The following is a 452070-nucleotide window of genomic DNA, read 5'->3' on the forward strand; positions in this document are numbered from 1 at the left end:
TGTAAGTGCAGCGATGCATTGAGCTAACCAGTACTAATGATCCGTGAGGCTTAACCTTACAACACCGAAGGTGTTTTTAGAGAGATTTTCAGCGAAGTTCCGAGATTGGTTCTGATGGCGGCACGAGAGTGAAGCGGTTGGAATAAAACGAATTTGCCTGGCGGCAATAGCGCGGTGGTCCCACCTGACCCCATGCCGAACTCAGAAGTGAAACGCCGTAGCGCCGATGGTAGTGTGGGGTCTCCCCATGCGAGAGTAGGACACTGCCAGGCATCAAATAAAGCCGAAAGCCCTGAACTGACGTTCAGGGCTTTTTGCTATGGGAAAAATGGAAAATCCCCGTTGTAATCCGCTTCAGCTTTCATCGTACTGTTTAATATTCATCACAAAACCAACGCATTGTTTCTCTGAATGTCAGATATTCTTCGTCCGCTATTAAGTTTGGCTGTTAACTTATAAATAACAATAAAGTAACAACCAGGGCGGCAGGAAGCCGAATTTCATCATTGCTATGGCTCGGAGAAAATATCATGACAGAAACAACCTCGGCTCTTGGGGATGAGCACGGCGTCGAACAGGGGGCGCTGGATAACAAGAAACGCATTTTCGCTATCGTCGGAGCTTCATCAGGCAATCTGGTGGAGTGGTTTGATTTTTACGTTTATTCCTTCTGTTCCATTTACTTTGCCGCCTCGTTCTTTCCGGCGGGCAACAGCACCACGCAGCTGTTGCAAACCGCCGGGGTATTCGCCGCCGGCTTCTTTATGCGGCCGATCGGCGGCTGGCTGTTCGGCTATATTGCCGACAAGCATGGCAGAAAAAACTCCATGCTGCTTTCAGTCTGCATGATGTGCGCCGGATCGCTGGTGATCGCCTGCCTGCCGACGTATGAATCGATCGGCAGCTGGGCGCCAGCGTTGCTGCTGATCGCCCGCCTGTTCCAGGGGTTGTCGGTGGGCGGCGAGTATGGCACCAGCGCCACCTACATGAGCGAGGTGGCGATCAAGGGGCGGCGTGGCTTCTACGCCTCGTTTCAGTATGTCACGCTGATCGGCGGGCAACTGTTGGCGTTGCTGGTCCTGGTGATCCTGCAGCAGATATTGCCCGCTGAAGAGCTGAAAGCCTGGGGATGGCGCATTCCGTTTGCCCTGGGGGCCGTGTTGGCGATAGTCGCGCTGTACCTGCGCCGTTCGCTGAATGAAACCTCCGATGCGAAGACGCGTAACCACGAGGATGCCGGTTCGCTGACGGGGCTGTGGAAAAATCGCAAGGCGTTCCTGATGGTGCTGGGCTTTACCGCCGCCGGTTCACTGACCTTTTACACCTTCACCACCTACATGCAGAAATACCTGGTGAACACCGCCGGTATGGACGCCAAGCTGGCCAGCGCCATCATGACCGTCGCGCTGTTCGTCTTTATGCTGCTGCAGCCAGCGGTAGGCGCGTTTTCGGACAAAATCGGCCGTCGCAGCTCGATGCTGATCTTCTCAGCCTTCGCCACGGTGTTGACGGTGCCGATCCTGTTCGCTCTGAAAGAGGTGACCAACCCCTTTATGGCGTTTGGCCTGATCGTGCTGGCGCTGTTCATCATCAGTTTTTACACCGCGATCAGCGGGCTGCTTAAAGCCGAAATGTTCCCGCCGGAGGTGCGCGCGTTAGGGGTGGGCTTGTCTTATGCGGTGGCGAACGCCATGTTCGGCGGCTCGGCGGAATATGTCGCGCTGTCGCTTAAATCGTTTGGCGTGGAGAACGCTTTCTTCTGGTATGTCTCCGGCATGTGCCTGCTGGCGTTGCTGGTTTCACTCCGACTGCATCGCAAAGGCAAGGAGATACAGCTGTAATAAAAACCCCGGCCTTGGCCGGGGTCAGCATACCGCTTACAGGATACGGCTAATCAGCCGATCGATGCGGATGCGGCGCAGACGGCGAATCAGCTTGCGCACCTTGATCGGGTACTGCTGAATGCTTTGCAGCTCCTGATAGTGGCCGACCACGGTGGTGTGGGTGCGGATGCATTCCAGCTCTTTCTGCCGTTGCTCGCGCAGCTCTTGCTTGGGATCGTGGATCAGAATGGCGTTTTCCAGATCCAGCCGCCAGGCGCGCGGGTTGAGGTTATTGCCGGTAATCAGCTGCCACTCTTCGTCTACCCACATGCCTTTCAGGTGATAGCTGTTATCGCCATCCTTCCACAGCCGCACGATCAGTTGGCCGGTGTCGATGTAACGCTGCAAGCGGCTCAGGAAGCGGCGCAGGTTGATCTCATACAGGTAGGGTAGCGCGCCGATGATTTTGAACGGCTGGTCTTCAGGAATATAGAAGTCGTTGGCGGTTTTATCGCCGACGATGATTTCCACCTGCTTACCCTGTCGCAGCAGATAAATGATGTTGCGCACCAGCAGCGCCGGCAGGTTGAAGTAGGGGGTACAGAGCGTCAGTTTCTGGTCGGCGCACGACATCAAGTGATGAATGGTTTTATTCAGCACGCTTTGTTTGCCTAGCCCAACCATCGGCGTCACCGCCAGCTCATCGTTGCCGGCTTTGCCGCGGAAGTGATAACCGGCGCGGCGCAGGGCGAAACGGAACAGACGGGTCTCGTTTTTGATCTCCGGGCTTTTCGGCCGATCGCTGCGATCCAGGCGTTGTACGGCGCCGGCAGTGAGCAGATGCTGCTTGATGTAATCGATCAGGGTATCGGCCAGCACGCCGTTGGTGATCAGCTGGTAGCGATCGTAACGGTATTTCTCATGCTGATGCAGATAAACGTCGTTAATGCTGGCGCCGCTGTAGATCACGGTATCGTCGACCACAAAGCCCTTCAGATGCAATACGCCCAGCGCTTCGCGGGTATTGACCGGCACGCCGTAGATCGGTACCGACTGTTCCGGATGTTGGCTGGCCATGGCGCAGTACCAGTCGGCGTTGGTATTGGCGGCGGCGGCGCCGATGCGCCCACGCTGTGCGCGGTGCCAGTCGACCAGTACGCAGATTTCCAGCTCGGGCCGCCGCTGTTTGGCTTGATACAACGCATTGAGGATCTCGCGCCCGGCGTCGTCATGCTCCAGATACAGGGCCACCAGATAGATGCGTTGGGTGGCGTTGGCGATGGCGTCCAGCAGCGTGGTGCGAAAATCGGACGGCGCGTACAACGTACGAACATCAGCAACCGTCTGGGGGAGTTTGGGCAGTTGTGCAAGGTGTTGTTGATGTTTGCTACGTTTAAATTTTGACAACATCACAGTGCGTTTCTTCTCTCATGATTGATGGCCAGAACGCCACAGGCATAAAAACAATAAACCGAATAATCGGGCGATAATACCATTAGTTGCCCCGATTGTGCGTATGTTTTGGCGTTAAGTGGTGGATTCGTAGCGCATTGCGACGCAGGTCACTGCGCGTCGTCAGCCTGCAGCGGCAGCGTCAGATTGACGATGCCGTCCTCAAGCTGCACCTCAATGCCAAAGCCCAGCCGCTGAGCCAGTGCGATCATGCCGCGGTTATTCGGCATGGTGATGCCGCTCAGACGGGTCAGGCCATGAGCGCGCGCATAGGCGATCATTTTCTCCAGCAATTGACGCCCCAGGCCCAGGCCTTTCAGGTCGGAACGCACCAGCACGGCGAATTCGGCGTCGGTGTTGTCCGGATCGGACAGCGCGCGGGTCACGCCGATGATCTCTTCTGCGCGCACCGCCACAAAGGCCATTTCTCGATCGTAGTCGATCTGCGTCATGTTGGCCAAATCGTCATGGGTAAACTCATTGATCTCGCTGAAGTAGCGATAATAGAGATCTTCCTTGGTCACCCGGTCGATGAAATGCTTCAGCGCCGGTTCGTCTTCCGGCAGGATCGGGCGGAACAGGCACTGGCTGCCGTCTTTCAACGCGATGGTCTCTTCCAGCTCATGCGGATAAGGGCGGATCGCCAGCCGCGCCTGCGGATCGCCGCTGAACGGCGCGAGCTGCATCGAAACGTCCAGCAGGGTGAATTCGCTGCCGGAAGCCAGCACCGGGTGAATATCCAGCCGGGCGATCTCAGGGCAGTCAAGGATCAGGTTGGAAACCTGCACCAGCAAGCGGCTTAGCCCGGGGATATCTAAAGGCCGCAGTGCGCTGCGCCCGCGGATCTTGCCGCCTTTCACCGCCTGCAGCACCAGATAACGCGCCAGCGCCATATTCAACGGCGGCAGCGCGACCGCCACCTGATTTTCCTGGCGCCACTCTACGCCGCCTTCGCCCAGCATGATCAGCGGGCCGAAAATGGCATCCTGCTCCACGGCGATGCGCAGCTCCTGGGCGCCGGCGCGGTTGGCCATGCTCTGCACCAACAGGCCGTGGATACGCGCCTGAGGATAGGTACGCTTCACGCGGTCGAGGATCGCCTCCGCCGCGCGTTGCACTTCGGTCGCGGTGCGCAGGTAAAGCATCACGCCCTGAACTTCCGACTTGTGCGGGATATCCGGCGAGCGCAGCTTCAGCGCCACCGGGTAGCCGATCTGCTCGGCAATGTGCACCGCTTCGGCGCTGTCTTCGGCGATCCAGGTCGGCAGGGTGCTCAGGTCATAAGCCTGCAGAATGGATTGCACCTCGTGGGTATCCAGCTGGGTGGCGCCTTCGGCCAGCGCCTGATGGATCAGGCGGTGGGCGTCGGCGGTATTGGCGGTCAGGCCGACCGGCAGCGCCGGCGTCTCTTTCAGCTGCTTTTGGTTGCGGCGGTATTCCACCATATGCATAAAAGCGGTCACAGCGCCTTCCGGCGTGCGGTAGGTGGGAATGGCGGCCTCGGTAAACAGCCGGCGCGCCTCTTGAGAAGAGTATTCGCCGCACCAGTTGGTCAGCAAGGTGATGCGTTTGCCGCGCGCATGGCGGTGCAGCGCGTCGATCAGCCGCTGCGCCGTGGCGGTGCCCGGCGCCGCCGCGCTCGGCGCATGGATCAGCAGCAGCGCGTCATAGTCGTGGCTGTCGAGCAGCGCTTCAATAGCCGCCAGGTAGCGCTGCGGCGTGGCGTCGTCGCGCAGATCGAGCGGGTTGCCGGCGCGAATGAAATCCGGCAGCGCATCGCTCAGCTTCGCCAGGCTCTCCTCGCTCAGCGTCGCCAGCTTGCCGTTGCGCCCGAGCAGCTCGTCCAGCGCCATCGCCGCCGGCGCCGCCCCGTTGCTGACGATCATCAGCCGTTCGCCGCGCAGCGGATGCATATGGCTGAGGGTTTCCACCGCTGAGAACAGCTCATGGGTATCCTGCACGCGCAGCAGGCCGGCGCGCTGGATGGCGGCGTCATAGGCGGCGTCCAGCCCTTGCTGGCTGTTGAGCAGTAATTGCGCCTGTTGGCTGCGGCCGCTTTTGATCACCAGAATGGGCTTATTGCGTGAGGCGCTGCGCGAGGCAGAGAGAAAGCGCCGTGCGTCGCTGATGTTTTCCAGATACAGCAGGATGGCGCTGGTCTTGCCGTCGCGCGCCAAAAAGTCGAGTAGATCGTCGACGTCGATATCCAGGCTGTCGCCCAGCGCAATGAAATAGGAGAAGCCGACTTCGCGCTGCTGCGCCCAGTCGAGAATGGTGTTGGCGACGGCGGCGGACTGCGAGATAAACGCCAGCTTGCCTTTTTGGATCGGCACCGGCGAGAAGCTGGCGTTAATGCCCTGCCACGGCGCCAGCAGTCCCAGACTGTTGGGGCCCAGCAGCCGCATGGCGTAGCGCTGCGCGCAGGCTTTCAGCTCGGCGAACTGTTCTGGCGGTGAAGAGAGCACGATGGCGGTTTTACAGCCGCGCTGCCCCAGCGCGTCGAGCAGCGCCAGATTACGCTTGGCGTGGGTGCAGATGATCGCCAGATCCGGCGTCAGCGGCAGGCTGGCGACGTCGGGATAGGCCATGACGCCGCATACCGCCTTGTAGCGCGGCGTCACCGGCAGGATGGGGCCGCCGAAACCGCCGGCCAGCAGGTTGCTCATCATCAGGTTGCCGGCGCGGCCCGGCTGCTGCGAAGCGCCCAGCACGGCGATCGATTTGGGACGTAGTAGCGCTTCTAACCCTCGCTGGCTCATGCACGGCTCCTTTTGGCAACGTTACGCCTGATTTTAGGCGCTTTATGGCTGCATTGCTGTGACCGGTGCCTCCGGCCGGGTCGGTTTTCCCGCCAGATACTGTTGACGGAAATAGCGAAAATGCTGATTCAACCCTTCGGCGGCCGGCAGATCGCCCGCCTGTTGCAGCAGGGCGGCGGCCACTTCCGCCGTGCAGTGTTGCTCGGCGCGGCTGGCTTCGCGCAGCTGGTAGTCCGATGCGGCGTCGACGTTGAGGGAAAACACCGGGAATTGATTGAGATACGGGCTTTTACGGAACATTTTGCGCGCCTCCGCCCAGGTACCGTCCAGCATGATGAACAGCGGCGGTTTGCCGCCGACGGGCAGCGCGCTGAACACCGGCCGTTCGGCGTCGGCGTAGGACGCGGGGAACACCACATAAGGCTGCCGTGTCGGATCGTTGATGGCCGCCAGCAGGGCGGGATCGACCTCGGTGCGCGACCAGAGGAACGCCTGGGTGTCCGGCAGGATATCGGCGATCAGGCGGCCGGTGTTGCTGGGCTTGAGCGGCTCGGCGCCGAACATGATCAGGCAGAAACGGCTGCCGGCCTGCTGTGGGCGAATGGTGTCGCACAGGCAGTTTTTATGCGGCAGCAGGCAACCCTGACAACGCGCCACCCGGCAACCGCGCGCCAAAAAAGGGCGGGTGGCGCGGTCTAAACGGAATTGGCGCAGGCGAAGTACGGCGTTGTCGGTCATAACGATCCTGGGGAAAAACCGCTATTGTAACGCAGAAAAAAGCCCGCCGGGAGGGGCGGGCTCGATCGGGGGCGTTCGCGCGCAATGGCGGGATACGGCCTATACTTGCCGAATCACACTAACTCGTTGAGCCAGTTGTCAAACGGCGCTTTCGGCATCGCGCCGTTGAGCATGTCGACCATCTTGCCCTGACGGAACACCATGATGGTCGGGATGCTGCGGATGCGGAAACGGGCGCTCAGCTCCGGCTCGGCTTCGGTGTTCACTTTCACGAAGCGCACTTTGCCGGCGCGCTCTTCGGCCACGTCTTCAAAGATCGGCGCAAAGCTGCGGCACGGGCCGCACCACGGCGCCCAGAAATCGACCACGACCGGCAGATCGTCCTGCAGCAACTGGTCCAGCGTGGCGGCGGTGGCGTTGATCACTTCACCGTCGAAGAGCTCATGGCCGCAGCGGCCGCATTTCGCATTGTCCGCCAGACGTTCTTCCGGCACGCGGTTGGTGGCATTGCAAGCTGCACAAACTGTATTCATGTTGACCTCGGGTACAGAGAAAGCATGGTCCCCGCAACGCGGTTGCGGAGATGTTTCTTTAATGCTGACAATTATCGGCAAAACCCGGCGCGTGAACAATGAGGTTTGTTCAATGGATGTGATAGTTGGGAGCTTTTAGCGCAAGTTGGTGGCTTCGTGCACCAACATCAGGTAATCTTCGCGCCCTGCGCGTTGGTGGAGAAGACAATGAACGATTCATTTAGTGGCAAGAACGGTAAAGTCAAAGTGATGTACGTCCGCAGTGACGACGACAACGGCGACGACCGTAACAAGAATAAACGTCCGGCCGGCAAAGGCCGCCCGGCTGACGGTGCGCGATCGGGCCGCACCGGTCAAGACAAGGCGCGCGGCGGCAACGATCGCCGCGGCGCCGACTCCCGCCGCAGTGAAAGCGATCGTCCTCGCCGTCCGGCGCGCTCTGAAGATCGCGGTGGCAATGAGTCGCCGTGGAGAACCGTCTCGCGCGCGCCGAATGAAGAGCCGGCGTTCGATCATGGCGGCATCAGCGGCAAAAGCTTTATCGATCCTGAGCAGCTGCGCCGCCAGCGCGCGGAAGAAACCCGCGTTTACGGTGAAAACGCCTGTCAGGCGCTGTTCGCCAGCCGTCCGGAAGCGATCGTGCGCGCCTGGTTCGTGCAGTCGGTCACCCCGCGCTTCCGCGAAGCGCTGCGCTGGATGGCGGCTAACCGCAAAGCTTACCACGTGGTGGATGAAGAAGAACTGGCCAAGGCTTCCGGCACCGAGCACCACGGCGGCGTCTGCTTCCTGATCAAAAAGCGTCAGGGCCTGGATGCGCAGACCTACCTGAAAAGCGCGCCGGCGACCGACTGCGTATTGGCGCTGGAAGAAGTGGGCAACCCGCATAACCTGGGCGCCATCGTTCGTTCTTGCGCCCACTTCGGCGTCAACGGCGTGCTGCTGCAGGATCCGGCGCTGCTGGAATCCGGCGCGGCGGTGCGCACCGCAGAAGGCGGCGCGGAGCACATCAAGGCGATCAACGCCGATGATTTCCTGTCGGTGCTGGATACCTTCCGCAAGGCGGGTTACACCATCGTCACCACCTCCAGCCACAAAGGCACCGCGCTGGCGCAGGCCAAGCTGCCGGCCAAGATGGTGCTGGTGCTGGGCCAGGAACGCGACGGTCTGAGCGACAGCGCCTGGCAGCAGGGCGATATGAACGTGTCCATCGGCGGCACCGGCAAGGTGGAAAGCCTGAACGTTTCCGTGGCGACCGGCATTCTGCTGGCGGACTGGTGGCGTCAGAATCAGGCGTAATTTTCTACGTCGGATAAAAAAACGGGCGCCCCAGGGCGCCCGTTTCGTTTATTGAAGCTTAGTGAGCGCCGCCGCCCCCGCCGCCGCCGGAGCTGAATGGCGGTTTCGCCACCCACACCAGCACCAGCAACACCAGGAACACCCCGGCCGACAGCCAGAATATCTCGTTGGCGGAGATGATCAGGCCCTGCGCGGTGATCTCGTTGGCGATATACGCCGACGCCTGCTGCTTGCTCATGCCGAGCTGCTCCAGTTGCCGGTACATCTCCTGCGACTGCGGGTTGTACGGGTTGACGAACTCCGTCAGTTGCGAATGGTGCTGCGATTCGCGCTGCGTCCACAGGGTGGTGGTGATCGAGGTACCGATCGAGCCCGCCAGCGTTCGCGTGAAGTTCGACAGGCTCGATGCCGCCGCCATGCGTTCCGGCGGTAGGCCGGACAGCGTGATGGTGGTCAACGGCATGAAGAAGCAGGCGATGGCGAAGCCCTGAACGAACTGTGGCCAGGCGGATGCGCCGAAGTCCATGCCCGGTTCAAACGTATAGGCGCGCCAGTAGAAGCACACGGCATACATGATGAAGCTGAAGGTCACCAGCCGGCGCATGTCGAGCCGGTTGCCGAACTTGCCGATGATCGGCGACAGCAACACTGGGATCAGCCCGACCGGCGCCGACGCCAGCCCCGCCCAGGTGGCGGTATAGCCGTACACCTCTTGCAACAGCTGCGGCAGCAGCACGATGGCGCCGAAGTACAGCATGTACGCCAGACTGATGCACAGGCAGCCGATGGTGAAGTTGCGCGACTTGAACAGCGACAGATCCACCACCGGATGGTCGTCCGTCAGCTCCCACACCACCAGGAACAGCAGCGCCACCACCGCCACGACGGTGAGCGTGATGATCTCGGTCGAGTTGAACCAGTCCAGCTCCTTGCCCTGATCGAGCATGATCTGCAGAGAACCGATGCCGACGATCAGCAATACCAGGCCGACGGTGTCGATCGGTTTGATCTCGGTTTTGGTTTCCCGCCCCTTCAACGTCGCCATCGCCGCCACGATCACGAAGACGCCGATCGGGATGTTGATGAAGAAGATCCAGCCCCAATGGTAGTTGTCGCTGATGTAGCCGCCGAGGATCGGCCCGAAGATTGGCGCGACGATAACGGTCATCGACCACAGCGCCAGGGCCATCGCTCGCTTGGCGGGCGGGTAGTTGTTCAACAACAAACTCTGCGACAGCGGGATCAGCGGCCCGGCCACCACGCCCTGGATCACGCGGAAGAAGATCAGCATGCCAAGGCTGTTGGAGATGCCGCACAGCCAGGAGGCGATGGCGAACAGCGCGGTGGACCAAAGGAACAGCCGCACTTCGCCGAAACGCTTCGCCAGCCAGCCGGTGATCGGAATCGAGATGGCGTTCGCCACGCCGAACGAGGTGATCACCCAGGTGCCCTGCGAGTTGGAAGACCCGAGGTTACCGGAAATGGTGGGGATCGCCACGTTGGCGATGGTGGAGTCCAGCACCTGCATGAAGGTCGCCATGGCGAGCGCGACCGTCATCCAGGCAAGCTGGGCACCTTCAAGCGGTTTCTGTGGCAAGATGGCCTCCCGCGCGCTTAGCCGGCGTTCGCATGGATCACGTCGGCGATCAGCTGGTTAACCGGCGCCAGATTCAACGCCAGCGCGTCGCTCTGATACAGCGGTTTGTCGCGCACCACGTCGGCCAGCACGCGGCCGTCCAAATTGGCGGTGTCGACGGTCACCAGCGTCGAAAGACCGATGCGCAGCGGATGATCGGCCACCTGCTTGGCGTCGAGCTCAATACGCACCGGCAGGCGTTGCACCACCTTGATCCAGTTGCCGGTGGCGTTTTGCGCCGGCAGCAGCGAGAAGGCGCTGCCGGTGCCCATGTCGATACCGGCCACTTTGCCCTGATACACCACGTCGTCGCCGTAGACGTCGCTGACCACCGTCGCCGGCTGGCCGATGCGCATATTGGCGATCTGCGTTTCCTTGAAGTTGGCGTCAACCCAGATGTGATCGGCCGGCACTACCGCCATCAGCGGCGAACCGGCGGCGATCTGCGCGCCGACCTGCACGCTGCGGCGCGAGACATAGCCGGTAATCGGGCTGATCACTTTGGTACGCTGCAGCGCCAGCCAGGCGTCGCGCATCTGCGCGGCGGCCTGTTGGATCGCCGGCTGCTGTTCCAGCGGGGTGTTCAGCACCATCGCCTGGTTGGCGTTGTATTGCTGTACCGCCACTTCCAGCGCGGCTTTGGCGCTGTCGACCGCATCGCGAGCGTGTTGCAGCTCTTCGCGGCCGATGGCGTCAACGCTGCCCAGCACCACGCGGCGTTTCAGATCGTTCTCGGCCTTGCTCAGATCGGTCTTGCGCAGGGCGATGTTGGCCTGATACTGCTTGCTGTTGATGATCAGCTGGTGGGTCTGACGCACGCTGTTGGCCAGGCCGGTCTTGGCGCGTTCAAACGCCTGCTCGGCATCGGTCGGATCGAGCGTCAGCAGCACGTCGCCCTGCTTGACGTAGTCGGTGTTGTCGAAGTTGACGCTGTTCACGCTGCCGGACACCTGGGCCATGATCTGCACCTGGTTGCCGGAGACGTAGGCGTCGTCGGTTTCCTGGTGATGACGCAGCACCAGGAACCAATACACTAAATAAGCCACCCCTATAACAATGAAAATAACCGTCAGCAACAGCAGCCAAAATTTGCGCTGCTTCTTTTTGCCGCTCGGCTGCTGCGGGTTTTGGGTTTCCGCGCTTGCGCTCATGGTGTTCTCCAAGCCTTATATTATTATGCTTTCGAATCCGCTGCGGCCGGGGCCTGATAGCCACCGCCCAACGCGCGGATCAGTCCTATCTTCGCCTGCAGTAAATTGCTGCTGGCATTCAACTCCGCCTGTTGCTGCTGCAATAGCTGCGTCTGGCTGGTCAACAGATCGTCGCGCCCGATAATCCCTGCCTGGTAACGGGCGTTGGCGACCTGATACACCTGTTGCATCGACTGGGCCGCGGACGCCGCCTGCAGTTGCTGCTGCGCAGAACTCTGCTGGATGGTGATGGCGTCGGCGGTTTCCTGTACCGCATTCAGGATGGTTTGGTTGTAGGATTCCACCGCTTCGTCATACAGCGCGGATTCCTCGCCCAGCTTGCTGCGCAGGGCCCCGGCGTGGAAGATCGGCAGCGAGATCGCCGGCATCACGTTCCAGGCCTGGCTGGCCGCTTCAAACAGATTCGGGCTGGTGCCACTGGTATTGGTGGTCATCAGGCCGGCGAAGGCTGAAATGGTCAGGCTGGGGTAAAACTCTTTACGCGCGGCGCTGACGCGCTGGCTGTAAGACTCCACCAGCTGGCGTTGCGCGGCGATGTCCGGGCGTTTGCCCAGCAGATCCGCCGTCAGCTCGCCCTGCGGCGCCATCAGGTTGTCTGCGGGCAAAGGCACCTGACGCAGGTGCTGCATGGCGTTCGGCCCCTGGCCCGCCAGCGCGGCGAGCTGGTGTCTGAGCTGTTCGATTTGCGACTGCAGCTGCAGAATTTGCTGTTTGGCGACGTCGGACTGCGCCTGGGTTTGTTGCGGCACGTCGACGCCGGTCAGGCCGGCCTGATAGCGCTGTTGGCGCAGCGCGGTCAGGCGCTCGTTGTTGTTCACTTCCTGCTGCAGCAGCTTCTCGAGCGCCAGATTGCTCTGCAGCTGGTAGTAGGCGGACGCCACCGAGCTGGTCAGCGTCAACGCCGCCTGTTCCTGCTCGGCGCGCGCTGCGTTCACTTGCGCCTTGGCGGCGTTCACCTGGTTGCGGTATTTGCCCCACCAGTCGAACTCGTACGCCAGGTTCAACCCCAGCGAGTTGGAGCTTGAATAGATCGGCTTATGCGGATACCCCAGCCCCATATTGACGTTCTGCGGCACGCGCTGGCGCTGGGTGCTGGCGTTCAGATCCAGGTTCGGCCCGTTGGCGGCGCTGGCTTCGCCTACCACGCTCTGCGCTTCGCGCACGCGGGCGGCGGCCTGACGCAGGGTCGGCGAACTTTGCAGCGTCTGCGTCATCAAGGCGTCCAGCTGCGGATCCTTGAGGGCGCGCCACCACTGCGGGCTGACGGCCAGCGAACTGACTTTCGGCTGAGCCAACTGCAGGCTCTGCGGATCCATCAGCGTGGATTGCGGGGCAATATTATCGGTCGAAGCACACCCGGCCAGCAGCAACACGGCGAACAGCGGGGTGAATCTCCAGTGAAATGGGGATCGCATAAGTAGGTACCTGAACAGAAATTGTGAATTAGGGTAACTGTTCTGTGATTTCCATTTGATCCAGACGTGCCAGCAATTTGCGCGTCAGCTGTTCCAGCTGTTTTTGCTCATCGTCGGTCAGCGTGGACCACAGGAAATGCAGACATTGGTGCTGCGGCGGCAGCAGTTGACTGAGAAATTCTTCCCCCTGCGGCGTCAGATGCAGATGCAGGCAGCGGCGATCGTTGTCGCTTTCCCGGCGTTCGATCCAGCCGCGCTTCTCCAGCTCGTCGGCGATGCGGGTTGCATTGGTGCGCGAGGAGCCCAGGGCAGAGCTTAGCTCAGAAGGTTGGATGCTGTGGCTTTCCTGCGCATCCAGGGTAATCAGCGCCATAAACAGTGTTTCGTTAATCCCCTGCGCTTTCAGCATCTTATTGCGGTTTTCCAGCAGCTTGCCTTGCATGTGCATGCACAGGCGGGTCAGCAGGATTTCCTGATAAGGGAAATCTTTCTGCCGCGTGGCGCGGAAATTCAGCATTTGTTCTATGGGGGCAAACGAGCTTTCCATAATTTAGGGCCTCATTAATTTCGTTCGAGATAGTAACGACGGTGACAAATAATGTAAATGTTCAGCCGTGCGGATAATTTAGCAATTCGTGTCATTTGTCAGTGTTTGTAAAGATGTGGCGCCTGAAAACGCCAGTGTGAAGCCAAACGATCGGGAGCGGCGTCAGCCTGCACCGAAAAGCATTAACAGTTTTAATGTGACGCCAAAGGCCGTTGCGCCGAGCAGCGTCGACAGAATGATGCTTTTGCTGCGGTAGAAGCACAGTGCCAGCGCGGCGAACCCCACCAACGTCGGCAGCAGCTTGTCCGGTTCGCGCATCACCACCGGCGTGCTGGAGACCACCAACAGGGCGCAGATCGAGGCGATGCCGATGCTGTCGAGCAACAGGGCGGCTTTACCGCGTTTGAGGCCGGGCTGGGCGCGCGCCGGCGCCAGCCGCAGCGGCAGATAACGGAACAGGTAATTGGCGCAGCCCACCACCAGGCCGATCACCAGCACATCAGTGTTCATGGCTGGCCTCCGCCGGAGCTGGCTGGAACAGGGCGGCAATGCAGCCGGCGCCGATGCCGGCCAAAATGGCGACCGGAATGGAGAACAGCACCACGCCGAGCAGCGCGCCGGCCAGCGCGGCGGCGATAGTCAGGCTCTGCGGGCGGCGGAAGGCGGCCAGCAGGAAACTGAGAAACAGCGCCGGCAGCATGAAGGCCAGTGAGGCCTCGATCACCGGGAACTGCTCCAGCGGGCCGTTGCCGAACAGCGCGCCGAGCGCGGTGCCGGCCACCCAGGAGAGCCAGGAACAGAGCGCGATGCCCAGCATCCAGTTTTCGCTCCAGCTGCGGTTATTGCGCATCAGCCTGGCGGTGGCGGCGGCGAAGACCTCATCGGTCAGGCCAAAGGCCCATATCGCCGTTTTGCCGGGCGACATGCGCGAGACGATGCGGTGACGCAGCGCCGGGCCGTACAGCAGGTGGCGCACGTCCATCGCCATCACCGTCAATGCGGAGACCCACAGCGACATCCCGGCGCTCAGCAGGGCGGTGATCACGAACTGGCTGGCGCCGGCGTAGATGATGCAGGAGAAGAAAATGCTTTCCAGCGGGGAAAAACCCAGTTTGACGGCGCTGAGGCCGAAGGCGAACGCCACCGGGACATACCCGATGACGATCGGCAAACTGTCGACGACGCCGTTGGCGAAGGTGGCGCTGACGGCGGGCGGATTGAGGCTGTCTGCAGCTTGGCTTTGCATGGTTGTGGATCGCAGGGTAGATAGGACTTCAATAGTTTATGCCCAGAACATTACCAGAGAGTAAGTAATGTTTATACCCTGCACCGCTAATAAATTTCTTTAGTGACTATTTGCACGATAATCAGATTACTGCCGGCCCCTGCGGATCGTGGTGCTTGCCGAGCCACCAGGTCAGCAGGTTGAGCAGGCATAACACCCCGCCGGCGGCGGCCACGCCGTACCAACCGGCATGTTGATAGGCCGAGGCGGAGAGCAGCGAACCGAGCGCGCCGCCGATAAAGTAGCTGGTCATGTAGCCGGCGGTCAGGCGGTTGCGCGCGTCCGGCATGATGCGGTACATCACGCTCTGGTTGGTGACGTGTACCGCCTGCACCGCCAGATCGAGGATCAGGATGCCGGCGATCAGCGCCCACAGCGATTGTTTGGCGAACGCGATAGGGATCCAGGACAGCAGCAGCAACGCCAGGCCGACGGTGGTGGTCAGCCCGGCCTTGCCTTTGTCCGCCAGATGCCCGGCGCGCGAAGCCGCCAGCGCGCCGGCGGCGCCCACCAGGCCGAACAGCCCAATCACCCCCTCGGAATAGTTGAACGGCGGCGCGGCGAGCAAAAAGGCCATTGAGGTCCAGAGCACGCTGAAGTTGGCGAACGACAGGGCGCCGAGGATGGCGCGGGTGCGCAGCAGCGGCGTGCGGCAGAACAGGCTGAAGATCGAGGCCAGCAGCTGCGGGTAGTTCAGCCCGGAGTGTTGCTTATAGCGCGGCAGCGCGCGCCACAGGATCAGCGCCATCAGGATCATCAGCACGCTGGCGGCCCAGTAGATGGTGCGCCAGCCGCCGAACGACGCCAGTGCGCCCGCGACGGTGCGCGCCAGCAGGATGCCGAGCAGCAGGCCGCTCATGATGATGCCGACGGTCTTGCCGCGCTTTTCCGGGTGGGCCAGCGTGGCGGCCAGCGGCACCAGGATCTGCGCCACTACCGAGAACAGCCCGGTGAGCGCGGTGCCGAGGATCATCATCGGCAGCGTGGCGGAGGTGGCGGTGATCAGCATGCCCCCGGCGGCCAGCAGCGTCATGAAAACGATCAGCCCGCGGCGCTCGAACATGTCGCCGAGCGGCACCAGCAGCAGCAGGCCGGTGGCGTAACCGAGCTGCGCGGCGGTGACGATAAAGCCGGCCTGGTTGACCGACAGGTTGAAACTGGTGGCGATGGTTTCCAGCAGCGGTTGCGCGTAATAGTTGCTGGCGACCGCCAGGCCGGTGGCGATGGCGATCAGCACGGTCAGCGCCGGGCTGAGGCCCGGATGGGCGTTTTTTGGGGTCATGATTTTTTCATCACGGGAAGAAGATAGCGCGCAGTATCCGGCAACGCGTCTGCGGAAACCAATGTATAATTTTCATTTGATTTATCTCATTTCAAGATAGATGCCATGAACCTGAAACAGATCCGCTATGCGCTGGCGGTGGCGGAAGAACAGAGTTTCACCCGGGCGGCGCAGCGCTGCCATACGGTGCAGTCGGCGCTCAGCCACCAGATCGCCAAACTGGAAGAAGAGCTGGGCTGTACGCTGTTTGAACGCACCTCGCGCCGGGTGCGGTTGACCCCGGCCGGCCAGGCTTTCATTCCGTCGGCGCAGCGGCTGTTGGCGGCGCAGCAGGCGCTGGTGGAAGAGGTGACCGCCGCCGGCGATGCGGTGTCCGGCACCCTGACCATCGGCACGATTTCAACCATAAACGCGATTGATCTGACCGAAAAGCTCGACAAGTTTCATCGCCACTATCCGGCGGTGAACATCCGCCTTTACGTTGGCATGAGCGAAGCCCTGTTGGAGGACGTGCGTCAGCAGAAGTGTGATATGGCGTTCGTCGGCATCTGGCCCGGCGATGTCGATTTACTGCCGATGTCGCACCGGCAGTTGACCGATGAGCCGCTGGTGGCGCTGGTGGCGCCGCAGCACCCGCTGGCCAACCGTGAGCGGGTCAACCTGCAAGCGCTGGCGGAAGTGCCGCTGGTGGATTTCTACAGCGGCACCGGCGCGCGGCGCCAAACCGATCGCGCCTTCCTGGCGGCGGGCATCCGCCGGCACGTCAGTTTTGAGATCGATCATATCGAATGGCTGGAGAATCTGGTGCGGCGCGGGTTGGCGGCGGGTATCGTACCTGTCTCGACCGCGCAACGCTTAAGCGCGTTGGTGTCGATTCCGATTGAAGACGGGCCGCGGCGCCAGGTGTATTGCATTTGGCCGCAGCCCTTGTCGAACGCCGCCGCACGTTTTTTACAGTTCAGCGGCATCGATATGGCGGGGTAGGGGCGCGGCAAAGGCGGCGCCCCTGAACGGTTACGGCTTCGCCGCTGCGGCGGCGGTTTTCACCCAGCCGTCGAAGGTGGCCTGATGCGCCTTGATCCAGCCGTTAACGTGGTTCTGGATATCGGCTTCCGAAGCCTGGCCTTCATGCATGCGCAGGTTTTGCGCGTTGATGTCGGCGATCGGCAGCTTCATGATGGCGAACAGCTTGGCGGCCGCCGGATTGGCTGCGGCCCACTGCTTGTTGGCGGCGATGCGCATGGTGTTGACCGGGAAGCCGTAGTTGGCGCCGTTAGGCAGTTTGGTGTCAACGTTTTTCTGCTCGCCCGGCAGGGAGGAAAACGGCACCTGCAGCCAGACCACGTCGCGGCCCGGCACCATCACATCGCTGACCCAGTACGGCGTCCAGGTGTAATACAGCACCGGTTTACCCTCTTTGTAGCGGGTAATGGTGTCGGCGATCATCGCCGCGTAGTTGCCCTGATTGTGCTCGACGGTGTTGCTCAGGCCATAGGCCTTGATGTGGTGGTTGATCACCGCTTCGCAGCCCCAGCCCGGGGTGCAGCCGGTCAGATCGGCCTTGCCGTCGCCGTTGGTGTCGAACAGCTTGGCGATCTTGGGATCCTTGAGCTGCTCGACGTTGGTGATGTGGTATTGCTCGGCGGTTTTCTTGTCGATCAGGTAGCCCTGCGCGGCGCCGTTGACGTAGACGCCTTCGCGGTAGAACTTGGCGTCGCCGCCGGCGGCCTTGTACTGATCGGCGTGCAGCGGATCCCAGTTGACCGCGATAAAGGTCGCGTCACCGGAGGCGATCGAAGTGTAGGCGACGTTGTAATCCACTTCACGCGGTTCTTTCACGTCGTAACCCAATTTTTCCAGCGCCTTGCTGACCAGCAGCGTCTGGAAAGTCTCTTCGGAAATGGTGCTTTGCACCGGCTGTACCGCGATCCCCTTGCCGGGTAAATCTGCCGCGCTCACGCTCTGTGAGCCAATCAGCGTCGTCAGGGCGAGAGCCCAGATGCCCGTGGTGCGCATAGTGTTTCCCCTCTTTCGATGTGGTGGTGTCATAGCCCGCCGGGGCCGCAGCCGCCGGCGGGAAAAGCGTCAGGCTTGCTTGATGAACGGGCGAGTCAGTAACCCGATGGGGCCGCGGCGATACCAGCGGCCGATGCCTTTACTGCGGCGATCGCGCCCCAGCGATTGGGTGAGGCGATCGAGAATGATCGCCAGGATCACGATGCCGACCCCGCCGACGGCGGCCAAGCCCATGTCCAGCCGACCGATGCCGCGCAGCACCATCTGTCCCAGGCCGCCGACGGCGATCATCGAGGCGATGACCACCATCGACAGCGCCAACATCAGCGTCTGGTTAACGCCGGCCATGATGGTCGGCATCGCCAGCGGCAGCTGCACTTTGAACAGCAGCTGGCGCGGGCTGGCGCCAAAGGATTCGGCGGCCTCGATCAGATCCTCCGGCACCTGCTTGATGCCGAGAATGGTCAGACGCACGATCGGCGGCAGCGCGAAGATGATGGTTACCACCACGCCCGGCACGTTGCCGATGCCGAACAGCATGACGATCGGCACCAGATAGACGAAGGCCGGAGTGGTTTGCATGGCGTCGAGCAGCGGCCTAATCACCTTGGCGGCATGCTTGCTGCGCGCCAGCCAGATGCCGAGCGGCAGGCCGATAAGGATGCAGAAGAACAGCGCGGTCAGCACCAGCGCCAGCGTGACCATCGCCTGCGACCAGGCGCCGATGGCACCGATGGCGATCAGGGAGAGCAGCGTCGCGGCGCCCATGCCGAGGCCCGAGACCTGCCAGGCGAGCAGCGAGAACACCAGAATGGCGATCGGCGCCGGCATGCCCAGCAGCAGTTGTTGGAAGCCGCTCAGGATCATGTCCACCGGCACGCGGATGCCCTGGAACAGCGGGCGGAAGTGCAGCACCAGCCAGTCGATGCCTTGCGTGACCCAGGTGTCGAACGGCACCCAGGCTTTGTGGAACGGATCGAGCAGGCTGAAGTGCTCCGGCTGCGCCGGGGCGCCGCTGAGCCAATCGGCGCTTTGCCCGGCGGCGTCATGTGCGGCCGGCGGCGGCGCGCTGGACCAGGCGTCACCGGCGTTGGCGGCGGCATCGCTGGCAGGTGCGGCGCCGGTATCGGCCGGTGCGGTAGCCCAGGGATCTTGGGTTTGCGTGGTATCACTCATTGGTTGAGCCCTCCTTGTCCAACGCCTGCAGCAGCATGGCCTTGGAGATGATGCCGAGATAGTTATGTTCTTCGCCCACCACCGGCACCGCGCACGGCGCCTGGGCGACCAGGGAAATCAGATCGCTGAGCGGCGTGTCGGCCGGCACGGCGGCGGGGGCCTCGAGCAGGGCATCGTCCAGCGTTTGATTGGCGGACAGCGCCTTTTTCAACGACTCTATCGACACCACGCCGATAAATTTCTTCCCGCGTTCAACAACATAACCATAATCACGGTCCTCATCGCGCAGCAGCTGCAGCGCCGAGCGGGGGCCAAAACCGGGGGTTTTGCGGATCAGCGTCACCGGGCGCCGTTGGGCGATATCCTTGGCGCTGAATACATGACTGATGTCCACGCCGCGGAAGAAGGTGCGCACATAGTCGTTGGCCGGGTTGTTCAGGATCTCGTCCGGCGTGCCGACCTGGATCACCTCACCGCCCTGCATGATGGCGATGCGATCGCCAATGCGCATCGCTTCGTCCAGATCGTGGGAAATAAACACGATGGTGCGCTGATGCTGAGCCTGTAATTTCACCAGCTCATCCTGCATTTCGGTACGAATTAACGGATCGAGCGCCGAGAAGGCTTCGTCCATCAATAATATATCCGGGTTATTGGCCAGGGCGCGGGCTAATCCCACGCGCTGGCGCATACCGCCGGATAATTCATCCGGATAAGACAGCGCATAATTCTCCAGCCCGACCTGACGCAGGGCATCCAGCGCTTTTTCCTGGCGCTCCTGCAGCGGTATGCCGGCTAACTCCATACCGAAAGCGGTGTTATTCAGCACATTCATGTGCGGCATTAGCGCGAATGACTGGAATACCATGCTGATCTTATTTCGCCGCACGGTGCGCAGTGCGGTGTCAGATATTTTGGCGATGTCCTCACCGTCGATCAGCACCTGACCGCGGGTGGGTTCTATCAGACGATTGAGAAGGCGTACCAGGGTGGACTTGCCGGAACCGGAGAGCCCCATGATGACAAATATCTCGCCTTCTTCAATGGCCAGAGTGGCGTCTTTTACGCCGAGCGATAAGCCGGTTTTTTCAAACAGCCGATCTTTTGTCAGACCTTTATCCAGCAGTTTGAATGCGCGTTCCGGGTGTTCGCCAAATATCTTATACAGGTTTTTTACTTCGAGTTTAATTGCCATGCAATTTGCTGTTTCCTCTGGTTTAATTAACGCGTTATGGGCTGTCCTTAGCAAAATAAAAGAGCTTTTTACCCTAACACAGTGAATATCTGAGACAACCCTCAATGTCATTTAAATGGGATATTAGTGGTTTACATCAAGGTTTTAATTAGTTATGGTAATTTGGCCCGTGACTCAAAATTGACGGTCATTATTCGGCATAATGGTTTGGTTTTTGGGAAAATAATACGGTGTGGTGCAGAGAGATATTTTGGCGCCGCGCCTGCCGTTCGGATAATAAAAAACCCGACCAGAGGCCGGGCAAAAGTCATCAGTATTTCATCAGTTTTAACGACAGGTGCCGATATCGAGGGGGATATCGTCGAGCGTCATGTTATCGCCTGAGTATGACAGCCAGATGGCAGCCTCAGGCCTTGCGATACAGCCGCCGCGGATGGCCGATATTGCCGTACAGCATCTCCACCCGCACGAACTGGGTGGCGACGCAATATTCCAGATACCGGCGAGCGGTGGTCTTGCTGATGCCGACTTGCTCAACCACGTCTTCCACCGCATGCGCCACCGCCGGCTGGGCGATAAACAGCGCCTGCACCAGCTCCAGCGTGTTGGTTTCGATGCCTTTGGCGCTCGGCTCGCTGGAGAACTGTTTCGACTGCAGGTTATACAGCGCATCGACGTTGTCCTGATCGATGATCTTGAAGGTGCGCTGGGTCTGCACGAACTGCATGAAGCGTTCGAGCGAATTGCGCAGCCGCTTGTAGGACACCGGTTTGATGATGTAATCGAAGGCGCCGTTGCGGATCGCCTGGCTGCAGGTATGCATGTCGCTGGCGGCGGTGATGAAGATCACCGAACAGGCGGGATTCTTCACCGCCGGTTCTTCCATCAGCTCGATGCCCTGGCCGTCCGGCAGGAAGTTATCCAGCAGGATTAGCCGAGGCTGATGCTCGTTGGCTTTGGCCCGCGCTTCGGCCAGCGTGGCGGCGTAAGCCACCACCCGCAGGTTGAAATTTTTCTCGATGAACTCCGCGTGCAGCGTCGCCAGTTGCGGCTCGTCTTCCACGATCAGAACGTCCAGTGCTAGGTGTGACATAATCGGGTGCTCAAAAAATCGGGTTATGGGTTTTATTTAGGGATAAATATAGAGAATATCGCGCCGTGCGGCTCGTTGTCCGACACTTCTATGCTGCCGTGCGCCTGCGCCACATGGCTGGCGACCAGATGCAGGCCAATGCCGTGGTCGCTTTTATCCGCTTTGGTGGTGACGCCCTGTTCAAACAGCGTATCACGAATCTCCTCGGCGATGCCGGTGCCGCGATCCGCCACCTCGATCACCAGCTCGTCGCTGCCATCGCTGATATAGAGTTCGATCGCGTCGTGCGGAGCCGGGCAGTGCAGCGTCGCTTCCACCGCATTATCCAGCAGGTTGCCGACGATCGACATCAGTTCGGTCTCATTCAGCGCCGCCGGGATCTGCCGCAGTTGGCAGGCCGGATCGAAGCGCAGCTCGATGCCTTTTTCTCTGGCGCTGGAATATTTGCCCAGCAGCAGGCCGCACAGCGCCGCCGAACTGAAGCGCTGCGAGATGAAATCGAGGATCTCCTGCGCACCCTCCGACTGGGCTTCCACATAGCGAATGGCCTCGTCGTAGCGCTGCATATGCAACAGCCCGGCCAACGTGGCGGTCCAGTTCAGCTGCTCGTGGCGCATGATGCGCAGGTTGTCGGCATAGCGTTTCACCTGGCTGAGCTGGCTGCTCAGGGTATTGATGTCGTTTTTGTCGCGGAAGCTGATCACCCAGCCTTGCAGCTCCTGCTCCTGCATGATGCGCACCCGGCTGGCGATCACCCGCACGTGGTTGAAGCGGCACACCTCGTCGTGCGTATCCTGGCCCAGTTGCGCGGCGGCGAAGAAGTCAGGCTGCGCCTGGATCACGTCGCCGATCGGCCGGCCCAGTAAACTGGCGGCCGGCTGGTGCAGATCCAATAGCTCGCGCGCCGCATGGTTGATGGTGATGATCCGCTGCTGTGGATCGATGGCGATCACGCCCTCATAAATGGCTTCCAGCAGCGCTTTTTGCTGACGCACCAGCAGCGCGATCTCTTTCGGTTCCAGCCAGAACATCTGGCGCTTGAGGTTTTTCGACAGCAGCCAGGAAAAGACGAACAGGGCGATCAGCAGCAGGACGATGGAGCCGATAATTTGCGTCAACGTCCTGGCATTTAAATTATCTATGTGCGATTTCAAATAGCCGACGGAAACGATGCCGATCACGTGATTATTTTCATCCAGGATCGGCGCCTTGCTGCGCAATGAAACGCCAATGCCGCCCTTGCGAATGGAAATAATGCTTTTCCCTTCCAGCACCTCTTTATTATCGCCGCCGATCATCGGCGTACCCAGGCGGCCTTCGTATTCGGAATGATAAAGGTGGCGGGCATGACTATCGCCGATGACGATATAACTGGCGTCGCTGCTGGCGCGGATTTTTTTCATCAGCGCGGCAATTCTGGCGGCGTCGTGTTTTTCCACTGCGTCCACCAGCGAAGGAATGAGGGCGATTTCCCGCGCCTGCACCTGGGCGCGGGCGCCGAGATCGCGGTGCAGCTGCGCATCCAACTGGTAATAGGTGTAGGCGCCGATGCAAGTCAGCAGCAGGCAGGAGAAGGCCACCAGGCACAGAAACAGCTTGATTTGAAATGAGAGTTTGAGGCGCATGGCGGAGCTTCACCGTAAAGAGATCCTGAAGCCTTACCCTATCACGAGAAGCGGGGTCTGTAATATTGCGCCCGATCAACTTGTGATCCTTCACACGGGATTAGAGTGAACCGGACGAGAATTGTTCGCCTGCGATAAAATTGATAAGCTTTAAAATAAAAACGGTATTAACACCATTAAAACCACGCCGGTTTTTACATAATCTTAATTAACCCCATAGAAACCATAACCACCATTAAAAACCCTTTTTAACTTTGAACATAATCACAGCAGATAATCCGTGCGCTTCTCTATGATGGCTGAACAAACTAATAAGAGGCCAGATTATGAGCACAACAGATGATTCTTACCTCGTAGCCAAAGACAAGACCGCCGATATTCCTCTGCGTGAGAAATGGTGGCGGATACTGGACAATTATAAAGTAGGGATTATTCCGTTACCGTTCTTTATTCTGGCCGGCGTATTGATTCTGCTCGACTGCCTGGAAGGCAAATTGCCGAGCGATATCGTGGTGATGGTGGCCACCCTGGCGTTCTTCGGTTTCGCCTGTGGCGAATTCGGCAAACGCCTGCCGTTGATCGGCAAAATGGGCGCGGCGGCGATCTGCGCCACCTTTATTCCTTCCGCGCTGGTGCACTATGGCCTGCTGCCGGACGTGGTGGTGGAATCGACCACCAAGTTCTACAAATCGACCAACATTCTTTATCTCTACATCTGCTGCATCATCGTCGGCAGCATCATGAGCATGAACCGCCAGGTGTTGATCCAGGGTTTCCTGCGCATCTTCATTCCGATGCTGTGCGGCGAGATCGTCGGCATGCTGGTGGGGATGGGCGTCGGCATGGCGCTGGGCCTGGAGCCGTTCCAGATCTTCTTCTTCCTGATCCTGCCGATCATGGCTGGCGGCGTGGGTGAAGGGGCGATCCCGCTATCGATGGGCTACGCGGCGATCCTGCACATGGAGCAGGGCGTGGCGCTGGGGCGCATTCTGCCGATCGTGATGCTCGGCAGCCTGACCGCCATCGTCATCGCCGGTCTGCTCAACCAACTGGGCAAGCGTTATCCGCACCTGACCGGCGAAGGCAGCCTGATGCCGAGTAAGCAGGGCGACAGCAACATGAACGCGGTGGAAAAAATCAGTGGCAAGGTGGACGTCAGCACCATCGCCTGCGGCGCGCTGCTGGCCATTCTGCTGTATATGGTGGGCATGCTGCTGCACCGTCTGATCGGCCTGCCGGCGCCGGTGGGCATGCTGTTCGCCGCCGTGGCGGTGAAACTGGCGCACGGGGTGTCGCCGCGCATTCAGGAAGGCTCGCAGGTGGTGTACAAATTCTTCCGCACCGCCGTGACTTATCCGATCCTGTTCGCGGTCGGGGTAGCCATCACGCCGTGGCAGGAGCTGGTGGACGCGTTTACCGTACAGAACCTGATCGTGATCGTCACGACCGTCAGCGCGCTGGTGGCGACCGGTTTCTTCGTCGGCAAGAAAATCGGCATGCACCCTATCGACGTGGCGATCGTCTCCTGCTGCCAGAGTGGGCAGGGCGGCACCGGCGACGTCGCGATCCTCACCGCCGGCAACCGCATGTCGCTGATGCCGTTCGCCCAGATCGCAACCCGTATCGGCGGCGCTATCAACGTCTCGCTGTCGCTGCTGGTGTTGGCCAAGTTCTTCGTATAACTCCTATAAATCCTTAGCGTTACTTTGCCTTTCCCCGCCCCCGCGGGGATTTTTTTTGCCCGCGCGCCGGCCTGACGCGCAGGCGGGAAAACACCGGTTACGCCGCCTGTTTCATGGCGGCGTCATACCAGGCGAAGTAGCGCTCTACGCCGCGACGGCCGGATTCGATCAGCGCGCGTTTCTTCTCCTCGCTGATGCCGAACTCCAGCGTGCCGACGTCGAGCGTGTCGACATACACGGTGCGTTTCCAGTCATCGCTGTCCAGATGCACCTTGGTTTGGATGTCCAGCATCACGTTGGCCACCGCCAGGGTGAAATCAAACAGGTTGTTGACCGGCGTGCGCGGGCCGGCCTGGCCGGCGGCCTGGGCGATTTCGCTGGCGGAATCCAGGCGAATGCCCAGCGTGCGGGTGTTGATGCGCTGGCTGGCGCTGTCGATGTAAGGCGGCGTGGCGGAGAAGTCATAATCGAATAGCCGCACCGGATAGTTGTCGATCATGCCACCGTCGATGCACAGGTCGCCCAGGGTATTGTTCTTCGCTACGAAGGCGAACGGGAACGACATCGAAATGCGCAGGCCGTCCGCCACTTTCATGCGCGGCGTGGTGCGGTGAGAATAGACCTCGCGTTGGCCGCTGTTGAGGTTGGCGCCGATAAAGTAAATCGACTTGAACCCTTTCGCCGTTTTCATCGCTTCGAACTGCTCGAAGGTAATATCCGGGTTGCCGGTATATTGTTTGATAATATCGCGCGACCATTGATAGAAATAATCGCCGGGCGCGATGCCGTATTGATTGAACAGGCGATAGGCGTCCTGGATCGTGCCGAAAAAGCCGCCGTTATAATCGAGGAATTTTTTAAAATCCATCGCCGACAGAATTTTGGTTACGTCTGCCGAGCTGCAGCCCAGGCCGACCAGCAGTGCGGCGATGGCGCCCGCCGAGGCACCGGAGGTTTGCTTGATCTGCGGCATGATGCCTTTGGCCTCCAGCAATTCCAGCGCGCCGCCATAGGCGATGCCTTTTACGCCGCCGCCTTCAAAGACCAGGTTTTCGAATTGATAGTTCATGATATTTCCTCACTCTTGGTTTAGGGAGTAAGGAAAATAACCAAGTGGCGAACGAGAAAATATGGATTGGGGTTGTGTGGGGCGGCAAACAAAATTATTAATAATAAATATATTGTTTATATATTTATCAAAGGCATTTATTAAACAGGCGCATCGGGCTTTTTGCGTCAATACTTAGCGCTGTTCAATTCTCGCAAGGAGTCATCATGTTCTGGAAACGTTGTCTGTTGGGCGCGGCGCTGGCCGTTATGTCGTTACAGGCCGGCGCCGCCGCGCCGCAGGCCAAAACCCCGACGCCGGGATTTTACCGCATCATGCTGGGCAGCTTTGAAGTGACCGCGTTGTCCGACGGCATTATTCGCCTGCCGGCGGACAAGCTGTTGCTGAACAGTACGCCGCAGCAGATCGCCGCCGGGTTGGCCGAGCGGCATCAAAGCCTGCCGGTGGTCACCTCGGTCAATGCTTATCTGATCAATACCGGCGACAAGCTGGTGATGATCGACAGCGGCGCTGGCCAGCTGCTGGGCGACGGCCTGGGCAAGCTGGTGGATAACCTGCGTGCGGCGGGCTACCAGCCGGAGCAGGTGGATGAGATCTACCTGACCCACATGCACCCGGACCACCTCGGCGGCCTGACGCACGACGGCAAGGCGGTATTCCCCAATGCGGTGGTGCGCGCCGCCAGCCAGGACGCGGACTTCTGGCTAAGCGCGGACAAACTGAAACAGGCTAGCGCGGGCAATAAGAGCAACTTCGAAAGGGCTCAGGCAGTGATCAAGCCGTATCAGGCGGCCGGCCACTTTAAGCCGTTCAGCGGCGACGGTGAGCTTTCCCCGGGCATTGCCGCCTTTGCCGCCCACGGCCATACGCCGGGGCATAGCGTGTATCAGGTGACCAGCCAGGGCCAGAAGCTGTTGCTGCTGGGGGATCTGATCCACGTGGCGGCGGTGCAGATGCCGCATCCGAAGGTGGCTATCAGCTTTGATAACGATGCCAAGGCGGCGGTCGCTCAGCGGCTGCGGATATTTGGCGATAGCGCGCGGCAGAGCGAGCTGGTGGGGGGCGCACACCTGTCGTTCCCGGGGTTGGGGTATTTGAACCGCCAGGGCGACGGTTACACCTGGGTGCCGCTGAATTACGGCGCGCTGTAACGGAGATGGCCGCCCGTTGGGCGGCCATCGAACAGAGCCCAGCGGCATTGTTCGATAATTTGGGATTATGATGCCAGAGAATCGGGGCTGATTCGCCGTGATAAACCGTGCATGATTAACGTCATGCCTGTCGTTTTCTTTAAGGAGCTCCCGATGAACCAGAAAACTCACTCCGTCGCCATCGTCACCGGCGCATCCCGCGGCATCGGCGCGGCCATCGCCGAGCGTCTGGCCGCCGATGGCTTTACCGTCATCATCAACTATTCAGGCAATCCGGCACCGGCCGATGAGCTGGTGCGCAAGATAGAACAGCGCGGCGGCCGCGCCTTGAGCGTCAAGGCCGACGTCAGCGATGCGGCTGCGGTCACCCGGCTGTTCGACAGCGCCGAACAGGCGTTTGGCGGTGTCGACGTGCTGGTCAATAACGCCGGGGTGATCGCGCTGGCGCCGATAGCGGACATGAGGGATGAAGACGCGGATCGCCTGCTCGACATCAACCTGAAAGGCAGCTTCAATGCGATGCGCGAGGCGGCGAAGCGCCTGCGCGACAATGGCCGCATCATCAACTTCTCCTCCAGCGTGGTGGGGTTGCTGCAGCCGGGTTACGGCATGTATGCCGCCAGTAAGGCGGCGATCGAAGCGCTGACCAGCGTGCTGGCGAAAGAGCTGCGCGGCCGCAATATCACGGTGAACGCCGTCGCGCCGGGGCCGACTGCCACCGGCTTGTTCCTCGACGGCAAAACCCCGGAGCTTATCGAGCGGCTGGCGAAGATGGCGCCGTTGGAACGCCTGGGTACGCCGGACGATATCGCCGCGGCGGTGGCTTTTCTCGCCGGGGCCGACGGCGGCTGGATCAATGGCCAAACCCTGCGCGCCAACGGCGGCATCATCTGATTGGCGACGCGCCGCCGCCGGATCGGGTATCCTGTGGCGGAACATATCACATCAAGGGCAACGTATGGCGGGCCACACTCAGCAATCCCATCCTGGCGTCAGATCGCCCTGTGTCAGCCTGTGCCGGATCGACGACGAAACCCAGCAGTGCCGCGGATGCCGGCGCACGCGGGCGGAGATCGCCGCCTGGCCGACCGCCAGCGACGCGGAGAAACGCGCCATCTGGCGGCGGCTTGAGCTGCGTGCGGAATTCAAGCAAAACACATAGTCGCGAGAGCACGACACGCCGCACTCCCGTGAAGGTTTATTCCTGATACGGCTAGCCAGCCTCAGAAATCCCAGTCCTCATCCTCGGTGTTGACCGCCTTGCCGATGACGTAGGACGACCCTGAGCCGGAGAAGAAGTCGTGGTTTTCGTCGGCGTTCGGCGACAGCGCCGACAGGATCGCCGGGTTGACCTCCGCCATCGCCGGTGGGAACAGCGCTTCATACCCGAGGTTCATCAGCGCCTTGTTGGCGTTGTAGTGCAGGAAGGTCTTCACGTCTTCCGTCCAGCCGACGCCGTCGTACAGCTCCTCGGTGTAACGCACCTCGTTGTCGTACAGATCCTGCAGCAGATCGAAGGCGAAGTTTTTCACCTGCTGGCGCCGCGCGGCGTCCACCTTCTCCAGCCCTTTCTGGAACTTATAGCCGATATAGTAGCCGTGCACCGCTTCGTCGCGAATGATCAGGCGGATCAGATCGGCGGTGTTGGTCAGCTTGGCGCGGCTGGACCAGTACATCGGCAGGTAAAAGCCCGAATAGAACAGGAACGACTCGAGGAAGACGCTGGCGACTTTTTTCAGCAGCGGATCGTCGCTGCGGTAGTGAGCCAGAATGATGCCGGCTTTCTTCTGCAGCGCGCGGTTTTCCTCGCTCCAGCGATAGGCGTCATCCACGTCCGGCGTTTGGCACAGGGTGGAGAAGATTGAGCTGTAAGAGCGGGCGTGCACCGCCTCCATAAAACTGATGTTGGAGTACACCGCCTCTTCGTGCGGCGTCAGCGCATCGGCGATCAGGGCCGGCGCGCCGACGGTGTTCTGGATGGTGTCCAGCAGCGTCAGCCCGGTGAACACCCGAATGGTCAGCTGCTGCTCCTTCGGCGTCAGCGTGGCCCAGGAGGGGATATCGTTGGACAGCGGCACCTTCTCCGGCAGCCAGAAGTTGGAGGTCAGGCGGTTCCACACCTCCAGATCCTTGTCGTCTTCGATGATGTTCCAGTTGATGGCGCGCACCAGCGGCGCCGATGTTACGGTCGTCATAAGTTGCCTCACAGCGAGCAGGACACGCAGCCCTGCACCTCGGTGCCTTCCAGCGCCATCTGGCGCAGGCGGATGTAGTAAATGGTCTTGATGCCTTTGCGCCAGGCGTAGATCTGCGCGCGGTTGATGTCGCGGGTGGTGGCGGTATCGCGGAAGAACAACGTCAGCGACAGCCCCTGATCGACGTGTTGCGTGGCGGCGGCATAGGTATCGATGATTTTCTCCGGGCCAATCTCGTAGGCATCCTGGTAATACGCCAGGTTGTCGTTGGTCATGTAAGGCGCCGGGTAGTAAACGCGGCCGATCTTGCCTTCCTTGCGGATCTCGATGCGCGAAACGATCGGATGAATGCTGGAGGTGGCGTTGTTGATGTACGAGATGGAGCCGGTCGGCGGCACCGCCTGCAGGTTCTGGTTGTACAGCCCGTGCATCATCACCGACTGGCGCAGCGCGCGCCACTCGTCGCGCCCCGGAATGGCGATGCCGGCGGCGGCGAACAGCTCGCGCACCCGCTCGGTCTGCGGCAGCCAGTCGCGTTCGGTGTATTTGTCGAAGTACTCGCCGCTGGCATAGCGCGAGTGCTCAAAGCCGTCAAAGGCGCCGCCGCGCTCGATCGCCAGCCGGTTAGAGGCGCGGATGGCGTGATAGGCCACGGTATAGAAATAGAGATTGGTGAAGTCGATGCCTTCTTCCGAGCCGTAGAAGATACGCTCGCGCGCCAGGTAACCGTGCAGGTTCATCTGACCGAGACCGATGGCGCGGGCGCTGCGGTTGCCTTCGGCGATCGACGGCACCGAGCGGATGTCGCTCATGTCGGCCACCGCGGTCAGCGCACGGATCGCGGTCTCGATCGCTTTGCCGAAGTCCGGTGCGTCCATGGTTTTGGCGATGTTCAGCGAGCCGAGGTTGCAGGAGATGTCCTTGCCGATGCGATCGTAGCTCAGATCTTCATGATACGTACTGGCGCGGTTGACCTGCAGGATCTCCGAACACAGGTTGCTCATGTTGATGCGACCGGCGATCGGGTTCTCCCGGTTGACCGTGTCCTCGAACATGACATACGGGTAGCCGGATTCGAACTGGATCTCCGCCAGCACCTGGAAGAATTCGCGCGCATTGATGCGCGACTTGCGGATGCGCTTGTCGTCCACCATCTCGCGGTACTTCTCGCTGACGGCAATCTCCGAAAACGGCACGCCATACACCCGCTCGACGTCGTAGGGCGAGAACAGGTACATCTCCTCGTTGTTCTTCGCCAGCTCAAAGGTGATATCCGGGATCACCACCCCCAGCGACAGCGTTTTGATGCGGATCTTCTCGTCGGCGTTTTCCCGCTTGGTGTCGAGAAAACGCAGAATGTCCGGGTGGTGGGCGTTGAGATATACCGCGCCGGCTCCCTGGCGTGCGCCGAGCTGGTTGGCGTAGGAGAAGGCATCTTCGAGCATTTTCATGATCGGAATGACGCCGGAAGACTGGTTCTCGATGCGCTTGATCGGCGCGCCCACTTCGCGAATATTGCTCAGCAGGAAGGCCACGCCGCCGCCGCGTTTCGACAGCTGCAGCGCGGAGTTCACCGCCCGGCCGATCGATTCCATATTGTCTTCGATGCGTAGCAGGAAGCAGGAGACCAGTTCGCCGCGCTGGCGTTTGCCGCAGTTGAGGAAGGTCGGCGTGGCCGGCTGGAAGCGGCCCGAAATCATCTCCTCCACCAGATCCTGCGCCAGGGCGGTATCGCCCGCCGCCAGCGTCATCGCCACCATGCACACCCGATCTTCGTAGCGTTCCAGATAGCGCTTGCCGTCGAAGGTTTTGAGCGTATAGCTGGTGTAGTACTTGAAGGCGCCGAGGAAGGTCTCGAAGCGGAATTTTTTGGCGTAGGCCTGCTGGAACAGCTGCTTGATAAACGGGAACTCGTACTGCGCCAGCACCTGCGGCTCGTAGTAGCCTTCTTCCACCAGATAGCGCAGCTTTTCCTCCAGGTTATGGAAGAACACGGTGTTTTGGTTGACGTGCTGCAGGAAGTAGTGCCGCGCCGCCAGCCGATCCTTGTCGAACTGGATCCGGCCTTCCGCATCGTAAAGATTGAGCATCGCGTTGAGCGAATGGTAATCCAGCGCGCCCGTCTCGGGCCTGGTCAGTTCTGTCGTTGCCAAAATGCGGTTACTCCCTGTCGAACGTTTTCAACGTCTTGCGCGGTGCCGAGCAGCTCGAAGCGGTACAAAAAAGGCACCTGGCATTTTTTGGCGATGATGTCGCCGGCGATGCCGTACGCTGCGCCGAAGTTGGTGTTCCCGGCGGCGATGACGCCGCGCAGGTATGAACGGTTTTGCGGAACGTTGAGAAAGCGGATCACCTGGATCGGCACCGCGCCGACGGCGCTGCCGCCGCCATAGCTGGGCACGATCAAGATATAGGGTTGTTCCATCAGCAATTTGCTGCGGGCGCCGGCGATCGGAATGCGGATCGCCGGCAGGCCCAGTTTCTCAACGAATCGGTGGGTGTTCTCCGAACTGCTGGAGAAATAGACCAGCGGATTCATCGTCGAGCCTCAGCAGGTGAGCGCCAGCGCGCCGATTTTGTCCGGCCGGAAACCGGACCAGTGATCGTCACCGGCGATAATCACCGGAACCTGATGATAACCCAATGATTTAACGTGGTTCAGCGCCTGCTGATCCTGGGTGAGATCGATCACCTGATAATCAATCCCCTGCTTATCAAATGCGCGATAGGTGGCGTTGCACTGGACACAGTCCGGCTTACTGTAAATAATAATGCTCATGATTCGCATTTACCTTTAGACTGAAGGAAAGGCGGACAAGTCAGATAACGGAGCATCGTTCCTGGCGTTTCTGACGGCGTTATCAACCGAACGACATTCCCTGCGGCTGACCTATAAAATACTATATGTTGATATTTGTTTTATCAACCACGCTATATATGGTGTTTTGTGGGGTTAAGTGCGCAGACCGCGTCGGAGCTGGGAAGGCGAGGGGAAAATTTTTTTTCGGGTGGGAAATTCCCCCCTCTCAGAGAAGAGGGGGAGGCGAACGCATTATTGGCGCATGCTGACGGCCAGCCGGTTGAAGGCGTTCATGATGCTGATGGCGAAGGTCAGATCGGCGATCTCGGTATCGCTGAAGTGCGCTTTCAGCGCCTCAAAAGCGCTGTCCGGCGCGCCGGTGGCGGCGATCAGCGTCACCGACTCGGCCCATTCCAGCGCGGCGCGTTCGCGCTCGCTGAACTCATGGCTGACGCGCCAGCCCGCCAGCGTATCGAGTTTGGCGTGGCTGAAGCCGCTTTCGCGCAGCGCTTTACCGTGCATGTCCAGGCAGTAGGCGCAGCCGTTGATCTGCGAAACGCGCATAAACATCAACTCGATGGTCGCTTTGTCCAGAGCGCCTTTCTCCAGCGCCATCAGCGCGCTCACCATATTTTTGTACGGGGCGGGCGCCAGCTCGGCGTAATTCAAACGTTGCTTAATCATGGTCAACCTCAATCGATAGTAACGAAATCATGGCGCTACTTTAGCGGCCTTATGGTCTATGCTATAGGGCCATAAAATGATTATTTAACCGGGCCATGATGCCAACTTTCCTGACCTCGCTGCGTTTGGACAGCCGTCTCGCCGAACCGCTGTACCGGCAGATTTATCTGCGAATCAAAGACGCCATCGCCCAGGGCAACCTGGCGGCGGGCAGCCGGCTGCCTTCGGTACGCGGGTTGGCGAGCGATCTTGGCGTGGCGCGCGCCACGGTGGAAAGCGCCTATGCTCAACTGATCGCCGAAGGTTTTTTGCAGAGCCGGGGGCAGGCAGGCACCTATGTCTCGCCGCAGTTGCCGCCCATGCAGGGGGCGGCGTCCGCTGCACCGCCGTTGCCGGCGGTGGCGCCCGATCCGCTGCAGCCGCAGGGCATGCTGCAGCCTTTCCAACTGGGCGTGCCGGCGCTGGATGCGTTTCCACGTGCGCTGTGGCAGCGCATTGTCGCCCGCCAGCTGCGCGGTTCTACGGTGGCTTCCCTGGCGCTGCCGCCGGCCGGCGGCCTGCCTGAACTGCGTGAGGCGATCGCCCATTATCTGCATTTGTCGCGCGGCATCAGCTGCCAGCCGGAGCAGATTTTCCTCTGCGCCGGCTACCCGGCGCTGTTGGACTGGGTGGTGGAGACGCTGTTGCACGCCGGTGACGCGGTATGGATCGAAGATCCCGGTTATCCGGTTACGCGCCCGCTGCTGCGGGCCGCCGGCGTGAGGCCGGTCGCCGTGCCGGTGGATGAACAGGGAATGGACGTGGCCGCCGGTATCCTGACGGAGCCCGAGGCGCGGCTGGCGGTGGTCACGCCGACTCATCAGAGCCCGCTCGGCGTCTCGCTCAGCCTGGCGCGGCGGATGGCGCTGCTCGACTGGGCGCAGCAGCGCGGGGCCTGGATCCTCGAGGATGACTACGACAGCGAGTTTCGCTATCACGGGCGACCATTGCCGCCGCTGAAAAGCCTCGATGTTCAGGGGCGGGTGCTGTACGCCGGCACTTTCAGCAAAACGCTGTTCCCGGCGCTGCGCATGGCTTATCTGGTGGTGCCCGCCGGTCTGACGGCGGCATTCGCGCGCAGCAGCCGGCTGCGCGGCTGCGGCTGCCCGCCGCTGCTGCAGGCAAGCGTGGCGGATTTCATCCGCCAAGGGCATTTCTACCGCCACCTGAAACGCATGCGGCCGCTGTACCGCCAGCGTCGCGAGTGGTTGACGCAGGCGCTGGAACGGCAGCTGGGGGCCTGGCTGACGGTGGTGCCGCAGCAGGGCGGCATTCAGCTGTTGGCTCGGCTGCATCACGGGCTGGCGGATGCGCCGTTGGCGGCGAAAGCGTGGCGGCAGGGGCTGGCGGCGCAGGCGTTGTCGGATTGGCAAATCGATCGTCCGGCGGGGCAGGGGTTACTGTTGGGGTTCGCCAATTTCAGCCGGCGAGAGGAGGCGGAGCGGGCGGTGCAGGGGCTAGCGCAGCTGTTTAAACACGCAAATTAAACGGCCCGCGATTTCCGCGGGCCAGACGCACATCTGTTTTATCTTTATGACTGCAGGGGTGTTAACGCCGGGCCAGCAGCACGCCGAGCACGATGCCGACGGCGGCACCGATCCCTACGCCCTGCCAAGGTTTGTCACGCACATAGCTGTCGGCTTGATCGACCGCGTCGCGCGCATGCTGTGTCAGACTGGTGGAGCCATTGAACCGCGCCCGGGCGTCGCGCAACACGCCTTTCGCCTTGCTGTGCAGCTCTTTCAGTTCCTCTTTGGTCTTGTCACCGGACTCGCGCAACACTTCATCCAGCGTATCGGCCAACAGAGTGACGTCCTGATCGATGTCGCGTTCTGTTCTTTCCGCTTTCTTAAACATTCAGCTCTCCATTTCGACACATGTCTTTTAAGTGTAGACCATGTCGAGATTTGCGTGGCCGATCACGGAAAAAAACCGCCGTCACGCAGGTGTTTGCCGGCACCTGGGCTTTGTACATTTGGTTACTCGGCGAAACCAATCACTCACGGAAGCGGCGGTTTGATTCCACTAGTATCTGTTTCAACGGCTCCACCGGAGCTTACCGAAACAACACTCTGAGGATTTAAAGATGAAAAAAGTATTAGCGCTGATCGTTGCTGCCACTATGGGTCTGTCTTCTGTTGCTTTCGCTGCTGATACTGCAGCTACTGCTCCGGCTACCACCACCGCGCCAGCTGCGACCACCACTACCGCTGCGCCAGCGGCGGCTGCTGAAAAAGCGCCAGCTAAAGCGACGCACCACAAGAAAGCCAAGCACCACAAAAAAGCGCCAGCCCAGAAAGCTCAGGCCGCTAAAAAGCACCACAAAAAAGCGCCGGCTCAGAAAGCCCAGGCAGCTAAAAAGCACCACAAAAAAGCGCCAGTGCAGAAAGCTCAGGCCGCTAAAAAACACCACAAAAAAGCCGGTAAAAAAGCGTAATTAAGTGATGTTTGCGGAACCGAAAGGTTCCGCACGCTCCAGTCCGTACTCCAGACACCCGGTTCTTCCGGGTGTCTTCTTTTGAGGCGACGCACGATGATCAATCGCTATCTGTTTGAAGTCATTTTCAGCGCGGTAACCCTGTGCGGGGTGATCGTCGGCTGGGAACTGTTTTTGGCCGGCAGCTTTTTGTGATCATTGCGCCGCGGCGGTTTCATGCAAATGCCGCCAGCCGAGCGCGTTGCGCTGGCGTTCAAACACCACCGTGGAGTAGCGCAGCGTGGCGCTTTGTCCCGGCAGACTCTGTTTTTCCCGGTAGCTGACTACCGCACCCGTCGGCCATTCGGCCACCAGCTTCATCTCTTCTATCTCGATTTCCAGACCCGGTTTGGCGGCGCGATGCGCGCGGAAAAAAGCGCACAGCGCGGTGAAATCCAGCGTGGCGCCGTTCAGCGCGATCATGCTGAAATCCGGCGTAAAGCGCGCCAGCAGCGCCTGCTCCTCTCCGGCGCCTTTGCCCAGCCAGCGTTCAATGGCGATGTGGGCGTCGATCACTTCGGTAAAATACGGGTTCATAAAGCATCCTGTTGAGCGTTGAGTTGGCGCACGATGGCGCGGTTGGCGAGGCGCAGACACAGCAACAGCGGGATAAGTGTGCTGGCGCCCGCCAGAATGAAGCAGGTTCGGTAAGCCGCCGCGGGCGGCAACACGGCCAGCAGCAGATTCAGCAGCAGACTGAGCAGCGCCACGCCGAGGCAAAAACTGAGCTGGCGGTTGATATTCCACAGTGCGCTGGCGTCCGCCAATTGGCCGTCGGGGATCTGCAGAAACGCGCTGCTCTGCGCGGTGCTGCTGCACAGGCTGCCGCCGAACCCCATCAGGGCGAAGGCGGCGATCTGCCACGCGTGCTGCCCGGCCTGATCGATCTGCGCCAGCGTCAGCATGCCGGCACCTTGCAACAGACAGCCGGCGATCAGCAGCGGCCGCGGGCCGAGGCGATTAAAGCTTTTGCCGGTCAGCGTGATGGCCAGGAACGACGCCAGCGCCCAGGGCAGCATCAGGCCGCCGACCTGCGCGGCGGGCATCCCCAGCTGGTTTTGCAAATACAGCATCGCCACCAGGCTGACGCCGATGAACAGGCCGGGAATGCACAAATAAACCGCCATGGCGTTGCGCAGCAGCGGATCGCCGACCAGCCGCAGGTTCAGCAGCGGCTGCGGGGTGCGCAGGCTATGGCGCAGATAATAGGCCAGCACCAGCAGGCCGGCGGCCAGCAGCGCCGCGCCGGAAACCTGATGACCGGCTTCGCTCAGCCGGGTCAGGCCGAGCAGCAGCAGCGTCAGCGCCGCGCAGGCGCTCAGTAATCCAGTCGCGTCGAGCGGTTTGCGCGCCGCCGTCGGCGTTTCCGCACGTAGCCACAACGCCGCCAGTGCCAGGGCCAGGGCCGCCAGCGGCAGGTTGGCGAAAAACACCCAGCGCCAGTCCAACCGATCGACGAGCCAGCCGCCCAGCGCCGGTGACAGCGCCGGCGCCAGCAGCCCGACCAACATGATGGCGGCCGACAGCCCGGCGCGTTCATGGCTGCGGTACAGCTGATAGGTCAGCGTCTGGCCGATGGGGATCAGCAAGCCGCCGCCCATGCCCTGCAGGGTGCGCCAGCCGATCAGCGCGCCGATGCTGTCGGCGTTGCCCGCGCCGAGGGTGGCCAGCATGAACAGCGCCAGGGAGAGCAGAAACACCCGCCGCCCGCCGATGCGCTGCGCCAGCCAGGCGCTGAGCGGGATCACCAGCGTCAGGCCGAGAATATAGCCGTTGCTGACCCACGCCAGCTGGCTGACCGATGCTCGCATCGCCTGGCCGATGGCGGGGTAGGCGACGTTGGCGATAAACATATTGATCAAATCGACGAAAAAGCCGAGCAGATAGACGATTGCCACTTTGCTGCGATAAGACATGGTGCCTCCGGTTGAAGGCGGGCAGTGTAGCGGGGGGAAAAGTGCGGATAAATCGGCGGCGGGCGATTACACTGTCAAAATCATTTTGACAATAAGGGCGGCGAAATGCTGAATTTGCAGCGCCTGGCGATCTTCGCGGCGGTGGTGGAGGCGGGCAGCTTTACCGCAGCAGCGGTGGCGCTGGGGCAAACCAAGGCGGTGGTGAGCTTTAACGTCAAGCAGCTGGAGAATGAGCTGGGGGTGTCACTGCTGGTGCGCAGCACCCGCCGATTATCGCTGACCGATGCCGGCGAACGCTTCTACCAGCGCAGCCTGCAGTTGTTGCAGGAGGCGGAGAACGTGCTCGACGACGTGCGCCGCGATCATCACGGGCTGAGCGGCGTGCTGCGCATCACCAGCACGCCGGAGTACGGCGCGCAGGTGGTGGCGCCGGCGCTGGCGGCGTTTTCGCGCCAGCATCCGCGCCTGCGCATCCAGCATGTGTCTTCTTCTTATCATGCCGATCTGATCTCGGAGCGCTTCGACGTGGCGATCCGTCTGGGCCAGCTGGCGGATTCCAGCCACCGCGCGGCCTTGATCGACAGCTTCGCCATTTTTCCGGTGGCGGCGCCGGATTATCTGGCCGACCGGCCGATGCATTCGCTGACGGATCTGGCGCAGGCGCAGTGGATCGCCCACAGCCGGCTCAGTTCGCCCCTCAGCTGGCAGGTGGTCACGCCGCAGCGCGAAGCGGTGCTGTTCAAGGTGGCGGACGCCGCCACGCTTACCGGCGACAGCGCCGCGGCATTGCTGGCGTTCGCCCTGCATGGCGCCGGGGTGGCGTTGCTGCCGGCGTGGCTGGCGCAGCCCGAGATCGACGCCGGCAGGCTGCAGCGGTTGCTGCCGGATCACCGTTTCCCCGAGCAGAGCATCTATGCGCTCTACCCGAATACCCGCCATGTGCCGGAGAAGGTGCGGGCGTTTATCGATTTTCTGCGCGCGCGGGTGGCGGCAAAATCGTTAGCGAAATAATAATTCGTTATCACTCTCTCATTTATCATCAAATCTCATCGGGGTATGCTGGAGGGCTTCGTCTACCCCGTCCGATGCGAGCCACCTTCGATGACCGCAGAAAATAACTTCCAGCTGAACCGACGCATTCTGTCCGTGGTGATGTTCACCTTCGTCTGCTACCTGACCATCGGCCTGCCGCTGGCGGTGCTGCCGGGATTTGTGCATGACCACCTGGGCTACAACTCGGTGTTGGCGGGCCTTATCATCAGTGCGCAATACTTCGCCACGCTGTTCAGCCGTCCGCATGCCGGGCGCTACGCCGATCAGCTGGGGCCGAAGAAGGTGGTGCTGTTCGGCCTGACGTGCTGCGGCGCCAGCGGGCTGTTTTACGCGCTGGCGTTTGGCGTTGACGGTTATCCGTGGCTCAGCCTGCTGCTGCTGTGCGTGGGGCGGGTGTTTCTCGGCGTCGGCGAAAGCTTCGCCAGCACCGGTTCCACGCTGTGGGGCATCGGCCGGGTCGGGGCGATGCACACCGCACGGGTGATTTCCTGGAACGGCGTCGCCACCTACGGGGCGATGGCGGCTGGCGCGCCGCTCGGCGTGTACCTGAATCAGCAGTGGGGCTTGGCCGGGGTGGCGGCGCTGATCGTGCTGGCGGTCGCGGTGGCGCTGCTGTTGGCGAGCGGCAAGCCGGACGTCTCGATCGCCGCCGGGCAGCGCATCGCCTTCAGCGCGGTGTTCGGCCGCATCTGGGCCTATGGTCTCGGGCTGGCGATGGGCACCGTCGGCTTCGGCGTCATCGCCACGTTCATCACCCTTTACTACGCCGACAAGGGCTGGAGCGGCGCGGCGTTTTCGCTGACGCTGTTCAGCTGCGCCTTCGTCGGCATCCGCCTGATCTTCAGCAACGTCATCAACCGCCACGGCGGGTTGAAGGTGACGCTGGCGTCGTTTCTGGTCGAGATCGTCGGGCTGCTGTTGATCTGGCAGGCCGGCGAACCCTGGATAGTGCAAACAGGCGCGTTGCTGGCCGGCGCCGGTTTTTCGCTGGTGTTCCCGGCGCTGGGCGTTGAGGCGGTGAAACAGGTGCCGCCGCAGAACCAGGGCACGGCGCTCGGCACTTATTCGGCGTTCCTCGACCTGGCGTTGGGCATCACCGGCCCGCTGGCCGGGCTGCTGATTGGGCAAGCGGGCGTGCCGTCGATCTATCTGGCGGCGGCGCTGCTGGTGGCGATCGGGGTGCTGCTCACCCTGCGCCTGCTGCAGCGCAGCCGGCGCTGATTCAGGAATAGTCCGAAACCCGGATTCCTCCCCAGAAAATCGTTGTTTCGGTGAATGATTACGGTAAGGTCGCTCAGCGGTCCAGAATGAGAGGAGGAATCGATGTATTTACGGCCGGATGAAGTGGCTAAAGTGTTGGAGAATACCGGCTTTGAGCGTGATTATGTCACCGATCAGGCCTATGGCTACCGCAAGGGTACGCATTATGTGTATGTGAATCGCGAAGCGCGGATGGGCAGAACCGCATTGGTGATCCACCCGGCGTTGAAAGAGAGAAGCGTGCATTTCGCCACGCCGACCTCGCCGGTGCGCACCAGCGAGCAGTATCTGGAGTTTCCCCTGGATTTAAGCAGCGACGCCCCGAACCTGCGTTACGGCATCGCACACGGCTTCAGCTCGCGCGAAGCGCTGTCGCGCTACCTCTACAGCATGTTCCTGTAATCGGTCCCCCGCCCGGGGGACGCGATCAGCCGTGGGCCAACGCTTCGCGGTTGAAACGCTCATTGTAGGCGCGGCGGAACTGCGCCAGTTCAAATGCATCGATATCCAGCTCGGCGAAGTAAAACAGCGCCGCTTCGGTGTGCTCGGCGTGCAGCTCCGGCGACAGCCCGGCGCGCAGCAGCACGTCGCGCCACAGGGCAATCTGTTCGTCGTCCGCCTGTTTGATGAACGTCAGATAGATGAACAGCAGGTAAGCGGCCTGGTGCATCTCTTCGGTGTAGCCGTTGTTCAGCATGCGGATAAAGGTCTGGCTTTGGCGGCCGCCCATTTCCTGGATCATCGATTCGATCAGCATCGGTTTGACCCTCAGCAGATGGGCCAGCGAATCGATGGCTTTGCGGGTGTCGGACGTCAGAATGCGGTAACCGATAATAAATACGACGATCAGGACGGCGAGGATGATCCAGGTCATTTAGGCTTTATTACACTCTCAATACGCCAGAAGAGGGAGAGGCGCTGTGCGACAGCGCCCGCTATCAATGCTGTTCGCCGCTGAAATTACCGACCGCGCTCTGCTGGCGCAGATGGTGGTTAAAGGTGGCCGCGTCTTTGGCCAACGCGTCGAGATGGGCGCCAAGCATTTTGATCTGCTTGACCAGCGCATGTTGTTCCGGCACCGAACTGGCGGTGCTCAGTTTGCGCGCCAGTTGTTCATTCTGCGCCCGCAGCGCGGCTTCGCGCTGTTTGGCTTCTTCCAGCAGTTGCTGCAGCGCCTGGTAGCTCTGCTGCCATTCGCGGTGTTGCCGTTCGAAGCTGCTCTGCAACTCATTCATCGCATTTTGAAACTGGATTTCCAGCTCGCGCATTGTCATGGGCTCGATCCTTTGCGGCACTCAATGATGGCTTAGCAGTATAGCGAAAACTGCTCGCAAGCTCACCCGTTGACGACAAATGAGACACATGCCGCTGACAATTCCCGGCTTGCAACCGTGGCAAGGCGTCTTACAATCGACCCCATTCCCGGCCGTAAAGGCTGCCGTTCAAGAGAGGTGGAACATGAGCGAGCAGGAAAAAGACTTTTTTGAACAGGCGATGGCGGACGTGGTGCCGCTGGCGAACGGGCGGCAGACGTTGCACCTCCGGCCGCAGGAGACGGTGGACAAAAGCGCGCGGCGCGAAGCACAGCGGCTGCGGCAGGAAAACTTCCTCAGCACCGATTTTCTCGAGGTGATCCCCTGCGAACAGCCGCTGGAGTTCAAAGGGGAAGGCATTCAGCAGGGCGTGCTGGACAAGCTGCGCAACGGGCGTTACCCGCCGCAGGCGTCGCTGAACCTGCTGCGTCAGCCGGTTGAAGCCAGCCGGCAGGCGCTGTTTCGCTTCATCGTGCAGGCGGAGGCGCAAAACCTGCGTTCGCTGCTGATCGTGCATGGCCGCGGGCGGCAGAACGACAGCCATCCGAATATCGTGCGCAGTTACGTCGCCAAATGGCTGGCGCAGTTTGAACAGGTGCAGGCGTTTTGCCGCGCCTTACCGCGCGACGGCGGCGAGGGCGCCTGCTACGTCACGCTGCGTAAATCGGCGCAGGCCAGGGCGGAAAACTTTGAGCGCCACGCCAAGCGCAGCCGTTGAAAGGATTGCCGAAATAAAATGGCCGGCGAATATCGCCGGCCATCGATGAATTATTTATTAAATATTTTATAGTCCAGCGAATAACGGCCGGCGCCGGTCACCGCCAGCAACAGCAAACCACCAATGATGCTGATGTTTTTAAAGAAGTTGATTTCGTTGCCCATCATTTCCATACCGGTCATTTTCCAGAATGGATGGCCGATAAACGCGGTGCCCAAAACATAGAGGGCGAAAATGACCGCGATAGGGCGAGTAAACAGGCCGAGAATAAGCGCGATGCCGAAAATAAACTCCACCACCACGGCAACGATCGCCGCCAAATAAGGCATCGGCGTGCCGTAACCTTCCATCGCCGTGACGGTCGCACCGAAGTTGACCAGTTTCATCCAACCGAAAATGATAAACAGAATCATCAGCAATATGCGGGACAGCAGAATTACGCCGTCTTTTGAGCTATCACCCATTTCGAACTCCTTAGCCACTGTCGGAATTATGTTGTCTTACTGTATAAAGATTAGAACAATTTACGTTTTTTTCTAGCGGCGACGGGCGGTTGCGCCACTTTTTTCGATGGGCGAGACGCGTGGTGAAGCCGGCGGTATTGCCTATACTTGACTCTGGAGCAAAAACAATAAAACAGGCAATGTGAGGCCATGATGGATGAGGAATTGACCGCCGCCGGTTACCGCCGTTATTCCGGTGATAAGATTGACGTTTATTTTAACAGTGCAGTTTGCCGCCATTCCGCCAACTGCGTGCATGGCAACGCGGCTATTTTTACCCTGAATCGCCGCCCGTGGATTATGCCGGACAATGCCGAGCCGGCCGAGGTGAAACGCGTTATCGACAGCTGCCCCAGCGGCGCACTTAAATATAGGGAGAAATCATATGGATCATAAAATCTTGGCAGACGACAAGCGTTTTTATATCAATGATGAGCAAGGCAAGCTGATCGCCGAGATCTCTTTCGTGCCGAGCGGCGACAAGCTGACCATTATCGATCACACCTGGGTGGATGAGTCATTGAAGGGGCAGGGCGTCGGCAAAAAGCTGGTGGCGCTGGTGGTGGAGAAAATGCGCGCTGAGCAGCGTAAAATCATTCCGCTGTGCCCGTTCGCCAAGCATGAGTTTGATACCACGCCAGCCTATCAGGACATTCGCGCCTGAGGCGATAACGGGGCGCGGCGCGCGCCCCGAGCGTTCAGCAGACGCCGAAATCGCCGTCTTCATGGTACAGCGCCACCTCGCTGGCCTGCACCTCCGTGCGCTGCTCTTTACCCAGTTCATTCCAGCTGCAAACCAGGGTTTCGCCGTCGATCGCCACCACGGTCATCTTTGGGCCGCCGGTGGTGCGTTGTACAAAATCACCGATATTGAATGCCATGCGTTCCTCCACAACAGATTAAACCTCACCTATTGATAACACAGAATGGCGCTACCGTTGGCAGATGTTTCGTTATGCATTAAATTATACAGCGATTATCACCAGGGAGAGCAGACTAACATGCCGGGATTATTGATGTTTTATGTGGGGGGTACGGCACCGGGCGCCAATATTGAGTTGCACGACGTGCAGTTCGCGGCGGCGGATCGGCCGGATGAGGCGTATCCGCTGCTGCGCGAAAAGTGGTTCGGCGATAAGCGCAAGGTGCATGTCGACGGTTATGCGCGCATCGACTGGGCGGACGGTTACGACGTGAGCCTGGAGCCTGCGCCGTTCGCCGGTGAAGAGAAGCTGTTTTTCGTTAACGTGGGCGGTTACCGCAGCGATGAGCTGGCGGAACTGCACCAGTTCGGCCTGTTTGTGGCGCGCTCTGCCGGCGAGGCGAAAGACAAAGCCAAACGAGTGCTGCTGACCGATAGCGCGCAGCAGCACAAGGATGACCTGGCCGAGGTGGACGACTGCCTGCTGCTGCAGGCGCTGCAGGGTTATCACGTTCATCTGCGGGCCAACCCGCACGGCAAACCGGCCCGGCCGCTGTGGCAGGGGTATCTGCCGATCGGCGAACCCGCGTTATAACGCCGCCAGCGCCTGCAGCTGTTGCCGCAACCAGCGGCAGGCCTCCGGCCGGCCGTTCTTGCGGTGCAGGTAGATTTTAATCTGATACGGCGGCACCGGAAACGGCAGGGGGTGGATATCCAGCGCCGCCGCCTGCCGCAATTTTTGCGCGGCGTAGCGCGGCATGCTCATCACCAGTTCGCTGTCGGCGACGATGAACGGCGCTCCCAGCAGCGAAGGCGTGCGGATGGCGATATCGCGCTGCAGCCCCAGCTTATCGAGCTGGTAGTCAATGACGCCGCGCTGTTCGTTCCACGGCGTCACCACCAGATGGCGCGTCCGCAGATAGTTTTCCAGCGTCAGTTCGCCGTATTTTACGCTGAAGGCGGGTGAACAAATCGCCACATACTCATCCTCCAGCCAGCTCACCTCGTCGATCTCCGGGTAGCTTTCGCCGTCGGTTTCGGTAAAGCCCAGCGCGAAGTCGATGCGCCCCGCCAACAGATCGTTCAATGCCACCTTGCGCTCGGAATAGCGCAGCTGGAACGACAGCCCCGGCGCCAGGCGCTGCATCTGCGCCATCAGCGCGGGAAACACCGCGAAGGCGGTGTAATCGGTAATGGCGAAGGTGAAGCTCTCCCGGCTTTCGGCGGGAACGAAGCGCGGGCGCGGATGCAGCCCTTTGGCCAGCAGCGCCAGACTTTCGCTGACGGTCGGGGCCAGGCTGTCGGCATACACCGTCGGGTGCATGTCGTTGCCGACCCGGTAGAACAGCTCGTCCGCCAGCGCCTTACGCAGCCGGATCAGCGCGTGGCTCAGCGCCGACGCGCTGAGGGCCAGCTCCGCCGCGGCGCGCGTCACCGATCGCAGGCGATAGATCGCTTCGAACACCAGCAGCAGGTTGAGATCGAGGCGCTTCAAATCCAGATGCATGATATTCATTACCTGTTGATGAAAATGCAGTTCATACAGTATTTGAGGCGCGATATGCTGGCAAGCACAGTCATCAACACACTCAGGATTTGCCATGACCATCGAGATTTACCCGGCGCAAAAAAGCGACGCCAAACTGATTCTGGATATGATTATCGAGCTGGCGGTGTACGAAAAGGCGCGCGAGCAGGTGCTGGCCAGCGTGGAAGATATCGAACGCAGCCTGTTTGGGTCTGGCGCCTGTTCCGAAGCGCTGATTTGTACGGTGAACGGCGAGCCGGCGGGTTATGCGGTGTTCTTTATGAGTTACTCAACCTGGCTGGGTAAAAACGGCATCTATCTGGAAGACCTGTACGTGGCGCCGAAGCATCGCGGCGCGGGCGCCGGTAAAAAGTTGCTGCGGCACATCGCTCAGTTGGCGTGCGAGCGGCAGTGCGGCCGCCTGGAGTGGAGCGTGCTGGACTGGAACCAGCCGGCCATCGATTTTTACCTCAGCATCGGCGCGCAGCCGCAGGGCGAGTGGGTGCGCTATCGCATGGAGGGCGAGGCGCTGACGCACTTCGCGGCGCACGGGGAGGCGCTGCCGGCGCAATAGCCGTTGGGGGGAGGCGGCCTCCCCAACTGTGGTGATGTGAACGGTTTACTGCGGATCAATCAGGCGGGTTTGCGGGCGGCGAGAATGAAGATCATCGGGCGCTCCTGCTCTTCGTCCAGCGCCGGATTAGCGGCGATTTGCTGCGCGCTGGGGCCCCATTCGTTCAAATGCTGGATGATAAAGCCTTGCTGCGCCAGCGGGTTGATATAGCCGCCGAGCGTGCGGTGCTGCTTGATGACACCTTCCGCCAGCCAGTTGGAAACGCGCTGGCCTTCTCGCTGGTAGCCGTTGACCGGCCAGGATTTCTGCCCGTTGCCGTCGGTCAGCCAGCCCTGCTGCGCAGGGGCGGTGTAGATCGGGTGCTCGGCGGTGAAGATGAACTGCCCGCCGGGTTTCAGCGCGGCATACACCGTGGCGAACAGCGCGGCCAGATCCTCGAGGTAGTGCAGCGTCAGCGAGCTGTAGACCAGATCGTAACTTTCCGGCGGCAGCTGCAGCTGCGCCAAATCTTGCCGGCGGTACTCGATGCCCGCGTCGGCGGTCATCTCCCGCGCCTTGGCCAGCATCTTTTCCGAGACGTCCAGCCCCAGCACGCTGGCTGCGCCCTGTTCGCGCGCGCTGCGGCAAAACCAGCCGTAGCCGCAGCCGAGATCGACCACGCTTTTGCCCTGCAAATCCGGCAGGATGCGGCGGATGGCGGCCCATTCCGGCGCGCCGTCCAGGCCGTGCTGCGAGCGGCTGAGCTGCGCATAGCCGTCGAAGAAAGCCTGATTGTCATAGATGTTTTGCGTCATGATGACTCCTTAGTGAATGACGGCGGCGGAATGCCGCTGCCATACCCTGCATATTGCTGCATAATTCTACGCTGACAACATGGATAACGGGAATGACCATGGACATGATTTCGGTGCGGCAAGCGCCCGAGCTGGCGCCGCGCGCCATTGCGTATTTTCAGCGGCACTGGGCCACGGCAGAGACGCTGATGATGTATGAAGACGCCATCAACCGCAGCCTCGGCGCCGCCAACCCGCTGCCGCAGTGGTACCTGCTGATGGAAAATGACCAGATCCTCGGCTGTGCGGGGCTCATCACCAACGACTTTATCAGCCGTGGCGAGCTGTATCCCTGGCTGTGTGCGCTCTACGTAGAGGAAACGCAGCGCGGCCGGGGCTACGGCGCCAAACTGATTGAGCATGTGGCGGCGGAAACCCGCCGGTTGGGCTTCCCGCAGCTGCACCTGTGCACCGATCTGGAGGGCTACTACGAGCGCAACGGCTTCGTTTATAACGGGCTCGGGTATCACCCCTGGGGCGAAGCCTCGCGGGTCTATTCGCGGGTGCTGTGATCGCCGCCGTCGGGGGCGCGTAAGACAAACCTGACTTTTCTTTCACCTCATCGCGCATCGCGGGTTACACTGACCGCTTGTTCGCCACCGACCGGGTTAATTCGCCGCCGCGATGAGAGTGCCACGTCAGCTACAGCAACGCTTTACCGCCTGCATCGCCATTATGGCGGTGCTGTTGCTGTTTGTGGCGCCGGTGGTGTCGAAATCGCTGATGCACCACCCGATGATGGGCGGCATGGCGCAGACGGACGCTACCATGCCGCATGACATGCACGCGATGGCGATGCCCGCCGCCGAGCATGCCGGCCACCACGGCATGGACCCGGCGGAGATGATTTTCTGCGGCTATTGCGAGCTGCTGATCCACGTGCCGCTGCTGCTGTGGGCATTCGTCCCGTTGCTGTGGCTGATGGCGCGTATTGCGCGCCTGCCTTGCGCGCCGCGCATCGTCCCCCCGCCCATTCTGCGCCTTGCTCTGCGGCCAAGCCCGCGCGGGCCGCCCGGCCAGCCGTTTTTCCTTATTGCTTGATCATGGGTAACGCCGTCCGTATCGCTGCGGACGGTTTGCCTGCGTGCACAGTTTGAAAAACGAGAAAGGCCATGTCTTCAATAACCAAAACTCCACCTGCCGCATCGCCGCGAGGCGCGATGCTGAACCTGATCAGACGGCTGCATTTTTATATCGGCCTGCTGGTTGCCCCTTTTATTCTGGTCGCCGCACTGACCGGCACGCTGTATGTGCTAACCCCGCAGCTTGAAGAGGCGCTGTATCGCGATGCGCTTTTCGCCGAACCGCACGGACAGGCGAGATCGCTGGCCGACCAAATCGCCGCCGCCCGCCGTGTGGCGGGTGCCGAGACGCGCATTTACGCCGTGCGCCCGGCGCCCGGCGCGACGGATACCACGCGCGTACAGTTCGTGGGAGCCGATCTGGGCGCTTCCGAGTCGCGCGCGCTGTTTGTCGATCCTTACACGCTGGCGATCAAGGGCGACATGACGGTGTACGGCACCTCCGGCGTACTGCCGCTGCGCACCTGGCTGGATAAGCTGCACAGCAGCCTGCTGCTCGGCGATATGGGCCGCAATTACAGTGAGCTGGCGGCATCCTGGCTGTGGGTGGCCGCGCTGGGCGGCGTGGCGCTGTGGCTGGCGACGCGGCCGAAGCGCAAGCTGAAAAGGGTGAAAGGGGGCTTCGCCGCTAACCGCCATTGGCATATCACGCTGGGCGTAGCGCTGCTGGCCGGGCTGCTGTTCTTCTCGGCTACCGGGTTGACCTGGTCGCAGTGGGCCGGCGGCAACATCGACGCGCTGCGGGCCAACCTGGGCTGGCTGACGCCGCAGGTCAACGCCAGCCTGCAGGCCGATGCGCCGCAGACGCCGGCCGATCCGCACGCCGAGCACCGCGGGATGATGCCGGGCATGAAGATGAACCCTGCCGCACAGGCCAATGCGCTGAACGGCGATTGGGATCGGGCGCTGCATGCCGCGCGCGCCGCCGGGATCGATGCCGCCAAGATAGAGCTGCGCCAGCCGAAAGGCGAGGGCAAAGCCTGGACGGTGACCGAAGTGGATCGCAGTTGGCCAACGCAGGTGGACGCGGTCGCCATCGCGCCGCAGAGCTTCGCCGTCGTCGACCAGGTGCGGTTCGACACCTTCCCGCTCATCGCCAAGCTGACCCGTTGGGGCATCGACGCCCACATGGGCATTCTGTTCGGCTTGCCGAATCAGCTGCTGCTGGCGGCGTTCGGCCTCGGGCTGTGCCTGATGATTGCGCTGGGTTACCGCATGTGGTGGATCCGCCGCCCGGCGGCGGGGGCGCAGCATCCGGTGCATACGCTGATTGCCGCCTGGCTGGCGCTTTCCCTGCCGGCGCGCGCCGTTACGCTGCTGGTGGCAGCGGCGCTGGGTTATTGTCTGCCGGTGATGGGCGTGAGCCTCGCGGCGTTGTTGCTGGTGGACGTATGGCGCTGGCGCGGCCAGCGGCAAGGCTTGCGGGATGAAACGCCAGAAGCGGCCGCCCGCCGCGCCGAGGTGCGCAAGTTCCGCGCGGCGGTGGCGACGGTCGCGGTGGTGGTTGGTTGCGTGATGGGCCGGGCGATCCTCGGCGGCACCGTCGAGCAGTTTCAGCTGCCGATCGGCGCCTGGAGCGCCCAGATGGTGATCATGCAGAGCCTGATGGTGCTGCTGTATACGCTGGTGTTCACCCTGCTGCTTTCCATTCCGCTGTGGTATTTCTTCCTGGGGGAAAAAGAGGGGCGGTGAGGTATTTTGCGCTGATGTGATGCGTTAAACCCCGCTGTGGCGGGGTTTTTTTTTGGCTATATCAGCCGGTGTGCGTGCAGTTTGACGCTTTCCATGATGCTGTCCATCGTCACCTGCACGCGGTGCGGCAACACGCCGCGCCGGCGGTAGATCAGGTAGGCCTGCATATCGATGCCGCGCTCGCGCGCCAGGCAGGGCAGAAGAGTGCCGGCATCGAGCTCGGCGGCGACGGAATAATATGGGGCGTAGACGATGCCCAGGCCCTGTTTGGCCAGCTCGATCGCCGGCAGAATGTTATCACAGACGCTGGCGCCGTTGATCTCGACCTGCACCAACTCCCCCTGCGCACTGTAGCCGCTCCAGGTATTGCGAATGCCGCCCAGCATGCGCAAGGTAATGCAGCGATGCTGCGACAGTTCATCCAGCTCATTCAGCGGCGAGCGGGCGATGTAATCCGGCGCGGCGAACAGCCCGACGCGAAAACGGGTAAAGGGCCTGGCGATCAGGCTTTCGTTTTGCGGCTGGAAGAAGCTGATCAGCAAATCGCAGTCGCTGTCGAACACCGCACCATACTTTTTTTCGCGTTCATCGGGATTGCGGGTCACCAGATCGACCGTCAGTTCCGGTGCGGCATGCAGCACCGGCGGCAGCAAATAGCTGGCCAGGAACGCGTGGATACCGATCGGCGCGCCGAGCGTGACCATGCCGCTCAGGCTGCGCTTATAGGTGCCGGACATATCGAGCAGATCGCTATGCTCGTCCAGCAGCAGTGCGGCGCGGCGCAAGAATTGTTCGCCGAACTCGGTCAGCGCCAGCGCACGCGGGCTGCGCAGGAACAGTTCCAGCCCGAGCCGTCGCTCCAGCGCGGTGAGGGCGCGCGACACGTTAGACTGCGGCATATCCAACAGCTGTGCCGCTTTGCTGACGCTCGCCGTTTCGGCAATGACGCGGACAATCCTGAGTTCTTCAATGCGGAAGTCTTTCTCTTTCACTGGCCGGCTCGTATGAGTTTGTATATCAAAAATGATATACACCTTTGGCGGCATTGTCATATGACTTATCACGGGTGGGTGGGTATCATTCGATTTGATTATTTGCTATCCACAAAAATAAAGAGAAATCCGTCAATGAAAGTAACAAGAACGGTGATTTTACCTGCGCTGTTATTACTGGCCGCGTGCTCGTCCGCCGTGACCGAAAAAGAAAAATACTCGACCTTTCTGACCAATTATGACGATATCAATAAAGGTCAATCCGCGTCCGGCAAAGACGTTTTATATTGGAAAGATCAGAGCGTCGATTTTTCCCGTTATCAATATTTGGTTTATCAACCGATGATCTATTTCCCGCGGCCGAAACCGAGCGAAATGGTGAGCCAACGCGCGCTCGACAATATCCTGAATTACACCAACCAGCAGTTTAAGCAGGCGATGGGCACCCACTTTACGCTGGTGGACATGCCGCGCGAGCATACCCTGATTTTCCGCGGCGCCATCACGGCGATCGACACGCAGAAGAAAGGGCTGCAGGTCTATGAAGTCTTGCCAATCACGCTGCTGATCGCCGCGACGCAAAGCGTAACCGGGCACCGTACTATGGAGAGCGCGGTCTATATGGAAGGCGAGTTTATCGATGCCGCGACCAATCAGCCGGTGATTAAAGTGGTACGTAAGGCTTCGGGAGAAAATCTTAATAATGAGAAAGCACAGCTGAAAGTCACCGACGTGAAGAACGCCATCGATACCATCGCCAACGACATCAGACAATATAACACGCTATAGAGATTATTTATTTCCATTATTCTCAACCAGGACTTTACATGTTTCTTAACTATTTTGCTTTAGGCGTACTGATCGCGGTATTCCTGATATTATTCTACGGCGTCATTATTATTCATGACATTCCTTATTTACTGGCGAAAAAACGCCGCCATCCGCATCAGGATGCGATTCACGTTGCCGGTTGGGTCAGCCTGTTTACGCTGCACGCCATTTGGCCGCTGCTGTGGATCTGGGCGACGCTCTATCGGCCGGAACGCGGCTGGGGCATGAGTGAAAGGCCGGAACCCTCAACGGATCTGCAGGTGCGCATCGCACTGCTCGAAGCGGAATTACAACGCCTGCAGGAAAAGCCGACGGCGGTTCCCGGCCCCACGGTAAGTTGAGCGTAGCCTATGGATTTGCTCATTATTCTCAGCTACGTGGCGCTGAGCTACGGCGTATTTAAACTGTTCCGCATTCCGGTCAACAAATGGACCGTGCCGACCGCCGTACTCGGCGGGATCGTTATCGTCGGCGCGTTGATTCTGACGATGAACTACAATCATCCGTACAGCGATCGGGCGCAGAAAATTGCCGTGTCGGTGCCGATGGTGCCGCAGGTCTCGGGCATGATCGTTGAGGTGACGGAGAAAACCAACGTGCTGCTGCGCAAAGGCGAGGTGCTGTTCCGGCTCGACGACAGCCGCTACCGCGCGCGGCTCACCAGGCTGGAGGCGGATCTGGCCGGGGCGGAGGCGGAGATCAGAACGCGCCGGGCGGCGCTCAGCGAGTCCGCTGCCAACGTGCAGCGGGCGAACGCGGAATACGAGCGTGCCCGTAAGGATTACCAGCGCTACGCGAAAGGGGCGGCCATGCCGGTCAATCCGTTTTCGGAGCAGGACGTCAGCCATGCGCAGCAACAGTACCAGGCGCAATCCGCCGCGCTGCAGGCGGCGAAAGCCCAGTTCCAACAGGAACAGGCTCGGTTGTCCGGGCGCTATGACGGCGAAGACGCCACGATAGCCAGCCTGAAATCGCAAATAGCCGAAGCGCGTTACAACCTGGAACAAACGGTGGTGCGTGCGCCGAGCGATGGCTATGTCACGCAGGTGCTGGCGCGGCCGGGCACGGCTGCGGTTCGCTTGCCGTTCAAACCGGTGATGATCTTTATCCCGCAGCAAAAGCGCCAGGTGGTGGCGGTATTCCGCCAGAACGCCATCCTGCGCTTGGCGCAGGGGGATCAGGCTGAAGTGGTGTTTAACGGTTTGCCGGGACAGGTTTATGGCGGCACCGTGAGCCGGGTGTTGCCGGCGATACCGGACGGCAGCTACCAGGCCAGCGGCGCACTGCAGGGCCTGAGCGCCACGCCGGGCCGGGAAGGGGTGTACGTAATGATCGATCTGGCAGCCAACCCGGATCTGGATCATCTGCCCGACGGCGTGAGCGCCCAGGCGGCGGTTTACACCGGCCACTTCGAGCACGTCTCCGTGATGCGCAAAGTGCTGCTGCGCATGACCAGTTGGCTGCATTACCTCTATCTGGATCACTAGCCTGCATCGGCCCGGGGGAAGCCGGGCCAAGGGGCTTCCCCCCTGAATGTGACAAAAACAAAAAAGCCCGCAACCGAAGTTGTGGGCTTTTTCGCTATTATCGCCGGGTCTATCTGGTTCACTGGCGACGTATTTGGTGGAGCTGGCGGGAGTTGAACCCGCGTCCGAAATTACTACACCGTCGGCACTACATGCTTAGTCCAATCTTTACATTCGCCGGCCAGCTGCGGATGGACACGCTACTGACAGACTAGCCTGATTGAGTTTAACGCTTCGGCCCCAGGCAGGACGTCCACGCGATCTCTTTTGGGTTTGACCTCTCTTGATCCCCGTCCTAAGAGCGGAGGCTAGGGAGAGAGGGCTCTAAGCAGGGTATTAAGCTGCTAAAGCGTAGTTTTCGTCGTTTGCGACTATTTTTTTGCGGCTTTTTACGAGGCCAACCGCCCCTCGGCATGCTCCTAGGGCTTCGCAAATCCCGTCGAATCCAGAATCAGCCCCAAGTAACTTTGTGCAGTATACCAGAAGTTTACCTCGATAAGCCAGCGGCTTAACGATTGGCGTGCTTCATGATACGGGCTTTCGCCGTCTGCCATTCGCGATCTTTGATGTCATCGCGTTTGTCGTGCTCTTTCTTGCCTTTGGCTACGCCGATCTTGATCTTGCTCCAGGCATTTTTCCAATACAGGGACAAGGCCACCACGGTGTAACCCTCGCGGTTGACGCGGCCGAGCAGGGTGTCCAGCTCGCGTCGGTTCAGCAGCAGTTTACGGGTACGCGTCGGATCGCACACCACATGCGACGAAGCCACGTTGAGCGGGGTGATGGTGGCGCCAAACAGGTAGGCTTCACCGTCACGGAACGTCACGTAGCTGTCGCTGAGGTTGGCTTTGCCTGCACGCAGTGATTTAACTTCCCACCCTTGCAGCGACAGGCCCGCCTCGAACTCTTCTTCAATGAAGTATTCGAAACGTGCGCGCTTGTTTTGGGCAATGGTGGCGGAACCGGGTTTGTGTGCTTTTTTCTTTGTCATAGTGCGTTCATTATACTGGATGCTTCAGCGAAAGAAATCCTTTCCCGTTCAGCACCTGCGCAATTTTTCGCATTTTTGGTTCCCTCATCTCTTAGCAGATTTTTTGTTTGCCGCCAGATAAATGGTATTATCTGTACGTTTTATGTCTTACAGGAAATGATATGCCCCAGATCAGTCGGTCTGCATTAGTGCCGTTCAGCGCCGAGCAGATGTATCAGTTGGTTAACGATGTTCATTCTTATCCCGATTTTCTGCCAGGCTGCACCGGCAGCCGGGTGCTTAACGCTACCTCCAACGAGATGACCGCCGCGGTGGACGTCGCCAAGGCCGGTATCAGCAAGACCTTCACCACGCGCAATACGCTGCTGGATAACCAGAGCATCAATATGCAGCTGGTTGATGGCCCGTTCCGCAAGCTGATGGGCGGCTGGCAGTTCACGCCGCTGAGCGAAGAGGCCTGCAAGGTGGAGCTGCACCTGGACTTCGAGTTCACCAACAAACTGATTGAGCTGGCGTTCGGCAAGGTGTTCAAAGAGCTGGCGGGCAGCATGGTGCAGGCATTCACCCAGCGGGCGAAAGAGGTCTACAGTGTCTGACATCCAGGTCGAGGTGGTGTACGCCTTGCCGGAGCGGCAGTACCTGCGCAAGGTAAAGCTGGCCGAGGGCAGCAGCGTCGAGCAGGCGATCCAGGCTTCGGGCCTGCTGGAGCTGCGCCAGGATATCGATCTCAAGAGCAACAAAATCGGCATCTACAGCCGCCCGGCCAAGCTGGGCGATACGCTGAACGACGGCGACCGGGTGGAGATCTACCGGCCCTTGATAGCCGATCCGAAAGAGCTGCGCCGGCAACGGGCAGAAAAGGCAAAAAAATAAGGCGCTTATAGCGCCTTATTTTTTTATCTGAAGCTGACTTTTTCTTCCGCGTTGCAGCCTGCGACTGTCATGAGGAACATCATGCCCCCTCATGGGCCGGAAGAGCGGGCGGCACCAATTACTTGGTCAGCGCCGGTTTGTTCTGGATATCGGTCAACACGCCTGCGCTGTCGAAGGTCAGCGTCAGCGTCTGCTGGGTGATGTCTTCATGGCCAGGCTGCTGGCGGAACACATAGAACCACGTTTGCGTTCCGAACGGGTCTTGCAGCATTGGGGTACCCAATGTGTAAGCGACCTGTTGTTGGGTCATCCCTTTCTGGATTTTCGCCACGTCGGTCGACGTCAGGTAGTTCCCCTGGTTGATGTCAGGACGATAAACCACCTTTTCAAAAGTAGAACAGCCTGCAGTCAGCATCACAAGAACTACAGCGGCGGCAGTCAGCGTTTTACAGCGCATAGTAATCACATTCCTTTAGGGCATAGGATGCCGATGATAATAGACCTTGCGGCAGTTGGAAACCTTTATACCCTTCATCTTTCACGTTGCGACGCATTGGCTTTCCTTTAGCACCTCAAGCGCTTGGCCTTTTTCAGGCCGTTGAGATGGCTTTGGATCACCGCCGCGCCGCACTTTAGATATTTCTCGGGCCAACAGCGTCACTGTCAGACCGCAGGAAAGTGAAAAAGTTGAGCTTTTTTATGCGGCCAGCAGTTCTTTGGCGTTGGCCAGCGTATTGCGGGTGACTTCGCTGCCGCCGAGCAGGCGCGCCAGCTCCTGCAGCCGGGCGCGTTTATCCAGCGGCGCCATCTGGGTTTCGGTAACCGTGCCGTCGGTCTGCTTGCTGACGAACAGGTGCTGATGCCCGCATCCGGCCACCTGCGGCAGGTGGGTGACGCACATCACCTGGGTGGATTCGCCGAGCTGGCGCAGCAGGCGGCCGACGATGGCGGCGGTCGGGCCGCTGATGCCCACGTCCACCTCATCGAAGATCAGCGCCGGGGTTTCCATCTTGCGGGCGGTGATCACCTGAATGGCCAGCGCGATGCGCGACAGCTCGCCGCCGGAGGCGACCTTCGCCAGCGGTTGCAGCGGTTGCCCCGGGTTGGTGGAGACGCAGAACTCGGTACGGCTGGCCCCTTCGGCGCTCAGATGCTGCGGTTCGAAGCGCACGTCGATGTTGAATTTGCCGTGCGGCATGGAGAGCGCCTGCATGCTGTCGGTAATGAGCGTGGTCAGCTCGGCGGCGTAGTGCAGGCGTTTCTGGTGCAGCTCTTCCGCCAGCGCCAGCGCCTGCTGGTGATGCAGGGTGACCGCCTCGTTCAGGTGTTCATGGTCGCTTTCCTGCTGAGACAGCAGCTGCTGTTCATCCAGCAACTGCTGATGCAGCTGCGGCAGCTCCTCCGGCGCGACCTGATGTTTGCGCGCCAGGCTGATTTGGCGCGACAGGCGTTGTTCCAGCTCGTGCAGGCGGTTGGGATCGAGATCCATGCGATCGGCGTAATGGCGCAGCTCGTCGCTGGCTTCGCTGATCTGGATAGAGGCCTCTTCCAGCATGTCCAGCAGGCCGCTGAGCTTATCGTCCAACCCGGCCAGCTCAAGCAGCAGGTGTTTGGCGCTGTAAAGCTGGCTGAGCATGTTGTTCTCGTCGCTGTCGGCCAGCAGCTGCAGCGTCTGCTGGCTGAGGGTCAGCAGCTGGCCGCTGTTGGCCAGGCGCTTGTACTCGGCGTCGGTCTGCTCGAACTCGCCGGCCTGCGGCGCGAATTCGTTCAGCTCTTTCAATTGGTATTGCAGCAGCTGCTTGCGCGCTTCGCGCTCGATGGACTGCTGCTGATGGTGCGCCAGCTCGCGGCAGCTCTGGTGCCAGCGTTGGTAGGCCTGGCTCATCGCCGCCAGCAGGGCGGGTTCGTCGGCGTAGGCGTCGAGCAGCGCTTTTTGGTGCTCCGGCTTGAGCAGCAACTGATGGGCGTGTTGACCGTGGATTTGAATCAGGCGTTGCCCCAGCTCGCGCAGCTGCGACAGCGGCACGGCGGTGCCGTTGATAAAGCCGCGCGAACGGCCGTCGGCGTTGATCACCCGCCGCAGCAGGCACTCGTTGCTGTCGTCCAGCTGGTTCTGCTCCAGCCATTCGCGCGCGGACGGGGTATCCGCCAGCGAGAAGCGGGCGCAGATGTCGGCGCGGGCCGCTCCCAGGCGCACCACGTTGCCGTCGGCGCGGTTGCCGAGGCACAGCCCCAGCGCATCGATAGCGATGGATTTGCCGGCGCCGGTTTCACCGGTGATCGCCGTCATGCCCGGTTGAAAATCGATTTCCAACTCACGAACGATAGCAAAGTTGCTGATGGTTAATTGCGCCAGCATGGGAACCTTCCTGTGTATAAACACATAACTGTAGTTTCATACAGTATAAACTGGTTTTATATACAGTAAAGTGGCCGGCGCAGATTTTAGAACAATTTTTTCGACCAGCCCAACTTGGTGCTTAACGTGTTGAAATAGCTGTAGTCCTTCGGATGGATCAGATTCAGGTGGAAATCGCTGCGGCGGATCAGCACTTCTTCGCCTTCCTGGATCGGCAGCGCGATCTGGCTGTCGCAGCTGATCTCCAGATCGCTGCCGATCTGCGAGAATTTCAGGCGGATGGTGCTGTCGCCGTTGATCACCAGCGGCCGGGCGGAAAGGGTGTGCGGGAACATCGGCACCAGCGCGATCGCCTCCAGCGACGGGGTGAGGATCGGCCCGCCGGCGGAGAGCGAGTAGGCGGTGGAGCCGGTCGGGGTGGCGATGATCAGGCCGTCGGAGCGCTGCGAGAAGGCGAAGCGATCGTCGATGTACACCTCGAATTCGATCATGTGCGCCACTTTGCCGGGGTGCAGCACCACTTCGTTGATGGCGGTGCTGATGCGGCACTGCTGGTGCTCTTTATGCACGATGGTTTCCAACAGGAAACGCTGTTCGTCAATGTACTCGCCTTCCAGCACGTCCGCCAGCTGCTGCAGGGCGTTGTCGGGATCGAGATCGGTGAGGAAGCCGAGGTTGCCGCGGTTGACTCCGATCACCTTGATGTCGTAGCGCGCCAGCACGCGCGCGGCGCCGAGCATGTTACCGTCGCCGCCGACCACCACCGCCAGGTCGGCCCGCTGGCCGATATCCGCCAGGCTGCCGGTCACGGCGTCTTTCAGCCCCAAATCATGGGCGATTTGGCGTTCGACCATCACCGAATAGCCGCGGGCGACCAGCCAGTGGAACAGCATCTCGTGGGTTGCCAGCGCTGAAGGGTGACGCGGGTGGCCAACAATGCCAATACAGGTGAATTTTTTATTCATTTGCTGTGATTTTCCTCACCGGGATCCGTTTATGCCCCACATTGTGACCGGTTGACTTGAAACCCCGGTTTTGATCCCCATAATAAGCCAAGTTGCGAGATTAATGCTAAAACGCGGAGATATTCATGAGTAGTAAAGAACAGAAGACGCCAAACGAGCAAGTCTCGGAAGAAATGGAACAACACGCTCATCACGAGGATACGCTGCCGGAAGCGGCGGAAGGCGTCGATCTGCGCGATGCGCGTATCGCCGAACTGGAAGCCCAACTGGCGGAAGCTCAGCAGCACGAGCGCGACAGCCTGCTGCGCGCCAAAGCTGAAGCGGAGAACATCCGTCGCCGCGCCGAACTGGACGTCGAGAAAGCGCACAAGTTCGCCTTGGAGAAATTCTCCGGCGATCTGCTGCCGGTGATCGACAACCTGGAGCGCGCGCTGGATCTGGCGGATAAAAACAATCCGGAACTGGCCGCGATGATCGAAGGCATCGAGCTGACGCTGAAATCGCTGCTGGACGTGGTGCGCAAGTACGGCATCGAAATCGTCGGCGACGTCAACGTGCCGTTCAACCCGGAAGTGCATCAGGCGATGAGCATGATGGAATCTACCGATCACCAGCCGAACCACGTGATGATGGTGATGCAGAAAGGCTATACGCTGAACGGCCGCCTGCTGCGTCCGGCGATGGTCGCGGTCTCCAAAGCCAAGGCGTAATCGCCCCGGCAACGGCATAAAGAAAGGCACCCGAGGGTGCCTTTTTTGTCTCTGGGCTACGCCTGCGGCAGACGCGGCATCCAGTCGATCGGCGTGAGCCCTTGCTGCTCCAGCAGCTGATTGGCCTGCGAGAAGTGGCGGCAGCCGAGGAAACCGCGGTGGGCGGAAAGCGGCGATGGGTGTGGCGCTTTCAGCACATGGTGGCGGTTGCGGTCGATAAAGTTGCCTTTCTTCTGCGCGTGCGAGCCCCACAGCAGGAACACCACGCCTTCGCGGTTCTCGTTCAGGGCGGCGATCACTTTATCGGTAAAGGTTTCCCAGCCCAAATTGGCGTGCGAGTGCGCGCGGCCGCCTTCCACCGTCAGCACGGTGTTGAGCAGCAGTACCCCCTGTTCGGCCCAGCTTTGCAGGTAGCCGTGATCCGGGCGTTCGAAACCGGGAATGTCGGTTGCCAGCTCTTTATACATATTCACCAGCGACGGCGGCGCCGGCACGCCGGGGCGCACCGAGAAAGAGAGACCGTGCGCCTGATTGGGGCCGTGGTAGGGATCCTGGCCGAGGATGACGACTTTGACGTCCGCCAGCTCGGTAAAGCGGAACGCGTTAAACACGTCTTTCTGCGGTGGATAAATGGTCTTACCGGCCTGGCGCTCAGCGGCAACAAAGGCGAGCGTTTCAACAAAATAGGGCTGCTCTTTCTCTTTGCCGATCACGTCATGCCAGGTGAGGGAGGTGGCCATAAACGCTCTCCTTTGTTTTCTTTAGCAATTCATGGTCTATAGCTTACCGTGTCGGCCCGCGCAGCGAAACCCGCTTTTCATTTCTCGCCGCCGTTTGCAATGCAATTATTTTTGAAAATTTACAAAAATAATTGTTTTTTGGCGCGACGGGAAAATTGATATAAAACATAAATTTGCCCCTTCACGCCCTGTGCCTACCCGGTAAAAATTGACTTTAATCAAAGAACTGGCCCGGTCAGGCTGGTATACAGAACAACAAGACAACAATGGTTTTACCAAATGGCCGAAACCAGAATTGGGTTTTCTCACGACGTGAATTTTTACGCCCTTGTACGGAGGCAACATAATGATTACCGGTATTCAAATTACCAAAGCGAACGACCAGGCGCTGGTGAATTCTTTCTGGCTGCTGGACGATGAAAAAGCGGAAGCTCGCTGCGTGTGCGCCAAGGCCAACTACGCGGAAGATCAGGTTGTCGCGGTCAGCGACCTGGGCCAGATCGAATACCGTGAAGTGCCGCTGGAAATGCAGCCGACCGTGCGCGTAGAAGGTGGCCAGCACCTGAACGTCAACGTGCTGCGCCGTGAAACGCTGGAAGACGCGGTCAAGCATCCGGAAAAATACCCGCAGCTGACCATCCGCGTGTCCGGCTATGCGGTGCGTTTCAATTCCCTGACGCCGGAACAGCAGCGCGACGTTATCGCCCGCACCTTTACCGAAAGCCTGTAATCGGCGGCGCAGTCAATCAGGGAGCTTCGGCTCCCTTTTTGCGTTTGGCGGCCGAAAACCAAACGTGGATCACAATTTGCACAAAGTTAAGCATTCCTAATACAGAACTCATCCGACCCGCCGATAGCTAAGTCAGTACCTATTCAGGTGCTCAATAAAAAGTCTATCGACAAGGAGTCGGCATGAGTATGCCTTTAAGTTTTACCTCTGCAGTATCCTCGGTGGCCGCGATCCTTACACCTCGCGCCGCTGCCGAGACGGCACCGGCGGCGCAGCCCGCAGCCGCGCCGGCAAGTCCCGCGCCGGTGGCCACCCCCTCTCAGAACACGCTCAATGCGCAGAATCTGTTGAATACGTTGGTCGGCGATCTCTCCGCAGCGGCGCCGACGGCGGCGGCAGTGCCGGGCGTGACCCGGGGGCAGCAATCGCAAGAGGGCGATTATGCGTTGGCGCTGTTGGCCAAGGACGTTTACTCGCTGAACGGCCAGGGCGCCGCCGGGTTCAACCGTCTGAGCGACAGCGCGCTGCTCGGTTTCGGCATCGATCCCGCCAGCCTGCACGACGCGGGCAGCGGTTTCCAGGCCGGGGTTTACAGCAACGACAAGCAGTATGTGTTGGCGTTCGCCGGCACCAACGACTGGCGCGACTGGCTGAGCAACGTGCGGCAGGCGACGGGTTATGATGATGTGCAGTACAATCAGGCGGTTGCCGCCGCCAAAAGCGCCAAGGCGGCCTTCGGCGATGCACTGGTGATCGCCGGCCATTCGCTCGGCGGCGGTCTGGCGGCCACGGCGGCGCTGGCGACCGGCACCGTCGCGGTCACCTTCAATGCGGCCGGGGTGTCGGATTACACCCTGAATCGCCTGGGTATCGATCCGACGGCGGCGAAGAAAGATGCCGAAGCCGGCGGCATCCGTCGTTACAGCGAGCAATATGACATGCTGACCAGCACCCAGGAGTCGACTTCGCTGATCCCGGACGCCATTGGCCACAACATCACCTTGGCCAACAGCGATACCCTGACCGGTATCGATGACTGGCGGCCGAGCAAACATCTCGATCGCAGCCTGACGGCGCACGGCATCGACAAGGTGATAAGCTCGATGGCGGAACAAAAGCCGTGGGAGGCGAAGGCCAATGCCTGAAGGGCGTCGCTTGCGGCGGGCGCTGGCGATAGCCTTACTGGCGCTGGTCGCGGTGACCGGTTTACTGATGATGGCTAAGGAGCAACAGATGGGGCAGGAGATTTCACCGTTTGATGGCCGCAGCAATCTGGCGCTGGCTCTGGCGGTGGCGCGCGGCGATACGCAGGGTATCCATGCGCAGGCTACGCAGGATCGTTTGCGCGAACGGGGCGATCGGCAGGTCACGCTGTTGCAGTGGGCGGTGCTTTCTCAGCAGCCGGCCAGCGTGCAGGCGTTGCTGGATCTCGGCGCCGATACGGCGGCGGCGGGGCTGGACGGCAACAGTGCGCTGCACACCGCAGCGATATTGCACGATGCGCAGTACCTGCGGTTGCTGCTGGCCAAGGTTAAGCAGGTGAACGTGCGCAATGCCGTTACCGGCGCCACACCGCTCGCGGCGGCGGTGCTGGCCGGGCGTGAGGAACAGCTGCGGCTGCTGCTGGCGGCCGGGGCGGACACCACGTTGAGCGATCGGCTGGGGGATACCCCGCTGCATCTGGCGGCGAAGATCAACGCGCCGCATCTGGCGCTGTTGCTGTTGCAGGCCGGGGCCGATGCCCGGGCGCGCAATCAGCAGGGTTTTGCGTTCCAGTTTTATTTCTCGCAAACGCCGGCGCATTTGCAGAATGACGAGCTGAAGGCGCAGTTCCGCGAGCTGGATAAATGGCTGCAGGGGCACCGCCTGGCCACGCATTACGCGCAGCAGTAAACGCCCATAAAAAAACCGCCTGCACAGGCGGTTTTTTCTTGAACAGTGGCGGTTATTGCGCGTCGCCGGCCGGTTTGGCCTTCGCCTGACGGCGTTTGCCGACGTTTTTGGCGTCGCGATGGCGCACTTTCACCTTGTTGGCTTTTTCTTTGCTTTTCGCTTTTTCTTCCGCGCGTTTGGCCAGCACTTTCTTCGACGGTTTACCGTTGCTCTTCTCGTTTGGCACCTTGGTTTTCGGCCGTAGTTCGTCGATCACGCGCGCTTTCAGCGGCTCGTTCAGGTAACGGCCCACTTTGCCCAGCAGCAAATGGTCGTGCGCTTCCACCAGTGAAATGGCGGTGCCTTTGCGCCCGGCGCGGCCGGTACGGCCGATGCGGTGCAGGTAGGTATCCGCCGTGCGCGGCATGTCGAAGTTGAATACGTGGGTGATATCGAGGATATCCAGGCCGCGCGCGGCAACGTCGGTGGCCACCAGCACGTTAACCCGGCCATCCATCATGCGTTTGACCGCTTCGTTGCGTTTGGCCTGCACCATTTCGCCTTCGAGATAGCAGGTATTGATGCCCGCTTCGCGCAGCCAGGTGGCCAGCTCGTGCACGCGCTCGCGCTTGCGCACGAAGATCACCGATTTTTGCACGTCCGGCTGTTTCAGCAGGTGGATCAGCAGCGCGGTTTTGTGCTGCACGTCATCGGCGCGGTAGTACCACTGCAGGATTTTTTTGCGTTCGCGGCGCGACGGGTCGGCTTCCACTTCCACCGGCTCTTTCAGGATGCGCTCGGCGAATTCGCGGATCGCTTCGCCTTCCAGCGTGGCGGAGAACAGCAGCGTCTGGTTGCGCCAGCGGGTTTCGGCGGAGATGGTTTCGATGTCCTGCGCGAAGCCCATGTCGAGCATGCGGTCGGCTTCGTCGAGGATCAGGGTTTCCACCGCGCGGCAGTCGAAGTTCTCTTCTTTAATGTATTGCAGCAAGCGGCCGGTGGTGGCGACCACCACGTCCTGGTTTTCGCTGAACACTTCCGCGTGGTTCATGTAAGCGACGCCGCCGGTGATGGTGGCGATATCCAGCGAGGTATGAGCAGCCAATTCACGCGCCTGGTCGGCGACCTGCATCGCCAGTTCACGCGTTGGCGTCAGGATCAGCACGCGCGGCGGGCCGGATTTCTTGCGTGGAAAGTCCAGCAGGTGCTGCAACACGGGCAGCAGGAAGGCGGCGGTTTTGCCGGTGCCGGTCGGAGCCGAACCTAAGACGTCGCGCCCGTCCATCGCCGGCGGGATCGCAGCGGCCTGAATGGCAGTGGGGCGATCGTAGCCTTTGTCGCGCAGCGCGTCGATCAGGCGATCATCGAGTTCGAGTTCGGAAAAAGTGGTTGCTGTCATGGTCTACCTCTACTTGGGGCGCCGATTATAGACGGGTTGGCCGCGATCTTCATCTATTTAAGCGGAAAGCCGCTCTTTTCCCGCCGATCAGATTGCCTTATGCTACGCCAGTTTTATAGCCAGGTGGTGAGTGTGAGCAAGCGATCGAAAGCCGATTTTACCCCGCGCCGCGGGGGGTTTACCTTTAAACAATTCTTTGTCGCCCACGATCGTTGCGCCATGAAAGTGGGCACCGACGGGGTGTTGCTCGGCGCTTGGGCGCCGCTGGGGCAGGCGCGCCGGGTGCTGGACATCGGCAGCGGCAGCGGGCTGATCGCGCTGATGCTGGCGCAGCGCAGCGGCGACGAGGTGACCGTCGACGCGGTGGAACTGGACGAAGCCGCCGCCGGCCAGGCGCGCGAAAACGCGGCGGAATCGCCGTGGCCGCAGCGCATCCGCGTGCATGCGCAGGATATTCATCATTATGCGCAGCAGCATGCCGCTGAGTATGATCTGATCGTCAGCAATCCGCCTTATTTTGAGCCGGCGGTGGCCTGCCGCGATCGGGCGCGCCACAACGCGCGCTACACCGAAACCCTGACGCACGAGGCGCTGTTAGCCTGTGCAGTACAGCTGCTGGCGGAACAGGGTACGTTCTGCGTGGTGCTGCCGCACGACATCGGCACCGAATTCGAACGCCTGGCGCAGCAAAGCGGTTGGCACACGGCGGCGAAAGTGAACGTCAGCGATCGGGCCGATACGCCGCGGCACCGGGTGTTGCTGGCGCTGACGCGTAAGGAAACGCCGCTGCGGGAGCAGGAGCTGGCGATCAAACAGGCCGACGGCAGCTATACCGACGATTTCCGCCGGTTGATCACCGACTTCTACCTGTTCTACTAAAAAGAAAAGGGCGCCGATAAGGCGCCCTGTCGCAGAGTTTAAGGCTGCAAAATGGTCGGCAGCGCTTCCGGCAGCAAATCCGGGTAGTCCAGCGTGTAGTGCAGGCCGCGGCTCTCTTTGCGCGCCATGGCGCTGCGCACGATAAGCTCGGCCACCTGCACCAGATTGCGCAGCTCCAGCAGGTTGTTGGAGATGCGGAAGTGAGCGTAGTACTCGTCGATTTCCGCCTGCAGCGTATTGATGCGGCGCAGGGCGCGCTCAAGGCGCTTGGTGGTGCGCACGATGCCGACGTAATCCCACATGAACAGCCGTAGCTCGTGCCAGTTGTGCTGGATCACCACCCGTTCGTCCGCATCGTCCACCCGGCTTTCATCCCAGTGCGGCACCTGTTTGGCCTGCCGGATGAAGGGCAGGCGCTGCAGAATGTCTTCCGCCGCCGACCAACCGTAAACCAGGCACTCCAGCAGCGAATTCGACGCCATGCGATTGGCGCCGTGCAGGCCGGTGTAGCTGACCTCGCCGATGGCGTACAGCCCGTCGAGATCGGTGCGGCCGTGCTGATCGACCATCACGCCGCCGCAGGTGTAGTGCGCCGCCGGGACGATAGGGATCGGTTGCCGGGTCAGATCGAAGCCCAGCGTCAGCAGCTTTTCGTGGATCATCGGGAAGTGCTGGGTGATGAACGCCGCCGGCTTGTGGCTGATGTCCAGGTACATGCAGTCGGCGCCCAGGCGCTTCATTTCATGGTCGATGGCGCGGGCGACGATGTCGCGCGGGGCCAGTTCGCCGCGCGGGTCGAAATCCGGCATAAAGCGGCTGCCGTCCGGGCGTTTCAGGTAGGCGCCTTCGCCGCGCAGCGCTTCGGTCAGCAGGAAGTTGCGCGCCTGCGGGTGAAACAGGCAGGTCGGGTGGAACTGGTTGAACTCCAGGTTGGCGACCCGGCAGCCGGCGCGCCAGGCCATGGCGATGCCGTCGCCGGAGGAGATGTCCGGGTTGGTGGTGTATTGGTATACCTTGGCCGCGCCGCCGGTGGCCAGCACCACCGTTTTGGCGCGGAAGGTTTCCACCCGCTCCAGCTCGCGGTTCCAGACGTAAGCGCCCACCACTCGGCGGGTGCCCGGCAGGCCGATTTTGTTCGAGGTAATAAGGTCAACCGCGTTGCGGCGTTCCATCACGCAAATATTGGGGTGAGCGCTTGCTTTCCCTACCAGCGTGGTCTCTACTTCCTTACCGGTAGCGTCTGCGGCGTGCAGGATGCGGCGATGGCTGTGGCCGCCTTCGCGCGTGAGGTGATAATGCTCCTCGCCCTGCGCGTTGACCTCGGTGTCGAACAGCACGCCCTGATCGATCAGCCATTGCACGCAGTGGCGCGCGTTGCCGGCGATGAATTCGACGGCCTCTTTGTCGCACAGGCCGGCGCCGGCAATCAAAGTGTCATCAACGTGTGAGGCAATGCTGTCCGTCTCATCGAACACCGCGGCGATCCCGCCCTGGGCGTAAAAGGTGGCTCCCTCGCTGAGCGGCCCCTTGCTGAGAACGGTAACCTTGCAATGCTGCGCCAGGCGCAGCGCCAGTGACAGGCCCGCAGCGCCGCTGCCGACGATCAGTACATCGCTAACATGTTCAGATGATGGTTGCATAACGTATGATGTGTGCAGAAGAAGAGTGAATTTCATGTTAGCCTAACTGTCCGGGCAAAAGCCACGGATAGGGTGACATCAACAGAAAAAACAATGGCGATATGGAACTTCGTGTTCTATATGAACTCCAAGCGAGTGCTTGCTCAGGAAAATAATGTATGGCTGGCAGTACAATTTTACGCGTGGAGACGGATTTGGGGAGAGTTTACCTCGGATGAGCGAGCAGTTAACGGATCAAGTTCTGGTCGAGCGGGTCCAAAAGGGCGACCAGAAGTCGTTTAACCTACTGGTAGTGCGCTATCAGCATAAGGTGGCGAGTCTCGTTTCCCGCTATGTGCCGCAGGGCGATGTGCCCGATGTGGTGCAGGAGTCGTTTATCAAGGCCTATCGCGCACTGGAATCGTTCCGTGGCGACAGCGCTTTTTATACTTGGTTGTATCGAATCGCCGTGAACACGGCAAAGAATTATCTGGTTGCTCAGGGGCGCCGTCCGCCATCCAGTGATGTGGACGCCAACGATGCGGAAAATTACGAAAGTGCGGGCGCACTGAAAGAAATTTCGAACCCTGAGAACTTAATGTTGTCAGAAGAGCTGAGACAGATAGTTTTCCGTACCATTGAGTCTCTCCCTGAGGATCTTCGCATGGCGATTACCCTGCGGGAGTTGGATGGTCTAAGCTACGAAGAAATAGCCGCCATCATGGATTGCCCGGTCGGAACCGTACGTTCGCGTATTTTCCGCGCCCGGGAAGCTATCGATAATAAAGTTCAACCGCTGATCCAGCGTTAGCAATGGCGGGCACAGGAAGGGTACTTAGGCATGCAGAAAGAAAAGCTTTCCGCTCTGATGGATGGTGAATCGTTCGACAGCGAGCTGTTGAGTTCTCTGTCGCAAGATCGAACGCTTCAACAAAGCTGGCAGAGCTATCACCTGATACGTGACACACTGCGAGGTGATGTCGGACAAGTGATGCATCTCGACATCGCCGATCGCGTCGCCGCTGCACTTGAGAAAGAACCCGCCCGGCTGGTGCCTTCCGCCGTTCAGGAATCTCAGCCGCAGCCTCACACCTGGCAGAAAATGCCGTTCTGGGACAAAGTGCGTCCTTGGGCGAGCCAGATTACGCAAATCGGCATGGCGGCCTGCGTGTCGCTGGCGGTGATCGTCGGCGTGCAGCACTACAACCAGCCTTCTGCGACATCGAACGCGTCCGAATCGCCGGCCTTCACCACGCTGCCGATCATGGGGCAGGCCTCGCCGGTCAGCCTGGGCGTTCCTGCCGACAGTTTCTCCACCGGCAGCGGCCAACAGCAGCAGGTGCAGGAACAGCGCAAGCGTATCAACGCCATGCTGCAGGACTATGAACTGCAACGTCGCCTGCATTCGGATCAGCTGCAGCTTGAGCAAGGCAACCCGCAACAGGCTGCCATTCAGGTTCCCGGAACTCAGTCTTTAGGAATGCAACAGCAGTAATGAAGCAAATCTGGTTCTCCGTTTGTTTATTGACGGGCAGCCTGCTCTATTCCAGCATCGCCCCGGCGCAGCCAACTGCGTCCGGGGCGTTATTGCAACAGATGAGCAGCGCCAGCCGTTCTCTCAATTACGAGCTCGCCTACATCAGCGTCAGCAAGCAGGGAATCGAGTCGTTGCGCTATCGCCATGCGGTGATCGGCAACGTGCCGCTCGGCCAGCTGCTGCATATGGATGGCCCGCGCCGCGAAGTGTTGCAGCGCGGCGGCGGGATCAGCTACTTCGAACCCGGTCTGGAGCCGTTCACGCTCACTGGCGATCACATCGTCGACGCGCTGCCGGCGATCGTTTATGCCGATTTCACCCGTCTGGCGAAGTATTACGACTTCATCTCCGTGGGCAGCACCCGCATCGCCGATCGGCCGTGTGAAGTGCTGCGCGTGGTGGCGCGCGACGGTTCCCGCTACAGCTACATCGTCTGGATGGACGAAGACACCAAGCTGCCGCTGCGGGTGGATTTGCTCGATCGCGACGGCGAAACGCTGGAGCAATATCGGGTGATCTCCTTCGCGGTCGGCGCCGAGGTGCAGGGCGCGATGCAAGGACTGCTCAAGGCCAACCTGCCGCCGCTGCTGTCGCTGCCGGCGGTGGAAAATGTCCAGCTCAGCTGGAGCACCGGCTGGCTGCCGGCCGGCGTGGACGAGGTGGCGCGCAATCGCCGCAAATTGCCGAACGTCGCCGTGCCGGTGGAATCCCGGCTCTACAGCGACGGCCTGTTCAGCTTCTCGGTCAACGTCAGCCCGGCGGGCAGCGGAGCCGGGCAGCAGTACTACCGTCAGGGGCGCCGCACCATTCAGACCGAAGTGCGCGCGGGCAACGAAATCACGATTGTGGGCGAATTGCCGCCGGCGACGGCCAAGCGCATCGCCGACAGCATTTCTTTCAAGGTATCGCCGTAATGATGAAAGAGTGGGCCACGGTGGTTTCGTGGCAACAGGGCGTAGCGCTGCTGCGTTGTGAACCCAAGGCCGGCTGCGGCAGTTGCACCGCGCGCTCCGGCTGTGGCGCGCGTGCGCTGAACGAGCTGGTGCCGGAAACCGAGCATCAGCTGCAGGTACATATCGATCAGCCGCTCGAACCTGGGCAGCGCGTCGAGGTCGGCATCGCGGAAGGCAGCCTGCTGCGCTCCGCCATGCTGGTTTACCTGACGCCGCTGCTGGGTATGATGCTGGGCGGCACGCTGCTGCAATATTGTTTCGGCAGCGACGCCTCGGCGGCAGTCGGCGCCGTGTTGGGCGGCGGTGCGGCCTTTATGCTGGCTCGCCGCTTGGCCCGACGTCTGGGCGAACAGGCCGATTACCAGCCGGTGGTGCTGCAAATTGGGTTGCCGCCTACCGCGATGCGCATGCAGGCGGAAAACTCCCCGCTGATTTAAACCGATGGCCGCGTCATCGCCGGGTTGTGATAGGCGGGGATGCGGTTGTGGATCATATGCTCCAACAGCGCGATGAATAGATCGGCGCTGAGCAGCGAATCGTAGTTAATCGCGAACAGCACATTTCCCTGGCCGTCGAATAAGCGGATGCCGCGCTGCGGATGATTTTCCAACGCGCGGATCTGTTCGATAGGCACGTTTCCCCGTTCCGTCGTCAGCAGGGTGGCGCTCAGCCGCAGCGTTTCGGTCGGCGTGCCTTGCTGCTTGCCGAGCAGCAACTGCCACAGCCAGCGCGCGTCGCCCTCTATGGTGTGAAACGACACCGTTCCCCCCTGATAGAGCGCATTCAGCGCCAGCGGCCCGCGCTGCTGCAGCTGTTGGTCGACGATCACGTCCGCCAATCGCCACGAGTGGGCGACGTTGCTGAAAACCGTGCACCAGGGCTGATCTGCACCGGCGCGGAACGCCGTAACGTCAAACAGCCCGCCAAAAGCCTGGCCGCCGCGAAAGCGATAGATGTCGCCGATCTTCTCAAACGGGATGAAACGCTCTTTGTGATGGTGGCTGTCAAAGACCCGCACGCCGTGCTCGTACAGACGATAGGTCAGCGTCGGACGCAGATAATGCCGCAGCGCCAGCAGCGTACAGCCGAGTAAAATCGTGCCCGCGCCGGCTTGCAACAGTGTGATGACCTGGCTCTCGTCAATGCTGCTCAGCAGCGGCAGCACCAACAGCGCTGCCCCCACGCTAAACAGCAGTGCCGCCGCCGCCAGTATGCCCCAGTTGACCTTTGAAAAATCGTGCCGGCTCAGCATTTGCCCTTTATCGATCATAATGCACCTTCCAATCAACGTACGCAGATATGCTGGTGAACCCCGGTGGGCTGCCGATGTAGTGCCCTGAATAATGTTTTGTCGCGGAGCTCATGCCCTTTCTATCCGAGGGACGGTGGTGGCGTATATGGGGTTTTTCCTAAAGGAAGTGAGGCAAAATGGAATTCTAAGAGGTTGATCCAAATATTCTTTTTTTATAATTTCGGAGAGGGTTTATTGCGCTGTAGCCGGTTATGTATTAGCACCGAAGTTTGACGGCCACGAAGCACCGGCAAGCCTTGGGTTCAGGCCGCATCGTCCGCGTTAACATCTGTTTTCACCCGCCGGGGCGCCCTGTAACATTTAGCGGCGCATAATAGAATGCCTTCACTGCACCGATCGCTAGGTTTTCAGTGGTGTGGCATGTAGAATGCAGCGATTCAGGTGCAAGACGGCCTCACCCATTCACTGTCGCTTTAGGTCCATGCGGGTTTCTATAGGCGAGTAATTCAGAAATACCAAGGCAGAAAAACTTTTATAATGAAGCATATACGAAATTTCTCCATTATTGCCCATATTGACCACGGTAAGTCGACGCTGTCTGACCGCATTATCCAAATCTGCGGTGGCTTGACCGACCGTGAAATGGCTGCGCAGGTGCTCGATTCCATGGATCTGGAGCGCGAGCGCGGCATCACCATCAAGGCGCAGAGCGTGACGCTGGATTATAAAGCGCAGGATGGGCAGACCTATCAGCTTAACTTTATCGACACTCCCGGCCACGTCGACTTCTCCTATGAAGTTTCCCGCTCGCTGGCGGCCTGCGAAGGCGCGCTGCTGGTGGTGGACGCCGGCCAGGGCGTAGAAGCCCAGACGCTGGCCAACTGCTACACCGCGATCGAAATGGATCTGGAAGTGGTGCCGGTGTTGAACAAAATCGACCTGCCGGCCGCAGATCCGGATCGCGCCGCGCAGGAAATCGAAGACATCGTCGGCATCGACGCCACCGATGCGGTGCGCTGCTCGGCCAAAACTGGCGTCGGCGTGCCCGACGTGCTGGAGCGCCTGGTGCGCGACATTCCGCCGCCGCAGGGCGATCCGGATGCGCCGCTGCAGGCGCTGATCATCGACTCCTGGTTCGATAACTACCTGGGCGTCGTGTCGCTGGTGCGCGTCAAGAACGGCACGCTGCGCAAGGGCGACAAGATCAAGGTCATGAGCACCGGCCAGGTGTATAACGCCGATCGTTTGGGCATCTTCACGCCGAAGCAGGTCGATCGCGACGTGCTGAACTGCGGCGAAGTGGGCTGGCTGGTCTGTGCGATCAAAGACATCCTCGGCGCGCCGGTGGGCGATACCCTGACGCAGGCGCGTCAGCCGGCGGATAAAGCGTTGCCGGGCTTCAAGAAAGTGAAGCCGCAGGTGTACGCCGGTCTGTTCCCGATCAGCTCCGACGACTATGAATCTTTCCGTGATGCGCTGGGCAAGCTGAGCCTTAACGACGCCTCCCTGTTCTACGAACCGGAAAGCTCCACCGCGTTGGGCTTCGGCTTCCGCTGCGGCTTCCTCGGTCTGCTGCACATGGAGATCATTCAGGAGCGTCTGGAGCGTGAATACGATCTGGATCTGATCACCACCGCGCCGACGGTAGTCTATGAAGTGGAAACCACCGGCAAGGAAGTGATCTACGTCGACAGCCCATCCAAGCTGCCGCCGTTGAACAACATCCAGGAACTGCGCGAGCCGATCGCCGAATGTCACATGCTGATGCCGCAGGAATACCTGGGCAACGTCATCACCCTGTGCGTTGAGAAGCGCGGCGTGCAGACCAACATGGTCTACCACGGCAACCAGGTGGCGCTGACCTATGAAATCCCGATGGCGGAAGTGGTGCTCGACTTCTTCGACCGCCTGAAGTCCACGTCGCGCGGTTATGCGTCGCTGGATTACAACTTCAAGCGCTTCCAGGCCTCCGACATGGTGCGCGTGGACGTGCTGATCAACAACGAGCGCGTGGATGCGCTGGCGCTGATCACTCACCGCGACAACTCGCAGTACCGCGGCCGTGAATTGGTGGAGAAGATGAAAGATCTGATCCCGCGTCAGCAGTTCGACATCGCGATTCAGGCGGCGATCGGCACGCACATCATCGCGCGCTCCACCGTGAAGCAGCTGCGTAAAAACGTGCTGGCGAAATGCTACGGCGGTGACGTCAGCCGTAAGAAAAAGCTGCTGCAGAAGCAGAAAGACGGTAAGAAGCGCATGAAGCAGGTCGGCAACGTCGAGCTGCCGCAGGAAGCGTTCCTGGCCATTCTGCACGTCGGTAAAGACGGCAAGTAACCGCGACGAGTTCGCGAAACGAGGGAGTTTGCATGGCGAATATGTTTGCCCTGATCCTGGCGTTGGCCACCCTGGTCACCGGGATCATCTGGTGCTTCGAGCGCTTTAAATGGGCGCCGGCCCGCCGCGCGAAGATTGCGGCGGTCAACGCACAGACCGCGGGCGCCGTAGACGATAAAACGCTGGCGAAAGTGGCGAAGCAGCCAGGCTGGGTGGAGACCGGCGCATCGGTCTTCCCGGTGTTGCTGCTGGTGTTTGTGGTGCGTTCGTTTATTTACGAACCGTTCCAGATCCCGTCCGGCTCAATGATGCCGACGCTGTTGATTGGCGATTTCATTCTGGTGGAGAAATATGCCTACGGCATTAAAGATCCGATTACCCAGACGACGCTCATTGAAACCGGCCATCCGAAGCGTGGTGATATTGCGGTATTTAAATATCCGCTGGATCCGAAACTGGATTATATCAAGCGCGTGATTGGCCTGCCGGGCGACCGTATTACTTACGATCCGGTGAATAAGCGCGTCACGGTGCAGCCGTCCTGCAACAGCGGGCAGTCCTGTGATACCGCGCTGGCCGTGACCTACGCCGATGCGCAGCCGAGCGACTTCGTGCAGCTGTTCAGCCGCAGCGGCATGGGCGAGTCCAGCAACGGCTTCTACCAGATCCCGCTGAACGATAACGTGCCGTCGGGCGGCATTCGCATGCGTGAGCGCCAGGAAAGCCTCGGCAACGTCACGCACCGCATCCTGACCGTGCCGGACGCGCAGGATCGGGTGGGCGCTTACTACCAACAGCCGGGCAAACCGTTGGCGGAGTGGGTGGTGCCGGCCGGGCATTACTTCATGATGGGCGACAACCGTGACAACAGCGCGGACAGCCGTTACTGGGGCTTTGTGCCGGAGAAGAATCTGGTGGGCAAAGCCACGGCCATCTGGATGAGCTTTGAAAAACAGGAAGGCGAGTGGCCTACCGGCGTGCGTTTCAGCCGGATCGGCGGCATTCATTAATCGCTGATTTATTCCCTGTCAATTTCACGCCGCAGCCTACTGCGGCGTGAAAGATTAAGAGGATATAAACACAGCATTATGTTTCCACTCGTTGTAGAATACCTTCTCGAGCGATAAAAGTTGGCTCCTGCTGGGAGCCACTGCAAACGAAACAGCTTTGGATCGGCTTTCGGCGAAGCAGGCCTGTTCCGTGTGCTGCAAGTTTTTGACGCATTCTTGATCTATTGGTAACTCATGAACCCCATCGTAATAAACAGGCTGCAGCGGAAGCTGGGCTACACTTTTCAACAGCAGGAGCTTTTACTGCAGGCTTTGACTCACCGCAGCGCCAGCAGTAAACACAATGAACGTCTTGAGTTTCTGGGTGACTCGATTCTGAGCTTTGTCATCGCCAATGCGCTCTATCACCGTTTTCCTCGCGTAGACGAGGGCGACATGAGCCGCATGCGCGCCACGCTGGTGCGCGGCAACACGCTGGCGGAGATGGCGCGCGAGTTTGACCTGGGCGAATGTCTGCGGCTTGGGCCGGGCGAATTGAAAAGTGGTGGGTTCCGCCGCGAGTCAATCCTGGCGGATACGGTGGAGGCATTGATCGGCGGCGTGTTCCTGGACAGCGACATCCAGACCGTCGAGCGTCTGATTTTGGACTGGTATCGCAGCCGGTTGGACGAAATCAGCCCCGGTGATAAGCAGAAAGACCCGAAAACCCGCTTGCAGGAATTTTTGCAGGGGCGTCATCTGCCGTTGCCTTCTTATTTGGTGGTGCAGGTTCGCGGTGAAGCGCACGACCAGGAGTTTACCATCCACTGCCAGGTGAGTGGTTTGAGCGAGCCCGTGGTGGGCACCGGCTCGAGCCGCCGTAAAGCCGAGCAGGCGGCAGCGGAACAAGCGCTGAAAAAGCTGGAGCTTGAATGAGCGAAGTAAAACAACACTGCGGGTTTATCGCCATCGTCGGCCGCCCGAACGTGGGCAAATCGACGTTGCTGAACCAACTGCTGGGGCAGAAGGTTTCCATTACGTCGCGTAAGCCGCAGACGACCCGTCACCGCATCATGGGCATCGACACCGATGGCGCCTATCAGGCGATCTACGTCGATACCCCAGGGCTGCACATCGAAGAAAAACGCGCCATCAACCGTTTGATGAACCGCGCGGCCAGCAGCTCGATCGGCGACGTTGAGCTGGTGATCTTCGTGGTCGAAGGCACCAACTGGACCGCCGACGACGAAATGGTGGTCAACAAGCTGCGCAGCCTGCGCTGCCCGGTATTGCTGGCGATCAACAAGGTCGATAACGTTACCGACAAATCCAAGCTGTTGCCGCACATCGCGTTCCTCAGCCAGCAGATGAACTTCCTCGACGTGGTGCCTATCTCCGCCGAGAAAGGGATGAACGTCGACACCATCGCCGGCATCGTGCGCAAGCTGCTGCCGGAAGCGGAACACCACTTCCCGGAAGATTACATCACCGATCGCTCCCAGCGCTTTATGGCATCCGAGATCATCCGCGAGAAGCTGATGCGTTTCCTGGGCGAAGAGCTGCCGTACTCAGTGACGGTGGAAATCGAACAGTTCGTGGCTAACGATCGCGGCGGCTACGATGTGCACGGCCTGATCCTGGTCGAGCGCGAAGGCCAGAAGAAAATGGTCATCGGCAACAAGGGCGCCAAGATCAAAACCATCGGCATCGAAGCGCGTCAGGACATGGAACAGATGTTCGACGCCAAAGTGCATCTCGAGCTGTGGGTGAAAGTGAAATCCGGTTGGGCGGACGACGAACGTGCGCTGCGCAGCCTGGGCTATGTTGACGATCTGAAGTAACGATCCGTGGACGGCTGGGAGCGCGCTTTCGTCCTGCATGGGCGGCCGTACAGTGAAACCAGTCTGATGCTGGATCTGTTTACCGAAGGTCATGGGCGGGTGCGCTTGCTGGCGAAAGGCGCGCGCAGCCGCCGCTCCAATCTGAAGGGTTGCCTGCAGCCCTTTACCCCCCTGTTAGTGCGCTGGGGCGGCCGCGGCGAAGTGAAAACGCTGCGCAACGCCGAAGCGGTCTCTCTCGGTTTACCCCTCAGCGGCATGATGCTTTACAGCGGCCTGTACGTGAACGAACTGCTGGCGCGCGTGCTGGAGCAGGAAACCAACTACTCGGTGCTGTTCTTCGACTACCTGCAATGCCTGCAGGCGCTGGCGGCGGAAGACAGCTCGCCGGAACAGGCGCTGCGTCAGTTCGAGCTGGCCTTGTTGCAGCACCTGGGTTACGGCCTCGATTTCCTGCACTGCGCCGGCAGCGGCCTGCCGGTGGATGACGCCATGACCTACCGTTACCGCGAAGAGAAAGGCTTTATCGCCAGCCTGGTGGTGGATCACTACAGCTTCACCGGGCGTGAACTGCGCGCGCTGGCGGAGCGGCAGTTTCCCGATGCCGAGACGCTGCGCGCCGCCAAGCGTTTCACCCGCATGGCGCTGAAACCCTACCTCGGCGGCAAACCGTTGAAGAGCCGCGAACTGTTCCGCCAGTTCGTGCGCAAACAGCCGAATACGCCGGTTGACGACGCCTGACCTTTTCCCCTTTTGCCGCCCTGCGCCCGCGTGTAAACTGCTGGCACTGAAAATCGTATTTAGAGGTTGTCATGGCTGATTTGCTGCTGGGCGTCAATATCGATCACATCGCCACGTTACGTAACGCGCGCGGAACCCAATACCCGGATCCGGTTCAGGCGGCATTCATTGCCGAACAGGCGGGGGCCGACGGCATTACCGTGCATCTGCGCGAAGATCGCCGCCACATCACCGACCGCGACGTGCGCTTGCTGCGCCAGACCATCCAGACGCGCATGAACCTGGAGATGGCGGTGACCGACGAGATGCTGGACATCGCCATTGAGCTGCAGCCGCATTTCTGCTGCCTGGTGCCGGAAAAACGCGAGGAAGTGACCACCGAAGGCGGCCTGGACGTCGCCGGCCAGCTGGACAAAATGAGCGTGGCGGTCGAGCGCCTGGCGCAGGCGGGTATTTTGGTCTCGCTGTTCATCGATCCCGATCATCGCCAGATCGACGCGGCGGTGGCGGTGGGCGCCCCTTATATCGAAATCCACACCGGCGCCTACGCGGAAGCGCAGGGCGAGCTGGCGGTACAGGCCGAGCTGCACCGCATCGCGGTCGCCGCCGCCTACGCGGCCGAGAAGGGGCTGAAGGTCAACGCCGGCCACGGCCTGACCTACCATAACGTGCAGCCGATCGCCGCGCTGCCGGAAATGCACGAGCTGAACATCGGCCATGCGATTATCGGCCAGGCGGTGATGAGCGGGCTGCCGGCCGCGGTTGCCGACATGAAAGTGCTGATGCGGGAAGCGCGCCGGTAATGGCGGTGCTCGGGCTGGGTACCGACATCGTCGAGATGGCGCGTATCGAAGCGGTGGTGGAGCGCAGCGGCGATCGTCTGGCGCGCCGCGTGCTGAGCGACGCCGAATGGGCGCTGTACCAGCAGCACCAGCAGCCGATTCGCTTTCTGGCCAAGCGTTTCGCGGTGAAAGAGGCCGCCGCCAAGGCGTTCGGCACCGGCATTCGCAACGGCCTGGCGTTCAACCAGTTTGAGGTGTTCAACGATGCGTTGGGCAAACCGAATATTCGTTTGCACGGCCGCGCCGCCGAGCTGGCGGGGGAGATGGGGGTCACCGCGATCCACGTTTCGCTGGCCGATGAAAGGCGCTATGCCTGTGCGACGGTGATCGTCGAAAGCTGAAAATAGAAAGGGCGCCCTGCGGCGCCCTTGTCAGTCCTGCGGCGGGTTAAATGCGATCGGCGTGGTGCAACACCACGAACTTGTCCCACAGCTGTTCGTTGGTCTCACGATGCTGCGGATCGGTGATAATGGTGTTGTCGATGGGGCAGACCTGCTGACAGGTTGGCGTATCGTAATGGCCAACGCACTCGGTGCAGCGATCGGTATCGATCTGGTAGATCTCATCGCCCATCGAAATTGCCTGGTTCGGGCATTCCGGCTCGCACATGTCGCAGTTGATGCATTTGCGTGTGATTAGCAGGGCCATGGCGTATCTCTCATTATTAACAGGGGTATTTTCGCAGCGGCAATTATACCGGTCAAACCAACTTTTTCATTAACTGTTCGCTGTGTTTGATGCGATCGCGGGCATGATCGAGATCGTGCTGGATCAGCGCCATAAACAGCAGGTCGGTGAGGGCGAACTGAGCCGTGCTGGAGGAGATGGCCGCGCTGCGGGTGTGGGGTTCTTCGGCGATGGTATAGAGGCAGTGGTCCGCGCGTTGCTGCAGGCCGTTGGGCGAGAAGCTGGTCAGCGCCAGCACCCTGGCGCCGGCCTGGCGCGCTTCTTCCGCCGCCAGATTGATTTCACGCCGCTCGCCGCTGAAGGAGATAGCCAGCAGCAGATCGCGTTTGTCCAGCGCCTGCACCGCCGCCAGCTGGACGTGCATATCCGCTTCGGCCACCGCCATCACGCCAATTTTCAGCAGCTTGAAGGAAAAATCCTTGGCCACCAGCCCGGAGGCGCCGATGCCGATCAGCATCACCCGGCGCGCCTGGCGCAGCATGTCCAGCGCCTGGTGCAGCCGCTCTTCGCTGTTGATGTCGAGCGTCGCGCGCAGCGCCGCCTGCTTTTCCGCCAGCAGCTTTTCACCGACGATTTTCAGCGTATCGCTGCTGAGGATGTGGTTGTGAACGGTCACCACTGGCTCGGCCTGCGGTTGGGCCAGCGTTTCGCTCAGCGCCAGCTTCAGCGCTGGAAAGCCTTTATAGCCCAGCTTTTGGGCGAACTTCACCACGCTCGACTGGCTGATGCCGGCCAACTGAGCCAGTTTTTGCGAGCTGAGATGGCGCGCCTGCTCGGCGTTATTCAGCAGAAAGTCCGCCAGCTTACGGTCGTTTTGCGCCAGTGTCGGATACATCTGGCGAATGCGCAGAAGGGTACTCATTGTTCTTTCCCTGGAAACCAGCGGCCATTTTGCCATGCAGAGGGCGAAAACGCGCGGTGAAAATTTTTGTGAGCTCACCGTTAAAATAGCAAATAGCGCTCGCTTTGTTGAATAAAATATTCAAATATTGATTTAATTTTGTGAATTAAAAATTCAAAGGTGAACAGATGAACTTAGGCGCACTGGTATCGGAAACCCGCAACCCGGCCACCATGGGGCTGGATGAAATGTCGACGCTGGACATGGTTCGTTGCTTTAACCAGGAAGATCGCAAGGTGCCGGAGGCTATCGAAAAGGTGTTGCCGGCGATCGCGCAGGCGGTCGATTTAGCCGCGGCGGCGTTGAAGGCCGGCGGCCGGTTGATTTATTTGGGCGCCGGCACCAGTGGTCGCCTGGGCGTATTGGACGCCTCCGAGTGTCCGCCGACCTTCGGCGTGCCGCACGGCGTGGTGGTGGGGCTAATCGCCGGCGGGCCGGGCGCGCTGCTCAAAGCGGTGGAGGGGGCGGAAGATGACGAGGCCCTGGGCGAGGCCGACCTCAGAGCGCTGAACCTCACCGCCGTCGATATGGTGGTGGGGCTGGCGGCCTCGGGGCGCACGCCCTACGTGATCGGCGCACTGCGCTATGCGCGCGGGCTGGGCTGCCCGACGGCGGCCATCTCCTGCAACCCGGATTCGCCGATTGCGCACGAAGCACAGGTGGCGATTTCGCCGGTGGTGGGGCCGGAGGCGCTGACCGGCTCAACGCGCCTGAAATCCGGCACCGCGCAGAAACTGGTACTCAACATGCTGTCGACCGGTGCGATGGTCAAACTGGGCAAGGTCTACCAGAACCTGATGGTGGACGTGAAGGCCACCAACGTCAAACTGGTGGATCGCGCCTGCCGCATCGTGATGGAGGCCACCGGCGCCGAACGCGCTCAGGCGGAGGCGGCGTTGGCGCAGACCGGCTTTGAGGTCAAACCGGCGATCCTGATGATTTTAGCCGGCGTCAGCGCCGAAGAGGCGCAGCAGCGGCTGCAGCGGCACGATGGCTACCTGCGCGCGGCGCTGGCGCGTTAATTTACGGTGGGGGCGGCGATGGACAAGACAACGGCATTGGCGACACAGATCCTGGCGGGCGTGGGGGGCGAGGGCAATATCCTCAAACTGGAAAACTGCATGACGCGGGTGCGCGTCGAGGTCAGCGATGAGCAGCGCCTGGATCTGGCCGCCCTCAAGCAGCTGCCGGGGGTGAAGGGCTATATCAAGCAGGGTGAACAGCATCAGTTTATCGTCGGCCCGGGCGCCGCCGCCAAGGTGGTGGACGCCATGCGCGGGCTGTTGAGCGGTGATGCGCAGCCCGTTGCCGCCGTCGGTGACGCCGCCCGCACCAAGGCGCAGGCCAAGCAAAAATACGCTGCGCCGATGAGCGGCGCGCTGAAAAAGCTGGCCGACGTTTTTATTCCGCTGATCCCGGCGTTTATCGCCTCGGGGCTGATCACCGGCATCATCAACCTGCTGAAGCGGCCCGACATCGCCGGACAGTTGGCGTTGGACTACCCGAACGCGCTGGGGCTGCTGGCGATCTTCGGCAGCGCGGTATTCGCCATTATGAACATTCTGGTCGGGGTGAACGCCGCGCGGGTGTTTGGCGGTTCGCAAGCGATGGGCGGCGTGATGGCCGGCATTCTCTCCAGTCCGGCGCTGGCGCAGATCACCCTGTTCGGGGAGGCGCTGCAGCCGGGGCGCGGCGGGGTGATCGCCGTATTGTTGGTGGTGGCGTTGATGTGCTGGGTGGAGAAACGCCTGCGCACGCTGCTGCCGGAGTCGGTCGAACTGATCCTCAATCCGCTGCTGACCACGCTGGTCACCGCCTCGTTGGCGATCCTGATCCTGCAGCCGATCGGTGGCGCCATTTCCGATGCCATCGCCCACGGCGCCAATCTGGCGATCGACAAGGGCGGGCTGCTGGTGGGGGCGTTGCTCTCGGGGCTGTTCCTGCCGCTGGTGCTCTCCGGCTTGCACCAGGGGCTGGTGCCGATCCACGTCGAGCTGGTGCAGGCGCACGGTTCCAACCCGCTGCTGCCGATCCTGGCGATGGCCGGCGTCGGTCAGGTGGGGGCGGCGCTGGCGGTGCTGCTAAAAACCCGCAACGCGCGGCTGAAGAAGGTGATCAAAGGGGCGTTGCCGGTCGGCATTCTCGGCATCGGCGAGCCGCTGATCTTCGGGGTGGCGCTGCCGCTGGGCCGGCCGTTTATCGGCGCCTGCCTCGGCGGCGCGGTAGGCGGCGCGCTGATCAGCTACTGGAAGGTGGCGACGGTCATCACCTTCGGCATTTCGGGGCTGCCTTTGGCGTTGACCATCGTCTCAGGTAAGGTGATGTTGTATCTGGCGGGGATGCTGATTACGATTATCGCCGGTTTTCTCTTCACCTGGATGATGGGGTTCGACGATCCCGAGGAGTAGCGTTTGAACGACAAGCAGCAACCGTCGGCCGCAGCAGGGCGCCGCGTGGTCTTTTTCGATCTGGACGGCACTCTGCATCAGGAGGATATGTTCGGCAGTTTCTTGCGCTTTCTGCTGCGCCGCCTACCGCTGAACCTGCTGCTGGTAATACCGCTGCTGCCGCCGATCGGGTTGGCGCTGCTGCTGCTGGGGCGCGCCGCGCGCTGGCCGATGAGCCAGCTGCTGTGGGCGATTACTTTCGGGCGTTCTGAAGCGACGCTGAAGGCGCTGGAGCGGCAGTTTATCGAGGCTTTCCGCCAGAAGGTGACCGCGTTTCCGGTGGTGCAAATGCGGCTGCGGCAGTATCTGGAGGAGCACGATGCCGAAGTGTGGCTGATTACCGGCTCGCCGGAGCAACTGGTGGAGCAGGTGTATCGGGATTCGGCGTTTCTGCCGCGGGTGCGGTTGATCGGCAGCCGCATCACGCGCCGCTGCGGCGGTTGGGTCTTGACCCTGCGCTGCCTGGGGGCGCAGAAAGTGGTGCAGCTGGAACAGCGGCTCGGCGCGCCGCTGAAGCTGTACAGCGGTTACAGCGACAGCAAGCAGGATAATCCACTGCTGTTCTTTTGCGAGCACCGCTGGCGGGTGAGCAAGCAGGGCGAGCTGCAGCAGCTGGAATAAACAAAGGGCGGAGAATTCCGCCCTTTGCTGTTATCGCTGCCGCGATCAGTCGTCGGTTACGTCGTGTGGTTTGCGCCCGAGCTGCCAAATCTTTTCCGCATAATGCCCCAACGCCCACAGGCTCAGGCCGAGCAGCGCGAAGAAAATCGTTTTCGGCATGCTGTCCCAGAAAAACTCGAACAGGCGGGTATAGAGGTTGATGCCGAGGAAGGTCAGCCCGAAACCGCGCAGCATGGCGTCGTCATGCTTCAACCCCAGCCAGATGGCGACGAGGGCGGCCAGCCCGAACAGCAGGCTCCAGTGGAACAGCTCAATCTGGCGCGCGCGGTACCAGCTGTCGAGATCGCCGTAGTTGCCGAAGATGGACAGCAGCCACAGCGCGATGAACAGGTACAGCAGGCCCATCGCCAGCGACACCCGCTGCAGGCCGCGCTGCGCCAAGAGCGGCCGCAGCAGCAATGCGGCGGCGATCAGCACCCCGCCGAAGGCGATAAAGCGAATCGGGTAGCTCATGCCGAGCCAGTAGGCGCCCCAGCCGGACAGGTAGCCGGTCTCGGCGCCGAAGGCATTGCCGAGCGACAGCAGGGCGAACCACCATACCAGCCCGGAGCGGCTGAACCAGCCGATCGCGCCGTACAGCAGCGCGGCGACCAGCAGCAGCACGGAAACCCGCCCGCTGCCGTTGTCCAGCCAGACGCCCAGTTGCCATAAGGCGCAGGCGGTGAGCAACACGGCGACAAACAGCGCCGCCTCATTGCCGTAGCGTTTTTCCGGATGGCGTTGACGACGACGCAGCGCCCAAACGTAGGCCAGCGCCGCCAGTACGCCGGCGATCGCCATGCGCACCGGCGCGTCGAAGCGGAACAGTTCGCTCAGCCATGCAAGCAGTTCGCTGTCGGCGAACAGGCTGGTGACGGCGATCAGCAGCGAGGCCAGCGCGGCGAGAAACGCATAGCGCGCCAGTCGCCGCCAGTCGAAAGGTTGCACGTCCACATGCTGCAGCAGTTGCTGCCGTTGTTCGGGCGTCATGGCGCCTTCCCCAACCCAACCGTCCAGCGCCTTGCGCACCACGACGGCGTTCTTTTTACTGAGTTTCATGCTTCTTGTCCCTGAATCATCGGCCGATTCGGCCAGTATAGCCATTGGCGGGCGGCTACGACAAAGGGAGGCTAGTGTGTATAATGCCCGCCGCAAAAGCGCACGAGGAATTATGCGATGACTGAATATAACGATGAGTACTGGATGCGTCAGGCATTGCAGCTGGCCCTGCGCGCGCAGGAAGAGGGCGAGGTGCCGGTGGGTGCGCTGCTGGTGCTGGACAATCAGGTCATCGGCGAGGGCTGGAACCGGCCGATCGGCCGCCACGATCCTACCGCACACGCCGAGATCATGGCGCTGCGCCAGGGCGGCGCGGTGCTGCAAAACTATCGCCTGCTGAACGCCACGCTGTACGTCACGCTGGAGCCCTGCGTGATGTGCGCCGGCGCGATGGTGCACAGCCGCATCCGCCGGTTGGTGTACGGCGCCGCCGACGAGAAAACCGGCGCGGCCGGCTCGCTGGTGGACATTTTGCGCCATCCGGGCATGAACCATCAGGTGGAGATCGTCTCGGGCGTGCTGGCGGACGAATGCGCCGCCACCCTGAGCAATTTCTTCCGCCTGCGCCGCGAACAGAAAAAAGCGCTCAGGCTGGCGCAGCGGGCGGCGGATAAGCCGGAATAATCAGTAGTTGAGCGCCAGTTCCGGCATCACCGTCGGGTAGCCTTTCCCCAACGCTTCCTGCTCGGCGGCCGCTTGCGCCGCCTTTCTCTCTTTTTCCTGCAGATAGCCCACCAGGCTGACCTGATAGCGGCGGATGTTTTCTACATAGTTGTAGGCTTCACGCCCGCGCGCATAGCCGTAGGTCAGCTGCGGGTAGTAGCGCTTTTGGCTGAGCATCGGCAGGCGCTGTTTGACGTCGACCCAGCTGTCCGGGTTGCCTTTTTGCGTCTTGGTCAGCTTGCGCGCGTCCAGCATATGGCCCCACCCCATGTTGTAGGCCGCCAGCGAGAACCAGATGCGCTCGTCTTCCGGCACGCTGTCCGGCACCTTGGCCATCAGCCGCTGCAGGTACAGGGCGCCGCCCTGAATGCTCTCTTCCGGATCGAGGCGATCGTTGACCCCCAGGCCGTCGGCGGTGGCGCGGGTCAGCATCATCAGGCCGCGCACGCCGGTGGGGGAAGTGGCCTGCGGATTCCAGTGCGATTCCTGATAGGCGATGGCCGCCAGCAGCTTCCAGTCGATCTCGTTGGCGTGCTTCTCGAACAACGGGCGGAAGTTGGGCAGCACCGAATCGATGGCCGACAGGAAGGTTTTGGTGTCCACATAGTCGAAGCTGCCGACGTGGCCGAGGTATTTCTCTTCCAGCCGCGCCAGGGTGCCGTCGTCCACCATCTGACTGTAGAAATCCAGCATCGCCGCGTACAGGCTGTCGTCGCCGTCGCGTTTGAGGTACCAGGTGACCGGCTCTTCGTCGGTGACGTCGAACGCCACCGCCAGCTGCGGATGGATGCGCTGCAGCAGCGCGATGGTCACCGAATCGCCGAGGGTATAGTCCAGCTTGCCGTCGGCCACCCGCTCCAGCAGTTCTTTGGAGGTGAGATCGCTGGAGGACTCCCAGGCGAGATCCGGGTATTTATCCTGTTTGAGCTGCTTTAGCGTGCTGACGTGCGCGGAACCGGAGGCGACCGCCAGCTTGCCTTTGATGTCGGCGAAGCTTTTCGGCCGCGGGGTGCCCAGCCGGTACACCAGCTGTTGGGAAACGGAGTAGTAGGCCGGGCCGGTGCGCGCGCGGCTGAGGCGCTCCTGGTTGTAGATCAGGCCCGCCGCCAGCAGGTCGGCGTCGTCGTCGTCCAGATCGTCGAACAGGTCATTGATGTTCTGATGGGGGATCACCACCAGTTTTACCCCGAGGTAGTTGGCGAAGCGCTTGGCCAGTTCGTAGTCGAGCCCACCCGGCCCTTGCTTGGTGTTGAAATAGGTCAGCGGTGAATTCAGCGTGCTGATACGCAACTCGCCGCGGGAAATGATCTCCTGGAGTTGCCCGCCCTGGCCGCTGCGCCAGGTGATGTTGGGCCACAGCGCGAGAGCCAGAAGCAGAGTGACAACGCCGATGAGGATGTAGTTTATTTTAAGACGTTTCAAATAGTTATCCAGTGGTGGCACAGGTACGCCGGCGACGACAACCGCGACTTTTCTCATGGTTAAATCACCAGTGCGGGGGGCATTTTGCGCAACAAAACGCCAGTGTGCAACTTTATTGACACGTTATGACAATTCGACGGTGCGGCACGCTTTTATCAATAATCCCTACGCAAACGGTTTCGTCGGCGCCGAGGATTCTCTATAATGACGCGCGTTTTCCCCTGTTGCGCCCAATGAAGCGTCTTATCCTTCGCTTCGAAGACGAGAGAACTTTGATTATGGAAATTCTGCGTGGTTCGCCCGCTTTATCGGCTTTTCGCATTACCAAACTGCTGTCCCGCTGCCAGGACGCTCACCTGCCCGTCAGTGATATCTACGCCGAGTACGTCCACTTTGCCGATGTCAGCGCACCGCTAAGTGCCGAAGAACACGCCAAGCTTCAGCGTCTGCTCAAGTACGGTCCTTCTCTCGCCGAACACGCCCCTGAAGGCCGGCTGCTGCTGGTTACGCCGCGTCCGGGCACCATTTCTCCCTGGTCTTCCAAAGCCACCGACATCGCCCACAACTGCGGTCTGCAACAGGTGCTGCGGCTGGAGCGCGGTCTGGCGTTCTACGTCAAGGCGCCTGAACTGACGGAAGCCCAGTGGCGGCAGCTCGCTGCGCTGCTGCACGACCGCATGATGGAAACCGTCTTCAGCGAGCTGCAACAGGCCGAACAGCTGTTCGCGCACCATCAGCCGGCGCCGTATCAGTCGGTCGACGTGCTGGGCGCAGGGCGCGCCGCGCTGGAGCAGGCCAACGTTCGGCTCGGCCTGGCGCTGGCGCAGGATGAGATCGACTACCTGCTGAATGCCTTTACCGGTTTGGGGCGCAACCCGACGGATATCGAACTTTATATGTTCGCGCAGGCTAACTCCGAGCACTGCCGCCACAAGATTTTCAACGCCGACTGGATCATCGACGGCGAGCAGCAGCCCAAGTCGCTGTTCAAAATGATCAAGAATACCTACGAGCAGACGCCGGACTACGTGCTGTCGGCGTATAAAGACAACGCCGCCGTGATGGAAGGTTCGCAGGTCGGCCGCTTCTTCGCCGCGCCGGAGAACGGCACGTACGATTACCATCAGGAAGACGCGCACATCCTGATGAAGGTGGAAACTCACAACCACCCGACGGCGATTTCGCCGTGGCCGGGCGCCGCGACCGGCTCCGGCGGCGAGATCCGCGACGAGGGCGCCACCGGCCGCGGCGCCAAGCCGAAGGCCGGCCTGGTGGGCTTCTCGGTGTCCAACCTGCGCATTCCCGGCTTTGAACAGCCGTGGGAGCAGGACTTCGGCAAGCCGGAACGCATCGTCACCGCACTGGACATCATGACCGAAGGCCCGCTGGGCGGCGCGGCGTTCAACAACGAATTCGGTCGCCCGGCGCTGCTGGGCTACTTCCGCACCTATGAAGAGCGCGTCAACAGCCATAACGGCGTCGAGCTGCGCGGCTACCACAAACCGATCATGCTGGCGGGCGGCATCGGCAACATCCGCGCCGATCACGTGCAGAAAGGGGAAATCACCGTCGGCGCCAAGCTGGTGGTGCTGGGCGGCCCGGCGATGAATATCGGCCTGGGCGGCGGCGCGGCGTCCTCGATGGCGTCCGGCCAGTCCGATGCCGATCTGGACTTCGCTTCGGTGCAGCGCGACAACCCGGAAATGGAACGCCGCTGTCAGGAAGTGATCGACCGCTGCTGGCAGCTGGGCGACCAGAACCCGATCCTGTTTATCCATGACGTCGGCGCCGGCGGCCTGTCCAACGCCATGCCGGAGCTGGTGAGCGACGGCGGCCGCGGTGGGCGCTTCGAGCTGCGCGATATCCTCAACGACGAGCCGGGCATGAGCCCGCTGGAAGTGTGGTGCAACGAATCGCAGGAACGTTACGTGATGGCGATCGCCCCGGCGCAGATGGCGCAGTTCGACGAGATCTGCCGCCGCGAGCGCGCGCCTTATGCGGTGATCGGTGAAGCGACCGAAGAACAGCACCTGACGCTGAACGACCGCCACTTCGACAACCAACCGATCGACATGCCGCTGGACGTGCTGCTCGGCAAAACGCCGAAGATGACCCGCGATGTCACCCGTCTGCAGGCGCAGGGCCAGGCGGTGCAGCGTGGGGACATCACGCTGGCCGACGCGGTGAAGCGCGTGCTGCATCTGCCGGCCGTCGCGGAGAAAACCTTCCTGATCACCATCGGCGACCGCACCGTCACCGGCATGGTGGCGCGTGACCAAATGGTCGGCCCGTGGCAGATCCCGGTGGCCGACTGCGCGGTCACCACCGCCAGCCTGGACAGCTATTACGGCGAGGCGATGTCGATCGGCGAACGCGCGCCGGTGGCGCTGCTGGACTTCGCCGCTTCCGGCCGCCTGGCGGTCGGGGAAGCGCTGACCAACCTGGCCGCCACGGAAATCGGCAGCCTGAAGCGCGTGAAGCTGTCCGCCAACTGGATGGCCGCCGCCGGCCACCCGGGTGAAGACGCCGGCCTGTACGAAGCGGTGAAAGCGGTGGGCGAAGAGCTGTGCCCGGCGCTGGGCATCACCATTCCGGTGGGCAAAGACTCCATGTCGATGAAAACCCGCTGGCAGGAAGGCGACGAACAGCGCGAAATGACCTCGCCGCTGTCGCTGGTCATCACCGCCTTTGCCCGCGTGGAAGACGTGCGCCACACCGTGACGCCGCAATTGCGCACCGATAAGGGCGACAGCGCACTGCTGTTGATCGATCTGGGCAACGGCCATAACGCGCTGGGCGCTACCGCGCTGGCGCAGGTTTATCGCCAACTGGGCGACAAACCGGCCGATGTGCGCGATGTCGCGCAGCTGGCGGGCTTCTTCAACGCCATGCAGCAGCTGGTGGCCGATCGCGCGCTGCTGGCTTATCACGACCGCGCCGACGGCGGCCTGCTGGTGACGCTGGCGGAGATGGCCTTTGCCGGTCACTGCGGCGTAGAGGTTAACCTCGATGGCCTCGGCGACGATGCGCTGGCGGTGCTGTTCAACGAAGAGCTGGGCGCGGTGATCCAGGTGAGCGCCGAACGTCTCGACGAGGTGAAGCAGGCGTTCGCTCAGCATGGGCTGACCGACAACGTGCATCAGATCGGCAGCGCGCAGGCCGGCGATCGTTTCGTCATCAACCAACATGGCAAGGCGTTGTACAGCGAAAGCCGCAATACGCTGCGCACCTGGTGGGCGGAAACCACCTGGCAGATGCAGCGCCTGCGCGACAACCCGGCGTGCGCCGATCAGGAACATCAGGCCAAGCAGGATGAACAAGATCCCGGCCTGAACGTGAAGCTGACCTTCGCACCTGAGGAAGACATCGCTGCGCCGTACATCGCCAAGGGCGCTCGCCCGAAAGTGGCGGTGCTGCGCGAGCAGGGGGTGAACTCCCACGTTGAAATGGCGGCGGCGTTCCACCGCGCCGGCTTTGACGCCGTGGACGTGCACATGAGCGATCTGCTGGCCGGGCGCCGCGATCTGCAGGACTTCCACACGCTGGTGGCCTGCGGCGGCTTCTCTTACGGCGACGTCCTGGGCGCCGGCGAAGGCTGGGCGAAGTCTATCCTGTTCAACGAGCGGGTGCGCGACGAGTTTGAAGCGTTCTTCCACCGTCCGCAGACGCTGGCGCTGGGCGTGTGCAACGGCTGCCAGATGATGTCCAACCTGCGTGAGCTGATCCCGGGCGCCGAACACTGGCCGCGCTTCGTGCGCAACCTGTCGGATCGCTTCGAGGCGCGCTTCAGCCTGGTGGAAGTGGCGGCCAGCCCGTCGCTGTTCATGCAGGGCATGACCGGCTCGCGCATGCCGATCGCCGTTTCCCACGGTGAAGGGCACGTCGAAGTGCGCGATGCGGCGCATCTGGCGGCGTTGGAAAGCCACGGCCTGGTGGCGCTGCGTTTCGTCAACAACGCCGGTCAGGTGACGGAAGCTTACCCGGCTAATCCGAACGGTTCGCCGAACGGCATCACCGCCGTGACCAGCGCCAACGGGCGCGCCACGGTGATGATGCCGCACCCGGAGCGCGTGTTCCGCACTGTCAGTAACTCTTGGCACCCGGAAGAGTGGGGCGAGGACAGCCCGTGGATGCGTATGTTCCGCAACGCCCGTAAGCAGCTGGGCTAAAAACGGTCACCACCGTACAGAGGGCGCAAGCAATTGCGCCCTTTTTTATGGCCGGCGTTCGCCGTCTGGCGGCAGTGTCTGCATTTTGCGACAAGCGCTATTTCCCCTGTCGCCAAATGGAGACGTTTAACTAATTGATTTTATTGTAGGTAAGCAGGTTTGACTTTAGTTGTCTGCATTTGGCGACAGCACGGCGTTTTTTTCATCGCTCATCAGTGCGTAATGGGTGGGGGAATTTGCTGATGTAATTTTATTTTTAAATAAAATCATTGTGTTATTATTTTTATTGCAAAGTTGGCACGCTACGTGCATTATTCTTGGCGGCTGCTCATTCACCTTTTTATGACGGCGCCGTAATTAGACGGCAAATCGCCTCATAAGCCTCCGAATGATGCCAAAGAAATGGTGCCTATCGTCCAACCAAACCGATAACAGACCGCGCAAGCGGCTTTATCAAGCATCGGGCGACACGTGGAGTGAGGCACCGCCTGTATCCAACTGTGATGAAGGGTTCATCAATCCTGGATACTTACGGATGCTATTCGTCCTGTTCGATGCCAGCCGCTGCGCTACATCACCCTGGGGACGAGGTTTAAGGGCATCCACACTTTCCTTGCGTTGGGGCAAGTTTCTTGCCCCGATGTCAATTCTCAACGCTGCGCTATGCCCGTTTCGTTGCCTATGCCCTCGAACGCAGACGCTATCCCCACACTCTCGTTTTCGCGCCGGTTGATGTTACCGGGGCCGCATGCCGTCGGCAGGCCAGGCCCATGGGCGCGCTTCGCCGATCCCGCGGCTTTTTCCTTGCGCGTTCAGGATTCTCCCCTGCCGGGCTTTTCTCTTTCCGGCGAGTCAGTTAGCATCGTGACAGAGCTGAGAGAATGAGATGATTTCGTTGAAAAAATGGCGTTTATTCCCCCGTTCGCTGCGGCAATTGGTGCTGCTGGCCTTCCTGTTGGTGCTGCTGCCGCTGTTGGTGCTGGCCTATCAAGCCTACCAGAGCCTGGATCACCTCAGCGCGCAGGCGGCGGACATCAACCGCACCACGCTGGTGGACGCGCGGCGCAGCGAGGCGATGACCAGCGTGGCGCTGGAGATGGAGCGCAGCTATCGTCAGTACTGCGTGCTGGTCGATCCTACGCTGCAGAAGCTGTACCAGAACCAGCGCAAACAGTATTCGCAGATGCTGGACGCCCACGCGCCGATCCTGCCGGACGAGCGCTACTACCAAACGCTGCGTCAGTTGCTGACCCAGCTGGCGGCGATCAAATGCCATAACAGCGGGCCGGACCAAGAGGCTTCGGCCCTGCTCGAATCGTTCTCCCGTTCCAACGCCGAAATGGTGCAGGCCACGCGCGCGGTGGTGTTCTCGCGCGGCCAGCAGCTGCAGCAAGCCATCGCCGAGCGCGGCCAGTTCTTCGGCTGGCAGGCGCTGCTGTTGTTCCTGGTCAGCGTGCTGCTGGTGGTGCTGTTCACCCGCATGATCATCGGGCCGGTCAAGGCCGTGGAACGGATGATCAATCGCCTGGGGGAAGGGCGCGCGCTGGGCAGCACCGCGTCGTTCAAAGGGCCGCGCGAGCTGCGTTCGCTGGCGCAGCGCATCATCTGGCTGAGCGAGCGGCTGGCGTGGCTGGAATCGCAGCGCCACGAGTTCTTGCGCCATATCTCGCACGAGTTGAAAACGCCGCTGGCCAGCATGCGTGAAGGCACCGAACTGCTGGCCGACGAAGTGGCGGGGCCGCTGACCTCCGATCAAAAAGAGGTGGTGGCGATCCTCGACAACAGCAGTCGCCACCTGCAGCAGCTGATTGAACAACTGCTGGATTACAACCGCAAACTGGCCGACGGCCCGGCGGAACACGAGAACGTCGAGCTGCGCGAGATGGTCGATTTGGTGGTCGCCGCGCACAGTTTGCCGGCGCGGGCGAAGATGATTTCCACCGAAATCGCGCTGGAGGCGGAAATCTGCTGGGCAGAGCCTACGCTATTAATGCGCGTGCTGGATAATCTCTACTCCAATGCGGTGCACTACGGCAAGGAATCCGGTAACATTTGGATCCGCAGCCGTCAGGTTGGACAACGGGTGCAAATCGACGTCGCCAATACCGGCATGCCGATCCCCGAGGCTGAAAGAGCCATGATTTTCGAGCCTTTTTTCCAGGGTAGTCACCAGCGAAAAGGGGCGGTAAAAGGAAGCGGACTGGGGTTGAGCATCGCTCAGGACTGTATCCGTCGCATGCGCGGTGAGCTGCAACTGGCGACGGTCGCCGGTGCAGACGTCTGCTTCCGCATTGAACTGCCGTTAACCGCCGAGAATGAATAAATAATGTACACATGGTCTAAACGCCTTCGTCTTTCGCAGACCGAACGTTCACCGCGTGCCACGCACAGAGCGCCGCTCGGCAAACGCCCGATCAGCTGGTTGGGCGCCGTTTTCTTTATGCCGCTGTTGCTGGCGGGCTGCGTCGATCGCGCGGTCAGCGGCGGCCTGAGCGCTCAGCAGCAAGAAGCGATCCCGGATACCAAGGTGATCGATTACCGCACCGCGGCCTGCGATACCCTGTGGCAGTTGGACGACAAGGACGCGCTGGATAACGCGCTCTACTGGCTGCGTGCGATGGACTGCGCCGATCGCATCGGCTCAACCCAGGCGCGCGCGCTGGCGAAAACGGTGCCTGGCGACAGCTGGTCCGGCGTTTTCAAACAGAGCATCCTGCTGGGGAGCGCACAGCCGACCTCCGGCGAACGCCGCCAGATGATCGACAGGATCAACAGCTACCGGATGGAGTTTCCCGGTTCGCTGCGTCCACTGACGCAGCTGTGGCGCCAGCAGCAGATGCTGCAGATCACGCTGTTCGATGAGAAAGCGCGTTATCAGCATCTGCAGGAAAGCAGCGACAGCCAGATCGATTCGCTGCGCCAGAGCCAGGCGCGCTTGCAATCGCAGCTGCAGGACACCTCGCGCAAGCTGGAAAACCTGACCGACATCGAGCGCCAGCTCTCATCGCGCAAGCAGCTGCAAGGGGAAATACCGGACAACGGCACAGGCTCGCAAAAGGGCGAAGCCGCCGGTAAAAACGGCGCGGCCGCGAAAGGGGCTGAGCCGCAGGACGAGCCGGAAAAGGGCACTGCGCTGCCGGTTGAACCGGAAGACACCTATACGCCGCACCCTGCCAATAAGGAGTCCCACGCGCAATGACCGCACGCAAACCGGCCAACCTGTTATTGGTTGACGACGATCCCAGCCTGCTGAAGCTGCTGGGCATGCGCCTGACCAGCGAAGGTTTTCACGTCACCACCGCCGAAAGCGGCCAGGAAGCGCTGCGCCTGCTGGCGCGCGAACAGATCGATCTGGTGATCAGCGATCTGCGCATGGATGAGATGGACGGCATGGCGCTGTTCGCCGAGATCCAAAAACATCAGCCGGGCATGCCGGTGATCATTCTCACCGCGCACGGTTCGATTCCCGATGCGGTGGCCGCTACCCAGCAGGGGGTGTTCAGCTTTCTCACCAAGCCGGTGGATCGCGATGCGCTGTACAAGGCCATCGACGAGGCGCTCGCGCTGTCGGCCAGCCCGGCCGGCGACGATGCCTGGCGGGAAGACATCGTCACCCGCAGCCCGTTGATGCTGCGCCTGCTGGAGCAGGTGAAAATGGTGGCGCAGTCCGACGTCAGCGTATTGATCAACGGCCAGAGCGGCACCGGTAAAGAGGTGGTGGCGCAGGCGATCCACGCGGCCAGCCCGCGCGCCAGCAAGGCGTTCATCGCCATCAACTGCGGCGCGCTGCCGGAGCAGCTGCTGGAGTCCGAACTGTTCGGCCACGCCAAGGGCGCCTTTACCGGCGCGGTCAGCAGCCGCGAAGGGCTGTTCCAGGCGGCGGCGGGCGGCACGCTGTTCCTCGACGAGATCGGCGATATGCCGCTGTCGCTGCAGGTGAAGCTGCTGCGCGTGCTGCAGGAACGCAAGGTGCGGCCGCTCGGCAGCAATCGCGATCTGGACATTGACGTACGCATCATCTCCGCCACCCACCGCGATCTGCAAAAGGCGATGGCGAAGAACGAGTTCCGCGAGGATCTCTACTACCGCCTCAACGTGGTGAACCTCAAGATCCCGGCGCTCAACGAGCGCGCCGAAGATATCCCGCTGCTGGCCAATCACCTGTTGCGCGAAGCGGCTCAGCGGCACAAGCCGTTCGTGCGCAGCTTCTCGACCGACGCCATGAAGCGGCTGATGACCGCCAGCTGGCCGGGCAACGTGCGTCAGTTGGTCAACGTCATCGAGCAGTGCGTGGCGCTGACCTCTGCGCCGGTGATCAGCGAAGCGTTGGTGGAGCAGGCGCTGGAAGGGGAAAATACCGCGCTGCCGACCTTTGCCGAAGCGCGCAACCAGTTCGAGTTGCATTACCTGCGCAAGCTGCTGCAGATCACCAAGGGCAACGTGACCCAGGCCGCGCGCATGGCGGGCCGCAACCGCACCGAGTTTTACAAATTGCTGTCGCGCCACGAGCTGGACGCCAACGATTTTAAAGAATGACAGTTTCCCGCCGGCGCCTGCCACGCAGGTTCTCAACAAATCCGGCGGAATGATTTACACTCCGTTCTCTTTGCCGCGGCGCGCCCCGGCGTAGAGCACCATGGAACGTATTAAGCGGGATCGTACACAAATGAGCAGATCACTTTCCATCGCCCTGGCCCAGCTGAACCTGCTGGTCGGCGACATTGAAGGCAACACCGAACGCATGTTGCAAATCGTGCAGGAGCAGCAGAAGGCGGGAGCCGATCTGGTCATGTTCAGCGAACTGGCGCTGTCCGGCTACCCGCCGGAAGACCTGCTGTACCGCAATGATTTCTATCAGCGCTGCGATACGCAGCTGCTGCGCCTGCAGCAGGCCTCCGCCGAGACGGCGATCCTGGTCGGCCACCCGTGGTGCGAAGGCGACAAGCTGTACAACGCGCTGTCGCTGTTCGCCGAAGGCCGCCTGCTGACCCGCTACTTCAAGCAGCAGCTGCCGAACTACGGCGTGTTCGATGAGAAGCGCTATTTCCACGCCGGCAACGACACCTGCGTGGTGCAATTGAAAGGCTACCGTCTGGGGCTGCTGATCTGCGAAGATCTGTGGTTCCCTGAGCCGATCGACGCCGCCAAGGCGGCCGGCGCGGAGATTATCCTGTCGATCAACGCCTCGCCGTATAATCGCGAAAAACCGTATATCCGCAAAACGCTGATGGCCGGCCACTGCCAGCGCACCCAGCTGCCGCTGGTGTACCTCAACCAGGTCGGCGGCCAGGATGAGCTGATCTTCGACGGCTGCTCCAAGGTCTTCGACGCCGCCGGCACCATGACTCACCGTCTGGCGGCCTTCGACGAGCAAGTGACCCGCCTGGAATTCAACGAGCTGGATGTGGTGCCGATGGCCGATCCGGCCGCTGAGCTGCCGCAGCTGGCGCAGGTGTACCAGGCGCTGGTGCTGGCGGTGCGCGACTACGTGACCAAAAATGGCTTTAAAGGCGCGGTGCTGGGGCTGTCCGGCGGCATCGACTCGGCGCTGACGCTGGCGATCGCCGTGGATGCGTTGGGCAAAGACAAGGTGCAGGCGCTGATGATGCCATTCCGCTACACCGCGGATATCAGCATCGCCGACGCCAAGGAAGAGGCGGAAATCCTCGGCGTGGAGTTCGATATCGTCTCCATCGAACCGATGTTCGACGCCTTTATGGGCCAGCTGTCGCCGATGTTCGCCGGCACCGAGCGCGACACCACCGAAGAGAACCTGCAGGCGCGTTGCCGCGGGGTGGTGCTGATGGCGCTGTCCAACAAGCGCCGCAGCATCGTGCTGACCACCGGCAACAAGAGCGAAATGGCGGTCGGTTACGCCACGCTGTACGGCGATATGGCCGGCGGTTTCGACGTGCTGAAGGACGTGCCGAAAACGCTGGTGTTCAAGCTGTCTGAATACCGTAACACCGTCTCCTACGTGATCCCGCAGCGGGTGATCGATCGCCCGCCGTCCGCCGAGCTGGCGCCGGATCAGGTCGATCAGGACAGCCTGCCGCCGTACGATATCCTGGATGCGATCCTGGAAGGCTACGTCGAGCGCGACAAGTCGGTCGCCGATCTGGTGGCCGAAGGGTTCGACGAAGCGATCGTGCGCAAGGTGATCCGCCTGGTGGACATCAACGAATACAAGCGGCGTCAGGCCGCCGTCGGGCCGCGCATCACCGCCCGTAACTTCGGCAAAGACCGCCGCTATCCCATCACATCCGGTTTTGGCCGCAAAAATTGGTAAAAGGAAAGAAGATGAAAAAGATCGACGCGATTATCAAGCCGTTCAAACTGGATGACGTCCGCGAAGCGCTGGCCGAAGTGGGCATCACCGGCATGACGGTCACCGAAGTCAAAGGCTTCGGCCGCCAGAAGGGCCACACCGAGCTGTACCGCGGCGCCGAATACATGGTCGATTTTCTGCCTAAGGTGAAGATCGAGATCGTGGTTGCCGACGACATCGTCGACACCTGCGTGGAAACCATTATGCAAACCGCGCAGACCGGCAAGATCGGCGACGGCAAAATCTTCGTCTTCGACGTGGCGCGCGTGGTGCGTATCCGTACCGGCGAGCAGGACGAAGAAGCGATCTGATCCTCCGCAGGATCATCGGCCATCAGGGCGCAGCATGCTGCGCCCTTGTCATTTCTGCTCCCCGTACATCACACCTCTTCGCCTCGCCGTTTCCCCCATTTTTGCCTGCGGGCATTCTAAAAAAGCGAACGCTATCGCGTTTTTGACACTTTTCCCGATCGCTTCACGGCCGGCGTCTACACTCAATGCAATGTTTTTGCTTGAGGAATCACCCCCATGATGACGTTACGCCAAATCCGCCACTTCATCGCCGTGGCGGAAACCGGGTCGATCTCCGCCGGCGCCCAGGCGGTGTTTGTCTCCCAGTCTTCGCTGACGCTGGCGATCCAGCAGCTGGAAACCGAGATCGGCGTGCGGCTGTTCGATCGCCACGCCAAGGGCATGACGCTGACCCATCAGGGGCACCAATTCTTGCGCCAGTCGTATCTGATCCTGGCGACGGTGGACAACGCCAAGCGCAGCCTGCAGATCGGCACCGAAAGCCTGACCGGCAAGCTGACCATCGGCGTCACCAGCCTGGTGGCCGGCTACTTCCTGGTGGAACTGCTCACGCGCTTTAAATCGGCTTATCCCAATGTCACCGTGCAGGTGGTTGAAGACGAACGCCCGTACATCGAGCATCTGCTGGTCAGCGGCGAGATCGACATCGGCGTGCTGATCTTGTCGAACATCGAGGACCGCGACGCGCTGCAGACCGAGGTGCTGATGCACTCGCCGTATCGCCTGTGGCTGCCGCCGCTGCACCCGCTGCTGGAGCACGAGAGCATCAGCCTGGCGGACGTGGCCAAACAGCCGCTGATCCAGCTCAACGCCGATGAAATGGACGTGCACGCGCGGCGCATCTGGGCGCGCGCCGGGCTGAAGCCGGAGATCGCCATGAAGACCGCCTCGACCGAGGCGGTGCGCAGCCTGGTGGCGGCGGGGATGGGAGTCTCCATCCAACCGGACATGGCGTACCGCGCCTGGTCGCTGGAGGGCAACATGATCGAGGCGCGCAAGCTGGACGATCTGCTGGAGCCGCTGGATATCGGGTTGGCATGGCGGCGCGGCAGCGCGCGGCCGGAGCTGGTGACGCCGTTCCTCACCATCGCGCGCGAGAACGGTAGCAAACACGCCGCCGGGCTTAAGCATTCGATTTAATCGAACGCGGCGTTCAGTATTTAGAATTTGTTGCCCGCCAGAGGCTCGCTTAGGCTGATTAAAACTAACTTATTCACATTTGGTTAACGTTTTTGTCACTTAGGGGCGTCAGGCGATGGCGGATGTGCAGGTTCTCTCAGGTTTGTCCTGTCAGCAGTTCATTAACGGTCAGCTTATCGACGGCGAAGGCCAGCAGGAGTGCATCGTCAATCCGGCCAACGGCGAGACGCTGATCGCCCTTACCGAAGCCTCTGCGGCGCAGGTCGGCAGCGCGGTGAAAGCCGCGCAGCAGGCGTTTGGCCACTGGTCGCGTACCACGCCAGGCCAGCGCGCCGCCTTATTGCTGCGTATCGCCGACGCCATTGAGCGGCAGGCGCCGCAGCTGGCGCAGCTGGAGGCCCTCAACTGCGGCAAACCGCTGCATCAGGCGCTCAATGACGATCTGCCGGCGGCGGTCGACGTGTTCCGCTTCTTTGCCGGCGCGGTGCGCACGCAGCAAGGGCAACTGGCCGGTGAGTATGTGCCGGGCCACACCTCGATGATCCGCCGCGATCCCATTGGCGTGGTGGCCTCGATCGCCCCCTGGAACTATCCGCTGATGATGGCGGCGTGGAAGATCGCGCCGGCGTTGGCGGCGGGCAATACCGTGGTGTTTAAACCCTCCGAACATACGCCGCTGACCATTCTGGCGTTGGTGCCGGCGCTGCAGGAGATCCTGCCGCCGGGCGTGCTGAACATCGTCTACGGCGGCGGTGAAGGGGTCGGCAGCCAGCTGGTGGGGCACCCGCAGGTGCGGCTGGTGTCGGTCACCGGCGATATCGTCACCGGGCAAAAAATCCTCCAGGCGGCGGCCAAAAGCGTCAAGCGCACCCATCTGGAGCTGGGGGGCAAGGCGCCGGTGATCGTTTGCGACGACGCCGATCTCGACGAGGTGGTCAACGGCATTCGCACCTACGGCTATTACAACGCCGGCCAGGACTGCACCGCCGCCTGCCGCATCTACGCGCAGGCCGGCATCTATCCCAAACTGGTGGACGCGCTGGGCGAAGCGGTCGCCAGCCTGCGCTTCGCCCGCAAGCGCGATCAGGACAACGAGATCGGCCCGTTGATAAGTGCCCGCCAGCGCGATCGCGTCGCCAGCTTTGTCGAGCGGGCGCTCAGCCAACCGCATATCGAATTGATCACCGGTGCCGCGGCGCACTCCGGGCCGGGGTTCTACTACCAGCCGACCTTGCTGGCGGGTTGCCTGCAAAGCGACGAGATCGTGCAGCGCGAGGTGTTTGGCCCGGTGGTCAGCGTCACGCGCTTCGAGCACCTGGAGCAGGCTGTCGCGTGGGCCAACGACTCGGAATACGGGCTGGCCTCGTCGGTGTGGACGCAAAATATCGATCGGGCGCTGCACATTGCCGCCCATCTGCAGTACGGCAGCACCTGGATCAACACTCATTTCACCTTGGCGAGCGAAATGCCGCACGGCGGCCTGAAACGCTCCGGCTACGGCAAGGATCTGTCCAGCGATTCGCTGCAGGATTACAGCGTTGTCAGGCACGTAATGGCGAAGTTCAAAGCCGGCTTCTAACGGTTATATCAAGAAAAATCAGGCGGCAGCCGTTCCCTGCCGCATACCGATAAGCAACACAGGGGTAATTACGATGGGAAAAACTACCGCAGTCACCACCACCGTCTCCGCGCTCTGTCTCACCGTGCTGTGCGGCCTGGCCCAGGCGGCCGATCTGCCGCAGGCGCTGGGCAAAGGCGAAGGCCGACTGGACATCATCGCCTGGCCCGGCTACATCGAACGCGGCCAGTCCGACAAAAACTACGACTGGGTCACCCAGTTTGAAAAGCAAACCGGCTGTGCGGTGAACGTGAAGACCGCCGCCACCTCCGATGAAATGGTCAGCCTGATGGCCAAAGGCGGCTACGATCTGGTGACCGCCTCCGGCGACGCCTCGCTGCGCCTGATCTTCGGCAAGCGGGTGCAGCCGATCAACACCGCGCTGATCCCGAACTGGAAGAACATCGATTCGCGCCTGCTGAACGGCGCCTGGTACACCGTGGACGGCAAAACCTACGGCACGCCGTACCAGTGGGGGCCGAACCTGCTGATGTACAACACCAAAACCTTCCCGACGCCGCCGGACAGCTGGGCGGTGATCTTCCAGCAGCAGAACCTGCCGGACGGTAAGAGCAACCAGGGGCGGGTGCAGGCTTACGACGGCCCGATCTACATCGCCGACGCGGCGCTGTTCCTGAAGGCCACCCAGCCGCAGCTCGGCATCAGCGATCCTTACCAGCTCAACGAAGAGCAGTATCAGGCGGCGCTGAAGCTGCTGCGCAGCCAGCACGCGCTGATCCACCGCTACTGGCACGATACCTCGGTGCAGATGAGCGACTTTAAAAACGAAGGCGTGGTGGCCTCCAGCGCCTGGCCGTATCAGGCCAACGCCCTGAAGGGCGAAGGGCAGCCGATCGCCACCGTGTTCCCGAAAGAGGGCGTGACCGGCTGGGCGGACACCACCATGCTGCATGCCGACGCCAAACACCCGAGCTGCGCCTACCAGTGGATGAACTGGTCGCTGGAGCCGAAGGTGCAGGGCGATGTGGCGGCCTGGTTCGGGTCGGTGCCGGCTTCACCGGCGGGCTGCAAGGCCAGCGCGCTGCTGGGTGAGAAGGGTTGCGAAACCAACGGTTTCAACCAGTTCGACAAAATCGCCTTCTGGAAAACGCCGCAGGCGCAGGGCGGCAAGTTCGTGCCGTACAGCCGCTGGACCCAGGATTACATCGCCATCATGGGCGGCCGCTAAGCCGCGGGGCGCAGCCCGCTGCGCCCGAATCACATCAGAATGGAGCACAGAAAATGACCATTGCCGTGCAATTCATCGATGTTTCGCGGACTTTCGGCGATGTTCGCGCCGTGGATCGGGTATCCATCGACATTCAGGACGGGGAATTCTTCTCCATGCTCGGGCCGTCCGGCTCGGGCAAAACCACCTGCCTGCGCCTGATCGCCGGCTTTGAACAGCTCACTTCCGGCTCGATTCGCATTCACGGCCAGGAAGCCGCCAACCTGCCGCCGTATCAGCGCGACGTGAATACCGTGTTTCAGGATTACGCGCTGTTTCCGCACATGTCGGTGCTGGAAAACGTCGCCTACGGCCTGATGGTGAAGGGCGTCGCCAAACGCGAGCGGCTGGCGCGGGCGCAAGAGGCGCTGGAGAGCGTGGCGCTCGGTTTCGTCGCCGAACGCAAGCCGGCGCACCTGTCGGGCGGCCAGCGGCAGCGCGTGGCGCTGGCGCGCGCGCTGGTCAACCGGCCACGGGTGCTGCTGCTGGACGAACCGCTCGGCGCGCTGGATCTCAAGCTGCGCGAGCAGATGCAGGGCGAACTGAAGAAGCTGCAGCGCCAGCTGGGCATCACCTTTATCTTCGTCACCCACGATCAAAGCGAAGCGCTGTCGATGTCCGATCGGGTGGCAGTATTCAATAACGGCCGCATCGAGCAGGTGGATACGCCGCGCGAGCTTTACATGCGGCCGAAGACGCCGTTCGTCGCCGAGTTCGTCGGCACCTCCAACGTGGTGCGCAGCGAGCTGGCGCAGCGCCTGCTCGGCGAAAGCCGAACCTTCTCGATCCGGCCGGAGCATATTCGCCTGCTGGAGCAAGGCGGCGCGGCGCAGGACGAAATCCAGGTGCAGGGCACGCTGCAGGAAATCCACTACCAGGGCGCGGCCACGCGCTATGAGATCGCGCTGAACGGCGGCGAAAAGCTGCTGGTCAGCCAGGCCAATCCACAGTGGATCGCCGCAGGGCAACAGCGGCAGATCGGCCAGCCGATCGTCGCCTGCTGGCCGCGCGCGGCGATGGTGCCGCTGCTGGAGGAGAGGTGAGATGGACATGAGCATCGATTCCCCCCCGGCGCGCGGCGGTAGCGTGCGCGCGCTGTCGACCTGGCTCTATCGCCGGCCGACGCTGTATCTGCTGTTACTGCTGGTGCCGCCGCTGCTGTGGTTCGGCGCGGTGTACCTCGGCTCGCTGCTGACGCTGCTGTGGCAGGGGTTCTACACCTTCGACGATTTCACCATGGCGGTGACGCCGGATCTGACCTTCGCCAACCTGGCGGCGCTGTTCAACCCGGCCAACTACGACATCATCCTGCGCACGCTGACCATGGCGGTGCTGGTGTCGCTGGCCAGCGCGGTACTGGCGTTCCCGATCGCCTATTACATGGCGCGTTATACCAGCGGCCGCGTCAAGGCGTTCTTTTACATCGCGGTGATGATGCCGATGTGGGCCAGCTATATCGTCAAAGCCTATGCCTGGACCCTGCTGCTGGCGAAAGACGGCGTGGCGCAGTGGTTTCTGCAGCACCTGGGGCTGGAGCCGCTGTTGGCTTCGCTGCTGACGGTGCCCGGCATCGGCGGCAACACGCTGTCGACCTCGGGGCTGGGGCGTTTTCTGGTGTTCGTTTATATCTGGCTGCCGTTCATGATCCTGCCGATCCAGGCGGCGCTGGAGCGCCTGCCGCCCTCGCTGCTGCACGCTTCGGCGGATCTGGGCGCCCGGCCGGCGCAGACCTTCCGCCACGTCATTTTGCCGCTGGCGGTGCCGGGCATCGCCGCCGGATCGATCTTCACCTTTTCGCTGACGCTGGGCGACTTTATCGTGCCGCAGCTGGTGGGGCCGCCGGGCTATTTCATCGGCAGCATGGTCTACGCCCAGCAGGGCGCGATCGGCAATATGCCGATGGCCGCGGCCTTTACGCTGGTGCCGATCGTCCTGATCGCCATCTACCTTTCCATCGTCAAACGTCTGGGGGCTTTCGATGCACTCTGAACGCGCGCCCTTAGGGCTGAAGCTGGCCGCCTGGGGCGGACTTGTCTTCCTGCATTTCCCGTTGGCGATCATCGCCATCTATGCCTTCAACACCGAGGACGCGGCCTTCAGCTTCCCGCCGAAGGGCTTTACGCTGCACTGGTTCAACGTTGCCGCCGGGCGGCAGGACATCCTCGATGCGGTGCTGCTGTCGGCGCAGATCGCCTGCCTGGCGACCGCCATCGCGCTGGTGCTCGGCACCCTGGCGGCGGCGGCGCTGTATCGGCGCGATTTCTTCGGCAAAGACAGCATTTCGCTGTTGCTGCTGCTGCCGATCGCGCTGCCGGGGATCGTCACCGGCCTGGCGCTGCTGGCGGCGTTCAAGGCGCTGAACATCGAGCCGGGCATCCTGACCATCGTCGTCGGCCATGCGACGTTCTGCGTGGTGATCGTGTTCAACAACGTCATCGCCCGATTCCGCCGCACCTCGTACAGCCTGATCGAGGCTTCGATGGATCTCGGCGCCGACGGCTGGCAAACCTTCCGTTACGTGATCTTGCCGAACCTCGGCTCGGCGCTGCTGGCCGGCGGCATGCTGGCGTTCGCACTGTCGTTCGATGAAATCATCGTGACCACCTTTACCGCCGGCCACGAGCGCACGCTGCCGCTGTGGCTGCTGAACCAGCTCGGTCGCCCGCGCGACGTGCCGATCACCAACGTGGTGGCGCTGTCGGTGATGCTGTTGACCATGCTGCCGATCCTCGGCGCTTACTACCTGACCAAAGGTGGGGAAAGCGTCGCCGGCAGCGGCAAATAATTTCCTTACCCGACCTCTGACAAAAGGATAACCCTATGCAAAGCCAACTGTTGATTGACGGCCAACTGGTGAATGGCCAGGGCGCGACCCAGCCGGTGTATAACCCGGCGACCGGCGAAGTGATCGCGCAGGTGGCGGAGGCCAGCCCGGAGCAGGTCGATCGTGCGGTGCTGGCGGCGGACGCCGCGTTCGCCGCCTGGGGGCAAACCACGCCGAAGGAGCGCGCCGAGCATCTGCTCAAGCTGGCGGATCTGATCGACGAGCATGCCGAGACCTTCGCCAGGCTGGAGTCGCTCAACTGCGGCAAGCCTTATCACTGCGTGCTGAACGACGAGCTGCCGGCGGTGGCCGACGTGTTTCGCTTCTTCGCCGGCGCCAGCCGCTGCCTGACCGGCATGGCGGCCGGTGAGTATCTGGCCGGGCACACCTCGATGATCCGCCGCGATCCGCTCGGCGTGGTGGCCTCGATCGCGCCGTGGAACTACCCGCTGATGATGGCGGCCTGGAAACTGGCGCCGGCCTTGGCGGCGGGCAACTGCGTGGTGATCAAGCCTTCGGAGCAGACGCCGCTGACCACCTTCAAATTGGCCGAACTGGCCGCCGGGCTGTTCCCGCCGGGCGTGCTCAACGTGCTGTTCGGGCGCGGCGCCAGCGTCGGCGATCGGCTGACCGGGCATGACAAGGTGCGCATGGTGTCGCTGACCGGGTCGATCGCCACCGGCGAGCACATCATCGCCCACACCGCCACCGGCATTAAGCGCACCCATATGGAGCTGGGCGGTAAGGCGCCGGTGCTGGTGTTCGACGACGCCGATCTGCAGCAGGTGGTGGACGGCATTCGCGGCTTCGGGTTCTACAACGCCGGCCAGGATTGCACCGCCGCCTGCCGCATCTACGCGCAGAAAAGCATTTATCCCGAGCTGGTGAAGCGGCTGGGCGAGGCGGTGGCCAGCCTGAAGATCGGCGTGCCGGACGACGAGAGCACTGAGCTGGGGCCCTTGATTACCGCCCAGCATCTGGAGCGGGTGGCCGGTTTCGTCGAGCGAGCCAAAGCGTTGCCGCATGTGCAGGTGGTCACCGGCGGCGAGAAGGTGAAGGGGCCGGGATACTATTTCCAGCCGACGCTGCTGGCCGGCGCACGCCAGGACGATGAGATCGTGCAGCGCGAAGTGTTCGGCCCGGTGGTGACGGTGACGCCGTTTGACGACGAAGAGCAGGTACTGGCCTGGGCGAACGAATCCAACTACGGATTGGCCTCGTCCGTGTGGACCCGCGACGTGGGCCGCGCGCATCGCTTAAGCGCCCGCCTGCAATACGGCTGCACCTGGGTGAACACCCACTTCATGCTGGTAAGCGAGATGCCGCACGGCGGCCAGAAACTGTCCGGCTACGGCAAGGATATGTCGATGTACGGGCTGGAGGATTACACGGCCATTCGTCATGTGATGTTCAAACATTGATTTTACAATAATTATCCGCACAATAGCGCGGCCTTTGGGCCGGCCCCGGCCGGCCGATGATAATAAAAATTGAAAGGAAGCCTATATGGGTATCACCAGACGCGATTTTCTAAACGGGGTGGCGATCACCATCGCCGCCGGGTTGACGCCGCTGCAAATCCTGCGCGCGTCACCGCAAACCGCCAATCAAACCCTGTACTACCCGCCGGCGCTGACCGGGCTGCGGGGTAACCATCCGGGCTCGTTCGAGCATGCGCACCAGCTGGGGCGCGACGGCAAAACCTTTGATTTCGGCAGCGTGCCCGCCGTTGAAGAGTTCGATCTGGTGGTGGTGGGCGCCGGCATCAGCGGGCTGGCGGCCGCCTGTTTCTGGCAGCAGCTGAAGGGCGAGCAGCAGCGCATTCTTTTGATCGACAACCACGACGACTTCGGCGGCCACGCCAAGCGCAACGAGTTCAACAGCGACGACGGCATGCTGCTCGGCTACGGCGGCAGCGAATCGCTGCAGTCGCCGCGCTCCAACTTCAGCCCGGTGGCGATGGGGCTGCTGCGCAAGCTCGGCGTCGATATCGACCAACTGGAACAGGCTTTCGACACCACCTTCTACCCGGATTTGAATTTGAGCCGCGGCGTTTACTTCGATCGCAAGAACTTCGGCGTAGACAAGGTGGTGAGCGGCGATCCGGGCCGCACGGTGGCGGACGACATCCCGCGCGATCGCCTCAACGGCCGCTCTTATGAAGCGTTCATCGGCGATTTCCCGCTGCCGGAAAGCGATCGCCAGGCGCTGATCGCGCTGCACACGGTGGAGAAGGATTATCTGCCGGAGATGACGCTGGAGCAGAAGGTCGAATGGCTCGACACCCACAGCTACACCCAGTTCCTGCGCGAGAAGGTTGGGCTGAGCGAGCTGGCGATCCGTTATTTCCAGCAGACCACCAACGATTTCCAGGCGGTGGGCATCGATGGCACCTCGTGCAGCGATGCGCGCATTTGCGATCTGCCGGGCCTGAACGGCATGAATCTGCCGCCGTTGGACGAAGAGTCGCAGGCGGATCTCGACGATCCTTACGTGTTCCACTTCCCGGACGGCAACGCCACGCTGGCGCGCCTGATGGTGCGCCAGCTGATCCCGGCGGTGGCGCCGGCCGGCAAGGACATGAACGACGTGGTGCTGGCTAAATTCGACTACAGCCAGCTCGATCGGCCGGAGTCGCCGGTGAAGCTGCGCTTGAATAGCACCGGGCTGCACGCGGCCAACGTCGGCGACAAGGTGGAAGTCACCTACATGACCGGCGAGAAGATGACCAAAGTGCGCGCCGGGCAGGTGGTGATGGCCGGCTACAACATGATGATCCCGTATCTGGTGCCGGAGATGGCGCACCAGCAGCAGGAGGCGCTGAAGCAGAACGTCAAGGCGCCGCTGGTGTACAGCAAGGTGGTGATCCGCAACTGGCAGCCGTTCATCAAGCTGGGCGTGCACGAGGTTTATTCGCCGGCCGCGCCGTACAGCCGCGTGAAGCTGGACTATCCGGTGAGCATGGGCGGCTATCAGCACCCGCGCGATCCGGATCGGCCGATCGGCCTGCATATGGTGTATGTGCCGACGCTGCCGGGCAGCGGCCTCAGCACGCGCGAACAGTCGCGTAAAGGGCGCGCGCTGCTGCTGGGCACGCCGTTCGAAGTGCACGAACAGATGATCCGCGAACAGCTGCAGGGCATGCTGGGCGAGGCCGGTTTCGATCATCAGCGCGACATTCAGGCGATCACCGTCAACCGCTGGTCGCACGGTTACTCCTACTTCCTCAACGGGCTGTTTGACGACGAAGACGAAGCCAAGAAAATCATCGAAACGGCGCGGCAGCCGATCGGCAAGATCGCTATCGCCAACTCCGATGCCGACTGGAGCCCGTACGCCAACTCGGCGATCGATCAGGCGTGGCGCGCGGTTAACGAACTGGCCTACGGCAAGGTTGCCGCCAAGGAGGGAGCATGAGTCTGCGTTCACTGTACCTGTTGAGCCTGTTGGCCGCCGGCGGCTCGGCCCAGGCGATGTCGGCCGGGGAATACGTCGCCAAAGCCGGTGACTGCACCGCCTGCCATACCGCGCCGGGCGGCGCCGAATTGGCGGGCGGCATGAAGTTCCCGACGCCGCTCGGGGCTATCTACGCCACCAACATCACGCCGGACAAGCTGCACGGCATCGGCGCTTACTCATTCGAAGAGTTCGATCGCGCCATGCGTCAGGGGATCGCCAAAGACGGTCACCGGCTTTATCCGGCGATGCCGTACACCTCGTACGCCAAAATGAGCACGGAAGACATGCGTGCGCTGTATGACTATCTGATGAACGAGGTGCCGGCGCAGAACGTCGCCAACCGCGACAGCGATATCACTTGGCCGCTGTCGATGCGCTGGCCGCTGGCGGTGTGGAATCAGCTGTTCCACGACGACCAGCCGTATCAGGCGGATCCGCAGCAAAGCGCCGAGTGGAACCGCGGCGCCTATCTGGTGCAAGGCGCAGGCCACTGCGGCAGCTGCCACACGCCGCGCGGCTGGGCGATGCAGGAGAAGGGCCTGGACGGTAAGGAGTCGGTGTTCCTGAGCGGCGCCGAGCTGGACGGCTGGTACGCCTCCAATCTGCGCGGCCTGCCGCCGGAGGAGGTGACGGCGCTGCTGAAAACCGGCCGCAGCCGCCATGCGGCGGTCGCCGGGCCAATGAGCGAGGTGGTGACCCACAGCACGCAGTACCTCAGCGACGGCGATCTGAACGCCATCGCGGTGTACCTGCGCAGCCTGGCGCCGGACACCGCCGCCAAACCTGCCTCATCTGCTGCGCAGGCGGATAATTCGGGCGGCAAGGCGACCTATGCGATGTACTGCTCGACCTGTCACGGCAATCAAGGTGAAGGCACCGACTTCGCCATTCCGGCGCTGGCGGGCAATGCCACGGTAACGGCGGATAATCCGCTGACCGCGCTGCGGGTGGTGCTGGAAGGGGCGCATACGCCGATCACGCAGCAGGCGATGGCGTTCGACATGCCGGCTTATGGCTGGGCGTTGAACGATCGTCAAGCGGCCGATCTGATGAGCTATCTGCGGGGAAGCTGGGGCAACCAGGCGGCGCCGGTGACGGTGCAGCAGGTGCAGGACGCGCGCCAACTGCAGGGGAAATGAAGGGGGAGCGCGGTCTGACGGCCGCGCTCCGCACGCATTACAGCACCTTATGCGGGCCGAAGCATTCGTAGTGGATGCGTTCGGCCTCTACGCCCATCTCCAACAGCTGTTTGCCCACGAACTGCATGAAGGCCACCGGGCCGCAGAAGTAATAGTGCATTTGCGGATCGGCCAGGCTGCCTTGCAGCGCGCTCAAATCCATCAATCCGCGGCTGTGGTAGTCGCGGCCTTCCACGTCATCGGCGCCCGGCTCGCGGTACCACACATGGCGGCTCAGATTCGGCATGCGCCCGGCAATATCCGCCACTTCCTCGGCAAAGGCGTGCACGCTGCCGTTTTCCGCCGCGTGCAGCCAGTGGACCTGCGCCTGATGTTGGCTGTCGTGCAGGCTGTTGAGCATGCCGAGCATTGGGGTTTGGCCGACGCCGGCGGAGATCAGCGCCACCGGCGTGGTCGGCGTCACGTCGAGGAAGAAGTCGCCGTGCGGCGGGGCGATGTCGATCACGTCGCCTTCCTGCGCCTGCTGGTGCAGGTAGTTGGACACTTTACCCTGATCTTCACGCTTCACCGCGATGCGGTAGAACTCGCCGTTCGGCGAGGTGGTCAGCGAGTACTGGCGAATTTCCTGATGTTCCAGGCTGTCGTGCTTGATGTAGACCGCCAGGTATTGCCCCGGTTTGAAGTCCGCCACCCGGCCGCCGTCCACCGGCGCCAGCACGAAGCTGCAGATCACGTCGCTCTGCGGCTGCTTCTTCAGAATGCGGAATGCGCGCAGATCGCGCCAGCCGCCGTTGTCGGTTTCGCTCTGCTGATAAATCTGCTCTTCACGCTGAATAAACACGTTGGCCAGCACGCCGTAGGCTTTGCCCCAGGCGTCCAACACTTCCTGACCCGGGCTGAACATTTCGTCCAGCGTCGCCAGCAGGTGCCCGCCGACGATTTGGTACTGCTCCGGCTGAATATTGAAGCTGGTGTGCTTCTGCGCGATGCGTTCCACCGCCGGCAGCAGCGCCGCCAGGTTCTCGATGTTGGCGGCATAGGCGCAGATGGCGTCGAACAGCGCCTGACGCTGATCGCCGTTGCGCTGATTGCTCATATTGAAAATGTCTTTCAATTCCGGGTTGTGGGCGAACATGCGATCGTAAAAGTGGGCGGTCAGCTTCGGCCCGGTTGCTGCCAGCAGGGGGATGGTGGATTTCACGGTGGCGATGGTTTGGCTATCCAGCATGGGAGCGCTCCTTGGGTTGGGATCTTGACGAGAATTTTAATGATGCATTTTAAATGCATCTTATTGGGTTCCGCGCCGCTTGTAAATACCCTTGTTTTCGTTGCGGTGTTCTTCGGGCGTCGATCGCGCTCACAGAACATGAAAAAAGCGCATTGTTCGCATGAGGAAATGTCCGTTGATAAACGGCAGCGTTTCGCGGATCAAAGCCTTGCGCCGCCTTATGCCAATCGTTTGCGTAAAAACCTCTGTCAAGACCTATCTTCGGTAGGGCGAAACGGTTTACACTGTGGCCCAGACCCCAAACGGGTAGTTATTTGGTGATTTTTTAGTTAGCTGATTTAAGTCAGGAGATGCCGGATGTTAAAGCGTGAAATGAACATTGCCGATTACGATGCGGAACTGTGGCGTGCCATGGAGCAGGAAGTGGTGCGTCAGGAAGAGCACATCGAGCTGATCGCGTCTGAGAACTACACCAGCCCGCGCGTAATGCAGGCTCAGGGTTCCCAGCTGACCAACAAATACGCTGAAGGCTATCCGGGCAAGCGTTACTACGGCGGCTGCGAATACGTGGATATCGTTGAGCAGCTGGCTATCGACCGCGCCAAAGAATTGTTCGGCGCTGATTACGCCAACGTGCAGCCGCACTCCGGCTCCCAGGCTAACTTCGCCGTGTACACCGCGCTGCTGCAGCCGGGCGACACCATTCTGGGCATGAACCTGGCGCACGGCGGCCACCTGACCCACGGTTCCCCGGTTAACCTGTCCGGCAAACTGTATAACGTGGTGCCTTACGGCATCGACGACAAAGGTCAAATCGACTATGACGATCTGGCCAAACAGGCGCAAACCCACAAGCCGAAAATGATCATCGGCGGCTTCTCCGCTTACTCCGGCGTGGTTGACTGGGCCAAAATGCGCGAAATCGCCGACAGCATCGGCGCTTACCTGTTCGTCGACATGGCGCACGTGGCCGGTCTGATCGCCGCCGGCGTGTACCCGAACCCGGTACCGCACGCGCACATCGTCACCACCACCACCCACAAAACCCTGGCGGGCCCGCGCGGCGGCCTGATCCTGGCGAAGGGCGGCGACGAAGAGCTGTACAAGAAGCTGAACTCCGCCGTGTTCCCTGGCGGCCAGGGCGGCCCGCTGATGCACGTGATCGCCGGCAAGGCGGTGGCGCTGAAAGAAGCGATGGAGCCTGAGTTCAAGGTTTACCAGCAGCAAGTGGCGGTCAACGCCAAGGCGATGGTGGAAGTGTTCCTGCAGCGCGGCTACAAAGTGGTCTCCGGCGGCACCCATAACCACCTGTTCCTGCTGGATCTGGTCGACAAAAACCTGACAGGTAAAGAAGCGGACGCCGCCCTGGGCCGCGCCAACATCACCGTCAACAAAAACAGCGTGCCGAACGATCCGAAGAGCCCGTTCGTCACCTCCGGCGTGCGTATCGGCACCCCGGCCGTGACCCGTCGCGGCTTCAAAGAGGCCGACGTGCGCGAACTGGCCGGTTGGATCTGTGATGTGCTGGACAACATCAACGATGAAGCCACCATCGAACGCACCAAGAAGAAAGTGCTGGATATCTGCGCCCGCCTGCCGGTTTACGCCTAATCCCGCTTTCGCCTGACAAAACCCGCTGCGGCGGGTTTTTTTATGGCCGCTTGCGGCAAACTGTGAGCTGTCTGGCACTCTAACGCATTGAAGTGGAATGAAGATTGCGGGCCGGTGTGAGCTCTGTCAAAGTATTGCCCTCACACCGGAGGGATCATGGTTCTGCAATCCACGCGTTGGCTCGCGCTCAGTTATTTCACCTACTTCTTTTCCTACGGCATCTTCTTACCGTTCTGGGGCGTGTGGCTGAAAGGCGAGGGCATCGCGCCCGAAACCATCGGCATGTTGCTCGGCGCCGGTTTGGTGGCCCGCTTCCTCGGCAGTTTACTGATTGCTCCGCGCGTTAAAGATCCCTCTCATCTGGTCGCCGCCCTGCGCCTGCTGGCGCTGCTGACCCTGGCTTTCGCGGTTGGCTTCTGTTTCGGCAACGGCTGGGGCTGGCTGATGCTGGTGATAGCGGGCTTCAACCTGTTCTTCTCGCCGCTGGTGCCATTGACCGACGCGCTGGCCGCCACCTGGCAAAAGCAAATCCGCATGGACTACGGCCGGGTGCGGCTGTGGGGCTCGCTGGCGTTCGTCATCGGCTCGGCGCTGACCGGGCAGCTGGTGGCGGTGTGGGGCCATAACGCCATTCTCTACAGCCTGATCTTCAGCGTGCTGGCGATGCTGCTGGGCATGTTGCTGAAGCCGAGCGTGATGCCGCAGGGCGAAGCGCGCACGCACGGCGGAGCCGAGCGTTCGCTGTGGGCGCTGTTGAAAGAGGGGCCGGTGTGGCGCTTCCTGCTGTGCGTCACGCTGCTGCAGGGGGCGCACGCCGGTTACTACAGCTTCGGCTCCATTTACTGGCAGGAGGCGGGCTATTCGGCCTCGACCATCGGTTATCTGTGGTCGCTGGGCGTGGTGGCGGAGGTGATTATTTTCGCCAGCAGCAACGTGCTGTTCCGCCGCTGGAATGCGCGCAACCTGCTGCTGCTCTCCGCCTGCTGCGGCGTGTTGCGCTGGAGCCTGATGGCCTACAGCACCGAGCTGGGTTGGCTGCTGCTGATCCAGATCCTGCACTGCGGCACCTTCACCGTCTGCCATCTGGCGGCGATGCGCTTTATCGCCGCGCGTCAGGGGCAAGAGGTGATCCGGCTGCAGGCGGTGTATTCGGCGTTGGCGATGGGCGGCGGTATCGCCGTCATGACGGTGATTGCCGGGTTCCTGTTCGAACATTGGCAGGGCGGGGTGTTCTGGGTGATGGCGGCGGTCGCGGTGCCGGCCTTGTTCATCCGGCCGCCGGCGGTCAGCGTCAGCCGTTGATTAAGGCGCTTCCAGCAGCGCGCGGATGGCCTGGCGCTGCCGGGTTTCCAGCGGCAGCTCGGTGTAGATCAGCGGCGGGTGCGGATCGTTGTGCACCGCCGCATAAGGGGTGATCACCAGCGTGACGCCCTGCGGCGCGCCGCCGCGCAGATAGTCGCTCAGCGGCAGATACTTGATGTTCAGCGGCAGCAGCGTGAGCTCGCGGATCTGATATTCCACTTCCTCTTCCAGCTGCGGATTGTCCAGCGTCAGCAGCAGCACCTGTTTTTCCTGCAGCGCGTTGTCCTGCATCAGCCAGGCGCCGAAGCTGATGGCCACCAGGCCCGCCTCCTCGTTGGAAAAATGCACGCCGTACTCCTGCTCCAGCGGTTTCAGCGCTTCCTGCGTGGTGCGCATCAGCCGCGGGTATTTGCGCACCACGTCTTCCAGCAGCATATTGTCGATGCCGATGGCGAAACGGCAGCGCTCCAGCGCCGGCGCCAGGTGAGCGAACAGCTGGCTGACCAGCTCGGCCTTGCTGCTGAAGGCCATACCGGAAAGTTGCTGGAAACGCTCGACCATGCTGCCGATCGCCGCCATCAACCGCTGCTCTTGCGCCGAGTCATTGCTGTGGTAGCTGTGATTTTTCAACAGGGTGAAGGTCAGCGCCAAAAAATCGCGCTCGTCCGCCTGCGGCGGCTGGTTAAACAGCCGGTTGCAGGCCTGATGCAGCCAGGCGGCGGCTTGCTGTTCCGGCTTTTGCCGCAGCCAGTCGCGCTGAACGGCGTCGAAACGCGGATGGCGCTGCAGGCGATTTTGCCAGGCGCAGTAGAGCAGATAATGCTGCAGGAATTGGCGGTCGCGCGCGTCGAAGTGGCGGTTGAGCAGCGGCTCGCAGGCATCTATCACTTGAGCCAGCTGCGACGCCGACCCGGCATCGGCCGCCAGCGCCAGCCGCAGGCGCGGGGCGAAGTCGCTTTCGACGAACTGCGGGCTGCAGCGCAGGGCCCGCCGCAGCCAATGGATCAGGCACAGGCGTTGGTCGAGCGCGCTGCCCCGCAGTTGGTAGCCATGGTCGGGATCGACGGCGATCTCCAGATGGTGGAAACGCTGGATTTCACTGGCCACCTCGGCTATATCTTGCCGGGTTATCGGGGGGGCGACGCCATTGATTCGGCTTAAGGTCTCCAGCTGTAACTCGGGCTCCGGCGTGTACAGCATCAGCAGCAGATGACAGCGCCGTTGTTGTCCGGAGAGCTCGGGCACGGGAGAGGTGTCCAGGCTCATTATCACCTTCCGGCATTAAAGGTTGCGATTATGCCTAAGCATAGCAAAAGGCTTTGTAACGTCAGGATGACAGCGCGGCTTTTACTTCGGCTTACAACTTTCGTCACAAATATCGCCGGGAGCGGCGGGCCGTTCGGCAGTTATTTGTGTTACGTTATAACAAATGCAGGTAAGACAGGATAATGATGAAGTTACGTCGTCTTTTGGCTGCCCTCGGCGCCGTGTTCAGCGCTGGAGCGGCCGCTCATCCGCACAGCTTTATCGACATGAACACCACCTTCGTCGCCAAGGACCAGCGGCTGGTCGGCCTGAAAATGGTGTGGGTGATGGATGAAATCACCTCGGCGGATCTGCTCTACGATGCGAAAAACGCCAAGAGCGATTCGGAAGTGTGGAAAAAGCTGGCGGCGGAAGTGATGGCCAACGTGCTGGGGCAGCACTATTTCACCGATCTTTACCGCGACGGCAAGCCGGTGAAATACCTGAACTTGCCCAGCGAATATCACCTGTCGCGCCAGGGCAACCAGGCGGTGCTGGAGTTCGTGCTGCCGTTGGCCGAGCCGCAGCCGCTGGCGGGCAAGCCGTTCGAGCTTTCTACTTACGATCCGACTTATTTCGTGGATATGACCTATAAAGACCAAAATGCGCTGCATTTGCCGCCGGAGATGGCGCAGCAGTGCAGCTACAAGCTGATCACGCCGAAGCCGAATGCGTCGCTGCAGGCCTATGCGCTGTCGCTCGACAAGAACGACTCGCCCGGCGAAGACCTGGCGCTGGGGCAACAGTTTGCCCAGCGGGTGACGCTGCAATGTCGCTAAATTTCTCGCCGCCGACGATAAGCCGACGCCATTGGGCCTTTGGCCTGTGGCCGCTGCTGCCGTTCACGCTGGCGCTGATGGCCGCCGCGTTGCTGGCGTGGCACTACTGGCCGCAGCTGCTGATGCAGAGCGTGGTATGGCAAAAAGCGCTGCATCAACAGATGGCGGGGCTGTTGCAGCAGGTGAAGGCCGCGCCGCAGCAGGCCGGGCTGGCGCTGATGCTGTTCAGCCTCGGTTATGGCGTTTTGCATGCGCTTGGGCCCGGCCACGGTAAAGTGGTGATCGCCACCTATCTGGCCACCCACCCGGCGCGGCTGAAAAGCAGCCTGAAGCTGACCTTCGCCGCTTCGCTGGTGCAGGGGCTGGTGGCGATCGCGCTGGTGACGTTGATGCTGGTGGTGTTGCAGCTCTCTTCGCGCCAGCTGCACCAAAGCAGCTTTTGGCTGGAGAAGGGCAGTTTTATTCTGGTGATGCTGCTTGGCGTGCTGCTGAGCTGGCGCGCGCTGAAACGTCTGTTTGCGGCGATCAAAGCGATGCGCCCGGCGCCGGCGCTGCGCATCAACAGCCTGACGCCGCTGGCGGCTGATCATGTGCACAGCGCCGACTGCGGCTGCGGCCACCGGCATCTGCCGAGCGACAGCGAGCTGCAGGCGGGGAGCGACTGGCGCACCCGAACCGCCATCGTGCTGGCGATGGGCATGCGCCCCTGCTCGGGGGCGATTTTGGTGCTGCTGTTCTCCAAGGTGATCGGCGTGTTCGGCTGGGGCGTGCTTTCCGCGCTGGCGATGGCGTTCGGCACCTCGTTGACCATCTCCATGCTGGCGTTGCTGGTGCATTACAGCCGCCGGCTGGCGGTGCGCCTCAGCCGTTCGCGCGCGCCCGCCGCCTGGAGCGCGGTAGCCTGGGGGGCGTTGGCGCTGGCCGGGGGGCTGATCCTGTTGGCCGCCGGGCTGTTGCTGTACGTCAGCGCGCAGCCGGAATTCGGCGGCGGTATCCGCCCCTTCTCCCGCTAACGGGCATAAAAAAAGCGCTGCATCGGCAGCGCTTTTTTTCGATTCGCTTCTGGCGATTAACGCTTCAGCGCTTCGCTCAGTTCTTCACGCATGGTGGCCAGCATGGCTTTCACCACGCGCGGGTTGCCTGCGACCACGTTGCCGGAGCTGAAGTGGTTGTGGCCGCCGACGAAGTCGGTGACCAGGCCGCCGGCTTCACGTACCAGCAGTTCGCCTGCGGCGAAGTCCCACGGCTTCAGGCCGATTTCGAAGAAACCGTCCACGCGGCCGGCGGCGACATAGGCCAGATCCAGCGCAGCGGAACCGGTGCGGCGGAAGTCCGCGCACTGGGTGAACAGTTTGCCGACGATGTTGATGTAAGGCGTGGCGTGCTGTTTGACTTTGAACGGGAAGCCGGTCGCCAGGATGGTGCCATCCAGATCTTTGGCGTTGGTGCCGCGCAGACGGTAACCGTTGAGCTGTGCGCCCTGGCCGCGCGTGGCGGTGAACAGTTCGTTGCGCATTGGATCGTAAACCACGGCCACTTCAGTACGGCCTTTGATGCGTACGGCGATGGAAACGGAGAAATGAGGGAAGCGTTTGATGAAGTTTGCAGTGCCATCCAGTGGATCGATCACCCATTGCACATCGCGATCTTCGCCGATCAGCTCACCGCGTTCTTCGCTCACGATACTGTGTTGCGGATAAGACTTGCGGATGACGTCGATGATCAGATGCTCTGCATCGCGATCGACGTTGGTGACGAAGTCATTGGTCCCTTTCTGGCTCGCTTCTACAGCGTCCGGGGTTTCGTAGTTTTTGGCAATCAGGTTACCGGCCTTGCGCGCAGCGCGCACGGCGATAGTCAGCATCGGATGCATGGGTATCTTCCAACTAGGATGTTAAAGAACAGGAAACGGCGCGAAGTATAGCAGCTGTTCGGCAAATTGCCTACGGCTGTGTTAAGATGCTGCGATTTTCCGCCACGCTCAGAGTTTGTATGCTGCACAATATCCGCATTGTTCTGGTAGAGACTTCACATACCGGCAACATGGGCTCGACCGCCAGAGCCATGAAAACCATGGGTTTAACCAACCTTTATCTGGTTAATCCGCTGATCAAACCCGATTCTCAGGCCATCGCCCTGGCCGCCGGCGCCAGCGACGTGATCGGCAACGCCACTATCGTCGATACCCTCGATGACGCCATCGCCGGCTGCAGCCTGGTGGTGGGTACCAGCGCACGTTCTCGCACCTTGCCGTGGCCGATGCTGGAGCCGCGCGAATGCGGCGTGCGCGCGGTGCACGAAGGCGAGCACGCGCCGGTGGCGCTGGTGTTCGGCCGCGAACGCGTCGGGCTGACCAACGATGAATTGCAAAAGTGCCACTACCACGTTGCCATTCCGGCCAACCCGGACTACAGCTCGCTGAACCTGGCGATGGCGGTGCAGATCCTGGCGTACGAAGTGCGCGTGGCTTACCTCGATCGCCAACAGGCGGGCGCGCCGCAGTTGGAAGAGACACCGTATCCGCTGGTGGACGACCTCGAGCGTTTCTATCAGCATCTGGAGCAGACGCTGCAGCGCACCGGTTTCATTCGCCCGTCGCATCCGGGCCAGGTGATGAACCGTCTGCGTCGGCTGTTCACCCGCGCGCGCCCGGAAGGGCAGGAGCTGAATATCCTGCGCGGCATGCTGACGTCGATCGAGAAACAGGATAAACATCAAGGTAATTAATTGATGTGGCATCACGGTGGGCGACAATAGTATTAGTTATCCAAAGGTTATAACATGTATTTTATATACCTTTGTTCTTGCTAAGTTCAAAACGTGCTAATACTTGAGTTAATTACTGGGTTAAATAGTTGACTGTTTTACTCGGGAATGTCAGACTTTCGGCCATATTTGACCAACAGGTAACCATTGAGCTATGAGACTGACATCCAAAGGCCGTTATGCCGTAACCGCTATGCTCGACGTAGCGCTGCATTCTCAGGAAGGGCCGGTGCCACTGGCGGACATTTCCGAACGCCAGGGTATTTCGCTCTCTTATCTGGAACAATTATTCTCCCGTCTGCGCAAGAATGGCCTGGTGGCCAGCGTGCGCGGTCCGGGCGGTGGTTATCTGCTGGGTAAAGACGCGGGTGAGATCGCCGTTGGCGCTGTCATTACTGCTGTCGATGAATCGGTAGATGCAACCCGTTGCCAGGGCAAAGAAGGCTGTCAGGGCGGCGATCGCTGCTTGACCCACGCCCTGTGGCGCGATCTGAGCGAGCGCATCAGCGGGTTCCTGAACAATATTACGCTGGCAGAACTGGTCAACAACCAGGAAGTGCTGGTGGTGGCGGATCGTCAAAACAACGATACGCGCCGCACGGCCAACGGCCGTCCGCAAGAAACTATCAACGTTAATCTGCGCGCATAAGCAGCTGGCGAAATTATTTTAGTTTTTGGAAGTGATGTACGGAGCACAAGAGCAATGAAATTACCGATTTATCTGGATTACTCAGCAACGACGCCGGTTGACCCGCGCGTTGCTGAGAAGATGATGCAGTTTTTGACCCTGGACGGCACTTTCGGCAACCCGGCTTCCCGTTCCCACCGTTTTGGTTGGCAGGCGGAAGAGGCGGTAGACATCGCCCGTAACCAAATCGCCGAACTGGTGGGCGCTGACCCGCGCGAAATCGTCTTCACCTCCGGGGCGACCGAATCCGACAACCTGGCGATCAAAGGCGCTGCCAATTTCTACCAGAAAAAAGGCAAGCACATCATCACCAGCAAAACCGAACACAAAGCCGTGCTCGACACCTGCCGTCAGCTGGAGCGCGAAGGGTTTGAAGTGACCTACCTGGCGCCGCAGAGCAACGGCATCATCAGCCTGCAGGATCTCGAAGCCGCGATGCGCGATGACACCATTCTGGTCTCCATCATGCACGTCAACAACGAAATCGGCGTGGTGCAGGACATCGAAGCGATCGGCGAAATGTGCCGCGCGCGCGGTATCATCTACCACGTTGACGCCACCCAGAGCGTGGGCAAACTGCCTATCGATCTGAGCAAGCTGAAAGTCGACCTGATGTCGTTCTCCGGCCACAAAATCTATGGCCCGAAAGGCATCGGCGCGCTGTACGTGCGCCGCAAGCCGCGCATCCGCATCGAAGCGCAGGTACACGGCGGCGGTCACGAGCGCGGCATGCGTTCCGGCACCCTGCCTGTCCACCAGATCGTCGGCATGGGCGAAGCTTATCGCATCGCCAAAGAAGAGATGACCGAAGAGATGGCGCGTCTGCGCACCCTGCGTGACCGTCTGTGGAACGGCGTGAAAGATATGGAAGAAGTGTATCTGAACGGCGATCTGGAGCACGGCGCACCGAACATCCTGAACGTCAGCTTCAACTACGTTGAAGGCGAGTCGCTGATCATGGCGCTGAAAGACCTGGCCGTTTCTTCCGGTTCAGCCTGTACCTCCGCCAGCCTCGAGCCGTCCTACGTGTTGCGCGCGCTGGGCATGAGCGATGAATTGGCGCACAGCTCGATCCGTTTCTCCCTGGGGCGTTTCACCACGGAAGAAGAGATCGACTACACCATTCAACTGGTGCGTAAATCCATCGGCCGTCTGCGCGATCTGTCCCCGCTGTGGGAGATGTTCAAGCAGGGCGTGGACATCAACAGCATCGAATGGGCGCATCATTAATTCTCAGGTTTCAGGAGCAAGGTCATGGCTTACAGCGAAAAAGTAATCGATCATTATGAAAACCCGCGCAACGTGGGTTCTTTCGACAACGAAGATCCTACCGTCGGCAGTGGCATGGTAGGGGCGCCGGCTTGCGGCGACGTGATGAAGCTGCAAATCAAGGTTAACGATGAAGGCATCATCGAAGACGCGCGCTTTAAAACTTACGGCTGCGGTTCCGCCATCGCCTCCAGCTCGCTGGTGACCGAATGGATGAAAGGCAAGTCGCTGGATCAGGCTGAAGCGATCAAAAACACCCAGATCGCCGAAGAGCTGGAATTGCCGCCGGTCAAAATTCACTGCTCGATCCTGGCTGAAGACGCCATCAAAGCAGCGATTGCCGACTATAAGAGCAAGCATAGCGCCAAGTAATTTGTCTGAGTCGGCCCGGCCGCGCCGGGCTTTGATGTGAAGTGTGAGGTTGTGATGTCTATTACCATGAGCGACAGCGCTGCGCAGCGTGTTCAGGCGTTTTTGACGAACCGCGGCAAAGGTCTCGGCCTGCGTCTGGGAGTGCGAACTTCCGGCTGCTCCGGGATGGCGTACGTGCTGGAATTTGTTGACGAAGCCAACGATGACGACATCGTGTTTGAAGACAAAGGCATCAAGGTGATCATCGACGGCAAGAGCCTGGTCTACCTTGACGGCACCGAGCTTGATTTCGTTAAGGAAGGCCTGAACGAAGGCTTCAAGTTCAACAACCCGAACGTCTCAAGCGAGTGCGGCTGCGGCGAGAGTTTCAACGTCTGACAGTCCATCGTGCTCCCCCGTTTCGGCGGGGGAACTTCATCCGCTAACGCCCAGAGCACGCTATGGATTACTTTACTTTATTCGGGCTGCCAGTTCGCTACACCGTGGACGGCAGCCTGCTTGCGTCCCGCTTCCAGGATCTGCAGCGCCAATTCCACCCCGATCGTTTCGCCAACCAGCCGGAGCGCGAACGCCTGATGGCGTTGCAGCAGGCGGCGACCATCAACGAAGCCTACCAGGCGCTGAAGCACCCGTTAAAACGCGCGGAGTATATGCTATCTTTGCACGGCTTCGATCTGGGCAACGAACAGCATACGATGCGCGACACCGCGTTCCTGATGGAACAGCTGGAACTGCGCGAAGAGCTCGACGCCATTGAGCGCAAGCCGGAGGCGGAAAGCCTGCTGGCCGATTTCGGCGCGCGGCTGGCCGTCTCCATCAAACAGCGCAGCGCGCTGATGCTGCAGCAGTTGGACAGTGAGCAGTGGGCGGACGCCGCCGACACCGTGCGCAAGCTGCGCTTTTTGGACAAACTCCAGCAACAGGTTGAACAACTCGAAGAAAAACTGCTGGGTTTTGAGTAACACCTTCTGATTCTGATTGTGGAAGCTTCAACATGGCCTTATTACAAATTAGTGAGCCTGGCCTCAGCGCCGCGCCGCACCAGCGACGCTTGGCCGCCGGCATCGACTTAGGCACCACCAACTCGTTGGTCGCCACGGTGCGCAGCGGGCAGGCGGAAACGCTGGCCGACGAACAGGGGCGCCATTTGCTGCCTTCGGTGGTGCATTATCAGGCGGACGCGCAGCGCGTCGGCTGGGAGGCGCGCCAACAGGCGGCGCAGGATCCGGCCAATACCGTCAGCTCCATCAAACGCATGATGGGCCGCTCGTTGGCGGATGTGCAGCAACGTTACCCGAACCTGCCGTATCAATTTCAGGCCAGCGACAACGGCCTGCCGCTGATCGTCACCGCCGCCGGCCCGGTTAACCCGGTCGGTGTCTCCGCTGATATCCTGCGGGCCCTGTCCGCGCGCGCGCAAGCGGCGCTGGAAGGCGAGCTGGATGGCGTGGTGATCACCGTTCCCGCCTACTTCGACGACGCGCAGCGCCAGGGCACCAAAGACGCAGCGCGTCTGGCCGGCTTGCACGTTCTGCGCCTGTTGAACGAACCGACCGCGGCGGCGATCGCCTACGGGCTGGATTCCGGCCAGGAAGGGGTGATCGCGGTTTACGATCTGGGCGGCGGCACCTTTGATATCTCCATTCTGCGCCTCAGCCGCGGCGTGTTCGAAGTGCTGGCCACCGGCGGCGATTCCGCGCTGGGCGGCGACGACTTCGATCATCTGTTGGCCGACTGGCTGCGCGAGCAGGCCGGCGTGGCCGATCGCAGCGACCACGGCGTGCAGCGTCAACTGCTGGATGCCGCCATCGCCGCCAAAATCGCGTTGAGCGATGCCGACAGCGTGCGCGTCGAGGTGGCCGGCTGGCAGGGCGAGGTGACCCGCGCCCAGTTTGAAGCGCTGATCGCTCCGTTGGTGAAACGCACGCTGATGGCTTGCCGCCGGGCGCTGAAAGACGCCGGCGTCGCCGCCGACGAGGTGCTGGAAGTGGTGATGGTCGGCGGTTCCACCCGCGTGCCGTTGGTGCGTGAGCAAGTGGGCGCCTTCTTCGGCCGCACGCCGCTGACGTCGATCGATCCGGATAAAGTGGTCGCCATCGGCGCCGCGATCCAGGCCGACATCCTGGTGGGCAACAAGCCGGACAGCGATATGCTGCTGCTGGACGTGATCCCGCTGTCGCTGGGCCTCGAAACCATGGGCGGCCTGGTGGAGAAAGTGATCCCGCGCAACACCACTATCCCAGTGGCGCGCGCGCAGGAGTTCACCACCTTTAAAGACGGCCAGAGCGCGATGATGATCCACGTGCTGCAGGGCGAGCGCGAGCTGGTGCAGGATTGCCGTTCGCTGGCGCGCTTTACGCTGCGCGGCCTGCCGCCGCTGCCTGCCGGGGGCGCGCACATTCGCGTCACCTTCCAGGTGGATGCCGACGGCCTGCTGAGCGTCACCGCGATGGAGAAATCCACCGGCGTTGAAGCCTCGATCCAGGTCAAGCCGTCGTATGGCCTGTCGGACAGTGAAATCGCCGGCATGATCAAGGATTCGATGGCCAATGCGCAAAGCGACGTGGGCGCGCGCAAGCTGGCGGAGCAACGCGTGGAAGCTGCGCGGGTGCTGGAAAGCCTGCAGGGCGCGCTGGCCACCGACGCCGCGCTGCTGAGCGAGGCGGAAAGCCAGGCGATCGCCGCCGCGACCCAGGCGTTGCAGCAGGCGGCGCAGGGTGAAGATCCCGCCGCTATCGAAGACGCCATCAAAACATTAGATGCACAAACGCAAGATTTTGCCGCGCGCCGCATGGACGCTTCCATTCGCCGCGCGCTGGCTGGCCATTCTGTGGATGAGGTTTAACCATGCCTAAAATTGTTTTCCTGCCCCATCAAGATCTTTGCCCGGAAGGGGCGGTTCTGGAAGCCGAAAAAGGGGAGTCGATCCTCAACGTTGCGCTGCGCAACGGCATTGAAATCGAGCACGCCTGCGAGAAATCCTGCGCCTGCACCACCTGCCACTGCATCGTGCGTGAAGGCTTCGATTCGCTGGAAGAGAGCAGCGAGCTGGAAGACGACATGCTGGACAAAGCGTGGGGGCTGGAGCCGGAAAGCCGTCTGAGCTGCCAGGCGCTGGTCGCCGACGAAGATCTGGTGGTCGAAATGCCGCGCTACACCGTCAATCACGCGCGTGAGCATTAATTGTTAGCCGCAGCGTCAACCCGGAGATCATAATGGGACTGAAGTGGACCGACAGCCGTGAAATCGGCGAAGCCCTGTACGACCAATACCCGGATACCGATCCGAAAACCGTGCGTTTTACCGACATGCATCAGTGGATCTGCGATCTGGAAGAGTTCGATGACGATCCGCAGGCTTCCAACGAAAAAATACTGGAAGCGATCCTGCTGGTCTGGTTAGATGAAGCGGAGTAAATAGCGTAACGGGCTGCCATGGGCGGCCCGTTTATTTTGTATCCGACAAGATTAATAAAAGAATAATCCGGAGTAAGAAGGCTATGACAACAGAATTCATGCAGGTCACGCTGTCGCAACAACCTGCCGACGCCCGCTGGGGCGAAAAAGCGCTGCTGAGCACCAACGGCGAAGGAATGACCATCCACCTGACCGGCGCCGACAAGCTGGGCGCGATCCAGCGCGCGGGCCGCAAAATTGACGGTCAGGGCATCAAAAACGTCAAGCTGGCCGGCGACGGTTGGGATTTGGAAAACAGCTGGGCGTTCTGGCAAGGCTATCGCGGGCCGAAAGGGCAGCGCAACGTCGAATGGGCCGAGCTGCCGGAAGCCGCGCGTCAGGAACTGGATAAGCGCCTGAAGATCGTCGACTGGGTGCGCGACACCATCAACATGCCGGCGGAAGAGCTGGGGCCGGAGCAATTGGCGACCCGCGCCGTCGATCTGATGTGCGACGTCGGCTGCGATGCCGTCAGCTACCGCATCACCAAGGGCGAAGATCTGCGCGAGCAGAACTATGCCGGCATCCACACCGTCGGCCGCGGCTCCGAGCGCCCGCCGGTGCTGCTGGCATTGGACTTCAACCCGACCGGCAACCCGGATGCGCCGGTGTTCGCATGCCTGGTCGGCAAGGGCATCACCTTCGACAGCGGCGGCTACAGCCTGAAGCAAAGCGCCTTTATGGATTCGATGAAATCCGACATGGGCGGCGCGGCCACCATCACCGGCGCCCTGGCGCTGGCGGCGGCGCGCGGCCTGAAGCAGCGCGTGAAGCTGTACCTGTGCTGCGCCGACAACATGGTCAGCGGCAACGCCTTCAAACTGGGCGACATCATTCGCTACCGCAACGGCAAAACCGTTGAGGTGATGAACACCGATGCGGAAGGGCGCCTGGTGCTGGCCGACGGCCTGATCGACGCTTCTGAGCAGAACCCGCAGCTGATTATCGACTGCGCCACCCTGACCGGCGCGGCGAAAACGGCGGTAGGCAACGACTATCACGCGCTGTTCAGCTTTGACGACGCGCTGGCGCAGGAGCTGCTGAGCAGCGCCGCCGCCGAGCACGAGCCGTTCTGGCGTCTGCCGCTGGCCGAGTTCCACCGCAGCCAGCTGCCGTCCAACTTCGCCGAGCTGAACAACGTGGCCGGCCCGGCCTATACCGCCGGTGCCAGCACCGCGGCGGCCTTCCTGTCGCATTTCGTTAAGAACTACCAGCAAGGCTGGTTGCACATCGACTGTTCCGCCACCTACCGCAAAGGCGCGGTGGATCAGTGGTCGGCCGGCGCGACCGGTTTGGGCGTGCGCACCCTGGCCAATCTGTTGCTGAGCAAAGCCAAATAATTGAACGCCCGCCGCGTCGGGCGCTAGAATGCGCATTATCTTCGGGGCCCAGCATGCTGGGCCTCGCTATTTGATCCCTGGAGTTTGCCATGAGTGCCCATCATCACGATGCCGCCCCGAGCGAGAACGAACTTGAACGCCTGCTGAAGCTGGCGGTGACGGAGCCGGCCCACCGCCCGGCGTTCTTCCGTGAACTGCTCGAGGCCACGGTGCTGATCCTCGGCGACAGCGAGCAGGTGCAGCAGGACGGCGACATTACGCTGAACGCGGATACGCCGGTCAATATCCAGCATTGGGAAAAACAGGACGGCGGCAGCATTATTCCGTTCTTCACCTCGCTGGAAGCGCTGCAGAAGGCCGTTGAGGATGAACAGCCGTTCATCGCCATGCCGGCGCGGGTGCTGTTTGAAATCACCCAGGGCGCGGATCTGTTCCTCAACCCGAAGGCGGAATACGGCAAAGAGTTCTACCCGGAAGAGGTGGCGATGCTGCTGGCGACCGGCGGCGTCGTCAAACCGGTGGAGCACTACGTCGACAAAGAGACCCAAATCCTGCTGGGGCAGCCCGAAGAGTATCCGTCGGCGATGGTGGATGCGCTGACCACGCTGTTCAGCCAGCGCAAGCCGGTGCGCCGCGCGTTTCTGGCGCTGATGCACGACCAGGCGGCGGACGAGAAGCCGAATCTGCTGATCGGGCTGGAAGTGGATGCCGAGCCGGCGGAGATCGAGGCGTTGATCAACGAGGCCGGCAGCGTCGCCAGCGAAACGGCGCCGAATGACGAACCGGTGGATTTCTGCCTGGTATCGGAGAAAGAGCGGGGCATCAGCCACTACCTGATCGCCCATACGCAGCCGTTTTATCAGCGCCGCTGGGGCAGTTGGCTGCGCAATGTGATCCCGTCTACCGACAAGACCCAATAACGTCGGTGCGCCGCTGAAAGTGGCGAATGAAGATCATATTTTTTTAATGAAATGTTGATTTTCCCGTAGGCAAGCGTTAACGGCGCACATATAATCTGCGCCACTTGAGAAGGCCGGCAACATTGCAGACCGGCCTGTTTTGGAAGTCATACAGAGGCCATCATGACCGTAGAACGTACCTTTTCCATCGTTAAACCAAACGCTGTAGCCAACAACGACATCGGCGCTATCTACGCGCGTTTCGAGCGCGCCGGTTTCAAAATCATCGCCGCTAAAATGCTGCGTCTGACTCGCGAGCAAGCTGAAGGCTTCTACGCTGAGCACAAAGGCCGCCCATTCTTCGACGGTCTGGTAGAGTTCATGACCTCCGGCCCAATCATGGTGCAGGTTCTGGAATCTGAAAACGCCGTGCAGCGCAACCGCGACATCATGGGCGCAACCAACCCGGACAACGCACTGGCCGGCACCCTGCGCGCCGACTACGCGGACAGCTTCACCGCTAACGCCGTTCACGGTTCCGACTCCGTTGAATCCGCACAGCGTGAAATCGCTTACTTCTTCAACGAAAGCGAAATCTGCGCACGTTAATCGTGCCGTTGCTGATAACCAGGCATTCACCGGCTGAAACAATAAAAATGCCCTGAATGCCTTTCAGCCATAGAAACCCGCTACTAAAATTTGTACAATGCCGCGCCCCTGATAAGACGACTTGTCAGGGGCGTGTTTTTAGTGCCGCCACCCGAATCTCGCGGGCTGAAATGCACAACTTACTTTCCATTCTTTAGCGCCATAACGTGTAATAACGAGGCCAGAGATCATTATGTTAGAACCCATCACGTCCGAGCACACCGTGTCTGAAAATAATTCGCTGACTACCCCCTCCGTTAACGTGGAGCAACCGGCTGCGGCCAAAATCAACCTGCTGGATCTGAACCGCCAGCAAATGCGCGAGTTCTTCGCCGAAATGGGCGAAAAACCGTTCCGCGCCGATCAAGTGATGAAGTGGATTTACCACTACTGCTGCGACGATTTCGAGCAGATGACCGACATCAACAAAGTCCTGCGCGGCAAGCTGCAGCGCGTAGCGGAAATCCGCGCGCCGGAAGTGGCGGAAGAACAGCGTTCGGCCGACGGCACCATCAAGTGGGCGATCAAGGTGGGCGATCAGCAGGTCGAAACCGTGTATATCCCGGAAGCCGACCGCGCGACGCTGTGCGTCTCCTCGCAGGTAGGCTGCGCGCTGGAGTGCAAATTCTGTTCGACGGCGCAGCAGGGCTTCAACCGCAACCTGCGCGTGTCGGAAATCATCGGCCAGGTGTGGCGCGCGGCGAAGATCATCGGCGCGCTGAAGGTGACCGGCCAACGCCCGATCACCAACGTGGTGATGATGGGCATGGGCGAGCCGCTGCTCAACCTGAACAACGTGGTGCCGGCGATGGAAATCATGCTGGACGATTTCGGCTTTGGCCTGTCCAAACGCCGCGTGACCCTGTCTACCTCCGGCGTGGTGCCGGCGCTGGACAAGCTGGGCGACATGATCGACGTGGCGCTGGCCATTTCGCTGCACGCACCGAACGACACCATCCGCGATGAGATCGTGCCGATCAACCGCAAGTACAACATCGAGACCTTCCTGTCCGCGGTGCGTCGCTACCTGGAGAAATCCAACGCCAACCAGGGCCGCGTTACCGTCGAGTACGTGATGCTGGATCATATCAACGACAGCACCGACGACGCGCATCAGCTGGCGGAAGTGCTGAAAGACACGCCGTGCAAGATCAACCTGATCCCATGGAACCCGTTCCCGGGCGCTCCGTACGGCCGCAGCTCCAACAGCCGGGTGGATCGTTTCTCCAAGGTGTTGATGGAATACGGCTTTACGACTATTGTTCGTAAAACCCGTGGTGACGATATCGACGCCGCCTGCGGGCAACTGGCGGGTGAAGTGATCGACCGTACCAAGCGTACCCTGAAGAAGAAAATGGCCGGGGAACCTATCAACGTACGGGCGGTCTGAATCCTATAGCACCATTTTTTGTTATCTAACAGCCTGTTATGCGCAAGCGTGTCGCTGGTGGGCGTTAGCTGACGGCCGATAAGGAAATGAATGCGGGCATGAAGCTGAAACTGTGGGGTATGTGGCTGGCGGCCGGGTTGTTGGCCGGGTGTTCCGGTTCAGCGCCGGAAAAGGAAGCACAGGTCTCTGAGGCGGGTCAGACGCGCCTGCAGTTGGGGCTGGAGTACCTGCAGCAAGGCGACATGGACGCGGCGCGCCAGAACCTGGAGAAGGCGCTGGACGCGGCCCCGCAGGATTACCGCACGCAGTTGGGCATGGCGCTCTACGCGCAGCGCAGCGGTGAAAACGCTGAGGCCGAACAGCGTTATCGGCAAGCGCTCAAACTTGCGCCGGGCAATGGCACCGTACTGAATAATTACGGTGCGTTTCTTTGCGGTTTAGGGCAGTATGTACCGGCGCAACAGCAGTTTAGCGCTGCGGCGCTGGCGCCCGATTATGGCCAGGTCGCCGACAGCCTGGAAAACGCAGGTTACTGTTTTCTCAAGGCCGGACAAAACGACGAAGCGCGCACGCTGTTGAGCCGCGCGCTAAAAGTCGATCCGGACAAAGGCGCTCCGCTGCTGGTGGAGGCCGAAAAGCAATTTGGAGAAGGGAAGCGCGCCCAGTCGCAACTTTTATTGGATGTTTATCAGCATGTTCTGCCGGCCAGCGCCAGCAGCTTATGGTTACAGATTCGTTTCGCCGCGTTAGCCGGCCGCCAGGATAGCGTTCAACGCTATGGCAAGCAGCTAGCGCGAAGTTTTCCACAATCCAAACAGTACCAGCAGTTCTTAGCTAATGAATACTGAAGCCTCCCAAGATAAAACCGTATCCATGACGACGGGCCAGCGCCTGCGTCAGGCCCGTGAGCAACTCGGGCTGAGCCAACAGACCGTTGCAGAACGCCTGTGTCTCAAAATGTCCACCGTGCGCGATATCGAGGAAGACAGCGTGTCCGCTGACCTCGCGTCCACCTTCGTGCGCGGCTACATCCGTTCCTACGCCAAGCTGGTGCATCTGCCGGAAGACGAACTGCTGCCGATGTTGGCCAAGCAGGCGCCGTTGAAGATGGCGAAAGTGGCGCCGATGCAAAGTTTCTCGCTGGGCAAGCGCCGCAAGAAACGCGACGGCTGGCTGATGAGCTTCACCTGGCTTATCGTGTTCGTGGTGATCGGCCTGACCGGCGCCTGGTGGTGGCAAAACCACAAGGCGCAGCAGGAAGAGATCGCCACCATGGCCGATCAATCCTCGGCGCAGCTTTCACAGAATAACGAAGGGCAGTCCGTGCCGCTGACCGACGGCAATGCCGACGCCGGCACCAACGTGCCGTTGACCGACAACAGCGCCGCGCCGGCCGATACCGGCGCAGCGGCTCAGGCGCCGGCGGCGACCGCCCAGGCGCCGAGCGCGGCTCAGCAGCAGCCTGCCGTGGTGTCGCCAAGCCAGACCACCCTGCCGGAAACCGCGCCGGCGGCGCAAGCGCCGTTGCCGACCGCCGATGCGGGCGTGGCTGCGCCGGCGGCCGATCCGAACGCGCTGGTGATGGATTTCTCCGCCGACTGCTGGCTGCAGGTGACCGACGCGAGCGGTAAAACGCTGTTCAGCGGCACCCAGAAGCAAGGCGGCAAGCTGAACCTGACCGGCACTGCGCCGTATAAACTGACCATCGGTGCGCCGGCGGCAGTTCAGATCCAGTATCAGGGTAAACCGGTTGATTTAAGCCGGTTCGTTAAGTCAAACCGTGTTGCTCGCCTGACCGTCGCCGCGCAGTAATCGCGCGGCACCGGTCGTGATGTCAGAGCAGCAATGGAGAGTAAGTAATGCATAACCAAGCGCCCATCAACCGTCGAAAATCTACACGCATTTACGTCGGCAAGGTGCCTATTGGTGATGGCGCGCCGATTGCCGTGCAGTCGATGACCAACACCCGTACCACCGATGTTGAAGCAACGGTTAATCAGATCAAAGCGCTGGAGCGCGTGGGCGTCGACATCGTCCGCGTTTCGGTTCCAACCATGGACGCCGCCGAGGCGTTCAAACTGATCAAGCAGCAGGTCAACGTGCCGCTGGTCGCCGATATCCACTTCGATTATCGCATCGCACTGCAGGTGGCCGAATATGGCGTAGACTGCCTGCGCATCAACCCGGGCAACATCGGCAACGAATCGCGCATTCGCTCGGTGGTGGACTGCGCCCGTGACAAGAACATCCCGATTCGCATCGGCGTCAACGGCGGCTCGCTGGAAAAAGACCTGCAGGAAAAGTACGGCGAACCTACGCCGGAAGCGCTGCTGGAATCCGCCATGCGCCACGTCGACATCCTCGATCGCCTCAACTTCGACCAGTTTAAGGTCAGCGTCAAGGCGTCGGACGTGTTCCTGGCGGTGCAATCCTACCGCTTGCTGGCGTCGCGCATCGATCAGCCGCTGCATCTGGGCATCACCGAAGCCGGCGGCGCGCGCAGCGGGTCGGTCAAATCGGCCATCGGCCTGGGCATGCTGCTGTCTGAAGGCATCGGCGATACCCTGCGCATCTCGCTGGCGGCGGATCCGGTCGAAGAGGTGAAGGTCGGTTTCGACATCCTGAAGTCGCTGCGCATCCGCGCGCGCGGCATCAACTTCATCGCCTGCCCAACCTGCTCGCGTCAGGAGTTCGACGTGATCGGCACGGTGAACGCGCTGGAGCAGCGCCTGGAAGACATCATCACGCCGATGGACGTTTCGATCATCGGCTGCGTGGTGAACGGCCCGGGCGAAGCGCTGGTGTCCACCATGGGCGTAACCGGCGGCCACAAGAAGAGCGGCTTCTATGAAGACGGCGTGCGCCAGAAAGAGCGTTTCGACAACGAACAGATGATCGACCAGCTGGAAGCGAAAATTCGCGCCAAGGCCGCGATGATGGACGAAAGCAAACGCATCACGGTCAACCTGCTGGAAAAATAAGCGTTATCGCTACACGGCGGGCCTGTTGGCCCGCTTGTTTATGAACCTGAAGGGCAGAAAACCGCATCCGCGTTGAATACCGGGCGGCAAAGTCCCTATAATCGGGTTCATTTTTACAGACAACGGACAGAGAACTCACGTGGCAAAGAACATTCAAGCCATTCGCGGCATGAACGACTACCTGCCGGAAGAAACGGCATTATGGCAGCGTATTGAAGGCACCCTCAAGCAGGTGCTGGGCGGCTACGGTTACAGCGAAATCCGGTTGCCGATTGTAGAGCAGACCCCGTTATTCAAACGCGCGATCGGCGAAGTGACCGACGTCGTGGAAAAAGAGATGTATACCTTCGAAGACCGCAACGGCGAAAGCCTGACGCTGCGTCCGGAAGGGACGGCTGGCTGCGTGCGCGCCGGCATCGAACATGGTCTGCTGTACAATCAGGAACAGCGTCTGTGGTACATCGGCCCGATGTTCCGCTACGAGCGCCCGCAGAAGGGGCGTTACCGTCAGTTCCATCAGCTGGGCGCGGAAGTGTTCGGCCTGCAAGGCCCGGATATCGACGCCGAGCTGATCCTGCTGACCGCCCGCTGGTGGAAAGCGCTGGGCATCGCCGAGCACGTCACGCTGGAGCTGAACTCCATCGGTTCGCTGGAGGCGCGCGCCAACTACCGCGACGCGCTGGTGGCGTTCCTGGAGCAGCACGTCGAGGTGCTGGACGAAGACTGCAAACGCCGCATGTACAGCAACCCGCTGCGCGTGCTGGACTCCAAAAATCCTGAGGTGCAGGCGCTGCTGAACGACGCGCCGCGCCTGTCTGAGTATCTGGATGAAGAATCCCGTGCTCACTTCGCCGGTCTGTGTGAACTTTTGGCGCAGGCAGGTATCCCATATACCGTTAACGAGCGCCTGGTGCGCGGTCTGGATTACTACAACCGCACCGTGTTTGAGTGGGTGACCACCAGCCTGGGCGCGCAGGGCACCGTCTGCGCGGGCGGCCGTTACGACGGCCTGGTCGAGCAACTGGGCGGCCGCGCCACCCCGGCGGTCGGTTTCGCCATGGGCCTGGAGCGTCTGGTGCTGCTGGTGCAGGCGGTCAACCCGGAATTCAAGGCGCCGTCGGCTATCGACGTGTACGTCATTTCTTCCGGCACGGGCACCCAGAGTGCGGCAATGCGGCTGGCTGAACAGGTGCGCGACGCGGCGCCGCAGCTGAAGCTGATGACCAATTACGGCGGCGGCAACTTCAAGAAGCAGATCACCCGTGCGGACAAATGGGGCGCGCGCATCGCGCTGATCCTGGGTGAGAGCGAAGTGGCGGCGCAGCAGGTGGTGGTGAAAGACCTGCGCAGTGGTGAACAAGAAACGCTGGCGCAAAGCGAAGTCGCTGCGCGTCTGGCTTTGATGTTAGGTTAAGGAGAAGGACACCGTGGAAGTCTATACCACTGAAAACGAACAAGTCGACGCACTGCGTCGGTTCTTTGCCGAGAACGGCAAAGCGCTGGCGGTGGGCGTGGTGCTCGGAATTGGTGCCCTGGTTGGCTGGCGTTATTGGCAGAGCCATGAAAACTCCAACATGATGGCGGCATCGCAATCCTATCAGGAAGCCAGCGATCGTCTGGCGGCCGGCAAGCCGGATGACGTGGCTGCCGCAGAGAAATTTGTCCAGGCCAACGGCAACAGCTACGGTGTACTGGCCGCGCTGCAGTTGGCCAAGCACTTTGTCGAACAGAATGATTTCGCCAAGGCGGAACAACAATTGGTGCTGGCGCAGGGCCAGACCAAAGACGACAACCTGTTGGCGATGATCGACCTGCGTCTGGCGCGCGTCCAGCTGCAGGAGAAAAAGCTGGATGAAGCGCTGAAAACGCTGGATGGCGTGAAAGGCGAAGGCTGGGTGGCGATGATGCAGGATGTGCGCGGCGATGTATTGCTGGCCAAGGGCGACGCCAAGGGCGCGCGCGAAGCTTACAGCAAAGGCATTGAGTCCAATGCTTCTCAGGCGCTGCAGGTTCTGCTGCGCATGAAATTGAATAACTTGTCCAGCTAAGGGGAATTCCCATGCAATTGCGTAAAACACTCTTGGTCGGACTGGTTTCCGCTGCCTTGCTGAGTGGTTGCTCGCTGTTTAACAGCGAAGAAGACGTGGTTACCATGTCGCCGTTGCCGAAAGTTGAAAATCAGTTTACGCCGAGCAAGGCGTGGAGCACCTCGGTGGGCGACGGTATCGGTGAGTATTACTCCCACCTGCGCCCGGCCTATCAGGACAGCACCATTTACGCCGCCGATCGCTTTGGCATCGTGAAAGCGATGGACGCCGACAGCGGCAACGAGAAGTGGAAGGTCAATCTCTCCGAGAAGACCGGCTTCTTCTCCAGCAACCTGTCTGCGCTGCTGTCGGGCGGCCTGACGGTTGCGGGCGACAAGGTTTACGTCGGCAGCGAAAAAGCGGTGGTTTACGCATTGAACACCGCCGACGGCGCCATCGCCTGGCAGACCAAAGTGGCCGGCGAAGCGATCTCCCGTCCGGTTGTCAGCGACGGCATGGTGTTGGTGCACACCTCCAACGGCATGCTGCAGGCGCTGAACGAAGCCGACGGTGCGGTGAAGTGGACGGTTAACCTGGACATGCCTTCGCTGTCGCTGCGCGGTGAATCCGCGCCGGCCGTCGCTTTTGGCGCCGCCATCGTCGGCGGTGACAACGGCCGCGTCAGTGCGGTGCTGATGCAGCAGGGCCAGATTATCTGGCAACAGCGTATTTCTCAGCCGAGCGGCGCGACTGAAATCGATCGTCTGAACGACGTGGACACCACGCCGGTGATCGTTGACGGCGTGGTCTACGCGCTGGGTTACAACGGCAACCTGACGGCGCTGGATCTGCGTTCCGGCCAGATTATCTGGAAACGCGAGCTGGGTTCGGTGAATGATTTCATCGTCGACGCGGGCCGCATCTACCTGATCGACCAGAACGATCGCGTAGTGGCACTCAGCACCGAAGGCGGCGTGACCGTGTGGACGCAGAGCGATCTGCTGCACCGTAACCTGACGCCGCCGGTGATGTATAATGGTTATCTGGTGACCGGTGACGCCGAAGGTTATCTGCACTGGATCAACACCACCGATGGCCGTTTTGTCGCCCAGCAGGAAGTGGACAGCTCCGGCTTCCTGTCTGCGCCGATGGTGGCCAGCGACAAGCTGATCATCCAGGCTCGCGGCGGGAAAGTTTACGCTTTCACCCGCTAACGCCGCTCGTCGTGACCCTTCTTGCACCCGAAAGCTTTCGGGTTGCAGCCAGGCGGCAAGCGCATGAGTCCTCGGGAGCTCAGTGAACTGAGTGACCGGGGCGAGGGTGCGCAGACAACGCCGCTGTGGCGCGAAAGATGAAGGGGAAAACGGCTCCTGAGTGTTCAGGGGCCGTTTCGTATTTTATAAGCTGCACCGCTGGTGTCTATCCACAGTGCAGTAACGCATTGATTATTAAGTAATGAGGCTTCAACAATGATACCTGTCGTCGCGCTGGTCGGGCGCCCGAATGTGGGTAAATCCACCTTGTTCAACCGTTTAACCCATACGCGTGATGCGCTGGTGGCGGATTTCCCGGGGCTGACGCGTGACCGCAAGTATGGTCGTGCTGAAATCGAAGGCAATGAATTTATCATCGTCGATACCGGCGGCATCGACGGCACCGAAGACGGCGTCGAAACGCGCATGGCCGGTCAGTCGCTGCTGGCGATCGAAGAAGCGGACATCGTGCTGTTCATGGTCGACGCCCGCGCCGGCCTGATGCCGGCGGATCAGGGCATCGCCCAGCACCTGCGCAGCCGCCAGAAGGCGACCTTCCTGGTGGCCAACAAGACCGACGGTCTGGATCCGGACACCGCCACCGCCGATTTCTACTCGCTCGGCCTGGGTGAAGTGTTCGCTATCGCCGCTTCTCACGGCCGCGGCGTGACCCAGCTGATTGAACACGTGCTGGTGCCGTTCGTGCCGGAAAAACCGGAAGACGTCGAGCTGACCGAGGAAGAGGCCAACGCCGCTTACTGGGCCGAGCAAAACGGCGAAACGCTGGAAGGCGAAGAAGACGAAGAGCCGGAAGAAGCGTTCAATCCGCAGGATCTGCCGATCAAGCTGGCGATCGTCGGCCGCCCGAACGTCGGTAAGTCTACGCTCACTAACCGCATCCTCGGCGAGGAGCGCGTGGTGGTGTATGACATGCCGGGCACCACCCGCGACAGCATCTACATTCCGATGGTGCGCGACGAACGCGAATACGTGCTGATCGACACCGCCGGGGTGCGCAAACGCGGCAAGGTGACCGAAACCGTCGAGAAATTCTCGGTGATCAAGACCCTGCAGGCGATTGAAGACGCCAACGTGGTGCTGCTGGTGATCGACGCGCGTGAAGGCATTTCCGATCAGGATCTCTCTCTGCTCGGCTTTATCCTCAATAGTGGGCGCTCACTGGTGATTGCGGTCAACAAGTGGGACGGCATGAGCGAAGAAGATCGCGAGCACGTGAAAGAGATGCTCGATCTGCGTCTGGGCTTCGTCGACTTCGCGCGCGTGCACTTCATTTCCGCCCTGCACGGCAGCGGCGTCGGCAACCTGTTCGAATCGGTACAGGAAGCCTACGAGTGCGCAACCCGCCGCGTAAACACCTCGATGCTGACCAAAATCATGCAGATGGCGGTTGACGATCACCAGCCGCCGTTGGTGCGCGGCCGCCGCGTGAAGCTGAAATATGCCCATGCCGGCGGTTACAACCCGCCGATCGTGGTGATCCACGGCAACCAGGTCAGCGATCTGGCCGATTCGTACAAACGCTATCTGATGAACTACTTCCGCCGCTCGCTGAATGTGATGGGGACGCCGATCCGCATCCAGTTCAAAGAGGGTGACAACCCGTTCGCCGGCAAACGCAATCTGCTGACGCCAACCCAGATGCGTAAGCGCAAGCGCCTGATGAGCCACCTGAAAAAGAGCAAGTAATCGCTTATGAGGGGCGCGGCAGTGATGCCGCGCCCTTTTTTATTGGCCCGAAATCGTTTTATTATCTGAAGATTACCTCGCCTGCCTGAAGGAACACCATGTCCTGGGAAACCTGGAGTTTTGCGTTTAACGTCACCGTGCCGAATCTGCTGATGATGCTGCTGGGGATCCTGCTGCGCCATTGGCGCCTGATGGATGACCGCTTCGTCGACGGTGCGACCCGCCTGGTGTTCAATCTGGCGCTGCCGTGCCTGCTGTTTTTCAGCATTGCCACCAACCATCCGCAGCTGCTCGGCAACCTGCCGCTGGTGCTGTTCGGCGCGGTCGGCACGCTGGCGACCTTCCTGCTTTTGGAGCTGGCGGCCAGGTGGTTGGTGAAAGAACCGCGTGAGCGCGGGGTATTCGTGCAGGGCGGCTTCCGCGCCAATACCGCCATCGTCGGCCTGGCCTACGCCATGACCGCCTACGGCAGCGAAGGCATTGCGCTCGCCTCGCTGTACCTGACGGTGACGGTGATCCTGTTCAATATACTGTCGGTCATCACCCTCACGCGCAGTCTGCAGGGCGGGCAGGGCAAGAAAATCAGCCACCTGTCGCTGCTGCGCAGCATCGTCACCAACCCGCTGATCATCGGTCTGGTGTGCGGGCTGGCGTATGCGCAAACCGGGCTGGGGATCCCGGCCGTGATCCGCCAAACCGGCAGCTATATCTCCGCGCTGTCGCTGCCGCTGGCGCTGCTTTGCACCGGAGCCAGCCTGGATTTTCGCGCCATGTTCCGTTCGTCCAACGTGGCGGCGCTGTCGTCGGCGGCCAAGCTGTTTCTGGTGCCGTGCCTGATGACACTGGCCGGCTGGCTGTGCGGGTTCCAGGGCGCGGCGCTGGGCATTATCTTCCTGTTTTCCGCCACGCCGACCGCTTCGGGCAGCTATGTGATGACGCGCGCCATGGGCGGCAACGCCACGCTGGCGGCCAATATTATCGCCATCACCACCGTCGGTTCGTTCTTCACCACCGCGTTGGGGATCTATTTTTTGCGCTCATGGGGCGCGATTTAACCTGGGAGTCGTTATGGACGCGCACTGTCCGCACTGTCGTCAGACCATGAATTGGGTAGCGGGTCACTACCATTGTGCCGCCTGTCAGCGCGATTATCGGCAGCTGGCGAGCTGCCCGGAGTGCGGGCAGCCGCTGCAAGAATTGAAAGCCTGCGGGGCGGTGGATTACCTGTGCCAGAACGGGCACGGGCTGATCTCCAAAAAGCGGGTGAATTTCAGCTATCAGCCGCTGTAAGCCCTCACTCATCCACCTGGCCGGTTTTCCACAGATCCACCAGCGCCTGCGGCGCGCTGCTTTCCGGGATTAACAGCACGATCTCGGTGCTCAGGGTGGGGCTGGTGTAGTTGATCTGTATGCGGTAGTAGCGTTGGTCGCCGCAGCCGGGGGAGTTGGGCTGGCCTTCTTCCTGCGCATAAGGCAGCGTCTGGTTCAGCAGCTGATTCAGGCGCTGCCGCTGCTCCGGCGTGATATCGGCCAGCGCGATGCGGCGCTGGCCCGCCAGTTTGGGAATGTAGGCGAAGCCTCCCTCGCGCGCCAGCTCAATGACCGTATCCTGATTGAGCGTCGGCAGCGGTTTCATTATTCCACCCCCACCTGATGCCAGGCCTGCTGCACCTTGTCCGCCACGCTCTGGTCGAAACGCGCTTGCGCATGTTTCACCGTGGCGCGGGCGAAGGTGGCGAAATCGGCATTTTGCGGCAGCGCTTTGTCGCATACCGTGTCATACCAGACGTAGCCGGCTTTCTCCCAGGCGAAGCCGCCCAGCGCCGTCGCCGCCAGGTAGAAGGCGCGGTTGGGGATGCCGGAGTTGAGGTGCACGCCGCCGTTGTCTTCCTTGGTCTGGATATAATCCTTCATGCTGGCGGGCTGCGGGTCTTTGCCCAGCAGCGGGTCATCGTAGGCGGTGCCGGGCGCCGACATCGAGCGCAGCCCTTTGCCTTTGATGCCCTTGGCGAGCAGCCCGGCGCCGATCAGCCAGTCGGCTTTATCGGCGGTTTGCTGCAGGTGGAACTGCTTGACCAGCGAACCGAACACGTCGGACAGCGATTCGTTGAGCGCCCCTGACTGCTGGTAGTAGATCAGCCCGGCTTCGCTCTCGGTCACGCCGTGCGCCAGCTCGTGGCCGACCACGTCGATGGCGATGGTGAAACGGTTGAAAATCTCGCCGTCGCCGTCGCCGAACACCATCTGCTGGCCGTTCCAGAAAGCGTTCTGGTACTCCTTGCCGTAGTGCACGCTGCCGACCAGCGGCAGCCCCTGGTTATCCAGTGAGTTGCGGCGGTAGGCCTGCCAGAAGAAATCGTAGGTGACGCCGAGGTAGTCGTAGGCTTCGTCCACCGCCACGTCGTGGTTGCTGGGCTGGCCCTCTTTACGCACCTGTTTGCCGGGCAGTTGGGTGCCGTTCTGGGCGTCGTAGATATCGCGGAGCGCTTCGCCGGCTCGGGCGTTTTTCTCGGTCGGTGAACGTAGCGGCTTGTTGCCGAGCAGGCTTTGCACGTGGTTCAGGGTGTGCAGCGCGCAGTCGCGCTGCGGGGCGTTGCCGTGTTCAATGATGCGGCGCAGCATGTAGGGAGGAATGACGGAACGCATGCGCTGGGCTGGCATAGTGGCTCTCCTTAGGCAAAAATTTTACCTCATCGAATGAATGCACTGTGCCTAAGTGTAGCCTACTCGTCATAAAGCCTGTGGTCATGCGTGCTCACCGCCGGCGCAGTCTTGTGCGGGCTGATGCGCCGCACCGAGGCGCGTACCGCCAGCCGGCCGTGCAGCAGCAGATTGCACGGCGGCGCGTCGGCGCGCAGCATGCGCCGCTGCAGCAGTTGGATCGCCTCGTAACCCAGTTCGTCGCGCGGCACCTGCACCGAGGTCAGCGGCACGTCATGGATTTCCGCCAGGTTGAAGCCGTCGGTGCTCATCACCGACACGTCGCCCGGCACGTTCAGCCCTCGCTTGTTGAGCGCCTTGACCGCCCCGACCGCCATGTAATCGCCGCCGGCCAGGATCGCCGTCGGCAGCGGGGCGTGGCCGTGGATGCCATCGAGATAGGTGGTCAGCGCCTGCTCGGCCTCTTCGCTGCCGAAGCCGGAGGTGGTGACCAGATGTCGGCTGTCGTCGAACGGCAGATGATGCCGGGCGTAGGCTTGCCGGATGCCCGCCAGCCGCAGCTCCATGGTGTGGCGGCGCAGACACTGCAGGTTGAGAATATGGCTGTGCCCCTGCTGGAACAGGTAGCTGGCGGAGTAATCACCGATCAACTGATGATCCGGCGAGACGCTGTCCAGCCGCATCTGCCGATCGCTGCAGTTGATCAGCACGCAAGGTTTGTGCAGATCGGCCGCCAGGGTGTGGATATGCTCGTCGTCGATGCCGATGATCAGCGCCGCTTCGGTGTGCGGATCGCTCATCTTTTCCAGAAACAGCGCGCCGTCGCTGCGCTGCTCTTCCAGCCCGCAGTAGCGGATGCGCACCTCGTGCTCCATCAGCGCGGCGGCAATGCCCTGAATGACCTTGTAGTAGAAGATATCGGTGCGCACGTCGAACGCGCGCTGCGGCGCGAACACCATCACGTTGTTCAGCATCAGCCGGCCGCTGGAAATGCCCTGCAGAATGCCGTTTTGCTGCGCACAGTCCAGCACCTTGCGGCGCGCCTCGGCGCTGGTGTTGGCCTTGCCGGCCAGCACGCGGGAAACGGTGCTGATCGACAGCCCGGTTTGGCGGGCGATCTCCTGGATTTTCAGCTTTCCGTTCATTTTGTGATCTCCTTCAAATTCGTCCATGAGAATATTTTCACTGCGGATTTTCAGCGTCTTGACCGGATTTATCGGCCATTATGACTATTTTTTCACCCGCTTGTGAAAATCTTTGCAAAAAACCCCGTTTCGCTGTGCGCTATCGCTGAGTAGTCTGCATTGGTACACCAATTTTGGGACATGTCAGTCCAATTTTAACGGTGTGCGAAAAAGAAAACAAAAAATAAATCATGGGGTTGTGATGGACTGCCGGTCTGTTATGCGAGCGTTGGCCTGTGTTCACCGTCCCCTTTTGATAGCGCAACGTACCTTACCAATGCGCGCGTCGCTGTCACAGGCGGCCGCGGGGAGAGAACTGATGAGTGTGGAGATCAATCAGGCGGTCGCGCAGAGCGGCCGACGCAAGTTCAAATCGCTGCGCTGGTGGATGCTGGCGCTGTTCTTGCTGGGCGTCACGGTCAACTACATTACCCGCAACTCGCTGGGCATTCTGGCGCCGGAGCTGAAAACCAGCCTGAACATGAGCACTGAGCAATATGCCTGGGTGGTGGCGTCGTTCCAGCTGGCCTACACGGTGTTCCAGCCGATCTGCGGCTGGCTGATCGACGTCATCGGCCTGAAGATGGGCTTTCTGATCTGCGCCGGCATTTGGGCGGTGGTATGCATGCTGCACGCCGGCGCCGGCAGCTGGCTGCAACTGGCCATTCTGCGCTTCTTCATGGGGGGCGCGGAGGCGGCGGCCACCCCGGCCAACGCCAAGGCGATCTCCGACTGGTTCCCGAAAAAGGAGCGGCCGATCGCCGCCGGCTGGGCGGGCGTCGGTTTCTCCATCGGCGCCATGTTGGCGCCGCCGATCATCGTTATCGCTCACGTCTCCTTCGGCTGGCAGGGGGCGTTCCTGTTCTCCGGCGGGCTGGCGCTGATCTGGGTCGTGCTGTGGTGGCTGTTCTACCACTCCCCGCAGCAGCACCCGAACCTCAGCCAGCAAGAGCTGGATCTGATCCGCGAAGACAACGAGCCGGTGTTGCCGAAGCTGCCGTTTTTCACTTCGCTGGCCAGCCTGTGCAAGAACAAGAAGTTTTACGGCATCGCCATCCCGGCCTTTCTCGCCGAGCCGGCCTGGGCGGTCTTCAGTTTCTGGGTGCCGCTGTACCTGGCCACCGAACGCGGCATGGATCTGAAGCAGATCGCGATGTTCGCCTGGCTGCCGTTCCTGGCGGCGGATATCGGCAGCGTCGCCAGCGGCTATCTCACCACCCTGTACCGCAAATGGTTCGGCTGCAGCCGCGTCAACTCGGTGGTCGCCAGCTCGGTGACCGGCGCTTTCCTGATGGTGTCGCTGGCGTTCGTGGCGATCACCCAAGATCCCTATGTGGCGATCGCGCTGATCTCGATCGGCGGTTTCGGCCATCAGGTGATCTCCTGCATGCTCAGCGCGCTGGTGGTGGAGTCGTTCGATAAAAACCAGATGGCGACGGTCAACGGCATGCGCGGCTCCAGCGCCTGGATCGCCAGCTTCCTGTTCACGCTGCTGATCGGCGCGGTATCCGACACCATCGGCTTCAACCCGCTGTTTATTGCCATGGGCTTCTTCGATCTGATCGGCGCTGTGTTCCTGATTGCCCTGATCGCCGAGCGCGGCGGTAAGAAAACCCCTTCACACAGCTAAGTGGAATATGTATGAAAACCTTGAAAAATTGGACGCTGGCGGCGCAGCATGCCGATCATGTCGAGCTGCTGGTCGATGAACGCCACCGTTTCTGCCTGTACGTGCTGGAAGACGGCCTGTTCCGCGTGTTGATTAAACGTGAGGGCGAGCTGGCGCTGGATCGCACCTGGAGCATCGCGCCGCAGAACGATGTGCCCTGGGAGGGGCGCGATCGGCTCAGCGTCGCCGGTTTCAGCCTGCCGGGCTATCAGCTGCGCCAAGAGAGCGATCGGCTGGTGGTCAGCACGCCGCTGCTGCGCGTGACGGTGCATCAGCCGCTGTGGTTGGAATGGGAGCATTGCAATGCCGCCGGCGAGTGGCGGCCGCTGGCGGCGGATCGGCCGACCAGCGCCTACCTGCTCAATGCGCACGGCGACGGCGTGGCGCACTACCAGCGGCGTTTTGCCGATGAGCGCTATTACGGCCTGGGGGAGAAAGCCGGCGATCTGGAACGCACCGGCCGCCGCTTCGAGATGCGCAATCTGGACGCCATGGGCTACAACGCCGCCAGCACCGATCCGCTGTACAAGCACATTCCGTTCACCATCACCCGTGGGCCGGAGGCGAGCTTCGGCCTGTTCTACGACAACCTGAGCAGCTGCTGGCTGGATCTGGGCAACGAGATCGACAATTACCACGCGGCCTATCGCCGCTATCAGGCCGAAGCGGGCGATCTGGATTACTACCTGTTCCTCGGGCCGAAGGTTTTGGACGTCACCAAGGCCTTCGTGCGCCTGACCGGCCGCACCCACTTCGGGCCGAAGTGGAGCCTGGGCTACAGCGGCTCGACCATGCACTACACCGACGCGCCGGACGCCCAGCAGCAGCTGCAGCAGTTCATTGCGCTGTGCCGCCAGCACGCCATTCCCTGCGACTCCTTCCAGCTGTCGTCGGGCTACACCTCGATCAACCACAAACGCTACGTGTTCAACTGGAACTACGACAAGGTGCCGCAGCCCAAGCTGCTCAGCCAGGCGTTTCACGACGCCGGCCTCAGGCTGGCGGCCAACATCAAGCCGTGCCTGCTGCAGGATCATCCGCAGTATCAAGAGGTGGCGGCGCAGGGGCTGTTTATCCGCGATTCGCAAAGCGACGCGCCGGAACGCTCCAGCTTCTGGGACGATGAAGGATCGCACCTCGACTTCACCAACCCGGCGACGGTACGCTGGTGGCAGCAGGGCGTCACGCAACAGCTGCTGGAGATGGGCATCGATTCCACCTGGAACGACAACAACGAGTACGAAGTGTGGGATGGCGAAGCGCGCTGTCACGGCTTCGGGCGGCCGATCGCCATCAAGCACATCCGCCCGGTGATGCCGCTGCTGATGATGCGCGCCTCGATGGAGGCCCAGCAGCGCTTCGCGCCGCAGAAACGCCCGTACCTGATCTCGCGCTCCGGCTGCGCCGGCATGCAGCGCTATGTGCAGACCTGGAGCGGCGACAACCGCACCAGTTGGCAGACGCTGCGCTACAACATCCGCATGGGGCTGGGCATGAGCCTGTCCGGCTTGTATAACCTCGGCCACGACGTCGGCGGCTTCTCCGGCGACAAACCGGACGCGGAGCTGCTGGTGCGCTGGGTACAAAACGGCGTGATGCACCCGCGTTTCACCATCCACTCCTGGAACGACGACGCCACGGTCAATGAGCCCTGGATGTACCCGGCCGCTACCCCGGCGGTACGTGAGGCGATCAACCTGCGTTACCGGCTGCTGCCGTATTTCTACACCCTGTTGTGGCAGGCCTGCGCCGACGACGAGCCAATGCTGCGCCCGACTTTTCTCGATCACGAACAGGATGCGCGCACCTTTGGCGAGAACGACGATTTTCTGATCGGCCGCGATCTGCTGGTGGCCAGCGTGGTGGAGCCGGGGCAGCGCTGGCGTTCGGTATATCTACCGGACAACGGCGAAGGCTGGTACTGCTTCTACAGCGGCCAGTGGTTCGGCGGTGGCCAGACGGTGACGCTGGCGGCGCCGCTGGAGCGTTTGCCGCTGCTGGTGCGCGCCGGGGCGGCGCTGCCGTTGTCGCAGCGGCTGGCGCATGTGGACGTGGCTGCCGACGATCGGCGCGAGCTGCGGCTGTTTCCGCTCAAGGGCTGCGGCGTGAGCAGCGGGCTGTTGTTTGAGGACGACGGCGAAAGCGAAGGTTGGCGGCAGGGCGATGCGCTGTGGCTGCGCTGGGAAATGCGCTGCGACCATCAGCGCATCATGCTGGACATCGCGACGGAAGGGCGTTTTCGTCCGGCCTGGCGCACGCTGACGCTCAGCCTGCCGGAAGGCGAAACGCGCGCGCTGTGGGTGAACGGCGAACCGGGCGAGCGTTTTACGCTGGAGTAGGGCTTACTCGGCCGCGCGCTTCTTGCGCGGCTTTTTAGCGACGGTGATGGTTTTCACCTCGCTTTCCACCCAACCATCCTGCAGGCGGGTTTTCAGCAGTTCGCCGACCTGCGCCTGCTTGGTGGTTTTCAGCAGCTCGCCGCGCGGAGTTTGCGTCACGCTGTAGCCGCGTGCCAGCGTCGCCAGCGGGCTGACGGTCTCCAGCTGGCTGCAGGCCACGCCGAAGCGCTGGCGGTAGGCGTTGAGCTGCCGCTCCATCGCCTGCTGCAGACGGTATTCCTGCTGCTGCACGCGCTGTTGGTAGCGGTGAATGCGGCCCTGCGGCTGCACCTGCGCCAGCCGCTGCTGGGCGCGCTCGCTGCGGCGGGCGGCCAGGCGCAGCTGTTGCTGCATGCCGTCTTCCATCCGGCGCTGCAGCTTGAACAGCAGCGTCTGCTGGCGCGCCAGGCGCAGATGCGGATGCTGCTGCTGTAAACGGTGATGAATGCGGGTGAACTGCTGCTGACGCTGCGCCAGGTAGTAATCCATCGCCATCTCCAGCCGCTGCTGCTGCGACTGCAGCTGGCGCAACAGCTCAAGCTGATTGCGGCTCACCAGTTCGGCGGCGGCGGATGGGGTCGGCGCGCGCAGGTCGGCAACGAAGTCGGCGATGGTGACGTCGGTTTCATGGCCGACGGCGCTGACGATCGGAATGCGGCTGGCGAAGATCGCTCGCGCCACGCGTTCGTCGTTGAAGCTCCACAGATCTTCCAGCGAACCGCCGCCGCGGCCGACGATCAGCACGTCGCATTCATCGCGGCGGTTGGCGGCCTCGATGGCGCGCACGATCTGCATCGGCGCTTCCGCACCCTGCACCGAGGTGGGGTAGATGACGATCGGCAACGACGGATCGCGCCGCTGCAACACCTGCAGGATATCGTGCAGCGCCGCGCCGCTGGCGGAGGTGATCACCCCGACGCATTTGGCCGGGGCGGGCAGCGGCTGCTTGAACTGCTGATCGAACAGCCCTTCGGCGCTCAGGCGCTGTTTCAACTGCTCGAACTGTTGCTGCAGCAGGCCGTCGCCGGCGGGCTGCATGCTCTCGGCGATCAGCTGATAGTCGCCGCGCGGTTCATACAGCGTGATACTGGCGCGCACCAGGACCTGCTGGCCGTTTTGCGGCCGGAAGGTGACGCGTCGGTTGCTGTTGCGGAACATCGCGCAGCGCACTTGGGCGCGGTCGTCTTTCAGCGTGAAATACCAGTGGCCGGAGGCGGGCTGGGAGAGGTTGGAGATCTCGGCGGAGAGCCAAATCTGCCCCATTTCCATTTCCAGCAGTTGGCGAACCGTCTGATTGAGGCGGCTTACGGTAAAAATGGAAGGCGAAACAGGTAGCGACATGTGACCCAGATCAAATTTCAAAACAATCACTTAATTGGTCGATACTACATGGCTGAAAAAGGTAATCAAGACTTTTTGTAAGAAAGTGCTGGAGGCAACCGATTCCGCTCTGTATAATGCCGCGGCAATATTTTATCTTTTTCACAGCCCACCCTGGTGAGATATTGCCCATGCTACGTATCGCTAAAGAAGCTCTGACGTTTGACGACGTCCTCCTGGTTCCAGCCCACTCCACGGTTCTGCCTAACACCGCAGAGCTCGGCACTCAACTGACCAAAACCATCCGCCTGAACATCCCTATGCTGTCCGCAGCCATGGATACCGTTACCGAATCCGGCCTGGCCATCGCGCTGGCGCAGGAAGGCGGCCTGGGCTTCATCCACAAAAACATGTCCATCGAGCGCCAGGCTGAAGAAGTCAGCCGCGTGAAGAAACATGAAAGCGGCGTAGTCACCGACCCGCAGACCGTTACTCCGGCCACCACGCTGCAGGAAGTGAAAGAGCTGACCGCGCGCAACGGCTTCGCCGGTTACCCGGTCGTTACCGAAGACAACGAACTGGTCGGCATCATCACCGGCCGCGACGTGCGCTTCGTGACCGATCTGACCCAGCCGGTGACTGCGGTGATGACGCCGAAAGATCGCCTGGTCACCGTGAAAGAAGGTGAAGCGCGCGACGTGGTGCTGCAGAAGATGCACGAAAAGCGCGTAGAAAAAGCGCTGGTGGTGGACGACAGCTTCCATCTGCTGGGCATGATCACCGTTAAAGACTTCCAGAAAGCGGAACGTAAGCCGAACGCCTGTAAAGACGAGCACGGCCGTCTGCGCGTGGGCGCGGCGGTCGGCGCCGGCGCCGGCAACGAAGAGCGCGTCGACGCGTTGGTGGCGGCGGGCGTTGACGTGCTGCTGATCGACTCCTCGCACGGCCACTCCGAAGGCGTGTTGCAGCGCATTCGCGAAACCCGCGCCAAATACCCGGATCTGCAGATCGTCGGCGGCAACGTCGCGACCGCCGCGGGCGCCAAAGCGCTGGCTGAAGCCGGCGTGAGCGCGGTGAAAGTGGGTATCGGCCCTGGCTCCATCTGCACCACCCGCATCGTGACCGGCGTGGGCGTGCCGCAGATCACCGCCATCGCCGACGCGGTGGAAGCGCTGGAAGGCACCGGCATCCCGGTTATCGCCGACGGCGGCATCCGCTTCTCCGGCGATATCGCCAAAGCGATCGCCGCGGGCGCATCCTGCGTGATGGTTGGCTCCATGCTGGCGGGCACCGAAGAATCTCCGGGCGAAATCGAGCTGTATCAGGGCCGTTCGTTCAAATCTTACCGCGGCATGGGCTCGCTGGGCGCGATGTCCAAAGGCTCTTCCGACCGTTACTTCCAGACCGATAACGCCGCCGACAAACTGGTGCCGGAAGGTATCGAAGGCCGCGTGGCCTATAAAGGCATGCTGAAAGCCATCGTGCACCAGCAGATGGGCGGCCTGCGCTCCTGCATGGGCCTGACCGGCTGCGCCACCATCGACGATCTGCGCACCAAAGCGGAGTTCGTGCGCATCAGCGGCGCCGGCATTCAGGAAAGCCACGTGCACGACGTGACCATCACCAAAGAGTCACCGAACTACCGCATGGGCTGATGCCTTAACCTCTCCTGAGTGAGAGGCCGGGGTGGGGCGCCAAGCCCCATCCCGAAACACACATTTTCGCTCTTTTTCTCTTGTTGCTGGAATTCGCCTCACATGACACAAAATATCCATAAGCATCGCATCCTCATACTGGACTTCGGTTCGCAATACACCCAACTGGTCGCCCGCCGCGTGCGCGAAATCGGCGTTTACTGCGAACTGTGGGCCTGGGACGTTAGCGAAGCGCAGATCCGCGAATTCAACCCAAGCGGCATCATCCTGTCCGGCGGCCCGGAAAGCACCACCGAAGCCGGCAGCCCGCGCGCCCCTGACTACGTGTTCAACGCCGGCGTGCCGGTGCTGGGCGTGTGCTACGGCATGCAGACCATGGCGATGCAGCTGGGCGGCCATGTGCAGGGCTCCAACGAACGCGAGTTCGGCTATGCGCAGGTGGAAATCGTCAACGAGAGCGCGCTGCTGCGCGACATCGAAGACGCCATCAGCCCGGCCGGCAAACCGCTGCTGGACGTGTGGATGAGCCACGGCGACAAAGTGACCGCGATCCCGTCCGACTTCGTGACCGTCGCCAGCACCGACACCTGCCCGTTCGCCATTATGGCCAACGAAGAAAAACGCTTCTACGGCGTGCAGTTCCACCCGGAAGTGACCCACACCCGTCAGGGGCAGCGCATGCTGGAGCGCTTCGTACTGGACATCTGCCAGTGTGAAGCCCTGTGGACGCCGGCCACCATTATCGAAGATGCGGTCGAGCGCATCCGCGAGCAGGTGGGGGAAGACCACGTGATCCTCGGCCTGTCCGGCGGCGTTGACTCCTCCGTCACCGCGATGCTGCTGCACCGCGCGATCGGCAAGCGCCTGACCTGCGTGTTCGTCGACAACGGCCTGCTGCGCCTGAACGAAGCCAAGCAGGTGATGGAAATGTTCGGCGACCACTTCGGCCTGAACATCGTGCACGTCGAGGCGGAAAACCGCTTCCTGACCGCGCTGGCGGGCGTCGACGAGCCGGAAGCCAAGCGTAAAATCATCGGCCGCGTGTTCGTTGAAGTGTTCGACGAAGAAGCCTGCAAGCAAGAGCAGGTGAAATGGCTGGCGCAGGGCACCATCTACCCGGACGTGATCGAATCCGCCGCTTCCGCCACCGGCAAAGCGCACGTGATCAAGTCGCACCACAACGTGGGCGGCCTGCCGAAGGAAATGAAGCTGGGCCTGGTCGAGCCGCTGAAAGAGCTGTTCAAAGACGAAGTGCGCAAGATTGGCCTGGAACTGGGCCTGCCATACGACATGCTGTACCGTCACCCGTTCCCGGGCCCGGGTCTGGGCGTGCGTGTGTTGGGCGAAGTGAAGAAAGAGTACTGCGATCTGCTGCGCCGCGCCGACGCCATCTTCATCGAAGAGCTGCACAAAGCCGATCTGTACAACAAAGTCAGCCAGGCGTTCACCGTGTTCCTGCCGGTGCGTTCGGTCGGCGTGATGGGCGACGGCCGCAAATACGACTGGGTGGTCTCCCTGCGTGCGGTAGAAACCATCGACTTCATGACCGCGCACTGGGCGCATCTGCCGTATGACTTCCTCGGCCGCGTCTCCAACCGCATCATCAACGAAGTGGACGGCATCTCCCGCGTGGTGTACGACATCAGCGGCAAGCCGCCGGCGACGATTGAGTGGGAGTGATTTAACACTTCCTGCAGCCTGTTAGTAACCAGGCCTTAGTGACTAAAGCCCTCTGTTTTTACAGAGGGTTTTTCTTTATATGGCCATATCTTTTCCGCCTGGTTCCAGTCATGGGTAAAGCAGATTATTGTTTGTGGTCTAAATATGGCCTATGTTCGGACCTTGGTATGATTGGTAGCACCAGGGGGCATAATGAAAGTAGAGACCATCAACTACGTTATAGAATCCTATGAGCAGCAGGAGCGAGAGAACGCCATTGCTCTGCTGAAATTGCTGACGCTGTCAGAGAAGGATAAAGCGGAAGGGCGCGTATTCTCGAAGGAACCGCTGTTGGATGGGCTTTAAGCACTACAGTGCTCAGCATTAAGGGATTGCAATGGAACAGCGGGTGGCCTTGGAGTACACGCGTACCGTAAGGCGCTGTATTGACTCCATTGTCACATCGGCCGGATATCCAGCAGCTGCTGTTTAAGCGTTTAATCATGGCCTGATAGCCCTCAATATGCGCTAGCCCGCCCCCCACTGCGTCAGCAGCGCATGCAGCCTGGCCGGCTCCAGCGGCTTACGCAGCACCAGATAGCCTTCCTGCTCGGCCTCCTGCAGGATCGGTGAATTGAACTCGCCGCTGACCATCGCGCCGCTTACGTTCGGCAGGCGTTCGAACAATGCCTGCAGGATGTCGAAGCCGCTCTCGCCGGAGCGCAGCCGCTGGTCGCACAGCACGGCGAACGGCGTGAAGCCGCCGTCGACAATGGCGAAGGCTTCCTCGGCGGAGGCCGCGCAGCGCACGGTGATGCCCCAGGTACTCATCAGGCTTTCCCAGGCGGAGGTCACCAAGGGATCGTCGTCCACCACCAGGCAGGCGCCGCGCAGCGGTGCATAGCGGGTAGGCGTGGCGGTGTTGTCGTAGGCGGCGGCGGTTTCCGGCGCTTTATCTTCGCCGATGTATTGCGTGAAGCGCATCCAGAAGCGTGAGCCTTTGCCTTCGACGGAGTGCATGCCGTACTTCACCTTCATCAGCTTGGCGCAGCGCGCCACCACCGCCAGCCCCAGCCCGTGGCCGGCGCTGTCGATTTTCCACGCCAGCTCGGGGCGGTAGTAAGGGGAGAAGATTTTGCTTTTCTCTTCGTCGGCGATGCCCACGCCGGTGTCCCACACTTCCACCAGGCACTCGGCGCCGCGCGGGCGGATGGCGATCAGCACGCCTCCCCGTTGCGTGTAGCGCAGGGCGTTCTGGATCAGGTTGATCAGCGATTGCCGCACCAGCAGCGGATCGCCCATCACGCTGATGCGCCGTCTGGGGCGCCAGGTGCGCAGCGCCAGGGCGCGGCTATTGGCCTCTTCGCGGAACAGGGTGACCACCGAGTCGAGCAGGGCGCCGATATCCACATGGGTGGCGGCGGTGCGCACGTTGCCGGATTCGATCTTGCTGAGATCGAGCAGCGAATTGAACATCAAATGCACCGAACGCACGCTCTGCTGCAGATCCAGCAGCTGCGGCGTCAGGCTGTCGTCGCGGTTTTTGTGGATGATGGCCTCGATCAGAAAGCCCATGGCGTGCACCGGCTGGCGCAGATCGTGGCTGGCGGTGGTCAGGAACTGGTTCTTGTCCAGCAGCGCCTGTTCCGCCTCTTCTTTGGCCTGACGGAACTGCTCCGCCAGGCGCGAGCTTTGTTCTTCGAGCAGCGCCTGCTGAATAAAGAACGCATGCGAGGTTAACGCGTGGCGGTAAATGGCGAAGCCGTACAGCAAGTTCAGCATCAGCACGATGAACATCACGTCTTCCAGCCGCCAGATGATGCCGAGGTTCAGCAGCCCCCAGGAGGCGAAGAAAAAGCGGGTAAAGGTGCTGATGACCGGCGTCAGGTGCGTTGCGTTGGCGGCGACGATCGCGGCGATGCTGATATTGAGCAGCAGAAAAAAGTCAAAGTTATGGGTCTGCGGCGTAATTAAATAGAGTGATGAGATCCCCAGCCCGTGAATAAACGCCACCTTATTAATGCGCGGCAGCCAGCGGCGCAGCACGGTGTCTTCATCATTTTCTTTGGCCTCATGCAGGTAGCGACGGTGCCATATTCGGATCGCCACGGCGCATAGCAGGTAAACCATGATCCAGGCAATGGTTGGGCCAAGTTCATCCCCCAGCAAATAAATCCAGATGGCGAAAGGGATGCCGACAAAAGGCACGGCGGTAAAGCTGAACACCAGCCGCATGAAGGTGTTGTCCAGCAGGCGGATCTGCGCGCGGGGCGAAATGCCATCATTTTGTAAATGCTGGAAAAACCTCATGACGACGGATCCCGTTTGCCGTGCAACAGCGTGATGGCTTCCACCCGGCTGTTGACGCCGATCTTTTTCAATATATTGCTGATATGTTCTTTGACGGTGGGTTCGGAAATAGACAGTTGCGTCGCAATTCTTTTATTTGGCAGGCCGCGCAGCATCATAGTTAATACGTCGATTTGCCTCGGCGTTAAATTGAATTTATTTAAGTGCTCATGATGGCTTTTAATGCAGGTTTCATTACCGTCAGGGAACCAATCCTGATTGTTATTCAGCGCAAAAACCGCCCTGGCGAATAATTCAGGCGGTTCGTTTTTTAACACGAACCCATGCCCGCCGGCATTGTTAACTTTCTGCCAGATATCGTTATTCTCGTCACCGCTGACCACCAAAATCCGCACCTGCGGATAACGTTGTTTTACTTCTTTGAGTAATTTCAACGCTGTACCGGAAGAAAGCCAAAAATCGATCACCAGTAAACGCGGTGGGCCATTTTCCCTAATATGGCGGTAGCAATTCTCTTCATTGGTCACCACATGCGCCTGTTTGAATCGGCAATGCGTGCTGAGAAAATTGGCGATGCCGCTTGCTACCAATGGATGGTCATCAACGACCAACGCATAATCCTGCCCCAAAGGATTCTCCTTTCGCCTTCAAATATCAGATAGGTCTGATGAATTATTATCAACCCTCCCTACTTTAGGAGGGTTTTTTCGTTTAGGAAAGGGAAATATATTATTCGAGGATTTGGATAAGAGAAAACATAAAGCCAATCGGTAATTTTAACTGATTGGTTATAAAGGATAATTTATGAAGAAACCACTTATCGCTTTAACCGTTACGATGATGGTAGCCGGTTGTTCCACCTTGAAAACCGATCAGGCCATTCCATTACTGCAGGCGGAAACCGCCAAAATGCTGGGGCTGGGATCGTCGGACGAAATTACCGTGACCAACGTCAATGGCGCACAGCCGGATGCGCTGGGCGGCCAAAAACTTTCATATCGCGCCACCACGGAAAAAGGCCGCATTTTCGATTGCTCGTCGCTGATGATGCCGGGAATTTTAGGTTCCTCGCCGTCGCTGAGCGCGCCGACCTGTACGCCGGTGGTCACGCATAAATAATTCGCTTTGGGGGCGGTATTACCGCTTCCTGGTTTTTCATCGTCGGAGCGTCAGCGCCGGGGGGCAATAAGCTTTTGCTTCGACGATCACTAAACCGGCGTGCGCGAAATAACGCCTCACTTCTCCTCTAGTGTATTGAGTTCCCTATAACAATAAATTTCGCGACATCACGCTAACGAGTACGGAGATAGCCCGTGAATGACAAAACATCGCACCCTTTAGCGGTTAGAACACCGCTTTCCAAACTTTACCTCGCTCTATTTTCCGCGCCGTTGTTGATGCTGGCGCCCGCCGATCTCGCTCGCGCAGACGATGCCATTTTTGACGGCGACTCAAAAATTACCGAATCATTGGCCTACACCGGGGACGTTTACGTCGGCCGTAATCAAAGCGGCAACTTGCTGATCGAGAATGGCAAGATCAGCGCCTATAACATCAATATCGGCCGGATGTTCAACGGCCAAATTCACGACAGCGTGGTCACGGTTCGTGGGCCGAACGCCGAGCTGAACGCGGTGAACGATCAGTTCGTGCTGCGCGGCGGCCTGAATCTGGGGCGGGGCACGCTGCGGGTTGAAGACGGCGCGCTGGCCAGCGCGAAAGAGATCGTGGTCGGCACCACCCGTGGCTACGATAGCCACCTGATCGCCACCGGCGCCGGTTCTCGCGTCACCAGCAATTTTCTCAGTGTCGGCACCGATTTAGGGGCACGATCCACGCTGGCGATCGAAGACGGCGCGGTGCTGAACACCGCCTTTGACGCGCGCATCGGCAATGGCAGCGGGCCGGGTGAGACCGATACGCTGAGCCCGAAAGCCACGATCACGGGGGCTAATTCCCAGTGGAACGTCGGCCGCGCGCTCACGCTGTACGGCGATCTGGACGTGCTGAACGGCGCTGCGGTCAATGTCGGCAACATCCAGGTGGCGGGTGTCTCGGGCGCGCGTAAAACCGCTGAGCTGGTGGTCGCCGGCAACGGCTCACGGTTTACCAGCGGCAGCAGCGTCAACGTCGGCGATTACGGCAACGGCGTGTTGGCGGTCATGGACGGCGGGACATTCTCCGCCGGCGGCAACGAAGTGGTGCTGGGCAAGACCGGTTCCGGCTCGAACCGCGGCGCGCTGATTATCGGCAGCCGCGGCAATATGGACACCGGCACCGGGTTGACCGAGCCGACGCTTGGCGCGGCGGGCGCTGCTGGAGCCATCGATGCCCAGACGTCGATCGCCCTGCGGGGCGGATTGTTCCGCAGCTATGTGTACTTTAACCATACCGACGGCAATTACGTTTTCAGCAACAAGATGAGCGGCGAAGGCGAGGTGATCAACAGCGCCGGGCACACGACGCTGAACGGCGATCTCTCTGAGCTGCAGGCGAACGTCACCGCGCGCGGCGGTAAGCTCATCATCGCCAGCGACATCAATACCCAGAAAGAAGACGACATCTTCGAGATCCAAACCCTCGGCGCCGAGAACGGCGGCACGCTGATCCTGAACGCGACGGCGGGTACCGACGTCAATAACGGACTGGGCTACAGCAGCGCCGCGTCGATCAAGGCCGGCGGCACGCTGGGCGGCAACGGCACGCTGGGCCAGACCGAGATCCAGTCCGGCGGCCATATCTCGCCCGGCGACGGCAATATCGGCACGTTGACGCTGAAACGCTACCTGAACTTTATCGGCGAATCCTTCTACGACGTTGATATCGCCGGCGACGGCCGCAGCGACCAGCTGCTGGTGGCGGGCAAAACCACCATCAGCGATCAGGCCAAAGTGCAGGTGACGGCGCTGGATCCGCAAACCAGCTATAAAACCGGCCAAAGCTACCGCATTCTGACCTCGGACGGCGGCATTGACGGCCAGTTCGCGTCGGCGGTCTCCAAGTCTGCCTTCCTCGATGTGGCGCTGAACCACAGCGCCAACGCCGTGGATCTGACCATCGCGCAGAAAGATACGGGCGGTGAAAATCCGGGTGGTGAGAATCCAGGAGGCGAGAATCCGGGCGGGGAAAACCCGGGCGGTGAGAATCCTGGGGGCGAGAACCCGGGCGGAGAAAACCCGGGCGGTGAGAATCCTGGGGGCGAGAACCCGGGCGGAGAAAACCCAGGCGGGGAAAATCCGGGGGGCGAGAATCCAGGCAACGGCAAGCCGGGCATTTTCCAAACGGTGGCCGAGAGCGGCAACCAGTGGAATACCGCTGGCGCGCTCTCGACGCTGACGCAGAGCGGACCTTCGCTGGCGCTGTACAACTCGCTGCTGCTGCTGAGCGCGCCGGAAGCGCGCGAGGCGTTCAATCAGCTATCCGGCGAAGTCTATCCGTCGATGCAGTCTAACCTGATCGCCGGCAGCACCCAGCTGTTCAATGTGCTGAACCATCGCATGCTGCGCCTGTTCGACAACGACAGTCTGCCGGTACCGCCGTTGGCGATGTCGCTGGTGCAACCGGCGCCGGCGCAAAACAGCGGCGTCTGGGGGCAGACCTTCAGTTCCTGGAGCCGAAACAGCGGCAACGGCAACGTGGGCAAGCTGGATGGCAACACCACCGGCTTCCTGTTGGGGGCGGATCGCAAACTGGCGGACCATAACGTGCGCATCGGCGGCTACTTCGGTTACAGCCGCGGCGACTATGATGTCGACAGCCGCCGCTCCAAAGCCGATACCGACAACTACCACCTTGGCCTGTATGCGGCCGGGCAGCAGGATGCGTTCTCGCTGCGCGGCGCGTTGGGTTACACCTGGCACAAGATTGAAGGCAAGCGCAACGTCGATTTCAGCGGCTTCTCGGATCGGCTGAAGTCGGATTACGACGCCAACTCGCTGCTGGCGTTCACCGAAGCGGGTTACCGTTTCGGCCAGCCGGAGATGAACGTCGAACCGTTCATCAACCTGAGCTACATCCGCCTGCATACCGATAGCTTCCAGGAGTCGGGTGGCGCGGCGGCGCTGAGCGTGCGCAATGAAACGATGAACACCTTCTACTCCACGCTCGGGGTGCGCGGCGTGACCGAACTGCCGAAGAACGTCAGCCTCTACGGCTCGCTCGGCTGGCAGCATGCCTACGGCGATAAGAACACCTCATCGCGCATGGCGTTTGCCGGCAGCGACGCGTTCGTCACGCAGGGCCAGGCCGTGGATGACAACGTGATGGTGGGCGATATCGGCGTGAGCGTGAAGCTGTCGCGCGCTGCGACGCTGGATGTCGGCTATCAGGGGCAATTCGGCGCCGATACCCGCGTTAATTCGGTCAACGCCAACCTGCGCTGGTCGTTCTGATTTTCCCTCTAGACTTCTCTGGTACCGACGGGCCCGCTTGATGCGGGCCTTTTTTATGGTGAGAACTCTGTGGCGGCCTGTGGCTGACTTTCACGATAAAAAAGCCCGCGCAACGGCGGGCTGAACGGGGGAAGGCGTTTAACGCCCTTTTTTCTTGCGCCCCGGCTGGGTAAAGCGCTTGCGGCCGGCCGGCGCAGCGGCTTTGTCGGCGCTTTTCGGCCCGCCGGCGCTCGGCTTTTTCGCCGCGGCGGATTTGGCCGGGGCCTTCTTCGCCGGCTTGGCCTCGGATGAAGAGCCTTCAATCAGCTTGAACAGTTCAATCAGCTCGTCATCGGTCAGATCGCGCCACTCGCCCAGCGGCAACCTTTTCAGGCTGACGTTCATGATGCGCGTGCGTTCCAGCTTGGTGACCTCGTAGCCGAAGTGTTCGCACATGCGGCGGATCTGGCGATTCAGCCCCTGCACCAGCGTGATGCGGAACACGAACGGCGCCTCTTTCTTCACCTTGCACTTTTTGGTCACCGTGCCCAGCATCGGCACGCCGGCGCCCATGCCGCGAATAAACTCGTCGGTCACCGGCTTGTTGACCGTCACCAGATACTCTTTCTCGTGATTGTTGCCGGCGCGCAGGATCTTGTTGACCAGATCGCCGTGGTTGGTCAGAAAGATCAGCCCCTGCGAATCCTTATCCAAACGGCCGATCGGGAAGATACGTTTGCTGTGGTTGACGAAGTCGGCGATGTTGTCGCGCTCGCCGTCTTCGGTGGTGGTGACGATGCCGACCGGTTTGTTCAGCGCGATCAGCACCAGATCTTCTTCATTGCGCGGTTCGATCAGCTGACCGTTAACCTTCACGACATCGCCGGCAAATACCTGGGCGCCAACGGTGGCGCGTTTACCGTTGATGAAAACGTTGCCCTGTTCGATGTATCGATCGGCGTCGCGGCGTGAGCAGATGCCGCTCTCGCTAATGTATTTGTTCAGACGAATGGATGAGTTAGTCAGCATGGGTTCTCCGTAAAACGCGGACTATACATTACCCGGATGACGCTGCGAAGCGAATCATGCAGGGGGCGGCGGCCATGAACAAAATCCGTCCCTGCATCAATAAGTGGTGTCGACAGGCTTGCGTCTTATTGCGATGCTGTTGTCGTCAATAGACTTGCGATCGTCGTTTTGGCATAGCCGATGAATGCTGCCAACGGCTGCTGATGCTGAGGCAGATCATCTATCGCTTGTCCGAGATAAATTCGCCGCGCGGTGCTGAGTACCGGCTGGTGTTCAGATGGCAAGTGTTCCAGCAGCCATTCGGCGGCCACATCTTTGGGGGCGATCCGACCGGTCGCCGCGCTGAACCAGATGCGCGCCAGCGCCAGCACAATGTTGCATTCGTCGCCATGCCAGTCATCAGGCTCGTTCCATTGACTCAGGGTATCGGTGAGCGCGGCGATGAAGTCGCTGCGAGGGACGCTGTCATACAGGAGTTCAAAGGAGGCGCCGAACAGATGTCGATGATGCTGCCGGGCTTTGGTAAGCAGGATCGCCACATCAGGATCCAAGGTGGCGGGGGAGACAATTCCCACCAGCAACTCTTCACGCAGCCATTCGCCAAACTGTAGCTCACGTCGTGGCGGATAGCGCCAGGGTTTGATGTCGGTCTGTACCAGCACGGTGACTTCCAGCGGGCGAAAAATACTGTCGGCACCTGGCGGAGCCGACACGGTCAGCAAAGCTTTCATAAGGGCGGCCCGAGTGGTTGACATCAGCGGCTTGCTGATGACGACCAAGATGTCGATATCGCTGTTGGGTTTAAGACCGCCATCGACCGCGGATCCATACAGATGGATGCCCAAGAGTTTCTCGCCGAGTTGTTCTGTCAGCACTTTGCATGCGGCGTCGATCTGTGCGGCGATTTCGGTTGGAAGTGTTTCTTTTATCGCTAATTGGGGATTGTTAAAAGACGGCTCAAAGCGTTCCCCCACCTTCACCACCCGGGTATTCAGCGGGGTGAGCGTCTGCCCGGCGCTGCCGATCGGTGTCAGGCGCGGCACGGGGCGGCCGCTGTCACTTTCCACCAGCGTTGAGTGCGCCTCTCCCTCGGCGAACAGATGATCTTCCCCCCACTGGCGCAGGCCAACGATCACCGGAAACAGCGCGCGGCCTTTCTCGGTCAGCACATACTCCTGATAGGCGCTGCCGTCCGCGGCGGGCACGATCTCCAGCACGCCGTGCGTCGCCAGGGCGCGCAGCCGGGTGGCAAGAATGTTCTTCGCCATCCCCAGCCCTTTTTGAAACTCGCTGAAACGGGTGACGCCGTCGAAGGCGTCGCGCACGATCAGCAGCGACCACCAGTCGCCAATCACATCCAGCGTGCGCGCCACCGGGCACGGCGCGTCTTCCAGGCTTTTACGTTTCACGGCGGTTATCTCCAGCGACATATTTTGGTTGCATTATAAAACCTCCGCATCTAAAGTTCATTGGGTTTAATTATGAAACCAGATTGAGGTGTGCGATGAGCGACAAACTGCTGGATCCTCCCTGTGCGGCGCTGGGGCGTCTGCCGGCCGCCCTGGTGCTGCTGTTGGCCGGTGCCAGCGCCTTTAGCGTGGCCAACGTTTACTATGCGCAGCCGCTGCTGGACGCCATCGCCCGCGATTTTTCCATCAGCCTGGCGGCGGTCGGCATGGTGATCACCGTGACTCAGTTGGGCTGCGCGCTGGCGTTGCTGTTGGTGGTGCCGTTGGGGGATCGGTTGAACCGGCATCGATTGCTGGCGGGGCAACAGCTGGGGCTGATCGGTGCGCTGCTGCTGGTGGGATGGGCGCACGGCGCGCCCTGGCTGCTGGCGGGGATGTTGCTGGTAGGGCTACTGGGCACCGCCATGACGCAGGGGCTGATCGCTTTCGCCGCCGCACTGGCTGCGCCGCAGGAGCGCGGGCGGGTGGTTGGCGCGGCGCAGGGCGGGGTAGTGTTGGGGCTGCTGCTGGCGCGCACCCTGTCCGGCGCGCTGGCAGACGTCGGCGGCTGGCGCACGGTGTACTTCTTCTCAGCCGGAGTGACGCTGGTGCTGCTGCCGATCCTGTCGCGCCTGCTGCCTGCGCCGCGCACCGCGCCCAGCACGCTGAGTTATCCTGCGTTGCTGCGTTCAATGTTGAGCCTGTTGCGGCATGACCGCACGCTGCAAATTCGCGGCATGCTGGCGCTGCTGATGTTCGGCGCTTTCAGCCTCTTTTGGAGTTCGCTGGTGTTGCCGCTGAGCCGGCCGCCGTTCAACTTCACCCATGCTGCGGTGGGAGCGTTCGGCCTGGTCGGCGCGGTGGGCGCGCTGGCGGCGGTGCGCGCCGGGCATCTGGCGGATCTCGGGCTGGGGCAGGCGGCCAGCGGCGCGTGTCTGCTGCTGTTGACGCTGGCCTGGCTGCCGCTCGGTTTGCTCGGCAGCGGCCTGGTTTGGCTGGTGGCGGGCATTGTGCTGCTGGATCTGGCGGGCCAGGCGATCCACGTGCTGAACCAGAGCATGATCTTCAGCGCCCACCCGCAGTCGCATAGCCGGCTGGTGGGCTGCTACATGCTGTTTTACGCCGTCGGCAGCGGGCTGGGCGCCTTTGCCGGCACCCATATGTACGCCTGGGCGGGTTGGAGCGGCGTCTGCGGGCTGGGGGCCGGCGTCAGCCTGAGCGCGTTGCTGTTTTGGCGGCTGACGCTGCGTGGGATGCCGGATGCGGCGGGTAAGAACTAGCGGGCCGGCGAATGCATCAGGTAATAATCTTCTTCGCCGTCGTTGCCGGTGGAGATGATGCGCCAGCCGTGTTTGCGGTAGAACGCCAGCGCTTTTTCATTTTTCACCAGGCATTTCAGCGAGCCGGTGGCGGTGAAGGTGGCTTGCGCCGCTTGCAGCAGCGCACTGCCGACGCCGCGCGGCGGCTGATGGGGATCGACATACAGGTTATGAATGAAGTTGTCTTCGCGGTAGACGGAGACGAATCCCAGCAGCACGCCGCCGTCTTCCGCCACCCAAATCGCTTCGCCCAGCGTCGCGCGGTCGAAATCTTCCAACTGATAGTTCGAGGTATCGCGCCAACCGAACGCCGCCTTGCGCGACGCCAGGTACAGCGTGCGCAGGAAGGGGCGATCGGCCTCTTGGTAAGGTCTTATTTGCATGGCATCTCCCGGTGGTTTTTGCTCACTATAGCGCATGGCGCCGGGCGTGCATGGCCGCAAACGGAAAATGCTAGGCGTCGCCCCAGGCGGGCAGGCGATTGACCCCGTCGCTCAGCTCCTGAGCCAGGTGGCGCACGGTGTCGGCGTGCAGGGCGGCCAACGGTGGATGAAAGTCGGGCGCCCGCAACGCTTGCGGCGCACGGGAAAGCTGCGCCGCATACTCGGCGAGAACGCGCCCGCCCTGACGTTGCACCTCGAACAGCGCCTGGCGTTCCTGCGCGGACAGCGCCGCGCCACTGCCTGCCAGATAGGTGTTGAGCTTTTCGCTGGTCAGCAACAGGCTGCGCGTCTGGTTAAAGATCAGTTGGATATGCCGGGTGAAGCTTTCATGGTTATCGTCCGCCAGCTGCCAGGTTGGCTCCAGCGTCACCCGGGCCACTACCGCTTCGCAGCCCTCGATCTTTTGCCAGATGCCGATGGCGTTTGTGTTCTCGCCGCCGAGGAAGCGCGACAGTTCCCGCAGCACGTTGGCAACCTGCTGCCGCAGTGACTCCCCTTCGTATTCCGGCCACAGCGTGGCGTGAATGAAGGTGGCGAACCCTACCCCCAGCACGATGCCGATCAGGCGATCGCGGATCTCGGTCAGCCCGGTGACCGGGCCGAAGCTTTCCAGCAGCGCCAGGGAAAAGGTGAACAGGATCTGTACCCCGGCATAGCTTATTTTCTCGGAGCCGGCGGCGATCCAGGCGGAGAGGGCGATCACCGGCAGCGTCAGCAGCAGCAAGCCGACGAGGCTGTCGAGGTGAGGCATGATCCACACCACCGAGATCAGCGCCAGCAGGCTGCCGATCGCCGCGCCGCCGAGACGCAGCCGCGCCCGCCGCTGTGTGGCGCCGAGGCTGGGCTGCGCCACGATCAGGCAGCTCAGCATGATGGTATGAATGCCGGACCAATCGACGGCGGTATAAAACACGTAGGCGACCAGTACGGTCAGCAGCGTTTTCAACGAAAACTGGATGTAAACCGGGTTGGTCAGGGCGTCGGGGGTAAAGAAGGGCACTTTCGGCGGCGGCGCGGCCTGCAGGGCGTCGGCGTAGTCGCTGCGGTTGGCGTAGACCTGCAGGAGGCTGGCCATTTCATTGAGCGGCGCTGGCACCTGCGGATCGTCGCTGCCGGCGATCGCGACGGAAAATCGCAGTGCGCTTTCGTGGCTTATCGCGGTTTGCAGTGCGCGGCAGGCGGCATCTATCTCTTGCGCCAATTGACGCGCGGCCGCGCCGAAAGCCGGCGGCAGCTGGTAGGCCAGGATATTGAGCTGCAACACCAGGGTGATCAGCGCCAGATAACCGGGCTCGTTGGCGCGGCAGCGATCGCTGCGCATCACCGAAAAGCGCAGCAGCTTATGCAGCTCGGTGGCGTGCTGGGAGATGGCGCTCAGATCGCGCGTCTCGCCGCCGTTGGTCAACATAGCGCGGGTTTCGTCCAACACCGCGTTCATCCGACCCTTTAGCTGTTTCAGCGGTTCGGCCGGCAGCAGCAGGGTATTAACGAGCAGGGTGAGCAGGATGGCGTAGTTGATCGCCACCCATACCCACAGCACCAGTCGTATCACCACTTCCGCCTGCGGAGTGAGATCGACAAAGCTTTGCGTGTAGATCACCACCAGCGCCATCAGGAAGAACAGCACCCCAACCTTGGTCACCCGCATCAGGAACACGCTGAGGAAAAACAGCGCGCTGGAGAGCAAGATGCGCAGCATCGGGTAGTCGTAGGTGAACTTCAGCACCAGGATAGCGGCGCCGATCGCCAGCGTGGAGCTGACGAAAAACAGGATACCGATCGCGCGGGTGATCACGATATTGGACTGCGTGATAAAGAAGACCGCGATCAGCGACAGCGCCAGCCACGGTACCTGCAGCGTCTGCGAGATCACGATGGCGATCGCGCTGGAGAGCAGGGCGCGGATCACCAGGTTTATGCGGCTGTCCGAAGGGCGCAGCTCGTCGATCAACTGGGACAGCCAGCCGCGATACATCGTTTTATTCTTCATGGCGCAGGTTCAGCTTGGCCACCGCCGAAGCGCCCACGCGGAACAGCGCCGGGTTGGGAGCCTCTACCGCGATCTTGACCGGGAAGCGCTGAGAAACGTGCACCCAGTTGATGTTGCGCGACACGTTGGGCAGCCCGCCCAGCACGCTGCCGCCGTCGTCGGGCTGCACGCCGTAGCTGACCGACTCTACCTTGCCGCTGAAGGTCTGGCCGGCGTCGCTCATTAAATACAGCGTGGCCGGCACGCCGGGATGCACGCCTTTCAGGTCGGTTTCGCGGAAGTTGGCGACCACGTACCAGTGGCGGGTGTCGATCAGCGTGAACACCGGTTTGGCGCTGGAGGCATATTGGCCGACGGTGGTTTTCAGGGAGGCGATGCGGCCGTCGAACGGCGCTCGCACCTCGGTAAATTCCAGATTCAGCTTGGCGATGGCGATGTCGGCCTGCACTTCGGCGCGCTGCGCGACCAGGGCTTCGACGCCGCTGACGGCGGCTTCCGCCTGTTTCGCCTGCAGCAATGCGGCCTGCAGTTCCGCCTGCGCCGAGCGCTGGGAGGTGCGGGCGGTTTCCACTTCTTCCGCCGAAACGTAGTTCTTGCCGAGCAGCTTCTGTCGGCGGTTGAGGGTGTCGGTCGCCTGCGCCACCAGCGCCTGCGAGCGTTTGACGATGGCGTTCATCGATTCGGCGTTGTACTGCTGCGCGTTGACCGAACGCTGCGTCAGTTTGATCTGTTCATTCAGCGTGATCAGGCGCGCTTCGCTGGCCGCCAGCGCGTCCTGGTAAGGGCGCGGATCGATGCGGAACAGCAGATCGCCTTGCCGCACTTCCTGGTTGTCGCGGATCGGCATCTCGACGATGCGGCCGTTCACCTCCGGCACTACGTCGATGGTGTCGGCATAGGCGTAGGCATCGTCGGTAGTGGGGGCGTTTTCCACCCGCCAGACGACGACGGCGGCCACGATGAGCGTCAACGCCAGGAGGGTAAGCACCAGCAGTCTGCGCTTGTTGGAGGTTTGTGGTTGGGTCATGGCGTCAGTCTCAGTGGGGGAAAACCAGTAACCAGGTCAGCATGGCGATCAGCGCGGTCAGCGCCGGATACGTCAGCAGCTGCGGCGCCAGCCAGGCGCGTTTTTCCGGGGTGCGCAGCAGCAGGTGGATCGCCACCATGCCCGCCACGCCGCCGCACAGGCAAAACAGCCAGTCGGGGAACGAAGCGCCGAACACCACCATGGACGGTGCCGGTGAGCACCCGGTGAGCAGCAGCGCGGTCAGGCAGGTGATAAGCAGTTTTTTGTCGGGCATAGGGCGTTCTCTGGCGATTGGCTTGGTCGACGGGCCGAATGGAATGACTCTTTTTCAGTGAGTGAGGTCACTGTTTGTCTTCCTCACGCTTGCGCAAGGAGAAACTAGAATAAATACTCTACTCTAAACTAGAGGAGTTAATCTAGTTTTTTGTGTCACCCTGCCTTCGCGGCGGCAAATGGGTATAATGCGTTGATGACAGCGGGCAGAAACGAATATGCAAATCGACGAACACATCACCGGGCGGGAGCCGCAGCAGGAAAGAGGGCGGCAACGCGTACAAACCATTCTGGATTCGGCGGCGGCGATCGTGGCGCAGGACGGGCTGGCGGCGCTCAGCATGCAGCGGCTCGCCAAGCACGCCAAAACCTCCATCGGCTCGATGTATCACTTTTTCCCCGATCGCCACGCGGTGATCAAGGCGCTGGCGGATCGGCACACCGAATCGATCGAGGCGCTGGTGCGCGACATGGCGTTGGCCAGCGACGACGAGTGGAGGCGCCTCTCCGCTGAAGAGGTGATCCAGCGACTGTTTTCTCCCTATGCGCAGTACCTGCGCGAGCACGCCGACTACCTGCCGGTGATGCGGGAAATGAACCTGCCGGATGAAAAGTCCAGCTTCCTGGCGCTGATCGCCCGAGTGCTGCAGCTGCGCCGCCCCGAGACCGCCGAAGCGGAGATCCTGCAGCAAACCCGGCTGTTGCAAAGCCTGGTGGCCGGCACCTTGCACCACATCTTCAAAACGGCGCCGCAGAACGTGGCGTTTACCCTGGCGGAGCTGCCCGGCGTGCTGAGCCTGTATCTGGCGGGAAAAGAGGGAAGCATCGCTTAGGCGCGAGCCAATTTAATCGCTTGTTTGTCCGCGCCGCCGCTGGCATGATCCCCTGCAGGGATTAACGCAATGTTGATCACAACCTATTGATTTTCATGACTCGGGGTGCCCTTCCGCGTGAAGGCTGAGAAATACCCGTATTACCTGATCTGGATAATGCCAGCGTAGGGAAGTCACGGCCGCTCAACCGGCGCCGCCTTCTTGAACGCCGGTTGGGAGGAATATGATCGCTCGACCTGATGCACTACCCGGCGCCCGCGCCGCGGCCTGCCTGACCCAATTCCAACAGCGGCCTCCGCTGATCCACTGCCTGACCAACGAAGTGGTGCAATCGCTGACTGCCAACGTGCTGCTGGCGCTCGGCGCCTCCCCGGCGATGGTGGTGGAGCCGCAAGAGGCGGCGCAGTTCAGCGCGCTGGCCGACGGCCTGCTGATCAACGTCGGTACCCTCAACGCGCTGCGCGCCGAATCGATGCGGGCGGCGGTGGCCGCCGCCAATCAGGCCGGCAAGCCCTGGACGCTGGATCCGGTGGCGGTCGGCGCGCTCTCCTACCGCACCGCCTTCGCTAAACAGCTGCTGGACGAGCAACCGGCGGCGATACGCGGCAACGCCTCGGAAATCATGGCGCTCAACGGGTTGCTGGCCAGCGGCCGCGGCGTGGACAGCGGCGACGATTCCTTGGCGGCATTGCCCGCCGCGCGTGAGCTGGCGCGGCGCAGCGGCGCGGTGGTGGCGGTCACCGGCGCGGTGGATTACGTCACCGACGGCCAACGCGACTGGGCGATCGAAGGCGGCTCCCCGCTGATGACGCGGGTGGTGGGCACCGGCTGCGCGCTGTCGGCGGTGGCGGCGGCGTTTTGCGCCCTGCCGGGCGATCGCCTGGACAACGTGGCGACCGCCTGTCGGGTGATGTCACACTGCGGCGGCCTCGCGGCCAGGCAGGCCGCCGGGCCGGGCAGCTTTACGCCGGCGTTCCTCGACGCCCTGTATCAACTGCGCGGGGAGGATCTGTGATGAAACGTATTAACGCGCTGACCATCGCCGGCACCGATCCCAGCGGCGGCGCCGGCATTCAGGCCGATTTAAAGGCCTTCTCGGCGCTCGGCGCCTACGGCACTTCGGTGATCACCGCGCTGGTAGCGCAGAATACCCGCGGCGTGCAGTCGGTGTATTACATCGATCCGGCGTTCGTCGCCGCGCAGCTGGACTCGGTGTTCAGCGACGTGCGCATCGACAGCGTCAAGATCGGCATGCTGGCCAATGCCGACATCGTACAGGCGGTGGCCGAACGTCTGCGCCATTACCGGCCGGAATTTGTGGTGCTGGATACCGTGATGCTGGCGAAAAGCGGCGATCCGTTACTGGCGCCGGAGGCGGTAGAGTCTATCCGGCGCGAGCTGTTGCCGCTGGTGTCGATCATTATGCCGAACCTGCCGGAAGCGGCGGCGCTGCTGGCGTGCGCGCCGGCGGAAGATGAAGCGCAGATGCGCGAGCAGGGGCGGGCGCTGCTGGCGATGGGCTGCCGGGCGGTGCTGATGAAGGGCGGCCACCTGAGCGAAAGCGAGAGCCCGGACTGGCTGTTTACCGCCGAAGGCGAGCAGCGCTTTACCGCGCCGCGCGTCGCCACCCGCCATACCCACGGCACCGGCTGCACGCTCTCGGCCGCGCTGGCGGCGCTGCGCCCGCGCCATGCCGACTGGGCGGCCACGGTGGCCGCCGCCAAGGACTACCTGCAACAAGCGCTGCAACAGGCGGATACGCTGGAAGTGGGGCACGGCATTGGGCCGGTGCATCATTTTCACGCCTGGTGGTGAGCCAACTTTTTGCCGCAACCGTGGTCTGACTAGTTCAGGCCCGGTTTTATGGGCGAAACCTGATTTAACCTAGGGAGAAGGACTATGACGGGACACCAGGCGCTGCGTTGCGCCCTCTTCGGCGCACTGCTCAGCTTCAGCGCGGGCAGCTTTGCCCAGCAGATCGTCACCACGTCGGATTTGATTCAGCAGCCGGGGTATCAGGCCAGTTGGCAAAACATGGTCAAAGGCCAGGCGCGGATGCCGGGCTGGGCGCGTAAGGGCGTCGGCACCTCTACGCCGGCGCAGAATCTGAACTGGAAAGGCAAAGAGTATCTGGTCGGCAATCTGTGCAAACCGCACGACTGCGGCAACAACTTTTTGATCGTGGCGTTCAGCGCGGATAAATCCCAGGCCTGGGGCGTGCGGGTCGAGGTGGAAGATCGGCCGGAAGCCGTCGATCATCCGAAGAAATACGCCAAGTACCAGTGGCTCGGCAAGCCGGATGAAGACATGAAAGCGCTGCTTAAGCAGCAGTTCGAGAACAATCCCGACTGGAAATGATCTGACCGGGGGCGCTGACGATGCCGCCCCCGGCGTTGATCAGCCGATGCCGGCCTGATGCAGATCGTGCAGGTTGAGCGCCCCCACCAGCACGCCGTCCATGTTGACCACCGGGGCCGCGCTGATGTGCTGTTCGTGCAGCGCTTCCAGCGCTTCGCCGGCGCGCCACTGCTCCGGCAGCCGATAGCCGGGGCGGGTGATCGCCGGGCTGAGCGGATCCTGCAGGCTGTTGCCCTTCACCAGCCAGCGGCGCAGGTCGCCGTCGGTAAACACGCCCACTACCCGCTGCTGCGCGTCGCACACCGCCACCAACCCGAGCCCGGTGCGGCTCAGTTCCAGCATCGCTTCCATCACGTTGGCGCTTTCGCTCACGCGCGGCAGGCGTTCGCCGGTGCGCATCAGGTGATGCACGCGGTTCAACAGGCGCGCCCCCAGGCTGCCGCCCGGGTGCGAGCGGGCGAAGTCTTCCGCATTGAAACCGCGCTGGCGCATCAGCGCCATCGCCAGGGCGTCGCCCATCATCAGGGTGTTGACCGCGCTGGAGGTCGGCGCCAGCCCCATCGGGCAGGCTTCGCGCTCGACGCCGATATCCAGTACGCAGGCCGCAGCCTGCGCCAGCGGCGACTCTTTGCCACCGGTGATGGCGATCACCGGAATGCCGTTCTCCGCCAGCAGCGGCAGGATCAGATCCAGCTCTTTGGCGCGGCCGGAATAGGAGATGAACACCACCACGTCATCGGCGCCGATCATGCCGAGATCGCCGTGCAGCGCCTCCGCCGGATGCACGAAGAACGACGGCGTGCCGGTGCTGGCCAGCGACGCGGCGATCTTCTTGCCGATATGGCCGGACTTGCCGATGCCGGAAATCACCGCTTTGCCGCGGCAGTTCAGCAGCAGCTCGCAGGCGCAGACGAAGTTGTCATCCAGGCGCGCCAGCAGGCGCTGCGCTTCGGTCAGCTCGATCTCCAGCGTTTCGCGGGCAAAGGCGAGCAGGGCGTTGGCGTTACTCATCGGGGTCTCCTACCAGAAGGATATTGATGCCTTTCGCCTGTAGGGCGGCGAGATAATCGGGGTTGATGTCTCGGTCGGTGATCAGCGTATCGACGGCGCTGAGTTCGCACACCACGTTCGGGCTCTTGCGGCCGAATTTCGAGGAGTCTACCAACAGAATAATGCGGCCGGCGGCTTCGCACATCGCCTTGCTGACGTTGTGCACTTCGTTGAAGGTGGTGACGCCGGCGTTGAGATCGACGCCGTCCGCGCCGATAAACAGCTTGTCGAAGCTGAATTGCTGAAACGCCGATTCCGCCAGGCTGCCGTGGAACGAGGCCGACTTCTTGCGGTAGGTGCCGCCGGGCATCAGGATGGTCTGATCGTTGTCCAGCTCCACCAGCGCGTTGACGATGGTCAGGCTGTTGGTCATCACCGTGATGTTGTTGAACTGTGCCAGGTGCGGCACCATCTGCAGCACCGTGCTGCCGGCGTCGAAGATCAGCGAGTCGCCGTCGGCGATCAGCGCCACGGCGGCGCTGGCGATCTGACGTTTTTTCTCGGTGTTGATATGGGTTTTGCGGTCGATCGGCTGATCGCCGTCGTCGCGGCTGAGCACCACGCCGCCGTAGGTGCGGATCACCTCGCCTTCTTCTTCCAGCAGGGTGAGGTCCTTGCGGATGGTGGTGCCGGTAGTGGAGAAATGCTCGGCCAGGGCGTCCACTGCCGTTTTGCCATGCTGCTGCAGATATTCAAGGATAGCGGCCTGCCGCTGCTTTGGTTTCATCGCGATTCCCGTTCACAAGAGTTGGGCATTTCCCCTCGCTGAATAATTCACTATGAAAGGTAATGTCTTTTAATGTGAAAATATCACGATTTGGGTTCAATCGCTAACGATAGTGCAGACTGGCATGCGCGATCCTCGGGGAAGATCACATCCGGGCGCAAATCCCGCTGATGCAACCCGTGTAAATGAGGCAGCGGGCGTGGCCGGGCGAAAACGGTCAGGCCGCGCAGCAACAGGCTGCCGCACACCCGCCGATCGGCGTCGAAGGCCAGCGCCAGCACCACCCGCGGGCGGAAACGGCCGCCGGAACGGCCGACGCCGACGGCGCCCAGCCGGCATAAACCGTCGAAGGCGCGGTTGAAGCGCTGCAGTTGCCACCAGCCGAAGGCGATTTGCAGCAGCCAGGCCAGCAGCGCGAAGGCGATCAAAGCTTGTGTCATGGGGTTCTCCTTACGCCCCCTTCCGCGGAAGGGGGCGCCGGTGGCGTCAGAACATCACCTGGCCGCCGGTGATGTTGATCGACTGGCCGGTGCAGTAAGAGGCCTTGTCGCTGGCGTAGAACAGCAGGGTGTTCAGCACATCCTGGTAGTCGCAGCCGCGCTTCAGCGGCACCTTGTCGATGTAGTACTGCTCCACCTGATCCGGCGCGATGCCCAGTTTTTGCGCGTACTGCGGCAGCAGCGACTGGAACATCGGCGACTTCAGCAGGTTGCCGAGCATCAGCGAATGCACGGTGATGCCGTACTCCGCCAGATCGAGCGCCAGCGACTGCGTCAGCCCCACGCCGCCGAACTTGGCGGCGCTGTAGCCGGAGTTGTGCTTGCTGCCGACCTTGCCGGACTTGGAGTTGATCTGGATGATGCGCCCGGCGATGCCGTCGCGGATCATCAGGCGCGAGAACTCGCGGGCGCAGAGGAAATAGCCCACCAGGTTCACCTGCAGCGAGCGGTCGAAGTCGCCCAGCGGGAAATCGGTGATCGGCGCCGCCTTGGCGATGCCGGCACTGTACACCAGCAAATTAGCCTGGCCAAACGCCCGGTCAACCGCCGCCGCCAGCGCGATCACGCTCTGCTCGTCGGTGGCGTCGGCCTGAAAACCGCAGGCGCTGCCTGTGCCGTACTCTTCGTTGATCTGCTGTGCCACCAGACTGGCGTTGTCGGCGTTCAGATCGGCCACCGCCACCCGATAACCGGCCTGCGCCAGCCCGTGGCTCAAAAAGGCACCTAACGTTTGGCCGCCGCCAATCACTACAGCTACTTCAGACATGGTCTACTCCTTATGCGATAAATGACAGCGTGCTGCCCAACGGGATATCGGTCGGCGTCGGGCCGGATACGTGGATCGAGCCGGGAAATTCGGCTTCGGCTTCGCCGTCGAAGCGCACGGTGATATGGCCCAGCTCGCGCAGATTCTGCGTGGCGACGCTGCCGACGGCGGTGATGGCGTAGCGCTGCTGCGCCAGTTCCATCACGCCGCCCACCTGCAGCTCGCCGGCGGTTGCGCCGTGGCGGTGGATGAAGCAGAACTCTTCGATATCCGCCGGGGCGCCTTCACGGAAGGTGATCAGCATGTTGTCCAGCAACGCGTCGCGGGCGCAGCCGCCGATCTGCGTGATGGTGGTGTGAAAAATGGTGTGCATAAACGTCTCCCTGGGGATCACATTATTGATAAATGAAGGCCGAGGCGGCCCAGGCGATCAGGACCGTCGGCGCGCCGGTCAGAAAGCGGCCAACCAGCACTGAAGGCACGCCGACCCGCACGGTGTCCTGTTTGGCTTCCGCCAGCGACAGGCCGACCGGAATAAAGTCGCAGGCGGCCTGCGCGTTGATGGCGAACAGCGCGGGCAGCGCCAGCTGCGGCGGAATATGGCCAAGGCCGATCTGCACCCCGACCAGCACGCCGATCACCTGGGCGATGACCGCGCCGGGGCCGAGGAACGGCGACAGCAGCGGGAATGAACAGATCAGCGCCAGCGTCACCAGGCCGATCGGGCTGTTGGCCAGCGGCGTCAGGCCGTGAGCGATAAAGTCCCCGAGGCCGGAGGCCATGATGATGCCGATCAAGGCCGAGACGAATGCCATAAACGGCAGAATGGTCTTCAGCACGGTGTCGATAGTGTCGCGCCCGGCCTGGAAGAACACCGCCACCACCGATCCCATGCCCATGCCGACCTTCGCCAGCAGCCCGTCGCTTTGCTCGGTGATCTTCTTGCTGGTGTCGTAGTCGCGCGCCTTGGGCGGCGCGGCAACGGCGGCGGCGGGTTGGCTATCTGCCGCTTCGATTCGGTTGATGTTGTGGTCGCGCACGCCGGAGACATAGATGTCTTCGAGGATAAACTGCGCCAGCGGGCCGGACTGACCGGTGGCATGGATATTGACCGTCGGAATGCGGCGTTTCGGGTACAGGCCGCAGCGCAGGGTGCCGCCGCAGTCGATCACCGCCACGCCGATCTCTTCCGCCGGCGGTTCGCCCTCTTTGAAACCGTCGACGGCCGGCCAGCCGGTCAATTCGCTGAGGCGATCGACGATGGAAGGCCGGGTGCCGGCGGTGATGTACACCACTTTTTTGCCGGGTTCGATAGGCAGTTCCAGGGGGCCGCCCCAGCCGCTGGCGCCTTTTTCAATACGGATATAAGCACTCATGCTGCACTCCACGAATTAAAGTTGCACCTGGCGATCCAGACGGATGCCCATCTTGCGTTCGAACAGGCTGGTGGTGAGATCGGTAACCCAGCCGCGGAAGAAGTTGGTGAACAGCCCCACCAGGAAATAGCTCACCGCCAGCGGGCCGAGCGGCAGGCCGAGGGTGGTCAGGCCGCTGGCGATGCCGAGGTAAACGAACAGCTCGCCGGGGTTGATGTGTGGAAACAGGCCGTTCATCGAGTGGCAGCTGTAGGAGGCCGCCGCGTAGTAGCTCGGCTTGTATTTCTCCGGCATGAAACGCCCCAGGCTGAGGGTCATCGGGTTGCAGAAGACAAAGGTGCCGATCAGCGGTAGCAGCAGATAACGCGAGACGGGGTTGCCCGCGCAGCGCTGCGCCAATCGTTCGATACGTTCCTGGCCAACAAATTTGATCAGCGCGTTCATGATAACCAACAGGCTGATCAACAAAGGCAAAATGCCGGTCACCATGCCGACAAACACTTCACCGCCTTTCTGAAACAGGCCGATAAACCACTCGGCGCCGTGGGTGATTAGCTCAATCATTATGTTCTCCTGTAATGGACTGTTATGGCCTGGAGCGAACGGCGGCTCTGTCGCCATGGGCCTTACAGTAGTCACTTTGTTGGGCTATTTGTTTTAAATAGATCACAATTTGAAAGATAAATATTTTATTTTGAAAGTTTAAAGTGAAAGAAAGAGAAGGTTGGCAGCGTCGGGTTAAGGGGAGCGGGCACAAAAAAGCCCGGCGAACCGGGCTTTGGGACAGGCGGTCCGTCACATCAGGCGATGGTGACCTTCTTGTCCAGATAGGCATCTTGCACGGCGTTGATCAGCGCCACGCCGTCTTTCATCGATTTCTTGAAGGCTTTACGCCCCAGGATCAGGCCCATGCCGCCGGCGCGTTTGTTGATCACCGCGGTGCGCACCGATTCCTGCAGATCGTTCTCACCGGCGGCGCCGCCGGAGTTGATCAGCCCGGCGCGGCCCATGTAGCAGTTGGCCAGCTGGTAGCGCACCAGATCGATCGGGTGATCGGTGGTCAGCTTGGTGTAGACGCGGTCGTCGGTATAGCCGAATTTCACCGCGCGGTAGCCGCCGTTGTTTTCCGCCATTTTCTGTTTGACGATGTCGGCGCCGATGGTGGCGGCGATGTGGTTGGCCTGGCCGGTCAGATCGGCGCTGGAGTGGTAGTCCACGCCGTCTTTGTTGAACGCCGGGTTGCGCAGATAGGCCCACAGCACGGTGACCATGCCCAGCTCATGCGCGCGCTCAAAGGCGATAGAGATCTCTTCGATCTGGCGGCGCGACTGCTCTGAACCAAAGTAAATGGTGGCGCCGACCGCCACTGCCCCCATGTTGAACGCCTGCTCGACGCTGGCGTACAGGGTCTGGTCGTACTGGGTCGGATAGCTCAGCGTTTCGTTGTGGTTGAGTTTGACCAGGAACGGAATTTTATGCGCATAGCGGCGCGATACCGACGCCAGCACGCCGTAGGTGGAGGCGACGCAGTTACAGCCGGCTTCAATCGCCAGCTCGACGATGTTCTTCGGATCGAAATACAGCGGGTTGGCGGCGAACGAGGCGGCGGCGGAGTGCTCGATGCCTTGGTCGACCGGCAGGATAGACAGATAACCGGTGCCGCCCAGGCGGCCGTGGTTGAACAGGGTTTGCATCGAACGCAGCACGCTGTTGGGGCGGTTGTTATCGATCATTACGCGGTCGACGAAGTCGGCGCCCGGCAGGTAGAGATTCTCGGCGGGGATAGTGGTACAGCGGTGTTGCAGCAGATCTTCCGCTTCCTTTCCTAGCAACTGCACAATATCAGTCATGATTCACTCCCGATTAAGCTTCTTCATACACCGGCAATGCAAGGGTTTTTGACCACCGGCGCAGTAAAAAGCGGTGATTGAAGCTGTAAAGCGATGCTACCGAACTTGCTCCGGCAAGGACAAACAATAGATGCGATTGAGAGGAAATGCCATTTGCGTGGCCAAATACGCGGGGGCGATCGCCCCCGGCGCGCTAAGCGATTGATTATTCGATCTCGAACCACGCGGTATTCTGTTGAGCGATCGGGGTGATGGAGTAGATCATCTCCTGCAGATGATCGTGGATGGCGCGCTCCGCCGCCTCGGCATCGCGCGCTTTCAGCGCTTCGTAGATGCGGTAGTGCTGCTTGATCAGGCTCTCCGGCGGCGAGACTTCGCTCAGGCTGAGGAAACGCACCCGATCCATGGTGGCCTTGATGGTTTCGATGGTCTCCCACGCCAGCGGGCAGTCGGCAAACTGGGTCAGCAGCTGGTGGAACTCGTCGTCCAACGCCAAAAATTCGCGCGTTTGCCCGTTCTGCGCCGCCAGCTCTTGACGGTGCAGGTTATGCTCCAGCGTCATCAGCTGCGCCGGAGTGGCGCGCTCGGCCGCGCGGCGCACGATGGCGCATTCCACCGCCTGACGGATAAAGCGCCCGTCGGCCACGCGTTTGGCGGAAATCTTCATCACGAAGGTGCCGCGCTGCGGCAGGATCTGCACCAGGCCGGCCTCCGCCAGCTTGATGAAGGCTTCGCGCACCGGCTGGCGCGAAACGTTGAAGCGGGTGGAGATCTCTTTCTCGGACAGCAGGGTGCCGGGGGGGATGGTGCAATCGACGATATCTTTGCGCAGGAAGCGATAGATCTGCTGGTTGACCGGGACGTTGTTGGTGAGACTGTACGTTTCAGACATGGCGACAATCAGGCATCTGGCTGGAGTTCGAATGCCACCATACTAGCAGATTATTGGTTGAGGGCGGGGGGATAAATCCACCCGCCAGGCAGGGGAACTCAGTGATGCCAATCCTGATATTCCTGCTTGCGCCGCTCTGGCGCGGTTTCCGGCATCAGGCTCAGGCCGAGGGCCGACACCACGCCCAGCACCATCATGTAACCGGCCAGCCCGTAGTAATGGCCGCCGGTCACCTGCAGGATCTTCACCGCCAGCAGCCCGAGAATGCCGCTGCCGATCAGCGAGCCGATCTGCCAGATCAGCGCGATGCCGCTGCAGCGCACGCGGGTGGGGAACAGCTCCGGGAAGTAGGAGGCCTGCGGCGCGTAGCACATGCTGTGGCCGAAGGTCAGCACCACGATCATGGCGATCTGCGTCACCCAGAAATTATCGAGGTTGATCGCCATAAAGAACGGCACGATGCACACCACCTGCAGCAGCGCGCCGGCGATGTAAACCGGTTTGCGCCCCAGCCGATCGGAGAGGCGGCCCATCAGCGGAATGGCGAAAATCTCCAGCAGCACCGCCACGATCATCGCCTCCAGCAAAATGCTTTCGTTGAGGTGGTTGGCCTTGCCGTAGGCCAGCACGATCACGGTGAACATGGCGAAGGCGCAGGCTTCGATCAGCTTGGCGCACACCCCTTTGGCGATAAGGCCGGGATAGCGGCGGGCCACTTCCACCACCGGCCGGCTCTCCACCGCTTTGGTGGCGCGGATTTGGGTAAACACCGGCGACTCGTCGATCTTCAGGCGAATAAACAGCCCGACCAGCACCAGCAGCAGGCTGAGCAGGAACGGAATGCGCCAGCCCCAGTCCAGCATCTGCGCCGGCGACAGCACGGCGGTCAGCAGCGCGAACAGCCCGGACGGCAGCAGGAAACCGGCCGGCGCGCCGATCTGCACCCAGCTGGCGTAGAAACCGCGCCGCGGCGGCGGCGCGTATTCGGCGGTCATCAGCACCGCGCCGGCCTGTTCGCCGCCGACGCCGAAGCCCTGCAGCACGCGGATAAAGATCAGCGCGATCGGCGCCCAGATGCCGATCTGCTCATAGGTAGGCAGCAGGCCGATGCAAAAGGTGCCGAGGCCGACGATCAGGATGGTGATCACCAGCGCCTTCTTGCGGCCGACTTTGTCGCCGATATGGCCGAACACGATGCCGCCCAGCGGGCGCGCCAGGAAACCGACCGCGTAGGTGGCGAAGGCCGCCAGCGTGCTGATCAGCGGATCGGCGCTGGGGAAAAACAGCTGGCCGAAGAACAGCACCGCGGCGGTGCCGTAGGCGAAGAAATCATAGTATTCGGCGGCGGTGCCGATGGCCGACGCGCTGGCGACGCGCCGCAGCAGCGGTTGATTGCCGGTATTGACGGCGTTATGCGTGGTGACGGTCATCGGAAACCTCCCGGTCGGTAAGCGGCAGAGCGGCGACAGCGGCGTTGGCCCCCAGGCTCAGCAGTTGGTGATAAGCGTGGCTGACGGCGTGGACGAAGTCAGGCGAATCGGGCAGATCGCGGCCGAAGACGCTGTCGAGTTGCAGCAGCGCCAGGACGCGGGGCCGGCCTTCCTCGCTGCCGGCGACCAACGCGGCGAGGCGCTCGCGCAGCGGATCGCTGATGGCGATCGGCTCGCCTTGTTCATCGCGGCCGCCGACGTAGCGCATCCAGCCGGCGACGCCCAGCGCCAGGCAGTCGAAGCGGCTGCCGCGCGCCAGATGCCAGCGGATCGCGTCCAGCAGCCGTTGCGGCAGCTTCTGCGTGCCGTCCATGGCGATCTGCGCGGTGCGGTGTTTCAACGCGCGATTGCGGTAACGCTGCAGCAGCGAGTCGGCATACTGCGCCAAATCGACGTTCGGCACCTGCAGGGTCGGCGCCTGTTCCGCCAGCATCAGGTGACGGGCGGCGCGGACAAAATCCGCATCCTGCATGCAGTCGCCGATGTGCTGATAACCGGCCAGGTAGCCGAGGTAGGCGAGAAACGAATGGCTGCCGTTCAGCATGCGCAGCTTCATCTCCTCGTACGGCAGCACGTCGCTCACCAGTTCGGCGCCGACCTTGTCCCAGGCCGGGCGCCCCTGGGGAAATCGATCTTCAATGACCCACTGGCTGAACGGCTCGCAGGCTACGCCGACCTCATCTTCGACGCCGTCCAGCCAGGTGCGCAACTGCCGGCGGGCCTCCGGCGTTACCGCCGGCACGATGCGATCCACCATGGTGGAAGGGAAGGCGACCTCTTGACGCACCCAGTCGGCCAGCGCCGGATCCTGCCGCTGCGCCAGTTCGACCAGCACCTGGCGCGTGACCCGGCCGTTGGCCGGCATGTTATCGCAGGACATCACGGCGAACGGCGGCAGCCCGCGTTCACGGCGCAGGCGCAGCGCCGCCAGCAGCAGCCCCGGCGCCGACTGCGGCTGTGCCGGGTGGGCGATATCATGCGTGATCGCCGGGTGTTCCGCCATCAGTCGGCCGCTGGCGGGGTGGTGGCAATAGCCCTTTTCGCTGATGCTCAGCGAGACGATGGCGATCTCGGGCTGCGTCAGGGCCGCCAGCACCGCCGCCAACCCGTCGGTTTGCAGGTGCAGCGCCTGGCGCACCACGCCGATGACCCGGCCCCGCCAACCGTCGTCGTCCATCTCCGCCACCGAGAACAGCAGGTCCTGTTGCCGTAGATCGGCGATCTTTTGCCGGCCGTGCTGCATGCTGATTTCGCAGTAGCCCCAGTCACTGCCGTGCTCGCTGGCCAGCCTGTCGGCGTACATCGCTTGGTGCGCGCGGTGAAACGCGCCGAAGCCGATATGCGCCATGCGCGGTTTCACGCGCTCACGTGCGTAGCCGGGCCGGATAACGGCGGCCGGCAGCGCGCTGTGGTCGGAAAGTCTCATGTTCAATGTCCCTGGAGAGGTAAGCAAAGGGGCGAAGCCGCCCCGTCTGGCGTTAGGGTTTTAAGATTTGCACGCCCGCCGTTGCGCGCGGCGCCTTGATCACCAGCAGCACCAGCAGCGCGCCCAGCGCGGCGACGCCGCCCGCCAGCATAAAGGCGCTGTCGAATTTGCCGGTGTTCTGCACGATGTAGCCGGTGGCGATCGGCCCGATGATGCCGGAGACGCTGCCGATCAAATGAATGAACCCGCTGGCGCCGCCGACCCGGGATTTATGCACCACGTCCTGGATGATCGCCCAGTAGAGAGCGCCGGTAATGTAGAGGAAGAAGATCGACACCGACATCAGCATCACCGCCGGCACCACGCTGCTGACGGTGCCCGCCAACGCCACGCACACCGCCGCCGCCAGCAGGCTGGTGACCAACACGATCTTGCGCGACAGCAGCAATTTGCCGGTGATGTTGAAGATCTTGTCGGAAATATAGCCGCCGAGCGCCAGCCCGACGAAGCCGACGATCCACGGGATCATCGTGGTCAGGCTCATCTCTTTGATGTTCAGGTTGTGTGCCTGCACCAGATACGAGGGGAACCAGCTCAGGAAGAAGAACAGGATGTAGTTGTAGCAGAAGAAGGCGAAGGCGGTGACCAGAATGATCGGCTGCTTCAGGTAGTAGCCCAGCCCGTGCGGGGCGTCGCTCAAGGCGCTTTCCTCGCCGAGATTTTCCTGTTTCAACCGTGCGATCAGCGCCCGTTCTTCGTTGCTGACGCGTTGGCTTTTCGCCGGGTTATCCGCCACCACGAAGAACCACACCAGCATCCAGACGATGCCGATGGCGCAGATAATCATAAACGCCGGCCGCCAGCCGAACGCCAGCGCCAGATAGCCGACGATCGGCCCGGCCACCGCGCCGCCCAACGGCGAACCGGCGCTGAGCAGGCCCACGGCGGTCGCCGCCTGTTTCTTCGGGAACCAGCCGTTGATCATCTTGTTGGCCGAGGCGCAGATCGGCCCTTCGGCCATGCCGAACAGGACGCGCAGGATCAGCATTGAGTAAAAACCGGTGGCGATCGCCGTCATGCCGCAGAAGATGGACCACAGGCCGACCGCCACGCCCAGCACCAATGTCGGGCCGAAGCGGTCGACCGCCAGCCCGCCGACGAAGTTGAAAATGGCGTAGCCGAAGAAGAAGCTGCCGAAGATCAGACCGAACTGTTCGGCGTTCAGCATCAGATCCTGTTCGATCATCGGCACGGTGATCGACAGCGCCACGCGGTCGAGGTAGTTGATCATGTAGACCATGAACAGCAGGAACACGATGGTCCAACGCAGGTTTTTAAACATAAAGCGCTCCACTGGGTGTCGTTTTAATCGTGATGCTTCGTTGTTTGCATGGGCGGCGGGCGCCGCCCATGCCCCGATGCCGCCTTGGCGTTACTCAAACTGCAGCAGCACCTTGCAGCAGGTGCGCTGATCCCGCTCGAACATCTGCATCGCCCGTTCGACGTCGTCGGCGGGCACGCAGTGGGTGAGCAGCCGCTGCGGGTCTAGCTTGCCGTCCGCCATCCAGGCGATCACCTGCGGAAAGCGCGCGCTGTTCAGGCGCGAGGAGAAGATCGACAGCTCCTTGCTGGTGATGCTCTGCTGGGTCAGGGTGCAGGCGTCGCCGGAAAAGCCCATGATGCCGATGCGCGCCGCCGGCGAAGCCAGCGCGATCGCCTCCGGTAAAATGGCGGGGTGGCAGGCGGCATCGACGATCAGCGTCGGCTGAACGCCGCGCTGCTGCAGCGCCTGCGGCAATGCGGCCTCGGCGTTGTTGAATGTTTGGTCGGCGCCGTTGGCGCGCGCCATCTCCAGCCGCTCGGCGATGCGATCGACGACCCACACCTGCCTGACGCCGTACACCCCTTTCAGCGTCTGGATCACCGTGAGCCCCATCGGCCCGGCGCCGTAGATCAGCGCGATGTCGTCGGGGCGCGGTTGCAGATGGGCGGTAATGTTGGCGGCGATGCTGAAGGGTTCGATCATCGCGGCGTGGCGATCGCTGATGGCCGGCGGAACCGGATAGGCGTTGCGCGCCGGCACGCAGGCATAGTCGCTGAAGCCGCCGTCGCGGTGCACGCCGATCACCTGCAGCGAGGTGCAGACGTTGGGGCGGCCGACCGAACAGGGATAGCAGTGGCCGCAGCTCACCACCGGGTCTACCGAGACGCGTTCGCCGAGGCGCGCCGGATCGACGCCTTCGCCCAGCGCATCGATCAGGCCGAAGAACTCGTGGCCGATCACACGCGGATAGCGGGCGAACGGGTTATGGCCGTGATAGATATGGACGTCGGAGCCGCAGATGCCGGCGAATTTCACCTTGACCCGCACCTCGCCGGCCGCCGGCTGCGGCAGCGCGCGCGTCTGCAGCGCCAGGCGCCCGGGCTGTTCGATCACGACGCTGCGCATGGTGTTTACCAGTTCCATAAGGTGCCATCCTCCAGACGCGCGACCGGCAGGTAGGCCGGTTCATAGGGGTAACGGGCCGCCAGCTTCTCATCGAACTCGATGCCGATGCCCGGCTTGTCGCCCGGATGCATATAGCCGTCGTCGAACGTCCAGCTGTGCGGGAACACCTCGAGCATTTGCTCGGAATAGCCCATGTATTCCTGCACGCCGAAGTTCGGCACCCACAGATCGAAGTGCAGCGCCGCCGCCATGCAGATCGGCGACAGATCGGAAGGGCCGTGTGAACCGGTGCGCACCTGATACAGCGAGGCGAAGTCGGCGATGCGCCGCATGCCGGTAATGCCGCCCGCGTGCGTCAGGGTGGTGCGGATGTAGTCGATCAGCTGTTCTTCGATCAGCTGTTTGCAGTCCCAGATGCTGTTGAACACCTCGCCGACAGCGATCGGCGTGACGGTATGCTGGCGGATCAGGCGGAAACAGGCCTGATTTTCCGCCGGCGTCGGATCTTCCATCCAGAACAGGCGATACGGTTCGGCGCTTTTACCGAACCGCGCCGCTTCAATTGGCGTCAGGCGGTGGTGCATGTCGTGCAGCAGGTGTTCGTTGAAGCCGAACTTGTTGCGCACCGCGTCGAACAGTTTGGGGGTGAAGTCGAGGTATTTTTCCGTCGACCACAGCTGCTCCTCCGGCCAGTCGCCCTTGGTGGCCGGCTCATAGGCCTGGCCTTTGCCCTTGGCCATGCCGTAGGTGGTTTTCATGCCCGGCACGCCGCATTGAACGCGGATCGCCTTGAAGCCTTGCTCTTTATGTTTGGCGTAGTCGTCGAGCACCTCATCGATCGAGTGGCCGGTGGTATGGCAATACACCATCACTCCCGAGCGCGAGGCACCGCCCAACAGCTGATACAGCGGCATGTTGGCGGCCTTGGCCTTGATGTCCCACAGCGCCATGTCGACGGCGGAAATGGCGGACATGGTCACCGGGCCGCGCCGCCAGTAAGCGCCTTTGTAGAAGAATTGCCAGAGGTCCTCGATCCGCTGCGCGTCGCGGCCGATCAACTGCGGGCAGAGGTGATCTTTCAGGTAAGAGGCCACCGGCAATTCGCGCCCGTTCAGCGTGGCGTCACCGAGGCCGATGATGCCGTCATCGGTGGTGATTTTCAGCGTGACAAAGTTGCGCCCCGGGCAGGTGACGAACACCTCGGCGTTGACGATTTTCATAACCTTCACATCCTGTAGCTGCGGAGAGATAGCGCGAAAATACGCCATGAACTAACTACCATACAAGTATGAATTAATGAATTTGCCGGAGAGGATCACATTTGATCGTGCGCGGAAGCGGGTGAACAGAGGGGAAGAAGCGGGGCGCAGCGGCTGCGCCCGACAAGGTCAGCCCAGCAGGGCGCAGTTAGGCGGCAGGCGGCATTCGATGGCCTGCGGCAACACTTCGATGCGGAAATGGCGGCCTTTGAGCGGTTCGCCGTCGAGGTTGAAAGTCATCTCATGCGGCGCGTCGATCTCGAGCCACGGCAGCGCCGCGCTGAGGATGCTGTTGCTCTCTTCGTCGTTGAACAGGGCGGCGACCAGCGCCGGCAGCAGTTCATCGGCGATCAGCAGGCGCAACTGCAGCAGGCCGTCGTTGATCAGCGCGCTGGGGCACAGTTCCTGGCCGCCGCCGGCCTGTTTACCGTTGCCGATGCCGATCACCAGCGCTTCGCCGGCCCAGCGGAAGTCCGGCCCGCGGATTTCACAGCGGTCGGCCTGCAGCGTATCCATGCGCAGCAAGCCGTGAACGAAGTAGGACACGCCGCCCAACGCCGCTTTCAGCTTCTCCGGCGTTTCAGTGGTGATACGGGTGCCGAAGCCGCCGGTGGCCATGTTGATGAAGTAGCGCTCGCCGTTGACCTTCGCCAGATCGATAGGCACCGAGCGGCCCTTGATCGCCAGCTGCAGCGCCAGTTCGGGGGACGGAGGGATATTGCACGCCATGGCGAAGTCGTTGGCGGTGCCGAGCGGCAGGATGCCCAGCGCCGGCCGGTTGTGCGCCGGCAGCTGCACCAGCGCGGCGGCCACTTCGTTGATGGTGCCGTCACCGCCGCCGGCGACGACGGTGCCGACGCCGAGCTGCGCGGCTTCCGCGACATAGCGCGCGGCATCGCCGTGCTCCCAGGTGACGCGCACGTGCAACGTTATCTGTTCTTTGCGCAGCCGGTTGACCGCCTGACGCAGCTCTTCGTTACCGGCGCCTTTGCCGTTGATGATAAGCAGGGCGGACGCATGTGAGTGTTGAGGCATTGCCGATATCCTCCGGCGGAAAACCAAGAATGCCTCAAGATAAACCAGCTGCCGCCACCAGGCCATCAGAATATTCAGCTAATTCCGCTTATTTCCCGGCGCTCAGTGAATATGAAGCAAGGCGAATTTATCTGAATTTTACGCAGAAATAAGCGAAGTGTTAAAGAAGCGAGGATTAATCGCTGTAGCGTTATTTATATATCGAAGCGGCGTGATTATTATTATTAAAACGGATAACGGGAATAAGTTATGGAAATAGGCATGGTGGAAAAAAATAGGCGCACCCATAAAGAAAAAGCCAGCCCAAGGGAGATTGGGCCGGCTAAGGAGGTGGTTCCTAGTATTGCTATGCAAATATTTTCGTTGTTCGTTTTAAGCAGCGTGATAGTAACCAAGCTGCGCGCGCATTGATGTGATCCAATTCTAATATTTGCTAAAAATCGCCACCGAATGACGGCGATTCATTTTTATGCCCCGGCGCTATTTTCTTCCGCCAAATTGCGGATCAGCAACGCATAATTGAGATCGATATCCTGCGGGATCGGCAAATAAACGATATGGCCGTTGCCCGGCGCCACCTCAATCGATTCGCCTTTCTTATTTTGCATGCTCTCGAGGGTGAACACCACGTTGCCGCCCGGCGTCATCATTTCGACGCTGTCGCCGAGCGCGAACTTATTCTTCACGTCGACTTCCGCCCAGCCATCACGGCGCACGCCGGTGAATTCGCCGACGAACTGCTGGCGCTCGGAGAGCGAGGAGCCGTAGTCGTAATTCTGCTGCGCTTCGTGCACGTGGCGGCGCAGGAAGCCTTCGGTATAGCCGCGGTGCGCCAGGCCTTCCAGCGTGGTGAGCAGGGTCGGATCGAACGGTTTGCCGGCGGCCGCGTCGTCGATGGCGCGGCGATAGACCTGTGCGGTGCGGGCGCAGTAGTAGAACGACTTGGTGCGCCCTTCGATCTTCAGCGAATGCACGCCGAGCTGCGTCAGACGCTCCACGTGCTGGATGGCGCGCAGATCCTTGGAGTTCATGATATAGGTGCCGTGTTCGTCCTCGAAGGCGCTCATATATTCGCCTGGCTTTTGCGCTTCAGACAGCATGAACACCTTGTCGGTCGGCGCGCCGATGCCCAGCGTCGGCTCGACGGTTTGCACCGGGATCGGCTCGTGCAGGTGCACGATATTGCCGGTGTCGTCCTCTTTGCCTTCCTCCGCTTTGTACTGCCAGCGGCAGGCATTGGTGCAGGTGCCCTGATTGGGATCGCGCTTGTTGATGTAGCCGGACAGCAGGCAGCGGCCGGAGTAGGCCATGCACAGCGCGCCGTGGACGAAGATCTCCAGCTCCATGTCCGGCACTTCGGCGCGGATCTCGGCGATCTCTTCCAGCGACAGTTCGCGCGACAGGATCACGCGGGTCAGGCCCATTTGCTTCCAGAACTTCACCGTCGCCCAGTTAACGGCGTTGGCCTGCACCGACAGGTGGATGTCCATCTGCGGGAAGGCTTCGCGCACCATCATGATAAGGCCGGGATCGGACATGATCAGCGCATCCGGGCCCATATCGATAACTGGCTTCAGATCGCGCAGGAAGGTTTTCAACTTGGCGTTGTGCGGGGCGATGTTCACCACCACGTAGAACTTTTTGCCCAGCGCATGCGCTTCGTTGATACCCTGCGCCAGATTCTCGTGGTTGAACTCGTTGTTGCGCACCCGCAGGCTGTAGCGCGGCTGGCCGGCGTAAACCGCATCGGCGCCGTAGGCGAAGGCGTAACGCATATTTTTCAGCGTGCCGGCCGGGGAGAGAAGTTCTGGTGTAAACATAGTGTGTCTCGGTCTGATTTCAGGTCAGCACCACGCCACCTGATGGCGCAGTAAAAGCGGGGGATTGTAGCCGCAGCGCGGCAAGAAATCAGCAGTTAACCGGATTTATTCAAGGGAGATTGATCCCGGTCAAACGGAAAACGCGCGGTGGCCGCCACCGCGCGGGTGAAACGGGGGATCAGGCGCTCAAATCGCGGATATCGGTGGTCGGGCCGTTTTTTATCACCGACTGGATACCGTTTTTGGCCGCGCTTTCGGAGCTGTACATTTCGCTGACACCGATCACCTGATGGTTCTTGGCCTTCAGCACAAAGTAGGGCTGATTGCTGGCGCTGTGCTTCAGTTCGTACTGCGCTTCGTGCGGTGAATTGGTCTGCACCGAGGCGATGCCGTTCTCCGCCGAGGCTTTACTGGCATACATCTCGCTGGCCAGAATGATCTCGCCGTTACTGGCTTTCAGGTTGAAGTGGTACTGTCCGTTCTTTGCTTTTTTCAGCTCGTAATGACCGATTGCCATGGTTCTTCTCCTGTAGGTTCCGATTCGTGATGTAAGTGTAGCCAATCGCTTGAAAATCGGCGGCTAAACCTCACAGCAGCTTAGTTGAAAAAATGCGCAGTTTTTTTGCGCCGGCGCGGAGTTTTCGCCCGAGAGGCACAGCGCCGCACGGGAAGCTAAGGGAGAAGGCGTGATTGCGCAGTGCGCCGCATAACGAGGGGAACAGGGTGTCACCCCGTGAGATTGTGCGTTACTGTTTGGCCGTTTCGTCAATGTGGATGAAAAATGAGCGATACATCTTGGCATCGACACGCTACAGGCATATGCTTTGGCCTATGCCTGCTGTGGAGGTGTCGAGATGGAAAGGATCGCAAAGCTGTTTAAAAACGGCAGAAATCAGGCGGTGAGGTTACCGGTGGAATTTGAATTTGATACGGATCGTGTCTATATCCGTCGCGATCGGGAGGGCAACGTGATTTTATCCAAATATCCGGCAAAGCCGGACAGCTGGGCACCGCTGCTGAGCATTATCGCCCAAACGCCGGTGCCGCAAGAGTTTCTTGGCGCGGAAGATCGTCAGCAAGGGGTTGCCGACCGCGATCCCTTCTCAGAGGAAGAGTAGGCGATGTACATGTTTGATACCAACACCGTCAGCCACTTGTTTCGGCAGCATCCGCAGGTGCTTAACGTCATGGAAAAGCTCCCGCCTTCTGCCGTATGTATTTCCAGCGTCACGGAGGCGGAACTGCGTTACGGTGTGGCTAAACGGCGGAACAAGGCGTTGCAAAGCATGGTCGAGGCCTTTCTTGCTGCGGTGACGGTCTATGCATGGGATAGCGAGGCCGCCCGCTGCTACGGTGAAATGCGGGCAAACATGGAGAGAAAGGGCAAAGTCATGGGCGCGATGGATCAACTGATCGCCGCTCACGCGCAGAGCCGTGGCGCGACGCTGGTGACCAACGATCGCGCATTCGCCATGGTGCCCGGGTTGGCGGTTGAAGACTGGACGCGCTGATTTCCCCCTAAACCCCATTCATCAGCCGGCAAGGCTCGGCTTCCCAGCGGTAGCCCACGCCGTATACCGAGCGGATAAAGGATTTTTCCCCATCGATCAGTTCCAGCTTGCGGCGCAGGTTTTTGATGTGGCTGTCGATGGTGCGGTCGGTGACCACCCGGTAGTCGTCGTACAGGTTGTTCAGCAACTGCTCGCGTGAAAACACGTTGCCCGGCTGGCTGGCCAGCGTTTTCAGCAGGCGGAACTCCGCCGGCGTCAGATCCAGCAACTGCCCCTGATAGCTGGCCTGGAAGCGCGGTTCATCGATGTGCAGCAGATCATCTTCCCGCGCGTTCTCCTGTGGCCGATAGCTGCGGCGCAGGATGGTTTTCACCCGCGCCACCACTTCGCGCGGGCTGTAGGGTTTGCAGATGTAATCGTCGGCGCCGATCTCCAGCCCCAACAGGCGGTCAATCTCTTCAATTTTCGCCGTCACCATCACGATGGGCACGTCGCTGAAGCGGCGCAGCTCGCGGCACACCGTCAGGCCGTCGGCCCCCGGCAACATCAGGTCGAGCAAGATCAGCGCCGGCGGATGCTGGTGCACGGTCGGCACCACCTCATTGCCGTTGGTCAGCCAGCGGGTGGCGTAGCCCGCCGCCTGGAGATAATCCACCAGCAGCTGGCCCAGCTTGGGCTCATCTTCAACAATCATGATCTGCACGGGTTGATTCTGAATGTCCATCAGGGCGCCTTATTTTTTATCGGGGTAGCAAATTCTACTGTAATGCGCACGCCGCCTAAAGGCGAATGCTCGGCGCGGATTTTCCCGTCGTGCGCTTCCACGATGTTGTGGCAGATCGCCAACCCCAGCCCGGAACCGCCGCTGGCGCGGTTGCGTGAACCTTCCGCCCGGTAGAAACGTTCGAAAATGCGCGTCAGTTGCTGATCGCTGATGCCCGGCGCGCTGTCCTGCCAGTAAAGAAGCAGCCGCCCCGGCTGCAGTTCGACGCCGATCTCCAACCGGCCGCCGGCGTCGGTGTAACGCAGGCTGTTTTCCAGCAGGTTATTGAACAGTTGGTTCAGGCGATCGGGATCGCCGAACAGCGGCGCCTGGGCCGGCAGATGGGTGACGATATCCAGCCCTTTGGCGCGGAAGCGTTCGCGAAAGGCGGCGACGGCGATCTGCACCAGGTGCACGCAGTCCACCGACGCCTTGCGGTAGGCCAGCGCGCCGAGATCGGAGAGCGACAGCTGGTGCAGGTCGTCGACCAGTTTGGTCAGGGTGGATACCTCGGCCTGCAGCGAACTGAGCGACGCCGGCGTCGGCTGGCGCACGCCGTCCTGCAGCGCCTCCAGCTCGCCGCGCAGCACTGCCAGCGGCGTGCGCAGCTCATGTGATACATCGGCCATAAAGGCGCGGCGCATCTGCTCGTTTTTTTCCAGCGAGGTGGCCAACTGGTTGAAGTCGTGCGCCAGCCTGCCCAGTTCATCCTGGCTGCTGACCGCCACGCGGGTGGTGAAATCGCCCGCCGCCAGGCGGTGGGTGCCCGCCACCAGGCGCTTGACCGGGGCCAGCATGCCGCGCGACAGCAGCCAGGTCACCGCCGCCGCCAACAGGGTGGAGAGCGCGACGATAATCCAGCTGGTGCGCCGCTGCTGGCGATCGAAGTTGATGTCGGTATTGCGCGTCAGGCGCTCGACCGGGGTGGTGAGCACCCAGCCGACGATCTCGTTGTTGTAGCGGATCGGGTGGCGCGGCCCCTCCTTCGGCAAGGGGCCCGAATGCCCGACCAAGCGATTGAACTGGCTGTCCACCACCCAAAACTGGGTGCGCCACCCCTTGGGCGGCAGATTGTGGCTGCTGTCGCTATTCTGCTCGAACGAACGCATGATCTGGTAGACCACCTGATCGTTGTTGCGCAGGAATATCCAGTTGCCATGATGGCTGTACTGTTCCTCCAGCGCTTCGCTCAGCATGTTGATGCGCTGCTCGTTGCTGCTCTTGATGTAATCGATAAAGCCGCGCTCAAAGCTGACGCGCACCCCCCAATGCATGGTGATCAACACCAGCATGCAGGTAGCGAAAATGGCCAGGAACAGTTTTCCGGTAATGCCTATCCTCATTGCAACCTCGTTGAGCCGGTACCCGGCTCTTTGGTCAGCGTGCGGTTGGGCGCGCTATCGGCCGGCACGCGCGCGAAGGCCAGCGCGGGCAGGGCGATAATCAACGCCATACAGCAGTAGCCGTAGATAAATGCGCTGTGGATGGCCGGGCTGTCGGCCACCACCTGGTGATGGGCGAAGCTGCCGATCAAGATGCCGGCGACGCTGACGCCGAGGCTCATCGACAGCTGCATGACCATCGACAGCAGGCTGTTGCCGCTGCTGGCCAGCCGGTCCGGCAGATCTTTCAGCGTCAGGGTGTTCATCGCCGAGAAGCGCAGTGAGTTGATCATCCCCTGGAAGAACAGCACCACCGGCAGCAGCCACAGCCAGCCGAGCATCGCCGCCAGCAGGAAGCTCAGGCTGACCAGCGCCAGCAGCAGCGTGGCGGCCACCAGCTCGTTGCGGTAGCCGAAGCGGTTGACTACCTGCACCACGATGCGCTTCATGCCCATGCTGCCGATGATCATCGGGATCATCATCAGCCCGGCGTGGAACGGCGTGAAACCCATGCCCACCTGCAGGAACAGCGGCGTCATGAACGGCAGCATGCCGCTGCCGATGCGCCCCAGCAGGCTGGCCAGCAGCCCGATTTTGTAGGTCGGGGTGCGCAGCAGCCGCAGCGAGAACAGGGCGCGGCTATTGCCGTAGGCATGCCAAACATACCCCAACAGCGCCGCTGCGCCCAGCGCCACCAGACCGGCGATGGCGCCGCCGGACAGCCCCATGCCTTTATGGCCGTCGAGCGCCAGCGTCAGCGACGCCATGCCGATCGCCAGCAGGATAAAGCCGCTGAGATCGAAGCGGCGGGTCTGCATTTGGTAGTTGGGCATCAGCAGCAGCGTGGCGATGGCGCCCACGATGCCCACCGGAATATTGATCAGGAAAATCCAGTGCCAGCTGGCGTATTGCACCAGGAAACCGCCGAGCGCCGGCCCCATCAGCGGGCCGATCTGGCCTGGCAGCGTCACGAAAGTCATCGCCGCCATGTACTGCTCGCGCGGCACGATCTTCATCACCGTCAGGCGCCCGACCGGCACCATCATCGCGCCGCCGACGCCCTGAAGCACGCGCGAGGCGATCAGCTCGTTCAGGGTTGCCGAGCGGGCGCAGAGGAGGGAGCCGAGGGTAAACAGCACGATGGCGCTGAAAAACACCCGCTGTACGCCGACCTTGTCCGCCAGCCAGCCGCTGGCCGGCAGCGTCACCGCCACCGTCAGCACATAGGAGACGATCACCGACTGCATGCGCAGCGGGTTCTCCCCCAGGCTGGCGGCCATCGAGGGCAGGGCGGTGTTGACGATAGTGGTATCCAGCGTCTGCATAAAGAAGCCGAATGCCACTATCCAGAGTTGCCAGCGTACGGTGGCGGCGTGTTTCATCAGCATCGGTCGGCCATTAATGGGGCAGCGGGGCCAGTTGCTTGTTGCGGCGGAACTTCGCCTGCAGCCGGTCGAAGTAAAGGTAGACCACCGGGGTGGTGTACAGCGTCAGCAGTTGGCTCATCACCAGGCCGCCGGCGATGGTGATGCCGAGCGGCTGGCGCAGCTCCGCGCCGTCGCCGCGGGTCAGCACCAGCGGCAGCGCGCCGAACAACGCCGCCAGCGTGGTCATCATGATCGGCCGGAAACGCAGCAGGCTGGCCTGGAAAATCGCCTCGCGGGCGCTGATGCCGCCGTTGCGCTGCGCCTCGAGCGCGAAGTCGACCATCATGATGGCGTTTTTCTTCACGATGCCGATCAACAGCATGATGCCGATCAGCGCGATCAGGCTGAACGGCGCGCCGAACAGCTCGAGCGCCAGCAGCGCCCCCACGCCGGCGGAAGGCAGCGTGGAAAGGATGGTCAGCGGATGGATATAGCTCTCATATAGCACGCCGAGCACGATGTACACCGTGGCGATCGCCGCCAGGATCAGGATCAGCTGCGACTTCAGGGTGTCCTGGAACACCTGGGCGGTGCCGGCGAACGCGCCGCGCACCGTAGACGGCACGCCGAGCTGAGTCATGGTGCGCTCGACCGCCGCGGTGGCGTCCGACAGGCTGCCGCCGTCCGGCAGGTTAAAGGAGACGGTCGAGGCGGCGGACAGCCCCTGATGGTTGACCGACAGCGGCGCGTTGGCCGGCCGCCAACTGGCGAAGTAGGAGAGCGGTATCGCTTTGCCTTCGTTGTTGATGATGAACATTTTGTCCAGCGAACTCACGTCCTGGGTGTAGGGCGGCGCCACTTCCATCACGACTTTGTATTGGTTGAGCGGTTGGTAGATGGTCGAAATCTGTCGCTGGCCGAAGGCGTTGTTCAATAGGTTGTTGGCGTCGGACACCGAAATGCCGAGGCGCGCCATGGTTTCACGATCGTAGACCAGATCCATCTCCGAGCCTTTATCCTGCTGATCCGAGTTGACGTCCGCCAGCTCGGGCAATGCGGCCAGTGCGGTGCGGATCTTCGGCTCCCATTCGCGCAGCGCGGCGAGATCGTCCGCCAGCAGCGTATATTGATAGCTGGCGTTGGCCTGCCGGCCGCCGACGCGGATATCCTGCACCGCCATCAGAAACAGGCTGGCGCCCGGTTCTTTGGCCAGGCGGGCGCGCAGGCGGGCGATCACTTTCTGCGCGTCGTCGCTGCGTACCGACAGGGGTTTCAGTGAGATGAACATCGAACCGCTGTTGGTGCGCGAACCGCCGGTAAAACCGGTGACGTTTTCCACGTCCGGATCTTCGCGCACGATTTTCATGAAGTCTTCCAGTTTGCCGCGCATCGCCTGGAACGAAATGCTTTGGTCGGCCTGGATAAAGCCCATCAGGCGGCCAGTATCCTGTTCCGGGAAGAAGGTTTTCGGGATGCTGATATACAGCCAAACGTTGAGCGCAACGGTGGCGAGGAACACCGCCAGCACCCAGCGCGAGTGGCCGAGCACCCAGTTCAGCGAGCGCCCGTAGCCCTGCTGCAGCCCCAGCAGCATTTTACCGAAGCCGCGCGCCCGCCGCTGCGAACGCGGCGGCTGGTGGCGCAGCAGGTAGGCGCACATCATCGGCGTGAGCGTCAGCGAGACGATCAGCGACAGCCCGATCGACACCGACAGAGTGACGGCGAACTCGCGGAATAGCCGGCCGGGCAGGCCTTCCATCAGCAGCAGCGGGATAAACACCGCCACCAGCGAAACGCTCATCGACAGCACGGTGAAACCGACCTCCCGCGCGCCCAGCAGCGCGGCGTTGATCGGTTTCATGCCGGCCTCGACGTGGCGGGAAATGTTTTCCAGCACCACGATGGCGTCGTCCACCACAAAACCGGTGGCGATGGTCAACGCCATCAGCGACAGGTTGTTGAGGCTGAACCCGCACAGATACATGGCGGCGAACGAGCCGATCAGCGACACCGGTACGGCGACAGCCGGGATCAGCGTGGCGCGCCCGGAGCGCAGGAAGATGAACACCACCAGGATCACCAGCCCGATGGCGATCGCCAGCGACTGCTCCACCTCGGCCAGCGACGCGCGGATGGTCGGCGAACGATCCTGCGCGACGTTGAGTTGAATCGAAGCCGGGATATTCTCCTGCAGGGCGGGCAGTTCGGCGCGAATGCGATCGACGGTTTCGATGATGTTGGCGTCCGGCGCGCGGCTGATGGCCAGAATGATCGCCGGTTTGGCGTCGGTCATCCCGGCGTTGCGCACGTCTTGCACCGAGTCTTTGACCTCGGCCACGTCGGCTAAACGCACCGCCGAGCCGTTGTTGTAATGAATGATCAGCGGACGATAAGCATCGGCGGTTTTCAGCGCGTCGTTGGCCTGGATCTGCCAGCGCTGCTGCGGGTTTTCCACGGTGCCCTGCGGGCGGCGCACGTTGGCGTTGGCGATGGCCTGCCGTACGGTGTCCAGCGACACGCCCTGATTGAACAGCGCCGAAGGGTTCAGCTCCACCCGCACCGCCGGCAGCGAGCTGCCGCCGACGGAAACGTCGCCGACGCCCTCGGTCTGGCTGATCTTCTGCGCCAGCTGGGTGGAGGCGAAATCGTAAAGCTGCCCCTGACTGTAGGTGTCCGAGGTCAGCGTCAGGATCATGATCGGCGCGTCGGATGGGTTGACCTTGCGGTAGCTGGGGCGGCTCGGCATGCCGGTCGGCAGCAGGCTTTGCGCGGCGTTAATCGCCGCCTGCACGTCGCGCGCGGCGCCGTTGATATCGCGATCGAGATCGAACTGCAAAATGACCCGGGTACTGCCGAGCGAGCTCATCGAGGTCATTTCGTTAACCCCGGCGATGCGGCCCAGCGCGCGCTCCAGCGGCGTTGCCACCGAGGACGCCATGGTTTCCGGCGAGGCGCCCGGCAGCGACGCGCTGATCGAAATCACCGGAAAATCCACCTGCGGCAGCGGCGACACCGGCAGCAGGCGAAAGCCGATCGCGCCGCTGATGGCGATGGCCAGCGTCAGCAGGGTGGTGGCCACCGGCCGGTGAATGAACAGGGCGAAGAATTTCACGGCAGCTCCTGCGTATCCGGCTGGCGATGCGTGTTGCGCGCCAGTTTGTCAAACAGCAGGTAGATCACCGGCGTGGTGAATAGCGTCAGGATCTGGCTCATGATCAAACCGCCGACCATACAGACGCCGAGCGGATGCCGCAGCTCCGCGCCGACGCCGGTGCTCAGCATTAGCGGCAGCGCGCCGAGCAGGGCCGCCAGCGTGGTCATCAGGATCGGCCTAAAACGCAGCAGGCAGGCCTGATAGATGGCGTCGCGCGGCGATAAGCCCTGCTCGCGTTCCGCCGCCAGCGCGAAGTCGATCATCATGATGGCGTTCTTCTTCACGATGCCGATCAGCAGGATGATGCCGATGATGGCGATCACGTCCAGCTCGCTGCCGGCCATCATCAGCGCCAGCAGCGCGCCAACCCCGGCGGTCGGCAGGGTGGAGAGGATGGTCACCGGGTGAATGAAACTTTCATACAGCACGCCCAGCACGATGTACATCGCCACTACCGCCGCCAAAATCAGCCACAGCGTGCTGCCGAGCGCCGCCTGGAAGGCCAGGGTCGCCCCCTGGAATTGGGTGGTGATGTCCCTTGGCATGTTGAGATTTTTTTCCGCCTGGGTGACCGCGTCCACCGCTTCGCCGAGCGAGTAGCCGTCGGCGACGTTGAACGAAACGGTGGCCGATGGGAACTGATCGAGATGGTTGACCGACAGCGGGCCGAAGCGCTCTTCGATTTTGGCGATGGCGCTCAGCGGCACCACGGCGCCGTCCTTGCCGCTCAGACGGATCTCATTGAGCGCCGCCAGCCCCGGTGTCGCGCTGACGTCGTGCTCCAGCACCACGCGGTATTGGTTGGCCTGGGTGTAGATGGTGGAGATCAGGCGCTGGCCGAAGGCGTTGTACAGCGCATTGTCCACGTCGCTCATGGTGACGCCGAGGCGCGAGGCCGAATCGCGATCGACGTTGACGTAGGCCACCAGCCCCTGATCCTGCCAATCGCTGGTGACGTCCGCCAGCTGCGGGGTGCGCTTCAGCTCATCCATCAGCTGCGGCACCCACAGGCTGAGATCGTCCAGCGACATCGCCTGCAGGGTGAACTGGTACTGGGTGCGGCTGACCTGGGTATCGATGGTCAGATCCTGCACCGGCTGCAGGTACAGCTTCACGCCGGGGAACTGCGCCGTTTGCTGCTGCAGGCGGCTGATGACCGCCGGAATGCGGTCGCTGCGTTCGCTCAGCGGTTTCAGGTTGATCTGCAGCCGGCCGCTGTTGAGCGTGGCGTTGCTGCCGTCGACGCCGACGAACGAGGTCAGGCTTTCCACCGCCGGATCTTTGAGGATCTGCGCCGCGACCTGCTGCTGGCGCTCGGCCATGTTGCTGAACGAGACGCTCTGCGGCGCTTCCAGCGTGCCCTGAATGATGCCGTTGTCCTGCACCGGGAAGAAACCTTTCGGGATCAGCAGGTACAGCAGCACCGTCAGCGCCAGGGTGCCCACGGCCACGCCAAGCGTCAGCCAGGGATGGTTAAGCACCGTTTTCAGCCACTGGCCGTAGCGCGCGATCACCCGCTCGAAAAAGCGTTCGGAGGCGGCGGAAAAACGGTTCTGCTTGCGCAGAGATTCGTGGCTGAGCATGCGCGCGCACATCATCGGCGTCAGCGTCAGCGACACCACGGCGGAGATCAAAATCGCTACCGCCAGCGTGACGGCGAACTCGCGGAACAGGCGGCCGACGATGTCGCCCATGAACAGCAGCGGGATCAGCACCGCCACCAGCGAGAAGGTCAGCGAGATGATGGTGAAGCCGATCTCGCCGGCCCCTTTCAGCGCGGCGTCGAGCGGCTTTTCCCCTTTCTCGATGTAGCGCGAGATGTTCTCGATCACCACGATGGCGTCGTCCACCACGAAGCCGGTGGCGATGGTCAGCGCCATCAGCGTCAGGTTGTTGATGGAGAAGCCGAGGAAGTACATGGCGGCGAAGGTGCCCACCAGCGACAGCGGCACCGCCACGCTGGGGATAATGGTCGCCGGCACGTTGCGCAGGAACACGTAGATCACCATCACCACCAGCGCGACAGCCAGCAGCAGCTCGAACTGCACGTCGCTGACCGAGGCGCGGATGGTGGTGGTGCGATCGGTCAACACCTTAACGTCGACCGACTTGGGCAGGCTTTTAATCAGCGTCGGCAGCATTTCGCGGATGCTGTCGGCGGTGGTGATGACGTTGACGCCGGGCTGGCGTTGGATGTTCAGCACGATCGCCTGCTGCTGGTTGGCCCAGGCCGCCAGCCGGGTGTTTTCCGCCCCTTGTTCGATGGTGGCGATATCCTGCAGGCGGATCGCCGCGCCGTTTTGATAGGCGACGATCAGCTGGCGATAGTCGTCGGCGGATTTCATTTGGTCGTTGGCGGACAGGGTGACCGATCGGGTCGGGCCGTCAAGGCTGCCTTTCGCCGAGTTGACGTTGGCGTTGCTGATGGCGGCGCGGATGGTTTCGCTGTTCAGGCCATAGGCGGCGACCGCCGCGGCGTTTAATTTTACGCGCACCGCCGGGCGTTGGCCGCCGGCCAGGGTCACCAGGCCGACGCCGGTCACCTGAGAAATTTTTTGCGCCACGCGGGTTTCCACCATGTCTTCCACCTGCGTCATCGGCATGGCGGTGGAGGTGACGGCCAGCGTCAGGATCGGCGGATCGGCGGGGTTAACCTTGCTGTAAATCGGCGGGTAGGGCAGATCGTTCGGCAGCAGGTTGGTGGCGGCGTTGATCGCCGCCTGCACTTCCTGCTCCGCGACGTCGAGCGGCAGCGTCAGCTGGAATTGCAGCGTCACCACCGAGGCGCCGCCGGCGCTTTGCGACGCCATTTGCTTCAGGCCGGACATCTGGCCGAACTGGCGTTCCAGCGGCGCGGTAATGGCGGAGGTGACCACGTCCGGGCTGGCGCCGGGGTATAGCGTCACCACCTGGATGGTGGGGTAGTCCACTTCCGGCAACGCGGATACCGGCAGCGCGCGATAGCCGATAATCCCCGCCAGCAATATCGCCACCATCAGCAGCGTGGTGGCGACCGGACGCAGAATAAACAGGCGGGACGGACCGCCGCCGGCGTTGGGAGGCATCACCTGCATCAGGACTTCCTCTGAACGTCAGGTTCGCGCTTGGCTTTTGACGTCGCAGGCGCGTCGTTCGGCGCGAGCACTTCCACCTGCATGCCTTCGGTCAGGCGATCGATGCCGTCGGTCACCACCCGATCGCCGGCGTTGAGGCCGGCGCTGATCACCACCTGCCGGCTGTCCTGCACGCCGGCGGTGACCCGATGTTTGCTGACCTTGTTGTCTTCGCTGAGCGTCCAGACGAAGTTGCCTTCGTTGCCCATCTGCAGCGCGGCGGTCGGGATCACCACCGCATCGTGCAGGGTATCCACCTGCAGCCGCGCGTTGACGAACTGGTTGGGGAACAGCGCGTCATCTTCGTTGGCGAAACGCGCTTTCAGCTTGATGGTGCCGGTGGCGGTATCAATTTGGTTGTCCAGGCTCAGCAGCGAACCGGTCGTCAGCTTGTTCTGGTTGGTGCGATCCCAGGCTTCGACGCTCACCGGCCCGGCTTTTTGCGCCTTGAGCAGATCGGCGATGTTGCCTTCGGGCAGCGTGAACACCACGTCGATCGGGTGCGTCTGCGTGATCACCACCAGACCGGTGGTGCTGCCGCTGGTGACGTAGTTGCCGACGTCGACCAGTTTCAGGCCGACGCGGCCGTCGATTGGCGCAGTGATGCGGCTGTAGGTGATCTGCAGTTTGGCGCTGTCGACCGCGCCCTGATCGGCTTTGATGGCGCCTTCGGTTTGCTGCACCAGCGAGGCCTGCGTATCCAGCTCCTGACGGGAAACCAGATTGGTTTTCACCAACTGCTGATAGCGCGCCAGATCGCGTCGGGCGTTGGCCAGCGTGGCCTGATCTTTTGCCAACTGCCCCTGAGCCTGGGTCAGCTGCACCTGGAACGGCCGGGGATCGATCTCCGCCAGCAGATCGCCGGCTTTGACCTGCTGGCCTTCGGTAAAGTGGATCGCCATCAGTTGGCCATCGACCCGGCTGGTGACGGTCACGGTATTGGCGGCGGTGGCGGTGCCCAAGCCGGAAAGATAGCGCGGCACGGTTTGTTGCGTGGCTGTCGCCGCCTGCACCGGCGACATCGGCGCGCCGCGTCTGCCACCCGCCGCGCGGCCCGCTCCCGTTTTACCGGCGGCCTGGTGCGCGCCCGGCGTCGTCCCGGCGGTCGGTTGGGCTGCGCTGAAATGGCGCCAGGCCAGAACGGCGACGATGATCGCAATCGCCGCAGCCAGCAGGCGCAGCAGCAGGGAACGACGTTGGGGTTTTGCATTCATGGTGGTGAAAATTCTCTCCAAAAGGCAGGGGCGCGGGCACTCATTGCCACAAAAATGACACTCCTTACAGGATACTAGTTTAGCCAGCGAAGACGGCATAAAAATGAAGGAAATATGGAGGAACCGTCAGCATTGTCTTAATAAGTGGGTGATTTGCGCGTGCTATGTTTATAAGTGATTTATTCCGGCTTATAGCCAATACGTTTTAACGATTTCCTGCATTTGGCGCTAATAATTAACAGGCAAATCATTTAACCCATGGAGCCTTTGTGATGAGCAAGAAACAACTGGGCCGTTCGGGCATTCAGGTGCCGGCGTTGACCTTTGGCGGCAACGTGTTCGGCTGGACGGCGGATCAAGCGACCTCGTTCAATCTGCTGGATGCGCTGGTGGACAATCAGCTCAACTTTATCGATACCGCCGACGTTTATTCCAGCTGGGCGCCGGGCAACCGGGGCGGCGAATCGGAAACCGTCATCGGCGAATGGCTGAAGAAGAGCGGCAAGCGCGACCAGGTGATCATCGCCACCAAGGTGGGCAAACCGATGGGCGAAGGCAAACAGGGGCTGTCGCCGCGCTATATTCAGCAGGCGGTGGAAGATTCGCTGCGCCGTCTGCAAACCGATTATATCGATCTCTACCAGTCGCACGACGATGACCGCGATACGCCGCTGGAAGAGACGCTGGCGGCGTTCGATGCGCTGATCAAGGCCGGCAAGGTGCGGGCGATCGGCGCCTCCAACTATCAGGCGGATCGCCTGGAAGAAGCGCTGCGGGTGAGCGAAAGCAACGGATTGGCGCGCTACGAAACCCTGCAGCCGGAATACAATCTGTATGCGCGCGAAGGGTATGAAGCCGAGCTGGAAGGCGTGGCGCAGCGCCATGGTCTCGGGGTGATCAACTTCTTTGCGCTGGCCAGCGGCTTCCTGACCGGCAAATACCGCAGCAAAGCGGACGAGGGCAAAAGCCAGCGCGGCGATCGCATCGTCGAACGCTACCTGAACCCGCGCGGTTTCCGCATTCTGGCGGCGCTGGATCAGGTGGCAGGTAAACACGGCAGCTCTCCGGCGCAGGTCTCGCTGGCCTGGCTGATTGCGCGTCCGAGCATCACCGCGCCGATCGTCAGCGCCACCTCGTTGCCGCAGCTGGATGAGTTGGTCAGCGCCACCCGCCTGACGCTGGATGCGGACGACATTCAGACGCTGAACCACGCCAGCGCTGAGTAAGAGCCGCCGGCGATTTTGCTCTATGCTGAAGGGGTCAATATGACTTATTCAGGAAACTGCAATGTCTGGCGATATCATCAACGACCTCGCGGCGCTGGAACAGCTTTACGGCAAACCTGCCGCGCCCTCGGTTTTTAAAGAAGTCAGCTATATCCACCCGGCGTACCGTCCGTTTATCGAGGCGGCGCCGTTTGCCGCCCTCTCGACGGTCGGGCCGGACGGCATGGATGTCTCCCCGCGCGGCGATCCGGCCGGTTTTATCCAGATCGAAGACGAGAAAACCCTGCTGTTGCCGGACCGGCGCGGCAATAATCGCATCGATAGCCTGCGCAATATCCTGCACGATAACCGGGTGGCGCTGCTGTTGCTGATCCCCGGCATCGGCGAAACGCTGCGGATTAACGGGCGGGCGGAGATCGTGGTGGCGCCGGCGGTGTTGCAGCGCTTCGCCCACCGCAACCAGCTGCCGCGTTCGGTGCTGCGCATTCGGGTGGAGGCGGTGTTCTTCCAGTGCAGCCGGGCGATCTTGCGTTCGGGGTTGTGGGAAGAGGGCCGCCGCCTCGAACGTTCGGCGCTGCCCAGCCCCGGCCAAATCTTGGCCGCGGTGAGCCAAACGCGCTTCGACGGTGAGGAGTACGACAGCGCGCTGCCGCAGCGGCTGAAGGATACGCTGTATTAATCGCCGTGGCGTTCGCGCCACGTTTGCCGGTTAAGCCGGTACAAGACGTGCTGTTGCAGCGGATGGCCCGCCGGCAGGCGCGGGTGCAGGAAGGTTTCACCGTCGAAGCGCATACCGATGCGCGTCATCACCCGGCGCGACGGCTGGTTATCTTCGGCGGTGAAGGACACCACTTCCGGCAGGTGCAGCGTGTCGAAGGCGCACGCCAGCGCGGCGCGCGCCGCCTCAGCGGCGTAGCCGTTGCCCCAGTGAGCCGCCGCCAGCCGCCAGCCAATCTCCACGCAGGGGGAGCAGGGCAGGTCGTCACCCGGCCGCGCCAGCCCGACAAAGCCGATAAAAGGCGCGCCGTCTTTCACTTCCACCGCCCACAGCCCCCAGCCGTGTTGTTGCATGAAGGCGCGGATGCGTTCGGCCTGCGCGCGGCTTTCCTCGGCCGTCATCAGCGCCGGGAAATAGCGCATCACCTGCGGATCGGCGTTAAGCGCGGCGAAGGCCGGCAGATCGTCGTCACGCCAGGGGCGCAGCCGCAGCCTGGCGCTGTCGAGGGTAAGCAAGGTGGACATGATAGGGCCTCCAATAAACAAAGGCGCGGCGAGCCGCGCCCTTGGGCTGTCAACGGAACAGCGTTTGCGCCCAGCGCGCCAGCCCGGCGGTGACCGAGCCGAAGTCGTTGCCGCCGACGATCGGAATGCCCGGCAGCTGCTGTTGCAGCGCGGCGCGCAGCAGCGGCGAACGCGCGCTGCCGCCGGTCAGGTAGATCACCTGCGGCGCGGTCTGGCTGCTGGCCAATGCGGCGCTGACCTGCTCCTGGATGCGCATCAATGGCTGCGAGATGGCGTCGGCGAGCTGATCCTGGCTGATGCTCTCCGCCAGATCGGCCTGCACGAAATTGAGCGGCGCGCTGATGGCCGTTTGGCCGGACAGGGCTATCTTACTCTCTTCGGCCGCCCGCACCAGTCGGTAGCTCAGGCGCTGCTGGTACACTTTCAGCAGGCGTTTCACCTTTTCCGGCTCCGCCGCGTCGAGGATCAGATCGCGCAGCACGCGGCCGTTGGCGGCGCTGTAGAAGTCGTTTTGCGCCGGCACGTCGTTGGTCGCCACCGCGTTCCAGTAAGGCAGCGCCGGCAGGGCGATGCCCTTCGCGGTTTCGCCGCCGAGGCCGAACAGCGGCATCAGCTGTTTGAAGGCCAGCATGATGTCCAGATCGTTACCGCCGACCCGGCAGCCGCTGTGGCCCAGCAGGCTCTGCTGGCGATCGGCGCGGTCGCGCCACTGCGGCCCCATCAGCAGCACCGAGCAGTCGGTGGTGCCGCCGCCGATGTCCACCACCAGCACGGTTTGCTCTTCGCTCAGCGTCGCCTCGAAGTCCAGCCCCGCCGCCACCGGCTCGAACTGGAATTCAATGTCCTTGAAACCGGCGCGTTCGGCGGCGCGCTGCAAAATGCCCTGCGCCTGCCGGTTGGCTTCGTCGCCGCCGATACCCTGGAAGTTGATCGGCCGGCCGATCACCGCCTGATCGATGCCGGTCTGCAGCACATTTTCCGCCTGGCGTTTGATGTGGAACATCATGGCGCACACCAGGTCTTCGAACAGCGCGATCTGCTGCGGCTTCAGGCCGTTGGCGCCGAGGAAGGATTTCGGCGAGCGCACGAAGTACACCTCTTCCGGATCTTCCATGTAGTGCGCCAGCGCCTGCAGGCCGAACAGCACGCTGTCGCCGTTGACCGGAATGTCTTCTTCGCGGTTGTAACTGATGGCGCGGCGCAGCAACTGCTGGTTTTCTTCGCTGCCGGTTGGGATCTGCCAATGGCGGTGCAGGCATTCGCTCACCGCTTCGCGGGTCGGCGCGCACAGCATCGAAGGCAGATAGGGCGCGTTGTTTTCCAGCGTCAACAGCTCGGGGCCGTGGTCGCGCATCACTGCAACGGAACAGTTGGCGGTCCCGTAATCGAATCCAATAAACATCTCTTTTTTGTCCCCATGCCAATGAAGGGGGGCGACTTTACCCGAGACGAGGCCGGCGGGCAATGCGCCAATGCGCGAGTGTCGAAAAATTTAGCGGGCGCGGCGGCGGCGTGCTTAACTTAATGTCCGAATTCCGCACGTCAGCACGCCAGCCGAGCCCCATAATGCAGAAAAAACCGACCCCGAGCGTTGCCATGAATACTCAACAGCAAGCGTTGTACGACGCGCTGCGCGCGCGTGACCGCAAATTCGACGGACGTTTTTTCGTCGGCGTTTCCTCCACCGGCATTTATTGCCGCCCGGTGTGCAGCGCCCGCACGCCGAAGCTGGAAAACTGCACCTTTTATCCGAGCGCGGCGGCGGCAGAGTTGGCGGGATTTCGCCCCTGCCTCAAATGCCGGCCGGAGCTGGCGCCCGGCCTGGCGCTGATCGATCTGGGCAACCGCTATGCGCAGGTGGCAGTGCAGCTCATCGAGCAGGGGTATCTGTCTGAACACAGCTGCGAAGCGCTGGCGGCGCGGCTGGGCATTTCCGATCGCCATCTGCGGCGCATTTTCGCCGAACAGTTTGGCGCCTCACCGATCGATTACGCCCAGTCGCATCGGCTGCTGCAGGCCAAACGCCTGCTGGCGGACACCGATCTGCCGCTCAGCGAGGTGGCGTTCGCCGCCGGATTCGGCAGCCTGCGGCGTTTCAACGAGCTGTTCAAGGCGCGCTATCGCCTGATCCCGTCAGCGCTGCGCAGCGGCGGCGCGCGCGGTGAACGGGCCGCCGCCAGTGGGCTGGTGTTTCACCTGGGCTATCGGCCGCCCTATGACTGGGAGCGCATGCTGAATTTCTTGCAGGCGCGCGCCGTGCAGGGCGTGGAGCGGGTCGACGGACGCCGCTACCTGCGCTCGATCGCCGTCAGCCTGGGCGGCACGGAACACCGCGGCTGGGTCAGCGTGCAGCCGGAAGAAGCGCGCAATCGGGTTCGGGTAGAGATCGCGCCTGCGCTCAGTCTGGTGACGACGGAGGTGTTGCGCCGGGTGCGCCTGCTGTTTGATCTGGATGCCGCGCCGGATCGCATCAATGAGGCGCTGGGCTCGCTGGCGGCCGATGCGCCGGGATTGCGCCTGCCGGGCTGCGTGAACAGTTTCGAGCAGGCGGCGCGGGCGGTGCTGGGCCAGTTGGTCAGCGTAAAAATGGCGGCGACCTTCGCCGGGCGGATGACTGAACGCTGGGGGGAAGCCCTGGCGACGCCGCATGAGGGCATCACCCATGTCTTCCCCACCGCAGAACGGGTGGCGCAGCTGCAGCCCGAAGAACTGCGCCCGCTCGGGGTGCAGCTGAAGCGCGCGGCGGCGCTGATCGAGATCGCCCGCGCGCTGGGCGAAGGGCGGCTGCAGCTCGACAACGTGCTGGATATCGAACAGGGCATCAAGGCGCTGACCGCGCTGCCGGGTATCGGCAGCTGGACCGCCAGCTATATCGCGATGCGCGCCTGGTCGTGGCCGGACGTGTTCCTGGCCGGCGATTACCTGATCAAACAGCGTTTTCCCGGCATGACGCCGCGCCAGATAGAACGCTACGCTGAACGTTGGCGCCCGTGGCGCTCTTACGCCACGCTGCATCTGTGGCACAACGACGGCTGGGCGCCGAAAGGGGAGAGTTGAACGCAGAGCTAGCGAGGGGTGTCGATCAGCTGCAGCAGGCGGCTCATGCCCTCGCGCATCAGGAACGCCAGCAGCTTTTCCCGCTCGGCCGGCGTCAGGTGGTAGTAATACTCGATCCAGACCCGTATCGGATCCTGGCGTTTGACGTCGTAATCCGGATGGTCGGTTTCGCGCAACGCCGACAGGCTGCGCGCGCCGAACGGCAGACTGTCGATATGGTATTCCAGCGCTTTGCCCTGTACGCCGCTGCGGCGGCGGCTGACCCAGCCTTCACGCCGGGCCATCAAATTGACCCCTTGCGGAGTTGAAGGCAACCCCGCCTTACCCATCAGTTCCCTGGCGGAAAACCATTTCTTTTCCATAGTCCCTTATCCCTGAGCCATCACATGCCGAGGAAAATCAACGGATACGCTGATAGTCGCATGGGCGCTTCATCTTACTTAATCGTTTAAGCTTCAGGTGTTATTTATATCACTAATCTTGTCTTGGTTAATATCATGTAACGAACGAGATGCGAGGCGCCGCCTGGGAGACGGCGCCTGAGAGGGGGGAGAAGGTTAACGGATGCCGAAATAGCCGTCGCTGAGCAACACCGCCAGCGGCTGCTCCAGCGCCACCTGGTCGCCGTCCGCCAGATCGACGCCGATGTCGCGCAGCGCCTGCAGCGTCACCGGCTGGTGAGCCGGCCCGGCGAAGGTCTGCGCTTTAATGCGATGCGCCGCGCCGTTGAGCATCGAGACCATCAGCTCGTCCATCTGGTTGCAGTGCACGTTGGTGATAAAGCGCTCATCGATGCGAATGATGTCGATCTTCTGATCGCTGAGTTCATCGAACGCATTGATGTTATGTCCGAAGCCGTTGACGATCAGCCGGCAGCCCTGCTGCTGCAGTTCGCGGAGAAATGCCCGACACTGTGCGGCGTGCTCCAGTATCGCGGCCTCATCGACGCTGAACAGCAGCGCCTGCGGCGGCAGCGAGGAAGCGCGCACCGTTTCCGTCAGGTAGCGCTGGAAGTCGGCGCTCAGCAGGCTGTCGATGGCCAGCGGCAGCGAGAGCGACAGCCCTTTGCGTTTGATGTCGTCGGCATATTTCACCAGCAGTTGCGCCGCCGTCCAGCGGTCGATGTCCGGCATCAGGCCGTACAGCTGCGCGGCGGTGATGAACGCCTCGTGCGACAGCGGGCGCTCGTCCGGCGCCATCACCTGCAGCTTCACCTGGTGAAACGCGGCCGACAGCGGCGTCGCCGGCGGCGCGACCGCGTGAGTCAGCAGCCGCAGTTGCCCCTCGCTGATGATCGTCTGCACTTCCTGCTGGCTCAGTACCTCGTGTTGCCGCTCCAGCAGCTGTTTCTGCCGCGTTTCGTACAGATAAACCTGGCCGCGCCCCTGGTGCTTGGCGGTATAGCAGGCGATATCGGCCTGCGCCAACAGTTCGCTGCTTTTGGCGTCGGCACTGATGCGCGTGATGCCGGCGCTGGCGCCGACGCGATAAATCTTCCCTTCCCAATAGAACGGGTGCTGGCTGATTTGATTAACCACTTGCTGCACCAGCGATTTGGCCTGTTCCAGCCGGCAGTCGTACAGGATCAGACCGAACTCGTCGCCGCCCAAACGCGCCAGGCAGTCGCTGCCGCGCAGTTGGTGCCGCATCAGCTGGGCGATATCCCGCAGCAGGGCATCTCCCGCCGCATGGCCGGCGGTGTCGTTCACCGCCTTGAACCGATCCAGATCGAGGAACACCAGCGAATGCGGCGACGACGGTTCCCCGCCGGCGACGATCGCCGCTTTCAGCTGTTTCTCGAAGCGGGTGCGGTTCGGCAATCCGGTCAGCGCATCGTGCGAGGCGCTGTAGCTGAGTTTTTTCATCAGCTCGCGCGAGGCGGTGACGTCCTGCAGCACCATCACCGCGCCCATGGTTTCCCCGTCGAGGGTTTTCAGCGGTGAGACCGACTGCTGTACGTCGAAATAACGCCCGTCGCGGCTGTGCAGCACCAGCGCATAATCCGCCGGCCATTGCCGTGGGTATTGCGTGAGGTTTTCGATTTCCGGGCCGTCTTTGCCGTTGGTCAGGCGCACCACGCCGGCGACGGGCATACCGATCGCCAGGTCGAGTGGCCAGCCGCACATCTGTTCCGCCACCGGATTCATAAAGGTGATGCGCAGGTGGCTGTCGGTGGAGATCACCCCTTCGCCGATGGCGTCGAGGGTGATGTGCAGGCGCTCTTTCTCTTCGTGCAGCGCCTCGGCGAGGCTCTTGAGCTCGGTCATGTCGATATTGGTGCCGATCAGGCGCAGCGGCCGGCCCTGATCGTCGAGGATCACGTTGCCCTGGCCGCGGATATGGCGCAGTTTGCCGCTGCGCGTAGTGATGCGAAACTCCATGATGAACGGCCGCGGCTGCGCCAGGATCTCGGCCAGCTCGCGATCGGTGCGCTCGCGATCTTCCGGCACCAGCAGGGTGCGCCACAACGCCAGCGTCGGCGTTTGGTCGGGGGGGAGATCGTAGAGTTCGAACATGCGCTGATCCCAGGTGAAGTTTTCCTGGCTCATCACCCATTCCCAGATGCCGACGCCGCCCACCTGGTTGGCCAGCGTGATGCGCTCCACCAACCGGTTGTTCTCCGCCTCGCTGCGCTTAAGGTCGCTGATGTCCTCCACCTGAGAGATGAAGTACAACGGCCGGCCTTCGCCGTCGCGCACCAGCGAGACCGCCAGCAGCGCCCAAACCGTCTGGCCGTCGCTGCGGATATAGCGCTTCTCCATGGTGTAGCTGCTGATATGGCCGTCGAGCAGTTCGTGCAGTTGGGTCAGGTCGGCGTTCAGATCGTCCGGGTGGGTGATCTCTTGAAAGGTCAGGCGATAAAGTCTTTCGGGCGGATAGCCGAGCAGCTTGCACAGCGCCTGGTTAACCTGCAGCCATTTGCCCTCCGGCGACACCAGCGCCATGCCGATGGCGGAATACTCCAGCGCGCTGCGAAAGCGGCTTTCGCTCTCGACGATATGTTGCTTTTCCACCCGGAAGGTGTGCATCACCATCGCCATGGCGTGCGCCGGGATCAGGATCAGCAACATCGGCAGATAGAGGCCGAGTTCGCCCAGGAAAGTGTGCTGGGAAGACTGAAGGCGCAGCAGGCCCAGCGACAGCAGGACGGTGATCAGCAGGAGAGTGCAGAAACAGACGGTGAAGGTTTCGAAGCGCGACAGGGCGATAGCCGCCCACAGCAGCGGCAGGATGACGAAGGTAAAGGGGAAGGGCAGATGCGTCAGCGCCAGATAGCTGAAGGCCAGCGAGCCCATCAGGGTCAACAGCAGCGGATACGGATTCAGCCCGGCCAACAGACGGCGGTGATAGGTGAGCCCGAGCGGCGCCAGCGACAGCACCCCTATCGCTTCAGAGATGAACCAGGTGCCGAACGATTGCCAAAACGTCAGGTCCGGCGTGGGGGTTAGTCCGGCGGCCAGCAGCGCGCTGAACAACGGGGTAAAGATCACCGCGCAGACCACGAAGCGCAGCCAACAGCCCAGATCGCTCAGCGGATCGATCGCCGGCAGCGTGCGGCGCAGCAGCAGAGCGCACACTGCCGCTTCCAGCAGGTTGATGGCGGCCAGCTTGACCGGAATGGCGCTGAAGCCGAACAGCAGGAAGCTGGCGAGTACGATGCCTGTGCCGCTGGCCAGCAGCGGCAAACCCCAATGACGCGGAGGATGGCGATACAGCACGGCGATCGCGGCGGCGGTCGGGAACCACAGCGGCGTGAAGTGATGAGCCTCACTGGATAACGACAGGCTCAGCAAGGCGAGCAAAAATGTCGCCAGCGCCACGAACAGAGAATGTGTCAGCATAACGCCTTTGTGTGTGCCGAACGCGTTCGGCGCGCTGATATCCATAGACATCCTTACCGATGACCTCTGCCTGTGATTGGATTCATGACGTGGATGAATCAAGATGATTTATTGAAAAAGGGTAGTACAGCGCGGGAGGAAAACCTATCGGGAGGGCCGACTTTACTGCGTTAGCGCAAACCCGGCGACAGAATGACGAAAAAGCCGGCGCGGGGCCGGCTTTGAGCGTCTTACAGCAGGAACAGGGTGGCGAGGCCGAGGAAGATGAAAAAGCCGCCGGTATCGGTCAGCGCGGTGATGAGCACGCTGGAGCCGACCGCCGGATCGCGGCCCAGTTTGAGCATGGTCATCGGGATCACCACGCCCATCAGCGCCGCCAGCAGCAGGTTGAGCAGCATCGCCAGCGTCATCACGCCGCCCATCGCCGCGTCGCCGTACAGCAGCCAGGTGATCACGCCCATGATGCCGCCCCACACCACGCCGTTGATGATGGCGACGCCCAGCTCTCTGAGCATCAGGCGCGAGATGTTGCCGACTTCGATCTGGTGCAGCGCCAGCGCGCGCACGATCATGGTGATGGTCTGGTTGCCGGTGTTGCCGCCGATGCCGGCGACGATCGGCATCAGCGCCGCCAGCGCCACCAGCTGGGAAATGGTGTGCTCGAACAGGCCGATCACCCGCGAGGCGACAAACGCGGTGCAGAGGTTGATCGCCAGCCAGGCCCAGCGGGTTTTAACCGCCTTGCTGACCGGGGCGAACACGTCTTCTTCCGGGCTCAAACCGCCCATGCGGCGCAGGTTGGTGTCGCTCTCTTCGTTGACGGCGTCGACGATCTCTTCGATGGTCAGGCGGCCCATCAGTTTGCCCTTGGCGTCAACCACCGGGGCGCTGATCAGGTCGTAACGTTCGAATGCGCCGGCCGCTTCATCGGCCTTGTCCTCAGGCTGAAAGGTGGCGGGATCGCTGTCCATCACTTCGCGTACCGGGATCTCCGGGTCGTTCAGCAGCACCGCGGTGAGCGGCAGTTCGCCCAGCAGGGTGTTTTTGCGATCGGTGACGAACAGTTTATCGGTGGCGTCGGGAATGGTTTTGCGCATGCGCAAAAAACGGTGTACCGCGCCGAGCGTGACGTCCGGCCGCACCGTCACCAGTTCGAAATCCATCATCCAGCCGACGCTGTCTTTGGCGTACTGGCTCATCTCGCGCACCTGAGCGCGCTGCTCCGGCTCCAGCGAGGTCAGTAACCGGCCCATCAGGTTACGCGGCAGGTATTGCGCCAGATAGGCCTGTTCGTCCACGTCCAGCGTTTTGATCGCTTTGAGCAGGTCTTTATCGCTCATTTCCTCGATCAGGCTGTCCCAGACCGGTTCGGCGACTTCCACCAGCGTCTGGCCGCGCTTGCTGTTGCCCACCAGCCGCCACAGCGCCATGCGTTCGTCCTGCGGCAGCGCCTCCAGCAGGTCCGCCAGGTCGGCGGCGTGCATGTCGTCCAGCAGGCCGGTGATTTCCGCCGTCTGGTTCAGCAGTTCGCTTTGGCTGAGGGCGTGTTCATCCCCTGGCCGGCCGAGAATGCCGTCGACCAATTCCTTATTGTTCAACAACAGAGTGAGAATGCGCTGGCGGTGTTCAGCGACTTTTTTGACGTTATGGGTTGCGGCTGACATGGTGTTCCTTAACGGGCGCTCGGCGTTCCTGACGCAGGCTCATTAAAAGATAGAGCATAGCGAGTGCCGGAGTCATTTTTATGAAACGGACGGGGCGCGGCGGTTATTCAGAGGAGGCGTCCTCTTGCGGCGCGCTGACTTCGGCGGCGTTTTGCGCAGCGGCCTGCTTTTTTTCCTGATGATGAGGCACCGCCACCACGGCGGCGTACAGCAGTCGGCCGACTAAAATGATAAAGCTGATAAACAACACTATCTTCGTCATCTGTCCGGTGGTTTTCTTGCGCATATATCACCCGGTATGCCGGTGTCCTGTGTTATTCGCTCGAGAATTTGTAACCGGATTTTAGGCGCTGATGACAAAAGTTGTCCATTTTTTTCCGGCGAGCGGCGCGCCGTATTAGGGTTTCGTTTAGGTTGGCGGAGCGAGGGCGGAAAGAAAAACCCCCTGGCTGGCAGGGGGCGCGGGATCAGGCGGAGCGCTGTTCGTCTTGCGAACCTTCTTCGTCGATCAGCAGCTTCCAGCCGACGACGTCGTTCCAGTAGGCCTGCTCGCGCTCGAAGTCCAGCTGCACCAGGTTGTTTTGCGCCAGGTAGCCGGCCGGGAAGCGCAGCGTCCAGTGGTTGTCGTCGGTGGTCAGGCGCAGCGTTTCCGGCGTGGTGGTCGACTGGCGCTGGTTGTTGAGCAGGGTGCTCAGACGCAGCAGCTGGATCAGCGGCAGGTAGTGTTTCTTTTTGAACAGGTTGAGGCGCGGCAGCTCTTCCAGCTTGATCGCCTTGCGGTGGAAACGCACCAGCGCCGCCAACAGCAGCTGCTGTTCCTGGTTGAAGCCAGGCAGGTTGGAGTTTTGCAGAATGTAGGCCGAATGGCGATGCATGCCGCTGTGGTTGATGCTCAGCCCCACTTCGTGCAGCATGGCGGCCCATTTCAGCAGGGCTTCCAATTGCGGATGCACCAGCTTGGTATTTTGCGCCATCCACTGCGAATAGAGCAGTTCGGTGGTTTCCAGCACCCGCTTGGCCTGTTCGCGGTCGATGTTGTAGTGATCGGCCAGGCTTTTGGCGGTGCGGCTGCGGATGTCCTGGTGGCGGAAGCGGCCTTCCATTTCATACAGCACGCCTTCGCGCAGCGCGCCGTCAGACAGGCGCAGATCGCGGATCGCCAGCGCATCGAACACGCCGCACAGGATAGCCAGCCCCGGCACGAACACCGATTGGCGATCTTCCGACAGCCCCGGCAGGCTCAGTGAGCCGAAGCTTTTGAACTGCAGCACCTGTTCGGCGAGCATTTCCAGGCGTTCGAGGGTGATCAGACCGTCTTTTTCGCCCATCGCCACCAGCACTTCGTGGGCGGCCTTGATGGTGCCCGAGGCGCCCAGCGCATACTGCCAGCCCTGAATGCGGTACTGCCAGGCCAGCGTTTCCAGCTTCTGCGCCGCAGCCAGCCGCGCGCGGCGGAAGTTGTTTTTGCTGATCTCGCCGCCGGGGAAGAACAGCTGGGCGAAGCTGACGCAGCCCATGCGGCGGCTTTCCGCCAGCAGCGGCTCGAAGTCTTCGCCGATCACCAGCTCGGTGGAGCCGCCGCCGATGTCGATCACCAGCTTGCGGCCTTTCTCCGGCTGGGTGTGTTCCACGCCCATGAAGATCAGACGCGCTTCTTCCTGGCCGGCGATGATTTCGATCGGGTAGGGGATCACTTTGGCGGCGCGCTTGAGGAACACTTCGGCGTTCACCGCCTGGCGCAGGGTGTGGGTCCCGACGATGGTGACGTTATCCGCCGGGAAGCCCTGCAGCCGTTCGGCAAACAGCGCCAGGCAGGCCAGGCCGCGTTCTATCGCCTCTTCACTGAGTACGTTGTTGCTGTCCAATCCGTCGGCGAGGTGCACCCGCTGTTTTAAACGGCCCAATACCTGTAAGGCGCCGTTGACGACGCGGGCGATCACCATGTGGAAACTGTTCGACCCGAGGTCGATGGCGGCGATTTCCTGCGGTTTGTTCGTTGCAGTGTTTTTTAGCGGCATAGTTGCTGGCCTACTGTCCTGGTTGTTCCAGAGCTTTTAAATACTCGTAAATAGCCACCTGGGCGCGCACTTTGCGGCGGTTGCCGCGCGGCACGTACTGGTTGCTCAGTTCTTTATCCACATAACGGGCCTTGACCGTATCGCTGAACAGGATCTCCAGAATGTCCAGAACGCGCTGTTTCAGCGCCGGATCCAGCAGCGATACCGCCACTTCGATACGGTAATCTATGTTGCGGGTCATCCAGTCGGCGGAGGACAGATACACCCGTTTGTCACCTTTGTTGTCGAAAACGTAAACCCGATCGTGTTCCAAAAAGCGATCGACGATGCTGATCACCTGAATATTGTCGCTGATCCCCGGCAGGTTGGGAATCAGGGAACACATGCCCCGCACCAGCAGACGGATCTTCACGCCGGCGCCGGACGCGGTATATAACCGATCTACCAGCCCTTTATCCACCAGATTATTTATTTTCAACATAATGCCGGCCTGTTCCCCGGCCTGGGCGTTGGCGATTTCGTTGTCGATCAGCTCATACAGCTTCAGGCGCGAGTTCTGCGGCGACACCATCAGGTTATCGAAGGTGACCGGGCGGTAGGGGTTCTCGATAAAGTTGAATACCCGGCGTACCTCGTTGGTGATGCGCGAGTCGGCGGTCAACAGCGAATAGTCGGTGTAGATGCGCGCGGTTTTTTCGTTAAAGTTGCCGGTACCGATATGAGCATAGCGCACAATTTCATCGCCTTCACGGCGTGAAATCAGGAACAGTTTGGCATGGATTTTCAGCCCCGGCGCCGAGAAGATCACGTGCACGCCGGCCTCGGTCAGGCGCTTCGCCCAGTGGATGTTGGCCTCTTCGTCGAAGCGCGCCTGCAGCTCGACCACCACCGTGACTTTTTTGCCATTGTGCGCGGCGTGGATCATCGATTCGATGATGCGCGAGTCTTTCGCCACCCGGTAGATGTTGATTTTGATCGCCAACACGCTCGGATCGAACGACGCCTGGCGCAGCAGCTCCAGCACGTGTTCAAAGGTGTGGTACGGGTAGTAGAGCAGCACGTCCTTTTCGCGAATGGCGTCGAAGCCGTTGCGGAAACCGTCGAACCAGATGTGGCGCAGGCGCGGCAGCGGCTTGTTGACCAGGTTGGCCTTGCCGACGTTCGGGAAGCTGATGAAATCTTTAAAGTTGTGGTAACGGCCGCCGGCGATCACCGAATCGTAGTTGGAGATGCCCAGCTTGCCGCGCAGCAGCTCTACCATCTCGTTCGGCATGTCGCGCTGATAAACGAAGCGCACCGGCTCGGCGGTGAGGCGCTGTTTCAGGCTGGAGGACATCAGTTCCAGCAGGCTGGATTCCATTTCGGTGACCAGATCGTATTCGGCGTCACGGGTCATCTTCATCGAATAGGCGTTGAGCGCGTCGTAGTCAAAGAAGCCCTTGAAGATATCGTCCAGGCAGTAACGCAGGATGTTGTCGAGCAGGATCATCGGCTTACGGCGGCGCGGCGCTTCCGGCGGCAGATTGACGAAGCGCGGCACCTTGTCGGACGGGATCTCCAGCAGCGCATAGTCGATGCGCGCGCCGCGGATGATCTCCACCGCCAGATAGGTGTAATCGTCTTTCAGGAACTGCACCAGGTTGGTGTCGTGGTTGATCAGGATCGGCGTGATGTGCTGGCGCAGGTGCTGTTTGAAATATTGCCGCAGCCAGATTTGCTGGTTCTCGGACACCTGGCGTTCGTTGATCAGGAAGATCTGGTTGCGCGCCATTTCCAGCAGCAGATCGTTGTACAGACCGTCGAACTCCTGATCGGTTTTCAGCACCTTGGCCTGGATCTTTTTCAGCAGATGGCGTGAGGAACCGGCGGAGCCTTGCTCTTCGCTGATCAGGATGCGCCGTTTGAGATCGGCGAAGCGGACTTTATAGAACTCGTCGAGGTTGTTGGAGTAAATGCCCAGAAAACGCATACGTTCAATCAGGGGATTGCTCTTATCTGCGGCTTCCTGCAACACGCGCTCATTAAAGGATAACCAGCTTAGTTCTTTTTCGATGTAGAGCTTTTCCTGACCCATTGCCACTCCAGTTCAAATTTAGAATAGGATCCGGGACGCAGCGCCCGGATGCCGCTCTAGTGTCCTTCATCATTATTGCGAGAGATTGACAGGAAAGTCCAACATATCCATTGCGTTGGCGCGCGGCGTTTTTCGGCGGCAATAAATTTTCCCCGCGGCGGGATGCCCGGCAGTGAAACGATCAGCATGAAATGACGGTTAGCAGGCTTATTCTTGGCGTTATAAAGCGTGTTTATGGTCATTTTTCAGCAATATATCAAATTCATATTGTCTGATGGCAGTGTAAAAAACCTGAGTTATGGCGGGTAACTTTGTCATGCAAACGTCATAAAACTGACATAAGATGCCCGGTTATCTTACGGCGCAAGCCCGATTACATCAGCGACAGCGAGACACATGACACAGACGACGGCCAATCAACATCCCCGAGATCGCATGCGCGGGCGCATCGACCGCGGCGTGCAGGCGGCAGTGACCGCCAGCGGGCTGATGGTGCTGATGACGTTGATGCTGATCTTCGTTTATCTGCTGTTTGCGGTGCTGCCGTTGTTCAAACCGGCCTCGCTCGGCCAGGCGCAGCCGCTGCCGTTCACGGTATCGGCCCCGGCGCTGGCGCTGGGCATGGACGTGCAGCAGCGCGTCGGTTATCGCATCGACGCGCAGGGCGCGGGGCAATTTTATCGTCTGACGCCGGCGCCGAGCGGCCAGGCCCAGATGCCGCTGGCGCAGCAGACGCTGTTGGCCAAACCGACGCTGCTCGCGCAGGCCGCCGGCGAGCGCGATCTGTTTGCGCTGGCGCAGGCTGACGGCCGGTTTGTGGTGGCGCGCGCGGATTTCGCCACGGCTGAAAACGGCCGGCCGCAGTGGCAGTTCCCGCTCGGGCAGCAGCCATTGGCGCTGGATCCACAGCGCAAGCCGCTGAAGCTGCTGTCGCTGGCGGATGCGCATCGCGGGCAGTATCTGCTGGCCGGAGTGACCGACGATCGGCGGCTGGTGTTCGGCCGCTTCAGCCCCGACCGGCCGCCGCAGTTCAGCGAGCGGCCGCTGGAGCACGAAGGGGAGCAGCTGGTGCTGACGCCGGATGGCCGCCAGCTTTATCTGCTGACCGGCAACCGGCTGGCGCGTTATCAGATCGACGGCGCACAGCTGCAGCTGCGTGAAACGCGTACCCTTGGCGAACACGCCCCGTATCAGATGACGGCGCTGCCCGGCGGCAGCGCGCTGCTGATCAAGGGCGCCGACGGCAATCTGCGCGAGTGGTTCGAGGTGGAAAAAGATCGGCGCTGGCGTCTGACGCCGGTGCAGCATTTCGACCACGGCGCCGACGGGCAGGAGCTGACGGTGGCTGAGCCTTACCGCCGGGTGTTCGCCACCCTGCGGCCCGATGGCGGCTTCTCGCTGTTCTCCGCCATTCAACCGCAGCCGCTGCTGAATACCCGTTTGGGCGCCGAGGTGCGGCAGATGGCGTTCGCGCCGCGCGGCGATGGCCTGCTGCTGGAGAGCGCGCAGGGCTGGCAGCGCTATGCGCTCGACAACCCTTATCCGGACGTTACCTGGCGTTCGTTGTGGGGCAAGGTGTGGTATGAGAACTACCCGCAGCCGGCCTATGTCTGGCAGTCCACCTCCGGCGAAGACAGTTACCAACCCAAATTCAGCCTGATGCCGGTGATCTTCGGCACCTTTAAGGCGGCGGCTTACGCGATGCTGTTCGCCATCCCGCTGGCCTTGGCCGGCGCCATCTATACCGCTTACTTTATGACGCCGGGGCTGCGGCGGGTGATCAAACCGGCTATCGAAGTGATGGGCGCGCTGCCGACGGTGGTGATCGGGCTGGTGGCCGGCATTTGGCTGGCGCCGATCATCGAGCAGTATCTGTTGGCGGTGCTGGCGTTGCCGCTGCTGCTGGCGGCGGCGGTGCTGCTGTGCGGCGCGTTGACCCATCGCTTTATGCCGCGCTGCCGGCCGGGCGTCGATCTGCTGTTGCTGCTGCCGCTGCTGGCGTTGACGGTGTGGCTGGCGCTCAACCTGGGGCCGCGGCTGGAGGTGGCGTTGTTCGGTGAGCCGCTGCATTTCTGGCTGGGGGATAATTATGACCAGCGCAATGCGCTGGTGGTAGGTGTGGCGATGGGCTTCGCGCTGGTGCCGATCATCTTCTCGCTGGCGGAGGACGCACTGTTCAGCGTGCCGGCGACCCTGAGCCAGGGTTCTTTGGCGCTGGGCGCTACCCAGTGGCAGACGGTGATCAAGGTGGTGCTGCCATCCGCCAGCGCCGGCATTTTCTCCGCGCTGATGATCGGCTTTGGCCGCGCGGTGGGGGAAACCATGATCGTGCTGATGGCTACCGGCAACACGCCGATTATCGACGGCAGCCTGTTCCAGGGGCTGCGCGCGCTGGCGGCCAACATCGCCATTGAAATGCCGGAGGCGGTCTCCGGCAGCAGCCATTACCGCGTGCTGTTCCTGACCGCGCTGGTGCTGTTTGTCTTCACCTTCGTGTTCAACACGCTGGCGGAGGCGGTGCGCCTGCGGCTGCGCAAGCGCTACACGCCGAATCAGGAGGCGCCATGAAGAACTGGGTGAAGAGCGGGTCGCCGTGGATATGGCTGACCGCCGGTTCGGTGGCCGTCAGCCTGCTGGCGCTGATCGGCATTCTGTTGCTGCTGGCCGGGCAGGGGATGCGCTATTTCTGGCCGAGCCCGGTTTATCAGTTCGAACTCAATCAGAACGGCGCCGGACCGGTGACGGTGATCGGTGAGCTGTACCAGCAGCAAAGCATTTCCCGGCGCCAGCTGGCCGAGGCGGGCGTTACGCCGCCGGGCGAGGCGCAGAGCGTCGAACGCTATCTGATTAAGGTCGGCAACCGCGAGCGCGAGGGGCAGGATTTCCGCACCTTGCTGGCCAGCGATGTCCACAGCCAAAGCACGCCGCGCAGCCTGCTGGTGCTGGAACGCGACAGCCACGGCACCGCTTACGGTTATCTGGCGGGGCTGCTGGAAGACGGGCAACCGCTGACTGGCCGCAATCTGGGGCAGGCGTTGCAGCAGCGCCTGCCGCAAATCGCCGCGCTCTCGCGCCAGGCGCACGACATTCAATTCCGCGACATGGCGCGCATCAATCAGCAGTTTGACGCGCTGCGGCTGCGGGAAAAGCGCCTGCAGCGCGACGATAAGCTGGACGCCCGCGCACAGGACGCCATCAAGGCCGAACGGCTGGAACTGCAGCGGCAGTATCAGCTGTTGTCCGAACGTCTGGCGGGGCTGAACCGCGATCGCCAGCGCGATGCGTTGCTGCTGCGCGACATGCACGGGCAGACGTTGACCATTCCGCTCAGCCAGGTGCGCGATGCCTGGTACCCGAACGCCATGAACACCACCGAGAAGCTGGCACACTGGGGCGAGCAGGTGAAGAAGTTCCTCACCGACAGCCCGCGCGAAGCGAATACCGAAGGCGGGGTGTTCCCGGCCATTTTCGGCACGGTGTTGATGGTGATCCTGATGTCGATCGTGGTGATGCCGTTTGGCGTAATTGCGGCGGTATATCTGCACGAATATGCCGGCAACAATCTGCTGACGCGGGTGATCCGCATCGCGGTGGTCAACCTGGCCGGCGTGCCCTCGATCGTCTATGGCGTTTTTGGCCTCGGCTTCTTTGTTTACATGATTGGCGGCACGCTCGATCAGCTGTTCTATCCCGAGTCCTTGCCCAACCCGACCTTCGGTACGCCCGGCGTGCTGTGGGCGGCGCTGACGTTGGCGCTGCTGACGCTGCCGGTGGTGATCGTCGCCACCGAGGAAGGGCTGTCGCGCATTCCCGCCTCGCTGCGGCAGGGCTCGATGGCGCTGGGCGCCAGCCGGGCCGAGACGTTGTGGCGCATCGTGCTGCCGATGGCGGCGCCGGCGATGATGACCGGCCTGATCCTGGCGGTGGCGCGCGCCGCCGGTGAGACGGCGCCGCTGATGCTGGTGGGGGTCGTGAAATCGGTGCCGGTGCTGCCGGTGGACGAGATTTTCCCGTATCTGCACCTGGAGCGGAAGTTCATGCATTTGAGCTTCCAGATCTACGATATGGCATTCCAGAGCCCGAGCGTAGAGGCGGCGCGGCCGCTGGTGTTCGCCACCGCCTTCCTGCTGGTGACGATCGTGGTGAGTTTGAATCTGGCGGCGATGGGTATCCGCCATTCGTTGAGGGAACGGTACCGAGCATGGTCGCAGTAACAATGACGCTATTTTTGGGGAGTGCGTAATGGGTTTGATGACGCCAGGCAGTTTGCCCCGGCTGGATGTCCAGCATCTCGACGATGAACAGACCGCGCTGGCGGTCAACGGCCTGAACCTGTTTTATGGCGACAAACAGGTGCTGCATGATATTTCGCTGCGTATCCCGAAGCACCGGGTGACGGCTTTGATTGGCCCCTCGGGCTGCGGTAAATCGACGCTGCTGCGCTGTTTCAACCGCATGAACGATCTGGTGGACAACTGCCGTATCGAGGGCGAACTGCAGCTGAACGGCGCGGCGATCTCCGGCGCGCAGATCGACGTGGCGGCGCTGCGGCGGCGGGTGGGCATGGTGTTCCAGCGGCCGAACCCGTTCCCGAAATCGATCTATGAAAACGTGGTGTACGGCCTGCGGCTGCAGGGCGTGCGCGACCGGCGTTTGCTGGATGAGGCGGTGGAGCGTTCGCTGCGCGCCGCCGCGCTGTGGCATGAGGTGAAGGACCGGCTGCGCGAAAACGCGTTCCGCTTGTCCAGCGGCCAGCAGCAGCGCCTGGTGATCGCGCGCGCCATCGCCATCGAGCCGGAGGTGTTGCTGCTCGACGAGCCGACCTCGGCGCTGGATCCGATCTCCACGCTGACCATCGAAGAGCTGATTTCCGCACTCAAGCAGCGCTATAGCGTGGTGCTGGTGACGCACAATATGCAGCAGGCGGCGCGCGTCTCCGACTACACCGCCTTTATTCATCAGGGGCGGCTGGTGGAATACAACGATACCGACGCGATTTTTACCTCGCCGCGCCAGCGCCGCACCGAGGATTATATTACCGGGCGGTATGGGTGAGGCGTTTGGGCTATAAACAAACGAAAGGCTGCATCAACATGCAGCCTTTTGTCTATCAGGGGCATCAGTAATTTGCGCGGATGCGGATCGCTTCTTCTACCCACTCAGCCAGATTTTCTTTGATGTGGTTATAGACATTGGTGCTGGTCAGGTAAGGCGGATCATAGGCTTTGGCGATAGCGGAGAGTTTTGTGTCACCCAGCTTGATGTGATCCAACGGGTTTTTACCTTTCGTGGTTTGGTCGCCGGCGCTGTCTTTCAAATTGTGGATATACACCACCAGCACGCCCATGCCTTTTTTCCAGGCCTCGCAGATTTCGAAATTAATCCATTTGCGATTAGCGGTATCTTTACCGGCGAGAATCACGGCGCAACTGCGATTGTCCAACTGGCTTTTGATCCAATCGGCAATGGCTTTATCGCCGCCTTTTTTCACCTCCTCCCAATCATTATCCGTGGCCGGCCGGTTACCTTCCAGCGTGCCCATTTCACGTATCTGAGAAGCGCGCCAGTTGTCCGGCTCATAATGGAAACTGTAAAAACATTTTCTGGTCATCGGGGGTTATCCTTAGTAATGATATCGATAAGTGCCAACAGGCATTTTTTCTTCTCCGCCAGGCTGCCCGGTTCGTTAAGCTGATCCAGCAGATTCATGGCGGCGGGGTGGCGGTGGTAGAGGGTTTCTTTCATTTCCTCCTTGATTTTTCGGTAGATCTCGGCGGATGCGCTGCCAGTACAACCGATAGGTATGCAGACGCAGCCTTGTTCCGTGGCGATCTGGAACTCTTTCAATAAACCGTCGGCCAGCACGTATTCGCCTTCGGCGTTGCGTTTGTTGCCGAACAAAAAGATTGCGATGCCGCTGAGCGAAATCATGTTCTGACGGTATTCGTGCCAAAGTGCCGGTAGGGTAATGCCGCCGCTGGCGAATTGGGGGAACGGACGCAGCACCAGTTGGCTTTCGCTGATTTTCCCTTGGCTGTCGTAAATGGCTTCCAGTGCGCCGTTGATCACCGCCGTGCCTACGCCCCAGCCGAAGCCGTTGACGATGCGGTGCTGTTTGCGGATAAGCAGGCGCGCCAGACGATGTATGAACTGGATGGACTCTTCACGGGCATAAGGATGGTAGTTGTCGGCGCTGCCGGAGATAAACACCGTGCTTTTCTTAAACTGCGTTTCGATGGCATACAGCAGGTCGGTGATTTGCCGATAGTCATCCACCAGCAGCGTTTGAATGCCGTAACGGCGCAGATCGTTGATCATCAAGCTTTGTTTACGGCTGTTGTAGTCACAGGACGCCTGATCTTCACTGCCGCTGTCGCCGAGCTGAACGCGCCGCATAATGCAGTAGTGATTTCTTTTCCCTTCGGCATACTGTGCATAGAGGCGGCTCAACACATACTGCAGATTGGGATCTTCGAAGCTGAAACCGATAAACAGGAACGTTTTAGCGGTCAGTTCCGCCATCAGCATGTTGATAAAGGGAAGGTGTGTTCGGGAGTAAGTTTCGTATTGTTCGCGGGTGATAATCGCCTGGTTGGGATTTCTATAGTCACCATGCATTTTATATAAAACAACATCACGTTTGTGAATGTTATTGGTCAGGCTTTCCGGTGTGGTTTTAACGTCGCATACGCGATTATAACGGGCATAGCTTTTTTCAATCAGGTCGTCGTAGTTAGTGGTCCAAAGTGACGCTATCGGTAATCTGGCGATAATCCGGTGGTTTTCTGTTTCTTCCGCCTGTTCAGCGAACTCTGTAATGATTTTTTGATTTATCTTATGTCTGTTGCCTTTTTCATTGAGGTGATACTGCGCCAGGGAAATAAGATCGCTCTCTTTTTCGATATCCAGCTCCAGTTCATAAGCGATATCGCCGATAAGCTCTTTCCAGCTGACGAAACCGGCGGGGATGGACAGCCCGGCGCCGGCAAACAGCGCAGCGCTGCCAGCCTTAATATCATTAACGTAATCACGAATAAACAGTTCTATATCACGGTTAAACATGAGATTATTCCCGATATTTTTTCTTTATTGATTAACTAATAACTATGTTTTTTATGAATTAATTATGCGAATAGAACTACCAAGATAAAAGGGTGAATTAACTTTGTAAACTCTGCTTGTTTGTTTTTGTCGATATTGAGCGTGTTATTTTTATATTGAATTTATTTGTTTTTATTATTCTTTTTTTTAATTTTAATATTAATTAAATGCGCTCTGGGTAATAAGCTGCAGTAGCTGTGGCATATGCGCATTTTTTCCGCGTTGTGATTTAGATCAAACAAAAATAATTCTCATTATTATTGATTGGTGGCATAAAATGTATATACTCCGCTAAGGTGTGTAAATTAATGTAAATGGATGTATTTAAATGTGTGCATGGAAGCCGAGGGTTTGGCCTGTGCTTTTGGTGTTTTGCAGCTCTGCGTGGTGCGCGGAAATCACCAGCCCTGCCGATCGCGACAGCATTACCCAACAGCAGAAAACGTTGCTGGAACAGGCCCAGCAACAGCGCGAGGCGCTGCAAAATAACGTTGAATTGCAGGCGTTACCGCTGCCTGTGCCGGCCGCCGCAGGAGCGGTTTGCCAGCCGGTGCGGCAGATTGTTTTTGAGGGCGCCGAGCATCTTTCCTGGTCGGTAAAAGAAAGCCTGGCGCGCCCGTATCAGGGGCGCTGCCTGACGCTGGAGCACATCAACCGTCTGGTGCGCGAAACCACCAACGCTTATCTGCAACGCGGCTATGTCACCTCACAGGCCTGGCTGCAGGAGCAGGATATCTCCCGCGGCGTGTTGATCGTCAGCGCCAGCGAGGGGCGAATCGAGTCCATCACGCAAAACGGCGAGCAGACGCCAGCGTTGAAGATGGCGTTCCCCGGTCTGGTTGGTGGCGTATTGAATCTGCGCGATATTGAGCAGGGCATGGAGCAGCTCAACCGCCTGCCCTCGCAACAGGTGACTATCGATATCCAACCTGGCGAGCAACCCGGCTTTTCCAACGTGGTTTTGCTGCGTGGCGCCACGCGCGCGCCGGTTTCTTTTTCTTTCGGCGCGGATAACAGCGGCCAGAAAAGCACCGGCACCGGACAGATGAACGCCGCCTTCTCGCTGGATAATCCGCTGCGTCTTGCGGATCAATGGTCGCTTTCCGCAGCGCGCAATAACGATTTCAGCCCGCATCATCGCAGCCGCAGCCTGAACGGCAGCGTCACCTTACCCTATGGCTATTGGCTGTTCAGCTATCAGTATGCCTGGAACGATTTTTTCCAGCAGGTGCCGTTCAACGGTGCCGCTTACCGCTATCAGGGCAATAACCAGACCCAGCGTTTGGGCGCCAACCGCACGTTGCTGCGGGATGGCAAACGTAAGCTGGCTGTGGATATCGGGCTGGCGCGGCGCACCACGGAAAATAAGCTGGCGGGGGAACGGTTGAGCGTCAGCAGCCCGACGCTCAGCATCGCCAGCCTGGGCCTCAATTACAGTACGGTCACGGGCGGCGGTTATATGACGCTGAACCCAACGATAAGCCGTGGGCTGCGCATGCTGGGCGCCACCGCCGACGATCCTGAGCGAAACGGGGCGCCGCGCAGCGAGTTCCGTAAGCTTGGCCTCAGCGCCAGTTATTTCTATCCGCTCGCCCCCTCTCTTTACTACCTGACCTCGGCCTACGGGCAAACCAGCGCAGACAACCTGTATGCCGGCGAGCGCATTTCCATCGGCGGGCAATACTCGGTGCGCGGCTTTAAAGAGCAGTACCTGACCGGTAATCGCGGCGCCTACTGGCGCAATGAACTCAACTGGCAATGGCAGACCTTGCCGGGACTGGGGGAGCTCTCTTTGACCGGCGCGTTAGACGCCGGCTGGCTGCAGGGGCGCGCCGGGCAGATAGACGGCGGCAGCGTCGTCGGTGCGGCGCTGGGCGCCACGCTAAGCGGCCGTTGGTTTAATCAGGCGATCACCGTCGGTAAACCGCTGACGCACCCAGACAGCCTGCAACCGGATCGTTGGGTGGCCTACTGGCAAGCCACCGTCACGTTATAACGCCAGCACACAGCAGGAACGCCCTCGGCGTTCACAACAACATCCTTTCGAAGGAATGAATATGGATAAGCTCAACCCTCCGTTGGCGCGGGGCGCCAGCTATTTGCTGATCTACCTGACGGCTTTCCAACCGTTGCACCCGGCGTTCGCTGCCGGTATCACCGCCGCTAACGGCAATACGCAGGTGGTTATCAAGCCGGGCGACGTACCGGTGGTGAATATCGCCACGCCGAACGGTGCGGGCATCTCGCACAACACCTATAAAGATTTCAACGTTGGGCCACAGGGCGCCGTGTTGAATAACGCCACGCACGGCGGCAAAACGCAGCTGGGCGTGGAGATCTACAGCGCGCAGGGCAACACCTACCTGAAGGGAAAACCGGCGGAGTTGATCATCAATGAGGTGATCGGCGGCAGTCGTTCCGAGCTGCAGGGCAAGCTCGAGGTATTCGGCAACAAGGCCAACGTGATGATCGCTAACCCGAATGGCATCACCTGCGACGGCTGCGGCTTTATCAATGCGCCGGGCGTGACGCTGACCACCGGCAAACCGCAGTTCGACAAGCAGGGCGCGCTGGAAGCGCTGGAGGTGAAAAAAGGCGGTGTCACCATCGGCGGTAAAGGGCTGGACGGTAGCGGCGCCGACTACGTCGATATCATCAGCCGCGCCACCGAGCTGAACGGCAAAATCAATGCACAAAATCTGTCGCTGACCCAGGGCGCCAACCGCATCAGCTTCAAGGACGGCAGCATCAAACCGATCGCCGGTGAAGGCGCTAAGCCCCAACTGGCCGTGGATACCAAGGCGCTGGGCGGCATGTACGCCAACAAAATCCGCCTGGTGGCCAATGAGGATGGAGTAGGGGTGAACCTGAAAGACCTCACCAGCAAACAGCGGGATATTACGCTGAGCGTTAACGGGATGATTGAGTTGGGCAATACACACGCCGCGACAGACTTGAACGCCAGCGCCAGAGAAATTCATATCTCATCGGGCGTGAAGGTTCGTGGGGAACGTGACGTGACGATGGCCGCTGATACGCTTAATAACAACGGTAATGTTACGGCACATCGCGATATGCGGGTGTTTGCCGATACGATACGCAATGTGGCATTACGTGATGGTGACAACACCGCATTGCATAGCAACAATAATCTTTGGATCCAGAAAGATGCTCAGGGGAATAAATCTAAACAGATAGAAAATCGCTCCGCGCGCATTCAGACCAATAGTGGCGATTTGGTTATTCGTACCAACAAGCTTGATAACGTGCGGCAGACATTGGCGATTTCTGACCAAATAGAGCCTGTTGATCAAGAAGGAATGCGATTATTTGGTAGCGTATTCAATGCGTATAAAAACGGAGATATAAAAAACCGACAAGATCTTTATAAAGAAGACATGTCGAAGTGGGAGAAATGGCTGCTACCTTGCACGACATCGGAGGAATGTACTTATGCAAATCGGCACTTAGCTAATTGGATACTCGATGAGCGAGTTCGAACCCGCGTTACCTCTAATTCTTCTCCTGCCATTATAGCGTCTGGCAAAAACAGCTACATTAATGCTGGCTCATTGTGGAATGATGCCAGCCAACTGAAGGCTAAAGGAGATATGATCCTTACAGGTAATACCTTCAGTTCCATCAACCACGCCTTTGGTACAAAAGAACGCTTCAACAAATTTAAACCAGATACGGAAGCTTACATCCAATATGAAAAGCTGGGATGGCCTTACCCCCCATTAAGTTATGTCGATACCGGAGAGCGAGCTTTCCGTTGGAGTTATGACGGTATAATTGATGGCGGTATGGTCGCTGATGGCAATCTGACTGCAGACTTCAAGAATCAGATCGAAATCAGAACGGTGATGCCCAATGAAAGCCAATTAAACGACATCAATACGGCTGGGCGCCCGGAAACTATCAGGGCAAAGAATGTACTCCTGCATGCGGCTAATATCGTCAATACCGATGCCATCAACGCGGTAGGCAACATCACCGCTATCGCCGAAGACCGCATCGTGCTGGGTCAAGGTATCCTTTCTGCCGGCAAAGAGCTGAATTTGAGCGCCGTTAATACTATCGATGTATGGCAAAGCGAACTGAAAGGGCAAGACATCACGCTTACCGCGCGTACCGGTGAGATAAAAGTTCACACCAGCGAAAAGCCTAATTACTACCATCAGAATGGTGTGCGTTGGCTGGGCAGTCTGCTGGCCTCTCGTGACCTGACGCTGACTGCAGGCAGCACCATTACGCTGCTCAATACGTTGCTGGCGCCACAAAGTCGCAATATCAGCATGACTGCTTCCGGTAGCATCTCTCTTATCAAAAATGATGCCGTACTGATGCGCGATCGTCCCGGTGAATATCTGCCATCAGACAAGCTGCAACACTACTTCAATGGCCTGTTGAACACAGGAAAACTGAACGCCACCGGCTCGGTCTCACTCAATAGCGGCGGTTATCTGGCGCTGCGCGGTGTCAACATCAATGCCGGCAAGGATGTGACGCTGCTGGCCGGGCATAATGCCGACCTCAACTACCGGGCGCTGGGCGGTAATTCTGGGCATCTTTTTGCAACCTCACGTACCCCAGAACTCGGCAGCAAGATACACGCTGGCGGTAATTTACTGATTAACTCGGCCCGCGACATCGGCACCCAGGGCGGCGCGCTCTCCGCCAACGGCAATATCACGCTGCTGGCCGGGCAGAATCTATGGTTATCGAATGTCGCCTATTCCGCCATTGATGCTGCCAACGACAACAACAAAGACGATCGCCATGTGGTCACTACCCTCAGCGCCGGGAAAAACCTGACCGCGGCGGCGAACAACCAACTGCTGACTTACGGTGCCAGGTTGACTTCCGGCGCTAACATGACGCTAACCTCCGGCGGCGATATGCGCTTCGAGGCGGTGCAAAACCACACTTACCGAGAAGGTGGCAACGAATTTACCGAAACTCGCACCCAGCAAGGGACCGAGCTGAATGCCGGTGGCCTGATGACGGTGATTTCCGGCGGCAGCATTCTGTTCCAGGCGACCAAACTGGTAGTGAAAGGGTTGGGGGCAAACTGGAAACCGCCGGTAGCGGTGACTGATTGGGGCAGCCGCATCGCCGTTGCCGAGCAGCAACTTCAAAATGCGCAGCAGCGCATTAATCAGGCGCAGCAGGATAAGAGTCGCGCTGAACAAGCGAAGCACGGTAAAAGCAATGAGTTAACTACGCTGCAGCGTGACATTAACTCGCTAAAACAAAGACAAGCGGAGGTAATCAAGAAATCTCAAGAGTTTACAGCCAAGCACGGCAAGCTAATGGAAATAAACGACTGGGGTTTATGGCAACAAAGTGCTGCCATCGCAGCCGAAGGTATCGGCATTACCCATGATTTATTGGAAAAGGAGAAGCGAGCGAATGCGCTCCCCAATGAAATCAATGCCGAACAATCCGCCCTCAATGATGCACAACAGCGCCTCTCTCAGGCCACCCAAGACCGCGATGGCGCACAATCACGTCTGACTACCGCACGCAATGAAGCTAAAAGCAAAGGGGCAGACGAGGCTAAGCAAAAAGCTCAGGTCGACGCCCACAACCAGGCTGAAGCCATGCGCGCCGGGAATATGGATATCGCCGCCAAGGGCGGCTATCTCTACGCCCAGGCGATGGAAGAGTCCAGCCATTACGAAAAAAAGGAAACCAAGCGCAAATGGTGGGGCAAGAAAACCGAGGTTAAGCAGACCCGCCACGACGTGACCAACAAGGTCACCGAGTTTACCGCCGCCGGCAATATCACGCTGATGAGCCGCGACGACAGCACCTATGAAGCCAGTAAAATCGCCGCCGGGCAAAACGCGCGCCTGACCAGCACGCATGGTCAGGTTAACTTCAGGGCAGTGAAGAACACTAGCTTCGAACAGACCGTCAGCAATTCGAAAGGCTTCTTTATCAAGCAGGCCAATAAAGGCTACGAAGACAATAAGTGGGTGCTGCCGAGCATTCATACCGGTGGCGCCTTGACCGTAGAGGCCGCCAAGGGCGTCAGCGCCGATGTGAAGGTAAAAAACGGGCAGGCGTTGCAAAGCGCTATCGACGCGCTGGGCAATACGCCGGGCACTACCTGGGTCAAAGATCTGAATAAGCGCAACGACGTGCAGTGGAGCAAGGTCAAGGACGCCTACGACAGCTGGGATTACAAGAGCCAGCACTTGAACCCGGCGGTGGCGGCGGTGATCGCCATCGCGGCCGCGGCGGTGACCGCAGGCAGTTCACTGGCGGCCACGGCGGCCTCCAGCGTTTCCGGCGCCGTGGGCGGCGGGGCGGTAACCAGCGGCGCAGTCACGGCCGGGATGTCTTCTCTGGCCTCCCAGGCGGCGGTCGCGCTGGTGGAAAACCAGGGCAACCTGTCGAAAACCCTGCAGGCGCTGGGCAGCAATGAAAACGTCAAGGCGACTGCCACGGCGATGGCGATCGGCGGCGCGCTCAACGGCTTCGACAGCGCTATGGGCTGGAGCAAGGACGCGGCGGGCAAACCGCTTAACCCGAACAACGTCAAACTGCCGCAGCTGAGCAACGGCGACTGGAGCAAAGTGGCGCAGCGGGTGGCCGGGCAATCGGTCATCAGCTCCAGCCTGAATACCGCCATCAATGGCGGCAGCTTCAAGGACAACCTGACCAATGCGCTGCTGGCGAACATCGGCAGCCAGGTGCAGGCCGAGGGTGCCAATCTGATTGGGGATAACGGCGAAGTCCTGGGCGCGGCCGGGAAGTCAGTCAGTCATGCGGTTGTGGCGGGCATCGCCGCGGAAATCGGGCGCGGCGACGGTAAAGGGGCTGCTGCCGGGGCGCTGGCGGCGGAGCTGGCCGGCGTCGTTATGCAGAGCACGTTGTTCGAACCGGCCAATCTCAACGAAAAAGAACGCCAGCTCTACCGTCTGCAGGAGGCGCTAAACGGCAATGAAGTAAAAGAGCAAACGGCACGAGTGATCGGGGCTTTGACCGGGGCGTTGACAACGCATACACCGGAAGGCGCCTACAGCGCTGCGGACAGTGCACAGTCGGTTTATCGCTACAACATGACCGAACATATGTTGATGCAGTATGCGCTGGATAATCAGAAAGACATTCTGGCCGCTGATAAAGGCGATGTTGCTGCGGCAAAACGTGTTGTGGCTCGCCGAGAGGCTGCCGCAATAGTGGCGACCGTCGGTGGTGGCGGTCTGGTACTTACTGCGGGGGGGATGACGTTGGTGGGCGCTGCGCCAGAATTGGTTCTGGCTGCAAGATTGGCGATTGCCGGTTGCAAAACCAACCCCGCGCTTTGCCTGAACCAAGCCGGTATTTATGCGGCAGATATTGTTGCACCTGAGGCCATCATTGGTACGGGAGCCGTAACCACCGGCAGCACATTGATTTTGGGTAAAACCGAAGACAGCGTGAGGAAGTTGAGCCGGCAGCTGGTGAACGCTTCCGATGAATTATATAAAACAAAAACGTTCAACACTCAGCCGGTTGCCGATTTTATCAAAGGAGAAACGGCAGCCGGGGCGAATTTGTCGACTAAAACGGCAGATTATCTGCGGGACATGCAGAAAGCTAACACTAACCAGTTGGTCAAGGTGTTTGATCCGAAACAGAACGAAAGTAAGCTAAACGTGTTTGGTCAGCAGTTCGAGCAGGTATTAGGTGAGGGCGGCAGCAACAAGCAAGGTAATACAAAAGTGTTTGCCACTGAGAATTTATCGAAACAGGCGATCTTCGATTATGCGCAATCTCTTACCGGAGGGAAACCATTAATAGAAGTCAGAAAAGATGCACTATGGACGGTGGTTTTAAATGAAAAAACAGGTGAGAAATTAACTCTTAGGAGTGTGTCAAGTAGCCAGGAAGATACCAAAGCACGTTGGACGATTGATATCATAGATAATGAACAGCTGAATGCGCTTCAAGGTAAAGTGAAAAAAAGAGTAGAAATCAAATTTCGATGAGGGCAACCATGTTGTATAGCGATGATCAATACAAACTGTTTAGTGAAGAGTTGGACGGTGCTTCCATTGGAACCGTATGGTCAGCTATGAGAGCTGATAATTTTGATAGGAATACATTGTCCTACGAAGAAAAGAAAAACTATTTTTTCGAATTAATTCATAACCTTATGGCTGAAGGAAGAGTAAGGTTAGGCAAACATGGCCAATTCCTTGAGGGAGACATTGAAGAACAGGTAACACATTACAAAGCTGTATTCCCTAAGACAGAAGAGGAATGGAAAACAAAAAATGAAGACATTTGGTTCTATGAAGAGGAATGCCCTGGTGGCCTTGTCTGGATTCATGAAGACGGCTACCAAGATTGGACGTAGTTACTGATACTGTTAGTGGCGTGATAAGCTGTTAACCGGTAATAAAAAACCCGCAAAAGTGGGTTTTTTATTACGCAGTAATAAAAATAATGTGTTTATTTTATTGGTGTTTTAAAATGATTCGGTTTGCAATATATGCACATTGCAGAAGTATTCGCTTTGATAATGAATATGGCGCATATATCGCTCTGCAATATCTACGATGAAATTGGGTTTTTATCGTCCCCGCCCCGTAACCCGCAATACCAACCCCACCACCAACAACGCAGCGCCCGAGGCATAGAGCGGGAACCAGCGCGTCCACCAGAGCGGGGAAAACAGCGGGGTGCTGTTGGGATCTGCAGGCGCGTAGCCGCTGTAGGTATTTAGACCGGCGGCGATGGCGAGCATCGCCAGGCCGATAAAAAGCAGCAGGTTTGAGACGGTTGTCATGGCATTTTTCCTTTGTAGAGGCAGAGGGTAACTCTTACTATCACTATTAATTATTTTTCGATTAATTATATTGGAGAATGTTACTTATTTTCGTATTCATCAGGTTGTTTCCTGACGATAAAATAGCATGCCTTAATACTAGCCAATTATTTTCCAATAAAAAACCCGCCTGGGCGGGTTTTCTCTTTTTTCTCGCGAATTGTCACTTCACCAGCGGCTTATCATTGGGAGTTTTGAACTTCGCCAGATATTGCGGCTGGAAGATGCACATGCGGAGCACGGTGCGGTATTCGCCGTTGACGAAGAACTCGTCGATCAGCTCGCCTTCCACGTTAAAGCCCAGCTTGCTGTAGATGTGGATCGCCTTCGGGTTCTCCTTATCGACGATCAGGTACAGCTTGTACAGGTTCAGCACCGAGAAGCCGTAGTCCATCGCCAGGCGGGCGGCGGTGCTGGCGTAGCCTTTGCCCTGGTGGGCGGGATCGATGATGATCTGGAACTCAGCGCGGCGGTGGATGTGATCGATCTCCACCAGCTCCACCAGGCCGACCTTGGCGCCTTCGTGCTCGATGATAAAGCGGCGCTCGCTCTGATCGTGGATGTGTTTGTCGTAGAGATCGGAAAGTTCGACAAAGGCTTCGTAGGGTTCTTCAAACCAATAGCGCATAACGCTGGCGTTGTTGTCCATCTGGTGGACGAACGACAGATCGTCCCGTTCCAATGGGCGTAACCTGACGCTGGCAGTGCTGGACATGTGGGCTCCTCTGTGCCGTGAAATTGTGCAAAGTATAACTTCACAGAATGGATGAAGGCGAAAAAAAACGGCGCCGCGTGGGCGCCGTTTAGGCAAGGTTCAGGCTGCGCGCATCAGTCGGCGGCGTGACCCTGCTCAGGCAGGCGTTCGCCGTCCAGCCAGGCGGCGCCATCGCGCATCGCCAGGCGGCCGTCGACGAACCAGCTCACCACCAGCGGATAGATCGTGTGTTCCTGGGTTTGCACCCGTTCAACCACGTCATCCTCTTCATCGTCAGCGAAAATCGGCACCTTGGCCTGCAAAATCACCGGGCCGCCGTCGAGCTGTTCGGTCACGAAGTGCACCGAGGTGCCGTGTTCGCTGTCGCCGTTGTCGATGGCCTGACGATGCGTATGCAGCCCCGGGTATTTCGGCAGCAGGGAAGGGTGAATGTTCAGCATGCGACCGGCATAGCGCTGCACGAACTGCGGGCTGAGGATGCGCATGTAGCCGGCCAGCACCACCAGATCGGGCTGATGTTGGTCGATGGCGTCCGCCAGCGCGGCGTCGAACGCCGTGCGATCGGCGTAAGCCTTGGCATCCAGCGCCTGGGCGGCGATGCCCGCCGCTTCGGCGCGCTGCAGGCCGTAAGCCTGCGCCTTGTTGCTGAATACCGCCACGATCTCGGCGGCGATGCGGCCCTGCTGGCAGGCGTCAATCAGGGCCTGGAGATTGCTCCCCTGGCCGGAGACCAACACCACGATCTTTTTCATCAGTTGATGACCACTTGTTGTTCGTCGGAAGAGGCAGTCAGTTTACCGATTTTCCACGCTTTTTCACCTGCCGCGGTCAGCAGCGCGATGGCCGCTTCCACTTCGGCTTCCGGCAGGGCGATGACCATGCCTACGCCGCAGTTGAAGGTGCGGTACATTTCATGACGGCTGACGTTGCCGGCCTGCTGCAGCCAGGTGAACACCGCCGGCCACTGCCAGCTGGCTTCGTCGATCACCGCCTGCATGCCTTCCGGCAGCACGCGTGGAATATTTTCCCAGAAGCCGCCGCCGGTGAGGTGAGCGATGGCGTGGACGTCCACCTTCTCGATCAGCTCCAGCACGGACTTCACGTAAATTTTGGTCGGCGCCAGCAGGTGGTCGGCCAGCGGTTTGCCTTCCAGCTGGGTGGCGGTCGGATCGGTGTTGCTCACTTCCAGGATCTTGCGCACCAGCGAGTAGCCGTTGGAGTGCGGGCCGGAAGCGCCCAGGGCGATCAGCGCATCGCCGGACTGCACTTTGCTACCGTCGATGATCTCGGATTTTTCGACTACGCCGACGCAGAAACCGGCCACGTCGTAATCTTCGCCGTGGTACATGCCCGGCATTTCAGCGGTTTCGCCGCCCACCAACGCACAGCCGGACTGCTTGCAGCCTTCGGCGATGCCGGTGATCACGCTGGCCGCAGTGTCTACGTCCAGTTTGCCGGTGGCGTAGTAGTCGAGGAAGAACAGCGGCTCGGCGCCCTGAACCACCAGATCGTTGACGCACATCGCCACCAGATCGATGCCGATGGTGTCGTGGCGTTTCAGATCCATCGCCAGACGCAGCTTGGTGCCCACGCCGTCGGTACCGGAAACCAGCACCGGCTCGCGGTATTTCTGCGGCAACGCACACAGGGCGCCAAACCCGCCCAGACCGCCCATCACTTCCGGGCGACGGGTCTGTTTAACTACACCTTTGATGCGATCTACCAATGCGTTGCCTGCATCGATATCGACACCTGCGTCTTTATAGCTGAGAGAGGTTTTGTCGGTCACTGCGCGATTCCCCACGACGGTTTGCGGTTTGAAAACTGTGCTTCCGATGTTGATTCCGGAATAAGGCGCGGCAATTCTAACAGCGCAGGCAAACGTTTGCGAGCGGCTTGTGAACCGGCTCTGCTTTTTCGTCATCTATACTGATATTCAAACTTTTGTTGATCCCGATCGGGCTATTGTGGGTGGCGCGGCGAAAAAAAGGAGGTATAATCCCGCGATTTTTTTGGCCGCAACCACCTTAATAGGAGAAAAATGATGAAGATCGTTGAGGTGAAACACCCGCTGGTAAAACACAAGCTTGGCCTGATGCGCGAAAATGACATCAGCACCAAACGCTTCCGTGAGCTGGCCTCAGAAGTGGGTAGTTTACTGACCTATGAAGCGACCGCCGATCTGGAGACGGAAAAAGTCACCATCGAAGGCTGGTGCGGGCCAGTTGAAGTGGACCAGATCAAAGGGAAAAAGATTACCGTAGTACCAATCCTGCGTGCCGGTCTGGGCATGATGGAAGGGGTGCTGGAGCACGTGCCGAGCGCGCGCATCAGCGTGGTGGGCGTATACCGCGACGAAGAAACCCTGGAGCCGGTGCCGTATTTCCAGAAGCTGGTTTCCAACATCGAAGAGCGCATGGCGCTGGTCGTCGACCCGATGCTGGCCACCGGCGGTTCGATGATCGCCACTATCGATCTGCTGAAGAAAGCCGGCTGTCACAGCATCAAGGTGCTGGTTCTGGTCGCGGCGCCGGAAGGCATCGCCGCACTGGAGAAAGCGCACCCGGACGTTGAACTGTACACCGCTTCCATCGATCAGTGTCTGAACGATAAGGGCTACATCGTGCCTGGCCTGGGCGATGCGGGCGACAAGATATTTGGTACCAAGTAAACATTTGAGCCGACTTAACGAGTCGGCTTTTTTTTGACTAAAACCTATAAAACCAATAAACCGAGGAAAAACACACATGACCCGTCGCGCCATCGGCGTCAGCGAGCGCCCGCCGCTGCTCCAGACCATTCCGCTCAGCTTCCAGCACCTGTTCGCCATGTTCGGCGCCACCGTGCTGGTGCCTATCCTGTTCAAGATCAACCCAGCGACCGTGCTGCTGTTCAACGGCATCGGCACGCTGCTGTATCTGTTCATCTGTAAAGGCAAGATCCCGGCCTACCTCGGTTCCAGCTTCGCGTTTATCTCGCCGGTGCTGCTGCTGTTGCCGCTCGGTTACGAAGTGGCGTTGGGCGGTTTCATCATGTGCGGCGTGCTGTTCTGCCTGGTGGCGCTGATCGTGAAAAAGGCCGGCACCGGCTGGCTGGACGTGATGTTCCCGCCGGCGGCGATGGGGGCGATCGTCGCCGTCATCGGCCTGGAGCTGGCGGGCGTGGCGGCCAACATGGCGGGGCTGCTGCCGGCGGAAGGCGCCAGCGCCGACTCGACCACCATCACCATTTCGCTGGTGACGCTGGCGGTCACGGTGCTCGGCTCGGTGCTGTTCCGCGGCTTCCTGGCGATTATCCCGATCCTGATCGGCGTGCTGGTGGGCTATGCGTTGTCATTCTTCATGGGCGTGGTGGATTTGACTCCGATCCGCGAGGCGCACTGGTTCGCGCTGCCGACCTTCTACACCCCGCGCTTTGAGTGGTTCGCCATCTTCACCATTCTGCCGGCGGCGCTGGTGGTGATCGCCGAGCACGTTGGCCACCTGGTGGTGACCGCCAACATTGTGAAAAAAGACCTGATCCGCGATCCGGGCCTGCACCGTTCGATGTTCGCCAACGGCATCTCGACGGTATTCTCCGGTTTCTTCGGCTCCACGCCGAACACCACCTACGGTGAGAACATCGGCGTGATGGCCATCACCAAGGTCTACAGCACCTGGGTGATCGGCGGCGCGGCGGTGCTGGCGATCCTGTTGTCCTGCATCGGCAAGCTGGCGGCGGCGATCCAGGCGGTGCCGGTGCCGGTGATGGGCGGCGTTTCCCTGCTGCTGTACGGCGTGATCGGCGCCTCGGGCATTCGCGTGTTGATCGAGTCCAAAGTGGATTACAACAAAGCGCAAAACCTGATTTTAACCTCGGTGATCCTGATTATCGGCGTGAGCGGCGCCAAGGTGCACATCGGCGCGGCGGAGCTGAAAGGCATGGCGCTGGCGACCATCGTCGGCATTGGCTTGAGCCTGCTGTTCAAGGTCATCAGCCTGTTCCGCAAGGAAGAAGAGGTGCTCGACGCGCCGGACGAACCGGCAGAGCAGAAGTAACGAAAAGGGCAGCCCAGGGGCTGCCCTTTTGACTGATGGCATTCGCCTCAGCTGCGAATTTTGCGGTACACGAACAGCACCACGATGGCGCCGATAACCGCCACCACGAAGCTGCCGAAGTTGAAGCCGTCAACCTTGCCGTAGCCGAAGAAGGTGCTGATATAGCCGCCGACCACGGCGCCGACGATCCCCAGCACGACGGTCAGAATAAAGCCGCCGCCGTCTTTGCCGGGCATGATCCACTTAGCCAAAATACCGGCGATCAGGCCGAAGATAATCCAGGAAATAATCCCCATTTACTGCTCCTTTCTTTTGTGGCTGAGAATAGCTTACTGCTGGGTGGCTGGCTGAGTCTGAGTATTGCCGTTCACCGCCGCATCGGTCTCTTGTTTCAACTCTTGCGCTTTGTTTTCGGCGCTGTTCTTGATGGCTTCGGTCTTGGCCTTGGCCTGCTCGGTCAGATCGTTGGCGCCGTTGATGGCGTCGTTTTTGATGGCCTTGGCCTGATCCACCAACTGCTGGCTCTGCTTGCCGGCGTCATCTTTGATCGCGGCGGCCTTGGCCTTGGCGTCGTTGGTGATGGCGTCCGCCTGCTTGGCGGCTTCATCTTTAATCGCCGAAGCTTTGTCCTTCAGCTGGTCAGCCTGCGTGGCGGCCTCTTTTTTGATTTCATCCGCCGTCGCTTTCGCCTTGTCCGTCAGATCGTCCGCTTTTTTCTGGGCGGCGTCTTTCATCTGCTCGGCGCTGTCTTTGGCTTTATCCAGGTTGGCGTCAACCTTGGACGAGTCATCACAGCCGGCAACCAACAACCCGATAAAGGAGGCCAACAGCACTTTATTCCATACTTTCATCGTCTATATCCTTGCAGAAACCTTGTTGATGGTGATTGCGTTTAGCCTACCTATACTAGGCCAGATTTGGCTTAAATGACAAATTTAACCTGCGCAGGCATGGGGTTAGGGAATGATATCGGATAATTCTTGCCTTGGCGGGAGCCGCAGCCAATCAAGCGGCGCTTAGGCATTGTTCACTATTGCGGCATAAGATCCTGCCGGTTCAACAGCGCCCGTTTTCTGTGTTAAACTGCCCACGTTTTTCTGCCAGTTTTGGTTGAGGTGCTTCTCTGAATACGCCGGCACAGCTTTCACTGCCACTTTATCTTCCCGATGATGAAACTTTCGCCAGTTTTTATCCGGGCGAGAACCCATCCCTATTAGCCGCGATCCAATCCGCCGTCCGTCAGGAACATGGCAGCTATATCTATTTCTGGTCGCGTGAAGGCGGCGGGCGCAGCCATTTGCTGCATGCGGCCTGCGCCGAGCTTTCGCAGAAGGGGGAAGCGGTGGGCTATGTGCCGCTCGACAAGCGCGCTTACTTCGTGCCTGAAGTATTGGACGGCATGGAACAGCTGGCGCTGGTCTGCATCGACAATATCGAATGCATCGCCGGCGACGAAGAGTGGGAGATGGCGATCTTCAACCTTTACAACCGCATCCTGGAAACCGGCCGCACCCGTTTGTTCATCACCGGGGATCGCCCGCCGCGTCAGCTGAACCTGCGTTTACCGGATCTGGCTTCGCGTCTGGACTGGGGGCAGATCTACAAGCTGCAGCCGCTGTCGGACGAAGAGAAGCTGCTGGCGCTGCAGCTGCGCGGCAAACTGCGCGGCTTCGAGCTGCCGGAAGACGTGGGCCGCTTCCTGCTGAAGCGGCTGGATCGCGAGATGCGCACGCTGTTTATGACCCTCGATCAGCTCGATCGCGCCTCGATCACCGCCCAACGCAAGCTGACCATCCCGTTCGTTAAAGAGATCCTGGGGCTGTAGCCGCTACCGTAAAAGAAAGGGCGCAATAGTCCGCGCCCGAATTCGAATTTACAAAATCTCCAGCACCTGCTCCGGCGGCCGGCCGATGCGCGCCTTGCTGCCTTTCACCACGATCGGGCGTTCGATCAGTTTCGGGTTCGCCGTCATCGCCGCCAGCAGTTGCTCTTCGCTCAGGCTGTCGTCCGCCAGCTTCAATTCCTTGTACAGATCTTCTTTTTTGCGCATCAGATCGCGCGCCGATGTGAAGCCCAGTTCTTTCAATAGTTTTTTCAGCTCATCGACCGTAGGGGGCGTATCGAGGTACAGCACCACCTTGGGATCGACACCGTGCTGCTCCAGCAGCGCCAGGGTTTCACGGCTCTTGGAGCAGCGCGGGTTGTGGTAAATCGTGACGTTTTTCATGGCGTTCATTCCTTGTTGAATCAGCTGCGCTGGTATTGGCGGAAGCGCTGTTGCAGTTGGCGCAGCTGGTCGATGCGCGCATCGTAGCGCGCCTGTTTCAGGCTGCCGAGTTTCTGCAGCGAGCTGGCATTGCTGAGCAGGCCGATGGCCTGATCGAGCCGGCCGGTCAGCGCCAGGCTTTCGGCGCGGGCCGACAGCTCTTCATCGCGCAGCCCCTGAGCGGCGCTGGCCTGCGCCAGCAGATCCCAGCCGTTCGGATCGTCCGGATGGGCAAAGGTGTAGCGGTTCAGGATCTTCGACGCCTGCGCCGGCTGGTTGCCTTCGACATAGGCGTTGGCCAGATTGAGCTGCAGCACCGGGTTGTTGTTCTGGGCGGCGTTGGCCGCCTGCAGGCGGGCGATGGCCTGCGGCGCGCGTTTCTGACCGAGATCGATGTCGGTCATCAGGTCGATCAGCCAGACGTTTTTCGCATCCTGCGCCAGCATCGGCTGAATGATGTTGCGCGCGTCGTCGTATTTTTTCGCTTCATAGAACAGAATGGCGCGGCCGTATTTGGCGGCCGCCTGTTCGCGCACGTTGCCCTTGCTGAGTGAGCCGAGCAGCTCTTCGTTCAGGCCGTAGCCTTCCGAGCTGTACATGCCCAGGGCGCGCACCTTGGCCATCAGGTAGTCCTGCGAAGACTGCACGATGTGTTTCGGCATCTGGTTGGCGCGGTTGCGCGCGTCGGAGAGGCGGCTGTCCGGCAACGGGTGCGTCAGCAGCATTTCCGGCGGCTTGGAGGCGTAGCGCGACTGATCCGAGAGTTTCTGCAGGAAGTCGGGCATCGCTTCCGGATCGAAACCGGCGCGCTGCAGCACCTGAATGCCGATGCGGTCGGCTTCCTGTTCGTTCGATTGGGTAAAGCTGATCATGCCTTGCTGGGTGCCGGCCATGGTGCCGCTCAGCGCCGCCATGCCCATGGTCGGGTTGGCCATCGCCAGCAGAATGGAACCGAGTGCGCCCACCCAGGTCAGCGGGGCGTTGCGCTGCTGATCTTCCATGGCGCGCGCCAGGTGGCGCTGGGTGACGTGCGAGATTTCGTGCGCCAGCACCGAGGCCAGCTGGCTTTCGTTGTCGCTGACGCGAAACAGCGCGGAATGCAGCACCACGTTGCCGCCGAAGAAGGCGAAGGCGTTGATTTCGTCGTTGCGCACCAGATAGAAATGGAACGGCGTGCGCACCGAATAGGCGCTGGCCACCAGCCGGTTGCCCAGCTGATTGATGTACTGGCTCAGCAGCGGATCGTTGATCAGCGGGGCGCTGGCGCGCAGTTGGCGCACATAGAAATCGCCCATCGCCAGCTCTTGTCCGATGCTCAGGGTGCCGCCGGCGGAGGTGCCCATATCCGGCAACTGGTCCTGGCTTTCCGCCTGTGCTGGCGCCAGGGCGGTGGCGTTCAGCGTGCTGAGCAGCAGCACCGCTAACGCGGTTTTGGTCAACCGGTTGGTCATAGTCAGGCGTTTCCCTTAAATAATCATTTCTAAGACGTCAGCAGCAGACAAGAGTTCTTTATTCCCGCGGCGCAATCCGCGCGAAAGTGCGGCGGCTCACAAACCGCGGCGGCGGCACCCATCACATCATAGTCAGCCGCAGGCGACAAGGAAACGTTAGCCGAGCGCGAATCGAGCAAAAAAGTTTTATTTTTCATTTTGAAGGGCGCTTTTTCGTCGCTGGCGACATGCATTTTGAATTGAACGCGGACAAAGTTGATCCGTGTTTTATTGACAGGATAAACGCAGACTCATATAGTCTGCGTTATTGAAGATTCACTGACGGTCGAAAACGGACATATGGCGTACATCACAACCAGCGTTGAATATGGCATCCACTGCCTGCTGTGGCTGGTCGGCGATAACCAGCGCGCGCTCAGCAGCCGCGAACTCGCCGAGCTGCAGGGCATCTCCCCCAGCTTTCTGGCCAAGATTTTTCCCAAGCTGGAAAAGGCGGGGATCGTCGCCGCCAGCGAAGGGGTGCGCGGCGGTTACCGGCTGGCCCGTCCGGCGGACGAGATCAGTTTTCTGGAAATTATCGACGCCATCGAGGGGCACAAGCCGCTGTTCGATTGCCAGGAGGTGCGCGGGCGCTGTGCGGTGTTCGATGATTCCCCGCCGGATTGGGCGGTCTCCGGCAAATGCGCTATCCATGCGGTGATGCTGCAGGCGGAGAAGGCGATGCGCGACGCACTGGCGGCGCAGACCCTCGGCGACGTCGCGGCCCGCTTTGGCCGCAAAGCGCCGCAAGGCTTCTTCGGTGAGGTCAACCTCTGGCTCGACGAACGCATGACGGAACGCACCGCGCGCAGCGGCAAAACGGCGCGCGCCAAAACCTAAGCTCCGCCTTTCCTTAAAAAAGCGAAACACACTTTTTCCCGCCTCTTCGGAAGGGGCGGGCGGGCCTTCTGCACCCTGTTACGGGAGCGGAACGGCATCGTTCATCCGAAAACACTGCGGGCACGCCTTATCGCCCGGTTAACCCTGTATGAAGGAGTCATCCCATGACGCAGAAAATAGTGATTGCCGGTTCCGGTTTTGCCGGTTTTTGGGCCGCCGTATCCGCCATGCGCGCCATTACCCTCGCCGGTAAGCATGACGATATCGAGGTGCTCATGGTCTCGCCGACCCCAACGGTCACCATCCGCCCGCGCCTGTATGAAGCGGTGTTGGAAAACATGAACCCGGACATTTCCGCGCAGCTCGCCGCCGTTGGCGTGCGACACCTGGCCGGGGTTGTTGAGCGTATCGATGCCGCTGCTAAAACGCTCACGGTGGCGCCGACGGCGGGGGAACCCCTTGAGTTGGCCTACGATCGTTTGGTGTGGGCCACCGGCAGCCGGCTGTCCGTGCCTGCGGTGCCGGGCTTTGCCGAATACGGTTTCAACGTCGATACGCTGGAAAGCGCTCAGCGTTTGGGCGCCCATATCAATGCGCTGGCGGCCAAACCTTCGACGCCTGCGCGCAACACTGCCGTGGTAGTGGGCGCGGGGCTGACCGGGCTGGAGAGCGCGGCGGAGATGCCGCAGCGGCTGCGGGATGCGCTGGGCAAAGACGAGAACGTGCGCGTGGTGATCGTCGATACCGCGCCGGAAGTAGGCGCGGGGATGGGGGTAGAGCCGGGGGCGGTGATACGCCAGGCGTTGGCGGAGTGCGGCGTGGAAGCGCGGGCCGGCCTGCGCGTCTCGGCCATCGACGCTGAGGGAGTGATGCTGTCGAACGGTGAGCGTATCGCTGCCAACACGGTGATCCTGGCGGCGGGCGTGCGGGCGCATCCGCTGACCGAGCAGATCCCTGGCGAGCGCGACGGCAGCGGCCGGGTGATCGGCGATGCCTTCCTGCGCGCGCCGGCGGCGGCGGGCATTTTCGTGACCGGCGATACGGTGAAGGCGGCGACCGACGATCTCGGTAATCACAACCTGATGACCTGCCAGCATGCGATGAGCCTTGGCCGCGTGGCCGGCCACAATGCGGCGGCGGAGCTGGCGGGGTTGCCGACGCATCCGTACAGCCAGCCGAAGTATGTGACCTGCCTGGATTTGGGGCCCTGGGGCGCGCTCTATACCGAAGGCTGGCAGCGCCAGGTGCGCTTTACCCGCCAGGAAGGCAAAAAGATTAAGCAGGAGATCAACACGCAGTGGATTTATCCGCCGGCGGCGGATCGCGAGGCGCTGTTCGCCATCGCCAATCCGGATTTCGTGATTGTGCCTTAAGGTCGTCAAAACGGGAGCGGCAACGTTCCCGTCCTCATTTTCCCAACGGCAGGAACGAGCGTTCCGGCACCACGGTTTTCATCACCAGCGTGGAGCTCAGGCGTTGCACGCCCGGCAGGGCGGAGAGCTTCTCGTCGTAAAGTTGCTGGAAGGCGGGCAGATCGCGGGCGATAACGTGCAGCAGATAGTCGGGATCGCCAAACAACCGCTGTGCTTGCACCACCTGGGGAATGTCCACCATGGCGTTTTCGAAGGTTTCAACGGCGCGGCGATCGCCTTCGCGCATGGTGACGAACACCAGAGCGGAAAAGTTATAGCCCAGGCTGCCGGGATCGAGTTGGGCGCGGTAACCCCTGATCACCCCAGACTCCTCTAATGCCCGCACCCGGCGGTGACAGGGAGACACGCTCAAACCGATCCGCTCGGCCAGCTCGGTCACCGACAACCGGCCGTCGGTCTGCAATTCAGCAAGAATCTTGCGATCAATCTTATCCATTTGGAAAAATTTCCCCGTTTATGCCGATTTAAGGCAAGTAATTGAAAGCACATTTTAACGTCATGAGGATATTCTTGCCATCTGTTGAACGGTTTTGACGGCCCCCGCGGCAGGCGGAGGCCGTTCTTCTTCCACGAGGAAAGCGCAATGGTTCTCTGTTCGGTGTGGCGCGGTGCGTTTGAGAGGGCGCCGGCATGACGCTCGCTCTGTTCGCCGCGTTTTGGGCGGTGTCGATTTTGTTGGTGATCACGCCGGGTATGGATTGGGCCTATGTGATCTCGGCGGGTATTCGCGGTCGGGTGGTAGTGCCCGCCGTCGCCGGTTTGCTGTTTGGCCATTTGTTGATGATTGCGATCGTGGTGGCGGGCGTCGGCGCGCTGCTGGTCGGCAACCCGCTGGCGCTGACGGCGCTCACCCTGTTGGGGGCGGCTTACCTCTTGTGGATCGGTTTCAACATGCTGTTGCACCCGCCGGTGCCCGGCGCCGGTGAAGATCAGCGTTCTGATTCCTGGCTGCGCTGGGCCGGCAAAGGCGTGTGCGTCAGCGGGCTGAACCCCAAGGTGTTTCTGCTGTTTCTGGCGCTGCTGCCACAATTTACCGACACCCGAGCCGAATGGTCGGTGCCGATGCAGATGCTGGCGTTGGGCGTCGTGCATTTGATCAGCTGCGGCCTGGTGTATCTGCTGGTGGGGTTTGGTTCGCAGTCGGTGCTGCGCACGCGTCCGCAGGCCGCAAAGGTGGTGGGGCGCATCTCCGGCGCGGCGATGATCGTCATCGCCCTCGGGCTGCTGGCCGAGCAGGCGCTGAAATAGCATTACCGTCGGTAGATGTCCGGCCGGGCGATCTGCCAGACAAAATCGGGGCGGTTGATGGCCGAATAGCCCACTTTCTCATAGAGCCAGGGGGCGGTGCTGGTGACCAGCATGACTCGCCTCAGCGTCGCCATCAGCGGATGGGCCTGGCAACATTCCGCCAGCCACAGGCCCAGCCCGCTTTTTTGGAATGTTTCCAGCACGTACACGTCGCACAGATAGCCGAAAGTGGCGTAATCGGTGATCAGCCGGGCGAAACCGATTTGCCTGGCGCCGTGATACAAACCGAAACACAAGCTGTGGGCGAGGGACTGGCGAACGGTTTCTTTATCGATTCCTTCCGCCCATGACGAACGGGTCAGAAAAGCGTGGATGGCATCGAGATCCAGCAGGGCGGGATCGGTGCTGACGAGATAGTCCGCACGCTGCCACTCCAGTGGGGCAGGGGTTGTCATGATGGCTCTTCTCCTGTGCAAGCGTTCAGGTCAGGGTCGCCGTTCAGGCGTGCAGTTCGGCGACCGTCATGGTGAAAATCAGCGTGTCTTCGCCTTCGTTGGCGTACCGATGTGGGCCGTCCGTTTTGGCGACCGCCGAACAGCCCGGCGCAATCATGAGCTCGGTCTGTTCGACGGCAAGGCTCAAGACGCCTCGCTCAACGTGCAGCAGCTCGAAGGTGCCCGTCGGGTGGCCGCCCGATGCATAGGCTTCCCCCGGCGCCATTTCCCACCGCCACAGTTCTATCATGTTCGGGCCTTGGGTGCCCGCGAGCAAACGTGCCGAGCCGCCGCGATCGCCATGCCACAGCGTGGGAATATCTTGGCTTTCAATCAGGTAGGCGGCGGGCGCGCGGGTGACGTTGACGATGTCCGCCACCGACAGGCCCAGCGCCGCCGCGAGCTTGCACAGGATGGCGATGCTGGGATTGGCGCCAGGGGGTCAGAACCCGGTTGAGCGCCGAGGCCGAGCGGATGTGGTTCATCCTGGAGAGCCTGCCGGCGATGCCGTTGGCGGCGCTGCACGAGGCGGGCGACGAATTGATTGCCGGTTTACGGCAAATGATGCCCGGCGTCACGGTAGAGCAACGGCTCATCGGCCGCGCCTCGTAACAGGCGTCAGCACTGGCGGCGAACCAAACCGGTGATCAAATCCAGCGCGTCGTCCGCCGCCGCGATTTCGCTTTCGCTGAGCGCCTGCCGTTCGATGAAGCTCTCGATGGCTTCCAGCAGGGAGAAGATGCTGATTTCATCTCCTATCTTGACGACTTCGCAAATGCCACGCCCGATCGCCAGACAGATGGCTTCATCAAATTCACACGGTTTGCTGTTCATTTTTCCCCCTACGGCATTTGGGATTATATCGGCCATGCTACCGGTTTTTTCCCGGTGGCTGTCTGACGAAAATCCCATTTTTTCGTTGATGCTGACGGGCGCGCGATCGCGGGCATTGGCGAAATTCTGATTTCCTCACCGTGGCCAAATTTCCCTTGTGACCACCGTGCCGGCGCGGTATTGTCGCCAAATGACGACAATACCGCCTCATTGTCCGCATAAAAAATTCATGACGTTATCATCCCTTCATCCCGCTGCCGTGCGGGATTTTTTTATGAGGTTTATCCCAAAGTGCGGATAACCTCGACGCGATCGCTTGCCATGTTCTGGGAATAATCCTAGCTTGAAATAGTCATTTAGGGTTAGCAATCCCTCATGACCTCCTTGTAACACTTGATGCACCAGAACGTTTTCTCCCCCGCTTAGGCGGGGGTTTTTAATGACGTGCATCGGAAAAGGCCGTGAACGTAGAACCGACAGAGTTCGTGACGATAACCAGTTTAAGCATCAGGGGACGGGACAATGAAAAATGATCTGGCGGCGGCGATCGCGATTGGCTGTGTGTTGTTGTTCGCATTGGCGGTCGGTTCGCCCCTTTCTGTCGCTACTTCGCTGTAATCTTCCGCGGCCCCGTTCGGGGCCGCTCATCGAGCCAGTCGCCGCGTCTGCGGATTTTTGCGTCGATCGTCTGCCCGCGCGATAAAATCAGCCAGATCGCTGTTGATGTATGGCGAACTTTGAGTACTCTGAGTGCTTTGTACATCCCGCGTGCGCCCGTTCTATCTATGCTTTAATCAGGCCCATCACAGGAATCGCCATGCCCGCCCGCCAAATCTCAAGGAGCCCGCTCTGATGCTGGAGATGTTATTACAGTGGTACCGCCGCCGCTTCACCGATCCTCAGGCCATCGCGCTGCTGGTGATCCTGGTTGCCGGGTTCCTTATTCTCTATTTTTTGCACGGCATTCTGACCCCGTTGCTGGTTGCCATCGTGCTGGCGTATCTGCTCGAGTGGCCGACCGCGCGCCTGCAGCGCATCGGCTGTTCGCGCACCTGGGCGGCGAGCATCATGCTGCTGGTGTTCGCGGGCGTCGCCATGCTGCTGGTGTTCGTCGTCGCGCCGACCGCCTGGCAGCAGGGCATCAATCTGATGAGCGATCTGCCGGGCATGCTCAATCAGTTCTATAACTTCGCCGCGACGCTGCCGAAGCGTTATCCGGCGCTGGTGGATGCCGGCATCATCGACATGATGGCGGAAAACCTGCGCAGCCGGTTGTCCGGTATGGGCGAATCGGTGGTGAAATTCTCGCTGGCGTCGCTGGTCGGCCTGCTGACGTTGGCTATCTATCTGATCCTGGTGCCGATGATGATGTTCTTCCTGCTGAAGGACAAAGAACAGCTGCTGAACGCGGTGCGCCGCGTGCTGCCGCGCAATCGCGGCCTGGCGGGGCAAGTCTGGAACGAGATGAATCAGCAGATCACCAACTATATTCGCGGCAAAGTGCTGGAGATGGTGATTGTCGGCGTGGCGACTTACCTGGTGTTCGCCGTGCTGGACATGCGCTACTCGCTGCTGCTGGCGGTGCTGGTGGGGTTCTCGGTGCTGATCCCCTACATCGGCGCGGTGCTGGTCACCATACCGGTGGTGGTGGTGGCGCTGTTCCAGTGGGGCGTCGGCGCCGATTTCTGGACGCTGATCGTCGCCTACCTGGTGGTGCAGGGGCTGGACGGCAACCTGTTGGTGCCCATTTTGTTCTCCGAAGCGGTCAACCTGCATCCGCTGGTGATTATCCTGTCGGTGATCGTGTTCGGCGGGATGTGGGGCTTTTGGGGCGTGTTTTTCGCCATACCGCTGGCGACGCTGGTGAAGGCGGTGATCCATGCCTGGCCGGATGAACTGCGGGTCGAGGTGGAAGACAAGGCCGACTGACAGGGAAGAAACGAAGCGCAGCAGGCCGCTGCGCTTCGTGAGAATTACTGCTGCAGGTAGTTCAGAACGATGTCGTGGTGATTGGTGGTTTTGAAATCATCAAACACTTTTTCAATCTTGCCGTTGGCATCGATCAGGAAGCTGATGCGGTGAATGCCGTCGTAGGTCTTGCCCATGAAGGTTTTCTCGCCCCACACGCCAAACTGTTGTGACACCTGATGATCTTCATCAGACAACAGCGTGAAGTTGAGCAGCTCCTTTTCGGCGAAGCGCGACAGTTTTTCCGGTTTGTCGGTGCTGATGCCCAGCACTTCGACGCCGACCTTTTTTAATTCGTCCATGTTGTCCCGCAGGCCGCAGGCTTGCACGGTGCAGCCCGGCGTCATCGCCTTCGGATAGAAATAGACCAATACTCGCTGTCCCTGGAAGTCGGCCAAATTAATTTCCTCACCGTCCTGGTCAGGCAAACTAAATTTCGGCGCTGTGTCACCGGCTTTCAATGGGCTCATCACTACTCTCCATCTTTCTCGTCATGCTGTGGATAGTTCACCACGCTAATACTGCCTTGCGCGTTCAATTCTGTACATAGGCGATGGAAGGCTTGCTCAATATTTGAGGCGTCCCGATCGCCGGAGCTGTGGGCGGTAATTTGGATATACAGCTGCGGCGGCAGGTCGCCGTCCGCCGGCTGCGTGCGCGAGACCAGTTCGGCGATATTCATCTGGCTGGAGTCGAACAAATCGGTAAAGCGTTCGATGATGTGCGGCGAGTCCTTCACTTCCACCTGCACCCACACCGTGGCCGGCATCGGCGGCCTTTCGTGCGAGTTTGTGCGCTTCATCACGATCAGCAGATCCAGCTCCGCGCCTTTTTGCGGCAGGGTGGATTCGATCAGGGTGATGGCGTTCCAACTGCCGGACAGCAGCATGATGAACGTGAACTCCTCTCCCAGCATGGCCAGACGGCTATCTTCGATATTGCATCCGCAACTGCTGACGTGGCGGGTGATGGTATTGACGATACCGGGGCGGTCGGCGCCGAGCGCGGTAATCACGAGATAGTGTTCGTCTGACTGAGGCAAAATAGCGCTTCCTGTCGTGCTTAATGGGGTTACCATGGTAAACATAAAAAAAACCGCCTGCCAAGCGCTTACAACGCGGTTGTGCGCTTGCTTTTGGATAGGCAGCAAAAGTACCATGAGTGACTTGTTTGTGGAGGGGACGGCCAATGTTTACGGGAAGTATTGTTGCACTGGTTACGCCGATGGACGACAAAGGTGCTGTCGATCGCGCGAGCCTGAAAAAATTGATCGATTATCATGTAGCCAGTGGCACCGCGGCGATCGTTTCCGTAGGGACCACCGGCGAGTCCGCAACGCTTGCCCATGACGAGCACGTTGACGTGGTACTGCAGACGCTGGAGTTGGCCGACGGCCGCATTCCGGTGATCGCCGGCACCGGCGCCAACGCCACCGCCGAAGCCATCGCGCTCACCACCCGCTTCGCCAACACCGGCGTGGTGGGCTGCCTGACGGTAACGCCGTACTACAATAAGCCGACGCAGGAAGGGCTGTATCAGCACTTCAAGGCGATCGCAGAGAGCACCGAACTGCCGCAGATCCTGTATAACGTGCCTTCGCGCACCGGCTGCGACATGCTGCCGCCGACCATCGCTCGGCTGGCGAAAATCAAGAATATTGTTGCTGTAAAAGAAGCGACGGGGAACTTAAGTCGCGTTAGTCAGATCCAAGTGCTGGTTGACGATGAAGATTTCATTTTGCTGAGCGGCGACGACGCCAGCGGGCTGGACTTCATGCAACTGGGCGGCAAAGGGGTGATTTCCGTGACGGCCAACGTGGCCGCGCGCGAGATGGCGGAACTTTGCGCGCTGGCGGCGCAGGGCAAATTTGCCGAAGCGCGCCGCTTAAATCAGCGCTTGATGCCGTTGCATCAGGATCTATTTGTAGAAGCAAACCCAATTCCGGTGAAGTGGGCCTGTAAGGCGTTGGGATTGATGGCAACCGATACGCTGCGTCTGCCGATGACGCCGTTGAGCGAAGCCGCCCGCCCGGTGGTGGAGCGCGCGCTGAAAAGCGTCGGCTTGCTGTAACTCTAAGGGAAATTTGATGGCTTATTCATTGCAAAAGTCGACGGTAGCAAAAGTAGTGGGCATCTCATTGGTGATGATGCTGGCAGCCTGCAGCAGCGATCAGCGCTACAAGCGCCAGGTCAGCGGCGACGAGGCCTACCTCGACGCGGCTCCGCTCAAGGCGCTGAACGCGCCGTCCGGCATGATCCTGCCGGTGCAGAGCGGCAACTATGACGTGCCGGCCACAACGGTGCAAGGCAACGTCGGCAAGCAGTTGGACATTCGTCCGCCGGTGCAGCCGTTGGCGCTGCTGAGCGGTTCACGCGCGCAATACGCCGGCGACAGCGGCACGCTGCTGCTGGAAAACAGCCCGCAGAACCAGAACCTGTGGTCGCGCGTGGTCAGCCTGCTGCAGGCGAAGAACATCGCGATCGCTTCCCGTCAGGACGCCGGTCAGACCCTGACCACCGACTGGGTGAAGTGGAACCGTCTGGACGAAGACAACCAGTACGAAGGCCGTTATCAGATCAGCGTGCAGCAGCAGGGCTATCAGCAGGCGCTGGTGGTGAAAAGCGTTGGCCTGCAGCAGCAGGGCAAGACCGAACAGGTGACCGATCAGTCTGAGATCCAGCGCTACAACGGCATGATGATCAACACCCTGATCGAAGGCCTGGACAAGCAGGATAACCTGGCGAGCTCCCAGACGGCCAACCGCTTCGGCGCGCTGGACGTGCAGAGCGGTGCCGATGATACCGGCCTGCCGATGCTGGTGGTGCGCGGCCCGTACACTGTCGTGTGGGATCGCCTGCCGCCGGCGCTCGAAAAACTGGGGATGAAAGTGGGTGACCGCAGCCGTCCGCAGGGCACCGTCGCCGTGACTTACAAGTCCCTGAGCAGCAGCGATTGGGATGCGTTGGGCGTCAAGGATCCTGAACTGACGGAAGGCGATTACAAACTGCAGGTCGGCGATCTCAACAACCGCACCAGCCTGCAATTCATCGATCCGAAAGGCAAACCGCTCACCCAGTCGAAAAACGACGCACTGGTGGCGGCATTCCAGTCAGCCTTCAGCAAAACCAGCGTTAACTAATCAAAAAGGGGCTTCGGCCCCTTTTTGTTTTGTCTATACGGTATCGTTTGCGTCGCAGGTTTGGCACAATAGTGTCCGGCACGCCAAAGAATTCATTAGGTCAATTCTATACCCCCTAATTTCGGGCCGCGCTCGGGAGACAACGGGGATACATCACTGGAGTAAGTAAGATGCAAAAGCTAGCTGAGCTGTATCGCGGAAAGGCAAAAACCGTTTACACCACCGAGAATCCCGATCTGTTGGTGTTGGAGTTCCGCAACGATACGTCAGCACTGGATGGTCAGCGCATTGAGCAGTTCGATCGCAAAGGCATGGTGAACAACAAGTTTAACCATTTCATCATGAGCAAACTGGAAGAAGCCGGCATCCCGACCCAGATGGAGCGTCTGCTGTCCGACAACGAAGTGCTGGTGAAGAAATTGGACATGGTGCCGGTGGAGTGCGTGATCCGCAACCGCGCCGCCGGTTCGTTGGTGAAGCGTCTGGGCATTGAAGAAGGTCTGGTGCTGAACCCGCCGCTGTTCGATCTGTTCCTGAAAAACGACGCCATGCACGATCCGATGGTGAACGAATCCTACTGCGAAACCTTTGGCTGGGTGAGCAAAGAGCATCTGGCGCGCATGCGCGAGCTGAGCTACCGCGCCAACGACGTGTTGACCCAGCTGTTCGACGACGCCGGCCTGATCCTGGTCGACTTCAAACTGGAGTTCGGTCTGTTCAACGGCGAAGTGGTGCTGGGCGATGAGTTCTCGCCGGACGGCAGCCGCCTGTGGGACAAAAACACCCTGGACAAGATGGACAAAGACCGTTTCCGTCAAAGCCTGGGCGGCCTGATCGAAGCCTACGAAGAAGTGGCGCGCCGCATCGGCGTGAAACTCGACTAAGCGTCGGCACCGTCATTCGGGGCGATCCGGCCGGATCGTCCCGCTATTCTGCGTTTTTCCAGAAAATTTCTACATTTCCTCCGCGGCAGACCATTTATAATGATGGATGTGAGATGACTAAAACCTATCCCACTCAGGCTTGAAGCTGCCTTTGCGCTTACGATCGCGGCGCAACTTCAACGAGCAGGGGAAATATCTGGAGTGTATTTATGCGTTGGCAAGGGCGTCGGGAAAGTGACAATGTTGAGGATCGTCGCGGGCAGTCTTCAGGTTTGGGCGGCGGTGGCGGCGGTTTCCGCGTGCCGGTGGGTGGCAAGGGCGGCATCGTTATTCTGGTAGTGGTGCTGGTGGCCGGTTATTACGGCATCGATCTGTCGCCGCTGTTGAACGGCGGTAACGTCGCTCCTCAGGGTCAACAACAGAGCGCCAGCATCAGTCCGAAAGACGATGAGCTGGCCAAATTCACCTCAGTGGTGCTGGCTTCGACCGAGGATAACTGGAAAGAGATTTTCCAGCGCATGGGCAAAACCTATCAACCGCCGAAGCTGGTGATGTATCGCGGCGTAACGCGCACCAGCTGCGGCACCGGTCAGGCGGCGATGGGGCCGTTCTACTGCCCGGGCGACAGAACGGTGTATATCGATCTGTCTTTCTATCAGGACATGAAGACCAAGCTGGGCGCCGGCGGTGATTTCGCTCAGGCCTATGTGGTGGCGCACGAAGTCGGCCACCACGTGCAGAACCTGCTGGGCATCGAGCCGAAGGTGCGCCAGATGCAGCAAGGCGCCAGCCAGGCGGAAGTGAACCGCCTGTCGGTGAAAATGGAGCTGCAGGCGGACTGCTTTGCCGGCGTGTGGGGCAAATACGCCGAGAAGCAGCAGATGCTGGAAGAGGGTGACCTGCAGGCGGCGTTGAATGCCGCGCAGGCGATTGGCGACGACCGGTTGCAGCAGCAGAGCCAGGGCCGCGTTGTGCCGGACAGCTTCACCCACGGCACTTCGCAGCAGCGCTACACCTGGTTTAAACAAGGCTTCGACAGCGGCGATCCCAATACCTGCAACACCTTTGCATCCCGTTAACGCCTCAAGTGCCGGAGCCTGACTCCGGCATTTTTTTCGGATTGAGATACAGCCTTATGCTACAGGCAGCGCAACAACTCATGCGGCGGCAGGGCATCCGGCGTTTGCTGGTGCTCAGCGGTGAACCCGAGTGGTGCCGCGAACAGGCGCAGCGGCTGGCGGCGACGCTGCCGGGCGACTGGCCGTGGGTGGGGGAAAACCCGCCGCCCGGCCTGTCGGCTTTGCCGAGCCGCGCGGTGCGCCAATTGCTGGGGCAGGAGCGGCTGCACGCGGTGTTTGATGCCGGTCAGTCGCTCGACGTGGAGGCGTTGGCGGCGCTGTGCGGCGCATTGCGCGCCGGCAGCTGGCTGCTGCTGTTGACGCCGCCCTGGCGGCAATGGCCTCAGTTGCCGGACGGCGACAGCCTGCGCTGGAGCGATTGTCCGCAGCCGATCACCACGCCGCATTTCATTCATCATCTGCAGCATCATTTGGCCGACGACAGCGAAGTGACTGTCTGGCGGCAGGATGAGCCCCTGACGTTGGCCGCGCTGCCGGCGCGTGAAGGTTGGCAGCCGCCGGATGGCGGGCCGACCGAGGAACAACAGGCGATCTTGACGGCGTTGTTGCAGGCCGAGTCCGGCGTGTGGGTGCTGACCGCCGCCCGCGGCCGCGGCAAATCGACGCTGGCCGGCATGCTGATGGCGCAGTCGCCGCTGACCTGCTGGATCACCGGGCCGAGCCGCGCCGCCACAGAGGTGGCCGGGGAATGGGCGCAGGGGCGCGCACAGTTTTGGGCGCCCGATGCCTTGCTGGCGCAGTGCCGGGAGGGGGACGTCAGTGACGTGGGCTGGCTGCTGGTGGATGAAGCGGCGGCGATCCCCGCGCCGCTGTTGCAACAGCTGATCGGCTATTTCCCGCGCGTGTTGCTGACCACCACGGTGCAGGGCTATGAAGGCACCGGCCGCGGTTTTCTGCTGAAGTTTTGCGCCGGGCTGCCGTCCTATCAGGCGTTGAGTCTGCAACAGCCGATGCGCTGGGCGCAGGGCGATGCGTTGGAACGGGTCACGGACAATGCGCTGTTGTTCAACGAGCTGCCCGCCTGGCCGGTGGATGGCCAGGCGATCGATTACAGCCAGGCGGAGCAGCGTGAACTGTGCGCCGATCCGCAGCGGCTGGCGCGTTTCTATGCTCTGCTGAGCAGCGCGCATTACCGCACCTCGCCGCTGGACTTACGCCGGCTGATGGACGCGCCCGGCATGCATTTCGGGCTGGCGCAGGCCGGACAGGAGGTGGTCGGTGCCGTGTGGCTGGCGGACGAAGGCGGGTTGAGCGCCGAGTTGGCGCACGACGTGTGGGCCGGCCGCCGCCGGCCGCGCGGCAACCTGGTGGCGCAGTCGCTGGCGGCGCATGGCGGCCAGTGGTGGGCGCCGACGCTGCGGTCACGGCGCATTACCCGCATCGCGACGCTGCCGACGCTGCGGCGGCAGGGTATCGCGCGTCAGCTGGTCGAGCGGCAACGCCGCCAGGCGCAGGGGCTGGACTTCCTGTCGGTCAGCTTCGGCTATACCGAGCCGCTGTGGCGCTTTTGGCAATCCTGCGGTTTCGAGCTGGTGCGTATCGGCAGCAAGCCGGAGGCCAGCAGCGGCTGTTATACCGCGATGGCTATCTTGCCCCTGAGCGAGCAAGGGGAGGCGCTGCGGCACGCGGCGCACAAGCACCTGGCGCGCGACTGGCCCTGGCTGCGGCAGCGCATCGAACTCGTGCTGGCGATCCCGGGCGATGACGGCGACACGTCGCTCGGTGAAGAGGACTGGCGCGAGCTGGCCGGTTTCGCTTTCGCCCATCGGTCGCTGGAGGCCAGCCTGGGGGCATTGCAGCGTTTGCTGTTGGCCAGCAGTCTGCCGCTGCCCGCGCTGCGCGGCCATCTGCAACGGCGGCAATCCCCGGCGGCCTGCGTGGAGCAGGCGGGCGTAAGCGGCCAGAAAGCCTTGCTGCGCCACTGGCGGCACGAAACGGCGCAGGCGCTGGAACAGTTGAATGCGCAACACTGCCGCTACTGGCGCGACTGGGCGCAGTCGTTGCAATAAATTGAATAACTCGCTCAATAAAACCCGATTTTCCCGATTTCTCAACGGCGTATAGTCACTGTCAGCGGTGCGGCGGCGACTGTCGCCACACCAGGTTTGGTTACTATTAAGGAGTCATCGATGAAACATGAGCATTTCGTTGTCCAAAGCCCGGCGACCCCGGCGGCGCAGCTGATCTTGCTGTTTCACGGTGTCGGCGACAACCCGGTGGCGATGGGGGAGATCGGCAGCTACTTCGCCAAAGACTTTCCTCAGGCCCAGGTGGTGAGCATCGGTGGTCCCGAAGCGTTTGGCAACGGCGCCGGGCGCCAGTGGTTTTCGGTACAGGACGTGACCGAAGAGAACCGCGCGGCCCGCATCGCAGACGTAATGCCGCAGTTTGTGGCCGTGGTGCGCCATTGGCAGCAGCTGAGCGGCGTGGGCTATGCCGGCACTGCCCTGGTGGGGTTCTCGCAGGGAGCGATCATGGCGCTGGAGGCGTTGAAGGCGGAAACCCGGCTGGCCGGGCGAGTGGTCGCGTTCAGCGGGCGTTTCGCCCAGTTGCCTGAGCAGGCTTTCGGCGACAGCGTGGTGCATTTGATCCACGGTGAAGAGGACGCGGTGATCGCGGTGCAACACGCTCACGCGGCGGCGGAAGCGTTACGGGCCAGCGGCGTGGATTTCACGCTCGACGTGGAAGAGAACGTCGGGCATGCGATCAATCAGGGCATGATGAACGCCGCGCTGGAAAGGCTGCATTATTACGTGCCGCAGCGCTACTGGGACGAGGCATTGTCCGGCAAGCGCGGCGAGCTGATCGCCTTTCGCTAAAAACTCAGGGCGCCGATGAGCGCCCTGATGTCATTTCTTTTTCGGCCAGTCGTCTTCGTCATCCCACTGGGCGTTGTTGTCGCGGTGCGGCGGTATCTCCGGCTTGTTGGCCAGATAGCTTTTCACGTCGACGCGGCGCAGTTCCTTGATGCCGCTGACGACCATCCCCACCAGAACCAGCAGAATAATCCACCAGTAATCAGCTAACCATTGCATAGCTACTCCTTTCCTTCACTGCGTATGAAACGCGAAAAAATCGAGGGCAGATGGCGTTCGAGCCATTCGACACCGGCGACCTCCTTGTCTTGCCAGGCCGCCAGCAACAACGCCGGGGTCAGCAAATGTTCAGCCTCTTGCGCCAGCGGCCGGTAGCTTAGATGCCACGGCTCCACCGCCACGCCGCCGCTGTCTTCGGTAAAGGGGCGATAGAAACCGAACTCGGCCATATGCGCCGTCAGCCACTGGTTGAGCGGCGCAAAGTAACCGCCTTCTTCATATTCCCACGGCTCCAGCTGCAGCTTTTGCCCTTCCGGCAACAGCGACGGATCGTACACGTCCAAATCGCTGCCCCAGTGATGGCGGCTGGCGCCAGGCAGGGCTGACCAGCGCAGGATCGCCTCACAGCGTTCGGCGGCGGACAGCGGCGCGACGTCGATCGGTTGACTGTCCTTATCTAATACTGGCCGCTGGCCGCAGAATTTGCCATTCCAAATCGCCAACTGGCGGTCGAAGTCGCGGAAGGTGCTGGCGGGCTGGAGATCGAATCCGGCTTCACGCGCGGCCTGCTGCATCGCCAGGAAGGCATTGACCGCCTGCGGCTGCAGCCGATGGTTGCCGCTCAGCGGCGCCAGGTGTTCGGTCGAACGGCCGGTGAGCATCTCTGCGGTGATCATGCGACCAATTGCTCCATGATGCGTTGATACATGCGGCTCAGCAGCTGCAGATCCGCGGCGTTGACACATTCGTTGACCTTGTGGATGGTGGCGTTGACCGGCCCCAGTTCCACCACCTGCGCGCCCATCTGCGCGATGAAGCGGCCGTCGGAGGTGCCGCCGGTGGTCAGCAGCTGCGGCGTCAATTCAGAATAGTGCTCGACGGCGTTGACCACCGCATCCACCAGCGCGCCGCGCGAGGTGAGGAACGGTTGACCGGACAGCCGCCATTCGATGCTGTAATTCAACTGGTGGCGTTCCAGCAGCTCTTCCACGCGCTGCTTGATCATCGCGTCGGTGAGTTCGGTGCTGAACCGGAAGTTGAACTGCACGTAGAGATCGCCCGGGATCACGTTGTTGCTGCCGGTGCCGGCCTGCACGTTGGCGATCTGCATGCTGGTCGGCGGGAAGAACTCGTTGCCGCGATCCCATTCGATCGCCACCAGTTCATTCAGCGCCGGCATGGCGCGGTGCACCGGGTTGTCCGCCAGATGCGGATAGGCGACGTGCCCCTGTACGCCGTGGATATGCAGGTTGGCGGTGATGGAGCCGCGACGGCCGTTTTTCACCACGTCGCCGACGCGTTCGGTGCTGGACGGCTCGCCGACCAGGCAGTAATCCAGCCGCTCGTTGCGCGCCATCAGCGCTTCGACCACTTTAACCGTGCCGTGGGTGGCGCTGGCTTCTTCATCCGAAGTGATCAGAAATGCCAGGCGGCCCCGGTGATTCGGGTTGGCGGCGACAAAGCGTTCCGCGGCCACCACCATCGCGGCCAACGAGCCTTTCATGTCCGCCGCGCCGCGGCCATACAGCATGCCGTCGCGGATTGTCGGTTCAAACGGCGGGTTGTCCCAGCGTTTTTCATCGCCGGTCGGCACTACGTCGGTGTGCCCGGCAAACGCCAGAGTTTGCCCTTCGCCGCGCCAGGCCCAGAAGTTTTGGGTGTCTTCGAAGTCCATGGCTTCGACGGTGAAGCCGATCGCCTGCAGGCGTTCGATCATCAGTTGCTGGCAGCCTTCGTCACTCGGGCTGAGGGAAGGGCGTTTGATCAACTGCTGGGCCAGTTCGATAACCGGGCAAGTCATACGGCAACCTCGGCGATAAATTGTTGGTAAGCGTCGGCGTTGAAACCGAGCAGAGCGTGGCCGTTGCCGTCGTCCAGCAGCGGACGTTTAATGATTGCCGGCTGCGCCAGCATCAGCGCGATGGCGGCGTCGGCGTTATCACAGGCGTTGCGCTGCGCTTCATCCAGCTTGCGCCAAGTGGTGCCGCGGGTATTGAGCAGCGGCTCCCAACCCAGTTGCGCGACGAAACCGCGCAGTTGCTGTTCGGTCAAGCCGTCGGCGCGGTAGTCGTGAAAATGATAGGCTATGCCCTGATCTTCCAGCCAGCGGCGGGCTTTTTTGATGGTGTCGCAGTTTTTGATGCCGTACATCGTCAGCGTTGTCTGTTGCGGTTTATTTGCCATGGCGTAAAGCTACCTGTCTCGTCGAGTCGATACTGAGCGGCGGGCGCGGTCTTAGGCCTTCTCGCCGCCCGGCGATAGCAGAGATAATGCCAGTAAAGCGGCGGCGAGATCCAGACAACGATGCGGATGCGCGCGAGAGACGATTGGGCGCCAGGGAGAGAGGTTGGCAAATTGATGAAACGGCTATCTTCGCCGGCGGGGCTGTTAAAAGGCGCCGGCGAACGCGTTCTGCCGCCAATGCGGCGCGGGGGAGAGAGAACTACTCTTTATTGATTCTTATGTTTAAACGCTCGGTCAAACACCGTACGCGGGTAATATGCAACAGCGGTTTTATCCTGCTGGCGCCGAGTTTTTTCATGATTCGTGATTTGTAATGATTGGCGGTTTTATTTCTGATATTCATGGCATTGCTGATGTCGGCCAGCGATTTTCCCGTTGACCACTCCGAGAGAAAATGCGATTCGCGCTGAGAGAGTTGCGGCGGCTCGGTATAGTGACTGTAACGCTTATATAAGTCGCCGATCAGGTGGCTGAAGCGGATCAATGATATAAGGTTTGATAATATAATGGTCTTATTGTCGACAATCACCATCTCATGCAGGCAGTCGGTAATAATGATTATTTTGTAGGTATTGGGGTTGGCATATTCATCGCGGTAACGCGCTTCAAAGTTGGCGATGGTGACATCGATAAAGCAGACCCTTCTGCGGCTAAAGCCGGCCGGCGCGCGTTTTTCCGCCCAGGTTTGGTTAATGAGTTGTCGGATGCCGACGGTGGTATAAGCACACTCGCTGAAAATATCAATTTCCATTTTATTATAATCCTTTACTTTTTATTTCCCGGTGAGGATGGCTATCTTAAAACATAAAAAAAGAAAAAATCCAAATAATTGCATGTTGAACTTTTCTTGCGCCGCAAATGAATGAGCGTTATCTGGGCGCGAGCTTTGAAGGGAAGGTTATATACTAGCATGATTTATAAATAGTAAATCTTTTTTTTCAACCGAATTTTTAAGCAAGGTAAGGTTAATAGAATAGACATCTTCTATTAATACCTCGGTAATTAAAAGGAATTAACATAGATTAAGACTATCAAAATATGTAAAATGATCGGTTTTGACGATCATTTAAGGGTGGCTGTTTGGGCTTAACGAATTAATAACTAAGATTTTTCTTGGTTTTGTCACGATGAGTGGCTTTATTTTGAACGTCACCAGAGTCGGCGATGAGGTCATGAAAAAATTAACGTTGAAATTGAGACAAAGATAATTCTAAACAAAGAAACTGCGATGTTTTAAGCTGTAATCAGAGTGTGAACATGGATGATTGATCCGGAGAGCCGGCGTGAAAAAATGTCATATCGAAATTTCCGAGCGGGTAACGCAGGAAATAACGTCCTGTATCGCGGAGGGATTGGACCGTTTTAACGATCAACATATCGGCTACGGCGATCGTCTGCCGCTGGCGGTGGTGGTAAGAGATCCCGACAGTGGGGAAGTTCTGGGAGGGATTACCGGACGCTCATCGTTAGGGCTGCTGTTTCTCGATCTCTTTTATCTGCCGGAAGCGCTGCGCGGCGCGGGGTTGGGCAGCGAACTGTTGCGCCGCTTCGAACAGGAAGGCCGTCGGCGCGGTTGCCTTTCCGCCGTGTTGTACACCATCAGCTTTCAGGCGCCGGACTTTTATCAACGGCATGGCTGGCAGCGTATGGGTGAAGTGCCTTGCTTGCCGCCGGGAACCCGCCGTATCTTTATGAGCAAAACCTTGTGATGCACATTTAACGCACGTAGCCCCCTTGTTGCAGGCGCTGCAGCGCAGCGCCGTCCGCATACACCATGCCGGTGGTCAAATCGTGAAAGCCGTACTTTTTATAGAAGGCGAGCTTTTCCGGCACGGAATAGATGAAAATCTTGCCGAGCGGCGCCAGATCTTGCATCACCCGATCCATCAACCTGCGCCCCAGCCCTTGTCCCTGAAAGCGCGGATCGATCGCCACGTCCGCCAGGTAAGCGACCGATGTCAGATCGCTGATGGCATGTGCAGTGGCGATCAACTCGTCGCCGATAAACCCCCAATAGCAAAACTGGCTGTGTTGGTAAACGCGCCGCAAGGTGTGCGGATCGCGCTTGCCCAGCCCGGCGGCCTCCAGCAATTCACACAGCCGCTGCCAGTCGATGGCGCGGCGACTCGAGTCGGTGATAATTTCCATCGTTTTCCTCTAACCGATAAGACTGAGATCGGCGGCATAGTGCCGAATGGCGCGTTGATAACCGCGGATGTCGGGGTCTGACGAGGTTTCCGCCAGCAGCAGCAACAGATCGGTCACGGCCCGTTTATTTTCACCCAGGTTGTACAGCGCCATGGCGCGAAACAGCATCAGCTCGTTGGCCTGCGGGAACTCGGCCAGGCCGTCGTCGAAAGCCCGTAGCGACGCCGAATATTCTCCCAGGGCGCGGTAGGTGCTGCCGAGACCCAGCCAGGCCTCGCGGCGTTGGGCGGGCGGCAAATCGCGAGCCAACGCCGCGAGGTAACAGGGAATGGCCTGTTGCTCCAGGCCCTGTACGTCATACAGGCAGGCCAGCTGAAAGTGCAGCGTTGCCGCTTCCGGCTCTGCCGCCAGTTGCCTTAGCGCCAGCGCGGTCGCCTCCTGATAGCGGCCCTGCGTTTTTAACTCTAAGAGAGACAAAGAAGTGGACATGATCTGGGCTCCATTGGCGTATTTTTATACCTTTTACACGCTATCGTGGAGAAATTGATATCACAAGGGAATAGCTGCACTGAACATTGATCAGATAAATACGAAAATGTGCGCTAAGCCCGGTTTCCGAGCCCGGCATCGTTCCCGTTTCCCTTCACATGGTCAAAAAACAGGCGTAGAATCCGCTTCGTCAAATAATTGAGGTTGTAAAGTATTATGGTTGATCGTGAATTAGGAAACTGGAAAGACTTCATTGATGAGATGTTGGGCAACTGACACAGCGTTGAAGCAGATGGCAAGGTTGAGTCATTGGAAAGTCACTGAAACACCTTGGGAACGAGATTTTCGTTCGAAATAAAGCAGCATCGGTAACCCGACGCTGCTTTTTTTATATCTCGCGGATCAGTCCCCGGTGGCCGGCGTATTGCCTGCCGGATGCGCTTTACCCGGGAAACGGCGGCGAACCAGCACAAAGAACAATGGCACGAAGAAAATCGCCAGCAGGGTGGCGGAGATCATGCCGCCCATCACCCCGGTGCCGACCGCATGCTGGCTGCCGGAACCGGCGCCGCTGCTGGTAGCCATCGGCAGCACGCCGAAGATGAACGCCAGTGAGGTCATCAGGATCGGCCGCAGGCGCATGCGGGACGCGTCGAGCGTCGCCGACATCAGATCCTGCCCTTTATGGTTCAGCTCATTGGCGAACTCGACGATCAGAATGGCGTTTTTCGCCGACAGCCCAATGATGGTCAACAGGCCGACCTGGAAATAGACGTCGTTCTCCAGGCCGCGCAGCCAGGTGGCGGCGACCGCGCCGATCACCCCCAGCGGCACCACCAGCATCACCGAGAACGGTATCGACCAGCTTTCGTACAGCGCCGCCAGGCACAGGAACACCACCAGCAGCGAGATGGCATACAACGCCGGTGCCTGCGAGCCGGACAGCCGTTCCTGATAGGACATCGCCGTCCATTCCAGCCCGAAACCGGTCGGCAGTTGGCTGACCAGTTTTTCCATTTCCGCCATGGCGGTGCCGGTGCTGACGCCGTTGGCCGCCTCGCCGACGATCTCCAGCGCCGAACTGCCGTTATAGCGCTCCAGCCGTGGCGAACCGTACTCCCAGTGCGAGCTGGCGAAGGCCGAGAACGGCACCATGCCGCCCGCGCTGTTGCGCACATACCATTTGTTGATGTCATCCGGCAGCATGCGGAACGGCGCTGCGGCCTGCACGTAGACTTTTTTCACCCGCCCGCGGTCGACGAAGTCGTTGACGTAGGTCGAGCCCCAGGCGGTGGAGAGGGTATTGTTGATGTCGTCGATCGATACGCCCAGCGCCTGAGCCTTGCGCTGATCGATATCGATTTGCAGCTGCGGGCTGTCGTCCAGGCCGTTGTGGCGCACGCGCGACAGCAGCGGGTTTTGCGCCGCCAGCTGCAGCAGCTGATCGCGCGCCGCCATCAGTTTGGCGTGGCCGAGCCCGGCGTGGTCTTCCAACTCCATGTCGAAGCCGGAGGAGTTGCCGAGACCGGTGATCGCCGGCGGGCTGCTGGCGATCACCCGGGCTTCGTTAATCTTGTTGAATGCCAGCGTGGCGCGATCGATGATGTCGAACGAGCTGTTGGCACCCGAGGTGCGCAGATCCCAGTCTTTCAGCCGCACGAACAGGCGCGCCACGTTTTGGCCGTTGCCGCCGGGCCCGGAGCCGATGATGGCGAACACCGACAAAACGTCCTGTTTCTCTTCGGTGAGGAAGTACCGCTCGACCTTTTCCACCACTTTGGAGGTTTGCTGCAGGGTCGAGCCCGCCGGCAACTGCACCTGTACGGTGAAGATGCCGCGGTCTTCCTGCGGCAGGAACGAGGTCGGCAGCTTGATGAACAGCAGCGCCATGCCGCCGAGCAACAGCAGATAAATCACCATGTAGCGGCCGCTGGCGTGCAGAATGCGCCCCACGCCGCGCTCATAGCGATCGGCATTGCGGTTGAACATGCGGTTGAACCAGCCGAAGAAGCCGCGCTTGCCGTGATGGTGCCCTTTGGCGATCGGTTTAAGCAGCGTCGCGCACAGGGCCGGGGTCAGGATCATCGCCACCAGCACCGACAGCACCATGGCGGAGACGATGGTGATGGAGAACTGGCGATAGATGGCGCCGGTGGTGCCGCCGAAGAACGCCATCGGCACGAACACCGCCGACAGCACCAGGGCGATGCCGACCAGCGCGCTCTGGATTTGCCCCATGGATTTGCGCGTGGCCTCTCGCGGCGGCAAGCCTTCCTCGCTCATCACGCGCTCGACGTTCTCCACCACCACGATGGCGTCGTCCACCAGCAGGCCGATCGCCAGCACCATGGCGAACATGGTGAGGGTGTTGATGCTGAAGCCGCAGGCGGAGAGGATGGCGAAAGTGCCCATCAGCACCACCGGCACGGCGATGGTGGGGATCAGCGTGGCGCGGAAGTTCTGCAGGAACAGATACATCACCAGGAACACCAGCAGGATGGCCTCCAGCAGCGTTTTCACCACGTCCTTGATCGAAGCTTTGACGAACGGGGTGGTTTCATAGGCCACTTTGGCCTCCAGCCCGTGCGGGAAGTATTGTGACAGCTCGGCGATCTTGTCCTTCACCAACTGGTCGGTCTGCAGTTCGTTGGCGCCGGAGGCCAGCTTGATGTTCATGCCGGCGGCCTGCATGCCGTTGTAGCGGCTGAGGTAGTTGTAGTTCTCGCCGCCCAACTCAACGGTGGCGACGTTGCCCAGCGTCACCAGCGAACCGTCCTGATTGACCCGCAGGGTGATCTGGCGGAACTGTTCCGGCGTCTGGAGCTGCGACTGGGCGTTGATGGTGGCGTTCAGCGCCTGTTTATCGACCGACGGCGTGCCGCCCAACTGGCCGACCGCCACCTGGGCGTTCTGCGACTGAATGGCCTTGACCACGTCCTGGGTCGTGAGCTGATAGCTGTTGAGCTTGTTGGGATCGAGCCAGATGCGCATGGCGTATTGTGAGCCATACACGTCCATGCTGCCGACGCCGTTGATGCGGCTGAGCGGATCCTGCAGGTTGGAGACGATGTAATCGGCGATGTCCTGCTTGTCCATGCTGTTGTCGGTGGAGACGAACGCCACCATCATCAGCGTAGTGTCGCCGGATTTCGAGACCGTGACCCCTTGATTCTGCACCGCCTGCGGCAAACGTTTGATCGCCGCCTGCAGCTGGTTTTGCACCTGCTGCATCGCTTCGTTGGGGTCGGTGCCGGCTTCGAACGTCAGCGTGACGGTCGCCTGGCCGGTATTGGTGCTCTGCGACGACATATACATCATGTTGTCGAGGCCGGTCATATTTTGCTCAATGATTTGGGTGACGGTGTTTTCCAGCGTTTGCGCCGAGGCGCCTGGGTAAGTTGCGCTGATGCGCACGTTCGGCGGCGCCAAATTCGGGTATTGTTCTACCGGTAAAGAAAAAATCGCCAATGCCCCGGTCAGGCAAAGAATAATTGCCAGCACCCAGGCGAAAATCGGGCGATCAATAAAAAAATTGGCCATGCAGCGCGAACCTCGTTATGACTTGTTCTATCTTTAAAACGCATCGGAAATATGCATTTCAGCGGCAGGGAAGGATTCCGGCGCTATTGCACTTTACTCGGGATAGTCGAGGAAAGCGTGGAGAAAAAAAGGAGATAGTGTAAATAACGGTAGCGGGAAACGGCGTGGGTGCCCCGGTGTCGATAATTGTACGCTATTAAGACATTTTTATTACTATCAAAGGCCTTGCGCATGTCTTCGCCGCAGGGAGCCGAAAAATAAAAACTGGATCCACCTTACAGCAGGAGCTTGGCATGGGAATTAACCCGGTATTTGCCCGTCGGCTTTATTTATGCTGGCTGATCAGCCACAGTGAGCGGCCCAATGTGCCGCGGTTGATGGCGCTGACCGGCTGGCCGCGCCGCACGTTGCAGGATGTGCTGAAGGCGCTGCCCGGCATGGGCGTCGAGCTGCAGTTCGTGCAGCAGGGCGTGCGCAACAACGACGGTTTTTATCAGTTGGAAAGCTGGGGGCCGTTCAACAAGAGTTGGGTGCATCAGCACCATCAGGCGCTGCTCAGCGCCATCGAGTAAGCGGCCCCGGCGTATTGGCCGGGGCGGGGCGATCAGTGGCTTTTGTACTCCAGGTACATCACCGTCGCCGCCACGCGAGAACGCACGTCCAGCTTGCGCAGTATGTTGCGGATGTGCACCTTCACGGTTTCTTCAGAGATATGCAATTGCGCCGCCACCTGTTTGTTGGACAGGCCGCGCGCCACCTCTTGCAAGACGTCCAGTTCGCGTTCGGTCAAGGCGGTGAAGGGATCGCGCTGCTCGCTGCGCGCCAGCAAATAGTCGGCCATGGCGTCGCTGATCACGTTTTGCCCCTCGGCGGCGGCGCTGATGTGTTCCAGCAGCTGCTCCGGTTCACTGTCTTTCAGCAGATAACCGTCGGCGCCGGCGTCGATCAGCGCATACAGATCGCTGCGCGCGTCGGAGACCGTCAGCACGATGATGCGTGCGTCCACGCCTTCGTCGCGCAGAGCCTGCAGCGTATCCAGCCCGGACATGCCCTTCATGTTCAGATCCAACAAGATCACGTCCGGCGCGTGCTGCAGCGCCAGCGCAACAGCCTCGCTGCCGTTGCCGGCCTCTGCCACCACGCCAAATCGCGCATCCAGTCCCAGCAGTTGTTTGATGCCGCGCCGCATCAACGGATGATCGTCAACGATCATGACTCGGTATTGCTTCATCACCATGAAATATGCTCCCTGTAGCAAGTAAAGCCACTCAAACGCGCCCGGAGGCGTGCTTCACAGTGGGACTGTCTCTTCAAAAATAGCGGCATTCTGCACCGCAAACCTCTCCGGGCGGCCTTCTGCCCGGCGGCAACCGTAACGCAGAGTGAACAGCCGCAAGGTCAGGGCGAGAATGTCAGGCAGACCGCCGTGCCGCCGCGGCTTCTGCGCCGAATGCGCAGCGTTCCTCCCAGTCGCGCCGCGCGTTCGCTCATGATGGTCAAGCCGTAATGCCCTTCCGGTTCTTCCAGACTGGCGATACCGCAACCGTCGTCGGTAATGCTGAATACGTTGTCGCCTGCGGCGTTGACCTCGCAACACACCGCGATCTCGCTCGCTCCTGCGTGCTTGACGGCATTGAGCACCGCCTCGCGCACGATCTGCAGCGCGTGCACCTGCTGCTGGGCGTTGAGCGCCTGCGAGGGCAGCCGACAGTGTAACTGAATCCGCGCGGTGGTTAGCGCCTTTAATGGCTGCAGCAGTTGCTCCAGCGCGGCATTCAGATCCGCCTCCTGAATGTTGAGGCGGAAGGTGGCCAGTAATTCTCTCAGCTGGCGATAGGCATCGGCCAGCGTGCGATCGAAATCGTCGATAATCGTCTGTGCCGCCGGATCGTCGGCGGCGCGCCGGAGCAGCGTCAGCTGGATGCGTAGGAACGACAGCGTCTGCGCCAGCGAATCGTGCAGCTCGCGGGCGATGGTCCCACGTTCTTCCATCAACAGCAGATATTGGTGCTGCTTTTGCGCCCGGTTGAAGTAGACGCCACGCCCCAGCATGTTGGCCAGGCTCTGCATCAGGTGAGGATGCGGCGGCTGCGCTTCGGGCTGCCATCGCAATTCACCCAGCAGTTTATCGCCTTGGGTGATCGGCAGCGCGCTCCAGGTTTGCGCCGGCGCCGGCTCTCCTTCGTTCAGTTGCCACTGGCCATGATCGTCCGCCACGTTCAACCGGATGCAGCGCAGTCGTTCGCTTTGGCGCACGATGCGCAGCACATTCTCGAATGCCTGCTGATCGATCTGGCGCACGCTCAGCGCCTGTGAACAGCGATACAGCACCTCCAGCGTTTCGTTGGCCTGCTGCAGGCGCTGGGTTTTTTCCTGCACTTTCAGCTCCAGCGACTGATAGAGCCGGGCCAGCTCGTCAGACATGGCGCTGAAGGTTTGCGACAGCACGCCGAGCTCGTTCGGCAGCTCCACGTCCAGCTGCGGGTGGCGAAAGTCGCGCTGTTGCACGCGCTGGCTGGCGTCGACCAGATGCTGCAGCGGCATGACCACCTGGCGGCGCATAAAGCGGATGCAAAACAGCACCAGACCGATGATGGCGGCGTAGCCCAGCACGCTGACGGCGGCCACCAGGGTGAGTTTCAACTCGGAATAACGCTGCAGAGCGGAAACAAAATGATCGACACGGTTGACGTAGCCGGCGACCTCCGTCCGGTAGGCGGCCGCTTGCCCGTCACGGATCTGCCGCTCCATCGCTTGCCATGTTCGTTGCAGCGCCAGATAGTGGTTGCGCACCTCGGCCGGGACGTAAAAGCGCGCCAGCTTTTGCAGCGCCGGCGCCTGCAAAGATTGCCGGTACTGCTGCAGGTGCAGCTCCAGTTCCGGGCTCTGTCGATCGAGATCAAAGGCCAGGCGGTAGCTTTGCATGCGCAGCGAACCGGCAATGTTGATCGCCTCGGCATCGCTCTGGCTGCCGGCGACGGTCGTCAACGCCAACCCGGTGGCGAGCACCGACAGTATCACGATGCCGAATAGCGCCCTGGCCAGGCTGCCGGTCACGGAACGTTTAACAAGCAATCACGGAATCCTTTTCTCTCAGGTGAGGGCTGCGCCAGTTTCATTCGAAAGCAAAACTATAACTTTTGCAACTAAATTGCACCGCGATTTGTATCAAGTTGTCAACAAAACGGGAACAATTGTCGTCGTGTAATCAAATGAATAGCGAAATGCCCGCCGATGTTCAGCTGTAGCTCGGTTTCCACTGAGGATTTGTCTTTGCGGATGCGATTCGTCTGTCAGATTATGCGTCCGCCCACGATGTATTTTTAATCCTGGTTTGCCCGGAGAGGCGTTGTGATTTTTGTTGCAAATCGTCTGCTGCGGCGCAGCGTAATCGCGGTATGATTTTCACGTTGCAACTCAAGGAAAAAGGGTCATGTCGTCGAAAATTGAGAATGTGAAGAAAGAGCTGTTGTCGGACAACTGGTATGTGCTGCATAAGTACACGTTCGATCTGAAACGCAAAAACGGCGGTTCGGTGCAACAGATGCGCGAGGTTTACGATCGCGGCAACGGCGCCACCATTTTGCTGTACAACCGCGCCAAGGGCACGGTGGTGCTGACCAACCAGTTCCGCATGCCGACCTATGTCAACGGCAACGAAAGCGGCATGCTGCTCGAGGCCTGCGCCGGCCTGCTGGACGCCGATTCGCCGGAGCAGTGCGCACGCCGCGAAGCGGTGGAAGAGACCGGTTTTCAGGTGGGCGAGGTCAAGAAAATCTTCGAAGCCTACATGTCGCCGGGCGGCGTGACCGAGATCGTGCACTTCTTTATCGCCGAATACCATGACGATGAGCGGCGCGCGGCCGGCGGCGGCATTGAAGATGAAGATATCGAAGTGATCGAACTGCCGTTTAGCGACGCGGTGGCGATGATCGCCGATGGCCGGATTAAAGACGGCAAGACCATCATGCTGCTGCAGTATTTGCAGATTCATCGGGTGATGGAATAAAAAAAGCCGGTCATGATGACCGGCTTTTTTATCGGCTTGCGCCCGGCGGCTTACTTCAGCAGCGCCTGCGCCTTGGCCACCACGTTGTCCACGGTGAAGCCGAACTCGGCGAACAGCTGCTCCGCCGGCGCCGACTCACCGAAGGTGGTCATGCCCACGATGGCGCCGTTCAGGCCCACGTACTTGTACCAGTAGTCCGCGATACCCGCTTCCACCGCCACACGTGCCGTCACCGCCGCCGGCAGCACCGACTCGCGGTACGCCGCATCCTGCTTGTCGAACGCGTCGGTCGACGGCATCGACACCACGCGCACCTTGCGGCCCGCCGCGGTCAGTTTGTCCGCCGCCTCCACCGTGATGCCCACTTCGGAGCCGGTGGCGATCAGGATAACGTCCGGCGTGCCCGCGCAGTCTTTCAGCACGTAGCCGCCGCGGTACACGTTCGCCAGCTGCTCTGCGGTGCGCGGCTGCTGGGTCAGGTTCTGGCGCGAGAACACCAGGGTGGTCGGGCCGTCGTTACGCTCGATGCCGTACTGCCACGCCACCGCCGATTCCACCTGGTCACACGGGCGCCAGGTGCTCATGTTCGGGGTCACGCGCAGGCTCGCCAACTGCTCCACCGGCTGGTGGGTCGGGCCGTCTTCGCCCAGACCGATGGAGTCGTGGGTGTAGACGAACACGTTGCGCAGCTTCATCAGCGCCGCCATGCGCACCGCGTTGCGGGCGTATTCCACGAACATCAGGAAGGTCGCCGAGTACGGCAGGAAACCGCCGTGCAGCGCGATGCCGTTGGTGATGGCGGTCATGCCGAACTCGCGCACGCCGTAATGAATGTAGTTGCCCGCCGGGTCAACGTTCAGCGCTTTCGAGCCGGACCACATGGTCAGGTTGCTCGGCGCCAGGTCGGCGGAGCCGCCCAGGAACTCCGGCAGCACCTTGCCGAACGCTTCCAGCGCGTTCTGCGACGCCTTGCGGCTGGCGATGTTGGCCGGGTTGGCCTGCAGTTTTTCCACGAACGCCTTGGCGTCGGCTTTCCAGTCCGCCGGCAGCTCGCCGTTCATGCGGCGCTTGAACTCGGCGGCCAGTTCCGGGAAGGCCCGGGCGTAGGCGGCGAACTTGTCGTTCCAGGCCGCTTCTTTGGCCTGACCGGCTTCTTTGGCGTCCCACTGGGCGTAGATGTCCTGCGGGATTTCAAAGGCGGCGTATTTCCAGCCCAGCGCTTCGCGGGTGGCGGCCACTTCGGCGGCGCCCAGCGCGGCGCCGTGCACGTCATGGGTGCCGGCCTTGTTCGGCGAACCGAAGCCGATAACGGTCTTGCACATCAGCAGCGACGGCTTGTCGGTCACCTGGCGGGCTTCTTCAATCGCCGCCTTGATGGCGTCCGGGTTGTGGCCGTCGACGTTGCGCACCACGTGCCAGCCGTAGGCTTCGAAGCGCAGGGCGGTGTCGTCGGTGAACCAGCCGTCGACGTGGCCGTCGATGGAGATGCCGTTGTCATCGTAGAAGGCGGTCAGCTTGCCGAGCTTGAGGGTGCCGGCCAGAGAGCAGACTTCGTGCGAGATGCCTTCCATCATGCAGCCGTCGCCCATGAAGGCGTAGGTGTGGTGGTCGACGATGTCATGGCCGGGGCGGTTGAACTGCGCCGCCAGGGTGCGTTCGGCGATGGCGAAGCCGACGGCGTTGGCGATGCCCTGGCCCAGCGGGCCGGTGGTGGTTTCAACGCCCGGAGTGTAGCCGTACTCCGGGTGGCCCGGGGTTTTGGAATGCAGCTGACGGAAGTTTTCCAGCTCGCGCATCGGCAGGTCGTAGCCGGTGAGGTGCAGGAGGCTGTAAATCAACATGGAGCCGTGGCCGTTGGAGAGCACGAAACGGTCGCGGTCAGCCCAGTGCGGGTTAGTCGGGTTGTGGTTGAGGTAGTCACGCCACAGGACTTCGGCGATGTCCGCCATGCCCATAGGGGCCCCCGGGTGGCCGGAATTTGCTTTTTGTACGGCGTCCATGCTGAGTGCGCGGATAGCGTTGGCAAGCTCTTTACGAGAAGACATAACGAAACTCCAGTGCGATTACAGTTGAGCGGCCAACATGTCTTCCAGCTTCTGCTGGTCGACGGCGAACAGGCGAATGCCTTCGGCGAGTTTCTCCACCGCCATGGCATCCTGATTATGCAGCCAGCGGAACTCCGCTTCGGCCAGCGGAGCCGGTTGGTGGAAGCCTTCGGTAGACGGGGTCAGCTTGCGTTCGACCGGCTGCTCGCTGTTTTTCAGCTGTTCCAGCAGGTTTGGGGCGATGGTCAGGCGATCGCAGCCGGCCAGCGCCAGGATCTGCTCAACCTTGCGGAAGCTGGCGCCCATGATCACCGTCTGGTAACGATGACGCTTGTAGTATTCATAGATGGTGCGTACCGATTTCACGCCAGGATCCTGATCGGCGTCGTAGTCGGCGGCAGGCTGTTTGGCCTGGTACCAGTCATAGATGCGGCCGACGAACGGCGAGATCAGATACACGCCGGCTTCGGCGCAGGCGCGGGCCTGGGCGAAGGAGAACAGCAGCGTCAGGTTGGTGTTGATGCCTTCTTTTTCCAGCTCCTCGGCGGCTTTGATGCCTTCCCAGGTGGAAGCCAGTTTGATCAGGATGCGCGATTTGTCGATGCCTTGTTCTTGGTACATGGCGATCAGTTTGCGCGCTTTGGCGACGCACATGCCGCGATCGAACGACAGGCGGGCGTCCACTTCGGTGGAGATGCGGCCCGGCACGCTTTTGAGGATCTCGACGCCGATGTTGACCGCCAGTTTATCGCTGGCGTTGATCAGCTGGGTTTCCTTGCTGCCGCCCTGGCGGCGGGCATACTCCAACGCTTCGGTGATCAGCGCCTTGTACTGCGGCAGCGCGGCGGCTTTCAGGATCAGCGAAGGGTTGGTGGTGGCGTCCTGGGGTTCGAACTGGCGGATGGATTCGATATCGCCGCTGTCGGCGACCACCGTGGTCAGCTGCTTGAGTGCGTCTAATTGATTCATTGATAAGCTCCTTGACCAAGCTCAATGTAGGGAAATGAGAACCTTTTTCATCATAGGGGGAACACACTGCATCATCGGATCGAGAATGAAAATGCGCTTTTTCTGATTGTTGCGATGGATAATAACAATGAATGCCGAATAAACCCAGGCGGAGCGCGGCTTGCGCGCGACCGCCATCGAGACGGCAGGCGGTTTAACGCCGTCCGGCCGCGTTTTCGTAATAGCCTATTCGCTCGACTTTCGGTGCCGATCCTCCCCCTTCAAACTCCGATTCCAGCCAGGCATCGACGATGGTTTTCGCCAGTTCGGCACCGATGACCCGCGCGCCCAGCGTGATGATCTGAGCATCATTGCTTTTGCGCGCCCGCTGGGCGGAGTAGGTATCGTGACATTGTGCCGCACGAATGCCGGGCACTTTATTGGCCACGATGCTCATACCGATGCCGGTGCCGCACAGCAGGATGCCCCGCCGATGTTTTTCCTCCCGTATCGCCTGCGCGACGCGATAGGCGATATCGGGATAGATCCCCGTTTCTGCGGCGCGATCCGTCGTGTAGTCAATGACGGGGATGTCCCGTTGTTGCAGGTGGGCAACGATCAGATCTTTCAGTTCAATGGCGGCATCATCGGCGCCGATGGCGATAGGCAGCATAGCGATCTCCTGATTGGTAACGAAAAGGGTGGCGATCCTCGGTGGCGCCACGTTCATTACCGTATCCCTGTTTAATCAAATGTTCAATCTGTGTTCTTTTGTTTTTTGCCTGGCTTTTCAGTTTGCCACTGTAAAAGGTGATCTTAGTCACTAAAAAAGGGCTTTTAATCGTTGTTCACTCTAGTGGAGACGGGTTTTTGAGCGATATCACACTTTGATAAGTTCACTGTGGGCAAATTGAATGCATGGCGTTAGTGTTCATTTGTTCTTTGTTTGTGTTAATGATCAAAAGAAGTTTCCCTACCAGAGGAGAGTGCTATGTGTCAGACCTGCATAACAGAGGCGAAAATGGCGGCCGGTATCCCCGAGATCATGAAGGCGGTTGTGGCGTACGCCCCGAAAGATTACCGCCTGGAACAGGTGCCGGTACCGAAGATCGGCCCGAAAGAGATCCTGGTGAAGATCGAAGCCTGCGGCATCTGCGCCGGTGATGTTAAAGCGTTCGAAGGGGCGCCCAGCTTCTGGGGCGATGAAAAACAACCGGCGTACATCAAGGCGCCGATGATCCCCGGCCATGAATTTATCGGCCATGTCGTGGGGTACGGTGAAGGCGTCGAGGGCTTCAATCTCGGCGATCGCGTGATATCAGAACAAATCGTTCCCTGCTGGCAATGCCGCTTCTGCAACCGCGGTCAGTATTGGATGTGCGAAAAGCATGACCTGTACGGTTTCCAGAAAAACGTTAACGGCGGCATGGCCGAGTACATGAAGTTCACCAAAGAGGCAATTAACTATCATGTGCCGGCCGACCTGCCGATCGAAAAAGCCATTCTGATCGAACCCTATGCTTGCTCCTTCCATGCGGTGCAACGCGCCAATATCAAACTGGGCGATGTGGTGGTATTGGCCGGCGCCGGCACCCTGGGGCTGGGCATGATCGGGGCCATCAAGAAATCCGGGCCCTCGAAGCTGGTGGTGCTGGATCTGTCCGACGAACGTCTGGCCTTGGCGAAGCGCTTCGGCGCGGATGTGACGCTCAATCCCACCCGTGACGACGTGCCCGCCGCGGTTAAAGCGATGACCGAGGGCTACGGCTGCGACATCTACATCGAGGCGACCGGCGCACAGAAGTCCGTAGAACAGGGCCTGACGCTGATCCGCAAGCTCGGCACCTTCGTCGAATTTTCCGTGTTTAAGGATCCGGTGACCGTCGACTGGAGCATCATCAGCGACCGCAAGGAACTGGACGTGCTCGGTTCGCATCTCGGCCCTTACTGCTATCCGCTGGTGATCGAAGGCATCGCCAATGGCGATCTGCCGACCGAAGGCGTGGTGACGCATACGTTGCCGCTGGAACAGTTCGCCGAAGGTTTCGAGCTGATGAAGCGCGGTATCGGTTCAATCAAAGTGGTGCTTAATCCAAACCTCTGAAACCTGCGTCGTTCCTCGGGTGCGGGCGAGCCTGCACCTCCATAATCACATGTGCTGGGGTGTTCTATGTTGCATGGACTGATTCATCGCATTGGTCTGTCACCGAAACTGCTGCTGGGCTATGCCGGCGTGTTGGTGTTCATGATGGGCGAAGGGCTGGAACAGGGCTGGCTGTCGCCTTATTTGATTGGCAAAGGGCTGAGCATTCAGGAATCGGCGCTGCTGTTCAGCGTTTATGGCTTTGCGGCCGCCATCGCCGCCTGGTTTTCCGGCGTGTTGGCGGAAATCTTTACCGCCCGGCGGGTGATGTTGGCCGGCCTGCTGCTGTTTCTGTTCGGTTCGGTGTGTTTTTTGACGTTCGGCCTGCCGAGCAACAACCTGGCGATCATGGTGCCGACCTATGCGCTGCGCGGCTTGGGTTATCCGTTGTTCGCCTACGGTTTTCTGGTGTGGGTGGCGTATGAGGCGCCGCCGGAAAGGCTGGGGTCGGCGGTGGGGATTTTCTGGTTCGTCTACAGCGGCGGGCTCAGCGTGCTGGGCGTGCTGTATTCCAGCATCATGCTGCCTTATCTCGGCGAGATCCACACGCTGTGGAGCGCGCTGATTTTCGTCGTGCTGGGCGCGGTGATTGCGCTGATGCTCAATCGCGACGACGGCGCGGCACAGAGCGGCAACCGTGAAAAGGCGTCGCTGGGTTATGTCTTGAAGGGCATCACCATCGCGTTTGAAAACCCGAAGATTGGCCTGGGCGGCATCGTGCGCACCATTAATACCTCTGCGGCTTACGGCTTCGTCGTATTCATGCCCATGTACATGATGGATATGGGGTTCACCCGCACGCATTGGCTGCAGATGTACGCCGCGCTGTGGACGGTCAACATCATTTTCAACCTGATTTTCGGCGTGATCAGCGACGGGCTCGGCTGGCGCAATGTGGTGATGTGGTTCGGCTGCGTTGGCTGTGCCTTGACCACGCTGATGTTCTACTACGTGCCGCAATTCTTCGGCGCCAACTACCTGCTGACCGTGTGCGCCGCCGGGTTGTTTGGCGCCTGCCTGGCGGCGTTCGTGCCGCTGTCGGCCATCATGCCGTCGCTGGCGCCGGACAATAAGGGCGCGGCGATGTCGATTCTCAATCTGGGTGCCGGCCTGAGCACCTTTGTCGGCCCGGCGGTGGTGGGGCTGTTTATCGGCAGCCTCGGCACCGTTGGCGTGATCTGGATCTTTACCGGTTTGTACCTGTTCAGCGGCGTGCTGATGAAATTTGTCACGCTGCCGAAGGAAAGCGCGACGGCGCAGGAAGAACGCGGCGCGAGTTTGGCGAAAATATCCTGACCGAGGGTGAAGTTCACAGTTTTAAGGGGAAATTTATGATTAATCATCAAACTACGGCGCCGCGCGAGCTCTCGCTGCAGGGCAAGGTGGCGCTGATTACCGGCGGCGCTGCGGGGATCGGTCTCGCTATTGCCGAACGCTATCTGCAAAACGGCGCGCGCGTGGCGCTGCTCGATCGGGCGCCGCAGGTTGCGGAAGTGGCGCGACAGCTGGACGCCGAGTCGGCGGTGGGCGTCGTGGCCGACGTCACCGATGCCGCATCGGTGGAGCGGGCGGTGGCGCAGATTGAGGCGCATTTCGGGCGGCTGGACGTGCTGGTCAACAGCGCCGGCATCGTCGCGCTGCATCCGTCCGAGGAGCTGCCGGAAACGGCGTGGGATGCAACCCTGGCGGTCAATCTGAAAGGCGTGTTTCTTACCTGCCAGGCGGTGGGGCGCCGTTTCATTCGCCAGCGCGGCGGCAGCATCATCAATCTCGCCTCGCAGGCCGGCGTAGTGGCTTTGCCTAATCACCTGGCCTATTGCGCCAGCAAGGCGGGCGTAATCGGTCTGACCCAGGTGTTGGCGCTGGAGTGGGGGCCGCACAACGTGCGGGTCAACGCCATTTCGCCCACCGTGGTTTTGACGGAGCTGGGCCGTAAGGCCTGGTCAGGCGAGGTGGCGGAACAAATGAAGCAGAAAATCCCGCTGCGGCGTTTCGCTGAGCCGCAAGATATCGCCGCCAGCGCCCTGTTTTTGGCCGGCGACGCGGCGGCGATGATCACCGGCGCCAACCTGGTGGTCGACGGCGGTTACACCATTCAATAATTTCTTATTCAGGCGACAGAGAGGCCGCGATGAACAGAATCATTAACGATCCCGATCACGTAGTGGAAGACGCCATTCAGGGCTACAGGCTGGCCCACCCGAACTATTATGCCGCCACCGACAATGCGCGGGTGTTGAAATATCCGCCGGCGCCGATCGCCGGCAAAGTGGGCATCGTCACCGGCGGCGGTTCCGGCCACGAGCCGGCGTTCCTGGGGTATGTCGGCAAAAACATGTTGGATGCCGTCGCGATTGGCGAGATTTTTTCATCGCCTACGGCGGGGGCTTTTCTCGACGCTTTCAAGGCGGCGGACAGCGGTGCGGGCGTCGCTTGCCTGTACGGCAACTACGCCGGCGACAACATGAACGTCAAGATGGCGATCAAGAAGGCCACGGCGGCCGGCATACGGGTGAAAACCGTGGTGGCCAACGATGACGTCGCCTCGGCGCCGGCCAGTGAGATCGATAAACGGCGCGGCGTGGCCGGCGAAATTCTGATGTGGAAGGTCGGCGCGGCGGCGGCGGCCAAAGGGTACGATCTGGACGGCGTGATCGACGCGGCGCAAAAGGCCATCGACCGGTGTCGTTCGATCGGCGTCGGCCTCAGTTCCTGCACCATTCCCGCGGTCGGCAAACCCAATTTTCATATCGAAGACGGCAAGATGGAGATCGGCATCGGCCATCACGGCGAACCGGGCATTGAGGTATCGCCGATCCAGTCGGCGTCGGCGATGGCCGGCACCATGCTCGATTTCGTGCTCAACGACATGCCGCTGGAACAGGGGCAGGAGGTGGCGTTGCTGATCTCCGGGCTTGGCGCCACGCCGGTGATGGAGCTGTATATCTATTATGCCGAAATAGAGCGTCGGTTGACGGCGAAAGGCGTGCGGGTGCATCGGCGCTACGTCGGCAATTACTTCACGTCGCTGGAAATGATGGGCGTGACGCTGACGCTGATGACGCTGGATGACGAACTGAAAACGCTGCTGGACATGCCGGCGCAATCTTTAGGCTTAACCCAGGTGGAGTGAATCATGACGGAACAAATTTCAACCCGGTACGGCAGTGAGATCGTTACGGGGCTGATAGAAACCATTGTCAGCAACCGCGAATACCTGAGCGAAATCGACGGCGCCATCGGCGACGGCGACCACGGCATTAACATGTCGAAGGGATTCGCGATGTGCGGCGATGCCATTCGCGGCCGCGAGCTCACGTTGGCGCAGGCGTTCGATGCGGTTTCCGATGCGCTGATGGAGGGCATCGGCGGTTCGATGGGGCCGCTGTACGGCAGCCTGTTCATGGGCATGGCGGAGAGCGTGCGCGAGCGCAGCGTGCTGGATAAGCAGGCATTTTTGGCGATGTTGCACGGCGGTTTGCGCGAACTGCAGGACATCAGCAGCGCGGGCGTGGGGGACAAGTGTCTGATGGATACGCTGATACCGGCGGTAGCAGCGTTTGAGCAGGCGGCGGGGCGCGGTGACGACTTCGCCGCTGCGCTGGAACAGATGAGGATCGCCGCGGCGCGCGGGCGCGATTCCACGCGCGAGCTGGTGGCGAAAATCGGCCGCGCCAGCCGTCTGGGCGAGCGTTCGCGCGGCGTACTGGACGCCGGCGCGGTATCTTGCTGCCTGCTCTTGACCCGATTGGCGGACGAGGTGGAGCAACGACTGAATACCGTTGCCGCCTGAACGCGTTATACTAGCGGGCATTCAGCATTGTCGGAGGGGCGTGTATCGTCCCTCCGCCATGATTAACCGGCCTGCCGTGGGGAAACGTCTAACGGATGGAAAAACAAACTGTGTCCCAGGATAACGAACTGCTGACCGAAATCGCCGTTGCTTATTATCAGGATGAGATCACGCAGGAAGAGATCGCCAAAAAGTTCGGCATCTCACGGATCAAAGTCGGTCGTTTGCTCAAGCGCGCCAAGGAAGAAGGCATCGTCGAGATCAACGTGCGTTATCACCCGGTGTTCAGCACCCGGCTGGAACAGCAGATGATGGAACGTTTTCCCATCAGCCGCGCGCTGATCGCGCTCGATCATCAGGACGAAGAGGAACAGCGTCGGCAAGTGGCGGCGCTGGTGTCCAACTACCTGGCGATGTCGCTGAAAGACGATATGGTGTTGGCGGTTGGGCAGGGACGCAACGTGGCGGCGATCGCCGATCACGTCGGCAGCGTGACGGAGCGCAACTGCAAGTTCATCTGCGGCATCGGCGGCACCCACCGTCCGGGCGATGCGATCAACGCCGACCATATCAGCCGGCGTCTGGCGAAGAAGTTCGGCGGCAGCAGCGAGACGCTCTATGCGCCGGCCTACGTCGAAAATCGCGCGCTGAAAGACGCCTTCATGCAGAACGGCACGATCAAGGAAACGTTGGATCGCGCGCGTAAGGCCGATGTGGCGTTAGTCGGCATTGGCGACATGAATGAAAACAGTTATATGGTGAAATTGGGGTGGTTTACGCCGCACGAGATTATCGACGCCAGCCTTAATCAGGGCGTGATCGGCGACATCGCCGGCTATGACTTTTTCAATGCCCAGGGGCAGCATGTCGATACGGTGATGAATGACCGTGTGATTGGGCTGAGCATTGATGAGCTGCGCAAAATTCCGTGTGTGATCGCCATTGCCTCCGAGAATACCAAGGCGCTGGCGATTTTGGGCGCGTTGCGCACCGGCGCCATCGACATTATCGCCACCAGCGCGCTCAATGTGCGCACTATCCTCAACATGTCGCAATAGCGACACCCGCAAAAAAAGGGTTCAGCGCCAGGCTGAACCCTCCAGAGACATCCCCCTTTTGACGGATCAGTGGCTGAGGTTGACGTCAATCGCCTGATAGAAGGCGTTGGCGGTGTCGGCTATGTCCCACACGGCAAGGATCACGTGCGAACCGCTGCGATCTGCCGGTATGTTGCACTGGTGGGTGACCTGCGCGGCAGGGATGGCGCCGCCGTCGTTGAACTGGCAGAACGGCGTCAGGTCAAAGGAAGCGCGGGTCAGCGGTTGAGAAGCGTCCCAGTTCGGCTTGGTGATGAAATAGCGCCAGCTGGTGGTGCTGTGACGCGCGGTCAGCTTCCAGGTAAAGGAGTTCGGGCCGGTTTTCAGGTTGAGCTTGTTCCAGCGCGTCGGCGTTTGCTGATCCAGTTCGAAGAAGGTGGACTTGTTGGCGCTGGCGATATGGCCGTCAACCGGGCCGGCCTGCGGGAAGCCTTTCAGGCCCTCGACGCTCTGCGGTTCGTACTGCACGCTGCCGCACTGGGTGTTGAGCTGCAGTTTGCACTGGTAGGCGCGGCTGGCCGGCGACTCGACATAACCGTGAGCATTCGCCTGTTGCGAAACGCCGAACATGGCCGCGCTCAGCAGGCCCAGAGAGAGCAGGGTACGGGAAGTTTTGTTCATAAGTCACTCCTGACTGAAATTATGTTGTAAGTTGAGCGTATTTCACCGACAAAATGAGAGATTAATAACGCAATTAGAAATAACCCTTCTTGTCGGCTTGTTTTATTTTTATCATTCTGGTCGTGCGATAGAGCGGAATGTTTTAACGGCTATTAACGAAAATTATTATGATGACGATCTTTGATCGTTAGGCTGAATTTATTTAACTGTCGCTGTGTAAAAGTAGGGCGCTATGATGAATTTTATATCAGGTCGTGATGAATAGTATTTAAGATAGCGCTCTCATTTATGAAGTATATTGCTTGTTGCTATGAGTACCTTTGTTCGATTTGATCGATTTTTGTGCGCCACCACCTTGGGAATTTAGTGTCATTTTTCTTATTTTATTTTAAAGAGGAATTTGTATGACTAGATTATCCCTGGACGCGATTAAAATAATCAGCACCATCAAGAGCACCGGTTCTTTCTCTATGGCGGCGGAGGCGCTGCATAAAACGCCTTCGGCGATCTCTTATCGGGTTTCCAATATTGAAAGCAAACTCTGCGTGAAACTTTTTCATCGCAATGGCCCCATGATTACCCTGACGGATGAAGGGGAATTTCTCCTGCAGGAAGGCAGCTGGATATTAAATGCGGTGCAGGATCTGGAAAGCCGGGTGCGCAACATCCCCAAGCTGGACAATAATATCCGCCTGGCGGTAGACACCTTCTTCCCGTTGGAAACCCTGACGCAGGATATCCGCGACTATATTCAGCATTGCCCGAACGCCAGTATCTCGGTGCAGCGAGAAGCGTTGAACGGCACCTGGGATGCGCTGAAGAACAACCGGGCGGATCTGATCATCGCCATCGGCCAAATTCCCGACAGCGTGCAGGCTAAAACCCTGATGCTCGGCAAGCTCAACTTTGTGCTGTGCGTGTCGCCTTCGCACCCGTTCGCGGCGCAGAGAAAGCCGGTGTGCAAGAAACAGCGGTTGAACGACATCGTGGTGGTGATCGCCGACAGCAGCCATGAGCTGCCCAAGCGTAATCACGGCACGCTGCCCTTGCAGCGTCAGTTGGTGGTATGCGACGTGGAAAGCAACCTGGCGCTGCTCAAACGCGGCATCGGCCACGCTTTTCTGCCGCCTGCTTTGATCGAAAAGGAATTGGCCAGCGGCGAACTGGTGACGGTGCCGGTGGAGATGCAAAAGGGCGACGAAATGATTTGGCTGGCGTGGCACCCGGCCAGCAAGGGCGCCGGGTTTAACTGGTGGCATGAGCGGCTGACGCGCAAAAGCGATGTCTACAGCCTGATGGGCCGCGAAGTGGTGCGGGATGGCGGTTATCCTTGGTGCCACAACTGAAGGAATAGAGACGAAGGGACGCGAAAATCAAACGGTTAACTCAATGAAAACCCCGCAGCATTCGGCTACGGGGTTTTTTTACGGCTTACGCCACGCGGCCCACCTTCAGCCAGGCGCCGTCAGAACCGGGCGCCGAGGTGATGTAACCCCATTTGGTTTGCCAGACGTAACCCTGGTAGGACACCAGCGCGCCCTGCGCGTAAGTGGTGCCCGGCACATAAGCCGGCGCGGTCATGATCGGCAGGTTGCCGGGGCCGACGCCGGTGTAGCGCAGCCCGGTGCCCATATCCAGCTGGCTGTCGTCGTAGTCCGCGGCGTTGAAATAGCGATCCAGCGCGGCCAGCAGATCGCCGTTGCGGTTGTCTTGCCCCAGATGCCAGAACATCACGCCGCCCAACTGCTGCTGCTTGATGTATTTCGCTTTGTATTTGAAGCTCTCGGCATCGTCATAGGTGACGAACAGCCCTTTCTGCGCATGATACAGGTAAGGCGTTTTGGTCTTGTCGTTCCACAGCCGCTGATAGCCGTAGTTGCCCAGCAGCATCTGCTCCAGTTGGCGATAGGAGGCGATGCGCGGATCCTTGTCGCGCACGCACTCTTCGCAGCCCACCAGCCAGTAATCGGTGTTCGGGTACGGATCTTCGCCCGGCGTGCTGTGGCTGCTGTATTGCCCGCCGTTGCCGCCGCTGACACCCTTGAAGGCGCGGCCGTAGAAGGGCACGCCCATCACGATTTTGGCGCTCGGCACGCCTTCCATCATCAGGTGTTGCTGCACCGCGGCGTCGACCGTCAGGCTGAACGGGCTGGGGAAGGCGCGGGTCAGTTCTTCCCAGCTCCAGCCCAGGTTGGCTTCGCGCAGCGCATTGTAGAAGGTCGGCCCGGCCGCATCGCCGAACAGCGCCGCCTGGTGGTTGGTTACCTTCTCCCAGGGGCCGGCCAGATCGTAGGTCATCAGGTTGATGTAATCGAGCGGCGCGACGATCTGCGCCAGCTTGCTGTAATAGCGCGACAGGAAGAAGGCGCCGCCGGCGCCGGCGATGGTCAACTGGTACGGCAACGCCTGGCGGCCGTCGGCGACGGTTTGCTGGTTCAGCAGGGTGCGGATCTCCTGCAGCGCGGCGATGAAACCGTCCACTTCCGAGGCTTGCGGGTACTCCCAGTCGATGTCCACGCCGTCGAAGCCGTAATCCTTCATGATGCGCACGCAGGATTGGGCAAACTTGGCGCGCGACGCCGGGGTTTTCACCGCGTTGACGTAGTTGGCGTGCGACACGCCCAGATCGTTGGAGTAGTACCAGCCGCCGATGGAGAACATGATGCGCAGGCTGGGGTTGTGCGCTTTGAGCGCGGTCAGACGGTTGACCACATCGCGCGCCTTGGCGTCGTTGGTGGCCGGATCCCAGGCGCATTCCAGATTGCTGTTGATATCCAGGAACGAGAAGTTAATGTGCGTCAGCTGTTTGGCTTTGGCCGGCGTGATGTTGGAAACCGGGAACGGCACGACAGACGTATCGGTCTCGGTGTAATTATTGATTTGGTTGGTCGGAATAAAATAATACCCAATAACGGCTTTACGTGTGGACATGGCATTTCTCCAGAATGGATGTTTTTCGATGGGGAAATATTTCCCGTTGCCATTAATGTTTATTTTTCGCAGAAATAACAGTCGAAACAAATCACGATAAGAATGAATTTTTTATTCACTGCCGCCTGCCTTGGCGTTTATGTGTTGTGCCAGCATTCAGCATGAATAAATTCGACCATAGGGCCTGTATTTATTCATTTGCTTTGTAATAGCATCCTTAACTAGATTCTGAGTATCCGATGTCCCACCGGCCGTGATTGGCATTTAATTAAAAATAAAAAAGGAGATGAGCTATGTCCAGCATAGAGCCTGACGCTGTTGGCTTAATAGTCCAGCGAGTATGTGAATATCTTCAGCCGGTATTGAACGCCATTCTGGCCGGCGTGATGGCGCTATTACACGGCGCCTATCGCAACGTGGGTATTCGGCGCCGTTTATTGAATGCGGCGATGTGCGCGTTATTGGCCTGGACGGTGCGCGATGCGCTGGCGTTGATGGGCCTGGAATTAAACTGGGCGAATTTGGCCAGCGTATTGATTGGCTTTATGGGGGCGGATTACATCAACGCCTTAATTAAAAAATTCATCGGCAAAAAAACGGGGTTTAAAAATGTTAAATGACATCGAAGAGATTCGCTTTACCGCCCGCAGCGAAGAGAATCTGCGCGGCGTGCATCCGGATCTGGTGCGCGTTATTCGTCTGGCGCTGCGTTATTCGCTGGTGCCGTTTTCCGTCAGCGAGGGGCTGCGCAGCATGGCGCGCCAGCGGGAAATGGTGCGCGCCGGCAACAGCCAAACGCTGCGCAGCCGCCATCTGACCGGACACGCGGTGGACGTGGTGGCGATGCCGGCGGGCGTGGTCTCCTGGGAGTGGGATTACTACGCGCAAATTGCGGTGGCGGTGCGGCGCGCGGCGCGTGAATGCGGCATCAACGTCGAATGGGGCGGTGAATGGAAAACCCTCAAGGATGGCCCGCACTTCCAGCTGCCGTTTCGGGACTATCCGGCATGAGCGGCTGGCTGCAGAAACTGATGCAGGGCGGGTTGCTGCTGCTGTTGCTGGCGGCTATCTGCCTCGGCGGCTACAGCGCGCTGTTGTCGCACCAGTTGGCGTCCGCGCGGCAACAGGCGGCGGAACTGCAAAAAAGCCTGGCGCAGCAGGCGGGGCTTATCGCCACCTTGCAGACACAGGACGCGCAAAATCGTGCGCTGATGGCGGCGCAGCAGCGGCAGGAACAGCAGCTGCGCCAGCAACACGAGGCTTATCAGAGGAAATACCGTGAAGCGATTAAAAACGATCCCTGCGCCGCTCAGCCTCTGCCTGGCGCTGTGTTTGAGCTCCTGCGCCCGGCCGCCGGCGCCGCAGGCCGTGCCGCTGTTGCCCCCTGAGTCGGTGTTCGCGCCCTGTGAGCAGCCGCTGCTGCAGGGGGAGAGCTGGGGCGATGCGGTGAGCTATGCCCTGGCGTTACAAACCTCGTTACACATTTGCGCCGGCCAGGTGGAGACGCTCAACGCCTGGCGCGCCACGCTGCCGCCGCGCTGACGGCGGCGTTTCTCTGCTCGTCCCGCAGGCCTTCTTTTTTTACTTTTAAAACGCTTTTTCGACCAAGGTTATGGCGTGCTTCAAAGTTTGTGATGTTTCTCTCACTATACTTCAAGGCTGTGCCCTGTCATTGTAATTGGGCGCCATGGCCCACGGCAGGGCGCAGCCTCAAAGCCTTACCTCAACATAAAAGCAAAAAACAAAGGAATCCATAATGGACGAACAGCTCAAACAGAGTGCCCTTGATTTCCATCAGTTTCCTGTCCCAGGGAAGATCCAGGTTTCCCCTACCAAACCGTTGGCGACCCAGCGCGATCTGGCGCTGGCCTATTCGCCGGGCGTCGCCGCGCCTTGTCTCGAGATCGCCGAAGATCCGCTGGCGGCCTACAAATACACCGCGCGCGGCAACCTGGTGGCGGTGATTTCCAACGGCACGGCGGTACTGGGTCTGGGCAATATCGGCGCGTTGGCCGGTAAGCCGGTGATGGAAGGCAAGGGCGTTTTGTTCAAGAAGTTTTCCGGTATCGATGTATTTGATATCGAAGTGGATGAGCATAACCCTGACAAATTAATCGACATTATCGCCGCGCTGGAACCGACCTTCGGCGGCATCAACTTGGAAGATATCAAGGCGCCGGAGTGTTTCTACATCGAACAGAAACTGCGTGAACGCATGAAGATCCCGGTGTTCCACGACGACCAGCACGGCACGGCGATCATTACCACCGCCGCGGTGCTTAACGGCCTGCGCGTGGTGAAGAAGAACATCTCCGATGTGCGGCTGGTGGTGTCCGGCGCCGGCGCGGCGTCCATCGCCTGCCTGAACCTGCTGGTGGCGCTGGGGCTGCGTCAGCAGAACATCACCGTCTGCGACTCCAAAGGCGTCATCTATAAAGGCCGCGACGCCAATATGGAACAGACCAAAGCCGCCTACGCCATCGAGGATAACGGCCAGCGCACGCTGGGCGACGCCATCCCGAACGCCGACATCTTCCTCGGCTGCTCCGGCCCGGGCGTCCTGACGCAGGATATGGTGAAAACCATGGCGCGCGATCCGCTGATCATGGCGCTGGCCAACCCGGAACCGGAAATTCTGCCGCCGCTGGCCAAAGCGGTGCGCCCGGACGCCATCATCTGTACCGGCCGTTCCGACTACCCGAACCAGGTGAACAACGTCCTGTGCTTCCCGTTCATTTTCCGCGGCGCGCTCGACGTGGGCGCCACCACCATCAACGAAGAGATGAAGCTGGCCTGCGTGCACGCCATCGCCGATCTGGCGCTGGCGGAGCAGAGCGACGTGGTGGCTTCCGCGTATGACGATCAGGATCTCTCCTTCGGGCCGGAATACATCATTCCGAAACCGTTCGATCCGCGTCTGATCGTCAAGATCGCGCCGGCGGTGGCCAAGGCGGCGATGGATTCCGGCGTGGCGACGCGCCCGATCGAAGACTTCGACGCCTACGTGGAGAAGCTGGCGGAGTTCGTCTACAAAACCAACCTGTTCATGAAACCGATCTTCTCGCAGGCGCGCAAAGAGATGAAGCGGGTGGTGCTGGCGGAAGGCGAGGAAGAGCGCGTGCTGCACGCCACGCAAGAGCTGGTGTCGCAGGGGCTGGCCTTCCCGATCCTGGTCGGCCGGCCGAGCGTGATCGAGATGCGCTTGAAAAAGCTGGGCCTGCAGCTGACGCCGGGCAAAGATTTCGAAGTGGTGAACAACGAGTCGGATCCGCGCTTCAACGAATACTGGGGCGAGTACTACCAGATCATGAAACGCCGCGGCGTCTCGCAAGAGCAGGCGCGCCGCGCGGTGATCGGCAACCCGACGCTGATCGCCGCCATCATGCTGCACCGCGGCGAAGCGGATGCGATGATCTGCGGCACCATCGGCAGCTACCACGAGCATTACGACGTGGTGAAGAACGTGTTCGGTTTCCGTGAAGGCGCGCACGTCGCCGGCGCGATGAACGCGCTGCTGCTGCCGAGCGGCAACACCTTTATCGCCGACACCTACGTCAACGACGATCCGACGCCGGAACAGCTGGCGGAGATCACCCTGATGGCGGCGGAAACCGTGCGCCGCTTCGGCATTGAGCCGAAGGTGGCGCTGCTGTCTCACTCCAGCTTCGGCTCGTCTGACTGCCCGGCGGCGCGCAAGATGCGCAAAACGCTGGAACTGGTGAACGAGCTGGCGCCGGAGCTGGAGATCGACGGTGAAATGCACGGCGACGCCGCGCTGGTGGAAAGCATCCGTCACGATCTGATGCCGGACAGCCCGCTGAAAGGCTCGGCCAACCTGCTGATCATGCCGAACATGGAAGCGGCGCGCATCAGCTACAACCTGCTGCGCGTCTCCTGCTCGGAAGGGGTGACCGTCGGGCCGGTGCTGATGGGGGTCGCCAAGCCGGTGCACATCCTGACGCCGATCGCCTCGGTGCGCCGCATCGTCAACATGGTGGCGCTGGCGGTGGTGGAAGCCCAGACCGAACCGCTGTAAGGCCGGGATGAGTGACTGGCCCCCTGCGCCGTTGGCGCCGGGGGCTTTTTTATTTCCAGCGGACGTGGTACAAATAATCGTCAAATATGTACATGTACAGGTAAAGAAAATGACTACGATTAGCTACACGGCGGCGAGAAACAATTTGGCCGAGGTGCTTTTGGAAGCGCAAAAACAGCCGGTGGAAGTGACGCGCCGCGGACACGATGAGGTTTACATCATCAGTAAGGCCGACTATGAGGTTTTGGTCAAAGCCAAAGTGAAAGCGCGCATTCAGGCTAAACACGCGGATACGATTAAGGCGCTGGCCAATAGATGATCTTTTTGACCGCAGAGGATATTGCGGAATTCAACGCTGAAATTGTGCCTCACGGCCGCCAGGAAGGCAGCAAAGTTGAGGCTGTAGCCAACCGCGTGCTCAATGCTTACCACTATGAGAACGTCACCGACGTTTACCGCTTGGCCGCGCTCTATCTCATCGCCATCAGCCACGGTCACATTTTTCTTGATGGCAACAAACGTACGGCCTTCCAAAGCATGGCGCTATTTCTCGGTATTAATGGCATTGCACTGCGGGAAGACGCAGAACTGGTCGAAATTACGGTTGAAGCAGCTCAAGGCCGCCTCAACGTTGAACAAGCCGCGGAGCAACTGCGCCGGCTAACCGAATAACTCCCATTCTCATGCCTTGCAGCGCGCGGCGATGGCGCGAATATCCTGCGGGGTGGTGCGGCAACAGCCGCCGATCAATTGCGCGCCGAGCGCGCGCCACTCCGTCGCCTGATCGGCCAGGCTGCCGTGTTCGCCGCCGCAGGCGTGCCAGGTTTTGCTCACCGCATCGTAATGCTCCCCGGAGTTCGGGTAGACCAGCAGCGGTTTGTCGGCCAGCGCGCTCAGCTGACGCAGCGCCGGGGCGACCTTGTCCAGCGCGATGCAGTTGATGCCGATCGCCAGCACCTGCGGGTTGCCGCGCAGTGCGGACATGACCTCCGTCAGCGGCGTGCCGTCGCTGAGGTGTTGGCTGTCGCGCAGGGTGAAGGCGAACCAGGCGCCGAGCGTCGGGAACTCCTGCAGCAGCGTCAGCAGCGCCTGCAGTTCAGCGAACGACGGCAGCGTTTCGCAGGCCAGCAGATCGACGCCGGCGACGGCCAGCGCGGCGAGGCGCGGGCGGTGGAAGGCAATGAAGTCATCCTGCGCCAGCCGATAGTCGCCGCGGTATTCCGAGCCGTCGGCCAGATAGGCGCCGTACGGGCCTACAGAACCGGCGATCAGCAGCGGCGCGGCCTGCGGGTGTTCGGCCAGATAATCGTGGCGCGCGCGTTGCGCCAGCTGCACGCTTTTGGCGATCAGCGCCAGCGACCGATCCTGATCCAGGCCGCGACGCAAGAAGCCCTGCGGCGTGGCCTGATAGCTGGCGGTGATGGCGCATTGAGCGCCGGCGTTGAAATAATCGAGATGCACCTGATAGATAAGCTCGGGATTTTCAATCAGCACCTTGGCCGACCACAGCGGATCGGTCAGATCGCAGCCGCGCGCTTCCAGTTCGGTGGCCAGCGCACCGTCCAGGATCAGCGTCGGCTGTTCGGCCAGCAGGCGGGCGACGGGGTTGTTAACCGACATGTTGTTCTCCCAAAGCGGTTTTTTGCCCGGCGCGCCGGGTCAGGAAATAGGTGAGGTAGCACAGGGCGACGAACGGCAGCCCGCAGTAGAGCGCGATGCGCTGCTCCGGATCGAACGCCAGCCCGATACAGGCCAGCAGGCACAACGCAAAGCCGAGGATCGGCGTCAATGGATAGCCGGGGGCGCGGTATTTCAGGCCGCTTATCGGCTGGCCGCTGCGCAGATAGGCGCGGCGGAAAGCATAGTGGGCGGCGCAGATGCTCAGCCACACCGCCACCACCGCAAAGCCGGAGATCGCCGACAGGGCGACGAACACCGTGTCCGGCGCGATCACGCTGGTCAGCAGCGCCAGCACGCCGCCGAGCATGCTGAAGGTCAGGGCGTTGATCGGAATGCCGCGTGCATTGACGCGCGCAAAGTAGGCCGGCAGGGTACGCTGGTGGGCCAGCGACCACAGCATGCGCCCCGAAGCGTACAGGCCGGAGTTGGCCGCCGACAGGATGGCGGTCAGGATCACGAAGTTGAAGATATCGGCGGCGTAAGGCACGCCGATGCGTTCAAACACCAACACGAACGGGCTTTTGACGATCCCCGCCTGATCCATCGGGATCAACGCCGCCAGCACGAAGACCGTGCCGATAAAGAACAGCATCAGGCGGATCACCGTGGTGCGGATCGCCAGCGGCACGACTTTCTCCGGGTTCTCGGTTTCACCGGCGGCGATGCCGATCAGTTCCGTGCCGGAGAAGGCAAAGTTCACCGCCACCATGGTCATCAGGATCGGCAGCGTGCCGTGCGGCAGCCAGCCGGAAGCGGTCAGGTTATGCAGGAACGGCGCCGGCGTGCCGTCTTTCATCGGCAGCAGGCCGAACATGGCGGCGCCGCCCAGAATGATGAACGCCAGAATGGTCACCACTTTGATCAGCGAAAACCAGAATTCGCTTTCGGCAAAAAAACGGGTGGTCACGACGTTGAGCAGGAAAATCGCCGCGCAGAAGATCAGGCACCACAGCCACACCGGCGACTGCGGGAACCAGTACTGCATGCAGAATCCGGCGGCGGTCAGGCTGGAGCCCAGCGCCACCGTCCAGGTGAGCCAATACAGCCAGGCGACGGCATAGCCGGTGGCCGGCCCCAGATAGCGCGAGGCATAGACGTGAAAAGCGCCGGTTTCCGGCATCGCCACCGACAGCTCACCCAGGCACAGCATCACCAGGTACACCACCAGCGCGCCGATCAGGTAGGCCAGCAGGGTGCCGAGCGCCCCGGTGGTGGAGATGATATAACCGGTGTTGAAAAACAGCCCGGTGCCGATCACGCCGCCCAGCGACAACATCACCAGGTGCCGGGCCTTCATGCTGCGTTTGAACTGCCCTGCGGCGGGCGCCGATGCGTGCATAATAATCTATCCGTATAGACGTCTAAATATCTGAATGGCTATTGGTTATACCCGTAATGCCTTTTTAACGCAATGCGCCACCGGCGATCGCCGCGTAAAAAAATCGTTAAGTCGGATCTATATGCAAATGATAATTATTATCTATAATGTCGCCATTTTCGCTAATGGGACAACATGATGAGATATCTGATTTTATTGGCGGCCTTGGCGCTCGGCGCCTGCAGCCAAACGCCGGTGAAGGCACCGGCCAATGACATCGCGAGTTTGGGGAGCATCACCGATCTGCACAGCGGTGCGAGCCTGACGCCGGAGCAGCTGTTGACGCGATTGGCGCAGCAGCCGCGGGTGATCGTCGGGGAAAAACATGACAATCCTTACCACCATCAGGTTGAGCAATGGCTGGTGCAGCAACTGCCGCAGCGGCGGCCGCAGGGCAGCGTGCTGATGGAGATGATCAACCCGAACCAGCAGGCGCAGGTGGACAAAGTCAAGCAGTGGCTGCAGAGCGACCCCACAGTGCGTGACGGCCGCGTGGCGGAGCTGATCGCCTGGCAGCCTGGCTGGAAGTGGGAACTGTATGGCGGGGTGACGATGGCGGCGATGCGCGCGCCATACCCGCTGTGGTCAGCCAACCTGGATCGCAGCGAGATTACGGCGTTCTATCAGCAGCCGCAGTTCCCGGCGGGGCAGCTATCGGCGCAGCCGGCGGTGCGCAAGGCGTTGGAAGAGACCATCCGCACTTCGCACGGCGGCAAGATTGAGGCCGACCAACTGCACGCAATGTTGGCGATCCAGCAGCAGCGCGATCGGCGCATGGCGGAACGTTTGCTGGCGGCGCCCACGCCCGCGCTGTTGATCGCCGGCGGCTATCACGCCGCCAAATCGGTGGGCGTGCCGCTGCACGTGCGGGATCTGCAACCGGCGGCGGCGCCGACGGTGCTGATGCTGGCGGAGCCGGGCGTACAGGTCGATGCGAACACGGCGGACTACCTGTGGATCACACCATCAGTGAAATGAATACGTTAAGGCAGTGAAAAGGGGTGTTAATTATAGTTGCAAATGATTATCATTAGTAAATGTGATCTGCAATCATTCGCAATTAAGCAAGCTAATGCCCCTATGTTAAGTCAGTCTTATTCCCTTCCGGCCTTTGAGCTGCCGCAGCCGCGCTGGGCGCGCGGCCTGCTGCTCGCCCTGGCGGCGCACGCGGCGTTGGTGCTGCTGTTTTATTGGCCGCAGACGGCGCTCGAGCCGGTCGAGCTGCCGCCGCCGGCGGTGATGATGAGCTGGGCGGCGCAGATTGAAGCGCCGGAAAGCAAACCGCTGCCGCTGGGCGTGCAGCAGGCGGAGTCCGCCGCGGCGCAGCCCGCTGAGCAGCAGCAACAGCCGGATCTGCCTAAGCTGGCGCGCGCCGATAAAGCGAAGATCGTGACGGCGCAGAAGAAGCGCGCCGAACACCGCCCCCCGCAAAAAGCGCAGCCGAAACCGCAGGAACAGGCCAAAGAGACGCGCAACGCCGCCGCGTCCAGCGCCGCCGCGCCGCAGGCGCAGACGCTCTCCCACCAAACCGCCGCGCCGATCAACAGCGATGCCAACAGCAGCGCGCAGGCCAAGCTGTCGTGGGAGAGTCTGGTGAAAGGCAAGCTGAACCGCATCAAGGAATATCCCCCGGATGCCCGCAACCGCCGGCGCAGCGGCATGCCGCAGGTCAGTTTCAGCGTCGACGCGCAGGGGCGGGTATCGAACGTGATCCTGCTGGCGCGTTCCGGCACCGCGTCGCTGGATCGGGAAGCGGTGGCGGTGGTGTCGCGCGCGCAGCCGTTGCCGCCGCCGCCGCCGGAGATGCTGCAGCAGGGGGCCGTCAGGGTAACGATGCCGATCGATTTCAATCTGGCGGAGCTGAACGCCCGCCGTTAATGCCCGCAGACGCCGCCTCGCCGCCGTCCGCCTTTTCAAACTTCGTGAGGGATTATGAATCCGCTGTTATTCACCCCGCGTCGCCGCATCGCGGCCGCGCTCTGGCTTTCTTTAGGCGTCGCCGGCGCCGCGCTGGCGCAACCGCAGCCGCCGTTGGCGGAACGGGCGCCGAAAGCGCTGACGGCCCACGGCGAGACGCGCACCGACGATTATTACTGGCTGCGCGACGACAGCCGAAAAGAGCCGAAGGTGCTGGACTACCTGAAGGCGGAGAACCGCTACACCGAGCAGATGATGGCGCCGTACCAGAAGCTGCGCGCCACGCTGTATCAGGAGATGCTGGGCCGCATGAGTCCTGACGATCGTTCGGTGCCGTATCAGCTCAACGGCTATCGCTATCAGGAAAGCTACGCCGCCGGTAAAGATTTCGCGCGGTATCAGCGCCAGGCGCTCACCGGCGACACGCCGTGGCAAACCCTGTTGGACGCCAATCAGCGCGCGGCAGGCCATGCCTATTATCGCCTGGGGGCGCTGGACGTCAGTCTGGACAACCGCCGCCTGGCGGTAGCCGAAGATCTGCAGGGCCGCCGCCAATACCGCATCTCCCTGCGCGAGATAGACAGTGAGCGTTGGTCGCCGGAAACGCTGGAAAACACCTCCGGCAACATGGTGTGGGCCAACGACAGCCAAACCCTGTTCTACGTGCGCAACCACCCGCAAACGCTGTTGCCGTACCAGGTCTATCGCCATCAGTACGGTACGCCGACGGCGGAAGATAAGCTGGTGTACCAGGAGAACGATCCGGCGTTCTACCTCAGCCTCAGCCGTTCTTCTTCGCGTGACTACTTGATACTCACCATCAGCGGCAACACCACCTCCGAAGTGCGCCTGATCGACGCCAACCAGCCGCAGCGCGAGCCGCAGCTGTTCGCCGCCCGGCAAAATGGCCGCGAGTATTATCTCGATCACTACCGCGGCGAGTTCTATCTGCGTTCCAACCATCAGGATCCGAACTTCGGCCTGTACCGCACGGCGGCGGCGGGCAACCCCTGGCAGACGCTGATTGCGCCGCAGGCGCAGCACGAGGTGGAGAGCTTCAGCCTGTTCCGCGACTGGCTGGTGGTGCAGGAACGCGCCAACGGACTGGTGCAGCTGCGGCAAATCAGCTGGGACGGTAAAACCGAGCGCGCCATCCCGTTCGACGACGCCAGCTACATGGCCTGGTTGGGCTATAACCCGGAGCCGGACAGCGATCGGTTGCGCTACGGCTATTCGGCGATGACCACGCCGACCCGCACCTATGAGTGGGATCTGAACAAGGGCGAGCGCACCCTGCTCAAGCAACAGGAAGTGAAAGGCGTCGATCCCAGCCTGTATCACAGCGAACGCATTTGGATCACGGCGCGCGACGGCGTGAAGGTGCCGGTCTCGCTGGTATATCGCAAATCGCTGTTCAAAAACGGCCATAACCCGCTGCTGGTCTACGGCTATGGCGCTTACGGCATGAGCATGGATCCGGCGTTCAGCGCCAACCGTATCAGCCTGCTGGATCGCGGCTTCGTCTATGCGCTGATCCACGTGCGTGGCGGCGGCGAGTTGGGGCAGAGCTGGTACAAACAGGGCAAGCTGACGCACAAACCGAACAGTTTCAACGATTTCATCGACGCCACTCAGGCGTTGATCAACGGCGGCTACGGCCAACCGGGACGCATCTACGCCATGGGCGGCAGCGCTGGCGGTTTGCTGATGGGGGCGGTGATCAATCAGGCACCGCAGCTGTACAACGCGGTGGTGGCACAGGTGCCGTTCGTCGACGTGGTGACCACCATGCTGGATGACAGCATTCCGCTGACCACCGGGGAATACGAGGAGTGGGGCAACCCGCACCAGCCGGCCGCCTATGCGCTGATGAAGTCCTACAGCCCGTACGACAACGTGCGCAAGCAGCATTATCCGAACCTGCTGGTCACCAGCGGTTTGTACGACTCGCAGGTGCAGTATTGGGAGCCGGCCAAATGGGTGGCGAAGCTGCGGCGTTTCAAACAGGGCGATTCGCTGTTGCTGCTCTCCACCGACATGACCGCCGGCCACGGCGGCAAATCGGGCCGCCTGGCGCGGCTGGAAAACGGCGCGCTGGAGTACGCCTTTATTTTGGCGGCGGATCGGCAGATGCAGAAATAACCTTCAGCGCCGCGGCACGCTGCGGCGCAATAAAACAATAACAATCTTTTACCGCGCGTTTCGGCGGGCTTTTTGCTGGGCATTGTCGGCCATCAAACCTTATTGGCTATTTCTGGGGATATATGAAAATCAAAATGATAGCGAGCCTGATCGGCGCGGGACTGGCGCTGTACGGGCCGGCTGCGGCCGCGCAGGAACAGGCGGAAAACAATAAAGGCAGCGTGGCGTTCAGCCCGCTTAACGTCTCGGCCGCCGACGGCGGCAAGAGCAGCGAAAAAGAGGCGTTGGCGAAGCCTGGCGCATTCAGCTCGCGCGACGAAAACAAAAATCTGGAGTCGGTAGACAGCATTCTGCGCAGCATGCCGGGCACCTATACCCAGATCGACCCCAGTCAGGGGGCGGTCAGCGTCAATATTCGCGGCCTGAGCGGCTTTGGTCGGGTCAACACCATGGTCGATGGCATTACCCAAAACTATTACGGTACTTCCACGTCTGGCGTGATATCGCACGGTTCGACCAATAACCAGGCGGGCGTTTTGATTGACCCCAATTTCATCGTCGGCGTGGACGTGGCGCGCGGTGAGAACAGCGGCGGCAGCGGCGTAAACGCGTTGGCGGGCAGCGCCAACTTCCGCACTATCGGTGTTGATGATGTGATCTTTTCCGGCAATCCTTTCGGCGTGAGAACCAAATTCTCGGTCGGCAGCAACGGCATTGGCCGCAGCGGCATGATCGCCGTCGCCGGTAAGGGACAGGCGTTTACCGATACCGGCAGCATTGGCGCGATGGCCGCGGTCAGTGGGAGCTCTATTTATTCGAACTTCAACAATGGCGACGGTATCAGCAGCGAAGATTTTGGGTACGATGAATTTATGAAGCAAAATCCCAAGTCACAGCTGTTCAAACTGGATATCAAGCCTAACGAGTTCAATAGCATTGAGTTTTCCGCCAGGAACTACCAAAACCGCTTTTCTCGGCGCGATATCGATAGTCATGACCTCTACCTCAAATATCACTATGCGCCGTTTTCGGAGCTGGTGGATTTAAACTTCACCGTCAGCACCAGTAAAGGCAATCAGAAATACGACGGCGGTTCGCTATTCACCTTCTTTAACACCAATGCAAAAAACCGCTCCGATGCGCTGGATATCAACAACACCAGCCGATTCAGCCTGCTGGATACTGATGTAGCCTTCAGTTATGGCGGCAAGCTGATGCGCAACCAATACCGCAAACATGTTGAATCGGCGATAGAGAATGCGCAGACGGCGCAGGAGGCGATAGAAAATAACACCTTCGCGCCATCCGGCGAGCAGCGAATCGGCAGTTTATATACCGGCCTGCAGCTTAACCGGGATATTTATCAACTCGATCTCAATCTGAACTACACCAGCAACAAGCTGACCGGCTACAAGCCTGAATGCGATTATCGCGTGGAATGCTTCCCGCAAGGGGCCGCGAACATCAATTTGAAAGAGCAAGGGTTCAATCCTTCGGTAATGCTATCGGCGCAGGTGACGCCGTGGTTGCAGCCATTCGTCAGCTACAGCAAATCGATGCGTGCGCCGAACATTCAAGAAGTGTTCTATTCCAACTCGGGTGGCGCATCGATGAACCCGTTCCTCAAGGGGGAACGGGCGGAAACCTGGCAGGCCGGCTTCAATGCCAACGGACACGATCTGTTGGTGAAGGAAGATTCATTGCGCCTTAAGGTCGTGGGCTATACCAGTAAGGTACGTAATTACATCTTCAGCGAGTCCTACATGGTATGCCGCAATGGGCGGAAATGCAGTTATCGCGAAAATCTGGAAAACGATTGGGCCGATGCGAGCGAAGATTACTCGGACAACATGTATATCTACGTCAACTCTCTGACGCCGGTACGCATGCATGGTGTTGAGGTTGAAGCCAACTATGACGCCGGTCGAGCATTCGCCCGCGTCTCTTTCAGCAAGCAACACACCGAGCAGCCGACCTCCATCGCCAGCACCTATTTCGGCGCCGGGGATATCAATGAACTACCGGACATGTATTTTACGTTGGATACCGGGGTGCGTTTCCTTGATGAATCGCTAACCGTCGGCAGCATCGTGAAATACACGGGCAAAACGCGTCGCTTGTCGCCGGATTATGAACAGAGCGAAGTGACCGGTGAAATCCTGAAGCAAGAGATGCCGAACATTCCTACCATTATTGACCTGTACAGCACTTATCAGATCAACCGCAACGTCATGCTGAAATTTAGCGTGCAAAACGTGATGAACAAGAGCTATTCCGAGGCGTTGAACAAACTGAATATGTTGCCGATCCAAGGGGATGACGCGACGGCCGCCAACACCGCCCGTGGGCGGACTTATATCTTCGGCGGGGAGGTGCGCTTCTAAACCGCAGCAGAGCAGGGCGCAGTCACTGCGCCCGTTTCGCCTGCAGCAGCCATTTGTCCAGCTCGTTGGCGAACTGCTGGCGGTCGCGCTGGTTCAGGGCGTTCGGGCCGCCGGTCTGAATGCCGCTGGCGCGCAGAGTATCCATAAAATCGCGCATGTTGAGGCGCTCGCGGATGGTGTCCGGCGTATAGCGCTCGCCGCGCGGGTTCAGCGCCACCGCGCCTTTCTCTATCACCTCCGCCGCCAGCGGGATGTCGGCGGTGATCACCAGATCGCCCGCTTCGCAGCGGCGCACGATCTCGTTGTCGGCCACGTCGAAACCGGCCGCCACCTGCAGCGAACGGATGTACTTCGACGGCGGCGTGCGCAATGGCTGGTTCGCCACCAGCGTGACGGTGATGGCGGTGCGATCGGCGGCGCGGAACAGCACCTCTTTGATCACGTTCGGACAGGCGTCCGCATCGACCCAAATCTGCATCATTTCGGCTCCTGCAGCCAGTCGCGCACCGGCAGGAAATCGCGCGTCAGCGCCGCTTCCGGGCTGTCGGCCTCCGGCTGGTAGTTATATTCCCAACGCACCAACGGCGGCATCGACATCAGGATGGACTCGGTGCGCCCGCCGGTTTGCAGCCCGAACAGCGTGCCGCGATCCCACACCAGGTTGAATTCCACATAGCGGCCGCGGCGATACAGCTGGAACTGGCGCTCGCGCTCGCCCCAGGTCAAGGCCTTGCGTTTTTCGACGATCGGCAGATAGGCGTCGAGGAAGCCCTGGCCCACCGCGCGGGTGAAGGCGAAACAATGGTCGAAATCAGGGGTGTTCAGATCGTCGTAGAACAGGCCGCCGATGCCGCGCGCTTCGTTGCGGTGCTTGATGAAGAAGTAATCGTCGCACCATTGCTTGTATTTCGGGTAAACCTCGTCGCCAAACGGCGCGCACAGCTCGGCCGCGGTGCGGTGCCAGTGCACTGCATCCTCTGCGAAACCGTAGAACGGCGTCAGGTCAAAACCGCCGCCGAACCACCACACCGGCGCCTCGCCCGGTTTTTCGGCGATGAAGAAGCGCACGTTGGCGTGGCTGGTGGGTACATAGGGGCTGAGCGGGTGGATAACCAACGAGACGCCCATCGCCTGGAAGCTGCGCCCGGCCAGTTCCGGACGGTGCGCGGTCGCCGAGGCCGGCAGAGTGGCGCCGGAGACGTGCGAGAAGTTGACCCCCGCCTGTTCGAACACCGCGCCGTTGGTCAGCACGCGGCTGCGGCCGCCGCCGCCTTCTTCACGCGTCCATTGGTCTTCGGTGAACACGGCGCCGCCGTCGGCCTGGGCGAGCTGCGCGCAGATGTGATCCTGCAGCGCCAGCAGGAAGGATTTTACTTCAGCGATGTTAGGTAAACTCATGCGGGGTCTTTATAGCGTCTGGCTGAACAAGGCGCTGAGTATACTCTTATTCGCCGCCCGCGGCATCAGCGGGGTTTGCGTTGGTGTGCGTCGAAATAGTCGAAGAAGTTGATGATGCCGTCCGCGATGGCGCGGGCGATTTTCTCGCGAAACGCGGTGGTGCCCAGCAGCCGCTCTTCGTTCGGGTTGGTGATGAATGAGGTTTCCACCAGCACCGAGGGGATGGACGGGGATTTCAGCACCGCAAACGCCGCCTGTTCGGTGCTGTCGCTGTGCAGATGGTGCACCGGGCGAATTTGGCCGAGCACGTGGCGGCCGAGCGTCAGGCTGTTGTTGATGGTGTCGGTTTGCACCAGATCGAACAGCACCTGCTGCAGGTAGTTGTCCTGATCCTTGTACTTGCCGCCCGCCACGTCGTCGGCGGCGTTTTCACGGTTGGACAGGTAGCGCGCCATGGCGCTGCTGGCGCCGCGGTTGGAGAGGGCGAACACCGAAGCGCCGGAGGCCGACGGGCTGGTGAAACCGTCGGCGTGAATGGAAATGAACAGATCGGCCTGGTGCTGGTGGGCGATCTCCACCCGCTGGAACAGCGGAATGAATTCGTCTTCTTCGCGCGTCAGGCGCGCCTCGACGTGATCGTGCTCATGCAGGAATCGGCGCACGTGGTTGGCGATTTCCAGCACGATGTGTTTTTCCTGCGAGCCTTCATGGCCGACCGCGCCGGAGTCGATGCCGCCGTGGCCGGGATCGATCATCACCCGCTTTTTGCCGCCGGCCGGTTTCGCCGCCGGTTTGCTGTGCTGATTGCGCAGCAGGCCTTCCGCCTTGGCGTTTTGGCTTTTCACGCCGAACAGCGCCACCGCCAGACCGGAAAGCAAAAGTTGGCGTCGCGTCGGGGAAACGGCAAGCGGTTTAAAATTGAGGAAGGGTTTACCCTGCTTTTTCATTACGCAACGCTCCGTCGACGTTTCTATTTTGCGACGTTATATCGTATTGATAATCATTAATCGACCCGATAACTATTTCCATTTATTACGCCTGTTACCGGCGATTTCCGGGCAAAATAGCGCGCTAAATCGCAGTTTGATATTGCGTAAGTGAATAATCACGCGATAATCAGATAAACACCTTAATTAACAGCGGCCAACATCGATGGAAATTCGCGTATTTCGACAAGACGACTTTGAAGAAGTCATTACCCTGTGGGAGCGCTGCGATCTGCTGCGCCCCTGGAACGATCCGGAAATGGACATCGAGCGCAAGCTGAACCACGACCCGGAGCTGTTCCTGGTGGCGGAAGTCGGCGGCGAAGTGGTCGGTTCGGTGATGGGCGGCTATGATGGGCACCGCGGCTCGGCGTATTACCTCGGGGTGCATCCCGACTATCGCGGGCGCGGCATCGCCAATGCGTTGATCAACCGTCTGGAGAAGAAGCTGATCGCCCGCGGCTGCCCGAAGATCCAGATCATGGTGCGCGAAGACAACGACACGGTGGTTGAGATGTACGAGAAGCTCGGCTACGAAATCCAGGGCATCACCAGCCTGGGCAAACGGCTGATCGAAGATCAGGAATATTGATCGAGCGGCGGACGGCGGTATAGCCCGCCCGCCGCAGCGCATTACGGCAGCTTTTTGACGGTTTTTACGTCCACTTCCACGCTGCTCCAGTCTTTATCCACTTTCCCTTCCAACTGCACCTTGTCTTTCGGTGTGACGGTTTGGCCGTTCCAGCGCTTGCGATCGATCTCGACCGTCAGGGTGCCGGTGGCGTCGCGGAAGGTGTAGGTATCGTCGCCGATGCGCTGCTCGATGTTGCCCTGCAGCATCACCCAGGTGTCGTCGCTCAGCGATTTCACCTTGTCCACGGTGGTCAGCGCCGCGCTGGGGCCGGAGAAACCGCCCTGCGGAGCGGCTTGCGTTTGTGCCTGCGGCGCGGCCGGATCGAGGAACCCGCCTTGTTGCGCCAGTACCGGTGCGCTGCACAGCGCGATCAGAGCGGCCAGAGTCAGTTTTTTCATGTTGCGCTTCCTTATCGTTATCGAAAATCACATCCCGCTGATATCGGGTGCTTGCTTGGTGATAAGGATTAAAACACGCCGATCTTAAGAGCTTCTTAAGCCGACGCATTGAAATTCTCGCTGGCGGCGCCCATCTGTAGCCATAGTCTTTATTCTGTGACAAGGAACGAGCGTTGAAGCCATTCTCCCCCCGGTTTTCCCCGGACGATTACGACCAGCATGGCGCGCTGCGGCTGCCGCTGGGATTTTGGGCCGTGCTGATTTTGCAGGCGCGCACCTGGCTGTTGTTCGTGATGGCCGGCGTTTCGCGCGAGCAGGGCGAAAGCCTGTTGGCGCTGTTTTATCCGGATACCCAACGCTTTTGGTACGGCATGCTGCTCGGCCTGCCGGCGGCGCTGGCGTTTTTGCTGAGCGGCCGTCGCCACCAATGGCCGCGGCTGTGGCGCGGCTGGCGCTGGGGGCTTGCTGTCTCGCTGCTGGCGTCTCTCGGCGGCTCGCTGTTCAGCCTGTGGCGCCAGGACGGCGATGCGCCGGGGCTGGAGCTGGCGTTGGTGTTGCTCGACGCGCTGGCGCTGAGCTATCTGCTGCTGAATGTGCGCCTGAAAGCCTGTTTCGCGCCGCCGGAGCATACCGACTAATTGCCGAGAAGTGCGGCACTTTTCGCATTTTCCGCACTCCAAGCTGGCAACCGTTGGCGTAGTGCGGGCCGTTGTGAGAGGCTGGCACGCAGCAAAACGCCGAATGCGGCAGGCGCGGGCTACCGCGCCGTGCCATTGATGTCTAAGGAGCTAGAGATGAATATTCGCCCCCTGTTGTTAGGGCTTCCGCTGTTACTGACCGGCTGTTCGAGCATGTCCAATTTCTCCTGGTCCAGCCTGTCGCCGTTCAACTGGTTCGGCAGCAGCCTGGAGGTCGGCGCCAAGGGCGTCGGCAAGCTCAACGCCGGCACGCCGATGTCGGAAAGCGCCATCAATGACGGGCTGGACGGCAACTACCGCCTGCGCGGCGGCATGGCGACCAACAACGGCCAGATCGTCTCTTATTACCAGGCGCTGTCCGGCGACGAAGTGAAACTGGTGATCACTGGCGAACCGAAAGGGCGCCTGCAGCGCGTGGACGTGCTGGATCCGAAAGTGGCGACGGAGTGGGGCAACAAGCTCGGCACGCCGTTCGGCGATATGTACAGCAAGGCGTTCGGCTCCTGTAAGCCGGGCAGCGGCGAAGACGCCGGTAAAGTGGAGTGCGTGGCGGAGCAGAGCAAGTACGTTACCTACATCTTCAGCGGCAAGTGGGCCGGGGCGCAGGATATCATTCCGCCGGACGACACCCTGAAAAGCTGGACGGTCAGCAAAATCATCTGGCACGCCAAGCCGCAGCAGTAACGTGTTCAACGGGCGCCGGTTCGCGGCGCCTGCCTTTTCAAGCCATTACCCCTATTTTCTTTGCGCTGCTGCAAGGCAATCGTCCGCGCTTGCGGTATGATAGCGCGCGTTTGTAACAGGGAACCCGCGCGTCAACCGCCATACCTGTTGCCTGGTTTTGGTATTGAGGATAACAACATGACACAGGTTCAGAGCGGCATTCTGCTGGAGCACTGCCGTTTCGCCATTTTTATGGAAGCCAGCGTACAGGGCGAATTCGCCGACTTGCGCCAGGGCTGCAAGCAGTTTTGTCAGACCCTGAGCGAGCTGCAGCAGCAGTTCCCCGATGCGCGCCTCGGCGCGGTGATCGCTTTCGGTTACGACGTTTGGCACGATCTCTCCAGCGGCCAGGGCGCGAAAGAGTTGAAGCCGTTCACGCCGCTCGGCAAAGGGCTGGCGCCGGCCACCCAGCGCGATATGCTGATCCACATCCAGTCGCTGCGCCACGACGTCAACTTCACGCTGGCGCAGGCGGCGCTGGCGGCGTTCGGCAATGTCATCAAGATTGAAGAAGAAACCCACGGCTTCCGCTGGGTGGAAGAGCGCGATCTGAGCGGCTTCATCGACGGCACCGAAAACCCGCAGGGCGACCAGCGCCCGGCAGTGGCGACGATCGCCGAAGGCGAAGAGGACGCCGGCGGCAGCTATGTGCTGGTGCAACGCTACGAGCACAACCTGCGCCAGTGGCAGCGCTTTACCACCGAACAGCAGGAGCAGATCATCGGCCGCACCAAGCACGACAGCGAAGAGCTGCCGGCCGATCAGCGCCCGGATACCTCGCACGTCAGCCGCGTCGATCTGAAAGAGAACGGCAAGGGCCTGAAAATTTTGCGCCAGAGCCTGCCTTACGGCACCGCCAGCGGCAAGCACGGCCTGTTCTTCATCGCCTATTGTGCGCGCTTGCACAATATCGAGCAGCAGCTGCTGAGCATGTTCGGCGATCTGGACGGCAAACGTGACGCGATGTTGCGCTTCAGCCGTGCGGTGACCGGCAGCTACTATTTTGCGCCATCGCTGACGCGCCTGCTGTCACTTTGACGCCGTCGCCGAAGCCGGCGCGTCCGGCTTCGGTCTGTTTTCCCTTCCCAAAACGCCTCGCATTCCCTGGCTTATAGCGTTTGATGCTTGTAAATCACTAAACGGTATATAAAAGCGTTACAGCTCCGCACCGAGTTATAAATACACTGGTCGTCAATAAGGCGAAAGCCTGAAGGAATGACTCAGTGATAAGGTGCAGAATGAAACAAAACCGGGTTAAAAATCTCGTGCTGAAAGGTTGGCTGGCGGCTGCGCTGTTGGCGAGCGGCGCCGCGTCGGCGGCGGAATTGCTGAACAGCTCTTATGACGTTTCCCGTGAATTGTTCGTCGCGCTGAATCCCGGCTTTGAACAGCAGTGGAATCAACAGCATCCGAACGACAAGCTGACCATCAAACAATCGCACGCCGGCTCGTCGAAGCAGGCGCTGGCGATCCTGCAGGGCCTGCGGGCCGACGTGGTGACCTACAACCAGGTCACAGACGTGCAGATCCTGCACGATCGCGGGCAGCTGATTCCGGCGGACTGGCAGGCGCGCCTGCCGAACAACAGCTCGCCGTTCTATTCCACCATGGCGTTTTTGGTGCGCAAGGACAACCCGAAGGGCATCCACACCTGGAACGATTTGGTGCGTGACGACGTGAAGCTGGTGTTCCCGAACCCGAAAACCTCCGGCAACGGCCGTTACACCTATCTGGCCGCCTGGGGCGCCGCCAGCCAGGCTGACGGCAACGATGCGGCCAAGACCCGCGCCTTCATGACCCGCTTCCTGAAAAACGTGCTGGTGTTCGATACCGGCGGTCGCGGCGCGACCACCACCTTCGTCGAGCGCGGTTTGGGCGACGTGCTGATCAGCTTCGAGTCCGAAGTGAACAACATCCGCAAGCAATACGGTGAAGACAAGTACGAAGTGATCGTGCCGCCGGTCGATATTCTGGCGGAGTTCCCGGTGGCCTGGGTCGACAAAAACGTAGAGCGCAACGGCACCGAGCAGGCGGCCAAAGCCTATCTGAACTACCTCTACAGCCCGGCGGCGCAGCAGGTGATCACCAGCTTCTACTACCGCGTCTATGACCAGAAAGCGATGGCGGCGGCGAAGGGGCAATTCCCGGACACCCAACTGTTCCGGGTGGAAGACCAGTTCGGCGGCTGGCCGCAGGTGATGAAAACTCACTTCGCCACCGGCGGCGAGTTGGATCAGCTGCTAGCGGCAGGGCGCAAGTAAATGTTGGCGTTGTCGTCCAGTAAACGGGTGCTGCCCGGATTTGGCCTCAGCCTCGGCAGCAGCCTGTTTTATACCTGTTTGATCCTGCTGCTGCCGCTCAGTGCGCTGGTGATGCAGCTGGCGCAGATGAGCCTGGCGCAATATTGGGAAGTGATTTCCAACCCGCAGGTGGTGGCGGCGTACAAAGTGACGCTGCTGGCCGCCGGCGTCGCCAGCCTGTTCAACGCGGTGTTCGGCATGCTGATGGCCTGGATCCTGACGCGCTACCGTTTTCCCGGCCGTTCGCTGCTGGACGGCCTGATCGATCTGCCGTTCGCGCTGCCGACGGCGGTGGCCGGCCTGACGCTGGCCGGTCTGTTTTCCACCACGGGCTGGTACGGTCAGTGGCTGGCGCACTTTGACATTAAGGTCACCTTCACCTGGCTTGGGATCGCGGTGGCGATGGCGTTCACCAGCCTGCCGTTTGTGGTGCGCACCGTGCAGCCGGTTTTGGAAGAGCTGGGGCCGGAATACGAAGAGGCGGCCGAGACGCTGGGCGCCACGCGCTGGCAGAGCTTTCGCCGCGTGGTGTTGCCTGAGGTGGCGCCGGCGCTGCTGGCCGGCACCGCCATTTCCTTTACCCGCAGCCTGGGCGAGTTCGGCGCGGTGATTTTCATCGCCGGCAACATCGCCTGGAAGACGGAAGTGACCTCGCTGATGATTTTTGTGCGTTTGCAGGAGTTCGATTACCCAGCGGCCAGCGCCATCGCCTCGGTGATCCTGGCGGCGTCGCTGCTGCTGCTGTTCAGCATTAACGTCTTGCAAAGCCGCTTCGGCAGACGTTTGGGAGGAGGGCACTGATGGCTGATGTTTCCGCCTTCAACGGCGCCGAGCGCCCGCGCGTCAACTGGGGCAAGTGGACGTTGATCGCCATCGGCGCGCTGTTTTCGGTGCTGCTGCTGGTGGTGCCGATGATGTCGATTTTCGCCGAGGCCTTCTCCAAAGGGGTTGGCGCGATGTGGAGCAACTTGCTCGATCCGGACATGCTGCACGCCATCTGGCTGACGGTCTTGATCGCGCTGATCACCGTGCCGTTCAACCTGGTGTTCGGCACGTTGCTGGCGTGGCTGGTGACGCGTTTCACCTTCCCCGGCCGCCAGTTGCTGCTGACGCTGATCGATATCCCGTTCGCCGTCTCACCGGTGGTGGCGGGGCTGATTTATCTGTTGTTTTACGGCAGCAACGGCCTGCTGGGCGGCTGGCTGGATGCGCATAACATTCAGATCATGTTCTCCTGGCCGGGCATGGTGCTGGTGACCATCTTCGTCACCTGTCCTTTCGTGGTGCGCGAGCTGGTGCCGATGATGCTCAGCCAGGGCAGCCAGGAAGACGAGGCCGCCATTCTGCTGGGGGCGTCCGGTTGGCAGATGTTCCGCCGCGTGACGCTGCCCAACATTCGCTGGGCGCTGCTGTACGGCGTGGTGCTGACCAACGCGCGCGCCATCGGCGAGTTCGGCGCGGTGTCGGTGGTGTCCGGTTCGATTCGCGGCGAAACCTACAGCCTGCCGCTGCAGGTTGAGCTGTTGCAGCAGGATTACAACACCGTCGGGGCCTTTACCGCCGCCGCCCTGTTGACCCTGATGGCGATCGTTACCCTATTTTTGAAGAGCGCGCTGCAGTGGCGTCTGGAACGTCAAAACGCGCGTCTCGAGCGGGAGGAAAATCATGAGCATTGAGATTAACGGCATCAACAAGTACTTCGGTCGCACCAAGGTATTGAACGATATCTCGCTCGATATTGCTTCCGGCGAGATGGTGGCGCTGCTCGGGCCATCCGGCTCCGGCAAGACCACGCTGCTGCGCATCATCGCCGGGCTGGAAAGCCAGAGCGGCGGCAAGCTGGGCTTCCACGGCACCGACGTCAGCCACATGCATGCGCGCGACAGGCGCGTGGGCTTCGTATTTCAGCACTATGCGCTGTTCCGCCACATGACGGTGTTCGACAATATCGCCTTCGGCCTGACCGTGCTGCCGCGCCGCGAGCGGCCGAACGCCGCGGCGATTAAACAGAAAGTCACTCAGTTGCTGGACATGGTGCAGCTTGGCCATTTAGCCAATCGCTACCCGTCGCAGCTGTCCGGCGGCCAGAAACAGCGCGTGGCGCTGGCGCGCGCCCTGGCGGTGGAACCGCAAATTCTGCTGCTGGACGAACCGTTCGGCGCGCTGGATGCGCAGGTGCGCAAAGAGCTGCGTCGTTGGCTGCGTCAGCTGCATGAAGAGCTGAAGTTCACCAGCGTGTTCGTCACCCACGATCAGGAAGAGGCGATGGAAGTGGCCGACCGCATCGTGGTGATGAGTCAGGGCAATATCGAACAGGTTGGCTCGCCGGAGGAGATTATGCGCGAGCCGGCCAGCCGCTTCGTGCTGGAGTTTATGGGGGAAGTGAACCGTCTGAACGGCGAAATTCGCGGCTCCCAGCTGTTCGTCGGCGCGCACCAGTGGCCGCTGTCGTTCCAGCCGATGCACCAGGGCAGCGTCGATCTGTTCCTGCGCCCGTGGGAAATGGAAGTGGCGACCGAGAGCAGCGAGCGCTGCCCACTGCCGGTTCAGGTGTTGGAAGTCAGCCCGCGCGGCCATTTCTGGCAGCTGACGGTGCAGCCGATCGGCTGGCATCAGGAACCGATCGGCGTGGTGTTGCCGGAAGGCAACGCCACGCCGGTGCGCGGCGGCCGTTATTACGTCGGCAGCCTCAATGCGCGGCTGTATGCCGGCGATCAACTGCTGCAACCTGTTGCGTTAGCCAAAAGCGCCTGATAGGTTTTAGCCAGTCCTTTTCTTTAAGGCAACCCCGGGGTTGCCTTTTTACTTTACGCACACCAACACACAGGCAAAGATCGTGACAACGCTCGAACAATGCATCGGTAATACCCCGCTGGTACAACTGCAACGGCTGGCCGCCCAGGCGGGCAGCGAGGTATGGGTCAAACTGGAAGGCAATAACCCGGCGGGATCGGTGAAGGATCGCGCCGCGTTGGCGATGATCCAGCAGGCGGAGCTGCGCGGGGAGATCAAGCCCGGCGACGTGCTGATCGAGGCTACCAGCGGCAACACCGGCATTGCACTGGCGATGATCGCTGCATTGAAAGGCTATGCGCTGAAGCTGCTGATGCCGGAGAACATGAGCCTGGAGCGGCAGGCGGCGATGCGCGCCTACGGTGCGGAACTGATCCTGGTCAGCCGTGAGCAGGGGATGGAAGGGGCGCGCGATCTGGCGCTGGAGATGCAGCGCCAAGGGCAGGGCAAGGTGCTGGATCAGTTTAACAATTTCGACAATCCCTATGCCCACTTCACCACCACCGGCCCGGAGATCTGGCGCCAGACCGAAGGGCGCATCACGCACTTCGTTTCCAGCATGGGCACCACCGGCACCATTACCGGCGTGGGCGGTTACCTGAAGAGCCAGAATCCGCAGGTGCAGATCATTGGCCTGCAGCCGGCGGAAGGCAGCAGCATCCCCGGCATTCGCCGTTGGGCGCCCGCTTACCTGCCGGGTATTTTCCGCCCGGAGCTGGTGGATCAGGTGTTGGATATCGAGCAGCGCGATGCCGAGCAGACCATGCGCCAGCTGGCGCAGCGTGAAGGCATTTTCTGCGGCGTCAGCTCCGGCGGTGCGGTGGCCGGCGCCCTGCGCGTTGCGGCGGCTAATCCCGGCAGCGTGGTGGTGGCGATCGTCTGCGATCGCGGCGACCGTTACCTCTCCACCGGCGTGTTCGACTGACCGTTCCTTCCCGGCGGCGCGTCCCGCCGGGAAACGCCTTCTCACCTCCCTGTTACAGACTGCCTGTCCGGCCCGCCGACGCGGCGGCTATCGCCTGCTCGCGCGCCAATCCCCTGACTGAAGTAGAGAAATCGCGCGACAGCGGCCACACTAACGGTGGCGAGACGCCAAGAGCGATGTGTAAGGATTGAGTAAAACCGGCTGCGGGCCGGCGGAATTGGCGGGAAAATAACGAAAATCGGTGAAGGAGCAAGGCATGAAAATTTTACTGGTCGACGATGACCTGGAGCTTGGCACCATGCTGAGCGAATACCTGACGGGCGAAGGCTATGACGCCACGCTGGTGCTGACCGGCAAGGCGGGGGTAGAGGGCGCGCTGTCGGGCGACTATACCGCGATGATCCTCGACATCATGCTGCCGGACATGAGCGGTATCGACGTGCTGCGCGACGTGCGTAAAAAGAGCCGGCTGCCGATCATCATGCTGACCGCCAAAGGCGACAACATCGATCGGGTGATTGGCCTGGAGATGGGCGCCGACGATTACATGCCCAAACCGTGCTACCCGCGCGAATTGGTGGCGCGTCTGCGCGCGGTGCTGCGCCGTTTCGAAGAGCGGCCGCAAGAGGCGGAGGACGAGGCCGCCATCAGCTTCGGCGAGCTGACGCTGAACCCTTCTACCCGCAGCAGCGAATGGCGGGGCAAGGCGTTTGATCTGACGGCTTCGGAATTCAATCTGCTGGAGCTGTTGCTGCGCGCGCCGGACCGCGTGGTGTCGAAGGACGAACTGTCCGAGAAAGGACTGGGGCGCCCGCGCGAGGCCTATGATCGCAGCGTGGACGTGCATATCAGCAATATCCGCCAGAAGTTGAGCGCGCTGGCCGGCAGTAAGCTGAGCATCGAGACGGTGCGCAGCATCGGCTATCGCATACGGTAACCAGACATGCGCGGAAGACTGTTCTGGAAAATTTTGCTCGGCTTTTGGCTGACCTTTCTCATCATGACGCAGGCCTTGTGGGTGGCGTTTTCTCTTTATGGCGACCGCTATGTGCCGCCGGAGAATTCCATGGCGCGGCGGGCGATCGGCCTGCAGCTGACCTCCGCCGCCACCCAGTTGCGCAGTGGCGGCATGCCGGCGCTGGAAGCCCTGATGCGCGACTGGCCGGAGGACGATCGGCGTCTGCTGTCCGTTACGCCGATGACCCAACCGCCGCCTGAGCCGGAAGAACCGCTGTTTGAAGGGCGACGGATGCCGAAAGCGATTTCCGCCTGGGTGCAGACCGGAGAAGGGCAGGGTTACTGGCTGAGTTATAACGTGCGCGGGCTGCGGGAAGAGTATCGGCCGGAGCGGCGTTCCCACTTCTTCAACATTCCAGCACCGATGCTGTGGGTCGGCGGGCTGGGCGGTTTGCTGTTCAGCGCCGTGCTGGCCTGGAACCTGACCCGGCCGATGCGCCAGCTGCGCGGCGGCCTGGATCGGGTGGCGCAGGGCGATCTGTCGGTGCGGCTGTACCCGAATATGCGGCGGCGTCATGACGAACTATCCGACGTGGCGCGCGATTTCGATACCATGGCCGAGCGGCTGGAGCTGCTGGTCAGCGCCCGCGAGCAGCTGTTGCACGATGTCTCGCACGAACTGCGTTCACCGTTGGCGCGCCTGCAGTTGGCCATCGGTCTGGCGCGGCAGAATGCCGGCAACGTCGAAACCTCGCTGAAGCGCATTGAACATGAGTCGGGGCGGTTGGACAAAATGATCGGCGAGCTGCTGGCGCTGTCGCGTACCGAACACAGCAGCCTGCCGGACGAAGAGTATTTCGATCTGTACGGCCTGGTAGACGCGGTGGTGAGCGATGCGCGCTACGAGGCGCAGGTGCCCGGCGTGGATATCGTGCTGCAGGCCGAATCGGACGTGGAGTATACCGTCAAGGGCAATGCGGAGCTGATGCGGCGTGCGGTGGATAACGTCGTGCGTAATGCGTTGCGCTTCTCCAGCCACGGCCAGCGGGTGACGGTGGCGCTGTCGCGCGTCGACAATCAGTTTCAGATCGCCGTCAGCGATCAGGGGCCGGGCGTCGAGGAGTCGAAGCTGTCGAGCATCTTCGATCCTTTCGTACGCGTGAAATCGGCGCTGTCGGGCAAGGGCTACGGCCTGGGGCTGGCGATTACCCGCAAGGTGGTGCTGGCGCACGGCGGCCAGGTTGAGGCTCGCAACGGCGACAAAGAGGGGCTGATCATTACCCTGCGCATCCCGCGCTGGCAATAATAGACTATCTTACTTGCCATTTTGAACTAGGGCAGTGCTCGCCTTCGTCACGTACTGCGTGTACGCTCCGAAGGTTGCGCGCTGTCCATGTTCAAACTGCCTGCGCCGATAACGTCTATTATCCGCGGTATACCCAAAGGGTTTCGAATTGCAGCTAGGCGGCAAGCGGGGGAATCCCCGGGAGCTTACTCCAGTAAGTGACCGGGGTGAGCACGTGCGGCCAACAACGCTGCGGTTCGAAAGACGAAGGGGATAAAAAAACGGCGCCGAGGGCGCCGTTTTTTACTGCTCATTCGCGATAACTTCGATTACTTCTTGATGCGGATGATCGGGGTTTCGCCAACGGTTACGCTGCCGGACAGTTTGATCAGCTCTTTGATCTCGTCCATGTTGGAGATAACGACCGGCGTCAGGGTCGACTTGGCTTTCTCTTCCAGCAGAGGCAGGTTGAACTCGATAACGACGTCGCCTTTCTTGACGCGCTGGCCTTCTTCGGCGATGCGTTTGAAGCCTTCGCCTTTCAGTTCTACGGTATCGATGCCGAAGTGGACGAACAGCTCAATGCCGCTGTCGGATTCGATAGAGAATGCATGGTTGGTTTCGAAAATCTTGCCGATGGTGCCGTCAACCGGAGCAACCATTTTGTTGCCGGCCGGTTTGATGGCGATACCGTCGCCAACGATTTTTTCAGCGAACACTACGTCCGGCACATCTTCGATATTGACGATTTCGCCAGAAAGGGGAGCGACGATCTCGATAGTGCCCGTGTCTTTCTTGTCATCAGAAACCAGAGATTTCAGTTTATCGAACAAACCCATGATCTTCTCCTAAGCATTAAATTGGGCGGCGTTCCAGTGTCGTGGAAGTTTAGCAGAGCGTTTTTTCTTCGATGAATTTATTGACGCAATTCATCAGGTCTTGTGCCGTTGGCTGTGCCAAGGCCTGCGCTGCCAACGCCTTCACATCTTCGAAATTCGTGTTACGAATAATTTTCTTGATGCGCGGGATTGAAATCGCACTCATGCTGAACTCATCCAGCCCCATGCCCAATAACAACAGTGTAGCACGCTCATCACCAGCCAGTTCGCCGCACATGCCGGTCCACTTGCCTTCCGCGTGAGATGCATCAATAACCTGTTTGATCAGGCCAAGCACTGATGGGGACATCGGGTTATAGAGATGAGAAATCAGCTCGTTGCCGCGATCTACCGCCAGAGTATACTGGGTTAGATCGTTTGTCCCAATACTAAAGAAGTCGACTTCTTTCGCCAGGTGGTGAGCAATGACCGCCGCGGCCGGTGTTTCCACCATCACGCCCACTTCGATGCTCTCGTCAAACGCCTTGCCTTCTTCGCGCAGCTGCGCCTTCAGCGTCTCGATTTCGCCTTTCAGATCGCGCACTTCTTCCACGGAGATGATCATCGGGAACATGATGCGCAGTTTGCCGAACGCCGAGGCACGCAGGATGGCGCGCAGCTGGGCGTGCAGGATTTCACGGCGGTCCATCGCGATGCGGATGGCGCGCCAGCCGAGGAACGGGTTCTCTTCCTTCGGCAGGTTCATGTACGGCAGGTCTTTGTCGCCGCCGATGTCCATGGTGCGGACGATCACCGCCTGCGAGCCCATGGCTTCCGCCACGGCTTTATAAGCCTGGAACTGCTCGTCTTCGGTCGGCAGCGAGTCGCGGTCCATGAACAGGAACTCGGTACGATACAGGCCGACGCCTTCCGCGCCGTTGCGCTCTGCACCTGCGACGTCGCGCACGGTGCCGATGTTGGCGCAGACTTCAACCTGATGGCCGTCCAGCGTAATCGCCGGCAGGTCCTTCAGCTTGGCCAGATCGTTTTTCTCGGTGATGTATTGGTTCTGGGCGGCTTTCAGCTGATCGATAACGTCAGCGGTCGGGTTAACGTAAATTTTGTTGTTAACCGCGTCCAGAATCAGGTAGTCGTCGTTTTTCACCTGCTTGGTCACGTCGCTGGTACCGACGATCGCCGGCAGCTCCAGGGAGCGCGCCATGATGGAGGTGTGGGAGGTACGGCCGCCGAGGTCGGTGATGAAGCCCAGCACTTTGTCCAGGTTCAGCTGCGCGGTCTCGGACGGGGTCAGATCGGTGGCCACCAGGATCACTTCGTCCTGAATGGAGCCCAGATCGACGATCGGCATGCCCAGGATGTTCTGCAGCAGGCGCTTACCGATGTCGCGCACGTCGGCGGCGCGTTCTTTCAGGTATTCGTCGTCCAGCTCTTCCAGCGCTTTCGCCTGACCTTCGATCACGGTGTAGGCGGCGGCGTCTGCGGAGGCCAGATCGTCTTTGATTAGGGCTATGATTTCCTGCTCAAGCTCTTCGTCTTCCAGCAACATGATGTGGCCTTCGAAGATAGCTTCCTTCTCTTCGCCGAAGGTTTCGCCAGCTTTGGTCTTGATCGCTTCCAGCTGTTCGGACGCTTTCGCGCGGCCGGCCAGAAAACGCGAGACTTCCTGCTCTACTTGATCAGCAGAGATTTTCTTCCGGTTGATGACGATGTCGTCTTCTTTCAGCAAGAGAGCCTTACCAAAAGCGATGCCCGGTGATACTAAAATGCCTGAAATCATAACCCTACCTTACTCTTGACTGGTGTTAACTAAAAAGACGGGCCGATTACTCAAGCTCTGCCATCAGTTTTACCAAGTGCTCAACGGCTTTCTGCTCGTCTTCACCTTCAGCGGAGATGGTCACTACGGTCCCTTGAGTCAGCCCCAGAGTTTGCAGTTTGAACAGGCTTTTAGCGCTGGCGCTTTTGCCGTTGGAGGTCACGGTGATGTCAGACGTGAAGCCTTTGGCTTCTTTAACGAACTGAGCGGCAGGGCGAGTATGCAGACCATTCGGAGCGGTAATAGTAACTTCTTGCTGGAACATTGATGTTTCCCCAACTTATTGGATTAATGTTGTGGAGTTAAAGTTTAGCCCAGGGGGCTGACTTTAACTTGTCTGGTTATAGCGCCTGACTATGGACAGGGGCGAACGTTGATGCAACAGAAAACGACGCGTTAGGCACTTCAGATCAAAAAACTCGGCTTTAGACGTCGTTCCAATCCGCTCCCCATTATGCCCGATTCGCCGCGTCGGCGACAGATGAGTAAATCGATTCAGCCTCGACCGGGCTCGGAGAGTGATTAATTTTGCGCATCGAAATAATGCACCGTTAAATACTAAAGGCGACGGGCAAAAGCAATCTTGGACTGCTATAAAGTTTGATCCAGTCCACAAAAAAGCACCCTGCAGGGTGCTTTTTTAGCGATTTGTGCAGTGGCGGAATTACTGCTGCAATTCCTGCTCGGTGAACAGATCGGCGAACAGCGCGGTGCTGAGATAACGTTCGCCGGAAGAGGGCAGGATGACCACGATAGTCTTGTCGGCGAACGCCGGTTCTTCGGCCAGTTTCACCGCCGCCGCGACCGCTGCGCCGGAGGAGATGCCCGCCAGGATGCCTTCTTCGTCCATCAGGCGGCGCGCCATGCTGATGGCTTCGTCGTTGGAGACTTTCTCGACGCGATCCACCAGATCCAGATCGAGGTTGCCCGGAATGAAGCCGGCGCCGATGCCCTGGATCTTGTGCGGGCCCGGCTTCAGCTCTTCACCGGCCAGCGCCTGGCTGATGACCGGCGAGTCGGTCGGCTCTACCGCCACGGTGGTGATGGCTTTGCCTTTGGTGTTTTTGATGTAGCGGCTAACGCCGGTCAACGTGCCGCCGGTGCCGACGCCGGAGATGAACACGTCGACTTCCCCGTCGGTGTCTTCCCAGATTTCCGGGCCGGTGGTTTTTTCATGGATGGCCGGGTTGGCCGGGTTGCTGAACTGTTGCAGGATCAGGTAACGGTTCGGATCGGTGGCGACGATCTCTTCCGCCTTGGCGATGGCGCCCTTCATGCCTTTCGCCCCTTCGGTCAGCACCAGGTTGGCGCCCAGCGCCTTGAGCAGCTTGCGGCGCTCGATGCTCATGGTTTCCGGCATGGTCAGCGTCAGCTTGTAACCGCGCGCGGCGGCGACGAAGGCCAGCGCGATGCCGGTGTTGCCGCTGGTCGGCTCCACCAGTTCTTTACCGGCGGTCAGCACGCCGCGTTGTTCCGCATCCCAAATCATATTGGCACCGATGCGGCATTTGACGCTGAAGCTCGGGTTGCGTGATTCAACCTTGGCCAGAATGCGTCCGTTGCCGATACGGTTCAGACGAACCAGCGGCGTATGGCCGATTGTTAATGAGTTGTCTTCATATATCTTGCTCATAGCCCGTCCTTTAACTCTATGAAAATGTGGGGAACATCGAAAGCATACGCTAACAGTACCGGCAGGGAAGTAAAGAATTGGTATATCTATATGTTATTAGGAAATAAGTTTTAAGCACAATGATAAGGGCGCGAAATGCGCGCCCTGTCGAAAATTTCCGCGCTATCGGCGGCAAAAAACGGCGGTTATCGGACGAATTGCGAGCGGTAGCGATCGACCCACATCGCGGTGGCGCCGCAGACGGCGACCGGCAGGATCACCAGGTTGAGGATCGGGATCATGGTGAACAGGCTGACCAGCGCGCCGAACTGCAGGTTGTCGGTTTTGTGCTGGCGCAGTGCGCGGCGCATATCGGCAAAGCTCACCTTGTGGTTGTCGAACGGATAGTCGCAATACTGGATCGCCAGCATCCAGGCGCTGAACAGGAACCACAGCACCGGCGCCACCGTTTGACCGATGCCGGGCACGAAGTACAGCGCCAGCAACAGCAGCGCGCGCGGCAGGTAATACATCAGCTTGCGCCATTCGCGCGCCATGATGCGCGGTAGATCTTTGGCGATGCCGAGCAGGCCGGTATCCGGCAGCGGTTTGCCGGTCAGGCTGCCTTCGAGCTGTTCGGCCAGCAGGCCGCAGAACGGCGCGGCAATAAGATTGGTGATGGTGCTGAACAGATAGCTGAACACCAGCAGTACCGAAATGACCGCCAGCGGCCACAGCAGGTAGCTCAACCATTGCAGCCAGTCGGGAACGTGGCTCATCATCGCCGGGATCCAGTCGCCGAGGCGGCTGAACAGCCACCAGAAAGCGGAACCCATCAGCAGCACGTTGACCAGCAACGGCAGAACCACATAGCGTTTAATCCCCGGGCGTGAAATCAGGCGCCAGCCTTCGGCGAAATAGTGAATGCCGCTGGTCGATCGGGGAGAGGGCTGCGTATAGGACATATCTTAAGTTATCTCGTTGTCTGAACAGGCATCATTATCATATAGGGATGATTTTCCACTGGCTAGGGTAGGGTTGGCTGAAAAACCAGCAGAAAAAGGCAGTATAATCATCTTTATTGGCATAAAGTTCAGCACGGACTTGCACTTGTGTGCGCGGGCAAATAGAGTTAAAGAGTGAATGTTTGCCGCGGTGGCAATGTATTGGAACAACAGAGATAGCAATGATGCAGGATTTGCGTCTGATATTAATCGTTGTTGGCGCGATCGCCATAATAGCGCTGTTATTGCACGGTCTGTGGACCAGTCGCAAAGAACGGTCAGCGCTCTTCCGCGATCGCCCAGCCAAACGTTCCCAAAAGGAACGTGAACAAACTCCGATCGACGATCTCGAAGAAGGCGTCGGTGAGGTGCGCGTACGCGCCGCTCACCCGCAAGACGAGCCGTCATTCGGCCATTTCGATGCCGCACGCGAAGAACCCGTGGCCGCGCCGAAGCCCGCTCCGGCGGCTGCGCCTGCGCCCCGCGCCGTTCAGCCGACTGCTCATCAGACGCCGCCTCCGCTGTCTCAGCGGCCGGAGTACGATGACATCCTGCTGAACAACTACGCGCCGGACGAAGAACCGGCCGAACCGCAGCAACCGCAACCGGCCGCGCGCCGTGAGCCGCGCGTCGACGATCTGCCGCATGAACATGAGGCGCCGCAGGGGGCTGAACCGGCATTCCACGCCGAGCCGGCCCCTGTGCAGCCCGCGCCGGAAGTGAAGCCGGCGCAGGAGCCTGCGCCACAGCCACAACAGCCGGCGGCTGCGCCAATTCAGGCCAAGCTGAAAGAGACCGTGCTGGTGCTGCACGTCGCGGCCCATCAGGGCGGCGTAATCGGCGGCGAAGTGCTGCTGCAGAGCGTGTTGCAGGCGGGCTTCCAGTTTGGCGAGATGGGCATCTTCCACCGCCATATCAGCCCGGCCGGCAGCGGCCCGGTGCTGTTCAGCCTGGCGAACATGGTCAAGCCGGGGTCGTTCGATCCTGACATGATGTCCGACTTCTCCACACCGGGCGTGTCGATGTTCATGATGGTGCCGTCTTACGGCGACGCCAATCAGAACTTCAAGCTGATGCTGCAGTCGGCACAGCGCATCGCCGACGACGTGGGCGGCGTGGTGCTGGACGACGAGCGTCGCATGATGACGCCGCAGAAGCTGGAAACCTACAAAGCGCGTATCCGTGAAGTGTTGGAAAACAACGCCTGACCGGATTGCCGCGCGCACTGAACATCCGTAACAACAAAGCCCCCGCTAGCCGGGGGTTTTTTATCTTTGATGGTGAGCCATGGAATCGATAATCCAACAAATCAATCAACTACGAGCCACACTGCGCCATCATGAATACCAGTATCATGTGCTGGATGCGCCGGAAGTGCCGGATGCGGAATATGACCGCCTGATGCGCGAGCTGCGCGAGCTGGAGAGCGCGCATCCGGAGCTGATCACCGCCGATTCGCCGACCCAGCGCGTGGGCGCGGCGCCGCTGGCGGCGTTCGACCAGGTGCGTCACGAAGTGCCGATGCTGTCGCTGGACAACGTGTTTGACGAAGAGAGCTTCCTGGCGTTTTACAAGCGCGTGCAGGACAGGCTCAAAAGCAGCGATCCGCTGACCTTCTGCTGCGAGCTGAAGCTGGACGGCCTGGCGGTCAGCCTGCTGTATGAAGACGGCGAGCTGGTGCGCGCGGCGACGCGCGGCGACGGCACCACCGGCGAGAACATCACCTCCAACGTGCGCACCATTCGCGCCATCCCGCTGCGCCTGACCGGCGACAACATCCCGCGCCGGCTGGAAGTGCGTGGCGAAGTGTTCATGCCGCAGGCCGGGTTTGAACAGATGAACGAAGAAGCCCGGCGCAAAGACGGCAAGGTATTCGCCAACCCGCGCAACGCCGCCGCCGGCTCGCTGCGCCAGCTCGATCCGCGCATTACCGCCAAACGCCCGCTGACCTTCTTCTGCTATGGCGTTGGCCTGCTGGAAGGCGGCGAGCTGCCGCGCAGCCACTTTGAGCGCCTGATGCAGTTCAAGGCCTGGGGCTTGCCGGTCAGCGATCGCGCCCAGCGCCGCACCGGCAGCGAGGAAGTGCTGGCGTTCTATCGCCAGGTTGAGCAGGACCGCGCACAGCTCGGTTTCGATATTGACGGCGTGGTGATCAAGATTGACGACATCGATCTGCAGGAAACGCTGGGCTTCGTGGCGCGTGCGCCGCGCTGGGCGACGGCGTTCAAATTCCCGGCGCAGGAGCAGATCACCGTGGTGCGCGAAGTGGAGTTTCAGGTTGGCCGCACCGGCGCGATTACGCCGGTGGCGCGCCTTGAGCCGGTGCTGGTGGCCGGGGTGACCGTCAGCAACGCCACCTTGCACAACGCCGATGAAATTGAGCGGTTGGGGCTGCGCATCGGCGATACGGTGATCGTGCGCCGCGCCGGCGACGTGATCCCGCAGGTGGTGGGCGTGCTGGAAGACCGCCGGCCACAGGATGCGCGCGAAGTGGTGTTCCCGCTGCACTGTCCGGTGTGCGGCTCCGACGTTGAGCGCGTGGAAGGCGAGGCCGTGGCGCGTTGCACCGGCGGTCTTATCTGCGGCGCGCAGCGCAAAGAGGCGTTGAAGCATTTCGTTTCCCGCCGCGCGCTGGACGTTGAAGGTATGGGCGACAAGATCATCGAGCAGCTGGTGGACAAGGAGTACGTGAAGAACCCGGCCGATCTGTTCCGCCTGTCCGCCGGCATTCTGACCGGCCTGGATCGCATGGGGCCGAAATCGGCGCAGAATCTGGTCAACGCGCTGGAGAAATCCAAGCAGACCACCTTCGCTCGCTTCCTGTATGCGCTCGGCATTCGCGAGGTCGGTGAAGCGACCGCCGCCAACCTGGCCGCGCATTTCGGTTCGCTGGAGAAGCTGTTCGCCGCCGACATTGAGGCGCTGAAAGAGGTGCCGGATGTCGGCGAAGTGGTGGCCAAACACACCCGCAATTTCCTCGATGAAGCGCTCAATCAGCAGGTGATCAACGAGCTGGTGGGCGCCGAGATCGGCATCCGCTGGCCGGCGCCGGTGGTGGTGGTGGCGGAAGAGATAGACAGCCCGTTCGCCGGCAAAACCGTGGTGCTGACCGGCTCGCTGAGCCAGCTGTCGCGCGACGAGGCCAAAGATCGCCTGACGGCGCTGGGCGCCAAGGTCAGCGGCAGCGTGTCGAAGAAAACCGACCTGGTGATCGCCGGCGAGGCGGCCGGCTCCAAGCTGGCGAAGGCGCAGGAGCTGGGTATCGCCGTGATCGACGAAGCGGAAATGATCCGCCTGCTGGGTGAGTGATGGAAAAAGAAAACCTGCTGGAGATCGCCAATACCGTGATGCCGTTCGGCAAGTACCAGGGGCGGGTGCTGATCGATCTGCCCGAAGAGTACCTGCTGTGGTTCGCCCGCAAGGGTGAATTCCCCAAAGGCAAGCTCGGCATGCTGATGGAGATGACGCTGGCGATTAAAATCGAAGGGCTTGACCACCTGGTCAAGCCGCTGAAGAAAAGCTGAACTGACGGGCCTCGGCCCGTCTTTTTTTTTTACCCGCGCGACGCCTGCGCGTTGGCGTTGGGCACTGCCTGTTGTGCCCGCTGCTTGCGCTGATACCTTTTGGCCAGCACTGCACAGGTCATCAACTGCACCTGATGGAACACCATCAGCGGCAGCACCATGATCCCCACCGTCGCCGTCGAGAACAGGATATTGGCCATCGGAATGCCGTTCGCCAGGCTCTTCTTCGAACCGCAGAATACGATGGTGATCTCGTCCGCTTTGCTGAACCCCAGCCAGCGCGCCATGTAAGTGTTTACCACTAGCACGATCGCCAGCAGCACGATGCTGCCGCCGACGATAAACGCCAGTGAGCCCATCCCTACCTGATGCCAGATGCCGTGCGTCACCGCCTCGCTGAAGGCGGCGTACACCACCAGCAGAATCGAGGTCTGATCGGTTTTACCGATAAGCGGCCGATGGCGTTCGATCCAGCCGCCGATCAGCGGCCGCAGCAGGTGACCGGCGACGAACGGCACCAGCAGCTGCAGCACGATCGAGCCCACCTGCCGCAGGCTGCCGGTATCGCCGTGCACATTCATCAGCAGGCCGACCAGCAGCGGCGACACGAAGATCCCCAGCAGGCTGGAAGCGGAGGCGCTGCACACCGCCGCCGCCACGTTGCCGCCCGCCAGCGAGGTGAAGGCGATGGCCGACTGCACGGTGGCCGGCAGGATGCACAGGTAGATAAAACCGGCGTACAGCTCGGGGCTGACGTCGATCGGCGCCCACCAGGCGAACAGCATGCCCAGCGCCGGAAAAATGATGAAGGTGCTGCACATCACCCACAGATGCAGCCGCCAGTTGTTGCTGCCGGCCAGGATGGCCTCGCGCGACAGCTTGGCGCCGTGCATGAAGAACAGCAGGGCGATGGCGGCGATGGTCAGGGCGTTGAGCCAGCCGACGAACTCGCCGCGCGCCGGCAGGAACGACGCCAGCAGCACGGTAGCGATCAGCGTCAGGGTAAAACGATCGGGCAGAAATCTCATGGCGGTGCGCTCAGGGTAGAAAATCGATGGGGCTATTCTCCCGCGCGGACATATAATAATTAAATTGATTTATTTAATTCATATATGAATAAAACACATGAATTATTCACTCAAACAGCTGCGGGTGTTCGTCGCCATCGCCCGCCACGGCAGCTTCAGCCGCGCCGGTGAGGCGATCGGCCTGACGCAATCGGCGGTCAGCCACAGCGTGAAAGAGCTGGAAGCGGAGGTCGGCGTTCGCCTGCTGGATCGCACCACGCGTGAAGTGGTGTTGACCGATGCCGGCCTGCGGCTGGCCAACCGGGTCGAACGGTTGCTGGACGAGCTGCAGACCACTCTGCTGGATGTGCGCAGCTTTGGCGTACAGCGCAGCGGTACGGTGCGGGTGGCGACGAGCCAGACCATTTCCGCCCATCTGATGCCGCAGTGCATCGCCGCCGGCGAGCGTGAATACCCGGAGATCCGCATCATGCTGCGCGATCAGGCGCAGCAGCAGGTGCTGCACAGCGTGCGTAACGCCGAGGTGGATTTCGGTATCGTGGTCGATCCGGTGCAGGCGGTGGATCTGGAGTGCGAAGCGGTGCTGCATGAACCGTTTCTGCTGCTGTGCCGCGACGATCACCCGTTTGCTGAGCAGCAAGAGGTGCGTTGGTCGGCGCTAAACGGCTGCCGCCTGGTGTTGCAGGACTATGCGTCGGGCAGCCGGCCGCTGATCGACAGTGCGCTGAGACAGCAGGGCGTGGAGGCGCAGGTGGTGCAGGAAATCGGCCATCCGGCCACGTTGTTCCCGATGGTGGCGGAGGGGATTGGCATCAGCATTTTCCCGGCGTTGGCGCTGCCGTTGCCGGAAGGGGGGCGGCTCCGGGTGCGGCGGCTGGTGCCGGAAATTAACCGCGCGCTGATGCTGGTGCGGCGCAAGAACCGCTCACTGACGCCGGCGGCGGAGGCCATCTGGCAGGTGGCGCGTCAGCAGGCGGCGCTGCTGCACCAGCGCCGGCGGGAAAACGCGGAATATTGACTCAGATATAGACATCCACGGCGTTGAGCGGCGTTGGGCGGTTTACGCCGTCGCCGGATTTCGCCGCGGCTTTTTCCATTTGCTCCTGCTGCTGCTTTTCCATTTCTTCTTTCTGGATGCGTGCGATCTCGGCCTGCAACATCTTGATCTGCGCTTCGATCAGCTGCTTCTGCTTTTCGATCTCTTTGGGATCGGCGTCGGAATCCTTCAGTTCCACCAGCTTTTGCTGCAGCGCCTGAATCTGCCGGTTCAGCGCCTTGATGCGGGCCGAGGCGCGGCTTTCATTGAGGTTGACCGGTTCGTCATTGCCGTTGGCGCGTTCGTTTTTCTCCATCTTGCCGCCTTGCGGCTGGTTGTTGACCGGTTTGGCCATCAGCAATTCGCCCTGATGGCCCGGCGCGCTGAACACGTTGCTGACGCCGGGAACGGTATTTTTGATCGGTACGATCATGGTGATGGTGGTCGACATGAATGCTCTCCCTGAGTCGGTATATCGCTGTTCAGGGTATCGGCAGCGGCGGCTAAATCTTTACCTGCTGCAGACGCGGCCAGCGCAGCAGCCAGCCTTTGTCGAGCACCCGCTGGGCATAGGCCGTGCGATCGCCATTTTTCACGTTGAAGGTAATGGTGTCGTTGAACAGCGCCGCGAGCCCGAAAGGGGCGACCAGCGTGATGCTGTCGTCGGCGTTCAGGCGCGCGCCGATCGCCGTTTCCACTTCGGTCCAGAAGCTGATGGCCTCTTCGCTGTTGCGGTAGGGCGCGCGGCCGCTGCGCAGGTGCATGCGCGCCTGGTTCTTGACCGACCAAGGTCGCGGCAGCCACTGTTGCAGCCGCGCCTCCAGCATGCGATCGCGTTCGGCGTCCGCACGCTCCGCATCGAAGTGGATCACGTCGATATCGTTGAGCGGCGTGGGCTCCGTATAGCCATGGCGGCGATCCCACACCAGATTGCGCACAAAGCCTGCGCCGAGGCACCAGTCATTCAGGCCGAGCCGGCGCACGGTGCGCAGGGCGGCCATGCGTGCGTTATCTTGTTGCAGCCAGTCGATAATTTGCCGTTGCGGATCCATCACCCCTCCTGTTTTCGCGGCTACTGTAACCCGAAGCGGCAACGGGTGAAATGGGGGAAAGCGTGATGGTGGCGATCGCGTGCAAAATAATTTTCTTTTCCCACTGACTACACTTGGTGCAGGGCTTTTATCTCGTCACGCAGGGCAAGGGAGGGGGCTATGTTTCAGGCAACGGTGGGCCAACGCGGCTATCGCTTTGGCGATCTGCGCCAGCTGATGGCGAAAGCATCGCCGGCGCGTTCCGGCGATTATCTGGCGGAGGTGGCGGCGGAGAGCGCCGAAGAGCGCATGGCGGCGCGCATCGCGCTGGCGGATGTGCCGCTCAAGGCGTTCCTGCAGCAGGTGCTGGTGCCGTACGAACAGGACGAGGTGACGCGCCTGATTATCGACAGCCACGACGCCGCCGCCTTTGAGCCCATCTCGCACCTCACGGTCGGCGATTTTCGCGACTGGCTGCTGAGCGAGCAGGCGGACAGCGCCATGCTGGCGCAGGTGGCCGCCGGCATTACGCCGGAGATGGCGGCAGCGGTAAGCAAGATCATGCGCAATCAGGATCTGATCCTGGTGGCGAAGAAATGCCGGGTGGTGACGCGCTTTCGCAATACGATTGGCCTGCCGGGCCACCTCAGCGTGCGGCTGCAGCCCAATCACCCGACCGACAGCCTGCAGGGCATCGCCGCCAGCATGCTGGACGGTCTGCTGTACGGCAGCGGCGACGCGGTGGTCGGCATCAACCCGGCCAGCGACAGCCTGCCGCTGCTGGAAAAGCTCAACTACATGCTGGACGACGTGATCCAGCGCTTCGCCATACCCACCCAATCCTGCGTGCTGACCCACGTGACCAACACGCTGCGGCTGATGGAGCGCGGCACGCCGGTGGATCTGGTGTTTCAGTCGATCGCCGGTACCGAAGCGGCCAATCGCGGTTTCGGCATCAGCCTGGCGCTGCTGGCGGAAGCGCAGCAGGCGGCGCTGAGCCTCAGGCGCGGCACGCTGGGCGATAACGTGATGTATTTCGAAACCGGGCAGGGCAGTTGCCTGTCCGCCAACGCGCATCACGGCGTCGATCAGCAGACCTGTGAGGCGCGCGCCTATGCGGTGGCGCGCCATTTCTCGCCGCTGCTGATCAATACCGTGGTGGGGTTTATCGGCCCCGAATACCTGTATGACGGCAAACAAATTATCCGCGCCGGGCTGGAGGATCATTTCTGCGGCAAGCTGCTCGGCCTGCCGCTGGGCTGCGACGTCTGCTACACCAACCATGCCGAAGCCGATCAGGACGACATGGACACGCTGCTGACGCTGTTGGCCGCCGCCGGGCTGACGTTCCTGATCGGCGTGCCGGGCGCGGACGACATCATGCTCAACTACCAAAGCACCTCGTTCCACGACGCGCTCTATATCCGCGAACTGCTGGGGCTGAAGCACGCGCCGGAGTTCGCCGCCTGGCTGGCGGCGATGAACATCACCGACGAGCGCGGGCGGCTGCGCGACGCCGCCGCCAATCACCCGCTGTTGCTGGCGCTGCAGGGAGAACGCACATGAGCAAACCGGTTCACGTCAACAGTTGGGACTCGCTGCGCGCCTTTACCGACGCGCGCATCGCGTTGGGGCGCACCGGCGCCAGCCTGCCGACCGACGAGCTGCTGCGCTTCGGCCTGGCCCATGCCCAGGCGCGCGACGCGGTGCATCAGCCTTTCGACAGCGAACGGCTGGCGGCGGATCTGCACGATGCCGGTTGGCCCACGCTGGCGGTGCACAGCCAGGCCGCCGACCGCGCCGCCTATCTGCGCCGTCCGGATCTGGGGCGGCGATTGGCGCCGGACAGCCGCCGCCTGCTGCTCGGCGTGCCGCCGCGCCGGACCGATCTGCTGCTGGTGGTGGCGGACGGCCTTTCTTCCAAGGCGGTGCACCGCCAGGCATTGCCGCTGCTGCAGGCGCTGCGGCCCTATCTCGATACATTGGGGCTGGCGATCGCGCCGGTGGTGTTGGCGCATCAGGCGCGAGTGGCGCTGGGGGATGAGATCGGCGAGTGCCTGCAGACCCGGGCGGTGGCGGTGCTGATCGGCGAACGGCCGGGGCTGTCGTCGCCGGACAGCCTGGGCATTTATTTGACCTGGGAGCCGAATGCGCGCAGAACGGACGCCGAGCGTAACTGCATCTCCAACGTGCGGCCGGAGGGGCTGGATTACCCGCAGGCGGCGTTCCGTCTGGCCTGGCTGCTGGAGCAGGCGTTCCAGCGGCGGCTGAGCGGCATCGAGCTGAAGGACGAGAGCGACAATCCGGCGCTGCACAACCGGGTGACACCGCTTTACCCCCAGTTGGGCGGCTGACCGAGGGTTTGCTGCAGCAGGGCGGTGAAGGCCGCCAGCCGGGCGGACACCTTCGCCATCGGGCGCAGCAGATAGATGCCTTGCTGCTCATGGCGCGGATCTTCGAGCATCTGAACCAGTTGCCCATTCTGCACGTCTGGCCCCACCACCCAGTTGGGCAGGAAGGCGATGCCGAGGCCGAGCTGCGCCGCCTGGCGCTGCGCGGTGAAGTCGTCGCAGCGCAGCGCCATGGTGCAGCGGCTCATCAGCGCCGCGTCGAGGATCTGCGCCCAGCAGGCCGGCTGCTGTTTGTGGTAGCGGGCGATCAGCCGATGCTGCGGCAACGCTTCCAGATCGCTCGGCAGGCCATAGCGGGCGACGTAGGCGGGGCTGGCGCACATCACCCAGCGTTGGGTGGCGATACGGCTGGCGTACAGCGCGCTGTCCTTCTGTTCGCCGATGCGGAGGGCGGCGTCCAGCCGTTCCTGCGTCGGATCGGTCTGGCGTTCGGTCAGATCGAGATCGATAGACAGCTGAGGATAGCGTTCCGCCAGCGTCGGCAGCAGCGGCAGCACATAGGTTTTGCCGAAGGTCGGCAGGCAGCTGATGCGCAGCGTGCCCTGCGGCGTTTCGTTCAGCGCGTTCAGCTCGGCGTGAATGCCGGTAATGTCCGTCATCAGCGCGGCTGCGCGCGTCAGCAGCAGCTCGCCGGCGTCGGTCAGCAGCAGCCCACGGGTGGAGCGGACGAACAGCGTGGCGCCGAGCGCGCTTTCCAGGGCGTCGATATGGCGCACCAGCGAGGAGGGCACCATGCCCAGCCGGCGAGCGGCGGCGGAAAAGCTGCCCAGGCGGGCCACGTCGAGAAAAATCGGCAGATGTTCAACATAACGGGCGTCATTCATTTTTGCATTATATGCAAAAGCGTTTCTTATGAATACCCGCTTCTCTGTCGGCGGCGCTGCGGCTACTCTGGCTGCGGGTTGACGACGGGCTTCAACGCCGCCTTATCCCGGCCGTATAGAGAGAAAACGCATAAACCTCGCGGCGCTTAGCACTAAATAACAGATGTTTTTCCCAGGCTGCATGAGCCGCCTGCGGAGTTGATTGTCGCTCCAACACCAGATTAACCGTTCAATTTGATATCCGACTTGGCATTAATGATTAGTGAGCCTTTACTTTCACACGTCATGCCGTGGGTTCTGGATATCGGCCGGCCAGCCGTGCCGGTTTTTTTGTCGCCTTAGGCTGAATCGTTCCAACTGATGAACGCGCCTTGGGGGGCATCTTGGCCCACCGTCGGTGGGTCTTTTGAACGCGCGGAATCGCGATCCCGCGCTGGTGGAGGAGTGAGTCATGAACGAAAAACACGGGTGTTCCTGTGCGCGCCATTTGGCGCAGGGTTTTGCCAGGCAGTCGATCAACGCCGGGGAGGGCGAAATCTATCAAATCTCGCTGATGAGCGCGCTCATCGACGGGGTCTACGAGGGTGAAACCACCATTGCCGAGTTGCTCAAACACGGTGATTTCGGCCTCGGCACCTTCAATCACCTGGACGGCGAACTGATCGCTTTCGACCAGGAAATACACCAGCTGCGCGCCGACGGCAGCGCCCGCCCAGCCGGTTTGCAACAGAAAACCCCTTTCGCCGTCGTCACCTTTTTCCAGCCCAGTATCAGCCAGCAGTTCGACCGGCCGATCACCAAGGCGCAGCTGCACCAGTGCATCGATGAACAGGTCGCCTCGCCGAACCTGTTTTGCGCGGTGCGGGTCGACGGTGAGTTCAGCCACGTGGAAACCCGCACCGTGCCGCGTCAGGAACGGCCCTATCGCCCGATGCTGGAAGCGATAGAAGAGCAGCCGACCTTCTCGTTTCATCAACGGCGCGGCACGCTGGTCGGCTTCCGCTCGCCGGATTACATGCAGGGCATCGGCGTGGCCGGCTATCACGAACACTTCGTTACCGACGACCGCAGCGGCGGCGGCCACGTGCTGGATTACCAGCTCGATCACGGCCGCCTGCAGTTCGGCGTCATCACCCGTCTCAATCTTCAGTTGCCGCATGATGCGGATTTCTTGCGCGCCAACCTCTGCCCAGAGGATTTGGATCGCGCGATTCGTTCCGCCGAGGGCTAACCCCGGCGATCGTTTTCTTAGGAGGTGGAACCATGGCACAGGAAAAAACAGGCAATGACTGGCAATGCGGCGCCGATTTGGTGGTGAAAAATCTGGAAGCACAGGGCGTCAAACACGTTTTCGGCATTCCGGGCGCCAAGATCGACCGGGTGTTCGACTCGCTGGAGGACGCGCCATCGATTGAAACGGTGGTGGTGCGGCATGAGGCCAACGCGGCCTTTATGGCGGCGGCGGTCGGCCGCCTGACCGGCAAGGCCGGGGTGGCGCTGGTCACCTCCGGGCCGGGCAGCTCCAACCTGATCACCGGGCTGGCCACCGCCACCTCGGAGGGGGACGCGGTAGTGGCCTTTGGCGGGGCGGTGAAGCGCGCCGACAGCCTGAAGCAGACACACCAGAGCATGGATACCGTCAGCATGTTCCGGCCGGTGACCAAGTATTGCGCCGAAGTGCACGCCGGTTCGGCGATTTCCGAGGTGATCGCCAACGCCTTCCGCCGCGCCGAGTTCGGCCGCCCGGGAGCCTCGTTCGTCAGCCTGCCGATGGATATCGTCAATGAACCGGTCAGCGCGCCGGTGTTGGCCGGCTGCCGCTTGCCGCGCATGGGGGCCGCGGCGGCGGACGACATCCAGGCGGCGGTGAAGCTGATCCGCCAGGCCAAATGCCCGGTATTGCTGCTCGGTTTGCAGGCCAGCCGGCCGGAGAACAGCGAGGCGGTGCGCCATCTGCTGTACCGCACCCACATGCCGGTGGTCGGCACCTATCAGGCGGCGGGGGTGATTGACGTCAACCACTTCGCCCGTTTCGCCGGCCGCGTTGGCCTGTTCAACAATCAGCCGGCCGATCAGCTGTTGCAGAAGGCCGATCTGGTGGTGAGCGTCGGCTATGATCCGATCGAATACGATCCCTGCATGTGGAACAGTCATGGGCGGCTGAAACTGGTGCACATCGACGTGCTGCCGGCGGATATCGACACCTGCTATCGGCCGGACGTCGAACTGGTGGGCAACATCAGCGCCACGTTGAACATGATGACTGAAACGTTCAATGAGGCGGTCTGCGTGCCGCCGGAGGTGGAGCTGATCCTCACCGATCTCGGCCGCCAGCGCACTGAACTGGCGGAGCGCGCCGCGCGCCGCGGCGGCATGCCGATCCACCCGCTGCGCATCGTCAAGGAGCTGCAGGACATCGTCAGCGACGACGTGACGCTGTGCGTGGACATGGGCAGTTTCCACATCTGGATCGCCCGCTATCTTTACAGCTTCCGCGCCCGCCAGCTGTTGATCTCCAACGGCCAGCAAACCATGGGGGTGGCGCTGCCGTGGGCCATCGGCGCGGCGTTGGTGCGCCCCGGCGACAAGGTGGTGTCGATCTCCGGCGACGGCGGCTTCATGCAGTCGAGCATGGAGCTGGAGACCGCGGTGCGGCTGAAAAACAACATCGTGCACGTGATCTGGGTCGATAACGCCTACAACATGGTGGAGATGCAGGAAGTGAACAAATACCAGCGCAAATCCGGCGTGGAGTTCGGGCCGATTGACTTCAAGGCCTATGCGGAATCCTGCGGCGCGGTCGGTTTCGCCGTGCAGTCGGTGGACGATCTGCGGCCGATGCTGCGCAAGGCGATGGCGATCCAGGGGCCGGTGGTGGTGGCCATTCCGGTCGACTACGCCGACAACTATAAGCTGATGGCGCAGATGAACTTCAGCCAGATGATTTAATTTCATCATCGCGTGGTTTCACCGGGGCAGGCCGCTTGCGCGCCTGCCCGTTTTTATGCGCGGAATTTGTCCTTTACATCGCTAACTGCATGATTTATTGCTATCCGTTGGGCTGTTTTTTCACCACTGGGGATAGCGCAATGAAAAGAAAAGCAATAACGATCGGGCTGCTGGCGTTGGCGATTGCCGGCGGCGCGCGGGCCAATACGCTGGTCTACTGTTCTGAAGGCTCGCCGGAAGGCTTCAACCCGCAGCTGTTCACCTCCGGCACCACGGTGGATGCCAGCTCGGCGGCGATCTATAACCGGCTGGTGGATTTCAAACCCGGTACCGTCGAGCTGCAACCCAGCCTGGCGGAAAGCTGGGAGGTCAGCGAAGACGGCAAGCGCTATACCTTCCACCTGCGCAAGGGCGTGGCATTCCAGAGCAATAAATATTTTACCCCCACCCGCGATTTCAACGCGGATGACGTCATCTTCTCGTTTATGCGCCAGAAGGACGCCAACAACCCGTATCACAAGGTCTCCAACGGTGCCTACACCAACTTCGAGTCGATGGAGTTCGGCACGCTGATTGACCGGATCGTCAAGGTGGATGACCACACCGTGCGCTTTGAGCTCTCCCGCGCCGAGGCGCCGTTCGTTGCCGATCTGGGCATGTACTTCGCCACCATTTTATCGGCGGAATATGCCGACGCGATGCTGAAGGCCGGCACGCCGCAGCGGGTGGACAACGATCCGATCGGCACCGGGCCGTTCCAACTGGTGCAGTACCAGAAGGACGCAAAAATCCTCTACAAGGCGTTCGACCGCTACTGGGAAGGCAAACCGAAGATCGATCGGCTGGTGTTCTCGATCACGCCGGATGCGACGGTGCGTTACGCTAAACTGCAAAAGAACGAGTGCCAGGTGATGCCGTTCCCCAACCCGGCGGATCTGGCGCGCATGCGGCAGGACGGCAACCTGCAGGTGATGGAAAAATCCGGCCTGAATATCGGCTTCCTGGCGTTCAACACCCAGAAGAAGCCGTTGGATAACGTCAAGGTGCGCCAGGCGTTGGCGCTGGCGGTCAACAAGCCGGCGATCATCGACGCGGTGTTCCACGGTGCCGGCCAGCCGGCCAAGAATCTGCTGCCGCCGACCCAATGGGGCAGCAACGCGCAGCTTGAAGATTATCCGTATTCGCCGGAGCGGGCGAAGCAGCTGCTGCAGGAGGCCGGGCTGGGGCAGGGGTTCGATATCGATCTGTGGGCGATGCCGGTGCAGCGGCCCTATAACCCCAACGCCAAGCGCATGGCGGAGATGATCCAGGCCGATTGGGCCAAGATCGGCGTGCGCGCCAAAATCGTCACCTTCGAGTGGGGCGAGTATTTGCAGCGGATTAAAAACGGCGAGCACCAGACCGCGCTGATGGGCTGGACCACCGCCAACGGCGATCCGGACAACTTCTTCGGCCCGCTGTTCACCTGCGCTTCGCTCGGCGGCTCCAACTCGGCGAAATGGTGCTACAAACCGTTCGACCAGCTGATCCTGCAGGCGCGCGAGGAGAACGATCACGCCAAACGGGTGGCGATGTATCAGCAGGCACAGGTGGTGATGCACGATCAGATGCCGGCGCTGATGATCGCGCACTCGACCATCTTCGAACCGGTGCGCAAGGAAGTGAAAGGCTACGAGATAGACCCGTTCGGCAAACACATCTTCAAACAGGTGTCGCTGGAGAAATAACCAAGAGGCCGGGTTAACCCGGCCTTTTTCATGCCTGCGGCGCGTCGCAGTGGTAGCGGCCGCGCGGGATCACCAGCGGCGTGTGGGACAGCGGATCGTCGATGATCATGCACGGCATGCCGAACACCCGCTCCACCAGTTCGGCGGTGATGATCTCCGCCGGTTTCCCTTCCGCCACGATCTTGCCGTCGCGCATGGCGATGATGTGATCGGCATAGCGGCAGGCGTGGTTGAGATCGTGCAGCACCGCGATCAGGGTTTGACCGCGCTCGCGGTTGAGCTGGCGGAACAGATCCAGCAGTTCGATCTGGTGCGCGATGTCCAGATAGGTGGTCGGCTCATCCAGCAGTAGCAGCGGGGTTTGCTGCGCCAGCGCCATCGCCACCCAGACGCGCTGACGCTGCCCGCCGGACAGCTCGTCGACGCTGCGATCCGCCAGCTGGCTGACGTTGGTGGCCGCCATGGCGGCTTCCACCGCCTGTTTGTCGGCCTGCGTCCACTGTTTCAGCAGGCTTTGGTGCGGATAGCGGCCGCGCGACACCAGATCCGCCACGGTGATGCTGTCCGGCGCGATCGAAGTTTGCGGCAGCAGCCCAAGCTCGCGCGCCAGCACCTTGGTGGCGAAGCTGCTGATGTTCTTGCCGTCCAGCATCACCTCGCCGGCGCTGGGTTTCAGCAGGCGGCACAGGGCGCGCAACAGCGTCGATTTGCCGCAGGCGTTCGGCCCGACAATCACCGTGAAAGCGCCGTCGGGGATCGCCACGCTCAGATCGTCAGCGATGATTTTATTGTCGTAGCCCAGCTTCAGGTGCGAGGCGTGCAGGCGGTGGCTCATGGCATTATCACTCTTCATTATCTGCGGGCCTCTCGGATGAGCAGCCAAATCAGGTACAGGCCGCCGATGCAGACGGTCACAACCCCGACCGGCAGTTGGATCGGCGCGAAAAGATGTTGGGACACCACGTCGGCGCCGAGCAGCAACGCCGCGCCCATCAGCGCCGAGGAGGTCAGGGTGACCGAGGATTGGCCGGCGAGGCGACGGGCGATCTGCGGCGCCGCCAGCGCGATAAAGGAAATCGGCCCGGCGGTGGCGGTGACGGCGGCGGTGAGGGTAACGCCGAACAGCATCAGCCACAGCCGGCTGCCTTCGGCGTTAACGCCCAGCGCGCGCGCCGTGTCATCGCCCATTTCCAGCAGCTGCAGCCGTTTGCCCATCAGCAGCGCGGCCGCGGCTGCCAGCACGATGAACGCCGTGGCGGGCTGGGCTTTTTGCCAGGTCATGCCGTTGAGCGAACCGGCCTGCCACATGGCGGCGTCCATGGCGCGCTCGAGCGAGGCGGTGATGATCAGCCAGGTGTTGGTGGAGACCAGCACCGCGCTTATGGCGATGCCGACGATGATCAACCGGAAGCCGGCGATGCCTTGCCGCCAGGCCAGCAGATAGATGGCCAGCGCGGCGAGAATGCCGCCGGCCAGCGCGCCGCCGGCGATGTAATAGTAGCCGCCGTTGAACAGGGTGATGGCGATCAGCGCGCCGGTGTAAGCCCCCATGTTAAAGCCGATCACGTCCGGGCTGCCGAGCGGGTTGCGGATAATCGACTGGAAGATGGCGCCGCTCATGCCGAGCGCGGCGCCTAACAGCAGCGCCATGGCGATGCGCGGCAAGCGCCATTGGGTGACCACGGTGACCAGGTTTTTCGGCGCCTCGCCGGTCAGCGCGGCAAAAACCTGCTCCAGCGAAAGTTGCAGCGTGCCGTAGCACAGGGCGGCGACGGCCATCGCCAGACACAGCGCCAACAGTGAAAGGTTGACCAGCAGCAGGCGCAGCGGCAGGCGCCCGTTGATGACGCCGTCCGGGCGGCCGATATGCAGCGTATGCGGCAGACTCATCACAGACCCCCCAGCGTTTTCTTGCGGCGCACCAGCCAGATCAGCACCGGCGCGCCGATGAAGGCCGCCACGATGGAAACCCGCAGTTCACCGGCCGCCAGCAAGCGGCCGACCACGTCGGCGCACAGCAGTAAAATCGGTGCCAGCAGCATGGAGTAGGGCAGGATCCAGCGCTGGTCGGGGCCGACCCACCAGCGGGCGATATGCGGCACCATCAGGCCGATGAAACTGATCGGGCCGACGGTGGCGGTCGCCGCGCCGCACAGCAGCGTGATGGCGATCACCGCGATCACCTGAGTCAGCACCACGCGCGCGCCGAGTGCGATAGCCAGATCTTCCCCCATGCCGATGGTATTCAGCGGCCGGGCGATGAGCAGCGTCAGCAGGCAGCCGAGCAAAATGGCGGGGGCGGTGACCGGCAGCGTGGACAGCGTGCGGATATCCAGCGTGCCGGCCTGCCAGAAGCGCAGTTGGTCGAAGGTTTGCGGATCGATCAGCGACAGCCCGGTGGTGATGCCGAGCAGCACCGCGCCGATCGCCACGCCGGCCAGCGTCAGCCGCACCGGGTTGATGCGCCCGCCCGCTAGCGTGCCGATCAGGTAGACCAGCAGGGTGGTGAGGGCAGCGCCGGCAAAGGCGTAGGCCATGTAGCTTTCGGTGGTGGCGGCGCCGAAAAACATGATGCCGATGACCACGGCGAAGCTGGCGCCGGCGTTGATGCCGAGCACGCCGGGATCGGCCAGCGGGTTGCGCGTCAGCGCCTGGATCAGCGCGCCGGCGGCGCCGAGCGCCATGCCGGCCAGGATGCCCGCCAGCGTACGGGGCACCCGGGCATTGAGAATGATGGTGCTGTCGGAACCGCTCGCGGCGCCCTGCAGGCTGAGCCAGACGGTATGGAAGGGGATGGCTTTGGAACCCAGCATCAGGCTGGCCATGATGCACAGCAGCAACAGCGCCAAACCGATACCGAACCCGGCGATGCGTTTGAAGCCACTGGCGTAAGCTGCGTGCGGAGCGGACGAAAGCGTCCGCTCAGTCGGAGTGGGTACGTTCACACCGGTAACTCCTGTATGATTTTTATTCTCATTGTTATTTGCGTTCATGCGGGGCAATAGTAGCACGAGTTTACGCCCGCATGCACCCGCCGGTTGGTGGCAAAGGTGCGTGGACAATGTTAATAACTATTGATATTTCAATTGATTGAATGTGAACGTTCGCCCCGCTTGCGGAAAGTGTCGGCAGGGGGCTGACCTGCCGACGGCGTGATTCAGGGCTTTTTGAACAACCGTTCGATTTGATTCAGCATGTTGGTGGCGCTGTAGTAATCGAGGCGGAAGGTGTCGTTGCCGACGGCGTAGACGTGCCGCTGTTCCACCGGCTCCAGATGTTTGAGGAACGGGTTGGTCAGCACCTCTTGCACTTTGCGCTCATTGGTGGCGAACAGGATCAGGGTTTTGCCATTCAGACCTTCGGCCATTTTTTCGCCGGAGATCTGGATGATGTCATGGCGTTTACCCATGCTGGTGTTGCCTTTGGCGCTTTCCGGCGGGGTGGCCAGTTGGAAGCCGAGCTGGGTCAGCAGTTTGCCCTGGGCAGAACCCGGCGTCCACAGCATGGCCTCGCGGCCGTTGTCGGCATACACCAGCGGAGTGGTGGGCTGCGGCGGCAGCGCGATCGCCTGTTTCACTTGCTCCACGCGCTGCTCGAAACGATCTTCCGCCTGTTTGGCGCCGGCTTCATGACCGGTGATCTCGCCGAGCTCGCTGGCCAGCTGTTGCCAGCTTTTGTCGCCATAGTCGAGCACCAGAGTCGGCGCAATGGCGGACAGCTGGTCATAAAGTTTCAACGCCGAATCACCGCCGGTCGCGGCGACGACGATCAAATCCGGCGCGGCGGCGGCGACGGCCTCGGCATTGGGCTCCACCTGGTACAGCCGCTCGACGTGGCGCTGTTTGGCCACCTCGCTCCACTGGGTAAAGAAACCTTGTTTATCGGCCACCAGGGGATTTGGGCTGGTGGCGGCGCTGGCGACCACCGGGGCGTCGATAGCCAACAGCGTGCCGGTGATGGTGACGCTGGTGGACACGATGCGCTGCGGCGGTTTTTCCAGCGTGAATTTCCCTTTGACGCTGTCGATGGTGCGCGGCCAACTGCCGTCGGCTGCGGGGGCGGACGGTTTCTGTCCGTCGCTCTTGTCGTCCGGGCCGCAGCCGCTGAGCAACAGGCTGGAAGTGGCGATAAATGCAATGAACAGCTGGCGTAAGGATAGGGTCATGAGCGGGCTCTTTCTTTCCTTGAACTAAGGCGTATCAATCCGGCTGAGGATTGGCTGTGTGGTGGATGCCGGCTAATTTACCATTCAAGCCGCCAAAATGATAACCATTCGTATCTCAGCGCGTGGTGAATAAGAAGAAAGGGAGGCGAACGGCAGAAACGAAAAAAGCGCCAAAAGGCGCTTTTTTCTGAATTGGTGGGTCGTGCAGGATTGATTCGGCCTGTGGCCTCACCCTGCGGGCAACGCTGCGCGTTGTCGTATCGCTGCGCGATGCTCGAACCTCTACGGTTCTTCATCCTGCACGACTCGGTAAACTATGCCTGCGAGAAGATGAAGTCAGAGGTGGGTGGCGCAGAAACGAAAAAAGCGCCAAAAGGCGCTTTTTTCTGAATTGGTGGGTCGTGCAGGATTCGAACCTGCGACCAATTGATTAAAAGTCAACTGCTCTACCAACTGAGCTAACGACCCGCAGATGTGGTGGGTGATGACGGGCTCGAACCGCCGACCCCCTCCGTGTAAAGGAGATGCTCTACCAACTGAGCTAATCACCCACTTCAGGACTTCCAGGTTACTGCTAAACGAGAGAATGATGGTGGGTGATGACGGGCTCGAACCGCCGACCCCCTCCGTGTAAAGGAGATGCTCTACCAACTGAGCTAATCACCCTCATTCGTTCTCATTTTTTCTCAACAAGATGGTGGGCGATGACGGGCTCGAACCGCCGACCCCCTCCGTGTAAAGGAGATGCTCTACCAACTGAGCTAATCGCCCCGTCTTGTTGGAGTCGCATTATAGGGATAGTTCAAAGTGAGTCAACGGTTTTTAAAATGATTTCAATCGTTCGCCGCAAATTTAGGCAGGGCGCGATAATAATCGCCAGCAGCGCCGATTCTTTGCGCGATGCTATGCGAAACTCGCCGCAAAACGCGCGAAATCGACCGGTGCAATATCGTGTCGGCGTTGAGGAATTAGCGCGTGGTGATACAATGTCGTCCACTCTTTTTTCAATTCCGAGCAATCGTCGGCAACCGCCGACACGCGTTGCGTAATAAGGCAGTGAACCCAATGAAAATCAAAACCCGTTTTGCACCGAGCCCGACCGGCTATCTTCACGTCGGCGGCGCGCGTACCGCACTTTATTCCTGGTTGTTCAGCCGCCATGCGGGCGGTGAGTTCGTTCTGCGTATCGAAGATACCGATCTGGAACGTTCTACCCAGGACGCGATCGACGCAATTATGGATGGCATGAACTGGTTGAACCTGGATTGGGATGAAGGCCCGTATTTCCAGACCAAGCGTTTCGAACGCTACAACGCGGTCATCGATGAGATGCTGGAGCAGGGCACGGCCTATAAATGCTATTGCTCCAAGGAACGTCTGGAAGCGCTGCGCGAGAAGCAGATGGAAAATGGCGAAAAGCCGCGTTACGACGGCCACTGCCGCGACAGCCAGTGCAGCCACACCGACGACGAGCCGCACGTGGTGCGCTTCCGCAACCCGCAGGAAGGGTCGGTGATCTTCGACGATAAAATTCGCGGCCCGATCGAATTCAGCAACCAGGAGCTGGACGATCTGATCATCCGCCGCACCGACGGTTCGCCAACCTATAACTTCTGCGTCGTTGTCGATGACTGGGACATGGAAATCACCCATGTGATCCGCGGTGAAGACCACATCAACAACACCCCGCGCCAGATCAACATTCTGAAAGCGCTGGGCGCGCCGGTGCCGGAATACGCGCACGTGTCGATGATCCTCGGCGACGACGGTAAAAAGCTGTCCAAACGTCACGGCGCCGTGGGCGTGATGCAGTACCGCGACGACGGCTATCTGCCGCAGGCGCTGCTGAACTACCTGGTGCGTCTGGGCTGGTCCCACGGCGATCAGGAGATCTTCTCCATCGACGAGATGAAAGAGTTCTTCACGCTGGAAGCGATCAACAAATCCGCCAGCGCCTTCAACACCGAGAAGCTGCAGTGGCTGAACCACCACTACATTAACCATATGCCGGCGGAAGAAGTGGCGGTGCATCTGGCATGGCACGTTGAGCAACTGGGCATTGAAACCCGCAACGGGCCGGAACTGAAGGATATTGTCAAGCTGCTGGGCGAGCGCTGCAAGACGCTGAAAGAGATGGCGGAGTCCTGCCGTTACTTCTACGAAGACTTCAGCGAGTTCGACGCCGATGCCGCCAAGAAGCACCTGCGTCCGGTCGCGCGTCAGCCGCTGGAAGCGGTGCGCGCCAAGCTGGCCGCCATCACCGTCTGGACGCCGGAAAACGTGCACGACGCCATTCAGGGCACGGCGGATGAGCTGGGCGTCGGCATGGGCAAAGTCGGCATGCCGCTGCGCGTGGCGGTGACCGGCGCCGGCCAGTCGCCGGGCATGGACGTGACCGTGCATGCGATCGGCCAGAAGCGTTCGCTGCAGCGCATCGATATGGCGCTGGCTTACATCGCTGAGCGCGAAGCGCAAGCCTGATTCGCTGCTACGCCATAAAGAAAAAGCCCCGAGGAGCAATCCCGGGGCTTTTTTCATGGCGGTTGTCAGGCGTGTTCGCTGGTCGGTAAACCGGGGCGATAGGCGAGGAAATACATCAGCCCGACAAAGCCGGCGCCGCCCAGCGCATTGCCGAGAAATACCGCGACGAAATTAGGCAGATACTGCTCCCAGCCCATGCCGCCGGCAAAGATGGCCGCCGGGATGATGAACATGTTCGCCACCACGTGCTGGAAGCCGATGGCGACAAAAGCCATGACCGGGAACCACATGCCGATCACTTTGCCCGGCACATCTTTGCTGGCGAAGGCTAACCACACCGCCAGGCACACCAGCCAGTTGCAGCCGACGCCGGAGATGAAGGCGTGCAGGAAGTCCGCATCCACTTTGGCCTGCGCGATCGCCAGCGTCTTATGTAAAAACGCGCCTTCGGTCAGGCCCAGCAGGTGGCCGAAGAAGTAGGCGACGGCTACGCTGCCGGCGAAGTTGGCCAGGGTGACCCAAAACCAGTTGCGCAGCACGGCGATGGCGGGAATTTCACGGGCGAACCAGGCCATTGGCAAGGTCATCATGTTGCCGGTCAGCAGTTCGCCGCCGGCCAGAATGGTCAGGATCAGGCCGATCGGGAACACCGCTGCGCCCAACAGCGCGCCGAAAGAGCCCCATTCGGCCGGCAGGGTGCCGATGACGTGAATATCCAGCAGGAAGCCGGTGGCGATAAAGGCGCCGGCGAGAAAGCCCAGAATCAGCAGATTAGCGAGCGGGGCGCGGCTTTTGTTTATCCCGGCCTGAACGGCGAGGGCGGCGATTTCTTTTGGTGAATGCAAAGACATGACGGACTCGGTTTATAGTAATGAAGTTTATGGCGCGGGCAGTCTATGCCGCTCGGGAGTCCGACTCAAGCGCATTTCGCTAACATTCCGTTAATTAAAAATCAACGTGATATGCAGGGTCTTTCGCCATTTTGAGATGTAGCGCGCAAAATGGATGAACTCTGCGCAAAGTGATGATTTTTTGGCGCCAAAGATGCTGATTTGGCGGCTTTTTCAACGCTTGATTCAGTAATTCAATTTAGCCGTTGACAGCTTTGAGCGGGTTTCATATTATGCGCCCCGTTCACAGCACAAAGTGATTGTGGAACGGGGCTATAGCTCAGCTGGGAGAGCGCTTGCATGGCATGCAAGAGGTCGACGGTTCGATCCCGTCTAGCTCCACCAATCTTCTTCTCAGAAAGGTTGGGGATACCGTAACGCCGGTCAAAGCGTACCACTTTTGTGGGGCTATAGCTCAGCTGGGAGAGCGCTTGCATGGCATGCAAGAGGTCGACGGTTCGATCCCGTCTAGCTCCACCACCATTTAAAAAGCCGACCTTAGGGTCGGCTTTTTGCTTTGTGTCATTTAACCTTCGCCGAATGCCGGCCAATAAAAAAGGCGCCCGCAGGCGCCTTATCATTGCTGTGAATTTCAGGCTTAGCCCAGCACCAGACCCGCGATAGAAGCGGACAGGATGCTGACCAGCGTAGAGCCGTACACCAGCTTCAGGCCAAAGCGTGACACCACGTTGCCCTGGTGTTCGTTCAGGCCCTTGATCGCACCGGCCACGATGCCGATGGAAGAGAAGTTGGCGAAGGACACCAGGAACACCGACAGGATCCCCAGGCTGCGCGGCGACAGCTCGGCAGAGACTTTCTGCAGTTCCATCATGGCCACGAATTCGTTGGAAACCAGCTTGGTGGCCATGATGCTGCCAACCTGCAGGGCTTCGTGCTTAGGAATGCCCATGATCCAGGCGAACGGATAGAAGAAGTAACCGAGGATTTCCTGGAAGCTCAGGCCGAAAATGGCGCTGAACACACCGTTGAGCGCGGCGATCAGGGCGATGAAGCCAATCAGCATCGCGGCGACGATAATCGCTACTTTGAAGCCCGCCAGGATGTATTCACCCAGCATTTCAAAGAAGCTCTGGCCTTCGTGCAGGTTGCCGAGGTGCAGCTCTTCTTCTTTATTGGTGTCGTACGGGTTGACCAGCGACAGCACGATAAAGGTGCTGAACATGTTCAATACCAGCGCCGCCACCACGAATTTGGCGTCCAGCATGGTCATATAGGCGCCGACGATGGACATGGAAACCGTAGACATCGCGGTCGCCGCCATGGTGTACATGCGCTTTTCCGACATCTTGCCCAGGATATCCTTGTAGGCGATGAAGTTTTCGGATTGCCCCAGGATTAGCGAGCTGACGGCGTTAAACGACTCCAGCTTGCCCATGCCGTTCACTTTCGACAGCACGGTGCCGATAATGCGGATGATGAACGGCAGCACCTTGATGTACTGCAGAATACCGATCAGCGCCGAAATGAAGACGATCGGGCACAGCACCTTCAGGAAGAAGAACGCCAGGCCTTTGTCGCCCATGCCGCCGAACACGAAATCAGTCCCTTGTCCCGCAAACCCGAGCAGTTTGTCAAACAGCGCGGCGAATCCTTTTACGAAGCCCAAACCCGCTTCCGAATGCAGGAAAAAGTAGGCCAGCAGTACTTCGATAACCAGTAGTTGAATAACATAGCGAATGCGGATGCTTTTACGATCGCGGCACACCAACAGGGCCAGGATCGCTACCACCACTATCGCCAACGCAAAGTGCGCAATATGGGACATGTTTGCTCCAAATTTGAGGCAGGCTGAATTTCGGCTGTCATTTTATGTAACGCTACGTTTAAAAACGAGACTTCTATTGCAAATATGGAAAATCATAGTGGGAGTTCTCCTAAAGTGTTGCGCAAAAGCATAAAAAATCAAGATGTTAAAGCAGCAATAGGAAATTCGTATTCTTGTGCTAACCTGTCTTTCAGGGGGATTGCAGCCAAAATCCCATCAGAAAAGCACGGAAATCGGCAAGCTCCGCGCTGAACCCTTCGATAAAACCGTTAATGTTGGCTATTACAGAGATAAGTTTTACCGCTCTAAATGCGCTTGATAATTATTATCATTTATATAGAGTGGAGATAAACGTAATTTCAGTAAGGGTTCAACATATGCTGAACAGTCGCGTGGTTGAAACCACCTCCGGTCGCTCCGCCAGAAAAATCAAACTCTCGCTCATGGGGCCCGCCTTCATCGCCGCTATCGGCTATATCGATCCCGGCAACTTCGCCACCAACATCCAGGCCGGCGCCTCATTCGGCTACAGCCTGCTGTGGGTGGTGGTTTGGGCCAACGTGATGGCGATGCTGATCCAGCTGTTGTCCGCCAAGCTGGGCATCGCCACCGGGAAAAATCTGGCCGAGCATATTCGCGATCGCTTTCCGCGGCCGGCGGTGTGGGCCTATTGGGTACAGGCGGAGATCATCGCCATGGCGACCGATCTGGCTGAGTTTATCGGCGCGGCGATCGGCTTCAAGCTGCTGCTCGGTGTCTCTCTGTTGCAGGGCGCAGTGCTGACCGGCATCGCCACCTTTTTAATTCTGATGCTGCAAAAACGCGGGCAAAAGCCGCTGGAGCTGGTGATCGGCGGGCTGTTGTTGTTCGTCGCCGCCGCTTACATAGTCGAGCTGGCTTTCTCCCAGCCGCAGTTGGCGCCGCTGCTGAAGGGGATGGCGCTGCCCGATTTGCCTAACGGCGATGCGGTATTCCTGGCTGCCGGGGTATTGGGCGCCACCATCATGCCGCACGTGATCTATCTGCATTCGTCGCTCACCCAAATCGGCGGCGAGCACGACAAGGCGGAACGCTATGCCGCCACCAAAGTCGACGTCGCCGTGGCTATGACCATCGCCGGTTTCGTTAATCTGGCGATGATGGCCACCGCCGCCGCCGCGTTTCATTTCAGCGGCCACAGCGGCATCGCCGATCTCGACGTGGCTTACCTGACGCTGCAACCGCTGCTCGGGCACGCCGCCGCCACCGTGTTCGGCCTGAGCCTGGTGGCCGCCGGCCTCTCTTCTACCGTGGTGGGCACGCTGGCGGGGCAGGTGGTGATGCAGGGGTTCGTGCGTTTCCATATTCCGCTGTGGCTGCGGCGCGCGGTGACCATGCTGCCGTCGTTTATCGTCATCATGTTGGGGATGGATGCGACGCGCATTCTGGTGCTGAGCCAGGTGCTGCTCAGCTTCGGCATTGCGCTGGCGCTGGTGCCGCTGCTGGCTTTCACCGGCAATCGGGCGCTGATGGGGGAAATGGTCAACGGCCCGCTGGTGCAAAATCTGGGCAAGCTGATCGTACTGGTGGTGGTTGGGTTGAACGGCTACCTGCTGATCGGCAGCGTGCTGTAAGCGAAAACAGTGCGGGCCGGCGTTGCGCCGGCCCGTCGTCTTTAATCGCGGTCGTCATCGCCGTGGCGGCGCCAGCGATCGCGGTCATGATCGTGATGGTGCTTTTTCTCTTTCTTCCAGTGGTGCTTATCGTAGTGTTTGTCGTATTTACGATAGCGTCCTTCATGATAGTAATAGTGTTTACGCCAGTAGTCGCCATCGCGCCAGCGATAGCCGTCCCAGTAGTAACCGCGACGGCTGCGGTCGCCGAGATAACGGCCCTGATGGCCTTGCCACCAGTCGCGATCCCGCCAATCGTAACCGTCCCAGTAACGGCCGCGGTTATCCTGATCGCCGATGCGCAATGAAACGCCCGGCATCAGATCGATGCTGATCCCTTCGGCATGCGCCTGCTGTGCGGCGGGCAGTACCGTCGCCGCCAAAATGGCGGCCAAGAGCAGAGGTTTAAACATGGCTTCTCCTTCCCGCTTGCGCGGCCTGGCCGTTTGTCACTTTATGAAGCGCGTTCATCAGTTTAAAAGCGGCCTTATCGTTATTTTTGCTGCAATATCGGCATCATAGCGCCGGCGTATAGGGTTGAATCTGAGAGCCACTCTGAAAATGATGCAGGAGGTTAAGATTTGAGATTTTTCTGGAGTATCGCCGCTCGATTGAACGGCGGAATTTGTAAACGATTACAATAAGATGTTCTCGATCTGCGCGAGCTCTTCTTCACTGAAGTGACGATTGGCCAGCATGCCCACCGCGTCTTCTATCTGCGCATTCTTGCTGGCGCCGATCAGCACTGAGGTCACGCGATCGCCGCGCAGCACCCAGGCCAGCGCCATCTGCGACAGCTTCTGCCCGCGTTGCCGCGCCAGCGCATCGAGGCGGCGCACCTTGTCCAGTCGCTCGGCGGTCAGCTGCTCCGGCTGCAGGAAGCGGCTGCCGCTGGCGGCGCGAGAATCTTGCGGGATGCCGTGCAGGTAGCGATCGGTCAGCAGGCCGCCCGCCAGCGGCGAGAAGGCGATAGAGCCGACGCCATGTTCCTCCAGCGTATCCAGCAACGCCGTCTCCGGCCCGCGTTCCAACATCGAATACTTCGGTTGGTGGATCACGCACGGCGTGCCGAGCTGCTGCAGAATGTCGAAGGCCTGTCGCGCGCGCTCGGCCGGGTAGTTGGACAGGCCGACATACAGCGCTTTGCCCTGGCGCACCAGCAGATCCAGCGCCGCCATGGTTTCTTCCAGCGGCGTGTCCGGATCCGGCCGATGATGATAAAAGATATCCACATACTCCAACCCCATGCGCCTCAGGCTCTGATCGAGGCTGGCGACCAGGTACTTTTTCGAGCCCCAATCACCGTAGGGGCCGGGCCACATGGTGTAACCGGCTTTAGAGGAGACGATCAGCTCATCGCGCCAGGCCCGCAGATCGGCGTTGAGAATGCGGCCAAAGTTCTCCTCGGCGGCGCCGGGCGGCGGGCCGTAGTTATTGGCCAGATCGAAATGGGTAATGCCGCGATCGAAGGCGCAGCGGATCAGGGTACGGGCGTTGTCGTACAAAGTGGCGTCGCCGAAGTTGTGCCACAGGCCGAGTGAGACGGCGGGCAGCTTCAGCCCGCTGCGGCCACAGCGCCGGTATTCCATAGCTTGATAACGCGAGGGGGAGGCTGGGTAAGACATAGTTATCCTTGTCGGCGAAAGGTGAAGTGCTTTGAGTGTATACGTTTCCACACCGCGTTGCCGCGGGAGCGATCACGACGCCGGCATGTAACGCCAGGTTGCCGTTCGATGCCGGGATGATTGTTCGAAATTTGAACGGCATCTTCGATAATTAAGATAATCGCTTCAGCTGCAGACAGGTGATGATCATGACTCAGACCTATACGGTGGCCGATTATCTGCTCGATCGTCTGGCCCAAATCGGCATCCGTCATTTCTTCGGCGTGCCGGGGGATTACAACCTGCAATTTCTCGATCACGTCCTCGCGCATCCGCAAATCACCTGGGTAGGCTGCGCCAACGAGTTGAACGCCGCCTATGCGGCTGACGGCTATGCGCGCTGCAAACCGGCGGCCGCGCTGCTCACCACCTTCGGCGTGGGGGAGCTGAGCGCGTTGAACGGGGTGGCCGGCAGCTACGCCGAATACCTGCCGGTGATCCACGTGGTTGGCACGCCGGCGCAGCGCGCCCAGCGCGCCGGTGATTTGCTGCATCATTCGCTGGGGGATGGCGACTTCACTCATTTCGCCCGGATAGCCAAAGAGGTGACCGTCGCGCAGGCCGACCTGACCGCCGACAACGCTGCGCTGGAGATAGACCGCCTGATCGGCGCCGCCTTGCTGGAGCATCGCCCGGTTTACCTGATGTTGCCCAGCGACGTCGCGCAGGCGCCGCTGCCGAGTAAACCGGCGCCGCTGATGCTGCGCCAGGCCAAACTGTCGCAGAGCGCATTGCAGGCGTTTATCGCCGCGGCGCGCGAAAAGCTGCTGTCGGCACGGCGGGTGTCGCTGCTGGCGGACTTCCTGGCCGATCGCTTCGGCGCCGAAGCGGCGCTGGACGAGTGGCTGCAGGAGGCCGATATGCCGCATGCGACGCTGTTGCTCGGCAAGGGCCTGCTGGACGAGAATCGCGCCGGTTTTGTCGGTACCTACTGCGGCGGCGCCAGCGATCCGGCGGTGAAACAATTGATCGAAAACGCGGATGTGGTGATCAACGTCGGCGTACGCTTGACCGACACCATTACCGCGGGGTTCACGCATCACCTGCCGGTGGAAAAATGCATCGATATTCAACCGTTCGAAGCCTGGGTCGGGCGGCAGCGCTTTAGCCGCATTCCGATGCGCGAGGCGGTGCAGGCATTGCACCGCCTGAGCCTGTCGCTGGCGTCGCGTTGGCCGTTGCCGCCGATCGTCCGCCCGGCGCTGCCGGAAGGCGATGGGGAAGGGCTGGATCAGCACGCCTTCTGGCGGCAAGTACAGGATTTCCTGCGGCCGGGGGATATCGTGCTGGCCGATCAGGGTACCGCCTGTTTCGGCGCGGCGGCGCTGACGTTGCCGCGCGGCAGCCGGATGATCGTGCAGGCGCTCTGGGGATCGATCGGCTATACCTTACCGGCGGCGTTCGGCGTGCAGACCGCCGAACCGCAGCGCCGGGTGGTGCTGTTGATCGGCGACGGCGCCGCGCAATTGACCGTGCAGGAGCTGGGATCGATGCTGCGCGACGGGCTTAAACCGGTGATCTTCGTGTTGAACAATCAGGGGTATACCGTTGAGCGCGCGATCCACGGGCCGGAGCAAAGTTATAACGACATCGCGCGCTGGAACTGGACGCAGTTGCCGAAGGCGTTGGCCGGTGATCGGCCGGTGAAGGCGTTGCGGGTCAGCGATCCGGACGGATTGCGTCAGGCGCTGCGCGAGGTAGCGGGCGACGAGCGGCTGGCCTTCATCGAAGTGATGCTGCCGAAGATGGACATTCCGGAACTCCTCGATACCGTCTCTCGCGCCATTCAGGCGCGCAACGCCGCCGCTTAAGGCAGGGTGTCGCCCAGCAGGCGCTCCAGCATCCAGAACCCCGCCGGGCCCGGCGGGGTCAGTTTGGACCAGACCGCATCCACCGAAATCAGTTTGGGCCAGCCGCGCGGCCGCAGCTGGGTGAGCCTGCCGTGGCCGTATTGCTGCACCAACCAGTGCGGCAACACCGCCCAACCGAATCCCTGTTCCGCCATCTCGAGCAACAGCAGATAGCTGGGTGCCGACCAGACCAGCCCGCCTTGTCTGGCCGCCTCGGCGCCGGTGTAGGTGTTCAGGATCAACTGGCGGGTGCTGGACAATTGCTCCGGCGTCGGCGCAGCGACCTGCGCCAGCGGATGCTGATGGGCGACGAACAGCCCCATTTCGGTCTGCTCAGGCAGCCGGGAGAAGGCGATATCCGGCGGATAACTTTTTTGCACTTCCACCATGCCCAAATGCGCGCGGCCGCTTTGCAGCAGATCGATTACGTCGCCTTCCTCAGCGATCATCCATTCCAGCTCAATCTCCGGGTAGCGCTGTTCGAACAGTTGCATCAACCGATCGTGATGCTTGGGCTGGTAGGTATCGGAAAACACCATGCTCAGGCGCGGTTCAACCTCGCCCGCCAACTGAATGCTCAGGGCGTCGAGGCGTTCGCTGGCGGCCAGGATCGCCTGCACATGTCCCAGCACTTTGCGGCCGGCAGCGGTGAGCACCGGCTGGCGCGCGCCGCGATCGAACAGGGTCAGCGCCAGGTCGGCTTCCAGATTGGCGATGGCGGTGCTGATGGTGGATTGGCTTTTGCGCAGTTTGCGCGCGGCGGCGGAAAACGAGCCGAGGGCGGCGGCTTCGACAAACGCGTGCAACGCTTCCGGGGAATAGTGCATGATCTATCTACTTTATCGATGGAATCTATTTTTAATCTACCCAAAAAAGCGATGATAATCACCTGGCTTTCGCAACAACTGTTGAAAAAAAGGTGATGTATGCAACTGCAAAACAAGTCTCTCATTGAACGTATCGTCCACGCCGTCGGTTTCGAGGCCATCGCCGTGATGGTTTGCGCCCCGCTGGGCGCGTGGCTGCTGAACCGTTCAATGGTGCAGGTCGGTGCGTTGGCGGTAATGCTCTCCACCGTCGCGATGCTGTGGAACATGGTTTACAACACGGTGTTCGACCGCCTGTGGCCGGTCAGCCGGGTGGTGCGTAACCTGAAGGTGCGTGCGCTGCACGCCGTCGGCTTTGAAGCCGGTTTTATCCTGATCGGCGTGCCGATCGCCGCCTGGATGCTGAGCATCTCCTGGACGCAGGCGTTTATGCTGGAAATCGGTTTCTTCCTGTTCTTCCTGCCGTACACCATGGCCTATAACTGGCTGTACGACATGCTGCGTCAGCGCTGGTTCGAGGCGCGCCAGCCGATCAATTCCGGCGCCAAATAAGGCGTCGTCAGACCGACGATTCTCAGGTAAGGTCAGAGGATCGTCGGAAATGCTGAGGAACGAAGGATGAAAGTGTTGGGTCTGCTGGGCGGCATGAGCTGGGAATCCACCATTCCGTATTACCGCACCATCAACGAGCAGGTAAAGGCGCGCCTTGGCGGGCTGCATTCGGCCAAAATCGTGCTCTACAGCGTCGATTTCCAGGAGATTGAGCGCTTGCAGCACCAGGGCGATTGGGACGGCGCCGGCCGGCTGTTGGCCGCCGCCGCGGTGGCTTTGCGCGCCGCCGGCGCCGAAGCTATCGTGATCTGCACCAACACCATGCACAAGGTGGCGGAGGCGGTCGAGCAGGCCAGCGGTCTGCCGCTGATTCACATCGCCGATGCCACGGCGCTGCAGGTGCGGGAAAAAAACATTTGCCGCGTTGGGCTGCTGGGCACGCGCTTTACCATGGAGCAAAACTTTTACCGCGGCCGCCTGCAGGAATTGCACGGCATCGACGTGGTGACGCCGGTCAGCGCCGATCGCGACATCGTACACCGCATCATCTATGACGAGCTGTGCCTCGGTAAAATTCGCGACGCCTCGCGCGACGAGTATCGCCGGATTATCAGCGATCTGGAACAACAGGGGGCGCAGGGGATTATTTTCGGCTGCACCGAAATAGGCTTGCTGGTGAGCGAGCGGGATGCGTCGGTGCCGGTGTTCGACACCACTGCAATCCACGCCCGCGCCGCCGCGGCGTTCGCGCTGGCCTAATCGTCGCGCGGCGGTTGCCGGCGGTTTACCAGCATCAGCGGCTTGCCCGCCAGCGCCAGCCAGGCGGGCAGCATCACGATGCACAACACCGGCAGCAGGTGCAGATCCGGCACCACCGCCACCGCCATAAACAGGCTCAGCCAGCCGTCGCGCGTCACTACCAGCACCAGCCCCATGATGGCGCAGGAGACGGTGATCGCCGCCGGCACCGCCGGAACATGCTGGTGCAGCATCAGGCCCAGCGCCGCACCGACGAACACCGCCGGGAAGATGCGCCCGCCGCGAAAACCGCAGGCGGCGGCGATCACCAGCGCCGCCAGCTTGGTCAGGGTAATGGTCAACAGCGCCGGCACCGAATAGCTGTCGTCCACCGCCAGGCGTTTCATCTCATCCAGCCCCTTGAACAGGGTAATCTCTCCGCCCAACAGCGCCAGCAGCCCCAGCACAAAGCCGCCCAGCCCTAACATCAACACCGGATTCTTCATTGAATGGAACAGGCGGTGAACGTGCGGGAAACACCACAGCGCCACCATGCCGAGCGCGATGGCGATCAGCGCCACGATGGCGCCGCTGAAAATGTCCGGCAGCCGCGTCACGTCGTAGGCATCGAGCTGCAGGGCGAAATTGGGCACGAAGAACATCTGCGTGGTGACCGCGCCGGCGGCGGCAGCCACCAGCGGGGCGAACAGCCGATCCCACAGCGGCGTTTCGTTATTGCCGGCCAGGGTTTGCGAAAAGATCAGCGCGGCGGCGACCGGTGTGCCGAACATTGCGCCGATAGTGCCTGCCGCCGCCAGGATGATCCAGTCCATGCGCGGCACCTTCGGCAGCAGGCGCGCGCCGGCCGCCGCCACCAGTGCGATGTTGATGGCGGTGATCGGGTTCTCCGGCCCCAGACTGACGCCGCCGGCCAGGCCGACAATCAGCGCCAACCCCAACCCCGGCAAGGCGGAGAGTGGCAGCGGCATGCCGATCAGCGATTCCGTCGCCGGATCCGGCCCGGCGTGACCCGGCATATAACGCACGATCAGGCCGACCGCCACGCCGGTCAGCGTCAGCATCGCAACCGGCCACCAGGGCGACTGGGCGTCCAGGCTCAGCGCATCGGGCAGCGTCACCCACAGTAATTGCTGCAATGCGGCGGCAATTTTCATCACCAACAGCAGCACCAGACTGGAAACGGAACCGATAATCAGCGCAGGCAAAGCAAAGGCCAACATGGCATTGGCGCGCGGATGCAGCATGAATAATCCCTTGTCGATGCCTCCCTGCGGGGCAGGGAGTGCGGGTGGTTGGGCAGTGGCCACAGCTTGCCAGACTATCGGCGCGCAGGCACGCATTGATATTGCCCGGCGGCGATGACGGTTAACAGTCGCCGGGGGGCGTTTTTTGCCGCAATTTGTTTCAAATCGCGGCATAGCGGACAAGCTGAAACGTTTTTTGTGATCCGGATCGCTATTGAGGTGCAGATCCGAGGCGGGTGATTGTTGTTTTCGCAGCAGGATTTTACAGTGTGGGCAGCGTTTTATTTTTCATTTTGCGGAGACGAAATCAATGACCTATGCCCTCGTGGGTGATGTTGGCGGCACCAATGCCCGCCTGGCGTTGTGCACTGTTGCGACGGGTGAGATTACCCAGGCGAAAACCTATTCCGGCCTGGAGTTCGACAGCCTGGAGGCGGTGATCCGCCAATACCTGAAAGAGTGCGAGATCGAGGTGCAGGACGCCTGTATTGCGATCGCCTGCCCGGTGACCGAAGACTGGGTCGCGATGACCAATCACAGCTGGGCGTTCTCGATCAAAGAAATGAAGGCCAGCCTGGGGCTGAGTCACCTGGAAGTGATCAACGATTTCACCGCCGTCTCGATGGCGATCCCGATGCTCTCGCCGGACGACGTGCTGCAGTTTGGCGGCGGCGATGCGCAGCCGGGCAAACCGATCGCGGTGTACGGCGCCGGCACCGGGCTGGGCGTCGCCCACCTGGTGCAGGTCGATCGCCGCTGGGTCAGCCTGCCGGGCGAGGGCGGCCATGTTGATTTCGCGCCGAACAGCGAAGAAGAAGACATTATTCTGGAGGTGCTGCGCGGTGAAGTGGGGCACGTTTCCGCCGAGCGCGTGCTGTCCGGGCCGGGCCTGGTCAATCTGTATCGCGCCATCGTTAAGGCGGACAACCGCCTGCCGGAGAAACTGGAGCCGAAGGACATCACTGAGCGGGCGCTGGCCGACAGCTGTATCGACTGCCGCCGCGCGCTGTCGCTGTTTTGCGTGATCATGGGGCGCTTCGGTGGCAACCTGGCGCTGAATCTGGGCACCTTCGGCGGTGTGTACATCGCCGGCGGCATCGTGCCGCGCTTTATGGAATTCTTCAAGGCCTCGGGCTTCCGCGCCGCCTTCGAAGACAAAGGGCGTTTCCGTGACTATGTGCGAGACATTCCGGTGTTCATGATAACCCATGGCCAGCCGGGCCTGTTGGGGGCCGGCGCGCATCTGCGCCAGACGCTGGGCATGCGGCTGTAAGCCGCGCGGCGGGGCAATAAAAAAGGGGCGCAACCCGCAGGTTGCGCCCCTTGTCGTTTTCGCAGGGGATCAGGCTTTGGCCAGCTCCGCCGCCTGTGCGGTTTCTTCGCTTTCCATTTCCACCGCTTTCGGCGCTTTGATGAACAGTGTAATCAGCAAAGAAGCGGCAGACAGGACGCCAATCACCATGAAGGTGGCGTGGAAGCCGCCGAAGTATTTGGCGACGAACGAACCGGCCAGCGCGCCCAGGCCGAAGCCCTGATAGATGATGCCGTAGTTCTTGCTGTGGTTCTTCAGGCCGAAGAAGTCGCCGACAATCGCCGGGAACACGGTGATATTGCCGCCGAAGCAGAAGGCCACCGCGCCAACGCAGATGAAGAACAGCGTGTGGTTCAGGGTCATGAAACTCAGCGCGACAATCGCCAGCACGGTAACCAGCATGGTGAAGCTGATGACGCGCATACGGCCTACTTTATCAGACAGCGTACCCAGAATGATGCGGCCGGCGGTGTTGAAGATGGCGACGGCGGACACGGTGTTGGCGGCGGTGGCCAAATCCATCCCGGCCAGCTGAACGCCCATGTCTTTCACGATGCCAATCAGGTACAGACCGCTCATGCAGGCGGCGAAGAAGATGGTGAACAGCAGGTAAGCTTCTTTGGTGGCCAGCATCTGGCGCACGCTGAAGTCGTTGCCCAGACCGTTGGCGCCTGGCTGTGCGGCGCTGGTTGCCAGCACCGGCTCTTTCAGCAACAGGGAGCCGACGACGATCAGGCCCATCACGATGGCACCCCAGTAGAAGAAGGCGCCTGAAACGCCGACGTCGGCGATCAGGGCGGCGTTGACGTATTTGAACAGCAGGCTGCCGCTGCCGAAGGCGCCGACGGAGATGCCGGAAATCAGGCCTTTGTTGGCCGGGAACCATTTAATCAGGTTGGACAGGGTGGAGATGTAGGCGATACCGACCGCAAAGCCCACCACCACGCCGGCCAGCAGGTAGATCATGTCGAGCGAGCTGACATGGGCGCTGGCGATCAGGCCCAGGCCGACCAGGATGCCGGAACACAGCGTCAGGTTGCGGATGCCGAAGCGTTCTTGCAGCTTGCCGGCGAACAGCGTGGCGAAAGCTAGGAAGAAGCTGGTGATGGAGAAGGTGGTGGCGACGTCCGCCAGTCCCCAGTGGAACTTGTCGACCAGCGGCTGGTTGAACAGGCTCCAGGTGTAGATGGTGCCCAGACCCATCTGACAGATGATGGTACCGAGAACGATTAAGCTGCGATTTGCCGGTTTGGTGTTCATGGCCGGTCTCCTTCCTGTGTGTGCGTTGCCGGGCGTGAGCCGCTGGCTGAAATTTGCGGGGTGAATCTGTGTTCCCGCGGTCTGGGCTTATTATATGGCCGGCCCCCCCGGCGGACGGCGGATCGGGAATGAATTGCACGGCAGAAGGAATGAAATGCATTTTATACGGCGTGAGTTGCCGTTTTTACGCCTAAAAGCGCGTGAAATGCCGGGAGTAACACGTGATCTACATCAAAGATATCAACGATTTATTGTTAATCGCCGGTGAACGATTGTGGTGAAATTGTGAAGGATGCGTCTGCAAGGCGTAAATCGGCATTGCGCCTATAGAGCGGCGGCGAGCGCGGGACTATGTTATCTGCGATCGGACGAGGTCCGCTCTGCAGGAGTCCATGAAATGAAAAAAACGCTGTTGTTACTGGCTGCGCTGCTGGCGCTGCCGCTGGCGAGCCAGGCCGACGTCTCCATCGGCGTGAACGTGCCGGGCCTGTCGTTGCATATCGGCGATCGCGATCATCGCGGCCACTACTGGGACGGCTATCGCTGGCGCGATCCGCGCTGGTGGGCCGATCATCACCGGTATGAACGTTCGCGCGGGTACTATTATGGCCCGCCGCCACGGGTGATTTACTACGGGCCGCCGCGGCGCGACTGGCGAGATCGGCCGCATTACCGCATGCCGCCACCACCGCCGCCCGGCTATTACTACCGTCCGGGCCCGCGCTGGTAAGCGCTTACAGGCGCATCAGCTTGCGAAATTCTTTCACCTTGCTGCGGCTGACCGGCACTTCAAACTCAAGATCGCTCAGCCGCAGAATGTAGGTATTGTTGAACCAGGGCACGATCTCGCGGATCTTGGCCAGGTTAACGCAGTAAGAGCGGTGGCAGCGGAAGAAATGCTCTTCCGGCAGCCGGCCGTAAAACTCGGTGAGGTTCATCGGCATCACGAATTCTTCCCGGCGAGTATAGACCCGCGTCACCTTTTCATCGGCGGCGGCGTAATAGATGTCGTTGATGTCGGTAACGATGATCCGCTCGTCTTTGATCAGGTTGATGCTGTGGCTGCCGCGGCTCGGCGCGCTGGTCGGTTCCGCCGCGCCGGCGGGGCGATGATGCAGCGCCTCCAGTTTTTGCAACATGGTGACGATGCGCGCCTCGTGATAGGGCTTGAGGATATAGTCGAACGCCTCGATCTCGAAGGCTTCCACCGCGTGTTCTTTATAGGCGGTGATGAACACGATCGATGGCCGATGGGCGAACTTGCTGATGTTTTGCGCCAGCAGCACGCCGTCCAGCGACGGGATGTTGATGTCGAGGAAAATGGCGTCGACCTGGTGGGTTTGCAGGTATTTCAGAACGTCGAGGCCGTCCTCGAAGGTAGCGACGATATCGATATTGCTGTGTTTCTTGATCAGGTAGCTGAGTTCTTCCTGCGCGAGGAATTCGTCTTCCACGATGATAGCTTTCATGAGGCCTCCCCGACCGGCGGCGCGCTCGGTTCCTGATGCAGCTTGCCGCCGTTTTTGCTGATATAGAACGCGATTTCGGTGCCCGGCTCCAGGCGGCGGATATGCAACCCTTCACCGTACAGCAGCGACACGCGGTGATGCACGTTGAGCAGGCCGATATTGTGGCCCGGCATCTCGTTGCGCGCCACCCGGTCGATGGTTTCCTGGTTGATGCCGTGGCCGGTATCCTTCACCGAAATTTTCACCCGATCGCCCTGATCTTTCACCGCGATCACCACCACCCCTTTACCCTTGCAGGGCTGGATGCCGTGCACGATGGCGTTCTCCACCAGCGGCTGGATCAGCAGGCTCGGAATGCGCACCGAGACGTCGTCGTCGATGTCGTAAATCACCGTCAGCTTGGCGCCGAAGCGCGCCTGTTCGATGGCGATATAGTCCTGAATCTGATGCAGTTCCTTACGGATATCGATCAGTTCGTCGTTCAGCTCCAGGTTGTAGCGCAGGTAGCGCGACAGGTTAATGATCAGCTGGCGCGCGGTGTCCGGATTCAGGCGGATGGAGGAAGAGATGGCGTTCAGCGCGTTGAACAGGAAGTGCGGGTTAATCTTGCTCTGCAGCGCGCGCATTTCGGCTTTATCCGCCATCTGGCGCAGATGCTCGATGCGCGAAACCTCCATCTGGGTGGAGATGATCTGCGACAGCCCGACCGCCATCACCTTCAGCGTGTTGGTGATCTGGTGAGCGTGGCAGTAGTAAATTTTCAGCGCGCCGGTCACTTCGCCCTTTTCCCACAGCGGCACCACCAGCTGCGAATGGATCTGCGGCGCGGCCGGGTTTTCCAGGTTGTTTTTGATGATGATTTTGCCGTGGCGAATGCTTTCGCGGGTAACGCGGCTCAGCCCTTCGCGGCCGATCGGGTAGGCTTCGCGCCCCACGCCAACGTAAGCCAGCACCTGATGGGTATCGGTGATCGCCACCGCGTCGGCGCGGATGTCCTGGCGGATGATATCGCAAATGGTGGCCAGCGATTCGCTGTTGATGTTGCGAAAATAGGGCAGCGTCTTGTGGGCGATATCCAGCGCCAGCTTGGCCTGGCGTGCGGCGATCACTTCTTTTTCATCTTCGACGCTCTGCACCAGCAGCACGATCAGGCCGATGCACACCGTGCCGAGGATCATCGGCAGCGCGATCTGCGACACGATGTCGAGCCCAAGCTCGGTCGGCTTGGCCCACAGCACGATCAGCAGCATGGTGAGGGATTCGCACAGCATGCCGCCGACGATGCCGGCGCGCCAGCGCTGCTCTTTTCTCACCTTGAGGTTGATGTAGCCGGCGCTGATGCCGGCGATGATGCTGGTGATGAGGCAGGGCACCGAGGTGATGCCGCCGATGTCGATCAGATAGCGGTGCACCCCGGCGATGATGCCGGTGACGATCCCCACCCAGGGGCCGAACAGAATGCCGCCGGCCATGATGGCGATGACGCGCACGTTGACCAGCGATCCCTCAACGTTGATGCCGGAGTAGGTGCTGAACAGCGCGAACAGCGAGAAGATCGCCGTGACGATGCCGAGCTCGAGCGGCGTATGGTCTTCTTTTTGCAGCAGTTGGCGGAACAGCCGGGTGCGGGTCAGAAAAAACAGACAGATCAACATCAGCGCGGCGCGATCAAACACCGCCAACAGCATTTCAAAAAAAGGGTGCACGACGGGTTCTCGCTGCGGCCTACGGATGGCGGCAGTATACCACAGCGAAAGAGGCCCGTGGCGCGTGCCACGGGCGGGCGGTCAGCGCATGCCGAGCTGCGTTTTGCCCAGCGGCGTCAGCAGATCGGCGGTGGCGCGGCCGTCAAAATCCACTTCGAAGTCGTCGGGAGCGAAGTCCGGCGGCGTTCTGCCGTCGATAAAGCTCGGCAGCTGACGCTGCAGGTAGGCGTCGTTTTTCGCGCAGCCCGGCGCGGCGGCGATGTACATCACGTTGCTGTCGAACTCGCCGTTATGCTCGTTCTCCACCGCGTGGATCACGTCGCAATGCCAAAATACCGTGTCGCCCGGCTCCAGATCGGGAATAGGGGAAATCCCATTTAATAAAAGGGGATGCCATTTTTCCGAGATCGACAACGCGCGGCCCGGCGCCGCATCGCACAGATCGTCGTCGGCGACGTCGTCCTGCAGCGCGCGCAGCAACACATAGGCCATGGCGTTGGCGATCGGCACCAGGTTTAGCGTGCCGGCGTTGGTGCGTTGCGGCGTCAGCGCCGTCCAGCCCTGGAAGGTGCGGAACATCGAGCAGACTGCCGGGGAGGCAATTTCGCGCACTTCGGTGCGGCCGTCGGCGGCAAAGGGATCGTACTGCTGCCAGTCGCCGGAGAACACGTGGCGATACACATAGCGGAAATTCTCGTCCAGCCAGCGCTCGATGGTGCCGCTGTCGACGTGCGGCGACAGGCCCAGCGACGAGGAGTTCGGCGGGCGGCGGCGAGTGCGATCGGCGTAGGTGGCGATGCGGGTCGGATCGAAATGCTGCTTGCCGTTGCTTTCGGTGGCCCACAGGCTGTTGAGGAACACCTGCACCGCATGCATGCGCGCATCCTGCCGCGCTTCGACCTGCGGCTTTGACCAATAGATGCCATAAATCTGTGGTTTGCTGGCGGCCAGCTTGCCGAAATAGTTGTCTTCGGCAGCGTTTTTCAACCGCTCGACGAAGTTGTTGCGCTCGAGATAGTCGCCGATTTCCCGGTTCCAGCCTTCGGCCTTGGCGCGGGGAAACACGCCGCGAATGGCGCAGGCGCCGCGCTGCTTGATCAGCGCTATCTGTTGATCGCTGACGCGCTGCTGCAGGATATCTTCCGCGTCGATCTGCGGCACCGGATTATGGCCGGCGGCCAGCTCGCGGCGGATCTGGTCGACCTGGCCGCGGATGTTCTCCTCCAGCGCCAGAAAAACTTCGCGGTAGTTCGGCAAGGCCTGGCGCAGCTGGCGCTTGACGTTAACGATCGTCTGCGGAATATCATCGATGACTAAAGAGGCCATGGTGTTCTCCTGGTGCCGCGTGAGTCACTGCGGCGGACGGTTGTAGGGAATCGGGCAAGACGTTATGGTTTTGTGGTTTTAACGTGAATGATTATCGGCAACCAATCGGGGAAAATAAAGAGATATCTTTCATTCGTAAGTTCCTCTTTTTCGTTTTTCGGAGATTTTATGAAGCTGGTCACTGAACGCTTGTACTTACAGTCGATAACCGCCGAGGACTGGCCGCTGTTTCTGCGCCTTTACCAGGATCCTGAGGTGATCCGCTATATCGCCGATCCGCTCAGCGAAGCGGCGATCCGCGAGCGTTTCGACGCGCGGCTGCCGGCCTGGGACAAACACGGCGATCAGTGGCTGTGCCTGGTGATGCGTGAGAAGCACAGCGGGGAGGCGGTGGGCATTACCGGCTTTCGCCCGCAGTGGCTGCCGTATCGGCAGGCGGAGGTGGGATATGGCAGTTTGCCCTCCGGCCAGGGCAAGGGCTATGGCAAGGAGTCGCTGCGGGCGGTGCTGGATTTTGCGGTGAACGCCTGCGGTTTTCACAAGCTGACCGCTACCGTGACCTCCGGCAACCTCGCCTCGCGCGGCCTGCTGGAGTCGTGCGGTTTTCAGCTGGAAGGCACGCTGCGCGATAATTTCCGCCTGGCGGGAGAGTGGCGCGACGACTGGCTGTTCGGGCTGTTGGCGGCGGAGTTTCAGGGCGGCAAATAAAAATATCGCGCCGGGTATCGACAAGCTCGCCGGCGCTGCGCTATGTTCGATATTCGGTCAGTTCGCTGGCCAGCGTCGCTCGGACGGTCCGGGCGCTAACGTTTATCGAGGAATCCCCTATGGCTGATAACAGTCCACAGCGCCGTTTTACGCGCATTGAACGTCTTCCCCCTTACGTATTCAACATCACCGCCGAACTGAAAATGGCCGCACGCCGTCGCGGTGAGGATATTATCGATTTCAGCATGGGGAACCCCGACGGCCCGACGCCGCCGCACATCGTGGAAAAACTGTGCGCCGTCGCCCAGCGCGACGACACCCACGGTTACTCCACCTCGCGCGGCATTCCGCGCCTGCGCCGCGCCATTTCGCGCTGGTATGCCGATCGTTATCAGGTGGATATCGATCCGGAAAGCGAAGCCATCGTCACCATCGGTTCGAAAGAGGGGCTGGCGCATCTGATGCTGGCGACCCTGGATCACGGCGATACCGTGCTGGTGCCGAACCCCAGTTACCCGATCCACATTTACGGCGCGGTGATCGCCGGCGCCCAGGTGCGTTCGGTGCCGCTGGTGGACGGCGTGGATTTCTTCAGTGAACTGGAGCGCGCCATTCGGGAAACCATTCCGCGCCCGAAAATGATGATCCTCGGCTTCCCGTCCAACCCGACTGCGCAGTGCGTGGAGCTGGATTTCTTCGAGCGGGTGGTGGCGCTGGCCAAACAGTACAACGTGCTGGTGATCCACGACCTGGCCTATGCCGACATCGTTTATGACGGCTGGAAAGCGCCGTCGATCATGCAGGTGCCGGGGGCGAAAGACATTGCGGTGGAGTTCTTCACCCTGTCGAAAAGCTACAACATGGCCGGCTGGCGCATCGGTTTCATGGTCGGCAACCCTGAGCTGGTCAGCGCGCTGGCGCGCATCAAAAGTTATCACGACTACGGCACCTTCACGCCGCTGCAGGTGGCGGCCATCGCCGCGCTGGAAGGCGATCAGCAGTGCGTGCGCGATATCGCCGAGCAGTATCGGCAGCGCCGCAACGTGCTGGTGAAGGGGCTGCACGAGGCCGGCTGGATGGTGGAAAACCCGAAGGCGTCGATGTACGTGTGGGCGAAAATCCCCGAGCCTTATGCCCACCTCGGTTCGCTGGAGTTCGCCAAGCGCCTGCTGGCGGAAGCCAAGGTCTGCGTCTCGCCGGGCATCGGCTTCGGCGACTACGGCGATACCCACGTGCGCTTCGCGCTGATCGAGAATCAGGATCGTATCCGCCAGGCGGTGCGCGGCATCAAGGCGATGTTCCGCGCGGACGGGCTGCTGAAGCCGGGTAAAGCCGGCAGCGCCAAATAACCCTGTCAGGCCGGGCGTTCGCCCGGCCTTATTTTTTCCGTCCCAAGGTTTTCTTCATTATTTCCCCATTATGCTCAACTACGCTGAATTTTATTTTTTGGACAGAGTGTATGAGCAACCGCTACGCGCGATCGCAAATCGTTTTACATTGGCTGACGTTGCTGATGGTGATCCTCACCTATGCGGCGATGTTGCTGAAAGATTCGGTGCCGGAGGCGTGGGCGCCGATGGTCAAAAATCTGCATTTCAACTTTGGGGTATCGGTCTTTGCCCTGATGCTGATTCGGTTGGCGGTGCGCTCTTTCCACGCTGCGCCGCCAACCACGCCTCCGCTGGAGGAGTGGCAGGAGGTAGGCGCGAAGATTTTCCATTGGCTGCTGTACGTGGTCTTCCTGATGTTGCCGCTGCTGGGCATGTTAACCCTGGCCTACGGTGGGAAATCGTGGTCTTTGCTGGGCTGGCCGATGCCGCAGTGGGTGACGCCGGATCCGGTGATGCGTAAGCTGGTCAAAACGGTGCATGAGACGCTGGCAAACGTTGGCTACTTTATCATTGGCGCGCATGCGCTGGCGGCGCTGTATCACCACTACCTGCGCAAGGACGACACCCTACGCCGCATGATGCCGGGCAAATGAGCGCTAGCCGAAACGACAAAGGGACGCTTGCGCGTCCCTTTGTCTGTGTTCCTGGTGTGGCTGCTGTCAGGCAACCATCAACATGAAGGTGCCAACCCAGGCAACCAGCATGAATGACACGCCCATCAAAAAATATTTCACTGAACAACTCCTGTCTGGAGTCCTCGCCAGCAATGATCCCGATTGTTGTGCTGAGTATTTTATGGGCAACCTGCTTGTCGGGCGGATTCTTCCAAGCGGAAGAACAACGTCCTCGAGCGCGGGTTGTCCGGTTGTCGCGCCTCATGCTCCGTGAGGTAAAATCCGAACCGCGACAGGATCGGCGCTAATGTACTCTCAATACTGGTCTGATTTCAATACTGTGTTTTTGATCACAATTTTAGGCTATTTTTTAAACAGGGTGCGCTGTTTTATAACGCTTTTTATTTATGTTTACCTATAGTAAGTTTCGACGCTAGGATAGCGTTGTAACGTAGGCTGGCTACAATCGAAAAGGATTTTTAATTTGTTGTTATTAAAGTTTTTTTTTAAAGCATCGGTGCTTTTTTTGATAGCGGCCCCGCCGTCTGCTTTTGCCAGTAATGCTTTGTGGCGCGTAGTGAATAATCTATGTGTGTTTAACTATCAATATTTAGGAACACCATTTCCCTGCGATAAAGTTTCAATGGATGAAGGTGTCGCTCGTGGCTATGCCATCGTACGCGATCTTGAAAGCCGCTATCATTATTTGCTCGTGCCAACGTTGAAAATGGCGGGAGTCGAAAGTCCGGAACTGTTATTAGCTGATACGCCAAATTATTTTGCGTTGGCTTGGCAGAATCGACATGTTCTGGAAGAGGTTTATGGCTCTTCATTGCCACGAGAAGCTTATGCTTTAACAATAAACTCGCAGCGAGGCCGTACTCAAGGGCAATTGCACATTCACATTTCATGCTTGAAACCGCATGTCAGACGCAGTATAGACCGCCAGCTACCTAATATTGGGGATGAATGGACACCGTTGAAAGACAACTTGGTTGGGCAACATTATTTAGGTATGCGAATAAGGCAAGCGGATTTGGACGGTGTGTTTCCATTTATCAATATAGGTCATGATCTGATTAAAAAAAACGCGGATATGAGAAAGTTTGGTGTGGCGGTCGTCCCCGTTACTTTTGAAGATAAACAACAAGGGTTTATTTTATTGGCTGACGAGGAAGGGGCGATGAAAAACAATACGGGGCACACTGAGAATTTGCTTGATTTTTCTTGTAAGAACTTTACCACGCATTCCAGTTAGCGATACGTCGTGAACAGAAAGCCCGCCGTGTGGCGGGCTTTAAAATCGGGTATTGCAATACGGTGGCAGGCGCTCAGGCGACGGCGTTGATGCCGGTCGCCAAAATGACCCAAAAAACGAGACAAGACAGCAGAATAACGGCCCAAATATGACGGCGACTCCACTCCATTTTTAGCCTTCGTTGTTGCGACAAGTGATTAGGTAGCCATCATATCGGCGCAAAACGGGGGAAATTTAGCCCCCTTGGATAATATTTCGCTTACCTGCCGCTAACTTATTGGCAAACTTCACTTATCGTCACGCGCACTTCGTAGCCCAGCAGATACAACGCCTGCTCCAGCGCTTCCACTTTTGAAGCGTAGCCGATATCCAGCAACCGCTCCATTTGCCCGCCGTTGAAACCCAGCTTGCGCGCCAGCGCCGCTTTACCGGTGTTTTTGCGCAGCATCGCGTTGTGCAGTTCGATCTTCAGCGCCACCAGCGCCGGCAGATGTACCCTCAAGTCATCGGTTTGCGAAGGAGAAGGGGCGGGCAGGGGCAGCCCTTCATCCATCGCGGCGGCGATGGCGGCCAGCAGGCTTTCCTGCGCTTCCAGCTCGATGTCTTCGCGTTTATAGCAGGCAGATTGCCACTCGGGGAAGTCGTGGAAACCGATCTGCCAGGCGTCGCTGTCGCTATCGAAGGTGTAATGGGCGGGGTAGTGGCTGTACATGGCAATCCCTGATTGAAACCAGAATGAGGCGCTATTGTGACGGCATGCTCGGGAGATAGCCAGCATGAATGTATCCGTGGGGGAATTTAAATTGAATTGAATAATTATTAGCAGGCAAATTTAATGTTCGTGTTAACAATAATCTTGTTATTTTCTCCAACAAGGCAGGTTATTTAATTGGATGTTTGGATTAATATTCCTGTCGGCCGGTGATAATGAGAATTAAAATCAAATATCACACCGGTTTTATACAATTTCACACGAAAGAGTGAAATTAAGAATATTGATCATTAATGTGTTTTATCTTATTGATTTGTATTGTTTTAATTTTTGTTATTTCACTTATTGATAATTGTGAAATTCCAGTTTCAGGCAGATATCACCTGGCTGCGGTATTCATTGGCAGATTTATAAAATACTCTTTTTAGGCAAAGGCGCATTCGATTCTATTTAAGCGTGCGCCAGACAGAAATATTCATTACTCCATGCTTATTACCCGGCGGCTCTAGCCGACTTTTCGGGTGCCTGCTCGCATTTCTACTTTGCCAGGACAGCAGCTCACGGATTAAAGGAATACCTCGTGCCTAAAGTTAACTCGCGTTCATTACGCTTTACCGAACGCCACGCTACCAAATATGCGGCGTCATTGCTGTTTATCGGTTTATCCCTGCCGGCCACCGCGCTGGCGGATGAACGCTATGACGCGCTGATCCGTCAGGCCAGATCGGGCGATACTGCGCCGGTGCTGGCGTATTTATCGCAGCGGCGCGCTCAGGAGGGGTTGAGCCTGCAGCAGCGAGCCGATTATATCCAGGTGGCCGGGTGGGCCGGCCACGATGAAGAGGTAGTCGCGCTTTGGCGTGCCGACGGCGCCGCGCTGCAGCGGGATAGCGCCAGTCTGGCGACGGCGGCTCGCGCCTATCGCAACCTGAAGCAGTGGCAACCATCGCTGCGACTGTGGCGTACGGCGTTGCAGCTCGCTCCCGCCGACGGCGGCTTACAGCGTGGCTATGTGATGACGCTGGCGGATGCCGGGCAGGATGCGCAGGCGCAAACGGAGGCGGCCAAAGCGGAGAAGCTGCTGGAGCCGGCGACGTGGTATCTGACGCGCGCCTATGTGGACCAGGCCGCCGGCCGCAGCTGGGCGGCGCTGGAAAACGCCACTCATGCCCGCGCGCTGGCGCCGTCCGACACCGGAATTCAGGCTTATTACGTGACGCTGCTGGCGGCGAATCGGGTTGCGGATCCGGCGCTGCGTGAAAGCCAGGGGCTGACATTGCCGCCCGTGCAGCAGCGGCGCCTGCAGGCGGATGAAGCCGCCGAGCTGGTGCGGTTGTCGTTTATCGATGCTCGCGGCGAACAGGAACGTTTCGTCATCGCCGATCGCGCGCTGGCGCGCTATGACCAACTGCTGACGCAGTGGCGGCCGCTGCCGGAGGCGCAGGACAGCTACCAACAGGCGCGTATCGATCGCCTTGGCGCGCTGCTGGCGCGTTATCGAATGGCCGACGTGGTGAGCGAGTATCAAACCCTGCAGGCGGAAGGGCGCACGGTGCCGGATTATGCCCAGCGCTGGGCGGCGTCCGCCTACCTCTATCTGCAGCAGCCGGACAAGGCGCAGGCCATTTTCGGCCGCCTGAACGCCGCCGCACCGCAGGCGGTGACCGCCGAAGACGAAACCGATCTGTTTTACGCGCAGGCGGAGAACGAACGCATCGATCAGGCGGCGCTGCTGGCGCAGCGCGTCAGCCAGCGCTATCCCTACGCGACCCGCCTGTACCAGCTGCCGACGCTGGCCTACAACGATGACTGGCTGGTCGGCCAATCGCTGTTGGCGCAGTCGCGGGTTTATCAACGCGATCTGGCCGAGGCCGAACGGCAGCTGACCCATCTGGCGCGCACGGCGCCGGGCAATCAGGGTCTGCGCATCTCCTTGGCCAGCGTTTATTTGGCGCGCGGCTGGCCGCGTCGCGCCGAGGAGGAGTTGAAACAGGTGGAAGGGCTGGAGCCGCGCAGCCTGCCGTTGGAGATCCAGCAGGGCTATGTCGCGCAGGGGTTGCAGGAGTGGCGCCAACTGGATTTGCTGGCCGACGACGTCATCCAGCGCGCGCCGGAAAGCGTCGCCGCTCAGCAGTTTGAACGTTCGCGCCGCATTCACCATATGTCTGAACTGCGCATCAGCGGCAATCAGGGCATCGATTCCGACGGGCCGGTCAGCGGCAGCCACGATTTCGGCATACACGCCGCGCTCTATTCACCGCCGATCGACGACAACTGGCGGCTGTTCACCGGCTGGGGATTCAACACCGGCCAGTTCGACGAGGGCAAGGGCATCAACCGCGATCTCAGCGCCGGTGCCGAGTGGCGCTCGCGCGATCTGTGGCTGGAGGCCGAGGTGGCCAACCGCAACTACGGCCACGGCAATGAGCTCGGCCTGCGCCTCTCATCCTGGTATGACCTGAATGATCAATGGCGCCTCGGCGGTTCGGTGGCGCGCCTGTCGGCCGAGACGCCGCTGCGCGCGTTGACCAACGGCATCAGCGCCAACGGCGGCAACCTGTGGCTGCGTTGGCAGCAGAACGAAAGCCGCGAGCTGCGCGCCAGCGTGGCGCCTTCGCACTTCTCGGACGGCAACAACCGGCTGGAATACGGCCTGGAAGGGCGGCAACGGCTGCTCGCCGGCGCCCGTTATCGGCTGGACATGAACCTGACGCTGTCCGGCAGCCGCAACAGCCAGGAGAACGTGCCGTATTACAACCCGAAGCACGACTTCACGCTGCTGCCGTCGTTAACGCTCGATCACACCCTGTATCGCCATTATCAGACCGAGTGGAGCCAGCAGTTCCAGGCCGGCGCCGGCAGCTACTGGCAGCGGGACTATGCGCGCAAGCCGATCACCCAGCTGGGTTACGGCCAGCGCGTCAGCTGGAACGGAGTGCTGGACGCCGGCGTGATGCTGCAGTTTGAGAAGCATCCGTACGACGGCAAACGCGAGCGGAACATCGGCGTGACGTTTGATCTGAATTATCGTTTTTAAAGGAATCATCATGCTTATTCGATCCTCGCTTTTAGTGCTGGCCGCGTTGCTGACCACCGCCTGCAGTCAGGCGGACGTACCGCGCTTCACGCCGCCGGCGGAGCGATCCGTGGGGCCAATGGAACGCCCGTGGCCGGCCAACCGCTACGCGGTGCTGGCGTATCACGACGTGGAAGACGGCGCGGCGGACCAGCGCTACATGTCGGTGCGCACCAGCGCGCTTAACGAACAGTTCGCCTGGCTGAAGCAAAACGGCTATCAGCCGGTTTCGGTCGAACAGATCCTGCAGGCGCAGAACGGCGGCCCGGCGTTGCCTAACAAGGCGGTGCTGCTGACTTTCGACGACGGCTACCGCAGCTTCTACAGCCGGGTATTCCCGTTGCTGAAGGCCTACAACTGGCCGGCGGTGCTGGCGCCGGTCGGCGTTTGGCTGGATGCGCCGGCCGACAAGCCGGTCGATTTCGGCGGCCTGATGACGCCGCGCGATCGCTTCCTCACCTGGCAGCAGGTGCGGGAAGTGTCGGACTCCGGGCTGGTGGAGATCGGCGCGCATACCTACGCCTCGCATTATGGCGGCATCGCCAACCCGCAGGGCAATACCGAACCGGCGGTCGCCAATCGGCTGTACGACGCCAAGCAGGGCCGCTATGAAAGCGAGACGGAATACCGCCAACGCATCGAGAAGGACGTGGCGTTGATCACCCGGCGCATCACCGCTGCCACCGGTAAGGCGCCGCGCGTGTGGGTCTGGCCGTACGGTGCGGCCGGCGGCGTGGCGCTGGATATCGCGCGCAAGCACGGTTACCGCATGGCGCTGACGCTGGAGAACGGGCTGGGAGACGTCAACGCGCCTGAGAACGTGCCGCGCATGCTGGTGGCCGGCAATCCGTCGCTGACGAGCTTCGCCCAGCAGCTGACGCAGATACAGAACCGACAGATCATGCGGGTGGCGCACGTCGATCTCGACTACCTCTACGATCCCGATCCGCAGCAGCAGGCCAAAAATCTCGACAAGCTGATCCAGCGCATCTACGACCTGCGCATCAATACCGTTTTCCTGCAGGCGTTCGCCGATCCAAAAGGCGACGGCAACGTGCGCGAGCTCTATTTCCCCAACCGCTGGCTGCCGATGAAGGCCGACCTGTTCAACCGGGTCTCCTGGCAGCTCTCGTCGCGCACCGGCGTGGCCGTGTATGCCTGGATGCCGGTGCTGGCGTTCGAGCTGGGGTCTGACGTGCCGCGCGTGCAGCGCCTCGATCCGCAAAGCGGGCAGCTGTCGGTAGACGACAAGCAGTATCGTCGCCTGTCGCCGTTCAGTCCGGTGGCGCGCCAGCGCATCGGTGAGATCTACGAGGATCTGGCGGCCCACGCCACTTTCAAAGGGATCCTGTTCCACGACGATGCGCTGCTGTCGGACTTCGAAGATGCCGGCCCCGAAGCCGTTGCGGCCTATCGCCAGGCCGGTTTCGCCGATTCGGTGGCGGCGATTCGTCAGGATCCGCAGGCGATGGCGCGCTGGACGCGCTTCAAGAGCCGGGCGCTGATCGACTTTACCCAGTCGCTGGCCGAACGGGTGCGGGCGATCCGCGGTCCGCAGGTGCAAACCGCGCGCAATATTTATGCGATGCCGGTACTCGATCCCGCCAGTGAAGCCTGGTTCGGCCAGAATTTAGCGGATTTCCTGCAGGCCTACGACTGGGTAGCGCCGATGGCGATGCCGCTGATGGAAAACGTGCCGCGCGCCGACAGCGGCCGCTGGCTGGATCAACTGGTGGGCAAAGTGGCCGCTTACCCCGGCGCGCTCGATAAAACGGTGTTTGAGTTGCAGGCTGTCGACTGGCGCAAGGAGCGCCGAATCAGCCTGGATGACGGTCAACTGCTGGCCGAATGGATGCGTCGCCTGCAGCGCAATGGCGCTCAGAGCTTTGGTTATTACCCCGACAACTTCCTCGACGATCGGCCTAAGCTGGACGCCGTTCGCCCGGTGTTGTCCTCAGCCTGGTTCCCACTGCCATGACAGATCGTTTAATTGCCTTATTTATCCTGTGTCTGGTGTTGAGCGTGCCTTTCGGCATCGTCCTGCTGTTTACCGGCGAAATGCTGCTCAACTTCGTGTTCTTCTGGCCGTTGTTCATGTCCGGCATCTGGATCGCCGGCGGCATCTATTTCTGGCTGCATCGCGAGCGGCATTGGCGCTGGAGCCCGGACATGCCCGCGCCGGCGCTGCCGGGCAACCCGTCGATCAGCGTGCTGATCCCCTGTTTCAACGAAGGGTTGAACGCGCGTGAAACCATTTCGGCGGCGATGGCGCAGCGCTATGACAATATCGAAGTGATCGCCATCAACGACGGCTCCAGCGATGACACCGCCGAGGTGTTGGACCAGTTGACGCTGGAGTTCCCCCGGCTGCGAGTGATCCATCTGGCGCAAAATCAGGGCAAGGCGATTGCACTGCAGGCGGGCGCAGCGGCGGCGCGCAGCGAGTATCTGGTGTGCATCGACGGCGATGCGCTGCTGGATCGCGATGCGGCAGCCTATTTGGTGGCGCCGCTGTTGGCCAATCCGCATGTCGGCGCGGTGACCGGCAATCCGCGCATCCGCACGCGCTCCACGCTGATCGGCCGCATCCAGGTCGGTGAGTTTTCGTCGATCATCGGCCTTATCAAGCGCACGCAGCGCGTTTATGGCCGCCTGTTCACCATCTCCGGCGTGGTCGCGGCGTTTCGTAAGCAAGCGCTTACCGATGTCGGTTACTGGAGTCAGGACATGATCACCGAAGACATCGACATCAGCTGGAAGCTGCAGCTGAAGCACTGGGCTATCTTCTTCGAACCGCGAGCGCTGTGCTGGATCCTGATGCCGGAGACCTTGCGCGGGCTATGGAAGCAGCGCCTGCGCTGGGCGCAGGGCGGCGCCGAGGTGTTTTTAAAGAATCTGCGCAACCTGTGGGCCTGGGAGCACCGGCATATGTGGCTGCTGTTCGCCGAGTATTGCCTCTCCACGCTGTGGGCGTTCACTTACCTGGTCAGCGTGCTGATTTTTCTGGTTGGACTGGCGATACCGCTGCCGGAGGGCATCCGCATTCACTCGCTGCTGACGCCGGCGTTTACCGGCCTGGTGCTGGGCGTGGTGTGCTTGCTGCAGTTCACCGTCAGTCTGCTGCTGGAGAAGCGCTATGAGAAGGGCTTTGGCCGCTCGTTGTTCTGGATCATCTGGTATCCGCTGGTGTATTGGCTGCTCAGCTTGCTGACCACGCTGGTGGCGTTTTCCAAAGTGATGTTGAAAGCTCGGCGCGGGCGTGCGCGCTGGATAAGCCCCGACCGGGGCATTGGGAGGATCAAAGAATGACGGACGTCCTGATTTATTCCGAGCGCGGCCTGCTGCCGCGCGTGGTAGACAGCCTGCTGACGCTTTTCGCCTGGTGCGGCTTTCTTTATCTGTTCAGCCGCGGCCTGATGTCGGTGATGGATCAGCACGGGGTGGGCTCCGCCCTGTCGCTGCTGGAAGTGATCTCGCTGTATATCATTGTGGCGTTGTTCAATGCCGTCACTCTGATCGCCTGGGCCAAATACAACCAGTATTTCTCCCGTCGCAGGGCGGCCGACCGCTGGCGGAAACAGCAACAGAACACCCACATCGGCTATATCACGCCGGAGCTGACCCGGCAGTTGCGGCGTTTGCCGATCGCCGTGGTGTCCCACAACAGCGGCGGCGGTATCAGCCAGGTTAGCGGCAGGCTGACGGCGGCCGAACCGGCAGCGAACAAGGTGGTGCAGCTGCGTTAATCGTCAGCGTTGCCGTCCGGCTTGCGGCGCAGCCCGTCGGGCGGCAACAGCAGGGCGCAGATCATCCCCGCCAGACTGAACAGCGGCAGCCAGCTCGCCACCGGGCCGGGAGAGTAATTGTTCAGCACCGAACACACATAGCACGCCACGGCCAGCGCCCAACCGGGCAGGCCGATATCGTTGAGCCGAAACGCGGTTTTGGCCATAAACCACGCCACCAGGCCAAAACAGAACAGCGCCCACACCATGATGCACAGCAGATACAGCAGCACCGAGACGAATTCCTCGGTATCGCCGTGCGCATGGGCGCGAAAATGGTTTTTATCCAGATAGGTCGACAGAAACGACAGTAGCACGATGCCAACGGCGAAGATCGCCAGCGAAAAAACAAAGGGTTTGCGCGAGATGCGCCCACGATAAAGGTCTTTGGCGAGTTGTCCGAGAGAGTCCATCACAATCCGTTGTCGTAATCATTGACCGCCCGGCGGTGGCCGGATGGCAAGCAGCCGGGCATTTTATCGGGGTAAATGCGGGCGTCAAGGTGATAATTTTTCTCATTTAGTTGCGGTTGAGATTCCACGCGGCCGCATCGGGCGTCCCTTCACCGTGCAAAACGTCACAATTTGGCACGTTTGGCTACCTGGCGCGGTAATTGGCGGCATAATCCTGTTTGTTCGCGTTGAACAATGCATTAACATAACTCCCACTTATCTCTTGCATGGCTATATGGATATCCGATGCGTCACCTGGTTGCGCTTTTACCGCTGATTACCTTGCTTGCTGCCTGTAGCAGCACGCCGAAACCCAGTACCACCGCTACGCCGCAGAGCACCCCGGTAAAGGGCGGCTTTTTGCTGAGCCCGGCGCACAGCGGCGCGCCGCTGGGGGGGGATTTCGCCAATAACCCGAATACCGCGCGCTTTATCGATAAGATGGTGCAGGAACACGGCTTTGATCGGCAGCAGCTGCACGACGTGCTGGCGCAGGCACGGCGTTTGGATTCGGTGCTGCGGCTGATGGACAGGCAGGCGCCGACGCCGTCTACCCAGGGCCCAACCGGGCCGAACGGTTCCTGGCTGCGCTACCGCAACAAGTTCATCACCCCGGATAACGTGCAGAACGGCGTGGTGTTCTGGAATCAATATCAGGATGCGCTGCAGCGCGCCTGGCAGGTGTACGGCGTGCCGCCGGAGATCATCGTGGGGATTATCGGCGTGGAGACCCGCTGGGGCCGCGTAATGGGTAAAACCCGCATTATCGACGCGCTGGCGACGTTGGCCTTCAACTACCCGCGCCGCGCCGATTACTTCGCCGGTGAGCTGGAAACCTTCCTGCTGATGTCGCGCACCGAAGGCGACGATCCGCTCGAACTGCGCGGCTCCTTTGCCGGCGCGATGGGCTATGGGCAGTTCATGCCTTCTTCCTTCAAAAGCTATGCGGTCGACTTCAACGGCGATGGGCATATCAACCTGTGGGATCCGGTCGATGCCATCGGCAGCGTGGCCAATTACTTCAAGGCGCACGGCTGGTCCAAAGGCGAACCGGTCGCCATTCAGGCCAACGGCCAGGCACCGGGGCTGGAAAACGGCTTCAAGACGCGCTACTCGGTTGCCGCGCTGGCGGAAGCCGGCCTAAGCCCGCAGGGCTCGCTCGGCGATAATCAGGAAGCCAGCCTGCTGCGGCTGGACATCGGCACCGGCTACCAGTATTGGTATGGCCTGCCGAACTTCTACGTCATCACCCGCTATAACCACAGCACCCATTACGCCATGGCGGTATGGCAGCTGGGCGAGGCGGTCGGGCGCTCGGCGCGCGGCGGCTTCTGACGCTGCGTCAATAAACGAAAAAGGCCGCTTGCGCGGCCTTTTTTGCGTTCTGAGCAATCAGAAATCGTAGCGCAGGCGCACCACGGTCATATCGCCGAGGTTGTCGGTGCTCGATGTCAGCACGTGCTCCACGTCAACGCGGAAACCGTAGTCAAACTGCACGGTAACCCCGAGGCCGTTGTCGATGCGCTGGTAGTTGCGGCCGGTGATGTATTCCAGGCGGTCGCCCATGAAGTACGGCATCACCGATTTCACCGCGTACTGGCCAACCGGCACGGTATAACCGGCCAGGTATTCGATACCCCATGCGTCGCCGGCGAAGTAATTATTGATGTCGGCTTTCTTGGTGGTCAGGAAGTCGTTGTAGTAACCGCCGCCGAAGGTGAGGGTCCAGTTGTCCGGTTTCCAACTGATGGCGGTACCGAAAATGTTCTGGTCATAGCTCTTGCTGCCGCTGGTGGACGGATTGCGCATTTCGGCGCGGGTGTAGTTCCAGGCGGTGCCCCAGGTCAAATCCGGCGTAATGTGGTAATCCACGCCCAGTGAGCCGCCGCCTTTGCGCTTGTAGCGCAGGCCGTTGCCCGGCAGATAGTCGCTGTCGCTGAACAGGTACGAAGCGTAAACGTCCGCATCGCCGAAGCGGTTCTTGTACTTCAGCATTTTGCGTGAGCGGTAAGAGCCGTCGTAGTCACCGTTGATGCCGTTGCCCGGTGCCTGGGCCAGCATGTCGTAGTCCCAGATATCGGTTTTGGCACCCACCACGTCATAATAAACGCTGTTCTGTTGACCGAAGGTCATCTGGCCCCAGGTGTTGCTTTTCAGGCCGGTGTACAGCATGCGGCGGCTGGTGTTTCTCGCGCCGTCGGCATAGTGGTGATCCCAGTCGAACAGCGCCGGAATGTTCACGCCCAGCTCGTAGTAGCTGATCCAGCTGATATCGTCGAACAGGTAGTAGTCCGCCGCGAAACGGAAGCGGGTGCCGCCGTCGAAGCCGTTACGCTTGTAGGAGCCCTTGTCACCGTCGCCCGTCATGTTGTTGAACTGCGGACGGATACTGCCGCCAACGGTGAAGTTCAGGCGGCTGAGCGGATCGCCAGCCTGCGGATCCTGCTTCAGCAGGGTGATTTCCGCCTGAGCGGCGAACGACGCGCTGCCGATCGCCAGACCCAGCGCCACCGCTTGAGTCAATACGCGCAATTTCATTGCCATGTGTTATCCCTGTTTTATGTATGACCGCCCCCATCAGCGCCGCCATGCCGATGTTTTGCGCAGAACGCTGCGTTTTCACGCATTTTGACGGTTTTTTTGGTATTTTAGCGGCGGGCGGCATTTGTAACATAAACGGTAAAATAAATAATTACTTTTCTTGCTAATTATTGGCCGGTTTTTGACCATTTCGTGCGGTGAAAAGGGCCGCTTTTCATGCCTTTCGATTCGGATGAATTCATCTAACGCCAAGGTTTATATTTTTCATTTGTCAGTCATCGGCGTCAGCCTGTAATTTTATCCGTGCAAGAGATAATTAATTAAAGCCTGTCACCGCCGTATTAACGTTAGCCGCTTTCTGCGTAATCGGTCGGCAGGAATAAGCGATTGGGAGGTCGCCATGAGGAATCTGTTAATGTTGTTGGTGGGGCTGTTTTCATTACCGGCGATGGCGGCGGAATCGCACGTTTGTAATTCTCAAGCTTATGATTATGCAGAGGTTAGTAAGCTCAGGTTGTCTGACGACACCCTGTTTTCCTGCCGCGGCGTGGGGCGCCTGACGATCCCGGAACTGGCGCGCAAAGGATGGAAGGTGATTCATTTAGCGCAGCAAACTGAATATACCGACTCCGTCGACAGCGACGGCGAGGTTATTAAACTTTATCAGGAAATCGTGGTGTATAAAGAATAACGCGACGGCAGCCTGTTATTATTTCAACGGCGACGAGAACCCTATTATGAATGCAAGAATCGGTATTGACGGCAGAGCTGCCGCCGCCATGGTGATGCTTTGCGCCATCTGGGGAATGCAGCAGGTGGCGATCAAGGCTGCCGAGGCGGATGTGTCGGCGGTGCTGCAAATTGCCATTCGTTCGGGTCTCGCCGCGCTGGGGGTATACCTGTTGGCGCGTTGCCGCGGCGAGTGTTTCACCTGGGATCGCGCCACGCTGAGCGCCGGTCTGAGCGTAGGGGCATTGTTCGCGCTGGAGTTCTTTTTTGTCTCCGAAGGGCTGCGCTATACCAGCGCCTCGCATATGGCGGTGTTTTTGTACACCGCGCCGCTGTTTTCTGCCCTTGGCCTGCATTTCCTGAATCGTCAGGAGCGTCTGTCGCCGGTGCAGTGGCTGGGCATGCTCATCGCCTTTGGCGGTGTGGTGCTGGCCATATCGGGCATGGCCGAGGGCAGCGGCGGGGCCGATCGGCTGAAAGGCGATTTCTATGGCCTGCTGGCGGGGATCGCCTGGGGCGGTTCTACCCTGGTGATCCGTACCACGCGCCTGGCGGAGTGCCCGGCCAAACAGACGCTGCTGTTCCAGTTGACGGGCGCCTGTGTGCTGCTGTCGCTGCTGGCGCTGGCTACGGACAATTTGCACGTCGTCCTGAGCCCCGTGGCGTGGAGCAGCCTGTTGTTCCAAACGGTGATCGTGTCGTTTTTCAGCTACCTGATCTGGTTTTCATTGTTGCGCCGTTATCAGGCTTCCTCGCTGGGCATTCTCACCTTTATGACGCCAGTATTCGGCATCCTGGCGGGGGCCGTCATTCTCGGCGAACCGTTGCAAATTGAATTTGTATTGGGTGCTGTGTTGATCGTACTGGGGTTAGTCGTAGTGAGTTGTTCATATCTTATTTATGTTGACCGAAGGGTGGCACCAAAAATATAAATTATGGATGTTGATGTACAGAACTACCAAATAAGCTGCGAAAGCCAATTCATTATTCAGCTGCAAATATCCCGCTATGCCTGGGGCGTGCCGCTGATTACGCTCAGCGATAACGGTGATTTTACCGTGATAAGAAGCCGAGGTTGGTCGAGGTTGGCTAATGGGATGCAATTGGAGGTTTATTATTTTGCCAATAATTCTCTGCTGACCTGGGATAAAAACCGCAAAAATATCTCTTATTCAAAGGCCGGCCGGCTCTACGCCTGCGCGCTGCATTTTTCTTATTCCCCCAAAGTATGGCGATAATCCTCTGGCCATCAGACCAGAGGGGCGATTTTCATGATCCACTGCTTAAACGCGAGGATCTTCGGCCACTGCCGCTCGGAGATGGTCGAGGTAAAATAGCAGTGCTCGCAGGGCACGGTCATGTCGGTGAACGGAATGATCAGTTCGCCGCTTTTGATCCAGTCCTGCACCAGATTGAGCCGCCCCATGGCGACGCCAAGGTGTCGCGTCGCGGCCAGCACTGCAAGATCGGAACGGTCGAACTCCATGCTTTTACTGTCGGTATCCAGCCCCAGCGCAAAGTGTTGCGACCAGGTTTGCCACTCATCTTCGCCGGAGTTGTAGCGATCGTGCAGCAGCGTGCAGAGGGCCAGGTTTTCCGGCGCATCGTACAGGTTATGCGTGGCGGCGTACTGCGGCGTGCAGATCGGCACCATTGATTCCTGCATAAAGGCTTCGTCCAGATGCCGCCCCGAGGGCAGTTTGCCGAAGTACATCGCCAGATCCACGCCGCGGTTGGCCAGGTTGATGATTTCCTGCCCGGTCAGAATATTGAGGTGAATGGTGGGGTGCTGGGCGATAAAGTCGCCGATGCGCGGCAGCAGCAGACATTGCACCAGGGATGGGTGCGAGTAGAGGGTCAAGGTCCCCGTCAACTCGCGATTTTTGATGTCCAGAATTTCTTGATTCAAGGTGTTGAAGGAACTGTCCAGCGCCCATTGCATGCGCTCGCCCTCCGGCGTCAGCGTAATCCGGCGATGAAAGCGTTGGAATAGCAGAAAACCCAATTCCTTTTCGAGCAAATTAATACGGTGGCTCACGGCGCTGGGGGTGATCGACAATTCTTGCGCCGCCAGCGCAAAAGATAAATGACGGGCGACGCATTCGAAAGTATGCAGCCGGGAAAATTGATAGCTGGTCAGCGGGGTCGCCCGCTGCGAATGTTTTTTACTGGGGAACATGCTATTTCTCCATGCGCATAATACGGCAATATTAACATTTAATGGCGCGGAGGATAAACCCAGACTGATTGATATATTCAGTTTTTACGCTGAGAAATATCGTTATGTTGCAGGGAAATTAACTGGCTTGCATAACAACCGGAAATAACAGGCGGTGGGCGCGTTGAGTGAGAGGGTGATGATAATCTGCAATAGGACGAATATAATAAAAAGACGTGCCGTATAAGCAGCGAGTAAAGACGGTGTGCGGCAGCCTGAACGATAAAGGCTCATGTTCCCTGCGTGATATAACGGTTTCGCCGCAATAATTCGTCGCATGGCGACACAGAATACGCGTTAATCCCAGCGGCAAGCGAGTGGAGGCATCAATCGATAATACTGCGCCCCCCTTAGGCCGATAGAACCGCGCCCGGTGGTTACCCACCGGGCGCGGCATTCAGGGAAAAGCGGTTTGTTCGTCGGCGAGTATCAACGGCGGCGCAGCAGCAGGCCGGTCAACAGGCCTGCGCCGGCAATGAGGGCCAATGCGGCGAGGGGGTTTTTCTTCATCATGTTGCCGGCGCAGCTCAGGGCATCGCCGTATTTTTCTTGCAGCACGCCCGCTGCCTGGCGCGCGGCGCCTTCGGCCTGCAAACGTTCGTTGCCGGTGACGTCGCCCGCGATTTCCTGCGCCTTGCCCGCCACTTTTTCCATCATGCCATTGGCTTTTTCGCTGTTCATTGTGATGCGCTCCTAAGGTTCGATCCGTTTGGCTTCCGCACAGGACGGAAGCCTGCATTTGCACCGCCATGTTATGCACTTCACTTTTGGCCTATAAGGGGCGTTTGCATCGGTTTGGGTAGTGCATTTGCAGGCTACTTGCCATTCCTGAAGGCCAGCCCACCGGTAAACAGCCCGCGTTCTCTGGCCCAGACGATGGCTTCGCTGCGGCTATGCACGCCGAGTTTGGAATAGACCGTCGCGACATGGTTGCGGATGGTGTTGAGCGCCAGATTGAGACGCGCCGCGATTTTCTTGTCCGGCAGCCCCTCGCAAATCAATTCCAGCACATCGCGCTCGCGCGGCGTGAGATCGCTGGCGGTAAATCCAGCCTGGTCGGGCCGATTGATGCTTTTCACGTTGGCCAATTTTTCGATCAGGGTTTGGCTGAACCAGGAGGCGTCCTGCATCACTTCTTCGATGGCGCTTACCAGCTCCAGCTCCGAGCGTTTGCGTTCGGTAATGTCCATGAGCACCAGCAGATAACAGGGCGCATTGTGGATGCTGACGGCATCCGCCGAGGCCACACAGTCAATCGACTCGCTCCCTTTCTTGCGCACCCGGATGTCCAGCCCTTCGACGTTGCCGCTTTTTTCCAGGGCGGCAAACAAACGGCGGTTCGCCTCCGGATCGTCAATAAACGGGATCTCTCCGACCGTCTTGCCGATCAAGTCTTCGGCGTCGTACTCGGTGGTGCGGGTGAAGGCTTCGTTGACATCCAGCACGCGCCGCTCGTGCGCGGTACATAACAACGTCGGCACCGGGCTCAGGCGAAATGCCTTGGCAAACCGTTCTTCACTTTCTCGCAGCGCCGATTCTGCCTGGCGCCGGGGTTCGAGATCGGTAAACGTGAATAGCATGCAGTCGTCTTCATTGATATCCAAGGGTTGGCCGGCAACCACCACCAGCTTGCTTCCGCCGCCGGGCAGCTTCAGCTCGGCCTCCATCTGCGGAATGGTAGCGCCTTCCCCCAGGCGCTGAACGGCCAGTTCTTTGTGCTCCGCCTGTTCCAAAACGTCGAGTTCATAAACCGAACGCCCCATGACCTGTTCACGTTGGTAACCGGTCATATCAAGGAACCCCTGGTTGACCTTGACGTAACGCAGGTCGCTTAGCCGACAAATGACTGCCGGTGCCGGATTGGCGTTGAAGGTTTTTTCAAAGCGCTGTTCGGCGCTGGCCCACTCCGTCGCGTCGCTCAGGATCAGTGCCAGCAGCTCCGGTTGCCCCTGCGCATCGGTGATAATCAGGCTCCGCAGGCGGTGCACCCAGAAGCTGTCCGGATCGTCGACCTGCCGAACCTCCACCACCACATCGGTGAAGGTTTCGCCTTCGGCAACCCGGTTCAGCGGGTACTGTTCCAAAACCAGCGGATGATTGTTGCGATAGCGCAGGGCAAAACGCGCCGCGTATTCGCCGGCATTGGCCCCCAGAGCTTTCTGATGACTCACGCCATGCATGGTCAACGCGGCCTCGTTGGCCCATAGCAAGGTTTGATCGGTATCCGTCAGGATCACGCCGTCGGACAAGCCGGAGATGATTTGCTGCAGGTGGCCGCTGTGGGTTTCGCTGGCCAAAACGGATTGGCTCATGTGTTCTCCGCTAGACAGAAGGGGGGCGGCCTCTTAAGGCGGCCGCGGGTTACGCTATTCGCTGAGCAGCTTAGTGCATAACGTGCGTATTCGCAGGGTGTGAATGCACCAGGCATTCTAATGCAAATGAACCGGGACGGCCGACGACGCCGCGCGGCAGACTGAATTTGTCTGCGCGGTTACCCGCCGTGCGTGCAATCACTTGTCCAGAAAATATAAGGAACAACGATGACCACTGTCTATGAATCAAATCGCTTAGCGTTTCAGGTGTCATGGGGCTCGATATTGGCCGGGAGTGCCGTGGCGCTGGTGACTTATCTGACCTTCAGCGTGCTGGGCACGGCTATTGGTGCCCAGGCTGTGGATATGATGCAAAAGGGCAACCCGCTGAGCGGCTTTGGCACCGGCACCGGGATCTGGCTGCTGGTTTCAACGTTGGCATCGCTGGCCGCAGGCGCGTTCGTCGCCGGCCGCTCCGCACCGAATCGCGGCGGCTTGCATGGCTTGCTGAGCTGGGCGATCACCACCTTGTTGACCACCTGGCTGATGGTTTCATTGGCGAGCGGCGTAGTGGGGCTGGCGGGAAGCGCGGTGGGTAAAGGGCTTTCGCTGGCAGGCAGCGGCCTGGCGGCGGCAGCGCCAAACGTAGGCGAAGGCCTCAAGCAACGGCTGGATAAAAAGGGCATCAGCCTTGACTGGGGAAGCCTGGAAAATCAGTTGAACGCCACCCTTAAGCAGAGCGGTAAGCCGGAGCTGGATCCTGCTCGGTTGGAGCAGAGAGCCAATCGGGCGGCCGCCGACGGCAAACAGTCGGCCGTGGATGCCGCGGCCGATCCGGCGCAGTCCGCCACCGAGCTTAAGCAGTGGTTCGAGCGCGTCAAGCAGTCCGGTGAGCCGGCGTTGAGCGCCGCCGATAAGGACGCGCTGGTGAATATCGTTGCGGCACGCACCGGCAAGAGCCGCGATGAAGCGAGCCAAATCGTCGATAACTACGCCCAGGCTTACCAGCAGGCGGCGCAGAAGGTGGAAAAACTCAAGGCCGAGGCCGAGCAGAAAGCGCGTGAAGCGGCCGATGAAGCGGCCAAACAGCTGTCTCGCGCCGCGTGGGGTTCGCTGTTGGTGCTGCTGTTGGGCGCTGCGTTGAGCGCCGGCGTGGGGCGGATTGCCGAATCAACCCGCCGCACTGTCGCGGTAAGTTGAGATGAAAAAAAACCTGTCGTGCATCTCGCTGAATTATCGAAAAGTAGCGGGGGCCTCTGCTCCCGTGCTCGTCATCGATTTCTGCAACGAGAACAACGAGCGTTATACCTTGCGCTACAACCTGCCGCCGGATACCCCGGAACGCACCGAGCGGCGGGTATCTTTGCTGCTGTACCTGTTGCGCAAGCACAGGTCCGCAGAGATCGACAACCTGGCTGATTAATCAGGCCGTTAATGAAAAGCCCAGCCTCGCGTGCTGGGCTTTTTGTTTGCGGCCGCAGGCCGTTCTGACAACAAGGCGCGGGCGAGTCGGCTCGGCATTTTACCGGGGGAGAGATGGGCGATTCATGGGAGTAGGCAGGGTTCCCAATGGGCGTGGTTTGTAAAACAGGGCATCGAGCAAGGTTTGTTAAAATATCCGTTTTCTCTGCGCAGGAACGATAAAAAAGAAACGCGCTATTGCGACGCGAGATTATTGAGACCGATGTTCAGCCTTGAGCTTATCCCTCCCGTCTTCTTTTACTGTCGGTCATACTTTATATCTCTTTCGCAGTGCGTTTTATCGGCGGGCCAAGCATATAAAATGCGTTTTCATTTGTGATGATGAAATTCCTATTCGGCCATGCAATCTGGCTGTAAAAAACACTTTAAGGTAAAACAATTAGCAAAAAGTGTGATTCTGCCTGGTGTGGCAAGTGCATCTTTGATGAGTGCACTTTACGCGAGTTGATTTTGTTTTATGGGTTTCTTGCGGAGAGATTTATATAACATGATCATTTTCAGTTATTTATGCGATAGTTTTTCCTATGCCGAAAAAAATGAATTGACAGGCTGGTTTTTTTTAGGATTAATCTTAATGACTTGGTTTGGTTGGTTAACGATTTTAATAAAAAGGACGAGAATCTTATAAAAGCAAGGAGCACATATGGATTACAGAAAAGATATTCTTTTGCAGGTGTTGGAGTATATGGAAAAGAATATTGTCGAGGGGCTGACAGTTGAAAAGGTTTCCATTATATCAGGTTACTCTAAATGGCATTTGCAACGGCTGTTTAAGCATTATTTTGGTATAACGCTAGGGACTTATATAAGGAATAGAAAACTGAGTCGCTCTGCTATTCTGCTTAAACAGCACCAAGGGAACATATTGGATGTCGCCCTGGCATCCGGGTTTGCCTCTCAGCAATGTTACACGCGGGCATTCAAACGTTTCTTTGGCGAAACGCCCAACAGCTTTAGAAACAGCCGCGGATGGGATTTTTCCACGCAGATCCCGCCGTATGGCAACGATAAGAAACCCTACTTCTACCACACGGTCATGCCGGATGACATTGAGATGTTAAAGCATTACAAATCACTGATTTTTCATTCTATAAGAAAATTCAGAGATGCCGGCGACATTGCACAGACCAATGAGAAATGGTTAAGCAAGCAGCGGGGGGCATGTAATGTGGAAAAGAACAGGAGTAATAAATGGCATTCCAACAGCAAGGGGCAAGAGGTTTTTCATTCCATCTTTAACTTCTATATCCCTATGGGTAAATATATTGTCATCCCCTTTACGGGGGCGTTTTCAGAATATATTGACTTTTTCGATGTAATGTATGACGCTTATCTGCCTGCCATCAATGTCAAAATGCGGGAGAGTTTTTTTATAGAGTTATATAGGCAAGAGGATCTAAATGGCAAGGTTGTCAATGTCGATATACTTATTCCTGTGACATAGTGATGAGGCAAGAAGACATCATGAATAGAGAAAAAACTCTCGACTCGATTAATAAGCGCCATCCAGCTCGCTTTATGCTACCTTCTATATTGTCTGAACTTGGTCGAACAATCGTTGCCGGCTCAGGCCGGCAAGCCATTCAATTAACTGCGGTGTTAATTTCTCTCATGTTTTCAGGAAATGCGATGGCCAATAATCGGGAACATCAGCAAATAGCGTTAGTCGGTACCTGGACCCATATTCCGAATGCGCCTGCGGTGCAGAAACCGGCAAGACCCAGTGAAGGGCTCTATCGCCTGGCGGTTAATGGCGACGGCACGTTAACGCTGCTCGACGTGGTTAAAATGAACAGCCCATCGTGGATCGTAAAATCTCGCGATGGCCGCTTCGCCTATGCCACCAATGAGGAAAACGCGGGAACGGTGACCGCCTTGGCAATAGACGAAGCTGGCAGCGTGCGGGTGCTGAATACGGTGAGCAGTGCGGGCCAGCAGCCGACGCATGCCACCCTCAGCCCGGATGACAAGTTTCTGTTTGTCGCCAACTACTCCGTCGCCAAAGGCGGCGCGGGGATGACGGTATTGCCAATTGGCAGTGACGGCAAACTGGGTGAACGGGTGCAGCATTATCCGTTTATATCAGGTTCTGGCGCCGTGCAGGGGCGTCAGGAAGGGGGCCATGCGCACTCAACCACCTTCAGCCGCGATGGTAAATATCTGTATGCGGCGGATCTCGGCGGGGACAAGCTGCACGCCTATCGCTATCGCTCGGATAGCGCACAGCCGCTGCAGGCGGACGCATCGCGCGATGTCAGCTTTGCGCCAGGCGCCGGCCCAAGACACATGGTGTTCTCGCCGAAAGGTGAGTATGCCTATGTCATCACCGAAATGGCGGGTGAAATCGAGGTGTTTACCGTCAGCGACCATCGATTGACGCAACAAGGGAAAGTGAAACTGAACGGCGCGCAGGATTCAGCGGAGGCGAAAAGCGGCGGAGCCATTATCCTCAGCCCGAGCGGCAGATATCTTATTGCCACCAATCGCGGTGCCGATAACCATTTGCTGGTATTAAAAATTGGTGGGGATGGGCTGCCAGGGGAGACGACGCGCTATGAGGCTGGCGGCATTGAACCGCGTGCGCTCGCTTTCGATGCCACCGGCAACCATCTTTATGTCACGAATGTGTTCACCAATACCGTTACGCTGTTCGATTTCGATGATGAGACGGGTGAGTTGAAGGCCAGAGGCGAGGCGGCGACGATTGCTACGCCGACGGATATTAAATTTTTCAATTAACGCCGATCATAACGCGCGGGGGAAATCGGGTCTGAGGCGTGGAGAAGGGGGATTGCGGGTGCCAATGATGGGGAATGGCTTGATAATAAATAATGGCGTCCCCGACTGGAATCGAACCAGTAACTAGCCCTTAGGAGGGGCTTGTTATATCCGTTTAACTACGGGGACGCTGCGGACCGGCAACCGAAGCTGCCGGGGCATTATACCTTTTTTTACCCGCAGAATAAGCGCTTAGCGGCGCGTTTGCTCAATACCTCGCCAGTTCGCGCCGAAATTTCCTCGGCTAACCGACGGCGATCACGGTTTTTCCCCGCCGTGGCGCCGTTTTTCCTCTTGCACGCGCGCCGCCTTATTTTTGGCGCTCAAATCGTTGCGGATTTGCGCGTGGCTTATCAGCGCAAAGATAAAGGTGCCGCCGATGATGTTGCCCGCCAGCGTCGGCAGGGCGAACGGATAGACGAATTCCTGCCACCCAATCGCGCCGTTGAACACCAGATAGAGGATCTCCACCGAGCCGACCACGATATGCGTCAAATCGCAAATCGCCACCAGGTAGGTCATCAACACGATCACCCAGATTTTCGCCGCGCCGGCGGCCGGGAACATCCATACCATGGTGGCGATGATCCAGCCGGCCAGGATGCCGTTGGCGAACATTTCTCCCGGCGTATGGCGCATCACCTCTTCACCCAGGCTGATGAAGGCGCGGCGCGTTTCGGCATCGAACAGCGGCATATGGGTAAACGCCAGCGCCGCCAGCGCGGTGCCGATCAGATTGCCGAGCAGCACCACGCCCCACAGACGCAGCAGGATCAGCAGGTTGCGCGGCGTGGGCTTATGCATGATTGGCAACACCGCCGTGACGGTGTTTTCGGTAAACAGCTGCTGGCGCGCCATAATGACAATGATAAAACCGAAGGTGTAGCCGAGGTTCTCAATGAAAAAGCGGCTGGGATCGTCCGGCAAGCGGGCGTGGAAAATGCCTTTTGCCGCCAGCGAGGCGCCCATCGACAGCCCGGCGGCGATCGCCGACCACAGCAGCGCCAGCCCGTCGCGCTCCAGCTCTTTTTCGCCTTCCATCCGGATCTGTTCATGCACCGCCGCCGCGCGCGACGGCAGATTCTCTTCCCTGACTTCGATTTCGCGCTTGCCCTGTTCCTGCTCTTCACTCTCTACCCGCATCGTTTCATCCTGCTCATGCTCCTGGCGTTGCTGTTCGTTCATGCTGTCGCTCCTGCTCAATAAGGGTGAGGTCACGTCATTAAGCGTAGTTGCCCGGCCTAAATGCGGCGAAATACAGAAAAAGGTAACAAGAGTTAAAATCCGCCGCTTTTTTCCGCGCATTCTTGATCCTGCTCGCCATATTGGCCCCCGGCGCGCCCGCCGCAGGCTGCGTGTGGGGAAAGGCTTATGCTATGATTCGCTATCCCAAAGAAAAATATGAGTTCCCCGATGCTGGAAGCCAAAAGTCTGAGTTGCGTGCGCGATGAGCGCATCCTGTTTAGCGAACTAAGCTTTTCAGTTCAGCCGGGCGATATCATTCAGGTAGAAGGGCCGAACGGCGCGGGCAAGACCAGTTTGCTGCGCATCCTCGCCGGTCTGGCGCGGCCGGACGGCGGTGAGGTGTGCTGGCGCGGGCGCAACACGCTGCGCGATCGCGCGGCGTATCAGCAAGATTTGCTGTTTATCGGCCATCAACCGGGCATCAAAGCCGTATTGACACCCTTCGAAAATCTGCAGTTTTATCAGGCGGTGCGCGGCGCGGCTGAGCAGCAGGCCATCTGGCGCGCGCTGGAGCAGGTGGGGTTGGTGGGCTACGAAGATCTGCCGGTGGCGCAGCTTTCCGCCGGGCAGCAGCGACGGGTGGCGCTGGCGCGATTGTGGCTCAGCGCGGCGCCGCTGTGGATCCTCGATGAACCGTTGACGGCAATCGATAAACAGGGCGTGGCCGAGTTGATTAGCCTTTTTGAACAACATGCGCAGCGGGGCGGCATGGTATTGTTGACCACCCATCAGGATTTGGCCGGCGTCAGCCAAACGGTGGGCAAAATTCGTTTGGCGGAACACGACGCGGGGAGTTTGTGATGTTTTTGACTCTGGTGCGTCGCGAATTGAAGATCGCCTGCCGTAAAGGGTCGGAGATCGTCAACCCGCTGTGGTTTTTCCTGATTGTGATCACGCTGTTCCCGCTGGGGATTGGCCCTGAACCGCAGCTGCTGGCGCGCATTGCGCCGGGCATCGTGTGGGTGGCGGCGCTGCTGGCCTCGCTGCTGTCGCTGGAGCGACTGTTTCGCGACGACTTTCTCGACGGTTCGCTGGAGCAGCTGTTGCTGCTGCCGACGCCGCTGCCGATGACGGTGCTGGGCAAAGTGTGTGCTCACTGGGTTGTGACGGGATTGCCGCTGCTGATCCTGTCGCCGCTGGTGGCGCTGCTGCTGTCGCTTAATATGCAAACCTGGCTGGCGGTGGCGGGGACGCTGCTGCTCGGCACGCCGACGCTGAGCCTGATCGGCGCTATCGGCGTGGGTCTGACCGTCGGCCTGCGCAAAGGGGGCGTGCTGCTCAGCCTGCTGGTGCTGCCGCTGTATATCCCGGAGCTGATCTTCGCCACCGGCGCGATCGACGCCGCCGCGATGGGCATGCCGATTGATGGTTACCTGGCGATACTCGGCGCGATGCTGGCGGGCAGCGTGACATTGGCGCCGTTTGCCGCCGCAGCGGCGCTGCGAGTGAGCGTGCACTAGCTAACAAATTGAATGAACAGACGGGGCAAGGCCGACAAGAGCGTACCCCGCAGAAGATTTTCGCCGTTTCGAACGCTCGGAGCGGCCGACGCATAAAAATTACCGTGAGCACTGACGACAATGTGGAAATGGTTACATCAACTGGCGCGGCCTGAACGGCTGTATCACGTCTGCGGCCGCTTTATCCCCTGGCTGGGACTGGCGGCGGCGGCCTGCCTGCTGCTTGGCTGGGCATGGGGCTTTGGCTTCGCGCCGAAGGATTATCAACAGGGCGACAGCTTCCGCATCATTTATATTCACGTGCCGGCGGCCATGTGGTCGATGGGCATCTACGCCTCGATGGCGGTGGCGGCGTTTATCGGCCTGGTGTGGCAGATGAAAATGTCCGATACCGTGGTGGCGGCGATGGCGCCGATCGGCGCGGTGTTCACCTTTATCGCGCTGGTGACCGGCTCCGCCTGGGGCAAGCCGATGTGGGGCACCTGGTGGGTATGGGACGCGCGGCTGACCTCCGAGCTGGTGCTGCTGTTCCTCTATATGGGCGTCATCGCGCTGTATAACGCCTTCGAAGACCGCCGCCTGGCGGGCCGCGCCGCCGGCATTCTGGTGCTGGTGGGCGTAGTGAATATCCCGATCATCCATTTCTCCGTCGAATGGTGGAATACGTTGCATCAGGGTTCGACCAATATGCAGCAATCCATCGCGCCAAGCATGCGCACCCCGCTGCGCTGGGCAATCCTCGGCTACCTGCTGTTGTTCGTCACGCTGACGCTGATGCGCCTGCGCAATCTGATCCTGTTCCAGGAGCGCCAGCGCCCGTGGGTCGCCGGGCTGGTGAATAAGGAGCGTCAGTCATGAATGCCGCATTCGATTCCTGGTCGGCGTTTTTCGCCATGGGCGGTTATGCCTTTTATGTCTGGCTGGCGGTCGCCGCCACGCTGATTTCGCTGTTGGGGCTGGTGGCGCACACCGTCTGGCAGCGGCGGCAGTTGCTCGCCGAGATCGGCCGCCGTCAGGCGCGCGAACGGCGCATTCGCCATGCGCAACAGTCAAAACAAAAATCCGCCGCACCGCGGGAGAAATCATTGTGAATCCACGTCGTAAAAGCCGCCTTTATCTGGCGATCGTTGTGCTGATCGGCATCGCGCTGACCGCAACCCTGATGCTGTACGCGCTGCGCTCCAACATCGATCTGTTCTATACCCCGGGGGAAATCCTGCAGGGCAAGGGCGAAAACCACGAGAAGCCCGAGGTCGGCCAACGGCTGCGCATCGGCGGCATGGTGATGCCCGGCTCGGTGAAACGCGATCCCAATACGCTGCAGGTCAGCTTCAAGATTTACGACGCGCGTGGCGCGATCGGCGTAACCTACACCGGCATTCTGCCGGATCTGTTCCGTGAAGGGCAGGGCGTGGTGGCGCAAGGGGTGCTGGGCGAGGGCAACGTGGTCAATGCGCGCGAAGTGCTGGCCAAGCACGACGAGAAATACACCCCGCCGGAAGTGGCCGACGCGATGAAAGAGAATCACAAAGGGCCGGCGGAAGCGTATAACGCGCCGAAGGCTGAGGGCGCCAAGTCATGATGCCGGAACTGGGCAGTTTTCTGCTGTGCCTGGCGCTGGCGATCGCGCTGCTGCTGAGTATTTACCCGCAGTGGGGCGCGGCGCGCCAGGACAGCCGCATGATGGCGGTGGCTCGGCCGCTGACCTATGGCATGTTCGCGGCGATTGCGCTGGCGTTCCTGTGCCTGGTGCATGCTTTCGTGGTCAACGATTTTACCGTCGCCTACGTGGCCACCAACTCCAATACCCAACTGCCGGTGTATTACCGCATCGCCGCCACCTGGGGGGCGCATGAAGGTTCGCTGCTGCTGTGGGTGCTGCTGCTGAGCTGCTGGTCGCTGGCGGTGGCGTTGTGCAGCCGGGCGATGCCGCAGGATGCGGTGGCGCGGGTGTTGTCGGTGATGGGCATGATCACCGCCGGTTTCCTGCTGTTCATCATCATGACCTCCAATCCGTTCACCCGCACGCTGCCGAACTTCCCGATCGACGGCAGCGATCTCAACCCGCTGCTGCAGGATATCGGCCTGATCTTCCACCCGCCGCTGCTGTACATGGGCTATGTCGGCTTCTCGGTCGCCTTCGCGTTCGCCATCGCCTCGCTGATGGCCGGCCGGCTCGACACCGCCTGGGCGCGCTGGTCACGCCCGTGGACCACCGCCGCCTGGGTGTTCCTCACGCTGGGCATCGTGCTCGGATCGGCCTGGGCCTACTATGAGCTGGGCTGGGGCGGCTGGTGGTTCTGGGATCCGGTGGAGAACGCCTCCTTTATGCCGTGGCTGGCCGGCACCGCGCTGATGCATTCGCTGGCGGTGACCGAGAAACGCGGCACGTTCAAAGCCTGGACGGTGTTGCTGGCGATCACCGCTTTCTCGCTGTGCCTGCTGGGCACCTTCCTGGTGCGCTCCGGCGTGCTGGTCTCGGTGCACTCTTTCGCCTCCGACCCGGCGCGCGGCATGTTTATTCTCGCCTATCTGGTGATCGTCATCGGCGGTTCGCTGCTGCTGTACGCGGTCAAGGGCGGCCAGGTGCGCAGCCGGGTGCAGCACGAGACCTTCTCGCGCGAGACCTTCCTGCTGGGCAACAACGTGCTGCTGATCGCCGCCATGCTGGTGGTGCTGTTGGGCACGCTGCTGCCGCTGGTGCACAAACAGCTGGGGCTGGGCAGCATCTCGATCGGCGAGCCGTTCTTCAACACCATGTTCACCTGGCTGATGGCGCCGCTGGCGCTGCTGTTGGGCATCGGGCCGCTGGTGCGCTGGCGCCGCGATGAGCCGGGCAAACTGTGGCGCCGCCTCGGCGTGGCGCTGCTGGCGACGCTGGTGCTGTCGATTCTGCTGCCGTGGTTGCTGCAGGACAGCATCGCCGGCATGACGGTGGTGGGCCTGATCATGGCGCTGTGGGTGATCATCCTGACGCTGATGGAGCTGCATGAGCGCGCCACCCACCGCCACGGTTTCTGGCGCGGTCTGCGGCAGCTGTCTCGCAGCCACTGGGGCATGGTGCTCGGCCACCTCGGCGTGGCGGTGACGGTAATCGGCATCGCCTTCAGCCAGAATTACAGCGTGGAGCGCGACGTGCGGATGAAGGCCGGCGACAGCGTGGATATCCACAACTATCACTTCGTGTTCCGCGACGTGCATGACATTCGCGGCCCGAACTACAGCGGCGGCGTCGGCATCATCGACGTCACGCGCAACGGCAAGCCGGAGGCGACGCTGCACGCGGAGAAACGTTACTACAGCGTGGCGCGCAGCATGATGACCGAGGCGGCGATCGACGGCGGGTTCAGCCGCGATCTGTACGCGGCGCTGGGCGAGGAGCTGGAAGACGGTTCCTGGGCGGTGCGCCTGTATTACAAACCCTTCGTGCGCTGGATCTGGTTCGGCGGTGTCTTTATGGCGATCGGCGGCCTGCTGTGCATTCTCGACCCGCGTTATCGCATGAGCAAAAAGCTCAAGCGTGAAGGCAAACTGGAGGCGCAATCATGAAGCGTAAGCTGCTGTTTATCCCGTTGGTGCTCTTCCTGCTGCTGGTGGCGGCCCTGATGGTGCAGCTCACGCGCAACGCGGGCGGCGAAGATCCGACCATGCTGGAGTCGGCGCTGATCGGTAAGCCGGTGCCGACCTTCAGGCTGGAATCGTTGGATCAGCCGGGCAAAACCTACGATCAGGCGGTGCTGCGCGACGGCAAGCCGATCTTGCTCAACGTCTGGGCCACCTGGTGCCCAACCTGCCGCGCGGAACATCAGTATCTCAATACGCTGGCGGCGCGCGGCGTACGGGTGGTCGGCCTGAACTACAAAGACGATCGCGCCAAGGCGGTGACCTGGCTCAACTCTCTCGGCAATCCCTACGCCCTCAGTCTGTACGACGGCGACGGCATGCTGGGGTTGGATCTCGGGGTGTACGGCGCGCCTGAGACCTTCCTTATCGACGGCCAGGGGATTATTCGCTATCGCCACGCCGGCGACATGAATGAGCGCGTCTGGCAGCAGGAAGTGCTGCCGCTGTATAAAAAGTACGGGGGTGAGGCATGAGGCTGATTGTTCTGCTGTGCGCCGCGCTGCTGAGCTGGAGCGCCGCCGCGGCGATCGATACCTATCGCTTCAACTCCGTCGAGCAGGAGCAGCAGTATCGCGAGTTGACCGAACAGCTGCGCTGCCCGAAATGCCAAAACAACAGCATTGCCGATTCCAACGCCATTATCGCCGCCGACATGCGCACCAAGGTGTACGAGCTGATGATGCAGGGGCAAAGCAAGCAGCAGATCATCGATTACATGGTGGCGCGTTATGGCAACTTCGTCACCTACGAGCCGCCGGTAACGCCGGCGACGCTGATCTTGTGGATCGGCCCGCTGCTGTTCGTATTGATCGGCGGGGCAGTGGTGATCCTGCGCACCCGTCGCAAGCCCGACGCGGCGGTGGACGATGCATTCTCCGAACGGGAACGGCAGCGCCTGGCTGCGCTGTTGCAAGAGACTGACAGGAAGAAACCCTAATGGCTTTTTGGCTGATTATTTGCGTGTTGCTGGCCGGCGCTGCCGCGTTGCTGGTGGTGCCGGCGATGCGCCTCGGCAAGCAGAGCGCCGCCACGCGCGATGCGCTGAACAAGGCGTTTTATCAGGATCGCCTCAGCGAGTTGGAGCAGGATGAGCAGCAGGGCGTGGTGGCCGAGCGCCCGGAACTGGTCAAAGAGCTGCAACAGAACCTGTTGAACGACATCCCGGCCGAGCAGATGGCGCAGGCGAAGCCGATCAACCGCTGGGCGCTGGTGCCGGGCGTGCTGTTACTGCTGGCGGTGACCGTTGGCTTTTATCTGAAAACCGGCGGGCTGGCGCAGGTGCTGGACTGGCGTCTGGTGCAGGCGCAAATGCCGGAATTGCGCGAGCGCGTTGCCAATGAGCGCGCCAAACCGCTGAGCATGGAAGAGATTGCTCGCCTCGGGCTGGGGCTGCGCACCGCGCTGCAACAGGACGATCGCAACATCAGTGACTGGATGATGCTGGGGCGCGTCGGCATGGCGCTGAATAATGCCACCACCGCTACGCAGGCGTTTGCTCATGCTTATCAATTGGATCCGAATAGTCTGGAAGTGCGGCTCGGCTATGCCGAGGTCTTGACGCGCTCCAACGATCCGGAGGATAACAAGCAGGCGGCGCAGCTGTTGCGGCGCATGATCGCGGAAAACCACGGCGATCCGCGGGTGCTGAGCCTGCTGGCGTTCAATGCCTTCGAACAGGGCGATTTCAAGCAGGCGATCGGCGCCTGGCAGGTGATGCTGCAGCTGCTGCCGGCCAACGATCCGCGCGCGGAAGTGATAAAGCGCAGTATTGCACAAGCAAAAGCCCAGGCAGGCGGAGAAAATGTTAAACTGAATGTGACCGTTGCGCTGTCACCGCAGGCGGCGAAAGCCATGCCGCCGCAGGGGACGCTGGTCATTTCGGTCACCGACGGCGTCAGCCCGGTGCCGGTCGCGGTAAAACAATTGCCGCTGAGCCGTTTTCCGCTGTCTTTCTCACTGGATGACAGCAACGCCATGATGCCCGAGCGTCTGCTCTCGGCGCAGCATCAGGTGCAGGTGCGTGTGCGCCTCTCACAGGACGGATTGGCCACGCCGCAGCCGGGGGACTGGTTCGGCGAAAGCTCGCTGCAGACATTCAGCGGTAAAGAGCAGGTTAGCGTTCAGATAAACAAGCAGGTCCCTGAAAAATAAGACCGAACGTGTTTTTATGGAGAAAAATATGAACTTTCGCCTGACTGGGGTGGCATTCGCAACGGTATTACTGGTGGGCTGTGCCAGCGCGCCAGACAACGATCCGCAAGGGCGTTCCGATCCGCTGGAAGGATTTAACCGGACGATGTTCGACTTCAACTACAACGTCCTGGATCCTTATATCCTGCGTCCGGTCGCGGTGGCCTGGCGCGACTACGTGCCGATGCCGGCGCGTAACGGCATCAGCAACTTCACCTCTAACCTGGAAGAGCCGGCCAGCATGGTCAACGCCTTCCTCAAGGGCGATCCCTACCGCGGGATGATCCACTTCAACCGTTTCTTCCTGAACACCCTGCTCGGGATGGGCGGCCTGATCGACGTGGCCGGCATGGCCAACCCGAAACTGGCGCGCGAAGAGCCGAACCGTTTCGGCAGCACGTTGGGGCATTACGATGTGGGCTACGGTCCGTACGTGATGCTGCCGGGCTACGGCAGCTTCACGCTGCGTGAAGACGGCGGCGACTTTGCGGATACGCTGTATCCGATGCTGAGCTACCTGACTTTCTGGATGTCGGCGGGCAAATGGGTGGTCGAGGGTATCGAAACCCGCGCTCAACTGCTGGATTCCGACGGCCTGCTGCGCAACTCCTCCGATCCTTATGTCATGGTGCGCGAAGCTTACTTCCAGCGCCACGACTTCATCGCCAACGGCGGTTCGCTCAAGCCGGAAGAGAACCCGAACGCCAAGGCGATTCAGGGCGATCTGGACGAGATCGACTCGCAGTAACCGCCGGCCTTATGCCAATGAAAACCCGCCGTCTGGCGGGTTTTTTTACGCCCGCGGCGAGCGACAGGCAAAGAAAAAGCGCCCCGCGGGGCGCTTTGGCATCCATCTCAGGCGAGATTAGAAGCGGTAGTTGAAGTTGGCGCCGTACAGCCAGGCCTTGCCTTCGGAGGTGAAGGTGTAAGGACCTTCATTGATGGTGACTTTCTGGCCGTGCATGTAGGACACGCCGACGTCAACCGAGGCGTCTTTGTTGAACGCATAGGTGGTACCGGCACTCAGCCAGAAACGGTCCTGATCCGGAATGGAGATCGAACGGTTTTGGGCAGGCACCGGGCTGTCATCGAAGGCGATACCGGTACGGAAGGTCCAGTTATCGTCGTAGAAGTAGGTGGTGCCCAGCGCGATGCGGTAAGCGTCTTTGAAGCCTTCATGCTTCTGGAACAGCGTCTGGCCGTTGTTGCCGGTGGCTTTCAGCTCCTGGAACTGGCTCCAGCTGGTGTAGGCCAGGCTGTAGTGGATAGCCCACTGCGGCGCCACTTTGTTGTAGCCGGACAGTTCCCACATTTCCGGCAGGTGCAGGCTCAGAGAACCCGGAATGGTGGTGCCGTTGGTGCCCCACGGCAGACCTTTAGAGGCCAGCAACGGGTTGAAGGCTGAAGGCAGGCTGCTTTTGTAATCGCCGTCAAAGTCGATTTTCACTTCTGAGCGATAGGTGAAGCCGTAACGGTTGTTTTCATCCACTTCGTACAGAATACCGGCGTTCCAGCCGAAGCCCCATTCGTCGCCTTTCAGGTGCGAAATCTGGGTATCTGCCGGGATCTGCGAAACCGGGCCGGCCAACTGCGGCGGTAACTGGCCCGATCCGGCGATCAGTTTTGGCAGATCGCCGGCATAGCGCTCGAGTTTGGCCTTGGCATAAACGGCGTCAAAGCCCAGACCGAAGCTGAAGTTCTTGTTCAGGCGATAAGCGCCGCTCAGGTTAAGGTTCAAGGTTTCCAGGTCGGTTTTGCCGCCCATGGAACCCGCCGCGTAACCGTCGTTGTATTCGGTCGCCAAACCGAAGTTGCTGGTGACCGAGCCGCCTACGGCGAATTGATCGTTAATCGGGTGAACATAATGCAGGTTCGGCACCCAGGCGGTCGGCGCGATGTTTTTCGCATCCAGACTGGCGCCGGAAGGGGATTGGCCACTGATATCGACGTCCGGATCGATGAAGACTGCGCCGAAAGAGAGTTCCGGGCGGGTATACATCATCAGCAACGCCGGGTTGCGGCTTGCGGAGGCCGCCGTATCCGCCATGGCGCCTTCGCCAGAATACGAACGTCCTAAACCAGCTGATGAGAACTCATTCAGCTGGAATCCTGCGGCAGACACGTTTGAAGAAATAATTGCCACTGCAGCTGCGAGAGCTGATTTAGTCAATAGGTTTTTCTGGCTCATGACCAAAACCTCATTATGTGTTTATTATTTAAACTATTGTTACACGAAGTAACAAGGAGCGCGGGATTGTAGGGTCCGTTATCGTTCAGACAAATCAGACCAGTGGCTGAAGTATAGGTCTGACCTGTGAAAATGTTGCAAGTTTGTTTTTGAAATATTTCCAACCTGATATCAAAAAAGAGATCTGCTTAACAAAAAGCCAGCGGTAAATAACAAAATTCTTACCATTCCTTAGCAGTCGCTCATTTTTATTTGTGATTTCCATCACTTAAAACACCCAGTAAAAGTAAGTGCTAGTGATTGCCGGCGCGGAAGCGTAAAATACCTGCAGAATTTTGTGGCTTTGTGCCGGTGAGTGAAACGGCAATTTGGGCTGATAACCGAGGCCCTTGAGGAGAACCAATCATGTCAGATGCAATTAATAAATGCAGCGCCCAGGAAACCGCCGCGTGTTGCTGCGTGGATGTCGGCACCGTGATGGATAACACCGATTGCACCGCATCCTACAGCCAGGTGTTCAGTAATCAACACGATGCGGAGGCGATGTTGGCGGCCCTGAGCGAAAAGGCGCGTGCGGTCGAATCCGACCCTTGTGACATCAGCAGTAGCATTAAACCGGTTGACGGCGGCGTGCAATTGGAGGCCGATTTCACCTTCGCCTGCCAGGCGGAAACTCTGATCTTCCAGCTCGGCCTGCGTTAATCCCGGCTTTACCCCCGGCGCCGCCTGTTGTGCGCCGGGGATTTACTTTCCCGTACCCCCTCCCGATAGAAAGTGCGCCTGCTCGCAGTTTTGATCTCTGCCGGTTTGCCAAATGTAACCGTTTGGTTAACAATGACCTCATCAGGTCAGACCTCTTTCTGCCCATTGCGCTGACGTTATTTTCTTCAGGAGCATTTATGAGTAAGGCACTGCCGTTGGTGACCCGTCATGGTGACCGCATTGCGATTGTGAATGGACTGCGTACCCCCTTTGCCAAACAGGCGACCGCCTATCACGGCATTCCGGCGGTGGATTTAGGGAAAACGGCGGTGAGCGAGCTGTTGGCGCGCAGCGGTATCGATCCGCAGCTTATCGAGCAGTTGGTGTTCGGCCAGGTGGTGCAAATGCCCGAGGCGCCGAACATCGCGCGTGAAATCGTGCTGGGCACCGGCATGAGCGTCCATACCGACGCCTACAGCGTGTCGCGCGCCTGCGCCACCAGCTTCCAGGCGATCGCCAACGTGGCGGAGAGCATCATGGCCGGCAGCATCAGCGTCGGCATCGCCGGCGGGGCGGACTCTTCTTCCGTCTTGCCGATCGGCGTCAGCAAGGCGTTGGCGCGCACGTTGGTGGACGTCAACAAGGCGCGCACGCTGTCGCAGCGCCTCAAATTGTTCAGCCGGCTGAAATTCCGCGATCTGATGCCGGTGCCGCCGGCGGTGGCGGAGTATTCCACCGGCCTGCGCATGGGCGATACCGCCGAACAGATGGCGAAAAGCCACGGCATCACCCGTGAAGCGCAAGATGCGCTGGCGCACCGTTCCCACGAGCTGGCGGCCAAGGCCTGGCGGGAGGGGTGGCTGCGCGATGAGGTGATGACCGCCTACGTGCCGCCATACCGCGCGCAGCTTTCCGAAGACAACAACATCCGTAAAGACTCCAGCCTGGCGTCCTACGCCAAGCTGAAACCGGCGTTCGATCGCAAACACGGCAGCGTCACTGCGGCCAACAGCACGCCGTTGACCGACGGCGCGGCGGCGGTACTGATGATGAGCGAATCGCGCGCCAAAGAGCTGGGCCTGCAGCCGCTCGGCTATCTGCGCAGCTTCGCTTTCGCCGCCATCGACGTGTGGGAAGACATGCTGCTGGGGCCTTCCTACGCCACGCCGCTGGCGCTGGATCGCGCCGGCATTGGTCTGGCCGATCTGACGCTCATCGATATGCATGAAGCTTTCGCCGCGCAAACGCTGGCTAACCTGAAGATGTTCGCCAGCGAAGCGTTCGCCCGTGAGAAGCTTGGCCGCAGCCAGGCGATCGGCGAGGTGGACATGGACAAATTCAACGTCCTGGGCGGTTCCATCGCCTATGGCCACCCGTTCGCCGCCACCGGCGCGCGCATGATCACCCAGACGCTGCGTGAGCTGAAACGCCGCGGCGGCGGGCTGGGCCTGACCACCGCCTGCGCCGCCGGCGGGTTAGGGGCCGCGATGATCGTGGAGGTGGAATAATGAGTTTCGAAAACGCATTGCATGAACAGCGCGCCAAACCGTCGGCCTTTCAACTGACGATCCGCCCCGACAACATCGGGGTGATCACCATCGACGTGCCGGGCGACAAGGTCAATACGCTCAAGGCCGAGTTCGTCGAACAGGTGAACGACGTGCTGATCCGGGCGCAGCAGCACACTGCACTGGAAGGGCTGGTGATCGTTTCCGGCAAGCCGGACTCGTTTATCGCCGGCGCCGACATCACCATGATCGCCGCCTGCACCAGCGCCAAAGAGGCGGAAACGCTGGCCAAGAAAGGGCAGAGCACGCTGGCGCAGATCGCCGCTTTCCCGGTGCCGGTGGTCGCGGCCATCCACGGCGCCTGCCTGGGCGGCGGGCTGGAATTGGCGCTGGCCTGCCACGGCCGCGTCTCTTCGCTGGATGACAAAACCGCGCTCGGTCTGCCGGAAGTGCAGCTGGGCCTGCTGCCGGGCTCTGGCGGCACTCAGCGCCTGCCGCGCCTGATAGGCGCCGCCAAGGCGCTGGACATGATCCTGACCGGCAAGCACATTCGCGCCCGCCAGGCGCTGCGCATGGGGCTGGTGGACGACGCCGTGCCGCAATCGATCCTGTTGCAGACCGCCATCGAGCGGGTGAAACAGGGCTGGAAACATCAGCGCGAGCTGCCGTGGCAGGATCGCCTGCTCAATGGCCCGTTGGGCAGAAATCTGCTGTTCAGCATCGTGCGCAAGAAAACGTTGGCGAAAACCCACGGTAACTACCCGGCGGCGGAGCGCATTATTCAGGTGGTGCGCACCGGGCTGGATCACGGCAGCGCCAGCGGCTATGAGGCCGAAGCGCGCGCCTTTGGCGAGCTGGCGATGACGCCGCAGTCGGCGGCGTTGCGCAGCTTGTTCTTCGCCTCCACCGCGCTGAAAAAAGAGCGGGGCGGCAATGCTCAGCCGCATGCCCTGCATCGCGTCGGCATTCTCGGCGGCGGCCTGATGGGCGGCGGCATCGCCTGTGTCACCGCCACGCGCGGCGGTTTGCCGGTGCGCATCAAAGACATCAATGAAACCGGCATCAATCATGCGCTGAAATACAGCTGGGACGTGCTCGGCAAACGGGTACGCAGCAAGCGCATGCGCCCGGCGGAGCGGCAAAAGCAGATGATGCTGATCTCCGGCTCCACCGATTACACCGGCTTCGAGCAGGTGGATATCGTGGTCGAGGCGGTGTTTGAGGATCTGGCGCTGAAGCAGAAAATGGTGGCCGAGGTCGAAGCGAACTGCGCGCCGCATACCGTGTTCGCCTCCAACACCTCTTCGCTGCCTATCGGCCACATCGCCGAACAGGCCCAGCGGCCGCAGCAGGTGATCGGTCTGCACTACTTCAGCCCGGTGGATAAAATGCCGCTGGTGGAAGTGATCCCGCACGCCGGCACCAGCGAACAAACCATCGCCACCACCGTAGCGCTGGCGCACAAGCAGGGCAAGACTGCCATCGTGGTGGGCGACAGCGCCGGTTTTTATGTCAACCGCATCCTGGCGCCGTACATCAACGAAGCGGCGCGCTGCCTGCTGGAAGGCGAGCCCATTGAATCGCTGGACAAAGCGCTGGTGGACTTCGGCTTCCCGGTCGGCCCTATCACCCTGTTGGACGAAGTGGGCATCGACGTCGGCACCAAGATCATTCCGGTGCTGGTTGAGGCGCTGGGGCCGCGCTTCGCCGCGCCTGCCGCGTTCGATGCGGTGCTGAAGGACGGGCGCAAAGGGCGCAAGAACGGCCGCGGCTTCTATCTCTACCCGAGCGAAGGGCAGCAGCGGCAGCGGCGTAAACGCGCGGATACCTCATTGTATACGTTGCTCGGCGTCACGCCGAAGGCGCACATGCTGCCGGCGACCGTCGCCCAGCGCTGCGTGATGATGATGCTGAACGAAGCGGCGCGCTGCCTGGATGAAGGCGTGATCCGCAGCGCGCGCGACGGCGATATCGGTGCGGTGTTCGGCATCGGTTTCCCGCCGTTCCTCGGCGGCCCGTTCCGCTATATGGACGAGCTCGGCGCCGAGAAAGTGGTGAAGACGCTGGACTACCTGCGCCAGCAGCACGGCGAGCACTTCGCGCCGTGCGAGCGCTTGCAGCGCATGGCGCAGCAGGGCGAGCGCTTTTACCCGCTGGGGAGCTGAACGCAGGGCGGCCCGATTTGCACTATAGTTGCAACAGGGCCGCGTTGTGATCGCCATCACTCCTTGCGACAGCGTCAGCCGGTGAGGCTGTACAGCAAGGCTGAGGCAGCGGTAAGTTAGCTTGACCGCCATCAATAAATTTCATGGCGGCAAGGTTAAAATTTAACCCGTTGAATTGATTGTTCTGTGAGCAATCGAGGTTTGCCCGGGGAGGGTTGCTGTAAAAAACAGCGTTTTCTTTAGGCAAACTTTCAGGCAAAATGCCCGGCCGCCATAAAGAGACGGCGCGTTATCGTTTTAAAGCTTTGGCTTTGGGTTGGAAAACTCGGCGGTACAGCACGCACGGCGTTTCTGTATAGCGTTACTTTGTCAACAACAGCGGTGCAATATGCAAGTTTTGATTATGCGTCACGGAGAGGCGGCGCTCGAGGCAGCCAGCGATGCGGTAAGGCCCCTTACCCTGTGCGGCCGCGACGAGTCCCGTCAGATGGCGGCCTGGTTGAACACCAAGTCTGTGGATATTGAACGCGTGCTGGTCAGCCCCTATCTGCGGGCCGAACAGACGCTGGCGACGGTGCGTGAAGCCTTGACGCTGCCGGAGGGCGAAGAAGTGCTGCCCGAGCTGACGCCGGGCGGCAACGCCGAACAGGTCGGCAGCTATCTGCAGGCGCTGGCGATGCAAGGGGTGAGCTCGGTGCTGATCGTGTCGCACCTGCCGCTGGTGGGGTATCTGGTGGCGGAACTGTGTCCGGGCGAGTGCCCGCCGATGTTCGCGACCTCGGCGATCGCCAACGTCGATCTGCCGGCGGACGGCAGCTACGGCAAGTTTGAATGGCAGGTCAGCCCATCGCAGGTGATGGCCAAAGTGTGAACCGCGGATGCGGTGCGGAATAAACTCAGGGCGATGTCTGACATCGCCCTGAGTCGTTTCTGAGGGGGGCTACTCGGCCAGCTCCACCAGCAGCAGGATGGCGGCGTTGCCACCCCATTCCTTCGGCGCCTGGTGGAACGCCAGCACGTCGGGGTGCTGCGCCAGCCACAGCGGCGTTTGCTGCTTGAGGATATGCTTGCCGTGCCCGTGCATCACACAGGCGCAGTGCACGTGCTCGCGTTTGCAGGCGGCGATCAGCGCCCCCAGCTCCTGCTTGGCCTGCAGCTGGGTCAGGCCGTGCAAATCGAGAAACAGCTCCGGCGAGTAATCGCCGCGCCGCAGCTTCTTCAGCTCATACGGGCTGCTGCCGGGGCGCACGTAGCGCGTCGGGCCTTCCTCTTCCAGCTGCGGCTGGTATTCATCTGAAAAATAATAGCTGGCATCGACCTGCTCCTGCAGCAATCGCTGCGGCGCAATCTGTTTGACCTTGGGCTTCGGCGGGCGGTGGACGATGGTGTCCTGGCGCAGCTTTTTCGCGCCCGCCACCGACTCTCTGAAGAGCTGTTGTTCGTCTTTGCTCAGAGGGGGCTTGTTCTTCATGCTTCATTCACCGGAAATCGTTTATTTCGCTAGTTTACCTTGTGAATGAGCGCTGTCGACGCAAAACTCGGGCCAGAGTGAAAAGCGCGAGGGGCAAGCGTGATTTGTCGCGGGCTTCATGGCAAACTATGCGGCTAAATCATGAAACACAGCGCCTGCCGGAGGGCAAATTGGACAAAATTTTCGTCGACGAAGCAGTGAACGAACTGCACACCATTCAAGATATGCTGCGCTGGACGGTAAGCCGCTTCAACGCCGCCAATATCTATTATGGTCACGGAACCGATAATCCGTGGGACGAAGCGGTGCAATTGGTGCTGCCAAGCCTGTTCCTGCCGTTGGACATTCCGGAGGACATGCACACCGCCCGTCTGACTTCCAGCGAGCGCCATCGCATCGTTGAGCGCGTGATCCGCCGCGTCAACGAACGCATCCCGGTCGCCTATCTGACCAACAAGGCCTGGTTCTGCGGCATGGAATTTTACGTCGACGAGCGCGTGCTGGTGCCGCGTTCACCGATCGGCGAGCTGATCAACGATCGTTTCAGCGCGCTGATCCCGCACCCGCCGCGCCATATCCTCGACATGTGCACCGGCAGCGGCTGCATCGCCATCGCCTGCGGCTACGCTTTCCCGGAAGCGGAAGTGGACGCGGTGGACATCTCCAGCGAAGTGCTGGCGGTAACCGAGCGCAATATTCAGGCGCACGGCGTCGAACATCAGGTGATCCCGATCCGTTCCGATCTGTTCCGCGACGTTCCCGCGATCCAGTACGATCTGATCGTCACCAACCCGCCTTACGTCGATGCGGAAGACATGTCGGATCTGCCGCAGGAGTTCCGCTTTGAGCCGGAACTGGGGCTGGCGGCGGGCAGCGACGGCCTGAAGCTGGTGCGCCGCATCCTGGCGTGCGCGCCGGACTACCTGACCGACGACGGCGTGCTGATTTGTGAAGTGGGCAACAGCATGGTACATCTGATGGAACAATATCCGGACATCCCGTTCACCTGGCTGGAATTCGAAAACGGCGGCGACGGCGTGTTCATGCTGACCAAGCAGCAGCTGGTGGATTGCAAGGATCACTTCAGCCTCTATCGCAGCTAAGCCGCATTTCCAAGGCCCGCATGGCGGGCCGCATAACGATAAAAGACTAACGGTAAGGAGCCGTGATGGCAGGAAACAGTATTGGGCAGATTTTCCGCGTCACCACCTTCGGTGAATCTCACGGGGTGGCGCTGGGTTGTATCGTCGACGGCGTGCCGCCCGGCATCCCGCTCACCGAAGCCGATTTGCAACACGATCTGGACCGCCGTCGTCCGGGCACCTCGCGTTACACCACCCAGCGCCGTGAACCGGATCAGGTGCGCATTCTCTCCGGCGTATTCGAAGGCGTGACCACCGGCACCAGCATCGGTCTGATCATTGAAAACACCGATCAGCGCTCGCAAGACTACAGCGCCATCAAAGACGTGTTCCGTCCAGGGCATGCCGACTACACCTACGAACAGAAATACGGTCTGCGCGACTATCGCGGCGGCGGCCGCTCTTCGGCGCGTGAAACCGCCATGCGCGTCGCGGCGGGTGCTATCGCCAAGAAATACCTGCAGCAGAAGTTCGGCGTGCAGGTGCGCGGCTATCTGGCGCAGATCGGCGACGTGACCTGCGAGCTGAAAGACTGGGATCAGGTCGAACAGAACCCGTTCTTCTGCCCGGATCCGGACAAGCTGGAAGCGCTGGACGAACTGATGCGCGCGCTGAAAAAAGAGGGTGACTCCATCGGCGCCAAGGTCAGCGTGATTGCTGAAAACGTGCCGGTTGGCCTGGGTGAGCCGGTGTTTGACCGCCTCGATGCCGATCTGGCGCACGCGCTGATGAGCATCAACGCGGTGAAAGGCGTGGAGATCGGCGACGGGTTCGCCGTGGTGACCAAACGCGGCAGCGAAAACCGCGATGAAATCACCCCGGAAGGCTTCCAGAGCAACCATGCCGGCGGCATTCTCGGCGGCATCAGCAGCGGCCAACCGGTGATCGCGCATCTGGCGCTGAAGCCGACCTCCAGCATTATGGTGCCGGGGCGCACCATCAATCGCCAGGGCGAAGCGGTGGAAATGGTCACCCGTGGTCGCCACGATCCGTGCGTGGGCATCCGCGCCGTGCCGATCGCCGAAGCGATGATGGCGATCGTGTTGATGGATCACCTGCTGCGCCAGCGCGCGCAAAACGGTGATGTGGTTTCCGACGTACCGCGCTGGTAATCGCCATGAAAAACTGGATGTTGGGCCTGGTGGCCCTGACGGCCTCCGCTTCCGCCATGGCGCTGACGCCGTGGCAGAAAATCGATCATCCGGTGGCCGGCGCGCCGCAGGCGGTGGGCGGTTTCGCCAACGGCTGCGTCATCGGCGCGCAGCCGTTGCCGCTGAACTCACCGAACTACCAGGTGATGCGTACCGACCAGCGCCGCTATTTCGGCCATCCGGATCTGCTGGCGTTCATACAGCGCCTCAGCAGCAAAGCGAACCAGAAAGCGCTGGGCACGGTGCTGATCGGCGATATGGCGATGCCGGCCGGCGGGCGCTTCAGCAGCGGCCACGCCAGCCACCAGTCTGGGCTCGACGTCGACATCTGGCTGCAGCTGCCGCGCCAACGCTGGAGCGCGCAGCAATTGCTCAAGCCGCAGCCGATCGACCTGGTGTCGGGCGACGGCAAGCAGGTGGTGGCGAGCCAATGGCAACCGCAAATTGAGTCGCTGATCAAGCTGGCGGCGCAGGATGCGGAGGTGACGCGCATCTTCGTCAACCCGGCGATCAAGCAGCGTCTGTGTCTGGACGCCGGCGCCGATCGCGCCTGGTTGCACAAGGTGCGGCCGTGGTTCGGCCACCGTGCGCACATGCACGTGCGCCTGCGTTGCCCGGCCGGCAGCCTGGAGTGCCAGGAGCAGGATACGCCGCCGCCGGGCGATGGCTGCGGCGCCGAACTGGCGAGTTGGTTCGTGCCGCATCAGCCGAACGCGAAGCCGGGCAAACCCGTGCCGCCGCCGTTACCGCCTACCTGTCAGGCATTGCTGGATCACCATTTCTCAGCGGAATAACTCATGGACTGGTTCGTCATTGGCCCCGAGATGCTCGGGGTGTTGTTTGCGGTAGCGCTGCTGGCGGGGTTTATCGACTCCATCGCCGGCGGCGGCGGATTACTGACGGTGCCGGCCCTGCTGGCAGTGGGGGTTCCTCCGGCGCAGGCGCTGGCGACCAATAAGCTGCAGTCAGTCGGCGGCTCCTTCTCCGCCAGTCTGTACTTCATTCGTCGGCGAGCGGTGAACCTCAACGACCAGAAGCTGACGATTTTTCTGACGCTGATCGGCTCGATCGCCGGCGCCATTCTGGTGCAGCATATGCGCGCCGATGTGCTGCGGCAGATGTTGCCGCTGCTGGTGATCGGCATCGGTCTCTACTTCCTGCTGATGCCGCGCCTGGGTGAGGAAGATCGTCAACGCCGCCTCGGCGCCTTGCCGTTCGGGCTGGTGGCCGGCGGCTGCGTCGGGTTTTACGACGGCTTCTTCGGCCCCGGCGCCGGCTCATTCTACGCGCTGGCCTATGTGACGCTGTGCGGTTTCAACCTCGCCAAGTCTACGGCGCACGCCAAAGTGCTGAACTTTACCTCCAACGTCGGCGGGTTGGCGCTGTTCATCATCGGCGGCAAGGTGGTGTGGAGCATCGGTCTGGTGATGCTGGTGGGGCAGGTGCTGGGGGCGCGTTTGGGCGCGCACATGGTGCTGACCCGCGGCCAGAAATTGATTCGGCCGATGATCGTGATCGTCTCGCTGGTGATGAGCCTCAAGCTGCTGTACGACAATCACGGCGCAGAGATTCAGCAGTGGCTGTCCGCCTTCTTGCACGGTTAAAGATGAAGAGGGTGCGCTGCTTACGCGCCCTGTCTTATCGGGTATAATGGCCTCTTTATTTTTGTGGTTATAGAATTTTTATGTCAGACACGCAGACCCGTCATCACTATGAGCAGTTGATCGCGATCTTCAATCGCTGCTTCAGCGATGACTACAACACCCGCCTGGTGAAGGGCGACGACGAACCGATCTACCTGCCGGCTGACGACGAACTGCCGTATCACCGCATCGTGTTCGCCCACGGTTTCTACGCCAGCGGCCTGCACGAAATTTCGCACTGGTGCATCGCCGGTGAAGCGCGCCGCCAATTGGTGGACTTTGGTTATTGGTATTGCCCGGACGGGCGCGACGCGCAGACCCAGAGCGAATTCGAAGCCGTGGAGATCAAACCGCAGGCACTGGAATGGATGTTCTGCGTGGCGGCCGGTTTCCCGTTCAACGTCAGCTGCGACAACCTGAACGGCGACTGCGAGCCGGATCGCATTGCGTTCCAACGCAAGGTGCGCGCCCGGGTATTGACGCTGCTGGAGCAGGGAATACCCACAAGGCCTGCGCGCTTTATTCAGGCGCTGCAATCGTTCTACAATACGCCACCGTTGGCGGCCGAGCATTTTCCGTATCCGGAAGATCTCAACTGACGCCACAGCCCGTTATTTAATGAGGAAATTTGATGATCGCAGAATTTGAAGCGCGCATTTTGGCGCTGATTGATGACATGGTAGAGCACGCCAGCGATGATGAACTGTTTGCCGGTGGCTACCTGCGCGGTCATCTGACGCTGGCGGTGGCCGAAGCGGAAGAGCAGGGCGAACACACCGCCGCAGCGCTGAAAGCGCGGGTGGAGGAGAGCCTGCACAAAGCGATCGCCGCCGGGGAACTCTCGCCGCCGGATCAGATCCTGGTGCGCGGCATGTGGGAAAACCTCTATCAGGCTGCAACCCCTGCCGCCTGATCGTCATGCCGGGGCGCGTCGCCGCGCCCCTCAAGGTTGATTAAACCGCACGGCCTTTCAGCAATTTCCGCACCCACATCCGATTCGGATTCAACGCCGCCAGCAGACGCGCGTCGCCCGGTAACGGCTCGCCGAACAGCTGCGCCGCCAGAATTTCCGCCGCCAACGGCGCCGAACATAGCCCGCGCGATCCCAACCCACCGATAGCGAACAGGCCGGGATAGACCGGCGCATCGGCGACGGTTTCGCCGCGCTGGTTCTGCCGCTGCAAATCCTGATACTGCGTCAACGTGGCCTGATAGTCCGGCAGCGCGCCGACCATCGGCAAATGATCGCGGGTGGCGCTGCGCACGCCGCAGCGCGCCTGATGAGCGCTGACGTCCACCTGCTGCGGCCAGGCCTGCTCCGGCAGACAGCGCAGCAGACGCTCGCGGTTCTCTTGCTGTTCCTGCTCGCGGTAGTCGGTGGCGGTGTCGCCGCGCTGATAGCTGGCGCCGATGCAGTGCTGGCCGTTGTTGGCGTTGGCCGGCGTCAGGTAGCCGTCGTAGCACAAGACCTGTTTCAATTGACCGAGGGCCGGCGAGCTTGGGATATGCGACACCTGCCCGCGTACCGAATACAGCGGCAGGGCTTCCGTCGGCGCCAGTTCGGCCAACCGGTGGCCATTGGCCAGGATCACCGTCGCATGGCGCCGGCTGTCGCCGTGGGCGAAATCGATGCGCCAGCCGTTTTCTTCCTGCGTCAGCCTCTGTGCATCGTGCCGGTAGTGGCAGACCAAGCCCTGACGCTGCGCCAGCGCGATAGCGCCGCGCGTCAGCTCGGCCGGGCACAGCCAGCCGCCTAGCGGGTAGGTGATGCCGCCAAAGCCGGTATCGACGCCGCACCGATCGCTGAGAGTCTCGCGGTCGGCCGCCGTCGCCAAGGCCTGCGGCCAGTCGGTTTTCAGCATATTGGCGATCTTGGCGCCGCTCTTTTCGTCATAGGCCAACTGGCTGACGCCGCACCACTGGTGATCAAAGGCGACGCCTTGTTGCAACAGCGCGTCGTACTGGCGACGGGCGAAGGGAAACGCGGCGCTGAAGAAACTCTCCAACACGTCGCCGCTGCCGTTCAGCAAAGGATAAATCGCGCCCTGGCGGTTGCCGGATGCCCCCTCCGCCGCCTGTTCGTCGGCGCAGTACAGCGTGACGGTGGCGCCGCGCCGCAGCAGGGCCAGCGCAGTGAGCGCGCTGGCGACGCCGCCGCCGATCAGGGCGACGTCGGCGGTGTTGTCCGCCGCCGGGCGTCGATACCAGGGCGCCGGATGTGCGGCGGGCTGCGCATCGGCCGGGAGTTCGCCGGCGAGCATCTCACGCTTTTGGCCGAAGCCTTTGCAGCGGTTGACCTGAAAACCGGCCTGTTGCAAGCCGCGACGCACGAAGCCGGCGGCGGTAAAGGTGGCGAAGCTGCCTCCCGGCCGGGCGAAACGCGCCATGGCGACGAACAGTTGATCGGTCCACATGTCGGGATTTTTTGCCGGTGCGAAGCCGTCAAGGAACCAGGCATCCACCTGGTTATTCATGCTGGCGTCAAACTGCGGCAGCAGATCGTTGACGTCGCCGAACCACAGATCGAGCGTAATGCGGCCTTCGGCCAACAGCAGGCGATGGCACCCCGGCAACGGCAGCGGCCATTGGGCGCGCAGTTCGTCGGCGTAAGGGGCCAGCTCCGGCCAGCGCGCATGCGCCGCCGCCAGGTCAGCCTGCTGCAGGGGAAATTTTTCGAAGCTGATAAAGTGCAGGCGCTGCAGCGTCGCGTCCGGCTCGGCCTGGCGGAAGCCGGCGAAGGCCTGCCACAGCGTGAGGAAATTGAGCCCGGTGCCGAACCCGGTTTCCGCCACGACAAACAGCGAGCGCGGGTGGGCGGCGAAACGCTGCGGCAGCCGATTGCCGTGCAGGAAGACGTAGCGGGTTTCTTCCAGCCCATCCTGATTGGAAAAATAGACGTCATCAAACTGTTTCGAAACAGGTGTACCCTGTTCGTTCCAGGTTAGCGTTGCGGTTTGGATGGGGGCGTGGTTCACGGTCAATGGCTCGAAATTCAAGGGATGCCGCGAATTCTAACGGCGCTGGCGCCCCGGCGCAAACTGGACGACAATAAAGCTAAAAAACGCTGATCGGACTTGTTCGGCTTACATCTGTACGCTAAAGTGCGATGCAAAATCCCGTAGGTTAATAGTGGAAGAGGTATTGAATGAAACGTGCAGTGATTACTGGCCTGGGAGTTGTCTCCAGCATTGGTAATAACCAGCAGGAGGTCCTGGCAAGCCTGCAGGAAGGACGTTCTGGGATCACTTTCTCCCAGGAGCTGAAAGATTCCGGCATGCGTAGTCACGTATGGGGGCAAGTTAAGCTCGACACTACCGGCCTGATCGACCGCAAGGCGGTGCGTTTCATGAGCGACGCTTCCATTTATGCCTTCCTGGCGATGCAAGAAGCGATCGCGTCTTCCGGCCTGAAGGAAGAAGAGTATCAAAACAACCCGCGCGTAGGCCTGATCGCCGGTTCCGGCGGCGGTTCTCCGCGCTTCCAGGTGTTCGGCGCCGATGCGATGCGCAGCCCGCGCGGCCTGAAAGCGGTTGGCCCGTACGTGGTGACCAAGGCCATGGCTTCCGGCGTTTCCGCCTGCCTGGCGACGCCATTCAAAATCCACGGCGTGAACTACTCCATCAGCTCCGCTTGCGCGACCTCCGCACACTGCATCGGTAACGCGGTTGAGCAAATCCAGCTGGGCAAACAGGACATCGTGTTCGCCGGCGGCGGCGAAGAGCTGTGCTGGGAAATGGCCTGCGAGTTCGATGCGATGGGCGCGCTGTCCACCAAGTACAACGACACGCCGGAAAAAGCCTCTCGCACCTACGACGCCGATCGTGACGGTTTCGTCATCGCCGGCGGCGGCGGCATGGTGGTGGTTGAAGAACTGGAGCACGCGCTGGCGCGCGGCGCACATATCTACGCAGAAATCGTTGGCTACGGCGCAACGTCTGACGGCGCCGACATGGTTGCACCTTCGGGCGAAGGCGCAGTGCGCTGCATGAAGATGGCGATGCAGGATCTGGACGCGCCGATCGACTACATCAACGTGCACGGCACCTCCACACCGGTGGGCGACGTGAAAGAGCTGGGCGCCATTCGCGAAGTGTTCGGCGACAATACCCCGGCCATCTCCTCCACCAAGGCGATGACCGGCCACTCGCTGGGCGCCGCGGGCGTGCAGGAAGCGATCTACAGCCTGTTGATGCTGGAGCACGGCTTTATCGCACCGAGCATCAACATCGAAACCCTGGATGAACAGGCGGTCGGCATGAACATCGTGACTCAGCCGACTCAGCGCGAGCTGACCACCGTGATGTCCAACAGCTTCGGCTTCGGCGGCACCAACGCCACCCTGGTGATGCGCAAACTGGCGAAATAATTCCGCCTGAGCTTCACCTCGCCATCAAGCCCGCGTTTTCGCGGGCTTTTTACTGCCCTAAGCCCATTTGACGGGCGCTCGGAGTTTTCCCAAATCACATCCCCTGACACATCATTACCTCGCCATTACACGCGTTGGGCATACAATAGCCTGGTAGCATGATTATCGCTCGGCGTAGCTTTCTAAAGTGATCGAACATTGAGGCAAGAAGTATGAAAAAGTTAATTGCGGTTGGGTTACTGTCGGCCGTGTTGGCCGGATGCGCCACCGATTCTCCCTGCGTGCCGGTCTATGATGACCAGGGGCGTCTGGTGCACACCAACACCTGCATGAAGGGCACCACTCAGGATAACTGGGAAACCGCGGGCGCGATCGCCGGCGGCGCGGCGGCGGTTGCCGGTCTGACCCTCGGCATCATCGCGCTGACCAAGTGATCGGCGCGGAACAGGACCAAGCCCGGCCATTGCGTGCCGGGCTTTTTTTATCTCACTGCACCAAAAACGCTTTGAACTGCGGCGTCATCACGGCGCTGAAACCGTCGTCGGTTTTACTGATCAGGTAGACCGCCAGCCCTTTCTCTTCTGCGAGCTGCAACGCTTTCTCCGGGCCCAGCACCATCAAACCGGTATCCCAGCCGTCGGCCTCGAGCGCGGTCGGGGCGATCACCGTGGCGGAAACCAGCCGGTGGTTGATTGGCCTGCCGGTGGTCGGATCGATGACATGGGAGTAACGCTGGCCGTTTTGTTCAAAGTAGTTGCGGTAGCTGCCGGCGGTGCTGATGCCGTAACCGTGCAGATCCACCAGCGCCTGTACCGCATTTTCACGGTCGGTCGGCTTTTGGATCGCCACCCGCCAGGGCTTGCCCTGGCCGTTGACGCCGCGTGAAGAGACCGCGCCGCCTACCGATACCAGGTAGTTGGTAATGCCGTGACGGTTCATCAGGCGCACCAGCTCATCGGCGCCATAGCCTTCGCCCAGCGTCGAGAGATCGACATACATGCCCGGCAGATCTTTTTGCAGCCACTCCCCGCGGTTGTCGCTGATCAGCTTCAGGTGCTGCAGGCCGGTGCGCTGCTTTGCCGCGTCGATCTGCGCCTGTTCCGGCACCTTGACCGGATGCTTGTCTGGGCCGAACCCCCACAGGTTCACCAGCGGGCCGACGGTGATGTCCATGGCGCCGCCGGTATCGCGGCCGATGCGTTGGGCCATCAACACGATGTCCGCCATGCCGCGCGGGATAGGCTGCGGTTCGAGGCTAACATTGCGGTTAAACCTCGACAGCACCGAATCGGCGCGGTAGGTCGAGATGTCGTCGTTGGCCCGTTCGAGCACCGTGTCGATCTGCCGCTGCAATTCTTGTTTGCCGATCGCGACGTCACCGCTGACTTTTACGCTGTAGAAAGTGCCCATGGTTTTGCCGTCAATATCGATTTGCGGGCGGGAGGAGGCGTCGTCGCAGGCGGCGAGCAGGGCGCATAAGGCGCTCAACAGCGCTCCTTTGGCGAACAGGGAAGCCATAACATGTCCTTTGAAACCGTGAAAGCCGCTACAAATAAAGTAATGCGCGGCAAATGGAAAGCGGATAAAGGTAAAATAGCATTTTGCTGGCGCTGAAGCCGCGTCTGAGCTAACGTCTGCCCATTCTTTTCGGTGAGGTTCACACTGCCGCTATGAGTTCAACCGCCATTTCCCGGCTCATCCATCCCTTTGCCAAAGACCGTTTCTTGCATGCATTGCTGCTGGCCGGCGTGGCGATGTTCGCCTTTCATCCGCAGCCGCTGGCAGCGCTGGGTGGTTTTATCGACGGCCGTACCCTCATCACCCTGTTGGGGCTGATGCTGCTGACCAAAGGGGTGGAGGTCAGCGGCTACTTCGATTTTGTCGGCCGCAAGATTATCAACCGCTTGCACAGCGAACGGCGGCTGGCGCTGTTCCTGGTGTTCTCCGCCGCGCTGTTGTCGTCATTTCTGACTAACGACGTAGCGCTGTTTATCGTCATACCGCTCACCATCACGCTGAAAAAGCTGTCGGCGCTGCCGGTTGGCCGCCTGATCATCTTCCAGGCGCTGGCGGTGAACGCCGGTTCGCTGCTGACGCCGATCGGCAACCCGCAAAATATCCTGCTGTGGAGCCGCTCCGGCCTCTCTTTCCTCGGCTTCATCGGCCAGATGGCGCCGTTTGGCGCCGCAATGATGTTGAGCCTGCTGGCGCTGACCTGGTTCAGCTTCCCGGCGCGCGACATCGTGAAAACGCCGAATACCGAGGGCTATCCCTACCAGCGGCCGCTGTTGCTGAGCTGTGTAGGGCTGTATGCGGTTTTCCTGCTGTGTCTCGATTTCGATCTGCCGTTGTATGGGCTGCTGGCGGTGTTCGCCGGTTTCTTGCTGCTGGCGCGCCGAGTGCTGTTGCAGATCGACTGGAGCCTGATTTTCGTGTTCGCCGCCATGTTCATCGATGTCGGCCTGTTTACCCGCCTGCCGCCGCTTCAGCCGGCGTTCGCCGCCATCGCCGGGCTGAGCGAGGGGAGCGTGTATGCGTTGGGCGTCGGGCTGTCGCAGATCGTCAGCAACGTGCCGGCCACCATACTGTTGCTCAACTATGTGCCCTCCAGCGCTCAGCTGGCCTATGCGGTCAACGCCGGCGGCTTCGGGTTGGCGATCGGATCGCTCGCCAACCTGATTGCGTTGCGCATGGCGGGGGAGCGCAAGATCTGGTTGCGCTTCCACTATTATTCGCTGCCGCTGTTGGCATGGGCCGCGTTGCTCGGCTGGGTGATGAGCTAAGCCGGTTGGCCGCTTTGCCGCGCGGCCAGCAGGCAAATGCTGCGGGTCACCTGATAGGATTTCACGAAGGCGCTGACGGGTAAAAACTCGAAGCGCGAGTGGAAGTTATGCGCGCCGGTGAAGTAATTGGGCGTCAGGATGCCGCGGTTGGAGAGCGCCGCGCCGTCGGTGCCGCCGCGCATCGGGATCACCTTCGGCGGGATGCCGTGGGCGGCGAGGGCGCCGAAGATCAGATCGATAGCGCGCCGGTCCTCGCCGATGGCGTTGCTGATGTTGCTGTAGATGTCGCTGACGCTGCAGCTGACGTTGGCGCGCGGATAGTTGGCCGCCACCTGGCGCACCGTCTCCTCAAGGCGGGCCTTGCGCGCCTCGAACGCCGCGCGATCGAAGTCGCGAATCGACACCTTCAGCGTCGCCTGATTGGCGTTGGCGGCCAGATCGGTGAACCAGAAATAACCCTCGCGCCCCTCGGTGTGCTCTGGGGTATCCTGCACGTCGAATCGATTGATGATGTCGTTGGCGATGCGTATCGGGTTGATTAATACGTTTTTCGCCGACATCGGGTGGGCGGTCACCCCCTCGATGCGGATCTCCGCCGCCGCCGCGTTGAAATTCTCGTACACCACTTCACCCAGTTCGCAGCAGTCGATGGTGTAGGCGAAATCGACGGGGAAACGCTGCAGATCCAGCGCTTTGGCGCCGCGCAGGCCGATCTCTTCGTCCGGCACGAACGCCACCACGATATCGCCGTGGCGATCGGCTGCGGTCAGGTTGGCCAGCAGCGTCATCACCACGGTGACCGCCGCCTTATTGTCGGCGCCCAGCACGCTGGTGCCGTCGCTGAACAGGATCTCTTCGTTTCGGTAGGGCAGGATCTCCGGATGCTCGGCGGTACGCAGCCAGATGCCTTGCTCGGCGTTCAGGCATAAATCTTCGCCGGTGAAGCGCAGGCGCTGCGGGCGAATCTCGGGCGACAGGCCGACGTCCACGGTGTCGATATGCGTGATGAAGCCGATGCGCGGCGCGCCGGGTTGGGTGCCGGGCTTGCGGGCGGTGACGGTGGCGTGCTCGTCGATCTGCACGTCGGCCAGGCCGAGCCGGCGCAGCTCGTCGGCCAACAGTTGCGCCATCTCATGCTGCCCCGGCGTGCTGGGCAGGGTGGCTGCGGCGGCGTTGCTCTGGCTGGTCACCGCCAGATAGCGGAAGAAACGTTCGGTAAGCTGTTCGGCAATCGGGCTGGTCATCGGAACTCCTCGCGGTTGGCAATCTACCGGTTTTAAAACGAAATCAGCCGTTTGTCCAACGGTGCAATGCGTAAACCGCCAGAATGCGAAGCATCGCGCAGAAACGAAAAATAGCGGTGCAACTAGGAAATAGTCGCAGGTTTCTGCGGCAAAATCGGTGTTAGCTGTGGGCCAGGAAGCGCCCACATAACACTTATCTGTCCCTCAAGGAGAATTCATGCACACCGGTCACGCTCTGCTTATCACCTTACTGTCCCTGGGCATCTCTCACAGCGCCTGGTCGTCTGCCGATACCGGGCACGCCAACAGCAACGCCAACAGCCGCGAAGTGGCCAGCGCGTTGGGCGGCCTGAAGAACAAAACCTACGAACTGGAGCAGGCGCCGAAGATCCGCGTCGCCAGCTTCAATATCGCCGCCGGCAAGGTCAGCGACATGACCGCCATCGCCAAGGCGATTCGCGCGATGAATGTCGACGTGGTGGCGCTGCAGGAGGTGGATAAACTCACCGCCCGCAGCGGGCGGGTCGATCAGGCGGCGGAACTGGCGAAACTGACCGGCATGCAGGCGGTGTTCGGCCGGGCGATCGATTTCGACGGCGGTGAATACGGCCTGGCGTTTCTGTCGAAGTATCCGCTGCACGATGCCGTGATCTATCCGCTGCCGTCCGGCCAGCGCGAACAGCGCATCGCCTTCAGCGCCAAGGTTGATGTGCCGGAGTTCCCGACGCCGATCACCCTGTTCAACACCCACCTCGATACCAAGGAAGATCCGACGATGCGTCTGGATCAGGTACGGGAGCTGAACGATCGCACCATCGAAGTGCGCGGCATCAAGCTGCTGTTCGGCGATATGAACGATGTGCCGGGCAGCGTCACCTGGCTGGAGCTGAGCCGCTATTGGAACGATATCATGCCCAACGGGCAGGACGGCCGCAGCTGGCCGGCGGAAAACGCCGAGATCAAGGTGGATTACATCTTCACCGGCAACGCGCAGCGCTGGCATCTTGACAGCCTGACGGTGCCGAACGCCAGCGGCGACTGGAACGGCGTGCATTGGCCGGCGGTGAGCGACCACCTGCCGCTGGTGGCGGAGATGCGCCTGACCGAACAATAAGCCGATCGGCGTCCCATTGGGGCCAGGCTAAGCCACGGTGATCCGCGCCAGCCGCTCGACGGCGCAGCGGATCTCGCCCGGCGTCAGGGCCGAAAAGCCCAGCAGCCACCCGTCGCGCTGCGCCTGAACCGTTTGGTATTGCGCTGTTAACCCGGGCGTAAGGATGCCGAGCCGCCGCGCCTGCCGGCTGAGCGCCGCCTCCTGGCCGGGCGGCAGCCAGACGCTGAGCTGCAGGCCGCCGGCGGCGGGAGCGGGGGTGGCGAAGTGGTCGAGTTTTTCGCGTACTGCCGCCAGCAACACATCGCGCCGGCTATGGTAGAGTTGGCGCATGTAGCGGATATGCGCGGCGAAGTGCCCCTGGCGGATGAATTCGGCGGTGACCGCCTGCATCAGCTGCGCGCTGTGGCCGTCATACACCGTGCGTGCGGTGACGAACGCTTCAACCAGCGTGGGCGGTACGATCAGGTACGCCAACCGCAGCGAAGGGAACAGTGATTTGGAGAAGGTGCCGAGGTACAGCACCCGGCCACGGCGATCCAGACCCTGCATCGCCGGTATCGGCAGGCCGTCGTAATGAAACTCGCTGTCGTAATCGTCCTCAATGATCCAGGCCTGCTGCTTTTCCGCCAGCGTCAGCAGTGCCAAGCGGCGCGCCAGGCTGAGCGCTGCGCCGGTTGGGTATTGGTGCGAGGGCGTCAAATAAATCAAACGCGGCTCGGGCAAGGAGGGCTCAGCGCGCAGGCCGTCGCCGTCTACCGCCACCGGCGTCAGGGCGGCGCCGGCGCTGATAAAGGCGTTTCTCGCCCCGGCGTAACCCGGTTCTTCCATCCAGACGCTGTCGCCGCTGTCCAGCAGCAACGTGGCGATCAGCTGCAGCGCCTGCTGTGAACTGGTCAGCACGATAACCTGGTTTGCATCGCAGATTACGCCGCGCGTTTGGTTGACGTGGGCGGCAATCGCTTCACGCAGCGGCAAATAGCCCTGCGGGTCGCCGTAGCGCAGCAGGCTTTCTCCCTGTAGCCGCAGGCGCTGTGCGGTCAGTTGCTTCCACAAGGCTAGCGGAAACGCGCGCAGATCCGGCGAGCCGGCGGCAAACGCCTGTGGCTGCTGCGGATCGCGGCAGCCGCCGGTTTGCACGATCTGTTGGCCGCGTTGCGAAAGGCGCGGCATGGCGGTGCGAGGCGGCGGCGGCGGCGATTTGGCGATGCGGATAGCCACAAATGTGCCCTGGCCGACGCGGCGCTGCAAATACCCCTCCGCCTCCAACTGGCCGTACGCTGCTTCGACGGTCACCCTTGAGAGTTTCAGATCCCCAGCCAGCACTCGGCTGGAGGGCAGGCGTTGCCCAATGTTCAATGCGCCGTGGTGGATGGCCTGCCGCAATGCTGCACAAAGACGTTCGCGCAGCGTGCCGACGGCCTGGGGCGATTGCTGAAACAGCGTGATCAGCGTGTGCCGCATAATGGGTCTTATCATCTGTGGATAATGGGTATCAATCATAAGACCAAAATGGGGCACTATTGTCATCTGTCTTGATGCACGGGAGTAAGTGATATGTCGAAAGAATCATTGGTGCTGGCTTTTCCGCCGGCGGCGCCGGAAGAAAGCCTGGCCTATCTGGCGGCTAAACTGAGCCGCTATGCGGATGCCTGGGATGTGGCGGAAGATCTGCGCAATGGCGTGGACGGGATGGTGGTGATCGACACCCGCGCGCAGGCGCTGTACGCCGCCGGGCATATCCCCGGTGCGCTCAGTTTGCCGCATCGCCTGATGGATGAAGCCGGCACGGCGCAGCTGGATCGCCGGAAAGTGTATGTGACCTACTGCGACGGCATTGGCTGCAACGGATCCACCAAAGGTGCTTACAAGCTGGCGAAACTGGGATTCAGGGTGAAGGAGCTGATCGGCGGGCTGGACTTCTGGCTGCGCGATGGCCATCCATTGGCCATCGGAGAACAGCCGGGATCGTTGCGCGATCGGGCGGCTGCTGAGGACTGCGGCTGCGCCTGAGGCGTTAAAACACCAGCGCCAGCACGATCGCCAACGCCAACAGCAGCAGGATCAGCGCTACGGCCGGCTTGCTCAGCGCTTTTTGCAGCGGCAGAGGCAAGGCGGCGATCAGCGGGTTGAGCAGCGGCTGCGGTTCGACAGGGTGGCTGGCGATCGGCTGCGCCTGGCCGGCTTTATCCAGACGGCGGGCAAACAGCTGATGAATGGCGTCGCTCATTTGCGGATGCGTCAGCGGCGCATTGGCGCCGCAGTTGAAGCGCGCCTGGCAATAGTCGTTCATCTGCTGCAGTTCTCGCTCGTCCGCCGGCTGCTTGAGCGCCGCCAACAGGTTGTTCAGCGTCGGCGCGTTCTGCGGGCTGAGCGCCACCTTCACCTGTAAAAACTGGTTCAGCAGCTGGAAGTGGCGCGCCGGCAGCGGATCGTTGGTTTTCACGCCCGCCAGATCGAACAGCGTTTGCCAGATTTTAGCCGGCGCTTCGCCGGTGGCGGCGCTGAGTTTGGTGATCTGCTGCTGCAGGCTTTGATGCTCTGCGGGCAGCAGCGGGCGATCGCTGGTGGCGGTTTGCTGCGGCTGGGGAATGGTCAGGCCGCCGGTTTGCAACAGATTAAGTACCTGTTGCAATTGCGGTGGGCTCAGTTGGCTCAACACCGTATGGCCGAACTGCTGACGAATAAAGTCGCTGACCGCCTGGCGGTTATTGCCCTGCGGCAGCAATTCGGCCAGCTGTTGCAGCAGTTGGCGCCCGGCATGGTTTTGCTGCGCCTGCGTCAGGCGCGTTTGCAGCAGCTGTTCCGCCGGTTGAAAATGGCGCGCCAGCAGTTCGCCGCCTTTGTCGGCGCCGAGATCGTGACGCAGAGACGCCCAGATCTCCGCCGATTTGACCGGGCTGAGCGTCATGATTTTCACGATCAGTTTTTCCAGCGTCGTGCGCTGCGCCGGAGAGAGGGGTTGATCGTCAGTGGCCGCCGTTTTGCCCGGGGAGGGGGGGCGTTCGCCGGCGATTGGGGTGCCCGGCCCACTCAAAGGTTGCATATCACCAGTCCTTCGCTGTGTATCCCCGCAGAATGCCTGGAGGAGAGAATCGTCATCGTACCCGGCGAAAAGCGCAGGCTTACCCACTATGATACCTGTAAATCGCCGCCATCAATACCGCCGCTCAGACATTTCTTTACCGACAAAACGTTGCTAATCGCGTCTGCGCCGCTAAGATAACCCCAGATCTGAACATGAGGATGGCATGGTTAAACGGCAGCGGATTGCAAAATGGTTTTTATGCCTGGCTTGCCTGGTGGTGCTGACGTGCATGACCCAGCGCATGGCGGGCCTGCATGCGCTGCAGCAAACGCTGGGGATCCCGGCCGCCACCGCCGTTCAATCCGGCGATGAGGCCGCCGAAGCGCAGCCGACGCCCTGTGAGCTGAGCGCCAAGTCATTGCTGGCCGCGCCGCCGGTGATGTTCGAAACCGTGCTGTTCGGGCTGGGTCTGCTGCTGGCGCTGTTGGCGCCGACCATCGCCGCGCGTCTGCGCATTCCTCCTCCTCGCGCCATTTCACCACCCACCCTCAGGGTGCACCTTCGATTATGCGTCTTCCGTGAATGAGTTAATCGCCCGTTTTTCGTGGTGAATTAATCATTTATGGAGAATTAACATGTTGAAAATCATCAGGCTGGCCTGCGCTTGCCTGTTTATGCTGTGGCTGCCTGCCTTGCAGGCGGCGGACAGCGGCTGGCTGCAAAATCCGGCCAACGATCATGCCAAGGTGCGGCTGCGCGCCGACACGTCACAGCCGGGTGAGACCCGCCTGCTGCTGTCGGTCGAGCTGCAAAAAGGCTGGAAAACCTATTGGCGCTCTCCGGGCGAAGGCGGCATCGCGCCGGCTATCGTCTGGCAAGGCAACCCACCGCCGGCGACCTGGCACTGGCCGACGCCGCAGCGTTTCGAGGTGGCCGGCATTTCCACCCAGGGTTATCACGATCGGGTCACGTTGCCGATCGTGATGTCAGGCCAGGTATCCGGCCCGCTGGCGGGTACGCTGACGCTGTCCACCTGCAGCAACGTCTGCATTCTGACTGACTACCCGTTCAGTCTGGATCTGGCGACGCCGAACGATCCGCAGTTTAATCACGATTTCGCGCAGGCGATGGGGCAGGTGCCGATCACCGCCGGGTTGGCGGATAACGTCAAGGCCGGGTATCGCAGCGGCGAGCTGCAGATTGCCGCCGAACGCGCCGCCGGCTGGCAACAGCCTGCGCTGTTCTTCGATACGCTGGCGGATGCCGATCTCGGCAAGCCGCAGGTTGAAACCGACGGCGATCGGTTGCTGGCGCGAGTGCCGGTCAGCGATGGCTGGGGCGATGCGGCGCCGGACCTGCGCGGCAAAACGCTGACGCTGGTGATCGACGACGGCGGCATGGCGCAGCAGATTACGCTGCCGATTGGCGATGCGTTGGCCGCGCCCGCCGGTGCGGCGTTCCCGTTGTGGCAGGCGGTATTGATGGCGCTGGCGGGCGGGTTAATCCTCAACCTGATGCCGTGCGTGCTGCCGGTGCTGGGCATCAAGCTCGGCTCCATCCTGCAGGTGGAGCGGCGCGATCGGCGCAGCGTTCGTCTGCAGTTCCTGGCGTCGTCGCTGGGCATCGTCGCCTCGTTTATGGCGCTGGCCCTGCTGATGACGCTGTTGCGGCTCGGCAACCACGCGCTCGGCTGGGGCATTCAGTTCCAGAATCCGTGGTTTATCGGCTTTATGGTGCTGGTGACGCTGCTGTTCAGCGCCAACCTGTTCGGCCTGTTCCATTTGCGTCTCTCGTCCGATCTGAATACCTCGCTGGCGACCCATAACGGGCGCGGTCTGAGCGGCCATTTCTGGCAGGGCGCGTTCGCCACGCTGCTGGCGACGCCGTGCTCGGCGCCGTTTCTCGGCACGGCGGTGGCCTTCGCGCTGGCGGCGTCGCTGCCGGTGCTGTGGGGCATGTTCATCGCGCTCGGCATCGGCATGAGCCTGCCGTGGCTGCTGATCGCCGCCTGGCCGTCGCTGGCGCTGCGATTGCCGCGCCCCGGCCGCTGGATGAATACCGTCAAGCTGGCGATGGGGCTGCTGATGCTGGCGTCGTCGCTGTGGCTGCTGAGCCTGCTGAGCAACCATATCGGCGCGCAGGCCACGCTGTGGCTGGGGGCGTTGGCGCTGTTGGCGTTGCTGTTGGCGGTGTGGCGCCAACAGGGGGCACGCTTGGCGGCCAAGCTGGCGGCAGGCACTGTGGTGCTGGCGGGTGTGGTCCTGCTGGCCGGATCGCTGAGCGCCGGCCTGTGGCGCCAACCGTTGCAGGATCGGGTGCAGTGGCAACCGCTGAGCGAGCAAGCGATCGCCGAGGCGCTGGCGCAGCATAAGCGGGTGTTCGTCGACGTGACAGCCGACTGGTGCGTGACCTGTAAAGCCAACAAATTCAATGTGCTGCTGCGTGATGACGTACAGCGCGCGCTGAGCGCCGACGATGTGGTCGCGCTGCGCGGCGACTGGAGCCGTCCATCGGCCGACATCGGCGCCTTCCTGCAAAAGCGCGGCAGCGTCGCCGTGCCTTTCAACCAAGTCTATGGCCCCGGCAGCCCGGACGGCGTGGTGCTATCCCCGCTGTTGACCCGTGACGCCGTGCTGCAAACGCTTTCCCATGCCAAAGGAACCGAACAATGAAAAAACTACTGATTTTACTGATGATCATCGCCGCCCCAGCGTGGGCCGCCGAGCCTTTTACCCCGGCGCAAGAGGCGCGTATCAAAGAGATGATCCGCGAAACGCTGGTGTCCAATCCGGACATTCTGGCGCAGGCGGTGGACGCCTGGCAGCAGCAAACCGCCGGCGAGCAAATCAGCCAGGCTATCAAGCAGAACGCCAAAACGCTGTACCAGGATCCGGCCAGCCCGCGCCTGGGCGCCGCCAACGCCAAACTGACGCTGGTGACCTTTACCGACTATAACTGCCCGTACTGCAAGCGTTTTGATCCGATGCTGGAGAAGATCGTCAAGCAATACCCGGACGTGGCGCTGGTGGTGAAGCTGCTGCCGTTCAAGGGCGAAAGCTCGGTCAGTTCGGCGCGCGTGGCGCTCACCACCTGGCAACAGCACCCGGACCAATTCTGGGCCCTGCACCAGCGGCTGATGGCGAAAAAGGGCTTCCACGACAATGCCAGCATCGCCGCCGCGCAAGAGAAAACCGGCGTCAAGGCGGTGGCGCCCAGCGAACAGAGCATGACCACGCTGCGCACCAATATGGCGTTGGCGGAGCAACTGGGCGTACAAGGGACGCCGGCGACGCTGATCGGCGATCGAATGCTGCCGGGGGCGGTGTCGTATGAAGAGCTGGAAGCGATGGTGAAACAGCAGTTGGCGAAGGCTAACAATGGCTAAGCTCAAGCGCTGGGGGCGCGAGTTGTTGCTGCTGGCGCTGATCGCATTGGCGGTGGTGACGGTGATGGATTGGCTGAACGCGCCGCAGGCGCCGCCGGCCTTCGATGCCCAGACGCTGACCTCGCTGGACGGCGAGCGCGTGTCGTTGGCGCAGCTCAGCCATGAGCGGCCGCTGCTGGTTTACTTTTGGGCCAGCTGGTGCGGCGTTTGCCGTTTCACCACGCCGGACGTCGCCCGCTTGCAGGCGGCGGGCGGCAACGTGCTGACCGTCGCGCTGCGCTCGGGCGATGATGCCCAGGTGAAGCAGTGGCTGGCGCGCAAACGGCTGGCGCTGCCGGTGGTCAACGATCCGGCCGGCGCGCTGTCGGCGCAGTGGCGGATTGGCGTCACGCCGACCTTCGTGGTGATCTCGCAGGGCAAGGTGGTGCAAAGCACCACCGGCTGGACCAGCTACTGGGGGATGAAGCTGCGGCTGTGGTGGGCCGCCGTCTAACCGGCGTTTTTCTCCGTTATTACCTGCTCAATCGCCCGGCACAGCCGGGCGATACCTTCTTCAATCTGCGGCGGCGAGTTGGCGGCAAAATTCAGCCGCAGGCCGTGTGCGCCCAGCTGTTCCTGCGCATAGAAGCATTCGCCGCGCGCGAAGGTCACCCCGTGTCGCCAGGCCACCGGCATCAGCTCGGCGGTGGTCACCGCCTCCGGCAGCGTCAGCCAGATAAACAAGCCGCCTTGCGGCGTTTCGAAACGGCACCCCGGCGGCAACCGCTGCTGCAACGCGTCGATCATTACTTCCAGATGCAGGCGGTAGACGCGTCCGGCGCGCCGCAGCTGCTTGTCGTAACGGCCGACGGTGACGAACGCGTCCAGCGCGCGCTGGATCAGGCTGGAGCTGGTGAAGCTGTCGACGTGTTTCAGCCTGGCGAAACGCTGATAGTGTTCGCTGTCCGCCACCAGATAGCCGATGCGCATGCTGGGCAGCAGCATCTTGGAGAAGGTGCTGACGTAGATCACCGCGCCCGGCTGCGCCAGCGCTCGCAGCGACGGCAGCTGTTTGCCCTGATAACGCAGATCGCCGACGAAGTCGTCCTCCAGGATCACCACGCCGGCCTGTTGGGCGATCGCCAGCAGGCGCCGCCGGCGGGCCTCGCTCAGGCAGCGGCCGGTCGGGTTGTGGAAATTGGGGATGGTGTAGATCAGTTTAGGGCGGTGGCGTTCCAGCAGCTCGGGCAGTCGATCGACCAGCATGCCGTGGCGATCGCCGGGCACGGAGACGATATTGATGCGGTGCTGGCGCAGCAGGCCCAGCGCTTCGGCGTAGGTCGGCTCTTCGACGATCACCGTATCACCCGGCGCCAGCAGGCTTTGCACCACCAGACTGATGGCATGCTGCGAACCGTTGGTGATCAGCACCTGTTCGGCCTGCGTGGGGATGCCCTGGGCGCTGAGAATGCGGCTCAGCGTATCGCGCAGCGGGTAGTAGCCGCAGTATTCGCCGTAACTGAAGGCTTCTTCCGCGTGGCGGCTGAGCACCGACAGCAGCACTTTGCGAAACGCCTCCAGAGGAAATATCTTGGGGCTGCCGACGCCGGCGGCAAAGTTGATCAGCCCCTCCGGCAGCGGGGCGTCGGCATAGCCGTCCAGCCGCGAGGTGAGGGTGGTGAAGCTCTCCAGCGGGAAAGGGGCGTTGCTGGTCGGCCGGGCCGGGCGCGTTTGCGCCTGCGGGTGCGCGACATAGGCGCCGCTGCCGCGCCGCTGGTGCAAAAAGCCCTTGGCCGCCAGTTCGGCATAGGCGTTATCCACCGTCAAACGGCTGACCGCCAATTCGGCCGCCAGCGTGCGTGTCGAGGGCAGCTTGTCGCCATCCACGAACACGCCGGTGAGGATGGCGCGCCGCAGCGCTTCTTCGATCTGCAAATACAGCGGAACGTCCTGTTCGCGATCTAACGGGATGTGCATGCGAAATTGGCCCGGTTAGGGAGATGGTTTTTTACTATACCCCATGTCAACAGGGCTTCAAGCGCATAAAAGTGGCCTGCATGACAACGCTGAAAAGTGGCTATAGTGGGAAAAAATGGCCGCGTTACACTGTGCGCCTGAGCATTTATGTCGCCATTTTCCCGAGGATCTCATGTCATTACCGTCAGGCGTTTCCGCCCGGCCTTTGTTGCCCGGCGCGCGCCTCTTTCAGGGCAGCAGCCAGGGTTACGTCATCGCCATTATCAGCGCCATGCTGCTGGCCTTTACCGCCATCATCATCCGCGCGCTGACCGAGTACTATCAACTGCCGACCTTCGTGCTGGCGTTCTGGCGCGCGGCGCTGGTGGCGCTGGTGCTGTTGCCGCTGCTGTTGCTGGTGAAACCGCAGTGGGCGCGTCTGCGCCGTGAGCAGGTGGTGTTCTACGCGCTTTACGGGCTGCTGCTGGCGCTGTTCAACAGCCTGTGGACGCTGTCGGTAGCGCTGAACGGCGCGTCGGTGGCGACCATACTGACCTACTGTTCGGTGGGCTTTACCGTGTTCCTCGGCTGGGTGATGTACAGCGAGCGCCTGACGCTGCGCCAACTGCTGGTGATCGCCATCAGCCTGGGCGGTTGCTTCCTGGTCAGCAACGGCGACAGCATGGGCAACAGCCACTTCGATCTGCTGGGGCTGCTGGTAGGGATGCTGTCGGGCATCGGCTATACCCTGTATACCCTCGGCGGGCGGGTGGCCAGCGAACGCGGCTATCCGGTGTGGAACACCATCCTGTACGTGTTCGGTTTTTCGGCGTTGTATCAGCTGGCGTTCAACGCGGCGCTGACGGCGTTCCCGTTGGCGGCGTTCCACGGCATGGCCGGCGATTTGTGGTTCCTGTCGCACGGCGCGCAAGGCATCCAGTGGAGCGGCTGGCTGTTGCTGCTGGCATTGGCCGCCGGGCCGACGCTGTTGGGCTTCGGGCTGTATAACATCAGCCTGAAAACGCTGCCGCTGGCGGTGGCCAACCTGATCCTGTCGCTGGAACTGGTGTTCACTGCGGTGATCGCCTATTTCCTGCTGGGGGAAAGCATGAATCAGCTGCAGCTGCTGGGCAGTGCGCTGGTGATGGGCGGGGTGCTGCTGTTGAAAAGCAAGACCGCCGAGGCGTGATCGGTTACCCTTGTGCCTCGCAAGGGAGGCACTAATGATGAATAACCCGAGATTGAAACGAGCGCTTATCGCTTGAATGGCCGTGTTGAGTGAACGACAACACGGCCACAGACATTCCGTTCCGTGGCTTTTATTCCGGTAACAAGAGAATACGCCATGTCCGAAAAACACTGGTCCCAAACCGAACTGCTGCATCAGACGGTGACCAACCCGAATATCATCGTCAAAGGCACCCACAGCTACTACAGCGACTGCTGGGATAACGGCTTCGAACGCTCGGTGGTGCGCTATCTGCACGGCGACGCGGTCAGCCGCCAATGGCAGCCGCTGGGCGAAATAGATCGCCTGCTGATCGGCGATTATGTGTGCATCGCGGCCGAAGCGGTGATCCTGATGGGCGGTAATCACACCCATCGCATCGACTGGCTGAGCCTGTATCCGTTTATGGCAACCATCAAGCAGGCATACCGTCCCAAAGGTGATACCCGGCTGGGTGACGGCTGCTGGATCGGCATGCGGGCGATGCTGATGCCGGGGATCTCGATAGGCGAGGGGGCGATCGTCGCCGCCGGTAGCGTGGTGGCCGGCGATGTTGCGCCTTATGCCATCGTCGGTGGTAACCCGGCGAGGTTTATCCGTTGGCGGTTCGCGCCGGAAGTCATAGCACGGTTGCTTGCCTTGCGCCTCTATGACTTGTCCGAGGTGGACTTTGCGGTGATTCAGCCGTTGCTTGCCGATAACGATATCGGGGCGCTGGAAAGGGGAATGGCGGCCTTGCGCCGTTAAACACTACGGGCGGGGGATCCCCGCCCGTTTCGCGTTATTCGGCCTTGGCCTCGGCCGTCGGTTGGCGGCGTTTGCGCATCAGGCGCAGCAGCGGCGGCAACGCCAGCACCGCGACCGCCAATACCAGCAGCGTTTGCGCGATGCTGCTGCTCCACAGAATGCCGAACTCGCCGTTGCTGATCGACAGCGCGCGGCGCAGGTTTTGCTCCAACATCTCACCCAGCACAAAGCCCAGAATCAGCGGCGACATCGGGAAATGCATTTTGCGCAGGATGTAGCCGAACACCCCCAATCCGACCATCAGCAGCAGGTCGAAGGTGGTGCTGTGCACCGCATAAACCCCCACCGCCGAAACCGCGGCGATCGCCGGTACCAGGAACCACAACGGGATGGTCAGCATGCGGGTGAACAGGCCGACCAGCGGCAGGTTCATGATCAACAAAATGACGTTGGCGATCAGCAGCGCGGCGATCAGCCCCCAGACGATATCCGGCTGTTCGGTGAACATCGCCGGGCCGGGGGTGATGTTGTACAGCGTCAACGCGCCCATCATCACCGCCGTGGTGCCGGAGCCCGGCACCCCCAGCGTCAGCATCGGAATGAACGAACCGCAGGCCGAGGCGTTGTTGGCCGCTTCCGGCGCCGCGACGCCGCGGATATCGCCTTTACCGAAGGTGTCGCTGTTGCCGCTGATTTTCTTCTCGGTCATGTAGGTCAGCGCGCTGGCGATAGTGGCGCCGGCGCCCGGCAGAATGCCGACGAAGAAACCGATCACCGACGAACGCAGGGTCGGGCCTGCGCACTGCGCCGCCTCTTTGCGGTTGAACAGCAGCCGGCCGGTTTTACGCACCAGCTTCTGGCCGGCGCTGGTGCTCTCCAGCATCAACAGGATTTCGCTGACCGAGAACAGGCCGATCACTACCACGATGAACTGCACGCCGTCGGAGAGGTGCACGCTGTCGAAGGTAAAGCGGTAAACGCCGGTGTTGGCGTCGACGCCCACCGTTGCCAGCCCCAGGCCGATCAGCGCCGCCAGCAGCGATTTCAGTGGGTTCTGGCTCATCATGCTGCCGAGGCAGGCGATGGCGAACACCATCAGGGCGAAATACTCCGCCGGGCCAAAGGCCAGCGACCAGCGGGCCAGCAGCGGCGCGAACAGAATGATGCCGCCGATGGCGATCATCGAGCCGACGAACGAGCTGACCGCCGAGATGGACAGCGCCACGCCGGCGCGCCCCTGCTGCGCCATTGGGTAGCCGTCCAGCGCGGTCATGATCGCCGCCGCGTCGCCCGGCACGTTGAGCAGAATCGACGAGATGCGCCCGCCGTATTCGCAGCCGATATACACCGTCGCCAGCAGGATCAGCGCCGATTCGGCCGGCAGTTTGAGGGCGAACGCCAGCGGCAGCAGGATCGCCACGCCGTTGATCGGCCCCAGCCCCGGCAACAGGCCGACGATGGTGCCGACGAAGCAGCCGATCAGGGCGATAATCAGGTTCTGCGGCACCAGCGCCACTTCAAACCCTTGGGTCAAATACATCCAGGTATCCATCATCGCTCCCGTTAGCTCAGCCAGGCGCCGAGCGGCAGTGTGACATCGAGAAGTTGGTCAAAGGCGTAGTACAACGCTGCGCCCATGATGACGCCGGAGATGGCCGCCGCCGGCAGGCTGGCCTGAAACAACAGGCCGATGCTGAACGTCAGCAGCGCGGTCGCCAGCGGGAAGCCGAGCCATTCAAAGCCCCAGGCATACAGCACCAGGGTGATCACCAGCACCAGCAGCCGCTGCAACACCTTGCTGTGCGGCCACTCCACCGCCTGCGGGTGGCGCAGCAACAGCAGGGCCGCGCACAGCGCCATCAGGCTGAGGATCGCCAGCGGGAACGGGCGCGGCCCCAGCGGTTCATAGCTGTATTCGCTCTGGATGCCCCATCCGATGAATAGCCCGCCGATACACAGCAGCAGCCAAAAACCGGCAAAAATACGATCGCTCATGGTTTTCCCCTGCGGTTATTTGGCCAGGCCGAACACTTTCGCCTGCTCACGGTATTGGGCAACCTGGTTCTTCACGTAGGCGTCCAGCTCTTTGCCGGTCAGGTTGAATTCGAACAGGCCGCGCAGATCGCGCTGCTGCTTGAATTCGTCGGTCGCCATCATTTTCTGGAAGGTGTCGATCCACCACTGATACTCTTCATCGCTGACTTTCGGCCCGACGTAGAAGCCGCGAATGATCGGCCACACCAGGCTGTATCCCTGCTCTTTGGCGGTGGGAATATCGGCCAGCTGGCCCGGCAGACGTTGCTCGGCATACACCGCCAGCACGCGGATCTTGTCGCCCTGCAGGTAAGGCACCATCTCGCTCAGGTCACCGGAAACCGCCTGAATATGGTTGCCCAGCAGCGCGGTGACCGGCTCGCCGCCGCCTTCGAACGCCACGTAGCGCATCTTGCGCGGATCCACGCCGACTTCGCGCGCCAGCAGCGCGGTTTTCATCCAGTCCTGGCTGCCGATGGAGGCGCCGGCGCCGAACACCACGCTGTTGGGATCTTTTTGGAAAGCGTCCATCAGGTCTTTCAGGGTTTTGTAAGGCGAGTCGGCGCGCACTGCGATCATGCCGTAGTCGGTGCCGACCGCCGCCAGCCATCTCACGTCGTCCACGTTGTAGCGGCCGAACTTGCCCTGGGCCAGATTGAGCAGCGAGCCGCCGGAGAAGGCCACCACGGTGCCGAACTCCGCCGGGCGCTGCGCGACGATGGCGTTGTAGGCCACCGCGCCGACGCCGCCGGGCATATAGGTGACGCGCATCGGTTTATCGATGGCCTTGGTATCCTGCAGCGACACCTGAATCAGTTTGCAGGTCAGATCGAAGCCGCCGCCGGGTTTGGCCGGCGCAATGCATTCGGTGCGTTTGGGCGCCTCTGCGGCGAAGGACTGAGAGGCCGCCAGCAACAGGGCGGCGGCGGTAAAGGTTCGGGTCATTATTTTTTTCATTGTGACTTGCCCTCGGTATTGTTCTGGTTGTGAAATCCCGCCGGGTGCGGTTGCAGGATTGTTAAAACAACAACCTTTCATTTACCTTTCAGTGGCCGGAAAAGTTTCCAGTCTGTGATTAGGGTCTCTTGTCGCCAGCGAATGGCGGGTGCGCTACCATAGAAACGAGGACAAGAACAGGGCGCTAAACCGGCCAAAATCCTGCGTAATATCAGGTTTGTCGTTCTGCTTTTGCGATAAAATCATGATCAGTGAAATGAATAGAGACGCAGTAATATGTTTTCGTTAGGGAAATTGTTTGGTGGCAGGGACAGCGCCAAAGTATGTGCAATTAAACGGTTGCCTGAGGTCTACGCCGAGATGGCGGGAGAAAGCGGGCAGTGTCGTTTGAAGCGCCTGCGCCCCGAGGTTGGCGTGTTTGAGCTGCATTTCGTCAACGCCGACGGTGAAAAGTATGCCTGTCAGATGACCGCCTGCGTGACCGGCATCGATCTGGTGTTTGCCGCCAACAACCGCTCCGTGCTGGTTTCTTCGCCGTTTACCGCCGACAAGCTGCGCCCGGTGCTGGACATTGCCGTTGCCGATAGCCCCATTCCGCTGATCTGACGCCGCCCTGCGATCGCGCTCCATACGCATAATTGTGTGCCAGCTCCCAAAACTGGCGGCGCGGCGCTCTTTTATCCCCTTATTTTCCATGCCATCCTTTGTTATCAGCCTGTTAACGGATGCCGTGTCGGCGCCAGGTTGTTCAGGTAAATCAATGGAATGGGAACATGCGACTGTTATTGGTTGAAGATCACCCCGAGCTGTCTCACTGGTTGCAAAAGGCGCTGACCGGCGCCGGGTTTGCCGTCGACGTCGCCCCGGACGGCGTGGCGGCCGATCATCTGTTGCTCAACGAGCGTTATGCGCTGGCGGTGTTGGATGTGGCGTTGCCGCGTTTGAACGGCCTGGATTTGCTGGCGCGCCTGCGCAAGCGCGGGCAGGATCTGCCGGTGCTGTTGCTGACGGCGCGCACCGACGTGGCCGATCGGGTAAGGGGCCTGAATCTGGGGGCAGACGATTACCTCACCAAGCCGTTCGAATTGGACGAGCTGGAGGCGCGTATTCGGGCGCTGCTGCGCCGCAGCGTCGGCGCCCCACAGCCGGCGTTGCAGTACGGCGCGTTGACCTACCATGACGAAGGCTATTTTCTGCTGGAGAGCAAGCCGCTGGCGCTGACGCCGCGCGAACTGGCGGTGTTGACCGCGCTGATGCATCGGCGCGGCCGCCCGGTGGCCAAACAACAGCTGTTCGAGCAGGTGTTTACGCTGTCCGACGAGGCCAATCCGGAGAGCATCGAGCTTTACGTACACCGCCTGCGGAAAAAGCTGCAGGGCAGCGACGTGGCGATCGTCACGCTGCGCGGTCTGGGCTACAGTCTGGAGCTGTGCAATGCGGTGGTTTAACGCCCCGCGTTCGCTGTTCTATCAACTGCTGCTGTTTTTTGGCCTGCCGCTGCTGGCGTTGGGCGGTATCTCCATCTACACCCACTATTTCAGCGCCATGAGCGCCGCCACTCTGGCTTACGATCGCACGCTGCTGGCGTCGGCGCGCACCGTGGCGGAGCGACTGGTGGTGCGCGAAGGCAAGTTGGCAGTCGATGTGCCCTATGTGGTGCTCGACAGCTTCGAGCGCAACATGAACGATCAGCTGTATTACGAGGTGATTTCGCCGCAGGGAAAAAGCATCTCGGGCTATGACGATTTGCCGTCGCTGCCGCCCCATATCCCGCGTTCCACGCTCTACCCGGCGCTGGTGCATTTTTACGATGCGGAATATCTCGGCCGGCCGATCCGCGTGGCGGCGCTGTTTCAGCCGGTCAACGAGTCGGGGGTGAGCGGCATGGCGACCATTTTGGTGGCGGAAACCCTGGAGTCGCGCCGTTACCTGGCGCGGCAGATGATGATCGCGGCGCTGCTGAGTCAGGGCACGGTGGTGGTGTTGACCCTGATCCTGGCGTTCGCGCTGCTCAAGCGGGTGTTGAAGCCGATGCGTAAACTCTCCGGCATCATGCTGCGGCGCGATCCGGGCGAGCTGACGCCCTTGCCGCGGGTATTGCCGTGGTCGGAGATGCAGCCGCTGCTGGTGGCGTTCAATCGCTATATCGAACGGCTGCGGCTGATGGTGGCGCGTCAGGAACGTTTCAGCGCCGACGCTTCCCACCAGCTGCGCACGCCGCTGGCGGTGTTGAAGACTCAGGTCGGGGTGGCGCTGGCCAGCGATCGGCCGCAGCAGTGGCGCGAAAGCCTGCAGGCGATGAGCGCGACGCTGGACAATACCGTGGCACTGACCGACCGCCTGCTGTATCTCTCACGCCTGAAGGCCAGCGAGCACCAGGCCGAGCGCAAGCTGCAGCCGGTCAACCTGGCGCAGGTGCTGCGCGACGCCTGTTTCTCTCGCTTGCCACAGGCGCGCAGCAAACAGATCGATCTCGGCTTCGAAGGTGAAGCGGCGTGTCAGGTGGCGGGGGAACCGCTGCTGTTGGCCGAGCTGTGCGCCAACCTGTTGGACAACGCGTTGAAATACACACCGCGTCAGGGCGTGGTCACCGCTCGCCTCACGCAGGAGAAGGCGACGGGGGAAGGCGTGCTGGAGATTGAAGACAGCGGCCCCGGCATCGCCTTGCAGGACAAGGCGCTGGCGCTGCAGCCATTTCACCGGCTGGACAACGTGGGCGATCAGCCGGGCGCCGGCCTGGGGCTGGCGCTGGTGAAGGACATCACCGCCTATCACGGCACCCGCCCGGAGCTGTTGAGCTCCGCCGCGCTGGGCGGTCTGTTGGTGCGGGTGCGTTTCAGGCTGTTGCCTTAAGCCTGTTCTTTGCAGGACTCGACGTCGGCCGCCGGGGCTTTGGCTTTACGCGTCAGCGGCGTGCGCAGCCGCTGCGACAGGATAACGCCCAGCAGGGTAATGCCGCCGCCGATCAGGTGATAACCGTGCAACTGCTCATGCAGGAACAGCACGGCGATAGCGGCGGTAAACACCGGCGCCAGGTTCATGAAGATCGAGGCGGTGTTGGCGCCCAGGCGCATCACGCCCTGGATCCACAGGAACGGGGCGATGATCGAAGCCGGAATGCCGGCGAACAGCACCAGCGGCAGGTTATGGCCGTTCAAGCCGACATCCTGCGCCATCAGGAAATTAGGCAGCAGCAGCAGCACGCCGAACAGGATCTGCACGTACAGCGATTGCCAGTTCGGCAGCGCGATGGCCCAGCGTTTGGTCAACACGCCATACAGCGCGTAAGAGGCGGTGGCGAGCAGCATCATCAATTCCCCCTTGCCGATACCGTGCTGCAGCAGCACGCCGGGCTGGCCGCCGCTGACCAGCCAGATCAAACCGCCGAAGGAGAGAATACTGCCGAGCAGCACGCCGACGGTCGGCGCAATGCGCAGCAGGACGATGCTGATCAGGATGGTCAGCAGCGGGATCAGCGACACGATGATGCCCATAAACAGCGCGCTGACGCTGTGCGCCGCGTAATAGGCCAGGCTTTGATACAGCACCATGCCCAGCAAGCCGAGGATCATTAGTTTCCACCAGTTGGCGCGCACCTGCGCCCAATTGCGCAGCACGCCCGGCAGCACGAACGGCGTCAGGGCGATCAGCGCCAGCAGCCAGCGGTAAAGTGAAATGGCCGCCGGATCGATGGCGGTGGCGGAGAGTTTGCTGACAACGGCGTTAATCGACCATATCAGCACGGCCAACAGTGGGAAGAGCATATTCATGATAATTATTCTCAATAACGTCCAACATGCTGGCTAGTCTACGCGTGTCCGGTTTATCATATATAGCGATATCCAGACAAAAATCGGCGTAAACAAGACAAATCACGGGACGAAACCATGCCAGAAATCCGCCATTTCCCTGAGTCGCTGATCCCGGCGCCCAACCCGGTGCAGTTCCGCTGTGAAGAGTTTAACGCGCGCACCGAATTCCAGCCGCACAGCCACACCTGGGGCCAGTTGATGTGGGTCAAAGCCGGGGTGATGGTGCTGCGCATCGGCGGGCAGCGCTTTCTGGCGCCGCCGGAGTTCGTGTTGTGGGCGCCGGCGGGCATCGAACACTCCTGCTACAACCAGCGACTGGCGCAGTGCCGCATGGTGGACATTACGCCGGCGCTGTGCGCCGGCATGCCGGCCGACCCCTGTCTGGTGAGCGTAACGCCCATCTTCCGTGCCATCGCCGAGGATTTCTATGCGCGCAAGCAGTACATTCCGCAGGCGGAGGAGGATTTGCGCCTCTGTCAGGTGCTGATCGACCAGCTGCGCCTGTCGCCGCGTCAGCAAACCTATCTGCCGTCGTCGGACGACAAATTTTTGGCGCCGGTGCTGGAAGCGCTGGAGCATTGCCCGGCGGACAACACCTCGCTGGCAACGTGGGCGGCGCGGGTCTACACCACCGAGCGCACGCTGTCGCGCCGCTGCCAGCAGGATCTGGGCATGTCGTTCAGCGAGTGGCGCCAGCGCCTGCGTTTTCTGCATGCCGTGTCGTTGCTCGAGCAGGGCAAAACCGTGCAGGACGTGGCGTTGGACGTCGGCTACAGCTCCGCGTCGGCCTTTATCGTCATGTTCCAGCAGATCGCCGGCACCACCCCTGAGCGCTTTCGCCGTGCCTGATTCAGTGGCACACTATTTCGCAGACCAATAGCCGTAAACCGTCGGAGAACGCAGTGAAAATTCTGGTTGATGAAAATATGCCGTACGCGGCCGAGCTGTTCAGCCGCCTGGGCGACGTGCAGGCGGTGCCGGGGCGTCCGATCCCGCTTGAGGCGCTGGCGGATGCCGACGCGCTGATGGTGCGTTCGGTCACCAAGGTCAATGAAGCCCTGTTGGCCGGCAGCCGCATCGGCTTTGTCGGCACCGCCACCGCCGGCACCGATCACGTCGATGACGCCTGGCTGCAACGGCAGGGCATCGGGTTTTCCGCCGCGCCGGGCTGCAACGCCATCGCGGTGGTCGAGTATGTGTTCTCCGCCTTGATGCTGCTGGCCGAACGCGACGGCTTCCACCTGCGGGATAAAACCGTCGGCATCGTCGGCGTGGGCAACGTCGGTTCCCGCCTGGACGCGCGCCTCAAAGCGTTGGGCGTGCGCACGCTGCTGTGCGATCCGCCGCGCGCCGATCGCGGCGACGCCGGGGAGTTCTGGCCGTTGGAGAAGCTGGTGGCCGAGGCCGATGTGCTGACCTTCCATACGCCGCTGAATAAATCCGGCCCTTACCATTCGCTGCATCTGGCGGATGCCGACCTGCTGGCGGCGCTGCCGGACAACCGCATTCTGATCAACGCCTGTCGCGGGCCGGTGGTGGATAACGCCGCGCTGCTGCAGGCGCTGGAAAAGGGCAAAAAGCTGAGCACGGTGCTGGACGTGTGGGAACCGGAGCCGGACCTCGCCTTGCCGCTGCTGGCGCGGGTGGATATCGGCACCGCGCACATCGCCGGGTATACGCTGGAAGGCAAGGCGCGCGGCACCACCCAGGTGTTCGAAGCGTTCAGCCGCCATCTGGGGCAGCCGCAGCAGGTGGCGCTGGCCTCGCTGCTGCCGGTGCCGGAGTTCAGCCAGATCCGCCTCAACGGGCCGCTGGATGAAGCGCGGTTAAAACGATTGATGCACTTGGTGTATGATGTGCGCCGCGATGATGCGCCATTGCGCAAAGTCGCCGGGCAACCGGGCGAATTCGATCGCCTGCGCAAGCACTACCAGGAGCGCCGCGAGTGGTCTTCGCTGGCCGTGCAATGCGATGACAGCGCCAGCGCCGAGCTGCTCGGCAAGCTGGGCTTCAGCGTGGCGTAGGGCGTAAGGTTGTCTTAAGCCAACGCCGCTACAGTGAGCGGTAAAGATTATCGGGCGGTGATTGCACTGCCCGTGTGCTTTTATGAATGAAATACTCTGGAGAAAACCCGATGTCTGACGGCTGGAATATCGCGCTGCTCGGCGCCACTGGCGCGGTAGGTGAAGCGTTGCTGGAATTGTTGCAGGAACGCCAGTTCCCGGTGGGTGAGCTCTATCCTCTGGCAAGCGAACGCAGCGCGGGCGCCAATGTGCGCTTCAACGGCAAGTCTCTTCTGGTGCAAAACGCCGAAGAGTTCGACTGGTCGCAGGCGCAGCTGGCCTTCTTCGTCGCCGGCAGCGACGCTTCCGCGCGCTATGCCGAAGAAGCCGGCAACATGGGCTGCCTGGTGATCGACACCAGCGGCCTGTTCGCCATGGAGCCGGATGTGCCGCTGGTGGTGCCGGGCGTGAACCCGCAGGTGCTGGCGGATTACCGTAACCGCAATATCGTGGCGGTGGCCGACAGCATGGTCAGCCAACTGCTGACGGCGATCAAACCGCTGACCGAACAGGCGGGGCTGTCGCGTCTGCACGTCACCACGCTGATGTCGGTATCGTCGCGCGGCAAGGTGGCGGTGGACGATCTGGCCGGCCAGAGCGCGCGCCTGCTGAACGGCATTCCGGCCGAGGAAGGCGTTTTCGGTAAACAGCTGGCGTTCAACCTGCTGCCGCTTGTCGCCGACGAGCAGGGCAGCGTGCGCGAAGAGCGCCTGATCGTCGATCAGGTGCGCAAGGTGCTGCAGGATGAAGGGCTGCCGATTTCGGTGAGCTGCGTTCAGTCGCCGGTGTTTTATGGCCACGCGCAGGTGGTGCACCTGGAAGCGCTGCGCCCGCTGTCCGCCGAAGAGGCGCGCAGCGAGCTCGAAGAGGTCGAAGATATTCAGCTGAGCGAAGAGGACGATTACCCGACCCAGGTCACCGACGCTTCCGGCAGCGATGCGCTCAGCATCGGCTGCCTGCGTAACGATTACGGCATCCCCGAGCTGCTGCAGTTCTGGACGGTGGCGGACAACGTGCGCTTCGGCGGCGCGTTGATGGCTGTCGAAACCGCCGAGCGTCTGGTGCAGGAGCAGATGTACTGATGTCTGAGGTGGTCTCGCCCGCTCAGCCGACGCTGAAGGTAGCGCTGGGCATCGAATATGACGGCAGCCGTTATTACGGCTGGCAGCGGCAGCAAGAAGTGGCCAGCGTGCAGGAACGCCTGGAGCAGGCGTTGAGCAAGGTGGCGGATGCACCGATTACCGTGCTGTGCGCCGGGCGTACCGACGCCGGGGTGCACGCCACCGGGCAGGTGGTGCACTTCGAAACCACTGCGCGCCGCAAGGACGCCGCCTGGACGATGGGGGTGAATACCCATTTGCCGCCGGATATTGCGGTGCGTTGGGTGAGCCCCGTTGCCGACGATTTTCACGCGCGTTTCAGCGCCACCGCGCGCCGCTACCGCTATATCATTTTCAACCATCGCTACCGGCCGGCGGTGCTGCAGCAGGGGGTAACGCATTTTTATCACCCGCTGGACGCCGATCGCATGCATCGGGCGGCGCAGGCGCTGCTGGGCGAGAACGATTTCACGTCGTTCCGCGCGGTGCAATGCCAGTCGCGCACCCCGTGGCGCTGCGTAAAACACGTTAAGGTTACGCGCTACGGCGAATATATTGTGGTAGATATCAAGGCGAATGCCTTCGTGCATCACATGGTTCGCAACATCGTCGGCAGCCTGATGGAGATCGGCTGCGGCAATCAGGATGAGAACTGGATGGCCGAGTTGCTGGCGCTGAAGGATCGCAATCTGGCGGCGGCGACGGCGCGAGCCGAGGGGCTGTATCTGGTTGCCGTGGATTACCCTGACCACTTTGGTCTGCCGCGGCCGCCGATGGGGCCGCTGTTTTTGCCCGACGATTAAACGCCGGCACGCCTGAAAGCGTCGCTCCCTTGTGCTTCTGCCGGGTGATTGAAACGCCCGGCATCAATGAGAGAATTTATGGACATCATCAAGTTTATTATTGATTTCATTCTGCATATTGATGTGCACCTGGCCGAACTGGTCGCACAATACGGCATGTGGGTCAACGCTATTCTGTTCCTGATCCTGTTTTGTGAAACCGGTCTGGTGGTGACGCCGTTCCTGCCGGGGGATTCTTTGCTGTTCGTCGCCGGCGCGTTGGCGGCGTTGCCGACCAACGATCTGAACGTGCACACCATGGTGGCGTTGATGGTGGCGGCGGCGATCCTCGGCGATGCGGTGAACTACACTATCGGGCGGTTGTTCGGCGAGAAGCTGTTCAGCAACCCGAATTCGAAAATCTTCCGCCGCAGCTACCTGGATAAAACGCATCAGTTTTATGAGAAGCACGGCGGGAAAACGATTATTCTGGCGCGATTCGTGCCGATCGTGCGTACTTTTGCGCCGTTCGTCGCCGGTATGGGGCATATGTCCTATCGCCACTTCGCCGCCTACAACGTGATTGGCGCACTGGTTTGGGTGCTGCTCTTCACTTATGCTGGCTACCTGTTCGGCGATCTGCCGGTGGTGCAGGAGAACCTGAAACTGTTGATCGTCGGGATCATCATCGTTTCGATTCTGCCGGGGGTGATTGAAATTTGGCGCCACAAGCGCGCGGCCGCCCGCCAGCAAAAACAGTAAAAACATCGCTTAACCTGTCGGTTCGACCAGTTTTTTGTCCACAGCGTCGGGCCGATATGGTTTAATGAGCGACATTATGGTCTGTTCCTGCGAACAACCCTGAAGCCGATGCCTCAGTCGCCGCGCTTGCCGCGCCGCGAACGGGCATTTTTTCATTGGGGTGTTTTCGGGGGGATTGTTAAAGCATGAACAGCGGACTGGCGTGTGCCAGGTTCAAACAGAAAGGTCATCGATGAGCTGGATTGAACGAATTCTTAACAAGAGCAATATCACACAAACCCGTAAGGCGAGCATTCCTGAAGGGGTCTGGACTAAATGCGACAGCTGCGGCCAGGTTCTCTACCGCGCCGAGCTGGAGCGGAATCTGGAAGTGTGCCCGAAGTGCGACCACCACATGCGTATGGGCGCGCGCGCGCGTCTGCATACCCTGCTGGACGAAGGCAGCGAAGTGGAGCTGGGCAGCGATCTGGAGCCGAAGGACGTTCTGAAATTCAAGGATTCCAAGCGCTATAAAGATCGTCTGGTCGCCGCACAGAAAGCGACCGGCGAGAAAGACGCGCTGGTGGTGATGAAGGGCACGCTGTACGGTATGCCGATCGTCGCCGCGTCCTTCGAATTCGCCTTCATCGGCGGCTCTATGTCTTCCGTGGTCGGCGCGCGTTTCGTGCGTGCGGTTGAGCAGGCGCTGGAGGACAACTGTCCGCTGGTGTGCTTCTCCGCCAGCGGCGGCGCGCGTATGCAGGAAGCGCTGATGTCGCTGATGCAGATGGCGAAAACCAGCGCGGCGTTGGCCAAAATGCAGGAGCGCGGCTTGCCGTATATCTCCGTGCTGACCGACCCGACCATGGGCGGTGTCTCCGCCAGCCTGGCGATGCTGGGCGATATCAACATCGCCGAGCCGAAAGCGCTGATCGGTTTTGCCGGCCCGCGCGTTATCGAGCAAACCGTGCGCGAGAAACTGCCACCAGGCTTCCAGCGCAGCGAGTTCCTGATCGAAAAAGGCGCGATCGACATGATCGTTCGCCGTCCGGAAATGCGCCAAACGTTGGCGAGCATTCTGTCCAAGCTGACCAACCAGCCGCAGCCGCATTTCGATGAGGCCGCGCCGGTCATTGAGCCGGAGCAGCAGGCCGACGCCTGAGGCAAAGACAGATCCCGCCCGGGTTCAGCCGCCACTTTGTGGCTAAGTGACGGCTGATGCCCGCTCTCCGCCGGCCGTAGCCTATCCGCTGCGGTTGGCAGGCTGGCGGCAGTCACGAAGCGCATCGCCTTTACCGCGGTGAGGGTGGTGCCCTGATGGATTAATGAACCCAAGTTCAGTGATGGGACTCATGCAAAACCACCAAATTCCCCAAGCCACGTCGCCATTGAGCTCGTGGCTTTATTATCTGGAACGTCTGCACAGCCAGGCGATCGAACTCGGCCTTGAGCGCGTACAGCGCGTCGCGGCGCATCTGGATTTACTGACCCCCGCACCCACGGTGTTCACCGTTGCCGGCACCAACGGCAAAGGCACCACCTGTCGCACCCTTGAAGCGATTCTGCTGGCCGCCGGCCTGCGTGTCGGCGTCTACAGTTCGCCGCATCTGGTGCGCTATACCGAACGCGTGCGCATTCAGGGGGAAGAGCTGAGCGAAGCGGAGCACAGCCGCTCGTTCGCCGCCATTGAAGCCGGCCGCGGCGAAACGTCGCTGACCTATTTCGAATTCGGCACCCTGTCGGCGCTGCAGCTGTTCAAACAGGCGCGGCTCGACGTGGTGATCCTGGAAGTGGGCCTGGGCGGGCGTCTCGACGCTACCAACATCGTCGATCCGAGCGTGGCGGTGATCACCAGCATCGCGCTCGATCACACCGACTGGCTGGGTAACGATCGCGAAAGCATCGGCCGTGAAAAGGCCGGCATTTTCCGCAGCGGCAAACCGGCGGTGGTCGGTGAACCCGACATGCCGGACAGCATTCGTCAGGTTGCCGAAACGCTGGGCGCACCGCTGTCTCGCCGCGGCGAAGCCTGGCGCTTCAGCGAGCAGGGCGATCGCTGGCAGTGGCAGGGCGGCGACACGCTGCTGACCGATCTGCCGACGCCGAACGTACCGCTGGCCAACGCCGCTACCGCGCTGGCGGCGCTCAACTGTTCTCCACTGGAAATCGACGAACGCGCGATTTTCACCGGGCTGCAGCAGGCGACGCTGCCGGGGCGCTTCCAGATCGTGCGGCGTGAGCCGACGCTGATCCTCGATGTGGCGCACAATCCGCACGCCGCCGGCTATCTCGCCGGGCGTCTGGCCAAACTGCCGCGCAACGGCGGCAAGGTGCGCGCGGTGGTGGGCATGCTGTCGGACAAGGATATCGCCGGCACGCTGGCCTGCCTCAGCGAGCAGGTGGATGAATGGTACTGCGCGCCGCTCGACGGGCCGCGCGGCGCCAGCGTCGAACAGCTGGCGCAACATCTGGCGGAACCGCGCCGCTTTAATGATGTCGAAACTGCCTGGCGGCAGGCTATGCAGGATGCTGATAAACAGGATATTGTGATCGTCTGTGGATCGTTCCACACCGTGGCGCAGGTGATGGCGGCGTCAGACGAGATGCGGGGAGTGTGAGTGGCGAGTAAATTTCAGAACCGACTGGTCGGAACCGTGATTCTGGTGGCGCTGGGGGTGATCATCCTGCCAGGGTTGCTGGACGGTAAAAAGAAGCATTACGAGGATGAATTCGCGGCCATTCCGTTGGTGCCGAAGGCGGGCGACGTCGAAGAGAACGACGTGCTGCCACCGGTGACGCAACCGTTGCCGGCGCAGCCGCCGGAAGGGGCGGGCGCGCTGGTCGAACAGCAGGCGGCCAATGAAGCGGCGGCGCAACAGGCGGTGCGGCAAGGTGCTCAGCAGCCGGCGCAGGTGGCGCCGCCGCCGGTCGAAACGCGTCCTCAGCCGGTGCCGCAGCCCAAGCCGAAACCGGTAGAAACCAAACCGGTGGAAGTGAAACCGAAACCGGCGCCGCAACCGAAACCGGTGGAAGTGAAGCCGGTACCGAAGCCGGAGCCGACGCCGAAACCTGAACCGACGCCGCAGCCGAAACCGGCGGAAGAAAAAGCGCCGGCCGGGCAAGCCTACGTCGTGCAGCTCGGGGCGTTGAAAAATGCCGCCAAGGCGAACGAGATTGTCGCCTCGCTGCGCCTCTCGGGCTATCGCGCCTTTACCGTGCCGTCAACGCCGGTGCAGGGGCAGATCACCCGTATCTACGTCGGCCCGGATGCCTCCAAGCAGAAGCTGCAGGCGGCGCTGCCGTCGCTGAACTCGATCAGCGGGCTGAGCGGGCAGGTGAAGCCGTACGGCCGTTAAACCCCGCAGGGGCGCAGCACGATGCGCCCCTGAATTAAGGAGTGGTGGAGAGAAAGCGAGAAAAACCGCGCCTTTTACAGGCGAAATCACCTATGTAGGCGCGGCGATTGGGAATTTTTTGATCGCCGCTTTTTATTTGTAACGTGGTAGGAAATCCCCTACGCAAACGTTTTCTTTTTCTGTTAGAATTCGCCGCGAATTGGATGCAGGGGCGATTCATCATTGGAATAGTTCATGGTCTGGATTGATTACGTCATTATAGCGGTGATTGGATTTTCGGCTCTGGTGAGCCTGATCCGAGGGTTTGTTCGCGAAGCATTGTCACTTGTGACATGGGGATGTGCGTTTTTTGTTGCCAGCCATTTCTACTCTTACCTTGCGGTCTATTTCACTCGTTTTGAAGATGAACTGGTGCGAAACGGCATCGCGATCGCGATTTTGTTCATCGCGACCTTGATCGTAGGGGCTATTGTTAACTATGTGATTAGCTCACTGGTAGAGAAAACCGGGTTGTCGGGCACCGACCGGGTGTTGGGCATCTGCTTCGGCGCGCTGCGCGGAGTATTGATCGTCGCAGCGATCCTGTTCTTCCTGGATACCTTTACCGGCTTTTCACAGAGTGCCGACTGGAAACAGTCGCAGCTCATTCCCCAGTTCAGTTACGTCATCAGGTGGTTCTTTGACTACCTGCAGAGCACGTCGAGTTTCTTGCCGACCCAATTGCCGGGGCGGTAGCGCTGATGAGGAAAAGACAACATGTGCGGTATTGTCGGTATCGCCGGTTTCATGCCGGTAAACCAGTCGATTTATGATGCGCTGACGGTGCTTCAGCACCGTGGCCAGGATGCCGCAGGCATCGTCACCATTGACGCCCACAACGGGTTCCGTTTGCGTAAAGCCAACGGCCTGGTGAAAGATGTGTTTGAGGCGCGCCATATGCAACGCTTGCAGGGCAACATGGGCATTGGCCATGTGCGTTACCCGACGGCCGGCAGCTCGAGCGCCTCTGAGGCCCAGCCTTTCTACGTCAACTCGCCGTTCGGCATTACGCTGGCTCACAACGGCAACCTGACCAACGCCCATGAGCTGCGCCAAAAGCTGTTCGAAAGCGGCCGCCGCCATGTCAACACCACCTCCGACTCGGAAATCCTGCTGAACGTGCTGGCCAGCGAGCTGGATCGCTTCCCGCACTACCCGCTGGAGGCCGACAACATCTTTACCGCGGTCGCCGCCATGCATCAGCAACTGCGCGGCGCTTACGCCTGCGTGGCGATGATCATCGGCCATGGCCTGCTGGCGTTCCGCGATCCGAACGGCATTCGCCCGCTGGTGATCGGCAAGCGCACGCTGGAGGATGGCCGCAGCGAGTACATGGTGGCTTCCGAGAGCGTGGCGCTGGATACCCTGGGCTTTGAGTTCCTGCGCGATGTGGCGCCGGGCGAAGCGGTGTACATCACCACCAAGGGCCAGCTGTTCACCCGCCAGTGCGCAGAGAACCCGAAAACCAACCCGTGCCTGTTTGAATACGTCTATTTCGCTCGCCCGGACTCCTTTATGGACAAGATCTCGGTCTACAGCGCCCGCGTGCGCATGGGCCAGAAGCTGGGTGAGAAGATTGCCCGCGAATGGGAAGATCTGGACATCGACGTGGTGATCCCGATCCCGGAAACCTCCTGCGACATCGCGCTGGAGATCGCGCGTATTCTCGAGAAGCCCTACCGCCAGGGCTTTGTGAAGAACCGCTACGTCGGCCGCACCTTTATCATGCCGGGCCAGCAGGCGCGCCGTCAGTCGGTGCGCCGCAAGCTGAACGCCAACCGCGCCGAATTCCGCGACAAGAACGTGCTGCTGGTGGATGACTCCATCGTGCGCGGCACCACTTCGGAGCAGATCGTCGAAATGGCGCGCGAAGCGGGCGCCAAGCGCGTCTATCTGGCTTCCGCCGCGCCGGAAGTGCGTTTCCCTAACGTCTACGGCATCGACATGCCGAGCGCCAACGAACTGATCGCCCACGGGCGTGAAGTGGATGAAATCCGCCAGATCATCGGCGCCGACGGGCTGATCTTCCAGGACCTGGACGATCTGATCGAAGCGGTGCGCGAAGAGAACCCGGACATCACCCAGTTCGAATGCTCGGTATTCAACGGCATCTACGTGACCAAAGACGTCGATCAAAGCTATCTGGAATACCTGGAGTCGCTGCGCAGCGACGACGCCAAGGCGCTGCGAGGGCAAACCGAAGCGGAAAATCTGGAACTGCACAACGAAGGCTAACCGGCCGCGTTGATTACTCGGGGGGGGGGGGCATCGCCGCGTCTGCGGCGGTGCGCCTTGCTCCTGTGAACTTGCTTATCCCTCGCCATTGCGGCAAAGTCTGCCTGATCTTACTTTTTACGGCAGAGGCCATTTTCCATGAAACGACTCATCATCGGCATTTCCGGCGCCAGCGGCGCGATCTACGGCGTGCGCCTGTTACAGGTTTTGCGCGACGTCGCAGAGGTGGAAACCCATCTGGTGATGAGCAACGCTGCACGGCAGACGCTGGCGCTGGAAACGCCGTACAGTCTGCGTGAAGTGCAGGCGCTGGCCGACGTGGTGCACGATGCGCGCGATATCGCCGCCGCCATCTCCTCCGGCTCTTTCAAAACCCTGGGTATGGCGATCCTGCCATGTTCGATCAAAACCCTGTCCGGCATCGTCAACAGCTACAGCGACGGGCTGCTGACCCGCGCCGCCGACGTGGTGCTCAAAGAGCGCCGCCGTTTGGTGCTGTGCGTGCGGGAAACGCCGCTGCACCTTGGGCACCTGCGGCTGATGACGCAGGCGGCGGAGATGGGGGCGGTGATCATGCCGCCGGTGCCGGCGTTTTACCACCAGCCGAAAAGCGTGGAAGACATCATCGATCAGACCGTCAATCGGGTGATCGATCAGTTTGATATCGAACTGCCGGCCGATCTGTTCACCCGCTGGCAGGGCGCTGATTAACATTTTCATCCCCAAATTGGTACATTTGTGCAACACCGCACTGAATTAGGGCGGCGCATGCACCATAATGATCCCACTTCATCACGTTCACTGTTTCATGGCGCCGCCTTATCGCGGCTGCCAGTGGCGCGGCCCCGAGCGGCCGATTTAATTTTGCGGTTATCGTCCCAGGAAACAGTATTGTGAAGGCCGGAGCCGTTCCCTCCGCCCGTAGCACCTAATGTGGCACGATTACTGCAAATTGATTTGGTGGGGAAAAGTAATGCCCGTAGTGGCATCAAAAAAATCAATTTGAGGGTAATTTATGAAAAAGCGGGTTTTGATTTTGCCGTTAGTTCTGGCTTTGAGCGCCGCCAGCAGCGCCTTTGCCGCCATTCCTTCCACGCTGAAGATTGGCACCGATCCGACTTACGCACCGTTTGAATCCAAAAACGCCAAAGGCGAATTGGTTGGCTTTGACATCGATTTGGCCAAAGAGCTGTGCAAACGCATCAATACCCAATGCACCTTCGTGGAGAGCGACTTCGACGCGCTGATCCCATCCCTCAAGGCGAAGAAAATCGACGCCATCATCTCTTCGCTGTCCATCACCGAAAAACGCCAGCAGGAAATCGCCTTTACCGACAAGCTGTATGCCGCCAACGCGCGTCTGATCGCGCCGAAAGGATCCAAGCTGTTGCCTACCGTGGACGCCCTGAAAGGCAAGAGCGTGGGCGTGTTGCAGGGCACTACCCAGGAAGCCTACGCCAACGCCATGTGGCAGCCGAAGGGCATCACCGTCGTGCCTTACCAGAACCAGGATCTGGTTTACGCCGATTTGGCTTCCGGGCGTATCGACGCCGCCTTCCAGGATGAAGTGGCGGGCAGCGACGGCTTCCTGAAACAGCCGCCGGGCAAAGACTATGCGTTCGCCGGCGAATCGGTGAAGGATGACAAGTTCTTCGGCGTCGGCACCGGCATGGGGCTGCGCAAGACCGATACCGAGCTGAAGGCGGCGCTGGACAAAGCTTTCGCCGAGATGCGCAAAGACGGCACCTACGACAAATACGCGAAAAAGTACTTCGACTTTGACGTCTATGGCGGGTAATCCGCTTACCGTTCCATGCTGTGACTGTGGGGCCGGCGTGCCGGCCCCGATGGTTCGGATCCTAGACCACAGGGTGAAGTAGATGCTGCAAGGCTATTCCCAACTGATTTTCGAGGGGGCTCTGGTGACGCTGGAGCTGGCCCTCAGTTCCGTGCTGCTGGCGGTGGTGATCGGCCTGATCGGCGCCGGTGGCAAACTGTCTCATAACCCCTTTATCTCCGGCCTGTTCGGCGCCTATACCACGCTGATCCGCGGCGTGCCCGATCTGGTGCTGATGCTGCTGATCTTTTATGGTCTGCAAATCGCGCTGAACAATATCACTACGCTGCTGGGCTTCGCGCAGATCGATATCGATCCGCTCGGCGCCGGCATCATAACCCTCGGCTTTATCTACGGCGCTTATTTTACCGAGACCTTCCGCGGCGCTTATCTGGCGGTGCCGAAAGGGCAGATCGAAGCGGCGACGGCCTATGGCTTCAGCGGCGCGCAGATCTTCCGGCGCATTCTGTTCCCGGCGATGATGCGTTTTGCCCTGCCGGGCATCGGCAACAACTGGCAGGTGATCCTGAAGGCGACGGCGCTGGTGTCGATTCTCGGCCTGAACGACGTGGTCAAAGCCACGCAGCTGGCGGGGAAAGGCACCTATCAGCCGTTCTTCTTCGCCATCGTGGCCGGCGTGGTGTATCTGGTCTTCACTACCGTTTCCAACGGCGTGCTGCTGTGGCTTGAACGGCGTTACTCACTGGGCGTCAAGAGGGCCGAGCTATGATCGATATCCTGCAACAGTACTGGCAGTCGCTGCTGTGGAGCGACGGCTACCGCTTTACCGGCGTGGCGATCACGCTGTGGCTGCTGATCGCTTCAGTGGTGATGGGCGGGCTGCTGGCGATCCCGATGGCGGTGGCGCGCGTGTCTTCCCTTCGCTGGGTGCGTTTCCCGGTGTGGCTCTACACCTATGTGTTTCGCGGTACGCCGCTGTACGTGCAGCTGCTGGTGTTCTACTCCGGCATGTACAGCCTCGAGATCGTGCGCGGCAGCGAGTTTCTCAATGCGTTTTTCCGCAGCGGGCTCAACTGCACCATCCTGGCGCTGACGCTCAACACCTGCGCTTATACCACCGAGATCTTCGCCGGGGCGATCCGCTCGGTGCCGCACGGTGAAATCGAGGCCGCCAACGCCTACGGTTTCTCGCGCTTCAAGATGTATCGCTGCATCATTTTGCCTTCGGCGCTGCGCACCGCGCTGCCGGCTTACAGCAACGAGGTGATCCTGATGCTGCATTCCACCGCGCTGGCGTTTACCGCCACCGTGCCGGATCTGCTGAAGATCGCGCGCGACATCAACGCCGCGACCTATCAGCCGTTCTACGCCTTCGGCATCGCGGCGGTGCTGTATCTGATCATCTCCTACGTGTTAATCAGCCTGTTCCGCAAAGCTGAGAAACGCTGGATGGCACACGTTAGTCACTGATAAATGACGGGAAGAAAACCATGTCTGAGAATAAATTAGCCGTCACGGAACTGCACAAACGCTATGGCGACCACGAAGTGCTGAAGGGCGTCTCGCTGGCGGCCAACGCCGGGGATGTGATCAGCATCATCGGCTCATCCGGCTCCGGCAAAAGCACCTTTCTGCGCTGCATCAACTTCCTTGAGAAGCCGAGCGAAGGTTCGATCAGTCTGAACAACGAAGATATTCGCATGGTGCGCGACAAGGACGGCCAGCTGAAGGTATTCGACAAGAAGCAGCTGCAGCTGCTGCGCACCCGCCTGACCATGGTGTTCCAGCACTTTAACCTGTGGAGCCACATGACGGTGCTGGAGAACGTGATGGAAGCGCCGGTGCAGGTGCTGGGGCTGAGCAAGGCCGACGCGCACGAGCGCGCGGTGCGCTACCTGGACAAAGTGGGCATCGACGAGCGGGCGCGCGGCAAATACCCGGTGCACCTGTCGGGCGGTCAGCAGCAGCGCGTCTCTATCGCCCGCGCATTGGCGATGGAGCCGGAGGTGCTGCTGTTTGACGAACCGACGTCGGCGCTGGATCCCGAACTGGTGGGCGAGGTGCTGCGCATCATGCAGAAGCTGGCGGAGGAGGGGAAGACCATGGTGGTGGTGACGCACGAAATGGAGTTTGCGCGCCACGTTTCCAACCACGTGATCTTCCTGCACAAAGGGTTGATTGAAGAACAGGGGCCGCCGGCCGAGCTGTTCGGCAACCCCAAAAGCCCGCGCCTGCAGCAGTTCCTGTCCGGCGCGTTGAAGTAACCTCAGATCAGCGGGCTTCGGCCCGCTGATTGACAACGTCATCCAACGCCTGTTCCAACTCCAGATAGCGGAAGTGGAAGCCGGCTTCTTCCAGGCGCTTCGGCACCGCCCGCTGGCCGCCGAGCACCAGCACCGCCGCTTCCCCCATCAACAAACGCATGACGAACGCCGGCACCCGCAGAAACGCCGGGCGATCGAGCACGTTGGCCAATTGGGCGGCGAACTGTTCGTTATGCACCGGGTAAGGAGCCACCATGTTGAACGGGCCGCTCAGGGTGGCGTGATCCAGCAGATAAATAATGCCGTTGACCATGTCGTCGAGATGGATCCACGGCAGATATTGGCGGCCGTCGCCGATCGGGCCGCCCAGTCCGAAGCGGAACGGCGGCAGCATTTTGGCCAGCGCGCCGCCCTGTGGCGCCAGCACCACGCCGGTGCGCAGCAGGCAGACGCGGGTGGCGTCGCTCTGCGCCTGCAGCGCCAGCGTTTCCCAGCGCTGGCACAGCTGGTGGGTGAATTCGTCGTGCGGCGGCTCCTCTTCGGTGACCACCGCCTGCCCCTGATCGCCGTAGTAGCCGACGGCGGAACCGGAAATCAGCACGCCGGGCGGCGTGCTGCCGGCTTTGATCAGCTGCGCCAGGCGTTCGGTCAGATCCCAGCGGCTGCGGCACAGGCGCTCTTTCTGCTGCGCGCTCCAGCGCTTGTCGGCGATAGGTTCGCCGGCCAGGTTGATCACCGCGTCGAAGTCATCCAGCGACTGCCGGTCGTCCAGCGTTTGCCAATAGCTCGGCCGATCGCCCAGTTTGGCTCGGGCGCGCCGCTCGTCGCGGGTCAGTACCGTAATGTGGTGAGAAAGCGCCAGCAGTCTTGCCGTCAGGCTGCTGCCTATCAATCCCGTTGCGCCGGTGATCAGGATCCGCATGGTCTACCTCCCTGAGTTAGCCCCGGCGGTAGCTCATGGTCATGGAGACCGAATCGGCGTAGCGCAGAGCCAGAAGTTTATCTATCTCCACTTCAGCATAGGTTACCCAGGCGTGTTCTTTTACGATGTCGAGCACATCCTGCGTTAATTTTTCCAGCAACGCGAAACGGTTATCTTCCACATGGCGGATGATCGCTTTGGTGATGGTGCGGTAGTTGAGCGCGTCGGCGATGTCTTCGCTGTTGCGCGCCTTGTCCGCCGGGTAGTGGATCACCACGTTGATCAGCACGTCCTGCCGGTTGTTGATTTCCTCTTCCTTGATACCGATGAACGTGCGCAGCCGCAGATTTTTAATGCGAATAACGGCGTCGGGTTGACTGAAAGACATCAGAGATTCTCCATAGGTCTGATTATTAGCGTTCAGAATACACGGAAAGTAAGGAAATGATAACGTGAGGACGATGTGACTCCCCGGCCGACGGGGAGTCGGAGGAGGCGCTTAGGCTTGTTCGGCCAGTTTGTAGGCGCGCTCGGTCGCCGGGCGGTTGCTGATGCGCTCGAACCAGTTGCGCACCGCCGGGTAATCTGCCAGATCGATGCGCTGGCGCGGATGCGACACCACCCACGGGTAGGTGGCGATATCGGCGATGCTGTAGTTATCGCCGCCCAGGTACGGGTGTTTTTGCAGTTCAGCGTCCAGCACGCCGTACAGCCGTTTGGTTTCCAGATGGTAACGCTCGATGGCGTAAGGCACCGGCTGCGGCGCGTAGTGGTTAAAGTGGTGATTCTGCCCGAGCATCGGCCCGAATCCGGCCACCTGCCAGAACAGCCACTGCAGGGTGGCGGCGCGTTCGCGCAGGCCCTTGCTCAGCAGCTTGCCGGTCTTCTCCGCCAGATACAGCAGGATTTCCCCGGACTCGAACAGGCTGATTGGCGCGCCGCCGTCCACCGGTTGCTGATCGACAATCGCCGGGATTTTGTTGTTGGGAGAAATGCTCAGAAAGTCCGGTTTGAACTGCTCGCCGGCGCTGATGTTTACGCGATGGATACGGTAGGGCAAGCCGACCTCTTCCAGAAACAAGGTGATCTTGTGACCATTGGGAGTAGGCGCGTAATACAGGTCAATCATGTTGCCTCCTGCGGTAAGGTGATCTGTAATTCATTACACGTTGCTGCGGTCTTCGCCGCGCACAAAGGTATATCAGAGATCCAACAATAGCAGCTAAGGATAGCAGGCTATGTGGGATTCGTCCGATGCTATCTGCACAGTTGGATCACAATTCTACACCGGGGCGGGCGGCGGTTTGCCGCACGGCGCCGGCGCGGTAAAATGGCGCTTATTTCCCTCTATAGGACAAGGTTATGAAGCTGATGTTCGCCTCGGATATCCACGGATCGCTGCCGGCTACCGAACGCGTGCTGGAATTGTTCGCACAACAGGGCGCCGACTGGCTGATTCTTCTGGGCGATTTGCTGAATCACGGCCCGCGCAACGCGCTGCCGGCTGGGTATCAGCCCGCTCAGGTTGCCGAACGATTGAACCGCTATAGCGACAAGATCATCGCTGTTCGCGGCAATTGCGACAGCGAGGTCGATCAGATGCTGCTGACGTTCCCTATCGAGGCGCCCTGGCAACAGGTTGTACTGCAAAAAAGACGATTGTTTTTGACCCACGGTCACCTTTATCATCCCTCGGCACTGCCGCCGTTATCCCGCGGTGACGTCCTGGCCTACGGCCATACGCATCTGCCGCAGGCGGAGCGGCAGGGTGAGATCTATTGCTTCAATCCGGGCTCGGTCAGCATCCCGAAAGGGGGGTTTCCGGCCAGCTACGGCATGTTGGATCGGGGCACTTTGCGCGTGCTGGCGCTCGACGACGGCAAGGTCGTCGCGGAGGTGGCGTTAACACGCTAAACGCACTAATTTATACACACACAATAAAAATCTTTGAAAAACACTCATTGATTAACCAGCGCGCGGGATGCATCGCGCCAAAATAGAAGGTTTTAGAGGATGGCGGAACAGGGTCAGGCTGCAGATACCGAATGGGTTGATATCGTCGACGAGCAAAACGAGGTGATTGCGCAATCCAGTCGTCAACAGATGCGGGCGGAGCGGCTGCGTCATCGTGCTACCTATATTGTGGTGCATGATGGGATGGGAAAAATTCTGGTGCAGCGTCGCACCGAGATCAAGGACTTCTACCCGGGCTGGCTGGACGCGACGGCGGGCGGCGTAGTGCAAAGCGGTGAAAACGTGCTGGACTCGGCGCGCCGCGAGGCGGAAGAGGAGCTGGGCATCGCCGGCGTGCCTTTCGCCGAACACGGTCTGTTCTACTTCGAAGAAGAGCAGTGCCGGGTGTGGGGCGCGCTGTTCAGCTGCGTATCGCACGGCCCGTTCGCGCTGCAGGAAGAAGAAGTGGCTGAAGTGTGCTGGCTGACGCCGGAAGAGATCACCGCGCGCTGCGACGAGTTTACCCCGGATTCGCTGAAGGCGCTGTCGCTGTGGCTGACGCGCAACAACGAGCAGGATTACGGTAAGCCGCTCGATAACCACTGAGACGCCAACGCGTGAGGAAAGCCGGTCATCGACCGGCTTTTTTTATGCTGTGGATTCAGCAGCTGTCGCGGCGGCACAGCGTGGCGGGCAGGGAACCTGCCGGCTGCCAGGGTTGCTCGTTCAGCCTCGCCAGCAGCGCCTGACCGGCCTGAATGCCGATATCGCGATGCGGAATGGTCATGGTGGTCAGCGGCGGCTGGCACACCCGGCTGAACTCGCTGTTGCCGAATCCCACCACCGCCAGATTGTCCGGCACCTTGATGCGCCGCCGCTGGCATTCATACAGCGCGCCGCCCGCCAGTTCGTCCGAGGCGCACACCAGCGCGTCCAGCTCCGGCCAGGCCAGCAAGAATTCCGGCAGCTGCTGCGCGCCGGTGCTGAAGCTGGCGGGCTGCGCGGCGTTGATCACCCGATGCGGCGACATATGGTTGCGCAGCAGCGCCTTGTGCCAGCCCTGCAGGTGCTGCTGGAAAATCCACTGTTCCTGATTGGCGCACAGCAGCCCGATGTTCTGATAGCCGCTGGCGATCACCGTTTGCGTCAGCTGATACATGGCCGCCACGTAATCGATGCCGATGCTCATGTCGATCGGATCGGCGCGTACGGCGCCGATCTCCACCACCGGAATGTTGGCGGCGATCAACGCGTTGCGGGCATTTTGCGAATGCTCGACGCTGAGCAGCACCGCCGCCGCCAGGTTGTAAGAGAGCAGGGTCTCCAGCAGTTTCTCCTCGCGTTCCAGGTGGTGCTGCGACTCCGCCAGCATGATGTGATAGCCAGCGGGCTGCAGCACTTTCTGCAGGCCGGCGAACATCTCGGCGCAGCCGGATTCGGACAGGCTGGGCACCACCATGGCGATGGTGTAGGAGGAGGCCGACGCCAGCGAACTGGCGGCCAGGTTGGGCAGATACCCCAACTCGCTCACCGCGGCTTCAATCTTCTCGCGCAGTTTGTCTGAAACCTGCTCCGGCGTGCGCAGCGCGCGCGACACCGTCATGGTGCCGACGCCCGCCAGCTGCGCTACATCAGCCAACGTCACCCTGCCCGTGCTGCGTCGTTTTTTACCGATCGACATGCCAAATCCCGACTGAAATGCGCGCGCGGCGCATAAAAATGGTGAGGGTGGGAAGCCGACGGCGCGGCTTCGACGATCCCCGTATGCGGCACATTCTACCCCGTTACCCGAAAGAGCGAGAAAAAATTGTGGTTAACGTCATACCGCAGCACGGCGTTTTGATAGCGCTATCACAGATCTGCATGATAGCGCTTTGGTAGCGCTATCTTTGTGATATCCATCACTGTGTGGCCAGGAGGGGTTGATTAAAGTTTTACCGTCGCCGGTGAATTAATCACCGGCCGCAATCATCGACTCTCGGGAGGATAACGTGCTGAAAGAGTGGCTGACCGCCGATCATATACAGCTGTGCGAACGGGTGGAGGACTGGCGCCAGGCGGTAACGCTGAGCGCGCAGCCGCTGCTGCAAGACGGTGTGATTACGCCGAATTACCTGACGGCCATCTTTCATCAGCAGGAGAAGCTCGGCCCTTACTTCGTCCTGGCGCCGGGCATCGCCATGCCACACGCCCGGCCGGAGCTGGGCGCCAACGCGCTGGGGTTATCGCTGTTGAAGATCCATCAGGGGGTGAACTTTCATTCCGCGGATAACGATCCGGTTCAGGTAGTGGTGATGCTTTCCGCACCCGACAGCAACAGCCACATCGAATTGATTTCGCAACTGGCGGAATTATTTTCCGATAACCAGGCCATGGAGGCGTTATTTCACGCCAAAGATAAACGGCAAATCGAGGATATTATCGCCCGCTATTAACGTTTAATCACCAGGAACATTATTAATGCTAACAACGCCGGGAATATGACCGGCGGCGCTACCCTACACGCTAAATTCAACAGGTGGATATCATGAAAATCATGGCGATTTGCGGTTCAGGTCTCGGCAGCAGCTTTATGGTGGAAATGAACATTAAAAAGGTGCTGAAAAAGATGGGGGTGGAGGCCGAGGTTGAACACTCCGATCTGTCGTCCGCCACTCCCGGCGCGGCCGACGTGTTCGTGATGGCAAAAGACATTGCCGACAGCGCCAGCGTGCCGGCCGAGCAGCTGGTGGTGATCAGCAACATCATCGACATCAATGAGCTGGAAGCCAAGCTGCGCGCTTACTTCGAAGCCCACTCAATCCTCTGAATAAAACGATTGGCGAGGTGGATATGTTTATCCAGGAAACGCTCAAGTTTGTGGTGGATATATTAAAGGTGCCTTCGGTGCTGGTCGGGCTTATTGCGCTGATCGGTTTGCTGGCGCAAAAGAAATCCTTTTCCGACGTGGTGAAAGGCACGGTAAAAACCATTCTCGGCTTTATCGTGTTGGGCGGCGGCGCCACGGTATTGGTCGGGTCGCTCAATCCGTTGGGCGGCATGTTCGAACACGCGTTTAATATTCAGGGCATCATTCCTAACAACGAAGCGATCGTCTCTATCGCGCTGGAGAAATACGGCGCTTCCACCGCCTTGATCATGGCGTTCGGCATGGTGGCGAACATCGTGGTGGCGCGCTTCACCCGGCTGAAATACATCTTCCTCACCGGCCACCACACCTTCTACATGGCCTGCATGATCGGCATCATCCTGACGGTGGCAGGCTTCGAGGGCGTGCAGCTGGTGTTTACCGGCGCGTTGACCCTGGGGCTGGTGATGGCGTTCTTCCCGGCGATTGCCCAGCGCTATATGCGCCGCATCACCGGCAACGACGATATCGCCTTCGGCCACTTCGGCACCCTGGGCTATGTGCTGTCCGGTTGGATCGGCTCGAAAGTGGGGAAAAACTCGCGCTCGACCGAAGAGATGAACCTGCCGAAAAATCTCAGCTTCCTGCGCGACAGTTCCATTTCGATCTCGATGACCATGATCGTCATCTACCTAATCCTGGCTATCTGCGCCGGGCGGGCCTATGTGGAAAGCGAGCTCAGCGGCGGCCAGAACTACCTGGTGTACTCGATTATCCAGGCCATCACCTTCGCCGCCGGGGTGTTCATCATTCTGCAGGGCGTGCGCTTGATTCTGGCGGAGATCGTGCCGGCGTTCACCGGCTTCTCGGAAAAACTGGTGCCTAACGCGCGGCCGGCGTTGGATTGTCCGGTGGTTTATCCCTATGCCCCCAACGCGGTGCTGATCGGCTTCCTGTTCAGCTTCCTTGGCGGGTTGGCCGGGCTGTTCCTGCTGGGGCAACTGAAGATGGTGCTGATCCTGCCCGGCGTGGTGCCGCATTTCTTCACCGGCGCTACCGCCGGGGTGTTCGGCAACGCGACCGGCGGGCGGCGCGGCGCGATGCTGGGCGCCTTTGCCAACGGGCTGCTGATCACCTTCCTGCCGGTGCTGCTGCTGCCGGTGTTGGGGGCGCTTGGTTTTGCCAACACCACCTTCTCCGACGCCGACTTCGGCGCGATCGGCATCCTGCTGGGCAATATGGCGCGCTTTATGTCGAAGGAGATGATCATGTTGGCGATCGTCGCCGTGTTCGCGCTGCTGGTGGCGCATAACTTCCTGGGAAAACGCAAAGGCGCGCCGGCCGCTGACCGCGTCGAGAAATAACGAGGGCAGACTGATGAACGACACAACGAGCGAAACGGAAATTGAAGAGCTGCGTGCCCTGGCGCGCGCGATCCGCCTGGAAACGCTGAAAGCGCTGACCGGGCTGGGCTTCGGCCACTATGGCGGCTGCATGTCGGTGGTGGAGACGCTGGCGGTGCTGTACGGCGGCGTGATGCGCATCGATCCGGCGGATCCGGACTGGCCGGAGCGCGATGACTTTGTGCTGTCGAAAGGGCACGCCGGCCCGGCGCTGTACAGCACGCTGGCGATCAAGGGCTACTTCCCGCTGGCGGAACTGAAGACCCTCAACCAGAACGGCACGCGCCTGCCGAGCCACCCGGATCGGCTGCGCACGCGCGGCGTGGACGCCACCACCGGCTCACTGGGGCAGGGCGTGTCGATCGCCGCCGGCATGGCGTTATCCCATCGGCTGGCGGGGCGGCGCAATCGGGTGTTCAGCATTCTCGGCGACGGGGAGCTGAATGAAGGACAGTGCTGGGAGGCGTTCCAGTTTATCGCCCACCACAACCTGAACAACCTGACGCTGTTCATCGATTACAACAAACAGCAGCTGGACGGCGCGCTGGACGAGGTGATCCAACCGTTCGATCTGGCCGCCAAGTTCCGCGCCTTCGGCTTTGAGGTGCAGACTGTCAAGGGCGACGACATCGCGGCGCTGCTGGCGGCGGTAGCGCCGGCGCGCGGCGGTGAACAGCGGCCGCTGGCGATCGTGCTCGACAGCATCAAGGGGCAGGGCGTGACCTATCTGGAAAACCTGTCGAACTCACACCACCTGCGCCTGACGCCGGACGTGCAGCTGGAGATTGAAAAAGCCATCGCCGAACTGGAGGCCGCCCATGTTTAACGTAGTGACGCAGTTGGAAAACGACACCGTCGAAATGCGCAAAGTCTACGCCGGCGCGGTGCGGCGGCAGATTGAGGCGGGCGCGCCGATCATCGCGCTGGAGGCGGATTTGATGAGCTCGATGGCGATGGACGGCGTGCACCAGGATCACCCGCAGCACGTGATCAACTGCGGCATCATGGAGGCCAACGTGATCGGCGTCGCCGCCGGGCTGTCGCTCACCGGCCGGGTGCCGTTCGTGCACACCTTCACCGCCTTCGCCAGCCGCCGCTGTTTCGATCAGCTGTTCATGTCGCTGGATTACCAGCGCAACAACGTCAAGGTGATCGCCTCCGACGCGGGGGTGAGCGCCTGCCACAACGGCGGCACCCACATGTCGTTCGAAGACATGGGCATCGTGCGCGGGCTGGCGCATTCGGTGGTGCTGGAGGTGACCGACGCCACCATGTTCGCCGACGTTCTGCGCCAGCTGATGGATCTGCGCGGCTTCTATTGGGTGCGCACCATCCGCAAGCAGGCGACGCGCATCTACCAGGAGGGCTCGCGCTTTACCATCGGCAAGGGCAACCTGCTGCGCGACGGCGACGATATCACGCTGATCGCCAACGGCATCATGGTGGCGGAGGCGCTGAAGGCGGCGGAGATGCTGGCGCGGCAGGGCGTCAGCGCGGCGGTGATCGATATGTTCACCCTCAAGCCTATTGACCGTGAACTGATCAAAACCTACGCGGCCAAGACCGGACGCATCGTCACCTGTGAAAACCACAGCATTCATAACGGGCTGGGATCGGCGGTGGCGGAAGTGCTGGCGGAGGAGTGCCCGACGCCGATGCGGCGCGTGGGGGTGAAGGAGCGTTACGGCCAGGTGGGCACTCAGGCGTTTTTACAGCAGGAGTACGGCCTGACCGCCGAGCATATTCTGGAGGCTGCCGGGCAGTTGCTGGCGCGTTAGGGAACGCAAAAGAAAAGCGCCGGTCAATGACCGGCGCTTTTTTATCGCTCAACCTGAAGAATATCAGGCCTTGGCGGCGGCAGCGTCAGCCTGGGAAGACTGGATCGCCGTCAGCGCAACGGTGTAGACGATATCGTCAACCAGTGCGCCGCGCGACAGGTCGTTCACCGGCTTGCGCATGCCTTGCAGCATCGGCCCAATGGAGACCAGGTCAGCGGAACGCTGTACCGCTTTGTAGGTGGTGTTGCCGGTGTTCAGATCCGGGAAGATGAACACGGTCGCCTGGCCGGCCACCGGTGAGTTCGGCGCCTTGGATTTGGCAACGTCGGCCATGATGGCGGCGTCGTACTGCAGCGGGCCGTCGATGATCAGGTCCGGGCGTTTTTCCTGCGCCAGACGGGTCGCTTCGCGCACTTTCTCGACGTCGCTGCCCGCACCGGAGTTGCCGGTGGAGTAGGAGATCATCGCTACGCGCGGCTCAATGCCGAAGGCCGCGGCGGAATCCGCAGACTGGATGGCGATTTCAGACAGCTGCTCGGCGGTCGGATCCGGGTTGATCGCGCAGTCGCCGTAGACCAGTACCTGGTCAGGCAGCAGCATGAAGAACACGGAGGACACCAGCGAGCTGCCCGGCGCGGTTTTGATCAGCTGCAACGGCGGACGGATGGTGTTGGCGGTGGTGTGAACCGCGCCGGAGACCAGACCGTCGACTTCGCCTTGTTCCAGCATCAGGGTGCCGAGCACCACGTTGTCTTCCAGCTGCTCGCGCGCGACCACTTCGGTCATGCCCTTGCTCTTGCGCAGCTCAACCAGACGCGGCACGTAGTTTTCACGCACGGCGACCGGATCGACGATTTCGATGCCTTTGCCCAGCTCAACGCCTTGCGCCGCCGCGACGCGCTGGATCTCGTCCGGGTTGCCGAGCAGCACGCATTCCGCGATGCCGCGTTCGGCACAGATGGCCGCCGCTTTCACGGTGCGCGGCTCATCGCCTTCCGGCAGCACGATGCGCTTGCCGGCTTTACGCGCCAGTTCGGTCAGCTCGTAACGGAACGCCGGTGGAGACAGGCGGCGTGAACGCTCGGAGGTGGCGGTCAGCGAATCGATCCACTCGGTGCTGATGTGGCTGGCCACGTAGTTCTGCACTTTCTCGATGCGCTGGTGGTCGTCCGCCGGCACTTCGAGGTTGAAGCTCTGCAGGCTCAGCGAGGTCTGCCAGGTGTTGGTGTCGACCATGAACACCGGCAGGCCGGTCTGGAAGGCGCGTTCGCACAGCTTCTTGATCGGCTCGTCGATGGCGTAGCCGCCGGTCAGCAGGATAGCGCCGATTTCCACGCCGTTCATCGCCGCCAGGCAGGCGGAGACCAGTACGTCAGGACGGTCTGCGGAGGTCACCAGCAGGGAGCCTGGGCGGAAGTGTTCCAGCATGTGCGGAATGCTGCGCGCACAGAAGGTCACGGACTTCACGCGGCGGGTCATGATGTCGCCTTCGTTGACCACGCGGGCCTTCAGGTGGCGAGCCATGTCGATGGCGCGGGTGGCGATCAGATCGAAGCTCCACGGCACGCAGCCCAGAACCGGCAGCGGGCTGTTGGCGAACAGCTGCGCAGGATCGACATGGGCGATGCTGGCCTTGGTGGAGTCGTCGAAGATTTCGGACAGGTCAGGACGGGTGCGGCCCTGATCGTCGACCGGTGCGTTCAGCTTGTTGATGATCACGCCGGTGATGTTTTTGTTCTTGCTGCCGCCGAAGCTGGTGCGCGCCAGTTCGATGCGCTCTTTCAGCTGCGCCGGGGAGTCGTTGCCCAGCGCCAGCACGAAGACGATCTCGGCGTTCAGGGTTTTGGCGATCTCGTAGTTCAGCGCGTTGGCGAACTGGTGTTTGCGGGTCGGCACCAGGCCTTCGATCAGCACCACTTCCGCGTCTTTGGTGTTCTCGTGGTAGCGCGCCACGATCTCTTCCATCAGCACGTCTTGCTGGTTGGAGCTCAGCAGGCCCTCAACGTAATCCATGCGCAGCGGTTCGGCCGCCGGGATGGTGGAGTTGCTGCGGATGATGGTGGTGGTCTGGTCGAGTGCGTTGTCGCCGGTGCGCGGTTGAGCGATAGGCTTGAACACGCTCAGACGAACGCCTTTTTGCTCCATGGAGCGGATGACACCCAGGCTGACGCTGGTCAGGCCGACGCTGGTGCCGGTGGGGATCAACATAATAGTACGTGACACAGAATAGTCCTCTTCACGATTAACATGAGGCTAAAACAACACCGTCAGCCTGGGCTGACGGTGTTTTGAGAGCATTACGCGGTCAGGCGGGATGCGTCCTGCGCGATGACCAACTCTTCGTTGGTCGGGATCACCAACGCCAGGCGGCTGCCGTCTTTGGTGATGGCGCCGGATTTGCCGAAGCGAGCGGCCATGTTGCGGTCGTGGTCGATTTCGAAGCCCAGCAGGCCCAGTTTGTTCAGGGTCAGCTCACGCACCATGCCGGCGTTCTCGCCGATGCCGCCGGTGAAGATCACCGCGTCCAGACGGCCTTCCATCAGCGCGCTGTAGGCGCCGACGTATTTGGCCAGACGGTGGCAGAACACGTCCATGGCGCGTTTGGCGTCGGCTTTGCTGTCGTAGTTGTCTTCAACGTAACGGCAGTCGCTGGTGACTTCGGTCAGGCCCAGCAGACCGGATTCTTTGGTCAGCATCTTGTTGATCTGATCAACGCTCATGCCCAGAGAATCGTGCAGGTGGAAGATGATAGCCGGATCGATGTCACCGCTGCGGGTGCCCATTACCAGGCCTTCCAGCGGGGTCAGACCCATGGAGGTGTCAACGCACTGGCCGTTGCGCACTGCGGTGACGGAACCGCCGTTGCCCAGGTGGCAAGTGATCACGTTCACTTCTTCCACCGGCTTGTTCAGCATCTTCGCGGCTTCCTGAGTCACGTAGAAGTGGCTGGTGCCGTGTGCGCCGTAGCGGCGAACGCCGTGGTCGCGATACAGGCTGTACGGCAGGGCGTACAGGTAAGATTCTTCCGGCATGGTCTGGTGGAACGCGGTGTCGAACACGGCAACGTTCTTGTCAGCCAGGTGAGGGAAGGATTTCAGCGCTTCCGCGATGCCGATCAGGTGAGCTGGGTTGTGCAGTGGTGCAAACGGCACGGAATCTTTGATACCCTGCAGAACTTCGTCGTTGATCACGGCGGAGGCGGTGAACTTCTCGCCGCCGTGCACGATGCGGTGGCCGATGGCGGTCAGCTGCGCGGAAAGCTCTGGTTTTTGTGCCAGAATAGTATTAACAATGAAGTTCAGCGCTTCGCTGTGTGCAGCGCCGGCCCCCAGGGCAGCTTCGTGTTTGGCGCCGTCCATTTTCCACTTGATGCGAGCTTCAGGCAGGTGGAAACACTCGGCCAAACCGGAGAGGAATTCGTCGCCGTTAACGGCATCGATGATGGCGAATTTCAGAGAAGAACTGCCGCAGTTAAGAACCAGTACTAGCTTACTCGACATGGAAGTACCTACTTAAATAGTCGTGTTGTTAAAAGAAAATCGAACACACGTGGTGAATTAATCGTCAATCAGACAACAAGCGTAGCGCATAGTGCCGATGACATTTATGATTAACATCATGTGAAGTGCACAAATCACAGGATGATGGAAAAACCGATGATTTCTCTGCGGTTTAAATAATCTTGATTTTTATAGGGCTAAAAGTTGACAAAATTTACGTCATCTTCTACCGGCCACAAGGCCGGCTTAGGATACCGATAGCCCGGTGCAAACACAAAATAAATTTAAAGCTTCAAATTTTTTAGTATGGTCTCTGGCAGCACGCTTTTAGTTTCTTTACGTGACGTTGAGGTACGCAATGACGAGCAAACCGTCCGGTTCCGTAAGCTGGTTTCAGGTCTTCCAGCGCGGGCAGCATTATATGAAAACCTGGCCGTCAGACAAACGTCTGGCACCGGTCTTTCCGGAGAACCGCGTTGCGCGTGCCACCCGTTTCGCTATTCGTTTCATGCCGCCGTTGGCGATTTTCACGCTGACCTGGCAGATCGCGCTCGGCGGCCAGCTCGGCCCGGCGATCGCCACCGCGCTGTTCGCTTGCAGCCTGCCGATGCAGGGCTTGTGGTGGCTGGGGCGCCGCTCTGTTACGCCGCTGCCGCCGACGCTGTTGCAATGGTTCCATGAGGTGCGCAACAAGCTGACGGAAGCCGGGCAGGCGGTAGCGCCGCTCGAAGGCACGCCGACCTATCAGACGTTGGCTGATTTGCTCAAGCGCGCCTTCAAGCAGCTGGACAAAACCTTCCTCGACGATCTGTAAATGAAAAAAGGCCGCGCTGATGCGGCCTTTCTCGTCAAAGCGCCAATAACCCCGGTTTAAATCAAAGAACGGTCGAGTTGTGATTTCCTGCGTTCTTGCGCTGTGCGATGCTCCCGCCATCACACAGAAATGAGGAAATCCTGATGGAAATGACCAACGCCCAGCGGCTGATCCTGTCGAATCAGTACAAGATGATGACCCTGCTCGATCCGGACAACGGCGATCGTTATCGCCGGTTGCAAACCATCGTCGAACGCGGCTTCGGTTTGCAAATGCGCGAGCTGGATCGCGACTTCGGCGAACTGAGCGAAGAGGTGTGCCGCACCATCATCAACGTGATGGAGATGCATCATGCGCTGCAGGTTTCCTGGGGCAACCTGAAAGAGAAGCAGGATCTGGACGAGCGCCGCCTGGCGTTTCTCGGTTTCGATGCCGCGACCGAGGCGCGCTACCTGAGTTACGTGCGTTTCCTGGTTAGCACCGAGGGGCGCTATACTCACTTTGATTCCGGCAGCCACGGTTTTAACGCCCAGACCAAAATGTGGGAAAAATATCAGCGTATGCTGGCGATTTGGCAGGCCTGCCCGCGCCAGTATCATTTGAGCGCCGTTGAGATAGCGCAAATCATCAATGCTTGATTAAGAAGAGGTTTTCTGTGGAGTGTAAGGGTTTTCTGTTCGATCTTGATGGCACCCTGGTGGATTCGCTGCCGGCGGTAGAGCGCGCCTGGACGCACTGGGCCGAGCGCCGCGGCGTCGACCCGCAAACGGTGCTGGACTTCATTCACGGTAAACAGGCCATTACTTCTCTGCGCCACTTTATGCCGGGCGAAAGCGAAGCGGAAATTCAGCGTGAATTCCAATTGCTGGAGCAGGTGGAAGCGCAGGATACCGACGGCGTTCGCGCGCTGCCGGGCGCCATTGCATTGCTGGAGCGCCTGAACGCGCTCGGCATCCCTTGGGCGATCGTCACCTCCGGTTCGGTGCCGGTGGCGAGCGCCCGCCGCCAGGCCGGCGGCTTGCCGCAGCCGGCGGTGTTCATCACCGCTGAGCAGGTTAAACACGGTAAACCGCAGCCCGACGCCTATCTGCTGGGCGCCGAGCGCCTAGGGCTGGCGCCGCACGAGTGCGTGGTGGTCGAAGACGCACCGGCCGGCATTCTCTCCGGCCTGGCGGCGGGTTGCCAGGTGATTGCGGTCAACGCCCCGGCCGATGCGCCGAAGCTGGAGCAGGTCGACCTGCGGCTGGATTCGCTGGCGCAGATCGCCGTCGATAAAACGGCGCAGGGCGCGATCGTTCGCCGGCTGGCCTAAGTGGCATTATCTTCACCCTAATTGATTAGACCCCGCCTCGGCGGGGTTTTTTTATGCTATTTTTTAGGCCTTTGGACATTTGCCGGATGAGGCCGTTTTGAACAGCGAATTACTGTGGGTGCTGAGTTTACTGCTGATTGCCATCGTGCTGTTTACCACCAACAAGCTGCGTATGGACGTGGTGGCGCTGTTGGTGATCATCGCTTTCGTGCTGAGCGGCACGCTCAGCCTGCAGGAGGCGACGGTCGGTTTCAGCGATCCCAACGTGATTTTGATCGCCGCGCTGTTCGTGATCGGCGAAGGGCTGGTGCGCACTGGCGTGGCTTATCAGGTGGGCGACTGGCTGGTCAAAGTCGCCGGCAGCAGCGAAACCAAAATGTTGATGCTGCTGATGGTGACGGTCGCCGGGCTCGGGGCATTTATGAGCTCGACCGGCGTGGTGGCGATCTTTATCCCGGTGGTGCTCAGCGTGACGGCGAGAATGAAGATCGCGCCGGGGCGGCTGATGATGCCGCTCAGTTTCGCCGGGCTTATCAGCGGCATGATGACGCTGGTGGCCACGCCGCCCAACATGGTGGTCAACAGCGAACTGGTGCGCGAAGGCATCCATGGTTTCGGTTTCTTCAGCGTGACGCCTATCGGCCTGGTGGTGCTGGCGCTGGGCGTTGGCTACATGCTGATCGCCCGCCGTTGGCTGGGCAGCAGTGACACGGGCAAAGCCGGCGACGACTGGCAGCGCCGCTCCTTCCGTGACCTGATCCGCGATTACAAGCTGACCGGCCGTGCGCGGCGGCTGGCTGTCCGCAGCGCTTCGCCGCTGATCGGGCGTTCGCTGGACGAGCTGCACCTGCGTGCGCGCTATGGCGCCAACGTGGTGGGCATCGAGCGCTGGAAACGCTTCCGGCGGGTGATGGTCAGCGCCTCCGGCAGCACCGAGCTGCGCGAGGGCGACGTCCTCTTGATCGACATGTCGGACAGCCAGGTCGATCTGCGCGAATTCTGCGGCGAACAGCGGCTGGAGCCGATGGTGCTGCGCGGTGATTACTTCTCGGAACAGTCGCGCAACGTCGGCATGGCGGAGGTCTCGCTGATCCCGGACTCGGCGCTGCTGGGTAAAAGCCTGCGCGAAGCGGCGTTCCGCAGCCGCTACGATCTGAACGTGGTGGGCATCCGCCGCCACGGCGAGACGCTGGGCGGCAAATTGGTGGACGAGCCGCTGGAACTGGGCGACATCTTGCTGGTGATCGGCGACTGGAAGGCGATTCGTCAGCTGCAGGCCAAAACCCACGACTTTATCGTGCTCAATCTGCCGGCCGAGGTGGACGAAGTGGCACCGGCCATCACGCAGGCGCCGCACGCGCTGTTTTGTCTGGCGCTGATGGTGGCGATGATGCTGACCGACGAAATCCCCAACCCAATCGCGGCGCTGATCGCCTGTTTGTTGATGGGCAAGTTCCGCTGTATTGATATGGAGAGCGCCTATAAATCGATCCATTGGCCGAGCATTATTTTGATCGTCGGCATGATGCCGTTCGCGCAGGCGCTGCAAAAGACCGGCGGGGTGGATCTGATCGTCAGCGGGCTGATGGACGTCGCCGGCGGCGCGGGGCCGCGCGTGATGCTGCTGTGCCTGTTCGTCTTGTGCGCCACCATCGGCCTGTTTATTTCCAACACCGCGACGGCGGTGCTGATGGCGCCGATCGCCATCGCCGCCGCGCGCGAAATGGGGGTATCGCCATACCCGTTCGCGATGATTATCGCCGTCGCCGCGTCCGCCGCCTTTATGACGCCGGTCTCTTCACCGGTCAATACGCTGGTGCTGGGGCCGGGCAATTACAAGTTCGGCGATTTCGTGCGGCTCGGCGTGCCGTTCACCCTGTTGGTGATGGCGGTCAGCGTGATTGTGGTGCCGTGGCTCTACGGTTTTTAACGGCGCAGCGAGGCTGCGCCGGCGGGGTTACAGCGAGCTGTCGAGGCTGATTTCGTCCAATGACAGGCTGAAGCTGGGAATGAATACCTCCATGAAGTAGTCCATTTCCGGGCTGCGGCGCTGCTCCAGGGTTTTATCCAGCCGCGCCTTGGCCAGGGTGAATTCGTTGTTGCCGGCAGACAGCTCCTCCAGGCATTTCAGATAGGCGCACAGTGCGTCCGCCTGCTTCACCACCTGCTTTTCATCTTCGCTGTAGTAGTGCTCATCGAGAATGGTGCGGAAATCGTTGCGCAGCTCAGCGGGGATCATGTCCAGCAGCTTTTGCTGGGCGATCTTTTCGATCTTCTTGTACTCATGGGCGATCTGCGGATTGTAGTACTTGATCGGCGTCGGCATGTCGCCGGTGATCACTTCGCTGGCGTCGTGGTACATCGCCAGCAGGGCAACGCGATCGGCGTTGAGGTTGCCGTTGAATTTGCGGTTCTTGATCACCGCCAATGCGTGGGCGACAAAGGCCACCTGCAGACTGTGTTCGGAGACGTTCTCGGTACGCACGTTGCGCATCAGTGGCCAGCGGTTGATCAGTTTCAGGCGGGACAGATGGGCGAAGAAATGGCTCTGGCTCATGGTGCTCTCTTTAACGGCAAGTGAGGGCTCCATTGTGAAGCAGTGACGGCGAATTTTGCAACCGGGCAATGAGAGAAGGGCGCAGCAAGGCGCTGCGCCCCAGGCGATTACTGATGGTAGCCTTCAAGGAAGCGGCCCAGCTTGCCGACCGCCATTTCCAGCTCGTCTACGCGCGGCAGGGTGACGATACGCACGTGATCCGGGTAGGGCCAGTTGAATGCGGTCCCCTGCACCAGCAGCACTTTTTCCTGCAGCAGCAGATCCAGCACCAGTTTCTGGTCGTCATGGATATTGAAGCGTTTGGCATCGATGCGCGGGAACATATACAGCGCGCCCTGCGGCTTCACGCATGAGACGCCCGGAATGTCGTTGAGCAGTTCCCAGGTGCGGTTGCGCTGTTCGTACAGACGGCCGCCGGGCTGAATGAATTCGCTGATGCTTTGATAACCGCCCAGCGCGGTCTGAATGGCGTGCTGCATCGGCACGTTGGCGCACAGGCGCATCGAAGCCAGCATCTCCAGCCCTTCGATATAGCCTTTGGCGTGCTTCTTCGGCCCGTTCAGCACCATCCAGCCCTGACGGAAGCCCGCCACGCGGTAGGTTTTCGACAGGCCGTTGAAGGTCACGGTCAACAGATCCGGCGCCAGCGCAGCGATCGAATGATGCTCCGCTTCGTCATACAGGATCTTGTCGTAGATTTCGTCGGCGAAGATGATCAGGTTGTGTTGGCGGGCGATCTCGACGATCTGCTCCAGCAGCGCTTTACTGTACACCGCGCCGGTCGGGTTGTTCGGGTTGATGATCACGATGCCGCGGGTGCGCGGGGTGATCTTGCTGATGATGTCGTCCAGATCCGGGAACCAGCCGGCCTGCTCATCGCACAGGTAATGTACGGCCTTGCCGCCGGACAGCGAGACCGCGGCGGTCCACAGCGGATAGTCCGGCGCCGGCACCAGCATTTCGTCGCCGCTGTTGAGCAGCGCCTGCATGGATTGAACGATCAGCTCGGAGACGCCGTTGCCAATGTAGATATCCTCAACGGTCACGTCACGCATGTTGCGCGCCTGATAGTGCTGCATGATCGCTTTACGCGCCGAGAAGAGGCCCTTGGAGTCGGAGTAACCTTGCGCCGTGGGCAGATTGCGGATCACGTCGACCAGGATTTCGTCCGGGGCGTCGAAACCGAACGGGGCAGGGTTGCCGATGTTCAGTTTCAGGACTTTGTTGCCTTCTTCTTCAAGACGTTTAGCTTCTTTAAGCACCGGGCCGCGAATGTCATAGCAGACGTTGTCCAGTTTGCTGGATTTCTCAATGGGGGACATAAAAAGTTGAGCCTTTTGCTGGGATAGGGGCGCTCCTACCGTGGGACGCCGCAACCCGCCCAATGTACTCCTGGCGTAGTTGCTTTTGAAGGGTTTTGCACGCCTTTGGTGCAAATGCATGTCGTAAAGGGGGATTTTAGTTATGATAAGCAAAGGTAAAGTTATTTTGTGGTTCATAATTTCATGAACTATAATTTTACTAGGGTTTTGTTCTGTTAAATTGCGTGTCGATAAACGAGACGTGCCGGCGATCGCGGCCGGTAGCAGTGAAATGATAAGCCGAAAGTGAGAATGGGCTTCAATAAACTGTAAAGGAACGATAATACCGGAGTTGTCTGATAGCGGGTTGCCGGTTAGCGCACCACACTAAGAAAATGGCATATTTACATTAGCTTTACTTTATATTTCAGCTTAAGCATTGTTTATGTGGTTATAGGATTATTATTTAAAGTAAAAATCTTACTGATTGAATTTATTAAATTCATTGAGTGATAACACGAAGTTGGTGCCGTTAATTATTTATTTTTCTTACTCTGTAATGCAGTCTGAACGCCGGTTGATAAGGATTCTCAGTAGCACGAATGGAGTGGAAATTAGGCGGTATCAATGAGTAAAATCTCAGGTACGGTGGGGGTTTTCCCTTTCCACCGGTATTCAGTCCCCCGCGTTCTATAAGCACCATCGATAGATCGCATTTTAAAAGGCGATAGAGGTAACGAATCATAAGTAATTTTTTTGCCCTCCACTTATGAGTGGGGTACTGTCATAACAGGCTCCGTCCTTTTCAACGGCGTCTGAGAAACACACCAGGGTAGTAGTTCGTAAATTAGAATTTAAAAAAGTGAAGAATACACTATGACAACTGCAAATCGTCCGATACTTAATCTCGACCTCGATCTGCTAAGAACCTTTGTTGCGGTTGCTGATTTGAATACCTTCGCGGCGGCGGCTGTTGCCGTTTGCCGTACGCAATCAGCCGTCAGCCAACAAATGCAGCGATTAGAGCAACTGGTCGGCAAAGAACTGTTTGCCCGCCATGGGCGCAACAAACTCCTGACTGAGCATGGTATTCAGCTTCTCGGTTATGCCAGGAAGATCCTGCGCTTTAACGACGAAGCCTGTACCTCGCTGATGTACAACAATATTAAAGGTGTTCTGACCATCGGCGCTTCCGACGACACCGCCGATACCATTCTGCCTTTCCTGTTGAACCGCGTGACCGCCATCTATCCGAAGCTGGCCATTGACGTGCGCGTAAAGCGCAGCACGACGATGGTCGATCTGCTGGAAGAGGGTGAGATCGATCTGGCGGTGACCACGGCCGATCCGGCCGGGCACCCGCACATCGTGCTGCGCACGTCGCCGACGCTGTGGTACTGCGCTGCCGATTACCACTATCAGGCCGGCGAACCTATCCCGCTGGTGGTGATGGATGAACCAAGCCCGTTCCGCGCGCTGGCGATCAAACAGTTGGACGAAGCCGGTATCCCGTGGCGTATCGCCTACGTCGCCTCCACGCTGTCTGCGGTGCGGGCGGCCTGTAAGGCCGGTCTGGGTGTGACCGCGCGGCCGATCGAGATGATGAGCCCCGATCTGCGGGTGCTGGGCGCGGTGGAAGGTTTGCCGCCGCTGCCGGATACCCAGTATGCGCTGTGCAAAAACGCGCAGTGCAGCAACGAACTGGCAATGGCCATCTTCAGCGCGATGCAGGGCGGCAATGACGGCTATGGCTTCAACGGCGCGGAAGCCGGTCTCCAGGGCGATCAGGATGATGCCAGCCTGGTGGACGAAGAAGAATAACGCCGCGGCGTGATATCTGATGAAAAACCTCTGCTTCGGCGGAGGTTTTTTTTGGCCGTTTTTTGGCGATTTTTACTGTTATAGGGATTTAATGACGATTTTGTTATGAGTTGGCTGTTTTATTAACTTTTAAGCGTTGCTGAAAAGAGAATTTGACCGGGTTTAAGATGCTGGGTTTATTTTTTGAACAATAAGATTGAATGAGTTAAAGGCATGGTAATGTTAGGGTTATTTTGTTAGCTTATGGCGGCCGTTTTTGCGGCTTAATTTGAGGAAAATTGTTAAAGGGCCACACTTTTTTTGAGGATTTATGCTGAAAACGTGTCCTGGATCAAAAAAATACCCCTAGGTAGTGAGTGGAAGAACAGGGAATTCCTGAGACAATGGTATAGTAAAACTGAAATGTGCATGTTGGTTTATATCTATCTGTTTCTACACAAAAATTAACTGACACGATTTAGCCTGTCCCTGGCGCATCAAATGTTAATCAAATGATACGTATGTAAACTAGTGTGTAGATACTTTTGTCAAAGTTGACAAAAGGTTATAGAAAGGAGTAAAAAGCCCACAGAAAAACGCTGCCTAACTCGCTGTAAAAGCAGTTTGTTTGTGTGGTTATTTATCCTTCCCTTAAATCGATGTGGCGCACTAACTGCCGGTGACAAGAGCAGTGCGATCGACGCCACTTTTGATGAGTAAGCATAGAGTATGTCAACAACCACTGAAGTTATCGCTCATCACTGGGCGCTCGCCGTATTTCTCGTCGTGGCTATCGGGCTTTGCGGCTTAATGCTGCTGGGTGCGTTCTTCTTGGGCGGGAGAGCCCGGGCGCGCGCCAAACACACCCCGTTTGAATCAGGTATCGACTCCGTCGGCACGGCGCGCATGCGCTTGTCCGCCAAGTTCTACCTAGTGGCCATGTTCTTCGTTATTTTCGACGTTGAAGCCTTATACCTGTATGCCTGGTCGGTCTCGATTCGCGAGAGCGGCTGGGTGGGCTTTATCGAAGCCGCCATTTTCATTTTGGTGCTATTGGCCGGTCTGGTTTATCTGGTGCGCATCGGCGCGTTGGATTGGACTCCGGCGCGTTCCCAACGCCGCAGCAAACCAAGCACGATCACTAACACCAACAGTCATCCGCAGTAACAGCGAGGCATTAAGATGGACTATACGCTCACCCGCATAGACCCGAACGGTGAGAACGACCGTTATCCCCTGCAAAAACAGGAGATCGTCGCCGATCCCCTGGAACAACAGGTCCACCGCACGGTTTACATGGGTAAACTCGAACATGCGCTGCATGACATGGTGAACTGGGGGCGTAAAAACTCTATTTGGCCGTATAACTTCGGCCTTTCGTGCTGTTACGTGGAGATGGTGACGTCGTTTACCGCCGTTCACGATGTGGCGCGTTTCGGTGCGGAAGTGTTGCGCGCCTCCCCGCGTCAGGCTGACCTGATGGTGGTGGCCGGCACCTGCTTCACCAAGATGGCCCCGGTCATCCAACGCCTGTACGAGCAGATGCTGGAGCCCAAGTGGGTGATCTCGATGGGCGCCTGCGCCAACTCCGGCGGCATGTACGACATCTATTCCGTGGTGCAGGGCGTGGACAAGTTCCTGCCGGTCGACGTGTACATTCCCGGCTGCCCACCGCGTCCGGAAGCTTACATGCAAGCGCTGATGCTGCTGCAGGAATCTATCGGCAAAGAACGTCGCCCGCTGTCGTGGGTTGTCGGCGATCAGGGCGTTTACCGCGCCAATATGCAGTCTGAAAGAGAGCGTAAACACGGCGAGCGCATCGCGGTGACCAACCTCCGGACGCCTGACGAGATTTAAGACGTTCATTTAACGTCCATCTTAGTGCGCTATTGGTTAACACAGCGAAAAGTGAAACTTGCGGCGAATAACCCTTTAGTGTGGTGAAAAAAAATTATGACAGATTTGACGACGCACGACGCCTTGCCTGCCTGGCAGACCCGAGATCACCTTGACGACCCGGTGATCGGCGAACTGCGCAACCGTTTTGGGCCGGAAGCCTTTACTGTTCAGGCCACCCGCACCGGCATGCCCGTGGTATGGGTTAAACCTGACCAGTTACTGGAAGTAATGACGTTCCTGAGAAAACAGCCGAAGCCGTATGTCATGCTGTTCGATCTGCATGGCGTGGACGAACGTCTTCGCACCCACCGCGACGGCCTGCCCGCTGCGGATTTCTCCGTTTTCTACCATCTGATTTCCATCGAACGCAACCGCGACATCATGCTGAAGGTGGCGCTGTCTGAAAAAGACCTGCACGTGCCGACGGCGACCAAGGTGTTCCCGAACGCCAACTGGTACGAGCGCGAAACCTGGGAAATGTTCGGCATCACCTTCGACGGCCACCCGCACCTGTCGCGCATCATGATGCCGCAGACCTGGGAAGGGCACCCGCTGCGTAAGGACTACCCGGCGCGCGCCACCGAATTCGATCCTTTCGTGCTGACCAAGCAGAAAGAAGATCTGGAGATGGAAGCGCTGACCTTCAAGCCGGAAGACTGGGGCATGAAGCGCGGCACCGAGAACGAAGACTTCATGTTCCTCAACCTCGGCCCGAACCACCCGTCCGCGCACGGTGCGTTCCGCATCATTCTGCAGCTGGACGGCGAAGAGATCGTCGA

Annotated in this window: 428 protein-coding genes, 7 tRNA genes, 1 rRNA gene, 2 other RNA genes, 4 pseudogenes and 1 riboswitch (1 of these 443 only partly in view); of the genes and pseudogenes, 256 read left to right on the forward strand and 186 right to left on the reverse strand. The window is 60.7% G+C overall.

Annotation, left to right across the window (positions count from 1 at the left end; all coding sequences use genetic code 11):
• Positions 1 to 156: 156 nt before the first annotated feature.
• A 5S ribosomal RNA gene (rrf, locus tag AC2CGI_RS00005) occupies positions 157 to 272 on the forward strand.
• Between the two features lie 258 nt (positions 273 to 530).
• Positions 531 to 1841, forward strand: a complete 1311-nt coding sequence (locus AC2CGI_RS00010; RefSeq protein ID WP_076741034.1) for an MFS family transporter — start codon at positions 531 to 533, stop codon at positions 1839 to 1841.
• 36 nt (positions 1842 to 1877) lie between these two features.
• On the opposite strand, the gene pssA is transcribed toward AC2CGI_RS00010, so the two are convergent.
• The 4 genes from pssA to trxC form a co-directional block, all read right to left on the reverse strand.
• Positions 1878 to 3233: a CDP-diacylglycerol--serine O-phosphatidyltransferase gene (gene pssA / locus AC2CGI_RS00015; protein WP_076741035.1), complete on the reverse strand. Its 1356-nt coding sequence runs from the start codon at positions 3231 to 3233 to the stop codon at positions 1878 to 1880.
• Positions 3234 to 3385: 152 nt separating this feature from the next.
• Entirely contained in the window at positions 3386 to 6034 is a 2649-nt protein-coding gene (locus tag AC2CGI_RS00020) for a bifunctional acetate--CoA ligase family protein/GNAT family N-acetyltransferase (RefSeq protein ID WP_076741036.1), read from the reverse strand.
• Between the two features lie 42 nt (positions 6035 to 6076).
• A complete protein-coding gene (locus AC2CGI_RS00025; RefSeq protein ID WP_049187045.1) occupies positions 6077 to 6772 on the reverse strand; it encodes a tRNA-uridine aminocarboxypropyltransferase in 696 nt (231 codons plus the stop codon).
• Positions 6773 to 6885: 113 nt separating this feature from the next.
• Positions 6886 to 7305, reverse strand: a complete 420-nt coding sequence (gene trxC / locus AC2CGI_RS00030; protein WP_004928868.1) for a thioredoxin TrxC — start codon at positions 7303 to 7305, stop codon at positions 6886 to 6888.
• 207 nt (positions 7306 to 7512) lie between these two features.
• On the opposite strand from trxC, the gene AC2CGI_RS00035 reads away from it, so the two are divergent.
• Entirely contained in the window at positions 7513 to 8601 is a 1089-nt protein-coding gene (locus tag AC2CGI_RS00035; RefSeq protein WP_015378876.1) for a tRNA/rRNA methyltransferase, read from the forward strand.
• Between the two features lie 58 nt (positions 8602 to 8659).
• On the opposite strand, the gene emrB is transcribed toward AC2CGI_RS00035, so the two are convergent.
• The 7 genes from emrB to AC2CGI_RS00070 all read right to left on the reverse strand — a co-directional run bounded on the left by emrB (position 8660) and on the right by AC2CGI_RS00070 (position 15977).
• A complete protein-coding gene (gene emrB, locus AC2CGI_RS00040) occupies positions 8660 to 10201 on the reverse strand; it encodes a multidrug efflux MFS transporter permease subunit EmrB (RefSeq protein ID WP_161800767.1) in 1542 nt (513 codons plus the stop codon).
• A 14-nt stretch (positions 10202 to 10215) separates the two neighbouring features.
• Positions 10216 to 11388 (reverse strand): multidrug efflux MFS transporter periplasmic adaptor subunit EmrA, encoded by a 1173-nt coding sequence (emrA, locus tag AC2CGI_RS00045; RefSeq protein WP_015378875.1) that lies wholly within the window; start codon positions 11386 to 11388, stop codon positions 10216 to 10218.
• A 23-nt stretch (positions 11389 to 11411) separates the two neighbouring features.
• On the reverse strand, positions 11412 to 12863 hold the full coding sequence (locus AC2CGI_RS00050) for an efflux transporter outer membrane subunit (RefSeq protein WP_004928878.1): 1452 nt from the start codon (positions 12861 to 12863) through the stop codon (positions 11412 to 11414).
• Positions 12864 to 12891: 28 nt separating this feature from the next.
• A complete protein-coding gene (mprA, locus tag AC2CGI_RS00055; protein ID WP_004928879.1) occupies positions 12892 to 13410 on the reverse strand; it encodes a transcriptional repressor MprA in 519 nt (172 codons plus the stop codon).
• Positions 13411 to 13572: 162 nt separating this feature from the next.
• Entirely contained in the window at positions 13573 to 13920 is a 348-nt protein-coding gene (gene ygaH, locus AC2CGI_RS00060; RefSeq protein WP_015378874.1) for an L-valine transporter subunit YgaH, read from the reverse strand.
• Positions 13910 to 14656 carry an AzlC family ABC transporter permease gene (locus tag AC2CGI_RS00065; RefSeq protein WP_004928884.1) on the reverse strand — a complete coding sequence of 249 codons (747 nt, stop codon included), beginning with the start codon at positions 14654 to 14656 and terminating at the stop codon, positions 13910 to 13912. The genes ygaH and AC2CGI_RS00065 overlap by 11 nt, the downstream gene beginning before the upstream one ends.
• A gap of 121 nt (positions 14657 to 14777) precedes the next feature.
• Positions 14778 to 15977, reverse strand: a complete 1200-nt coding sequence (locus AC2CGI_RS00070) for an MFS transporter (RefSeq protein WP_076741037.1) — start codon at positions 15975 to 15977, stop codon at positions 14778 to 14780.
• Between the two features lie 105 nt (positions 15978 to 16082).
• Between AC2CGI_RS00070 and AC2CGI_RS00075 the strand changes: the two genes are divergently transcribed.
• Positions 16083 to 16961 carry a LysR family transcriptional regulator gene (locus tag AC2CGI_RS00075; protein ID WP_004928891.1) on the forward strand — a complete coding sequence of 293 codons (879 nt, stop codon included), beginning with the start codon at positions 16083 to 16085 and terminating at the stop codon, positions 16959 to 16961.
• Positions 16962 to 16991: 30 nt separating this feature from the next.
• On the opposite strand, the gene proX is transcribed toward AC2CGI_RS00075, so the two are convergent.
• The 3 genes from proX to proV all read right to left on the reverse strand — a co-directional run bounded on the left by proX (position 16992) and on the right by proV (position 20364).
• On the reverse strand, positions 16992 to 17993 hold the full coding sequence (proX, locus tag AC2CGI_RS00080; RefSeq protein WP_004928894.1) for a glycine betaine/L-proline ABC transporter substrate-binding protein ProX: 1002 nt from the start codon (positions 17991 to 17993) through the stop codon (positions 16992 to 16994).
• Positions 17994 to 18062: 69 nt separating this feature from the next.
• Positions 18063 to 19169 (reverse strand): glycine betaine/L-proline ABC transporter permease ProW, encoded by a 1107-nt coding sequence (gene proW / locus AC2CGI_RS00085; protein WP_004928897.1) that lies wholly within the window; start codon positions 19167 to 19169, stop codon positions 18063 to 18065.
• Positions 19162 to 20364, reverse strand: coding sequence for a glycine betaine/L-proline ABC transporter ATP-binding protein ProV (gene proV, locus AC2CGI_RS00090; protein ID WP_004928900.1), 1203 nt, complete (start codon positions 20362 to 20364; stop codon positions 19162 to 19164). Before proV ends, proW begins: the two co-directional genes overlap by 8 nt.
• A gap of 126 nt (positions 20365 to 20490) precedes the next feature.
• On the opposite strand from proV, the gene AC2CGI_RS00095 reads away from it, so the two are divergent.
• Positions 20491 to 20748, forward strand: a complete 258-nt coding sequence (locus tag AC2CGI_RS00095) for a hypothetical protein (RefSeq protein WP_130054917.1) — start codon at positions 20491 to 20493, stop codon at positions 20746 to 20748.
• Between the two features lie 22 nt (positions 20749 to 20770).
• On the opposite strand, the gene AC2CGI_RS00100 is transcribed toward AC2CGI_RS00095, so the two are convergent.
• A complete protein-coding gene (locus AC2CGI_RS00100; RefSeq protein WP_004928904.1) occupies positions 20771 to 21457 on the reverse strand; it encodes a response regulator in 687 nt (228 codons plus the stop codon).
• Positions 21458 to 21489: 32 nt separating this feature from the next.
• On the reverse strand, positions 21490 to 23082 hold the full coding sequence (locus AC2CGI_RS00105; protein WP_044030620.1) for an ATP-binding protein: 1593 nt from the start codon (positions 23080 to 23082) through the stop codon (positions 21490 to 21492).
• A gap of 326 nt (positions 23083 to 23408) precedes the next feature.
• Between AC2CGI_RS00105 and AC2CGI_RS00110 the strand changes: the two genes are divergently transcribed.
• A complete protein-coding gene (locus tag AC2CGI_RS00110) occupies positions 23409 to 24764 on the forward strand; it encodes a 2-hydroxycarboxylate transporter family protein (RefSeq protein ID WP_004928909.1) in 1356 nt (451 codons plus the stop codon).
• 97 nt (positions 24765 to 24861) lie between these two features.
• Here AC2CGI_RS00110 and AC2CGI_RS00115 read toward each other — a convergent pair whose 3' ends face one another.
• Entirely contained in the window at positions 24862 to 25833 is a 972-nt protein-coding gene (locus AC2CGI_RS00115) for a patatin-like phospholipase family protein (RefSeq protein ID WP_021504982.1), read from the reverse strand.
• 206 nt (positions 25834 to 26039) lie between these two features.
• On the opposite strand from AC2CGI_RS00115, the gene AC2CGI_RS00120 reads away from it, so the two are divergent.
• From AC2CGI_RS00120 to AC2CGI_RS00130, 3 genes are all read left to right on the forward strand, one after another.
• The gene (locus tag AC2CGI_RS00120; protein WP_044030623.1) at positions 26040 to 26984 is read left to right on the forward strand and encodes an MBL fold metallo-hydrolase; all 945 of its coding nucleotides are present in this window, start codon (positions 26040 to 26042) and stop codon (positions 26982 to 26984) included.
• 153 nt (positions 26985 to 27137) lie between these two features.
• Positions 27138 to 27878, forward strand: a complete 741-nt coding sequence (locus AC2CGI_RS00125) for an SDR family oxidoreductase (protein WP_076741038.1) — start codon at positions 27138 to 27140, stop codon at positions 27876 to 27878.
• Positions 27879 to 27942: 64 nt separating this feature from the next.
• Positions 27943 to 28146: a DUF1289 domain-containing protein gene (locus AC2CGI_RS00130; protein ID WP_015378867.1), complete on the forward strand. Its 204-nt coding sequence runs from the start codon at positions 27943 to 27945 to the stop codon at positions 28144 to 28146.
• A 61-nt stretch (positions 28147 to 28207) separates the two neighbouring features.
• On the opposite strand, the gene nrdF is transcribed toward AC2CGI_RS00130, so the two are convergent.
• The 5 genes from nrdF to AC2CGI_RS00155 all read right to left on the reverse strand — a co-directional run bounded on the left by nrdF (position 28208) and on the right by AC2CGI_RS00155 (position 32663).
• Positions 28208 to 29179, reverse strand: a complete 972-nt coding sequence (nrdF, locus tag AC2CGI_RS00135; protein WP_004928917.1) for a class 1b ribonucleoside-diphosphate reductase subunit beta — start codon at positions 29177 to 29179, stop codon at positions 28208 to 28210.
• An 8-nt stretch (positions 29180 to 29187) separates the two neighbouring features.
• Entirely contained in the window at positions 29188 to 31332 is a 2145-nt protein-coding gene (gene nrdE, locus AC2CGI_RS00140) for a class 1b ribonucleoside-diphosphate reductase subunit alpha (protein WP_015378866.1), read from the reverse strand.
• Complete coding sequence (nrdI, locus tag AC2CGI_RS00145; protein WP_015378865.1) at positions 31314 to 31718, reverse strand: class Ib ribonucleoside-diphosphate reductase assembly flavoprotein NrdI; 405 nt, start codon at positions 31716 to 31718, stop codon at positions 31314 to 31316. The genes nrdE and nrdI overlap by 19 nt, the downstream gene beginning before the upstream one ends.
• A 9-nt stretch (positions 31719 to 31727) precedes the next feature.
• Positions 31728 to 31958, reverse strand: coding sequence for a glutaredoxin-like protein NrdH (gene nrdH, locus AC2CGI_RS00150; RefSeq protein WP_076741039.1), 231 nt, complete (start codon positions 31956 to 31958; stop codon positions 31728 to 31730).
• 273 nt (positions 31959 to 32231) lie between these two features.
• Positions 32232 to 32663, reverse strand: coding sequence for a carboxymuconolactone decarboxylase family protein (locus AC2CGI_RS00155; protein WP_015378864.1), 432 nt, complete (start codon positions 32661 to 32663; stop codon positions 32232 to 32234).
• 95 nt (positions 32664 to 32758) lie between these two features.
• On the opposite strand from AC2CGI_RS00155, the gene pdxR (AC2CGI_RS00160) reads away from it, so the two are divergent.
• The gene (gene pdxR, locus AC2CGI_RS00160; RefSeq protein ID WP_015378863.1) at positions 32759 to 34189 is read left to right on the forward strand and encodes a MocR-like pyridoxine biosynthesis transcription factor PdxR; all 1431 of its coding nucleotides are present in this window, start codon (positions 32759 to 32761) and stop codon (positions 34187 to 34189) included.
• A 61-nt stretch (positions 34190 to 34250) separates the two neighbouring features.
• Here the strand turns inward: pdxR (AC2CGI_RS00160) and AC2CGI_RS00165 are convergent, their stop codons facing one another.
• Positions 34251 to 34559: an ElaB/YgaM/YqjD family protein gene (locus AC2CGI_RS00165; RefSeq protein WP_004928950.1), complete on the reverse strand. Its 309-nt coding sequence runs from the start codon at positions 34557 to 34559 to the stop codon at positions 34251 to 34253.
• 229 nt (positions 34560 to 34788) lie between these two features.
• Here AC2CGI_RS00165 and asr point away from each other — a divergent pair, with 229 nt between their 5' ends.
• Positions 34789 to 35139, forward strand: coding sequence for an acid resistance repetitive basic protein Asr (asr, locus tag AC2CGI_RS00170; protein ID WP_004928953.1), 351 nt, complete (start codon positions 34789 to 34791; stop codon positions 35137 to 35139).
• A 195-nt stretch (positions 35140 to 35334) separates the two neighbouring features.
• Here the strand turns inward: asr and AC2CGI_RS00175 are convergent, their stop codons facing one another.
• Positions 35335 to 35715, reverse strand: coding sequence for a DUF4440 domain-containing protein (locus tag AC2CGI_RS00175; RefSeq protein WP_015378861.1), 381 nt, complete (start codon positions 35713 to 35715; stop codon positions 35335 to 35337).
• Positions 35712 to 37094: an MFS transporter gene (locus AC2CGI_RS00180; RefSeq protein ID WP_015378860.1), complete on the reverse strand. Its 1383-nt coding sequence runs from the start codon at positions 37092 to 37094 to the stop codon at positions 35712 to 35714. The genes AC2CGI_RS00175 and AC2CGI_RS00180 overlap by 4 nt, the downstream gene beginning before the upstream one ends.
• 105 nt (positions 37095 to 37199) lie before the next feature.
• On the opposite strand from AC2CGI_RS00180, the gene AC2CGI_RS00185 reads away from it, so the two are divergent.
• The 3 genes from AC2CGI_RS00185 to AC2CGI_RS00195 all read left to right on the forward strand — a co-directional run bounded on the left by AC2CGI_RS00185 (position 37200) and on the right by AC2CGI_RS00195 (position 39809).
• Positions 37200 to 38105 carry a LysR family transcriptional regulator gene (locus tag AC2CGI_RS00185; protein WP_015378859.1) on the forward strand — a complete coding sequence of 302 codons (906 nt, stop codon included), beginning with the start codon at positions 37200 to 37202 and terminating at the stop codon, positions 38103 to 38105.
• A gap of 90 nt (positions 38106 to 38195) precedes the next feature.
• A complete protein-coding gene (locus AC2CGI_RS00190) occupies positions 38196 to 39368 on the forward strand; it encodes an MFS transporter (RefSeq protein WP_015378858.1) in 1173 nt (390 codons plus the stop codon).
• A 102-nt stretch (positions 39369 to 39470) separates the two neighbouring features.
• The gene (locus AC2CGI_RS00195; protein ID WP_004928971.1) at positions 39471 to 39809 is read left to right on the forward strand and encodes a DUF2002 family protein; all 339 of its coding nucleotides are present in this window, start codon (positions 39471 to 39473) and stop codon (positions 39807 to 39809) included.
• A gap of 25 nt (positions 39810 to 39834) precedes the next feature.
• Here the strand turns inward: AC2CGI_RS00195 and AC2CGI_RS00200 are convergent, their stop codons facing one another.
• Both AC2CGI_RS00200 and AC2CGI_RS00205 read right to left on the reverse strand, forming a co-directional pair.
• A complete protein-coding gene (locus tag AC2CGI_RS00200) occupies positions 39835 to 40281 on the reverse strand; it encodes a DUF1198 family protein (RefSeq protein WP_004928974.1) in 447 nt (148 codons plus the stop codon).
• 64 nt (positions 40282 to 40345) lie between these two features.
• Positions 40346 to 40681: an MbeD/MobD family mobilization/exclusion family protein gene (locus tag AC2CGI_RS00205; protein ID WP_004928976.1), complete on the reverse strand. Its 336-nt coding sequence runs from the start codon at positions 40679 to 40681 to the stop codon at positions 40346 to 40348.
• Between the two features lie 184 nt (positions 40682 to 40865).
• Here AC2CGI_RS00205 and smrA point away from each other — a divergent pair, with 184 nt between their 5' ends.
• Positions 40866 to 41438, forward strand: coding sequence for a DNA endonuclease SmrA (gene smrA, locus AC2CGI_RS00210; protein ID WP_015378857.1), 573 nt, complete (start codon positions 40866 to 40868; stop codon positions 41436 to 41438).
• 50 nt (positions 41439 to 41488) lie between these two features.
• Here smrA and AC2CGI_RS00215 read toward each other — a convergent pair whose 3' ends face one another.
• Positions 41489 to 41902, reverse strand: a complete 414-nt coding sequence (locus AC2CGI_RS00215) for a DoxX family protein (RefSeq protein ID WP_004928980.1) — start codon at positions 41900 to 41902, stop codon at positions 41489 to 41491.
• A gap of 192 nt (positions 41903 to 42094) precedes the next feature.
• Here AC2CGI_RS00215 and AC2CGI_RS00220 point away from each other — a divergent pair, with 192 nt between their 5' ends.
• Both AC2CGI_RS00220 and AC2CGI_RS00225 read left to right on the forward strand, forming a co-directional pair.
• Positions 42095 to 42337 (forward strand): (4Fe-4S)-binding protein, encoded by a 243-nt coding sequence (locus AC2CGI_RS00220; RefSeq protein WP_004928981.1) that lies wholly within the window; start codon positions 42095 to 42097, stop codon positions 42335 to 42337.
• On the forward strand, positions 42327 to 42605 hold the full coding sequence (locus AC2CGI_RS00225; RefSeq protein WP_004928983.1) for a GNAT family N-acetyltransferase: 279 nt from the start codon (positions 42327 to 42329) through the stop codon (positions 42603 to 42605). Before AC2CGI_RS00220 ends, AC2CGI_RS00225 begins: the two co-directional genes overlap by 11 nt.
• Positions 42606 to 42639: 34 nt before the next feature.
• Here AC2CGI_RS00225 and AC2CGI_RS00230 read toward each other — a convergent pair whose 3' ends face one another.
• Positions 42640 to 42822 carry a YodC family protein gene (locus AC2CGI_RS00230; protein WP_015378856.1) on the reverse strand — a complete coding sequence of 61 codons (183 nt, stop codon included), beginning with the start codon at positions 42820 to 42822 and terminating at the stop codon, positions 42640 to 42642.
• A gap of 120 nt (positions 42823 to 42942) precedes the next feature.
• Between AC2CGI_RS00230 and AC2CGI_RS00235 the strand changes: the two genes are divergently transcribed.
• Positions 42943 to 43458 (forward strand): DUF1543 domain-containing protein, encoded by a 516-nt coding sequence (locus tag AC2CGI_RS00235; RefSeq protein WP_049242290.1) that lies wholly within the window; start codon positions 42943 to 42945, stop codon positions 43456 to 43458.
• Here AC2CGI_RS00235 and AC2CGI_RS00240 read toward each other — a convergent pair.
• Positions 43453 to 44379 carry a LysR substrate-binding domain-containing protein gene (locus AC2CGI_RS00240; RefSeq protein ID WP_076741040.1) on the reverse strand — a complete coding sequence of 309 codons (927 nt, stop codon included), beginning with the start codon at positions 44377 to 44379 and terminating at the stop codon, positions 43453 to 43455. The genes AC2CGI_RS00235 and AC2CGI_RS00240 overlap by 6 nt on opposite strands.
• Before the next feature lie 85 nt (positions 44380 to 44464).
• Here AC2CGI_RS00240 and AC2CGI_RS00245 point away from each other — a divergent pair, with 85 nt between their 5' ends.
• On the forward strand, positions 44465 to 44965 hold the full coding sequence (locus AC2CGI_RS00245; protein ID WP_076741041.1) for a GNAT family N-acetyltransferase: 501 nt from the start codon (positions 44465 to 44467) through the stop codon (positions 44963 to 44965).
• Positions 44966 to 45024: 59 nt separating this feature from the next.
• Here AC2CGI_RS00245 and AC2CGI_RS00250 read toward each other — a convergent pair whose 3' ends face one another.
• The gene (locus AC2CGI_RS00250; protein ID WP_076741042.1) at positions 45025 to 45759 is read right to left on the reverse strand and encodes a class I SAM-dependent methyltransferase; all 735 of its coding nucleotides are present in this window, start codon (positions 45757 to 45759) and stop codon (positions 45025 to 45027) included.
• Positions 45760 to 45857: 98 nt separating this feature from the next.
• On the opposite strand from AC2CGI_RS00250, the gene AC2CGI_RS00255 reads away from it, so the two are divergent.
• The 3 genes from AC2CGI_RS00255 (at position 45858) to AC2CGI_RS00265 (ending at position 48572) form a co-directional block, all read left to right on the forward strand.
• Positions 45858 to 46310, forward strand: coding sequence for a GNAT family N-acetyltransferase (locus tag AC2CGI_RS00255; protein ID WP_080440182.1), 453 nt, complete (start codon positions 45858 to 45860; stop codon positions 46308 to 46310).
• A gap of 112 nt (positions 46311 to 46422) precedes the next feature.
• A complete protein-coding gene (locus tag AC2CGI_RS00260; protein ID WP_242517250.1) occupies positions 46423 to 46839 on the forward strand; it encodes a DUF2946 domain-containing protein in 417 nt (138 codons plus the stop codon).
• Positions 46840 to 46958: 119 nt separating this feature from the next.
• Positions 46959 to 48572: a DUF2534 family protein gene (locus AC2CGI_RS00265; protein ID WP_080497846.1), complete on the forward strand. Its 1614-nt coding sequence runs from the start codon at positions 46959 to 46961 to the stop codon at positions 48570 to 48572.
• 56 nt (positions 48573 to 48628) lie between these two features.
• Here AC2CGI_RS00265 and AC2CGI_RS00270 read toward each other — a convergent pair whose 3' ends face one another.
• Positions 48629 to 49564, reverse strand: a complete 936-nt coding sequence (locus AC2CGI_RS00270) for a LysR family transcriptional regulator (protein WP_015378823.1) — start codon at positions 49562 to 49564, stop codon at positions 48629 to 48631.
• A gap of 135 nt (positions 49565 to 49699) precedes the next feature.
• Here AC2CGI_RS00270 and AC2CGI_RS00275 point away from each other — a divergent pair, with 135 nt between their 5' ends.
• The 3 genes from AC2CGI_RS00275 to AC2CGI_RS00285 are packed head-to-tail and all read left to right on the forward strand — an operon-like array spanning position 49700 to position 51882.
• A complete protein-coding gene (locus tag AC2CGI_RS00275; RefSeq protein WP_031300159.1) occupies positions 49700 to 50353 on the forward strand; it encodes a DUF3313 domain-containing protein in 654 nt (217 codons plus the stop codon).
• Positions 50354 to 50391: 38 nt separating this feature from the next.
• The gene (locus tag AC2CGI_RS00280) at positions 50392 to 50736 is read left to right on the forward strand and encodes a DUF3302 domain-containing protein (protein WP_076741045.1); all 345 of its coding nucleotides are present in this window, start codon (positions 50392 to 50394) and stop codon (positions 50734 to 50736) included.
• A 9-nt stretch (positions 50737 to 50745) separates the two neighbouring features.
• A complete protein-coding gene (locus AC2CGI_RS00285; protein ID WP_060457251.1) occupies positions 50746 to 51882 on the forward strand; it encodes an HlyD family secretion protein in 1137 nt (378 codons plus the stop codon).
• Between the two features lie 134 nt (positions 51883 to 52016).
• On the opposite strand, the gene ssrA is transcribed toward AC2CGI_RS00285, so the two are convergent.
• Positions 52017 to 52380: a transfer-messenger RNA gene (gene ssrA, locus AC2CGI_RS00290) on the reverse strand.
• Positions 52381 to 52429: 49 nt separating this feature from the next.
• A complete protein-coding gene (smpB, locus tag AC2CGI_RS00295; protein WP_004929094.1) occupies positions 52430 to 52912 on the reverse strand; it encodes an SsrA-binding protein SmpB in 483 nt (160 codons plus the stop codon).
• A gap of 161 nt (positions 52913 to 53073) precedes the next feature.
• Here smpB and AC2CGI_RS00300 point away from each other — a divergent pair, with 161 nt between their 5' ends.
• Together AC2CGI_RS00300 and AC2CGI_RS00305 are read left to right on the forward strand one after the other, a co-directional pair.
• Positions 53074 to 53508, forward strand: coding sequence for a type II toxin-antitoxin system RatA family toxin (locus AC2CGI_RS00300; RefSeq protein ID WP_004929096.1), 435 nt, complete (start codon positions 53074 to 53076; stop codon positions 53506 to 53508).
• Complete coding sequence (locus tag AC2CGI_RS00305) at positions 53501 to 53785, forward strand: RnfH family protein (RefSeq protein ID WP_004929098.1); 285 nt, start codon at positions 53501 to 53503, stop codon at positions 53783 to 53785. Before AC2CGI_RS00300 ends, AC2CGI_RS00305 begins: the two co-directional genes overlap by 8 nt.
• A gap of 118 nt (positions 53786 to 53903) precedes the next feature.
• Here AC2CGI_RS00305 and bamE read toward each other — a convergent pair whose 3' ends face one another.
• From bamE to nadK, 3 genes are all read right to left on the reverse strand, one after another.
• Positions 53904 to 54242, reverse strand: a complete 339-nt coding sequence (gene bamE / locus AC2CGI_RS00310) for an outer membrane protein assembly factor BamE (RefSeq protein WP_004929101.1) — start codon at positions 54240 to 54242, stop codon at positions 53904 to 53906.
• A 240-nt stretch (positions 54243 to 54482) separates the two neighbouring features.
• Entirely contained in the window at positions 54483 to 56144 is a 1662-nt protein-coding gene (gene recN, locus AC2CGI_RS00315; protein WP_004929104.1) for a DNA repair protein RecN, read from the reverse strand.
• A gap of 86 nt (positions 56145 to 56230) precedes the next feature.
• The gene (gene nadK, locus AC2CGI_RS00320) at positions 56231 to 57109 is read right to left on the reverse strand and encodes an NAD(+) kinase (RefSeq protein ID WP_015378817.1); all 879 of its coding nucleotides are present in this window, start codon (positions 57107 to 57109) and stop codon (positions 56231 to 56233) included.
• Between the two features lie 125 nt (positions 57110 to 57234).
• Here nadK and grpE point away from each other — a divergent pair, with 125 nt between their 5' ends.
• A complete protein-coding gene (gene grpE / locus AC2CGI_RS00325) occupies positions 57235 to 57819 on the forward strand; it encodes a nucleotide exchange factor GrpE (RefSeq protein ID WP_015378816.1) in 585 nt (194 codons plus the stop codon).
• 56 nt (positions 57820 to 57875) lie between these two features.
• Here grpE and ung read toward each other — a convergent pair whose 3' ends face one another.
• Complete coding sequence (gene ung, locus AC2CGI_RS00330; RefSeq protein WP_004929112.1) at positions 57876 to 58559, reverse strand: uracil-DNA glycosylase; 684 nt, start codon at positions 58557 to 58559, stop codon at positions 57876 to 57878.
• A gap of 346 nt (positions 58560 to 58905) precedes the next feature.
• Between ung and grcA the strand changes: the two genes are divergently transcribed.
• The 3 genes from grcA (at position 58906) to AC2CGI_RS00345 (ending at position 61182) form a co-directional block, all read left to right on the forward strand.
• The gene (gene grcA / locus AC2CGI_RS00335) at positions 58906 to 59289 is read left to right on the forward strand and encodes an autonomous glycyl radical cofactor GrcA (protein ID WP_004929114.1); all 384 of its coding nucleotides are present in this window, start codon (positions 58906 to 58908) and stop codon (positions 59287 to 59289) included.
• A 182-nt stretch (positions 59290 to 59471) separates the two neighbouring features.
• Positions 59472 to 60434 (forward strand): Tle-like phospholipase domain-containing protein, encoded by a 963-nt coding sequence (locus AC2CGI_RS00340; RefSeq protein WP_076741084.1) that lies wholly within the window; start codon positions 59472 to 59474, stop codon positions 60432 to 60434.
• Positions 60427 to 61182: an ankyrin repeat domain-containing protein gene (locus AC2CGI_RS00345; RefSeq protein WP_076741085.1), complete on the forward strand. Its 756-nt coding sequence runs from the start codon at positions 60427 to 60429 to the stop codon at positions 61180 to 61182. Before AC2CGI_RS00340 ends, AC2CGI_RS00345 begins: the two co-directional genes overlap by 8 nt.
• 52 nt (positions 61183 to 61234) lie before the next feature.
• Here the strand turns inward: AC2CGI_RS00345 and srmB are convergent, their stop codons facing one another.
• Positions 61235 to 62560, reverse strand: a complete 1326-nt coding sequence (srmB, locus tag AC2CGI_RS00350; protein WP_015378813.1) for an ATP-dependent RNA helicase SrmB — start codon at positions 62558 to 62560, stop codon at positions 61235 to 61237.
• A gap of 99 nt (positions 62561 to 62659) precedes the next feature.
• Between srmB and trmN the strand changes: the two genes are divergently transcribed.
• On the forward strand, positions 62660 to 63439 hold the full coding sequence (gene trmN / locus AC2CGI_RS00355) for a tRNA(1)(Val) (adenine(37)-N(6))-methyltransferase TrmN (RefSeq protein ID WP_076741086.1): 780 nt from the start codon (positions 62660 to 62662) through the stop codon (positions 63437 to 63439).
• A 38-nt stretch (positions 63440 to 63477) separates the two neighbouring features.
• Here the strand turns inward: trmN and nadB are convergent, their stop codons facing one another.
• Positions 63478 to 65079: an L-aspartate oxidase gene (nadB, locus tag AC2CGI_RS00360; RefSeq protein WP_172574894.1), complete on the reverse strand. Its 1602-nt coding sequence runs from the start codon at positions 65077 to 65079 to the stop codon at positions 63478 to 63480.
• Between the two features lie 214 nt (positions 65080 to 65293).
• On the opposite strand from nadB, the gene rpoE reads away from it, so the two are divergent.
• Genes rpoE through rseC form a run of 4 tightly spaced genes read left to right on the forward strand, consistent with a single transcriptional unit; the run spans position 65294 to position 67985 of the window.
• Positions 65294 to 65869: an RNA polymerase sigma factor RpoE gene (rpoE, locus tag AC2CGI_RS00365; protein WP_004929136.1), complete on the forward strand. Its 576-nt coding sequence runs from the start codon at positions 65294 to 65296 to the stop codon at positions 65867 to 65869.
• Between the two features lie 30 nt (positions 65870 to 65899).
• Positions 65900 to 66553 carry an anti-sigma-E factor RseA gene (gene rseA, locus AC2CGI_RS00370; RefSeq protein WP_015378809.1) on the forward strand — a complete coding sequence of 218 codons (654 nt, stop codon included), beginning with the start codon at positions 65900 to 65902 and terminating at the stop codon, positions 66551 to 66553.
• Positions 66553 to 67509 (forward strand): sigma-E factor regulatory protein RseB, encoded by a 957-nt coding sequence (gene rseB, locus AC2CGI_RS00375; RefSeq protein ID WP_004929141.1) that lies wholly within the window; start codon positions 66553 to 66555, stop codon positions 67507 to 67509. Before rseA ends, rseB begins: the two co-directional genes overlap by 1 nt.
• A complete protein-coding gene (gene rseC / locus AC2CGI_RS00380; protein ID WP_004929144.1) occupies positions 67509 to 67985 on the forward strand; it encodes a SoxR-reducing system protein RseC in 477 nt (158 codons plus the stop codon). The genes rseB and rseC overlap by 1 nt, the downstream gene beginning before the upstream one ends.
• Here rseC and AC2CGI_RS00385 read toward each other — a convergent pair.
• Positions 67982 to 68818, reverse strand: a complete 837-nt coding sequence (locus AC2CGI_RS00385) for a hypothetical protein (protein WP_015378807.1) — start codon at positions 68816 to 68818, stop codon at positions 67982 to 67984. The genes rseC and AC2CGI_RS00385 overlap by 4 nt on opposite strands.
• Positions 68819 to 69337: 519 nt before the next feature.
• On the opposite strand from AC2CGI_RS00385, the gene lepA reads away from it, so the two are divergent.
• The 7 genes from lepA (at position 69338) to acpS (ending at position 75888) form a co-directional block, all read left to right on the forward strand.
• Positions 69338 to 71137: a translation elongation factor 4 gene (lepA, locus tag AC2CGI_RS00390; protein ID WP_004929150.1), complete on the forward strand. Its 1800-nt coding sequence runs from the start codon at positions 69338 to 69340 to the stop codon at positions 71135 to 71137.
• A 32-nt stretch (positions 71138 to 71169) separates the two neighbouring features.
• A complete protein-coding gene (gene lepB / locus AC2CGI_RS00395) occupies positions 71170 to 72147 on the forward strand; it encodes a signal peptidase I (protein ID WP_021504529.1) in 978 nt (325 codons plus the stop codon).
• A gap of 234 nt (positions 72148 to 72381) precedes the next feature.
• Positions 72382 to 73062 (forward strand): ribonuclease III, encoded by a 681-nt coding sequence (gene rnc / locus AC2CGI_RS00400; RefSeq protein WP_004929158.1) that lies wholly within the window; start codon positions 72382 to 72384, stop codon positions 73060 to 73062.
• Positions 73059 to 73967: a GTPase Era gene (gene era, locus AC2CGI_RS00405; RefSeq protein ID WP_004929162.1), complete on the forward strand. Its 909-nt coding sequence runs from the start codon at positions 73059 to 73061 to the stop codon at positions 73965 to 73967. Before rnc ends, era begins: the two co-directional genes overlap by 4 nt.
• Positions 73968 to 73973: 6 nt before the next feature.
• Positions 73974 to 74705: a DNA repair protein RecO gene (gene recO / locus AC2CGI_RS00410; RefSeq protein WP_015378804.1), complete on the forward strand. Its 732-nt coding sequence runs from the start codon at positions 73974 to 73976 to the stop codon at positions 74703 to 74705.
• 71 nt (positions 74706 to 74776) lie between these two features.
• Positions 74777 to 75508: a pyridoxine 5'-phosphate synthase gene (gene pdxJ / locus AC2CGI_RS00415; RefSeq protein ID WP_004929166.1), complete on the forward strand. Its 732-nt coding sequence runs from the start codon at positions 74777 to 74779 to the stop codon at positions 75506 to 75508.
• Positions 75508 to 75888 (forward strand): holo-ACP synthase, encoded by a 381-nt coding sequence (acpS, locus tag AC2CGI_RS00420; protein ID WP_004929169.1) that lies wholly within the window; start codon positions 75508 to 75510, stop codon positions 75886 to 75888. Before pdxJ ends, acpS begins: the two co-directional genes overlap by 1 nt.
• Before the next feature lie 46 nt (positions 75889 to 75934).
• On the opposite strand, the gene AC2CGI_RS00425 is transcribed toward acpS, so the two are convergent.
• Together AC2CGI_RS00425 and AC2CGI_RS00430 are read right to left on the reverse strand one after the other, a co-directional pair.
• Positions 75935 to 76195, reverse strand: a complete 261-nt coding sequence (locus tag AC2CGI_RS00425) for a YfhL family 4Fe-4S dicluster ferredoxin (RefSeq protein ID WP_033632309.1) — start codon at positions 76193 to 76195, stop codon at positions 75935 to 75937.
• 52 nt (positions 76196 to 76247) lie between these two features.
• Complete coding sequence (locus AC2CGI_RS00430; RefSeq protein WP_004929178.1) at positions 76248 to 77096, reverse strand: MurR/RpiR family transcriptional regulator; 849 nt, start codon at positions 77094 to 77096, stop codon at positions 76248 to 76250.
• Between the two features lie 167 nt (positions 77097 to 77263).
• On the opposite strand from AC2CGI_RS00430, the gene murQ reads away from it, so the two are divergent.
• From murQ to yfhb, 3 genes are read left to right on the forward strand one after another with little or no spacing between them, the layout of a single operon-like run.
• The gene (murQ, locus tag AC2CGI_RS00435; RefSeq protein WP_021504524.1) at positions 77264 to 78157 is read left to right on the forward strand and encodes an N-acetylmuramic acid 6-phosphate etherase; all 894 of its coding nucleotides are present in this window, start codon (positions 77264 to 77266) and stop codon (positions 78155 to 78157) included.
• An 18-nt stretch (positions 78158 to 78175) separates the two neighbouring features.
• Entirely contained in the window at positions 78176 to 79543 is a 1368-nt protein-coding gene (locus AC2CGI_RS00440; protein WP_484593929.1) for a PTS transporter subunit EIIC, read from the forward strand.
• Positions 79544 to 79546: 3 nt separating this feature from the next.
• Positions 79547 to 80203: a phosphatidylglycerophosphatase C gene (gene yfhb / locus AC2CGI_RS00445; protein ID WP_021504522.1), complete on the forward strand. Its 657-nt coding sequence runs from the start codon at positions 79547 to 79549 to the stop codon at positions 80201 to 80203.
• Between the two features lie 45 nt (positions 80204 to 80248).
• Here yfhb and AC2CGI_RS00450 read toward each other — a convergent pair whose 3' ends face one another.
• Positions 80249 to 81301, reverse strand: coding sequence for a DUF2157 domain-containing protein (locus AC2CGI_RS00450; protein WP_015378797.1), 1053 nt, complete (start codon positions 81299 to 81301; stop codon positions 80249 to 80251).
• A gap of 117 nt (positions 81302 to 81418) precedes the next feature.
• Between AC2CGI_RS00450 and tadA the strand changes: the two genes are divergently transcribed.
• Complete coding sequence (gene tadA, locus AC2CGI_RS00455) at positions 81419 to 81925, forward strand: tRNA adenosine(34) deaminase TadA (RefSeq protein WP_015378796.1); 507 nt, start codon at positions 81419 to 81421, stop codon at positions 81923 to 81925.
• On the opposite strand, the gene mltF is transcribed toward tadA, so the two are convergent.
• Positions 81926 to 83386, reverse strand: a complete 1461-nt coding sequence (mltF, locus tag AC2CGI_RS00460; RefSeq protein ID WP_004941352.1) for a membrane-bound lytic murein transglycosylase MltF — start codon at positions 83384 to 83386, stop codon at positions 81926 to 81928.
• A gap of 278 nt (positions 83387 to 83664) precedes the next feature.
• Here mltF and purL point away from each other — a divergent pair, with 278 nt between their 5' ends.
• From purL to AC2CGI_RS00535, 15 genes are all read left to right on the forward strand, one after another.
• Positions 83665 to 87555, forward strand: coding sequence for a phosphoribosylformylglycinamidine synthase (purL, locus tag AC2CGI_RS00465; protein ID WP_076741126.1), 3891 nt, complete (start codon positions 83665 to 83667; stop codon positions 87553 to 87555).
• A gap of 886 nt (positions 87556 to 88441) precedes the next feature.
• Positions 88442 to 89878: a sensor histidine kinase gene (locus AC2CGI_RS00470; protein WP_076741088.1), complete on the forward strand. Its 1437-nt coding sequence runs from the start codon at positions 88442 to 88444 to the stop codon at positions 89876 to 89878.
• 3 nt (positions 89879 to 89881) lie between these two features.
• Positions 89882 to 90754, forward strand: coding sequence for a two-component system QseEF-associated lipoprotein QseG (gene qseG, locus AC2CGI_RS00475; protein WP_004941359.1), 873 nt, complete (start codon positions 89882 to 89884; stop codon positions 90752 to 90754).
• Positions 90751 to 92091, forward strand: a complete 1341-nt coding sequence (gene glrR, locus AC2CGI_RS00480) for a two-component system response regulator GlrR (RefSeq protein ID WP_004941361.1) — start codon at positions 90751 to 90753, stop codon at positions 92089 to 92091. Before qseG ends, glrR begins: the two co-directional genes overlap by 4 nt.
• Positions 92092 to 92221: 130 nt before the next feature.
• Entirely contained in the window at positions 92222 to 93844 is a 1623-nt protein-coding gene (locus AC2CGI_RS00485) for an NAD+ synthase (RefSeq protein ID WP_076741089.1), read from the forward strand.
• A gap of 11 nt (positions 93845 to 93855) precedes the next feature.
• The gene (gene glnB, locus AC2CGI_RS00490; protein ID WP_004847623.1) at positions 93856 to 94194 is read left to right on the forward strand and encodes a nitrogen regulatory protein P-II; all 339 of its coding nucleotides are present in this window, start codon (positions 93856 to 93858) and stop codon (positions 94192 to 94194) included.
• Positions 94195 to 94410: 216 nt separating this feature from the next.
• The gene (locus tag AC2CGI_RS00495) at positions 94411 to 95334 is read left to right on the forward strand and encodes a LysR substrate-binding domain-containing protein (protein WP_015378793.1); all 924 of its coding nucleotides are present in this window, start codon (positions 94411 to 94413) and stop codon (positions 95332 to 95334) included.
• Between the two features lie 115 nt (positions 95335 to 95449).
• Positions 95450 to 96913, forward strand: coding sequence for a gamma-aminobutyraldehyde dehydrogenase (locus tag AC2CGI_RS00500; protein ID WP_076741090.1), 1464 nt, complete (start codon positions 95450 to 95452; stop codon positions 96911 to 96913).
• 73 nt (positions 96914 to 96986) lie between these two features.
• A complete protein-coding gene (ydcS, locus tag AC2CGI_RS00505; protein WP_021504517.1) occupies positions 96987 to 98141 on the forward strand; it encodes a putative ABC transporter substrate-binding protein YdcS in 1155 nt (384 codons plus the stop codon).
• Between the two features lie 53 nt (positions 98142 to 98194).
• Complete coding sequence (locus AC2CGI_RS00510; protein WP_019452336.1) at positions 98195 to 99223, forward strand: ABC transporter ATP-binding protein; 1029 nt, start codon at positions 98195 to 98197, stop codon at positions 99221 to 99223.
• Position 99224: 1 nt separating this feature from the next.
• Complete coding sequence (locus AC2CGI_RS00515) at positions 99225 to 100169, forward strand: ABC transporter permease (protein WP_015378789.1); 945 nt, start codon at positions 99225 to 99227, stop codon at positions 100167 to 100169.
• A complete protein-coding gene (locus AC2CGI_RS00520) occupies positions 100159 to 100965 on the forward strand; it encodes an ABC transporter permease (protein WP_004941378.1) in 807 nt (268 codons plus the stop codon). Before AC2CGI_RS00515 ends, AC2CGI_RS00520 begins: the two co-directional genes overlap by 11 nt.
• A 35-nt stretch (positions 100966 to 101000) precedes the next feature.
• The gene (patD, locus tag AC2CGI_RS00525) at positions 101001 to 102425 is read left to right on the forward strand and encodes an aminobutyraldehyde dehydrogenase (protein WP_076741091.1); all 1425 of its coding nucleotides are present in this window, start codon (positions 101001 to 101003) and stop codon (positions 102423 to 102425) included.
• A gap of 85 nt (positions 102426 to 102510) precedes the next feature.
• Positions 102511 to 104421 (forward strand): NAD(P)/FAD-dependent oxidoreductase, encoded by a 1911-nt coding sequence (locus tag AC2CGI_RS00530; RefSeq protein WP_021504513.1) that lies wholly within the window; start codon positions 102511 to 102513, stop codon positions 104419 to 104421.
• The gene (locus tag AC2CGI_RS00535; protein WP_076741092.1) at positions 104418 to 105602 is read left to right on the forward strand and encodes a c-type cytochrome; all 1185 of its coding nucleotides are present in this window, start codon (positions 104418 to 104420) and stop codon (positions 105600 to 105602) included. The genes AC2CGI_RS00530 and AC2CGI_RS00535 overlap by 4 nt, the downstream gene beginning before the upstream one ends.
• A gap of 37 nt (positions 105603 to 105639) precedes the next feature.
• On the opposite strand, the gene hmpA is transcribed toward AC2CGI_RS00535, so the two are convergent.
• The gene (gene hmpA, locus AC2CGI_RS00540) at positions 105640 to 106830 is read right to left on the reverse strand and encodes an NO-inducible flavohemoprotein (RefSeq protein ID WP_004941387.1); all 1191 of its coding nucleotides are present in this window, start codon (positions 106828 to 106830) and stop codon (positions 105640 to 105642) included.
• Between the two features lie 357 nt (positions 106831 to 107187).
• Here hmpA and glyA point away from each other — a divergent pair, with 357 nt between their 5' ends.
• The gene (gene glyA / locus AC2CGI_RS00545; protein ID WP_004941389.1) at positions 107188 to 108441 is read left to right on the forward strand and encodes a serine hydroxymethyltransferase; all 1254 of its coding nucleotides are present in this window, start codon (positions 107188 to 107190) and stop codon (positions 108439 to 108441) included.
• A 156-nt stretch (positions 108442 to 108597) separates the two neighbouring features.
• Complete coding sequence (locus AC2CGI_RS00550) at positions 108598 to 109743, forward strand: 3-phenylpropionate MFS transporter (protein ID WP_076741093.1); 1146 nt, start codon at positions 108598 to 108600, stop codon at positions 109741 to 109743.
• Here AC2CGI_RS00550 and csiE read toward each other — a convergent pair whose 3' ends face one another.
• Positions 109744 to 111009 (reverse strand): stationary phase inducible protein CsiE, encoded by a 1266-nt coding sequence (csiE, locus tag AC2CGI_RS00555; protein ID WP_076741094.1) that lies wholly within the window; start codon positions 111007 to 111009, stop codon positions 109744 to 109746.
• 182 nt (positions 111010 to 111191) lie between these two features.
• On the opposite strand from csiE, the gene AC2CGI_RS00560 reads away from it, so the two are divergent.
• Together AC2CGI_RS00560 and AC2CGI_RS00565 are read left to right on the forward strand one after the other, a co-directional pair.
• Positions 111192 to 111827 (forward strand): DUF1007 family protein, encoded by a 636-nt coding sequence (locus AC2CGI_RS00560; RefSeq protein ID WP_031299949.1) that lies wholly within the window; start codon positions 111192 to 111194, stop codon positions 111825 to 111827.
• On the forward strand, positions 111818 to 112840 hold the full coding sequence (locus AC2CGI_RS00565) for a nickel/cobalt transporter (protein WP_015378782.1): 1023 nt from the start codon (positions 111818 to 111820) through the stop codon (positions 112838 to 112840). Before AC2CGI_RS00560 ends, AC2CGI_RS00565 begins: the two co-directional genes overlap by 10 nt.
• Positions 112841 to 112896: 56 nt before the next feature.
• Here AC2CGI_RS00565 and suhB read toward each other — a convergent pair whose 3' ends face one another.
• Positions 112897 to 113700 carry an inositol-1-monophosphatase gene (gene suhB / locus AC2CGI_RS00570; protein WP_004941400.1) on the reverse strand — a complete coding sequence of 268 codons (804 nt, stop codon included), beginning with the start codon at positions 113698 to 113700 and terminating at the stop codon, positions 112897 to 112899.
• A 119-nt stretch (positions 113701 to 113819) separates the two neighbouring features.
• Here suhB and trmJ point away from each other — a divergent pair, with 119 nt between their 5' ends.
• The 22 genes from trmJ to AC2CGI_RS00680 all read left to right on the forward strand — a co-directional run bounded on the left by trmJ (position 113820) and on the right by AC2CGI_RS00680 (position 133912).
• Complete coding sequence (trmJ, locus tag AC2CGI_RS00575; protein ID WP_015378781.1) at positions 113820 to 114554, forward strand: tRNA (cytosine(32)/uridine(32)-2'-O)-methyltransferase TrmJ; 735 nt, start codon at positions 113820 to 113822, stop codon at positions 114552 to 114554.
• A 193-nt stretch (positions 114555 to 114747) separates the two neighbouring features.
• Positions 114748 to 115242: a Fe-S cluster assembly transcriptional regulator IscR gene (gene iscR / locus AC2CGI_RS00580; RefSeq protein ID WP_004941404.1), complete on the forward strand. Its 495-nt coding sequence runs from the start codon at positions 114748 to 114750 to the stop codon at positions 115240 to 115242.
• 54 nt (positions 115243 to 115296) lie between these two features.
• Positions 115297 to 116511 (forward strand): cysteine desulfurase, encoded by a 1215-nt coding sequence (iscS, locus tag AC2CGI_RS00585; RefSeq protein ID WP_015378780.1) that lies wholly within the window; start codon positions 115297 to 115299, stop codon positions 116509 to 116511.
• Positions 116512 to 116535: 24 nt separating this feature from the next.
• Positions 116536 to 116922: a Fe-S cluster assembly scaffold IscU gene (iscU, locus tag AC2CGI_RS00590; RefSeq protein WP_004941408.1), complete on the forward strand. Its 387-nt coding sequence runs from the start codon at positions 116536 to 116538 to the stop codon at positions 116920 to 116922.
• Between the two features lie 54 nt (positions 116923 to 116976).
• Positions 116977 to 117300, forward strand: coding sequence for an iron-sulfur cluster assembly protein IscA (gene iscA / locus AC2CGI_RS00595; RefSeq protein WP_004941410.1), 324 nt, complete (start codon positions 116977 to 116979; stop codon positions 117298 to 117300).
• A 62-nt stretch (positions 117301 to 117362) separates the two neighbouring features.
• Entirely contained in the window at positions 117363 to 117884 is a 522-nt protein-coding gene (gene hscB / locus AC2CGI_RS00600) for a co-chaperone HscB (protein WP_004941412.1), read from the forward strand.
• Between the two features lie 32 nt (positions 117885 to 117916).
• Entirely contained in the window at positions 117917 to 119767 is a 1851-nt protein-coding gene (gene hscA / locus AC2CGI_RS00605; RefSeq protein ID WP_015378779.1) for a Fe-S protein assembly chaperone HscA, read from the forward strand.
• Between the two features lie 2 nt (positions 119768 to 119769).
• Positions 119770 to 120105 carry an ISC system 2Fe-2S type ferredoxin gene (gene fdx / locus AC2CGI_RS00610; protein WP_004941417.1) on the forward strand — a complete coding sequence of 112 codons (336 nt, stop codon included), beginning with the start codon at positions 119770 to 119772 and terminating at the stop codon, positions 120103 to 120105.
• Positions 120106 to 120137: 32 nt separating this feature from the next.
• Positions 120138 to 120338: a Fe-S cluster assembly protein IscX gene (gene iscX / locus AC2CGI_RS00615; RefSeq protein WP_006327336.1), complete on the forward strand. Its 201-nt coding sequence runs from the start codon at positions 120138 to 120140 to the stop codon at positions 120336 to 120338.
• A gap of 83 nt (positions 120339 to 120421) precedes the next feature.
• Complete coding sequence (gene pepB / locus AC2CGI_RS00620; RefSeq protein ID WP_033632327.1) at positions 120422 to 121717, forward strand: aminopeptidase PepB; 1296 nt, start codon at positions 120422 to 120424, stop codon at positions 121715 to 121717.
• Between the two features lie 89 nt (positions 121718 to 121806).
• Positions 121807 to 122637 (forward strand): enhanced serine sensitivity protein SseB, encoded by an 831-nt coding sequence (sseB, locus tag AC2CGI_RS00625; protein ID WP_015378777.1) that lies wholly within the window; start codon positions 121807 to 121809, stop codon positions 122635 to 122637.
• A gap of 162 nt (positions 122638 to 122799) precedes the next feature.
• Entirely contained in the window at positions 122800 to 123225 is a 426-nt protein-coding gene (gene ndk, locus AC2CGI_RS00630; protein WP_004941424.1) for a nucleoside-diphosphate kinase, read from the forward strand.
• 232 nt (positions 123226 to 123457) lie between these two features.
• On the forward strand, positions 123458 to 124654 hold the full coding sequence (rlmN, locus tag AC2CGI_RS00635; RefSeq protein WP_004941426.1) for a dual-specificity RNA methyltransferase RlmN: 1197 nt from the start codon (positions 123458 to 123460) through the stop codon (positions 124652 to 124654).
• A 98-nt stretch (positions 124655 to 124752) separates the two neighbouring features.
• A complete protein-coding gene (pilW, locus tag AC2CGI_RS00640) occupies positions 124753 to 125502 on the forward strand; it encodes a type IV pilus biogenesis/stability protein PilW (protein WP_075684924.1) in 750 nt (249 codons plus the stop codon).
• Positions 125492 to 126466: a cytoskeleton protein RodZ gene (rodZ, locus tag AC2CGI_RS00645; protein ID WP_004941432.1), complete on the forward strand. Its 975-nt coding sequence runs from the start codon at positions 125492 to 125494 to the stop codon at positions 126464 to 126466. Before pilW ends, rodZ begins: the two co-directional genes overlap by 11 nt.
• 47 nt (positions 126467 to 126513) lie before the next feature.
• Positions 126514 to 127635 (forward strand): flavodoxin-dependent (E)-4-hydroxy-3-methylbut-2-enyl-diphosphate synthase, encoded by a 1122-nt coding sequence (ispG, locus tag AC2CGI_RS00650; RefSeq protein ID WP_004941434.1) that lies wholly within the window; start codon positions 126514 to 126516, stop codon positions 127633 to 127635.
• A 139-nt stretch (positions 127636 to 127774) separates the two neighbouring features.
• Positions 127775 to 129049, forward strand: coding sequence for a histidine--tRNA ligase (gene hisS, locus AC2CGI_RS00655; protein ID WP_076741095.1), 1275 nt, complete (start codon positions 127775 to 127777; stop codon positions 129047 to 129049).
• Positions 129050 to 129062: 13 nt separating this feature from the next.
• Positions 129063 to 129683: a YfgM family protein gene (locus AC2CGI_RS00660; RefSeq protein WP_015378775.1), complete on the forward strand. Its 621-nt coding sequence runs from the start codon at positions 129063 to 129065 to the stop codon at positions 129681 to 129683.
• An 11-nt stretch (positions 129684 to 129694) separates the two neighbouring features.
• Positions 129695 to 130876 (forward strand): outer membrane protein assembly factor BamB, encoded by a 1182-nt coding sequence (gene bamB, locus AC2CGI_RS00665; RefSeq protein WP_004941440.1) that lies wholly within the window; start codon positions 129695 to 129697, stop codon positions 130874 to 130876.
• A gap of 255 nt (positions 130877 to 131131) precedes the next feature.
• Entirely contained in the window at positions 131132 to 132622 is a 1491-nt protein-coding gene (gene der / locus AC2CGI_RS00670; protein WP_004941442.1) for a ribosome biogenesis GTPase Der, read from the forward strand.
• Positions 132623 to 132720: 98 nt separating this feature from the next.
• Positions 132721 to 133677, forward strand: coding sequence for an AEC family transporter (locus AC2CGI_RS00675; RefSeq protein WP_015378773.1), 957 nt, complete (start codon positions 132721 to 132723; stop codon positions 133675 to 133677).
• A gap of 13 nt (positions 133678 to 133690) precedes the next feature.
• The gene (locus tag AC2CGI_RS00680; RefSeq protein ID WP_004941446.1) at positions 133691 to 133912 is read left to right on the forward strand and encodes a zinc ribbon domain-containing protein; all 222 of its coding nucleotides are present in this window, start codon (positions 133691 to 133693) and stop codon (positions 133910 to 133912) included.
• Positions 133913 to 133916: 4 nt separating this feature from the next.
• On the opposite strand, the gene AC2CGI_RS00685 is transcribed toward AC2CGI_RS00680, so the two are convergent.
• From AC2CGI_RS00685 to AC2CGI_RS00695, 3 genes are all read right to left on the reverse strand, one after another.
• Positions 133917 to 134258, reverse strand: a complete 342-nt coding sequence (locus AC2CGI_RS00685) for a protealysin inhibitor emfourin (RefSeq protein ID WP_004941448.1) — start codon at positions 134256 to 134258, stop codon at positions 133917 to 133919.
• Complete coding sequence (locus AC2CGI_RS00690; protein ID WP_015378772.1) at positions 134258 to 135283, reverse strand: M4 family metallopeptidase; 1026 nt, start codon at positions 135281 to 135283, stop codon at positions 134258 to 134260. The genes AC2CGI_RS00685 and AC2CGI_RS00690 overlap by 1 nt, the downstream gene beginning before the upstream one ends.
• Positions 135284 to 135345: 62 nt before the next feature.
• A complete protein-coding gene (locus tag AC2CGI_RS00695) occupies positions 135346 to 136428 on the reverse strand; it encodes a LacI family DNA-binding transcriptional regulator (protein WP_075684912.1) in 1083 nt (360 codons plus the stop codon).
• A gap of 358 nt (positions 136429 to 136786) precedes the next feature.
• On the opposite strand from AC2CGI_RS00695, the gene AC2CGI_RS00700 reads away from it, so the two are divergent.
• Complete coding sequence (locus AC2CGI_RS00700) at positions 136787 to 138097, forward strand: MFS transporter (RefSeq protein WP_015378771.1); 1311 nt, start codon at positions 136787 to 136789, stop codon at positions 138095 to 138097.
• A gap of 11 nt (positions 138098 to 138108) precedes the next feature.
• Positions 138109 to 140475 carry a glycoside hydrolase family 31 protein gene (locus AC2CGI_RS00705; RefSeq protein WP_076741096.1) on the forward strand — a complete coding sequence of 789 codons (2367 nt, stop codon included), beginning with the start codon at positions 138109 to 138111 and terminating at the stop codon, positions 140473 to 140475.
• A 3-nt stretch (positions 140476 to 140478) separates the two neighbouring features.
• Here AC2CGI_RS00705 and xseA read toward each other — a convergent pair whose 3' ends face one another.
• Positions 140479 to 141855, reverse strand: coding sequence for an exodeoxyribonuclease VII large subunit (gene xseA / locus AC2CGI_RS00710; protein ID WP_041922363.1), 1377 nt, complete (start codon positions 141853 to 141855; stop codon positions 140479 to 140481).
• 170 nt (positions 141856 to 142025) lie between these two features.
• On the opposite strand from xseA, the gene guaB reads away from it, so the two are divergent.
• From guaB to AC2CGI_RS00725, 3 genes and pseudogenes are all read left to right on the forward strand, one after another.
• Positions 142026 to 143489, forward strand: coding sequence for an IMP dehydrogenase (guaB, locus tag AC2CGI_RS00715; RefSeq protein ID WP_004941460.1), 1464 nt, complete (start codon positions 142026 to 142028; stop codon positions 143487 to 143489).
• 102 nt (positions 143490 to 143591) lie between these two features.
• Positions 143592 to 145169, forward strand: a complete 1578-nt coding sequence (guaA, locus tag AC2CGI_RS00720; protein ID WP_015378768.1) for a glutamine-hydrolyzing GMP synthase — start codon at positions 143592 to 143594, stop codon at positions 145167 to 145169.
• A 213-nt stretch (positions 145170 to 145382) separates the two neighbouring features.
• Positions 145383 to 145514, forward strand: a pseudogene (locus tag AC2CGI_RS00725) (type II toxin-antitoxin system Phd/YefM family antitoxin); the annotation flags it as partial.
• Between the two features lie 162 nt (positions 145515 to 145676).
• On the opposite strand, the gene AC2CGI_RS00730 reads toward AC2CGI_RS00725, so the two are convergent.
• Both AC2CGI_RS00730 and AC2CGI_RS00735 read right to left on the reverse strand, forming a co-directional pair.
• A complete protein-coding gene (locus AC2CGI_RS00730; protein WP_076741097.1) occupies positions 145677 to 147458 on the reverse strand; it encodes a hybrid sensor histidine kinase/response regulator in 1782 nt (593 codons plus the stop codon).
• Complete coding sequence (locus AC2CGI_RS00735) at positions 147455 to 148087, reverse strand: response regulator transcription factor (protein WP_075684619.1); 633 nt, start codon at positions 148085 to 148087, stop codon at positions 147455 to 147457. Before AC2CGI_RS00735 ends, AC2CGI_RS00730 begins: the two co-directional genes overlap by 4 nt.
• A 175-nt stretch (positions 148088 to 148262) precedes the next feature.
• Between AC2CGI_RS00735 and AC2CGI_RS00740 the strand changes: the two genes are divergently transcribed.
• Both AC2CGI_RS00740 and AC2CGI_RS00745 read left to right on the forward strand, forming a co-directional pair.
• Positions 148263 to 148577 (forward strand): putative periplasmic lipoprotein, encoded by a 315-nt coding sequence (locus AC2CGI_RS00740; RefSeq protein WP_015378764.1) that lies wholly within the window; start codon positions 148263 to 148265, stop codon positions 148575 to 148577.
• Positions 148578 to 148771: 194 nt separating this feature from the next.
• Entirely contained in the window at positions 148772 to 151849 is a 3078-nt protein-coding gene (locus AC2CGI_RS00745) for an autotransporter outer membrane beta-barrel domain-containing protein (RefSeq protein ID WP_076741098.1), read from the forward strand.
• Positions 151850 to 151987: 138 nt separating this feature from the next.
• Here AC2CGI_RS00745 and rluF read toward each other — a convergent pair whose 3' ends face one another.
• From rluF to AC2CGI_RS00760, 3 genes and pseudogenes are all read right to left on the reverse strand, one after another.
• Positions 151988 to 152857 (reverse strand): 23S rRNA pseudouridine(2604) synthase RluF, encoded by an 870-nt coding sequence (gene rluF, locus AC2CGI_RS00750; protein ID WP_076741099.1) that lies wholly within the window; start codon positions 152855 to 152857, stop codon positions 151988 to 151990.
• 125 nt (positions 152858 to 152982) lie between these two features.
• On the reverse strand, positions 152983 to 153786 hold the full coding sequence (locus AC2CGI_RS00755; RefSeq protein WP_370456107.1) for an aminoglycoside adenylyltransferase family protein: 804 nt from the start codon (positions 153784 to 153786) through the stop codon (positions 152983 to 152985).
• A 42-nt stretch (positions 153787 to 153828) separates the two neighbouring features.
• Positions 153829 to 154266, reverse strand: a pseudogene (locus AC2CGI_RS00760) (winged helix-turn-helix transcriptional regulator); the annotation flags it as partial.
• Positions 154267 to 154361: 95 nt separating this feature from the next.
• Between AC2CGI_RS00760 and AC2CGI_RS00765 the strand changes: the two are divergent.
• The gene (locus tag AC2CGI_RS00765; RefSeq protein ID WP_076741101.1) at positions 154362 to 155585 is read left to right on the forward strand and encodes an MFS transporter; all 1224 of its coding nucleotides are present in this window, start codon (positions 154362 to 154364) and stop codon (positions 155583 to 155585) included.
• Here AC2CGI_RS00765 and AC2CGI_RS00770 read toward each other — a convergent pair.
• The 4 genes from AC2CGI_RS00770 to AC2CGI_RS00785 form a co-directional block, all read right to left on the reverse strand.
• On the reverse strand, positions 155582 to 156007 hold the full coding sequence (locus AC2CGI_RS00770) for a GNAT family N-acetyltransferase (RefSeq protein WP_015378759.1): 426 nt from the start codon (positions 156005 to 156007) through the stop codon (positions 155582 to 155584). The two genes, AC2CGI_RS00765 and AC2CGI_RS00770, sit on opposite strands and share 4 nt — an antisense overlap.
• 70 nt (positions 156008 to 156077) lie before the next feature.
• Positions 156078 to 158057 carry an FUSC family protein gene (locus AC2CGI_RS00775; protein ID WP_242517249.1) on the reverse strand — a complete coding sequence of 660 codons (1980 nt, stop codon included), beginning with the start codon at positions 158055 to 158057 and terminating at the stop codon, positions 156078 to 156080.
• A complete protein-coding gene (gene mdtN, locus AC2CGI_RS00780) occupies positions 158047 to 159084 on the reverse strand; it encodes a multidrug transporter subunit MdtN (protein WP_004941492.1) in 1038 nt (345 codons plus the stop codon). Before mdtN ends, AC2CGI_RS00775 begins: the two co-directional genes overlap by 11 nt.
• Positions 159085 to 159094: 10 nt before the next feature.
• Positions 159095 to 159358 carry a YtcA family lipoprotein gene (locus AC2CGI_RS00785; RefSeq protein ID WP_004941494.1) on the reverse strand — a complete coding sequence of 88 codons (264 nt, stop codon included), beginning with the start codon at positions 159356 to 159358 and terminating at the stop codon, positions 159095 to 159097.
• Between the two features lie 217 nt (positions 159359 to 159575).
• On the opposite strand from AC2CGI_RS00785, the gene AC2CGI_RS00790 reads away from it, so the two are divergent.
• The 4 genes from AC2CGI_RS00790 to AC2CGI_RS00805 all read left to right on the forward strand — a co-directional run bounded on the left by AC2CGI_RS00790 (position 159576) and on the right by AC2CGI_RS00805 (position 162548).
• Positions 159576 to 160190 carry a TetR/AcrR family transcriptional regulator gene (locus tag AC2CGI_RS00790; protein ID WP_004941499.1) on the forward strand — a complete coding sequence of 205 codons (615 nt, stop codon included), beginning with the start codon at positions 159576 to 159578 and terminating at the stop codon, positions 160188 to 160190.
• Positions 160191 to 160281: 91 nt separating this feature from the next.
• A riboswitch (TPP riboswitch) is annotated at positions 160282 to 160378 on the forward strand.
• A 35-nt stretch (positions 160379 to 160413) separates the two neighbouring features.
• On the forward strand, positions 160414 to 161205 hold the full coding sequence (gene thiM, locus AC2CGI_RS00795) for a hydroxyethylthiazole kinase (protein WP_015378755.1): 792 nt from the start codon (positions 160414 to 160416) through the stop codon (positions 161203 to 161205).
• A complete protein-coding gene (thiD, locus tag AC2CGI_RS00800; RefSeq protein ID WP_076741103.1) occupies positions 161205 to 162005 on the forward strand; it encodes a bifunctional hydroxymethylpyrimidine kinase/phosphomethylpyrimidine kinase in 801 nt (266 codons plus the stop codon). The genes thiM and thiD overlap by 1 nt, the downstream gene beginning before the upstream one ends.
• A gap of 84 nt (positions 162006 to 162089) precedes the next feature.
• Positions 162090 to 162548 (forward strand): inhibitor of vertebrate lysozyme family protein, encoded by a 459-nt coding sequence (locus tag AC2CGI_RS00805; protein WP_021504441.1) that lies wholly within the window; start codon positions 162090 to 162092, stop codon positions 162546 to 162548.
• A gap of 39 nt (positions 162549 to 162587) precedes the next feature.
• Here AC2CGI_RS00805 and gutQ read toward each other — a convergent pair whose 3' ends face one another.
• The 17 genes from gutQ to AC2CGI_RS00890 all read right to left on the reverse strand — a co-directional run bounded on the left by gutQ (position 162588) and on the right by AC2CGI_RS00890 (position 179705).
• A complete protein-coding gene (gene gutQ / locus AC2CGI_RS00810; protein WP_076741104.1) occupies positions 162588 to 163559 on the reverse strand; it encodes an arabinose-5-phosphate isomerase GutQ in 972 nt (323 codons plus the stop codon).
• A complete protein-coding gene (srlR, locus tag AC2CGI_RS00815; RefSeq protein WP_076741105.1) occupies positions 163552 to 164325 on the reverse strand; it encodes a glucitol operon DNA-binding transcriptional repressor SrlR in 774 nt (257 codons plus the stop codon). The genes gutQ and srlR overlap by 8 nt, the downstream gene beginning before the upstream one ends.
• An 83-nt stretch (positions 164326 to 164408) precedes the next feature.
• Complete coding sequence (gutM, locus tag AC2CGI_RS00820) at positions 164409 to 164765, reverse strand: transcriptional regulator GutM (protein ID WP_004941515.1); 357 nt, start codon at positions 164763 to 164765, stop codon at positions 164409 to 164411.
• 46 nt (positions 164766 to 164811) lie between these two features.
• A complete protein-coding gene (srlD, locus tag AC2CGI_RS00825; protein ID WP_015378751.1) occupies positions 164812 to 165591 on the reverse strand; it encodes a sorbitol-6-phosphate dehydrogenase in 780 nt (259 codons plus the stop codon).
• 10 nt (positions 165592 to 165601) lie between these two features.
• Complete coding sequence (gene srlB, locus AC2CGI_RS00830) at positions 165602 to 165964, reverse strand: PTS glucitol/sorbitol transporter subunit IIA (RefSeq protein WP_004941520.1); 363 nt, start codon at positions 165962 to 165964, stop codon at positions 165602 to 165604.
• A 22-nt stretch (positions 165965 to 165986) separates the two neighbouring features.
• Positions 165987 to 166967 carry a PTS glucitol/sorbitol transporter subunit IIB gene (srlE, locus tag AC2CGI_RS00835; RefSeq protein WP_015378750.1) on the reverse strand — a complete coding sequence of 327 codons (981 nt, stop codon included), beginning with the start codon at positions 166965 to 166967 and terminating at the stop codon, positions 165987 to 165989.
• A 15-nt stretch (positions 166968 to 166982) separates the two neighbouring features.
• Complete coding sequence (gene srlA, locus AC2CGI_RS00840) at positions 166983 to 167531, reverse strand: PTS glucitol/sorbitol transporter subunit IIC (protein WP_004941528.1); 549 nt, start codon at positions 167529 to 167531, stop codon at positions 166983 to 166985.
• A gap of 236 nt (positions 167532 to 167767) precedes the next feature.
• A complete protein-coding gene (gene fbaB, locus AC2CGI_RS00845) occupies positions 167768 to 168817 on the reverse strand; it encodes a class I fructose-bisphosphate aldolase (protein ID WP_015378749.1) in 1050 nt (349 codons plus the stop codon).
• Positions 168818 to 169022: 205 nt separating this feature from the next.
• Positions 169023 to 169709, reverse strand: a complete 687-nt coding sequence (locus AC2CGI_RS00850; RefSeq protein ID WP_021504437.1) for a GntR family transcriptional regulator — start codon at positions 169707 to 169709, stop codon at positions 169023 to 169025.
• A gap of 98 nt (positions 169710 to 169807) precedes the next feature.
• The gene (locus tag AC2CGI_RS00855) at positions 169808 to 171139 is read right to left on the reverse strand and encodes an MFS transporter (RefSeq protein WP_048325252.1); all 1332 of its coding nucleotides are present in this window, start codon (positions 171137 to 171139) and stop codon (positions 169808 to 169810) included.
• Complete coding sequence (locus AC2CGI_RS00860; RefSeq protein ID WP_076741106.1) at positions 171120 to 172625, reverse strand: mannitol dehydrogenase family protein; 1506 nt, start codon at positions 172623 to 172625, stop codon at positions 171120 to 171122. The genes AC2CGI_RS00855 and AC2CGI_RS00860 overlap by 20 nt, the downstream gene beginning before the upstream one ends.
• A 52-nt stretch (positions 172626 to 172677) precedes the next feature.
• Positions 172678 to 173967, reverse strand: a complete 1290-nt coding sequence (locus AC2CGI_RS00865; RefSeq protein ID WP_015378745.1) for an MFS transporter — start codon at positions 173965 to 173967, stop codon at positions 172678 to 172680.
• Between the two features lie 90 nt (positions 173968 to 174057).
• Positions 174058 to 175074, reverse strand: coding sequence for a Zn-dependent oxidoreductase (locus AC2CGI_RS00870; protein WP_161800768.1), 1017 nt, complete (start codon positions 175072 to 175074; stop codon positions 174058 to 174060).
• A gap of 5 nt (positions 175075 to 175079) precedes the next feature.
• Positions 175080 to 176294 (reverse strand): D-mannonate dehydratase ManD, encoded by a 1215-nt coding sequence (manD, locus tag AC2CGI_RS00875; RefSeq protein ID WP_015378743.1) that lies wholly within the window; start codon positions 176292 to 176294, stop codon positions 175080 to 175082.
• Between the two features lie 168 nt (positions 176295 to 176462).
• Positions 176463 to 177368, reverse strand: a complete 906-nt coding sequence (yegS, locus tag AC2CGI_RS00880; RefSeq protein ID WP_015378742.1) for a lipid kinase YegS — start codon at positions 177366 to 177368, stop codon at positions 176463 to 176465.
• A 467-nt stretch (positions 177369 to 177835) separates the two neighbouring features.
• The gene (gene trhP, locus AC2CGI_RS00885; RefSeq protein WP_004941558.1) at positions 177836 to 179188 is read right to left on the reverse strand and encodes a prephenate-dependent tRNA uridine(34) hydroxylase TrhP; all 1353 of its coding nucleotides are present in this window, start codon (positions 179186 to 179188) and stop codon (positions 177836 to 177838) included.
• 178 nt (positions 179189 to 179366) lie between these two features.
• Positions 179367 to 179705: a YegP family protein gene (locus AC2CGI_RS00890; RefSeq protein ID WP_004941561.1), complete on the reverse strand. Its 339-nt coding sequence runs from the start codon at positions 179703 to 179705 to the stop codon at positions 179367 to 179369.
• A 337-nt stretch (positions 179706 to 180042) separates the two neighbouring features.
• Here AC2CGI_RS00890 and AC2CGI_RS00895 point away from each other — a divergent pair, with 337 nt between their 5' ends.
• Positions 180043 to 180306, forward strand: coding sequence for an antitoxin (locus AC2CGI_RS00895; RefSeq protein ID WP_004941563.1), 264 nt, complete (start codon positions 180043 to 180045; stop codon positions 180304 to 180306).
• 3 nt (positions 180307 to 180309) lie between these two features.
• The gene (locus AC2CGI_RS00900; protein ID WP_004941566.1) at positions 180310 to 180699 is read left to right on the forward strand and encodes a type II toxin-antitoxin system VapC family toxin; all 390 of its coding nucleotides are present in this window, start codon (positions 180310 to 180312) and stop codon (positions 180697 to 180699) included.
• Positions 180700 to 180706: 7 nt separating this feature from the next.
• Here AC2CGI_RS00900 and baeR read toward each other — a convergent pair whose 3' ends face one another.
• The 6 genes from baeR to AC2CGI_RS00930 are packed head-to-tail and all read right to left on the reverse strand — an operon-like array spanning position 180707 to position 191692.
• Positions 180707 to 181423 carry an envelope stress response regulator BaeR gene (baeR, locus tag AC2CGI_RS00905; protein WP_004941568.1) on the reverse strand — a complete coding sequence of 239 codons (717 nt, stop codon included), beginning with the start codon at positions 181421 to 181423 and terminating at the stop codon, positions 180707 to 180709.
• Entirely contained in the window at positions 181423 to 182805 is a 1383-nt protein-coding gene (baeS, locus tag AC2CGI_RS00910; RefSeq protein ID WP_021504432.1) for an envelope stress sensor histidine kinase BaeS, read from the reverse strand. The genes baeR and baeS overlap by 1 nt, the downstream gene beginning before the upstream one ends.
• Positions 182802 to 184232, reverse strand: coding sequence for a multidrug transporter subunit MdtD (gene mdtD, locus AC2CGI_RS00915; RefSeq protein WP_076741107.1), 1431 nt, complete (start codon positions 184230 to 184232; stop codon positions 182802 to 182804). Before mdtD ends, baeS begins: the two co-directional genes overlap by 4 nt.
• Before the next feature lie 10 nt (positions 184233 to 184242).
• The gene (gene mdtC / locus AC2CGI_RS00920) at positions 184243 to 187323 is read right to left on the reverse strand and encodes a multidrug efflux RND transporter permease subunit MdtC (RefSeq protein WP_076741108.1); all 3081 of its coding nucleotides are present in this window, start codon (positions 187321 to 187323) and stop codon (positions 184243 to 184245) included.
• The gene (locus tag AC2CGI_RS00925) at positions 187320 to 190439 is read right to left on the reverse strand and encodes an MdtB/MuxB family multidrug efflux RND transporter permease subunit (RefSeq protein WP_049239886.1); all 3120 of its coding nucleotides are present in this window, start codon (positions 190437 to 190439) and stop codon (positions 187320 to 187322) included. The genes mdtC and AC2CGI_RS00925 overlap by 4 nt, the downstream gene beginning before the upstream one ends.
• Positions 190439 to 191692, reverse strand: a complete 1254-nt coding sequence (locus AC2CGI_RS00930; RefSeq protein WP_004941577.1) for an MdtA/MuxA family multidrug efflux RND transporter periplasmic adaptor subunit — start codon at positions 191690 to 191692, stop codon at positions 190439 to 190441. Before AC2CGI_RS00930 ends, AC2CGI_RS00925 begins: the two co-directional genes overlap by 1 nt.
• Positions 191693 to 191964: 272 nt before the next feature.
• Here AC2CGI_RS00930 and AC2CGI_RS00935 point away from each other — a divergent pair, with 272 nt between their 5' ends.
• Positions 191965 to 192918 (forward strand): aldo/keto reductase, encoded by a 954-nt coding sequence (locus AC2CGI_RS00935; RefSeq protein ID WP_015378734.1) that lies wholly within the window; start codon positions 191965 to 191967, stop codon positions 192916 to 192918.
• A 61-nt stretch (positions 192919 to 192979) separates the two neighbouring features.
• Complete coding sequence (locus tag AC2CGI_RS00940; protein WP_004941582.1) at positions 192980 to 193597, forward strand: pyridoxamine 5'-phosphate oxidase family protein; 618 nt, start codon at positions 192980 to 192982, stop codon at positions 193595 to 193597.
• Here AC2CGI_RS00940 and AC2CGI_RS00945 read toward each other — a convergent pair.
• Both AC2CGI_RS00945 and yegD read right to left on the reverse strand, forming a co-directional pair.
• Positions 193594 to 194160: a GNAT family N-acetyltransferase gene (locus tag AC2CGI_RS00945; RefSeq protein WP_075684606.1), complete on the reverse strand. Its 567-nt coding sequence runs from the start codon at positions 194158 to 194160 to the stop codon at positions 193594 to 193596. The two genes, AC2CGI_RS00940 and AC2CGI_RS00945, sit on opposite strands and share 4 nt — an antisense overlap.
• Before the next feature lie 49 nt (positions 194161 to 194209).
• A complete protein-coding gene (gene yegD / locus AC2CGI_RS00950; RefSeq protein WP_033632391.1) occupies positions 194210 to 195562 on the reverse strand; it encodes a molecular chaperone in 1353 nt (450 codons plus the stop codon).
• Between the two features lie 164 nt (positions 195563 to 195726).
• On the opposite strand from yegD, the gene alkA reads away from it, so the two are divergent.
• Positions 195727 to 197217: a DNA-3-methyladenine glycosylase 2 gene (gene alkA, locus AC2CGI_RS00955; protein WP_075684604.1), complete on the forward strand. Its 1491-nt coding sequence runs from the start codon at positions 195727 to 195729 to the stop codon at positions 197215 to 197217.
• Between the two features lie 8 nt (positions 197218 to 197225).
• On the opposite strand, the gene AC2CGI_RS00960 is transcribed toward alkA, so the two are convergent.
• The 6 genes from AC2CGI_RS00960 to ppk1 all read right to left on the reverse strand — a co-directional run bounded on the left by AC2CGI_RS00960 (position 197226) and on the right by ppk1 (position 206815).
• Positions 197226 to 197579 carry a DNA-binding protein gene (locus AC2CGI_RS00960; protein WP_004941591.1) on the reverse strand — a complete coding sequence of 118 codons (354 nt, stop codon included), beginning with the start codon at positions 197577 to 197579 and terminating at the stop codon, positions 197226 to 197228.
• A 195-nt stretch (positions 197580 to 197774) separates the two neighbouring features.
• Positions 197775 to 201104, reverse strand: coding sequence for a diguanylate cyclase (locus AC2CGI_RS00965; RefSeq protein ID WP_076741109.1), 3330 nt, complete (start codon positions 201102 to 201104; stop codon positions 197775 to 197777).
• Positions 201105 to 201289: 185 nt separating this feature from the next.
• On the reverse strand, positions 201290 to 202723 hold the full coding sequence (mgtE, locus tag AC2CGI_RS00970; protein WP_015378729.1) for a magnesium transporter: 1434 nt from the start codon (positions 202721 to 202723) through the stop codon (positions 201290 to 201292).
• Between the two features lie 103 nt (positions 202724 to 202826).
• Positions 202827 to 203009 carry a YfgG family protein gene (locus tag AC2CGI_RS00975; RefSeq protein WP_076741110.1) on the reverse strand — a complete coding sequence of 61 codons (183 nt, stop codon included), beginning with the start codon at positions 203007 to 203009 and terminating at the stop codon, positions 202827 to 202829.
• A gap of 181 nt (positions 203010 to 203190) precedes the next feature.
• The gene (ppx, locus tag AC2CGI_RS00980) at positions 203191 to 204741 is read right to left on the reverse strand and encodes an exopolyphosphatase (RefSeq protein WP_004941603.1); all 1551 of its coding nucleotides are present in this window, start codon (positions 204739 to 204741) and stop codon (positions 203191 to 203193) included.
• Positions 204742 to 204751: 10 nt separating this feature from the next.
• Positions 204752 to 206815: a polyphosphate kinase 1 gene (ppk1, locus tag AC2CGI_RS00985; RefSeq protein WP_004941606.1), complete on the reverse strand. Its 2064-nt coding sequence runs from the start codon at positions 206813 to 206815 to the stop codon at positions 204752 to 204754.
• 396 nt (positions 206816 to 207211) lie between these two features.
• Here ppk1 and AC2CGI_RS00990 point away from each other — a divergent pair, with 396 nt between their 5' ends.
• Genes AC2CGI_RS00990 through pstB form a run of 3 tightly spaced genes read left to right on the forward strand, consistent with a single transcriptional unit; the run spans position 207212 to position 211870 of the window.
• Positions 207212 to 209383, forward strand: a complete 2172-nt coding sequence (locus tag AC2CGI_RS00990) for an ABC transporter permease subunit (RefSeq protein WP_076741111.1) — start codon at positions 207212 to 207214, stop codon at positions 209381 to 209383.
• Positions 209380 to 211029 (forward strand): phosphate ABC transporter permease PstA, encoded by a 1650-nt coding sequence (gene pstA / locus AC2CGI_RS00995; protein ID WP_015378727.1) that lies wholly within the window; start codon positions 209380 to 209382, stop codon positions 211027 to 211029. Before AC2CGI_RS00990 ends, pstA begins: the two co-directional genes overlap by 4 nt.
• Before the next feature lie 28 nt (positions 211030 to 211057).
• Entirely contained in the window at positions 211058 to 211870 is an 813-nt protein-coding gene (pstB, locus tag AC2CGI_RS01000; RefSeq protein ID WP_004941613.1) for a phosphate ABC transporter ATP-binding protein PstB, read from the forward strand.
• A 64-nt stretch (positions 211871 to 211934) separates the two neighbouring features.
• Here the strand turns inward: pstB and AC2CGI_RS01005 are convergent, their stop codons facing one another.
• Both AC2CGI_RS01005 and AC2CGI_RS01010 read right to left on the reverse strand, forming a co-directional pair.
• Positions 211935 to 212426: a TIR domain-containing protein gene (locus AC2CGI_RS01005; protein WP_015378726.1), complete on the reverse strand. Its 492-nt coding sequence runs from the start codon at positions 212424 to 212426 to the stop codon at positions 211935 to 211937.
• The gene (locus AC2CGI_RS01010; RefSeq protein WP_015378725.1) at positions 212423 to 213877 is read right to left on the reverse strand and encodes an SIR2 family protein; all 1455 of its coding nucleotides are present in this window, start codon (positions 213875 to 213877) and stop codon (positions 212423 to 212425) included. Before AC2CGI_RS01010 ends, AC2CGI_RS01005 begins: the two co-directional genes overlap by 4 nt.
• A 367-nt stretch (positions 213878 to 214244) precedes the next feature.
• On the opposite strand from AC2CGI_RS01010, the gene AC2CGI_RS01015 reads away from it, so the two are divergent.
• The 3 genes from AC2CGI_RS01015 to AC2CGI_RS01025 all read left to right on the forward strand — a co-directional run bounded on the left by AC2CGI_RS01015 (position 214245) and on the right by AC2CGI_RS01025 (position 222272).
• A complete protein-coding gene (locus tag AC2CGI_RS01015; protein WP_041922265.1) occupies positions 214245 to 215912 on the forward strand; it encodes a ShlB/FhaC/HecB family hemolysin secretion/activation protein in 1668 nt (555 codons plus the stop codon).
• 61 nt (positions 215913 to 215973) lie between these two features.
• Positions 215974 to 221901 carry a DUF637 domain-containing protein gene (locus AC2CGI_RS01020; RefSeq protein ID WP_076741112.1) on the forward strand — a complete coding sequence of 1976 codons (5928 nt, stop codon included), beginning with the start codon at positions 215974 to 215976 and terminating at the stop codon, positions 221899 to 221901.
• Between the two features lie 8 nt (positions 221902 to 221909).
• Positions 221910 to 222272, forward strand: coding sequence for a DUF596 domain-containing protein (locus AC2CGI_RS01025; protein ID WP_076741127.1), 363 nt, complete (start codon positions 221910 to 221912; stop codon positions 222270 to 222272).
• A 216-nt stretch (positions 222273 to 222488) separates the two neighbouring features.
• Here AC2CGI_RS01025 and AC2CGI_RS01030 read toward each other — a convergent pair whose 3' ends face one another.
• From AC2CGI_RS01030 to purM, 4 genes are all read right to left on the reverse strand, one after another.
• Positions 222489 to 222704: a hypothetical protein gene (locus tag AC2CGI_RS01030; protein ID WP_015378721.1), complete on the reverse strand. Its 216-nt coding sequence runs from the start codon at positions 222702 to 222704 to the stop codon at positions 222489 to 222491.
• A gap of 202 nt (positions 222705 to 222906) precedes the next feature.
• Positions 222907 to 223458, reverse strand: coding sequence for a spermidine N1-acetyltransferase (gene speG, locus AC2CGI_RS01035; protein WP_004941631.1), 552 nt, complete (start codon positions 223456 to 223458; stop codon positions 222907 to 222909).
• A 113-nt stretch (positions 223459 to 223571) separates the two neighbouring features.
• A complete protein-coding gene (gene purN, locus AC2CGI_RS01040) occupies positions 223572 to 224210 on the reverse strand; it encodes a phosphoribosylglycinamide formyltransferase (protein WP_021504400.1) in 639 nt (212 codons plus the stop codon).
• Positions 224210 to 225247 (reverse strand): phosphoribosylformylglycinamidine cyclo-ligase, encoded by a 1038-nt coding sequence (gene purM, locus AC2CGI_RS01045; protein WP_016926726.1) that lies wholly within the window; start codon positions 225245 to 225247, stop codon positions 224210 to 224212. Before purM ends, purN begins: the two co-directional genes overlap by 1 nt.
• Positions 225248 to 225502: 255 nt before the next feature.
• Between purM and upp the strand changes: the two genes are divergently transcribed.
• Positions 225503 to 226129: a uracil phosphoribosyltransferase gene (gene upp, locus AC2CGI_RS01050; protein WP_004941642.1), complete on the forward strand. Its 627-nt coding sequence runs from the start codon at positions 225503 to 225505 to the stop codon at positions 226127 to 226129.
• Positions 226130 to 226205: 76 nt separating this feature from the next.
• Complete coding sequence (gene uraA, locus AC2CGI_RS01055) at positions 226206 to 227495, forward strand: uracil permease (RefSeq protein ID WP_004941645.1); 1290 nt, start codon at positions 226206 to 226208, stop codon at positions 227493 to 227495.
• 47 nt (positions 227496 to 227542) lie between these two features.
• Here uraA and AC2CGI_RS01060 read toward each other — a convergent pair whose 3' ends face one another.
• Together AC2CGI_RS01060 and AC2CGI_RS01065 are read right to left on the reverse strand one after the other, a co-directional pair.
• Positions 227543 to 227791, reverse strand: a complete 249-nt coding sequence (locus tag AC2CGI_RS01060; RefSeq protein WP_004941647.1) for a GlsB/YeaQ/YmgE family stress response membrane protein — start codon at positions 227789 to 227791, stop codon at positions 227543 to 227545.
• A 33-nt stretch (positions 227792 to 227824) separates the two neighbouring features.
• Complete coding sequence (locus AC2CGI_RS01065) at positions 227825 to 228346, reverse strand: hypothetical protein (protein ID WP_004941652.1); 522 nt, start codon at positions 228344 to 228346, stop codon at positions 227825 to 227827.
• A 272-nt stretch (positions 228347 to 228618) separates the two neighbouring features.
• On the opposite strand from AC2CGI_RS01065, the gene hda reads away from it, so the two are divergent.
• A complete protein-coding gene (gene hda / locus AC2CGI_RS01070) occupies positions 228619 to 229320 on the forward strand; it encodes a DnaA inactivator Hda (RefSeq protein ID WP_025159568.1) in 702 nt (233 codons plus the stop codon).
• A gap of 48 nt (positions 229321 to 229368) precedes the next feature.
• Here hda and arsC read toward each other — a convergent pair whose 3' ends face one another.
• Both arsC and bepA read right to left on the reverse strand, forming a co-directional pair.
• Positions 229369 to 229722: an arsenate reductase (glutaredoxin) gene (gene arsC, locus AC2CGI_RS01075; protein ID WP_015378717.1), complete on the reverse strand. Its 354-nt coding sequence runs from the start codon at positions 229720 to 229722 to the stop codon at positions 229369 to 229371.
• Between the two features lie 20 nt (positions 229723 to 229742).
• Positions 229743 to 231212, reverse strand: coding sequence for a beta-barrel assembly-enhancing protease (gene bepA, locus AC2CGI_RS01080; protein ID WP_004941664.1), 1470 nt, complete (start codon positions 231210 to 231212; stop codon positions 229743 to 229745).
• 339 nt (positions 231213 to 231551) lie between these two features.
• Here bepA and AC2CGI_RS01085 point away from each other — a divergent pair, with 339 nt between their 5' ends.
• On the forward strand, positions 231552 to 232091 hold the full coding sequence (locus tag AC2CGI_RS01085; protein ID WP_015378716.1) for an RrF2 family transcriptional regulator: 540 nt from the start codon (positions 231552 to 231554) through the stop codon (positions 232089 to 232091).
• A gap of 164 nt (positions 232092 to 232255) precedes the next feature.
• Complete coding sequence (locus tag AC2CGI_RS01090) at positions 232256 to 233464, forward strand: NAD(P)/FAD-dependent oxidoreductase (protein WP_076741113.1); 1209 nt, start codon at positions 232256 to 232258, stop codon at positions 233462 to 233464.
• A 34-nt stretch (positions 233465 to 233498) separates the two neighbouring features.
• Here the strand turns inward: AC2CGI_RS01090 and AC2CGI_RS01095 are convergent, their stop codons facing one another.
• Complete coding sequence (locus AC2CGI_RS01095; protein WP_021504394.1) at positions 233499 to 233960, reverse strand: Lrp/AsnC family transcriptional regulator; 462 nt, start codon at positions 233958 to 233960, stop codon at positions 233499 to 233501.
• Positions 233961 to 234154: 194 nt separating this feature from the next.
• Between AC2CGI_RS01095 and AC2CGI_RS01100 the strand changes: the two genes are divergently transcribed.
• A complete protein-coding gene (locus tag AC2CGI_RS01100; protein ID WP_021504393.1) occupies positions 234155 to 234772 on the forward strand; it encodes a LysE family translocator in 618 nt (205 codons plus the stop codon).
• A 2-nt stretch (positions 234773 to 234774) separates the two neighbouring features.
• Here the strand turns inward: AC2CGI_RS01100 and AC2CGI_RS01105 are convergent, their stop codons facing one another.
• Both AC2CGI_RS01105 and AC2CGI_RS01110 read right to left on the reverse strand, forming a co-directional pair.
• Positions 234775 to 235227: a GNAT family N-acetyltransferase gene (locus tag AC2CGI_RS01105; RefSeq protein WP_049242895.1), complete on the reverse strand. Its 453-nt coding sequence runs from the start codon at positions 235225 to 235227 to the stop codon at positions 234775 to 234777.
• Positions 235228 to 235270: 43 nt separating this feature from the next.
• A pseudogene (locus AC2CGI_RS01110) lies at positions 235271 to 235699 on the reverse strand (cupin domain-containing protein); the annotation flags it as partial.
• On the opposite strand from AC2CGI_RS01110, the pseudogene AC2CGI_RS01115 reads away from it, so the two are divergent.
• Positions 235684 to 235878, forward strand: a pseudogene (locus tag AC2CGI_RS01115) (hypothetical protein); the annotation flags it as partial. The pseudogenes AC2CGI_RS01110 and AC2CGI_RS01115 sit on opposite strands and share 16 nt — an antisense overlap.
• 6 nt (positions 235879 to 235884) lie before the next feature.
• On the opposite strand, the gene AC2CGI_RS01120 reads toward AC2CGI_RS01115, so the two are convergent.
• Positions 235885 to 236100 (reverse strand): hypothetical protein, encoded by a 216-nt coding sequence (locus AC2CGI_RS01120; RefSeq protein ID WP_021504389.1) that lies wholly within the window; start codon positions 236098 to 236100, stop codon positions 235885 to 235887.
• Between the two features lie 852 nt (positions 236101 to 236952).
• Between AC2CGI_RS01120 and AC2CGI_RS01125 the strand changes: the two genes are divergently transcribed.
• Positions 236953 to 238029: an AI-2E family transporter gene (locus AC2CGI_RS01125; RefSeq protein WP_004941690.1), complete on the forward strand. Its 1077-nt coding sequence runs from the start codon at positions 236953 to 236955 to the stop codon at positions 238027 to 238029.
• A gap of 44 nt (positions 238030 to 238073) precedes the next feature.
• Here the strand turns inward: AC2CGI_RS01125 and bcp are convergent, their stop codons facing one another.
• Positions 238074 to 238538, reverse strand: coding sequence for a thioredoxin-dependent thiol peroxidase (gene bcp / locus AC2CGI_RS01130; protein WP_015378709.1), 465 nt, complete (start codon positions 238536 to 238538; stop codon positions 238074 to 238076).
• Positions 238539 to 238540: 2 nt separating this feature from the next.
• Complete coding sequence (locus AC2CGI_RS01135; protein WP_369783268.1) at positions 238541 to 239146, reverse strand: glycine cleavage system transcriptional repressor; 606 nt, start codon at positions 239144 to 239146, stop codon at positions 238541 to 238543.
• Between the two features lie 110 nt (positions 239147 to 239256).
• Between AC2CGI_RS01135 and dapA the strand changes: the two genes are divergently transcribed.
• The 6 genes from dapA (at position 239257) to ypfH (ending at position 246049) form a co-directional block, all read left to right on the forward strand.
• Positions 239257 to 240138, forward strand: a complete 882-nt coding sequence (gene dapA, locus AC2CGI_RS01140; RefSeq protein WP_004941701.1) for a 4-hydroxy-tetrahydrodipicolinate synthase — start codon at positions 239257 to 239259, stop codon at positions 240136 to 240138.
• 16 nt (positions 240139 to 240154) lie between these two features.
• Positions 240155 to 241207, forward strand: coding sequence for an outer membrane protein assembly factor BamC (gene bamC, locus AC2CGI_RS01145; protein WP_044030710.1), 1053 nt, complete (start codon positions 240155 to 240157; stop codon positions 241205 to 241207).
• A gap of 170 nt (positions 241208 to 241377) precedes the next feature.
• Entirely contained in the window at positions 241378 to 242091 is a 714-nt protein-coding gene (gene purC, locus AC2CGI_RS01150) for a phosphoribosylaminoimidazolesuccinocarboxamide synthase (protein ID WP_004941708.1), read from the forward strand.
• Between the two features lie 209 nt (positions 242092 to 242300).
• A complete protein-coding gene (ypfJ, locus tag AC2CGI_RS01155) occupies positions 242301 to 243170 on the forward strand; it encodes a KPN_02809 family neutral zinc metallopeptidase (RefSeq protein WP_028127776.1) in 870 nt (289 codons plus the stop codon).
• 56 nt (positions 243171 to 243226) lie between these two features.
• Positions 243227 to 245239: a tRNA(Met) cytidine acetyltransferase TmcA gene (locus AC2CGI_RS01160; protein ID WP_076741114.1), complete on the forward strand. Its 2013-nt coding sequence runs from the start codon at positions 243227 to 243229 to the stop codon at positions 245237 to 245239.
• Between the two features lie 120 nt (positions 245240 to 245359).
• Positions 245360 to 246049, forward strand: a complete 690-nt coding sequence (ypfH, locus tag AC2CGI_RS01165) for an esterase (protein WP_076741115.1) — start codon at positions 245360 to 245362, stop codon at positions 246047 to 246049.
• 30 nt (positions 246050 to 246079) lie between these two features.
• Here the strand turns inward: ypfH and AC2CGI_RS01170 are convergent, their stop codons facing one another.
• The 5 genes from AC2CGI_RS01170 to AC2CGI_RS01190 all read right to left on the reverse strand — a co-directional run bounded on the left by AC2CGI_RS01170 (position 246080) and on the right by AC2CGI_RS01190 (position 249260).
• Positions 246080 to 246265, reverse strand: coding sequence for a YpfN family protein (locus tag AC2CGI_RS01170; protein ID WP_004941720.1), 186 nt, complete (start codon positions 246263 to 246265; stop codon positions 246080 to 246082).
• Positions 246266 to 246267: 2 nt separating this feature from the next.
• Positions 246268 to 246942 carry a M15 family metallopeptidase gene (locus AC2CGI_RS01175; protein ID WP_004941723.1) on the reverse strand — a complete coding sequence of 225 codons (675 nt, stop codon included), beginning with the start codon at positions 246940 to 246942 and terminating at the stop codon, positions 246268 to 246270.
• Positions 246939 to 248066: a succinyl-diaminopimelate desuccinylase gene (dapE, locus tag AC2CGI_RS01180; RefSeq protein ID WP_076741116.1), complete on the reverse strand. Its 1128-nt coding sequence runs from the start codon at positions 248064 to 248066 to the stop codon at positions 246939 to 246941. The genes AC2CGI_RS01175 and dapE overlap by 4 nt, the downstream gene beginning before the upstream one ends.
• The gene (locus tag AC2CGI_RS01185) at positions 248063 to 248449 is read right to left on the reverse strand and encodes an ArsC family reductase (protein WP_004941730.1); all 387 of its coding nucleotides are present in this window, start codon (positions 248447 to 248449) and stop codon (positions 248063 to 248065) included. The genes dapE and AC2CGI_RS01185 overlap by 4 nt, the downstream gene beginning before the upstream one ends.
• Positions 248450 to 248708: 259 nt before the next feature.
• Positions 248709 to 249260, reverse strand: coding sequence for a LuxR C-terminal-related transcriptional regulator (locus tag AC2CGI_RS01190; RefSeq protein WP_015378702.1), 552 nt, complete (start codon positions 249258 to 249260; stop codon positions 248709 to 248711).
• 532 nt (positions 249261 to 249792) lie between these two features.
• Between AC2CGI_RS01190 and AC2CGI_RS01195 the strand changes: the two genes are divergently transcribed.
• Entirely contained in the window at positions 249793 to 250218 is a 426-nt protein-coding gene (locus AC2CGI_RS01195; protein ID WP_015378701.1) for a GNAT family N-acetyltransferase, read from the forward strand.
• A gap of 7 nt (positions 250219 to 250225) precedes the next feature.
• Here AC2CGI_RS01195 and AC2CGI_RS01200 read toward each other — a convergent pair whose 3' ends face one another.
• Positions 250226 to 250657, reverse strand: a complete 432-nt coding sequence (locus AC2CGI_RS01200; protein ID WP_015378700.1) for a GNAT family N-acetyltransferase — start codon at positions 250655 to 250657, stop codon at positions 250226 to 250228.
• Positions 250658 to 250666: 9 nt separating this feature from the next.
• Positions 250667 to 251146 (reverse strand): tetratricopeptide repeat protein, encoded by a 480-nt coding sequence (locus AC2CGI_RS01205; protein WP_015378699.1) that lies wholly within the window; start codon positions 251144 to 251146, stop codon positions 250667 to 250669.
• Between the two features lie 216 nt (positions 251147 to 251362).
• Between AC2CGI_RS01205 and ypfM the strand changes: the two genes are divergently transcribed.
• Positions 251363 to 251422 carry a protein YpfM gene (gene ypfM / locus AC2CGI_RS01210; protein ID WP_100396732.1) on the forward strand — a complete coding sequence of 20 codons (60 nt, stop codon included), beginning with the start codon at positions 251363 to 251365 and terminating at the stop codon, positions 251420 to 251422.
• 126 nt (positions 251423 to 251548) lie between these two features.
• On the opposite strand, the gene acrD is transcribed toward ypfM, so the two are convergent.
• Positions 251549 to 254686 (reverse strand): multidrug efflux RND transporter permease AcrD, encoded by a 3138-nt coding sequence (gene acrD / locus AC2CGI_RS01215; RefSeq protein ID WP_004941747.1) that lies wholly within the window; start codon positions 254684 to 254686, stop codon positions 251549 to 251551.
• A 293-nt stretch (positions 254687 to 254979) separates the two neighbouring features.
• On the opposite strand from acrD, the gene AC2CGI_RS01220 reads away from it, so the two are divergent.
• The gene (locus AC2CGI_RS01220) at positions 254980 to 255258 is read left to right on the forward strand and encodes a winged helix-turn-helix domain-containing protein (protein ID WP_004941750.1); all 279 of its coding nucleotides are present in this window, start codon (positions 254980 to 254982) and stop codon (positions 255256 to 255258) included.
• Between the two features lie 32 nt (positions 255259 to 255290).
• Here AC2CGI_RS01220 and AC2CGI_RS01225 read toward each other — a convergent pair whose 3' ends face one another.
• Entirely contained in the window at positions 255291 to 255923 is a 633-nt protein-coding gene (locus AC2CGI_RS01225; RefSeq protein ID WP_015378698.1) for a response regulator, read from the reverse strand.
• Between the two features lie 161 nt (positions 255924 to 256084).
• Positions 256085 to 257761, reverse strand: a complete 1677-nt coding sequence (narQ, locus tag AC2CGI_RS01230; protein WP_076741117.1) for a nitrate/nitrite two-component system sensor histidine kinase NarQ — start codon at positions 257759 to 257761, stop codon at positions 256085 to 256087.
• Between the two features lie 358 nt (positions 257762 to 258119).
• Between narQ and nudK the strand changes: the two genes are divergently transcribed.
• Positions 258120 to 258695 (forward strand): GDP-mannose pyrophosphatase NudK, encoded by a 576-nt coding sequence (nudK, locus tag AC2CGI_RS01235; protein ID WP_016926753.1) that lies wholly within the window; start codon positions 258120 to 258122, stop codon positions 258693 to 258695.
• A 50-nt stretch (positions 258696 to 258745) separates the two neighbouring features.
• Here the strand turns inward: nudK and tkt are convergent, their stop codons facing one another.
• From tkt to rpiB, 3 genes are all read right to left on the reverse strand, one after another.
• The gene (gene tkt, locus AC2CGI_RS01240; RefSeq protein WP_015379005.1) at positions 258746 to 260740 is read right to left on the reverse strand and encodes a transketolase; all 1995 of its coding nucleotides are present in this window, start codon (positions 260738 to 260740) and stop codon (positions 258746 to 258748) included.
• Positions 260741 to 260758: 18 nt separating this feature from the next.
• Positions 260759 to 261709: a transaldolase gene (gene tal / locus AC2CGI_RS01245; protein ID WP_004936597.1), complete on the reverse strand. Its 951-nt coding sequence runs from the start codon at positions 261707 to 261709 to the stop codon at positions 260759 to 260761.
• Between the two features lie 193 nt (positions 261710 to 261902).
• Entirely contained in the window at positions 261903 to 262361 is a 459-nt protein-coding gene (gene rpiB, locus AC2CGI_RS01250; RefSeq protein WP_004936593.1) for a ribose 5-phosphate isomerase B, read from the reverse strand.
• A gap of 318 nt (positions 262362 to 262679) precedes the next feature.
• Between rpiB and AC2CGI_RS01255 the strand changes: the two genes are divergently transcribed.
• The 6 genes from AC2CGI_RS01255 to AC2CGI_RS01280 all read left to right on the forward strand — a co-directional run bounded on the left by AC2CGI_RS01255 (position 262680) and on the right by AC2CGI_RS01280 (position 268682).
• Complete coding sequence (locus tag AC2CGI_RS01255; RefSeq protein WP_004936590.1) at positions 262680 to 263792, forward strand: erythritol/L-threitol dehydrogenase; 1113 nt, start codon at positions 262680 to 262682, stop codon at positions 263790 to 263792.
• 66 nt (positions 263793 to 263858) lie between these two features.
• Positions 263859 to 265127, forward strand: coding sequence for an MFS transporter (locus AC2CGI_RS01260; protein ID WP_004936588.1), 1269 nt, complete (start codon positions 263859 to 263861; stop codon positions 265125 to 265127).
• A gap of 35 nt (positions 265128 to 265162) precedes the next feature.
• Positions 265163 to 265933, forward strand: coding sequence for an SDR family oxidoreductase (locus tag AC2CGI_RS01265; protein WP_076740552.1), 771 nt, complete (start codon positions 265163 to 265165; stop codon positions 265931 to 265933).
• Positions 265934 to 265962: 29 nt separating this feature from the next.
• Positions 265963 to 266964, forward strand: coding sequence for a dihydroxyacetone kinase subunit DhaK (locus AC2CGI_RS01270; protein WP_076740553.1), 1002 nt, complete (start codon positions 265963 to 265965; stop codon positions 266962 to 266964).
• Between the two features lie 3 nt (positions 266965 to 266967).
• A complete protein-coding gene (gene dhaL, locus AC2CGI_RS01275; protein WP_033643985.1) occupies positions 266968 to 267624 on the forward strand; it encodes a dihydroxyacetone kinase subunit DhaL in 657 nt (218 codons plus the stop codon).
• 95 nt (positions 267625 to 267719) lie between these two features.
• Entirely contained in the window at positions 267720 to 268682 is a 963-nt protein-coding gene (locus AC2CGI_RS01280) for a sugar-binding transcriptional regulator (RefSeq protein WP_004936575.1), read from the forward strand.
• 66 nt (positions 268683 to 268748) lie between these two features.
• Here AC2CGI_RS01280 and cbp21 read toward each other — a convergent pair whose 3' ends face one another.
• Positions 268749 to 269342 carry a chitin-binding protein/chitosanase CBP21 gene (gene cbp21, locus AC2CGI_RS01285; protein ID WP_033643984.1) on the reverse strand — a complete coding sequence of 198 codons (594 nt, stop codon included), beginning with the start codon at positions 269340 to 269342 and terminating at the stop codon, positions 268749 to 268751.
• A gap of 404 nt (positions 269343 to 269746) precedes the next feature.
• Between cbp21 and AC2CGI_RS01290 the strand changes: the two genes are divergently transcribed.
• Positions 269747 to 270688 (forward strand): LysR family transcriptional regulator, encoded by a 942-nt coding sequence (locus tag AC2CGI_RS01290; RefSeq protein ID WP_025303805.1) that lies wholly within the window; start codon positions 269747 to 269749, stop codon positions 270686 to 270688.
• A gap of 85 nt (positions 270689 to 270773) precedes the next feature.
• Here AC2CGI_RS01290 and chiB read toward each other — a convergent pair whose 3' ends face one another.
• Complete coding sequence (gene chiB, locus AC2CGI_RS01295; RefSeq protein ID WP_076740554.1) at positions 270774 to 272273, reverse strand: chitinase ChiB; 1500 nt, start codon at positions 272271 to 272273, stop codon at positions 270774 to 270776.
• A gap of 293 nt (positions 272274 to 272566) precedes the next feature.
• Between chiB and AC2CGI_RS01300 the strand changes: the two genes are divergently transcribed.
• The 7 genes from AC2CGI_RS01300 to AC2CGI_RS01330 all read left to right on the forward strand — a co-directional run bounded on the left by AC2CGI_RS01300 (position 272567) and on the right by AC2CGI_RS01330 (position 276981).
• Positions 272567 to 272893, forward strand: coding sequence for a phage holin, lambda family (locus tag AC2CGI_RS01300; protein ID WP_033643982.1), 327 nt, complete (start codon positions 272567 to 272569; stop codon positions 272891 to 272893).
• A 10-nt stretch (positions 272894 to 272903) separates the two neighbouring features.
• Positions 272904 to 273284, forward strand: coding sequence for an L-Ala D-Glu endopeptidase ChiX (gene chiX, locus AC2CGI_RS01305; RefSeq protein ID WP_459076040.1), 381 nt, complete (start codon positions 272904 to 272906; stop codon positions 273282 to 273284).
• Entirely contained in the window at positions 273281 to 273661 is a 381-nt protein-coding gene (locus AC2CGI_RS01310; protein ID WP_044030723.1) for a DUF2570 family protein, read from the forward strand. Before chiX ends, AC2CGI_RS01310 begins: the two co-directional genes overlap by 4 nt.
• A complete protein-coding gene (lysC, locus tag AC2CGI_RS01315; RefSeq protein ID WP_165385135.1) occupies positions 273642 to 273815 on the forward strand; it encodes an Rz1-like lysis system protein LysC in 174 nt (57 codons plus the stop codon). The genes AC2CGI_RS01310 and lysC overlap by 20 nt, the downstream gene beginning before the upstream one ends.
• A 214-nt stretch (positions 273816 to 274029) precedes the next feature.
• Entirely contained in the window at positions 274030 to 276309 is a 2280-nt protein-coding gene (gene maeB / locus AC2CGI_RS01320; protein ID WP_004936542.1) for an NADP-dependent oxaloacetate-decarboxylating malate dehydrogenase, read from the forward strand.
• A gap of 7 nt (positions 276310 to 276316) precedes the next feature.
• Complete coding sequence (locus AC2CGI_RS01325) at positions 276317 to 276628, forward strand: type II toxin-antitoxin system Phd/YefM family antitoxin (RefSeq protein ID WP_226883089.1); 312 nt, start codon at positions 276317 to 276319, stop codon at positions 276626 to 276628.
• Entirely contained in the window at positions 276625 to 276981 is a 357-nt protein-coding gene (locus AC2CGI_RS01330) for a type II toxin-antitoxin system death-on-curing family toxin (RefSeq protein WP_044030725.1), read from the forward strand. Before AC2CGI_RS01325 ends, AC2CGI_RS01330 begins: the two co-directional genes overlap by 4 nt.
• Before the next feature lie 9 nt (positions 276982 to 276990).
• Here AC2CGI_RS01330 and mmuM read toward each other — a convergent pair whose 3' ends face one another.
• A complete protein-coding gene (gene mmuM / locus AC2CGI_RS01335) occupies positions 276991 to 277929 on the reverse strand; it encodes a homocysteine S-methyltransferase (RefSeq protein ID WP_076740555.1) in 939 nt (312 codons plus the stop codon).
• Positions 277919 to 279328 (reverse strand): S-methylmethionine permease, encoded by a 1410-nt coding sequence (gene mmuP, locus AC2CGI_RS01340; RefSeq protein ID WP_015378686.1) that lies wholly within the window; start codon positions 279326 to 279328, stop codon positions 277919 to 277921. The genes mmuM and mmuP overlap by 11 nt, the downstream gene beginning before the upstream one ends.
• Positions 279329 to 279505: 177 nt before the next feature.
• Between mmuP and AC2CGI_RS01345 the strand changes: the two genes are divergently transcribed.
• From AC2CGI_RS01345 to AC2CGI_RS01360, 4 genes are all read left to right on the forward strand, one after another.
• Positions 279506 to 280345 (forward strand): ChaN family lipoprotein, encoded by an 840-nt coding sequence (locus tag AC2CGI_RS01345; protein WP_015378685.1) that lies wholly within the window; start codon positions 279506 to 279508, stop codon positions 280343 to 280345.
• A gap of 102 nt (positions 280346 to 280447) precedes the next feature.
• Positions 280448 to 281245: a TonB family protein gene (locus AC2CGI_RS01350; RefSeq protein WP_021505631.1), complete on the forward strand. Its 798-nt coding sequence runs from the start codon at positions 280448 to 280450 to the stop codon at positions 281243 to 281245.
• Positions 281246 to 281299: 54 nt separating this feature from the next.
• Positions 281300 to 283426 carry a S9 family peptidase gene (locus AC2CGI_RS01355; RefSeq protein WP_080497825.1) on the forward strand — a complete coding sequence of 709 codons (2127 nt, stop codon included), beginning with the start codon at positions 281300 to 281302 and terminating at the stop codon, positions 283424 to 283426.
• A gap of 122 nt (positions 283427 to 283548) precedes the next feature.
• Entirely contained in the window at positions 283549 to 285810 is a 2262-nt protein-coding gene (locus AC2CGI_RS01360; protein WP_004936517.1) for a TonB-dependent receptor domain-containing protein, read from the forward strand.
• A gap of 22 nt (positions 285811 to 285832) precedes the next feature.
• Here AC2CGI_RS01360 and AC2CGI_RS01365 read toward each other — a convergent pair whose 3' ends face one another.
• The 3 genes from AC2CGI_RS01365 to amiA all read right to left on the reverse strand — a co-directional run bounded on the left by AC2CGI_RS01365 (position 285833) and on the right by amiA (position 288155).
• Entirely contained in the window at positions 285833 to 286288 is a 456-nt protein-coding gene (locus AC2CGI_RS01365) for a YaiI/YqxD family protein (RefSeq protein WP_004936514.1), read from the reverse strand.
• On the reverse strand, positions 286288 to 287208 hold the full coding sequence (gene hemF, locus AC2CGI_RS01370) for an oxygen-dependent coproporphyrinogen oxidase (RefSeq protein WP_015378680.1): 921 nt from the start codon (positions 287206 to 287208) through the stop codon (positions 286288 to 286290). Before hemF ends, AC2CGI_RS01365 begins: the two co-directional genes overlap by 1 nt.
• A gap of 65 nt (positions 287209 to 287273) precedes the next feature.
• A complete protein-coding gene (gene amiA, locus AC2CGI_RS01375) occupies positions 287274 to 288155 on the reverse strand; it encodes an N-acetylmuramoyl-L-alanine amidase AmiA (protein ID WP_021505629.1) in 882 nt (293 codons plus the stop codon).
• Positions 288156 to 288360: 205 nt separating this feature from the next.
• On the opposite strand from amiA, the gene AC2CGI_RS01380 reads away from it, so the two are divergent.
• Entirely contained in the window at positions 288361 to 288786 is a 426-nt protein-coding gene (locus AC2CGI_RS01380; protein WP_004936504.1) for a GNAT family acetyltransferase, read from the forward strand.
• Between the two features lie 41 nt (positions 288787 to 288827).
• Here AC2CGI_RS01380 and AC2CGI_RS01385 read toward each other — a convergent pair whose 3' ends face one another.
• On the reverse strand, positions 288828 to 289226 hold the full coding sequence (locus tag AC2CGI_RS01385; protein ID WP_033632426.1) for a YgiW/YdeI family stress tolerance OB fold protein: 399 nt from the start codon (positions 289224 to 289226) through the stop codon (positions 288828 to 288830).
• 173 nt (positions 289227 to 289399) lie between these two features.
• Here AC2CGI_RS01385 and AC2CGI_RS01390 point away from each other — a divergent pair, with 173 nt between their 5' ends.
• From AC2CGI_RS01390 to AC2CGI_RS01435, 10 genes are all read left to right on the forward strand, one after another.
• Complete coding sequence (locus tag AC2CGI_RS01390; RefSeq protein WP_076740556.1) at positions 289400 to 289864, forward strand: DUF2919 domain-containing protein; 465 nt, start codon at positions 289400 to 289402, stop codon at positions 289862 to 289864.
• A gap of 156 nt (positions 289865 to 290020) precedes the next feature.
• Positions 290021 to 290608, forward strand: a complete 588-nt coding sequence (locus AC2CGI_RS01395; RefSeq protein ID WP_004936494.1) for an RpoE-regulated lipoprotein — start codon at positions 290021 to 290023, stop codon at positions 290606 to 290608.
• A gap of 177 nt (positions 290609 to 290785) precedes the next feature.
• Positions 290786 to 291685 (forward strand): Dyp-type peroxidase, encoded by a 900-nt coding sequence (locus AC2CGI_RS01400; RefSeq protein ID WP_004936493.1) that lies wholly within the window; start codon positions 290786 to 290788, stop codon positions 291683 to 291685.
• Positions 291686 to 291885: 200 nt separating this feature from the next.
• Complete coding sequence (locus AC2CGI_RS01405) at positions 291886 to 292908, forward strand: sulfate ABC transporter substrate-binding protein (RefSeq protein WP_033632428.1); 1023 nt, start codon at positions 291886 to 291888, stop codon at positions 292906 to 292908.
• The gene (cysT, locus tag AC2CGI_RS01410) at positions 292909 to 293748 is read left to right on the forward strand and encodes a sulfate/thiosulfate ABC transporter permease CysT (protein ID WP_004936486.1); all 840 of its coding nucleotides are present in this window, start codon (positions 292909 to 292911) and stop codon (positions 293746 to 293748) included.
• Entirely contained in the window at positions 293748 to 294623 is an 876-nt protein-coding gene (gene cysW / locus AC2CGI_RS01415) for a sulfate/thiosulfate ABC transporter permease CysW (RefSeq protein ID WP_033632429.1), read from the forward strand. Before cysT ends, cysW begins: the two co-directional genes overlap by 1 nt.
• Entirely contained in the window at positions 294613 to 295701 is a 1089-nt protein-coding gene (gene cysA, locus AC2CGI_RS01420) for a sulfate/thiosulfate ABC transporter ATP-binding protein CysA (RefSeq protein WP_049243150.1), read from the forward strand. The genes cysW and cysA overlap by 11 nt, the downstream gene beginning before the upstream one ends.
• Before the next feature lie 82 nt (positions 295702 to 295783).
• The gene (gene cysM / locus AC2CGI_RS01425; protein WP_004936477.1) at positions 295784 to 296665 is read left to right on the forward strand and encodes a cysteine synthase CysM; all 882 of its coding nucleotides are present in this window, start codon (positions 295784 to 295786) and stop codon (positions 296663 to 296665) included.
• A 256-nt stretch (positions 296666 to 296921) separates the two neighbouring features.
• A complete protein-coding gene (locus AC2CGI_RS01430; RefSeq protein ID WP_076740557.1) occupies positions 296922 to 297602 on the forward strand; it encodes a response regulator transcription factor in 681 nt (226 codons plus the stop codon).
• Positions 297603 to 297608: 6 nt separating this feature from the next.
• Positions 297609 to 298928: an ATP-binding protein gene (locus AC2CGI_RS01435; RefSeq protein ID WP_076740558.1), complete on the forward strand. Its 1320-nt coding sequence runs from the start codon at positions 297609 to 297611 to the stop codon at positions 298926 to 298928.
• A gap of 308 nt (positions 298929 to 299236) precedes the next feature.
• On the opposite strand, the gene crr is transcribed toward AC2CGI_RS01435, so the two are convergent.
• The 5 genes from crr to cysZ form a co-directional block, all read right to left on the reverse strand.
• Positions 299237 to 299746: a PTS glucose transporter subunit IIA gene (gene crr, locus AC2CGI_RS01440; protein ID WP_004936467.1), complete on the reverse strand. Its 510-nt coding sequence runs from the start codon at positions 299744 to 299746 to the stop codon at positions 299237 to 299239.
• Between the two features lie 49 nt (positions 299747 to 299795).
• Positions 299796 to 301523: a phosphoenolpyruvate-protein phosphotransferase PtsI gene (gene ptsI / locus AC2CGI_RS01445; RefSeq protein WP_015378671.1), complete on the reverse strand. Its 1728-nt coding sequence runs from the start codon at positions 301521 to 301523 to the stop codon at positions 299796 to 299798.
• Between the two features lie 46 nt (positions 301524 to 301569).
• Positions 301570 to 301827, reverse strand: a complete 258-nt coding sequence (gene ptsH, locus AC2CGI_RS01450) for a phosphocarrier protein Hpr (RefSeq protein WP_004936458.1) — start codon at positions 301825 to 301827, stop codon at positions 301570 to 301572.
• 399 nt (positions 301828 to 302226) lie between these two features.
• On the reverse strand, positions 302227 to 303195 hold the full coding sequence (gene cysK / locus AC2CGI_RS01455; protein WP_004936453.1) for a cysteine synthase A: 969 nt from the start codon (positions 303193 to 303195) through the stop codon (positions 302227 to 302229).
• A gap of 185 nt (positions 303196 to 303380) precedes the next feature.
• Entirely contained in the window at positions 303381 to 304139 is a 759-nt protein-coding gene (cysZ, locus tag AC2CGI_RS01460; RefSeq protein WP_033632432.1) for a sulfate transporter CysZ, read from the reverse strand.
• 221 nt (positions 304140 to 304360) lie between these two features.
• Here cysZ and zipA point away from each other — a divergent pair, with 221 nt between their 5' ends.
• The 3 genes from zipA (at position 304361) to AC2CGI_RS01475 (ending at position 307702) form a co-directional block, all read left to right on the forward strand.
• Positions 304361 to 305386: a cell division protein ZipA gene (gene zipA, locus AC2CGI_RS01465; protein WP_021505621.1), complete on the forward strand. Its 1026-nt coding sequence runs from the start codon at positions 304361 to 304363 to the stop codon at positions 305384 to 305386.
• Positions 305387 to 305465: 79 nt separating this feature from the next.
• Positions 305466 to 307487 carry an NAD-dependent DNA ligase LigA gene (gene ligA / locus AC2CGI_RS01470; RefSeq protein WP_076740559.1) on the forward strand — a complete coding sequence of 674 codons (2022 nt, stop codon included), beginning with the start codon at positions 305466 to 305468 and terminating at the stop codon, positions 307485 to 307487.
• Positions 307487 to 307702, forward strand: a complete 216-nt coding sequence (locus AC2CGI_RS01475; RefSeq protein ID WP_004936441.1) for a DUF3820 family protein — start codon at positions 307487 to 307489, stop codon at positions 307700 to 307702. The genes ligA and AC2CGI_RS01475 overlap by 1 nt, the downstream gene beginning before the upstream one ends.
• A gap of 29 nt (positions 307703 to 307731) precedes the next feature.
• Here AC2CGI_RS01475 and AC2CGI_RS01480 read toward each other — a convergent pair whose 3' ends face one another.
• The gene (locus tag AC2CGI_RS01480; protein ID WP_076740560.1) at positions 307732 to 308730 is read right to left on the reverse strand and encodes a bile acid:sodium symporter family protein; all 999 of its coding nucleotides are present in this window, start codon (positions 308728 to 308730) and stop codon (positions 307732 to 307734) included.
• A gap of 97 nt (positions 308731 to 308827) precedes the next feature.
• Between AC2CGI_RS01480 and AC2CGI_RS01485 the strand changes: the two genes are divergently transcribed.
• Complete coding sequence (locus tag AC2CGI_RS01485; RefSeq protein ID WP_021505618.1) at positions 308828 to 309748, forward strand: LysR family transcriptional regulator; 921 nt, start codon at positions 308828 to 308830, stop codon at positions 309746 to 309748.
• Position 309749: 1 nt separating this feature from the next.
• On the opposite strand, the gene AC2CGI_RS01490 is transcribed toward AC2CGI_RS01485, so the two are convergent.
• Together AC2CGI_RS01490 and AC2CGI_RS01495 are read right to left on the reverse strand one after the other, a co-directional pair.
• A complete protein-coding gene (locus AC2CGI_RS01490) occupies positions 309750 to 310217 on the reverse strand; it encodes a FlxA-like family protein (RefSeq protein ID WP_021505617.1) in 468 nt (155 codons plus the stop codon).
• A 52-nt stretch (positions 310218 to 310269) separates the two neighbouring features.
• Positions 310270 to 310818 carry a nucleotidyltransferase family protein gene (locus AC2CGI_RS01495; RefSeq protein ID WP_021505616.1) on the reverse strand — a complete coding sequence of 183 codons (549 nt, stop codon included), beginning with the start codon at positions 310816 to 310818 and terminating at the stop codon, positions 310270 to 310272.
• 159 nt (positions 310819 to 310977) lie between these two features.
• Between AC2CGI_RS01495 and AC2CGI_RS01500 the strand changes: the two genes are divergently transcribed.
• Positions 310978 to 312363, forward strand: coding sequence for an ethanolamine ammonia-lyase subunit EutB (locus AC2CGI_RS01500; RefSeq protein WP_015378664.1), 1386 nt, complete (start codon positions 310978 to 310980; stop codon positions 312361 to 312363).
• Entirely contained in the window at positions 312360 to 313151 is a 792-nt protein-coding gene (gene eutC, locus AC2CGI_RS01505) for an ethanolamine ammonia-lyase subunit EutC (RefSeq protein ID WP_075684645.1), read from the forward strand. The genes AC2CGI_RS01500 and eutC overlap by 4 nt, the downstream gene beginning before the upstream one ends.
• On the opposite strand, the gene AC2CGI_RS01510 is transcribed toward eutC, so the two are convergent.
• Positions 313130 to 314032, reverse strand: coding sequence for a LysR family transcriptional regulator (locus AC2CGI_RS01510; protein ID WP_076740561.1), 903 nt, complete (start codon positions 314030 to 314032; stop codon positions 313130 to 313132). The genes eutC and AC2CGI_RS01510 overlap by 22 nt on opposite strands.
• Before the next feature lie 451 nt (positions 314033 to 314483).
• Between AC2CGI_RS01510 and budA the strand changes: the two genes are divergently transcribed.
• The 3 genes from budA (at position 314484) to AC2CGI_RS01525 (ending at position 318708) form a co-directional block, all read left to right on the forward strand.
• Positions 314484 to 315263 carry an acetolactate decarboxylase gene (gene budA / locus AC2CGI_RS01515; protein ID WP_004936416.1) on the forward strand — a complete coding sequence of 260 codons (780 nt, stop codon included), beginning with the start codon at positions 314484 to 314486 and terminating at the stop codon, positions 315261 to 315263.
• Positions 315264 to 315295: 32 nt separating this feature from the next.
• On the forward strand, positions 315296 to 316981 hold the full coding sequence (gene alsS / locus AC2CGI_RS01520; protein WP_004936413.1) for an acetolactate synthase AlsS: 1686 nt from the start codon (positions 315296 to 315298) through the stop codon (positions 316979 to 316981).
• 140 nt (positions 316982 to 317121) lie between these two features.
• A complete protein-coding gene (locus AC2CGI_RS01525) occupies positions 317122 to 318708 on the forward strand; it encodes an ABC transporter substrate-binding protein (RefSeq protein ID WP_004936411.1) in 1587 nt (528 codons plus the stop codon).
• A 28-nt stretch (positions 318709 to 318736) separates the two neighbouring features.
• On the opposite strand, the gene AC2CGI_RS01530 is transcribed toward AC2CGI_RS01525, so the two are convergent.
• The 9 genes from AC2CGI_RS01530 to AC2CGI_RS01570 form a co-directional block, all read right to left on the reverse strand.
• Positions 318737 to 319543, reverse strand: a complete 807-nt coding sequence (locus tag AC2CGI_RS01530; RefSeq protein ID WP_075684646.1) for an ABC transporter ATP-binding protein — start codon at positions 319541 to 319543, stop codon at positions 318737 to 318739.
• A gap of 17 nt (positions 319544 to 319560) precedes the next feature.
• Complete coding sequence (gene fepG, locus AC2CGI_RS01535; RefSeq protein WP_004936405.1) at positions 319561 to 320598, reverse strand: iron-enterobactin ABC transporter permease; 1038 nt, start codon at positions 320596 to 320598, stop codon at positions 319561 to 319563.
• A complete protein-coding gene (gene fepD / locus AC2CGI_RS01540) occupies positions 320598 to 321653 on the reverse strand; it encodes a Fe(3+)-siderophore ABC transporter permease (protein ID WP_015378660.1) in 1056 nt (351 codons plus the stop codon). Before fepD ends, fepG begins: the two co-directional genes overlap by 1 nt.
• A gap of 212 nt (positions 321654 to 321865) precedes the next feature.
• Positions 321866 to 322873 (reverse strand): Fe2+-enterobactin ABC transporter substrate-binding protein, encoded by a 1008-nt coding sequence (fepB, locus tag AC2CGI_RS01545; protein ID WP_004936399.1) that lies wholly within the window; start codon positions 322871 to 322873, stop codon positions 321866 to 321868.
• Positions 322874 to 323066: 193 nt separating this feature from the next.
• Positions 323067 to 323190, reverse strand: a non-coding RNA gene (locus tag AC2CGI_RS01550) — RtT sRNA.
• A gap of 75 nt (positions 323191 to 323265) precedes the next feature.
• Positions 323266 to 323341: transfer RNA gene (locus AC2CGI_RS01555), tRNA-Lys, on the reverse strand.
• Between the two features lie 7 nt (positions 323342 to 323348).
• Positions 323349 to 323424, reverse strand: a tRNA-Val gene (locus AC2CGI_RS01560).
• 39 nt (positions 323425 to 323463) lie between these two features.
• Positions 323464 to 323539 (reverse strand) — tRNA-Val (locus tag AC2CGI_RS01565).
• A gap of 29 nt (positions 323540 to 323568) precedes the next feature.
• A tRNA-Val gene (locus tag AC2CGI_RS01570) sits at positions 323569 to 323644 on the reverse strand.
• A 294-nt stretch (positions 323645 to 323938) separates the two neighbouring features.
• Between AC2CGI_RS01570 and gltX the strand changes: the two genes are divergently transcribed.
• Positions 323939 to 325354 carry a glutamate--tRNA ligase gene (gltX, locus tag AC2CGI_RS01575; protein WP_021505611.1) on the forward strand — a complete coding sequence of 472 codons (1416 nt, stop codon included), beginning with the start codon at positions 323939 to 323941 and terminating at the stop codon, positions 325352 to 325354.
• Positions 325355 to 325419: 65 nt separating this feature from the next.
• Here the strand turns inward: gltX and AC2CGI_RS01580 are convergent, their stop codons facing one another.
• Positions 325420 to 326205 carry a formate/nitrite transporter family protein gene (locus AC2CGI_RS01580; RefSeq protein WP_076740562.1) on the reverse strand — a complete coding sequence of 262 codons (786 nt, stop codon included), beginning with the start codon at positions 326203 to 326205 and terminating at the stop codon, positions 325420 to 325422.
• Positions 326206 to 326513: 308 nt separating this feature from the next.
• Here AC2CGI_RS01580 and AC2CGI_RS01585 point away from each other — a divergent pair.
• Positions 326514 to 326589: transfer RNA gene (locus AC2CGI_RS01585), tRNA-Ala, on the forward strand.
• Positions 326590 to 326648: 59 nt separating this feature from the next.
• A tRNA-Ala gene (locus tag AC2CGI_RS01590) sits at positions 326649 to 326724 on the forward strand.
• Between the two features lie 118 nt (positions 326725 to 326842).
• Here AC2CGI_RS01590 and AC2CGI_RS01595 read toward each other — a convergent pair.
• Entirely contained in the window at positions 326843 to 328030 is a 1188-nt protein-coding gene (locus AC2CGI_RS01595; protein ID WP_004936373.1) for a NupC/NupG family nucleoside CNT transporter, read from the reverse strand.
• A gap of 377 nt (positions 328031 to 328407) precedes the next feature.
• On the opposite strand from AC2CGI_RS01595, the gene AC2CGI_RS01600 reads away from it, so the two are divergent.
• A complete protein-coding gene (locus AC2CGI_RS01600; RefSeq protein WP_004936371.1) occupies positions 328408 to 329643 on the forward strand; it encodes an Nramp family divalent metal transporter in 1236 nt (411 codons plus the stop codon).
• A 41-nt stretch (positions 329644 to 329684) separates the two neighbouring features.
• On the opposite strand, the gene AC2CGI_RS01605 is transcribed toward AC2CGI_RS01600, so the two are convergent.
• A complete protein-coding gene (locus tag AC2CGI_RS01605) occupies positions 329685 to 330095 on the reverse strand; it encodes a DUF2502 domain-containing protein (RefSeq protein WP_004936369.1) in 411 nt (136 codons plus the stop codon).
• A gap of 222 nt (positions 330096 to 330317) precedes the next feature.
• On the reverse strand, positions 330318 to 331307 hold the full coding sequence (mgrA, locus tag AC2CGI_RS01610) for an L-glyceraldehyde 3-phosphate reductase (RefSeq protein ID WP_076740563.1): 990 nt from the start codon (positions 331305 to 331307) through the stop codon (positions 330318 to 330320).
• Positions 331308 to 331495: 188 nt separating this feature from the next.
• On the opposite strand from mgrA, the gene AC2CGI_RS01615 reads away from it, so the two are divergent.
• Positions 331496 to 333157: an alpha-keto acid decarboxylase family protein gene (locus AC2CGI_RS01615; protein ID WP_076740785.1), complete on the forward strand. Its 1662-nt coding sequence runs from the start codon at positions 331496 to 331498 to the stop codon at positions 333155 to 333157.
• On the opposite strand, the gene AC2CGI_RS01620 is transcribed toward AC2CGI_RS01615, so the two are convergent.
• Entirely contained in the window at positions 333154 to 334023 is an 870-nt protein-coding gene (locus AC2CGI_RS01620; protein ID WP_044030749.1) for a LysR family transcriptional regulator, read from the reverse strand. The genes AC2CGI_RS01615 and AC2CGI_RS01620 overlap by 4 nt on opposite strands.
• A gap of 99 nt (positions 334024 to 334122) precedes the next feature.
• Here AC2CGI_RS01620 and AC2CGI_RS01625 point away from each other — a divergent pair, with 99 nt between their 5' ends.
• Together AC2CGI_RS01625 and AC2CGI_RS01630 are read left to right on the forward strand one after the other, a co-directional pair.
• Complete coding sequence (locus AC2CGI_RS01625) at positions 334123 to 334575, forward strand: multidrug/biocide efflux PACE transporter (RefSeq protein ID WP_004936357.1); 453 nt, start codon at positions 334123 to 334125, stop codon at positions 334573 to 334575.
• A 66-nt stretch (positions 334576 to 334641) separates the two neighbouring features.
• Entirely contained in the window at positions 334642 to 335334 is a 693-nt protein-coding gene (locus AC2CGI_RS01630; RefSeq protein ID WP_015378654.1) for an aspartate/glutamate racemase family protein, read from the forward strand.
• Here the strand turns inward: AC2CGI_RS01630 and AC2CGI_RS01635 are convergent.
• Positions 335331 to 336578, reverse strand: coding sequence for an ion channel protein (locus AC2CGI_RS01635; RefSeq protein WP_021505606.1), 1248 nt, complete (start codon positions 336576 to 336578; stop codon positions 335331 to 335333). The genes AC2CGI_RS01630 and AC2CGI_RS01635 overlap by 4 nt on opposite strands.
• Positions 336579 to 336888: 310 nt before the next feature.
• Here AC2CGI_RS01635 and glk point away from each other — a divergent pair, with 310 nt between their 5' ends.
• Positions 336889 to 337851: a glucokinase gene (gene glk / locus AC2CGI_RS01640; protein WP_015378652.1), complete on the forward strand. Its 963-nt coding sequence runs from the start codon at positions 336889 to 336891 to the stop codon at positions 337849 to 337851.
• Positions 337852 to 337920: 69 nt separating this feature from the next.
• Here glk and AC2CGI_RS01645 read toward each other — a convergent pair whose 3' ends face one another.
• Positions 337921 to 339150, reverse strand: coding sequence for an L-lactate MFS transporter (locus tag AC2CGI_RS01645; RefSeq protein ID WP_004936347.1), 1230 nt, complete (start codon positions 339148 to 339150; stop codon positions 337921 to 337923).
• Positions 339151 to 339547: 397 nt separating this feature from the next.
• On the opposite strand from AC2CGI_RS01645, the gene AC2CGI_RS01650 reads away from it, so the two are divergent.
• Complete coding sequence (locus AC2CGI_RS01650; protein WP_033632450.1) at positions 339548 to 339880, forward strand: DUF2502 domain-containing protein; 333 nt, start codon at positions 339548 to 339550, stop codon at positions 339878 to 339880.
• Positions 339881 to 339884: 4 nt separating this feature from the next.
• Here AC2CGI_RS01650 and AC2CGI_RS01655 read toward each other — a convergent pair whose 3' ends face one another.
• The 3 genes from AC2CGI_RS01655 to AC2CGI_RS01665 form a co-directional block, all read right to left on the reverse strand.
• Positions 339885 to 340619, reverse strand: a complete 735-nt coding sequence (locus tag AC2CGI_RS01655) for a LytR/AlgR family response regulator transcription factor (RefSeq protein ID WP_004936341.1) — start codon at positions 340617 to 340619, stop codon at positions 339885 to 339887.
• The gene (locus AC2CGI_RS01660) at positions 340616 to 342307 is read right to left on the reverse strand and encodes a sensor histidine kinase (RefSeq protein WP_033632451.1); all 1692 of its coding nucleotides are present in this window, start codon (positions 342305 to 342307) and stop codon (positions 340616 to 340618) included. The genes AC2CGI_RS01655 and AC2CGI_RS01660 overlap by 4 nt, the downstream gene beginning before the upstream one ends.
• Positions 342308 to 342406: 99 nt before the next feature.
• A complete protein-coding gene (locus tag AC2CGI_RS01665; RefSeq protein WP_076740564.1) occupies positions 342407 to 343651 on the reverse strand; it encodes a DUF1479 domain-containing protein in 1245 nt (414 codons plus the stop codon).
• 168 nt (positions 343652 to 343819) lie between these two features.
• On the opposite strand from AC2CGI_RS01665, the gene AC2CGI_RS01670 reads away from it, so the two are divergent.
• The 3 genes from AC2CGI_RS01670 (at position 343820) to AC2CGI_RS01680 (ending at position 346343) form a co-directional block, all read left to right on the forward strand.
• Positions 343820 to 344359 carry a GNAT family N-acetyltransferase gene (locus AC2CGI_RS01670; protein WP_015378646.1) on the forward strand — a complete coding sequence of 180 codons (540 nt, stop codon included), beginning with the start codon at positions 343820 to 343822 and terminating at the stop codon, positions 344357 to 344359.
• Between the two features lie 119 nt (positions 344360 to 344478).
• Positions 344479 to 345708: an alanine transaminase gene (gene alaC / locus AC2CGI_RS01675; protein WP_004936329.1), complete on the forward strand. Its 1230-nt coding sequence runs from the start codon at positions 344479 to 344481 to the stop codon at positions 345706 to 345708.
• Between the two features lie 110 nt (positions 345709 to 345818).
• Entirely contained in the window at positions 345819 to 346343 is a 525-nt protein-coding gene (locus AC2CGI_RS01680; protein ID WP_015378645.1) for a cytochrome b, read from the forward strand.
• Positions 346344 to 346409: 66 nt separating this feature from the next.
• Here the strand turns inward: AC2CGI_RS01680 and ypdK are convergent, their stop codons facing one another.
• Positions 346410 to 346484, reverse strand: a complete 75-nt coding sequence (gene ypdK / locus AC2CGI_RS01685; RefSeq protein WP_099782600.1) for a membrane protein YpdK — start codon at positions 346482 to 346484, stop codon at positions 346410 to 346412.
• Between the two features lie 364 nt (positions 346485 to 346848).
• Here ypdK and AC2CGI_RS01690 point away from each other — a divergent pair, with 364 nt between their 5' ends.
• On the forward strand, positions 346849 to 347622 hold the full coding sequence (locus AC2CGI_RS01690; RefSeq protein WP_076740565.1) for a CDP-diacylglycerol diphosphatase: 774 nt from the start codon (positions 346849 to 346851) through the stop codon (positions 347620 to 347622).
• Positions 347623 to 347896: 274 nt separating this feature from the next.
• Here AC2CGI_RS01690 and AC2CGI_RS01695 read toward each other — a convergent pair whose 3' ends face one another.
• A complete protein-coding gene (locus AC2CGI_RS01695; protein ID WP_004936322.1) occupies positions 347897 to 348334 on the reverse strand; it encodes a type II toxin-antitoxin system HicB family antitoxin in 438 nt (145 codons plus the stop codon).
• A 580-nt stretch (positions 348335 to 348914) separates the two neighbouring features.
• Here AC2CGI_RS01695 and pgaA point away from each other — a divergent pair.
• The 4 genes from pgaA to pgaD are packed head-to-tail and all read left to right on the forward strand — an operon-like array spanning position 348915 to position 355156.
• Positions 348915 to 351371 carry a poly-beta-1,6 N-acetyl-D-glucosamine export porin PgaA gene (pgaA, locus tag AC2CGI_RS01700; RefSeq protein ID WP_076740566.1) on the forward strand — a complete coding sequence of 819 codons (2457 nt, stop codon included), beginning with the start codon at positions 348915 to 348917 and terminating at the stop codon, positions 351369 to 351371.
• Between the two features lie 10 nt (positions 351372 to 351381).
• Positions 351382 to 353388 carry a poly-beta-1,6-N-acetyl-D-glucosamine N-deacetylase PgaB gene (gene pgaB / locus AC2CGI_RS01705; RefSeq protein WP_015378641.1) on the forward strand — a complete coding sequence of 669 codons (2007 nt, stop codon included), beginning with the start codon at positions 351382 to 351384 and terminating at the stop codon, positions 353386 to 353388.
• Entirely contained in the window at positions 353385 to 354719 is a 1335-nt protein-coding gene (gene pgaC / locus AC2CGI_RS01710; RefSeq protein WP_015378640.1) for a poly-beta-1,6-N-acetyl-D-glucosamine synthase, read from the forward strand. The genes pgaB and pgaC overlap by 4 nt, the downstream gene beginning before the upstream one ends.
• A complete protein-coding gene (pgaD, locus tag AC2CGI_RS01715) occupies positions 354716 to 355156 on the forward strand; it encodes a poly-beta-1,6-N-acetyl-D-glucosamine biosynthesis protein PgaD (protein WP_015378639.1) in 441 nt (146 codons plus the stop codon). Before pgaC ends, pgaD begins: the two co-directional genes overlap by 4 nt.
• Here the strand turns inward: pgaD and AC2CGI_RS01720 are convergent.
• Positions 355153 to 355608: a DUF805 domain-containing protein gene (locus tag AC2CGI_RS01720; RefSeq protein WP_076740567.1), complete on the reverse strand. Its 456-nt coding sequence runs from the start codon at positions 355606 to 355608 to the stop codon at positions 355153 to 355155. The two genes, pgaD and AC2CGI_RS01720, sit on opposite strands and share 4 nt — an antisense overlap.
• 285 nt (positions 355609 to 355893) lie before the next feature.
• Between AC2CGI_RS01720 and mltB the strand changes: the two genes are divergently transcribed.
• Entirely contained in the window at positions 355894 to 356982 is a 1089-nt protein-coding gene (gene mltB / locus AC2CGI_RS01725; RefSeq protein ID WP_015378637.1) for a lytic murein transglycosylase B, read from the forward strand.
• Between the two features lie 57 nt (positions 356983 to 357039).
• Here mltB and AC2CGI_RS01730 read toward each other — a convergent pair whose 3' ends face one another.
• Positions 357040 to 358191, reverse strand: coding sequence for a porin (locus AC2CGI_RS01730; RefSeq protein ID WP_015378636.1), 1152 nt, complete (start codon positions 358189 to 358191; stop codon positions 357040 to 357042).
• 397 nt (positions 358192 to 358588) lie between these two features.
• On the opposite strand from AC2CGI_RS01730, the gene AC2CGI_RS01735 reads away from it, so the two are divergent.
• Genes AC2CGI_RS01735 through AC2CGI_RS01745 form a run of 3 tightly spaced genes read left to right on the forward strand, consistent with a single transcriptional unit; the run spans position 358589 to position 360155 of the window.
• Positions 358589 to 358879, forward strand: a complete 291-nt coding sequence (locus AC2CGI_RS01735; RefSeq protein ID WP_076740568.1) for a hypothetical protein — start codon at positions 358589 to 358591, stop codon at positions 358877 to 358879.
• Positions 358880 to 358925: 46 nt separating this feature from the next.
• Entirely contained in the window at positions 358926 to 359849 is a 924-nt protein-coding gene (locus AC2CGI_RS01740) for a DMT family transporter (protein ID WP_031300558.1), read from the forward strand.
• A 3-nt stretch (positions 359850 to 359852) separates the two neighbouring features.
• Positions 359853 to 360155 carry a hypothetical protein gene (locus tag AC2CGI_RS01745; RefSeq protein ID WP_015378633.1) on the forward strand — a complete coding sequence of 101 codons (303 nt, stop codon included), beginning with the start codon at positions 359853 to 359855 and terminating at the stop codon, positions 360153 to 360155.
• A gap of 11 nt (positions 360156 to 360166) precedes the next feature.
• On the opposite strand, the gene dsdC is transcribed toward AC2CGI_RS01745, so the two are convergent.
• The 3 genes from dsdC to AC2CGI_RS01760 all read right to left on the reverse strand — a co-directional run bounded on the left by dsdC (position 360167) and on the right by AC2CGI_RS01760 (position 363447).
• Positions 360167 to 361096, reverse strand: coding sequence for a DNA-binding transcriptional regulator DsdC (dsdC, locus tag AC2CGI_RS01750; protein WP_076740569.1), 930 nt, complete (start codon positions 361094 to 361096; stop codon positions 360167 to 360169).
• 468 nt (positions 361097 to 361564) lie between these two features.
• On the reverse strand, positions 361565 to 361816 hold the full coding sequence (locus AC2CGI_RS01755) for a CsbD family protein (protein WP_004936297.1): 252 nt from the start codon (positions 361814 to 361816) through the stop codon (positions 361565 to 361567).
• A gap of 134 nt (positions 361817 to 361950) precedes the next feature.
• Positions 361951 to 363447, reverse strand: coding sequence for a helix-turn-helix transcriptional regulator (locus AC2CGI_RS01760; protein ID WP_033632462.1), 1497 nt, complete (start codon positions 363445 to 363447; stop codon positions 361951 to 361953).
• A gap of 228 nt (positions 363448 to 363675) precedes the next feature.
• Here AC2CGI_RS01760 and AC2CGI_RS01765 point away from each other — a divergent pair, with 228 nt between their 5' ends.
• The 4 genes from AC2CGI_RS01765 (at position 363676) to AC2CGI_RS01780 (ending at position 367668) form a co-directional block, all read left to right on the forward strand.
• Positions 363676 to 364647, forward strand: a complete 972-nt coding sequence (locus AC2CGI_RS01765; protein ID WP_076740570.1) for a hypothetical protein — start codon at positions 363676 to 363678, stop codon at positions 364645 to 364647.
• Between the two features lies 1 nt (position 364648).
• Complete coding sequence (locus AC2CGI_RS01770) at positions 364649 to 364870, forward strand: hypothetical protein (protein WP_004936288.1); 222 nt, start codon at positions 364649 to 364651, stop codon at positions 364868 to 364870.
• 702 nt (positions 364871 to 365572) lie between these two features.
• Entirely contained in the window at positions 365573 to 366373 is an 801-nt protein-coding gene (locus AC2CGI_RS01775) for a helix-turn-helix domain-containing protein (protein ID WP_076740571.1), read from the forward strand.
• A gap of 20 nt (positions 366374 to 366393) precedes the next feature.
• A complete protein-coding gene (locus AC2CGI_RS01780) occupies positions 366394 to 367668 on the forward strand; it encodes a lactonase family protein (RefSeq protein ID WP_242517195.1) in 1275 nt (424 codons plus the stop codon).
• A 93-nt stretch (positions 367669 to 367761) separates the two neighbouring features.
• Here AC2CGI_RS01780 and AC2CGI_RS01785 read toward each other — a convergent pair.
• Positions 367762 to 367836, reverse strand: a tRNA-Arg gene (locus AC2CGI_RS01785).
• Between the two features lie 129 nt (positions 367837 to 367965).
• Positions 367966 to 368892, reverse strand: coding sequence for a formate/nitrite transporter family protein (locus AC2CGI_RS01790; RefSeq protein ID WP_076740573.1), 927 nt, complete (start codon positions 368890 to 368892; stop codon positions 367966 to 367968).
• Between the two features lie 228 nt (positions 368893 to 369120).
• Between AC2CGI_RS01790 and ccmA the strand changes: the two genes are divergently transcribed.
• The 10 genes from ccmA (at position 369121) to mlaA (ending at position 376974) form a co-directional block, all read left to right on the forward strand.
• Positions 369121 to 369753: a cytochrome c biogenesis heme-transporting ATPase CcmA gene (ccmA, locus tag AC2CGI_RS01795; RefSeq protein WP_004936275.1), complete on the forward strand. Its 633-nt coding sequence runs from the start codon at positions 369121 to 369123 to the stop codon at positions 369751 to 369753.
• Positions 369753 to 370412: a heme exporter protein CcmB gene (gene ccmB, locus AC2CGI_RS01800; RefSeq protein ID WP_076740574.1), complete on the forward strand. Its 660-nt coding sequence runs from the start codon at positions 369753 to 369755 to the stop codon at positions 370410 to 370412. Before ccmA ends, ccmB begins: the two co-directional genes overlap by 1 nt.
• Positions 370413 to 370532: 120 nt before the next feature.
• Complete coding sequence (locus AC2CGI_RS01805) at positions 370533 to 371270, forward strand: heme ABC transporter permease (RefSeq protein ID WP_004936270.1); 738 nt, start codon at positions 370533 to 370535, stop codon at positions 371268 to 371270.
• The gene (ccmD, locus tag AC2CGI_RS01810) at positions 371267 to 371503 is read left to right on the forward strand and encodes a heme exporter protein CcmD (RefSeq protein ID WP_004936267.1); all 237 of its coding nucleotides are present in this window, start codon (positions 371267 to 371269) and stop codon (positions 371501 to 371503) included. Before AC2CGI_RS01805 ends, ccmD begins: the two co-directional genes overlap by 4 nt.
• Complete coding sequence (gene ccmE, locus AC2CGI_RS01815; RefSeq protein ID WP_076740575.1) at positions 371500 to 371994, forward strand: cytochrome c maturation protein CcmE; 495 nt, start codon at positions 371500 to 371502, stop codon at positions 371992 to 371994. The genes ccmD and ccmE overlap by 4 nt, the downstream gene beginning before the upstream one ends.
• On the forward strand, positions 371991 to 373961 hold the full coding sequence (locus AC2CGI_RS01820) for a heme lyase CcmF/NrfE family subunit (protein ID WP_015378624.1): 1971 nt from the start codon (positions 371991 to 371993) through the stop codon (positions 373959 to 373961). The genes ccmE and AC2CGI_RS01820 overlap by 4 nt, the downstream gene beginning before the upstream one ends.
• Positions 373958 to 374509 carry a DsbE family thiol:disulfide interchange protein gene (locus AC2CGI_RS01825; protein ID WP_015378623.1) on the forward strand — a complete coding sequence of 184 codons (552 nt, stop codon included), beginning with the start codon at positions 373958 to 373960 and terminating at the stop codon, positions 374507 to 374509. The genes AC2CGI_RS01820 and AC2CGI_RS01825 overlap by 4 nt, the downstream gene beginning before the upstream one ends.
• On the forward strand, positions 374506 to 374973 hold the full coding sequence (locus AC2CGI_RS01830; protein ID WP_015378622.1) for a cytochrome c-type biogenesis protein: 468 nt from the start codon (positions 374506 to 374508) through the stop codon (positions 374971 to 374973). The genes AC2CGI_RS01825 and AC2CGI_RS01830 overlap by 4 nt, the downstream gene beginning before the upstream one ends.
• Positions 374973 to 376187 carry a c-type cytochrome biogenesis protein CcmI gene (ccmI, locus tag AC2CGI_RS01835; protein WP_021505591.1) on the forward strand — a complete coding sequence of 405 codons (1215 nt, stop codon included), beginning with the start codon at positions 374973 to 374975 and terminating at the stop codon, positions 376185 to 376187. Before AC2CGI_RS01830 ends, ccmI begins: the two co-directional genes overlap by 1 nt.
• Before the next feature lie 28 nt (positions 376188 to 376215).
• On the forward strand, positions 376216 to 376974 hold the full coding sequence (gene mlaA, locus AC2CGI_RS01840) for a phospholipid-binding lipoprotein MlaA (RefSeq protein WP_004936247.1): 759 nt from the start codon (positions 376216 to 376218) through the stop codon (positions 376972 to 376974).
• Between the two features lie 117 nt (positions 376975 to 377091).
• Here the strand turns inward: mlaA and fadL are convergent, their stop codons facing one another.
• Positions 377092 to 378414, reverse strand: a complete 1323-nt coding sequence (gene fadL / locus AC2CGI_RS01845; RefSeq protein WP_033632473.1) for a long-chain fatty acid transporter FadL — start codon at positions 378412 to 378414, stop codon at positions 377092 to 377094.
• A 405-nt stretch (positions 378415 to 378819) separates the two neighbouring features.
• Between fadL and AC2CGI_RS01850 the strand changes: the two genes are divergently transcribed.
• The 4 genes from AC2CGI_RS01850 to sixA all read left to right on the forward strand — a co-directional run bounded on the left by AC2CGI_RS01850 (position 378820) and on the right by sixA (position 383660).
• On the forward strand, positions 378820 to 379116 hold the full coding sequence (locus AC2CGI_RS01850; protein ID WP_004936240.1) for a YfcZ/YiiS family protein: 297 nt from the start codon (positions 378820 to 378822) through the stop codon (positions 379114 to 379116).
• Positions 379117 to 379313: 197 nt separating this feature from the next.
• Positions 379314 to 380624, forward strand: a complete 1311-nt coding sequence (gene fadI, locus AC2CGI_RS01855; RefSeq protein ID WP_004936237.1) for an acetyl-CoA C-acyltransferase FadI — start codon at positions 379314 to 379316, stop codon at positions 380622 to 380624.
• On the forward strand, positions 380624 to 382789 hold the full coding sequence (gene fadJ, locus AC2CGI_RS01860; RefSeq protein WP_076740576.1) for a fatty acid oxidation complex subunit alpha FadJ: 2166 nt from the start codon (positions 380624 to 380626) through the stop codon (positions 382787 to 382789). The genes fadI and fadJ overlap by 1 nt, the downstream gene beginning before the upstream one ends.
• Positions 382790 to 383177: 388 nt before the next feature.
• The gene (gene sixA, locus AC2CGI_RS01865; protein WP_004936230.1) at positions 383178 to 383660 is read left to right on the forward strand and encodes a phosphohistidine phosphatase SixA; all 483 of its coding nucleotides are present in this window, start codon (positions 383178 to 383180) and stop codon (positions 383658 to 383660) included.
• Between the two features lie 69 nt (positions 383661 to 383729).
• On the opposite strand, the gene smrB is transcribed toward sixA, so the two are convergent.
• Entirely contained in the window at positions 383730 to 384260 is a 531-nt protein-coding gene (gene smrB / locus AC2CGI_RS01870) for an endonuclease SmrB (protein WP_004936226.1), read from the reverse strand.
• A 170-nt stretch (positions 384261 to 384430) separates the two neighbouring features.
• Between smrB and prmB the strand changes: the two genes are divergently transcribed.
• The 6 genes from prmB (at position 384431) to AC2CGI_RS01900 (ending at position 389109) form a co-directional block, all read left to right on the forward strand.
• Positions 384431 to 385363, forward strand: a complete 933-nt coding sequence (gene prmB / locus AC2CGI_RS01875; RefSeq protein WP_025160157.1) for a 50S ribosomal protein L3 N(5)-glutamine methyltransferase — start codon at positions 384431 to 384433, stop codon at positions 385361 to 385363.
• A 65-nt stretch (positions 385364 to 385428) separates the two neighbouring features.
• Positions 385429 to 386514 carry a chorismate synthase gene (gene aroC / locus AC2CGI_RS01880; RefSeq protein WP_004936219.1) on the forward strand — a complete coding sequence of 362 codons (1086 nt, stop codon included), beginning with the start codon at positions 385429 to 385431 and terminating at the stop codon, positions 386512 to 386514.
• A gap of 5 nt (positions 386515 to 386519) precedes the next feature.
• Positions 386520 to 387347, forward strand: a complete 828-nt coding sequence (gene mepA / locus AC2CGI_RS01885; RefSeq protein ID WP_076740577.1) for a penicillin-insensitive murein endopeptidase — start codon at positions 386520 to 386522, stop codon at positions 387345 to 387347.
• Between the two features lie 3 nt (positions 387348 to 387350).
• On the forward strand, positions 387351 to 388157 hold the full coding sequence (locus tag AC2CGI_RS01890; protein WP_015378616.1) for a sulfite exporter TauE/SafE family protein: 807 nt from the start codon (positions 387351 to 387353) through the stop codon (positions 388155 to 388157).
• An 80-nt stretch (positions 388158 to 388237) separates the two neighbouring features.
• Complete coding sequence (locus AC2CGI_RS01895; protein ID WP_076740578.1) at positions 388238 to 388795, forward strand: elongation factor P hydroxylase; 558 nt, start codon at positions 388238 to 388240, stop codon at positions 388793 to 388795.
• A 32-nt stretch (positions 388796 to 388827) separates the two neighbouring features.
• A complete protein-coding gene (locus AC2CGI_RS01900; RefSeq protein WP_004936209.1) occupies positions 388828 to 389109 on the forward strand; it encodes a YfcL family protein in 282 nt (93 codons plus the stop codon).
• Between the two features lie 40 nt (positions 389110 to 389149).
• Here AC2CGI_RS01900 and mnmC read toward each other — a convergent pair whose 3' ends face one another.
• Positions 389150 to 391171: a bifunctional tRNA (5-methylaminomethyl-2-thiouridine)(34)-methyltransferase MnmC2/FAD-dependent 5-carboxymethylaminomethyl-2-thiouridine(34) oxidoreductase MnmC1 gene (gene mnmC / locus AC2CGI_RS01905; RefSeq protein WP_076740786.1), complete on the reverse strand. Its 2022-nt coding sequence runs from the start codon at positions 391169 to 391171 to the stop codon at positions 389150 to 389152.
• A 170-nt stretch (positions 391172 to 391341) separates the two neighbouring features.
• Here mnmC and fabB point away from each other — a divergent pair, with 170 nt between their 5' ends.
• Together fabB and AC2CGI_RS01915 are read left to right on the forward strand one after the other, a co-directional pair.
• Positions 391342 to 392562 carry a beta-ketoacyl-ACP synthase I gene (fabB, locus tag AC2CGI_RS01910; protein ID WP_004936203.1) on the forward strand — a complete coding sequence of 407 codons (1221 nt, stop codon included), beginning with the start codon at positions 391342 to 391344 and terminating at the stop codon, positions 392560 to 392562.
• A gap of 212 nt (positions 392563 to 392774) precedes the next feature.
• On the forward strand, positions 392775 to 392996 hold the full coding sequence (locus tag AC2CGI_RS01915; protein ID WP_004936201.1) for a putative periplasmic lipoprotein: 222 nt from the start codon (positions 392775 to 392777) through the stop codon (positions 392994 to 392996).
• A gap of 52 nt (positions 392997 to 393048) precedes the next feature.
• On the opposite strand, the gene apbE is transcribed toward AC2CGI_RS01915, so the two are convergent.
• Positions 393049 to 394080: an FAD:protein FMN transferase ApbE gene (gene apbE, locus AC2CGI_RS01920; protein ID WP_060559994.1), complete on the reverse strand. Its 1032-nt coding sequence runs from the start codon at positions 394078 to 394080 to the stop codon at positions 393049 to 393051.
• A 152-nt stretch (positions 394081 to 394232) separates the two neighbouring features.
• Between apbE and AC2CGI_RS01925 the strand changes: the two genes are divergently transcribed.
• Positions 394233 to 395345 (forward strand): SLC13 family permease, encoded by a 1113-nt coding sequence (locus tag AC2CGI_RS01925; protein WP_060559993.1) that lies wholly within the window; start codon positions 394233 to 394235, stop codon positions 395343 to 395345.
• On the opposite strand, the gene pepT is transcribed toward AC2CGI_RS01925, so the two are convergent.
• On the reverse strand, positions 395342 to 396589 hold the full coding sequence (gene pepT, locus AC2CGI_RS01930; RefSeq protein WP_075684721.1) for a peptidase T: 1248 nt from the start codon (positions 396587 to 396589) through the stop codon (positions 395342 to 395344). The genes AC2CGI_RS01925 and pepT overlap by 4 nt on opposite strands.
• Before the next feature lie 217 nt (positions 396590 to 396806).
• Here pepT and AC2CGI_RS01935 point away from each other — a divergent pair, with 217 nt between their 5' ends.
• The gene (locus AC2CGI_RS01935; protein WP_015378611.1) at positions 396807 to 397703 is read left to right on the forward strand and encodes an endonuclease/exonuclease/phosphatase family protein; all 897 of its coding nucleotides are present in this window, start codon (positions 396807 to 396809) and stop codon (positions 397701 to 397703) included.
• A gap of 27 nt (positions 397704 to 397730) precedes the next feature.
• Here the strand turns inward: AC2CGI_RS01935 and pdxR (AC2CGI_RS01940) are convergent, their stop codons facing one another.
• The gene (pdxR, locus tag AC2CGI_RS01940; protein ID WP_015378610.1) at positions 397731 to 399164 is read right to left on the reverse strand and encodes a MocR-like pyridoxine biosynthesis transcription factor PdxR; all 1434 of its coding nucleotides are present in this window, start codon (positions 399162 to 399164) and stop codon (positions 397731 to 397733) included.
• Positions 399165 to 399257: 93 nt separating this feature from the next.
• Here pdxR (AC2CGI_RS01940) and AC2CGI_RS01945 point away from each other — a divergent pair, with 93 nt between their 5' ends.
• A complete protein-coding gene (locus AC2CGI_RS01945; RefSeq protein ID WP_021505580.1) occupies positions 399258 to 399713 on the forward strand; it encodes a rhodanese-like domain-containing protein in 456 nt (151 codons plus the stop codon).
• A gap of 4 nt (positions 399714 to 399717) precedes the next feature.
• Here AC2CGI_RS01945 and flk read toward each other — a convergent pair whose 3' ends face one another.
• Entirely contained in the window at positions 399718 to 400746 is a 1029-nt protein-coding gene (gene flk, locus AC2CGI_RS01950) for a flagella biosynthesis regulator Flk (RefSeq protein WP_044030780.1), read from the reverse strand.
• A gap of 205 nt (positions 400747 to 400951) precedes the next feature.
• Between flk and AC2CGI_RS01955 the strand changes: the two genes are divergently transcribed.
• Genes AC2CGI_RS01955 through AC2CGI_RS01970 form a run of 4 tightly spaced genes read left to right on the forward strand, consistent with a single transcriptional unit; the run spans position 400952 to position 404606 of the window.
• The gene (locus tag AC2CGI_RS01955; RefSeq protein WP_015378607.1) at positions 400952 to 401314 is read left to right on the forward strand and encodes a hypothetical protein; all 363 of its coding nucleotides are present in this window, start codon (positions 400952 to 400954) and stop codon (positions 401312 to 401314) included.
• A gap of 49 nt (positions 401315 to 401363) precedes the next feature.
• Entirely contained in the window at positions 401364 to 403400 is a 2037-nt protein-coding gene (locus AC2CGI_RS01960; RefSeq protein WP_076740579.1) for a protein-disulfide reductase DsbD family protein, read from the forward strand.
• A complete protein-coding gene (locus tag AC2CGI_RS01965) occupies positions 403397 to 404113 on the forward strand; it encodes a DsbA family protein (protein ID WP_015378605.1) in 717 nt (238 codons plus the stop codon). The genes AC2CGI_RS01960 and AC2CGI_RS01965 overlap by 4 nt, the downstream gene beginning before the upstream one ends.
• Entirely contained in the window at positions 404106 to 404606 is a 501-nt protein-coding gene (locus tag AC2CGI_RS01970; protein ID WP_015378604.1) for a protein disulfide oxidoreductase, read from the forward strand. Before AC2CGI_RS01965 ends, AC2CGI_RS01970 begins: the two co-directional genes overlap by 8 nt.
• Here the strand turns inward: AC2CGI_RS01970 and pdxR (AC2CGI_RS01975) are convergent.
• Positions 404603 to 406069 carry a MocR-like pyridoxine biosynthesis transcription factor PdxR gene (pdxR, locus tag AC2CGI_RS01975; protein WP_076740580.1) on the reverse strand — a complete coding sequence of 489 codons (1467 nt, stop codon included), beginning with the start codon at positions 406067 to 406069 and terminating at the stop codon, positions 404603 to 404605. The two genes, AC2CGI_RS01970 and pdxR (AC2CGI_RS01975), sit on opposite strands and share 4 nt — an antisense overlap.
• A gap of 172 nt (positions 406070 to 406241) precedes the next feature.
• Here pdxR (AC2CGI_RS01975) and AC2CGI_RS01980 point away from each other — a divergent pair, with 172 nt between their 5' ends.
• Together AC2CGI_RS01980 and AC2CGI_RS01985 are read left to right on the forward strand one after the other, a co-directional pair.
• Positions 406242 to 407237 carry a DMT family transporter gene (locus AC2CGI_RS01980; RefSeq protein ID WP_076740581.1) on the forward strand — a complete coding sequence of 332 codons (996 nt, stop codon included), beginning with the start codon at positions 406242 to 406244 and terminating at the stop codon, positions 407235 to 407237.
• Between the two features lie 156 nt (positions 407238 to 407393).
• Positions 407394 to 408023: a CatB-related O-acetyltransferase gene (locus AC2CGI_RS01985; RefSeq protein ID WP_015378601.1), complete on the forward strand. Its 630-nt coding sequence runs from the start codon at positions 407394 to 407396 to the stop codon at positions 408021 to 408023.
• A gap of 34 nt (positions 408024 to 408057) precedes the next feature.
• On the opposite strand, the gene AC2CGI_RS01990 is transcribed toward AC2CGI_RS01985, so the two are convergent.
• The 3 genes from AC2CGI_RS01990 to AC2CGI_RS02000 are packed head-to-tail and all read right to left on the reverse strand — an operon-like array spanning position 408058 to position 411014.
• The gene (locus AC2CGI_RS01990; RefSeq protein ID WP_015378600.1) at positions 408058 to 409575 is read right to left on the reverse strand and encodes a tripartite tricarboxylate transporter permease; all 1518 of its coding nucleotides are present in this window, start codon (positions 409573 to 409575) and stop codon (positions 408058 to 408060) included.
• An 11-nt stretch (positions 409576 to 409586) separates the two neighbouring features.
• A complete protein-coding gene (locus tag AC2CGI_RS01995; RefSeq protein ID WP_004936154.1) occupies positions 409587 to 410018 on the reverse strand; it encodes a tripartite tricarboxylate transporter TctB family protein in 432 nt (143 codons plus the stop codon).
• Positions 410019 to 410033: 15 nt separating this feature from the next.
• Positions 410034 to 411014 (reverse strand): Bug family tripartite tricarboxylate transporter substrate binding protein, encoded by a 981-nt coding sequence (locus tag AC2CGI_RS02000; protein WP_015378599.1) that lies wholly within the window; start codon positions 411012 to 411014, stop codon positions 410034 to 410036.
• Between the two features lie 360 nt (positions 411015 to 411374).
• On the opposite strand from AC2CGI_RS02000, the gene AC2CGI_RS02005 reads away from it, so the two are divergent.
• The 3 genes from AC2CGI_RS02005 to AC2CGI_RS02015 all read left to right on the forward strand — a co-directional run bounded on the left by AC2CGI_RS02005 (position 411375) and on the right by AC2CGI_RS02015 (position 413867).
• Positions 411375 to 411620, forward strand: a complete 246-nt coding sequence (locus AC2CGI_RS02005) for a hypothetical protein (RefSeq protein ID WP_021505572.1) — start codon at positions 411375 to 411377, stop codon at positions 411618 to 411620.
• A gap of 167 nt (positions 411621 to 411787) precedes the next feature.
• Positions 411788 to 412462, forward strand: coding sequence for a transcriptional regulator TctD (gene tctD, locus AC2CGI_RS02010; RefSeq protein WP_004936146.1), 675 nt, complete (start codon positions 411788 to 411790; stop codon positions 412460 to 412462).
• On the forward strand, positions 412449 to 413867 hold the full coding sequence (locus AC2CGI_RS02015; protein ID WP_004936144.1) for a sensor histidine kinase: 1419 nt from the start codon (positions 412449 to 412451) through the stop codon (positions 413865 to 413867). The genes tctD and AC2CGI_RS02015 overlap by 14 nt, the downstream gene beginning before the upstream one ends.
• On the opposite strand, the gene AC2CGI_RS02020 is transcribed toward AC2CGI_RS02015, so the two are convergent.
• Entirely contained in the window at positions 413864 to 414784 is a 921-nt protein-coding gene (locus AC2CGI_RS02020; protein ID WP_004936141.1) for a DMT family transporter, read from the reverse strand. The genes AC2CGI_RS02015 and AC2CGI_RS02020 overlap by 4 nt on opposite strands.
• 117 nt (positions 414785 to 414901) lie before the next feature.
• On the opposite strand from AC2CGI_RS02020, the gene AC2CGI_RS02025 reads away from it, so the two are divergent.
• The 15 genes from AC2CGI_RS02025 (at position 414902) to hisP (ending at position 429204) form a co-directional block, all read left to right on the forward strand.
• Positions 414902 to 415675 (forward strand): AraC family transcriptional regulator, encoded by a 774-nt coding sequence (locus tag AC2CGI_RS02025; RefSeq protein WP_015378596.1) that lies wholly within the window; start codon positions 414902 to 414904, stop codon positions 415673 to 415675.
• A 53-nt stretch (positions 415676 to 415728) separates the two neighbouring features.
• A complete protein-coding gene (gene pdxB / locus AC2CGI_RS02030) occupies positions 415729 to 416850 on the forward strand; it encodes a 4-phosphoerythronate dehydrogenase PdxB (protein ID WP_021505571.1) in 1122 nt (373 codons plus the stop codon).
• A 110-nt stretch (positions 416851 to 416960) separates the two neighbouring features.
• On the forward strand, positions 416961 to 417971 hold the full coding sequence (locus AC2CGI_RS02035) for an aspartate-semialdehyde dehydrogenase (protein WP_015378594.1): 1011 nt from the start codon (positions 416961 to 416963) through the stop codon (positions 417969 to 417971).
• Positions 417971 to 418792: a tRNA pseudouridine(38-40) synthase TruA gene (gene truA, locus AC2CGI_RS02040; protein WP_015378593.1), complete on the forward strand. Its 822-nt coding sequence runs from the start codon at positions 417971 to 417973 to the stop codon at positions 418790 to 418792. Before AC2CGI_RS02035 ends, truA begins: the two co-directional genes overlap by 1 nt.
• A gap of 78 nt (positions 418793 to 418870) precedes the next feature.
• Positions 418871 to 419533 (forward strand): DedA family protein, encoded by a 663-nt coding sequence (locus AC2CGI_RS02045; protein WP_484593930.1) that lies wholly within the window; start codon positions 418871 to 418873, stop codon positions 419531 to 419533.
• Between the two features lie 232 nt (positions 419534 to 419765).
• The gene (accD, locus tag AC2CGI_RS02050; protein WP_004936126.1) at positions 419766 to 420674 is read left to right on the forward strand and encodes an acetyl-CoA carboxylase, carboxyltransferase subunit beta; all 909 of its coding nucleotides are present in this window, start codon (positions 419766 to 419768) and stop codon (positions 420672 to 420674) included.
• A 190-nt stretch (positions 420675 to 420864) separates the two neighbouring features.
• Entirely contained in the window at positions 420865 to 422130 is a 1266-nt protein-coding gene (gene folC / locus AC2CGI_RS02055) for a bifunctional tetrahydrofolate synthase/dihydrofolate synthase (protein WP_015378592.1), read from the forward strand.
• Positions 422131 to 422868, forward strand: coding sequence for a cell division protein DedD (gene dedD, locus AC2CGI_RS02060; protein WP_015378591.1), 738 nt, complete (start codon positions 422131 to 422133; stop codon positions 422866 to 422868).
• A gap of 234 nt (positions 422869 to 423102) precedes the next feature.
• Positions 423103 to 423603, forward strand: a complete 501-nt coding sequence (gene cvpA / locus AC2CGI_RS02065; RefSeq protein WP_004936119.1) for a colicin V production protein — start codon at positions 423103 to 423105, stop codon at positions 423601 to 423603.
• Positions 423604 to 423624: 21 nt separating this feature from the next.
• Positions 423625 to 425142 (forward strand): amidophosphoribosyltransferase, encoded by a 1518-nt coding sequence (purF, locus tag AC2CGI_RS02070; RefSeq protein ID WP_004936117.1) that lies wholly within the window; start codon positions 423625 to 423627, stop codon positions 425140 to 425142.
• A gap of 138 nt (positions 425143 to 425280) precedes the next feature.
• Entirely contained in the window at positions 425281 to 425853 is a 573-nt protein-coding gene (locus AC2CGI_RS02075; protein WP_004936112.1) for a UbiX family flavin prenyltransferase, read from the forward strand.
• Positions 425854 to 426157: 304 nt separating this feature from the next.
• Positions 426158 to 426940: a histidine ABC transporter substrate-binding protein HisJ gene (gene hisJ / locus AC2CGI_RS02080; RefSeq protein WP_004936109.1), complete on the forward strand. Its 783-nt coding sequence runs from the start codon at positions 426158 to 426160 to the stop codon at positions 426938 to 426940.
• 82 nt (positions 426941 to 427022) lie between these two features.
• Positions 427023 to 427709, forward strand: coding sequence for a histidine ABC transporter permease HisQ (locus AC2CGI_RS02085; RefSeq protein WP_015378590.1), 687 nt, complete (start codon positions 427023 to 427025; stop codon positions 427707 to 427709).
• On the forward strand, positions 427706 to 428410 hold the full coding sequence (locus AC2CGI_RS02090; RefSeq protein WP_015378589.1) for an ABC transporter permease: 705 nt from the start codon (positions 427706 to 427708) through the stop codon (positions 428408 to 428410). The genes AC2CGI_RS02085 and AC2CGI_RS02090 overlap by 4 nt, the downstream gene beginning before the upstream one ends.
• A gap of 20 nt (positions 428411 to 428430) precedes the next feature.
• A complete protein-coding gene (hisP, locus tag AC2CGI_RS02095; protein ID WP_004936098.1) occupies positions 428431 to 429204 on the forward strand; it encodes a histidine ABC transporter ATP-binding protein HisP in 774 nt (257 codons plus the stop codon).
• A gap of 7 nt (positions 429205 to 429211) precedes the next feature.
• On the opposite strand, the gene AC2CGI_RS02100 is transcribed toward hisP, so the two are convergent.
• The 3 genes from AC2CGI_RS02100 to yfcG all read right to left on the reverse strand — a co-directional run bounded on the left by AC2CGI_RS02100 (position 429212) and on the right by yfcG (position 431255).
• The gene (locus AC2CGI_RS02100; RefSeq protein ID WP_076740582.1) at positions 429212 to 430126 is read right to left on the reverse strand and encodes a TIGR01777 family oxidoreductase; all 915 of its coding nucleotides are present in this window, start codon (positions 430124 to 430126) and stop codon (positions 429212 to 429214) included.
• 16 nt (positions 430127 to 430142) lie between these two features.
• The gene (gene folX / locus AC2CGI_RS02105; RefSeq protein WP_004936094.1) at positions 430143 to 430514 is read right to left on the reverse strand and encodes a dihydroneopterin triphosphate 2'-epimerase; all 372 of its coding nucleotides are present in this window, start codon (positions 430512 to 430514) and stop codon (positions 430143 to 430145) included.
• 111 nt (positions 430515 to 430625) lie between these two features.
• Positions 430626 to 431255 carry a GSH-dependent disulfide bond oxidoreductase gene (yfcG, locus tag AC2CGI_RS02110; protein WP_004936091.1) on the reverse strand — a complete coding sequence of 210 codons (630 nt, stop codon included), beginning with the start codon at positions 431253 to 431255 and terminating at the stop codon, positions 430626 to 430628.
• Positions 431256 to 431488: 233 nt separating this feature from the next.
• Here yfcG and yfcE point away from each other — a divergent pair, with 233 nt between their 5' ends.
• Together yfcE and yfcD are read left to right on the forward strand one after the other, a co-directional pair.
• Positions 431489 to 432040: a phosphodiesterase gene (gene yfcE / locus AC2CGI_RS02115; RefSeq protein WP_004936089.1), complete on the forward strand. Its 552-nt coding sequence runs from the start codon at positions 431489 to 431491 to the stop codon at positions 432038 to 432040.
• 99 nt (positions 432041 to 432139) lie between these two features.
• Positions 432140 to 432685, forward strand: coding sequence for an NUDIX hydrolase YfcD (yfcD, locus tag AC2CGI_RS02120; RefSeq protein WP_004936086.1), 546 nt, complete (start codon positions 432140 to 432142; stop codon positions 432683 to 432685).
• Between the two features lie 55 nt (positions 432686 to 432740).
• Here the strand turns inward: yfcD and AC2CGI_RS02125 are convergent, their stop codons facing one another.
• The gene (locus tag AC2CGI_RS02125; RefSeq protein WP_004936083.1) at positions 432741 to 433760 is read right to left on the reverse strand and encodes a LacI family DNA-binding transcriptional regulator; all 1020 of its coding nucleotides are present in this window, start codon (positions 433758 to 433760) and stop codon (positions 432741 to 432743) included.
• Between the two features lie 310 nt (positions 433761 to 434070).
• Here AC2CGI_RS02125 and AC2CGI_RS02130 point away from each other — a divergent pair, with 310 nt between their 5' ends.
• From AC2CGI_RS02130 to AC2CGI_RS02150, 5 genes are all read left to right on the forward strand, one after another.
• Positions 434071 to 434514, forward strand: a complete 444-nt coding sequence (locus tag AC2CGI_RS02130; protein WP_015378586.1) for a PTS sugar transporter subunit IIA — start codon at positions 434071 to 434073, stop codon at positions 434512 to 434514.
• Between the two features lie 92 nt (positions 434515 to 434606).
• The gene (locus tag AC2CGI_RS02135; RefSeq protein WP_015378585.1) at positions 434607 to 434888 is read left to right on the forward strand and encodes a PTS sugar transporter subunit IIB; all 282 of its coding nucleotides are present in this window, start codon (positions 434607 to 434609) and stop codon (positions 434886 to 434888) included.
• Positions 434889 to 434911: 23 nt separating this feature from the next.
• Positions 434912 to 436291 carry a PTS ascorbate transporter subunit IIC gene (locus tag AC2CGI_RS02140; protein ID WP_004936074.1) on the forward strand — a complete coding sequence of 460 codons (1380 nt, stop codon included), beginning with the start codon at positions 434912 to 434914 and terminating at the stop codon, positions 436289 to 436291.
• 13 nt (positions 436292 to 436304) lie between these two features.
• Entirely contained in the window at positions 436305 to 437156 is an 852-nt protein-coding gene (locus AC2CGI_RS02145; protein ID WP_004936071.1) for a transketolase, read from the forward strand.
• The gene (locus AC2CGI_RS02150; protein WP_033632504.1) at positions 437149 to 438108 is read left to right on the forward strand and encodes a transketolase family protein; all 960 of its coding nucleotides are present in this window, start codon (positions 437149 to 437151) and stop codon (positions 438106 to 438108) included. The genes AC2CGI_RS02145 and AC2CGI_RS02150 overlap by 8 nt, the downstream gene beginning before the upstream one ends.
• Before the next feature lie 63 nt (positions 438109 to 438171).
• Here the strand turns inward: AC2CGI_RS02150 and pta are convergent, their stop codons facing one another.
• Together pta and ackA are read right to left on the reverse strand one after the other, a co-directional pair.
• On the reverse strand, positions 438172 to 440331 hold the full coding sequence (gene pta, locus AC2CGI_RS02155) for a phosphate acetyltransferase (protein WP_004936066.1): 2160 nt from the start codon (positions 440329 to 440331) through the stop codon (positions 438172 to 438174).
• A 74-nt stretch (positions 440332 to 440405) separates the two neighbouring features.
• Positions 440406 to 441608, reverse strand: coding sequence for an acetate kinase (ackA, locus tag AC2CGI_RS02160; RefSeq protein ID WP_004936063.1), 1203 nt, complete (start codon positions 441606 to 441608; stop codon positions 440406 to 440408).
• A gap of 358 nt (positions 441609 to 441966) precedes the next feature.
• Between ackA and yfbV the strand changes: the two genes are divergently transcribed.
• From yfbV to AC2CGI_RS02180, 4 genes are all read left to right on the forward strand, one after another.
• Positions 441967 to 442422 carry a terminus macrodomain insulation protein YfbV gene (gene yfbV / locus AC2CGI_RS02165; RefSeq protein WP_004936061.1) on the forward strand — a complete coding sequence of 152 codons (456 nt, stop codon included), beginning with the start codon at positions 441967 to 441969 and terminating at the stop codon, positions 442420 to 442422.
• Between the two features lie 143 nt (positions 442423 to 442565).
• Positions 442566 to 443060, forward strand: coding sequence for a YfbU family protein (locus AC2CGI_RS02170; RefSeq protein ID WP_004936059.1), 495 nt, complete (start codon positions 442566 to 442568; stop codon positions 443058 to 443060).
• 17 nt (positions 443061 to 443077) lie between these two features.
• Complete coding sequence (locus AC2CGI_RS02175) at positions 443078 to 443734, forward strand: sugar phosphatase (RefSeq protein WP_076740583.1); 657 nt, start codon at positions 443078 to 443080, stop codon at positions 443732 to 443734.
• Positions 443735 to 443813: 79 nt separating this feature from the next.
• Positions 443814 to 445664, forward strand: a complete 1851-nt coding sequence (locus tag AC2CGI_RS02180; RefSeq protein ID WP_076740584.1) for an SLC13 family permease — start codon at positions 443814 to 443816, stop codon at positions 445662 to 445664.
• Between the two features lie 27 nt (positions 445665 to 445691).
• On the opposite strand, the gene yfbR is transcribed toward AC2CGI_RS02180, so the two are convergent.
• On the reverse strand, positions 445692 to 446291 hold the full coding sequence (gene yfbR / locus AC2CGI_RS02185) for a 5'-deoxynucleotidase (protein WP_015378582.1): 600 nt from the start codon (positions 446289 to 446291) through the stop codon (positions 445692 to 445694).
• A 107-nt stretch (positions 446292 to 446398) separates the two neighbouring features.
• Positions 446399 to 447613, reverse strand: coding sequence for a pyridoxal phosphate-dependent aminotransferase (locus tag AC2CGI_RS02190; protein WP_004936047.1), 1215 nt, complete (start codon positions 447611 to 447613; stop codon positions 446399 to 446401).
• Between the two features lie 855 nt (positions 447614 to 448468).
• Between AC2CGI_RS02190 and lrhA the strand changes: the two genes are divergently transcribed.
• From lrhA to nuoC, 4 genes are all read left to right on the forward strand, one after another.
• A complete protein-coding gene (gene lrhA / locus AC2CGI_RS02195; protein ID WP_004936045.1) occupies positions 448469 to 449413 on the forward strand; it encodes a transcriptional regulator LrhA in 945 nt (314 codons plus the stop codon).
• Between the two features lie 708 nt (positions 449414 to 450121).
• Positions 450122 to 450559: an NADH-quinone oxidoreductase subunit NuoA gene (nuoA, locus tag AC2CGI_RS02200; RefSeq protein ID WP_004936040.1), complete on the forward strand. Its 438-nt coding sequence runs from the start codon at positions 450122 to 450124 to the stop codon at positions 450557 to 450559.
• Positions 450560 to 450574: 15 nt separating this feature from the next.
• Positions 450575 to 451249: a NuoB/complex I 20 kDa subunit family protein gene (locus AC2CGI_RS02205; RefSeq protein ID WP_004936039.1), complete on the forward strand. Its 675-nt coding sequence runs from the start codon at positions 450575 to 450577 to the stop codon at positions 451247 to 451249.
• A 96-nt stretch (positions 451250 to 451345) separates the two neighbouring features.
• Positions 451346 to 452070: the beginning of an NADH-quinone oxidoreductase subunit C/D gene (nuoC, locus tag AC2CGI_RS02210; protein WP_004936036.1), read on the forward strand. Its footprint extends 1072 nt past the window's final position; only the first 725 of its 1797 coding nucleotides appear in the window; its start codon is at positions 451346 to 451348; its stop codon lies beyond the right edge, outside the window.

The sequence above is a fragment of the Serratia sp. LSHTC3 genome (genome assembly GCF_057197125.1).

Bases quoted from the DNA above. Each gene is read 5' to 3' on its own strand.
- AC2CGI_RS00010 (WP_076741034.1), top strand. From the start codon at position 531: ATGACAGAAACAACCTCGGCTCTTGGGGATGAGCACGGCGTCGAACAG.
- pssA (WP_076741035.1), bottom strand. From the start codon at position 3,233: ATGTTGTCAAAATTTAAACGTAGCAAACATCAACAACACCTTGCACAA.
- AC2CGI_RS00020 (WP_076741036.1), bottom strand. From the start codon at position 6,034: ATGAGCCAGCGAGGGTTAGAAGCGCTACTACGTCCCAAATCGATCGCC.
- AC2CGI_RS00025 (WP_049187045.1), bottom strand. From the start codon at position 6,772: ATGACCGACAACGCCGTACTTCGCCTGCGCCAATTCCGTTTAGACCGC.
- trxC (WP_004928868.1), bottom strand. From the start codon at position 7,305: ATGAATACAGTTTGTGCAGCTTGCAATGCCACCAACCGCGTGCCGGAA.
- AC2CGI_RS00035 (WP_015378876.1), top strand. From the start codon at position 7,513: ATGAACGATTCATTTAGTGGCAAGAACGGTAAAGTCAAAGTGATGTAC.
- emrA (WP_015378875.1), bottom strand. From the start codon at position 11,388: ATGAGCGCAAGCGCGGAAACCCAAAACCCGCAGCAGCCGAGCGGCAAA.
- AC2CGI_RS00050 (WP_004928878.1), bottom strand. From the start codon at position 12,863: ATGCGATCCCCATTTCACTGGAGATTCACCCCGCTGTTCGCCGTGTTG.
- mprA (WP_004928879.1), bottom strand. From the start codon at position 13,410: ATGGAAAGCTCGTTTGCCCCCATAGAACAAATGCTGAATTTCCGCGCC.
- ygaH (WP_015378874.1), bottom strand. From the start codon at position 13,920: ATGAACACTGATGTGCTGGTGATCGGCCTGGTGGTGGGCTGCGCCAAT.
- AC2CGI_RS00065 (WP_004928884.1), bottom strand. From the start codon at position 14,656: ATGCAAAGCCAAGCTGCAGACAGCCTCAATCCGCCCGCCGTCAGCGCC.
- AC2CGI_RS00070 (WP_076741037.1), bottom strand. From the start codon at position 15,977: ATGACCCCAAAAAACGCCCATCCGGGCCTCAGCCCGGCGCTGACCGTG.
- AC2CGI_RS00075 (WP_004928891.1), top strand. From the start codon at position 16,083: ATGAACCTGAAACAGATCCGCTATGCGCTGGCGGTGGCGGAAGAACAG.
- proX (WP_004928894.1), bottom strand. From the start codon at position 17,993: ATGCGCACCACGGGCATCTGGGCTCTCGCCCTGACGACGCTGATTGGC.
- proW (WP_004928897.1), bottom strand. From the start codon at position 19,169: ATGAGTGATACCACGCAAACCCAAGATCCCTGGGCTACCGCACCGGCC.
- proV (WP_004928900.1), bottom strand. From the start codon at position 20,364: ATGGCAATTAAACTCGAAGTAAAAAACCTGTATAAGATATTTGGCGAA.
- AC2CGI_RS00100 (WP_004928904.1), bottom strand. From the start codon at position 21,457: ATGTCACACCTAGCACTGGACGTTCTGATCGTGGAAGACGAGCCGCAA.
- AC2CGI_RS00105 (WP_044030620.1), bottom strand. From the start codon at position 23,082: ATGCGCCTCAAACTCTCATTTCAAATCAAGCTGTTTCTGTGCCTGGTG.
- AC2CGI_RS00110 (WP_004928909.1), top strand. From the start codon at position 23,409: ATGAGCACAACAGATGATTCTTACCTCGTAGCCAAAGACAAGACCGCC.
- AC2CGI_RS00115 (WP_021504982.1), bottom strand. From the start codon at position 25,833: ATGAACTATCAATTCGAAAACCTGGTCTTTGAAGGCGGCGGCGTAAAA.
- AC2CGI_RS00120 (WP_044030623.1), top strand. From the start codon at position 26,040: ATGTTCTGGAAACGTTGTCTGTTGGGCGCGGCGCTGGCCGTTATGTCG.
- AC2CGI_RS00125 (WP_076741038.1), top strand. From the start codon at position 27,138: ATGAACCAGAAAACTCACTCCGTCGCCATCGTCACCGGCGCATCCCGC.
- AC2CGI_RS00130 (WP_015378867.1), top strand. From the start codon at position 27,943: ATGGCGGGCCACACTCAGCAATCCCATCCTGGCGTCAGATCGCCCTGT.
- nrdF (WP_004928917.1), bottom strand. From the start codon at position 29,179: ATGACGACCGTAACATCGGCGCCGCTGGTGCGCGCCATCAACTGGAAC.
- nrdI (WP_015378865.1), bottom strand. From the start codon at position 31,718: ATGAATCCGCTGGTCTATTTCTCCAGCAGTTCGGAGAACACCCACCGA.
- nrdH (WP_076741039.1), bottom strand. From the start codon at position 31,958: ATGAGCATTATTATTTACAGTAAGCCGGACTGTGTCCAGTGCAACGCC.
- AC2CGI_RS00155 (WP_015378864.1), bottom strand. From the start codon at position 32,663: ATGATTAAGCAACGTTTGAATTACGCCGAGCTGGCGCCCGCCCCGTAC.
- pdxR (WP_015378863.1), top strand. From the start codon at position 32,759: ATGATGCCAACTTTCCTGACCTCGCTGCGTTTGGACAGCCGTCTCGCC.
- AC2CGI_RS00165 (WP_004928950.1), bottom strand. From the start codon at position 34,559: ATGTTTAAGAAAGCGGAAAGAACAGAACGCGACATCGATCAGGACGTC.
- asr (WP_004928953.1), top strand. From the start codon at position 34,789: ATGAAAAAAGTATTAGCGCTGATCGTTGCTGCCACTATGGGTCTGTCT.
- AC2CGI_RS00175 (WP_015378861.1), bottom strand. From the start codon at position 35,715: ATGAACCCGTATTTTACCGAAGTGATCGACGCCCACATCGCCATTGAA.
- AC2CGI_RS00180 (WP_015378860.1), bottom strand. From the start codon at position 37,094: ATGTCTTATCGCAGCAAAGTGGCAATCGTCTATCTGCTCGGCTTTTTC.
- AC2CGI_RS00185 (WP_015378859.1), top strand. From the start codon at position 37,200: ATGCTGAATTTGCAGCGCCTGGCGATCTTCGCGGCGGTGGTGGAGGCG.
- AC2CGI_RS00190 (WP_015378858.1), top strand. From the start codon at position 38,196: ATGACCGCAGAAAATAACTTCCAGCTGAACCGACGCATTCTGTCCGTG.
- AC2CGI_RS00195 (WP_004928971.1), top strand. From the start codon at position 39,471: ATGTATTTACGGCCGGATGAAGTGGCTAAAGTGTTGGAGAATACCGGC.
- AC2CGI_RS00200 (WP_004928974.1), bottom strand. From the start codon at position 40,281: ATGACCTGGATCATCCTCGCCGTCCTGATCGTCGTATTTATTATCGGT.
- AC2CGI_RS00205 (WP_004928976.1), bottom strand. From the start codon at position 40,681: ATGACAATGCGCGAGCTGGAAATCCAGTTTCAAAATGCGATGAATGAG.
- smrA (WP_015378857.1), top strand. From the start codon at position 40,866: ATGAGCGAGCAGGAAAAAGACTTTTTTGAACAGGCGATGGCGGACGTG.
- AC2CGI_RS00215 (WP_004928980.1), bottom strand. From the start codon at position 41,902: ATGGGTGATAGCTCAAAAGACGGCGTAATTCTGCTGTCCCGCATATTG.
- AC2CGI_RS00220 (WP_004928981.1), top strand. From the start codon at position 42,095: ATGGATGAGGAATTGACCGCCGCCGGTTACCGCCGTTATTCCGGTGAT.
- AC2CGI_RS00225 (WP_004928983.1), top strand. From the start codon at position 42,327: ATGGATCATAAAATCTTGGCAGACGACAAGCGTTTTTATATCAATGAT.
- AC2CGI_RS00230 (WP_015378856.1), bottom strand. From the start codon at position 42,822: ATGGCATTCAATATCGGTGATTTTGTACAACGCACCACCGGCGGCCCA.
- AC2CGI_RS00235 (WP_049242290.1), top strand. From the start codon at position 42,943: ATGCCGGGATTATTGATGTTTTATGTGGGGGGTACGGCACCGGGCGCC.
- AC2CGI_RS00240 (WP_076741040.1), bottom strand. From the start codon at position 44,379: ATGAATATCATGCATCTGGATTTGAAGCGCCTCGATCTCAACCTGCTG.
- AC2CGI_RS00245 (WP_076741041.1), top strand. From the start codon at position 44,465: ATGACCATCGAGATTTACCCGGCGCAAAAAAGCGACGCCAAACTGATT.
- AC2CGI_RS00250 (WP_076741042.1), bottom strand. From the start codon at position 45,759: ATGACGCAAAACATCTATGACAATCAGGCTTTCTTCGACGGCTATGCG.
- AC2CGI_RS00255 (WP_080440182.1), top strand. From the start codon at position 45,858: ATGGACATGATTTCGGTGCGGCAAGCGCCCGAGCTGGCGCCGCGCGCC.
- AC2CGI_RS00260 (WP_242517250.1), top strand. From the start codon at position 46,423: ATGAGAGTGCCACGTCAGCTACAGCAACGCTTTACCGCCTGCATCGCC.
- AC2CGI_RS00265 (WP_080497846.1), top strand. From the start codon at position 46,959: ATGCTGAACCTGATCAGACGGCTGCATTTTTATATCGGCCTGCTGGTT.
- AC2CGI_RS00275 (WP_031300159.1), top strand. From the start codon at position 49,700: ATGAAAGTAACAAGAACGGTGATTTTACCTGCGCTGTTATTACTGGCC.
- AC2CGI_RS00280 (WP_076741045.1), top strand. From the start codon at position 50,392: ATGTTTCTTAACTATTTTGCTTTAGGCGTACTGATCGCGGTATTCCTG.
- AC2CGI_RS00285 (WP_060457251.1), top strand. From the start codon at position 50,746: ATGGATTTGCTCATTATTCTCAGCTACGTGGCGCTGAGCTACGGCGTA.
- smpB (WP_004929094.1), bottom strand. From the start codon at position 52,912: ATGACAAAGAAAAAAGCACACAAACCCGGTTCCGCCACCATTGCCCAA.
- AC2CGI_RS00300 (WP_004929096.1), top strand. From the start codon at position 53,074: ATGCCCCAGATCAGTCGGTCTGCATTAGTGCCGTTCAGCGCCGAGCAG.
- bamE (WP_004929101.1), bottom strand. From the start codon at position 54,242: ATGCGCTGTAAAACGCTGACTGCCGCCGCTGTAGTTCTTGTGATGCTG.
- recN (WP_004929104.1), bottom strand. From the start codon at position 56,144: ATGCTGGCGCAATTAACCATCAGCAACTTTGCTATCGTTCGTGAGTTG.
- nadK (WP_015378817.1), bottom strand. From the start codon at position 57,109: ATGAATAAAAAATTCACCTGTATTGGCATTGTTGGCCACCCGCGTCAC.
- grpE (WP_015378816.1), top strand. From the start codon at position 57,235: ATGAGTAGTAAAGAACAGAAGACGCCAAACGAGCAAGTCTCGGAAGAA.
- ung (WP_004929112.1), bottom strand. From the start codon at position 58,559: ATGGCCACCTCCCTCACCTGGCATGACGTGATCGGCAAAGAGAAAGAG.
- grcA (WP_004929114.1), top strand. From the start codon at position 58,906: ATGATTACCGGTATTCAAATTACCAAAGCGAACGACCAGGCGCTGGTG.
- AC2CGI_RS00340 (WP_076741084.1), top strand. From the start codon at position 59,472: ATGAGTATGCCTTTAAGTTTTACCTCTGCAGTATCCTCGGTGGCCGCG.
- AC2CGI_RS00345 (WP_076741085.1), top strand. From the start codon at position 60,427: ATGCCTGAAGGGCGTCGCTTGCGGCGGGCGCTGGCGATAGCCTTACTG.
- srmB (WP_015378813.1), bottom strand. From the start codon at position 62,560: ATGACAGCAACCACTTTTTCCGAACTCGAACTCGATGATCGCCTGATC.
- trmN (WP_076741086.1), top strand. From the start codon at position 62,660: ATGCTACGCCAGTTTTATAGCCAGGTGGTGAGTGTGAGCAAGCGATCG.
- nadB (WP_172574894.1), bottom strand. From the start codon at position 65,079: ATGCAACCATCATCTGAACATGTTAGCGATGTACTGATCGTCGGCAGC.
- rpoE (WP_004929136.1), top strand. From the start codon at position 65,294: ATGAGCGAGCAGTTAACGGATCAAGTTCTGGTCGAGCGGGTCCAAAAG.
- rseA (WP_015378809.1), top strand. From the start codon at position 65,900: ATGCAGAAAGAAAAGCTTTCCGCTCTGATGGATGGTGAATCGTTCGAC.
- rseB (WP_004929141.1), top strand. From the start codon at position 66,553: ATGAAGCAAATCTGGTTCTCCGTTTGTTTATTGACGGGCAGCCTGCTC.
- rseC (WP_004929144.1), top strand. From the start codon at position 67,509: ATGATGAAAGAGTGGGCCACGGTGGTTTCGTGGCAACAGGGCGTAGCG.
- AC2CGI_RS00385 (WP_015378807.1), bottom strand. From the start codon at position 68,818: ATGATCGATAAAGGGCAAATGCTGAGCCGGCACGATTTTTCAAAGGTC.
- lepA (WP_004929150.1), top strand. From the start codon at position 69,338: ATGAAGCATATACGAAATTTCTCCATTATTGCCCATATTGACCACGGT.
- lepB (WP_021504529.1), top strand. From the start codon at position 71,170: ATGGCGAATATGTTTGCCCTGATCCTGGCGTTGGCCACCCTGGTCACC.
- rnc (WP_004929158.1), top strand. From the start codon at position 72,382: ATGAACCCCATCGTAATAAACAGGCTGCAGCGGAAGCTGGGCTACACT.
- era (WP_004929162.1), top strand. From the start codon at position 73,059: ATGAGCGAAGTAAAACAACACTGCGGGTTTATCGCCATCGTCGGCCGC.
- pdxJ (WP_004929166.1), top strand. From the start codon at position 74,777: ATGGCTGATTTGCTGCTGGGCGTCAATATCGATCACATCGCCACGTTA.
- acpS (WP_004929169.1), top strand. From the start codon at position 75,508: ATGGCGGTGCTCGGGCTGGGTACCGACATCGTCGAGATGGCGCGTATC.
- AC2CGI_RS00425 (WP_033632309.1), bottom strand. From the start codon at position 76,195: ATGGCCCTGCTAATCACACGCAAATGCATCAACTGCGACATGTGCGAG.
- AC2CGI_RS00430 (WP_004929178.1), bottom strand. From the start codon at position 77,096: ATGAGTACCCTTCTGCGCATTCGCCAGATGTATCCGACACTGGCGCAA.
- murQ (WP_021504524.1), top strand. From the start codon at position 77,264: ATGAACTTAGGCGCACTGGTATCGGAAACCCGCAACCCGGCCACCATG.
- AC2CGI_RS00440 (WP_484593929.1), top strand. From the start codon at position 78,176: ATGGACAAGACAACGGCATTGGCGACACAGATCCTGGCGGGCGTGGGG.
- AC2CGI_RS00450 (WP_015378797.1), bottom strand. From the start codon at position 81,301: ATGAAACTCAGTAAAAAGAACGCCGTCGTGGTGCGCAAGGCGCTGGAC.
- tadA (WP_015378796.1), top strand. From the start codon at position 81,419: ATGACTGAATATAACGATGAGTACTGGATGCGTCAGGCATTGCAGCTG.
- purL (WP_076741126.1), top strand. From the start codon at position 83,665: ATGGAAATTCTGCGTGGTTCGCCCGCTTTATCGGCTTTTCGCATTACC.
- AC2CGI_RS00470 (WP_076741088.1), top strand. From the start codon at position 88,442: ATGATTTCGTTGAAAAAATGGCGTTTATTCCCCCGTTCGCTGCGGCAA.
- qseG (WP_004941359.1), top strand. From the start codon at position 89,882: ATGTACACATGGTCTAAACGCCTTCGTCTTTCGCAGACCGAACGTTCA.
- glrR (WP_004941361.1), top strand. From the start codon at position 90,751: ATGACCGCACGCAAACCGGCCAACCTGTTATTGGTTGACGACGATCCC.
- AC2CGI_RS00485 (WP_076741089.1), top strand. From the start codon at position 92,222: ATGAGCAGATCACTTTCCATCGCCCTGGCCCAGCTGAACCTGCTGGTC.
- glnB (WP_004847623.1), top strand. From the start codon at position 93,856: ATGAAAAAGATCGACGCGATTATCAAGCCGTTCAAACTGGATGACGTC.
- AC2CGI_RS00495 (WP_015378793.1), top strand. From the start codon at position 94,411: ATGATGACGTTACGCCAAATCCGCCACTTCATCGCCGTGGCGGAAACC.
- AC2CGI_RS00500 (WP_076741090.1), top strand. From the start codon at position 95,450: ATGGCGGATGTGCAGGTTCTCTCAGGTTTGTCCTGTCAGCAGTTCATT.
- ydcS (WP_021504517.1), top strand. From the start codon at position 96,987: ATGGGAAAAACTACCGCAGTCACCACCACCGTCTCCGCGCTCTGTCTC.
- AC2CGI_RS00510 (WP_019452336.1), top strand. From the start codon at position 98,195: ATGACCATTGCCGTGCAATTCATCGATGTTTCGCGGACTTTCGGCGAT.
- AC2CGI_RS00515 (WP_015378789.1), top strand. From the start codon at position 99,225: ATGGACATGAGCATCGATTCCCCCCCGGCGCGCGGCGGTAGCGTGCGC.
- AC2CGI_RS00520 (WP_004941378.1), top strand. From the start codon at position 100,159: ATGCACTCTGAACGCGCGCCCTTAGGGCTGAAGCTGGCCGCCTGGGGC.
- patD (WP_076741091.1), top strand. From the start codon at position 101,001: ATGCAAAGCCAACTGTTGATTGACGGCCAACTGGTGAATGGCCAGGGC.
- AC2CGI_RS00530 (WP_021504513.1), top strand. From the start codon at position 102,511: ATGGGTATCACCAGACGCGATTTTCTAAACGGGGTGGCGATCACCATC.
- AC2CGI_RS00535 (WP_076741092.1), top strand. From the start codon at position 104,418: ATGAGTCTGCGTTCACTGTACCTGTTGAGCCTGTTGGCCGCCGGCGGC.
- hmpA (WP_004941387.1), bottom strand. From the start codon at position 106,830: ATGCTGGATAGCCAAACCATCGCCACCGTGAAATCCACCATCCCCCTG.
- glyA (WP_004941389.1), top strand. From the start codon at position 107,188: ATGTTAAAGCGTGAAATGAACATTGCCGATTACGATGCGGAACTGTGG.
- AC2CGI_RS00550 (WP_076741093.1), top strand. From the start codon at position 108,598: ATGGTTCTGCAATCCACGCGTTGGCTCGCGCTCAGTTATTTCACCTAC.
- csiE (WP_076741094.1), bottom strand. From the start codon at position 111,009: ATGAGCCTGGACACCTCTCCCGTGCCCGAGCTCTCCGGACAACAACGG.
- AC2CGI_RS00560 (WP_031299949.1), top strand. From the start codon at position 111,192: ATGATGAAGTTACGTCGTCTTTTGGCTGCCCTCGGCGCCGTGTTCAGC.
- AC2CGI_RS00565 (WP_015378782.1), top strand. From the start codon at position 111,818: ATGTCGCTAAATTTCTCGCCGCCGACGATAAGCCGACGCCATTGGGCC.
- suhB (WP_004941400.1), bottom strand. From the start codon at position 113,700: ATGCATCCGATGCTGACTATCGCCGTGCGCGCTGCGCGCAAGGCCGGT.
- trmJ (WP_015378781.1), top strand. From the start codon at position 113,820: ATGCTGCACAATATCCGCATTGTTCTGGTAGAGACTTCACATACCGGC.
- iscR (WP_004941404.1), top strand. From the start codon at position 114,748: ATGAGACTGACATCCAAAGGCCGTTATGCCGTAACCGCTATGCTCGAC.
- iscS (WP_015378780.1), top strand. From the start codon at position 115,297: ATGAAATTACCGATTTATCTGGATTACTCAGCAACGACGCCGGTTGAC.
- iscU (WP_004941408.1), top strand. From the start codon at position 116,536: ATGGCTTACAGCGAAAAAGTAATCGATCATTATGAAAACCCGCGCAAC.
- iscA (WP_004941410.1), top strand. From the start codon at position 116,977: ATGTCTATTACCATGAGCGACAGCGCTGCGCAGCGTGTTCAGGCGTTT.
- hscB (WP_004941412.1), top strand. From the start codon at position 117,363: ATGGATTACTTTACTTTATTCGGGCTGCCAGTTCGCTACACCGTGGAC.
- hscA (WP_015378779.1), top strand. From the start codon at position 117,917: ATGGCCTTATTACAAATTAGTGAGCCTGGCCTCAGCGCCGCGCCGCAC.
- fdx (WP_004941417.1), top strand. From the start codon at position 119,770: ATGCCTAAAATTGTTTTCCTGCCCCATCAAGATCTTTGCCCGGAAGGG.
- iscX (WP_006327336.1), top strand. From the start codon at position 120,138: ATGGGACTGAAGTGGACCGACAGCCGTGAAATCGGCGAAGCCCTGTAC.
- pepB (WP_033632327.1), top strand. From the start codon at position 120,422: ATGACAACAGAATTCATGCAGGTCACGCTGTCGCAACAACCTGCCGAC.
- sseB (WP_015378777.1), top strand. From the start codon at position 121,807: ATGAGTGCCCATCATCACGATGCCGCCCCGAGCGAGAACGAACTTGAA.
- ndk (WP_004941424.1), top strand. From the start codon at position 122,800: ATGACCGTAGAACGTACCTTTTCCATCGTTAAACCAAACGCTGTAGCC.
- rlmN (WP_004941426.1), top strand. From the start codon at position 123,458: ATGTTAGAACCCATCACGTCCGAGCACACCGTGTCTGAAAATAATTCG.
- pilW (WP_075684924.1), top strand. From the start codon at position 124,753: ATGAAGCTGAAACTGTGGGGTATGTGGCTGGCGGCCGGGTTGTTGGCC.
- rodZ (WP_004941432.1), top strand. From the start codon at position 125,492: ATGAATACTGAAGCCTCCCAAGATAAAACCGTATCCATGACGACGGGC.
- ispG (WP_004941434.1), top strand. From the start codon at position 126,514: ATGCATAACCAAGCGCCCATCAACCGTCGAAAATCTACACGCATTTAC.
- bamB (WP_004941440.1), top strand. From the start codon at position 129,695: ATGCAATTGCGTAAAACACTCTTGGTCGGACTGGTTTCCGCTGCCTTG.
- der (WP_004941442.1), top strand. From the start codon at position 131,132: ATGATACCTGTCGTCGCGCTGGTCGGGCGCCCGAATGTGGGTAAATCC.
- AC2CGI_RS00675 (WP_015378773.1), top strand. From the start codon at position 132,721: ATGTCCTGGGAAACCTGGAGTTTTGCGTTTAACGTCACCGTGCCGAAT.
- AC2CGI_RS00680 (WP_004941446.1), top strand. From the start codon at position 133,691: ATGGACGCGCACTGTCCGCACTGTCGTCAGACCATGAATTGGGTAGCG.
- AC2CGI_RS00685 (WP_004941448.1), bottom strand. From the start codon at position 134,258: ATGAAACCGCTGCCGACGCTCAATCAGGATACGGTCATTGAGCTGGCG.
- AC2CGI_RS00690 (WP_015378772.1), bottom strand. From the start codon at position 135,283: ATGCCAGCCCAGCGCATGCGTTCCGTCATTCCTCCCTACATGCTGCGC.
- AC2CGI_RS00695 (WP_075684912.1), bottom strand. From the start codon at position 136,428: ATGAACGGAAAGCTGAAAATCCAGGAGATCGCCCGCCAAACCGGGCTG.
- AC2CGI_RS00700 (WP_015378771.1), top strand. From the start codon at position 136,787: ATGAGTGTGGAGATCAATCAGGCGGTCGCGCAGAGCGGCCGACGCAAG.
- AC2CGI_RS00705 (WP_076741096.1), top strand. From the start codon at position 138,109: ATGAAAACCTTGAAAAATTGGACGCTGGCGGCGCAGCATGCCGATCAT.
- xseA (WP_041922363.1), bottom strand. From the start codon at position 141,855: ATGTCGCTACCTGTTTCGCCTTCCATTTTTACCGTAAGCCGCCTCAAT.
- guaB (WP_004941460.1), top strand. From the start codon at position 142,026: ATGCTACGTATCGCTAAAGAAGCTCTGACGTTTGACGACGTCCTCCTG.
- guaA (WP_015378768.1), top strand. From the start codon at position 143,592: ATGACACAAAATATCCATAAGCATCGCATCCTCATACTGGACTTCGGT.
- AC2CGI_RS00730 (WP_076741097.1), bottom strand. From the start codon at position 147,458: ATGAGGTTTTTCCAGCATTTACAAAATGATGGCATTTCGCCCCGCGCG.
- AC2CGI_RS00740 (WP_015378764.1), top strand. From the start codon at position 148,263: ATGAAGAAACCACTTATCGCTTTAACCGTTACGATGATGGTAGCCGGT.
- rluF (WP_076741099.1), bottom strand. From the start codon at position 152,857: ATGCTGACTAACTCATCCATTCGTCTGAACAAATACATTAGCGAGAGC.
- AC2CGI_RS00765 (WP_076741101.1), top strand. From the start codon at position 154,362: ATGAGCGACAAACTGCTGGATCCTCCCTGTGCGGCGCTGGGGCGTCTG.
- AC2CGI_RS00770 (WP_015378759.1), bottom strand. From the start codon at position 156,007: ATGCAAATAAGACCTTACCAAGAGGCCGATCGCCCCTTCCTGCGCACG.
- AC2CGI_RS00775 (WP_242517249.1), bottom strand. From the start codon at position 158,057: ATGAAGAATAAAACGATGTATCGCGGCTGGCTGTCCCAGTTGATCGAC.
- mdtN (WP_004941492.1), bottom strand. From the start codon at position 159,084: ATGACCCAACCACAAACCTCCAACAAGCGCAGACTGCTGGTGCTTACC.
- AC2CGI_RS00785 (WP_004941494.1), bottom strand. From the start codon at position 159,358: ATGCCCGACAAAAAACTGCTTATCACCTGCCTGACCGCGCTGCTGCTC.
- AC2CGI_RS00790 (WP_004941499.1), top strand. From the start codon at position 159,576: ATGCAAATCGACGAACACATCACCGGGCGGGAGCCGCAGCAGGAAAGA.
- thiM (WP_015378755.1), top strand. From the start codon at position 160,414: ATGATCGCTCGACCTGATGCACTACCCGGCGCCCGCGCCGCGGCCTGC.
- thiD (WP_076741103.1), top strand. From the start codon at position 161,205: ATGAAACGTATTAACGCGCTGACCATCGCCGGCACCGATCCCAGCGGC.
- AC2CGI_RS00805 (WP_021504441.1), top strand. From the start codon at position 162,090: ATGACGGGACACCAGGCGCTGCGTTGCGCCCTCTTCGGCGCACTGCTC.
- gutQ (WP_076741104.1), bottom strand. From the start codon at position 163,559: ATGAGTAACGCCAACGCCCTGCTCGCCTTTGCCCGCGAAACGCTGGAG.
- srlR (WP_076741105.1), bottom strand. From the start codon at position 164,325: ATGAAACCAAAGCAGCGGCAGGCCGCTATCCTTGAATATCTGCAGCAG.
- gutM (WP_004941515.1), bottom strand. From the start codon at position 164,765: ATGACACAAGCTTTGATCGCCTTCGCGCTGCTGGCCTGGCTGCTGCAA.
- srlD (WP_015378751.1), bottom strand. From the start codon at position 165,591: ATGTCTGAAGTAGCTGTAGTGATTGGCGGCGGCCAAACGTTAGGTGCC.
- srlB (WP_004941520.1), bottom strand. From the start codon at position 165,964: ATGCACACCATTTTTCACACCACCATCACGCAGATCGGCGGCTGCGCC.
- srlE (WP_015378750.1), bottom strand. From the start codon at position 166,967: ATGAGTGCTTATATCCGTATTGAAAAAGGCGCCAGCGGCTGGGGCGGC.
- srlA (WP_004941528.1), bottom strand. From the start codon at position 167,531: ATGATTGAGCTAATCACCCACGGCGCCGAGTGGTTTATCGGCCTGTTT.
- fbaB (WP_015378749.1), bottom strand. From the start codon at position 168,817: ATGACTGATATTGTGCAGTTGCTAGGAAAGGAAGCGGAAGATCTGCTG.
- AC2CGI_RS00850 (WP_021504437.1), bottom strand. From the start codon at position 169,709: ATGTCTGAAACGTACAGTCTCACCAACAACGTCCCGGTCAACCAGCAG.
- AC2CGI_RS00855 (WP_048325252.1), bottom strand. From the start codon at position 171,139: ATGACCGTCACCACGCATAACGCCGTCAATACCGGCAATCAACCGCTG.
- AC2CGI_RS00860 (WP_076741106.1), bottom strand. From the start codon at position 172,625: ATGAGACTTTCCGACCACAGCGCGCTGCCGGCCGCCGTTATCCGGCCC.
- AC2CGI_RS00865 (WP_015378745.1), bottom strand. From the start codon at position 173,967: ATGTTTAAAAACCTGCGTTGGACCATCGTGTTCCTGCTGTTCATGGTC.
- AC2CGI_RS00870 (WP_161800768.1), bottom strand. From the start codon at position 175,074: ATGCGCAGCGTCGTGATCGAACAGCCCGGGCGCCTGGCGCTGCAGACG.
- manD (WP_015378743.1), bottom strand. From the start codon at position 176,294: ATGAAAATCGTCAACGCCGAGGTGTTCGTCACCTGCCCGGGGCGCAAC.
- yegS (WP_015378742.1), bottom strand. From the start codon at position 177,368: ATGCCTCAACACTCACATGCGTCCGCCCTGCTTATCATCAACGGCAAA.
- trhP (WP_004941558.1), bottom strand. From the start codon at position 179,188: ATGTTTACACCAGAACTTCTCTCCCCGGCCGGCACGCTGAAAAATATG.
- AC2CGI_RS00890 (WP_004941561.1), bottom strand. From the start codon at position 179,705: ATGGCAATCGGTCATTACGAGCTGAAAAAAGCAAAGAACGGACAGTAC.
- AC2CGI_RS00895 (WP_004941563.1), top strand. From the start codon at position 180,043: ATGGAAAGGATCGCAAAGCTGTTTAAAAACGGCAGAAATCAGGCGGTG.
- AC2CGI_RS00900 (WP_004941566.1), top strand. From the start codon at position 180,310: ATGTACATGTTTGATACCAACACCGTCAGCCACTTGTTTCGGCAGCAT.
- baeR (WP_004941568.1), bottom strand. From the start codon at position 181,423: ATGGACATTCAGAATCAACCCGTGCAGATCATGATTGTTGAAGATGAG.
- baeS (WP_021504432.1), bottom strand. From the start codon at position 182,805: ATGAGGATAGGCATTACCGGAAAACTGTTCCTGGCCATTTTCGCTACC.
- mdtD (WP_076741107.1), bottom strand. From the start codon at position 184,232: ATGCTGATGAAACACGCCGCCACCGTACGCTGGCAACTCTGGATAGTG.
- AC2CGI_RS00925 (WP_049239886.1), bottom strand. From the start codon at position 190,439: ATGCAGGTGATGCCTCCCAACGCCGGCGGCGGTCCGTCCCGCCTGTTT.
- AC2CGI_RS00930 (WP_004941577.1), bottom strand. From the start codon at position 191,692: ATGAATGCAAAACCCCAACGTCGTTCCCTGCTGCTGCGCCTGCTGGCT.
- AC2CGI_RS00935 (WP_015378734.1), top strand. From the start codon at position 191,965: ATGAGCAAGAAACAACTGGGCCGTTCGGGCATTCAGGTGCCGGCGTTG.
- AC2CGI_RS00940 (WP_004941582.1), top strand. From the start codon at position 192,980: ATGTCTGGCGATATCATCAACGACCTCGCGGCGCTGGAACAGCTTTAC.
- AC2CGI_RS00945 (WP_075684606.1), bottom strand. From the start codon at position 194,160: ATGTCCACCTTGCTTACCCTCGACAGCGCCAGGCTGCGGCTGCGCCCC.
- yegD (WP_033632391.1), bottom strand. From the start codon at position 195,562: ATGTTTATTGGATTCGATTACGGGACCGCCAACTGTTCCGTTGCAGTG.
- alkA (WP_075684604.1), top strand. From the start codon at position 195,727: ATGCAGAAAAAACCGACCCCGAGCGTTGCCATGAATACTCAACAGCAA.
- AC2CGI_RS00960 (WP_004941591.1), bottom strand. From the start codon at position 197,579: ATGGAAAAGAAATGGTTTTCCGCCAGGGAACTGATGGGTAAGGCGGGG.
- AC2CGI_RS00965 (WP_076741109.1), bottom strand. From the start codon at position 201,104: ATGGATATCAGCGCGCCGAACGCGTTCGGCACACACAAAGGCGTTATG.
- mgtE (WP_015378729.1), bottom strand. From the start codon at position 202,723: ATGTCAGCCGCAACCCATAACGTCAAAAAAGTCGCTGAACACCGCCAG.
- AC2CGI_RS00975 (WP_076741110.1), bottom strand. From the start codon at position 203,009: ATGCGCAAGAAAACCACCGGACAGATGACGAAGATAGTGTTGTTTATC.
- ppx (WP_004941603.1), bottom strand. From the start codon at position 204,741: ATGCCGCTAAAAAACACTGCAACGAACAAACCGCAGGAAATCGCCGCC.
- ppk1 (WP_004941606.1), bottom strand. From the start codon at position 206,815: ATGGGTCAGGAAAAGCTCTACATCGAAAAAGAACTAAGCTGGTTATCC.
- AC2CGI_RS00990 (WP_076741111.1), top strand. From the start codon at position 207,212: ATGACACAGACGACGGCCAATCAACATCCCCGAGATCGCATGCGCGGG.
- pstA (WP_015378727.1), top strand. From the start codon at position 209,380: ATGAAGAACTGGGTGAAGAGCGGGTCGCCGTGGATATGGCTGACCGCC.
- pstB (WP_004941613.1), top strand. From the start codon at position 211,058: ATGGGTTTGATGACGCCAGGCAGTTTGCCCCGGCTGGATGTCCAGCAT.
- AC2CGI_RS01005 (WP_015378726.1), bottom strand. From the start codon at position 212,426: ATGACCAGAAAATGTTTTTACAGTTTCCATTATGAGCCGGACAACTGG.
- AC2CGI_RS01010 (WP_015378725.1), bottom strand. From the start codon at position 213,877: ATGTTTAACCGTGATATAGAACTGTTTATTCGTGATTACGTTAATGAT.
- AC2CGI_RS01015 (WP_041922265.1), top strand. From the start codon at position 214,245: ATGTGTGCATGGAAGCCGAGGGTTTGGCCTGTGCTTTTGGTGTTTTGC.
- AC2CGI_RS01020 (WP_076741112.1), top strand. From the start codon at position 215,974: ATGGATAAGCTCAACCCTCCGTTGGCGCGGGGCGCCAGCTATTTGCTG.
- AC2CGI_RS01025 (WP_076741127.1), top strand. From the start codon at position 221,910: ATGTTGTATAGCGATGATCAATACAAACTGTTTAGTGAAGAGTTGGAC.
- AC2CGI_RS01030 (WP_015378721.1), bottom strand. From the start codon at position 222,704: ATGACAACCGTCTCAAACCTGCTGCTTTTTATCGGCCTGGCGATGCTC.
- speG (WP_004941631.1), bottom strand. From the start codon at position 223,458: ATGTCCAGCACTGCCAGCGTCAGGTTACGCCCATTGGAACGGGACGAT.
- purN (WP_021504400.1), bottom strand. From the start codon at position 224,210: ATGAAAAAGATCGTGGTGTTGGTCTCCGGCCAGGGGAGCAATCTCCAG.
- upp (WP_004941642.1), top strand. From the start codon at position 225,503: ATGAAGATCGTTGAGGTGAAACACCCGCTGGTAAAACACAAGCTTGGC.
- uraA (WP_004941645.1), top strand. From the start codon at position 226,206: ATGACCCGTCGCGCCATCGGCGTCAGCGAGCGCCCGCCGCTGCTCCAG.
- AC2CGI_RS01060 (WP_004941647.1), bottom strand. From the start codon at position 227,791: ATGGGGATTATTTCCTGGATTATCTTCGGCCTGATCGCCGGTATTTTG.
- AC2CGI_RS01065 (WP_004941652.1), bottom strand. From the start codon at position 228,346: ATGAAAGTATGGAATAAAGTGCTGTTGGCCTCCTTTATCGGGTTGTTG.
- arsC (WP_015378717.1), bottom strand. From the start codon at position 229,722: ATGAAAAACGTCACGATTTACCACAACCCGCGCTGCTCCAAGAGCCGT.
- bepA (WP_004941664.1), bottom strand. From the start codon at position 231,212: ATGACCAACCGGTTGACCAAAACCGCGTTAGCGGTGCTGCTGCTCAGC.
- AC2CGI_RS01085 (WP_015378716.1), top strand. From the start codon at position 231,552: ATGGCGTACATCACAACCAGCGTTGAATATGGCATCCACTGCCTGCTG.
- AC2CGI_RS01090 (WP_076741113.1), top strand. From the start codon at position 232,256: ATGACGCAGAAAATAGTGATTGCCGGTTCCGGTTTTGCCGGTTTTTGG.
- AC2CGI_RS01095 (WP_021504394.1), bottom strand. From the start codon at position 233,960: ATGGATAAGATTGATCGCAAGATTCTTGCTGAATTGCAGACCGACGGC.
- AC2CGI_RS01100 (WP_021504393.1), top strand. From the start codon at position 234,155: ATGACGCTCGCTCTGTTCGCCGCGTTTTGGGCGGTGTCGATTTTGTTG.
- AC2CGI_RS01105 (WP_049242895.1), bottom strand. From the start codon at position 235,227: ATGACAACCCCTGCCCCACTGGAGTGGCAGCGTGCGGACTATCTCGTC.
- AC2CGI_RS01120 (WP_021504389.1), bottom strand. From the start codon at position 236,100: ATGAACAGCAAACCGTGTGAATTTGATGAAGCCATCTGTCTGGCGATC.
- AC2CGI_RS01125 (WP_004941690.1), top strand. From the start codon at position 236,953: ATGCTGGAGATGTTATTACAGTGGTACCGCCGCCGCTTCACCGATCCT.
- bcp (WP_015378709.1), bottom strand. From the start codon at position 238,538: ATGAGCCCATTGAAAGCCGGTGACACAGCGCCGAAATTTAGTTTGCCT.
- AC2CGI_RS01135 (WP_369783268.1), bottom strand. From the start codon at position 239,146: ATGGTAACCCCATTAAGCACGACAGGAAGCGCTATTTTGCCTCAGTCA.
- dapA (WP_004941701.1), top strand. From the start codon at position 239,257: ATGTTTACGGGAAGTATTGTTGCACTGGTTACGCCGATGGACGACAAA.
- bamC (WP_044030710.1), top strand. From the start codon at position 240,155: ATGGCTTATTCATTGCAAAAGTCGACGGTAGCAAAAGTAGTGGGCATC.
- purC (WP_004941708.1), top strand. From the start codon at position 241,378: ATGCAAAAGCTAGCTGAGCTGTATCGCGGAAAGGCAAAAACCGTTTAC.
- ypfJ (WP_028127776.1), top strand. From the start codon at position 242,301: ATGCGTTGGCAAGGGCGTCGGGAAAGTGACAATGTTGAGGATCGTCGC.
- AC2CGI_RS01160 (WP_076741114.1), top strand. From the start codon at position 243,227: ATGCTACAGGCAGCGCAACAACTCATGCGGCGGCAGGGCATCCGGCGT.
- ypfH (WP_076741115.1), top strand. From the start codon at position 245,360: ATGAAACATGAGCATTTCGTTGTCCAAAGCCCGGCGACCCCGGCGGCG.
- AC2CGI_RS01170 (WP_004941720.1), bottom strand. From the start codon at position 246,265: ATGCAATGGTTAGCTGATTACTGGTGGATTATTCTGCTGGTTCTGGTG.
- AC2CGI_RS01175 (WP_004941723.1), bottom strand. From the start codon at position 246,942: ATGATCACCGCAGAGATGCTCACCGGCCGTTCGACCGAACACCTGGCG.
- dapE (WP_076741116.1), bottom strand. From the start codon at position 248,066: ATGACTTGCCCGGTTATCGAACTGGCCCAGCAGTTGATCAAACGCCCT.
- AC2CGI_RS01185 (WP_004941730.1), bottom strand. From the start codon at position 248,449: ATGGCAAATAAACCGCAACAGACAACGCTGACGATGTACGGCATCAAA.
- AC2CGI_RS01190 (WP_015378702.1), bottom strand. From the start codon at position 249,260: ATGGAAATTGATATTTTCAGCGAGTGTGCTTATACCACCGTCGGCATC.
- AC2CGI_RS01200 (WP_015378700.1), bottom strand. From the start codon at position 250,657: ATGGAAATTATCACCGACTCGAGTCGCCGCGCCATCGACTGGCAGCGG.
- AC2CGI_RS01205 (WP_015378699.1), bottom strand. From the start codon at position 251,146: ATGTCCACTTCTTTGTCTCTCTTAGAGTTAAAAACGCAGGGCCGCTAT.
- acrD (WP_004941747.1), bottom strand. From the start codon at position 254,686: ATGGCCAATTTTTTTATTGATCGCCCGATTTTCGCCTGGGTGCTGGCA.
- AC2CGI_RS01220 (WP_004941750.1), top strand. From the start codon at position 254,980: ATGGGAATTAACCCGGTATTTGCCCGTCGGCTTTATTTATGCTGGCTG.
- AC2CGI_RS01225 (WP_015378698.1), bottom strand. From the start codon at position 255,923: ATGGTGATGAAGCAATACCGAGTCATGATCGTTGACGATCATCCGTTG.
- nudK (WP_016926753.1), top strand. From the start codon at position 258,120: ATGTCGTCGAAAATTGAGAATGTGAAGAAAGAGCTGTTGTCGGACAAC.
- tkt (WP_015379005.1), bottom strand. From the start codon at position 260,740: ATGTCTTCTCGTAAAGAGCTTGCCAACGCTATCCGCGCACTCAGCATG.
- tal (WP_004936597.1), bottom strand. From the start codon at position 261,709: ATGAATCAATTAGACGCACTCAAGCAGCTGACCACGGTGGTCGCCGAC.
- rpiB (WP_004936593.1), bottom strand. From the start codon at position 262,361: ATGCTGCCTATCGCCATCGGCGCCGATGATGCCGCCATTGAACTGAAA.
- AC2CGI_RS01255 (WP_004936590.1), top strand. From the start codon at position 262,680: ATGTGTCAGACCTGCATAACAGAGGCGAAAATGGCGGCCGGTATCCCC.
- AC2CGI_RS01260 (WP_004936588.1), top strand. From the start codon at position 263,859: ATGTTGCATGGACTGATTCATCGCATTGGTCTGTCACCGAAACTGCTG.
- AC2CGI_RS01265 (WP_076740552.1), top strand. From the start codon at position 265,163: ATGATTAATCATCAAACTACGGCGCCGCGCGAGCTCTCGCTGCAGGGC.
- AC2CGI_RS01270 (WP_076740553.1), top strand. From the start codon at position 265,963: ATGAACAGAATCATTAACGATCCCGATCACGTAGTGGAAGACGCCATT.
- dhaL (WP_033643985.1), top strand. From the start codon at position 266,968: ATGACGGAACAAATTTCAACCCGGTACGGCAGTGAGATCGTTACGGGG.
- AC2CGI_RS01280 (WP_004936575.1), top strand. From the start codon at position 267,720: ATGGAAAAACAAACTGTGTCCCAGGATAACGAACTGCTGACCGAAATC.
- cbp21 (WP_033643984.1), bottom strand. From the start codon at position 269,342: ATGAACAAAACTTCCCGTACCCTGCTCTCTCTGGGCCTGCTGAGCGCG.
- AC2CGI_RS01290 (WP_025303805.1), top strand. From the start codon at position 269,747: ATGACTAGATTATCCCTGGACGCGATTAAAATAATCAGCACCATCAAG.
- chiB (WP_076740554.1), bottom strand. From the start codon at position 272,273: ATGTCCACACGTAAAGCCGTTATTGGGTATTATTTTATTCCGACCAAC.
- AC2CGI_RS01300 (WP_033643982.1), top strand. From the start codon at position 272,567: ATGTCCAGCATAGAGCCTGACGCTGTTGGCTTAATAGTCCAGCGAGTA.
- AC2CGI_RS01310 (WP_044030723.1), top strand. From the start codon at position 273,281: ATGAGCGGCTGGCTGCAGAAACTGATGCAGGGCGGGTTGCTGCTGCTG.
- maeB (WP_004936542.1), top strand. From the start codon at position 274,030: ATGGACGAACAGCTCAAACAGAGTGCCCTTGATTTCCATCAGTTTCCT.
- AC2CGI_RS01325 (WP_226883089.1), top strand. From the start codon at position 276,317: ATGAGTGACTGGCCCCCTGCGCCGTTGGCGCCGGGGGCTTTTTTATTT.
- AC2CGI_RS01330 (WP_044030725.1), top strand. From the start codon at position 276,625: ATGATCTTTTTGACCGCAGAGGATATTGCGGAATTCAACGCTGAAATT.
- mmuM (WP_076740555.1), bottom strand. From the start codon at position 277,929: ATGTCGGTTAACAACCCCGTCGCCCGCCTGCTGGCCGAACAGCCGACG.
- mmuP (WP_015378686.1), bottom strand. From the start codon at position 279,328: ATGCACGCATCGGCGCCCGCCGCAGGGCAGTTCAAACGCAGCATGAAG.
- AC2CGI_RS01345 (WP_015378685.1), top strand. From the start codon at position 279,506: ATGAGATATCTGATTTTATTGGCGGCCTTGGCGCTCGGCGCCTGCAGC.
- AC2CGI_RS01350 (WP_021505631.1), top strand. From the start codon at position 280,448: ATGTTAAGTCAGTCTTATTCCCTTCCGGCCTTTGAGCTGCCGCAGCCG.
- AC2CGI_RS01355 (WP_080497825.1), top strand. From the start codon at position 281,300: ATGAATCCGCTGTTATTCACCCCGCGTCGCCGCATCGCGGCCGCGCTC.
- AC2CGI_RS01360 (WP_004936517.1), top strand. From the start codon at position 283,549: ATGAAAATCAAAATGATAGCGAGCCTGATCGGCGCGGGACTGGCGCTG.
- AC2CGI_RS01365 (WP_004936514.1), bottom strand. From the start codon at position 286,288: ATGCAGATTTGGGTCGATGCGGACGCCTGTCCGAACGTGATCAAAGAG.
- hemF (WP_015378680.1), bottom strand. From the start codon at position 287,208: ATGAGTTTACCTAACATCGCTGAAGTAAAATCCTTCCTGCTGGCGCTG.
- amiA (WP_021505629.1), bottom strand. From the start codon at position 288,155: ATGAAAAAGCAGGGTAAACCCTTCCTCAATTTTAAACCGCTTGCCGTT.
- AC2CGI_RS01380 (WP_004936504.1), top strand. From the start codon at position 288,361: ATGGAAATTCGCGTATTTCGACAAGACGACTTTGAAGAAGTCATTACC.
- AC2CGI_RS01385 (WP_033632426.1), bottom strand. From the start codon at position 289,226: ATGAAAAAACTGACTCTGGCCGCTCTGATCGCGCTGTGCAGCGCACCG.
- AC2CGI_RS01395 (WP_004936494.1), top strand. From the start codon at position 290,021: ATGAATATTCGCCCCCTGTTGTTAGGGCTTCCGCTGTTACTGACCGGC.
- AC2CGI_RS01400 (WP_004936493.1), top strand. From the start codon at position 290,786: ATGACACAGGTTCAGAGCGGCATTCTGCTGGAGCACTGCCGTTTCGCC.
- AC2CGI_RS01405 (WP_033632428.1), top strand. From the start codon at position 291,886: ATGAAACAAAACCGGGTTAAAAATCTCGTGCTGAAAGGTTGGCTGGCG.
- cysT (WP_004936486.1), top strand. From the start codon at position 292,909: ATGTTGGCGTTGTCGTCCAGTAAACGGGTGCTGCCCGGATTTGGCCTC.
- cysW (WP_033632429.1), top strand. From the start codon at position 293,748: ATGGCTGATGTTTCCGCCTTCAACGGCGCCGAGCGCCCGCGCGTCAAC.
- cysA (WP_049243150.1), top strand. From the start codon at position 294,613: ATGAGCATTGAGATTAACGGCATCAACAAGTACTTCGGTCGCACCAAG.
- AC2CGI_RS01430 (WP_076740557.1), top strand. From the start codon at position 296,922: ATGAAAATTTTACTGGTCGACGATGACCTGGAGCTTGGCACCATGCTG.
- AC2CGI_RS01435 (WP_076740558.1), top strand. From the start codon at position 297,609: ATGCGCGGAAGACTGTTCTGGAAAATTTTGCTCGGCTTTTGGCTGACC.
- crr (WP_004936467.1), bottom strand. From the start codon at position 299,746: ATGGGTTTGTTCGATAAACTGAAATCTCTGGTTTCTGATGACAAGAAA.
- ptsI (WP_015378671.1), bottom strand. From the start codon at position 301,523: ATGATTTCAGGCATTTTAGTATCACCGGGCATCGCTTTTGGTAAGGCT.
- ptsH (WP_004936458.1), bottom strand. From the start codon at position 301,827: ATGTTCCAGCAAGAAGTTACTATTACCGCTCCGAATGGTCTGCATACT.
- cysK (WP_004936453.1), bottom strand. From the start codon at position 303,195: ATGAGCAAGATATATGAAGACAACTCATTAACAATCGGCCATACGCCG.
- cysZ (WP_033632432.1), bottom strand. From the start codon at position 304,139: ATGTCCTATACGCAGCCCTCTCCCCGATCGACCAGCGGCATTCACTAT.
- zipA (WP_021505621.1), top strand. From the start codon at position 304,361: ATGATGCAGGATTTGCGTCTGATATTAATCGTTGTTGGCGCGATCGCC.
- ligA (WP_076740559.1), top strand. From the start codon at position 305,466: ATGGAATCGATAATCCAACAAATCAATCAACTACGAGCCACACTGCGC.
- AC2CGI_RS01475 (WP_004936441.1), top strand. From the start codon at position 307,487: ATGGAAAAAGAAAACCTGCTGGAGATCGCCAATACCGTGATGCCGTTC.
- AC2CGI_RS01480 (WP_076740560.1), bottom strand. From the start codon at position 308,730: ATGAGATTTCTGCCCGATCGTTTTACCCTGACGCTGATCGCTACCGTG.
- AC2CGI_RS01485 (WP_021505618.1), top strand. From the start codon at position 308,828: ATGAATTATTCACTCAAACAGCTGCGGGTGTTCGTCGCCATCGCCCGC.
- AC2CGI_RS01490 (WP_021505617.1), bottom strand. From the start codon at position 310,217: ATGTCGACCACCATCACCATGATCGTACCGATCAAAAATACCGTTCCC.
- AC2CGI_RS01495 (WP_021505616.1), bottom strand. From the start codon at position 310,818: ATGGATCCGCAACGGCAAATTATCGACTGGCTGCAACAAGATAACGCA.
- AC2CGI_RS01500 (WP_015378664.1), top strand. From the start codon at position 310,978: ATGTTTCAGGCAACGGTGGGCCAACGCGGCTATCGCTTTGGCGATCTG.
- eutC (WP_075684645.1), top strand. From the start codon at position 312,360: ATGAGCAAACCGGTTCACGTCAACAGTTGGGACTCGCTGCGCGCCTTT.
- AC2CGI_RS01510 (WP_076740561.1), bottom strand. From the start codon at position 314,032: ATGAATGACGCCCGTTATGTTGAACATCTGCCGATTTTTCTCGACGTG.
- budA (WP_004936416.1), top strand. From the start codon at position 314,484: ATGAACGAAAAACACGGGTGTTCCTGTGCGCGCCATTTGGCGCAGGGT.
- alsS (WP_004936413.1), top strand. From the start codon at position 315,296: ATGGCACAGGAAAAAACAGGCAATGACTGGCAATGCGGCGCCGATTTG.
- AC2CGI_RS01525 (WP_004936411.1), top strand. From the start codon at position 317,122: ATGAAAAGAAAAGCAATAACGATCGGGCTGCTGGCGTTGGCGATTGCC.
- AC2CGI_RS01530 (WP_075684646.1), bottom strand. From the start codon at position 319,543: ATGAGCCACCGCCTGCACGCCTCGCACCTGAAGCTGGGCTACGACAAT.
- fepG (WP_004936405.1), bottom strand. From the start codon at position 320,598: ATGAGTCTGCCGCATACGCTGCATATCGGCCGCCCGGACGGCGTCATC.
- fepB (WP_004936399.1), bottom strand. From the start codon at position 322,873: ATGACCCTATCCTTACGCCAGCTGTTCATTGCATTTATCGCCACTTCC.
- gltX (WP_021505611.1), top strand. From the start codon at position 323,939: ATGAAAATCAAAACCCGTTTTGCACCGAGCCCGACCGGCTATCTTCAC.
- AC2CGI_RS01580 (WP_076740562.1), bottom strand. From the start codon at position 326,205: ATGTCTTTGCATTCACCAAAAGAAATCGCCGCCCTCGCCGTTCAGGCC.
- AC2CGI_RS01595 (WP_004936373.1), bottom strand. From the start codon at position 328,030: ATGTCCCATATTGCGCACTTTGCGTTGGCGATAGTGGTGGTAGCGATC.
- AC2CGI_RS01600 (WP_004936371.1), top strand. From the start codon at position 328,408: ATGCTGAACAGTCGCGTGGTTGAAACCACCTCCGGTCGCTCCGCCAGA.
- AC2CGI_RS01605 (WP_004936369.1), bottom strand. From the start codon at position 330,095: ATGTTTAAACCTCTGCTCTTGGCCGCCATTTTGGCGGCGACGGTACTG.
- mgrA (WP_076740563.1), bottom strand. From the start codon at position 331,307: ATGTCTTACCCAGCCTCCCCCTCGCGTTATCAAGCTATGGAATACCGG.
- AC2CGI_RS01615 (WP_076740785.1), top strand. From the start codon at position 331,496: ATGACTCAGACCTATACGGTGGCCGATTATCTGCTCGATCGTCTGGCC.
- AC2CGI_RS01620 (WP_044030749.1), bottom strand. From the start codon at position 334,023: ATGCACTATTCCCCGGAAGCGTTGCACGCGTTTGTCGAAGCCGCCGCC.
- AC2CGI_RS01625 (WP_004936357.1), top strand. From the start codon at position 334,123: ATGCAACTGCAAAACAAGTCTCTCATTGAACGTATCGTCCACGCCGTC.
- AC2CGI_RS01630 (WP_015378654.1), top strand. From the start codon at position 334,642: ATGAAAGTGTTGGGTCTGCTGGGCGGCATGAGCTGGGAATCCACCATT.
- AC2CGI_RS01635 (WP_021505606.1), bottom strand. From the start codon at position 336,578: ATGCTGCATCCGCGCGCCAATGCCATGTTGGCCTTTGCTTTGCCTGCG.
- glk (WP_015378652.1), top strand. From the start codon at position 336,889: ATGACCTATGCCCTCGTGGGTGATGTTGGCGGCACCAATGCCCGCCTG.
- AC2CGI_RS01645 (WP_004936347.1), bottom strand. From the start codon at position 339,150: ATGAACACCAAACCGGCAAATCGCAGCTTAATCGTTCTCGGTACCATC.
- AC2CGI_RS01650 (WP_033632450.1), top strand. From the start codon at position 339,548: ATGAAAAAAACGCTGTTGTTACTGGCTGCGCTGCTGGCGCTGCCGCTG.
- AC2CGI_RS01655 (WP_004936341.1), bottom strand. From the start codon at position 340,619: ATGAAAGCTATCATCGTGGAAGACGAATTCCTCGCGCAGGAAGAACTC.
- AC2CGI_RS01660 (WP_033632451.1), bottom strand. From the start codon at position 342,307: ATGCTGTTGGCGGTGTTTGATCGCGCCGCGCTGATGTTGATCTGTCTG.
- AC2CGI_RS01665 (WP_076740564.1), bottom strand. From the start codon at position 343,651: ATGGCCTCTTTAGTCATCGATGATATTCCGCAGACGATCGTTAACGTC.
- AC2CGI_RS01670 (WP_015378646.1), top strand. From the start codon at position 343,820: ATGAAGCTGGTCACTGAACGCTTGTACTTACAGTCGATAACCGCCGAG.
- alaC (WP_004936329.1), top strand. From the start codon at position 344,479: ATGGCTGATAACAGTCCACAGCGCCGTTTTACGCGCATTGAACGTCTT.
- AC2CGI_RS01680 (WP_015378645.1), top strand. From the start codon at position 345,819: ATGAGCAACCGCTACGCGCGATCGCAAATCGTTTTACATTGGCTGACG.
- AC2CGI_RS01695 (WP_004936322.1), bottom strand. From the start codon at position 348,334: ATGTACAGCCACTACCCCGCCCATTACACCTTCGATAGCGACAGCGAC.
- pgaB (WP_015378641.1), top strand. From the start codon at position 351,382: ATGCTTATTCGATCCTCGCTTTTAGTGCTGGCCGCGTTGCTGACCACC.
- pgaC (WP_015378640.1), top strand. From the start codon at position 353,385: ATGACAGATCGTTTAATTGCCTTATTTATCCTGTGTCTGGTGTTGAGC.
- pgaD (WP_015378639.1), top strand. From the start codon at position 354,716: ATGACGGACGTCCTGATTTATTCCGAGCGCGGCCTGCTGCCGCGCGTG.
- AC2CGI_RS01720 (WP_076740567.1), bottom strand. From the start codon at position 355,608: ATGGACTCTCTCGGACAACTCGCCAAAGACCTTTATCGTGGGCGCATC.
- mltB (WP_015378637.1), top strand. From the start codon at position 355,894: ATGCGTCACCTGGTTGCGCTTTTACCGCTGATTACCTTGCTTGCTGCC.
- AC2CGI_RS01730 (WP_015378636.1), bottom strand. From the start codon at position 358,191: ATGGCAATGAAATTGCGCGTATTGACTCAAGCGGTGGCGCTGGGTCTG.
- AC2CGI_RS01735 (WP_076740568.1), top strand. From the start codon at position 358,589: ATGAGGAATCTGTTAATGTTGTTGGTGGGGCTGTTTTCATTACCGGCG.
- AC2CGI_RS01740 (WP_031300558.1), top strand. From the start codon at position 358,926: ATGAATGCAAGAATCGGTATTGACGGCAGAGCTGCCGCCGCCATGGTG.
- AC2CGI_RS01745 (WP_015378633.1), top strand. From the start codon at position 359,853: ATGGATGTTGATGTACAGAACTACCAAATAAGCTGCGAAAGCCAATTC.
- dsdC (WP_076740569.1), bottom strand. From the start codon at position 361,096: ATGTTCCCCAGTAAAAAACATTCGCAGCGGGCGACCCCGCTGACCAGC.
- AC2CGI_RS01755 (WP_004936297.1), bottom strand. From the start codon at position 361,816: ATGAACAGCGAAAAAGCCAATGGCATGATGGAAAAAGTGGCGGGCAAG.
- AC2CGI_RS01760 (WP_033632462.1), bottom strand. From the start codon at position 363,447: ATGAGCCAATCCGTTTTGGCCAGCGAAACCCACAGCGGCCACCTGCAG.
- AC2CGI_RS01765 (WP_076740570.1), top strand. From the start codon at position 363,676: ATGACCACTGTCTATGAATCAAATCGCTTAGCGTTTCAGGTGTCATGG.
- AC2CGI_RS01770 (WP_004936288.1), top strand. From the start codon at position 364,649: ATGAAAAAAAACCTGTCGTGCATCTCGCTGAATTATCGAAAAGTAGCG.
- AC2CGI_RS01775 (WP_076740571.1), top strand. From the start codon at position 365,573: ATGGATTACAGAAAAGATATTCTTTTGCAGGTGTTGGAGTATATGGAA.
- AC2CGI_RS01780 (WP_242517195.1), top strand. From the start codon at position 366,394: ATGAATAGAGAAAAAACTCTCGACTCGATTAATAAGCGCCATCCAGCT.
- AC2CGI_RS01790 (WP_076740573.1), bottom strand. From the start codon at position 368,892: ATGAACGAACAGCAACGCCAGGAGCATGAGCAGGATGAAACGATGCGG.
- ccmA (WP_004936275.1), top strand. From the start codon at position 369,121: ATGCTGGAAGCCAAAAGTCTGAGTTGCGTGCGCGATGAGCGCATCCTG.
- ccmB (WP_076740574.1), top strand. From the start codon at position 369,753: ATGTTTTTGACTCTGGTGCGTCGCGAATTGAAGATCGCCTGCCGTAAA.
- AC2CGI_RS01805 (WP_004936270.1), top strand. From the start codon at position 370,533: ATGTGGAAATGGTTACATCAACTGGCGCGGCCTGAACGGCTGTATCAC.
- ccmD (WP_004936267.1), top strand. From the start codon at position 371,267: ATGAATGCCGCATTCGATTCCTGGTCGGCGTTTTTCGCCATGGGCGGT.
- AC2CGI_RS01820 (WP_015378624.1), top strand. From the start codon at position 371,991: ATGATGCCGGAACTGGGCAGTTTTCTGCTGTGCCTGGCGCTGGCGATC.
- AC2CGI_RS01825 (WP_015378623.1), top strand. From the start codon at position 373,958: ATGAAGCGTAAGCTGCTGTTTATCCCGTTGGTGCTCTTCCTGCTGCTG.
- AC2CGI_RS01830 (WP_015378622.1), top strand. From the start codon at position 374,506: ATGAGGCTGATTGTTCTGCTGTGCGCCGCGCTGCTGAGCTGGAGCGCC.
- ccmI (WP_021505591.1), top strand. From the start codon at position 374,973: ATGGCTTTTTGGCTGATTATTTGCGTGTTGCTGGCCGGCGCTGCCGCG.
- mlaA (WP_004936247.1), top strand. From the start codon at position 376,216: ATGAACTTTCGCCTGACTGGGGTGGCATTCGCAACGGTATTACTGGTG.
- fadL (WP_033632473.1), bottom strand. From the start codon at position 378,414: ATGAGCCAGAAAAACCTATTGACTAAATCAGCTCTCGCAGCTGCAGTG.
- AC2CGI_RS01850 (WP_004936240.1), top strand. From the start codon at position 378,820: ATGTCAGATGCAATTAATAAATGCAGCGCCCAGGAAACCGCCGCGTGT.
- fadI (WP_004936237.1), top strand. From the start codon at position 379,314: ATGAGTAAGGCACTGCCGTTGGTGACCCGTCATGGTGACCGCATTGCG.
- fadJ (WP_076740576.1), top strand. From the start codon at position 380,624: ATGAGTTTCGAAAACGCATTGCATGAACAGCGCGCCAAACCGTCGGCC.
- sixA (WP_004936230.1), top strand. From the start codon at position 383,178: ATGCAAGTTTTGATTATGCGTCACGGAGAGGCGGCGCTCGAGGCAGCC.
- smrB (WP_004936226.1), bottom strand. From the start codon at position 384,260: ATGAAGAACAAGCCCCCTCTGAGCAAAGACGAACAACAGCTCTTCAGA.
- aroC (WP_004936219.1), top strand. From the start codon at position 385,429: ATGGCAGGAAACAGTATTGGGCAGATTTTCCGCGTCACCACCTTCGGT.
- mepA (WP_076740577.1), top strand. From the start codon at position 386,520: ATGAAAAACTGGATGTTGGGCCTGGTGGCCCTGACGGCCTCCGCTTCC.
- AC2CGI_RS01890 (WP_015378616.1), top strand. From the start codon at position 387,351: ATGGACTGGTTCGTCATTGGCCCCGAGATGCTCGGGGTGTTGTTTGCG.
- AC2CGI_RS01895 (WP_076740578.1), top strand. From the start codon at position 388,238: ATGTCAGACACGCAGACCCGTCATCACTATGAGCAGTTGATCGCGATC.
- AC2CGI_RS01900 (WP_004936209.1), top strand. From the start codon at position 388,828: ATGATCGCAGAATTTGAAGCGCGCATTTTGGCGCTGATTGATGACATG.
- fabB (WP_004936203.1), top strand. From the start codon at position 391,342: ATGAAACGTGCAGTGATTACTGGCCTGGGAGTTGTCTCCAGCATTGGT.
- AC2CGI_RS01915 (WP_004936201.1), top strand. From the start codon at position 392,775: ATGAAAAAGTTAATTGCGGTTGGGTTACTGTCGGCCGTGTTGGCCGGA.
- apbE (WP_060559994.1), bottom strand. From the start codon at position 394,080: ATGGCTTCCCTGTTCGCCAAAGGAGCGCTGTTGAGCGCCTTATGCGCC.
- AC2CGI_RS01925 (WP_060559993.1), top strand. From the start codon at position 394,233: ATGAGTTCAACCGCCATTTCCCGGCTCATCCATCCCTTTGCCAAAGAC.
- pepT (WP_075684721.1), bottom strand. From the start codon at position 396,589: ATGACCAGCCCGATTGCCGAACAGCTTACCGAACGTTTCTTCCGCTAT.
- AC2CGI_RS01935 (WP_015378611.1), top strand. From the start codon at position 396,807: ATGCACACCGGTCACGCTCTGCTTATCACCTTACTGTCCCTGGGCATC.
- pdxR (WP_015378610.1), bottom strand. From the start codon at position 399,164: ATGCGGCACACGCTGATCACGCTGTTTCAGCAATCGCCCCAGGCCGTC.
- AC2CGI_RS01945 (WP_021505580.1), top strand. From the start codon at position 399,258: ATGTCGAAAGAATCATTGGTGCTGGCTTTTCCGCCGGCGGCGCCGGAA.
- flk (WP_044030780.1), bottom strand. From the start codon at position 400,746: ATGCAACCTTTGAGTGGGCCGGGCACCCCAATCGCCGGCGAACGCCCC.
- AC2CGI_RS01955 (WP_015378607.1), top strand. From the start codon at position 400,952: ATGGTTAAACGGCAGCGGATTGCAAAATGGTTTTTATGCCTGGCTTGC.
- AC2CGI_RS01960 (WP_076740579.1), top strand. From the start codon at position 401,364: ATGTTGAAAATCATCAGGCTGGCCTGCGCTTGCCTGTTTATGCTGTGG.
- AC2CGI_RS01965 (WP_015378605.1), top strand. From the start codon at position 403,397: ATGAAAAAACTACTGATTTTACTGATGATCATCGCCGCCCCAGCGTGG.
- AC2CGI_RS01970 (WP_015378604.1), top strand. From the start codon at position 404,106: ATGGCTAAGCTCAAGCGCTGGGGGCGCGAGTTGTTGCTGCTGGCGCTG.
- pdxR (WP_076740580.1), bottom strand. From the start codon at position 406,069: ATGCACATCCCGTTAGATCGCGAACAGGACGTTCCGCTGTATTTGCAG.
- AC2CGI_RS01980 (WP_076740581.1), top strand. From the start codon at position 406,242: ATGTCATTACCGTCAGGCGTTTCCGCCCGGCCTTTGTTGCCCGGCGCG.
- AC2CGI_RS01985 (WP_015378601.1), top strand. From the start codon at position 407,394: ATGTCCGAAAAACACTGGTCCCAAACCGAACTGCTGCATCAGACGGTG.
- AC2CGI_RS01990 (WP_015378600.1), bottom strand. From the start codon at position 409,575: ATGGATACCTGGATGTATTTGACCCAAGGGTTTGAAGTGGCGCTGGTG.
- AC2CGI_RS01995 (WP_004936154.1), bottom strand. From the start codon at position 410,018: ATGAGCGATCGTATTTTTGCCGGTTTTTGGCTGCTGCTGTGTATCGGC.
- AC2CGI_RS02000 (WP_015378599.1), bottom strand. From the start codon at position 411,014: ATGAAAAAAATAATGACCCGAACCTTTACCGCCGCCGCCCTGTTGCTG.
- AC2CGI_RS02005 (WP_021505572.1), top strand. From the start codon at position 411,375: ATGGCGGGAGAAAGCGGGCAGTGTCGTTTGAAGCGCCTGCGCCCCGAG.
- tctD (WP_004936146.1), top strand. From the start codon at position 411,788: ATGCGACTGTTATTGGTTGAAGATCACCCCGAGCTGTCTCACTGGTTG.
- AC2CGI_RS02015 (WP_004936144.1), top strand. From the start codon at position 412,449: ATGCGGTGGTTTAACGCCCCGCGTTCGCTGTTCTATCAACTGCTGCTG.
- AC2CGI_RS02020 (WP_004936141.1), bottom strand. From the start codon at position 414,784: ATGAATATGCTCTTCCCACTGTTGGCCGTGCTGATATGGTCGATTAAC.
- AC2CGI_RS02025 (WP_015378596.1), top strand. From the start codon at position 414,902: ATGCCAGAAATCCGCCATTTCCCTGAGTCGCTGATCCCGGCGCCCAAC.
- AC2CGI_RS02035 (WP_015378594.1), top strand. From the start codon at position 416,961: ATGTCTGACGGCTGGAATATCGCGCTGCTCGGCGCCACTGGCGCGGTA.
- truA (WP_015378593.1), top strand. From the start codon at position 417,971: ATGTCTGAGGTGGTCTCGCCCGCTCAGCCGACGCTGAAGGTAGCGCTG.
- AC2CGI_RS02045 (WP_484593930.1), top strand. From the start codon at position 418,871: ATGGACATCATCAAGTTTATTATTGATTTCATTCTGCATATTGATGTG.
- accD (WP_004936126.1), top strand. From the start codon at position 419,766: ATGAGCTGGATTGAACGAATTCTTAACAAGAGCAATATCACACAAACC.
- folC (WP_015378592.1), top strand. From the start codon at position 420,865: ATGCAAAACCACCAAATTCCCCAAGCCACGTCGCCATTGAGCTCGTGG.
- cvpA (WP_004936119.1), top strand. From the start codon at position 423,103: ATGGTCTGGATTGATTACGTCATTATAGCGGTGATTGGATTTTCGGCT.
- purF (WP_004936117.1), top strand. From the start codon at position 423,625: ATGTGCGGTATTGTCGGTATCGCCGGTTTCATGCCGGTAAACCAGTCG.
- AC2CGI_RS02075 (WP_004936112.1), top strand. From the start codon at position 425,281: ATGAAACGACTCATCATCGGCATTTCCGGCGCCAGCGGCGCGATCTAC.
- hisJ (WP_004936109.1), top strand. From the start codon at position 426,158: ATGAAAAAGCGGGTTTTGATTTTGCCGTTAGTTCTGGCTTTGAGCGCC.
- AC2CGI_RS02085 (WP_015378590.1), top strand. From the start codon at position 427,023: ATGCTGCAAGGCTATTCCCAACTGATTTTCGAGGGGGCTCTGGTGACG.
- AC2CGI_RS02090 (WP_015378589.1), top strand. From the start codon at position 427,706: ATGATCGATATCCTGCAACAGTACTGGCAGTCGCTGCTGTGGAGCGAC.
- hisP (WP_004936098.1), top strand. From the start codon at position 428,431: ATGTCTGAGAATAAATTAGCCGTCACGGAACTGCACAAACGCTATGGC.
- AC2CGI_RS02100 (WP_076740582.1), bottom strand. From the start codon at position 430,126: ATGCGGATCCTGATCACCGGCGCAACGGGATTGATAGGCAGCAGCCTG.
- folX (WP_004936094.1), bottom strand. From the start codon at position 430,514: ATGTCTTTCAGTCAACCCGACGCCGTTATTCGCATTAAAAATCTGCGG.
- yfcG (WP_004936091.1), bottom strand. From the start codon at position 431,255: ATGATTGACCTGTATTACGCGCCTACTCCCAATGGTCACAAGATCACC.
- yfcE (WP_004936089.1), top strand. From the start codon at position 431,489: ATGAAGCTGATGTTCGCCTCGGATATCCACGGATCGCTGCCGGCTACC.
- yfcD (WP_004936086.1), top strand. From the start codon at position 432,140: ATGGCGGAACAGGGTCAGGCTGCAGATACCGAATGGGTTGATATCGTC.
- AC2CGI_RS02125 (WP_004936083.1), bottom strand. From the start codon at position 433,760: ATGTCGATCGGTAAAAAACGACGCAGCACGGGCAGGGTGACGTTGGCT.
- AC2CGI_RS02135 (WP_015378585.1), top strand. From the start codon at position 434,607: ATGAAAATCATGGCGATTTGCGGTTCAGGTCTCGGCAGCAGCTTTATG.
- AC2CGI_RS02140 (WP_004936074.1), top strand. From the start codon at position 434,912: ATGTTTATCCAGGAAACGCTCAAGTTTGTGGTGGATATATTAAAGGTG.
- AC2CGI_RS02145 (WP_004936071.1), top strand. From the start codon at position 436,305: ATGAACGACACAACGAGCGAAACGGAAATTGAAGAGCTGCGTGCCCTG.
- AC2CGI_RS02150 (WP_033632504.1), top strand. From the start codon at position 437,149: ATGTTTAACGTAGTGACGCAGTTGGAAAACGACACCGTCGAAATGCGC.
- ackA (WP_004936063.1), bottom strand. From the start codon at position 441,608: ATGTCGAGTAAGCTAGTACTGGTTCTTAACTGCGGCAGTTCTTCTCTG.
- yfbV (WP_004936061.1), top strand. From the start codon at position 441,967: ATGACGAGCAAACCGTCCGGTTCCGTAAGCTGGTTTCAGGTCTTCCAG.
- AC2CGI_RS02170 (WP_004936059.1), top strand. From the start codon at position 442,566: ATGGAAATGACCAACGCCCAGCGGCTGATCCTGTCGAATCAGTACAAG.
- yfbR (WP_015378582.1), bottom strand. From the start codon at position 446,291: ATGAGCCAGAGCCATTTCTTCGCCCATCTGTCCCGCCTGAAACTGATC.
- AC2CGI_RS02190 (WP_004936047.1), bottom strand. From the start codon at position 447,613: ATGTCCCCCATTGAGAAATCCAGCAAACTGGACAACGTCTGCTATGAC.
- lrhA (WP_004936045.1), top strand. From the start codon at position 448,469: ATGACAACTGCAAATCGTCCGATACTTAATCTCGACCTCGATCTGCTA.
- nuoA (WP_004936040.1), top strand. From the start codon at position 450,122: ATGTCAACAACCACTGAAGTTATCGCTCATCACTGGGCGCTCGCCGTA.
- AC2CGI_RS02205 (WP_004936039.1), top strand. From the start codon at position 450,575: ATGGACTATACGCTCACCCGCATAGACCCGAACGGTGAGAACGACCGT.